405 protein-coding genes, 18 tRNA genes, 2 rRNA genes, 1 other RNA gene and 1 pseudogene (2 of these 427 cut by a window edge) are annotated in these 461,373 nt (G+C 28.6%); 230 read left to right on the top strand and 197 right to left on the bottom strand.

What is annotated here, in order from left to right:
* The 4 genes from GUI12_03780 to GUI12_03765 form a co-directional block, all read right to left on the bottom strand.
* Nucleotides 1-38 carry the beginning of a flavodoxin-dependent (E)-4-hydroxy-3-methylbut-2-enyl-diphosphate synthase gene (locus GUI12_03780; GenBank protein ID UAT43254.1) on the bottom strand. It extends 1,288 nt beyond the left edge of the window, so only the first 38 of its 1,326 coding nucleotides appear in the window; its start codon is at nt 36-38; the stop codon falls past the left edge of the window.
* Between the two features lie 70 nt (nt 39-108).
* Complete coding sequence (locus tag GUI12_03775; GenBank protein ID UAT43253.1) at nt 109-861, bottom strand: hypothetical protein; 753 nt, start codon at nt 859-861, stop codon at nt 109-111.
* A 7-nt stretch (nt 862-868) separates the two neighbouring features.
* Nucleotides 869-1,447, bottom strand: a complete 579-nt coding sequence (locus GUI12_03770; protein UAT43252.1) for a hypothetical protein — start codon at nt 1,445-1,447, stop codon at nt 869-871.
* Between the two features lie 73 nt (nt 1,448-1,520).
* Nucleotides 1,521-1,889, bottom strand: a complete 369-nt coding sequence (locus tag GUI12_03765; GenBank protein ID UAT43251.1) for a hypothetical protein — start codon at nt 1,887-1,889, stop codon at nt 1,521-1,523.
* Nucleotides 1,890-2,161: 272 nt separating this feature from the next.
* Between GUI12_03765 and GUI12_03760 the strand changes: the two genes are divergently transcribed.
* Nucleotides 2,162-2,238, top strand: a tRNA-Ile gene (locus tag GUI12_03760).
* A 10-nt stretch (nt 2,239-2,248) separates the two neighbouring features.
* Entirely contained in the window at nt 2,249-3,178 is a 930-nt protein-coding gene (gene fmt, locus GUI12_03755; protein ID UAT43250.1) for a methionyl-tRNA formyltransferase, read from the top strand.
* A 70-nt stretch (nt 3,179-3,248) separates the two neighbouring features.
* Here the strand turns inward: fmt and GUI12_03750 are convergent, their stop codons facing one another.
* From GUI12_03750 to motA, 4 genes are all read right to left on the bottom strand, one after another.
* Nucleotides 3,249-4,457: a dicarboxylate/amino acid:cation symporter gene (locus GUI12_03750; protein UAT43249.1), complete on the bottom strand. Its 1,209-nt coding sequence runs from the start codon at nt 4,455-4,457 to the stop codon at nt 3,249-3,251.
* Between the two features lie 65 nt (nt 4,458-4,522).
* Nucleotides 4,523-5,713, bottom strand: a complete 1,191-nt coding sequence (locus tag GUI12_03745) for a dicarboxylate/amino acid:cation symporter (GenBank protein ID UAT43248.1) — start codon at nt 5,711-5,713, stop codon at nt 4,523-4,525.
* A gap of 92 nt (nt 5,714-5,805) precedes the next feature.
* Nucleotides 5,806-6,534 (bottom strand): OmpA family protein, encoded by a 729-nt coding sequence (locus GUI12_03740; GenBank protein UAT43247.1) that lies wholly within the window; start codon nt 6,532-6,534, stop codon nt 5,806-5,808.
* Nucleotides 6,535-6,542: 8 nt separating this feature from the next.
* Nucleotides 6,543-7,391, bottom strand: a complete 849-nt coding sequence (gene motA / locus GUI12_03735) for a flagellar motor stator protein MotA (GenBank protein ID UAT43246.1) — start codon at nt 7,389-7,391, stop codon at nt 6,543-6,545.
* A gap of 83 nt (nt 7,392-7,474) precedes the next feature.
* On the opposite strand from motA, the gene GUI12_03730 reads away from it, so the two are divergent.
* Together GUI12_03730 and pgsA are read left to right on the top strand one after the other, a co-directional pair.
* Nucleotides 7,475-8,050, top strand: coding sequence for a 5-formyltetrahydrofolate cyclo-ligase (locus tag GUI12_03730; protein UAT43245.1), 576 nt, complete (start codon nt 7,475-7,477; stop codon nt 8,048-8,050).
* A gap of 105 nt (nt 8,051-8,155) precedes the next feature.
* Complete coding sequence (gene pgsA, locus GUI12_03725; protein UAT43244.1) at nt 8,156-8,725, top strand: CDP-diacylglycerol--glycerol-3-phosphate 3-phosphatidyltransferase; 570 nt, start codon at nt 8,156-8,158, stop codon at nt 8,723-8,725.
* Here pgsA and GUI12_03720 read toward each other — a convergent pair.
* Both GUI12_03720 and GUI12_03715 read right to left on the bottom strand, forming a co-directional pair.
* Nucleotides 8,717-9,982, bottom strand: a complete 1,266-nt coding sequence (locus GUI12_03720) for an MFS transporter (GenBank protein UAT43243.1) — start codon at nt 9,980-9,982, stop codon at nt 8,717-8,719. The genes pgsA and GUI12_03720 overlap by 9 nt on opposite strands.
* A gap of 189 nt (nt 9,983-10,171) precedes the next feature.
* Nucleotides 10,172-11,698, bottom strand: a complete 1,527-nt coding sequence (locus GUI12_03715) for a YifB family Mg chelatase-like AAA ATPase (GenBank protein UAT43242.1) — start codon at nt 11,696-11,698, stop codon at nt 10,172-10,174.
* A 150-nt stretch (nt 11,699-11,848) separates the two neighbouring features.
* On the opposite strand from GUI12_03715, the gene GUI12_03710 reads away from it, so the two are divergent.
* The 4 genes from GUI12_03710 (at nt 11,849) to GUI12_03695 (ending at nt 16,187) form a co-directional block, all read left to right on the top strand.
* On the top strand, nt 11,849-12,940 hold the full coding sequence (locus GUI12_03710; GenBank protein UAT43241.1) for a phage major capsid protein: 1,092 nt from the start codon (nt 11,849-11,851) through the stop codon (nt 12,938-12,940).
* Nucleotides 12,941-13,132: 192 nt separating this feature from the next.
* Nucleotides 13,133-13,834, top strand: a complete 702-nt coding sequence (locus GUI12_03705; GenBank protein UAT43240.1) for an OmpA family protein — start codon at nt 13,133-13,135, stop codon at nt 13,832-13,834.
* Between the two features lie 197 nt (nt 13,835-14,031).
* Nucleotides 14,032-14,706 (top strand): tetratricopeptide repeat protein, encoded by a 675-nt coding sequence (locus tag GUI12_03700; protein UAT43239.1) that lies wholly within the window; start codon nt 14,032-14,034, stop codon nt 14,704-14,706.
* Entirely contained in the window at nt 14,703-16,187 is a 1,485-nt protein-coding gene (locus GUI12_03695; protein ID UAT43238.1) for a 2,3-bisphosphoglycerate-independent phosphoglycerate mutase, read from the top strand. Before GUI12_03700 ends, GUI12_03695 begins: the two co-directional genes overlap by 4 nt.
* An 8-nt stretch (nt 16,188-16,195) precedes the next feature.
* Here the strand turns inward: GUI12_03695 and GUI12_03690 are convergent, their stop codons facing one another.
* Nucleotides 16,196-20,842, bottom strand: a complete 4,647-nt coding sequence (locus GUI12_03690; GenBank protein ID UAT43237.1) for a hypothetical protein — start codon at nt 20,840-20,842, stop codon at nt 16,196-16,198.
* Nucleotides 20,843-21,813: 971 nt separating this feature from the next.
* Between GUI12_03690 and GUI12_03685 the strand changes: the two genes are divergently transcribed.
* The 5 genes from GUI12_03685 to map all read left to right on the top strand — a co-directional run bounded on the left by GUI12_03685 (nt 21,814) and on the right by map (nt 27,736).
* Entirely contained in the window at nt 21,814-22,905 is a 1,092-nt protein-coding gene (locus tag GUI12_03685) for a methyltransferase domain-containing protein (GenBank protein UAT43236.1), read from the top strand.
* A gap of 2 nt (nt 22,906-22,907) precedes the next feature.
* Entirely contained in the window at nt 22,908-23,522 is a 615-nt protein-coding gene (locus GUI12_03680) for an RDD family protein (GenBank protein ID UAT43235.1), read from the top strand.
* 26 nt (nt 23,523-23,548) lie between these two features.
* Nucleotides 23,549-25,405 carry a hypothetical protein gene (locus GUI12_03675; GenBank protein UAT43234.1) on the top strand — a complete coding sequence of 619 codons (1,857 nt, stop codon included), beginning with the start codon at nt 23,549-23,551 and terminating at the stop codon, nt 25,403-25,405.
* A 71-nt stretch (nt 25,406-25,476) separates the two neighbouring features.
* Nucleotides 25,477-26,910 (top strand): signal recognition particle protein, encoded by a 1,434-nt coding sequence (ffh, locus tag GUI12_03670; GenBank protein ID UAT43233.1) that lies wholly within the window; start codon nt 25,477-25,479, stop codon nt 26,908-26,910.
* Nucleotides 26,911-26,941: 31 nt separating this feature from the next.
* On the top strand, nt 26,942-27,736 hold the full coding sequence (gene map, locus GUI12_03665) for a type I methionyl aminopeptidase (protein UAT43232.1): 795 nt from the start codon (nt 26,942-26,944) through the stop codon (nt 27,734-27,736).
* Between the two features lie 7 nt (nt 27,737-27,743).
* Here map and GUI12_03660 read toward each other — a convergent pair whose 3' ends face one another.
* A complete protein-coding gene (locus GUI12_03660; protein UAT43231.1) occupies nt 27,744-29,051 on the bottom strand; it encodes a TrkA family potassium uptake protein in 1,308 nt (435 codons plus the stop codon).
* Between the two features lie 126 nt (nt 29,052-29,177).
* On the opposite strand from GUI12_03660, the gene GUI12_03655 reads away from it, so the two are divergent.
* Genes GUI12_03655 through GUI12_03645 form a run of 3 tightly spaced genes read left to right on the top strand, consistent with a single transcriptional unit; the run spans nt 29,178 to nt 31,391 of the window.
* Nucleotides 29,178-29,573, top strand: a complete 396-nt coding sequence (locus tag GUI12_03655) for a helix-turn-helix transcriptional regulator (GenBank protein ID UAT43230.1) — start codon at nt 29,178-29,180, stop codon at nt 29,571-29,573.
* 57 nt (nt 29,574-29,630) lie between these two features.
* Nucleotides 29,631-30,485 (top strand): SDR family NAD(P)-dependent oxidoreductase, encoded by an 855-nt coding sequence (locus GUI12_03650; protein ID UAT43229.1) that lies wholly within the window; start codon nt 29,631-29,633, stop codon nt 30,483-30,485.
* A gap of 12 nt (nt 30,486-30,497) precedes the next feature.
* The gene (locus GUI12_03645; protein UAT43228.1) at nt 30,498-31,391 is read left to right on the top strand and encodes a TIGR01777 family protein; all 894 of its coding nucleotides are present in this window, start codon (nt 30,498-30,500) and stop codon (nt 31,389-31,391) included.
* Between the two features lie 6 nt (nt 31,392-31,397).
* Here GUI12_03645 and GUI12_03640 read toward each other — a convergent pair whose 3' ends face one another.
* The 3 genes from GUI12_03640 to bamD all read right to left on the bottom strand — a co-directional run bounded on the left by GUI12_03640 (nt 31,398) and on the right by bamD (nt 34,280).
* Complete coding sequence (locus tag GUI12_03640; GenBank protein UAT43227.1) at nt 31,398-32,189, bottom strand: hypothetical protein; 792 nt, start codon at nt 32,187-32,189, stop codon at nt 31,398-31,400.
* 76 nt (nt 32,190-32,265) lie between these two features.
* Nucleotides 32,266-33,372, bottom strand: a complete 1,107-nt coding sequence (gene dprA / locus GUI12_03635; GenBank protein UAT43226.1) for a DNA-protecting protein DprA — start codon at nt 33,370-33,372, stop codon at nt 32,266-32,268.
* An 86-nt stretch (nt 33,373-33,458) separates the two neighbouring features.
* The gene (bamD, locus tag GUI12_03630; protein UAT43225.1) at nt 33,459-34,280 is read right to left on the bottom strand and encodes an outer membrane protein assembly factor BamD; all 822 of its coding nucleotides are present in this window, start codon (nt 34,278-34,280) and stop codon (nt 33,459-33,461) included.
* A 69-nt stretch (nt 34,281-34,349) separates the two neighbouring features.
* On the opposite strand from bamD, the gene purD reads away from it, so the two are divergent.
* The 7 genes from purD (at nt 34,350) to GUI12_03595 (ending at nt 41,730) form a co-directional block, all read left to right on the top strand.
* On the top strand, nt 34,350-35,624 hold the full coding sequence (purD, locus tag GUI12_03625) for a phosphoribosylamine--glycine ligase (protein UAT43224.1): 1,275 nt from the start codon (nt 34,350-34,352) through the stop codon (nt 35,622-35,624).
* 11 nt (nt 35,625-35,635) lie between these two features.
* A complete protein-coding gene (locus tag GUI12_03620; protein UAT43223.1) occupies nt 35,636-36,934 on the top strand; it encodes a glutamate--tRNA ligase in 1,299 nt (432 codons plus the stop codon).
* Nucleotides 36,935-36,990: 56 nt separating this feature from the next.
* Nucleotides 36,991-38,856, top strand: a complete 1,866-nt coding sequence (gene glmS / locus GUI12_03615) for a glutamine--fructose-6-phosphate transaminase (isomerizing) (protein ID UAT43222.1) — start codon at nt 36,991-36,993, stop codon at nt 38,854-38,856.
* A gap of 112 nt (nt 38,857-38,968) precedes the next feature.
* Nucleotides 38,969-39,742, top strand: coding sequence for an NERD domain-containing protein (locus GUI12_03610; GenBank protein ID UAT43221.1), 774 nt, complete (start codon nt 38,969-38,971; stop codon nt 39,740-39,742).
* A gap of 231 nt (nt 39,743-39,973) precedes the next feature.
* Complete coding sequence (locus GUI12_03605) at nt 39,974-40,588, top strand: GIY-YIG nuclease family protein (protein ID UAT43220.1); 615 nt, start codon at nt 39,974-39,976, stop codon at nt 40,586-40,588.
* Nucleotides 40,589-40,924: 336 nt separating this feature from the next.
* Nucleotides 40,925-41,206, top strand: a complete 282-nt coding sequence (locus GUI12_03600; protein UAT43219.1) for a hypothetical protein — start codon at nt 40,925-40,927, stop codon at nt 41,204-41,206.
* A gap of 215 nt (nt 41,207-41,421) precedes the next feature.
* Nucleotides 41,422-41,730 (top strand): zinc ribbon domain-containing protein, encoded by a 309-nt coding sequence (locus GUI12_03595; protein ID UAT43218.1) that lies wholly within the window; start codon nt 41,422-41,424, stop codon nt 41,728-41,730.
* 401 nt (nt 41,731-42,131) lie between these two features.
* On the opposite strand, the gene tatA is transcribed toward GUI12_03595, so the two are convergent.
* Nucleotides 42,132-42,290: a twin-arginine translocase TatA/TatE family subunit gene (tatA, locus tag GUI12_03590; protein ID UAT43217.1), complete on the bottom strand. Its 159-nt coding sequence runs from the start codon at nt 42,288-42,290 to the stop codon at nt 42,132-42,134.
* A 69-nt stretch (nt 42,291-42,359) separates the two neighbouring features.
* Entirely contained in the window at nt 42,360-43,418 is a 1,059-nt protein-coding gene (locus GUI12_03585) for an ABC transporter ATP-binding protein (protein UAT43216.1), read from the bottom strand.
* 345 nt (nt 43,419-43,763) lie between these two features.
* On the opposite strand from GUI12_03585, the gene GUI12_03580 reads away from it, so the two are divergent.
* From GUI12_03580 to typA, 6 genes are all read left to right on the top strand, one after another.
* Nucleotides 43,764-46,037, top strand: a complete 2,274-nt coding sequence (locus GUI12_03580; GenBank protein UAT43215.1) for an NADP-dependent malic enzyme — start codon at nt 43,764-43,766, stop codon at nt 46,035-46,037.
* Between the two features lie 150 nt (nt 46,038-46,187).
* A complete protein-coding gene (locus tag GUI12_03575; GenBank protein ID UAT43214.1) occupies nt 46,188-47,120 on the top strand; it encodes a tyrosine recombinase in 933 nt (310 codons plus the stop codon).
* 92 nt (nt 47,121-47,212) lie between these two features.
* Nucleotides 47,213-48,019 carry a hypothetical protein gene (locus GUI12_03570; GenBank protein ID UAT43213.1) on the top strand — a complete coding sequence of 269 codons (807 nt, stop codon included), beginning with the start codon at nt 47,213-47,215 and terminating at the stop codon, nt 48,017-48,019.
* Nucleotides 48,020-48,026: 7 nt separating this feature from the next.
* Nucleotides 48,027-49,562 carry an Asp-tRNA(Asn)/Glu-tRNA(Gln) amidotransferase subunit GatA gene (gatA, locus tag GUI12_03565; protein ID UAT43212.1) on the top strand — a complete coding sequence of 512 codons (1,536 nt, stop codon included), beginning with the start codon at nt 48,027-48,029 and terminating at the stop codon, nt 49,560-49,562.
* 27 nt (nt 49,563-49,589) lie between these two features.
* Nucleotides 49,590-51,437: a 1-deoxy-D-xylulose-5-phosphate synthase gene (gene dxs, locus GUI12_03560; protein ID UAT43211.1), complete on the top strand. Its 1,848-nt coding sequence runs from the start codon at nt 49,590-49,592 to the stop codon at nt 51,435-51,437.
* A gap of 42 nt (nt 51,438-51,479) precedes the next feature.
* Nucleotides 51,480-53,324 carry a translational GTPase TypA gene (gene typA / locus GUI12_03555; protein ID UAT43210.1) on the top strand — a complete coding sequence of 615 codons (1,845 nt, stop codon included), beginning with the start codon at nt 51,480-51,482 and terminating at the stop codon, nt 53,322-53,324.
* Between the two features lie 53 nt (nt 53,325-53,377).
* Here the strand turns inward: typA and gltX are convergent, their stop codons facing one another.
* Nucleotides 53,378-54,721 carry a glutamate--tRNA ligase gene (gene gltX / locus GUI12_03550; protein UAT43209.1) on the bottom strand — a complete coding sequence of 448 codons (1,344 nt, stop codon included), beginning with the start codon at nt 54,719-54,721 and terminating at the stop codon, nt 53,378-53,380.
* A gap of 174 nt (nt 54,722-54,895) precedes the next feature.
* Nucleotides 54,896-55,378 (bottom strand): Na+/H+ antiporter subunit E, encoded by a 483-nt coding sequence (locus GUI12_03545; GenBank protein ID UAT43208.1) that lies wholly within the window; start codon nt 55,376-55,378, stop codon nt 54,896-54,898.
* A 257-nt stretch (nt 55,379-55,635) separates the two neighbouring features.
* On the opposite strand from GUI12_03545, the gene GUI12_03540 reads away from it, so the two are divergent.
* Genes GUI12_03540 through glyS form a run of 3 tightly spaced genes read left to right on the top strand, consistent with a single transcriptional unit; the run spans nt 55,636 to nt 60,067 of the window.
* On the top strand, nt 55,636-57,027 hold the full coding sequence (locus GUI12_03540) for a nitronate monooxygenase (GenBank protein UAT43207.1): 1,392 nt from the start codon (nt 55,636-55,638) through the stop codon (nt 57,025-57,027).
* Nucleotides 57,028-57,073: 46 nt separating this feature from the next.
* A complete protein-coding gene (locus tag GUI12_03535) occupies nt 57,074-57,913 on the top strand; it encodes a glycine--tRNA ligase subunit alpha (GenBank protein ID UAT43206.1) in 840 nt (279 codons plus the stop codon).
* 9 nt (nt 57,914-57,922) lie between these two features.
* Nucleotides 57,923-60,067, top strand: a complete 2,145-nt coding sequence (gene glyS / locus GUI12_03530; protein ID UAT43205.1) for a glycine--tRNA ligase subunit beta — start codon at nt 57,923-57,925, stop codon at nt 60,065-60,067.
* 4 nt (nt 60,068-60,071) lie between these two features.
* On the opposite strand, the gene GUI12_03525 is transcribed toward glyS, so the two are convergent.
* Nucleotides 60,072-60,824, bottom strand: a complete 753-nt coding sequence (locus GUI12_03525) for a hypothetical protein (GenBank protein UAT43204.1) — start codon at nt 60,822-60,824, stop codon at nt 60,072-60,074.
* A gap of 83 nt (nt 60,825-60,907) precedes the next feature.
* Between GUI12_03525 and GUI12_03520 the strand changes: the two genes are divergently transcribed.
* Nucleotides 60,908-61,411 (top strand): hypothetical protein, encoded by a 504-nt coding sequence (locus tag GUI12_03520; protein UAT43203.1) that lies wholly within the window; start codon nt 60,908-60,910, stop codon nt 61,409-61,411.
* A 1-nt stretch (nt 61,412) separates the two neighbouring features.
* Here the strand turns inward: GUI12_03520 and purE are convergent, their stop codons facing one another.
* A complete protein-coding gene (gene purE, locus GUI12_03515) occupies nt 61,413-61,919 on the bottom strand; it encodes a 5-(carboxyamino)imidazole ribonucleotide mutase (GenBank protein UAT43202.1) in 507 nt (168 codons plus the stop codon).
* Between the two features lie 232 nt (nt 61,920-62,151).
* Between purE and GUI12_03510 the strand changes: the two genes are divergently transcribed.
* The 5 genes from GUI12_03510 (at nt 62,152) to topA (ending at nt 68,352) form a co-directional block, all read left to right on the top strand.
* A complete protein-coding gene (locus GUI12_03510) occupies nt 62,152-63,258 on the top strand; it encodes a hypothetical protein (GenBank protein ID UAT43201.1) in 1,107 nt (368 codons plus the stop codon).
* Between the two features lies 1 nt (nt 63,259).
* A complete protein-coding gene (gene murJ / locus GUI12_03505) occupies nt 63,260-64,798 on the top strand; it encodes a murein biosynthesis integral membrane protein MurJ (protein ID UAT43200.1) in 1,539 nt (512 codons plus the stop codon).
* A 116-nt stretch (nt 64,799-64,914) separates the two neighbouring features.
* Complete coding sequence (locus GUI12_03500) at nt 64,915-65,481, top strand: hypothetical protein (GenBank protein ID UAT43199.1); 567 nt, start codon at nt 64,915-64,917, stop codon at nt 65,479-65,481.
* Nucleotides 65,482-65,493: 12 nt separating this feature from the next.
* The gene (locus GUI12_03495; GenBank protein ID UAT43198.1) at nt 65,494-65,913 is read left to right on the top strand and encodes a hypothetical protein; all 420 of its coding nucleotides are present in this window, start codon (nt 65,494-65,496) and stop codon (nt 65,911-65,913) included.
* A 99-nt stretch (nt 65,914-66,012) separates the two neighbouring features.
* Nucleotides 66,013-68,352, top strand: a complete 2,340-nt coding sequence (gene topA / locus GUI12_03490; GenBank protein UAT43197.1) for a type I DNA topoisomerase — start codon at nt 66,013-66,015, stop codon at nt 68,350-68,352.
* Nucleotides 68,353-68,384: 32 nt separating this feature from the next.
* Here topA and GUI12_03485 read toward each other — a convergent pair whose 3' ends face one another.
* The gene (locus GUI12_03485; GenBank protein ID UAT43196.1) at nt 68,385-69,245 is read right to left on the bottom strand and encodes a thioredoxin domain-containing protein; all 861 of its coding nucleotides are present in this window, start codon (nt 69,243-69,245) and stop codon (nt 68,385-68,387) included.
* A 212-nt stretch (nt 69,246-69,457) separates the two neighbouring features.
* Here GUI12_03485 and GUI12_03480 point away from each other — a divergent pair, with 212 nt between their 5' ends.
* The 3 genes from GUI12_03480 to GUI12_03470 all read left to right on the top strand — a co-directional run bounded on the left by GUI12_03480 (nt 69,458) and on the right by GUI12_03470 (nt 72,675).
* Nucleotides 69,458-70,459: a hypothetical protein gene (locus GUI12_03480; GenBank protein UAT43195.1), complete on the top strand. Its 1,002-nt coding sequence runs from the start codon at nt 69,458-69,460 to the stop codon at nt 70,457-70,459.
* 198 nt (nt 70,460-70,657) lie between these two features.
* Nucleotides 70,658-70,972 carry a co-chaperone GroES gene (locus tag GUI12_03475; protein ID UAT43194.1) on the top strand — a complete coding sequence of 105 codons (315 nt, stop codon included), beginning with the start codon at nt 70,658-70,660 and terminating at the stop codon, nt 70,970-70,972.
* A 2-nt stretch (nt 70,973-70,974) separates the two neighbouring features.
* Complete coding sequence (locus tag GUI12_03470; protein UAT43193.1) at nt 70,975-72,675, top strand: molecular chaperone GroEL; 1,701 nt, start codon at nt 70,975-70,977, stop codon at nt 72,673-72,675.
* A gap of 63 nt (nt 72,676-72,738) precedes the next feature.
* On the opposite strand, the gene murA is transcribed toward GUI12_03470, so the two are convergent.
* On the bottom strand, nt 72,739-74,040 hold the full coding sequence (gene murA / locus GUI12_03465; GenBank protein UAT43192.1) for a UDP-N-acetylglucosamine 1-carboxyvinyltransferase: 1,302 nt from the start codon (nt 74,038-74,040) through the stop codon (nt 72,739-72,741).
* Nucleotides 74,041-74,075: 35 nt separating this feature from the next.
* A complete protein-coding gene (locus GUI12_03460; protein ID UAT43191.1) occupies nt 74,076-74,636 on the bottom strand; it encodes a dCTP deaminase in 561 nt (186 codons plus the stop codon).
* A 371-nt stretch (nt 74,637-75,007) separates the two neighbouring features.
* Between GUI12_03460 and rpsL the strand changes: the two genes are divergently transcribed.
* The 12 genes from rpsL (at nt 75,008) to rpoC (ending at nt 91,073) form a co-directional block, all read left to right on the top strand.
* Nucleotides 75,008-75,376, top strand: a complete 369-nt coding sequence (gene rpsL / locus GUI12_03455) for a 30S ribosomal protein S12 (protein UAT43190.1) — start codon at nt 75,008-75,010, stop codon at nt 75,374-75,376.
* A gap of 9 nt (nt 75,377-75,385) precedes the next feature.
* Nucleotides 75,386-75,865, top strand: coding sequence for a 30S ribosomal protein S7 (rpsG, locus tag GUI12_03450; GenBank protein ID UAT43189.1), 480 nt, complete (start codon nt 75,386-75,388; stop codon nt 75,863-75,865).
* 30 nt (nt 75,866-75,895) lie between these two features.
* Complete coding sequence (gene fusA / locus GUI12_03445; GenBank protein UAT43188.1) at nt 75,896-78,034, top strand: elongation factor G; 2,139 nt, start codon at nt 75,896-75,898, stop codon at nt 78,032-78,034.
* Between the two features lie 53 nt (nt 78,035-78,087).
* Nucleotides 78,088-79,266, top strand: a complete 1,179-nt coding sequence (tuf, locus tag GUI12_03440; protein UAT43187.1) for an elongation factor Tu — start codon at nt 78,088-78,090, stop codon at nt 79,264-79,266.
* 55 nt (nt 79,267-79,321) lie between these two features.
* Nucleotides 79,322-79,396 (top strand) — tRNA-Trp (locus GUI12_03435).
* 239 nt (nt 79,397-79,635) lie between these two features.
* Complete coding sequence (locus GUI12_03430) at nt 79,636-80,184, top strand: hypothetical protein (GenBank protein ID UAT43186.1); 549 nt, start codon at nt 79,636-79,638, stop codon at nt 80,182-80,184.
* Nucleotides 80,185-80,187: 3 nt separating this feature from the next.
* Nucleotides 80,188-80,616: a 50S ribosomal protein L11 gene (locus GUI12_03425; protein ID UAT43185.1), complete on the top strand. Its 429-nt coding sequence runs from the start codon at nt 80,188-80,190 to the stop codon at nt 80,614-80,616.
* 25 nt (nt 80,617-80,641) lie between these two features.
* On the top strand, nt 80,642-81,373 hold the full coding sequence (locus tag GUI12_03420; GenBank protein UAT43184.1) for a hypothetical protein: 732 nt from the start codon (nt 80,642-80,644) through the stop codon (nt 81,371-81,373).
* A 36-nt stretch (nt 81,374-81,409) separates the two neighbouring features.
* The gene (gene rplJ, locus GUI12_03415; GenBank protein ID UAT43183.1) at nt 81,410-81,943 is read left to right on the top strand and encodes a 50S ribosomal protein L10; all 534 of its coding nucleotides are present in this window, start codon (nt 81,410-81,412) and stop codon (nt 81,941-81,943) included.
* Nucleotides 81,944-82,009: 66 nt separating this feature from the next.
* Nucleotides 82,010-82,486, top strand: a complete 477-nt coding sequence (locus GUI12_03410) for a hypothetical protein (GenBank protein ID UAT43182.1) — start codon at nt 82,010-82,012, stop codon at nt 82,484-82,486.
* A gap of 54 nt (nt 82,487-82,540) precedes the next feature.
* Nucleotides 82,541-86,719 (top strand): DNA-directed RNA polymerase subunit beta, encoded by a 4,179-nt coding sequence (gene rpoB, locus GUI12_03405; protein UAT43181.1) that lies wholly within the window; start codon nt 82,541-82,543, stop codon nt 86,717-86,719.
* A 76-nt stretch (nt 86,720-86,795) separates the two neighbouring features.
* Nucleotides 86,796-91,073: a DNA-directed RNA polymerase subunit beta' gene (gene rpoC, locus GUI12_03400; protein ID UAT43180.1), complete on the top strand. Its 4,278-nt coding sequence runs from the start codon at nt 86,796-86,798 to the stop codon at nt 91,071-91,073.
* A 109-nt stretch (nt 91,074-91,182) separates the two neighbouring features.
* On the opposite strand, the gene GUI12_03395 is transcribed toward rpoC, so the two are convergent.
* Nucleotides 91,183-93,117 carry a UvrD-helicase domain-containing protein gene (locus GUI12_03395; protein UAT43179.1) on the bottom strand — a complete coding sequence of 645 codons (1,935 nt, stop codon included), beginning with the start codon at nt 93,115-93,117 and terminating at the stop codon, nt 91,183-91,185.
* A gap of 304 nt (nt 93,118-93,421) precedes the next feature.
* On the opposite strand from GUI12_03395, the gene GUI12_03390 reads away from it, so the two are divergent.
* On the top strand, nt 93,422-95,824 hold the full coding sequence (locus GUI12_03390; GenBank protein ID UAT43178.1) for a PBP1A family penicillin-binding protein: 2,403 nt from the start codon (nt 93,422-93,424) through the stop codon (nt 95,822-95,824).
* Nucleotides 95,825-95,841: 17 nt separating this feature from the next.
* On the opposite strand, the gene GUI12_03385 is transcribed toward GUI12_03390, so the two are convergent.
* The 4 genes from GUI12_03385 to GUI12_03370 form a co-directional block, all read right to left on the bottom strand.
* The gene (locus tag GUI12_03385; protein UAT43177.1) at nt 95,842-96,819 is read right to left on the bottom strand and encodes a hypothetical protein; all 978 of its coding nucleotides are present in this window, start codon (nt 96,817-96,819) and stop codon (nt 95,842-95,844) included.
* 180 nt (nt 96,820-96,999) lie between these two features.
* Nucleotides 97,000-97,782 carry a hypothetical protein gene (locus GUI12_03380; protein UAT43176.1) on the bottom strand — a complete coding sequence of 261 codons (783 nt, stop codon included), beginning with the start codon at nt 97,780-97,782 and terminating at the stop codon, nt 97,000-97,002.
* Between the two features lie 141 nt (nt 97,783-97,923).
* Nucleotides 97,924-98,673 carry a flagellar hook-basal body complex protein gene (locus tag GUI12_03375; GenBank protein ID UAT43175.1) on the bottom strand — a complete coding sequence of 250 codons (750 nt, stop codon included), beginning with the start codon at nt 98,671-98,673 and terminating at the stop codon, nt 97,924-97,926.
* 79 nt (nt 98,674-98,752) lie between these two features.
* A tRNA-His gene (locus GUI12_03370) sits at nt 98,753-98,828 on the bottom strand.
* A 165-nt stretch (nt 98,829-98,993) separates the two neighbouring features.
* Here GUI12_03370 and GUI12_03365 point away from each other — a divergent pair.
* From GUI12_03365 to GUI12_03345, 5 genes are all read left to right on the top strand, one after another.
* Nucleotides 98,994-99,776 (top strand): hypothetical protein, encoded by a 783-nt coding sequence (locus GUI12_03365; GenBank protein UAT43174.1) that lies wholly within the window; start codon nt 98,994-98,996, stop codon nt 99,774-99,776.
* A gap of 26 nt (nt 99,777-99,802) precedes the next feature.
* A complete protein-coding gene (locus tag GUI12_03360) occupies nt 99,803-100,693 on the top strand; it encodes a GTPase Era (GenBank protein UAT43173.1) in 891 nt (296 codons plus the stop codon).
* 107 nt (nt 100,694-100,800) lie between these two features.
* A tRNA-Asp gene (locus tag GUI12_03355) sits at nt 100,801-100,877 on the top strand.
* A gap of 223 nt (nt 100,878-101,100) precedes the next feature.
* Nucleotides 101,101-103,533 (top strand): DNA mismatch repair protein MutS, encoded by a 2,433-nt coding sequence (mutS, locus tag GUI12_03350; protein UAT43172.1) that lies wholly within the window; start codon nt 101,101-101,103, stop codon nt 103,531-103,533.
* Entirely contained in the window at nt 103,526-103,987 is a 462-nt protein-coding gene (locus GUI12_03345) for a type II toxin-antitoxin system RatA family toxin (protein ID UAT43171.1), read from the top strand. Before mutS ends, GUI12_03345 begins: the two co-directional genes overlap by 8 nt.
* Before the next feature lie 9 nt (nt 103,988-103,996).
* On the opposite strand, the gene GUI12_03340 is transcribed toward GUI12_03345, so the two are convergent.
* Together GUI12_03340 and GUI12_03335 are read right to left on the bottom strand one after the other, a co-directional pair.
* Nucleotides 103,997-104,833 (bottom strand): TrbG/VirB9 family P-type conjugative transfer protein, encoded by an 837-nt coding sequence (locus GUI12_03340; protein ID UAT43170.1) that lies wholly within the window; start codon nt 104,831-104,833, stop codon nt 103,997-103,999.
* Nucleotides 104,817-105,515, bottom strand: a complete 699-nt coding sequence (locus GUI12_03335; protein UAT43169.1) for a hypothetical protein — start codon at nt 105,513-105,515, stop codon at nt 104,817-104,819. Before GUI12_03335 ends, GUI12_03340 begins: the two co-directional genes overlap by 17 nt.
* Nucleotides 105,516-105,704: 189 nt before the next feature.
* On the opposite strand from GUI12_03335, the gene GUI12_03330 reads away from it, so the two are divergent.
* The 3 genes from GUI12_03330 to GUI12_03320 all read left to right on the top strand — a co-directional run bounded on the left by GUI12_03330 (nt 105,705) and on the right by GUI12_03320 (nt 107,871).
* Nucleotides 105,705-106,331 (top strand): nucleotide exchange factor GrpE, encoded by a 627-nt coding sequence (locus GUI12_03330; GenBank protein UAT43168.1) that lies wholly within the window; start codon nt 105,705-105,707, stop codon nt 106,329-106,331.
* Nucleotides 106,332-106,345: 14 nt separating this feature from the next.
* Nucleotides 106,346-107,332 (top strand): tryptophan--tRNA ligase, encoded by a 987-nt coding sequence (gene trpS, locus GUI12_03325; GenBank protein ID UAT43167.1) that lies wholly within the window; start codon nt 106,346-106,348, stop codon nt 107,330-107,332.
* 149 nt (nt 107,333-107,481) lie between these two features.
* Nucleotides 107,482-107,871 (top strand): hypothetical protein, encoded by a 390-nt coding sequence (locus GUI12_03320; GenBank protein ID UAT43166.1) that lies wholly within the window; start codon nt 107,482-107,484, stop codon nt 107,869-107,871.
* Between the two features lie 14 nt (nt 107,872-107,885).
* Here GUI12_03320 and lipA read toward each other — a convergent pair whose 3' ends face one another.
* On the bottom strand, nt 107,886-108,764 hold the full coding sequence (gene lipA, locus GUI12_03315) for a lipoyl synthase (protein UAT43165.1): 879 nt from the start codon (nt 108,762-108,764) through the stop codon (nt 107,886-107,888).
* Nucleotides 108,745-109,056, bottom strand: coding sequence for a 50S ribosomal protein L28 (locus GUI12_03310; GenBank protein ID UAT43164.1), 312 nt, complete (start codon nt 109,054-109,056; stop codon nt 108,745-108,747). Before GUI12_03310 ends, lipA begins: the two co-directional genes overlap by 20 nt.
* 108 nt (nt 109,057-109,164) lie before the next feature.
* Between GUI12_03310 and uvrB the strand changes: the two genes are divergently transcribed.
* Together uvrB and recJ are read left to right on the top strand one after the other, a co-directional pair.
* The gene (gene uvrB, locus GUI12_03305; GenBank protein ID UAT43163.1) at nt 109,165-111,105 is read left to right on the top strand and encodes an excinuclease ABC subunit UvrB; all 1,941 of its coding nucleotides are present in this window, start codon (nt 109,165-109,167) and stop codon (nt 111,103-111,105) included.
* Nucleotides 111,106-111,113: 8 nt separating this feature from the next.
* On the top strand, nt 111,114-112,874 hold the full coding sequence (gene recJ, locus GUI12_03300; protein UAT43162.1) for a single-stranded-DNA-specific exonuclease RecJ: 1,761 nt from the start codon (nt 111,114-111,116) through the stop codon (nt 112,872-112,874).
* Here the strand turns inward: recJ and fliP are convergent.
* From fliP to GUI12_03275, 5 genes are all read right to left on the bottom strand, one after another.
* Nucleotides 112,871-113,644, bottom strand: coding sequence for a flagellar type III secretion system pore protein FliP (fliP, locus tag GUI12_03295; GenBank protein ID UAT43161.1), 774 nt, complete (start codon nt 113,642-113,644; stop codon nt 112,871-112,873). The two genes, recJ and fliP, sit on opposite strands and share 4 nt — an antisense overlap.
* Entirely contained in the window at nt 113,631-113,903 is a 273-nt protein-coding gene (locus GUI12_03290) for a hypothetical protein (GenBank protein ID UAT43160.1), read from the bottom strand. The genes fliP and GUI12_03290 overlap by 14 nt, the downstream gene beginning before the upstream one ends.
* A gap of 76 nt (nt 113,904-113,979) precedes the next feature.
* Nucleotides 113,980-114,264: a hypothetical protein gene (locus GUI12_03285; GenBank protein UAT43159.1), complete on the bottom strand. Its 285-nt coding sequence runs from the start codon at nt 114,262-114,264 to the stop codon at nt 113,980-113,982.
* A gap of 64 nt (nt 114,265-114,328) precedes the next feature.
* Entirely contained in the window at nt 114,329-114,622 is a 294-nt protein-coding gene (locus tag GUI12_03280) for a hypothetical protein (GenBank protein UAT43158.1), read from the bottom strand.
* A 4-nt stretch (nt 114,623-114,626) separates the two neighbouring features.
* Nucleotides 114,627-114,935, bottom strand: coding sequence for a hypothetical protein (locus tag GUI12_03275; GenBank protein ID UAT43157.1), 309 nt, complete (start codon nt 114,933-114,935; stop codon nt 114,627-114,629).
* 423 nt (nt 114,936-115,358) lie between these two features.
* Here GUI12_03275 and GUI12_03270 point away from each other — a divergent pair, with 423 nt between their 5' ends.
* The 6 genes from GUI12_03270 to GUI12_03245 all read left to right on the top strand — a co-directional run bounded on the left by GUI12_03270 (nt 115,359) and on the right by GUI12_03245 (nt 124,042).
* A complete protein-coding gene (locus tag GUI12_03270; GenBank protein ID UAT43156.1) occupies nt 115,359-120,212 on the top strand; it encodes an NAD-glutamate dehydrogenase in 4,854 nt (1,617 codons plus the stop codon).
* Between the two features lie 90 nt (nt 120,213-120,302).
* Complete coding sequence (locus GUI12_03265; GenBank protein ID UAT43155.1) at nt 120,303-120,656, top strand: hypothetical protein; 354 nt, start codon at nt 120,303-120,305, stop codon at nt 120,654-120,656.
* Nucleotides 120,657-120,731: 75 nt separating this feature from the next.
* A complete protein-coding gene (locus GUI12_03260; GenBank protein UAT43154.1) occupies nt 120,732-122,111 on the top strand; it encodes a diguanylate cyclase in 1,380 nt (459 codons plus the stop codon).
* A 59-nt stretch (nt 122,112-122,170) separates the two neighbouring features.
* Nucleotides 122,171-122,246 (top strand) — tRNA-Gly (locus tag GUI12_03255).
* A 19-nt stretch (nt 122,247-122,265) separates the two neighbouring features.
* The gene (hemA, locus tag GUI12_03250; GenBank protein UAT43153.1) at nt 122,266-123,513 is read left to right on the top strand and encodes a 5-aminolevulinate synthase; all 1,248 of its coding nucleotides are present in this window, start codon (nt 122,266-122,268) and stop codon (nt 123,511-123,513) included.
* Nucleotides 123,506-124,042 carry a redoxin domain-containing protein gene (locus GUI12_03245; GenBank protein ID UAT43152.1) on the top strand — a complete coding sequence of 179 codons (537 nt, stop codon included), beginning with the start codon at nt 123,506-123,508 and terminating at the stop codon, nt 124,040-124,042. The genes hemA and GUI12_03245 overlap by 8 nt, the downstream gene beginning before the upstream one ends.
* Nucleotides 124,043-124,292: 250 nt before the next feature.
* Here the strand turns inward: GUI12_03245 and GUI12_03240 are convergent, their stop codons facing one another.
* Nucleotides 124,293-125,309 (bottom strand): ribonucleotide-diphosphate reductase subunit beta, encoded by a 1,017-nt coding sequence (locus GUI12_03240; protein ID UAT43446.1) that lies wholly within the window; start codon nt 125,307-125,309, stop codon nt 124,293-124,295.
* Nucleotides 125,310-125,592: 283 nt separating this feature from the next.
* Here GUI12_03240 and nusA point away from each other — a divergent pair, with 283 nt between their 5' ends.
* The 4 genes from nusA to GUI12_03220 are packed head-to-tail and all read left to right on the top strand — an operon-like array spanning nt 125,593 to nt 131,196.
* Nucleotides 125,593-127,248 carry a transcription termination factor NusA gene (gene nusA, locus GUI12_03235; GenBank protein ID UAT43151.1) on the top strand — a complete coding sequence of 552 codons (1,656 nt, stop codon included), beginning with the start codon at nt 125,593-125,595 and terminating at the stop codon, nt 127,246-127,248.
* A 28-nt stretch (nt 127,249-127,276) separates the two neighbouring features.
* Nucleotides 127,277-129,847: a translation initiation factor IF-2 gene (infB, locus tag GUI12_03230; protein ID UAT43150.1), complete on the top strand. Its 2,571-nt coding sequence runs from the start codon at nt 127,277-127,279 to the stop codon at nt 129,845-129,847.
* A gap of 6 nt (nt 129,848-129,853) precedes the next feature.
* Nucleotides 129,854-130,177: a hypothetical protein gene (locus GUI12_03225; protein ID UAT43149.1), complete on the top strand. Its 324-nt coding sequence runs from the start codon at nt 129,854-129,856 to the stop codon at nt 130,175-130,177.
* An 11-nt stretch (nt 130,178-130,188) separates the two neighbouring features.
* Entirely contained in the window at nt 130,189-131,196 is a 1,008-nt protein-coding gene (locus GUI12_03220; protein ID UAT43148.1) for a phosphotransferase, read from the top strand.
* 25 nt (nt 131,197-131,221) lie between these two features.
* On the opposite strand, the gene GUI12_03215 is transcribed toward GUI12_03220, so the two are convergent.
* Both GUI12_03215 and htpG read right to left on the bottom strand, forming a co-directional pair.
* Complete coding sequence (locus GUI12_03215) at nt 131,222-132,301, bottom strand: UDP-N-acetylglucosamine--N-acetylmuramyl-(pentapeptide) pyrophosphoryl-undecaprenol N-acetylglucosamine transferase (GenBank protein ID UAT43147.1); 1,080 nt, start codon at nt 132,299-132,301, stop codon at nt 131,222-131,224.
* Between the two features lie 7 nt (nt 132,302-132,308).
* Complete coding sequence (gene htpG, locus GUI12_03210) at nt 132,309-134,222, bottom strand: molecular chaperone HtpG (GenBank protein ID UAT43146.1); 1,914 nt, start codon at nt 134,220-134,222, stop codon at nt 132,309-132,311.
* 100 nt (nt 134,223-134,322) lie between these two features.
* On the opposite strand from htpG, the gene GUI12_03205 reads away from it, so the two are divergent.
* The 4 genes from GUI12_03205 to rodA all read left to right on the top strand — a co-directional run bounded on the left by GUI12_03205 (nt 134,323) and on the right by rodA (nt 139,585).
* Nucleotides 134,323-135,519, top strand: coding sequence for a hypothetical protein (locus tag GUI12_03205; protein UAT43145.1), 1,197 nt, complete (start codon nt 134,323-134,325; stop codon nt 135,517-135,519).
* Between the two features lie 34 nt (nt 135,520-135,553).
* Nucleotides 135,554-137,977, top strand: coding sequence for an outer membrane protein assembly factor BamA (gene bamA / locus GUI12_03200; GenBank protein ID UAT43144.1), 2,424 nt, complete (start codon nt 135,554-135,556; stop codon nt 137,975-137,977).
* Nucleotides 137,978-138,049: 72 nt separating this feature from the next.
* Nucleotides 138,050-138,460: a nucleoside-diphosphate kinase gene (gene ndk, locus GUI12_03195; protein UAT43143.1), complete on the top strand. Its 411-nt coding sequence runs from the start codon at nt 138,050-138,052 to the stop codon at nt 138,458-138,460.
* 84 nt (nt 138,461-138,544) lie between these two features.
* Nucleotides 138,545-139,585 carry a rod shape-determining protein RodA gene (rodA, locus tag GUI12_03190; protein ID UAT43142.1) on the top strand — a complete coding sequence of 347 codons (1,041 nt, stop codon included), beginning with the start codon at nt 138,545-138,547 and terminating at the stop codon, nt 139,583-139,585.
* A 4-nt stretch (nt 139,586-139,589) separates the two neighbouring features.
* On the opposite strand, the gene GUI12_03185 is transcribed toward rodA, so the two are convergent.
* Nucleotides 139,590-140,033 (bottom strand): hypothetical protein, encoded by a 444-nt coding sequence (locus GUI12_03185; protein ID UAT43141.1) that lies wholly within the window; start codon nt 140,031-140,033, stop codon nt 139,590-139,592.
* A 32-nt stretch (nt 140,034-140,065) separates the two neighbouring features.
* Nucleotides 140,066-140,392: a transfer-messenger RNA gene (gene ssrA / locus GUI12_03180) on the bottom strand.
* A gap of 145 nt (nt 140,393-140,537) precedes the next feature.
* On the opposite strand from ssrA, the gene GUI12_03175 reads away from it, so the two are divergent.
* Nucleotides 140,538-141,608: an AAA family ATPase gene (locus tag GUI12_03175; GenBank protein ID UAT43140.1), complete on the top strand. Its 1,071-nt coding sequence runs from the start codon at nt 140,538-140,540 to the stop codon at nt 141,606-141,608.
* 17 nt (nt 141,609-141,625) lie between these two features.
* On the opposite strand, the gene tmk is transcribed toward GUI12_03175, so the two are convergent.
* Both tmk and odhB read right to left on the bottom strand, forming a co-directional pair.
* Nucleotides 141,626-142,285, bottom strand: a complete 660-nt coding sequence (gene tmk / locus GUI12_03170) for a dTMP kinase (GenBank protein UAT43139.1) — start codon at nt 142,283-142,285, stop codon at nt 141,626-141,628.
* A gap of 35 nt (nt 142,286-142,320) precedes the next feature.
* Complete coding sequence (gene odhB / locus GUI12_03165) at nt 142,321-143,544, bottom strand: 2-oxoglutarate dehydrogenase complex dihydrolipoyllysine-residue succinyltransferase (protein ID UAT43138.1); 1,224 nt, start codon at nt 143,542-143,544, stop codon at nt 142,321-142,323.
* Between the two features lie 349 nt (nt 143,545-143,893).
* On the opposite strand from odhB, the gene rpsB reads away from it, so the two are divergent.
* From rpsB to ccsA (GUI12_03130), 7 genes are read left to right on the top strand one after another with little or no spacing between them, the layout of a single operon-like run.
* The gene (gene rpsB, locus GUI12_03160) at nt 143,894-144,703 is read left to right on the top strand and encodes a 30S ribosomal protein S2 (GenBank protein UAT43137.1); all 810 of its coding nucleotides are present in this window, start codon (nt 143,894-143,896) and stop codon (nt 144,701-144,703) included.
* A 49-nt stretch (nt 144,704-144,752) separates the two neighbouring features.
* Nucleotides 144,753-145,652, top strand: coding sequence for a translation elongation factor Ts (gene tsf / locus GUI12_03155; GenBank protein ID UAT43136.1), 900 nt, complete (start codon nt 144,753-144,755; stop codon nt 145,650-145,652).
* Nucleotides 145,653-145,671: 19 nt separating this feature from the next.
* Entirely contained in the window at nt 145,672-146,391 is a 720-nt protein-coding gene (locus tag GUI12_03150; GenBank protein ID UAT43135.1) for a UMP kinase, read from the top strand.
* Nucleotides 146,392-146,404: 13 nt separating this feature from the next.
* Nucleotides 146,405-146,986 (top strand): ribosome recycling factor, encoded by a 582-nt coding sequence (gene frr / locus GUI12_03145; GenBank protein UAT43134.1) that lies wholly within the window; start codon nt 146,405-146,407, stop codon nt 146,984-146,986.
* Between the two features lie 5 nt (nt 146,987-146,991).
* Entirely contained in the window at nt 146,992-147,675 is a 684-nt protein-coding gene (gene uppS, locus GUI12_03140) for a di-trans,poly-cis-decaprenylcistransferase (GenBank protein ID UAT43133.1), read from the top strand.
* A complete protein-coding gene (locus GUI12_03135; protein UAT43132.1) occupies nt 147,665-148,288 on the top strand; it encodes a phosphatidate cytidylyltransferase in 624 nt (207 codons plus the stop codon). Before uppS ends, GUI12_03135 begins: the two co-directional genes overlap by 11 nt.
* Nucleotides 148,289-148,305: 17 nt before the next feature.
* Nucleotides 148,306-150,174: a cytochrome c biogenesis protein CcsA gene (gene ccsA, locus GUI12_03130; GenBank protein UAT43131.1), complete on the top strand. Its 1,869-nt coding sequence runs from the start codon at nt 148,306-148,308 to the stop codon at nt 150,172-150,174.
* Between the two features lie 28 nt (nt 150,175-150,202).
* On the opposite strand, the gene coaBC is transcribed toward ccsA (GUI12_03130), so the two are convergent.
* Together coaBC and lepB are read right to left on the bottom strand one after the other, a co-directional pair.
* Nucleotides 150,203-151,393, bottom strand: a complete 1,191-nt coding sequence (gene coaBC / locus GUI12_03125) for a bifunctional phosphopantothenoylcysteine decarboxylase/phosphopantothenate--cysteine ligase CoaBC (GenBank protein ID UAT43130.1) — start codon at nt 151,391-151,393, stop codon at nt 150,203-150,205.
* A gap of 9 nt (nt 151,394-151,402) precedes the next feature.
* Nucleotides 151,403-152,158 carry a signal peptidase I gene (gene lepB, locus GUI12_03120; GenBank protein ID UAT43129.1) on the bottom strand — a complete coding sequence of 252 codons (756 nt, stop codon included), beginning with the start codon at nt 152,156-152,158 and terminating at the stop codon, nt 151,403-151,405.
* Between the two features lie 288 nt (nt 152,159-152,446).
* On the opposite strand from lepB, the gene GUI12_03115 reads away from it, so the two are divergent.
* Nucleotides 152,447-153,694 (top strand): hypothetical protein, encoded by a 1,248-nt coding sequence (locus tag GUI12_03115; GenBank protein UAT43128.1) that lies wholly within the window; start codon nt 152,447-152,449, stop codon nt 153,692-153,694.
* A 12-nt stretch (nt 153,695-153,706) separates the two neighbouring features.
* Here GUI12_03115 and ribD read toward each other — a convergent pair whose 3' ends face one another.
* From ribD to coxB, 4 genes and pseudogenes are all read right to left on the bottom strand, one after another.
* Complete coding sequence (gene ribD, locus GUI12_03110) at nt 153,707-154,882, bottom strand: bifunctional diaminohydroxyphosphoribosylaminopyrimidine deaminase/5-amino-6-(5-phosphoribosylamino)uracil reductase RibD (GenBank protein ID UAT43127.1); 1,176 nt, start codon at nt 154,880-154,882, stop codon at nt 153,707-153,709.
* A 97-nt stretch (nt 154,883-154,979) separates the two neighbouring features.
* Nucleotides 154,980-155,891: a protoheme IX farnesyltransferase gene (gene cyoE, locus GUI12_03105; GenBank protein UAT43126.1), complete on the bottom strand. Its 912-nt coding sequence runs from the start codon at nt 155,889-155,891 to the stop codon at nt 154,980-154,982.
* Nucleotides 155,888-157,437: pseudogene (gene ctaD / locus GUI12_03100) on the bottom strand (cytochrome c oxidase subunit I). Before ctaD ends, cyoE begins: the two are co-directional and overlap by 4 nt.
* Nucleotides 157,438-157,470: 33 nt before the next feature.
* The gene (gene coxB, locus GUI12_03095; protein ID UAT43125.1) at nt 157,471-158,259 is read right to left on the bottom strand and encodes a cytochrome c oxidase subunit II; all 789 of its coding nucleotides are present in this window, start codon (nt 158,257-158,259) and stop codon (nt 157,471-157,473) included.
* 217 nt (nt 158,260-158,476) lie between these two features.
* On the opposite strand from coxB, the gene GUI12_03090 reads away from it, so the two are divergent.
* From GUI12_03090 to GUI12_03070, 5 genes are all read left to right on the top strand, one after another.
* Nucleotides 158,477-159,832: a malonyl-CoA decarboxylase gene (locus GUI12_03090; protein ID UAT43124.1), complete on the top strand. Its 1,356-nt coding sequence runs from the start codon at nt 158,477-158,479 to the stop codon at nt 159,830-159,832.
* Between the two features lie 39 nt (nt 159,833-159,871).
* Nucleotides 159,872-161,182: a UDP-N-acetylglucosamine diphosphorylase/glucosamine-1-phosphate N-acetyltransferase gene (gene glmU, locus GUI12_03085; protein ID UAT43123.1), complete on the top strand. Its 1,311-nt coding sequence runs from the start codon at nt 159,872-159,874 to the stop codon at nt 161,180-161,182.
* Nucleotides 161,183-161,273: 91 nt separating this feature from the next.
* The gene (gene gap / locus GUI12_03080) at nt 161,274-162,284 is read left to right on the top strand and encodes a type I glyceraldehyde-3-phosphate dehydrogenase (GenBank protein UAT43445.1); all 1,011 of its coding nucleotides are present in this window, start codon (nt 161,274-161,276) and stop codon (nt 162,282-162,284) included.
* Nucleotides 162,285-162,288: 4 nt separating this feature from the next.
* Nucleotides 162,289-163,461, top strand: coding sequence for a phosphoglycerate kinase (locus GUI12_03075; protein ID UAT43122.1), 1,173 nt, complete (start codon nt 162,289-162,291; stop codon nt 163,459-163,461).
* A gap of 77 nt (nt 163,462-163,538) precedes the next feature.
* Nucleotides 163,539-163,952 (top strand): DNA starvation/stationary phase protection protein, encoded by a 414-nt coding sequence (locus GUI12_03070; GenBank protein UAT43121.1) that lies wholly within the window; start codon nt 163,539-163,541, stop codon nt 163,950-163,952.
* Between the two features lie 31 nt (nt 163,953-163,983).
* Here the strand turns inward: GUI12_03070 and GUI12_03065 are convergent, their stop codons facing one another.
* Complete coding sequence (locus GUI12_03065) at nt 163,984-164,973, bottom strand: pyruvate dehydrogenase complex E1 component subunit beta (GenBank protein UAT43120.1); 990 nt, start codon at nt 164,971-164,973, stop codon at nt 163,984-163,986.
* Between the two features lie 285 nt (nt 164,974-165,258).
* Between GUI12_03065 and GUI12_03060 the strand changes: the two genes are divergently transcribed.
* The 7 genes from GUI12_03060 (at nt 165,259) to clpX (ending at nt 169,494) form a co-directional block, all read left to right on the top strand.
* Entirely contained in the window at nt 165,259-165,489 is a 231-nt protein-coding gene (locus tag GUI12_03060; protein ID UAT43119.1) for a hypothetical protein, read from the top strand.
* A gap of 10 nt (nt 165,490-165,499) precedes the next feature.
* Nucleotides 165,500-165,721, top strand: a complete 222-nt coding sequence (locus tag GUI12_03055) for a hypothetical protein (protein ID UAT43118.1) — start codon at nt 165,500-165,502, stop codon at nt 165,719-165,721.
* A 3-nt stretch (nt 165,722-165,724) separates the two neighbouring features.
* The gene (zapA, locus tag GUI12_03050; protein UAT43117.1) at nt 165,725-165,973 is read left to right on the top strand and encodes a cell division protein ZapA; all 249 of its coding nucleotides are present in this window, start codon (nt 165,725-165,727) and stop codon (nt 165,971-165,973) included.
* A gap of 115 nt (nt 165,974-166,088) precedes the next feature.
* Nucleotides 166,089-166,168 (top strand) — tRNA-Leu (locus GUI12_03045).
* 33 nt (nt 166,169-166,201) lie between these two features.
* Entirely contained in the window at nt 166,202-167,524 is a 1,323-nt protein-coding gene (locus GUI12_03040; GenBank protein UAT43116.1) for a hypothetical protein, read from the top strand.
* A 15-nt stretch (nt 167,525-167,539) separates the two neighbouring features.
* Nucleotides 167,540-168,160: an ATP-dependent Clp protease proteolytic subunit gene (locus tag GUI12_03035; protein UAT43115.1), complete on the top strand. Its 621-nt coding sequence runs from the start codon at nt 167,540-167,542 to the stop codon at nt 168,158-168,160.
* 20 nt (nt 168,161-168,180) lie between these two features.
* The gene (clpX, locus tag GUI12_03030; GenBank protein ID UAT43114.1) at nt 168,181-169,494 is read left to right on the top strand and encodes an ATP-dependent Clp protease ATP-binding subunit ClpX; all 1,314 of its coding nucleotides are present in this window, start codon (nt 168,181-168,183) and stop codon (nt 169,492-169,494) included.
* A gap of 59 nt (nt 169,495-169,553) precedes the next feature.
* Here clpX and GUI12_03025 read toward each other — a convergent pair whose 3' ends face one another.
* Nucleotides 169,554-171,392: a hypothetical protein gene (locus GUI12_03025; GenBank protein UAT43113.1), complete on the bottom strand. Its 1,839-nt coding sequence runs from the start codon at nt 171,390-171,392 to the stop codon at nt 169,554-169,556.
* 53 nt (nt 171,393-171,445) lie between these two features.
* The gene (locus GUI12_03020; GenBank protein ID UAT43112.1) at nt 171,446-172,381 is read right to left on the bottom strand and encodes a transporter; all 936 of its coding nucleotides are present in this window, start codon (nt 172,379-172,381) and stop codon (nt 171,446-171,448) included.
* A 307-nt stretch (nt 172,382-172,688) separates the two neighbouring features.
* On the opposite strand from GUI12_03020, the gene icd reads away from it, so the two are divergent.
* Nucleotides 172,689-174,131, top strand: coding sequence for an isocitrate dehydrogenase (gene icd, locus GUI12_03015; GenBank protein UAT43111.1), 1,443 nt, complete (start codon nt 172,689-172,691; stop codon nt 174,129-174,131).
* Between the two features lie 9 nt (nt 174,132-174,140).
* Here icd and GUI12_03010 read toward each other — a convergent pair whose 3' ends face one another.
* Complete coding sequence (locus GUI12_03010) at nt 174,141-175,910, bottom strand: ABC transporter ATP-binding protein/permease (protein ID UAT43110.1); 1,770 nt, start codon at nt 175,908-175,910, stop codon at nt 174,141-174,143.
* Nucleotides 175,911-176,182: 272 nt separating this feature from the next.
* Here GUI12_03010 and GUI12_03005 point away from each other — a divergent pair, with 272 nt between their 5' ends.
* The 3 genes from GUI12_03005 to GUI12_02995 all read left to right on the top strand — a co-directional run bounded on the left by GUI12_03005 (nt 176,183) and on the right by GUI12_02995 (nt 178,907).
* The gene (locus tag GUI12_03005) at nt 176,183-176,884 is read left to right on the top strand and encodes a DUF475 domain-containing protein (GenBank protein UAT43109.1); all 702 of its coding nucleotides are present in this window, start codon (nt 176,183-176,185) and stop codon (nt 176,882-176,884) included.
* Between the two features lie 85 nt (nt 176,885-176,969).
* Nucleotides 176,970-178,463 (top strand): hypothetical protein, encoded by a 1,494-nt coding sequence (locus GUI12_03000; GenBank protein ID UAT43108.1) that lies wholly within the window; start codon nt 176,970-176,972, stop codon nt 178,461-178,463.
* Between the two features lie 15 nt (nt 178,464-178,478).
* Nucleotides 178,479-178,907, top strand: a complete 429-nt coding sequence (locus GUI12_02995; GenBank protein UAT43107.1) for a hypothetical protein — start codon at nt 178,479-178,481, stop codon at nt 178,905-178,907.
* Between the two features lie 6 nt (nt 178,908-178,913).
* Here GUI12_02995 and xth read toward each other — a convergent pair whose 3' ends face one another.
* Complete coding sequence (gene xth, locus GUI12_02990) at nt 178,914-179,702, bottom strand: exodeoxyribonuclease III (GenBank protein ID UAT43106.1); 789 nt, start codon at nt 179,700-179,702, stop codon at nt 178,914-178,916.
* Nucleotides 179,699-180,643 (bottom strand): heme A synthase, encoded by a 945-nt coding sequence (locus tag GUI12_02985; protein UAT43105.1) that lies wholly within the window; start codon nt 180,641-180,643, stop codon nt 179,699-179,701. The genes xth and GUI12_02985 overlap by 4 nt, the downstream gene beginning before the upstream one ends.
* A gap of 156 nt (nt 180,644-180,799) precedes the next feature.
* On the opposite strand from GUI12_02985, the gene GUI12_02980 reads away from it, so the two are divergent.
* From GUI12_02980 to GUI12_02935, 10 genes are all read left to right on the top strand, one after another.
* The gene (locus tag GUI12_02980) at nt 180,800-182,536 is read left to right on the top strand and encodes an aminopeptidase P family protein (protein ID UAT43104.1); all 1,737 of its coding nucleotides are present in this window, start codon (nt 180,800-180,802) and stop codon (nt 182,534-182,536) included.
* Complete coding sequence (gene mutL / locus GUI12_02975; protein UAT43103.1) at nt 182,533-184,383, top strand: DNA mismatch repair endonuclease MutL; 1,851 nt, start codon at nt 182,533-182,535, stop codon at nt 184,381-184,383. The genes GUI12_02980 and mutL overlap by 4 nt, the downstream gene beginning before the upstream one ends.
* On the top strand, nt 184,380-186,221 hold the full coding sequence (locus tag GUI12_02970; protein UAT43102.1) for a hypothetical protein: 1,842 nt from the start codon (nt 184,380-184,382) through the stop codon (nt 186,219-186,221). Before mutL ends, GUI12_02970 begins: the two co-directional genes overlap by 4 nt.
* A gap of 37 nt (nt 186,222-186,258) precedes the next feature.
* Nucleotides 186,259-186,903: a guanylate kinase gene (gmk, locus tag GUI12_02965; GenBank protein UAT43101.1), complete on the top strand. Its 645-nt coding sequence runs from the start codon at nt 186,259-186,261 to the stop codon at nt 186,901-186,903.
* 189 nt (nt 186,904-187,092) lie between these two features.
* Nucleotides 187,093-187,635, top strand: a complete 543-nt coding sequence (locus GUI12_02960; protein ID UAT43100.1) for a hypothetical protein — start codon at nt 187,093-187,095, stop codon at nt 187,633-187,635.
* Nucleotides 187,636-187,784: 149 nt separating this feature from the next.
* Entirely contained in the window at nt 187,785-188,072 is a 288-nt protein-coding gene (locus GUI12_02955) for a hypothetical protein (protein UAT43099.1), read from the top strand.
* A 546-nt stretch (nt 188,073-188,618) separates the two neighbouring features.
* Nucleotides 188,619-189,203, top strand: a complete 585-nt coding sequence (locus GUI12_02950; protein UAT43098.1) for a peroxiredoxin — start codon at nt 188,619-188,621, stop codon at nt 189,201-189,203.
* A 29-nt stretch (nt 189,204-189,232) separates the two neighbouring features.
* The gene (trxB, locus tag GUI12_02945) at nt 189,233-190,192 is read left to right on the top strand and encodes a thioredoxin-disulfide reductase (GenBank protein ID UAT43097.1); all 960 of its coding nucleotides are present in this window, start codon (nt 189,233-189,235) and stop codon (nt 190,190-190,192) included.
* A gap of 13 nt (nt 190,193-190,205) precedes the next feature.
* Nucleotides 190,206-191,132: an RluA family pseudouridine synthase gene (locus GUI12_02940; protein UAT43096.1), complete on the top strand. Its 927-nt coding sequence runs from the start codon at nt 190,206-190,208 to the stop codon at nt 191,130-191,132.
* Between the two features lie 169 nt (nt 191,133-191,301).
* Nucleotides 191,302-192,522: an ABC transporter substrate-binding protein gene (locus GUI12_02935; protein UAT43095.1), complete on the top strand. Its 1,221-nt coding sequence runs from the start codon at nt 191,302-191,304 to the stop codon at nt 192,520-192,522.
* A 17-nt stretch (nt 192,523-192,539) separates the two neighbouring features.
* Here the strand turns inward: GUI12_02935 and GUI12_02930 are convergent, their stop codons facing one another.
* Nucleotides 192,540-193,730, bottom strand: coding sequence for a CCA tRNA nucleotidyltransferase (locus GUI12_02930; protein UAT43094.1), 1,191 nt, complete (start codon nt 193,728-193,730; stop codon nt 192,540-192,542).
* The gene (gene eno / locus GUI12_02925) at nt 193,731-194,972 is read right to left on the bottom strand and encodes a phosphopyruvate hydratase (GenBank protein ID UAT43093.1); all 1,242 of its coding nucleotides are present in this window, start codon (nt 194,970-194,972) and stop codon (nt 193,731-193,733) included.
* A gap of 100 nt (nt 194,973-195,072) precedes the next feature.
* Here eno and GUI12_02920 point away from each other — a divergent pair, with 100 nt between their 5' ends.
* Together GUI12_02920 and GUI12_02915 are read left to right on the top strand one after the other, a co-directional pair.
* Nucleotides 195,073-195,585: an inorganic pyrophosphatase gene (locus GUI12_02920; GenBank protein UAT43092.1), complete on the top strand. Its 513-nt coding sequence runs from the start codon at nt 195,073-195,075 to the stop codon at nt 195,583-195,585.
* 129 nt (nt 195,586-195,714) lie between these two features.
* Nucleotides 195,715-196,065 (top strand): HU family DNA-binding protein, encoded by a 351-nt coding sequence (locus tag GUI12_02915; protein ID UAT43091.1) that lies wholly within the window; start codon nt 195,715-195,717, stop codon nt 196,063-196,065.
* A gap of 206 nt (nt 196,066-196,271) precedes the next feature.
* Here GUI12_02915 and GUI12_02910 read toward each other — a convergent pair.
* Nucleotides 196,272-196,356 (bottom strand) — tRNA-Ser (locus GUI12_02910).
* Between the two features lie 146 nt (nt 196,357-196,502).
* Here GUI12_02910 and GUI12_02905 point away from each other — a divergent pair.
* On the top strand, nt 196,503-197,168 hold the full coding sequence (locus GUI12_02905; GenBank protein UAT43090.1) for an O-methyltransferase: 666 nt from the start codon (nt 196,503-196,505) through the stop codon (nt 197,166-197,168).
* Nucleotide 197,169: 1 nt separating this feature from the next.
* Nucleotides 197,170-198,027, top strand: coding sequence for a rod shape-determining protein MreC (locus GUI12_02900; GenBank protein ID UAT43089.1), 858 nt, complete (start codon nt 197,170-197,172; stop codon nt 198,025-198,027).
* Nucleotides 198,028-198,062: 35 nt separating this feature from the next.
* Here the strand turns inward: GUI12_02900 and GUI12_02895 are convergent.
* A tRNA-Arg gene (locus GUI12_02895) sits at nt 198,063-198,136 on the bottom strand.
* A 34-nt stretch (nt 198,137-198,170) separates the two neighbouring features.
* Nucleotides 198,171-198,608 carry a hypothetical protein gene (locus GUI12_02890; GenBank protein ID UAT43088.1) on the bottom strand — a complete coding sequence of 146 codons (438 nt, stop codon included), beginning with the start codon at nt 198,606-198,608 and terminating at the stop codon, nt 198,171-198,173.
* Between the two features lie 320 nt (nt 198,609-198,928).
* Between GUI12_02890 and GUI12_02885 the strand changes: the two genes are divergently transcribed.
* The 7 genes from GUI12_02885 to GUI12_02855 all read left to right on the top strand — a co-directional run bounded on the left by GUI12_02885 (nt 198,929) and on the right by GUI12_02855 (nt 204,565).
* Nucleotides 198,929-199,339 (top strand): TraR/DksA family transcriptional regulator, encoded by a 411-nt coding sequence (locus GUI12_02885; protein ID UAT43087.1) that lies wholly within the window; start codon nt 198,929-198,931, stop codon nt 199,337-199,339.
* Between the two features lie 131 nt (nt 199,340-199,470).
* The gene (locus GUI12_02880; protein UAT43086.1) at nt 199,471-200,313 is read left to right on the top strand and encodes an FAD-dependent thymidylate synthase; all 843 of its coding nucleotides are present in this window, start codon (nt 199,471-199,473) and stop codon (nt 200,311-200,313) included.
* A 5-nt stretch (nt 200,314-200,318) separates the two neighbouring features.
* Nucleotides 200,319-201,377: an FtsH protease activity modulator HflK gene (hflK, locus tag GUI12_02875; protein ID UAT43085.1), complete on the top strand. Its 1,059-nt coding sequence runs from the start codon at nt 200,319-200,321 to the stop codon at nt 201,375-201,377.
* Entirely contained in the window at nt 201,367-202,242 is an 876-nt protein-coding gene (locus GUI12_02870; protein ID UAT43084.1) for a protease modulator HflC, read from the top strand. The genes hflK and GUI12_02870 overlap by 11 nt, the downstream gene beginning before the upstream one ends.
* A 74-nt stretch (nt 202,243-202,316) precedes the next feature.
* The gene (locus tag GUI12_02865) at nt 202,317-203,834 is read left to right on the top strand and encodes a PDZ domain-containing protein (GenBank protein UAT43083.1); all 1,518 of its coding nucleotides are present in this window, start codon (nt 202,317-202,319) and stop codon (nt 203,832-203,834) included.
* Between the two features lie 48 nt (nt 203,835-203,882).
* Nucleotides 203,883-204,269 carry a flagellar basal body rod protein FlgB gene (gene flgB, locus GUI12_02860; protein UAT43082.1) on the top strand — a complete coding sequence of 129 codons (387 nt, stop codon included), beginning with the start codon at nt 203,883-203,885 and terminating at the stop codon, nt 204,267-204,269.
* Between the two features lie 11 nt (nt 204,270-204,280).
* Complete coding sequence (locus tag GUI12_02855) at nt 204,281-204,565, top strand: succinate dehydrogenase assembly factor 2 (GenBank protein ID UAT43081.1); 285 nt, start codon at nt 204,281-204,283, stop codon at nt 204,563-204,565.
* On the opposite strand, the gene GUI12_02850 is transcribed toward GUI12_02855, so the two are convergent.
* A complete protein-coding gene (locus GUI12_02850) occupies nt 204,519-205,232 on the bottom strand; it encodes an rRNA pseudouridine synthase (protein ID UAT43080.1) in 714 nt (237 codons plus the stop codon). The two genes, GUI12_02855 and GUI12_02850, sit on opposite strands and share 47 nt — an antisense overlap.
* 82 nt (nt 205,233-205,314) lie before the next feature.
* On the opposite strand from GUI12_02850, the gene GUI12_02845 reads away from it, so the two are divergent.
* The gene (locus GUI12_02845; protein UAT43079.1) at nt 205,315-206,736 is read left to right on the top strand and encodes a hypothetical protein; all 1,422 of its coding nucleotides are present in this window, start codon (nt 205,315-205,317) and stop codon (nt 206,734-206,736) included.
* On the opposite strand, the gene GUI12_02840 is transcribed toward GUI12_02845, so the two are convergent.
* Entirely contained in the window at nt 206,733-208,667 is a 1,935-nt protein-coding gene (locus GUI12_02840) for a ComEC/Rec2 family competence protein (GenBank protein UAT43078.1), read from the bottom strand. The two genes, GUI12_02845 and GUI12_02840, sit on opposite strands and share 4 nt — an antisense overlap.
* 39 nt (nt 208,668-208,706) lie before the next feature.
* Between GUI12_02840 and GUI12_02835 the strand changes: the two genes are divergently transcribed.
* Together GUI12_02835 and fabD are read left to right on the top strand one after the other, a co-directional pair.
* Entirely contained in the window at nt 208,707-209,144 is a 438-nt protein-coding gene (locus GUI12_02835) for a hypothetical protein (protein ID UAT43077.1), read from the top strand.
* A 33-nt stretch (nt 209,145-209,177) separates the two neighbouring features.
* Nucleotides 209,178-210,167: an ACP S-malonyltransferase gene (gene fabD / locus GUI12_02830; GenBank protein ID UAT43076.1), complete on the top strand. Its 990-nt coding sequence runs from the start codon at nt 209,178-209,180 to the stop codon at nt 210,165-210,167.
* 32 nt (nt 210,168-210,199) lie between these two features.
* Here the strand turns inward: fabD and GUI12_02825 are convergent, their stop codons facing one another.
* Complete coding sequence (locus GUI12_02825; protein UAT43075.1) at nt 210,200-210,889, bottom strand: hypothetical protein; 690 nt, start codon at nt 210,887-210,889, stop codon at nt 210,200-210,202.
* A gap of 26 nt (nt 210,890-210,915) precedes the next feature.
* On the bottom strand, nt 210,916-211,596 hold the full coding sequence (locus GUI12_02820; GenBank protein ID UAT43074.1) for a hypothetical protein: 681 nt from the start codon (nt 211,594-211,596) through the stop codon (nt 210,916-210,918).
* Between the two features lie 186 nt (nt 211,597-211,782).
* Here GUI12_02820 and GUI12_02815 point away from each other — a divergent pair, with 186 nt between their 5' ends.
* The 3 genes from GUI12_02815 (at nt 211,783) to carB (ending at nt 220,645) form a co-directional block, all read left to right on the top strand.
* On the top strand, nt 211,783-213,525 hold the full coding sequence (locus GUI12_02815; GenBank protein ID UAT43073.1) for a hypothetical protein: 1,743 nt from the start codon (nt 211,783-211,785) through the stop codon (nt 213,523-213,525).
* A 72-nt stretch (nt 213,526-213,597) separates the two neighbouring features.
* A complete protein-coding gene (locus tag GUI12_02810; GenBank protein ID UAT43072.1) occupies nt 213,598-217,320 on the top strand; it encodes a hypothetical protein in 3,723 nt (1,240 codons plus the stop codon).
* Nucleotides 217,321-217,399: 79 nt separating this feature from the next.
* Nucleotides 217,400-220,645 carry a carbamoyl-phosphate synthase large subunit gene (carB, locus tag GUI12_02805; protein UAT43071.1) on the top strand — a complete coding sequence of 1,082 codons (3,246 nt, stop codon included), beginning with the start codon at nt 217,400-217,402 and terminating at the stop codon, nt 220,643-220,645.
* Here carB and GUI12_02800 read toward each other — a convergent pair.
* Nucleotides 220,642-222,099 carry a TrkH family potassium uptake protein gene (locus GUI12_02800; protein ID UAT43070.1) on the bottom strand — a complete coding sequence of 486 codons (1,458 nt, stop codon included), beginning with the start codon at nt 222,097-222,099 and terminating at the stop codon, nt 220,642-220,644. The genes carB and GUI12_02800 overlap by 4 nt on opposite strands.
* Nucleotides 222,100-222,162: 63 nt before the next feature.
* On the opposite strand from GUI12_02800, the gene GUI12_02795 reads away from it, so the two are divergent.
* The 9 genes from GUI12_02795 (at nt 222,163) to GUI12_02755 (ending at nt 233,102) form a co-directional block, all read left to right on the top strand.
* Nucleotides 222,163-224,220: a DEAD/DEAH box helicase gene (locus GUI12_02795; protein UAT43069.1), complete on the top strand. Its 2,058-nt coding sequence runs from the start codon at nt 222,163-222,165 to the stop codon at nt 224,218-224,220.
* Nucleotides 224,221-224,293: 73 nt separating this feature from the next.
* Nucleotides 224,294-225,268 carry a zinc ABC transporter substrate-binding protein gene (locus tag GUI12_02790; protein ID UAT43068.1) on the top strand — a complete coding sequence of 325 codons (975 nt, stop codon included), beginning with the start codon at nt 224,294-224,296 and terminating at the stop codon, nt 225,266-225,268.
* Nucleotides 225,268-225,933 carry an ATP-binding cassette domain-containing protein gene (locus tag GUI12_02785; protein UAT43067.1) on the top strand — a complete coding sequence of 222 codons (666 nt, stop codon included), beginning with the start codon at nt 225,268-225,270 and terminating at the stop codon, nt 225,931-225,933. Before GUI12_02790 ends, GUI12_02785 begins: the two co-directional genes overlap by 1 nt.
* A 110-nt stretch (nt 225,934-226,043) precedes the next feature.
* Nucleotides 226,044-226,373, top strand: a complete 330-nt coding sequence (locus GUI12_02780) for a hypothetical protein (GenBank protein ID UAT43066.1) — start codon at nt 226,044-226,046, stop codon at nt 226,371-226,373.
* A 50-nt stretch (nt 226,374-226,423) separates the two neighbouring features.
* On the top strand, nt 226,424-228,751 hold the full coding sequence (locus GUI12_02775; GenBank protein UAT43065.1) for an AAA domain-containing protein: 2,328 nt from the start codon (nt 226,424-226,426) through the stop codon (nt 228,749-228,751).
* 86 nt (nt 228,752-228,837) lie between these two features.
* A complete protein-coding gene (gene obgE, locus GUI12_02770) occupies nt 228,838-229,863 on the top strand; it encodes a GTPase ObgE (GenBank protein UAT43064.1) in 1,026 nt (341 codons plus the stop codon).
* Nucleotides 229,847-230,557, top strand: a complete 711-nt coding sequence (gene ccsA, locus GUI12_02765) for a cytochrome c biogenesis protein CcsA (protein UAT43063.1) — start codon at nt 229,847-229,849, stop codon at nt 230,555-230,557. The genes obgE and ccsA (GUI12_02765) overlap by 17 nt, the downstream gene beginning before the upstream one ends.
* Nucleotides 230,535-231,491, top strand: coding sequence for an aspartate carbamoyltransferase catalytic subunit (locus tag GUI12_02760; protein ID UAT43062.1), 957 nt, complete (start codon nt 230,535-230,537; stop codon nt 231,489-231,491). The genes ccsA (GUI12_02765) and GUI12_02760 overlap by 23 nt, the downstream gene beginning before the upstream one ends.
* A gap of 66 nt (nt 231,492-231,557) precedes the next feature.
* Entirely contained in the window at nt 231,558-233,102 is a 1,545-nt protein-coding gene (locus GUI12_02755) for a lysine--tRNA ligase (protein ID UAT43061.1), read from the top strand.
* A gap of 3 nt (nt 233,103-233,105) precedes the next feature.
* Here the strand turns inward: GUI12_02755 and nuoF are convergent, their stop codons facing one another.
* Nucleotides 233,106-234,380 carry an NADH-quinone oxidoreductase subunit NuoF gene (nuoF, locus tag GUI12_02750; protein UAT43060.1) on the bottom strand — a complete coding sequence of 425 codons (1,275 nt, stop codon included), beginning with the start codon at nt 234,378-234,380 and terminating at the stop codon, nt 233,106-233,108.
* A 137-nt stretch (nt 234,381-234,517) separates the two neighbouring features.
* On the bottom strand, nt 234,518-235,696 hold the full coding sequence (locus GUI12_02745; protein ID UAT43059.1) for a hypothetical protein: 1,179 nt from the start codon (nt 235,694-235,696) through the stop codon (nt 234,518-234,520).
* A 78-nt stretch (nt 235,697-235,774) separates the two neighbouring features.
* On the opposite strand from GUI12_02745, the gene GUI12_02740 reads away from it, so the two are divergent.
* From GUI12_02740 to GUI12_02705, 8 genes are all read left to right on the top strand, one after another.
* Nucleotides 235,775-236,836, top strand: a complete 1,062-nt coding sequence (locus GUI12_02740; GenBank protein ID UAT43058.1) for an ABC transporter permease subunit — start codon at nt 235,775-235,777, stop codon at nt 236,834-236,836.
* 88 nt (nt 236,837-236,924) lie between these two features.
* Nucleotides 236,925-237,545: a 30S ribosomal protein S4 gene (rpsD, locus tag GUI12_02735; GenBank protein ID UAT43057.1), complete on the top strand. Its 621-nt coding sequence runs from the start codon at nt 236,925-236,927 to the stop codon at nt 237,543-237,545.
* Nucleotides 237,546-237,565: 20 nt separating this feature from the next.
* A tRNA-Leu gene (locus GUI12_02730) sits at nt 237,566-237,653 on the top strand.
* A 28-nt stretch (nt 237,654-237,681) separates the two neighbouring features.
* The gene (locus tag GUI12_02725; protein UAT43056.1) at nt 237,682-237,897 is read left to right on the top strand and encodes a Fe-S assembly protein IscX; all 216 of its coding nucleotides are present in this window, start codon (nt 237,682-237,684) and stop codon (nt 237,895-237,897) included.
* A 26-nt stretch (nt 237,898-237,923) separates the two neighbouring features.
* Complete coding sequence (locus GUI12_02720) at nt 237,924-238,745, top strand: MBL fold metallo-hydrolase (protein ID UAT43055.1); 822 nt, start codon at nt 237,924-237,926, stop codon at nt 238,743-238,745.
* Nucleotides 238,745-239,371, top strand: coding sequence for a threonylcarbamoyl-AMP synthase (locus GUI12_02715; GenBank protein ID UAT43054.1), 627 nt, complete (start codon nt 238,745-238,747; stop codon nt 239,369-239,371). Before GUI12_02720 ends, GUI12_02715 begins: the two co-directional genes overlap by 1 nt.
* Nucleotides 239,372-239,390: 19 nt before the next feature.
* Nucleotides 239,391-240,167 (top strand): succinate dehydrogenase iron-sulfur subunit, encoded by a 777-nt coding sequence (locus tag GUI12_02710; GenBank protein UAT43053.1) that lies wholly within the window; start codon nt 239,391-239,393, stop codon nt 240,165-240,167.
* Between the two features lie 71 nt (nt 240,168-240,238).
* Entirely contained in the window at nt 240,239-240,682 is a 444-nt protein-coding gene (locus tag GUI12_02705) for a PAS domain-containing protein (protein UAT43052.1), read from the top strand.
* Between the two features lie 3 nt (nt 240,683-240,685).
* Here GUI12_02705 and GUI12_02700 read toward each other — a convergent pair whose 3' ends face one another.
* Nucleotides 240,686-242,929, bottom strand: coding sequence for a response regulator (locus GUI12_02700; GenBank protein ID UAT43051.1), 2,244 nt, complete (start codon nt 242,927-242,929; stop codon nt 240,686-240,688).
* Nucleotides 242,930-243,178: 249 nt separating this feature from the next.
* Here GUI12_02700 and ubiE point away from each other — a divergent pair, with 249 nt between their 5' ends.
* From ubiE to GUI12_02685, 3 genes are all read left to right on the top strand, one after another.
* On the top strand, nt 243,179-243,883 hold the full coding sequence (gene ubiE / locus GUI12_02695) for a bifunctional demethylmenaquinone methyltransferase/2-methoxy-6-polyprenyl-1,4-benzoquinol methylase UbiE (protein UAT43050.1): 705 nt from the start codon (nt 243,179-243,181) through the stop codon (nt 243,881-243,883).
* 39 nt (nt 243,884-243,922) lie between these two features.
* A tRNA-Cys gene (locus GUI12_02690) sits at nt 243,923-243,993 on the top strand.
* 15 nt (nt 243,994-244,008) lie between these two features.
* A complete protein-coding gene (locus GUI12_02685) occupies nt 244,009-244,752 on the top strand; it encodes a hypothetical protein (GenBank protein ID UAT43049.1) in 744 nt (247 codons plus the stop codon).
* Between the two features lie 315 nt (nt 244,753-245,067).
* Here GUI12_02685 and GUI12_02680 read toward each other — a convergent pair whose 3' ends face one another.
* Nucleotides 245,068-246,123: a peptide chain release factor 2 gene (locus tag GUI12_02680; protein UAT43444.1), complete on the bottom strand. Its 1,056-nt coding sequence runs from the start codon at nt 246,121-246,123 to the stop codon at nt 245,068-245,070.
* Between the two features lie 313 nt (nt 246,124-246,436).
* Between GUI12_02680 and GUI12_02675 the strand changes: the two genes are divergently transcribed.
* From GUI12_02675 to GUI12_02665, 3 genes are all read left to right on the top strand, one after another.
* Complete coding sequence (locus tag GUI12_02675; GenBank protein ID UAT43048.1) at nt 246,437-248,329, top strand: sigma-70 family RNA polymerase sigma factor; 1,893 nt, start codon at nt 246,437-246,439, stop codon at nt 248,327-248,329.
* 233 nt (nt 248,330-248,562) lie between these two features.
* On the top strand, nt 248,563-252,468 hold the full coding sequence (locus GUI12_02670; protein ID UAT43047.1) for a DEAD/DEAH box helicase: 3,906 nt from the start codon (nt 248,563-248,565) through the stop codon (nt 252,466-252,468).
* Nucleotides 252,469-252,491: 23 nt separating this feature from the next.
* On the top strand, nt 252,492-253,385 hold the full coding sequence (locus GUI12_02665; GenBank protein UAT43046.1) for a hypothetical protein: 894 nt from the start codon (nt 252,492-252,494) through the stop codon (nt 253,383-253,385).
* Between the two features lie 14 nt (nt 253,386-253,399).
* Here GUI12_02665 and GUI12_02660 read toward each other — a convergent pair whose 3' ends face one another.
* From GUI12_02660 to secD, 3 genes are read right to left on the bottom strand one after another with little or no spacing between them, the layout of a single operon-like run.
* Nucleotides 253,400-254,929, bottom strand: coding sequence for a hypothetical protein (locus GUI12_02660; protein UAT43045.1), 1,530 nt, complete (start codon nt 254,927-254,929; stop codon nt 253,400-253,402).
* Between the two features lie 29 nt (nt 254,930-254,958).
* Complete coding sequence (gene tkt, locus GUI12_02655) at nt 254,959-256,974, bottom strand: transketolase (protein UAT43044.1); 2,016 nt, start codon at nt 256,972-256,974, stop codon at nt 254,959-254,961.
* 50 nt (nt 256,975-257,024) lie between these two features.
* Nucleotides 257,025-258,518 carry a protein translocase subunit SecD gene (gene secD, locus GUI12_02650; GenBank protein ID UAT43043.1) on the bottom strand — a complete coding sequence of 498 codons (1,494 nt, stop codon included), beginning with the start codon at nt 258,516-258,518 and terminating at the stop codon, nt 257,025-257,027.
* A gap of 154 nt (nt 258,519-258,672) precedes the next feature.
* On the opposite strand from secD, the gene GUI12_02645 reads away from it, so the two are divergent.
* Both GUI12_02645 and GUI12_02640 read left to right on the top strand, forming a co-directional pair.
* Nucleotides 258,673-259,416 (top strand): Mrp/NBP35 family ATP-binding protein, encoded by a 744-nt coding sequence (locus tag GUI12_02645; GenBank protein UAT43042.1) that lies wholly within the window; start codon nt 258,673-258,675, stop codon nt 259,414-259,416.
* Nucleotides 259,417-259,443: 27 nt separating this feature from the next.
* The gene (locus GUI12_02640) at nt 259,444-260,022 is read left to right on the top strand and encodes an SCO family protein (GenBank protein ID UAT43041.1); all 579 of its coding nucleotides are present in this window, start codon (nt 259,444-259,446) and stop codon (nt 260,020-260,022) included.
* Nucleotides 260,023-260,032: 10 nt separating this feature from the next.
* On the opposite strand, the gene GUI12_02635 is transcribed toward GUI12_02640, so the two are convergent.
* Entirely contained in the window at nt 260,033-261,082 is a 1,050-nt protein-coding gene (locus tag GUI12_02635) for an EscU/YscU/HrcU family type III secretion system export apparatus switch protein (protein ID UAT43040.1), read from the bottom strand.
* Between the two features lie 77 nt (nt 261,083-261,159).
* On the opposite strand from GUI12_02635, the gene GUI12_02630 reads away from it, so the two are divergent.
* Nucleotides 261,160-261,921: a 2,3,4,5-tetrahydropyridine-2,6-dicarboxylate N-succinyltransferase gene (locus GUI12_02630; GenBank protein UAT43039.1), complete on the top strand. Its 762-nt coding sequence runs from the start codon at nt 261,160-261,162 to the stop codon at nt 261,919-261,921.
* A 15-nt stretch (nt 261,922-261,936) separates the two neighbouring features.
* Nucleotides 261,937-262,719 carry a TatD family hydrolase gene (locus GUI12_02625; GenBank protein ID UAT43038.1) on the top strand — a complete coding sequence of 261 codons (783 nt, stop codon included), beginning with the start codon at nt 261,937-261,939 and terminating at the stop codon, nt 262,717-262,719.
* On the opposite strand, the gene GUI12_02620 is transcribed toward GUI12_02625, so the two are convergent.
* Entirely contained in the window at nt 262,702-263,040 is a 339-nt protein-coding gene (locus tag GUI12_02620) for a thioredoxin family protein (GenBank protein UAT43037.1), read from the bottom strand. The genes GUI12_02625 and GUI12_02620 overlap by 18 nt on opposite strands.
* A gap of 143 nt (nt 263,041-263,183) precedes the next feature.
* Between GUI12_02620 and GUI12_02615 the strand changes: the two genes are divergently transcribed.
* From GUI12_02615 to GUI12_02605, 3 genes are read left to right on the top strand one after another with little or no spacing between them, the layout of a single operon-like run.
* A complete protein-coding gene (locus GUI12_02615) occupies nt 263,184-263,576 on the top strand; it encodes a ferredoxin family protein (protein ID UAT43036.1) in 393 nt (130 codons plus the stop codon).
* A gap of 27 nt (nt 263,577-263,603) precedes the next feature.
* A complete protein-coding gene (locus tag GUI12_02610; GenBank protein ID UAT43035.1) occupies nt 263,604-264,002 on the top strand; it encodes a hypothetical protein in 399 nt (132 codons plus the stop codon).
* 34 nt (nt 264,003-264,036) lie between these two features.
* Nucleotides 264,037-265,440: a cysteine--tRNA ligase gene (locus GUI12_02605; GenBank protein UAT43034.1), complete on the top strand. Its 1,404-nt coding sequence runs from the start codon at nt 264,037-264,039 to the stop codon at nt 265,438-265,440.
* Between the two features lie 6 nt (nt 265,441-265,446).
* Here GUI12_02605 and smpB read toward each other — a convergent pair whose 3' ends face one another.
* From smpB to GUI12_02585, 4 genes are all read right to left on the bottom strand, one after another.
* On the bottom strand, nt 265,447-265,896 hold the full coding sequence (gene smpB, locus GUI12_02600; protein ID UAT43033.1) for an SsrA-binding protein SmpB: 450 nt from the start codon (nt 265,894-265,896) through the stop codon (nt 265,447-265,449).
* Between the two features lie 272 nt (nt 265,897-266,168).
* Nucleotides 266,169-267,461: a hypothetical protein gene (locus tag GUI12_02595; protein UAT43032.1), complete on the bottom strand. Its 1,293-nt coding sequence runs from the start codon at nt 267,459-267,461 to the stop codon at nt 266,169-266,171.
* An 11-nt stretch (nt 267,462-267,472) separates the two neighbouring features.
* Nucleotides 267,473-268,441, bottom strand: a complete 969-nt coding sequence (locus GUI12_02590) for a hypothetical protein (GenBank protein ID UAT43031.1) — start codon at nt 268,439-268,441, stop codon at nt 267,473-267,475.
* Nucleotides 268,442-268,452: 11 nt separating this feature from the next.
* Entirely contained in the window at nt 268,453-268,791 is a 339-nt protein-coding gene (locus tag GUI12_02585; GenBank protein ID UAT43030.1) for an HIT domain-containing protein, read from the bottom strand.
* Between the two features lie 223 nt (nt 268,792-269,014).
* Here GUI12_02585 and GUI12_02580 point away from each other — a divergent pair, with 223 nt between their 5' ends.
* A complete protein-coding gene (locus tag GUI12_02580; protein UAT43029.1) occupies nt 269,015-270,289 on the top strand; it encodes a hypothetical protein in 1,275 nt (424 codons plus the stop codon).
* A 13-nt stretch (nt 270,290-270,302) separates the two neighbouring features.
* On the opposite strand, the gene GUI12_02575 is transcribed toward GUI12_02580, so the two are convergent.
* From GUI12_02575 to GUI12_02565, 3 genes are all read right to left on the bottom strand, one after another.
* The gene (locus GUI12_02575) at nt 270,303-270,989 is read right to left on the bottom strand and encodes an FtsQ-type POTRA domain-containing protein (GenBank protein UAT43028.1); all 687 of its coding nucleotides are present in this window, start codon (nt 270,987-270,989) and stop codon (nt 270,303-270,305) included.
* A 171-nt stretch (nt 270,990-271,160) separates the two neighbouring features.
* Nucleotides 271,161-272,096: a D-alanine--D-alanine ligase gene (locus GUI12_02570; GenBank protein UAT43027.1), complete on the bottom strand. Its 936-nt coding sequence runs from the start codon at nt 272,094-272,096 to the stop codon at nt 271,161-271,163.
* A 1-nt stretch (nt 272,097) separates the two neighbouring features.
* The gene (locus GUI12_02565; GenBank protein ID UAT43026.1) at nt 272,098-273,579 is read right to left on the bottom strand and encodes a DNA recombination protein RmuC; all 1,482 of its coding nucleotides are present in this window, start codon (nt 273,577-273,579) and stop codon (nt 272,098-272,100) included.
* Nucleotides 273,580-273,722: 143 nt separating this feature from the next.
* Between GUI12_02565 and GUI12_02560 the strand changes: the two genes are divergently transcribed.
* A complete protein-coding gene (locus tag GUI12_02560) occupies nt 273,723-277,064 on the top strand; it encodes a DEAD/DEAH box helicase (GenBank protein ID UAT43025.1) in 3,342 nt (1,113 codons plus the stop codon).
* Between the two features lie 11 nt (nt 277,065-277,075).
* Here the strand turns inward: GUI12_02560 and GUI12_02555 are convergent, their stop codons facing one another.
* The 5 genes from GUI12_02555 to GUI12_02535 all read right to left on the bottom strand — a co-directional run bounded on the left by GUI12_02555 (nt 277,076) and on the right by GUI12_02535 (nt 282,032).
* Nucleotides 277,076-277,516 carry an SH3 domain-containing protein gene (locus tag GUI12_02555; protein UAT43024.1) on the bottom strand — a complete coding sequence of 147 codons (441 nt, stop codon included), beginning with the start codon at nt 277,514-277,516 and terminating at the stop codon, nt 277,076-277,078.
* A 26-nt stretch (nt 277,517-277,542) separates the two neighbouring features.
* A complete protein-coding gene (locus GUI12_02550; GenBank protein ID UAT43023.1) occupies nt 277,543-278,811 on the bottom strand; it encodes an AmpG family muropeptide MFS transporter in 1,269 nt (422 codons plus the stop codon).
* Nucleotides 278,812-278,828: 17 nt separating this feature from the next.
* Nucleotides 278,829-280,166, bottom strand: a complete 1,338-nt coding sequence (locus GUI12_02545) for an AmpG family muropeptide MFS transporter (protein ID UAT43022.1) — start codon at nt 280,164-280,166, stop codon at nt 278,829-278,831.
* Between the two features lie 24 nt (nt 280,167-280,190).
* Nucleotides 280,191-281,198, bottom strand: coding sequence for an aspartate-semialdehyde dehydrogenase (locus GUI12_02540; protein UAT43021.1), 1,008 nt, complete (start codon nt 281,196-281,198; stop codon nt 280,191-280,193).
* Between the two features lie 105 nt (nt 281,199-281,303).
* The gene (locus tag GUI12_02535) at nt 281,304-282,032 is read right to left on the bottom strand and encodes a hypothetical protein (protein ID UAT43020.1); all 729 of its coding nucleotides are present in this window, start codon (nt 282,030-282,032) and stop codon (nt 281,304-281,306) included.
* A gap of 106 nt (nt 282,033-282,138) precedes the next feature.
* On the opposite strand from GUI12_02535, the gene GUI12_02530 reads away from it, so the two are divergent.
* Entirely contained in the window at nt 282,139-283,014 is an 876-nt protein-coding gene (locus GUI12_02530; protein ID UAT43019.1) for a cytochrome c oxidase subunit 3, read from the top strand.
* Between the two features lie 97 nt (nt 283,015-283,111).
* Here GUI12_02530 and GUI12_02525 read toward each other — a convergent pair whose 3' ends face one another.
* The 13 genes from GUI12_02525 to ftsY all read right to left on the bottom strand — a co-directional run bounded on the left by GUI12_02525 (nt 283,112) and on the right by ftsY (nt 299,984).
* Nucleotides 283,112-284,860 (bottom strand): CTP synthase, encoded by a 1,749-nt coding sequence (locus GUI12_02525; GenBank protein ID UAT43018.1) that lies wholly within the window; start codon nt 284,858-284,860, stop codon nt 283,112-283,114.
* Nucleotides 284,853-285,122, bottom strand: a complete 270-nt coding sequence (locus tag GUI12_02520) for a hypothetical protein (GenBank protein ID UAT43017.1) — start codon at nt 285,120-285,122, stop codon at nt 284,853-284,855. The genes GUI12_02525 and GUI12_02520 overlap by 8 nt, the downstream gene beginning before the upstream one ends.
* A 689-nt stretch (nt 285,123-285,811) precedes the next feature.
* Nucleotides 285,812-287,722 (bottom strand): hypothetical protein, encoded by a 1,911-nt coding sequence (locus GUI12_02515; protein UAT43016.1) that lies wholly within the window; start codon nt 287,720-287,722, stop codon nt 285,812-285,814.
* 386 nt (nt 287,723-288,108) lie between these two features.
* The gene (locus GUI12_02510) at nt 288,109-289,944 is read right to left on the bottom strand and encodes a hypothetical protein (GenBank protein ID UAT43015.1); all 1,836 of its coding nucleotides are present in this window, start codon (nt 289,942-289,944) and stop codon (nt 288,109-288,111) included.
* A gap of 208 nt (nt 289,945-290,152) precedes the next feature.
* A complete protein-coding gene (locus GUI12_02505) occupies nt 290,153-290,956 on the bottom strand; it encodes a hypothetical protein (GenBank protein UAT43014.1) in 804 nt (267 codons plus the stop codon).
* Nucleotides 290,957-291,244: 288 nt separating this feature from the next.
* Entirely contained in the window at nt 291,245-292,096 is an 852-nt protein-coding gene (locus tag GUI12_02500) for a hypothetical protein (GenBank protein UAT43013.1), read from the bottom strand.
* Nucleotides 292,097-292,372: 276 nt separating this feature from the next.
* Nucleotides 292,373-293,404 carry a hypothetical protein gene (locus GUI12_02495; protein ID UAT43012.1) on the bottom strand — a complete coding sequence of 344 codons (1,032 nt, stop codon included), beginning with the start codon at nt 293,402-293,404 and terminating at the stop codon, nt 292,373-292,375.
* A gap of 292 nt (nt 293,405-293,696) precedes the next feature.
* Nucleotides 293,697-294,536, bottom strand: coding sequence for a hypothetical protein (locus GUI12_02490; GenBank protein ID UAT43011.1), 840 nt, complete (start codon nt 294,534-294,536; stop codon nt 293,697-293,699).
* A gap of 176 nt (nt 294,537-294,712) precedes the next feature.
* A complete protein-coding gene (locus GUI12_02485) occupies nt 294,713-295,495 on the bottom strand; it encodes a hypothetical protein (GenBank protein ID UAT43010.1) in 783 nt (260 codons plus the stop codon).
* Between the two features lie 67 nt (nt 295,496-295,562).
* Nucleotides 295,563-296,510: a hypothetical protein gene (locus GUI12_02480; GenBank protein ID UAT43009.1), complete on the bottom strand. Its 948-nt coding sequence runs from the start codon at nt 296,508-296,510 to the stop codon at nt 295,563-295,565.
* A gap of 291 nt (nt 296,511-296,801) precedes the next feature.
* A complete protein-coding gene (locus GUI12_02475) occupies nt 296,802-297,608 on the bottom strand; it encodes a P44/Msp2 family outer membrane protein (GenBank protein UAT43008.1) in 807 nt (268 codons plus the stop codon).
* Nucleotides 297,609-297,993: 385 nt separating this feature from the next.
* Complete coding sequence (locus GUI12_02470; protein UAT43007.1) at nt 297,994-299,040, bottom strand: hypothetical protein; 1,047 nt, start codon at nt 299,038-299,040, stop codon at nt 297,994-297,996.
* Entirely contained in the window at nt 299,040-299,984 is a 945-nt protein-coding gene (gene ftsY, locus GUI12_02465; GenBank protein UAT43006.1) for a signal recognition particle-docking protein FtsY, read from the bottom strand. Before ftsY ends, GUI12_02470 begins: the two co-directional genes overlap by 1 nt.
* A gap of 181 nt (nt 299,985-300,165) precedes the next feature.
* Here ftsY and GUI12_02460 point away from each other — a divergent pair, with 181 nt between their 5' ends.
* The 4 genes from GUI12_02460 to GUI12_02445 all read left to right on the top strand — a co-directional run bounded on the left by GUI12_02460 (nt 300,166) and on the right by GUI12_02445 (nt 303,457).
* Nucleotides 300,166-300,555: a hypothetical protein gene (locus GUI12_02460; protein ID UAT43005.1), complete on the top strand. Its 390-nt coding sequence runs from the start codon at nt 300,166-300,168 to the stop codon at nt 300,553-300,555.
* Between the two features lie 27 nt (nt 300,556-300,582).
* Entirely contained in the window at nt 300,583-302,226 is a 1,644-nt protein-coding gene (gene dnaA / locus GUI12_02455) for a chromosomal replication initiator protein DnaA (GenBank protein ID UAT43004.1), read from the top strand.
* Between the two features lie 133 nt (nt 302,227-302,359).
* On the top strand, nt 302,360-302,968 hold the full coding sequence (locus GUI12_02450) for a hypothetical protein (protein UAT43003.1): 609 nt from the start codon (nt 302,360-302,362) through the stop codon (nt 302,966-302,968).
* A 27-nt stretch (nt 302,969-302,995) separates the two neighbouring features.
* The gene (locus GUI12_02445) at nt 302,996-303,457 is read left to right on the top strand and encodes a beta-hydroxyacyl-ACP dehydratase (protein UAT43002.1); all 462 of its coding nucleotides are present in this window, start codon (nt 302,996-302,998) and stop codon (nt 303,455-303,457) included.
* Between the two features lie 18 nt (nt 303,458-303,475).
* Here GUI12_02445 and GUI12_02440 read toward each other — a convergent pair whose 3' ends face one another.
* Both GUI12_02440 and GUI12_02435 read right to left on the bottom strand, forming a co-directional pair.
* Nucleotides 303,476-304,111, bottom strand: a complete 636-nt coding sequence (locus GUI12_02440) for a hypothetical protein (protein ID UAT43001.1) — start codon at nt 304,109-304,111, stop codon at nt 303,476-303,478.
* Complete coding sequence (locus tag GUI12_02435; GenBank protein ID UAT43000.1) at nt 304,095-305,447, bottom strand: HAMP domain-containing histidine kinase; 1,353 nt, start codon at nt 305,445-305,447, stop codon at nt 304,095-304,097. The genes GUI12_02440 and GUI12_02435 overlap by 17 nt, the downstream gene beginning before the upstream one ends.
* Before the next feature lie 86 nt (nt 305,448-305,533).
* On the opposite strand from GUI12_02435, the gene rsmH reads away from it, so the two are divergent.
* The 4 genes from rsmH (at nt 305,534) to GUI12_02415 (ending at nt 312,122) form a co-directional block, all read left to right on the top strand.
* On the top strand, nt 305,534-306,460 hold the full coding sequence (gene rsmH / locus GUI12_02430) for a 16S rRNA (cytosine(1402)-N(4))-methyltransferase RsmH (GenBank protein UAT42999.1): 927 nt from the start codon (nt 305,534-305,536) through the stop codon (nt 306,458-306,460).
* Complete coding sequence (locus tag GUI12_02425) at nt 306,457-306,690, top strand: hypothetical protein (GenBank protein ID UAT42998.1); 234 nt, start codon at nt 306,457-306,459, stop codon at nt 306,688-306,690. The genes rsmH and GUI12_02425 overlap by 4 nt, the downstream gene beginning before the upstream one ends.
* A 171-nt stretch (nt 306,691-306,861) precedes the next feature.
* On the top strand, nt 306,862-310,785 hold the full coding sequence (locus GUI12_02420; GenBank protein ID UAT42997.1) for a hypothetical protein: 3,924 nt from the start codon (nt 306,862-306,864) through the stop codon (nt 310,783-310,785).
* A gap of 161 nt (nt 310,786-310,946) precedes the next feature.
* Nucleotides 310,947-312,122 carry a hypothetical protein gene (locus GUI12_02415; protein ID UAT42996.1) on the top strand — a complete coding sequence of 392 codons (1,176 nt, stop codon included), beginning with the start codon at nt 310,947-310,949 and terminating at the stop codon, nt 312,120-312,122.
* Here the strand turns inward: GUI12_02415 and GUI12_02410 are convergent.
* Complete coding sequence (locus tag GUI12_02410) at nt 312,111-313,190, bottom strand: FtsW/RodA/SpoVE family cell cycle protein (protein UAT42995.1); 1,080 nt, start codon at nt 313,188-313,190, stop codon at nt 312,111-312,113. The genes GUI12_02415 and GUI12_02410 overlap by 12 nt on opposite strands.
* Before the next feature lie 107 nt (nt 313,191-313,297).
* Between GUI12_02410 and ispH the strand changes: the two genes are divergently transcribed.
* Nucleotides 313,298-314,236, top strand: a complete 939-nt coding sequence (ispH, locus tag GUI12_02405) for a 4-hydroxy-3-methylbut-2-enyl diphosphate reductase (protein ID UAT42994.1) — start codon at nt 313,298-313,300, stop codon at nt 314,234-314,236.
* A 51-nt stretch (nt 314,237-314,287) separates the two neighbouring features.
* Nucleotides 314,288-314,380 (top strand) — tRNA-Ser (locus GUI12_02400).
* A gap of 410 nt (nt 314,381-314,790) precedes the next feature.
* Here the strand turns inward: GUI12_02400 and GUI12_02395 are convergent.
* Complete coding sequence (locus GUI12_02395) at nt 314,791-315,294, bottom strand: hypothetical protein (protein UAT42993.1); 504 nt, start codon at nt 315,292-315,294, stop codon at nt 314,791-314,793.
* 22 nt (nt 315,295-315,316) lie between these two features.
* Between GUI12_02395 and GUI12_02390 the strand changes: the two genes are divergently transcribed.
* The gene (locus tag GUI12_02390; GenBank protein UAT42992.1) at nt 315,317-316,606 is read left to right on the top strand and encodes a hypothetical protein; all 1,290 of its coding nucleotides are present in this window, start codon (nt 315,317-315,319) and stop codon (nt 316,604-316,606) included.
* A gap of 103 nt (nt 316,607-316,709) precedes the next feature.
* On the top strand, nt 316,710-317,087 hold the full coding sequence (locus GUI12_02385) for a hypothetical protein (GenBank protein UAT42991.1): 378 nt from the start codon (nt 316,710-316,712) through the stop codon (nt 317,085-317,087).
* Between the two features lie 18 nt (nt 317,088-317,105).
* Here the strand turns inward: GUI12_02385 and rplQ are convergent, their stop codons facing one another.
* From rplQ to GUI12_02245, 28 genes are all read right to left on the bottom strand, one after another.
* Nucleotides 317,106-317,459 carry a 50S ribosomal protein L17 gene (rplQ, locus tag GUI12_02380; GenBank protein ID UAT42990.1) on the bottom strand — a complete coding sequence of 118 codons (354 nt, stop codon included), beginning with the start codon at nt 317,457-317,459 and terminating at the stop codon, nt 317,106-317,108.
* 35 nt (nt 317,460-317,494) lie between these two features.
* A complete protein-coding gene (locus tag GUI12_02375; protein UAT42989.1) occupies nt 317,495-318,544 on the bottom strand; it encodes a DNA-directed RNA polymerase subunit alpha in 1,050 nt (349 codons plus the stop codon).
* 36 nt (nt 318,545-318,580) lie between these two features.
* Nucleotides 318,581-318,985, bottom strand: coding sequence for a 30S ribosomal protein S11 (gene rpsK, locus GUI12_02370; protein UAT42988.1), 405 nt, complete (start codon nt 318,983-318,985; stop codon nt 318,581-318,583).
* 42 nt (nt 318,986-319,027) lie between these two features.
* Nucleotides 319,028-319,399: a 30S ribosomal protein S13 gene (rpsM, locus tag GUI12_02365; GenBank protein ID UAT42987.1), complete on the bottom strand. Its 372-nt coding sequence runs from the start codon at nt 319,397-319,399 to the stop codon at nt 319,028-319,030.
* A 74-nt stretch (nt 319,400-319,473) separates the two neighbouring features.
* Nucleotides 319,474-320,082, bottom strand: a complete 609-nt coding sequence (locus tag GUI12_02360) for an AAA family ATPase (protein UAT42986.1) — start codon at nt 320,080-320,082, stop codon at nt 319,474-319,476.
* A 26-nt stretch (nt 320,083-320,108) separates the two neighbouring features.
* Nucleotides 320,109-321,377 carry a preprotein translocase subunit SecY gene (gene secY / locus GUI12_02355; protein UAT42985.1) on the bottom strand — a complete coding sequence of 423 codons (1,269 nt, stop codon included), beginning with the start codon at nt 321,375-321,377 and terminating at the stop codon, nt 320,109-320,111.
* Between the two features lie 76 nt (nt 321,378-321,453).
* A complete protein-coding gene (rplO, locus tag GUI12_02350; GenBank protein ID UAT42984.1) occupies nt 321,454-321,915 on the bottom strand; it encodes a 50S ribosomal protein L15 in 462 nt (153 codons plus the stop codon).
* A gap of 24 nt (nt 321,916-321,939) precedes the next feature.
* A complete protein-coding gene (rpsE, locus tag GUI12_02345) occupies nt 321,940-322,467 on the bottom strand; it encodes a 30S ribosomal protein S5 (protein ID UAT42983.1) in 528 nt (175 codons plus the stop codon).
* 5 nt (nt 322,468-322,472) lie between these two features.
* On the bottom strand, nt 322,473-322,835 hold the full coding sequence (locus GUI12_02340) for a 50S ribosomal protein L18 (protein UAT42982.1): 363 nt from the start codon (nt 322,833-322,835) through the stop codon (nt 322,473-322,475).
* A 17-nt stretch (nt 322,836-322,852) separates the two neighbouring features.
* Nucleotides 322,853-323,398 carry a 50S ribosomal protein L6 gene (rplF, locus tag GUI12_02335; protein ID UAT42981.1) on the bottom strand — a complete coding sequence of 182 codons (546 nt, stop codon included), beginning with the start codon at nt 323,396-323,398 and terminating at the stop codon, nt 322,853-322,855.
* Nucleotides 323,398-323,799, bottom strand: a complete 402-nt coding sequence (gene rpsH, locus GUI12_02330; GenBank protein UAT42980.1) for a 30S ribosomal protein S8 — start codon at nt 323,797-323,799, stop codon at nt 323,398-323,400. Before rpsH ends, rplF begins: the two co-directional genes overlap by 1 nt.
* 19 nt (nt 323,800-323,818) lie before the next feature.
* Nucleotides 323,819-324,172: a 30S ribosomal protein S14 gene (gene rpsN / locus GUI12_02325; GenBank protein UAT43443.1), complete on the bottom strand. Its 354-nt coding sequence runs from the start codon at nt 324,170-324,172 to the stop codon at nt 323,819-323,821.
* 21 nt (nt 324,173-324,193) lie between these two features.
* A complete protein-coding gene (gene rplE / locus GUI12_02320; protein UAT42979.1) occupies nt 324,194-324,736 on the bottom strand; it encodes a 50S ribosomal protein L5 in 543 nt (180 codons plus the stop codon).
* A gap of 15 nt (nt 324,737-324,751) precedes the next feature.
* Nucleotides 324,752-325,096 (bottom strand): 50S ribosomal protein L24, encoded by a 345-nt coding sequence (gene rplX, locus GUI12_02315; GenBank protein ID UAT42978.1) that lies wholly within the window; start codon nt 325,094-325,096, stop codon nt 324,752-324,754.
* Nucleotide 325,097: 1 nt separating this feature from the next.
* Nucleotides 325,098-325,463, bottom strand: coding sequence for a 50S ribosomal protein L14 (rplN, locus tag GUI12_02310; GenBank protein UAT42977.1), 366 nt, complete (start codon nt 325,461-325,463; stop codon nt 325,098-325,100).
* 25 nt (nt 325,464-325,488) lie between these two features.
* Entirely contained in the window at nt 325,489-325,716 is a 228-nt protein-coding gene (gene rpsQ / locus GUI12_02305) for a 30S ribosomal protein S17 (GenBank protein UAT42976.1), read from the bottom strand.
* 30 nt (nt 325,717-325,746) lie between these two features.
* A complete protein-coding gene (gene rpmC / locus GUI12_02300) occupies nt 325,747-325,959 on the bottom strand; it encodes a 50S ribosomal protein L29 (protein UAT42975.1) in 213 nt (70 codons plus the stop codon).
* 5 nt (nt 325,960-325,964) lie between these two features.
* Nucleotides 325,965-326,378: a 50S ribosomal protein L16 gene (rplP, locus tag GUI12_02295; GenBank protein ID UAT42974.1), complete on the bottom strand. Its 414-nt coding sequence runs from the start codon at nt 326,376-326,378 to the stop codon at nt 325,965-325,967.
* Nucleotides 326,379-326,412: 34 nt separating this feature from the next.
* On the bottom strand, nt 326,413-327,060 hold the full coding sequence (rpsC, locus tag GUI12_02290; protein UAT42973.1) for a 30S ribosomal protein S3: 648 nt from the start codon (nt 327,058-327,060) through the stop codon (nt 326,413-326,415).
* 52 nt (nt 327,061-327,112) lie between these two features.
* Nucleotides 327,113-327,487 carry a 50S ribosomal protein L22 gene (gene rplV / locus GUI12_02285; GenBank protein UAT42972.1) on the bottom strand — a complete coding sequence of 125 codons (375 nt, stop codon included), beginning with the start codon at nt 327,485-327,487 and terminating at the stop codon, nt 327,113-327,115.
* A 22-nt stretch (nt 327,488-327,509) separates the two neighbouring features.
* Nucleotides 327,510-327,788 (bottom strand): 30S ribosomal protein S19, encoded by a 279-nt coding sequence (gene rpsS / locus GUI12_02280; protein ID UAT42971.1) that lies wholly within the window; start codon nt 327,786-327,788, stop codon nt 327,510-327,512.
* 17 nt (nt 327,789-327,805) lie between these two features.
* Nucleotides 327,806-328,636: a 50S ribosomal protein L2 gene (gene rplB / locus GUI12_02275; protein UAT42970.1), complete on the bottom strand. Its 831-nt coding sequence runs from the start codon at nt 328,634-328,636 to the stop codon at nt 327,806-327,808.
* Nucleotide 328,637: 1 nt separating this feature from the next.
* Nucleotides 328,638-328,937, bottom strand: coding sequence for a 50S ribosomal protein L23 (gene rplW, locus GUI12_02270; GenBank protein UAT42969.1), 300 nt, complete (start codon nt 328,935-328,937; stop codon nt 328,638-328,640).
* Nucleotides 328,934-329,581 (bottom strand): 50S ribosomal protein L4, encoded by a 648-nt coding sequence (gene rplD / locus GUI12_02265; GenBank protein UAT42968.1) that lies wholly within the window; start codon nt 329,579-329,581, stop codon nt 328,934-328,936. Before rplD ends, rplW begins: the two co-directional genes overlap by 4 nt.
* A 29-nt stretch (nt 329,582-329,610) precedes the next feature.
* Nucleotides 329,611-330,258, bottom strand: coding sequence for a 50S ribosomal protein L3 (gene rplC / locus GUI12_02260; protein UAT42967.1), 648 nt, complete (start codon nt 330,256-330,258; stop codon nt 329,611-329,613).
* Complete coding sequence (rpsJ, locus tag GUI12_02255; GenBank protein ID UAT42966.1) at nt 330,251-330,658, bottom strand: 30S ribosomal protein S10; 408 nt, start codon at nt 330,656-330,658, stop codon at nt 330,251-330,253. Before rpsJ ends, rplC begins: the two co-directional genes overlap by 8 nt.
* A gap of 83 nt (nt 330,659-330,741) precedes the next feature.
* Nucleotides 330,742-330,812 (bottom strand) — tRNA-Gly (locus GUI12_02250).
* A gap of 14 nt (nt 330,813-330,826) precedes the next feature.
* A tRNA-Tyr gene (locus GUI12_02245) sits at nt 330,827-330,909 on the bottom strand.
* Nucleotides 330,910-331,222: 313 nt separating this feature from the next.
* On the opposite strand from GUI12_02245, the gene rlmB reads away from it, so the two are divergent.
* From rlmB to sppA, 3 genes are all read left to right on the top strand, one after another.
* Nucleotides 331,223-332,002 carry a 23S rRNA (guanosine(2251)-2'-O)-methyltransferase RlmB gene (rlmB, locus tag GUI12_02240; protein ID UAT42965.1) on the top strand — a complete coding sequence of 260 codons (780 nt, stop codon included), beginning with the start codon at nt 331,223-331,225 and terminating at the stop codon, nt 332,000-332,002.
* Nucleotides 332,003-332,216: 214 nt separating this feature from the next.
* Complete coding sequence (locus GUI12_02235; GenBank protein UAT42964.1) at nt 332,217-333,854, top strand: 30S ribosomal protein S1; 1,638 nt, start codon at nt 332,217-332,219, stop codon at nt 333,852-333,854.
* A 73-nt stretch (nt 333,855-333,927) separates the two neighbouring features.
* Nucleotides 333,928-334,881 carry a signal peptide peptidase SppA gene (sppA, locus tag GUI12_02230; protein UAT42963.1) on the top strand — a complete coding sequence of 318 codons (954 nt, stop codon included), beginning with the start codon at nt 333,928-333,930 and terminating at the stop codon, nt 334,879-334,881.
* A gap of 11 nt (nt 334,882-334,892) precedes the next feature.
* On the opposite strand, the gene GUI12_02225 is transcribed toward sppA, so the two are convergent.
* A complete protein-coding gene (locus GUI12_02225; protein ID UAT42962.1) occupies nt 334,893-335,558 on the bottom strand; it encodes a hypothetical protein in 666 nt (221 codons plus the stop codon).
* Nucleotides 335,559-335,617: 59 nt separating this feature from the next.
* Nucleotides 335,618-336,277, bottom strand: coding sequence for a Tim44/TimA family putative adaptor protein (locus GUI12_02220; GenBank protein ID UAT42961.1), 660 nt, complete (start codon nt 336,275-336,277; stop codon nt 335,618-335,620).
* A gap of 214 nt (nt 336,278-336,491) precedes the next feature.
* Between GUI12_02220 and GUI12_02215 the strand changes: the two genes are divergently transcribed.
* The gene (locus GUI12_02215; GenBank protein UAT42960.1) at nt 336,492-337,004 is read left to right on the top strand and encodes a hypothetical protein; all 513 of its coding nucleotides are present in this window, start codon (nt 336,492-336,494) and stop codon (nt 337,002-337,004) included.
* Between the two features lie 56 nt (nt 337,005-337,060).
* Here GUI12_02215 and GUI12_02210 read toward each other — a convergent pair whose 3' ends face one another.
* Both GUI12_02210 and GUI12_02205 read right to left on the bottom strand, forming a co-directional pair.
* Complete coding sequence (locus GUI12_02210; protein UAT42959.1) at nt 337,061-337,996, bottom strand: fructose-bisphosphatase class II; 936 nt, start codon at nt 337,994-337,996, stop codon at nt 337,061-337,063.
* Nucleotides 337,997-338,033: 37 nt separating this feature from the next.
* Nucleotides 338,034-338,615: a hypothetical protein gene (locus GUI12_02205; protein UAT42958.1), complete on the bottom strand. Its 582-nt coding sequence runs from the start codon at nt 338,613-338,615 to the stop codon at nt 338,034-338,036.
* 197 nt (nt 338,616-338,812) lie between these two features.
* On the opposite strand from GUI12_02205, the gene murB reads away from it, so the two are divergent.
* The gene (gene murB, locus GUI12_02200) at nt 338,813-339,703 is read left to right on the top strand and encodes a UDP-N-acetylmuramate dehydrogenase (GenBank protein UAT42957.1); all 891 of its coding nucleotides are present in this window, start codon (nt 338,813-338,815) and stop codon (nt 339,701-339,703) included.
* 20 nt (nt 339,704-339,723) lie between these two features.
* Complete coding sequence (gene hemF, locus GUI12_02195) at nt 339,724-340,605, top strand: oxygen-dependent coproporphyrinogen oxidase (protein UAT42956.1); 882 nt, start codon at nt 339,724-339,726, stop codon at nt 340,603-340,605.
* 1 nt (nt 340,606) lies between these two features.
* On the opposite strand, the gene GUI12_02190 is transcribed toward hemF, so the two are convergent.
* Nucleotides 340,607-341,308, bottom strand: a complete 702-nt coding sequence (locus GUI12_02190) for a triosephosphate isomerase (protein UAT42955.1) — start codon at nt 341,306-341,308, stop codon at nt 340,607-340,609.
* Nucleotides 341,309-341,430: 122 nt separating this feature from the next.
* Here GUI12_02190 and GUI12_02185 point away from each other — a divergent pair, with 122 nt between their 5' ends.
* The 3 genes from GUI12_02185 (at nt 341,431) to guaB (ending at nt 345,200) form a co-directional block, all read left to right on the top strand.
* A complete protein-coding gene (locus GUI12_02185) occupies nt 341,431-342,126 on the top strand; it encodes a metal ABC transporter ATP-binding protein (protein ID UAT42954.1) in 696 nt (231 codons plus the stop codon).
* Between the two features lie 112 nt (nt 342,127-342,238).
* On the top strand, nt 342,239-343,645 hold the full coding sequence (locus tag GUI12_02180; protein UAT42953.1) for a ubiquinone biosynthesis protein: 1,407 nt from the start codon (nt 342,239-342,241) through the stop codon (nt 343,643-343,645).
* An 88-nt stretch (nt 343,646-343,733) separates the two neighbouring features.
* Complete coding sequence (gene guaB, locus GUI12_02175; GenBank protein UAT42952.1) at nt 343,734-345,200, top strand: IMP dehydrogenase; 1,467 nt, start codon at nt 343,734-343,736, stop codon at nt 345,198-345,200.
* On the opposite strand, the gene coaE is transcribed toward guaB, so the two are convergent.
* From coaE to GUI12_02130, 9 genes are all read right to left on the bottom strand, one after another.
* Complete coding sequence (gene coaE / locus GUI12_02170; GenBank protein UAT42951.1) at nt 345,184-345,780, bottom strand: dephospho-CoA kinase; 597 nt, start codon at nt 345,778-345,780, stop codon at nt 345,184-345,186. The two genes, guaB and coaE, sit on opposite strands and share 17 nt — an antisense overlap.
* Nucleotides 345,768-346,601: a hypothetical protein gene (locus tag GUI12_02165; GenBank protein UAT42950.1), complete on the bottom strand. Its 834-nt coding sequence runs from the start codon at nt 346,599-346,601 to the stop codon at nt 345,768-345,770. Before GUI12_02165 ends, coaE begins: the two co-directional genes overlap by 13 nt.
* 13 nt (nt 346,602-346,614) lie before the next feature.
* Nucleotides 346,615-346,902, bottom strand: coding sequence for a glutaredoxin 3 (locus GUI12_02160; protein ID UAT42949.1), 288 nt, complete (start codon nt 346,900-346,902; stop codon nt 346,615-346,617).
* Between the two features lie 62 nt (nt 346,903-346,964).
* Complete coding sequence (gene dnaB, locus GUI12_02155) at nt 346,965-348,353, bottom strand: replicative DNA helicase (GenBank protein UAT42948.1); 1,389 nt, start codon at nt 348,351-348,353, stop codon at nt 346,965-346,967.
* Between the two features lie 67 nt (nt 348,354-348,420).
* Nucleotides 348,421-349,872, bottom strand: coding sequence for an NAD(P)H-hydrate dehydratase (locus GUI12_02150; GenBank protein UAT42947.1), 1,452 nt, complete (start codon nt 349,870-349,872; stop codon nt 348,421-348,423).
* Between the two features lie 11 nt (nt 349,873-349,883).
* On the bottom strand, nt 349,884-350,882 hold the full coding sequence (locus GUI12_02145; GenBank protein UAT42946.1) for an alcohol dehydrogenase catalytic domain-containing protein: 999 nt from the start codon (nt 350,880-350,882) through the stop codon (nt 349,884-349,886).
* A gap of 4 nt (nt 350,883-350,886) precedes the next feature.
* Entirely contained in the window at nt 350,887-351,729 is an 843-nt protein-coding gene (locus GUI12_02140; GenBank protein UAT42945.1) for a hypothetical protein, read from the bottom strand.
* A 32-nt stretch (nt 351,730-351,761) separates the two neighbouring features.
* On the bottom strand, nt 351,762-352,466 hold the full coding sequence (locus tag GUI12_02135) for a RadC family protein (GenBank protein ID UAT42944.1): 705 nt from the start codon (nt 352,464-352,466) through the stop codon (nt 351,762-351,764).
* Nucleotides 352,467-352,485: 19 nt separating this feature from the next.
* Nucleotides 352,486-353,436, bottom strand: coding sequence for a tyrosine-type recombinase/integrase (locus GUI12_02130; protein ID UAT42943.1), 951 nt, complete (start codon nt 353,434-353,436; stop codon nt 352,486-352,488).
* 105 nt (nt 353,437-353,541) lie between these two features.
* On the opposite strand from GUI12_02130, the gene nrdR reads away from it, so the two are divergent.
* The 8 genes from nrdR to rplS all read left to right on the top strand — a co-directional run bounded on the left by nrdR (nt 353,542) and on the right by rplS (nt 358,654).
* A complete protein-coding gene (nrdR, locus tag GUI12_02125; GenBank protein ID UAT42942.1) occupies nt 353,542-353,994 on the top strand; it encodes a transcriptional repressor NrdR in 453 nt (150 codons plus the stop codon).
* A 10-nt stretch (nt 353,995-354,004) separates the two neighbouring features.
* The gene (locus tag GUI12_02120; GenBank protein ID UAT42941.1) at nt 354,005-354,724 is read left to right on the top strand and encodes a phosphoribosylaminoimidazolesuccinocarboxamide synthase; all 720 of its coding nucleotides are present in this window, start codon (nt 354,005-354,007) and stop codon (nt 354,722-354,724) included.
* 48 nt (nt 354,725-354,772) lie between these two features.
* Nucleotides 354,773-356,176 (top strand): dihydrolipoyl dehydrogenase, encoded by a 1,404-nt coding sequence (gene lpdA / locus GUI12_02115; protein UAT42940.1) that lies wholly within the window; start codon nt 354,773-354,775, stop codon nt 356,174-356,176.
* Entirely contained in the window at nt 356,157-356,549 is a 393-nt protein-coding gene (locus tag GUI12_02110) for a YraN family protein (protein UAT42939.1), read from the top strand. Before lpdA ends, GUI12_02110 begins: the two co-directional genes overlap by 20 nt.
* A 185-nt stretch (nt 356,550-356,734) precedes the next feature.
* The gene (gene rpsP / locus GUI12_02105; protein UAT42938.1) at nt 356,735-357,019 is read left to right on the top strand and encodes a 30S ribosomal protein S16; all 285 of its coding nucleotides are present in this window, start codon (nt 356,735-356,737) and stop codon (nt 357,017-357,019) included.
* Nucleotides 357,020-357,054: 35 nt separating this feature from the next.
* Nucleotides 357,055-357,570 carry a 16S rRNA processing protein RimM gene (rimM, locus tag GUI12_02100; protein UAT42937.1) on the top strand — a complete coding sequence of 172 codons (516 nt, stop codon included), beginning with the start codon at nt 357,055-357,057 and terminating at the stop codon, nt 357,568-357,570.
* A 5-nt stretch (nt 357,571-357,575) separates the two neighbouring features.
* Complete coding sequence (gene trmD, locus GUI12_02095; GenBank protein ID UAT42936.1) at nt 357,576-358,223, top strand: tRNA (guanosine(37)-N1)-methyltransferase TrmD; 648 nt, start codon at nt 357,576-357,578, stop codon at nt 358,221-358,223.
* 53 nt (nt 358,224-358,276) lie between these two features.
* Nucleotides 358,277-358,654: a 50S ribosomal protein L19 gene (gene rplS / locus GUI12_02090; protein UAT42935.1), complete on the top strand. Its 378-nt coding sequence runs from the start codon at nt 358,277-358,279 to the stop codon at nt 358,652-358,654.
* A gap of 226 nt (nt 358,655-358,880) precedes the next feature.
* Here the strand turns inward: rplS and ispF are convergent, their stop codons facing one another.
* The 11 genes from ispF to GUI12_02035 form a co-directional block, all read right to left on the bottom strand.
* A complete protein-coding gene (gene ispF / locus GUI12_02085; protein UAT42934.1) occupies nt 358,881-359,390 on the bottom strand; it encodes a 2-C-methyl-D-erythritol 2,4-cyclodiphosphate synthase in 510 nt (169 codons plus the stop codon).
* Nucleotides 359,387-360,121 carry a hypothetical protein gene (locus GUI12_02080; protein UAT42933.1) on the bottom strand — a complete coding sequence of 245 codons (735 nt, stop codon included), beginning with the start codon at nt 360,119-360,121 and terminating at the stop codon, nt 359,387-359,389. The genes ispF and GUI12_02080 overlap by 4 nt, the downstream gene beginning before the upstream one ends.
* 8 nt (nt 360,122-360,129) lie before the next feature.
* Nucleotides 360,130-361,500, bottom strand: a complete 1,371-nt coding sequence (gene hslU / locus GUI12_02075) for an ATP-dependent protease ATPase subunit HslU (protein UAT42932.1) — start codon at nt 361,498-361,500, stop codon at nt 360,130-360,132.
* Nucleotides 361,501-361,542: 42 nt separating this feature from the next.
* On the bottom strand, nt 361,543-362,178 hold the full coding sequence (gene hslV, locus GUI12_02070) for an ATP-dependent protease subunit HslV (GenBank protein ID UAT42931.1): 636 nt from the start codon (nt 362,176-362,178) through the stop codon (nt 361,543-361,545).
* A 45-nt stretch (nt 362,179-362,223) separates the two neighbouring features.
* Nucleotides 362,224-363,495: an insulinase family protein gene (locus GUI12_02065; protein ID UAT42930.1), complete on the bottom strand. Its 1,272-nt coding sequence runs from the start codon at nt 363,493-363,495 to the stop codon at nt 362,224-362,226.
* Nucleotides 363,496-363,519: 24 nt separating this feature from the next.
* Entirely contained in the window at nt 363,520-363,996 is a 477-nt protein-coding gene (gene coaD / locus GUI12_02060; GenBank protein UAT42929.1) for a pantetheine-phosphate adenylyltransferase, read from the bottom strand.
* A gap of 37 nt (nt 363,997-364,033) precedes the next feature.
* The gene (locus tag GUI12_02055; GenBank protein ID UAT42928.1) at nt 364,034-365,458 is read right to left on the bottom strand and encodes a UDP-N-acetylmuramoyl-L-alanyl-D-glutamate--2,6-diaminopimelate ligase; all 1,425 of its coding nucleotides are present in this window, start codon (nt 365,456-365,458) and stop codon (nt 364,034-364,036) included.
* Nucleotides 365,459-365,463: 5 nt separating this feature from the next.
* Entirely contained in the window at nt 365,464-366,111 is a 648-nt protein-coding gene (gene nth, locus GUI12_02050; GenBank protein UAT42927.1) for an endonuclease III, read from the bottom strand.
* 26 nt (nt 366,112-366,137) lie between these two features.
* Nucleotides 366,138-368,780 (bottom strand): DNA gyrase subunit A, encoded by a 2,643-nt coding sequence (gene gyrA / locus GUI12_02045; protein ID UAT42926.1) that lies wholly within the window; start codon nt 368,778-368,780, stop codon nt 366,138-366,140.
* Nucleotides 368,781-368,849: 69 nt separating this feature from the next.
* Nucleotides 368,850-368,957, bottom strand: a 5S ribosomal RNA gene (rrf, locus tag GUI12_02040).
* A gap of 61 nt (nt 368,958-369,018) precedes the next feature.
* Nucleotides 369,019-371,818: ribosomal RNA gene (locus GUI12_02035) — 23S ribosomal RNA — on the bottom strand.
* Between the two features lie 593 nt (nt 371,819-372,411).
* Here GUI12_02035 and rpmG point away from each other — a divergent pair.
* Nucleotides 372,412-372,582, top strand: coding sequence for a 50S ribosomal protein L33 (gene rpmG / locus GUI12_02030; GenBank protein ID UAT42925.1), 171 nt, complete (start codon nt 372,412-372,414; stop codon nt 372,580-372,582).
* Between the two features lie 14 nt (nt 372,583-372,596).
* Nucleotides 372,597-373,121 carry a cytochrome c oxidase assembly protein gene (locus tag GUI12_02025; protein UAT42924.1) on the top strand — a complete coding sequence of 175 codons (525 nt, stop codon included), beginning with the start codon at nt 372,597-372,599 and terminating at the stop codon, nt 373,119-373,121.
* 11 nt (nt 373,122-373,132) lie between these two features.
* Here the strand turns inward: GUI12_02025 and GUI12_02020 are convergent, their stop codons facing one another.
* The 5 genes from GUI12_02020 to GUI12_02000 all read right to left on the bottom strand — a co-directional run bounded on the left by GUI12_02020 (nt 373,133) and on the right by GUI12_02000 (nt 376,937).
* Nucleotides 373,133-373,672: an RDD family protein gene (locus GUI12_02020; GenBank protein UAT42923.1), complete on the bottom strand. Its 540-nt coding sequence runs from the start codon at nt 373,670-373,672 to the stop codon at nt 373,133-373,135.
* A 61-nt stretch (nt 373,673-373,733) separates the two neighbouring features.
* Nucleotides 373,734-373,810, bottom strand: a tRNA-Val gene (locus GUI12_02015).
* Nucleotides 373,811-373,813: 3 nt separating this feature from the next.
* Nucleotides 373,814-373,887, bottom strand: a tRNA-Arg gene (locus GUI12_02010).
* Between the two features lie 50 nt (nt 373,888-373,937).
* A complete protein-coding gene (lepA, locus tag GUI12_02005) occupies nt 373,938-375,749 on the bottom strand; it encodes an elongation factor 4 (GenBank protein UAT42922.1) in 1,812 nt (603 codons plus the stop codon).
* Between the two features lie 558 nt (nt 375,750-376,307).
* On the bottom strand, nt 376,308-376,937 hold the full coding sequence (locus GUI12_02000) for a ribonuclease HII (GenBank protein ID UAT42921.1): 630 nt from the start codon (nt 376,935-376,937) through the stop codon (nt 376,308-376,310).
* A 229-nt stretch (nt 376,938-377,166) separates the two neighbouring features.
* Here GUI12_02000 and GUI12_01995 point away from each other — a divergent pair.
* From GUI12_01995 to tldD, 5 genes are all read left to right on the top strand, one after another.
* Nucleotides 377,167-377,239, top strand: a tRNA-Lys gene (locus tag GUI12_01995).
* Nucleotides 377,239-379,206 (top strand): threonine--tRNA ligase, encoded by a 1,968-nt coding sequence (thrS, locus tag GUI12_01990; GenBank protein ID UAT42920.1) that lies wholly within the window; start codon nt 377,239-377,241, stop codon nt 379,204-379,206. The genes GUI12_01995 and thrS overlap by 1 nt, the downstream gene beginning before the upstream one ends.
* The gene (infC, locus tag GUI12_01985; protein ID UAT42919.1) at nt 379,196-379,768 is read left to right on the top strand and encodes a translation initiation factor IF-3; all 573 of its coding nucleotides are present in this window, start codon (nt 379,196-379,198) and stop codon (nt 379,766-379,768) included. The genes thrS and infC overlap by 11 nt, the downstream gene beginning before the upstream one ends.
* Nucleotides 379,769-379,858: 90 nt before the next feature.
* Nucleotides 379,859-379,935, top strand: a tRNA-Ile gene (locus GUI12_01980).
* Between the two features lie 35 nt (nt 379,936-379,970).
* Entirely contained in the window at nt 379,971-381,446 is a 1,476-nt protein-coding gene (tldD, locus tag GUI12_01975) for a metalloprotease TldD (protein UAT42918.1), read from the top strand.
* Between the two features lie 155 nt (nt 381,447-381,601).
* Here tldD and GUI12_01970 read toward each other — a convergent pair whose 3' ends face one another.
* Nucleotides 381,602-382,657: a rod shape-determining protein gene (locus GUI12_01970; GenBank protein UAT43442.1), complete on the bottom strand. Its 1,056-nt coding sequence runs from the start codon at nt 382,655-382,657 to the stop codon at nt 381,602-381,604.
* 307 nt (nt 382,658-382,964) lie between these two features.
* Between GUI12_01970 and GUI12_01965 the strand changes: the two genes are divergently transcribed.
* Complete coding sequence (locus tag GUI12_01965; protein ID UAT42917.1) at nt 382,965-383,555, top strand: hypothetical protein; 591 nt, start codon at nt 382,965-382,967, stop codon at nt 383,553-383,555.
* A 104-nt stretch (nt 383,556-383,659) separates the two neighbouring features.
* Nucleotides 383,660-386,350 (top strand): 2-oxoglutarate dehydrogenase E1 component, encoded by a 2,691-nt coding sequence (locus tag GUI12_01960; protein ID UAT42916.1) that lies wholly within the window; start codon nt 383,660-383,662, stop codon nt 386,348-386,350.
* Nucleotides 386,351-386,381: 31 nt separating this feature from the next.
* Here the strand turns inward: GUI12_01960 and GUI12_01955 are convergent, their stop codons facing one another.
* A complete protein-coding gene (locus GUI12_01955) occupies nt 386,382-388,328 on the bottom strand; it encodes a ribonucleoside-diphosphate reductase subunit alpha (GenBank protein UAT42915.1) in 1,947 nt (648 codons plus the stop codon).
* Between the two features lie 425 nt (nt 388,329-388,753).
* Between GUI12_01955 and GUI12_01950 the strand changes: the two genes are divergently transcribed.
* Nucleotides 388,754-390,067 carry a proline--tRNA ligase gene (locus GUI12_01950; protein ID UAT42914.1) on the top strand — a complete coding sequence of 438 codons (1,314 nt, stop codon included), beginning with the start codon at nt 388,754-388,756 and terminating at the stop codon, nt 390,065-390,067.
* A gap of 103 nt (nt 390,068-390,170) precedes the next feature.
* Here the strand turns inward: GUI12_01950 and GUI12_01945 are convergent, their stop codons facing one another.
* Nucleotides 390,171-392,642: a hypothetical protein gene (locus GUI12_01945; GenBank protein UAT42913.1), complete on the bottom strand. Its 2,472-nt coding sequence runs from the start codon at nt 392,640-392,642 to the stop codon at nt 390,171-390,173.
* Between the two features lie 205 nt (nt 392,643-392,847).
* On the opposite strand from GUI12_01945, the gene GUI12_01940 reads away from it, so the two are divergent.
* The 4 genes from GUI12_01940 to GUI12_01925 are packed head-to-tail and all read left to right on the top strand — an operon-like array spanning nt 392,848 to nt 396,830.
* On the top strand, nt 392,848-393,177 hold the full coding sequence (locus GUI12_01940) for a hypothetical protein (GenBank protein UAT42912.1): 330 nt from the start codon (nt 392,848-392,850) through the stop codon (nt 393,175-393,177).
* Between the two features lie 13 nt (nt 393,178-393,190).
* Nucleotides 393,191-393,544, top strand: coding sequence for a hypothetical protein (locus GUI12_01935; GenBank protein UAT42911.1), 354 nt, complete (start codon nt 393,191-393,193; stop codon nt 393,542-393,544).
* 49 nt (nt 393,545-393,593) lie between these two features.
* Nucleotides 393,594-395,852, top strand: a complete 2,259-nt coding sequence (locus GUI12_01930; GenBank protein UAT42910.1) for a hypothetical protein — start codon at nt 393,594-393,596, stop codon at nt 395,850-395,852.
* Between the two features lie 12 nt (nt 395,853-395,864).
* Nucleotides 395,865-396,830, top strand: coding sequence for a hypothetical protein (locus GUI12_01925; GenBank protein UAT42909.1), 966 nt, complete (start codon nt 395,865-395,867; stop codon nt 396,828-396,830).
* A gap of 50 nt (nt 396,831-396,880) precedes the next feature.
* Here GUI12_01925 and GUI12_01920 read toward each other — a convergent pair whose 3' ends face one another.
* The 4 genes from GUI12_01920 to dapF form a co-directional block, all read right to left on the bottom strand.
* Nucleotides 396,881-397,741, bottom strand: a complete 861-nt coding sequence (locus tag GUI12_01920) for a hypothetical protein (protein ID UAT42908.1) — start codon at nt 397,739-397,741, stop codon at nt 396,881-396,883.
* A gap of 127 nt (nt 397,742-397,868) precedes the next feature.
* On the bottom strand, nt 397,869-398,651 hold the full coding sequence (locus GUI12_01915) for a hypothetical protein (protein ID UAT42907.1): 783 nt from the start codon (nt 398,649-398,651) through the stop codon (nt 397,869-397,871).
* A 214-nt stretch (nt 398,652-398,865) separates the two neighbouring features.
* A complete protein-coding gene (locus GUI12_01910; protein UAT42906.1) occupies nt 398,866-399,288 on the bottom strand; it encodes a hypothetical protein in 423 nt (140 codons plus the stop codon).
* A 342-nt stretch (nt 399,289-399,630) separates the two neighbouring features.
* Nucleotides 399,631-400,494, bottom strand: coding sequence for a diaminopimelate epimerase (dapF, locus tag GUI12_01905; GenBank protein UAT42905.1), 864 nt, complete (start codon nt 400,492-400,494; stop codon nt 399,631-399,633).
* 118 nt (nt 400,495-400,612) lie between these two features.
* On the opposite strand from dapF, the gene dnaN reads away from it, so the two are divergent.
* Entirely contained in the window at nt 400,613-401,875 is a 1,263-nt protein-coding gene (dnaN, locus tag GUI12_01900) for a DNA polymerase III subunit beta (protein ID UAT42904.1), read from the top strand.
* Nucleotides 401,876-401,884: 9 nt separating this feature from the next.
* Here the strand turns inward: dnaN and zapE (GUI12_01895) are convergent, their stop codons facing one another.
* The 5 genes from zapE (GUI12_01895) to rpsO are packed head-to-tail and all read right to left on the bottom strand — an operon-like array spanning nt 401,885 to nt 407,145.
* A complete protein-coding gene (gene zapE / locus GUI12_01895) occupies nt 401,885-402,691 on the bottom strand; it encodes a cell division protein ZapE (protein UAT42903.1) in 807 nt (268 codons plus the stop codon).
* Entirely contained in the window at nt 402,654-402,887 is a 234-nt protein-coding gene (gene zapE / locus GUI12_01890) for a cell division protein ZapE (GenBank protein ID UAT42902.1), read from the bottom strand. The genes zapE (GUI12_01895) and zapE (GUI12_01890) overlap by 38 nt, the downstream gene beginning before the upstream one ends.
* An 8-nt stretch (nt 402,888-402,895) precedes the next feature.
* The gene (gatB, locus tag GUI12_01885; GenBank protein ID UAT42901.1) at nt 402,896-404,335 is read right to left on the bottom strand and encodes an Asp-tRNA(Asn)/Glu-tRNA(Gln) amidotransferase subunit GatB; all 1,440 of its coding nucleotides are present in this window, start codon (nt 404,333-404,335) and stop codon (nt 402,896-402,898) included.
* A 17-nt stretch (nt 404,336-404,352) separates the two neighbouring features.
* The gene (locus GUI12_01880) at nt 404,353-406,812 is read right to left on the bottom strand and encodes a polyribonucleotide nucleotidyltransferase (protein ID UAT42900.1); all 2,460 of its coding nucleotides are present in this window, start codon (nt 406,810-406,812) and stop codon (nt 404,353-404,355) included.
* Between the two features lie 57 nt (nt 406,813-406,869).
* Nucleotides 406,870-407,145, bottom strand: a complete 276-nt coding sequence (gene rpsO / locus GUI12_01875) for a 30S ribosomal protein S15 (GenBank protein UAT42899.1) — start codon at nt 407,143-407,145, stop codon at nt 406,870-406,872.
* A gap of 288 nt (nt 407,146-407,433) precedes the next feature.
* Between rpsO and GUI12_01870 the strand changes: the two genes are divergently transcribed.
* The 6 genes from GUI12_01870 to GUI12_01845 all read left to right on the top strand — a co-directional run bounded on the left by GUI12_01870 (nt 407,434) and on the right by GUI12_01845 (nt 415,234).
* Nucleotides 407,434-408,192, top strand: a complete 759-nt coding sequence (locus GUI12_01870) for a dioxygenase (GenBank protein UAT42898.1) — start codon at nt 407,434-407,436, stop codon at nt 408,190-408,192.
* A 147-nt stretch (nt 408,193-408,339) separates the two neighbouring features.
* Nucleotides 408,340-409,542, top strand: coding sequence for a tyrosine--tRNA ligase (locus GUI12_01865; GenBank protein UAT42897.1), 1,203 nt, complete (start codon nt 408,340-408,342; stop codon nt 409,540-409,542).
* Nucleotides 409,543-409,763: 221 nt separating this feature from the next.
* Complete coding sequence (locus tag GUI12_01860) at nt 409,764-410,954, top strand: phosphoribosylformylglycinamidine cyclo-ligase (GenBank protein UAT42896.1); 1,191 nt, start codon at nt 409,764-409,766, stop codon at nt 410,952-410,954.
* 101 nt (nt 410,955-411,055) lie between these two features.
* The gene (locus GUI12_01855; GenBank protein UAT42895.1) at nt 411,056-412,177 is read left to right on the top strand and encodes a hypothetical protein; all 1,122 of its coding nucleotides are present in this window, start codon (nt 411,056-411,058) and stop codon (nt 412,175-412,177) included.
* 817 nt (nt 412,178-412,994) lie between these two features.
* On the top strand, nt 412,995-413,621 hold the full coding sequence (locus GUI12_01850) for a hypothetical protein (protein ID UAT42894.1): 627 nt from the start codon (nt 412,995-412,997) through the stop codon (nt 413,619-413,621).
* Between the two features lie 92 nt (nt 413,622-413,713).
* Nucleotides 413,714-415,234, top strand: a complete 1,521-nt coding sequence (locus GUI12_01845; protein ID UAT42893.1) for a hypothetical protein — start codon at nt 413,714-413,716, stop codon at nt 415,232-415,234.
* 145 nt (nt 415,235-415,379) lie between these two features.
* Here the strand turns inward: GUI12_01845 and GUI12_01840 are convergent, their stop codons facing one another.
* The 3 genes from GUI12_01840 to GUI12_01830 form a co-directional block, all read right to left on the bottom strand.
* Nucleotides 415,380-420,194, bottom strand: a complete 4,815-nt coding sequence (locus tag GUI12_01840; protein ID UAT42892.1) for a hypothetical protein — start codon at nt 420,192-420,194, stop codon at nt 415,380-415,382.
* Between the two features lie 169 nt (nt 420,195-420,363).
* A complete protein-coding gene (locus GUI12_01835; protein ID UAT42891.1) occupies nt 420,364-421,257 on the bottom strand; it encodes a DMT family transporter in 894 nt (297 codons plus the stop codon).
* Nucleotides 421,258-421,800: 543 nt separating this feature from the next.
* Nucleotides 421,801-423,330, bottom strand: a complete 1,530-nt coding sequence (locus tag GUI12_01830; GenBank protein UAT42890.1) for a hypothetical protein — start codon at nt 423,328-423,330, stop codon at nt 421,801-421,803.
* Between the two features lie 266 nt (nt 423,331-423,596).
* Here GUI12_01830 and GUI12_01825 point away from each other — a divergent pair, with 266 nt between their 5' ends.
* Complete coding sequence (locus tag GUI12_01825; protein UAT42889.1) at nt 423,597-424,895, top strand: hypothetical protein; 1,299 nt, start codon at nt 423,597-423,599, stop codon at nt 424,893-424,895.
* A 347-nt stretch (nt 424,896-425,242) separates the two neighbouring features.
* Here the strand turns inward: GUI12_01825 and GUI12_01820 are convergent, their stop codons facing one another.
* From GUI12_01820 to GUI12_01790, 7 genes are all read right to left on the bottom strand, one after another.
* Complete coding sequence (locus GUI12_01820; protein ID UAT42888.1) at nt 425,243-425,605, bottom strand: hypothetical protein; 363 nt, start codon at nt 425,603-425,605, stop codon at nt 425,243-425,245.
* 237 nt (nt 425,606-425,842) lie between these two features.
* Nucleotides 425,843-427,399, bottom strand: coding sequence for a hypothetical protein (locus GUI12_01815; GenBank protein UAT42887.1), 1,557 nt, complete (start codon nt 427,397-427,399; stop codon nt 425,843-425,845).
* A 619-nt stretch (nt 427,400-428,018) separates the two neighbouring features.
* Nucleotides 428,019-428,279, bottom strand: a complete 261-nt coding sequence (locus GUI12_01810) for a hypothetical protein (protein UAT42886.1) — start codon at nt 428,277-428,279, stop codon at nt 428,019-428,021.
* 159 nt (nt 428,280-428,438) lie between these two features.
* On the bottom strand, nt 428,439-428,621 hold the full coding sequence (locus GUI12_01805) for an NUDIX domain-containing protein (protein UAT43441.1): 183 nt from the start codon (nt 428,619-428,621) through the stop codon (nt 428,439-428,441).
* A gap of 28 nt (nt 428,622-428,649) precedes the next feature.
* Nucleotides 428,650-428,835, bottom strand: coding sequence for a hypothetical protein (locus GUI12_01800; GenBank protein UAT42885.1), 186 nt, complete (start codon nt 428,833-428,835; stop codon nt 428,650-428,652).
* A 724-nt stretch (nt 428,836-429,559) separates the two neighbouring features.
* Complete coding sequence (locus GUI12_01795; protein UAT42884.1) at nt 429,560-429,721, bottom strand: hypothetical protein; 162 nt, start codon at nt 429,719-429,721, stop codon at nt 429,560-429,562.
* 63 nt (nt 429,722-429,784) lie between these two features.
* A complete protein-coding gene (locus GUI12_01790) occupies nt 429,785-430,252 on the bottom strand; it encodes a hypothetical protein (protein ID UAT42883.1) in 468 nt (155 codons plus the stop codon).
* Nucleotides 430,253-430,718: 466 nt separating this feature from the next.
* Here GUI12_01790 and GUI12_01785 point away from each other — a divergent pair, with 466 nt between their 5' ends.
* The gene (locus GUI12_01785) at nt 430,719-433,292 is read left to right on the top strand and encodes a hypothetical protein (GenBank protein ID UAT42882.1); all 2,574 of its coding nucleotides are present in this window, start codon (nt 430,719-430,721) and stop codon (nt 433,290-433,292) included.
* 323 nt (nt 433,293-433,615) lie between these two features.
* On the opposite strand, the gene narI is transcribed toward GUI12_01785, so the two are convergent.
* The 5 genes from narI to GUI12_01760 are packed head-to-tail and all read right to left on the bottom strand — an operon-like array spanning nt 433,616 to nt 442,018.
* A complete protein-coding gene (narI, locus tag GUI12_01780; GenBank protein ID UAT42881.1) occupies nt 433,616-434,317 on the bottom strand; it encodes a respiratory nitrate reductase subunit gamma in 702 nt (233 codons plus the stop codon).
* The gene (narJ, locus tag GUI12_01775; protein ID UAT42880.1) at nt 434,314-435,015 is read right to left on the bottom strand and encodes a nitrate reductase molybdenum cofactor assembly chaperone; all 702 of its coding nucleotides are present in this window, start codon (nt 435,013-435,015) and stop codon (nt 434,314-434,316) included. The genes narI and narJ overlap by 4 nt, the downstream gene beginning before the upstream one ends.
* The gene (gene narH, locus GUI12_01770; protein UAT42879.1) at nt 435,012-436,601 is read right to left on the bottom strand and encodes a nitrate reductase subunit beta; all 1,590 of its coding nucleotides are present in this window, start codon (nt 436,599-436,601) and stop codon (nt 435,012-435,014) included. Before narH ends, narJ begins: the two co-directional genes overlap by 4 nt.
* Before the next feature lie 2 nt (nt 436,602-436,603).
* A complete protein-coding gene (locus GUI12_01765; protein UAT42878.1) occupies nt 436,604-440,359 on the bottom strand; it encodes a nitrate reductase subunit alpha in 3,756 nt (1,251 codons plus the stop codon).
* A gap of 21 nt (nt 440,360-440,380) precedes the next feature.
* On the bottom strand, nt 440,381-442,018 hold the full coding sequence (locus GUI12_01760) for an antiporter (GenBank protein ID UAT42877.1): 1,638 nt from the start codon (nt 442,016-442,018) through the stop codon (nt 440,381-440,383).
* 338 nt (nt 442,019-442,356) lie between these two features.
* On the opposite strand from GUI12_01760, the gene moaA reads away from it, so the two are divergent.
* Genes moaA through GUI12_01715 form a run of 9 tightly spaced genes read left to right on the top strand, consistent with a single transcriptional unit; the run spans nt 442,357 to nt 448,760 of the window.
* Nucleotides 442,357-443,367: a GTP 3',8-cyclase MoaA gene (gene moaA / locus GUI12_01755; protein UAT42876.1), complete on the top strand. Its 1,011-nt coding sequence runs from the start codon at nt 442,357-442,359 to the stop codon at nt 443,365-443,367.
* Between the two features lie 2 nt (nt 443,368-443,369).
* On the top strand, nt 443,370-444,413 hold the full coding sequence (locus GUI12_01750) for a bifunctional molybdenum cofactor biosynthesis protein MoaC/MoaB (protein ID UAT42875.1): 1,044 nt from the start codon (nt 443,370-443,372) through the stop codon (nt 444,411-444,413).
* Nucleotides 444,413-445,663: a molybdopterin molybdotransferase MoeA gene (locus tag GUI12_01745; protein UAT42874.1), complete on the top strand. Its 1,251-nt coding sequence runs from the start codon at nt 444,413-444,415 to the stop codon at nt 445,661-445,663. Before GUI12_01750 ends, GUI12_01745 begins: the two co-directional genes overlap by 1 nt.
* Nucleotides 445,660-445,917, top strand: a complete 258-nt coding sequence (locus GUI12_01740; GenBank protein ID UAT42873.1) for a hypothetical protein — start codon at nt 445,660-445,662, stop codon at nt 445,915-445,917. Before GUI12_01745 ends, GUI12_01740 begins: the two co-directional genes overlap by 4 nt.
* A gap of 3 nt (nt 445,918-445,920) precedes the next feature.
* The gene (locus tag GUI12_01735) at nt 445,921-446,385 is read left to right on the top strand and encodes a molybdenum cofactor biosynthesis protein MoaE (protein UAT42872.1); all 465 of its coding nucleotides are present in this window, start codon (nt 445,921-445,923) and stop codon (nt 446,383-446,385) included.
* On the top strand, nt 446,382-446,924 hold the full coding sequence (locus GUI12_01730; protein ID UAT42871.1) for a molybdenum cofactor guanylyltransferase: 543 nt from the start codon (nt 446,382-446,384) through the stop codon (nt 446,922-446,924). Before GUI12_01735 ends, GUI12_01730 begins: the two co-directional genes overlap by 4 nt.
* Nucleotides 446,921-447,259 carry a hypothetical protein gene (locus tag GUI12_01725; protein ID UAT42870.1) on the top strand — a complete coding sequence of 113 codons (339 nt, stop codon included), beginning with the start codon at nt 446,921-446,923 and terminating at the stop codon, nt 447,257-447,259. The genes GUI12_01730 and GUI12_01725 overlap by 4 nt, the downstream gene beginning before the upstream one ends.
* A gap of 2 nt (nt 447,260-447,261) precedes the next feature.
* Nucleotides 447,262-448,020: a molybdopterin-synthase adenylyltransferase MoeB gene (gene moeB, locus GUI12_01720; GenBank protein ID UAT42869.1), complete on the top strand. Its 759-nt coding sequence runs from the start codon at nt 447,262-447,264 to the stop codon at nt 448,018-448,020.
* Nucleotides 448,011-448,760 (top strand): sulfite exporter TauE/SafE family protein, encoded by a 750-nt coding sequence (locus GUI12_01715; protein ID UAT42868.1) that lies wholly within the window; start codon nt 448,011-448,013, stop codon nt 448,758-448,760. Before moeB ends, GUI12_01715 begins: the two co-directional genes overlap by 10 nt.
* 572 nt (nt 448,761-449,332) lie before the next feature.
* Here the strand turns inward: GUI12_01715 and GUI12_01710 are convergent.
* Nucleotides 449,333-449,605, bottom strand: coding sequence for a hypothetical protein (locus GUI12_01710; GenBank protein ID UAT42867.1), 273 nt, complete (start codon nt 449,603-449,605; stop codon nt 449,333-449,335).
* A gap of 307 nt (nt 449,606-449,912) precedes the next feature.
* Between GUI12_01710 and GUI12_01705 the strand changes: the two genes are divergently transcribed.
* Nucleotides 449,913-451,214 carry a hypothetical protein gene (locus GUI12_01705; GenBank protein UAT42866.1) on the top strand — a complete coding sequence of 434 codons (1,302 nt, stop codon included), beginning with the start codon at nt 449,913-449,915 and terminating at the stop codon, nt 451,212-451,214.
* 905 nt (nt 451,215-452,119) lie between these two features.
* Here GUI12_01705 and GUI12_01700 read toward each other — a convergent pair.
* Nucleotides 452,120-453,286, bottom strand: coding sequence for a hypothetical protein (locus GUI12_01700; protein UAT42865.1), 1,167 nt, complete (start codon nt 453,284-453,286; stop codon nt 452,120-452,122).
* Nucleotides 453,287-453,781: 495 nt separating this feature from the next.
* On the opposite strand from GUI12_01700, the gene GUI12_01695 reads away from it, so the two are divergent.
* A complete protein-coding gene (locus GUI12_01695; GenBank protein UAT42864.1) occupies nt 453,782-453,988 on the top strand; it encodes a hypothetical protein in 207 nt (68 codons plus the stop codon).
* 535 nt (nt 453,989-454,523) lie between these two features.
* Here the strand turns inward: GUI12_01695 and GUI12_01690 are convergent.
* Nucleotides 454,524-455,987, bottom strand: coding sequence for a hypothetical protein (locus tag GUI12_01690; GenBank protein ID UAT42863.1), 1,464 nt, complete (start codon nt 455,985-455,987; stop codon nt 454,524-454,526).
* 359 nt (nt 455,988-456,346) lie between these two features.
* Here GUI12_01690 and GUI12_01685 point away from each other — a divergent pair, with 359 nt between their 5' ends.
* From GUI12_01685 to GUI12_01670, 4 genes are all read left to right on the top strand, one after another.
* Nucleotides 456,347-456,550 carry a hypothetical protein gene (locus tag GUI12_01685; GenBank protein UAT42862.1) on the top strand — a complete coding sequence of 68 codons (204 nt, stop codon included), beginning with the start codon at nt 456,347-456,349 and terminating at the stop codon, nt 456,548-456,550.
* 132 nt (nt 456,551-456,682) lie between these two features.
* The gene (locus GUI12_01680; protein UAT42861.1) at nt 456,683-456,925 is read left to right on the top strand and encodes a hypothetical protein; all 243 of its coding nucleotides are present in this window, start codon (nt 456,683-456,685) and stop codon (nt 456,923-456,925) included.
* Between the two features lie 621 nt (nt 456,926-457,546).
* Nucleotides 457,547-458,182: a hypothetical protein gene (locus GUI12_01675; GenBank protein ID UAT42860.1), complete on the top strand. Its 636-nt coding sequence runs from the start codon at nt 457,547-457,549 to the stop codon at nt 458,180-458,182.
* 74 nt (nt 458,183-458,256) lie between these two features.
* A complete protein-coding gene (locus GUI12_01670) occupies nt 458,257-458,517 on the top strand; it encodes a hypothetical protein (protein ID UAT42859.1) in 261 nt (86 codons plus the stop codon).
* Nucleotides 458,518-458,751: 234 nt separating this feature from the next.
* Here the strand turns inward: GUI12_01670 and GUI12_01665 are convergent.
* From GUI12_01665 to terL, 4 genes are all read right to left on the bottom strand, one after another.
* Nucleotides 458,752-458,827: transfer RNA gene (locus GUI12_01665), tRNA-Asn, on the bottom strand.
* A 67-nt stretch (nt 458,828-458,894) separates the two neighbouring features.
* Entirely contained in the window at nt 458,895-459,536 is a 642-nt protein-coding gene (locus GUI12_01660; GenBank protein ID UAT43440.1) for a LexA family transcriptional regulator, read from the bottom strand.
* Nucleotides 459,537-459,691: 155 nt separating this feature from the next.
* Nucleotides 459,692-460,291, bottom strand: a complete 600-nt coding sequence (locus GUI12_01655) for a COQ9 family protein (GenBank protein ID UAT42858.1) — start codon at nt 460,289-460,291, stop codon at nt 459,692-459,694.
* Between the two features lie 143 nt (nt 460,292-460,434).
* A protein-coding gene (gene terL, locus GUI12_01650; protein ID UAT42857.1) for a phage terminase large subunit crosses the window boundary here: on the bottom strand, nt 460,435-461,373 show its 3' portion. Its footprint extends 444 nt past the window's final position; only the last 939 of its 1,383 coding nucleotides appear in the window; its start codon lies beyond the right edge, outside the window; it ends in the stop codon at nt 460,435-460,437.

Below are 461,373 nucleotides of genomic sequence, written 5' to 3'. Positions count from 1 at the left end.
AAGAGTGGATCAATAATTATTGCAGATTTTGATACCATAATTTAGAATAAAAAATATAAAACGCTTCTATTCTAAACATCTAACGATATGAAAACAAGAGTTTTTATCCTAAAAAATTGATGAACATTCCTTTTTTATAGTTTTAGATATTTGTTTATTGCTCATCAACAATATGTTTTTTTCTAGACTAAAAATACCATCACTTACTTCTAGTAATTTATTTATTGCATCATAAATTACCTTATTTTTCTCGTATTGAGCAGCAGTTACCGTACGCAATACACATTCACACCTTCCTGATAATAGCATTGATAATTCAAAACCTAGAGAATTGATAACCATTTTGGATACCTTTTTTTCTATCAAAGTATTAGGAATACTGTCAAATATTTTGGAAGACTGATCACATATTATCACAAAATTATTACTGCTTGTTCTACATAATATTTGTTTTTTTTTGCCATAATTATCCATTACATAACAATTCTCACTATCATTTGATGAATAGCATATAGCTTTTTGCAATAAAGGAGTATATAAAACAATAGTATCTATTATCTCGTTTACTGTAGTTACCATTATACTGGAAAAAAATGGAATAGAGGCAAGAAAATTATCAGTACTATCTACAGGGATAAAAGAGCATTTTATCTTTGAATCCTCTAAATCATCTATAATATATCTCTTTCTAACTAAATAGGATAAAGCATTTTGTTGAGCTTTCTTTATACTATTGGATAAAAATCTGGACGCGTTTGCACTATTCTTGATGTTTTGTATTTCATAAAAATCTCTCATCACGAGCCTTGAAGCGATATATACAGATTCTCTAATTAAATCTATTTTATTTACAGCAGACATATTAACTTTAACTCTTTACTCTTTCTATATATGATAAATCGGAAGTGTTAATCAGTATTTTATCTCCTATAGATATAAATTGTGGCACATTTATCTTAATATTTTGTGTTATAACGGCAGGTTTATAAGACGCTTTGGCAGTTTGTCCTTTTATATATTTTGCTGTATCTTGTACTGTTACTGTCATAGTTTGCGGTAAGGATACAGATAATATTTCTGAATTGTGCATTTTAACTGTTATGTTCCCTATATCATTAGATAAAAGTTCTATTTCTTCTCCCAAACAACTAGTTGGAATTTCAAGTGTATTGCACTCATCATCCATGACGTGAATATTATCTTTATCATGAAACATATATTGTACAATTTTTTCCTCAATATATAAACGTGTTACCTTCTTATTGGTTGTCGTAGAGTAAGGAAATTTTGCTCCTGTTTTTATGTTTCTAAATTCAATAGAAATATTCGCAAGCCCCCTTGCTTTTTTCACAGGAGAGTGTTTCTTTATTACTATCATAGGGTCAGTCTTACCATCAATAAAGACTATGTTACCCTCTCTTAGATCTATAACGTGAATCTGTTCCATAAAATAATGTAAAATAAATTTTTGTATAACAATTTAATCGAAATTATTGTGGTATTGCATTTAACATGATTTATTATCCCAGCTTAAGGTCAACGTAAGATAGTTCATCAGCAAAAACTCCACTCTTTTTAAGGTTATTTATAAAAAATGTCTTTTCGCTATTTATTTTTCTTATATCAGACATCTTAGAATTATAGTATTTCACCGTTTTAATATTGCCCTTTTTATCAAAAGATAGTCTAACTGTTCTGCTATCATATTTTCTTGTTAATTTTAAATGTGCATTATAAGCTGTTATCCCTATATAAAAAAAATCTCCATCGACAACCACTGTTGGGGGCCCTATACGCTTCAATATTTCTTCTTTATCTACTTTTTTTTCTTTTATTAAATTGAGATCAACTTTATCTATGTAATTACCATGCAGATACTCTTTTTGCATCCTAATCTCAGAATAAGAAGATTCGCACAAAAAGGTGCAACACAAAACAAAAAAAGTAATGACAAGAAACAGTCTTTGCACAGATTAAACAAAAGAACAAACCCACATCACATTATATAATGGGATAACACGATTTTTCAATAATTATTTTATTTTTGCAAAAAGCATTCACAATAATGTTTTGTACGGTGATTGATGATTATTTAATGTTTTTTTTTGAATTATTATATGATAGAATTACTCATATTTAGGATCTTTAGTAACCCTGATATGGGGTGATAGCTCAGTTGGTTAGAGCATCCCGCTCATAACGGGACGGTCGTAGGTTCAATTCCTATTCACCCCACCATTTTCGTTATATGTTAAAAATAGCTTTTTTAGGATCACCCAGATTTGCAGTTGAACAGCTTAAGTTCTTATTGAATCTTAGTTATTGTAACATTGTATCTGTTTATACTAAACCTCCTAAACCTTCTGGTAGAGGCATGTCTGTCCATAATACTCAAGTTCATGAATTCGCATTGAAGCATAAATTAAGTATTTTTACCCCTGAAAAATTATCAAATATTGATTTTTCCGTATATGATATTGCTCTTGTCAGCGCTTATGGAATTATTATTCCCTCTAACGTACTTGAGAAGCCAAAATATGGTTTTATTAATGTACATCCTTCGCTTTTACCCAAATTTCGTGGAGCATCTCCAATAGAAAGTGCTATCTTAAATGGAGACGAAGAAACAGGAGTTACCATTATTAAATTAGATTCCGGATTGGATTCCGGTAATATTATTTTACAAGAAAAATGTAATATAGAAGATGAAGATAATACCATTACTTTATCTACAAAATTATGCAAAATTACCAATAATTTGCTTGTCAAATTTTTTCAAGGTTTAATCCAAAAAGGGCAATTTAATTCTGTTCCTCAAAATACTTATCTAGCTACTTACTGTTCTAAATTAGAAAAAAATCAGCTATTTTATGCTTCTTTATTAGATCCAGAATCATTAAAAAGGCAAATCAAAGCTTTACTCTCAATAAGAGTGGAATTAAATGACGGCTCTATCTATAAGATTTATGAGATATTTGGTATCCAAGAATTTGATAACTTAAATACAGAACTATTAGGAAAATTCGTTTTGATCAATAAAAAATATGCCATAGTCGTTAAGGGCGGGTTTGTTTATCCTAAAATAATACAGATTGCGGGTAAGAGAAAAATGACAATCGAAGAATTTATTGTAGGGTACAAAACAAAAAATAAAATAAAAGAGTTAAACGAAATATAAAATCTCAGAAGAGCAGGGCATAAATTACATTAAAATGTACTTATAATTTTATAAATTGTGTGTGCAAAATTTATTTATTGCCTTTTGAAGTGTTCATATTTTTTGCAGATTTATTCTTATTTCTACGGAAGATAAATATTTTGTGATATATCTTATCTACTAAAGCTACATAATATCCATTAGCCATCACATTAGCAGCAGTATTGATGAAGTCAAGTAACATGTATATTGTTGTAAATAAGGATGTCATTTCCTTTGTAAAGCCAAAATTTGCTTCTAAAATTGGAGATACTATAAAAGCTCCACCGCCAGGTATAGCTACCCCCATAAATCTTGATAGCGCTATATATAAATTAAGTAACAAAAAGTAACTTAATTTCATAAGAGAGCCATCATTATACATGGAATATATATATATCAGAAATATATTTACTAAAAAGCAATCTCCTATAAGGTGGAAATTTACACTAGGTGGTGTTACTGCATCAACTATTTCTGCATCTTTATTGCCCATAAGATTTTTTATAGCCTTAAGTAAAAAAGGCATTGCTACATTACTTGAAACCGTGGTTATCGCAACCATCAAAGCAGGAGATATTTCTTTTAATGATCTAATAAATAATTTTCTTCTATATACAAAAAAATATGCTGTCAGTATAAATGCTGACATGGTGATAAGATACATAATGAAAACTAAAGAGAGATTCTTCATTAAGATAAAAAGTACTTGATCATGTACTATTTTTAAAGCAAAACCGTATACGAAAAAAGGTACCATTGGTATAATCATTTTGTTCAGCAGATAGTGTATGGTTATATCTAATTTACTTCTGATGTAATCAATCTGCTTGGGAATGAAAATTGAAATAATAAACGTCAAAATGATTGCTGCAAAAAGCGCAGTTATAGCAGAAAATATCTGTTCTATTCCAGTTTGAAAAGCTGGATCTAATGCATTAATTCCACTTAAACTTAAATTGCCTGCTGTATTAGAAATTGAAGTTGCAAATATTCCAATTGGATACACTACTAAACCTGTTGTATAGGTTGAAATAAATGTTGTTGATAGCATTAAAAAAACTAAATTGAATGCATTCTTTCCCAATTTTAGAAAAGCATTAAGGACACACAAAAGTATTATAAAAGGTAAAACAAACAATATGATGTCTTTTATTGCAAGACTAAAAGCTAAGATATAGCTCTTAATAAGATTTGATGCAAAATGATTAACTACGAAAATTGATAAAAATAAGATAATAAAAGTTAATTTCTTCTTCATAAAAATTTCTAAAAAATATATAACAGCAATTAATAAGATATGGCATAAATTTGAGAAATCAAAATTTATGCCTTACTACAGCACTCTTCTTCAATTTTCTTGTTACTTTGCTGTTTGTTCCAGCCTAATTTATCAGATATTCTACATATTACGGTTGTTATAGCTCCGTTTGCATAAACATTCGCTGAAGTGGAAACAAAATCAAACATTAAATATATTGTTATTATCAAAGAGCTCATCGGTTCTGTAAAGCCAAACTTAGATTTTAGCGTACCAACCAAAACAAAAATTGATCCTCCTGGTATAGATACCACAGCAAATTTTGCTATTACTAGATATATAGCCATTATAAAATACTCGTTATAAGAGTATGAAACTCCAGTATATGAATAAATTATACTAAGAGCCAAAATAGGAATCGAAAATGCATCACCAATTAAATGAAAATTTATTGATATAGGTATTGTTGCTTGTATCAATCCATTTTTTCCAATAATTTTTTGTAAAGATTTTATAATATTTGGCATAGCTAAGCTACTAGACATTGTGACCATACCAATTGTGACCGGCATTACCATTTCTTTAATAGCAATAAAAAATTTTTTCCCTCTGAATAAAATGATATACCATACAGTTATATAGCCATATGCAAACAACAAAATGATAAAAAATGTATTGGAATAAATACTTAAAATTTCCAGCAATGTCCCATCACTTATTATTTTTATGATTAGACCAGATATTAAAAATGGTAAAAGAGGTAGTATTATATAGTTTATTAGAATACCAGACGAACGTTTTGCTATATATTGGATATAGTCTACTTTATGCGGTAAAAAAGATTTAATCAACAAATTCATCGCTAAAGAAAACACTATTGCAGTGATTGGTGACACAAATTGTTTAATATTAAAAAATTGTCTCACATTAAGATCAGTGACTGATAAATTGACGGATTTTGTAGTCTCTATATAACTATTAAACAAATTATATACTACAAAAGAAAAATTAGTTGCGATAAAATTCGAACAAAATATCAAAAATAGTGTAAATATCAACATCTTAACGCTACTATCTTTCATTCCAAGTATAGAATCTGACATTAAAGTAACGATAAGAAAAGGCAACAAAGCCAAAATCAAATCTTTAGATAACATGCTAAACGAAACACAAAAACTCTTGGTTTCAATATCAGAATACAATCCTATCAATACCGATAAGATAAGTATCAGAGATATTATCAATTTCTTCACCATATCTTATGGAAACACCCAATCAAATAGAAATTTTAACATTTAATTTATTTTATAGCAATATACAAAAAAATTAACTATAAAAGCATATTTAATTAATTATCTTTAGTTGGAATGCTTATAATTATTTCTATTCTTCTGTTGCTTATATCTTGAATATTGGTATCTTTTTTAGGGTTTATATCTGAATGACCTGATACTGTGGTGATGGTATTTTCTTTTATTCCATAGGTTATCAAAAGGTTTCTTACATTTATTGCTCTGTTGACTGATAATTGCCATGACCCAGGAGCTGTGTTTTTTGCTTCTCCAAAACTATTATATGAACTAACTGCCATAGGATATGAAATCTGATATAGTACCTTTGCCATATAATTTATTGATTTTTTAGCACTTTCAGTTAAATCAGCGCTAGAATTAGGGAATAATAACTTCCCATTTGAGCTTTCTAAAGATATCACTATGTCATTGTCTCTTTTAAAAATTGTTAATATATTATCTATACTTGCAATTTGTAATTGAGTTTGTAATATGGATAATATCCTACTTTGTTCAGAAATTTTTCCTGCATCTTGTTGATTAAGCTTCGATGACGTTGCAGCGCTAAATTTTTTTGTTTCAAATTCTTCAGAGCCAAAATAATCTTTCAATTCTGCTATTACATCGGGTGAAAGAGTTGCTAGTAACCACATTAATAGAAAAAATACCATCATTGCAGTTACAAAATCTGCATAAGCAACTTTCCAGTTGCCTCCATGAGCACCGCTAACTTTTTTCTTGTATATTTTCTTAATTATGATTGGTCTCTCGCTGTTATCAGGCATTTGAAATCCTATGAATATAATTTATCTTCTATGGTTTTAAAATCAGGACGAATCCTTTCTGGAAGAGATTTTCTCGCTATTTCAACAGATATCACAGGGGATTTGCCTTGCATGTGTGATACTATAGCGTTCTTTATGCATTCCATATAAAATAGCTCATCTCGAACAATTTTATGTAAATAATTAGAAACTGGACCAACAAAACAGTACGCTAATAGTACTCCTAAAAATGTTCCAACTAATGCACCAGCTATCAATTTTCCTAGAACTGCTGGTGGTTGATCAATATTTGCCATAGTTTTTATTACGCCAAGAACTGCTGCAACAATCCCAATTGCTGGCAAACCATCTGCCATATTATGCAGTGCTGAACCATAATTCTCATGTTCATTTTCAACAGTTTCTATTTCAACATGCATTATATCTTCTATACAAGAATATTCTTCAACACCCATTGTGAGTATTCTTAGATAATCACATAAAAAATTGATCAGATGTTTATTTTTGCTAACTAGTTTATATTCATTAAATAAAGTGCTTGAAGATGGATCATCTATATCTTTTTCTAAGACATTAATATTCTGTACTTTGATTGTTTTTAATATATTGAACAACAATACCAAAAGCTCTGTATAATACTTTTTATTGTATTTTTCACTTTTAAATAGCAATTTTAGCTCTGAAAATACGTGTTTGATTATATAAGGAGGATTACCTATGATGAATGCTCCAATTGCTGCTCCAAAGATTATTCCAAATTCTCCTGGTTGCATAAGAGCTTTTAAATTACCGCCAATTAATGCAAATGTTCCAAAAACAGTCACACAAGTAAATATCACTCCTATTATAAAATTCATTGTATTATATTTTATGAATACTATGAATAATAATTTAATGCCTTTATACTACATTTTACTTATCTTATGTTGCGTTATTTCTCATGATGTGCACAGTCAAAAAAATTTTAAGAGGAAAATTTCGTCAAATGAGAAAATCAATATCAAATAGAAATTATTATGCACAGAAGTTAAAAGAAAATTTTATACAGAATATACAGCTTAAAAATACTAATATAATAGGAGGATATAAGCCTTTTGACGGAGAGATTGATATATTCCCTCTTTTAGAATTTTTAGCTACAGAAAAAAAATTACAAATTGCCTTTCCAAAAATTATTGATAAAAATAACATGGGTTTTTATATGCAAAATTTATCTGATGATTTTATAAAAGATAAAAATTTGAATTGTTATAACCCATCTAACGATAGAATTATGATTATTCCAGATGTACTTTTTGTCCCTTTAGTTAGTTTTAATGAAAATTGTCATAGATTAGGAATGGGCAAAGGATATTATGATAAATTTATCAATTTTACTTATCAAACAAAGAGTATTTTAACTATTGGCTTTGCATATTCTATTCAAAAATGTGAGAATATCCCATTAGAAGATCATGACCAAATTTTAGATTATGTTATCACAGAAGATTGCATTTATAAGAATATGGGCCATTGATTTATTGAAATGTTTTACATTTTTAATTTTTTTGTATCTATAGATGTATTTGTATTTTTACAGATCTTTTAAATGCTTATCTATTTTCAATTTTTTAAGAGTTTTATGAAGATAATACCTAATTTTTTAACTACCATAAGACTTTTTTCTATAGTGGTGATAATTATCATTAGCTACTTTGCTTCTGCTGAAAATATTGCATGGTATGTTCTATTAGTATTTACTTTTGCCTCATTGACAGATTTTTTTGATGGCTATATTGCTAGATTTTTTAATGTTCAATCTGATTTTGGAAAATTATTTGATCCTATAGCAGATAAAGTTTTAACATCTGTGATGTTTTTACTTTTTATATCAAACGGCATAATAAATGGTATAGATGTTTTGGCTGTAATGTTGATATTTGTTAGAGAGCTTATGGTCACTGGATTGCGAGAATTTGCTAATAATAAAAAAATTGACATAACTGTATCTTTTTTAGGTAAGATAAAGACTTTTATGCAGTTTATGTTGATTGTTGTGATTTTGCTCAGTGGCGCAAAATTTATTCCAGATATATTTAACCAGACGTTACTGTGGATAGTATCCATTATTACAGTAACATCCGGTTTTAATTACTATTATCGATTTTATAATAAAAATCTTCATGATAGCAAAAATTGCGAATTATCGTGAACTGTTTTCACGATATTCTTTAATGGATAAAAATATCATGCACAATACTCCAATTGCTAATCCATAGAATATTATACTTAGAGAATCTATGATTTTATCACTTGTAATCAATACAAATTTTTCCATTGGATCTTTTGCTGATATCACATAGCCTATTGTTGTGTGAAATAAATATCCAAAGATCATCATTATCATGTTCGCTGTTGAAGTAGTTAATCCTGAAATCTCTTTTGGTGATATTTCTGTGACCTTATGTACAACTAGAGTTTGATAAGCACATGAAATGCCCAATATTAAATTAACAACAAGCAAAACTCTTATTGAAATATCAGAATATAGTATCAATGCAAAAGTTATTACCATTGCTATTGCACAAAGCAATGTAAGTTTCATGCAATTTTTTGGAAATTTTGATACTACATAACCCATTATCAGTGATCCAAATATAAATCCCCCAAATAAATAAGCATTAGCAAGAGAATAACAAGATTGCTGGTCTATACCGTATCTGAGCTTATATAATGTATTAGCCCAAGCATCTGCAAAACCTTCTAAAGGACCGATTAAAAAACCTCCTATAGCCGGAAAGATAATTAACATTGGATATTTAAATAGCGTCTTGAATTCTTGTACAATACCATGCTGTTTAGCATTACCCGTAATTGTATTAGGAGTAGTAAAAATTGCTAATATACCCAAAAGAAGACCTACTATAAGCAATATATTAATTGAATCCACATAGCCAAATTTTTGTATAATTTCAATCATAGGACCAGAAGAATATGCAGCGCCACTTAACCCTACAAATAAACTGAAGCCTAAAAAGAGAGCAAATTGTCTTTTAGGGAATGTCATAATAATTATCTGAAATATGCCAATAGGAGCACTTGCTGAACCCATTCCAGTTATAAATCTACCTATTAAAGTCCATATAAAAGAATTTGAATATATCAATGTTGCAGTCCCTATAACTGTTGAAAATATACCAAAAGTCAATACTTTTCTTATTCCGATTTTATCGTATAATAGACCCAATGGAATATGCATAGCAGTGTAACTTATATAATATATACCGACAATCTGCCCATACATTTTGCCATCTATCATCAATTTTTCCATTAGAATGTCTGTCATACTACTTGGCAGAACCCTAGTAAAATATTGATAACAGAAGAACAAGCTTATTATAATCCAAGCTAATATATTTTTCCTATCGTATAGACCATTGTTTTGATTCTCAGAATCATTACCTCCCATTTTCCACCTCCGTCATTTTGACCATATACTGAGAGAATTATTTTTTAGTAACAGAAAGATTATTTTTTGATATTATGAAGTACCTGAATCTCATTGCAGAATCTTTCTATATGTGCACTGTAACAAAAGCACACAACACTAACGTCTGCACAGAGCGGACATCAATAGTACTAAAATAAATATATTTTTTCAAGACTTATCAGAAAAGATAAAAGCCTCTTTTAGGTGATTTTGGGTGACATTATTTGATTCTTCTACATCTGCAATAGTCCTAGCTAATTTTAATATCTTATGATATTGCCTCACGGATAATTCATATTTCTTATAAATTTTTTCCATGAAATCTTGGGATTTCTTATCTATGACGATTACATCATTTATTGCACTTGCTGATATATCGGCGTTGTAATTAATATTATCAAAATTTTTAAAACGTGACTTTTGAATATCACGTGCTTTTTTTACCTTTTCTTTTATTTCATCAGAAGATACATCTGATTCATCTTCTTTTGCAAATATATCTATACTGCTTGTTCTGATCTTTATATCAATTCTATCTAATAATGGGCCAGAAATTTTCCTTGTATATTCTTCGCCACACGTAGGATATTTTTTACATCTATTTTTAGAAGAATAAAAATATCCACATTTACAAGGATTCATCGCACTAATCAATAAAAAATTAGCAGGATAGCATATTTTACGATCTGCTCGTGAAACCAAAATTCTTTTTGTTTCTAAAGGCTGTCTTAAACCATCTAATAGACTAATAGGGAATTCAGCTAATTCATCAAGAAATAATATTCCATTATGCGCTAATGTTATTTCGCCTATTTGTGAATGCTTACAGCCACCCAATAATGCTATCTTTGAACTAGAAGTATGAGGCTCTCTAAATGGAGAAGAGCAGGTGATATATTTTTTCGCAGTATTTCCATATATAATACTTCTTATCATATTTATTTCACATATTTCTTGCTCTGTTAATTTTGGCATTATGGATAATATACTTTTTGCCAACATAGATTTTCCCGTTCCTGGCGGCCCATACATTAGCATATGATGGTTTCCGCTAGCGCTTATCATTAGTGCTCTTTTTGCTAATCTATTGCCTTTTATATCTTCTAATGGAATGCTGCTTTGTATATTGATATTGCAATCATTTTTTATGTTGTATGCACTATGATTGTTTATATCTAAGTATTTTTTATTTTCATTATTCAGTACATTGATAAGTTCTTCTAAATTTGGAACAGTTATTGCCTTATTATTTTGAGTAAAAATTATTTCTTCATTATTTTGCACTGAACAAATGATTCCTATATTAAGCTTTTTCGCATACGATGATGCAGGTATTAAACCATTTGTTGCTAAGATATCCCCATTTAAAGATATTTCTCCCATAAATATATAATCATTTATAGGGTTTTTAATTATTTGTGTTGCTTTCAGTATTGCAACTGCAATAGGTAAATCATAATGATTTCCTTCTTTTAATATATCAACTGGTGACAAATTTACAGTTATGCGTTTGTTAGGTAACGGATATCCTATATATTTTAATGCTGAGCGAATGCGCTCTTTTGATTCAGATATTACCTTATTAGGCATTCCAACTAGATTAAATGATGGTAATCCATTAGCTACCAGCACCTGCACATTAATAGATGTTGCTTCTATCCCTTCAAATGCAACTGTATGACTTTCTGCAAACATATCCCCTATAAATTAATATTACTATCTTCCCTGAGTATATTTTATTAATTTATACAGAAAAAAAACATACATAATTTACTTATCGTACAAAATTTGCTTACTAGCTTCGTTGATAATGAATAATATATTAATTTTTATTATAAATAAAACATGACTATTGAAATTATAAGTGAAAATATTACCAAAATTACTAATGATTTAAATAATATACAAGATACACTTCAATCTTTTGATTGCACTATAGCAAAAAATGAAAGTAGATTAAGTGCTTTGGAAAATGTTCATTCTAGGCCCTTACTTAACGATTGTTGGTCTTTAGAAGGGAAAAAATCTGTTTTTTATCGCTCTTTGAGTAAATTTATACTAAAGAGAGGCAATAATGATAATTTTAAAGATAGTTTATCTGAAGGAGAAGATTGCAAACATTTACAGAATTGCCTGGATACTATCTTTCAGGAAAAATCAGCTTTGAGATCTTTGTGCTCTGTTGATAAAGTATCAAGTTCTTCTGTTACTTATGTTCATTATGGAGATATTGATTCAACGGTTAATTGGGGAAACAATATTATTGATACACCAGGGGCATTGATAGAAGAAAAAATTGATGTATGTAACGTCCATGCACAGACAGTACTTAGCAATTCTTTAATTGATGATATTAATTTTAATGTTGAAGAATGGGTAGATAATCAGATTATAGCAGCCTTATTAAGAGCTGAAGATCAAGCATTTATCTCTGGAGATGGAAACAATAAACCTTCTGGAATGTTGCTTGCTGCAAATGCTGATAACACTAAGCCAATAACATTGGCTGCAGATACAACACTTACTGTTGATGATTTGCTAGATTTTTATTATAGCTTGCCTTTAAAATATGTTGATTCAAATATTGCATTTATAATGCATCGTACTGTGTTGCAAAATTTACGTTCATTGAAAGAGGATTGTACTAATAGTTATATATGGTCTCCAACTGGGTTTAATGGAGAACAAGAAACTTTGTTTGGTATTCCTGTTTTTGAAATCTATGGTATGCCAGAATGGGACAATACTGAAGAAAAGCCAGTAATAATTTTAGGTAATTTTAAACAGGCTTATAAAATAGTTGATTTGCTAGAATTTGATATTATGAAAGATCAATATAGCAACAAGCCAAATACAATCTTTTATGCTACTTCAAGAGTAGGAGGGGCTGTGTTAAATAGTGAAGCGTTAAGATTTTTGACAATAAAAAGAGTATAATAATTTAATAACACTAAATATTTTATATATTTTTATATCTTCTTAAGATGTATATCTTTTTTTTTAAAAATTTATTAACTTAGAATCTTCATTGAGGTTTTATAATAATAGGATACGTCATAGTCTCTTGACTTATTATATCAAACCAAATAATCTTTTATGTGATATTGTTGATTCATTAGGTTTAATGTTGTGTTTAGTAGTAAAAAGAATATAAGAACAGCGCTTGCTACATGCGTTTTTGGTTTGGCATTGGCTGGATGTCCAGGTGATAGTTCTGTAATGGAAGATCAAGATATAGAGAATTCTGCATGGCAAGAAGATTGGGCGAATGTTTGTCCTAGCCCTGTTGAAATTCAGGAAGCTATTGATTCTATGTCTGAGGAGAATTGGTTTATTGTCCACTTTAAATTTGACCAATCCGCATTATTTTTGGAAAGCCAGGATTTATTGGATAGTGTAGCTGACTGTATGTCTGACTTCATAATATACAAGGTACAAAATGGACAGTCTTTAGATAACGTAAAATTCCTTGTTGAAGGTCACTGTGATGTAAGAGGTAGCGCTGAATATAATATTGGATTAGGTGGTAGACGTTCTAATAGCACTATTACTTATTTGACTCTTGCTGTTGAAAAATATTTGAGAGACAAAGTGAAAGATTCTTCTTATTCAAGTCAGTACGAAGATATTCTTGATAAGGGTTTCATAAATAGCTTATTTTGTGTCAGTAGTAAAGGTTCTTCAGAATTGATTGCTGATGGTACAGATGAAATGTCTCATGCTCTTAATAGAAGAAGTCAGATGTATGTTGTAAATTCTTGTTCTGCAGGAATGAATTCATCTATTTCTATAGAAGACGATGAAGACGATGAAGATGGTGATTTGATCTAAGTTAGAATCCTTTGATGTGTTTGTTTTAAAATAACAACAAACACGGAGAAAAATGAAAGTTAAAATTGTCTTAAGATAGTGATTAATGTTTAGCATCTTAATTTATTTTGTGATATACTAGTTGCTTTATATAATTGAGGGGGTCTTTTAATAATAATTAATTGATGGACCCTCTTTTTTTGTTTAAACATTTTGTTATGAGACAAGTAGTTTTCTTTTCTTCTTTTCTTTTCTTTTTTTTTCTTTTTTCTGAGCTTTTTGCTTTTTCTGATGCTTATATCACTGATTTGGAAGAAAATCTGAGATTTTTATATGGGCGCGTTGAAGAATTGGAAAAGAAGGTTGATTTACTTATTGAGTATTCGGGAGATATAGGATATTCAAAGTATGACGATGAATATTCCTTTCAGAAGGAATCTATAACACCGAGTGCTGCATCTAATGAAATAAAAGATGTCAAGGTAACCAACCAAGAGAGAGAAGATTATCAAGCAGCTTTTAATATGTTGAGATTGGGTGATAACTTAGGTGCTGAAAAAGCTTTTGTAGAATTTACGAAAACGTATCCTGATAGTGATCTGATAGGTAACGCTTTTTTTTGGCTGGGAGAGTTATATTATTCTTCCAATAAAGATTATAACAAGTCCTCTAAATATTTTTTGAAAGCATATAAAAATTCTGTTACACCTTCTAAGAAACATGCTAGTTTATACAAATTGGCAATTTCTCTTAACGAAGTAGGAAATAGTAAACAGGCTTGTAGGGTAATTGAAAAGCTTTTGAAAGAGTATAAGGGAGATATGAGTACTCTTTTGCAGCGTGATGCAGAAAGATATATTAGTAAAATAGAAAATTGCGATATTAGTGTATGACAAATAATAAGATCATACTTTGTGTTTTGGATGGTTGGGGGCATTCTACTGAACAAAAATTTAATGCTATAAATGCTGCTCAGCCTAAATTTTTTAATTCTTTATGTGCGGAACATCCGTTTTCTCTTTTAGATGCATCTGGATTGAGTGTGGGTTTGCCTGAAAATCAGATGGGAAATTCTGAAATAGGCCATACTACAATAGGAGCAGGAACTTCTTTAATATGCGATTTATTACGTATAAATGATGGCTTAAAAGATAATTCAGTGCTTTTGCAGATAACTAATTTTGTTCAAAGACATAAGGGTAATATACATCTGATAGGTTTATTATCTGACGGAGGAGTACATTCTCACGTTAATCATATTGAAAATGTATATTATGGCCTCGTAGATAAATTTGGTGATAGAATTTGTGTCCATGCTATAACAGATGGCAGAGACACTATGGAAAAATGTGCAAAGAATCATTTTAAAGAAGGTATTAATTATTCTACTATTTCTGGTCGATATTATGCGATGGATCGTGATAAACGTTGGGATAGAATATCTGCAGCTTATGATGCTATTTTATTTGCAAAGGGTAAGAGATATGAAAATTACCTTACTTGTTTAGATTATAATTACTCTGTTGATAAAACTGATGAATTTATAGAGCCTTCGATAATATCTGATTATACAGGTGTTGATTCTGGTGATTGTATTATTTTTTTGAACTTTCGTTCAGATCGTATGAAGCAAATAGTATCAGAAATTATGAATTATTCGAAGCATTGTATGCCAAAGATAAGCAACTTACATTGCATGAGTTTAGTTAATTATTCTGAGAATTTTGCTATACCAGTGATTGTTAATGATGTTCAGATAAAAGATTCTCTTGGTGCAGTAATTGAAAGGAATTCCATGTCTCAATTACGGATTGCTGAAACTGAAAAATATGCTCACGTTACTTATTTTTTTAGTTGTAAGCGAGAGAAAAAATTTTCTAAGGAAAAGAGGGTATTAATTGATTCTCCTAAAATTGCTACTTATGATCAGAAACCAGAAATGTCTGCTTATGAGATGACAGATAGGCTTTGTGCTACCATTACCAATGATGATTTTAATTTTATATTGATAAATTATGCTAATGCTGATATGGTCGGTCATACCGGTTCTTTTGAGGCTACTGTGGATGCTGTTCGTGCTATTGATAATTGCTTAGAGAAATTTGTTCCTTTGGCATTATCAAAGGGTTATTCCATTTGTATCACAGCAGATCATGGTAATGCTGAATCAATGTTTGATACATCTTCTCAGTCTATTATCAAAACTCACACTCTTAATCCAGTTCCTTTTATTTTTGTATCTGAAGAGCCTGAGTTTGATAATATCTCCCTGAAAAAATCGGGAGCACTCTACGATATTGCTCCAACAATCTTAGATTTTTATGGAATAGAAAAACCAGCAATTATGACTGGTCAGTCTTTATTTATAAAATAGAAGACTTTCTATCCTCTTCCTTCTCCTCCTCTATTTGGATCTCTTTGTTGCGATACACCCTGTGCTATACTGCCGTTTAAAGATGTATCTGGTGGTGTACCAGAAGTTCTTCCGAGGCTTCTGATTCCTCTATCTGGTTCTCTTGGTATGTTATTGCTTATTGCTGGATTAACAGATTCAATTTCTCTACCTTCTGATCTTGAAAGTTGCCTTTGTATACTTTCTGATAGTTGACCTATTTTTGTTTGCAATACCTCTGAACGTTGCTCAAGATTAACTGGTTTACCATTATTGCCATCTTTTAATTTTTGTCTTATTTCAGGATTCATGTTAAGTTCTTTTATATGATTTTTAACATCATCTCTTTGCAGATATTCTGATAAATCTTTAATTTTGACGTCATATTCTTCTAACTGTTCTTTTGTTGCATCATTTAATCTGTGACCAAATTCAACACTTCTATTTCCTATCTCTCCCTGTCTTTCAGAGAGGCCTTGAACAATTCCTCCTGTTTCTTTATTATTGATGGTAAGGTCTTTTGATCTTTCACTTATCGTCTTTGCTTTATCTAAGAAAGTCATTAATTCGAATGCATCTCCCTTAACTGCAACGCTACTTGCCTTTTTGGCTAATGCTTCTGTTTCATCTAGTAATTTTTTCTGTTCTGCAGAGAGGGATGTTTGCGATTGTGATGTACCACTTCTTATAGATACTTGATTTTCATTACCATTTCTTGAAGGTTGATTACCTTGTGAATCTAAATCGGTATTTGTTGCGGCATTATTACCTCTTCCAGAATTAGTAGAACGATCCTCACCTGTAGAAGGAGATGATGTATCATTACTTCCTCTTGGAGATTGACTACTTTGTGAATCTAAATCGGTATTTGTTGCGGCATTATTACTTCTTCCAGAGCTAACAGAAGGTTCACCTGTAGAAGGAGATGATGTATCATTACTTCCTCTTGAAGATTGACTACTTTGTGAATCTAAATCGGTATCTGTTGTGGCATTATTACCTCTTCCAGAATTAGTAGAACGATCCTCACCTGAAGGAATAATTCCTTCTCTTTCTTCTCCTCTTTCTTCTTCTCTTTCTTCTTCTCTTTCTTGCAATATATAAGCTGATCTTACAGCTGCTTTATAAGCATCTCTGCGTTTTTGTATAGCGCTATTACATTCTTCAGCTTCCCTATAAAAATCATCTGAAGTTGATTTTACGACCTCTTGCAATTCTTGAGAGGTGAAACTTTTATCACCATATGTTGCTTTGAGAGCATCATCTGTAATATTTGATACTTCTGAGTTTATTGTTTTTATTAATAATTCTGTAACTAATACATCTCCATTTTTTAGTTCTGAATATTGATTTAATTCTTTTTTTACATTTGCTATCTCTGTAATATATTGATCTTTTTCCTCAGCGAGATCTGCTTTCATTTGAACTAGAGAATCTACAATCTCTGGATCATTCTTAAAAACATCCTGTAAAGTATCTACATAATTATTAAATTTATCAGTCGTTTCGTTATAATAGTCTAGCATTTCTTTCAACTGATCGTTAAATGGATTTAATCTGCTATCTTTATCTGAACGATTATCTAAACTTTCATCTAATTCTTTTTGTAGTATATCAACAGTTTGCGCTTGCAATATATCTAGATCTTCTGATTCCGTTATTACCTCTGATTTTAGTGAGTTTATACCCTGAGATATTTCATGCAATGCCTCCTTATTATAAGAGTTGTTAAGATTATCGTTATCTAATGCTGTATTGATTTTTTCATGCATTGCCTTTATACATTCTGCGTGGGTTAATACAGCTTTATCCATATTTTCTAATGGAAATATATCATCAAATTCTTCCTGTAATGATGTCCTAAAATTTTTTAAAGTAGGGATGCAGTACTGTGCAAAATCTAACTGCTCCATAAACTCTAAGACTCTTTCGTCTGGAATATTATGTTGAGGAGGCTGTGGTTGTACATTTGAATCTCTTCTTTCTTGATTACCATCTGCACCAGGAGTTGGCGTATCTCTACTTATACTTCTACTTCTAGACATTTGGTTATCAACTCCTACGTCAGTTCCCACGTTTCTTTCTGGAGTTTTATTTAAGGATACTTCATCTTCAATGCCTTCAATTCCTATATTTACCTCAAGAATAGTTCTTCTTCTTTGTGGTTCTTCTAACGGTTCAATAGATATAGATACATCGCTTAATGGTGCTCTATTATTTTCATTCTCTATTAAATGAGCAACAACTTTTTCTATGTCAATTTTACGGAATAATGTGTGACATGTTTGTGCATAATAATCATCTGCTGCTACTGCTTTTAAACCTTTATTAGCAAAAAGGCCGCTGACATTTTCTGATATTTCTTTCTGACATAATTTTGTTAAATCATTTGCTAAAGCAATACCTTCAGAGCTTTCTTTTAATAATTGTGTAATTTCATCACCCCTTCCTTCTTCGTTTAATATACGAATTCTTTGTATAAAATCTTTATGCTTATCTTGTTGTGCAACTGCATCATAAGCTCCACTAGGAAGTTTATTACATGGCACCTTAATTTGAATATTTGGATTACCATCGTTATCAGCGGTGATAGAAAAATTACCACCTTTAGCTTGCAAATTTACTAAACCACCAATTAAATAGTCACTGTGCTCTTTGTCGTCAAGTCCTAAGTTGTTGGAACTAATTGTTTTAATATATTCACTCATTTCTTCATGAATGAATTTTCTCATAGGATCTTCGATATCATTAGGATATCCCTCTTTTTTACGCATATTATCGCGTACTAGAGGTATTCCATTGCTATTATAATTTAATGTCAGATTAGAGGGTTCAAATTGTTGATCTGCAAGATTTGTTCGATGATATTCTTGCATATCCCGTTGTAATTGCTGTAATCTAGCTTGTTTAGCTTCACTTAAATTGCTTGCATCAAAATTCTTTCCTTGAGCTACAATACTTGCAAGTTGATCTATTTTAGGTTTTAGATTATTACCAGTATATGCTCTATGAACATTCCGTATTGTATCTTCGCCCATTACTCCAGGGCCTAAGCGTACATTGATAGCTTCTCCATCGTACGATGATCTTATATATGTACTACCTGTTAAAGTATCTTTAAATTTATCCAGCGTGTCTTGATAAGCTTTTCTATCTACTTTTTTAAAAAGAGCTCTATCTTGTATTTCTCGTCTTCTTTGAGGATTGCTATTATCAAATAATATATTTAAATCATCATCATTTTGTGGCGATATAGGAGATTGAGATCTGCTTGATGGTGCAGAATGAAAATTATCATCATTTTGTAGCGATATAGGAGATTGAGATCTGCTTGATGATGCAGAATGAAAGCTATCATCATTTTGTGGCGAATTTTGCGTTGGTTGTATTATTGAAGTTTTATCAACATTATCTGACATTAATATATCGCTGGCTGAAGGGCCATTAGGTGAGAAGTTTTTATTTGGCGTTATAGGTTGATCTTCTCTAGATTGAAGATGAGCTAAATCATCTGGATGTGGAAAAGAGAAATCCTCTTCTTCATAATCACTTTCTGATATTGATCTAGTAGGAATATTAGGCAAATTATTTATATCTTGAACAGGTACGTTTTCCAGAGATTCTGGAAAATTTTGATATAGATAACGAAAATCATTTGAGCGCGGGTCAGGAGAGACATCATTTTCATCTGTATGGTCAAGTGAAGATATATTATAAAAGTCTTTTTTTGTTCTGATATCTATTGATTCTGATTGACGTATGCTATCATCATTATCTTTTATTAATTGAGTACTTGATGGAATATTCTCCGGATTCAAAATCGCTGATTCCTCTAGAGAGTGGTTAAAAAGTGTATCACTTTCATCTGAAGATACATCAGATATCTCTTCTTCACTCTGATAGCTTAGATTATCATCATATCTAACACCTTCATCTGAAGATATATCAGATATCTCTTCTTCACTCTGATAGCCTGGATTAAAAAGCTCATGATCCCAGTTTTCATCCCATGTAAAATCAGAAGTATCTTCTGATAGTTGTCTAGTAGGAATAGAAGGTCTTGGGGAAGTATCTTGTGGTGATAATGGGGGGATAAACGTGGCTGAAGTTTGTTGTGATGCTAAATTCGGGTTTGAAGAAGAAGCAGGAGTGCTTCTTCTATTTTGTGTAATTTCGGGTATTTTTATCGCTGGTAACGATTTTGAACGCACTCTTCCTTCTCTGGCAATGGTCTGTTCTGTCATATTGTCATATAATCTACTAAAGGCATCCAAAACATTTTCAGAGTTGTCTATTTCACTTTTATCAGCTATTGATCGTATTATAGTTTTTTCCTGTCCAAGGATTACTTCTCGCACATTTTTGCGCTGTGCAGTTTGTTCTGTTAAATTGTATATGTCTTGAAAAGCCTGCTCAGCGTTTGGAATATTTTGAGTAGTATCAGATTCATTGCTCTTTATTCCAGTGATAGCAGTAAAAACACGTAAAGAATTACTGTTCTTTGTCAAAATAGGATTGTCTTGCAATATGTTTTGTATTTCTGTTTTTATGGAAGCAGAATTTCCTATTTTTTCTCTAACATTTTTTATGAATTGTGTTATAGTCTTTTCTGTGTTGTCATTTGGTTCTGGCGCCATTGATCCTCTCCAAGAAAATTATAATAATGTTCTCTATCTTACTACACTGTTCATAGTGCATAAAAATTAATCCTATCATGATATTATTAATATATTATTTATATTCATGATAGTACAAATCAATATGAATAACATGAATTAATACCCGTTATTTTTATACTGTGAAAATATTTTATAAAATTTATAAAACTTATAAAAAGAGAATCGTAATTTTATGTTTATTGGAAAAAATGCCATAGTATGATCATTTATTTCTTTAATGTTTTTGACATCTATATTTAATATCTCATTTCATCTTTATATATAAATCATATTTTTACCCAATGACATTTTATTTTATGAATATTAATTTTCTTTAGAATTCAAAAAATAGAATATGGGTAAAATAGTAAAGAATAATATCGATGTTCATTTTAGAATAGATGATTTTTAGAATTATTATCCTGAGAATATAACGTAATTCATATTATTTCTATATATATAAAATAATAACATAATGCAGAATTCTGAAGGATATTGTATTTTTTTAGAAATGAGGAATGAATTGCATTAATTTTGGGGATAACGAATGTTTAAATTAATATTTAAACATTCAATATTTTGGATGTTATTCACGAAATCTCTGAATTTTATGCGTAATAAAAGACAATAATATGAAGGTATCAGATTATCTATTTTATCTATTTTTTGATATCTTCATTTTATTGATTGATATTTTTATCCTAAAATTTTTCAGATTTTTCTATCAAAAGTATTAAATATTATAAGGTTAAGTAAACATTAATATAAGAAGTGCATTCTAATATTTATTAGATAAATATTGGTCTTTTGAATAAAAATAGTTTGAGAAAGTATTTTTTTTGAGTTAGAATAAATTTTCTGCAGGTAGCCCTCGCTTTGATTGGGTTTTCCCAGAGAAGTCTTTCTGTATTGTAAAGTAGCAGTTTGTTAAGTAGATGACAGTCAAATCAATGATCACGGACTTTAAAAATCTTTTTTCTGGTCTAACGAAGAGAATTATAAATTTGGTGCAAGAGTTCGTTGCTGTTGATTCTCGAAGGTTATTGCTGTTATTAAAAGATGTGAAGCGGAAAATAAGAGACATCAAAGGTACAAATGTTAAATTGATGTTTTTTCACTTGCATCATAAAAATATGGGGGATGCGTTCTTTCGGCTGATTTTGATATCTGTGTTTTGTAAAAGAGATGCGTTAATCAACTTAGGCTTCATACAATACTATATTCATAAGGGAAATTTTGTAAAGGCGAAACAATATCTAGATGATGTTAATAAATCTAGCAAGTGTTCTGCATTACAGAATTCTGAATTGAATTTTGATATGTCCCAGAAAATAGAGTGGTATGATTCTGTGATAACTGAACAAGCTAACTTAGGTTGTTTAAGTGTAATTATTGATCATTTTACTATCCTGAGTTCTGATTATGTAGAAGATCAGATTATTAAGAGTGATTATAGAGCTCATATTTTAATTTTAAAGTCATTTATGAAGCATTTTAGTTCTGATGGATTGAAAATTAATGTCTTGGATATAGGATGTGGAACTGGGATAAATTGTCATTTTTTAAGAATGAATGGCATTGCAAATTTAGTTGAAGGTATAGATATATCTAGCAATATGTGTTCTATTGCTTCAAAATGTCAAGTAGATGAGCGTAAAGTATATGACTATGTTCATGTTGCAGATTATCGCGATGTTCTTGTGCTTTCTGAAGATGAATCTCCTTTGAAAAGTGATAAATATGAAGCAGTAATAGCTGTGGATTCGCTAAATTATGATGGAATTGGAATTGTTCAGCATCTAAAGATTGTACGTAATAAGTTAAAATCTGGTGGTTTATTTGTTTTTGCAGTTCCTTGCTGCGAAGATTCAAAAGATGGTTTTATACTGAAAGATAGTATAAGTTCCTGTTTTGCTTATACTACTGATTATATATCTGATGCTTTGAAGAGTGCTGATTTTCAAGTTATACGTAAAAATTATATTGATCTATATAAAAATCGTAAATTTCATTTTTTTGAGTGTACTTTGTCTGATAAATAGATATGCGAGATGATTTGCTTAGGGGTTTTCTATATAAAATTGTTGATGAAATTAAACGTGCTTTCATAATAACTGAAAAGGGAACGAATAATGGAGTGATGTATGCAACACATCTTACACGTTTTATATCGTTATTGTTGGATGCTATTATACTAGTTTATACTTCTTATTTGATAGGGTACATTTATAGACTTGTATATCAAGATATGTTTATGGATATTTCTATGCTCAACGATGAGCATAGTGTTATAAATAAATTTACCGTTGGAGTAGCACTTGATGAAGGAGAGAAAGCAATTCTCAAAACTATATTCATTAAAGAAGCCGTTGCAAAAACATTTAAGATTTTTGTGACATTTTCTATTTTTTTAGCCTTTAATTATTTTTTCAGAGCTAGCCCAGCAAAGATAATCTTTAGATTATCTATTATTGATGATAATACAAAGAGTTCTGATATTTCTTTTAAAATTCTTTCAATGCGATATTTCTATTCTATTATTTCTGTTTTGGTGCTTTTTTTAGGTTATTTTAACTGTTTGTGGGATATAAGATGTAGGGCTTGGCATGATCGTTGGACAGGTTGTTCTGTTGCATTGCGTTCCTCTTTGCCTTCTTGAAATAATTTTTATAGATTGTAGCTGTTGTGTCTTATCATCTATCTTTATTGCTTATAACTTTTTTTATTCCCTTGTGCATTAAGCGGCTGGATAGTCATATTTTTATTAGAGGTATGCAGCTATTATTAGTGATATTTAATTTAATAATTGCATATCAATATTTAGAGCATAATTTTTCTCCTCATTATTTTCTCATTACCACGTCTTTTCAATTATTATTGATGTCCTTTAAAGATAGAAAATTATTTAATAGATTCTTTTTTATTTTTTTTATTGTTATCGCGTTTATCATAATTTTAAATTATGATCTACGATCTAATATAACTCTTAGTTATTCTGATATTTTTTCTTTTCAATCTTTTATTTTAAAAAATGGATCATATTATGCATCCTTTTTTGGATTCATCATGCTCATTTTGGCTATCCTTTTGCTTAATTCAAGTGATGATTCTGTGCATTATAGGTTTATGTTTTACTCTTCGATTGTTATATCATTAGTTAACAGTATTACTTGGGCAAATTTTATTGTTCATTATGAAATAGCAGTTACAGTAAGTATTATGATAATGTGGAAAAGTATTTATAATAATAGCGATGCTTATCATGCAGGGTTGCGATATGCTGCACTGCACTTTTTTGCTGGATTTTTAATGTTAGTTGCATCTTCTGGAATAATTGATAATATCCATTCTCCTTTTTTGCAATTTGATTTGAATGAAATAAAAGCATTCTATAGATATTGTTTCTTTGTTGCTTTTCTTATAAATGTTGCATCATTTCCTTTTTCTGCATGGGTGCCAGATGCATACTCTAGTGTTCATATATCAGATAGTTGTATCTTACAATGTTACATGACAAAGGTTTCTTTGTTATTTTTAGCATTATTTTTTCCTGGGAAGGAATCATTGGTTATATTAGGCTTTATAACGCTTATATATGCAATAATCATGTTATTAATGAATAGCAATCTATTGCGAATCTTGTGCTATTTTATAGTTGGACACATAGCTTTGATAATGATCTTAATAGGTGAAGGTGCTGTTGAAGCAGGAGGTGTTTCAATAGTAGATTATATATTTGTTTCATTAGCTAACCAGTTATTATTTGCTATATGTGTATATGCTGCTTTTCTTTCAACGCGCAGCCTTTGTATAACTTCTTTGGGCAACAATAATATTGTTCTGAAGGAAGCAATATTGTTTTTCCTGATTATAGCAGCTATGTCAATTTTTGCCTTTCCTTTTACCAGAGCTTACATGGTTAAGAGTAATTTATTGTATTCCATACATGGTGGATTAGTTTATAGGTGCTTTATATCAGGCAATATAATACTTTCTTCTTTTAGTATAATAAGAGTTATTTATTCTTTTATGAGGGTTAATAAAGTTAATAATATTAAATGTGATTATTTTGATAATGAAGAATTTGTCGTTGATAAAGGTAAAATTATGATTTTACTCTTTGCAGCATCTTTGATTTTTGGTGTTTTGTTTTCCTATGATTCCACAAATAATCAGGGAATTTTATTATATTTATGGGGAAGTCAAAATAATATTTGGTATTTATTTATATCATTTTTAATATGCTTTGTTCTTAGAAAAGTTTTATTTAATGCTCAAAAGATTAATAAATACGATATTGATTTTTTATATAGAGTCATCTTGTATCGCAGTATTGAATTTGTTTATAACAGCATAGCTCATTTTTTTAGATCCATGATATCTTTTGTGAAATACTGGCGCCACCCTATTAATAATTTTAGGCATAACATGTCTGATTTTATATCTGATAATGTTATAGAGTTTACCATAGTTAGTTCTATGTTATTTATCACTATATTTTCTTTGGTTTTTGCTATTCATATGGCTTTATATTCTGCTTAGTTTACAGTAAGGGAGATATTGGGTATCATCGTATAAGCATACAAATTTTCTTGTTTTTTCTAATAATTAAAATGTTTGATTCTTTGACGAGTGGCATATCTGATTCTTTGAGTAAATTAAAGAGTAGAGTTTCTGTCAGTAAATTTGATCTCAGTAAAGTACTTGAGGAGATACATGATATTCTGATAGATTCTGATGTATCATTACAATTGGCTGATGATCTTTGTGATATGATCAAACGGCGTGTTGAAGAAGAAGGTTTGTTAAAGCAGATATCTCCAACGAAAAAAATAATCGATATGATGCAAGAAGAGATATCTAATGTAATGGGAGAAAGAGTTATAGGCTTAAAACTCAATAAAGATCCTTCTTTTGTTTTATTATGCGGTTTACAAGGTGCAGGAAAAACTACTACTACAGCTAAATTGGCATTAAAAATCAAAAATGATTATTTAGAAGATAATAAAAATATAAAAATTTTACTTGTCTCATTGGATGTGGTTAGATTGGCTGCAAAAAAGCAGTTAAAGGTTCTTGCCGAAAGCATTGATATTGATTTTTTCGACTATTCTATGGAATCTAATGATGCTATAGATATTACAAAAAAGGCTGTACCTTTTGCTAAAGAAAATGGCTATGATGTGGTTATTTTTGATACTGCTGGTCGTTTGAATGTAGATGAAGGTATGCTTTCTGAACTTGTTAAAATTGATAGAATCATTAATCCTGTTGAGCGTATCCTTGTACTAGATGCCATGTTAGGACAACAAGCCGTGAAAATTACTAAAGATTTTTCTAAATCTGTGAATATGACAGGTTTGATTTTTACAAGAATAGAAAGTGATAGCCGTGGTGGAGCAATTTTATCAATATGCTATATGACAGGGATTCCTGTTAAATTTTTTGGAACAGGGGAAAAAATAAACGACCTAGAGGTTTTTAATCCACATAGAATTGCTGGCCGAATATTAGGCATGGGAGATATTGAGTCTCTGATGGAAAAGGCTACAGGTGCTATAGGCGGTAAAGATAAAGTTGAAGCACTCAGTGAGAAAGTTAAAGAAGGAAAATTTGATTTTGATGATCTTGCTGCTCAATTTAAAATGGTTGGAAAATTAGGCGGTATAAAAAAAGTACTACAATTTATTCCTGGATTAAATAGTATGTCTTTGCCTATAAATATTGAAGATTCTGTCATTAAGAAGAATTTAGCTATTATTTCTTCTATGACTAAAAAAGAAAGAAAATTTCCTGAAATTTTGAATGGTACTAGAAAACAGAGGATATCTTCAGGTTCAGGGGTATCTGTAACAGACATTAACAATTTAATACAACAATTTAGACAAGCTAAGAAAATTGCTGTGGCTGTCAGTAAAAAAGGTATTTCAGATTTTAATCCTGATGACATATATAATAATTTGGGGAATTTACAACAAAGAAGCACTAAGCCTACGAATGTCACCAGAAAAAAAAGACCAAAAAAAAATAAGAAGAATCGTAGGTAATTGATATTTATTTCTGTTATTAATTTTTATAATGAACTTTTCTATTTTTAAAGATGAAGAAGCTTGGCAAGGAATGCGTAAAGCTGGTGCATTAGCAGCTCAAACTCTTGATCATATCAGTGATTTTGTGAAACCTGGCGTTACTACTAATTACCTTAACGATATATGTCATAAATTTATAATTGAAGCAGGAGCTATACCTGCACCATTGAATTATCGTGGTTTTCCTAAATCCATTTGTACTTCAAAAAATAGAGTAGTATGTCATGGAATTCCAGATGATACTGCATTGAAAAAGGGAGATATCTTGAACATTGATGTCACAGTTATTTTGGATGGCTGGTATGGTGACACTAGTCGTATGTTTTATTTAGGTGTGATAAGCGATAAAGATAGAAGTTTATGTCGTGCCTCATATGATATAATGATGAGTGCAATCAATTATGTAAAGCCTGGTATGTGTATTTATGACATTGGTTGTTTTATAGAACAATATATGAAGCAAAAATATTCTAAATATAGTTCCGTAAGAAATTATTGTGGTCATGGAATAGGAAGGCAGTTTCATACGCAACCTAGCATTTTACACTATAAAGAACCCATTTATGGTAAAGATATTTATGTTGAAGAAGGTATGTTTTTCACAATTGAACCTATGATAAATGCTGGTTCTTATGAGACTTTTTTAAGTGCTAAAGATAACTGGACAGTCTTTACAAAAGATATGTTAAATTCTGCGCAATTTGAACATACTATAGGTATAAATTCTTCAGGAGCAGAAATAATGACACTATCTCATAAAGATCCTAATTTGAATTATTTATAGATGTTATTTAGTTAATATTTACTATTAATTTTTTTAGAAGACTTTTTGTGAGAACTAAGATTACGGTGTCTCCTATTTTTAAATTTTCTATATTAGCTACGTTTTTTATTTTTTGTAGATCTATTATTTTAAAAATTTTTATTTCATCCTTTTTTATTAACTTGCTTAATTTTTTTATATTTTTAGTATCTTTTATATTTATTGTAACTATGCTATTCATAGTGGAATCAAAGCTATGTATTACTAAGTTATTATCAATGTAGTTTAAAACTATATCCTCTATCTTTTGAGCATAATTGGCATAAGGATTAATTACAATGTAGTCACCCAGAGAGCTTTGATGAGAGCTATATAGCTTATCTTTTACTTGTAGAATAGCATTCTTAGTTTTAATTTCTTGTAATAGAAAATATAAAAATATATTTTCTATATCCTTGTCTTTTAAAAGAGCGATATTTATTGTTTCGTTATAGTTATCAAATAATTCTAGGACTGATTGATCATACTTCTTATAGTAAAAATAATTAATATCTTTTTGATGTTTACTGCATAATTCTTCTAAAAAGAGTGTTTGATCACTTATGACATTGATTTTTTTGTAAAATCTTTGAGCATGTTGAATTAGATCATCGCATATTTGAGTTGATCCAAATATAAATAGACTTTCATCAGTTATTTTTTCTGATGTTGTGTCTTGAATCTTAGATATCTCTTCTGCTTCTATTATACATATCAAGATATCTTTTTCTTGTATATCTGATTTTTTAATTTTATATATCAGTTTTTTTTCCCTGACTAAAGCTAATATATCTATTGTGAAATTGTTAATCTTTTTTAGTATTTCATTATCAATATTTATTGAATAAATATGCAAATTTTCAGATAAATCAAATATCTTGTTGAATTTAAACGATACTATTTCATCAACGATTTGTGAAATAATTTCCTCCGGAGGGAAAATTATATGATCTATATCCATAATGTCTTTGATGAATTCTGGTTTTAGATTGTGTCGATTGTTAATAACAGCAATGGATTTCTTAGGTTTAATTAATTGTTTCATCATTCTGCATAGCAACATATTCAAATTATCATCTGTAGTGTTTGCTATTAATATATCTGAATTTTGTAGCAGAAAATCTTGCGTTACTTCATTGCTGAAATAATGATTTTCAATTATTTTTATATCAAAATCATATTGCAGTATTTTCAGTACATCTGATTTATTGTCATCTATTAAAATAACATCAGCAAATGATACTAGGTGTTTGATTATCAGTTCAGCGTTTTTTGCTCCAAATATTATTATCTGCATTAGACATTATTGATGATGAAATAATTGTATTATATTTTGTTTCTGTTAATAATTATTTTCTTTTATAATTCTGCATCGGCTGTTACACTTTTTACAGGTGGTTATTTATATTTATTCATTTTGTCTATGGATAGGAATTTTAATTTTTTTTTAAAATCTCTGAGAAAAAAAAAGGGTGTGAGTTTGCGTGAAGTAGAAAAGCATACAGGGATTTCTAATGCTTATATATCTCAACTTGAGAATGGTGAAATAAATAAAATACCAGAACCTGAAAGATTAAAAAAATTGGCAGATTATTATAATGTCACAATGGAAGAAATACTATTTCATGCTGGTTATATAGATAAAAGTAAAGTAGGAGATACTCTAGAAGAAAGGATCAATAAAGCGTTTGATGCCTTGTTAATGCATGAGATGTTTGAATATGCTAACCGCTTAGATAAAGAGAAATATGATATAGAATTGAAAAGGTTTATTATCGACATGTATGAAAAATTATCAGGCGAAAAGGTATTATCATAATTTTATATCTTATAGGGTTAGTGGTTCCTATTAATAGTTTTTGGTTTAATACTTTTCATGTCTAATACTGCTTTAATTTTTGGTTATGGTTATGTAGCAAAATACTTTGCTAATCTCTTATGCAAAAATGGCTTTGAAGTTTTTTGTACATCTCGATCCAGTGCGATTATATCTAATAAAAATTACCACATCATAGATTTTTATCGCGATGTCCCGGAAATATTAAAGAAAGTCAATTATATTTTATCATCTGTACCTCCAGATATTAATGGTGATGATCCTGTTTTTACCAGATATAAGAATGCTATTATCGATAATAAAGATCGTATTAAATGGCTTGGTTATATTTCTACCTCAAGTGTTTATGGGAATCATGATGGATCCTGGGTTACGGAGATATCTAATTTACATAATACTTCTTTTAGAAGCTTAAGTCGTATTAATGCAGAAAATAATTGGATGTCTTTATTTAAGGAATATTCAATTCCAGTTAATGTTTTCAGAGTTGCAGGGATATATGGCAGGGGACGTAATGCGTTGCAAAATATTAAAAATGGTAAAAATTTTTCAATATTTAAGGAAGGACATTTTTTTTCTAGAATTCATATTATAGATTTAGTTAATGTTTTGTTTCAATCATTAACTTTAGAAATCTCAGGGGAGATATTCAATGTTGCAGATAACCTACCTACCAATAATTTTGATGTAGAACAATATGCTGCAAAAATTTTAGGTATCTCTGAATTAAAGAAAATTCCATTTTTTGATGCTAAAATATCTGATCGTCTATCTGATTTTTTTAAAAATAATAAAAAAGTCAGTAATAAAAAGATGATTAATAGGCTGGATATTAAGTTATTTTATCCTGATTATAGGAAGGGTTTATTATATGAGTGCTCACTTTATTTATAATTTTATTACTATATGAAGATTCTAATCTCTGGGGGTACAGGTGCAATTGGTTCCATGTTAACAGAAATGTTTACATCTATGGGGCATGATATTATTATTCTCACGCGTCAAAAAAATTTTAATGCTCACATTCATAATATTGTATATATCAATAATTTAAATGATATAAGCAATGAGACTGAAATTGATTGTATTATCAATCTTAGTGGGGCTCCCATCTCTAAGCGATGGAGTAAAAGTTATAAAAGAGAGCTGCTAAGTAGCCGTATTCCTGTTACTCAAGATCTTATCAATTTATGCCAAAGGCTTACAATGAGGGTGTCAATTTTTATTAGTGCCTCTGCTGTGGGTTACTATGGCATTTGTGATGATACAATGCTTGATGAAGAATCTAAATATCAAAAAGATTGTTTTCAACATACTTTATGCGCCAACTGGGAATCAGTTGCTTTCAAAGCTCAAGATTATGTCGAAAGGTTATGTATATTTCGTATGGGAGCTGTTCTACATAAAGATATTGGTATTTTACAAAAATTACACTTACCATTCAGTACGGGCTTTGCATGTAAAATGGGAAGAGGTAATCAGTATTTCTCTTGGATTCATTATAAAGATCTGATAAATATTTTTGATTTCGTAATAAAAAATGATGTATCTGGAATTATAAATGTTACTGCACCTAATCCAGTGACAAATATTGAATTCACTAAAATTTTAGGAAAATCTTTGAATAGTAAAATAAATTTTACTATTCCAGATGTTGCGATTAATTTATTATTTGGGCAGATGGGAAGGGAAATTCTGCTTTCAGGTAATAGGGTAATTCCTAAAAAGATACAAAAATCTGGCTTTGGATTTAAGTTTCAATATTTAGAAAATGCAATAAATGATATCTATTTAAAATGAAGTATATCAGCATTCATAACGTATCCCTAGTTTTATTCCTCTTTTATTCTTTTTTAAAGATATATTCTCTTCATCAAATTTAGTATGCATATCATATATTTCCATGTTATCTTGCATGGATAAAACTTGATCGTTATACAATGTACATATTAAATATACTGCATCTGTTATTTCAATATTAAGACCTATTTCGGTTCTTAAGAATATATTTTCCAATTCAATTTTTTTTATAGATTCATTTTCTATATTAATCTTATTGTTCTGATATCCTATACCAATAGTGAAAGTTGTATGCAATTTTTTCACACTCTTTGTTTGCATCTCTAATCCACCACCAATACTGTACTGTTTCAAAGTTATCTTTTCAGATTTTTCATTTTCTGAACCACTTTGTTGTATTGCAAAGTTTGGTTCATAGAATGCAAATAGCGAAAAAAGAGAGGGATTAATCTTTGCTAATATGCTTATTGCTATAGAAGAATTAACCAACTCTAATGGAAGAGTGACATCTTTATTTGTTTTATCTTCCAAAAAATGGATTGTTTCTTTCTCTGAAAAATAATAGGGTTGAAGTTGTATTTTTATTTCATGGCTGTTATTGGAATCCTTTGCAGATTCTTTTTTCGGATTATCTGCTAGACTTTCCATATTTTTTTTTATCGCTTTCGTTAAATTGCGATTACCTATCCCACTATAATCTTTTATTATATTTTTTTTATTTGCAGACTCTAAATTGTCAATGTAGTATACGAAAAATATTATCAGTGCCACAATGAATATCTTGAATTCATTTACCATAATTTGTATGAAAACCTAACCCCATACAAATTTTAATTAATAAAACAGTTAATTCAATAATAAATATATAAATAGCTTAATCAATATATAATGATATTAAACCATTATGTAACATTATTTTATTTTCTATTTCTAATTCAATCATAGAAATTAGTATATCTTGTACTTTTTCTTCTTGAGCAATATGTTCAATTACCGTATTTGTGGGTGTTTCTAGGTATGAAATGAGAGACAATATTTTTTGTTTTATTTTCATAATGTTATTTTCTTGCTCTGTTTGATTATAATACGCTTTAGTGCTATCTGATAAATTAAATGAAGTGGTTACATTTTTCTTGTCATAATTATCTATGATATCTTTATAACTTTCAGTGAATATAGCACCATTTCTTAACAAAGCATTATTTCCTGCAAAGCGCGAATCGTTGGGTATTCCTGGTACAACAAACAGATTTCTTTCTTGCGTTATTGCGTATTTTGCAGTGGTTAAAGATCCAGATTTTTTCCCTGCTTCAATTATTATACATCCATTGCTTATACCGGAAATCAATCTATTGCGTCTATGGAAATAGGAGGGTTTAGGGGGAATATTAATAAAAAATTCTGATATTAATAATCCATTCTTTTTTATTAAGTTAAAAATTTCCTCATTTTGCTTGGGATATATGTAATTAAATCCATTTGCTAATACAGCTATAGTGGGATAATTATGTTTTATTACATTGTTTGCTGTAGAATCAATGCCCATTGCTAAACCAGATACGGTAACAAATCCCCTTTGAGCCAAATCTAATGATATTTGCTCTGATAACTTTATGCTGTGTAAACTTGGGTTTCTAGAACCAACTATTGCTATTTTTTTTTCTTTTTTTAATATTGAAAAATCTCCTAATAGAAACAAAATCGGTGGTGGGTTGGCAATTGATTTGAGCAAAGAAGGATAAGTGCTATCATAGAAAGTACATATCTTTCCACCTATTAATTCTACTTGCTCTATCATTTTTTTTACTTGATTTTTGCTTCTAATATTCAATCGAAAAGAAGATGAAATAGATTGTAAAGTATCAATAGCATGGGAAGCGCTACTATATTGAGACAATAATTTTTCAATTGTTTTAAAGCCTATACCATCTGACATTGCAAGTTGGATATAGGAAATTTGTTCTTCGGAGTTATCAAACATAAAATATATAAATTCCTTTCCTAACAAGAAATATTATATATCTTAACAGTAGTATGATTCAACTTAATAATGATATCATGAAATTATTATATAATAATTTCTACATTAGATGCCCAATCACTTTTTGGGAATTTTGTCTTAAGTTTGTTAATGAATTTATTTCTCTCATCTAAGATGTTCAAAGCATTAAAAGCTTCTGCTATCCGATAGAGTATTTCTGGTTCGAAAATATCATTATATTTTTTCTCATCTAGCATATTAAAACATCTTATGAGGGCACTATGATAAAGACCTTTAGCTAAGTAAAATCTTACTATACTCAACTCTTTGTCATAAGATATATTTATCAGTGTGTTTTTATACGCTAACAATTCATTCAGAAAAACCGAATTAGGATAACTGGCTTTTATCATATCAATAATCTCTACCGCTTTGAGCGCAGATTTGACATCTCTTTTGCTATCTTTTAGAGATTTTATATGTAATTTCGCTAACAAATAAAGAGCATAATCGTGGCTTTCATCAGGATAAATTAACATAAAACTTTCCAAAGATTCTATGGCTTCTTTGATTTGGTCAGATTTTAGTTGGAAATATGCACTAATTAAATAAGATTGGGTGGTATATTTAGAAAAAGGATAGCAATTCTGTAATAATTCAAATTCGTTACCAACATCAACAAATTGACTATATTTTGTGGATTGGATAATTGCATTATACATCTCTTCTGAATTGTTATAGCAGATGTGGCGGCTTTTTTCTGGTTTTTGTGAATCCGTAATAAAAAAGCTGTTTTCTGTATTTATATCCATCAAATCTTTGTCTGAAACAGCAAATGCATCAGATAAAACAGAAAAGATAAGCAAAATATGTAAACTCAACGTTGATAATCTGAGAAAATTCATCATTTTCAGTTGTGTTATAGCCTTTATTATGATTAATTATTAGATTATACATGCTGGGTTTATAAATTGTAAATGAAAGTGAATAAAAAAAATAAAGTTCTAGTTGTTGGGGAAGGAGGTAGAGAGCATGCAATTATATCATCAATAAAAGAATCTGATTATTGTGAAGATGTGTATACTACCAATCCTAACTTCTCTTCTTTTGCGAAATTATTAGATTTCAACAGGGATGATAATTCTTTTGTTGATCTATCTTATAAATGTAAACAGGAGCAGATGGATCTAATAATTATTGGTTCTGAAAATCATCTGGCTGCTGGAATGTCTGATGTTTTGCGTTCTGAGGGATTATTAGTTTTTGGTCCAAGTAAAAATGCTACTAAACTTGAAAGTTCAAAATCTTTTACTAAAGAATTATGTAGTATATGTAATATTCCAACTGCTAAATATGGATATTTTACAGATATTGCTAATGCCAAAAAATATGTCGATAAATTAAAATTACCTGTAGTTATTAAGGCAGATGGTTTGGCACATGGAAAAGGAGTATCAATATGTGAGACCTCTGAAGAAGCTTATCAATCTATAGAGGATATCCTAAATGGTAGGTTTGGTGATGAAGGTAAAACCGTAATTGTCGAAGAGTTTTTGCGTGGTAAAGAATTAAGTGTTTTTGTTCTATTTGATGGTAAGGAAGTTATGATACTTGATGCTGTTCAAGATTATAAATCAATTACCGTTGATGGCAAAATTTATAATACGGGAGGTATGGGCTCTTTTTCTCCTGTTAAAATTTTTACTCCAGAGCTTAAGAGCCGTATCATGCGTGAAATTATATATCCCACAATTAATAGTCTTTCGGAAGTTGGTATTAATTACTGTGGCGTATTGTTTGCTGGTATTATGGTTACAAAAAGTGGCCCTAAATTACTAGAGTACAATGTACGTTTTGGTGATCCAGAAACACAAGTGTTATTGAAGCGCTTGGATGTCGATATTTTGCAGCTGTTGCTTTATACGTCCCTTAATAAATTGAATAAAATTGATGTTTCACTGAAGAATAATTATGCAGTTTGTATAGTTATGGCAACCAAGGGTTATCCTTTAAATTATAGCACAGACTATGAAATCAAAGGGTTGGAAGAAGTTAAAAAAATACCAGGTATTGATATTTTTTATGCTGGTGCATATGAAAAAGATGGGAGATGTTTCTCAAAAGGAGGAAGAGCTTTAAATATTGTAAGCGTTGATTCCTCTTTGTTTTTAGCACGTAAAAAAGCTTATAAAGCTGTTAAAATGATCGATTGGCCTGAAGGTTTTTATGTGGAGAAAATAGCAGTACAGTAATATTATTTATTATGAAAAATGTTGTTCGTTTTGCACCATCTCCTACGGGTAATTTTCATATAGGGAGTGTGCGTACTGCTCTCTTTAATTGGCTTTTTGCCAAAAAAACGGAGGGTTCTTTTATCTTGCGCATTGAAGATACCGATAAAAATCGCTCTAAGACATCTTATACTGAAGCAATTCTTGAAAATATACGTTGGTTAGGTTTAGATTATGATGACTTGACCTACCAAACAGATAATAGTGATAGGCATGTGGAAGTGGTAGAAGAACTTCTGTTGCTTGGAAGAGCTTATCGAGAAAATTTTTCTGATGGTAGTAGCGTTGTTCGTATTAAATCTGGTGAAGATGGAAATTCTACTTTTAATGATTTAGTTTATGGTCAGATAACTGTTGATAATAAACAAAATGAAGATACTGTAATACTTAGATCTGATGGAACGCCAACATATATGATAGCAGTTGTTGTGGATGATCATGATTCAGGTGTTACGCATATTATTAGGGGTTCTGATCACATAAATAATACGTTTAAACAAATTGCTATATATGAGGCTCTTGGATGGAAAATCCCAACTTTTTGTCATATTCCGCTAATACATGACCAAGAAGGGCGTAAATTATCTAAGCGTGATAATGATGTTGTTGATCTACAAGATTTTCGTCGTTTAGGTTTCTTTCCAGAGGCCATAATAAGTTATTTGGTACGTCTTGGGTGGTCGTGTAATTCAGATGAAGTATTACAATTACACCAAATTAGGGATCTTTTTACGTTAGAGGGAATTGGAAAATCACCGTCAAAATATGATTTTAATAAATTATGTTCAATTAATGGATATTTTATGCGTAATATTCTTGATCTTGAATATATGTATGAAACTATATTATCCAATGAAGCTTTTTTATCATTAGGTTTAAATGAAAATAAACAAAAGATCTTCAAAGATATTCTACCGTTTTATATTCAGCGTTCTGTCAATATCGTTGATTTAGTGAAAAATATGGCGTTTATAACAGATGGCTTTTTAGATGATTTGGATGCAGATGTTTTATCTCAACTAAAAATTAATATTAATAGAGATATCATGCGTAAATTTTACGAGAATGTTAGGGATAATGAAATTTTCGATTCATCATATTTAAGATTGCTAATAAAGGAGCTTTGTATACAATACAAAAAGAGAGATATCTTAGTTTCTTTAAGAGCTTCTGTTATTTGTAATCTATCTTCTCCTTCTATATTAGATTTATTGGTTGCTCTTGGTAAGAATTTTGTTTTGAAAAGAATTGAATTTTTTTTGAATCTTTAGATATTTTGCATAATAATTTACATTAATTTTTTATATTATCTTTTTTAGAGCATGTTGTGTGTGGGTTGCTAGCAGTTGTTTCAAAGTTTGCTGTTGATATATCTCAGATTTTTAATGCATTGCAGAATTTAGAGTATAGGGGTTATGACTCCTTGGGTATGGCGTTTATTCTGAATGATAAGCTTAAAATATATAAATCTGTTGGTACTATTGAGGATTTTAGAAAAGAGTTTGCTGATACATTATCAGGAGTGAAATTTCATTCTGGAATTGCACATACTAGGTGGGCTACTCATGGTGAAGTCACTAAACAGAATGCTCATCCTCATTATGTTAATGGATTTGCTCTTGTGCATAATGGGATAATTGAAAATCACGAAGAGATCAAAGCATATATCTTGTCGAAAAACCCAAATATTATATTCAATAGTGATACAGATTCAGAAGTAATCGTGCAGCTAATTAACCTGTTCTTTTTAGAGAAGAATAATATAGTTACTGCAATGCAGCAGGCTATTTCTATGATGAAGGGTAATTATTCTTTTTTATTATTAAAAGACACGAAATTAGGGGAAGTGTATGCATTCTGTAATGGAAATGCAATTGTTATGTCAAAATTTTCTGACAAGATTGTTATAGCTTCTGACTCTAATACTGTTGCAACATTTGCAGATAATTATAATTTGGAGCCTATGCAAGTTGCCAATGTTGCTAGAGGAGATATATTATGCATCCATTTTGATGGATATTCTATTATCAGAAAAGATAAAATTATAAAAGATGGATATGCTACATATCAAATTCCATCTGGCTATTATTCTGATGATGCTTTGAATCATGATCTATTTTGTAATGTCGGGGATGTTCTCCTAAAAGAGATATATGAACAGCCTTTTAGAATCAGTAAAACCTTTAGAGACTCTTTAGTTGATGTAGAAAAGATTATTGGATTTATTGAAAATTGTGACCATTTTACTATTGTTGCCTGTGGATCTTCTTATAATGTAGCGCTTGTGATACGTGAATGGTTTGCAAAATATACTAATATTATGGTCTATGCAGAAGTATCATCAGAAGTGAAGCTTAGAAAAAATTATAAAAATCGTGATGGGATATTCTTTTTTATATCACAATCAGGTGAAACAGCAGATACTATATCGGCTATGGAGCATATAAAAGGAAGCAACAATACCTGCATTGCTGTTGTAAATACTGTTTTTAGTTCGTTATCTTTATCAGCTGATTATACGATGCACACTAAAGCTGGAGTGGAAAGAAGCGTTGCAGCTACAAAAACTTTTACTAGCCAATTAGCATTATTTCAATTAATTTTATTTTCTCTATTGGATGAAAAAGACCGCTATATAGCCGATAATCAAATAAAGTTTTTTAGTGATTATCAATATCTTACAGATTTTTTCAATGAAAAAATTTTTTCTTTGCAGAATACGATACAAGATGTTGTTTCTAATATTGAGAATGCAGATAACATATTATTTATCAGCAGAGGAGATGGATATGGCATTGCTTCAGAAGCTGCGTTAAAAGTAAAAGAGATAGCCTATATACATGCAGAAGCTATACCTGCAGGGGAATTAAAACATGGTTCACTGGCTTTAATTGATGAAAAGATGCAAGTAGTTGCATTATTAAGATCTAATGAATATTTTGATAAAACTTACTCTAATATATGTGAAATTGTCTCTCGTGGCGGGAATGTTATTGCAATTACAGATGTTAAGGGTCATGAACGTTTGCGTGATATCGTTAATGATTCAATAATTATTCCAACATTAGATGAATTTTCGGCACCTTTTGCATATGTTGCTATCTTACAACTTATGTCTTATTATCTAGCTAAGGGAAGGAATAAAAATGTCGATAGGCCGCGTAATTTGGCCAAATCTGTTACTGTAGAATAAGCATGAAGAGAGATTATTTTTCTTCGGGTTGTTCTTAATCTCCCTGTTTTTCGATAAATAATGCAATTTTTGATCGAAATTTACATATTTTGATTTAGTTATAACATTAGGGATGAGTGAAGATTTTCTTTGGAGATTAATATTTATTGTTTTTCTGTTTGCCCTACCTTTTTTATTGAGCTTGAGTTTTCACAAGGACATAAATAGTTCTGGAGAGGATAAAATTAGTGAAGATAAAGGTATTTCTTATCTTCCAGCTAGCAAAAAATATTATGTTGCTCCTATCATGAAGGAGTACCGCTTACCAATCACTAAGAAGCACTACTCATATTTTGATCAAGGTAGACTTGGGGAATATCTGGTATTTATGAAATTAGAGCATTTAGAAGAACAAGGTGGTCGATTTCTTTTCAATCTTTACGTTCCAAAAGCAAATGGTAAGGATACAGAAATTGATATGGTTTTTATCCATCCCAAAGGTTTCTTTGTTATTGAGAGCAAAAACTACAGCGGTTGGATATTTGGAAATGAAAAAAACCAGTATTGGACTCAAATTCTACCAAAAGGTTGGAGAAGGGATAGTCATAAGACGCATTTCTATAACCCAATCAAACAAAACGCTTTGCATATCAAATATTTAAAACGTCTATTACCATCAAATTTTCCAATATGGTCAATCATTGTGTTTTCAGATAAATGTACTTTCAAAGATGTGACTGTCTCATCAGATAAGCGATACAAAGTAGTTCAATTAGATAATGTGAGATCTCTGATTTATCAAATTATTAGAGAAACCAAGAAAGACATTTTTTCACTTTCAAATATCAATCAGATGTATGATGAGCTATTTCCCTTTACAGAAGAAATGAAGATACGATGCGTTTAATGTAAAATGAAAATCAGAAATAAAATATTCTTCTTAAATATGAAGAGGCATAGCTCTAATCTGTAAATTGAAAAAAGCTTGATTTAACTTTACTTGTCGATAAATAAAGAATAAAATGAGGTAAAGAGTGATTAGAATATGATCCAATATTTGAATTATCGTTTTAGATTTTTGATTTAAAATCAAATCAACAGATATCATCAAAAAAATAGGTAAAAAAAGGGGGGATTTATGTCGATTGTTTATATACTCACTAATGAGTGTATGCCTAACACAATAAAAATTGGAAGTACTAACAATCTTGAACGGCGTATCAAAGAATTGGATAACACAAGTGTTGCCCTTCCGTTTCAGTGTTATTATGCAGTGAAAGTTTCTGATGCATCTGTTATTGAAAAGAAGATACATCAAGGTTTAGATGAGTGTCGTGTTAGACAGAATAGGGAATTTTTTAATTCTACTCCAGAACAAGCAAAGTCAATTCTTGAGATAGCAGAATTGATGGGGGGTAAAAATGTAACACCAACATATGATATTGTTGCAACTCCTCAAGATCAAGAAGCATTAGATAAAATAAGAAAATCTAGAAGAAGATTCAATTTTGGAATAATTGGTCTTGATGAAGGAACAGTTCTTGAATTTAAGAAAGATAAAATGATCACTTGCACTGTTGCTAATGGTACGCGGGTTAATTTCAGAGATAAATTGATGTCATTATCTCGGTCAGCAGATATTGTCTTAAAAGAGATGGGCTATGACTGGGTGGCAGTTCAAGGTTCGGCTTTTTGGTGTTATAATGGTAAACCTGTTTATAATCTATTATTAGAGACAGAGTATAATGATTAAAGAACGGACAATATGGATGAACCTTTCTTGAGTGAAAAATCAGAGATTTATAGTTAAGCAATATATATTTTTTTTGGTTAATTTAAAATCTTAAAGAGCGTGAATCCTATAGGAAAAATTCCTTTATTGTTGAGTAATTATTGTATTCTTTCGCTTTAATTTATGTGTAGAGAATCGTATTTGTGAAGATCTATCTCTATATATGAATCAGATATTTTAAATCAATGTATAAAGTCTCAATTTATAAATATTAATAATTTAATAAATTAGCAATTTACTTGTTTTTTATAATAAAATTTTAATATATATAATAGGAAGTAAAACTTAAGGGAGAGAATGAAAATATTAATTGATTTTTTTATATTATTAGCTATTGTACTTTTTATTCTTTTGATAAATGGTATTGTAGAAACTATATGGATTTTAGCTCTTATTTTACCTCTTATTAAAGTTGTTATTCCTGTAAGAATTGTTTTATATAAAACACCTGATTTGAGCTATAGTGCCATTTTAGGCTGGTATATTTATGGATTGTGTTTTTTTATAATTGCTTTAATTCATGCACTTATAAAAAAAGAAGATAAAAAAACAACATTGAGAAAAAAAAGAGAGAGATAGCAGCATATAAAATGAAAAAGAGTTGTTTTTGTACTGAAATAATAAAAAAAGAAGCAAGAATATGTAAATACTGTTGTAGATAGAAAATTTAAAGTTTAAATATAGTTTTTTAAATTATAGGTATTTTTTTTTGTATAAAATATAGATAAATTCTATTTATTATTTTATAAATTTGTTATATATTTTAGATTTATAATAATAATTGGTAAAATATAATGGATTATTCGGCTATCGCAGCAATAATTGTTGTATCTATAATAGTGATTGCTATCGTGTTTGCTGTGCCTATCATTCCTATGAAAATTGCTCAATCTAAGGGTAGTAAAAAATCTTTTCTTTGGTATATGTATGGATTGCTCTTTTTTTTAGCTGCAGTGCTGCACGCTTTACTAATGAAAGAAGATAAAGAGTACGTTGAGAAGCAAGAGATAGATGCAGGTAAAATGAAAAGGTGTTGTTTTTGTGCCGAAATAATAAGAAAAGAAGCAAAAGTATGTAGATACTGTGGGCGGGAAGAAGTATAAAATTTCCAAAGAGGTTTTGTTTAGAATATTTATACTCTATCATTGGAGCTATTTATAGATTCTTAATGCACTGCCTTATCGTCTATATGTGTTAGAATACGGATAAGGTAAAGAAGTATGGGGGATGATTTGTTTCTGCAGTGATTGCTATTCAAAGAGAGAATGTGCGAAATATATTGAACGAGCAGGACAAAAAATGTTTACACATGAGATAGTGAAAAAATGTTATTTTATATTGACTGAAATTTGCAATAAGAAAGAATTATCAATGCTGAAAAATTTGCACTGAAAAAAAGTATTTGTTTCATGATACCACAAATCAGATTAGGTGATCATTATTAACAATATAACTTCAGATCTACCTAAGTCTGATTTTTAATGCAATAGAGCTGCCAATAGAGTTAACTATTAGGAGTTTTATCTTCAGGAGATTTAACTTCCTTTTTAAAATTTTTGATGCCCCTGCCTAGTTCTCCCATTACACTGGGTAACCTGCCTGCACCAAAGATTATTAACACTATCAACAGTATCAGTACTATTTGAGAAGCTCCAATAGACATATCAAACCTCTTGATAAACGAAAATAAGATGATTAACCACAATTTTGCCTGTAAATGGCATAGAATAAATTAAAATACCAATACTTGATCCTGATCTATATCAAGGTTTATCATATCATTATCTTTTTTATTCAGAGCATTTTTCAGCTTTACCCAATACAAATTATCACAATATTCAATCATTGCATTATTTGTAAAATAGTTGACATGCTTAATCTTGCACATTCTACCATTATTTTGATTTTCTATAAAGGCATCTGGTCTTATATAAATATATTTATTTTTATTTATGCATTTCAAAAATTTGTCTGCAACTTCTATTTTGCCCCATTCTGACATCACGCAGCCATTTTTTATTCTAACATCTATTTTATTTAATTTTCCGAAAAATGAGGCCACAGTTGAATTAACGGGGCAATGATAGATATTTCTCGGTGTATCATATTGAATAATTTTGCCATTATCCATAAAGCATATAAAATCAGAAAAATCTAATGCTTCCATTGGATCATGAGTAACAATTATTGTTGTTGTTTTTCTGTTTCTTATTATTTTTATTGTCTTTGCAAGAATCTCTTGTTTTTTTATTGCATCAATATTTGAGAAAGGTTCATCCATCATTAATAAAGATGGAGAATTCACCATTGCTCTAGCTAAAGTTATGAGTTGTTGTTGTCCACCAGATAATTTACTTGGATAATAACAGCTATATTGTTGCATTCCTACAAGATTTAGTGCTTCAATGGATTGCATTAAGATCATTTCTTTGGGTTGATTACGTATGGCAAAAGATATGTTTTCTAATACATTTTTATGTGGAAATAAGGATGGTGTCTGAAAAACTATACCTATATTTCTTTTTGAAGTTGCAAGATCTACTGAATTAGTATCGCTTACTACGTTTCCTTCTATTGCAATAGAACCATTTTTTGGTTTATGAAAGCCTGCTATAAGACGCAATAAAGTTGATTTACCACAGCCAGAATGCCCTATTATTGATACTATTGCTCCTTTAGGAATATTAAGATTGATATCTTGTATTTTAAAGAAATCTCTATGTGAATAATGAAAGCCTATATCAGATAATTCCAATCCACTATGCAGATTTGTCATAGTTGTTCTATTCATATTCAAATAATTTTCGGGTATGTGATTTAATTATAGCATATGTTTGATATTGTAAACTCATAGAAATACACTAAAAACAAAAATCCTTTTTTTATTTATTGATAATAACGAAGAATAATTAATGCTTTTTTAATAACTTATTCGCTTATTGATGATAATGAAAAGAAATTAATTTTTTTTGAAAAATTTATTGATGATTTCTATTGTTAATTTCATTATACCTTAATTCTATTTTTATTGAATTATTATCACAATATATACAATTATAAATTGTTTTGCAAAACGCTGTATTTTTAAGTTAATATAATTTCTAATAGTTCTGTTATTTTGCTTGGTAGAATAAAAATGGATGATTTGCCCATATCTAAAAAAGAAGCACTAGATTTCCATAAAAGAGATAATAAAAGTGGAAAATTGGCAATCGAATTGACAAAGCCTCTAGTGACTCAAAGAGATCTTGCATTAGCTTATTCTCCTGGCGTTGCATATCCTTGTTTGGAAATTAAAGAAAATCCAGATAAATCATATGATTATACATCTAAAGGAAATATGGTTGCTGTGATAAGTAATGGAACAGCTGTTTTGGGCTTAGGAAATCTTGGAGCTATGGCTTCTAAGCCTGTGATGGAGGGTAAATCAGCATTATTGAAAAGATTTGCCGATATCGATTCGATTGATATAGAGGTGGATGAAGAAGACCCTAAAAAATTAATTGAAACTATAGAGCGTATAGCTTGTACTTTTGGTGGTATTAATCTGGAAGATATTTCTTCTCCTAGCTGCTTTGAAGTAGAACAGACTCTGGCAAAGAAATTATCGGTTCCTATTTTTCATGATGACCAACATGGAACAGCAATTATCACTTCAGCAGCACTTCTGAATTATTGTGATATTGTTGGTAAAAAAATAGAAGATCTCAAAATTGTTTTTAACGGCTGTGGAGCAGCTGGGGTTTCTTGCATTAACCTTTCTATGATGATAGGTGCTAAAAAGGAAAATATTTTAGTTTGTGATCAATCTGGAGTAATACATAATAAGCGTGAAAATTTATCTGATATTAAGAAAAAATATTCGGTTGATACTGATAGAAGAACTTTAACTGATGCTTTAAAAGGGGCGGATGTTTTTATAGGATTATCTGTAAAGGATGCTTTGAAACCAGAAATGATATTAGATATGCTAGAAAATCCGGCTATATTTGCCATGGCTAATCCAGATCCAGAGATATCACCTGAAGTTGTATATAAAGTACGTCCTGATGCTATAGTTGCTACTGGTCGTTCTGATTATGTAAATCAAGTTAATAATGTTATGTGTTTCCCTTATATTTTTAGAGGGGCATTGGATGTTAGATCCACCAAAATCAATGATGAAATGAAATTGGCAGCAGTTAGTGCGATTGCTGAACTTGCTCGTCAACCAGTACCAGAGGAAGTATATAGTGCTTATTCTGGTAGAAAAATAGAATACGGGAAAAATTATATTATTCCAACCCCTTTTGATCCTAGATTGGTGATAGAAGTTTCTGCTGCAGTTGCAAAAGCTGCGGTTAAATCTGGAGTTTCTTTGAAATATAATTCTGATAATTGGAATGAACAGGAATATAAACATAAACTGAGATCTAAATTTTCTTCTGCACCTAATATCATTAATATGTTAAGTGATAAATTGAAGAGTAATAAAAGGCGTATAATTTTTGCTGAAGGTGAAGAAAAAAAGGTAATAAGGACAGCTCTGCAATGGGTGGGTAATGGTTATGGTGTACCTATATTGGTTGGCCGTGAAGAAAGAGTACATCAAAATATGGAAGAATTAGGAGTATATCATTTTTTAAAAGATAAAGTGATTATCGCTAATTCTGCTAAATCAGATAAAATAGAAGAATATACAAATTTTGTTTATAGTAAAGTACAACGAAAAGGTTATTTATATCGTAATTGCCTTCATGATGTAAAAACAGACCGTAATATTTTTGCTACTTGCATGCTTTCATGTGGAGATGGGGATGCTTTAGTTACCGGTCTTACTAGGTCTTATTATAAATCAGTTAATGAAGTAGCTATGGTTTTAGGAGAAGACTATAATAAAACTTTTGCAACTTCTATTGTTTTTTCTGGAAGTAAAAGTATTTTAATTGCTGATACGGCTATTGATCATCATCCTGATCCTGAAAAATTAGCTTATATGACTGTTCAAGTTGCAAAGCGTTCTAAGTTTTTTGGAAGTAAGCCCCGAGTGGCTTTTATCTCAGATTCAAATTTTGGTAGTGGTTGTAAAGATAATTATAATGTATCTGAAGCGTTAAAAATTCTTGATGCTTCTAATGTAGATTTTGAATATGATGGTGAAATGAGCGTTGATGTTGCTTTAAATTATGAAAAACTCTCAATGTACCCGTTTTGTAAATTGACTGATACTGCAAATATATTAATAATGCCAGGATCCGAAAGTGCGAGTGCACTATGTGCTTTTGTTAAGGAATTTTCTAAAGGTACAGTAATTGGTCCTATGATTATGGGCTTGGAGAATAATGCAATTCAAGTGATTTCTATGAAATCTTCTGTATCAGAGATACTTAATGCTTCAATTATTGCAGCAACTGATCAAGATATAAAATAGAAGAGGTATAAATAGAATGAATAGATTAAAAAGATTTGTATTATTGATTTTTGTTTTTTTTGCTGCATCTTTTTTATTATATTGTTTGTTTTTTCCTGATAATATAAAACAACCACAAGATGTTATTCATGAGCTAGAAATATAATAAATATGGCTATCTCTAATTCTAGATACTTAGAGATGTTTTTGGAAATGTTGATTGTTGAAAAAAATGTAGTCTCTAACACGGTTGAAAGTTATAGATCTGACATGACGCATTTTTTTTGTTGTATCGCTAAAGATGTTCTTTCTGTTGATTTTCATGATGTTACTAACTATCTCTTACAAAGAAAGAAAGATGGTATCTCTAATAAAACTGTTATACGTAATGTTTCTGTCCTCAAAGGATTCTTTAGATTTTTACAAAAAGAAAAATTAATTGATAGCGATCCTACTAGAAAATTATCATTACCTAAAAAAGAAGCTACTTTACCAAGGGTTTTAACAGAAGATGAAATTAATATGTTGCTGGAAAATGCAGAAAAAGATATTTCTGTTTCAGGCCTTAGAATGGTCGTTATGATTGAGATTATGTATTCTAGTGGACTTAGAGTATCTGAGTTATTAGCAATAAAAATATCTGATGTCAATAATTTACGCAATGGTAATTTTTTTTATGTCAAAGGTAAGGGTTCTAAAGAAAGAGTAGTTCCTTTAACAGAAAAAGCTTTAGATGCATTATATGCTTATATCAAGGTTCGAAATAGTGATTCTATTTGGTTATTTCCCAAAGATTCCAGGGGGGTAAAAAGCAAAAAAAAAGTAAACACAGAAGATAAACACATGACTAGGCAAGGTTTTGCTATTGCTTTAAAATCTCTTGGAATAAAATCTGGCATTCCTTCTTATCTTATTTCTCCTCACGTGTTAAGGCATTCGTTTGCAACACACATGATCGATCGTGATGTTAATATAAAAATTGTACAAGAGATATTGGGTCATAGTAGCATAAAAACTACACAGATATATACTCACGTTTCCAACGCTAATATGGAAGAAATAATAAAACAAAAGCACCCTATGGTGAAAAGTAAAAAAATTTGATTAAATAGAATCTTATTTATTTTTATATTTTGTTATATATAGTTTATTGTGATATCATTCCAAGGTTTTATGGGTTCTGTGTTGAGGTCAAGATGTACGTTGCTGGCTTTTACAAATTCGCTTTATTAGATAATTATGTTGATATGAAATCCCTTATTTATGATGAGGCGATAAAGTTAGAAATAAAAGGGACTTTTTTAGTTGGAGAGGAAGGAATTAACGCATCTATTTGGCAAGATAAAGATAATATAGAAAAATTTGTCAATTTTTTGTCTACAGATGATAGATTAAAGGGAATACAACCTTTTTACGCTCAATCTCTAATTTGTCCTTTTAAGAAGATGAGGGTTAGACTTAAAAATGAGATTGTCAGAATAGGAATTGATGAATTAGATGTTCAGTATGTTGGTAAATATTTAAATTCGCAGGAATGGGTTGACCTTATCAAAGATCCGGAAGTTTTTTTAATTGATACGAGAAATCATTATGAAACTTGCTACGGAAAATTCAAGAATGCTATTGTTCCAGATATAGAAAATTTTAGAGATTTTCCACAATGGGTCGAGAATTGGGTTCAATCCAATAATATTACTAAAAAAGATAAAATAGCGATGTACTGTACTGGCGGAATAAGATGTGAAAAAACTACTGCATTTTTTAAATCCATGGGATATGAAAATATATTTCATTTGAAGGGTGGTATTTTGAAATATTTTGCTGATACATCCGATTTAGATGACCTTTGGATAGGAGATTGCTTTGTTTTTGATGATAGAGTATTGATTGATAAAAAACTCAATCCTGTACAATTATATTGTAAAAAATGTAGTAATTGTATGAATACAGAAGATATGATAGATCTTACAAAAGGAAATTTAATTTGTCTAAAATGCAGGTAATTGCCGTATGAATAGTCTATGTCATTTAACTATTACTGAAATGGCAACGGGATTGAGAAAGAAATCTTTTAGTTCAGTTGATCTGGTTAATGCTCATTTAAAGATGATAAAAAAATTTAACTCTGATCTTAATGCTTATGTAACTATTACAGAAGATTATGCTATTGAACAAGCAAAAAAAGCTGATGAAATGTTTTCTTCTAATAGTTCTAAAATTACTAATATTACTGGAATTCCAATTGGAATCAAAGATTTGTTTTGCACTAAAGGTGTTAGAACCACTGCTTGTTCTCAAATGTTGGAAGATTTTGTACCTCAATATGAATCTACCGTTACCAAAAGAATTTTTGAAGCTGGTGCTGTGATGCTGGGTAAGACAAATATGGATGAATTTGCTATGGGCTCAGGTAATTTATATAGTTACTTTGGTAAATGTATTAACCCTTGGAATACCAAAGATGATTCCTCAATGAAGCTTGTTCCAGGTGGATCGTCAGGTGGCTCTGCTTCTGCTACAGCATCTTTTATGTGTGCAGCAGCTACTGGTAGTGATACAGGAGGCTCTATACGTCAACCGGCTTCCTTTTGTGGAGTATTAGGCTTAAAGCCAACTTATGGTAGATTTTCTCGTTGGGGAATGATTTCTTTTGCTAGTTCATTGGATCAAGCAGGCATTTTTGCTAGAGATGTGAAAGGTTTGGTCGATTTTTTTCAGGTTATTGCTGGATATGATGAAAAAGATCCTACTACTTCACGAAAGACTGTGCCTTGCATGAATGATTTGCAAAATCATATTTCTGGATTAAAAATTGGCGTGCCTTTTGAATATTTTAATTATGATGGTTTATCAGACGAAGTTGCAAATGCATGGAAAAAATCAATTGAACATGTCAAAAAATTAGGTGCTAATATTGTAGATGTTAATATGACTTCTATGTTGGACTATGCTTTGCCAGCTTATTATTTGATCTCTTCATCTGAAGCGTCGTCTAATTTAGCCCGATATGATGGAATCAGATATGGAAAAGAATTTAAAGTGGGTAACTTAACTGATCTATATACTAAAGTTCGTAGTGAATATTTTGGCGAAGAAGTAAAGAGAAGATTGATGATTGGAACTTATGTTCTATCTTACTGTGATAAAAAAGGAGAAGAATTATATGGTGAATCACAAAATAATGTGAGTTTCTATAGCAAAGCATGTTTTTTAAGAGAAAAAATTGTACAAGACTTCCATTCTATTTTTAAAGAAGTCGATGTTCTTTTATTACCTTCTAGCCCCGGAGAAGCTTTTGGAATTGAACAAGATATCCCAAATGATCTAATGTATTTAAACGATAGTTTTACTGTTCCTATTAGTCTTGCTGGTTTACCTTCTGTTTCATTTCCATATGCATTATCAAACAAAGGTTTGCCATTGGGATTGCAATTTGTTACTAAACATTTTGCAGAACAAACTTTATTTGATTGTATTTTTACAATTGAACAGGATATGGAGGGAAAATTAATTGATTTGATGAAGAAAAAATATACTGAAGTTTAATTTGTATTTTATTTTATACTTTTATAAGTGAATGATTTTAGCCTTATAAGTGATCCACAAGATTTAAAGACTTTGTCGAAAGATAATCTTGTAGATTATAATGACTACGTTAGACGTTTTTTAATTGATACTATAACAAGAGTTGGAGGGCACTTGGGAAGTGGCCTGGGAGTTGTTGAACTGACAATTGCTTTGCATTATGTTTTTAATGCTCCTATCGATAAAATCATCTGGGATACAGGTCATCAAACATATCCTCATAAATGCCTTACTGGAAGAATGAAGCTTTTGGAAACTATCAGGAGTTATAGCGGGATATCTGGGTTTACAAAGATTAGTGAAAGTATTTATGATGTCTTTGGTGCTGGTCATAGTTCTACTGCTTTGTCGGCTGCAATTGGGATAATGCAGTCAAAAAAAATCTTGAAAAAGAATTATGATGTAATTGCTGTTATAGGAGACGGCGCACTTAGTGCGGGTTTATCTTTTGAGAGTTTTAACAATCTTCATTTTGTGAAAGAAAAAATGATTATTGTTATAAATGATAATAAGATGTCTATAGCTGAAAGCATAGGATCTTTTAATGAGCATTTAGCTTTTTTAAGAGAGACAAATGAAAATTGCTTTGATAATTTAAATTGTCTAGATGAAAAAGAAAAACATGATTATTTTTTTGATATTTTAAATAAAAGTGCTCAATCTGATAAGAAAAATATTTTTGAAATTTATGGTGCGCTCTATATAGGAATATTTGATGGTCATGATCTTTTGATTCTAACGGAGCTATTTTTGTTTTTAAAGAATCAACAAGCTTTTAATTGTCCCATAGTTGTGCATGTTGTTACTGAAAAAGGTAAGGGGTTAGATGATCCTGCTAACAACAAAGAGTGTTATCATGCAGTTGCTCCATCTAAAAAAGAATTATCAAGTAATAATTTAAAAAATAGCTATTCTAATATTTTTGTTAATCAATTAAATAAAATTGCTGCAATTGATGAAACAGTAGTTGCTATTACTGCTGCTATGCCTTCTGGGACCGGTCTTAGCAAATTTATGTTTACAGATAGATTATTTGATGTTGGTATAGCAGAACAACATGCTGTTACATTTTCTGCATCAATGGCTTTATATGGTTTAAAACCTTTTTGTTGTATTTACTCCACCTTTATGCAACGTGCTTATGATCAAATAATACATGATGTTGCAATACAGTCTTCGCCTGTAAGATTTATTATTGATCGGGCAGGTTTAGTAGGAGGAGATGGAGAAACGCACAATGGTTGTTATGATATAATGTATTTTATCAATCTTCCAAATTTTATTGTTATGTGCCCAAGCAGCGCTTATGAATTGCGTTGTATGATAAAGACTGCTCATGTAATAGATAATGCTCCTTCAGTTGTTCGTTTTCCTAAAAATTCGGTAATAGATGATATAAGAGACTGTGATATCATTCCTTTTGAGATAGGTAAAGCTCAGGTAGTGCGAAAAATTGGGAATGATCTGCTTATTTTGTCGATTGGAGATAAATTATCCATTATAGAAAATATCTGTGATATTCTGTTTGATAGATATAAAATTTCTGTATCAATTATAAATGTTCGTTTTGCTAAGCCTATAGATGCGGACTTGATATTGAAATTTATTAAGAGAATTGATAAAATAGCGATAGTAGAAGAGGGTGTGTACGCTGGGTTTACTTCTCATATCTATAAATTGATATTAGAAAATAATCTGGCAGGTAAAGATATACACTCGATGTGTTTTCCAGACAGATTTATTTCCCATGGTTCTATTAATGATGCTTATAGAAGCATTGGCATGGATGAGGAAGGTATTTTGTTGAAGTTGCTAGAAATAGTCAGAGCTAAATAAAAATAATTTGCTGGGTTTTTGATTTTCTTTAGATATTGCTATATGTCAGTAGATGTTTTTGAAGGTATTATAAACGTTGCAGTTATTGCACACGTAGATCACGGTAAAACAACTTTAATAGATGAAATGTTAAAATTTGCTTTACCTGATGATAAATTAAAAAAATTATCTGTTAGAGCCATGGATAGTGATCCTTTAGAAATGGAAAGAGGGATAACTATCTACGCTAAGTGTACCAGCATCCCTTATATGAATTATAAAATCAATATTATTGATACTCCTGGTCACGCCGATTTTGGAGCAGAAGTTGAGCGCATAATGTCTATGGCTAGTTCTGTTGTTTTATTGATTGATAGTGCAGAAGGTGTAATGCCTCAAACTAGGTTTGTCTTAACAAAAGCACTGAAAGCAGGTTTAAGACCTATAGTAGTATTAAATAAAATGGACAAAATTGGAGCTCGTCCAGGCGAAGTTTTATCGGAAATTGAAGACCTATTTTTAAGTTTAGAAGTTACAGAAGAGCAATTATTTTTTCCGACTTTATATGCTGTAGGAAGAGATGGATGGTGTGTGCGTGATCTTAACGATGAGAAAAAAGATTTGCAACCATTGTTTGATACTATTGTCGAATATTCCGAAAAGGAGATGTGCGTTGATAACAATAATGAACCATTTAAGATGCTTGTAACGCTTCTTGAGCCTGATAAATTCTTAGGAAGAATGTTAATAGGTAAAATTTCTCAAGGTAAAGCAAGATTAAATTCAGATGTGAAGGTTGTAAATTTGCAAAATCAAGTCATTGAAAATGCAAGATTAACTAAATTATATACTTTTTCTGGTTTGGAGCGAATAGTAGTTGATGAAGTAGTTAAGGGAGATATTGTTGCTATTGCTGGAATGGTTAATGCTTCAGTTGCTGATACTGTCGTGGATGCAACAAGCACTGATTTAACTCCTGTGCCAGCTAATCCAGTAGATCCTCCTACAATGTCAATCACTGTTAGCGTTAATGATTCTCCTTTAGCTGGGCGTGATGGTAATCGTCTTACTGCTAATATGATAAAAGATAGATTATCGCAGGAAGCTGAGAATAATATTGCTATTATTATAGAACCTAAAGAAGATGGTGTATTTGAGGTAAAAGGCCGAGGAGAATTACAATTAAGCATATTGATAGAAAATATGAGACGTGAAGGTTTTGAATTATGCGTATCTCGTCCTGCTGTTGTTTTTCGCTATAGTGATAAAGGAGCAAAATTAGAGCCTATAGAAGAGCTAATATTAGATCTTCCCTCAGAATTTTCTGGAGTTGTTATGGAAAAACTTAATGCTCGGAAAGGTGAAATGCAGAAAATGCAAGAATTTGGTGTAGGTAGAGTACGTATTGAATATTTAATACCTGCTAGATCTTTAATTGGGTATCAAGCAGAATTTATGACAGATACTAGAGGTGAAGGGATTATAACTCATATGTATCATTCATATGCGCCATATAAAGGTGGTATTGTCAATAGGTCTAATGGTACTCTTGTTTCTATGGTAAACGGAAAAGTTGTAGCTTATGCAATAGCTAATCTTCAAGACCGAGGGATTATGCTCGTTAAACCCCAAGATGAAGTCTATGAAGGTATGGTAGTTGGTATTCATAACAGAAGTAATGATCTTGAAGTTAATGTCATAAAGGGTAAACAATTGACTAATATGCGTGCCTCTGGAACTGATGAAACAATTAAATTAGTGCCTCCCAAGGAAATGACTATGGAAGCTATGATATCTTTTATTGATGATGATGAATTAGTTGAAGTTACTCCAAATAATCTTCGCATAAGAAAGAAATATTTAAATGCTAACGATAGAAAAAGAGCTGCAAGAAATAAGAAAGGATAAATAAAGAGTTAAAAATGTTGTTATAGTATATTAACATATATGAGTTAATTGTTTTATTCTGATGCTTTTTGTAGCCTTAGAGCAACATTCTTTTTTCCGATGATATCTACTAATTTTGATAATTCAGGACCTTTTTTCTCACATGTGATTGCCATTCTTAAAGATGTCAAGATTGTTATTTTTTTAATCCCCAAATCCTTGGATATTTTTTCTATCCAATTTTTATAGTTATCATTATCAAATTTTTCTGGTAAATATTTTATTGCAACATTAATTATTTTTGTATTTATTGCCATCTGATCAACGCTGATATCGATACTTTTATATATTATATTGTGCCATTTTTCTATTTCTTCAAAAGAAGATATATTATTTTTTATTGTATTCCAAAATAATTCGTCAAATTGAATATGACTTACTTTTTCTCTAGCGTATTCTAGGTTGCAAGATTTTATAAATGCAAGATTTAAAGATTCTATTGTTTTTATATCAATGGTTGAATCTGCTTTAGAAAAATCAGCAATATTAAAATTTTTCATTAATTCTGAGATAGAATTGTATAACTTAATTGGACGGGATGTTCCAACAGTGGATAGATAACTCATCAGCACTATAGGGTCGATTTTTTCTAGTATCTTTCTTATTTCAAAACCTCCTGATCTTTTTGATATTTTGCTATCACTGCCACATATTTTAATTAGCGGAAGGTGCGCAAAAGAGGGGATTGAAGAGTTCAATAATTTCATTATATATATCTGTATTGCAGTATTTGTAATATGGTCATTGCCGCGCACTATATGAGTTATATTATAATCTATATCATCAATTGTAGAGGGGAATAAATAAGTATATTCACCGTTCGATCTCAATATAATTGGGTCACTTAAATTGTTAATATTAACAGATATTCTCCCGTGGCATTCATCAATCCAAGTAATTTCTTGGTTATCTAATTTCAATCTATAGTGAGCTTTTCTTCCAGATTTAATCAAATCATCTTTTTCTGCTTGAGTTAATTTCAAAGATTGGCGGTCATATATTGGAGGCATTTTTCTTGCCAACATAGATTTTCTTTTTAATTCTAATTCTTCAGGAGTTTCAAAGCATTCGTATATTAAATTTTGATCTATTAATTCTTTTAAGATTAAATCATATTGTTGTTTTCTATCTTTTTGTCTAAATATAATATCCCATTGGATGCCGGTTATTTTTAGATCATTTTGTATTGCTTTCACAAATTCTTCAGTAGATCTTGTGGTATCTGTATCATCTATACGTAGTATAAATTTACCATTTTCACTTTTAGTTCTTAAAAAATTTATTAGCGCAATTCTAAAGTTTCCTATGTGTAAAAAACCTGTTGGACTTGGAGCAAATCTACTTATTATATTTTTCATGCTTAAATTAGATGGGATTAAAAAGCTTGTTAAATACCCAATAGAATAATGTTAATTTTATTTGACACATCCTATATAGAGCTTAATGATAAAGCATTTTATAAGTATTTCATATTATCAATTCAGCTAAATAATATAAAAATTATGGCTGAGTGTGATGATCATTATCTGTCATTAATTTAGAGTTCTTATTTTTTGTAAAATATCATAAATTCCCTCAGCCATTTCATCTGTTATTGTATGTATGAATATACTATTTTCTTTTATGAATACAGTACATGTTCCAGGTGTGAATGTAACAGAATTAGTAAAAGCGGTCTTTTCTTGTTCTGTTAAAGTAGACAATTTTGTTATTGGTAACTCAATAATTTTACCTTCGATATTTATCTTTTTAGACCACGCTAATTTCAGAAAAAAAAATGAAGAAATAATATTTTGCCATATCAACCAAGGTATGTAGTTTATTTGATTTTTTTTATATGCTAGCATAGCATTTAATTTTTTAGCTAATAATTGATGTTGTTTTAACAATTTTAATTTTGTAGCTATAGTACACGTTATAGCCACTGATATAACACCTAAAAACAGATATATATCCATTTTTATTCCTGATATTATCAGCCATACCATCCAAGAGAATAAGATCGTTTTCAGCATATATTATTTATCAAATATTGATATTTTAAATTTATATGTTGATTATTATAATTTTGTCAATCTGTAAAGATCGTAATTTACAATATACAGCAAATTTTTTTATTTTAAAAATAAGTTAAATTCTACTAATTATAGAATTATTTTTTACTATTATCCTAAAAATAAGAATTAGACTTTCAGATTTATTATCAGTTGTTTGACTTTTTTTATAACTATGAGACAATATCCCCATTAGTCTAGCGTTGGGATATTTTGTCTTGTCTATTTTTGATAAAGTAAGAGTTTCAGGTAAATTTGTTTTACCCATAATTGAAGGCGGTAAGGGTATTGCAATAAGTGATGGATTTACTTGTGGTGCTTTTGCTGCAGCTGGTGCAGTTGGTACATTTTCTGGTGTCAATGCTAAAAAGATTGATGATAATGGAGATTATATTCCCTTAGTTTATAAAGGGAAAAATAGAATAGAAAGACATCATGAATTGATTGAATATTCTATAGATTCTGCTGTTGTTCATGCTAGAATAGCTAAAAGTATATCTAAAGGCCATGGAGCTATTCATATGAATATGCTTTGGGAACAAGGGGGTATGCAGAAACAGTTGATTGCTATATTGGAGAAAGCAAAAGGCTATATTAATGGTGTCACTGCTGGAGCAGGAATGCCTTTTAAATTGGCAGAAATTGCAAATCATTTTGGAGTTTACTATTATCCTATAGTTTCCTCTATGAGAGCTTTTAAAATTCTGTGGATACGTTCTTATAGTAAATTAAGTAAATTTCTTGGAGGGGTTGTGTATGAAGACCCTTGGGTTGCCGCTGGTCATAATGGAATAAGTAATAGTGAAGACCCTAATAAACCTGAAAATCCTAAAGTTAGAGCATTAGAAATACGAAAATTTATGAACAGCGTAGGTTTGCATGATGTTCCTATAATAATTGCTGGGGGAGTTTGGTATTTGCGAGAATGGCTTGATGTCAAAGAAGATCTAAAACCAATTGTTTTTCAGGTTGGAACTAGGCCGCTTTTGACAAAGGAAAGCCCAATATCTGATGAGTGGAAAAAAAAACTCTTAACTATTAAAAAAGGGGATGTTGCACTGCATAAATTTAGTCCAACGGGTTTTTATTCTTCTGCTGTTAAGAATAAATTTTTGGATAATTTATATGAGAGAGCCGACAGGCAAATTCCTTATAGTTCTACTAAAAGAGAAGATTTTGACTCAGAGTTCATATATAGCTCTAGAGGTCGTTCTATTTTCATCAAACATGAACATTGGAACGATGCTAAAAAGTGGCAAGCCGAGGGGTATGGTATGATTATGAAAACTCCTAATAATACGGTGATCTTTGTTAAGAATGATGAGTATGAAAATATTTTGAAGGATCAACGTGATTGCATGGGATGCTTGAGTCACTGTAAATTTAGTAATTGGAAAGATAGTGGTGATTATACTACAGGAGAAAAACCTGATCCTAGAAGTTTTTGTATACAGAAAACATTACAAGATATTGCTGATGGCAAAGATGTTGAAAATCAATTGATGTTTTCTGGACATAGTGCATATAGATTTGCTGATGATAACCTATATGATGATGGAAATATTCCTACTATAAAAGAATTAGTTGATACAATGATGCAAGGTAATTGATCTTTGCTTAGTAATTTATTAGATTTAAATTTTTGACATATCTGCGATGTATTCTTTTCAAGAAGTTGTCGGTCGTTTAAATAAGTACTGGTCTGATAACGGCTGTAGTATTTTGAATCCTTATAGTTCAGAACTTGGAGCAGCTACAATGCATCCAGCGACTTTTTTTGGAGCTTTGTCTAAAGAAAAGACCAATATATCCTATATACAACCAGTTATAAGACCGTGTGATGGCAGGGGTGGAATCGTTAAAAATCGTTTATATCAGCATCATCAATATCAGGTATTAATGAAGCCTTCTCCTGATGATTTACAAGATTTATATCTAAAGAGTTTAGATGTTATTGGCTTTGATGTTAATAAATATGATATTAGATTTATAGAAGACAATTGGGATAACCCTAGTATTGGTGCTTGGGGTTTAGGATGGGAAGTATGGTGTGATGGAATGGAGATTACTCAATTTACATATATGCAACAAATAGGAGGCGTAGATTGTTTTCTTGTATCTGGTGAATTGGCGTATGGATTAGAAAGAATATTAATGAATTTGCAGAATGTAGATAGTGTTTTTGATATTATCTTTGATTCCCAAGGTACTAAATATGGAGATATTTTTTCTGATTATGAGAAGCAATTTTCTGAAATCAGCATGAATTATTATCCTGCAGATATGTTATATAATTTATTTAATACTTATAAAAATTCTGCTGTTGATCTTATAGATAAAAAGAAACCATTAGTGGCTTATGATTTTTGTATAAAAATTAGCCATATATTAAATTTATTAGATGCACGCTCTTTGATATCTGTCACCGAGAGAGCTGAGTATATTTTACTTATAAGAAATCTTGTTAAGGAATGTGCCTTATTATATTTAGAGTAGGTTGATTTTATGGTGTCCAATTTTTTATTTGAATGCTTAAGCGAAGAAATACCATTTGATATGCAATGCTATGCTTTAGATTTTATAGGTCGTTATTTAGATTCTAATTTAGAAAATATAGGGATTAAATGTAGTGCTAATTTTTATGTTGCAAATAGAAGATTAGCTATTTTATTCTGTGATATAGATGTTAAAAATTTTGACTCTGTAGTTACTATCAATGGTCCAAATTGTAGCGCTGATGATTCTGTTATAAAGAAGTTTTTGCAAAAATTTACTTTAAAGTATGGTAGAAAATTTTCCAAGAAAGATTTAGAAAAATCTCTTGAGAAAGGTAAGGAACGTTATGTTTTACAATTTTCTCACGATATTTCTACTATTAAAATTTTATTCGTAGATTTTATTGACTGCATGCTCAAAAATATTAATTGGAAAAAATCTATGCGTTGGGGAAAGGAAGATTATGTTTGGGTGAGACCTATCCGTAATATAGTGGCTCTGTTTGATAAAGATGTAGTACCTTTTGATTTTCATGGTGTAGAATCTTCTAATTATACTTTTGCTCACAGATTTATAGAAAAGAATAAAAAAGTATTTTTAGATGATGCTAAAAATTATCTAAAAATTATGAGAAAAAATAATGTTATTGTTGATCATGTTGAAAGAAAAAAATTAATGCTTGATGCTATCCAAGAATTTTTATCTAAAAATAGCGATTTATCAATATATGATGCTACAGGTGATATAGTTGATCAAATATCTTCTATATTAGAAAAGCCATTCTTAAAATTGGGTAATATAAAAGGAGAACATCGTACTTTGCCAAAAGAACTGATGTTCAATATTATGATACAAGAGCAAAAATTTATTCCATTGATCGGAAAAAATGGTGATATTGCTTCACAATTTTTATTTTTCTCTAATATAGAATCTGATAATGTGATTGCTGGCAATGAGAAAGTTTTGGAAGCGAGAATGTCAGATGCATTATTTTTTGTTGAATGTGATAAAAAACATGATGCGAATTACTATGTTGATTCTTTAAAAAATGTCTTATTTCACGAGGGTTTAGGAAGTTTTTATGATAAAATAACACGTGTTCAAGCACTTGCGAAATATATATCAGTTTGGGTTTCACATGCTTCTATAGTCAATATAGAAAGAGCATCTAAATTATATAAATTTGACATTATGTCAATGGTAGGAAAAGAGTATCCTGAATTACAGGGTATTATAGGGTCTTATTATGCAGAATTTAATGGCGAAAATGAAGAAGTAGTATCTGCAATACGCGAATGCATGTATCCAATTAAGCATCATTCTCCGGTAACAAAGAATTTTGTAGCTATAACACTTGCGATATCAGATAGAATTGACACCATAGTTGGAATGATGATAATTGGGAAAAAACCAACTAGCAGCAGAGATCCATTAGCTTTGAAAAGATCGGTTAATGCTATTATTCGAACAGTGATTGAAAATGAAATAGACATTCCTCTAGATATTGTTATTAATAAATCTGTTAGCCTATATCCGGGCAGTGTGATTAAAGCAGGTAAAGCAATTACGGATGTAAAAAATACCATTCGTTTTAATAATTATCGTAATATAATCATTCAAGAATCCAAGGATTTTTTTGAGAATAGAATAGTAAATTTTTTGGATTTTCACCCACTTTTTATTCAGTCTCTTTCCGGCATTTTACTTAATCCTTATAGGATTTTCTCTGCATTGGATGTTATGAACAATTTCTTTAAATGTCAAAAAGGAGTCTGTATTGTAGCAACCTATAAAAGAGTAGTTAATATATTTGAGGATATAGCTGGTAATGGTAATTTTTCTATCAAACTTCAGAAGAAATTCTTTGTAGAAAAAAGAGATCAACACATTGATTCCATTGTTACTAAAAGCTTACAAAGTATTAAAAAACTGCTGAAAGCGGATAAATTAGAGGAATCTTTTGACGTTTTATTTAGTATGTCTGATGATATAAAAGATTTTTTAGATAATGTGGTTATTAATTCTGAAATTAAAGAAGTTCGTAAAAATAGATTATCTTTTTTATATAAAGTGATCAATACATATAATCTTGTTGCAAATTTTGATTTGTTAAAAAATATATATGTTGAATCAGACATTAAGGTAATAGAGTAGTTTTTTAAAGAACAAGCAGTATTAAGATAGCTAATGTAACCTTGTATACAGATATTCCTATTATATGATTATACAAAAATTCCATTAAGGTCTTTGCTAAAGAGACTGTTATTAATACTACTATTAATATAGCTAAAAGCGTTTGAAAGTTTAATAAATCAGTGAAAACTTCTGGATTGTTTGTCGTTATGGATTTGTACATGAAAGCTGAGATCATTGTTGGAATAGCTGATATCAGTGAAAATTTAATTGCTGTTTTATCATTTATTTTTAGTATTTTGCATGCAATAAGATTGCTACCTAAGCGTGAAAATCCAGTAAATATTGAAAATAACTGAAATAATCCAATTATCAGAGAATCTACTAAATTAATTTGCTTAATAGAATGCTTCACAGATTTTATATTAAGGTTATACACTAATATCAAAATTATTGCTCCTATAATCATGTTGATGGATGTGAATTTTGTGATTATTGCGATGTTTATATCAAAAAATGATACCGTTAGCATCAATAAAACAGAAGGAAGTATGATGAGTGACATTTTTACTAATAGAATAATTCTTAAGGGAAATATATCTTTTTTAAAATATATACATAAACCACAAGCAGATCCAAGATGTAAAAAAACTGCTAATGCTTTTATCACTTCATCTTGTATGTCTAAAAAATTTCCTAATATTAATAAGTGTTCATTTGATGATACAGGAAGCATTTCAGTTATTGCTTGTGCTATTGCAATTAAAATTATTTCCATTTTGTGCTTGATTTATTGAATAAGAACAATTTTAAGATAATCTATAACTATCTTCTATTTCTTTTTTTTATTCAAGTATAACTATGATTAATATTATTGGGATAGATCCAGGGCTATTAAATATGGGATGGTCTGTGATTCATGATTATGGGAATCGTTCTGGATGTAAATTTATTCATGCTGGAACTATTACTACAAATTCTTCTGAGAGTTTAGAAGAGCGTTTATTTATTATGCATGATGCAATTGGTTGTGTTATAAAAGATTTTGCACCTACAGATGCTGCAATAGAATTTTCTTATGTTAATAATAATAAGCATACTTCTTTAAAATTGGCGCACGCTGTTGGTAGCATTTTATTATCGCTAAGAATTCATGAGATTAATGTTTTTTATTATACACCTACGCAAGTGAAGAAGATTGTAGCAGGCAACGGTAATGCAATGAAAGAACAAGTTGCTCAAATGTTGAATCCTTTTGTATCAAATCTGAATTGTAAAAATTTGCACGAATATGATGCTACAGCAATAGCACTCAGTCGTTTTTTTGAAAGTAAGCAAAATACTATATTGCAAAAATTAAGATAAATTATAATTTTTTTGGAATTAAATCTACTTGTGCATTTTGATTCTTATGATATTCAATTAATTTTTTCTCTAACTCTTCGTTTTCTATAGATAAAATTCTTAATGCTGCAAGTGCTGCATTCTTTGCACCTGCCTCACCAATAGACATAGTCATTACGGGAACACCAAAGGGCATTTGTACTATGGAAAGTAGGCTATCTATACCATTAAGAATGCTACTATTAATAGGTACTCCAATAACAGGTATATGCGTGAGAGATGCTACCATTCCAGGAAGGTGTGCAGCGCCACCAGCACCTGCTATTATAATTTTTACTCCATGGATATCATCAACAGATTTAGCGAAATCAAACATCCTATCAGGCGTTCTATGCGCTGAAATGATGCGCGTTATATACTTAATGCTAAAAGATTCTAGTATCTCTTCAGATTTTGACATAACATTGTAATCTGAGTTACTGCCCATAATAACAGCAACAGATGCTTTATCATTGGAATTATTTTTCATTGTACAATGCAACAATAATAGATAAATCAAATACTGAACACTTACAGTAACAATATCTGATACGTGGACTATTGGAAGAATAAAAAGCTAATTTTATAAGAATTATAAATATTCTACAATCAAATTTTGTCCTTTAATAATATTAATCTATATTATCTTTTTTATCCATGCTATTCACAGGAAATTAATGTCTATGATATAGTAATTGATATTGCAATTTATCTATTTTCGTGTGCTCTTTTTTTTTTATACTGTAGGACGTTTCATACATAGATTTATTTTACTTCAGTTAATTATAGTTTTTAATCTTTTCCTTTGCAGTGAATCGTTATCTAAAAGTGCTGAATTTTTTGAAGACAATCAATTTCTCATTCAAGATATAGAAATTGCTGTATCTAAAAATAATGTTATATTGGCAAAAAAAGAAGCTATTCGGGAAGCAAAAAGACAAGCATTGGAAGTGCTCTTAAAGAAAATTACGAGTAGTGATTATTCTAAGTTATCTTTGGCATTAAATAATATAAGTGATAATAAAATAGATTTATTGATCAATTATTACAATATAAAAGAAGAAAAAATAACGAGCAATTCTTACCGTGCAAAAATGAATTTCCAATTTGACGCTATAGCTGTAGAAAAAACTATAAGTCATCTTTTAAAAGAATATTTACCATCTCGACAGATTCTTCTTATTCCTTTATTGCAAAAAGGAAAGACAATGCAATTTTGGGATAATGATTGGTATAATTCATGGAATAATCTAAAAAAAAGTAATATTATCATTCCTATGGAAGATATGTTTTCTATTAATAATATTAGATGGGATTATAGCAACGATACATTGTTTAATAGATTTTTACTGAAAAGATATTATGGAGCAGATGATATAATCATTGCTAGGGCATTAATTAAAAAGGGTAAACGAGACTCCAATATACATGTTGGCATTGTAACAGATGCTGGGAAAAATTTATATTCACTGGAATATTTTTTTAACAATAAGACACAAAAAATTGACAAGGTGTTTGATAACATTGTGCAGAATATAAACAATAAAATATTTAAGGGAATTAATACAATTGAAATTAAGTATTATCCTAAAAGTAACCATCCTTATAATATTATTATTTTTGATAAAGAGGATAGAGATTATATTTTGAATAAGTTGTCAAAGTATCCTTATACTGTAAGATATATTTCAAGTGATGCTTTAGTTATATCCATTTTATGGGAAGATAAGAAAAAGGATTTTATTAGCTATGTTGAATCTAATAACATTACTATAAATAATGCGCTATCTCCATCAACTTTTATTTTAAAAAGAAGTCATAAATTTTAAAATGTTTTTAAAGAAATTTTTATCTTTTGGAATTTTTACCTTTATATCAAGGATCTTAGGTTTTATAAGAGATCTTCTTTTATCTTATAGTTTTGGAGCTGGGTCGCTTGCTGATGCATTTTTTATTGCTTTTAGAATACCAAATATTTTTAGAGCAATATTTGCAGAAGGGTCTTTCAGTGTTACTTTTGTTCCTATTTACTCTGGAATTAAAAATACTGAGAGTAAAAAACAAGCTATGCAATTTAGCAATAATATATTTACTTCTCTTTTTTTAGTGCTGATTTTGCTATGTATCTTTTTTGAAATCACAATGCCATTCTTTTTGAAGATTTTGGTACCCTTTTTTAAAGGAGATTATGATTTATTGGTCTCTTTATCACGGATTATGTTTCCATACATATTTTTCGTTTCTATTGGTTCTGTATTTGGCGGATTATTACAATCAGAAAAATGTTTTTTTGCTATGGCCATTGCCCCAATAATTTTGAATTTATCAATGATAGTTTTTGGGATAAATATATTTCATGACTATTTATGTATTTCTTTTGATATTTGTAATCACGTTTATGGTTTAGCACTCAGTGTTATAGTGGCTGGTGTCTTACAATTATTTTGGTTCTATATTATAGCCAAACTGTACGGACTAAAAGTAAGCTTTTGTCGACCGGTATTTAATGGAAAAATGAAAAGTTTTTTTAGACGCATTTTACCATCTTTATTCAGTAGTACAATCTATCATATGAATATTGTTGTAGATACTCTTTTTGCTAGTAGTATTGTTGGTGCTGTATCTTATTTCTACTATGCGGATAGGTTATTACAATTACCATTAGCTCTTATAGGGATAGCCTTGGCGAATATAATTTTGCCTTACTTATCAGAAGCAATATCTCAAAAAAATTATCAAAGAGCTTCAGAAATTGTTAATAAAGCGATAGTTATTGCATGTATGTTTTGCTTTCCAGCAGCTATAGCAATGTATTTTTTAGGCGAAACAATTATTAACTGCTTATTTGTATTTGATTATGGGGAATTCAATACGATTGATGCTCGTAATACAGCTACTTTATTAAAAATATTTGTTTTTGCCTTACCATCATTCGTGCTTAATAAAATTTTTCAATCGGCATTTTTTGCTGCTGAAGATACTAAAAATCCGGCAAAATTTTCTTTTATATCATTTACGCTTAATCTTATTCTCAACGGCATATTAATGTATTTTTTGAGCTATAAAGGAATCGCAATTGCGAGTATAATTGCAAATTGGGTAAATTTATTTTTATTGGTCTTTGCTTTAAAGCGTAAAAATATATACAGCATATCTGATACTACATCTGCGTTTTTAAATAAAATATTTTTTGCAAATTGTATTATAGCCATCATTTTACCCTTTATTAACTATTTTATTATGATAGTACAATATTCATTATTTTCTATCAGGATGACATTCTTATCGTTTGCGATATTGGTAGTTATGTTGGTATATTTTGTTTCTCTATATTTAATAGATCGCACTATTTTCGTAGTGTTTAGATAATTTCTTCCAATTTTTTATAAAATTGTTTCCATCACACATTCTTTAATATTACAAATATGGCAGTTAATTTATTGCTTTAAAAAATAACTGATTGATATTTAATTGGAAGAAAATATATGATCTCTAAATCTAAACATAATGTCTCTTATTTTCGTATTGCTTACGAAGATGAATATCCTATAAATCTTGTTCTTATTAAAGATTATCTAGGAATAAGTCATAATATCACGATATATGATTGCATGCTGCAAGAAATATCATGGATAGCATTAGATTATGCCGAGCTATACATTGAAAAATCTTTAATAAAACAAAATAGAATTGCTAATTTTAGAGGGAAAATACCTTCTAGAGTAGATTTAAATTTTGGCCCTGTTAGCGATGTTCAGTCAATTATAGGCTACAAAGATGGCGTAGAAATTAACCTTGTAGTAGGTATAGATTTCTTTTTTGATTGCATAGATCAAAGTGTCAAATTTTTTAATTTATTTGATTTAAATGAAATATCTATCAAATATAGCGCTGGTTATGGTCAATTTGAGAATCAATCTATGCCTAGTTCTATCAAACAAGGATTAATGCAACATATTGAATTTATTTATAACAAGTCTCACGATCAGTCTTTTTTCAATTTTATACGAAATTTTTATAGTTATTTTAAAGATTATAATTTTTATATTTAAATTTGTATTATTATGAATGAGTTAGAATTTTCCTCTCCTATCAAAGAGATATTTTATTTTATACGTGATCTTTTATTGGAGGATAGCTATATAAGAGAAGATATAAAAAATATATATAATTATCTTCCTAAAGAAGTGAATGTAAGCTGTATTCATTTAGATATTTCTCATAAGAAGGTTGCAGAAAGTATGATGAAAAAATATTTAGAATTTGCAATCAATGCTAATATATATACATGTGTACCTTCATTGGATTATATATATGATTTAGCAAATAGAATAAAATTTTTGTTAATCTTACATCCTCCTGAGATTGCTAGATACACTACAATTAATTTTAATGTTAATAATATAGGACGTTTTATACAAAAATCTGATTCTAGGTGCATCGTACCAATGTTTTCTACATTACTTTTATCACAAGATTATTAATCTTAATTTTATTAACTATTAACTTGATTTAAATTGTTATTCTTTAATAACTGATTTTCCTATTGTATAATCATCATTTACTGTCTTTTTTATTTGATAATGAATTTGGTTATAGTTGAATCTCCTGCTAAATCAAGGACACTGATGAACTATTTAGGGAAGGATTATGTTGTATTATCTAGCATGGGGCACGTTCGTAGTATTCCATCAAAAAAAGGAAGTGTTATTCCAGAAAAAGATTTTGATGTTGTATATGAAGATCTTGAGCAGGCAGATAAACTAGTTAAACATGTAAAAAAGCATTTCCCGAATGGAGATATAAAAAACTTATATCTTGCAATGGATCCAGATAGAGAAGGTGAAGCTATTGCTTGGCACGTGCTGGAATTGCTAAAAGATAATTCAATGATTAATAGTGTCACTAATGTAAAAAGAGTAACATTTAACGCTATTACAAAAACAGATGTTTTGCACGGATTTAAAAATACAAGAGATATAAATTATTCTCTTGTAGATGCACAAAAAACTAGGCAATGTTTAGATTATTTAGTAGGTTTTACTTTATCGCCCCTTTTATGGAGAAAATTACCATGTTTAAAATCTGCAGGTAGGGTGCAATCTGTTGCACTTAGAATTATATGTGAAAGAGAAGTTGAAATCGAACATTTTCAATCTCAGGAATATTGGAGCATTAATTGCGATTTTATCACTACAAAAGGTGAAAAAATTAATGCTTCATTAATTACTTATAATTCTGTTAATCTTGATAAATTTGATATTAAGGATCAAGAAGCGGCAAAAAAAATAGTCGATGAAATATATAAAAATAAATATCATATTTCTGCAATAGTAGATAAAAAGATAAAACGTAAGCCATACCAACCTTTTATTACTTCTACTTTACAGCAAGAAGCTTCTAGTAAATTGGGCTTTAGTCCTAAAAAAACAATGTCTATTGCACAAAAATTATATGAAGGCTTAGATATAAAAAAAAAGGGAAAAGTAGGTTTGATAACTTATATGAGAACTGATGGAACTTATATAGCCTCTGATGCTATGAAGGAGATTAGATCTTTTATTACTACAAATTATGGTAGTAATTATTTATTTCCTACTCAAAGAAAATATGATAATAAATCTAAAAACATTCAAGAGGCACATGAAGCAATTAGGCCAGCTGATGTTAATATCATTCCTGATTCTATTAAAGATGATTTAACAATTGAACAATATAGGCTTTACTCATTGATATGGAAAAGAACAGTAGCTTGTCAAATGACAGATGCAGTGTTTGATAGTAAATCAGTAGATATTAGTAATGATGATGCTAGCATTGTTCTTCGTGTTACTGGCTCTAAAATCAATTTTGATGGTTTTTATAAAGTTTATAGAGAATATATATCTGAAAGTAAAAATACTCAATTTATTGAACATGATCTTCTGCTTAAAGAGAATATGAAGTTAGAAAATGTATCAGATAATCAGCATTTTACTGCTCCTCCTCCAAATTATACTGAAGCCAAATTAGTTGAGAATATGGAAAAATTAGGTATAGGGAGACCTTCAACTTATGCCAGTATTATAAGTGTTTTACAAGAAAGGAATTATGTTACCTTAGAGAAAAAAAAATTTATTCCTGATATTAAAGGAAGAGCAGCCATTTCTTTTCTGGGTATATTTTTTAGTAAGTACATTGAGTACAATTTTACAGCTGATCTTGAAGATTCATTAGATACAATTGCTAATGGTAAAAAAAATTGGAAAGAGGTATTGAAAGATTTTTGGATAGATTTTTTCCGTGATGTGAATTCTGTCTATGAAATAGAGACACCAGTTATACTGAAAAAAATAAGCAATAGTATGATTAATCGCGTTTTTGAACAAGAAGAAAAACTGGTTTGCGATAAATGCAATAATAAAATGTCTTTAATAATATCTGCTAAAGGGATTTTTCTTGGTTGTGCAAATTATCCTGATTGTATAAATATAAAAAATATTGATGATAATGATGGAACTTCATATCCTGTTGTGTTGTTGTCTAAGGATTCTGAGACAGATCTAGAAGAAGACGTTTTGCTTAATAAGGGACCATATGGATTTTATTTACAGAAAGGAAAGAAGAGAGTTTCTCTTCCTAAAGATTGTGATGTATATTCGTTGCCTAAGGATTTTATAATAAAAATATCGAATCTTCCCTATGTTATTGCTAATTTTGAGAACAAAGATATCACTTTAGGTAAGAGTTTTTATGGATTCTATTTGCTATTTGATGGATTATATTACAGTTTAAGGAAGAACGATTTTATCAACATTACTTCAAACAATGCAATTGATATTCTAAAAGAGCTCATATCTAAGAAAAAGAAGCGAATGAACAAATCTGGAAAAGATAAAGACAGTAAAAAAGAAACGACTAAAACAAAGAAGAAAAAGAAGTAAAATTTTTTTCGACGAGATGAATAAAATGAACTCTATGGTGAACTTAGTGCATTTTCTATATCTTTCTCTGTTATAAAAAATTCCTCTTCTTTTATCTCTATTCCTATATTTTCTTCTTCAGAAGCTTCCTCAGGGGGTAAAGATGTGCCTGTTATTGCATTAAAAAGATCTGATACTTTAACAACACCAATAAATAGCGTCTTATCGTACAAAAATGAAGGAGTTCCTGAATGTAATGCGGCAAAGAATTTATTATTTGCTGCAATCTGATTTTCTATTTCTTCTGCTTTTTCTTCTAAAAGATTAGCAAATTTTTCAGGATCGATATCAACATCTCGCAACAAATCATTTAATTTTTCCTTATCTATTTCACCATTTAAAGAGAATAAAGAAATATGAAAATCATTGAATTTTTCGTTATCGTAGATAAATACACCAATAGAATATTTTGATATCAATTTAGAACGTTCTCCACCCATAAGTGTTACTGGAACAACAATGAATTTCAAATCAGGTATATATTGTGTTAAATCTTCTGGATGATCTCTTGTCATTTTGCAATAAAAACAAGAGTAATCAACAAATTCTAGTAAAATATTCTCTGAATTAGATTCTCCAATAAAAGGAATGATCTCACTGTCTATAACTTGAGCGCCGTATTTGTTCTTTGCATTATGTACGATTTCTTGCATCTTTAATGCATGTTCTTTTTCGTACATTTTGTCAACAGAAGAGATGATTTTTTCAGGATTGTTTTCAACCCACAAGCTAATTTTTTGATCAAGATGGGTTAAACTTTCAGGTTTTTCATAAGAAGTATAAAGCACATAAGATACAACAGAAATCATGACTGTTAAGATAAAAAGCACTATGAATATTATGAAATTTCTCATCTTTTATAGAACCAATAATGTAAAAGATATCTTTAATTATAACAATCAGTAGCCGAAAACAGGCTGCGATTGAGTGATGAAAACAAAAAAAGACTGTCCACCACAACTGATATAGGATAGTATATGTTATTGTTTTTTGTCAAATATTACTATTTTTTGTGATTGATGATGACATTTTATAACATAAAAAGATAACTATAATTGGTATTTTTATGCTTAAAAAATTTTTAATTTCGGATATTATAAACCTCTTAAAGAGATCAGAAGGGGGGGTATATTTCTTATTTGATCAGGAAAATAACTTCCTTAATGCAATCTGTGATATTTTAAATTTTTCTGCTATATCTATTAAATATATTCACTTGAATTTTAAATCATTATCAAAGAAATCTAATATTTTGGAACATATCAATGCAAATTATATCTTTGATGATACACAACAATGCTTATGGGATGAAAAATACACAGTATATATTATTCCTCATTTAGATATCGATGGACAATACCTAGAATCGATAATTGATTATTTTTCTAAATATAATTCTAAAAAACCTTTTTTACTATTTTTTAACAGCGATAATACTGATTATAATAAGAATTCAAAAAATTATCACATTATAACTAGCAAATTTAATTATATAGAATTTTCCTTATTATCTCATGAATATATTCTTTATATTATTCAATTCCTAATCTGTAAATTTAACCTATCTTTTGATATTGATAATAAAATTTTTACAGATAAAGTGGTAGATATTTTGGAAAAATTTAAACTCAATAACATCTATGAAAGGCTTAAATCACTGATGTTATATTATTATGGAGAGCAGTGTGTATCTTCAGATTGCTTAATACAATATCTTATCAAAGATTATCATGAATTATATCTTAGCAAGATATTTATTTCATATTATGAAAAGAATAAAAAAGAATTTTTATCTAATATGTCAACAGCAAGTATTATTGATCCAATACTTTTTATAAGAGCGATGATGAGTCATACAATTTACCTATTGAATACAGATTTTAATGCTAAAAAAAGTGAATATAAAGAAGCAGTAAGCTTGAATTATCGCGATAAATGGTCTCAATCAAACATTAAAAAGGTACTGAACGCTCTGTATATTGCTGAAAAAGATTATAAAAGTCATTTACATTCATTTGTATTTTTTTATCAAAAATTAATCATAGAATTACTAATAATTATCAGGTAATTTTCTTATACTGCTATCCTTATTCAGAAAGAAATAAAATATTTATCCTCAGATGAATTTTATTTGAATGTAAAATTTATCTTAATTGCTCTTGTATTTTTGATTATATTGCTTATATCACATAATGTGTAAGAGGAGTGCTGTGTTTAGTGTTCCAATACTCGATTTGTTGGTTTTATTTGTGAGGTCAAAAATCTGATGTCTTCTTTAAATGATAAAATTCGAATGCTTCACGACAATTTATTGGTCAGTGAAATAAAAGAAGAGGAAAAAAAATCCTCTATCATTATAACTAAATCTTCAGAAAAAGATAAATCTGTTTTAAAAGGGAAAGTACTTGCTATAGGTGAATGCTATGTTGGTAAAAATGGAGAAAAAATCCAAAGTTCTCTTAAAGTGGGAGATGTGGTTGTATATCAGAAATGGTCTGCTTCAGAATTTCCTTTTGGATCTGAAAAGTATACATTACTAAAAGAAAATGACATTGTTTGTGTTATCAAGGAGGATTTATAATTATGTCTTATAATAAAGTTGTTAAAGGTCAAGATTTACTTGATGTAATGCAATCTGCTTTTTCCACTATGGATGTTGTATGTGGAACTATGGGGCCTAGCGGAACTCCTGTGATTTTAGGTAAATCTTTTGGCGCACCAGTAGTGACAAAAGATGGTCATAATGTTATGAACACTCTTAATCCTGTAGATCCTTCTGAAAGAGAGATTGTTAAATTAATTGGTCAAGCTACCAGCCGTGCTAATGAAGAAGCAGGTGATGGTACAACTACTGCTACTGTTTTATCTTTATCCATATGTGATGTTGCAAGAAAGCAAATTGCCTCTGGCCGTTCTAGAGTTGATTTAGTAGAAGGTATTAATATGGCAGCTGAAAAAGCTGTTGATACTATTGCAAAATTATCAAGAAAAGTTGCTTCTGATGAAGAAATTGCACAAGTTGGTGCTATATCTGCTAATGGAAATAAAGATATTGGGTCTAAAATAGCAGAAGCTATGGCAATGGTCAAGAAAAATGGATTTATTTCTGTTGAAGAAGGCAAAGGACTTGAGCCTTTTTCTGTTGAAGTTGTAAAAGGTATGGTTTGTGATAGAGGATATATCTCACCTTATTTTGCTAATGCTAACGAAAAAATGTCTGTATCTTTGGAAAATGCTTATGTTTTTCTTGCAAATAAGAAAATATCTAATTTGCAACCTTTATTTGAATTATTAAATAAAGTTGCATCTTCTCAGAAGCCTCTATTAATTATTGCAGAAGATGTTGAAGGAGAAGCTTTAACAAGTTTGGTGTTGAATAAGTTAAAAGGTACTTTAAAAGTAGTTGCTATAAAAGCTCCAGGGTTTGGCGATAGAAGAACAGCAATCTTAGAAGATATACAAATTCTTACTGGTGCTAATAAAATTGTGAGTGATGATTTAGCAGTGGATTTTGAGGATATTGATATCTCAGATTTAGGTTATGTTCGTAAAATTACTGTTAGTAAAGATAAAACTATCATAATAGCTGATGAGAGCGATGATACTGAGCAGGGTAAATTACGTAAATCACAAATTGAACAAAGAGTTTCTGAAATTAGTGTACAAGCTGAAGACCCAAATACTGGAAGTTATGATAAAGATAAATTAAGAGAAAGAATGGCTAATTTATCTGATGGAATAGCTGTTTTAAAAGTTGGTGGTGCTACTGAAGTAGAAGTTAAAGAGCGCAAAGATAGGGTTGATGATGCTTTAAATGCAACTAAAGCTGCTGTATTAGAAGGCATTGTTCCTGGAGGAGGCGTTACTTTCCTTTATGCTGCTAAAGAATTAGATAAATTTATATCTGATTTACGTACTAAGGGTCTTAGAGAAGATGTAGTAGCCGGAGTTGAAATATTAAAGAATGCTTTGTTTTCTCCTGCGAAAAGAATATTGCAAAATGCTGGAAAAGCTGCTGATATTATAATCAATGAATTGTTAAACAGTGATAGTCATTCATATATATATGACTCTCTTAACAGTAAATTTGTTGATGCATATGAAGCGGGAATTATAGATCCTGCAAAAGTTCTAAGAGTAGCATTACAAAGTGCTGTTTCTGTTGTTAGTATATTAATCAACACTAAATCTTTGGTTGTTGATGAAAAATCATCAGATGGTGATGATGCATCGTCTGCTGCTGCCGGTATGGGCGGTATGGGCGGTATGGGTGGTATGTATTAAAATATATCATAATTACCATTATAAAGAGTTTAGGGACATCTTAAGATGTCCTTGATCTCTTTTTTATTCTGATTCTTGTGTTATTTCTGCTTTTACATTACAACCAGAGAGTTTACTTATTATGTTTTCATATCCTCTTTCTATGTGATGTATATTCTTTATAAGACTTGTCCCTTTTGATTGTATTGCTGCTAATATCATTGCGTATCCAGCTCTTAAATCTGAACAAAATACGTTACTACAAGATTGAAGATTTTGTTTTCCATAAACATATATTGTATCTTCTTTAATTATAATTTTGCCGTTCATTTTTTGTATCTCATGAACATGCTTAAATCTATCTTCAAAGATAGTTTCTTTAATTGTACTCATTCCATTTGCTTGAGTGGCTAATACTGTTATTAGTGCTTGTATATCTGTTGGAAATCCTGGATAAGGAGAGGTTTTTATATTAAAAGGTTTAATTGATTTTTGTGTTTTTTCTATTATTAGATGTTTATCGGTTATTTCAGTTTTTATAGCATCTATTTGCTCTAAGAAATTTAAAATATACCGTATATGCGCTGTACAAGCATTTATAAGTTTAATTTTTTTTCCTGATATTGCTGTACCTATAATATAAGTTGCCGCTTCTATTCTATCAGGAATAACAGAGTGTTTTATAAAATCTTCATTTGATTGTAGTGAAGTTTTTTGTGAACTAAATATGCTAATTGTTCTTTTTTGTTCATTAATTTCTATTTTAAAATTGGCCTTTTTCAAAAAATTTATTAAATCTATTACTTCTGGTTCAATTGCTACATTATTTAAAATTGTATTTCCTTTTGCTTTAACAGCCGCCATAATGACATTAGAAGTTGCCCCAACACTAATGATTGGAAATCTATAATTAATGCCATTAAGTTCTTTATTTGTAGTTATAATATATTTATCATTTTCTTCTTTTACATTTGCACCCATCTTTTTGAGACATTCTAAGTGAATATTTAATGGCCTTGAACCTATTTTGCAACCACCAGGATGTATGGGAAAAATCACACATCTTTTCATTGCTAAGATCGGGCCTATAAAAAGAGAAGATGCTCGTATTTTTTTTGCTAATTTTTCTGATATTTTAGTATCTTCTATCTTTTGCTTCTCTATTTTTAATTCAGATTTTTTACTATTGAATACAACTTCTGTTCCAAAAGATTTTAATATAGCTATCATATTTTTTACATCTGATATGTTCGGAATTTTTTGTAAAATGATAGGCTTATTAATCAATAAAGATGCAGCTATTATGGGTAGTGATGCATTCTTTGATCCTGAAATATCAATTGATCCATCAAAAAATTGCTTACCTCTTATTCTGATATGTTTCACTGCGCAAATTACTATTTAGTAAATCAAAAAATAAATTATACTTTGGGATGAGTTACAGTATCTTGTCTCATATATTTAGCCATCCCCTTATTGTAAGGATTATCACATGCCTGATCGCCTTTTATGAATATAAATTGGCATATACCTTCATTCACATACACTTTAATAGGGTTTGAAGTGGTATTAGAAAGTTCTAATGTGACTTTACCTTCCCATAAAGGTTCTAAAGGCGTAACATTCACTATTAATCCACATCTTGCATAAGTAGATTTACCTAGACATATTCCAATTACATCTTTAGGTATTTTAAAATATTCTACTGTTGTCCCAAGAGTGAAGCTGTGAGGAGGTAAAATTATATGATCAGATTTAGTTACTTCCACAACGTTTGATATATCGAAATTTTTGGGATCTACAAATGAATTATGGACATTGGTAAAAATGTGAAATTCTTTTGATAATCTAGCATCATAACCATAAGATGATATCCCATAAGATATTACCTTGTTTGCAGTATATTTTTTATTTACAAAAGGATTGATCATATCATTTGCTAAGCATTGATCAAGTATCCATCTATCAGACATAACTGACATTAACGCTTTTCTCCACTGATAAAATAACAAATTTAAATTGACTATTATATTATAAAAATTTCTGAGTAATATATTTTTTTATAAAAGTATAGGTCATGAAATGATAGCATATTATCCAATATATCAAAATTCATATGATTTTAATTACCATATAAAAAAAATATTAATGAATAATTTTCATTAAATACTAAAAAATAAAGTCATTCTAATAATATACGTTAAATAATGTTTAAACAAATATTGACTATCAAAGCATAAATATCGATAATTATATGGTTCACGCGAACTAAGTCGGATGCGTAGATGCATTTTTACGACTACGGATAATTCCTGAATTTATAAATTTTTAGAGATTGAAAGAAGATTATTTTATGCCTACTATACAACAGCTTGTGAGAAAAGGTAGAAAGAAAGTTAAAAAAGTTTCAAAAACTTTTTCTATTTTGCGTGGTAATCCACAAATAAAAGGTACTATCGTTAAGGTATTCAATACCACTCCCAAAAAACCTAACTCAGCTTTGAGAAAGACTTGTAGAGTGAGAAGCAAAGGAGTTGAATTTATAGCTCATATACCTGGTGAAGGACATAAGCTACAAGAACATTCTACTGTCGGAGTTATTGCTAGACCAAGAAATGATTTGCCTGGGATAAAGATGGCAGTAGTTAGAAATTGGTATGATTCTACTCCTGTTGAAAATAGAAAACAGGGAAGATCAAGATATGGTGCAAAAAAAGGGTAAAAGAGAAAAATGTCTAGAAGAAGAAGAAAAATTCATAAAAAGGTAATTGAGCCAGATTGTCGTTATCAGAGTGTTTTTATTGCTAAATTAATAAATATCATCATGTTTGCTGGAAAAAAGAGTATTGCTTCTGCAATTGTGTATGATGCTATAAATTTGGTTATTGAAAAAAAGAAATGTTCAGTTGAAGAATTAGTTGATGATATAATAAAAAATTTAGCTCCTAACGTAGAATTGAAATCTTGTAGGATAGGAGGGACTAATTATCAAGTTCCGGTTAAAGTTGGTGAAGAGCGTTCTCACTCTATAGCTATGAAATGGTTGAAAAATGCTGCTATAAAGAGAAAAGGAAAAGCTATGTATTTAAGACTTGCTGATGAAATTCAAGATTTATTGGAAGGCAAAGGTGAGGCTTATAAAAAGCATGAAAATAACAATAAGATGGCCGAATCTAATAAAGCTTTTGCTCATTTTCGTTGGTCTAATTAAATTAGGAATTATATTTGTTTTGAGGATTGAATGAGTTTAAAGAGCGATTCTGATAAAAAAGTGACTGATGATATTAGTATTATTCGTAATATAGGAATAATGGCTCATATTGATGCTGGAAAAACCACTACTACTGAACGAATTTTATTTTATACAGGAGTTCAAAATAGAATAGGAGAAGTGCATGATGGTAGTGCAACCATGGATTGGATGGAACAAGAAAGAGAACGTGGTATCACTATAACTTCAGCTGCTACTACTTGTTTTTGGAAAACAGATATGTTTGGGGATGTTAGAGTAAATATTATAGATACTCCTGGTCACGTTGATTTTACTATAGAAGTAGAAAGGTCTTTGCGTGTTTTGGACGGAGCTGTTGCTGTTTTTGATGCTGCTGCTGGCGTTGAACCTCAATCAGAAACTGTTTGGAGGCAAGCTGATAAATATTCAGTGCCTAGAATGTGTTTCGTTAATAAAATGGATAAAATTGGAGCAAATTTCTTTGATTGTGTGAAACAAGTGAAAGAAGTGTTGGGTGCTAATCCGTTAATTATGCAAATTCCAATAGGATCAGAAAGTGATTTTTGTGGTGTTGTAGATCTTATAAAAAACAAATCTATTGTATGGCATGAAGAATCTTTGGGAGCTGAATATACAGAAGAGTCTGTTCCAAATGATCTTGAAGAAACTGTTGAAAGATTGAGGGAAGAATTAATTGCTCATGTTTCTGAAATTGATGATGAAATTTTAGAATTGTATGTTGAACATGGTGTTAAATTATTAGAATTGGAAACTGATAAAATTAAACGTGTTATTCGACAGGGAGTTTTAAAATCATCTTTTGTTCCTATGTTATGTGGAAGTTCTTTTAAAAATAAGGGTGTTCAGCCTTTATTAGATGCTGTTGTAGATTTTCTTCCTAGTCCTTCTGATTTTGGTCTTTTATCTGCTTATAATTCATCGGATGAGAAGATTTCTATTGATCCGGTGAATGATAAATTTTTCAGTGGTTTGGTTTTTAAAATAGCAAATGATCAATTTGTTGGTTCTCTTGCATATGTTAGGATTTATTCAGGGGTTTTATCGACTGGTGATTTTATATATAATGTTACTGGTAAGGGAAAAAAAGAGAGAATTGGTAGATTATTAATGATGCATTCTAATCATAGAGAAGATGTGAAATTTGTATCAGCTGGAAATATTGTTGCAGTGCCAGGATTGAAAAACGTTACCACGGGAGATACTATATGTTCTACTGATGTAGATGTTGTATTGGAAAAAATAGATTTACCAGAACCAGTTATAGAAGTTGCTGTTGAAGCTAAATCTAAGCTTGATCAAGAAAAGATGTCAATTGGTCTTTCTAGATTAATTCATGAAGATCCTTCATTACAAATTTCTTCAAATGAAGAAACGGGACAGGTCACATTGAAAGGAATGGGGGAATTACATCTTGAGATTATTGTTGATAGACTGAGAAGAGAATTTGGTGTTGATATTAATACAGGTTCTCCGCAGGTAGCTTATAGAGAAGCTATAACGAAAAAAGTGGATATTGATTATGTACATAAAAAACAAACTGGTGGTGCAGGACAATTCGCTAGAGTTTGCATGACTTTTGAACCTATTGAAGAAAGTAATGATGATAATGTCATGAATTTTGAATTTGTCGATAAAATAACAGGTGGTGCTATTCCGAAAGAATATATTCCTGGAGTTAGAAAAGGATTAGAAGCAATTAAAAATGAGGGAGTTCTTGCGGGTTATCCTATTATGAATTTTAGAGTGACGTTGTTTGATGGTTCTTATCATGATGTGGATTCAAGTGTTTTGGCTTTTGAAACTGCTGCAAAGGCTGCTTTTAGACAAATACGTGATAAGGCGCGGATGAAATTATTGGAACCCATGATGAAAGTGGATGTTATGTCTCCAGATGATTATACGGGTTCTGTTATAGGTGATATAAATGGAAGAAGGGGAAAAATTCTTGATATGGATTTAAAAAATAATGTGAGAATTGTTTCATGTGAAGTTCCTCTTGCTTCAATGTTTGGATATGTCAATGATTTGAGATCGATGACCCAGGGGCGTGCTAGTTATTCTATGAGTTTTTTGAGATATGCTATGATGCCTGATAATATAGCTTCTGAAATACTTGATAAAAATTAGCTATATTATTTTATTATTATTATTTTTTTTTTTTTTGATTTATAGGAGTGTTTATGACTACACAAGAAAGACAACATTTAAATGTTGGGACGATAGGCCATGTGGATCATGGAAAAACTACTTTAACTGCTGCTATATCTAATTTTGCAGGGGTTAATACTAAATCTTATAACGAGATAGATAATGCTCCTGAAGAAAAAGCTAGGGGAATTACAATTAATTCTTCTCATGTAGAATATTTTACTGAAAAAAGGCATTATGGACATGCTGATTGTCCTGGACATGCTGATTATATAAAAAATATGATATCTGGTGCGGCATTAATGGATGTTGCAATTTTAGTTGTTGCTGCTACAGATGGAGCGATGCCTCAAACTTTAGAACATATATTATTAGCTTATCAAATAGGGATAAAGCATATAATTGTTTATATTAATAAAGCAGATATTGCAGATCCAGAAATGTTGGAACTGTGTGAAATGGAAATTAGAGACATTTTGACAGAAAAGAAATTTGATGGAGATGCCGCTACTGTCATATATGGATCAGCTTTAATGGCTTTAAATAATGAAGACAATGAAGAGGGATATGGTATTACTTCTATTAAAAAATTATTACAAGCTTTAGATAATATTCCTGATCCTGTAAGAAATATGGATAAACCATTTTTTATGGCAATAGAAAGTGTATTTAGTATAGAGGGTCGAGGCACTGTAGTTTCTGGTATGATCAATGCTGGTGTTATAAAAAAAGATGATCAAGTTGAAACTAAAGGGTTAGGTAGTAGTGTTAAAACAATTTGTACAGGAGTTCAAATGTTTCATAAAGATATGAATATAGGTAGAGCAGGAGACAATGTTGGAGTTTTATTGAGGGGTTTGAAGAGAAATGAAGTTCAACGTGGGCAAATTTTAGCTGCAGTAGGAACTGTTAAAGCTTGTACAAAAATTAAGGCTAAGTTGTATATCTTAAAAGAAGATGAAGGAGGAAGGGTGAATCCTTTTTTACCAAAATATAGGCCGCAATTTTTTATTCGCACTGCTGATGTTACAGGTGTTATTGAAGATTTAGATGATGGAAATAAGAAAATGGCTATTCCTGGAGAATATGTTGATGCTACTATAACATTTATATATCCTGTCGTTCTCGAAAATGGTATGAATTTTGCTGTTAGAGAAGGTGGAAAGACTATTGCATCAGGTTGTGTTCTTGATATTATTGATTCAGAATAATTATTTTTTTTATAAAATGAAAGAATTTTAATTTATTCTATTTTATAAAAATGATGGGAGCATAGCTCTTAATGGTTAGAGCGTCGGTCTCCAAAACCGAAGGTTATAGGTTCGACTCCTATTGCTCCTGTTTTTTTTCTGTATTATGTTTTGATTATGGTCGTTTTGGATTTTTTTCTTAAAGTTTTGAATCAAGGTAAATTTGTTTCTTGGTTATCTTTTAGGGAATTTATGGTGTTATTCGTGTTTGTTTTTTTTATCACTTCATTCAGTGCTGTATTATTTGTTTTAGTTGATTTTTTTTGTTTGTCAATGTTAAAATATTTGGTCTTTTAAAATCTTTTTGTTCTTTTTTTTCTCTTTTTTTATATGTCTTTGACTGCTTTGAGTTTTTCTTGGTATATTTTTCGTGTTCGATCTGGCGCAGAAGATCAGATCGAAAGATTTATTTTGACGAGATATTCAGATGATTCTGATTTTGGAGAAATATATATTCCTAGAGAAGATTTTGGTGATATCATTGAAAATGATGTATCGAAAAAGAAAATAAGAAAGGTTTTTCCTGGATATGTGTTTATAAGAATGAGGCCATCTGATAGATTTTTAAATAAAGTGCTTTCTATTCCTAAATTATATAAATTTTCTTCAGGGGATAATGGAAACGGATTAAGAATTATTGATGATATAGAAATTGATAAAATAAAAAATAATATACAAGCTATTGAACATTCTAAAACTAGTTCTTTGCAATTACAAATTGGTGATGTTGTTAAAATTATTGGTGGTTCCTTTAGTGGTGTTAAAGCAAGAATAGTATCTGTATCTAAAGAAAATAAGCAGGTTGTGGCTGTTATAGAACTTTTAGGAAGTACGGCCGAGATAAATTTAGGTTTTGATCAAATAGAGAAAGAGGATTAATTTATGAATTATAAAATAACTGGAGTTGTTAGACTTTTGATGTTTGCTGGAAAAGCTGCTCCTAGTCCTAATATTGCTTCTGTGCTTGGTCCTAGAGGTGTGAATATGATGAAATTTTGCTCTGAATTTAATGATATAACTAAAAATTATGAAGAGGGAATTTTATTGCGTGTTTTATTAAAGATAAAATCTAATAAATCTTTTGAAATAGTTTTAAAAGGAATTTCAGTTTCTAACATGTTAAGAAAAGAATTTTCTATTGATAAAGGAAGTAATGCTCCAGGAAAAGAGATAATTAAGACAATTAAAAGAGATGATTTGCTTGCGCTTGCTCGTGATAAATTTGATTATATGAATTGTAATAATATTGAGAGTGCATTGAATATGATATGTGGTACTGCCCATTCTATGGGAATTAGGGTTGTCAATTAATTTTGTATATTTTGGTTTTAGAATTATGAATATTGATAAATATGATGATAATGTGTTGAATTCTATAAAAGATTATCTTTTAGATGTAAAAGGTAAAAATAGATCTTTTTTAGAATCAATTGATTTATCGATTAAGTTGATTTTTCCCCGCTATGATATTTTTAAATCGAAGGTTTTATTACCTCATGGTTATGGAGCAAAGGCAAATATTTTGATTTTAACGGATGATCCTGATTTTTCTGTAAATTCGGAAAATAATGTTGATGTGGTTGTTGCGAATGATTCTGACATTCCTTTATTATCTGATAAAAAGAAATTATCTAAATATAGCTATTGTTTGGCTAAATCTAGTATTATAAAGAATGTTGCTCGATATGGCAGAATTTTATCTTCTAAGGGATTAATGCCTAATGTAAAATTTGGTACTGTTGTTGATGATATCAGTGCTGCAATTGAAGATATAAGTGTAAGAGGGATGATTATTTATAAATCAGATAAATCTGGAATTATTAATGTTAAAATAGGAAATCTTGAGTTTTCTGAATCTCAAATATTTGATAATATAAAGTCAATCATTGATAGTGTTTTAAATTTGAGTCAAAAATTTATAGAAGAGGGGAATAGCAGTGATAATAAACATGCTAGTAAGAAATCTAAATTCAAAAAGAATTATAAGGAAGTTATTGATAAATTATATCTTTCTAGCACTATGTCTGATGGTAGTTTAAGAATTAATTCTGGTTGTTTTGTCAATTAATTATTTTTTTTGTGCGTGTGTAGGTGCATTATTTTTATGGTAAGTCAGAGAAATATAGATGGTTTTAATCGATTAAGAGATTTGTTCAAAAATCGTCAATCTTTTATTTTCGTAGAATTTAGCAATATGAATGCTGAAGTTACATCTAATTTGAAATCAAAAGTGTGGTCTTGTGAAAAAATCGATTTTTTGGTATTTAAGAATAATGTAATGAAAAAAGCGTTATCTGATACTGGATTTAATTTAGAGTCTTGCGATGTTATAATTAAATCAAATATGTTGATGATTTATTCTGATGATATATTTGATTTATCTAAAATGTTTTTTGATTTTATTAAAGATTATAAAGATATTTTTACCATAAAATTTGGTATTGAAAAGATGAAATATCTTGATCTTGAACTTTTAGAGAATTATTCTAAGATGCCGAGTTTGGATAATGCTAGATCTTCTTTGATTACGTTGATGAGTTCTGCTACAATTTATGGTTTATTTAATGTTGTGCAAAAGCCTGTATTGGGATTTTACAATATTTGTGATCATGCGAAAAATGATTTAGAAAAGAAATAGATAATGTATTAATTTTGTATTTTTTGTTGTGTTATTTTAATAAAAAGTTTTTGGAGGTTTTTTATTATGTCTAATGGTGTTGATATGATTGATGATGATAAAATTGTTGGTGGTATAGCTAAAGAAATTATGTCTTTGAACATCGGTCAATTTATAAAATTGATTGAATTACTTAAAGTTGAATTTAAGATGGATACTCTTTTTCCTATGCCTTCTAATGTTCCAATGTCTGTAGCTGCCGATGCTGGAAATAAGAGTGGTGATGCTGAAGTAAAATCTGAAGAATTACCTGATAAGATGGATATTGTTTTTAAATCATTAAAAGATCAAGCGAGTATAGCGCCCGCGATGAGAGTTATGAAGGATTTTTTGTCTAAAGCAAAAAGTTCTGATTCTGCTTCTATGACTCTTATTGAAATTAAAAAATTGTTAAGTAGTATGCCAAGTAATCCTTTTGTCAATATCGATAGGAAGCTTTTGGATGATTATAAAGCAAAATTTGATGAAGTTGGAATAGAAATATCTGTTACTCCATCTTCGTGAATTAATTGATGACAAATTTTATGTCTTATCGATTTAGTATGGAGATTGTTTGATATGTGTTGTGCTGTTACTTTTTCTGATAATATTGATGTCAGGGGATTTAGGCTTTTTTCTGTAGATCATAATGATGAATTATCTGATAGTCATTTTAATGATCTTATAAAGATACAGTTAGATTCTTATGATGCTTTTATTAATGGTGATGCCGGTGATCCTAATAATTTATATAATATTTTTGAATCTGCTTTTCCTATCTCAGATCATTATGGAAAAATGGTTTTAGAATTTGTTAGTTGTAATTTAGGGAAGCCAAAATTTGATGAAGATGAGTGTGTAAGAAGAGGAGTGAGTTATTCTGCTCCTTTTCAAGCAACTTTGAGATTAGTGATATGGAATAATGATTTAGAATCTTCAGAAGATCAATCGGAAAATTCCGAGGATTTTGTTGATTGTGCGAAAGAACAGCATGATAAAGAAGATCATGTTTATGAAATTGAAAAAAAAACTAAACAAATTATAGAACAATCTTTATATGTTGGTGATATACCAATAATGACGAGTAAAGGAACGTTCATAATTAATGGAACGGAAAGGGTTGTTGTTTCTCAAGTTCATAGGGCTCCAGGAGTATTTTTTTCTCACGATAGTGGTAAAAATTATTCTTCAGGAAAATTGATTTATTCTGCTAGACTGATTCCATATAGGGGTTCTTGGTTAGATTTTGAATTTGATGTTAGAGATGTTATATTTTTTCGTATAGATAAGAAGCGTAAAATTCCAATATCTGTTTTATTAAAAGCTTTAGAAATGACAGATGCTGACATATTGCATGAATTTTATGATGTTATTTCTTGTGATTATATTTCAGGTAATTGGGTGGTTGATTTTGATCCTAACGCTTTTCTTGGGTTAAAACTTCCTTTTGATCTTTATAATGCTGATGATGGTAGTTTATGTTGTAAGCGTGGAATTCGGGTTACCCCTTTATTAATTAAAAAATTACAAGCAAAAAATTTAAAAAAGTATATTCTTCCTATTAATCAATTTTCTGATTATTGTGCTGCAGATGATATTTCTGATTTACAAGGAAATATTTTATTTTCTTTGGGAGATCTTTTTTCTTCTCCAGAAGAGGATGTAAAGAAAATTATTGAAGCTGGAAATAAATCTATAAAAATTGCTGCTATGAGGGGCAATGGAATTAGCCCTCATTTACGTAATACTTTGTTTGATCATAAAATAACTTATGAAGATGCTATTTTAGATATATATAAAGTTGTTAGACCTGGTGAAATAGCTACTTTTGATGTTGCTAAAAATCTTTTTGAATCTTTATTTTTTGATGAGAGAAGATATGATCTTCTTTCAGTTGGAAGAATGCGTTTGAATTCCAGATTAAAGCTCAAAGGAGATAAAGACATTACTGTTCTCACAAAGAATGATGTAATCCATGTATTAAAAGAACTTATTAGATTGCAAAATGTTAATGGTGATGCAGATGATATAGATCACATGGGTAATAGGCGCATTAGATCTGTTGGAGAATTTGTTGATAATCAATTTAGGATAGGTTTGTTGCGAATGGAAAAATTGATACAGGAGCAAATAATTTCTGTATCTGATTTGGACAATGTTATGCCTGCCGATCTTATAAATTCTAAAGTTCTGGTTGCTGTTATTAAGGAATTTTTTGTTTCTTCGCAACTTTCTCAATTTATGGATCAAATTAATCCTTTATCAGAAATAACGCATAAAAGAAGATTATCAGCATTAGGCCCAGGAGGATTAACTAGAGAAAGAGCAGGTTTTGAAGTTCGAGATGTTCATCCTAGTCATTATGGAAGAATTTGTCCTATAGAGACTCCTGAGGGACAAAATATAGGATTAATAAGTAGTTTGGCTACTTATGCTAGAATTAATTCGTATGGATTTATAGAAAGTCCTTATAGAAAAGTAATTGATGGAGTCGTAACAAATGAAGTTGTTTATTTGAATGCGATCGATGAAGAAAATTTCAATATAACTCAAGCTAACATTGATCTTGACGAAGAGGGGAAAATTGTTAGCGATTTTGTTTACTGTCGTAAGAAAAATGAAGTTGAATTAGTAAGTAAAGAAAAAGTAGATTATATCGATGTTTCTCCTAAACAGATAGTTTCTGTAGCTGCCTCTTTAATACCATTTTTAGAAAATGATGATGCTAATCGTGCATTGATGGGTTCTAATATGCAGAGACAAGCTGTACCTTTAATGCGTCCTGATTTTCCTCTTGTAGGAACTGGAATGGAAAAATATGTTGCTAAAGGATCAGGAACTGTTTTGATTGCTAAGAGGGGTGGAATTATAGATTATGTTGATTCTGCTAATATTGTTATTAGATCAGCTGATATAGATAATTTTTGGATAGATTCTTATAGTCTAATTAAATTTCAAAAAACTAATCATAATACCTGTATTAATCAACGTTCGGTTGTTTTTGTGGGACAAGAGGTTTCAGAAGGACAAGTTATAGCAGATGGTGCTGCTACTGACGGCGGTGAATTAGCTTTGGGAAAAAATATCATAATTGCCTTCATGTCTTGGGGAGGGTTGAATTTTGAAGATTCTATAGTAGTGTCTAGCAAAGTTATTGAACAAGATAAATTTACGTCGGTGCATATAGAGGAATTTGAGTGTGTTGTTAGAGATACTCGTTTAGGTCCGGAAGAGATCACTAGAGATGTTCCTAGTATAGCAGAAGAACTTTTATATCACTTAGATGAATTTGGAATTGTGCATATAGGTGCAGAAGTTGAAGCTGGTGATGTTTTAGTAGGAAAAGTAACTCCTAAGAGTGAATCTCCTATGACTCCTGAAGAAAAGTTGTTAAAAGCTATATTTGGAGAAAAATCAATAGATGTTTATGATACTTCTCTTTGTGTTCCCCCTGGAATTTCGGGTGTTGTTACAGATGTTTGTATTTTATCTAGAAGAGGTATTGAACCAAAGGGGCGTTCTTTGCTTATTAAGGCTCAATCCAAACAAGAAGAATTGACTAGAAAGAATTATAAAATAAGAATTCTTGAAGGTTATGTCTATCAATCTTTGAGGGGGTTATTGAGAGATAACACTTTATCATGTGATTATCTTTCTTATTCTGAGAGCATGGTTATATCTGAGGATATGTTGGATTCTATTAATTTATCTGAATGGTGGGATATTCCATGTGTTAATGATCTGCAAAAAATTCATAATTTGAGATCTCAGTATGATTTACGGGTTTCTGAAATAGAGAAAGCTTATTGTGATAGTTTATCTAAAATAGATGCTAGTGATGATTTACCTCAAGGTGCCTTATTTGTTGTCAAAGTTTTTGTAGCAGTTAATAATAGATTGCAGGCTGGTGATAAAATGTCTGGTCGTCATGGAAACAAAGGTGTGATTTCAAAAATAGTGCCTGAAGAAAGTATGCCTTATTTAAAGGATGGTACGAGTGTAGAGATTATTTTAAATCCTTTGGGAGTACCCTCAAGAATGAACGTTGGTCAGGTTTTGGAAACTCATCTAGGTTGGGCATCAATGAGATTGGGGATGAAGATTAAGAATTTATTATCTTTGTCTGATATTGTTAAATTACGAGAATTGGTTTTTGAAATATATAAAGGAAGTAAGATAGAGTCTACTTTACTGAAGATGTCTGATGATGAATTTATAGAATTTTCAAAATCTTTGGCGTTTGGTGTGCCTGTTGCTGCACCGGTTTTTGAATCTCCAAGTGAAGCTGCTATTGTTAGATTATTACAATTAGCAGATTGTGATTCTTCAGGACAAGAAGTCTTATATGATGGAAGAACAGGGGAGAGATTTGATAGACTTGTGACTGTTGGTAGTGCATATTTATTAAAGTTGAATCATCTTGTAAATACCAAAATTCATGCTAGATCTGTTGGATCTTATAGTTTGATTACTCAGCAACCTTTAGGTGGAAAATCGCATTTCGGTGGTCAAAGATTTGGAGAAATGGAATGTTGGGCATATCAGGCTTATGGAGCATCATTTTCTCTTCAAGAAATGCTTACGGTAAAATCAGATGATGTTGTAGGTCGAGTTAAGATATATGAATCCATAGTTAGGGGAGAGAATTGCTTTGCTTGTGGTATTCCAGAATCTTTTAACGTTATGGTTAATGAGCTGAAAGCTTTATGTTTGAATGTTCAATTAATTAAAATCGATGAAAAAGATTCTACATTTTAATTTTTGAAATTGTAGAAATTATTTTTTTTAGTTATTTTTGTCTTTGATTGATAAGAAGTATTTTGTTAGGAGTGTTATGTCTTTTAGTTTAGGTTCGCTGGGTGAGGAAATTTTTGATGTTTATTTTGGATTTTCACATAGCCGTTTTAACGCAATAAAAATCAATATTTTTAATGAAGACGAAATTAGAAAGCAATCTTATGGAAGTGTTATAAGTGGAGAAACGATAAATTATCGTACCAACAATCCTGAAAATGGTGGGCTTTTTTGTGCAAAAATATTTGGAAGTGTTAAAAATTTTGAATGTGTTTGCGGAAAATATCGTGGAATAAAATATAAGGGCGTTGTATGTGAAAAATGCGGTGTGGAGGTTACTTCATCTCGTGTTAGAAGACAAAGAATGGGTCATATAGAGCTTGCAGATCCAGTAGCACATATTTGGTTTTTAAAATCTCTTCCTTCTAGGATATGTCAGATTTTAGATATGACAATGAAAAATGTCGAAAGAATATTATATTTTGAAGCTTATGTTGTATTAGATTCTGGTGTAACGCCTTTTAAAGTAGGTGAAATTTTAACAGAAGAAAAATATCGCAGCACAATAAAAAATTACGGAGAAGGCTCAATTATTGCTGAAATGGGAGCTATAGCAATAAAAAAATTGTTAGCTTATGTTGATTTGGAAAAATTACGAGATGAACTTTATGAACAAATAAATTCAGGGTTACCTGATATTAAGCATAAAAAAGCTGTTCGTAGATTACGCTTGGTAATTGAATTTTTAAAATCTGGGAATAAACCTCAAGATATGATATTGAATGTTATTCCTGTTATTCCTCCTAACTTAAGACCTCTTGTTATGTTAGAAGGTGGGCGATTTGCTAGTTCTGATTTGAATGCTTTGTATAGAACTGTTATCAATAGAAATAATAGACTTAAAAATCTTAAATCGTTGAATGCTCCTGATATCGTCGTTAATAATGAAAAGCGAATGTTGCAGGAAGCTGTAGATGCTCTATTTGATAATTCACGTAAAAATAAGGTTATCAAAGGTTATAACAAAAGACCTTATAAATCTTTAAGTGATATGCTTAAGGGTAAACAAGGGCGTTTTCGTCAAAATTTACTTGGAAAAAGAGTTGATTATTCAGGAAGATCAGTTATAGTTGTTGGTCCTAAACTTAAGTTAAATCAGTGTGGTTTACCGAAGAAAATAGCTTTAGAATTATTTAAGCCTTTTATATATGCAAAACTTGAGATGTATGGTATTGCATCGACTTTTAAAACTGCCAGTAGAATGGTACAAAATGAGCGTCCAGAAGTTTGGGATATTTTAGATGAAGTGATTAAAAGACACCCTGTTTTGTTGAATAGAGCACCAACTCTACATAGAATTAGTATTCAAGCTTTTGATCCTATATTGATAGAAGGTAAAGCAATTCAATTACATCCATTAGTTTGTACAGCTTTTAACGCAGATTTTGATGGAGATCAAATGGCGGTTCATGTTCCGCTTTCTATTGAAGCTCAGGTTGAAGCACGTATTTTGATGATGTCTGATAGAAATATACTTAATCCTTCAAATGGAAAGCCAATTATTGTACCATCTAAAGATATTGTTTTAGGAATATATTATCTTACTCAAATTGATGACAAACAAACTTCAGATGATAAGCATGAGCATTATTTTTCAGACCAATGGGAAGTGGATAGGGCTCTTTTTGCATCTCATATAACTTTACATACTCCTATTAATTGTAGGTTAAAATTGTTAAATTCAGAAGGAGATTATGTTGAAAAATGGGTTTTGACAACTGCAGGGAGATTGAAAATATTCACCATATTGCCTGATAATATTGATTTTGCAGTCATTAATAAAATTTTATCTGTTAAAGAAGTAACAGAACTAGTTTCTATTGTATATAACAAATGTGGTAGACGAGTCACTGTTGATTTTTGCGATTCTTTGATGTCTCTTGGATTCGAATATGCTACTTTGTCTGGCATATCATTTGGAAAAAATGATATGTTAGTGCCGTCTTCAAAATTTGCTCACATAGCGGATACTGATAAAAAAGTTCAGCAGTATGATAATCAGTATCAAGAAGGTCTTATTACGAAAAATGAAAAATATAATAAGGTCATCGATGCTTGGCAAGAATGTACTGATATTGTCGCGAAAGACATGATGGATGGTATAGCGGATTGTAATTCTGTTGCTGATATGAATTCAATATATATGATGGCAGATTCTGGTGCTAGAGGATCTCCTGCGCAGATTAGGCAATTAGCGGGAATGAGAGGGTTGATGGCAAAACCTTCAGGAGAAATAATGGATACTCCTATTACATCTAATTTACGAGAAGGCCAAAATGTAATGGAATATTTTAATTCTACGCATGGTGCTCGAAAAGGTTTGGCAGATACTGCCCTTAAAACCGCTAACTCTGGTTATCTTACAAGGAGATTGGTGGATGTTGCACAAGATTCTATTGTTACTGAACATGATTGCGGAACCTTTAAAGGATTGTTGATGAAGGCGCTAATTGATAATGGAAATATTATCACTTCTTTATCTGAATCAGTTATAGGAAGATGTTCTTCTGTTGATGTTATAGATCCAGATACAGATCAAATTATTATAAAATCTGGTGATTTAATATTAGATGATCAAATTACAAAGATAGAAAAAATAGGTATTGATGCTATTAAAATTCGTTCTGTGCTTACTTGTGAAGCTGAAAATGGTATTTGTGCTAGATGTTACGGTGTAGATCTATCAAAGGGTAATAGACTTGTATCTATCGGTGAATCGATAGGGGTTATTGCTGCTCAATCTGTTGGAGAGCCTGGTACTCAACTTACGATGCGTACCTTCCACGTGGGAGGAGCAGCTACGAAAGGTGTCGAAGTTTCTTCTTTAAGTTCTTTTTGTAGCGGTAAAGTGTTAATGAATGCTGCTGCTAATACTGTTATTGATAGGTTTGGAGATAAGATAGTTATTAATAGATCTTTGGATATCACTATCGTTGATAAAGCTGGAACCAAGCATTCACACGGTAGAGTACCGTATGGATCTAAGTTGTATGTTTCTGATAATCAAGAAATTAAAATTGGAACCAAAATAGCAGACTGGGATCCTTATAATTCTCATATTATATCTGAATTTAAGGGAAAAATTTTATATAAAGATATGATAGATAATGTTTCTGTAAATGAACATTTAGATGAAGATACGGGAATTATTAATAAAACGATAGTTGAATGGAGAAAGGGAGAGCAAAATTTGTCAAGATTGCGACCGAGAATTGAAATTATTGGAGAGGATGGAGATATTATTGCCAATAATGAAACTGGATCTAAAGCTATCTATTCGTTACCTATTGGATCTGTTGTGAATGTTGAAAATGATTCATTGATTGAGCCTGGGGATGTTATTGCTAAAATTTCTAAAGAATATAACTTAACTCGTGATATTACAGGTGGTTTACCTAAGGTTGCAGAGCTATTTGAAGCAAGACATCCTAAGGATGCTGCTATAATTAGTGATATAGATGGTTACTTAGAATTTGGAAAAGATGTCTATAAGAGTAAAAGAAAGGTATTGATTAGATCAGAAGATGGTAAAAGTGAATTTGAGTATTTAATCCCTAAAGGTCATCACGTTATTGCAAAAGACGGAGATTTTATAAAGAAAGGAGATATGCTTGTAGATGGAAACCCTGATCCTCATGATATTTTACGTGTCTTGGGTGTTATTGCTTTAGCAGATTATATGATATCTGAAATACAGCATGTATATAGATTACAAGGTGTTAAGATTAATAATAAGCATTTTGAAGTTATTGTTCGTAAAATGCTTCAAAAAGTTGAAATCACTGATGCAGGAGATAGTGCTTTATTAGTTGGAGAAAAAGTAGATTTCAAGCATGTTGATGTAACCAATAAAGATTTGGAAGCTAAAAATATGAAGAAAGTTTTATTTCGACCAGTACTTCTAGGAATTACTAAGGCAAGTTTACAAACAGATTCATTTATTTCTGCTGCTTCTTTTCAGGAGACAACTAAAGTTTTAACTGAAGCTGCGGTTTCTGGAAAAATTGATTATCTAAAAGGTCTTAAAGAAAATGTTATTGTTGGACGATTATTGCCTACAGGTACTGGCTTTGTCGTTTACGATATGCTTGAACGTATTAAAAATGAAAAAATCGGAAATAACGAAAAAATTTCTGATGATTTAGCAGAGAAAACAGGGGCACATTTTGATTTTGAGGATAATTTAGTTTTACACTCAGAGAATTCTGCCGCTGATAGTAATCAAAGTGCTAATAATGACCTTAATTCTGTAGAATAGCAAAATCTAAAGATAGGAAAAACAAATTTGATCTAAAAGGAAATATGTGCCTTTGTACTCTACATATGTTTTGTATTGAGGCACTTTTTCGTACTGATTAAGGTGAGTATTAGCTTTGATATAATTTTGTTATATCAGATGTTCTCTCTATTGTTTCATTATCTATATGTTTTGTGAAACGAGATTCATCATTGTATTGCCGTTGATTAAAAGTTGTTCTGCTTTTCGCTCTAGATATTATTAATTGTCTTTTTGCTCTTGTTACTGCAACGTATGCTATACGTCGTTCTTCCTCTAGAGTTTCAAAATGGTTTATACTACGTGGATTTGGAAATATATTTTCTTCCCAACATGGGATATAAATATTATCAAATTCTAAGCCTTTTGCAGAATGCATTGTTATTATACTGATGATGGAATTATCATCTTCTGATGTTTCAATATCTGATATCAGACCTATATGCTCTAAAAATTCGTTTATACTACTAAAATCATCAACTACAGCTTTCATTTCTTTTAAATTCTCAACTTTTATTTCATTTTCCAATTCTTCAGTTATCATATCCCAGTAACCTGATTCATGAAATATAGTTTCTAATATTTCACTATTTTTTGCTTTTTTATCAACGAGAAACTTCCATTTTTCTATATCATTTAAGAATTTTTCTAATTTTAAATTTTTAATTGTGCCATCCAATAATTTTTTCTTTGCTATATTGAATAAAGATTCCTGAGAATGCATAGCATGCATGTTGATTTTTTCAATTGTAGATGAACCAACACTTCTTTTTGGCGTATTAACTACTCGCTCAAATGATAAATCATCATTATGATTCAAAGTTAATTTTAAGTATGCTATTATGTCCTTAATTTCTTTGCGATCATAAAATTTTAAACCACCTAATATTTTATATTTTACACCATGACGTGTACAACTTTCTTCAAGATTACGTGTTTGAAAACCAGAGCGTACTAATATAGCGGTACTATATTGAGCATTTGTTTCATAATTCAGCATTTTTATCGATCTTATTATATGATATGCTTCGTCTTTCCCGTTCTCAAAAATGAACATTTTGATCTTGTTATTAGTTTCGTTGGTTGTCCACAATTTTTTTTGATGTCTATTATGATTTTTACTTATTATGGCATACGATAAATTCAGTATACTAGAAGTAGATCGATAATTTTGTTCAAGTTTTATTATCTCTGCTTTTGAAAAATATTTATCAAAATTTAGGATATTCTGTATTTTTGCTCCGCGCCATCCGTATATTGATTGATCATCATCTCCTACACAGCATATATTTTTGTGTTTTGAGGATAAAATTTTCAACATGTTATATTGAATATTATTTGTATCTTGATACTCATCAACCATTATATATTTAAACATTGAACAATATTTTTCTTTTACTTCTTCATTAGTTTCTAGTAACAGTACAAACAGCATTAATAGATCGCCAAAATCTAAGTTGTTCATTTTTTTGAGTTTTGCCTGATAACTCACATAGCACGTTTTTGCAAGTGCAACTATATTATTTGATGCAATTTTTTCTAAAGCATAACTTTCGGGAGTTATGCAATCATTTTTCCAATTTTGAATAATTGATGATATTTTTTTTATTTCTTGTTTATCGCAATCAAAGCAATTTTCTTTGCATATTTTGGACAGAATTTTTAGTTTATCTGCTTCATCTATGATTGAAAAGTCTTTTGATAATCCTATTTTATCACCATCGTATCTTAAGATTTTAACAGCTATGGAGTGAAAAGTGCCTACCCATTCCATTCTTATATCACTGCCCAAAAATGAAGTAATGCGATTTTTCATTTCATTGGCAGCCTTATTTGTGAATGTTACTGATAATATGTTATTAGGATTTATTTTTTTTTCTTGTATTAAAAAAAGTATCTTTGATACAATGGTCTTTGTTTTTCCCGTTCCGGCTCCGGCAAGTATTAAAAGAGGCCCAGAAATTTTCTTTACTGCTTCTAGCTGTTTTTTATTTAGACCTTGTATTTCTATCAAATCTGTATGCATTATATAAGTAATAAATATATGAAGTGAAAAAAAGCAACATTAAGTTATAATTCTACTATATAAGATGCTAGATATCCCTGTTTAAATATTATATTTGTATATATTATTTTTTTGAGATGTTACAAATATTTATATACTTTTTATATTTGATTATTAAATACAATAATAAGTACTGTTATGATCTCATCATTTTTCGTTATATAGAGCAGTCAGGAGATTGTGTGTGAATTTGTTTAAGTTAATTAGCCCATTTTTTAAACACCTAATATTTTTAATATTTATTTTAATCTCTTCTGGATTAGTTGTGTTGATTCTGATAATTGTCAGTTATCTTGGTGAAGTTGTTGATTATGATGCAATTATTGCAAATGACGATTTACCACTTACTACTAGACTTTATTCATCTGATCTTCATCTGATTTCCGAATTTTCAGCAGAAAATAGAATTTATGTTCCAATGAAATTTATTCCTCAACACACAATTAATGCTTTTATATCTGCTGAAGATAGAACATTCTATACAAATATAGGGGTAGATATAAAAGGTATATTACGTTCTGTTGCTAAAAATATTTCTCAATTTGGTCAAAAGGGTAATAAAATGGTAGGAGGCTCAACAATCACTCAACAAGTTGTTAAAAATTATTTTCTTACAAGTGAAAAAACCTTAAACAGAAAAATAAAAGAAGCCATATTATCTCTGAAGATAAATACCGTATTGAGTAAAGATCAAATTATGGAACTCTATCTTAATAAGATATTTTTTGGAAGTAGAGCATATGGTATAGCTAGTGCTTCTTTGAAATATTTTAATAAATCAGTAAATGATCTAACAATTGCAGAGTCAGCATTACTTGCCTCTCTTCCTCAGTCTCCTAGTTTGGTCAACCCTATAATCACAAAAGAGAAATCTTTAGAGCGTAGAAATTGGGTATTGTCCAGAATGTATGAAAATGATTTTATAACAGATATTGAATACAAAACAGCTATGAAGCAACCTATAAATATTGATAGATCTCATAGCAAGAATTTTATATATGATGATTTCTTTGTTGAAGAAGTGAGAAAAGAAATAGCAAATGATTATGGGAAAGATATGCTATACAAAGGTGGAATGTATGTGCATACTACAATGAATATGAAATTTCAAGAATTGGCAAAAAAAGCTTTGAAGGATGGCTTAATGGAATTTGATGCCAAAGGTGATTGGAGAGGGCCTATTGGAAAAATTAAAGATTTAGATAATTGGTGCAAAAAACTCGATGAGATAGATAATAAAAAAAATATAGGAGATTTAACAAAAGCAGTAGTTTTAAATAAACGAGATGATATAGAAATAGGCTTATCAAGTTGCCAAATTGCTATTTTAGATTATTCAAAATGGAACCGTTTAGTTGAGACAGGGGATGTAATACTTACTCAAAAAATTGGTAAAAATACTCATGTAATCAGACAAGTTCCTGAAATCAATGGGGGAATAATAGTAGTTGATATTAATACCGGAAAAATTCTGGCTTTGGTAGGTGGTTATGATTATACAAATATGCAATATAATTTTGTTACTCAAGCTTATAGACAGGCTGGGTCCATTTTAAAACCAGCTATATATCTCTCTAGCTTTTTAAAAAATGTTTCATTCTCAACTATTATAAATGATGAATCTTTTATTTCATATCAAGGCTTGGATATTCCGCTATGGATGCCTAAAAATTATGAAAATAGATTCTTTGGTGACACTACTATTCCTGCAGGGCTGGCTTTATCTAGAAATATGGTTACTTTACAATTAACAGATTTTGTTGGAATTAGGAATATATTACGCGATATACATAAAAATGATGTATTTTCTAAAGCTAATGCTAATTATTCATTCGTTTTAGGGGCAGAAGAAACCACTCTTTTTGATATGGTCAAATATTATACTATGATCGCAAACGGGGGAAAGGAAGTTAATCTGAGTATGATCGAGAAAATTCAGGATGCTAAAGGTAGAAATATATCTTTAGCAAAGGAATCACAACAATGTGATAATTGTATATTGTACATTAGAGAGAATGATTCAAATGACACAGCTGTATACCAGAAAGAAGAAGATTATACATTTCCTAATATCACTGAAGTAAATAAAAGACTGTTTAATGAAGAATTAGTCTATCAAATAATTCAGATATTGGAAGGTTCTGTGAAGTTTGGTACTTCAAAAAGATTAAAATCTTTAGGTATAACTCTTGCTTCTAAAACTGGGACCAGTAATGATAATAAAGATGCATGGGTAATAGGTTTCACTCCTAAAATAGTGGTTGGGGTATATGTAGGACATAATGATTTTAGTACATTAGGTTCAAATGCAACAGGAGCAAGAGTTGCTGTCCCGGTTTTTTATAATTTTTTTCAAAGTATAAAGAGCGATATGATAGATTTGCCTTTTAAAACGCCTCCTAACATTGATTTTATAAAAATGAATACCGCAAATGGAGATATCGTTAATTACCAGAATATAAGTGAGCAAAAAAATAAAGAGCAAATTTTATGGTATGCCTTCAATGAAGATGTAAGAGACATTATTCTAAATATGGATGATACCTACAAAGTAGACATCATCGAAAATCGAGAAAAAAACCTAATTTCTGGGCAAAATGACCCAGAAATTGGTGAAGAAATCGAAGTAGATATTATTACTCAGATTATAAATGATGAAAAATTTTAGATTTTAGACCAGATTAATTATCTTCCATAACTGGTTCCGCTGGATCCGTAAGTATCGTGAAGAGCTATTGCTGTTCTATGTTCTCTTGCTGCTTGAGTTGCTCCCTCTTCTCGAGCAGCTACTCTTCTAGGGTCGTTATGATGTTCATAAGCTTTTCCACAACCAATGCATATTACTCCACAAAGAGCAAGAGCAGGATTTCCAATATCTTCATCAAGTTTCTCTTTTGTACCTTGTTCAAGATCTATAGCGCCCATTTGTCTATTGAAATCTCTAATCTCTTTATTCTGCTCTTCAATTTGATCATTTCGGTCAGCTCTTCTGCTGTTTAGAACTTTTGTTTCAAGACAACAAGCAACACCAGGTACAGATTCAGCAACTCCTGTTGCTATATCTTTAGCAGCATTCCACAATACAGATTTAGTGGTTGCTTTATTAGGATTATTAAGAGTTTTCATTTCAACTGGAGCGCAAGCTAATCTTGATGCTCCTAAGCAAGCGTAGTGTGCAGTTCCAAAAGTACAAAACATTGCTGGAGCTAATAATCCAGGTTGTACACCTAAAATTGCCACAGAACCTAATGCAGCGGCTGGAATGGAAAAACAGGTGGATCTTGTAATAGCTGGAATGAAATCAGTACAAGCATCACTCGTATTGCTGTTGAGCAAAGCTGCTTTTGTAGTATCATGTGCATAGAGCAAACCTTGAGCACAATAACCTAATGTTTCATTTTCTCCTTCAGTGTTAGGTGATCTTGTACCATCTACGTTATCATAGCTCCTTCTATGTATTGATTGTGGCTGGGTAACAACTACATCTCTTGGTTGAGGTTGATATTGAAGTTGATATTGATATTGAGGTTGATATTGAAATTGATATTGATATTGAGGTTGAGGTTGATGCACTGCTGCTAGATTATTAAGAATTGGGTTACGAATTGGCTGACGAGCGCTATTAACAGTCCTAGTGCTAGGTCTTCTATTAGTTGGATACATAAATTTATTTCCCCTAAAAATAAATAAAATAAAATTAATTTATCCCATGATATTCAAATAAAAATTGAATAAAAGTAAATAAATCAATAAACAATAATATCAAATATTAACATTATAAGCAATTAACTTATAAATTAATTGAGAATATTTTCATTATTGAAATAATTATAATCTCGTTGTTTAAACTCCAGGTTCTTGATTTTGCTCAATATTTGAACAGGATGCAAGACAAGAAGTACCGGTTAATGTAGATCGAATAGATTTTGTAATTCTATCAACATTTCTACTCAAACAACTTGATTTTTCTTTACTATTTTTACTAATTCCAGTTTTTTGTATTATAAGTTTATGATCAAATTTAAATTTTTCAAAATCTAATGTAAGACGATTATCTTCAGCAATACCCATACCCAAGAAAACATTTCTTTCTTTTCCATCACAAGTTCTCCTTGACTTGCTTATAAAAAAAATCTCTATTTTTTCATTATCTGTATCTTCTTCTATTGTCGATAGAATAGTTTTAGGTTTTGCGCCACCTGACGAATTGACAGTAACCGATGAATTCCTTCTTGCGCTGTTCTTTATATCTTCTACGTTCGTATTTGTCGATAGAATAGTTTTAGGTTTTGCGCCACCTGACGAATTGACAGTAACCGATGAATTCCTTCTTGCGCTGTTCTTTATATCTTCTACGTTCGTATTTGTCGATAGAATAGTTTTAGGTTTTGCGCCACCTGACGAATTGACAGTAACCGATGAATTCCTTCTTGCGCTGTTCTTTATATCTATCGATAGATCATCAGGGTTTTTACCAGTATATTCGCAATACTTCATTATAATACCATGATCTAATCTTTCCTCTATTTTTGAGGGTAGTACCCAAGAAGCAATTTCCTTCCTAATAGGAGTTATGAGAAAAGGATTTGGATTGTGAGAATGAATCTTTTTTTCTTTGTTATGCATAATTATTTTTTCCCCTAAAAAATAAAATTATTACTTAATAATATTCTATTATAAAAGGAATATTAATTAATAAATCAAAATAATAATGACTTATTTTAATATATTTGGTAAGTTTATTTTTATAATATCTTTTCTTGATTTTTATTTTTGATTATAAGAAATAATATTTTTTATCGCTAATTCGCTCATATTATTGGATTGTTTTACCAAATTATTTGCTATTTCCAGTTCTCTAGAATAATCCAACATATATTTGCTTTCCAATATTGGTGATATATTTGATTCTTCTACATATCCTATACGCAAAATGTTTGATTTGTCAGTGATATTTATATCTCCTTCGGGTGTCAGAAGGTTATCTCCTGTCTTTTTCATTTTATCTTGAGTTTCAAAAATAGATATTTTATCTATTATTGTATTTTCATCTTGTGCTCCATTATTTAAACTTTGTAATATTTCTCCATCAGAGGAGATAGTAATTGGTCCATCAGCAAGCACTATTTTAATCGATTCAGCATTAGCATTCATAATTGGTAACTCTGTTGCTGCAGATACCAATGTGCCATCTGCATCCAGTTTTAATCTACCATTTCTACTATACATTGCTCCTGCATCAGTTATAAAAGCAAAGAACATATTGTTACTTTCTAATGCTAGATCTAACGGATTACCAGTATGTTGCATTCCCCCAGTTCTGTTATTTGTATATATGCCGGCATGTACTCCATACGATATCTCTGGATTCTTTTTTGATATCAATTCTACAAAAGCTGATTTATCTCCTTTAAAACCAGGGGTGGAAGAATTCGCTAGATTATTCGATACAACATCAACAGCATCAGTATTTTTTATTTGCGTTGAAACATTTATGTACAAATCATTTGATACCATAAATCTTTTTTGTTTGATTATAACAACGTCCAAATGCTATTACATCGACGTAAAGAAAAAGTAAACGATATCAATTAAATGGGGCGAACGACCAGGATCGAACTGGCGACATCCAGTGCCACAAACTGACGCTCTACCAACTGAGCTACGTCCGCCATAACTAAATACTTAAATGGCACTAATTATACACTAATATTTATAATATATCATTTGCTTTATAAAATATTTTTTTTTAAACATGCATATTAAATTCAAAGTTGTTTAGAGTTATCAAGCATGGTATCATCAAAAGTGATAAATGCTACAACTGCTGTTTGATTGTGCTAAATATTTCAAATAAAAGAGGATTGATATTATTAACTGGAAAAGATACAAGATGTTTTTTACAAAATTTAATAACTAATAATATCGATAATTTGGATCAATCTTGCATAGTTTATACTTTGATTTTAGATGTGAAAGGACGTATGCAATATGATATTTTCATATCTTTGGTTGATGATTGCTTTTTGATAGAATATGAAAAAAAGTTTGAAATTGAATTTTTTGATTTACTCAAAAAATATTGCTTAAGCTATAACGTTGATATTATTAAAATAGATTTGAAAGTCTATTTTTTATTCTATAATGAAGAGTGTGATTTTCATGATGAAGATTTAGTGTTTAATGATCCTAGATTGAATAATTTAGGTTGTCGTATTTATTCATCTAGAATGATAAAATGTAATCGAACATATGAAGATTATTTAGATCTAAGATTGAAAAATCTTTTACCTGAAGGTAGGAAAGAGATAGAAGGATACCATGTTTTTGATTGTTCATTTGAACGCTATGTGGAAGAAAATAAAGGATGTTACGTAGGTCAAGAAGTAGTATCTAGAATAAGAAAAATGAAAAATGGTGTCAGTAAATATGACATCAAGGTAATGAAAGTGCTAGATAATTGTGTTGATAATACAATAACAAATCTTTATATGAAAGAACAAAAAGTTGGTAAAGTGATGTTTTTTCGTAAAAATTATGCGTTTGTTTTTATAGATAGATTTTTGTGTAAAGATAAAGATACAATATTGTTTGATAATTGTACCTTGGCTTTGGATTAGTTATTTTTTGCGATAGAGATTGGTTTGTGAATAGTGATAAAAGAAAATTCATAAAAGTTGGTATTATAGGACCATCTAATGTTGGTAAGTCTACTTTTGTTAATGCAGTTATGAAAATTAAAGTTTCTGCTGTAACTAACAAAGTACAAACTACAAGGTCAAGTTTGCAGATCATAAAAAATTATAAGAATACTCAAATAGTATTTGTTGATAACCCTGGAGTTTTTGTAGCAAAAAGAACTCTTGAGAGAATTATATTAACCAATGCATGGAGTGGAGTTTCAGATGTTGATGTTGTGATGGTTATGGTTGATGCCAGCAAAGGTATCACGTCTAATGTTATTAACATTGTTGACAAATTGAAAAATTTTGATGTAAAGTGCTTTGTTGTGATTAATAAGATTGATTTAATTCCAAAAAAAAATTTACTGCTTTTGTTAAAAGATCTAAAAGAACTTCGTGATTTCCAAGAATTTTTTATGATTTCTGCATATAAGAATATGTTTATAGATTCTATATTAGATTATTTGGAGAAAATATCTTATGTATCTGAATGGAAATATCCTGAAGATAAAATAACTGATGCTTCTTTGGATTATCGCATTAAAGAAGTATCTAGAGAGAAATTTTTTCAAGCTTTGAATCAGGAAATACCTTATTCTATTGTTGTTGAAAATGAGAAAATAGTGAAATCTCAAAATGGTTGTATAGTAATTAACCAGACTTTATACGTTTTGAAGGAAAATCACAAAAAAATAATTATAGGAAAGAGTGGTAGTAAGATAGCGGTCATCAGAAAAAGCATTGAATACGAACTCAGTAAAATGCTAAAAACAAATGTTAAAGTCATTATATATGTTAAAGTTCATTATAATTGGTTTGAAGACGATAATATTTTATCAAATATTTATAATTAATTTGTTTCTTGTGCAAATATTGTATACAATTGCTTTGACAAAAGTTGAAACTGTGTTACCCTTTTGGGGTAACGTGAAGGTGATAAACAAAAGGGCACAATTTTTTCGGGGGCGTAGCTCAGCTGGTTAGAGCGCTGGCCTGTCACGCCGGAGGTCGCGAGATCGAGACTCGTCGTTCCCGCCATTGGATCTGTTGTTTTACTTTGATTGCTTTTTCTTTTGTCTTCTTGTGGTGTGTGTTTTGGATAATATAAGAAAATCCTATATTTATGACTATGAAGATCGTCTTTTGATTGATAAATTAGACGGTCAACATGTTTTGCAACACAATTTTTTGAAAGATTGTAAATTCGATGCAGTGGAGTCTTTGGGATGAGATTATTTGTCTTTTAGTTTTTATTCTGTAAATGGTTTCTGGTTTCAAAGTAACTCCTTCTTTAAAACAGTATTTGGATATAAAACGCAATTATTCAGATTGCCTATTGTTTTATCGGATGGGTGATTTTTATGAACTTTTTTTCGAAGATGCAAAAATAGCTGCGCGAGAATTAGATATTGTTCTAACTTCGAGGGGAAGGTATGAAGGATGCGATATCCCTATGAGTGGTGTCCCTTTTCATAGTGCAGAAAATCGCATAAATAAGTTGGTGGAATCAGGATTTAAAGTTGCTATATGTGAGCAGATAGAATCAGCTGATGATGCAAAAAAGAGAGGAAATTCTGCCGTTATATCCAGAAAAGTAGTACGTGTTGTTACAAAAGGCACATTAATAAATGAGAATTTTTTAGATGGACGATTTAATAACTATATAATGTCCATTTCTAAAAGAGATGATATTTGGGTTGCTGCATGGATTGATTTTACTACAAGAGAATTCAAATGCGCTTCTTTATCAGATTCAAATTTTTTCTCATATCTTCTAAATATCAATCCTTCAGAAGTTTTGATTCCTACTTTTTTGATAGAAGATGAAGTTCTTCAGAAAAAATTTTCTAACAGCGGAACGGTTGTTAATTCTTTTGCCAATAATGTTTTTGCACACGATAGAAATAAAAAAATACTTATGGAGTATTATTGTGTAAATGATGTGAAAACATTGAATTTTTATAATTGTGATTTAATAGCAGTTTGTGGTGTTCTTGTTGATTATATATCTTATACTCAATCTGGAATGTTAGAATCTGGTATGCTTTCTAGACCCTCTGTACAGTCCAAATCTGATTATGTTTTCATTGATTCTTCAGTAATTAAAAGTCTTGAATTGTTTAAGACAAATGATAATAAAACAATAAATAGCCTCTGCCATAAAATAGATAAAACTTTAACCAGTGGTGGGAGTAGAATGTTTAAAAACATACTATCTTTTCCTTTACAATCAATAAAAAAAATTAATAATAGGCTAGATGCAGTAGAGTTCTTAATCAAGAATGATACACTGTTCTTTGAGTTAATTAGAGTGATCTCTCTCTTTCCAGATCTGGAAAGAGCAGTTACAAGAATATGCTTAAAAAATAGCTGCTCAAGAGATCTTTTAATAATAAAAAAATCTTTGCTATTAATGAATAAGATTTTTAAAAAATTATCAAACATTAAAGATTTACAATTATTCAATGATATTTCAACTAACCTTAATACAGATTATGATCTGTATTGTATTCTTGAAGACGCTTTAGTTGATAGGGAATTTAAAAAAGATGAAAGTGGATATATTAAAATATCTTTTAGTGCAAAATTACGTGAATTAAGTGAAATTAGATTAAATGCTGATAAATTAATTAGTGATCTTGTTGATAAATATCGAGTTGCATTGTCGTGCCCTAAATTGAAGATATCTTCAAATAATTTAATTGGTTATTATATAGAAGTTCCAAGCAATATTAACGTTAATGATGATATTTTTATATATAAACAAAGTTTAAGATCAGCTAATAGATATACTACGATTGAACTAATGGATCTGGAAAATAAGATAGTTACTGCAGAAACGTCTTATGATGCGATAGAAAAAGATATATTAAATTCTATTTTTCAAAAAATAAGAGAATTTTCTCAAGAATTATTAGAAATTGCTAAAGCTGTTTCTATGTTGGATGTTATATTATCTTTTACTGAAATATCGACTGGTTTTAATTACTGTAGACCTGTAATAGATGAAAGTAGAGATTTGATAATAAAAAATGGAAGACATCCAGTTATAGATATGGGAGGAAAGTTCATTCCAAATGATTTAACATTAAATGAAGAATGTAAAATGTACTTATTAACAGGTCCTAACATGGCAGGTAAAAGTACATTTTTGAGACAAAATGCTATAATAATAATTTTTTCTCATATTGGTTGTTTTATTCCCGCTTCTTATGCCAAAATTGGATTAGTGGATAAGATCTTTAGCCGTGTAGGATCATCTGATAATTTACAAGGTGGAAAATCTACTTTTATGGTTGAAATGGAAGAAACAGCTTCCATAATCAATGGAGCTACTGATAGATCGTTTGTTATTCTAGATGAAATAGGTAGGGGAACTTCTTTACGAGATGGTGTTGCAATAGCAGCTGCAGTAATTGAATATTTACACGATAATAATAAATGTAGATCTATATTTGCAACTCATTACCATGAATTAAGTGATTTAGAAGATACTTTGCCTTCCATGAAAAATTATTTCATGGAAGTTGATGATATAGAGGGAAAAATTGTTTTTAATTACAAAATATTACAGGGCGTATCTAGTGATTCATATGGAATAGCTGTTGCAAAAATTGCTGGATTACCAGAAAGTGTTATATCTAGGGCATGTCATTTTTTGCGTTCTAATGAACATTGTAAATCAGATGTCTAGAGTTTGTTTTCAAGATAGTAAAACCTTACCTTTTGATTCAGAGTTGCTGTTTGATGTCATATTAGATATTAATAAATATCCAGAATTTTTAAGATGGTGTAAATCCGTTAGCATTCTAAATAAAAAAGGTGACACAATAGATGCACATGTTAGCGTTGTTTTTAAAAAAATAAGGTCTTCTTATACTTCACATATTAAATTCCAAAGGCCTGAAAATGATAAAAAGTGTTTTATTGAGATCAAATCTTTTGATGGTGCTTTTAAATATCTTTATACTCTTTGGGAAATATTGCCACTTGATAAAGAAAAAACAAAGATATCAATAAAGGTAGAATTTGAATTTAGCAATAAGTTGCTGCATATTTTATTAAAGCAAGTTTATCATAAAGCTCAAAGGGAAATTATTGATTTATTTGAAAATAGAATAAAGCAGATCGCTTTACAAAAAAAATAGAATTTCTATTTATTGTATGTTTGTTGCTTCATCATCTCTTTCTCTGATATAAGAATAAGGCATTGCTTCATTAAAGACACAGGCATGTTTGGTGCCGTGTCTAAGAGTGAATCTTGATACAACTCTATCTACTACTATATAATCATCTTGTATTTTAAAATTGATTAATGCTTCATATCCGTCATCATCAACAGAAAATATTGCTGGGATATCACCGTTGATGTCATAAAATTTAAAATATGTGAATTGCCTATCATCAAATACCCTTAGAGGTTTTATTAAGTTATTTCCAGATACTGTGTATTCAAAATTTATGTACTCAAAATCTGCTATGTTAACTTTATATAACTTTGAATTCATATCGCTGATTCTCTTCACATCCAATGTATCATTATCGTTGTATATGAATTTTATCTCAAAAGGTATGGATCTATCATATATATTATTGGGTTCTTCTGCTTGCATCATAATATGATACGTTCTATTTTTATTTGTATATATGATTGCGTTTGTTGTTGCTATTTCTGGCTCTCCTATTGGTTTTAAAAGTAATTTATTTCCTAAATTATGAAATTGCCATGCTGTTGTATCTCCCATAATAAGATTTACTATTTCCTCATTTTTGTCGAAATTTATTATAGTTGCGACTCCGTAGTAACCTATATATTCATATAGCGTGTTTTCTTTATATAGAACATGTTTTATATGAACGTTACGCGGCACGTTCCTCACTGCCAAAGAAATCATATTAGTTCCTTTTTGATTCACTGGAATTTCTGAATATGCTAAACTGATATTAAAAAATAAAGTAGTAATTAATAGTATTAGTTTAAGATAGCACTTCATAGTTTATTACCAGAAATTCTAAAGGTACATTATTTTTATATGCCAAATTTATGTCAGACAATTGGTATTGTACATATATAGTATCCCAATGATCTTGGTTATTGCTGATACTTTTTTTTATATCTAGCAATGCACTTGAATTTATACTATTTAGATTTTTTATTTCAATATTAAGAATATTCGTTTTTACTGTGTTCTGTTTATATTTTATAATAGGAGAATCTCTATTTTGAATATTCATTTGATCAATAAATTCTTTGAAAACTTGATAAGAAGAATTATTTCTAATATAGTTTTCCTGATTTTCTAGATTGTTTATAGAATAATTTTCCCTTTGGGTTACATAGTTTTCGATGAGATATCTTGCTATAGCATTTTGTACTCCTATTTTTGTATTATCCGATTTTAATTTTATTAATTTTGTTTGATCATCTGTATTTTCGTATGATCTATATATTTTAAATGGTACTTTTTCTGCAATAGGCATAAATTTTTTTAAAGATAAGTATAATAAAAATATTATGAAAAATGCTATACATAAAATATAAAATAGATAGTTTAATTCCCATAAAACAGATATATATTTCTTGTGATACCATTTTAATGCCTCTGCATAATATCTGTCCTCGTCCAATTTTATAGGAGGAATATTGTTAGTTTCTAAATCAGTATCGTATGACATTTTATTGAGATTAGTAAACCTGTTTCATAGATAAGTGAATTAAACAATATTTTATTTAAAAAAATAATAATTGCTTTGTAATATATTTTTGATGTTGTTAGTATTTATCAGAATATTAAGATTGTTTATTTGAGATATTTTACAATCAGTGATATAATTGTTCACTCCTTTATAATCTTTTATTTTATAATGACTGTATTTAATAGATCTGTAGATTCTGAGCAAAAAGAGGAAAAAATGGCAGAGAATGAAAAAGAAGTGGAATTTAAAGAGGATGAAAAAGAGCAGGTTAATATTGAAGATCTGCAAAAAAATATCAGAAGCAAAACAATAGAAATCGATAATTTAAAACGAAAATTGAATGTTATAAGTAATTATGTTCGCTCTGTAGAGGATGAACACAAGAAACAGCTTGACTCTTTGTCTGTTAGAAAAGATGAAGAAATGAAAAAAAAGGAAAAATTTGCTGTCTCTAATTTTTCCGTTGATTTGATGAATGTAGTTGAAAATTTTGCTAGCGTGATCTCTCTTATCAATGAAGATGATTATGCTCAAGATGATAAATTATTTAATTTCATTAAGGGAGCAAAAATGACTCTAGGGTTGTTCGATGATTTACTTAAGAAGTATGGAATAGAAATTATAAACCCTGATATTGGATCTGCTTTTGATCCTAATTTACATAAGGCAATTAAATTGGAAAAAGATCCTGAAATGCCTGATAATTCTGTGATAGAAATATTGCGTCCTGGTTATAGATTAGGAGAGAGAATTTTGCGTCACGCTTCCGTTATAGTTTCCGGTGGCGATATCTAAATTGGGGGATAAATATGAAAACTACTATGTTTTCTGGAATACAACCAACAGGAAGTTTACATATTGGTAATTATTTTGGTGCCATCGCAAATTGGGTTGATTTGCAAAATGATTACGATCAATCAATTTTTTGTATTGTTGATCTACACGCTTGTACTAATCTTCAATCTTTTGATTCTCTTAAGCAGGATACTCTTTCTTCTTATATATATTGCCTTGCAAGTGGCTTAGATCCTAAAAAAAGTATAATATTTGTTCAATCTTCGGTTTCATTCCATACTGAATTACAATGGATATTGAGCTGTATGACACCTATAAGCTGGTTAAATAGAATGACTCAATTCAAGGATAAATCTAGTGCAAAAAATAAGATTTGCACTGGCCTTATGACTTATCCTCTGCTTATGGCTTCAGATATATTGTTATATGATGCTACGCACGTTGCTGTAGGCATTGATCAAAAACAACACTTAGAATTAACGTGTGATTTAGTCAGATCTTTTAACACTATATTTAAAAGTGATATTTTTACTGAGCCGCAATATATTGGTTCACGTTATTTAGAAAAGATTATGTCTTTAAAGAATGGGAATGCAAAGATGAGTAAAAGTGATTCTTCAGAAAGATCTAGGATAAATTTAAGTGATGATCCAGATGTAATAAGAAAAAAGATTATGTCAGCTAAAACAGATTCTTTAAATCATCTAGAAATTAATAGCCTTAATGAACGACCAGAAATGCTGAACCTGGTTAATATATATTCGATTCTTTCCGGATTCAATATTGAGAAAATTTGTGATTTATATGTTAGTAATCAAGAGTTCAAACATCAAATAGCAGAGATGCTTGTTGCCAAATTAATTCCTATACAGGATGAAGTACAAAAAATAAGATCTGATCTTGATTATGTCTATAATCAGATTTCTATCGCTAATGATAAAGCAGCAGATATTGCTGAGAGGAAAATGAAGAAAATTAAAGATATTATAAATATTTTTTAATTTTTTTGTTGTAAATATAAAGTTAATTTATTTACTATATTCTTTATTTATTCAGATAAAGTTTTCTCTTTTAGCATATTAACTGTTGTATGGTTTATCGCTTGCTTTTTATTTATATATATTTTTTAATTACTTTCTCTGCTTGTGGTATGCAGGGTAGAAATACGGTAACTGATGAAATATATATTGGAATCCACGATTTTATGTATGATGATGGTTATAATTATAGTGACATCGATGACATGTGCCTTGATTGTGATATCAGTAGTTCTGTAGGTGAAGATAAATGTATGAATTTTTGTGCTAAACAATATACTATGTGTATGATGGTATGCATGAAACATGTGAGTGATATGTATTTTGATAGAGACAAATTTTGCTACAGAGAGGATGTTGAGCATAATTCATTATATTACCCATTTAACCATGAAGTATGTAACTCATATGAAGATATCGATCTTGAAAAAACAGGATTAACAAAAATATGCTCTTCAAGTTGTGCAGATCGGAGAAATTTGTGTTTAGGAACATGCATGTGAAATGCAAATTTTTGCTAAATTGCCTTATTTTTTTTAAGTTTTAGAAAATCTTCTTCAGCGTGATAAGATGATCTTGTTAAAGGACTGGAAGAAACCATTGAAAAACCTTTCCTGAGGGCTATATCATACATTTCTTTAAATTCAAGTGGTGTTACAAATTTAGATACTGCTGCATGATTATTTGTGGGCTGTAGATATTGACCTATAGTTAAAAAATCCACATTTGCTGACCTTAAATCTTCCATTACTTGAATAACTTCATCCATACTTTCACCTAATCCTACCATTAAACCAGATTTAGTGAATATCTTACTATTTAGCTCTTTTACTTTTTTCAACAGCATCAGAGAATTGAAATAGCTAGCTTTGGGTCGTATTGTTCTATATAACCTTGGAACAGTCTCTATATTATGATTAAAGACATCAGGCTTAGCATCAGTGATAATTTCTATACTGTTCATTTTACCCAAAAAATCAGGAGTCAAAATTTCTACAGTAGTGTTTTCAGATATTTCACGTATTGCATTCACCGTTTTTGCAAAATGCGAAGCCCCTCCATCTGGTAAGTCATCTCGATCAACAGAAGTTACCACAACATGCCTTAATTTTAGATTTTGTACTAACAAAGCTACCCTTTGAGGTTCAAAGCTATCCACAGGAAAAGGAACACCTGTATCTACATTACAAAATCTACAAGCTCTAGTACATATACTGCCAAGTATCATTACAGTAGCATGCCTTTTATTCCAGCATTCACCGATATTAGGGCAGGCAGCTTCTTCACAGACGGTATTAAGTTTTAGATTTTTTACCAAAGATTTTGTTTCTTCAAAGATATTCCCTGCAGGTGCTTTTACTCTCAACCAATTTGGTTTAGGAAGCTTCTTCACCATTTTTACTCAATGCAACTTTTTTCAATATTTTGCGTTTTATTTTTTTTCCCTCATCAGTCAACTTTGCATTTGCAGTATTCTGTAGAAAGTCATCAAAACCACCTTTCTTATAGATAGTTCTGAGAGTTCGAGTATTTATCTTGAAAGAAAACATTCTTTTCAAGATATTACTTTCAAGCCTCATATTTATCAAGTTTAAACGAAATTGTCTTCTCGTTTTTCTATTTGACTTCGAGACACGATTTCCGTATCTTACGATCTTGTTTAACATTAGATCACAACATTTTGACATATAGAGGTCTCCAAAAAGATAATCATAAAAAATCCCAGTACAATATTATAATGATAAATGTTATATTTCAATTCTATTATACTATTTAATTTTTTATTAGTGTTATAAATGTTCAAAATAAAAACCTCTTATCAAATATCAGCCGATCAATCGATGGCAGTTAAAAAAATATGCAAGGGGTTCAAAGATAATGAAAAAGACATTGTTTTACTTGGTGTTACTGGCTCTGGAAAAACATTTACAATGGCAAATGTTATACAGAATTTACAGAAATCAACGATAATACTTGCTCATAATAAGACATTAGCAGCTCAATTATATGAAGAGATGAAATCTTTTTTTCCTGATAATAGAGTAGAATATTTTGTATCTTATTACGATTATTATCAACCAGAAGCTTATATTGCAAAAACAGATACTTTTATAGAAAAAGATTCATCAATAAATGAAAAAATTGATCGTTTAAGGCACTCTGCTACCAGATCGTTACTAGAAAATGATCACGTAATTGTTATTGCAAGTATATCTTGTATATATGGTTTAGGAGATCCAATAAATTACCTTAATATGGCATGCCCAGTTAAGGTGGATGATCAAATACCAATAGAGACATTAAAAGAAAGGCTAATAGAACTGCATTATGAACAAACTACAACAAATTTGTTCCGAGGTAGTTTTAATGTAAAAGGAGATGTTGTAAGTATTTTTCCATCTCATTATGAAAATAGAGCATGGAGAATATCCTATTTTGATGATTATATAGAAAAAATAGAAGAATTTGATCCTCTAACAGGTGCTTCATTCGCCACTTTAGATGCTATAAGTGTGTTTCCTAATAGCCATTATGTAACACCAAGAATGACTATTAATCAAACTATAAGAAGTATATCTGATGAATTAAATCAAAGAATAAAAGAGTTTGATGATTTCGGAAAAATTGTGGAATCACATAGAATTAAACAAAGGACTAATTTTGATATAGAAATGCTATATGAAACTGGTACGTGTAAGGGTATAGAGAATTATTCTCGTTATATAACTGGAAGAAAAGCTGGAATGCCACCTCCCACTTTGTTTGATTATTTTACTAAAAATTCTCTGCTAATAATAGATGAAAGTCATGTAACTGTACCACAAATTGGCGCTATGTATAATGGAGATAAAGCTAGAAAAAATTCTTTAATAGAACATGGTTTTAGATTACCTTCTGCTAGAGATAACAGGCCATTAAAATTTGAAGAATGGGAAGAGATTCGCCCAATCACTTTATATGTTTCTGCCACTCCTGGAAGATATGAATTAGATCAAACTGATGGAAAATATGTTGAACAAATTATTAGACCTACAGGCCTTCTAGATCCAATGTGTGTTATTAGACCAGTTGATAATCAAGTTGATGATTTATTGAATGAATGTCATAAGGAAATAAGGAAAGGTAATAAAGTGCTTGCTACAACTTTGACAAAAAAAATGGCAGAAAATCTTACAGAATATATGCAAGATGTTGGAATTAAAGTTTCATATTTACATTCAAACATCACTACTTTGGAAAGAATAGAAATAATCCGCAATTTAAGAAAAGGTATAATAGACGTCATAGTAGGAATTAATCTGTTAAGAGAAGGTTTGGATATCCCCGAATGTGGATTGGTTGCAATATTAGATGCAGATAAAGAAGGATTTTTGCGTTCAGAGACTGCTTTAATCCAAACAATAGGACGCGCCGCCCGTAACGTTGAAGGTAGAGTCATATTATATGCTGATACTATTACCAAATCTATTAAAAGAGCTTTAGCAGAAACCGAGAGGAGAAGGAAAATTCAGGAAAAATATAATATTGATAACAATATAGTACCTAAAACAGTTAATAAAGTGATATCTGGTGCATTTAATGAATATCTTTCAGATGTTATAGATATTGGTGATAATGAAACCAATATAGCAGATTTAATTGCTGAAATGCATGAAGCGGCGGAAGAATTAAATTTTGAAAAAGCCATAGAAATACGTAATAAGATAAATATAATCAACAAAAATAGAAATACCTAAGGTAGCAAATGTCCCATTATGAAGAAACAACAGAAATAAAATTGCCAGATCACTGGATTAAAAAAGAATGCGATGTCAAAAATTCTCTGTTTTTACAGCAAACACTTTCTATTCCAAAATTTATAGCAGAAATCTTATCTGCTAAAGGGATTAATCCAGAACAATTTGAGTCATTTATACATCCAAAATTAAGATATTTAATGTCTGACCCTGAACATTTGCTTGATATAAAAAAAGCAGTGGAGCATATTATTATTGCAATAAAAAATGAGGAAAAAATAGTTGTTTATGGAGATTATGATGTTGATGGAGCTACTTCTTCGGCTCTAATAAAGAACTATATGAGAGATCTGAAATATGATGTTGATATCTATATCCCTGATAGAATAGAAGAAGGGTATGGCTTAAATGTTAACGCTTTGAAAAAATTATCAGAAAAATATAAATTATGCATAGTTGTTGATAGTGGTACTGTAGCTCATGAGCAGGTTACTTATGCTAATTCTATTGGCCTTGATATAATAATAATTGATCATCATATTAGCCAAGATATTTTGCCTGATGCTCTTGCCATTGTGAATCCAAATAGAAAAGATCAAGTATCTGATTGCAAGCATTTAGCAGCTGTTGGAGTTACTTTCCTTGTTTTGGTAATACTCAATAAATTTATTAAAAATGACGAATATTTTCAGAATATTGAAATACCACATCTGATAAAATATTTGGATATTGTCGCTTTAGGCACTGTTTGTGATATGGTTCCTTTAATCGGCTTAAACAGAGCTTTTGTGATACAAGGTTTGAAAATTCTAAGAGATCGTCCTAATTTTGGTCTAGAGGTGTTTTTAAGAGTTTTTCAAAATTCTCAACAAAAAGTTTTTTTTAATATTGATGAATATCATCTTGGATTTATTATAGGTCCTCATATTAATTCCGGTGGTAGGATAGGTGTATCAGATTTGGGAGCTAAATTATTGTCTACCAGAGATGAGAATTTGGCAGAAATGTATGTTGAAGAGCTTGTATCTTACAATAAAGAGAGACAAAACGAGGAGAAGCATGTTTTAAATTCTGCAATAGAAAAAGTCAAGAAATATAATTTAGATGAATTACGCTATATCTTGTTATATAGTGAAGATTGGCACCCAGGAGTTATTGGAATTGTAGCCGGAAGAATTAAAGATATGTATCATTTGCCCACTTTTGTTATTTCTTTTAATGGAGAAATAGGAAAAGCGAGTGCTCGTTCTATCACAGGGATAAATATAGGTAATTACATTCTGCAAGCAAAGGAATCAAAAATTATTATCGAAGGTGGAGGGCATGCAATGGCAGGCGGTTTTTCTGTTGCTAAAAATGAAATAGAAAGTTTGAAAAATTTCTTTGATTCTATATTTAATTTGAAAGAATATGATATGAGAAGAAAATTATATTATGATTCAATTATAAAGATATCTGATTTAACAATGGATAACGTTAAATTATTGAAAGATATATCTCCATTTGGAATGGGCAATAGTGAACCACGTTTCATTATGAAAGATTTTAATATTCTAAATATTAAAATCCTGAAAGATTTACATATTATGTTTTTTGTTGAAGATAAAAAAACTGGCTACAGAGTTAAATCCATAGCATTTAATGCCTATGATACGACAACAGGAGATAAGATAATATCAAAATTCTTTACCCATATTTTATTTAAAGTAAAGCTAGATTTATGGAGAGGAAAAGAAGTTATATCACTTAATATAATAGAAGTGTTTTAACGTATAAAGCTTTTTACTAAACTTTCTGAGACTATATTCCATCCATCAATTAAAACAAAGAATATTAATTTCAGTGGTAAAGATATTGTCATCGGGGGTAGCATCATCATTCCCATTGCTAATAATACAGATGAGACTAATAAATCTATCACTAAAAAGGGCAGAAAAATTAAAAAGCCTATTTCAAAAGCTTTCTTTAATTCACCTATTATGAATGCAGGTAATATTACTTCTAAAGGAACTTCTTCAGGAGTTTTTATCTCATCCTTACCTACATTTGCTATGCTCATAAAAGTTGCTAAATCACTTTGACGAACATTTTTAATCATAAATGCATGAACGGGTTTTATAGCTTTTTCTAATGCTTCTGTTTCAGAAATACTGTTTGTCATTAATGGATTTATAGAATCATCATATATTTTGCTTATAGTGGGTGTCATTATAAAAACTGTTAGAAAAAATGACAAAGCAGTAAGCACAATATTTGGCGGTGATTGCTGCAAACCTATTGCTGTTCTCAGAAGGGATAAAGAAACGATAATTCTTGTAAAAGAAGTAACCATTAAGAGGAGAGATGGAGCTACGCTAAGTAAAGTAATTAATATCACCATCTGTAATATTCCAGATGATAAATCTGATTCTTCTCCAACGTTTAAACTAAAAGAAGCTGCTGATAAATCTCTTACACAACAAAAAAGAAAGAGTACAAGCAGTGAAAAAAATATTAATATCAAAAAATTTGATCTACGAAAGATACTAGGTATCTCCATTGCCTATCTTATCAATTAGAAAAGCGTGATTTTCTGCTAATAATATTAAATATTCATGTCTATGATATTCAATAATTGCCACTTTTTGCTTTCTAGTAACATAAATGCTTCTCTTGATCTTCAACGCATTATCCTGGCTGTTTGCTGATTTAATTAAATTTTTCTTTACAAAAACAAACCATACCAAAAAAGGAATGATTATAATCAACAGTATAACTAAAAAAGATAGAACAAACTGCAGATTTAAAAAATCTGACATTACAAAAGCAGCAATTAATCTAAAATAATATTAACTGAAGTATGACAAAAAGTTTAAAATATTATTAAGTTTTATTTTATTTATCAGATTCAAACATCCAACTTTTGCTTTCTAGAGTTTGTTGTAGCTCTTCTATTTTTTTCAAATTCTTTTCTAAAATTCCATACAGATTTCTTAATTCTTCAATATCAGAATCAACTTTTGCAAATTCGTTTACTTTATTTACCAAAGATAATATATTTTGCAGCCCACTTTCTATTTTCTGGGGATCAAAATCTACATTTTCTCGTATATTTTTGATCATTATTTCTGCCGCATCAATTTCTCTCGACATTTCTCCAACAACATTTCTTACGTTCATATAAACCTCTTATAAAAATTTATTTCTAAAGTGATAACATAAATTCATGTTCATAATATTTAACTTAGTTAATATTCCACATTTTTCTTATGCCTTGCATTACAAATTTTTGCAAACTTTCTATCTCATCAATCGTATTTTTCAATTCATTAGATACATTTTTTATCTCAACAGATCTATTATCATCAGCAGCGATTTTACTTATTTGCGCAATTATAGCAAACAGATTATCCCCTTCTTTTCTCAAAGGAGACATATCAATTTTTCCTGTACTTGCATTAGATTCAAATCCCTCGCGTATCTTCATAACAGTAGAAGATAATTCGCTTGATAGAGCGTTTATACTTTGATCTTTCATAAAATTATTTATCTATAATATTAGGTAAGGTAAAATATCTAGACTTATCAGAAGAAGTAAACTTTCCCTCTTTATGCTTTCTAACATCTGATAAGAGCTCTATTTCATCTAATAATTTAGTATCTACAGCCTTATTATAGCTTTCTTGTATTAATAAATTATTTCTTTCTTTGATTTTTTCATAATGTTGATCGATTTTATCTAACCAAGAATCAAAAACAAAATTTACAGATTTTATATAGTTTTTCATTTCATGATTTTTTATTGTCAATTTTGCCAAAGACGATAATTTCTTTATGTAATTTTCATCCATAATGTTAAATTCTAAGCAAAAAAATAACGGTAACATATTTATAGAATTATTGCTTGTTAAAATAGTGTATTAATAGTGTATTATTATACAGTTATTTTTCTTATTTTATTTAAAAATTTATTATTGAAATGAATGATATTTATTAAAAATTGTTTATCTGGATTTAATTAACTTTTTTTCAAGATGTAAAAATAATTTTAGTTGTTTATTTATTGATATCATTTTCATAATTTATTAAATTAATAAAATATTTTATTGTAATTGTTACAATAATGACTATTGTATGCTGTATCTTTAGCATCTTTTTTTACACGATTTAATTTAGTTAAGTTATTATTTGCCTTTTTATATTTTTTGAGAAGGCTTTATTTGAGATTGAAATCTTGAACTATAAGTATATTTTTAATATTTAGAATTTGCGATATGTTGGATAGAACGAAATTTAATTCTGAAGTATTTCTTGAGTCATTATTGGAAAAATTGAAATACAAAAGACCCAAGGAAGATCATGATAATCTTACAACATTTATCATTGATTTATACCATAATATGAGAGTTAAATTTTCTTCAGATTTTTTTCTTTTGAATTCTTCACCTGAAAATATTGAAGCGTTAATTTGCTTTTTTGATGATATGTTTTCTTTTATCAATTCTTATAAAGGAAAAGATTTAAAAGATCTCATCACTAATTTCAATTATGAATTGAATATAGAAAATAGTTTTTACGGAACAAGAAAAAAATATTCACTAATTGCAATTTTAAATGAAGATAGTCCATTTATTGTTGATTCATTAACCAACTGTATTGTCGAAGAAGGAGGCATAATACATCAAAGAGCAAATCTTGTACTAGGTATTCAAAGAGATAATAATGAAGATATTATTAAGATAAACAAAGCGACTGAATGTTCACATAAAAATGAAAATAATTATGAATCTTTAGTTCTATTTATTACTAATCATGTTAAAGAAGATAAACAAAGTAATTTACGGTCGTTGTTTAAGGATATGGTGCATGATATACAACATATCGTAAATGATTGGAAACCGATGCTTGAATGTATGGATGAAATTAAAGATAATTTATCCAAAAATTCTCAATCAGAAAATGACTGCGAAGTTAAAGAAGTTATAGAATTTTGTACATGGCTTAGACATAATAGTTTTGTTTTTTTTGGCATATCTAGATATAAGAAGAATTCAATTGAAAAACCAGACCTTTCATTAGGATTGTCAAAGGCTAAAAATTTTGATTCTGACTGCACTAGATTGAAAGAAATAGATTCTTTATGCAATATTTCTAGATCAACAATCAGTAATATAATACATCGCTGCGTTAATCTCGATTTGATAAGATTTGAAACACCAGTGGGCAATGATTCTTCTGATAGATATGTTTATTTTGTTTTTGGGTTATTTTCAAGAGTTATTGATTTCCAAGATCTAACAGTTACACCAATTGTGCGTGAAAAAGTTAAAAATATAATAGAAAAAGCTTCTTTTTCTAAAAATGGTCATACCAGCAAATCTATAATAGATACACTTCGCAGTATGCCTAGAAATGAACTTCTAACTACTACTGAAGAAGAGTTGCAGTCTATCGCTATAGGTTTATTATCAATTTCGGGAGATGTACATTTTAAATTGTTCATTTTTGATGCTGGAGCGGGAAAATATGTAAAGATATTACTCTATATTTCTAATAAGAATTTTACTATGCCTATGGTATCGGCAGTACAAAATGCTGTAAATGAGGTTTTTGATGGAGATGTACAAGAAAGAGATATTTTATTCAAAGATGATAATTTCATCAGAATGAAGCTTGGAATAGAAGTCGAGGTATTTCCAACAGAAGAACAAAAAATGATCTTGGAAGAAAAATTAAATACTATCATAGAAGATTGGGGAGAAAGCCTGCTTAATAAAATAACAGATTTTTATGGATATGAGGACGGCTATAGCCTATATAAACAATATGGATCCATATTTTCTGCTAGATATCAAAAAACTTTTAATGCAGATAGTGCTGTACGCGATATAAAAGCAATTGATGGCCTTGTTAAAGAAAATAAATTGCGATCTGCTGATTTATATGATGTTGGGCATTCTCAATATAATATCAAAATATATTCTATGCAAGAAGATATGCTGTCTCTTTCTTATTTGATCCCTGTCATAGAAAATATGGGATTTAAAGCAATAGATAATACTACTTTTAAATTATCAATAGATAAAGATCGAGTAGTATGGATACAGCATTTTGTTGTTACTATAGAAGGAGTTTCAATGCTGCAATTGTCACAAATTAGGCCAAAAGCAGAAGAAATAATTCGTATGGTTCTTTCTAAAGATATAGAAAATGATTATTACAATAGTCTTACAATAACAGCGGGATTAAATTGGCGTGAAATAATGCTGATGCGAGTTATTGGAAGCTATTTGAAGCAAATAAAATTCTCTTATTCTGTTGAATATATCCAGAAATCTTTTGTGAAAAATCCTGAAGCTGTAAATTTCCTTATTGAGTTATTTAATGCTAAATTTAAACCGTCTAAAGAATTTGAAGATATTGTTAATACTGAAAGGGAAGATAATATAAAATTACTAAATAGACGTGTTAATAAAATTATAGATTCAATAACAAATGTTGTTGATGATAAGATATTTAGGGCTTTTTTAGAAGTTATAGGATGTATTATCCGTACTAATTTCTTTTTGAATAAGGATTATATTTCTTTTAAAATTGATTCTCAAAAATCTACTCTTATTCCTTCGCCAAAGCCATTTGTAGAGATATATGTCTATTCTAAGCAATTTGAAGGAATACACTTAAGAGGCGGTAAAGTAGCAAGAGGGGGTCTTCGTTGGTCAGATAGAACTGAAGATTTCCGTACAGAAGTGATGGGTTTATGGAGAGCCCAAATGCCTAAAAATGTAACTATAGTTCCTGTTGGATCTAAAGGAGGATTTGTTGTCAAAGGCATCAGTAATGAATCAAAAGATTTTTTTGATTTTGGTGTATTATGCTATAAAAAATTCCTTAGTGGAATGCTTGATATAACAGATAATGTAATTGATGGTAAAATTATAAAACCGCAAAATGTTTTATGCTATGATGATGATGATACATACCTTGTAGTTGCAGCTGATAAAGGAACTGCTACCTTTTCTAATTATGCAAATGAAATATCTCAGAAATATAATTTTTGGCTAGGAGATGCTTTTGCTTCAGGTGGTTCTAGCGGATATGATCATAAAAAAATGGGAATCACTACCCGAGGTGCATGGAATTCTGTAGTGTTCCATTTTTGGTTTATGTCTAAAAATATCTCAAAAGAATACTTTACCGTTGTGGGAATAGGTGATCTTGCTGGGGATGTTTTTGGAAACGCTATGATTATTTCAGATAAGATAAAACTAATTGCTGCATTTAATCATATGCATATTTTTGTTGACCCTAATCCTGACCCTGTTAGCTCTTTTATAGAACGTAAAAGAATATTTAATTTACCACGTTCTCAATGGGATGATTATAATCAAGAGCTTATTTCTAAAGGAGGAGGGATATTTTCTAGATCTTCAAAAAATATCTCCGTGACAAGTGAAATGAAGGAGGTTTTCGATATAACAGAAGATTTAGTTACTCCTAATGCTTTAATAAGATACATATTAAAATCTCAGGTTGATCTAATATGGAATGGGGGCATTGGTACTTTTGTGAAGTCTTCGAGCGAAGTGAATGAAATGATCGGAGATAAAAATAATGATGCAATTAGGGTAAATGGAATTGATATAAGAGCAAAAGTAATTGGAGAAGGAGGTAATCTTGGTTGTACTCAATTAGGAAGAATAGAATATGCTAACAATGGTGGTCTGATTAATACTGATTTTATTGATAATAGTTGTGGAGTGTGCTGTTCTGATTATGAAGTGAATATTAAAATAGCTTTTGCAGAATTATTAACAAAGGGCAAATTAACCTTAGAAGAAAGAAATGTAATTTTATCTGAAATGGAAGATGAAGTTGCTCGTAAGATTCTAACTATCATCAGTAAACCGCAGGCCTTAATATTGATTAGAGAAAATATGAATCGCTCTTCATTAGAGCAATATCAAGGCATACTAAAGAAATTAGAAACAATCAGTACATTTAATAGAAGTGCTGAATATCTTCCAGATAATAAAGAAATGACACGCATGATAGCTGAAGGAAGACACTTTTCTGTGCCTAGACTTGCAGTGTTAATGGCTTATACCAAAATGTTTTTGTATGAAAAATTGTTAAATTCACAATTAATACAAAACGATTATATGCTTAGATATTTGAACACTTACTTTCCTAGTAGGATGAGAAATGATTTTGCGAAAGAAATAGAGAATCATCAATTGAGAAAAGAAATAATTGCAACTTTTATTATTAATTTTATGGTTAATAGAGTTGGAATAACTTTTATAAATAATATTGTTGAAGACTATGGCGTAACGGAGGAAATGGTTTTTAGCATATTGATTGTTTTATCCGAATCTTATGGTATTACTGGAATGTGGGTCAAGAAAGTGGAACCACTTATAAATTCGATGCCTAAAGATATTTATTATGAAATAGAATGCGAAACAATGGATTTTGCAACAAATACAGTCACATATTTTTTAAATAATTATGGACATTCTTTTGATATTGAATCTGTTATCACGGAATTATCTCCAAAAATTGATGAATTAAGAGATAAATTAGAAATCACTCTTGATGATCATTCTTTAAATATTTATAAAAATATGTACAATCGCTTTGTGCAAATGGGAATCGACGATGCTGTAGCAAAGCAAATTGCTAGCTTTAAATTTATGGATTCTGCTTTGCCTATTATACAAATTGTTCAGGATCTTTCTAATGTTTCTTTTGCAAATTCAAGTAAAATGATCTTTATTAGTAAATTATATTATCATATAGGTGATATAATGAAATTTAATCATCTAAGGAAGATTTTATTATCTGAAGATAAAACCAATAGTTACTGGCATAGAGTGGCAACTCGCTTACTGAAGAATGATATATATGAAATACAAAAATGTGTTACGCTGGATATTATCCATAGCATAGATGATGATAAAATAGACTTTAAAGATGCTACTTTGTATTTTGAAAAATGGAAAGAGAAGAAAGGAAATTTTATAACAGATTATGAAGATTTCATTAATAAGTTAATAGTAGAAAAATTTAGCATAAATAAATTTGTAGTTATTATCAAAAGATTAGAGTACATGTTAAAAAAATAACATATTTTTGTTTGTTATTTCTGATATTTTTGAGGCTTTATTTTTTATATGAAAAATATGTGATATAATCATGTCTTTTAAACTTATTTTATGTTGGGAATTGGCTGGACAGAATTACTTGTAATAGCTGTTGTTTTTTTGATATTTATAGATCCAAAGAGCGCTCCTGCTCTTATTGGTGGCGTTAAATCTTTTTGCCGTAGATTTTGGATTTTAAGAAAAGAAATGTTAAGTTTTTTAGATGAGAATGCATCGCATGATAAAGCTAAGCCGCCTTATAAAAGAAAAGGATTGGATGGAAAATATTATGAATCCTACATTTATGATGATGAAGAAATATGCTCTCAAAATGATAATAATATAAAAAAAATCATAACAAATGGCAATGATGGTGAAATCAATGTTGTAAAAGAAGAATCTATTGATAGCGACATTCTAAAATAAAATATATTTCAAGCTTTTTTGTTTTTTAGTAACCTTTGTTTGTTAAGATAATGATTTATATATTCGATAAGTTGTTTGACTGCCAAGATATTAGTTGTTGATGATAATCTTAAAAATTTAAAATTTTTAAGATCTTCACTGGAAAGTAAATATTATAAAGTTTTTGTTGTAGATAACGGACAAGAAGCTTTAAGTTTATGTGTAAAAGAAGAAGTTGATCTTATATTACTTGATATTATGATGCCAAAAATTGATGGCTTTGAAGTATGTAAGATTTTAAAATCCAGTTATTCTACTTTTCATATCCCTATAATGTTTGTAACTGCTTTGGATAGTCTTGAAGATAGGTTGTATGGATTAAGTATAGGTGCTGATGATTTTTTGGTTAAACCGATAAGATTAACTCAATTATTCAGAAGAATATCTTTAACGTTAAAATTGAAAATGGCATATGATGATATTCGTGCTAGTATGAATAGCACAGTTTTTATCGAACATTTTCGTGATAAAATATTATTTTCTACTTTTAAAAGTATCTATAAAGCTAAAATATTGGTGATATTTTCAGTATATGAAACATCTGTTATTTTACAAAAAAATATACAAAATCATTATGGTGAAGTTATTCTAGTGCACTATAAAGATGATAATTTACATAAGTTTTTCTACCAAGAAGATATCGATCTGATTTTTATTAATATGAGCTTTGATCACCAATTATTTGATCTATGTGCTAATCTTAGATCAAATAAAACTCTTAGAAAAATTCCAATATTAATTCAAATTGATGATTCACAATTATTTTTTAAATTTCCGAAAGAAATATTGATTAACGATTATATAACTTATCCCTATATTTATAGGGAAATAATTGCTCGATTTAATATACATATCAGATTAAAAAAATATAACGATATGTTGAAAAATAATGTAAACAGAAGTATTCAAAATAATTATATTGATACTCTTACTGGTTCTCATAATAGAGAATACTTAAATTTTTTTATGAATAATAAATTTATAAAAAATAATAACATAAAACCCGGTTATACTGCTTTTGCAGCTGTTGATATAGATTTTTTTAAAAATATCAACGATTTATATGGGCATTTGATAGGGGATTGCGTTCTAAAAATAGTTGTAGCTAGAATAAAGTCTGTGCTACGGTACTATGATATAATTGCTCGTATAGGTGGTGAGGAATTTATTATCATTCTTAATGATTTAGATACGAATGATAGTAGAAAAAATTTTCAAGGTTATTTGCAACGCTTTTTGAAGGTAATTTCTGATAAACCTATAGTAATAAAAGATGTATCAATAACAGTTACAGTTAGTATTGGAGCAAAACTTTTTTCCAATGATACAATAAATAATATAGAAGATGTATTGCAAGCAGTAGATAAGTTGTTATATGAAGCAAAATCCGCAGGAAGAAATAGATTTATAGTGTAAGTTTAATATTGAAATTTTATTGAATAATTGTTACTATAATCTAGTGCTGTTTTTCTCATGCGGTGGTAGCTCAGTTGGTAGAGCGCAACCTTGCCAAGGTTGAGGTCGAGGGATCGAACCCCTTCCGCCGCTCCATTGTTTGGGTTTTTTTTATATGGTTATTAAGGAAGGTTATGATTGCCTGTTTTCCGATTCTATAGCTGATGTAGTCAAAGAAAATAGATATAGGGAATTTATTAATTTGGAGAGAATGGTAGGGAGATTTCCTGTGGCATTCAATAAAAATAACAATTCAGAGGTTGTTGTTTGGTGTAGCAATGACTATTTAGGAATGGTTGATAATCCAGTTGTTATAGAATCCATGAAAAATGCTCTAGATTCTTTCGGATCAGGTTCTGGAGGAACTCGTAATATATCGGGTAATCACTCTTCTATCGTTAGATTAGAATCTCTGCTGGCTGACTTGCATAAGACAGAAGCTGCTTTGGTTTTTACATCTGGTTATATTGCCAATTTAGCGGCTATTTCATCTGTTATAGATAGATTGTCTGATCCAATCGTATTATCTGATGAATGCAATCACGCTTCCATCATCAGAGGAATAAAATCTTCTAAAAATGTGTCAAAATTACATGTATATAGAAATAATGATATGCTTCATTTAGAAGAAATATTAAAAAATTATCCCAAAGATCGCCATAAAATTATAATTTGTGAATCTGTATATTCAATGTCTGGAGCTATATGCCCACTTGAAAAAATTTGTGATCTTTCTGAAACCTATAATGCAATTTTATATGTAGATGAAGTACATTCTGTTGGTCTTTATGGTGATAAAGGTGCTGGCATAATATCTCAAAAAGGTCTGTGTGATCGTATCGATATATTACAAGCTAATTTAGGTAAAAGTTTTGGATTATTAGGTGGATATATTGCCTCTTCTTCGACTGTTGTGGATTATATACGTAGTTTTGCTTCGGAGTTTATATTTACAACTTCTATCCCTCCTGTTATTGCTGAAGGTGCTATATCCAGCATAAAGTATGTGATGTCTAGTTCTATGGAAAGAGAATGCGTTATGTCCAATGTACAAGATCTTAAAAATATCCTGAAATATAATTGCATAAAATTTTTGCGTAATAATAGTCATATGATTATTTTACCTATAGGGGATCCTATAATTTGTAAAAGAATTCATTCTATACTTCTTAATAAATATAATATATATGTTCAATGTATCAATTATCCAACAGTTAAAAAGGGAGGAGAGTTGCTGCGTATTACTCCAGGACCAAAGCATACTGAAAAAATGATGAGGGATTTAGTAGAAGCTTTGAGAATGGCTTTTATGGAATCAGGTTTTTCTTCTTGTATATCTAGTAATGATAAATATTTTGTCTAGAATCTTAAAAAAAATTAAAAATCATAAATTGAAATTTTTTATTGCATTTTCGGTGGTTTTTATTGCTTTATTTATCCTTTTTTTTCCTAGATATATTTTATCAAGGCACTTTTTAGATAGATTGAATAAAATCAGTTATCAATCTTATTTTAATGCAGAAGAAATAATATCTTTTAATCAGATTGCTGATTCTGATGATGGTTATGTTGTTCATTTCTTTGCTTCTTGGTGTAATTTTTGTCAAGATGATCATTTTTTACTTCTTAATTATAAAGATGAAATTGATATATATGGATTTGCTTTGAAAGAGAATAAAAAAGTGTTAGATCATTATTTAAATACCAATGGTAATCCTTATAAAGATATATTAATAGATAAAAATGGGGATCTGATAAAGAATTTTTTAGCTGTTTTTTTTGTACCTAAAACTTATGTTATTGGAAAAGATAATAAGATTGTAGAATGTTATAATGGTTCTATAAAAGAGGATAGTTTTAGAAAAAATATACAAACAATAAAAGAAAGCTGAAGAGCATTATTCATTTCATAATTTAAAGTAGTTTATGAACGTAGAATATTACAAAAATGGGTGATACTATGAAAGATAAACATAAGGCAAATAGCGCTTTCTTTATCAATTTCATGTTCACGGGATAATGAAGGCCATTATATTCTTCAATTATCAGACCAACAGGTAGTAAAATAAGAAAAATAACGAAAAAAAATATTACTCCATAAAAAATAAATTCTAGCATGATCTCTTATCGATATATGATTTTTTAATCAAACACATCTTCCCATTTACCTTCTGTTGAAGAACGTGAATATTCAGTAACTCTATTTTCGAAAAAATTAGTATGTTCAACAGCATTTATAGCTTCATTAAACCACGGAAGCGGATTTTTTTTAATATCTTCATATAATGGTTGCATTCTTAATTGTTGCAATCTTCTATTTGCTATAAATTTCACGTAATCTTTTACCTCTTTAGAAGAAAGACCTTTAACATCTCCCATTTCAAAAGCCAGATCTATAAATTTATTTTCGTTTATAACAACAAATTTACAAATTTCTCTTATTTCTGCAATTAAATTTTTATTAAGCAAATCATATTCATCAACGAAAGTATTAAATAATTTTATCATGGACACAGTATGCAGAGTTTCATCTCTTATAGAGAAGCTAATAATTTGTCCCATTCCTTTCATTTTATTAAACCTTGGAAAATTTAATAAAATCACAAAAGATGCAAATAGTTGCAAGCCTTCTGTGAAAGCACCATAAACAGCCAAAGTTTTTGCTATATTTTCTAGAGAATTTACATCAAATTGTTTTAAAAAATCATGCTTATCACACATTTCTTTATATTCAAGAAAAGCACTATATTCACTTTCTGGCATTCCTACAGTATCCAAAAGGTGCGAATATGAAGCTACATGTATTGTTTCCATGTTAGCAAAAGCAGTAAGCATCATTTTTATTTCAGGATGCTTAAATAAAGATAAATATTTATCTGTATAACAGCAATGAACATCAAGATCAGATTGAGTGAAAAATCTAAAAATTTGAGTCAATAAATTTTTTTCTTCAGAAGATATATTATGTTTCCAATCTTGCACATCATCTGCCATAGGAACTTCTTCTGGCAACCAAGATATTTTTTGTTGTGTTTCCCAAGCCTCATAAGCCCAAGGATAAATCAATGGTTTATATGATTTTCTAGAATCTAACAATCTAAGTTTATTGTTTTTGTTAACTCTTTCTGAATCACTTTTTACATTTTTTATTGAATTCATATTATATTTAATCAATGTCAATTCTGTACTCTCCACACTCGTACCCATCTTAATGCCAAATACGAAAATAAACAAGATGTATCAATTTTTCGATTTATATTTTTTTGTGTTTTACTAAGGGATTATTAGTATTGAATTTATGATTGCAAAAATATATAATGTACTAGTTAATATGATGCTTTTATTAGTTAAATAAATAGCTAATACCTGTCGTTCGTATTTTTTATTTTCATTTTTTTTTAGCTCTTTATAAGAGATTTTTTGCTGCTCTGTTAATATTATTATGACCTTAGATTCTAAAGACCAACAATACAGTTTTGGTGGAACTGATTTATTAGACTTAATAGGTGACCTCTCTATTAAAAAATCTTTGGGTATAGAAGATATTTTTGGTTTTGTAGAAAAAGCTATTCTAGAAATCGCACAACCCAAGTATGGTGGAAGATTAAAGATGCATTCTCATATTGATCGCAAAACTGGAAAAATTTTCTTTATGCGTAGATATAAAATAATAGCAGATGAAGAGTGTAAGGATGTAGATTTTATTGGCTCTTTACCAATTTTGCAAGATTTACCCATAGGTTTTTCAGAAGATGCTGACAGATTTAAAGTCGATTTATCTGTTGAAAGTAACGATTGCAATGAAATAGATGAAACAAAATATGAAGCGATTATCCCTCTTTCGAAAATTCATGATTATTTTGATCAATTTGGAGAATTTAATATAGTCAAAGAATATTTACCTCCAATACAATTCACCAGAAAAGATGCAGGTTTAGTAAGGGAATTAGTTAATTTTTCTCTTGTTCATGCATTGAGAGCAAAACAATATAAAGAAAATTTATCTCGTATTGGTACTATAGTCACCGGTGTTATTATAAAAATAATACCAAATAATGGTGGAATATGTGTTGAATTAAGTGGGGCTAATGAAGCTTTTTTACCGGCTTCAGGTTATATAAAAGGTGAGATATTTAAAACTGGAGATAGAATAAAAGCATTATTAGAAAAAGTTGTGAGAAAAGATAGTGGTGCTCAATTGATTTTATCGCGTTCTAGTCCCAATCTTTTGTTACAACTTTTTAAACAAGAAGTGCCAGAGATATACGATGGAATTATTGAGATTAAGAAAGTTGCTAGGGACCCTGGATCTAGATCAAAAATAGCTGTATATTCATCAGATAAAAATATAGATTGTGTAGGAGCATGTGTAGGTATTAAGGGTAGTAGAATTCGTTTGATTAGTTCTGAATTGAATGGTGAAAAGATTGATGTAGTCAAATATTCCAGCGATTTGACAGAATTTGTTAAAAATATTTTTTCCAAGATTGAAGTTGTAAATGTATCTTATTATGAGCATGATAATAAAATAGAAGTTATAATTTCTTCTGATGATTTAAGTATGGCAATAGGTCGTAGGGGGCAGAATGTTAATCTTGCCTCTTCTTTATTAGGTTGTCCAATAGATATATTAGATGAACAAGGTGTTTCTAATAAACGTTTAGAACAATTTAGTGAAGGCACAAAACGTCTTGTAGAAGCCTTGGATATAGATGAAGTGATAGCACAGTTATTATTTGCAGAGGGTTATTTTTCTGTTGAATCTATAGCTCAGGCTAATTTATCAGATATTGCCGTTATAGAAGGTTTTGATTATAATGTTGCTCAAGTGATACAAAGTAGGGCAAAAGAATATGCTAGATATTGTCAAATTATCAATGATGAAAATTTTGATAAGCGCTTATTAGATATTAAAAGTCTGGATGAAAATATGATAGGGGTTATTTTTGATAAAGGAGTTAAATCAGTTGATGATTTAGCTGAAATGGACAGCTTTGAACTTGAAGAGATATTAAATACTAGTCAGGTTTCTTTTACCAATAGTGTTATTAGTGATATTATAATATCTGCTCGTAAAAAAATTGGTATGATAGAATAATTTCCTGAGGTTTTTTTAACAACTGTTTATGTATAAAAATAAGAAAGATTATGGTGATATAGATCGTAATATTAAATCAGAAAAAGAAAAAATAAACCTGAAGTTGCGCAAAACTAGAGAAAATCTAAAACTTAATATCTCTCCTAGCGTTGATATGAGTAAAATTCATGAAAAATTTTTACGTAATATTAAAGGTAATAAAAATGTAGCTTCCAATATTGAGAATAATGATTCTGTTAATTCAAGTGATTTAACAGATTATGAAAGAATCGTTAGACAAGATGCAGTAAGGGCTTTTGGTAATTCTTCTATTGTTGTTAATGATACTACTGATGTTGAAAAAGATAATTTTACTGATCTTCAAAAAGAGGAATTATTTGAATCTAAGAAAGGAATTGTTGAACAAAATAATACTGATTCATTAGATGAAAATTGTAAATTGAAGATTGATGATTTTTTAACTGAAAATTTGAGTAAAAAGGATTCCAATAGTAGTAGTGAAAATTTGATAGAGGAAAAAATTGTTTTTGATGATAATATTGGCGCTACAGAAGATAAATTGGATAAAGAAGATAGAAAATCTCAAAATATTGTTGATGATAAAAAAGATATTATTGAATCTGTAATTTTAAAACCGTCAGATCCAAAAAAATATGAAGATGAAGTTATTGTAAAAAAAGATACTTCTTTTGCCAAAAATCGCTTTACGAAGAAGAAAAAAATATTTGATAAACCTGTTTTTAATAAAATTGAGAGAAAAAAAAGATCTTTAAAATTACGTGATAGATCTGTTGCTTGTAATCTTCCTGATGTTTTAGACATTAATATAAGAGATTCTGATATTGGGATACCAATTAGAACTTTTTCAGCAATCTTTTCCGTCAGCATTGATTATTTAAGAAAAATTTATGCTTCATTAGAGGAAAATTTTGATGAAAATTCAACAATCTCAGAACATATGATTTCTATTATAGCTGAAGAGATAGGACAGAAAATTAATTTTATATATCCTGAATCTGAGTTAGACAAATTTTATAAGATGCGAGAAGGGACACTAAAAGATTTGAGATGTAAAGCTCCTATTGTAACTGTTATGGGACATGTGGATCATGGTAAAACAACACTTCTTGATTCTTTGAGGGATTCATCGATAGTTTTAGGTGAATCTGGAAATATAACTCAACATATTGGCGCTTATAGAGTGTTTTCAAAAAATAATGATGGTTATGTTACATTTATAGATACTCCAGGTCATCAATCTTTTACAGCAATGAGAATTAGGGGAGCTAATTTTACTGATATTGTTGTTTTGGTTGTAGCAGCGGATGATGGTGTTAAAGAACAGACAATAGAAGCTATAAATCATGCAAGATCTGCTAAAGTTCCTATTATTGTTGCTGTGAATAAAATTGATAAAGATTCATTAAATGTTGAGAGGGTATTTTCTGAATTAGCTCAAAATGATGTTATTGTTGAAAAATATGGCGGAGAAGTAATCGCGGTTGAAATATCTGCTAAAAACAAAATAAACCTTGATGTATTGTTAGAAAATATTTTCTTACAATCTGAAATGCTGAATAAAAAGGTATTTCATAAAGGGTTGGCAAAAGCAATAATTTTGGAATCTAAGGTTAAGATAGGTTTAGGGATTGTGGCTACAGTTATTATAATGGAAGGAGAGCTTAGGCTAGGTGATGCGTTTTTGGTTTCTAAAAATGATTATGGGAAAATAAAAAATATATTTGATTGTAAGGGAAAAAGAATAAAAAATGCTGTTGTTTCACAACCTGTGGAAATAAGTGGTTTTAACTCTTTACCTAATCCTGGAGATTATATCTTTTCATGTAAAAATGAAAAGCAGGCAAAAATGATAATCAATGATTGTAAGGATCTTGCTGATAATCAAACTTTTGGAAAAATGTTATCGCAAAATACTGATAAAAGAAGCGAAGAAGTTACTTTTGATGATTTATTTTCTGAAGATATCAAATCATCTAATCAAGAAATTAATCTTGTTATTAAAGCAGATACTTTAGGATCTTTGGAAGCTCTCATAGATTCTATTAATGAATTAGTAGAAAAAAATTCAGTATCTTTGACAATTATACATAAAGGTATTGGAAATATAGGAAAATCAGATATTGATTTGGCCATTGCTTCTAATTCCACTGTGATATCTTTTCGTGTAAAATCTGATAAATGCGATTACTCAAATAATGATAAAGTGAAAATTGTTACAAAAGATGTAATATATGATGTAATTGATTTTATACAAGAGTTAATTTCAGGGAATAAAGACGATAATACAGATTCTAATGAAATTATTGGAACAGCCGAAATTAGAGAAATATTTGATATTGATAAACAAGGAAAAGTTGCAGGGTCTTTTATTCGTTCTGGTTTTGTTAAAGTTGGAAATCATGTTAAAATATATCGTGATTCAGAGATTATATTCGAAAGTAAAGTCATAAATATTAGGCATTTTAAAGATTCTGTAAAAGAAATCAAGAGTGGACATGAATGTGGGATCCTTTTAGAAGGCAAACCAGAAATATCTGTTGGGGATGTTTTAGAATTTTTGTCTCTTAATAAGAATTAATGTTCTATGCGTGACAAAGAATATTCTTGTAATCGGAGAAGTAAATCTTTTAGAAAATATTTATTGCAATTTATTCCGTATGTTATTAAAAATAAGATAGGAATAGAGCTTGGAATTATTAATATTTCTGTAAGCAAAGATCTTCGTTACGTTACCATATATTTCATGAATTTAATAGAAAATGATGATGTTTTTTATGCTCAAATTATACAATTATTGAAAAAAGAAATAGCTAAATCTACAAAAATGCGATTTATTCCTAATATTGAAATAAAAAAGTATAATAAAAATTTTATGATTGCAGAACAAAATTATGATGATTTTTGTTAAAAAACATTCTCATGCATTTATATAATATAGATTTTGATAACTTTATAAAAGATAAATGTTCTATAAAGGAGGATTATGAATTAAAGGGTCCTTTTTCTGATGCTTCTGGGAGGCTGTATTTTAGAGTACTGTTATTAGATAAACCTTCTTCTTTTATTTTAGCTTATTATCCTATCTATGAACGACATAGATTTTATGATTTCATCAATATGGCTAAATTTTTGAATGAAAGATGCCAAATAAAAGCTCCAAAAATATATGTTGAAGATTATTTATCTGGTCTAATGTTAATTGAAGATTTTGGAGATTATTCTTTATTTAATCATTTAAAAATCGCAAATAATAATTTATATTTTATCTATAAAAAAGCAGTAGAGATTTTGCATAAAGTTCAGAATGCTCAACATTCTGATTATAAATTTGTCTCCTATAATGATAATGATCTCATAGAGGGCATAGTAAAGATCAGATATTATTTTTATTATAAAAATTTCACTTATAAAGATTCATATATTAGATTATTGAAGGATTTTTTTTATAATTTGCTATCAGATATGAAAATAAATCGTGATGTTTTAAGTTTGCGTGACTATCATTCACCAAATATATTTATTCTGAATTATGATCCGGAAAAAAAATTTGATACTATAGGATTAATTGATTTTCAAGATGCTGGATTATATAACAGGTTTTATGATCTTGCCTCTATTTTATATGATTCTAGAATTTGGATAAATGATAAGATAAGAAAGGATTTATTTGATTTTTATTACAATAAATGTGAATTTATTAACGACTCTTATTGTAATTCTTGGGACATATTTCAAACTTTTGCTTTATTCAGAAATTTGAATGTACTAGGAGTATTTGCCAGACAATCTATAGTTTTTGGTAACGATAAATATCTGAAATTCATACCTTTAATAGAAAAATATATAATATCAATTATGTCTTCTTATTCTAATAAAGGAGAGTTTCAAAAAATATTAAAAAATTGTCGATTAACAACTCTGGTATAAAAAAGTATAGCAAAATGAAGCTTGTCTAGATATTTAAATTTAAAATCAAAGAGAGTAAACTAGTTGATTTATTTTTATCAGTATCTTCTCTTATTAATTTTGACAATGAAGCGAAATTATCTATAACATATTGAATTTTTCGTGTAATATTTTTAATATCAGTATTATCTTGCATTATGATATCTACATATTCTTTAGATCCTTTGATTGATTTTGCATTAACTAATTGATGATTATCAACAGCATAAGGATATGGAATATATAAGACTATTTTCCCCATTTTTGTTATTTCAGTTACTGTTTGTGCTCCGGATCTGCATATCACTAAATGTACTTTAGTTCTTATTAGACAATTTAAGTCATTAAAAAATTCTCTTATATCATATTCTATATTTTTTTCATCATAAATAGATTTAATAAGACTTATATTTTCTTTTTTACATTGTTGTATTATCTTTACGTTATTTTTATCAGCTAATTTCAATATGGCAGAAGGGATAGTCTTATCTATGAAGTCTGATCCTTGGCTTCCCCCAAAGATACAAATAGTAAATTTGTCCTCTAAGTTTAAAATAGGATCAAAAAAAACATTTTTTTCCACTATATTTTCTGTATGGATATATTTATCTGTAATAATACGATTTCCTTTACTATCAGTGACAATAGGAAAACCTGTAGATAATATAATATTTTTTCTACAATCCATAAATAATTTTATTGCTTTTCCTATTACGGCATTTGATTCATGCAATATCATATTTTTATTTAGAATTGCTGCAATTAACATCGGAGGAACAGAAACATAACTTCCAAAGCTTACAATCAAATCAGGTTTTATTTTAAAAAAAATGCAGAATGATTGAATAACAGAAATTATAGCAGAGAAGAAAAAGATAAATCTACCAGAAGATTTAGGTTTAATACTTGTAATATGAAGATTTTCAATACCAGCAAGCTTCTCTTTATATTTCAAAGATCTCTTATCGGAAATAAGATAAGTATCTAAAGAGTTGTTGAGACAGTTTTTATATAAAGTTATAGCAGGGAACAGATGTCCACCCGTTCCACCTGCTATTATAATAATTCTCTTTTTTTTTTTCTTCATTATCTAATTAAACTTTAATGTTTATTGTATCCAACAAAAGAGATGTCAAATCATTAGCAAATTCGCTCGGTGATGATATTTCTTCGCCTTCAACAATGCAAGATTGACAAAAAAGCATCTTAATGATGGAATTTAATTTTGAATTATGTTCCATTTTAATCAAATTTTTTATCAAAGGATGATCAGGATTAATTTCCAGAGTCTTTTTTGTCTTAGAATGAAGTTGTTTCTGCTCAATCATAAAGCGTTCCATTCTTATATCCATTGCTCCTTCTTGTACTGATAAGCAAATTGGGCTTGTAGTCAATTTTTTTGATATTATAACATCCTTAACATCATCTTTTAGAATTGATTTCATATAATCAATAAGTTGGGTAATTTCACTGTTATCAACATTATCATCTTTTTCATCACAATCCTCATTTTTTTTATCATTCTTTTGTAAATCAATATTAGATCTGGTGATAGATTTTATTGCAATGTTTTTATAATTATTAATGATATTTGTCCAAAAATCATCAACTGGATCAGTGAGGACAATAACATCCATATTTCTTGATAAAAAACCTTCTGTTTGTGGGCTAACAGCAGCCTGTTCAATATTATTTGCACTCAAATAATATATAGTATTTTGAGTGTCTAGCATATCAGTTATATACTCATCTAAAGTTATCATTTTTTTATGCTTCAAACTGTAAAAGAGGCATATTGATAAAAATTTCTCGCTATCATTAATGGTTAAATGATCACATAAACCTTCTTTTAGAACAGAGCCAAAATTAATCCAAAAAGATTTTTCATAATCTTGACGATCATCTTTCATCTTTTTTGCTAATTCATTTATTATCTTTTTTGTTATTGCTTTTTTTATTGACAGAACATTTCTATCATTCTGTAAAGTTTCTCTACTGACGTTTAAAGGTATATCAGAACAATCGACTATCCCTCGAACAAATCTAAAATTCTTAGGAACCAATTCAACTGCGTCTTCAGTTATAAATACTCTATTTACATAAAGCTTTACGGAGCATTTTCTGTCAGGATGAAAAAGGTCAAAAGGCTTTATTGATGGTATATAAAGAAGATTTATAAAGTCTATTGCTCCTCCTTCATTACGATTATGTATTACTAACCAAGGGGCTCCACCAACATGGGCAACGCTATTGAAAAATTTCTGATGCTCCTCATCTGAAACATCTTTTTTATTTTTCAACCATATAGCATTAGATGAATTCAATATTTCAACTTCTCCATTTTCTTCAGATATAAATTTAATTGGAAAATTTGTATATTCTGAATATGATTCAACTATATTTCTTATTTTAAATTTATCTAAAAAATCTGTGTGTTCTTCTTTTAATTCTAATTCTATCTCAGTTCCTTTTATATTTTTTGATTCTTCCTTATTCAAAGCAATTATTTCAAATGTCCCCATACCATCAGATAACCACTTGTATGCGGTCTCTTCACCGGCTTTTTTTGTTATTACAGTTGCTTTTTTTGCAACCATGAATATTGAATAAAAACCAACACCGAATTTTCCAATCAAAGTACTCAAATCATTCTTTTGTTCTTGTTTTTTCATCATATCTATGAATTTTGATGTTCCGGATCGTGCTATAGTTCCAAGATTACTTTTCAAATCTTCTTCATTCATCCCGATTCCAGTGTCTTTGATTTTTATTATATTTTTATCTTTTACACTACTTATTGTTATTTCAAATCTATGCTCATGGTCAATTAGATCTTGATTAGTTAAAGATAATAACCTTAATTTATCGCATGCATCGGAAGCATTGGATACAAGTTCTCTTAAAAAAACTTCATTATTTTTATATATAGAATTTATAACTAATTCCAACGTTTTTCTTGCGTCAGCTTCAAAGCTATAAATATTTGGATTTTTGGTTTCTACGGTCATAAAATTATCACCTTGATTTAAAAGATAAACATTAATAATATTATTGATGAGGTTGCACTCAATCTTAATTATAAAGTATTGATTTTTTTCTTTCAACAAGATGATAGTAAACTTAGATATATTATATAACCTTTTATATAATTTAATTTCATTCACAGTTCTTATTACAATCGTTGTTTTTATACACGAATATGGGCATTATTTTTTTGCTAAAATTTTTGGAGCTAAAATTTTAACCTTTTCAATAGGTTTTGGGAAAAAATTATTTTCTAAAACAGATAAAGATGGAACTGAGTGGTGTATTGGTGCTATTCCTGCTGGTGGTTATGTTAAAATTCTTTCACGAGAAGATGAGGAATATATAAATAATGAAGAAGAATTTACAAAAGCTTCTACTATGGAAGATAAGTTACTTTGGCAAAAAATAATAATAGCATTGGGTGGTCCTCTTGCTAACATATTATCGGCATTTTTGTTAATGTTTGGATTATTCATTTTATACCCACAAGATCTTGGTCCATTGAAGATAGATTCCATTGACGATACTTCTTTTGAATATTATTTTGGATTAAAAGAGGGGGATATTATAACAAATGTTGATGATCATGAGATTTACAATTATTCTTCTTACATAAAATTTGTTAATTTATATGTAAAAGATGATTTTACTGTTACTGTTTTTAGAGAAGAAACCAAACTTGTTTTTAATATAGATCTATCTGATTATCTCGATAATTTCTTTATACCTTTGTTGATTAATAATGATGATTTTCGACATGATTTTTTAAAGGGTAAGGATATAGATATACACAATCAAGATACTTCTAAAGCTTTAATAATTGAGTTGATAAAAAAACAACCAGGATTTACTGGAGAATTAAATTTAACTAAAATGGGTTTATTTGCAGCATTAAATAAGTCTTTTTGGGGGATAATTGATACTCTTAATGCTATTTCTATTGTATTGTACAATATGGTATTTCACGGTATAGGGTTTGATAATTTAGGTGGACCAATAAAAATAGTAAGCATTTCTGGAAGTGTGATGAAACAGGGATTGTTGCAATTTGTCTGGTTGATTGTCATTATATCAATAAATCTTGCTTTTATGAATTTATTACCCCTTCCGATGCTTGATGGCGGTCAAGTGCTAATGTATATTTTAACTTACAGAATAGGGGATTATAATACAAAAAGAAATATCGAAAAGTGGATTGCAAGAATTGGTGTTGCTTTTTTGATATTTTTGATTGTATTTGTTTCATATAATGATATAAAAAGTTTCTCTATTTTTTAATAAAAATACCTTTGGTTACCTGTAGATTGGATTTATGAAAATAAAATTTTTTGTATTTTTTTTATTTTGCATCCTTTTTTCTTTTAATGATGATGTCTGTGCAGAACAAAGATCTTATGAGATAAAAAAAATTACGATTCAAGGGCTGGTTGATATAAATGAAAATGAATTCAGAAATTATTTAAGCATTAAAGTTGGTCAATATTATGACTATTTATCTGTTATTTCAAGTTATAGAGAATTGTTTGATAGATATAAATTGCAAGATTTAAGTATGCAGTTTGATGAAAAAAAAGGTATTTTACACATTAAGGTTCAAGAAGGTTTTATTGTAGAAAAAATAAGATTTGACAACCCTGATTTTAATATTTTTTCCTATTTATCTATAAGCAGTGTTATTAAAGAAGGTAAAAATAATACTAAAAACAACATAAATAAAGGTAAAAAATTTAAGATACTTGATAGAGATGCAGTTCTAGAAGATATAAATTTTATATATGGTTATTATTTTTCTAAATCTAGACCAGATACAAAAGTCTATTATACTATAGAGAAATATGACAACCATCCTAATTCCGTAGAATTGGTTTATCACATTAGAGTTTCAGAACCTATTTTTATTGAAAAAATTAATTTTTTTGGAAATGATTCTATATCATATCTAGAAATATTGGATGTGATGTCAATGAGAGAATTTGAACCTTATGATAAGTATTTTTTTGGAACCGGTAGTAGATATTTGCGTCCTAAAATTGATTATGATGCACAAAATATTACTAAATTTTATCAATCTAAAGGTTATCATGATTTTATAATAAAAGATGTCGTTATTACAGATAATGCTAACGGTTCTATCAATATAGATTTTTATTTTAAAGAAGGTGATTTGTATACAGTCTCAGATGTATTACTTGATATAGATAATAAAGAATATCTTAAAGATGATGTACTGCAGAAAATGAAGATGATTATAGAAGATTGTAAATCTGATGTAATTGGTAATATTTTATCTAATTCAAGACTTATGGAGACAAAATTTGAGATTGAAAATTTATTGTCACAAAAATCCGATAATATATGGAGAATTAGTTACGATTTTCGTAAAAAAGATCAAGCAAAAGATAAATTAGAAGTATATTTTAGCATCAATAAATTAAAAAATAATTTTATTAGAAAGATTGATATAACAGGTAATAATAGAACAGCAGAACAATATATTCGTCGAGAATTAGAGATATCAGAAGGTGATGTACTAAATTGGGAGATGTTAAGTAAAGCAAAGCAAAAAATGTTTGCTACATCCTTTTTTGAAAATGTTGAAATTTTTGAAAATTTTCATACTAAAGAAGGCAGTGATTTAACTGATTTAGAGTTTTTCATGACAGAAAGAAAAACTGGGAGTGCAAATGTGGCCTTGCAAATTGATAATACACAAGACGGTATAAAATTTTCAATTGGATATTCAGAAAATAATTTTTTAGGAGAAGCGTGGAATATTAGTTCACTCTTTGATCTATCTGTAAATAATCAATATAATTTTATGTTTAGTATATATAGACCAAAAATATATGATACGGATATATCTATGGGGCTTAGAGTATTTACTAATAAAGTAAAGCGTGGAGAGGGAAAATCAGCGTTAAAATATGATTGGAGCTACTATAAACATGCTATTGGTTGTAAGGTTTATAGTGCATTTAAAATTACAGATAGATTATCAAATCACATTTTTTATGAAATTAAAAGAAATAAAGTAAATGTTACCAAAAATTCTGATAAAATATCACAGATTATAATGAATGATACAAAAGAGATATTAATCGATTCATCTGTTGGAACTAATTTTGTCTTTGATTATCGTAACTTCTTTTTAGGAAATAGAATCGAGGGGATACGTTCTGATTTTTCTATGCAATTGGCAGGGATCGGGGGAACTGAAAATTATGTAAAAACTTCTATCTCTGGAAAATATACAAATTTTATTTTATCTGATGTTATTGATGCTACATTATTTTCAATTTATGCTAATTTTTCAGCTATTTATGCATATGGTTCATATTATGTAAATGATGCAAATAGATTTAGATTAGGAATGGATCAGATTAGGGGTTTTGCTATTTCCGGAATAGGTCCTCGAGATAAAGAAACAGATGATTCATTAGGAGGACAAATAGCTTTTTATGCTAATGCTCAAGTAAATTTCCCTCTCTATTTCTTCAGAAATTTTATAAAAGCTTCTGCTTTTGTGGATGTTGGAAATCTTTATCATGTAAATGTAGAACCAGAATTACAGCATTTAGTAGAAGAAAATAGATTACTTAGAATATCGGTTGGTCCAGGAATTTTGTTTAATATACCTAATATGGGTGTATTAAGATTTGATTGGGGTTTTCCAATTAAGAAGCATAAACAGGATAAAGTATCAGGTCTTCGAATTTCTTTTGTTGATGTTTTTTAGTCATATATTGACAAAAAATTCTTTCTTGATACCATTTATTAACTGTTATTTTGCCGTTATAGGTAGGGATTAGTGAATAGTATTGAAAGAACTTTAGCAATTATAAAGCCTGACGCTTTTCGTAAAAAGATAATTGGTAAAATTATTAATTATATAGAAGATAGCGGATTGGATATTGTAGAATGTAAATTGAAGAAGTTAAAAAAATCTGAAGTAGAAGATTTCTATTCTGTGCATAAAGAACGAGATTTTTTCCCTGATTTATTAGATTATATGATTTCTGATAAAGTTGTTATTTTATTATTAGAAGGATATAATGCTATACAAAAATATAGAGATTTAATGGGGAATACAGATCCTAAATTAGCTGATAAAGGAACTATAAGGGGCGATTTTGCAGATAATATATCAGAAAATTGTGTACATGGGTCTGATAGCAAAGAAAATGCAAAAATAGAGATTCGGTACTTTTTTGGTATTTAATTTTTTATAGAGGTTTTTTTGATACGATATAGCAAATTAGAGTTTTATAAAAGTTCTTTTTATATTATTTTTTCTAGTTTATTCTTGTTTGCTTTTGGTCTGCTTGTACAATTTTCCTCAGGACATGGTGATTCTAGGTCGTTTTTTTTGCATCAATTGCTATTATTTTTGCTATTTTTACCCTTTGCTGTTTTTTTATTTTTTGTAAAAGCAAATATTTTTTATAGATATTCGTATCTATTTTTTGTTTTGTCATTTGTACTATTAGTGTTTGCATTTTTTATTGGTGTAAATGCTATGGGTGCCACTAGATGGATAAAATTTCTTGGATTTCAATTTCAGCCTTCAGAATTAATAAAGATTGGGATAGTTCTTCTTCTGGCACGATACATATCAGATGTGGGATTAAAAGCTGTAAATAGCGTTTTTATCTTATTTTTTATGTTTTTGATTGTTTTATGTCCTTTATATGTGATATTAAAACAACCTAATTTAGGGACAGCAATTATTATTTCTTGCATTGTGATGACAATTTTATTTTCTGTAGGAATGTACTATACTTACGTTATATTTTTTGTTTGTGCATTGCTTGTAAGTATACCCATTATATGGAAATACTTGTTGTATGATTATCAAAAAGTTAGAATTTTAACTTTTTTTAATGTTGAAAATGATAAGCTAACTACTGGTTATAATGTTCTACAATCTAAAATAGCAATAGGTTCTGGAGGGTTTTGTGGCAGAGGTTTTTTGTCAGGAACGCAGACACAACTTAAATTTTTACCAGAAAAGCATACAGATTTTGCGTTTACTGTATTGGCAGAAGAATTTGGATTTTTAGGTTCAGTTTTGGTATTTTTATTGTATTATCTTTTAATATCTTCTATTATAAGGATCACAAAATATTCTGATAATATATTTTATAGTATTACTATAGTAGGGGTTGCTTCTATCTTTTCTTTCCATTTTTTGATTAATGTCTCTATGGTAATGGGTGCACTTCCTGTAGTTGGTGTTCCGCTTCCATTTATATCTTATGGTGGAAGTGTTTTGCTATCCAGCATGATATCTATATCTATCGTCCTTTCGATAAATAAAAGTATATATGCATTAAATAATATATGAAAATCTAAGATTTTTTTAATTTATTAAACGAAATTATTTTGTTTTCTGGAGCAGTATTCTTTATAACTTTTTCTGTAAAAGCATCTTCACTTATTTCAATTAAAAAATCTGACTGTCTATCGCTTAACATAATAATTGAATGAAATGGTATTATAATATGACTCTCTGTATTTTGGTTAATATCATCAAACTCTAAAATCACATTTATACAATTAGAATCAACTCTCAAATCATGAAAATTTGACATTTCACCATCTTTTTTGAGTATTATGCTCATCAATTCAGGATATTTTTTTAATACTTCTTTTTCTATAACGCAACCTTTATGATTCGTTTTAAAAGTTACAAAAAAATCATAATCATAATTATTATATACTACAAGATCAAATATGCGTTTTATAGCATTTATTAGAGAATCATTCAGTATTTGCTCATATACAATAGTCACAACACAATATGCAACAAAAATTCAATACAATTAGTGGAGAGCTTCTGTTGCCCGGTGCTCTCCATACCGCGTCAAAAAATCATTTTAAATGATTAGCACAATTATGCAACCATTACTTTAGATTTATTGTCGTGCATCTTTAAATTATTTGCACTTAAATTTATAAACTTTAACGTTGTATATTACGGACAAAAATATTCATTTTCAAAGTACGTCGAAACTAATTCACTCCCCAAATAACATAAAAATGGAAGTGCCGGGTACCGCCCCCGGGTCCATAAATCTATTATTAAATATCATTTATTGTCATAGAATTGAGAAATATCCTCAATACTGCAATAGGCTAACATAGAAAGATTTTTTTTACAATTTTTCAGTTTATATATTTTATTTTTTCTTTTATCAATTTTTAAATTTCTCCCTATGATAAAGTCGTTAATTCTATATAATTTAAACTGTATTTTTCAATACAATTTTATTTTAAATATCTGAGATAAAATATTCATGTTATCTATAAAAAAAATATGCTTACATAATTTTCGCAATTATCAAGAAAAAATATTTGAATTTTCAGGAGAAGAAGGGACAATTTTAATTGGAAAAAATGGATGTGGTAAAACAAATTTGCTTGAATCTATATCTTTGTTAACTATTGGAAGAAGTTTAAAAAACTCCTATTGTAAGGAAATTGTAATGTATAGTAAAAATTTTTTTTCTGTGAATTTTGAAATTTTGGATAATAATGATATTTCTAATAATATAAGAATTGCTTATGACGCCATAAATAATAAAAAAAGTATAAAAATTAATAATTCAAATATTAAGGGTATACATGATATTTCTTCTATAATGAAGATCTATTGGTATACGCCAAATATGTTATTTGCATTTTTATCAGACAAAAATTTTCGCAGAAAATTTATAGATAGAATTGCTTATAATCATAATAGTAATCATTTACACAATATGATTAAATATGAAGAATTAAGGAAACAGAGAATCAAAATTTTGTTAAATAACTATGATGACACATGGTTATCAAGTATAGAAAAAATGATGGCGCAATATGCAATAAAAATAGCTCAAGATAGAAAATCTGTCATTGATTATCTAAATTCTCAATTTTCTAATATTTTGTTTCAAAATGATTTTATAATTAGAGTATCTATGGTTGGAAAATTTGAGTCACAATATGATAATAGCAAACCTGATGATGAAAACATTGTTTCTTATATCATGAATTTATGTGAATTTCGTGACAAAGACAAAAAAACAGGTAAAACGCATTTTGGAATCAATGTTAGCGATTTCAGCATATCTGCGGATAATCAAAGTATCCACTTTTTATCTACAGGCCAGCAGAAAACAGCGCTATTGATGACAATCATATCTTCAATCAAGGACATAAATCAGTCGATATTACTAATCGATGATTTATGCTCATGCTTTGATGAAAATAATTTATATTCTTTTTTATCAAATCTAAGAGAGCAAAAAATATACACTATATCATCAAGCAGTGCGCTTGAAAAAAGAAACGAAATGCAAAAATTCTTCAATTTAATACAAATTTAATGCAGATAACAATTATATTATGCAAAAACAATTTTAGGAAATTTTTCTTTCACCAAATTTTCTATTATAGATGCCACTTCCTCTATACTTTTAGAATCTGAAGATATCAACTTATAGCGTTTTCTATTTCTAGATAAATCTTGATAAGCAGCCCAAATTCTTCGATGTACAAAAAAATTATAATGAAAACTATCTTTTGATTTCATTTTACTTTTATCTGCTATATTACCATACCTTTTTTCTAATCGCTCTTTCATTTTATCAACAGAAATATCCAATATCACGGTTAAATCTGGCGATATATAATTCTTATATTTTTCAAAAATTATATTATGCAATTTTTTTATTTTTGTTATAGATATTCCTTTGGTATATCCTTGATAAGCTATTGTTGAATCAATAAATCTGTCACATATTACTATACCACCTGCTTCTATTGTAGGACATATCACATCCATACAGTGTTCATATCTAGCTGCCATAAACATTAACAACTCTGACTCAGGATATTTTACATTACCTTGTAAAACTAAATCTCTTATTTTTTCAGCATATTGTGTTCCCCCAGGTTCTCTAGTAAAAACAACCTTATCGTTGACATCTTTGATTTTATTATACAAAATCTCACTCTGTAGTGTTTTTCCAGCACCAGAAACACCTTCAAAAGTAATAAACATGGCGTATTTTATAATTAATAAGTAGATAATATAAATTACACATCAATCAACAATGAGCAGGGATCTTCTATATATCTCTTTATATTCTGAAGAAAAGTTACTGCTCCTTTGCCGTCGACAATTCTATGATCATAAGATAAAGCTAAGTACATCATCGGTGCAACAATTATCTCATTATTTTTTCCTACAATTGCTCTATTGGTTATGGAATGCATTCCTAATATTCCTGATTGAGGAGGATTTATTATTGGTGTAGATAATAAAGATCCAAATATACCGCCGTTTGTTATTGTAAATGTTCCCCCAGACATATCGCTGACTTTTAATGTGTTAGATTTTGCTGCTTTTGCAAATTCTATAATTTGTTTTTCAATATCTGCAAAAGACATATTTTGTGCATCTTTTAGAACAGGAACTACTAAGCCTTTATCCGTTGATACAGCAACTCCTATGTTACAATAATTTTTATAAATTATATTATTTCCTCTGATTTCTGCATTTATTTCAGGAATATCTTGTAATGCTTTTATTGATGCTTTTACAAAAAATGACATGAAACCTAATTTTACACCATGCTTCTTTGCAAAATCATCTTTATACATACTGCGAATCTTCATCACATTGTCCATATTCACTTCACTAAAAGTGCTTAACATTACAGCATTATTTTGGGAATTTTTTAAGTTCTTGGCTATAGCCAGTCTTATGTTACTCATATTAACTGCTGTTTCTCTTTCAGATAATTTATTATTTTGAATATTCTGAGAAACATTATTTTCAATAGATTTTTGGCTATTACCCGAAGTATCAATTACACTATTTATTTTTTGCTGATCTATCGTTGATAATACATCTTCTTTTGTAACAATAGAATTTTTTCCAGATCCAGAAATTTTACTAATATCAATATTCATATTATTTGCAATTTTTTCCGCTGCTGGTGAAGAAGGTATCTCTTTTTTGCTTGAATCAGAAATTTCTATAATTTGATTTGGATCCACTTGAGGTTTATCTGATGTTTCTTCTATTTCTGCAATTACAGCACCAACATCTACTACATCATTATTATTGACTGCAATACTTTTTATTACTCCATTGAATGGTGAATTGATCTCTACGGCTACTTTATCTGTTTCTATGGTTGCAAATAATTCATCAGCTTCTATATACTCTCCTTTTTGTTTCGTTATTGATGAAATACTTCCTTGAGATATTGATTCTCCTAAGTCTGGAACAATTATCTTGTTTATTTTATTCATGATTCAATTATTGAAATAATAAAAAAGTAGCAAATAGAATTTTTAGTAATCTATTTTCCATGGTTGAAAGTCATAATATAATATGAAATAGATTTAATTTAAATGCAAAGTTTTCTATTTTTTTTTCCTTTTGTTAAATAAAAATTCCACATTTTAAAAATTATCACTATAAATACTAAATAATATACAAGTATATTTAAAATCAATGAACAAAAAGTGCGAAAATTTTTGTTCATAGAATAAATTTTTTGTCTTATTGTCATTTGCTACAATTGAAAATATTTGTTGTTTTTGATAACATCCATAAGTACACACGGTACGTAGATTGTTATTTGGTATTAATTTAAGAATGCATGATTTACTGAACATAGATTCAATGTTGGAAGCAGGAGTTCATTTTGGGCACAGAAAGAGTTTATGGAATCCACAAATGTTGCCCTATCTTTACGGAATATCTCGTAATGGAACGCATGTGATAGATTTATCAAAAAGTCTTTGCATGTTGAAATTTGCAATGCAATCAGTAAAAGATGTTGCTTCTAAAGGTGGAAGGATATTATTTGTTGGCACTAAAGTACAATCTACCAAAATTATAGAAGAGCAAGCTATTCGTTGTGGTCAGTACTATATCAATTCTAGCTGGCCTGCTGGATTATTAACTAATTGGCGTAGTGTCTCTGGTTCTATAAAAAAAATAGGGCATTATGAAAAATTCTTGAGTAATGAAGATGTTTTGGCAGGTTTGAAAAAAAGAGAAATACTGCGCGTAAAAAGGAAATATGAAAAAATTTTAAAAACCTTTTGTGGTATAAAAAATATGGGAGGTTATCCTGATATTTTATTTGTTTTGGATACTAATAGAGAAAAAGTGGCTATTACTGAAGCTAATAAACTTGGGATTCCAGTTGCTGCAGTTGTTGATACGAATTCTGATCCAAGAAATATTCAGTATCCTATTCCAGGTAATGATGATTCTGTAAAATCAATAGAGTATTTTTGTTCTATTATAGCAGATGCTGTCTTATTAGGCATGGAAAGTGGTTTAAAAAAAGATGAATTGCTAAAAAAAGGAGATATTAAAACTACTGAAGATGTAGCATCATCCTTGATGGATAAAAAATATCCGGAAGGAACTAATCAACCTGAATCTCAAGGTTAGATGTTTGGTATAATATTGTTATTTTATAAGTATTTTTAAGTGTTTTTATATGTCTAGTGATAAATCTTTGAAGAATGATATCCTTAAATTGAGAAATGAAACGAGTGCAGCTCTTTCTATGTGTAAAAGTGCCTTATTGGAATCTGAGGGCAATTATGATGAAGCGCTAAACATTATAAAGAAAAATTTAGGATCGAAAGCTTCTAAAAAATCAGCTAGATCTACAATGGAAAAAGCTTATATTATCAGAAATGATAATGGTAAAGCTGTAATATTATCTTTTGCTACAGAAACTGATTTTGTCTTGAAAAATGATGTTTTGCAAAATTTTTTTTCAAAATTGGCTGATTTTGCTTTTAAGAATATAGATCAGTTTGATGATTTACAAAGTTTTTTGTCTTTGCTTTTTGAGGAGAATAAGACTGTTTCTGATAATTTGAAATCTATGATTGGTATCATGGGAGAAAATATAAACCTTTTAAATTTGGAAAAAATTGTTATTGAAAAAGGGGAAATACATACTTATGTTCATGGAGAGAATTGGTTTCAAGATGGAATTGGTAGAATTATCGTGATTTTATGCCTTTTTCATTCTTCTGACGTGAAAAAAGTTGTATTGGGAGATTTGGCAGAGAATATATGTATGCATGTGTGTGCTATGAATCCTCAATATCTTTTTATAAATGATATTGATCAAGGTGTTATTGAGGAGCGAAAAAAAACCTTTTTGGATGAAATTGCTTCTATCAAAAAATCACAGAATATAGTTGATCAGATTGTTGCGGGAAAAATAAAAAAATTTTTTAAAGATGTTGTTTTGATAGAACAGGATTTTGCGTTACAGAATAGTCAAGAATCTGGAAAAATAACCGTTGCACAGTTAATTGATTTATTTAATAAAAAAGAGGGATCTGATGTTTCGATATCTTGGTTTAAGCGTTTTGGATAATAATTGTTGTTAAAAATTAATGAGTAGCTTTATGCCGCGTTATAGACGAGTTTTATTGAAAGTCTCAGGAGAACTTCTTATGGGAGAAAGAGATTTTGGTCATGATTGCTCGATAATTCATCAAGTTGCTGAAGATGTTAAACAGGTACATGATCTTGGAGTACAAATTTGTCTGGTTATAGGAGGAGGAAATATACATAGAGGAACCTCAAATAAGTGGGGAAATATTGATAGAACTACAAGTGATCATATGGGTATGCTAGCTACTGTTATAAATTCTCTTGCTATAATGGATAAATTAGAAAATATTGGAGTTGATTGTAGGGTTATGTCTGCTTTATCTATTTCTTCTATATGTGAAACTTATATCAGAAGAAGAGCAGATCGACATATATCAAAAGGGAGGGTAGTTATATTCGCATGTGGCACTGGGAATCCTTTTTTTACTACTGATACTGCAGCTGTCTTGAGATCATTAGAAATGAATTGCGATATCATAATAAAGGGATCAAAAATAGATGGCATATACTCTGATGATCCCAAAAAAAATAAAGATGCTCGTAAATTTTTGAGTTTAACTTATGATAAAGTTATTAGAGAAGATTTAAAATTTATGGATATATCTGCTATATCTTTGGCAAAAGATAATGGAATGCCTATATCAGTTTTACCTTTATTTGAAAAGGGATCTTTTAAAAAATTTATAATGAATGAAAGTGAATATAGTTTGGTTTCTTGATTAGTGTTGTTGTATGTCCGATGATGATTTAAATATCTTATTAAAATTAGATAATTTTTTAAAAGATGCTGCAAGTCGTATGATTTCTACCGTTAATTTTTTTGTTGATAAATGTGCTAATTTGAGGACGGATAGAGCGAGTGTTGGTATGTTTGATGATGTAGTAATTGATGCTTATGGAGATCGTTTACCTTTACGTCAATTGGCCAATGTGAACTTGATTGATAATTCTCGACTTTTAATTTCTGTTTGGGATTCGTCCATTGTTCATAAAATTTTCAGATCTTTACAGAACGCTGAATTGGGTGTAGGATTAGATATTGCTGATAGTACAATAAAGATCACTCTTCCTATGGTTACTCAAGAGCGTAGAAAAGAGATGGTGAAAATAGCTGAATCTTATGCAGAAGAATCAAAAATTTCTATTAGAAATATTAGAAGAGATTCTAACTCTAGAATTAAGAAAATTGCGGAAGATGGTGTATCTTCTGATGAAAGAGATAGGTATTTAGATAAGATTCAGTCTATGACAGATGATAATGTAAAAAAAATAGATGATCTTTTAAAAAAGAAGTGTAGAGAGATTATAAATTGATATGTATGGTAAATTTAAATCATGTAGCATTTATAATGGATGGAAATTTTAGATGGTCAGGTATTAACAAAGTTCCTTTACTTGAATCATACCATAGAGGTTTTTTGGTTGCTAAATCTATGCTAGAGCATCTTTTGTTTAATTATGATCTTACTGATATCACTTTTTATGTACTTTCAAGAGACAATTTTATGAAGCGCTCTGAAGAAAATTTAAAAGCTATTCTTGATGTCATTGAGAATATAAAATATACCGATGATATGTACTATAATGATCGTGTTAGTTATTCTTTATTAGGGGACAAAGATATTATAGATAGCTTAAAATTTAGAATGAATTTTGTTGAAAAAAATAAAACTGATTTATCAGTTAATTTAGCGATTGGATATAGTTCTAGGTTTGAATTGGTAGAGGCTTTTAGAAAATTTTATGATGATTACAAAAAAACTTCTTTAGAAGATGATTTTTTTAGTTATGATAATGTCAAAAAATATTTTTATTCCGATTTTTCGGATCCTGATCTTATAATTAGAACTGGCGGAATGAAGCGTTTAAGTGATTTTTTGCTTATGCAATCTGCTTATTCAGAGCTGTATTTTACGGATATTTTATGGCCAGATTTCACTATTCGTGATCTTGATATTGCTATAGATGTATTTAATAGAACGAAAAGAAATTATGGGAGATGATTTTTTAGTACGTTCAGTATCATACGTTTTTATGATTACTATATTTTTTCTTTGTTTTTATTTTGGAGATACTACGTCATCGATTTTATTTGTCAGCATATTAGTTCTTTCTTTATATGAATGGAACGCGCTGTCTGTCCTTTTAGGAAATAAATTAGTATCTTACGCAGGTTATTTTTTTATTGTTTTAATGATAATATCTGCTTTTTTTCTTTATTTTAACAATTTTATACTTCTTATCTTTTCTGTATTTTTTAGTATTCTTACTGATACAACAGCCTATATATTTGGAAGAAAATTTGGAAAAAGGAAGTTTTTTAAGAATATTAGCCCGAATAAAACTTGGGAAGGTTTTTTATATTCTACGATTTTTAGTATGATTTTTTCTTTTATCGTACTATATTTCGTAGCTAATAAGATGTTATTTATAGGTTTTTTTGTTCCTTTCATTTCTAATTTTGGGGATCTTTGCATGTCTTTTATAAAACGTAAAGCTAAAATTAAAGACACGGGTTCAATAATACCTGGTCATGGTGGAATACTAGATAGGATAGATAGTTGGGTATTTATCTTACCTACTATATCCTTCTTTTATTTTATCTATTATCTGTAATTTTTGCTGCTTTTTGTGTGCATTATTTACTTTCTATCTTTGGATTTTTAGGATTGGGTTTATCTTTGCTTGCTCATGCATATCGTCCTAAAAAACCATTAGTGGGTTTTTTATTTTTGAGCATCAGTATTCTTATATTAATATTCTTGTATCTAGATGATGCTTTTATATTAAAAATAGTGAACAATTCTTCTTCGATAAATACAAATTCTATATATAAATTGTTGGCTGTTTATTCTAATAATGAAGGATCACTAATTACATTATCATGGTTTTTATCATGTTTTAATATAGGTTTATTTTTTATTGTACGGATAAAAGATGAAATAAAAGATACTGCTTGCATAATACAATCTTATATTATAGTTTTTTTTATTCTTTTAACTATTATTTTTGCAAATCCTTTTGAGGTAGATTGGCATAAATCGGATAATGGTTTAGGTTTTAATCCATTATTACATGATATTGCGTATACTATACATCCTCCATCAATATTTTTAGGTTATTTAGGGAGTAGCGTGCTTTTTTCTATTTCTACAGCACTTTTTATCCATAGGGACTTTTCAATTATTTGGTTTAAAATATTACGTGATTTTTCTCTTATATTATTTTCTTTTTTAACCATTGGAATATCCTTAGGAAGTTGGTGGGCATATAGAGAACTAGGATGGGGTGGTTTTTGGTTTTGGGATCCAGTAGAAAATGTATCACTGTTAACTTGGTTATTTTCAGTCATGTTAATTCATATTTTATGCCTATCTCATCAAAAAAAAAAGTATAAAAAAATTTCTTTATTTGTTGCTAATACTGTCTTCTTATCTACTATTTTAGGTAGCTTTTTTACTAGATCAGGCATTATATATTCTGTGCATAGCTTTGCTTTCAATTTTGAGATGGGCTTTGCTATACTTATTATCTTTTGTATATTATCTTTTTTTACAGTTATATTGTTTCGAAGATGCAATATTACAGATGATTTTAATGCAAATAATAAAAAAGATTTATCGTCAACTTTATTATTGATTTCTATACTATCAACTCTTTTACTTATATCTATAATATTATTTGGACTATTTTATCCGATATTTTTTGAGATTATTTTTTCCGAAAAGATTATTTTAGAAGAAGGGTATTATAACTACATCTTTAATTGGGTTGTATTGATAAGTATATTACTTCAAATTATTTTGCCATATTTTCTATCTTATAAAAAAAAGTTATTTAATGTACATTTTGCTATTACTGTACTATTTATATTTTTATCTATATTAGTTTATTTTTATATTTTTAATAAAATACATTTCAATATTAAGATATTTTGTGCTTTTTGTATTTCATTTTCCACTGTGTTAATTATGATATCTAATTTTATCTTTAGAGGACATAGTAATAAAAATAAGTCTTATTATTGTATGTTTTTTGCCCATTTAGGGATTGCCTTAATTATACTTGGGGTTACTTGTGCAGTTCATAAAAAATCAGTATATAACAAATCTTTATCGGTTGGTGATAGTTTTATTTTTAATAAAAAATATTTTTATTTACAAGATAATCAAATTATTAAAGAAAAGGATTATATATCTTCTAGATTGGTTTTTTTATGTGAAGGTAAAAAAATATTATCTGATTATAGATTTTATGCTGATAGTAATATCATTAAAACTAAAATTGGTCTAGGACATTTCTTTTTGTCTGATTTTTATATTATAATCACTGATTTGCACGAAGATGGTATTTTTTCCATACAAATACATCATTATCCTGGTATATTTTTGATATGGCTAGGAGCTTTTTTTACCACTATTAGTGGATTAATTCCCGCTTTATGCAAGGTAATAGGAATAATGTCTACTATTAAAAGAAAATATGATGTGTTTAAATATTAAAAATGTGAATTAATTTTAATATTCATTTTTATAAAGATAATAATTTTTTTCTTATATATTCAGCTATTTCTATTTTAGAAAAAGTTCCTGATTTTAATATTTCACTTTTTCTGTTAATGATGATAATCTCACTTTCATCTTTGTTAAAGCTTTTTCCATTTGATATATCATTTGCTATCATATAATCGCAATTCTTACTTTTAATTTTTATCAAAGCTTTTTCCTTTAAATTACCTGATTCTGCACAGAAACCAATTATTTTTTTCGGTTTTTTTGAAACATCATAATTTGTTACAAAAGACAATATATCTTTGTTAATATCTTCTATTTCTATTTTTGTCGTTGCATTTTTTGCTATTTTTCCTAAATATTTCTTTATTTTCCAGTCACATACTGCTGCAACAAATATTGCAGCGTCATATATATTTTTTGATAATTTCTCTTGAACACTTGATAACATTTCACATGCTGTATCAATTTTTTTTACTACGATATTTTGATTATCTTGAAAATCTTTTACGTCACTGTCTAATGAAGATATAAGTGTAATAAAATTATTGTTTGAGGCCAAAATTTTTGCGATTATATTACCTTGTTTCCCTGATGATCTATTAGTTATAAAACGAACATCATCAATGTATTCCTTGGTTGGGCCATTCGTTATCAATATATTACTTTTTTTTTTGGAAATTTGTGATCTGATTGTATCGATTATTATATCAGATTTTTCTATATGACCTATACCTTTTTCTTTACAAATAGTTTCTCCATATATGGGATCTATTAATTTAATATTTTGGAATTTTTTCAATTTCTTTATATTTGATTGAATTGCACTATTTTCCCATATAGCCGGATTCATAGCAGGAAAAATTAAGACCTGTTTTTTATTTGCTAGCATTAAACTAGTTGCAAAATCATCGGCTATTCCATTTGCTATTTTTGATATAATATTACCAGTCGCAGGCAATATTACAATAAGGTGTGCCTTTCTAGATAAATCTATGTGATCTAAATTTTCTTCTTCATGATATATATAATCATGTTTTAAGACCTTTTGGCCTGTCAAAATTGCCAAAGAATTCGTAGATATTAGATTTTCTGAGCTTCTTGTTAATATACATTGAGCTGAATGTCCATCCTTTTTGATTGTCGATATTATGTCAAATATCTTATAACAAGCTATGCTTCCTGATATTATAAATAGTATGTTGGCCATGTTTATGTCTCATACTACCTTCTTTATAAATCTGGATGTTCTAAATTTCCAAAAATTATCTTCATTTTTGGAAAAGATTATATAATGAACTTTTCCTATGATGTTTGCAGAAGGAATTAAACCAACATAACTAGGAAATCTGCTATCTAATGAATTATCGCGATTATCACCTAATACAAAAAAATGCCCATCCGGTATCTTGATTGACTTCATGTTATTTTCTTTGGAGTCTCTATTGGAAGTAATTAAAATATAATGCTCAGTGTTTTCTAAATCTTCTTTAAATAAATATTTTTTATCATACTGTATAGAAGATAAATTTTCATGTACATCTTGCGAATGCATAATATTTTTTTGGTTAAATTTTTTGCCATTAATGAAAACATAACCATCTTTCATATATATCTCGTCGCCTGGTAGAGCAATGATTCTTTTAACATAATTAAGATTATTTTCTTTGGGATTTTTAAATATAATTATGTCTCCTCTTTCAGGATATTTAGCATTAATCTTTTTTTCGCTTGCTATCAACTTCTTTATTGGATTAGGTAAAGAATATTTACTATAACCATAATTATACTTTGTAGAGAATACATAATCCCCTTTCAATAGGGTAATTTCCATAGATTGTGATGGTACATGGTATATTTCAAAGAAAAAAGATTTAATTATTATGGTAGTTGAAAATGCCATTAATATTATAAAAACAGTACTTATTATAAAATCTTTAATACTATTTTTGCTATCAAAACTATAATTTTGCATATAACGAAAAAATGTTATAATATGGTCGGTGGTTTTATGTGATTGCGCTCCATTCAGTTTCTAAACATTCAATTCAAGGAATTTTTAGTAAAACCTCCAAGTTAAATATAGCATGTTTGGTTTTGGATAATCAAATTTTAGTAAATTAGTTGTTAAAATCCTTGCTTAAGTGGTTGTTTTATTGTTACGGGTTTTCTGGTGTTTATCAGTAATAAAAATGTTGTATTGATTTATATAATTTTATGCTTTGTAAGCTGCAATTTTTATATTTCAGATGTTTTTTGTTCATTGAAAATAGATATAACACAGGGGAATGCACAAAATATTCCCATAGTGTATAAAAATTGTACTACAGGCGTAAAAAGATTATCTAATAGTATTGTTGAAGTTATTAATGATGATTTAAGAAATTCGGGAATGTTTGATATCTCTGAAAATACTTCTTCTATCAATTGTAATAATGTTCTAGATCTTATTTCATCTAGTTTAATTAATCATGAAGCATCCATACTTTATACTGTTTCTGTTAAAAAGATAGATAATGACAACTCTGAGATATTTTTTGATGCTTACGATATAATAACTAGAAAACATTTAGTTAATAAGAATATTATATTCAACTCAGTTGATTATAGAAAAGTAGCCCATTCTTTTTCTGATCTGTTATATGAAAAATTAACTGGTGAAAATGGATATTTTAGTACAAAGATATCTTATATAGCAGAAATACCTATTAAAAGAGCTAAAGATAGACAAAGGTGTAATCAGAGAAGGGTAGCATTAATGGATTATGATGGCCATAATGTGGAATTTATAACTTCCGGAGATACGATAGTTGGAACACCTCGTTTATCATCAGATCAAAAAAAGATAGTATATATTTCTTTTGATGAAAATTTTTTTTCCAATGTCTATTTGTATGATATAAAAAAAGAAAGGTATAAAGTTATAGGTAATTTTATAGGTGGTGTATCATATGCTCCAAGGTTTTCACCAGATGCACGAAACATTATTTTATCCCGCACTAACGGAACGTTAACAGATTTGTTTTTATTAAATTTAAAGACCGGTGCTGCTAAAAAATTAACTATGAAGACTGCTATCAACACATCAGCTTCTTACTCTTATGATGGAAAGAATGTTATATTTATATCTGATAGAGCAGGTGCTCCTAAAATATATATGATGGATATTGATGGTAGTAATCAAAAAAGAGTGACTTACGGAAAAGGAAGTTATTTTTCTCCTGTATGTTCTCCTAAAGAAGATTTAATTGCTTTTGTAAAAGTTAAAGATCGTAAATCTTATGTAGGAGTTATAAAATCTGATGGAACAGGGGAAAGGCTATTAACTTCTGGAGGTATATTGGGTTCTCCAACTTGGTCTCCAAATTCTCGTAGTATAGTATTTACCAGAAAAGAAATACTGGGTAATAGAAAACATTCTAAATCTAGAATATATATGATAGATGTGAATGGAAAGAGAGAAAGAGAAATAATTACTCCACATGATGCTCAAGAAGTTTCTTGGAGTTAAAATATTTTAATTTTATATTTTTTTCAATAGAGATTTTTCTATCTCTATTGATGATTGTGTTCTGTATATTTCTATTATATCATTTGATATGTCTCTCTGAGAATTAATAGATAACCTTGGGCATGCTGTAAGATTTTTTATAGATAAATTTTCTATCATATCTTTTCCTTCTTTTCCAATAATTATAGGACCTCTTATTATAATTAATTCATCAATTAACTGTTGCTTAATGAGCTCTGTTATTGTATATGATCCAGCTTCTATTAAAATACTTGTTATTCCTAGAGATGATATTTTTTGCATTGCTTCTGTCAAATCTAAATTACCATTTGTAAGTGAGTTGCATTCAATTACATGATCAAAAAGAACATTTTTTTGTTTTAAACATTCATTATTCTTAACATTATCAGCAGTTGTGATAAGCCAAGGTTTTTTATGTCTAAATATTTTTAAACTCTTATTTGAACATATTTTTCGCAAATTTTTGTTTGCTATGATTATTTTTTCTGGTGAAAACATTAAGTTATTAGAATTATTAATACGATAATTAAGCTGTGGATTATCATCTATAATTGTCTGTGCACCGGTAATTATAGCATCGTTTTTTTTTCGTAAATTTTGTACATATAATCTTGAATTATTACATGTTATCCATTTGCTTTCCATTGATGCCGTAGCTATTTTACTATCTATTGAGCATGCAATTTTTGCCGTAATATAAGGTCTATTTAATATTTTTGAGAATATATATCCCTTGTTAAGTTTGAAAATATCATTCTTTTTGATTCCATACTCATAATTTATATTATTTTTTTTTAATATATCCAAGAGCTTTCCAAAAACTCTTTTATCTGGATCTTTAATGCCAACATAAATATTTTTTGGTGAATATTTTAATATTTCTTTTATACAAGGGCTAGTGTTACCATAATGTGTACAAGGTTCCATAGTAACATAAAAATTACTGTTTATTATTTTATGTTTTTTTTTTATTTTAGAAATAGCATTATATTCTGCGTGAGGCCTTCCACCACTTTGAGTGACTCCCACAGATAAAATATTCCCATTCTTTTCTATTACACAGCCAACAGATGGATTAGGATATACGCAACCTATCATTTTTTGAGCTTCCTTTAAGGCTATAGACATAAAAAAGCTCTTTATATTATTAGAGTTATTGCAATTCATCCTCTAATTTTATAGAAAGAAAAGAAATAACTTATTGCATATAGAAAAATTATTAAGCATATAATCATTTTTATTGTCAGTTTTTTACTCATATAGATTATACTAAAATATCAAATATTATAGAAAAAAATAAAATTAAGAGATAGAATATTGAAAATTTAAAAAAATTGTATGCATAAGAAGTTCTAAATAAAAGGCGAAACGAACTATATATTAAATAAATATTCAAAAAAAAACACGTCATTATATAAAATTTACCTAATGGAAAAAATATACTCATAGAGTGGTTATTTGATAATTTAATGCAAGGAAGAATACTTAAAATAGAAAGCAATAAGCTGTAGAATACAATGTAGTATTTCGTTACAAGGATTCCTTTTTTCACTGGCATCATTGGGATAGAAACTTTAGAATATTCGTCTATATTTTTTATTGCAAGTGACCAAAAATGAGGCATACTCCACACACACACTATAGCAGATATTAAAAATGGTAAAGAAAATACAGAACCTACAGAACCTGTTATAGCTGAATATCCGATAAGAGGCGGAAGAAATCCGACTATGCTGCCAATTTCTGTATTACGATCATAATTTCTTTTACAAATTATTGTGTATACTGCGGCATACATTATGATTGCAAGTATCATTAAAAATGAGGATAAAAAATTAAATTTCACATATAATATGACGATTGATATTAATGACATGAAAGATGCAAATATTAATGCTGATCTCTTGGAAATAGACCCTATTACTAAAGGTCTATTTTTTGTTCTTTTTCCCATTTTTGTATCTATATCAACATCATACAGCATATTATAAGCTGATGATCCTGATGATCCTGCAAGAACAGCAAGTAAAATCAACAAAATATCATAAACATTAACTTTATATAAATCAAAGCTTAATAATATTCCGATCAATGCAGAAAAAGCAGCTAAAAAAGAAATGCCAGGCTTTGATAATATAACATAATTGTAAACAGTACTCATTTTAAAATCACTCATTTTATTTCTGGCCTTTCATCAAAGCAATGAAAAGGAGGTGGAGAAGATAAAGTCCACTCTAAAGTTTTTGCATTCCAAGGATTATTACCAGCTTTTTTTCCTTTTTTCAGAGTATGCCATACTACAAATATAAAAAATAACGCTGATGCAAATGATATAAAAGCCCCAATCGAAGAAATATAATCCAAGGAATGAAAGCATCAGGATAATCGGGTACTCTTCTAGGCATACCGGATAGACCAGAGAAAAATTGTGGGAAAAAAGTAATATTTACACCTATAAAAGAGGTAACAAAATGTATTATTCCAAAAATTTCTTTATACTGTCTACCACTTATTTTCCCTATCCAATAATAAAATCCTGCGTATACTGCAAAAAGTATTGCTATAGACATTACATAATGAAAATGGGCAACAACATAATAAGTATCGTGCAGCATTTTATCTAAAGCTGCGTTTGATAATGCAATACCGGTTACTCCTCCTATTGCGAAAAGAGCTATGAAACCCATGCTAAATAACATAGGTGTTTTAAATTCTATACTGCCACCCCACATCGTACCGAGCCAACTAAAAACTTTTATTCCTGTAGGCACCCCAATTATTATCGTTGCTAAATTAAAATATGCAATTGCATTTAAACTAATTCCAGTTGTAAACATATGGTGAGCCCATACTATGAAACCCAAAGCACCTATTCCTATCATTGCAAACACCATACCAGAGTATCCAAATATCGGTTTACGAGAAAAAGTGGATATGATTTCGCTAATAATACCAAATGCTGGTAAAGCTACTACGTATACTTCTGGATGACCAAAAAACCAAAACAAATGCTGAAAAAGTAGGGGATCCCCTCCACCGGCAGGATTAAAGAAATTTGTTCCAAAATTTCTATCAGTTAAGATCATGGTGATAGCTCCAGCTAAAACTGGCATCACAAATATTATTATGAAAGCAGTTATGAATATTGACCATACAAAAAGTGGCATTCTAAACATAGACATTCCAATGGTTCTCATATTTATAACGGTCGCAATAAAATTTATTGCTCCTAATATTGACGATAATCCCGCCAAATGTAAGCTGAATATTGCAATATCAACAGCAGCACCAGGATGAGAAATATTGCCACTTAAAGGAGGATAAGCAGTCCATCCAATTCCAGGACCTTCCCCCGTTAAAGCAGCGATTACCAACAATATAAAGGAAAAAAACAATAACCAAAAACTGATATTATTTAATCTTGGAAATGCCATATCAGGAGCGCCAATCATTAATGGTAAAAACCAATTTCCAAAAGCTCCTATTAATGCAGGCATTATCATAAAAAACACCATTATTATACCATGTCCTGTTACGATAACATTGTAGAATTGATAATTACCATTCAATATATCAATCTGCATTAATTGAGTTCGTATCAATACAGAAAAAAGTCCCCCAATCAAACCAGCAAATATAGAAAATACAAGATACAAAGTCCCTATATCTTTATGATTTGTTGAAAAAAGCCATCTTTTCATTCCACTAGGTTTATCAGACATATTATTCAATTCCAAAAAAATAATAAAATTATACTATTGTGAATTATCAATCCATTCTACAAAATCATCGTAATCTACTGCATTGATTACAATGGGCATAAAACCATGTAAAGAACCGCATAATTCATAACATTGACCATAATATTTGCCAGGTTTATTTATATTAAACCAAGTCTCATTTATCATACCCGGGATGGCATCCATCTTTACGCCCAATGCGCTTACACCCCAGCTGTGTATTACATCAGAAGAAGTTAAAATTACCCTTATGTTTTTGTTAGTTGGAACCACCAATTCTCTATCAACAGATAATAAACGAACATCTCCATTTTTCAAATCACTATCTTGTATCATATAGCTATCAAATGAAATATTATTATGATCTGGATAATTATAAGACCAATACCATTGATTACCCACAACTTTAATAGTCATATCAGCTTCAGGAATCATTTCTTCTTTAATCAATAATTTAATAGAAGGTATTGATATTAAAATTACCAAAATAAGTGGTATAACCGTCCATATTATTTCCAATAAAGTATTATGGGAACGCTTACTAGGTATTGGATTAATTCTTGAATTAAATCTAACGATAATATATACCAAAATTGCTGAAACTAGAAAAAAAACACTAAACATCAATAGCAAAATTATGTTATGAAACGAATGGATATCACGCATTATATCAGTAGCTGGATTTTGTAGATTCATTTGCCATTTTTGAGGTTGTGAAAACAACATGGCATAATTAGAAAAATAAACTACGAACAGTGTAGTGAAAAATGTAGTGAAAAAATGTAATGACTTCAGAAATTTCATAAATAGACCAACCCCTGATAAATCGATGCCACAAAAAATGGACATTCTAACATAGACACAGTAATATTGTTAGGTATTTAATAAAAAAAAATAACTTATCTAGCCTATTTTTATAAAATTAAAATTTAACTTGATTTTATATTTCTTTATTTAACAATTTTTGTCGATTCAATGATTTACTGGATTAGATTATTTTATATTTTGGTTATAAATTTTTATGGTAGGAATTCTTTTTGATAAAGCAATCGGTCTTCTAAGTAAATTTGGAAGTGTTGTAAGAATTTCTTCTGAAAATCAAAATGGAGACTGTGATTTAGGAGACAAGGAAATTAAATCATTGCACGGTCAAATTAATGATATAACTTCCAATAAATTTGATGAATCTTATGCCAAAAAAAAGATTATCGCAATTGGAAATTTATACAATTCTCTAACTAATATAGGAAAATTTAAAATATTAAATCTTTTAGATAAAAATTTTGGAATTGATTCTGGTAAATTACAAACATTAATAAATATGATTAAGAATACAGATGATATTGATGTGCTTTTTGTACAAAAAGAAATTTCTCGAATTCTTGATTATCCACGCAAAAATATATTAAAAGGCTTTGTTTCTCTTGAAAATGGAATGTTATTTTTAGTAAAAATGCGCTCCGAAGTATTGTATCTGATTAAATCAGGTAAAAATTTAAACAATATAGAATCTGATTTAAGAGATATCTTAAAAGAGTGGTTTTATGTAGGTCTTTTGGAACTTAAGATGATTAATTGGCATTCTTCGGCCTCTTTATTGGAAAAATTGATAAATTATGAAGCCGTTCATAGAATCCAATCTTGGAGTGATTTAAAAAATCGATTAGATTCAGATAGAAGATGCTATGCTTTTTTTCATAGACACATTCCTAATGAACCTTTGATTTTTGTAGAAATTGCATTAACAAACAAAATTCATGATAATATATCTCATTTATTGGATGAAACAGCACCTTTGCAAGAAGATAAGGAATTTTCACATGCTATATTTTATTCTATTTCAAATACACAAAAAGGTCTTATTGGGATAAATATGGGTAATTTTTTAATAAAACAGGTAGTAGATGAAATATCAGTTAATGTTCCTACTGTTAAATATTTTTTTACTCTTTCTCCTATTCCAGGATTTTCTAAATGGTTAAAAAATTATCTTGAAAATAAAAAGTGGATATTCAAATTCAATAAAGATATTATAAAATCAGTGATTTTTTCCGATATTAAATCAGATAATTATTTGGAATCTTTAGATTTTATAAAACAGGAGCTTATTTCGCTTTGTGCTTATTATTTACTGAGAGTTAAAAAAAATTTTAGAGATCCTGTTGCACATTTTCATTTTAGTAATGGTGCAGGCTTGAATGCAATTAATTGGAAGGCTGATATCAGTTTAAAGGGTTTGGAGCAATCTTTTGGTTTGATGGTAAATTATCATTATGAAATAAAAAAAATAAACTCTAGATATGAAGAATATTTTAATCGTTCAAAAATATACTATTCATCTAGTATCAATAATTTAGTAACTAATATAAAAAAATAAGATTCATTATATATATTAATATTCAGTGGTTTTAAAAATATGAGTTTAGATATAGTTATACTCGCTTCAGGGGAAGGAAAGAGAATGAAAAGCTCTTGTCCTAAAGTTTTACATAAATTAGCAGGTTTTACATTAATAAATCATGTTGTTAAGACCGCAAATGATTTAAATCCTGATAACATAATTATTGTTAAAGATTTTAAAACAGATTTATCAACCTATTTTAAGCAATCAAGTAAAATTAAATATGCTAATCAAAAAGAGAAATTAGGAACAGCACATGCTGTTCATATGGCAATTCCACATATTAGTAGTGACATGGTTCTTGTTTTATATGCTGATACACCAATGATAAAAGTTTCTACTCTTTTGCATTTAATTGATTTAACTGCTTCAAAAAAAGTTGATATGTCATTACTTTCGTTTATGCCAAAAGGTGAGCATATGTATGGAAGAGTTTTACATAATGAATGTGGATTTGTAGATAGTATATTAGAATATGGAGAAGACGGATATTTCAATAATACTGGAAATTTTGTAGCTAATTCAGGAGTTTGTATTTTTAAAAGATCTGTTCTGTTTGATAATATTACCCATATTGAAAATAATAATAAGAAGAAAGAATATTATTTGACAGATATAGTCAATATAATAGCGCAAAAAAATGGCAAAATATTAAGTATTAATATTGATCCAAATGAAGCTTGTGGAGTTAATAGTCAAAAAGAATTAGCAGAAGCTGATAAGATTTTACAAATGAATTTAAAGGAAGATTTAATGAATAAAGGGGTTGTCTTTATTGATTCTGCGACTTCATATGTTTCTTTAGATGCAAAAATTGCTAAAGATGTTACAATTTTTCCAAATACTTATATTGGGGTGGGTGTTATAGTAGGATCTGGTGTTGTGATTCAATCTTTTTCACACTTAGAAAATACCAAAATAGACCCTGGAACAATAGTGGGGCCTTACGCTTATGTAAAAGGAGGGTCACATTTAAAGCAAAATTCTCACATTGGTTGTTTTGTTGAAATTAACAGAAGTGTTATAGGGCCAGAAACAAAAATCAAACATCTGACCTATATTGGAGATGCTATTATTGGTATGCATTGTAATATTGGTGCAGGAACAATTTTTTGTAATTATAATGGTGTGAAAAAATCTGTTATTAAAGTTGGGAACAATGTTTTTATTGGTGCAAATAATTCTATTGTTGCTCCTTTAGAAATTGGTGATAATGTTAAGACAGGAGCTTCCAGTGTTATTAGAAAAAATATTGATACAGACTGTTTTTTCGTTACAAGAGGTACTGAATATACGAAAATTAATAGAGTAAAAATTAATTTTTGATTTCAATTTTATAAGATCAAATTATCTGGTCAATAAGGAGATTTTATTATACACTTAGCAAGTTATTAATTTTATGTTAAGTGCTGAATTGATGAAAATAGCGATAAATGGTTTGGGAAGAATAGGTAGATGTGTTTTAAGAAATATATTTAGTGATGATAAAAAAAATTTATCAATAGATTCGATTGCAATAAATACTCCTTCATCTATTGATACTGCAATACATTTATTGAAATATGATTCTGTTCATGGGATATCAAATTTAGATATCTCGAAAGATGATGATAATACTCTTATTATTAATGGAAACAAAATAAATTATTCCAGAGAAAGAGATATATCAAATTTACCTTGGAATGATCATAATATTGATTTTGTATTAGATTGTTCAGGTCGATTTAATTCTAAGGAAAAATTACTTAATCACATTAAAAATGGAGCAAAAAAAGTTATTGCTTCTGCACCTGTAAAAGAAGCTGATAGAACAATTATTTATGGTATTAATAATGATCAAATAGAATCAACAGATAAAATAATATCTGTTGGATCTTGCACAACTAATTGTTTGGCTCCAATGATAAAAGTTTTAGAAGAACATTTTAAAATCATTAATGGTTATTTTACAACTATACATTCTTATACAAATGATCAAAATGTATTGGATAACAGTCATACAGATCTTAGGCGCGCAAGATCTTGTGGAATGTCCATTGTGCCAACAAAGACTGGTGCTTCTGAGACTATTTTTAAAATATTTCCTAATTTAAAAAATAAAATTTGTGGCAGTGCTATAAGAGTACCCACTCCTAATATTTCCCTAATTGATGCTGTTTTTAATTTGGCTAAAGATGTCAATATAGCAGATATTCACAGCGCGTTTAATGAGTATAGTAAAGGTGTTTTATCAAAAATATTAGGCTTCTCCAATGATCTAAAAGTATCCGTTGATTTTATGGGAAATACATGTAGTGCAGTATATGATGTTAATGAAACTCATGTTATTAATAATGGAAAAACGGTACGAATATTATGTTGGTATGATAATGAATGGGCTTTTTCTTGTAGAATGTTAGATGTATTAGGTTTATTAAATAGAGCGTGATAATATGAGATATTCCAATTTAAGAAGTATAGAAAGTTGCGACAACTTAAATAATAAAGTTGTTTTTGTTCGAGTTGATTATAATGTGCCTGTTAATGAAGATGGACATATATTAGATAATCATAGAATTATTCAATCATTAAAAACAGTATTATATCTCTTAAAAAAAGGAAGCAAAGTTGTTCTTTTGAGTCATTTTGGAAGGCCCAAAGGTTTTGATGAAAATTTTAGTCTTAAAAATGTTATTTTTCAAGAATTACAAAACGTCCTTTTTGAGCATAAATTTAAGGTATATTTTTCAATTTTTGATGATTTGAAAAATCATTTAACAAAAGTAACTAATTCTTCAGTAACCCTTTTGGAGAATCTCCGCTTTTATAAAGAAGAAACATTAAATGATGATAATTATTCACAAAAATTTGCTTCTTTAGGAGATATATATGTTAACGATGCCTTTTCTTGTTGTCATAGAAATCATAGTTCCATTATTGGATTGCCTAAATATTTAGATTCATATGCGGGACTTTTGCTTATGGATGAGGTAAATAATCTAAATAAAATTTTATATGGTAATTTCAAAAAAATATGTTTAATTATTGGAGGCTCTAAAATATCTTCTAAAATGGATATATTGTCCTGTAGTAACAACATCTCTAATATAATTTTAGGGGGAGCAGTAGCTAACACTATTCTTCATCATAAGGGATATAATGTTCAAAAATCTTTAATAGAAAATGATTTAGATGTTAAATTTAATTTAACTGATGAAAAATTAATTTTGCCTCAAGATTGTGTTACTTCTGCTGATATAAATTCCGATTATGCATATGTCTCTGATATTATGAGTATTACAGAAAATCATATGATATTAGATCTTGGTCCTGCTTCTATAATTCAAATAGAAAATATTTTAGATGAAAGTGATTGTGTCATTTGGTCTGGTCCAATTGGTTTTTATGAAAATAAGAAGTATTCACATTCTACTTTTAGAATTGCGGAGAAAATATTTAATTTGACGAATAAAGGTAGTATATATAGTGTAATTGGCGGGGGAGATACATTAAATGCTGTGAAAAATTATGCTAATGGTTTTTCTTATACATCTACGGCAGGAAGTGCATTTCTGCAGTGGTTTAAGGGAAAAGGTTTAGTGGGTTTAGATGCGATAAATAAATAATTAGTTGCTTTTTTTATATTGAGATTAACGTTACTATATTGAATTACTTTATTTATATATTTTATTGTTTTTGTTTTATGAAGAATGTTTTTGTACATGTTTTTGCTTTAGGCCAAAAATTACAATTTTATCACTGGAATATATCTGGAGAGAATTTTTTTAATTATCATAAGATGTTAGAGGGATATTATGATGAAATATTTAAATCAATTGATAAAATAGCTGAAAGAATAGTTTTTGAAGAGGGTAGTATAGATTCTAATTTTGATTATTATGCTAAAAATAGCTCTTTATCTTATAACAAATATATAAATGCACAAGATATGTTAAAGGATCTACTTTCTTCTTACAAGAAAGTGTCAATTATGATAATTAATTTATTATCTAACAAAGAGAATAATAAATTAAACCTGGTATCAGAAGATTTGATGATTAGCTTGCTGTCAAAATTAGATGAACACACTTGGATGATATCAAAATCTTTGGAATAAAAAATTATTCTTTTTTATTAATATTATCGAATTAGAAAGATTTCAATATTTTTGAGATTATTGAGTCCGTTATCGGTAAAGCCATTTTTTCTAGATTTTTTGCGTAGGGCATAGGGACGTTTAGTCCTGAAGCTCGCATGCATGGAGCATCTAGATAATCAAAAGCTTTTTCATTAATTATTGCAGATATTTCAGCGCCTATTCCGTGTCGAGACCATCCTTCTTCTATTGAAATAATTCTATTGGTCTTTTTTACACTTTTTAATAATGTTTCAGTGTCGAGAGGGTGTATTGTTCTAAGATCAATTACTTCAGCGTTTATATTATGTTCTTTTTCTAATATTTTTGCTGATTCTAAAGCATACTTTACGCCCATAGAGAAAGATACAATTGTTATATCATTTCCTTCTTGTAATATTTTTGCTTCTCCTATTGGGATAGTAAAATTCTCATTTTCAAAATCTTTTTCATTTACTTCTTCGCTTATACCATACAATAATTCATGTTCTAGAAAAATAACAGGTCCGTTATACTGTACAGCTGATTTTAAAAGACCTTTGTGATCAAGAACACTGTTGGGAGTTATAACTACCAATCCTGGAATATGTGCATACCATGATGCAAAGCATTGAGAATGTTGTGCGGCAACTTGCGCCGCAACGCCATTTGGCCCTCTAAAAACAATTGGACAGTGTATTTTACCACCAGACATATATGATGTTTTCGTTGCAGAATTTATTATATGATCAATAGCTTGCATGGAAAAATTAAATGACATAAATTCAACGATTGGTCTTAATCCAACAAATGCTGATCCAACTGATAACCCTGTGAAAGCATGTTCTGATATAGGAGTATCTATAATCCTCTTATTACCAAATTTTTCTAATAGATCTTGAGTTATTTTATATGCACCTTGATATTCTGCAACTTCTTCACCCATTACATAAACACTATCATCTCTTCTAAGTTCTTCTTCTAGTGCTTTATTAAGTGCTTCTCTAACTGTAATTTTAACCATGAAAATATGACAATAATATTACTTCTATTACATTATGCTAACTATCTTTATACAATTGCTTAATGACAGCAGGATAATTGATTAACACATTAATGCATCTTAATCAATAATAAAAAAAGATTATGCGATAATTGATTTAGAAGATATAGATTATATACTTAATCATTTAAATTTGGTTTAATTTCTTCTATATATTTTTACATGTATCTGAAACGTGATTATGTTTTAAATTTTGGCTTTTTTATAATTTTTTTATTACTTGTATATTTTTTGTGTAATTTATTTTTGGGATCAAAAAATATATTTAGCTTATATGAATTATCAGAAGAAATTATAGATATGGAAGATACTATAATCAGATTATCAAGCAAAAAAGATGACTTAATCAGAGAAATAAGTGCTATGAAGAGCATGTATATGCAAGAAGAAGATTTAGAGTTACTTGAATTGTTTTCTAAAAAGTACCTTGGTTATTCCGATAAGGATGAATATATGATATTTGTGTCTGAAGATTGAAATTTGTTAAATGATTAATAACAAAAATTTATTGGATGATCTTGATAAAAGAATTGATTTTCATTTATTTGAGCGTCGTAAAAAAAATATAGATATTTCACGAATACGTGAAGATGTAACTAGATTAGAGAATCTTTTGCGGGAAAAGCAAAATTTATTAGATGATGTGATGATGGATGTTTTAAATTTGATGGAAAATATACAGAAGATTATGGAAGTTATTGAAGAGTAATTCATGCCTATTAAAGATGTTAATATTAGCGGCTTTAGTTACACTCTTGAATGCAGAGAAGAGGATATATGTGAACTTGAAAAAATAATAAATGATATCAATGACGAACTTGGTGATATAAAATATAGCACGAAAGATAAGCATTATGACTTAACAGTAAAATTAATTTCATTGTTAATAAAGAAAAATCAACGCTTAAATGAGATTAATAGAAGAATATCAGAATGTATATTAAAGCTCGACTTAAGTTGACTGAAAGCTTATTTTATTTACTTTAAATGATAGTCAGAATCTTTACATTCACGCTTCTATCTGATAGTAATATGCTGTACTGAATTGATTACGTTATTCAGTCTAAGATTGTTTTGCGGATGTGGCGGAATTGGTATACGCGCTAGGTTTAGGTCCTAGTGAGAGATCATGGGGGTTCAAGTCCCTCCATCCGTATTTTTTTATTTTATTTAGATAACAGATTTTATTGTGGAAACTTCGATTAATGCCCAAGATTTTTCTATTTGTGATTCAGGAAAATTTATTTTTGACTATTCTATAGTCAGTGATGATGAATTTGCTAGAACAATTCATGTAATTTTTTCTAAAGATAAAATTAATGAAGAATTTAATAAATATGCTATTGATAGAACTATATCCAAAAATTCTAAAGATCTTACAAAAACTAAAAAGCGCAAATTATTTTCGACTTTTGAGAATGAATTAATAAATTCTATATCTAGAGATGTTTGCAATATTGATTCTACAATAACTAATGTAACTAATGTATCTATAAACAATTTACTTGTTTCAGAGATGGGAAGCAAAGATATAGAATTTGATGTCTCTTTTTCTTACACTGAAAAAATAAAGGTTCCTAATTTATCAGAGATAGAGGTGAAATGTGACAAATATATTCCTAGTGACTCACTCATAGATGAATATTTAGAAGACATCAAAAATAAGATCTTTGATTATATAGATTCAGAAAATGGATATGGGGCAAAAAAAAATGATGTGTTAATCATCGATGGTGAAGGTTATTTTCTCATCAATGGAATAAAGAAACGTTTTAAAAAAGCTAATTTTCGCGATATGGAAATTATGCTGGGTTCAGGGAAGCTCATTAAAGACCTTGAGGACGGTATGATTGAAATGTCAGTAGGAAATACTAAACAGATAAAAGTTCATTTTCCAAGCGATTATAGAGAGATATATTTAGCTGGGAAGGAAGCATTTTTTGATATTACAGTAAAAAAAATTAAAAAAGCCTGCCCTGTCCAAGATGAAGCTTCTCTTTTGAAGAAGTTAAATAAAAATTCTTTGAAAGAAATAAAAGAAGAAATAAAGAAAATGTATGAGAAGCGTTTTTTGACTCTACAAGATGATAAATTGCGAGACTTACTTTATGAGATTATTCAAAATTCTATTGAGCTAAAGACGGCAAATCATATTATTGATCTGGAAAAGAGTAAGCTAAAAAATATCTATAAGGATAATGATGAAGAACAGCTTTCGAAAATGGCTACTGATAACATAAAATTAGCAACTTTTCTTATTGAAATTGCTGATAAAGAGAATATTAAAGTTAGTGATGAAGATTGCAGTAATAGATTATTTGAAACCTATGGAGGAAATATTCAGCAAATTAGATGGTTTATTGAAAAATCAAAGACTAATCCTGCAATGATGATTGAGTTGCGAAATGAAGTTTTAGAAAGTAAAGTTTTTGATCATCTAAAAACTGTTATTAAAATAATAGAAAATGAACAATTGATTAATACAATGCAAGATATTCCGACTGGTAATTAATTTAGAGGTTACGATATGATTTTTGATGATAATACTTTGAATGTGAATTCTGCTCTTGTTCCAATAGTTGTTGAACAAACTTCAAAAGGAGAAAGGTCCTATGATATTTATTCTAGATTGTTAAAAGATAGAATAATATTTATTACAGGCGCCATAATGGATGAGATGTCTAGTTTGATTATTGCACAATTGTTGTTTTTGGCATCAGAGAATTCTGAAAAATCTATATCAATGTATATAAATTCTCCAGGAGGGGTGGTAACTGCTGGATTAGCTATATACGATACTATGCAATATATAAAACCTAAAGTAGCTACCTATTGTATAGGTCAAGCTGCCTCAGCTGCTTCTCTTCTTTTGGCTGGTGGTGCAAAAGGAATGAGATATGCGCTACCTAATGCTAGCATTATGATACACCAACCTTCGGGAGGTTATCAGGGACAAGCAACTGATATTCAAATACATGCTGAATATATAATTAGAACAAAGAAAAAATTGAATAAGATTTATGAAGACCATACAGGACAAGATATAGATAGAATCCATAGAGACATGGAGAGGGATTATTTCATGACTGCTGAAGAATCTAAGGATTATGGGATAATTGATAAAGTTATAGATAAGTTATCTAGTTAATGCAATATTTTTAATGTGTTATGAAAGCTAGTTTTGAGATTTTCTGTTCTTTTTGTGGAAGAAATGAGAAGAGTGTTGATAGAATTATAACTGCTGAATCTGCATCTATATGTAATGAATGCATAGATATGTGTTATGCTGCTGTTAGCAGTAAAAATTCTATAATTAAAGATATTTCTAAAGATAATTTTTCAGAGATTGCTGATAGCAAAAAAGTTGATTTTGATAACATTACACCTAGTTCTATAAAAAATTATCTGGATAGATATATAATAGGACAATTTGATGCTAAAAAAGTTATATCAGTTGCCGTTTACAATCATTATAAAAAAATAAAAAATTCTGCTGACTCCTTAAAAGATGATGATGATGTTGAGTTAAGCAAGTCTAATATATTATTATTAGGTCCAACAGGTTCAGGCAAGACTCTTTTTGCTACTACTTTAGCTAAAATGTTAAATGTACCTTTTGCTATTGTTGATGCTACAAATCTTACTGAAGCTGGATATGTTGGTGATGATGTTGAAAACATATTATTAAGATTGTTGCAGAATGCAGATTATGATATTGAGGCTGCTCAAAGCGGTATTATATATATTGATGAAATAGATAAAATATCAAGGAAATCAGAAAATCCATCTATTACTAGAGATGTTTCTGGTGAAGGTGTGCAACAAGCTTTACTTAAGATTATAGAAGGTACTGTTGCTTATATACCACCTCAAGGTGGTCGTAAGCATCCAGGGCAAGAATGTATAAAAATTGATACATCAGGAATCTTATTTATTTGTGGAGGAGCATTTGTTGGTTTAGAAAATATTATATCCTCTAGAACTGATGCGAAAACAATAGGCTTTAATAGTGGTAAAAATGATAAAAATCTTGCCAAAAGAAGTGAAAATTCAGATCAACAAGAATCAGATGTTTCTATTTTGCGTGATTGTATTCATGAAGACCTAGTGAAATTTGGCTTAATTCCAGAATTAGTAGGAAGGTTACCTATATTGGTTTATCTCAATAAATTAACGAAAAATGATCTGCAAAGAATTCTTATTGAACCTAAAAATGCTTTAGTGAAACAATATAAGAAGATGTTTTTTTACGATGGATACAATTTGCTTTTCACTGAAGATGCGCTATCTAATATAGCAGATAATGCTATAAAGATTAATTTAGGTGCTAGAGGTTTAAGGTCTATTATGGAAAAATTGCTACTGGACCATATGTATAATATTCCAGATTATAGAAAAGAAAAAGGTATAGGGAAACTTCCCAATAAAAAAGAGGAAACTATTGAAATAGATGATAAGTATGTTGATAAAATACTTGCTTAGCACAATATATATCGTCCTATAGATATTGTATTTTTATTTTGTATGATCACTTCTTTGTTTTAAGATAAAGCAGAGATAAATTCCTTTTTTGCAATATCATTGAGATCAATATTTATCTTTTTATGATAATTTTGAATTTCGTTCATATCCGATTTTTTAATATTTTTCTTATTTTTTGATTTTATTATACCTAATGTCAATTTATTAGAAGATCTTTTATCTGAGTATATTTGAGTTGGTTCTCCAATATTTTTATTCTGTAAAATTTCAACAAATAGCTCATTAGGGTAATTATCATAGTCTTTATCTTTATTTATCAATATTTTTTTTCTTGATAAAATTATCTCTTTTTTATCTATTCCTTTTCTTTTTTTGTTAGCGTTTATACTATTTTTTCTAACCATATTGTTTATCTTACTCTTTATTTTATTCATTTCTATTTCTTTTTTTATCAATTTTTTTGCTTCATGAAAAGTCATTGGTTTGCTATTAATTTGATCACTAATATATATCATATAATAGGTATGTTCTTTGGTTTGAGATTTTTTAAAAAAATTGATATTTTTCACTTTTGATTCAATAATTTGGTTCATTATGTCATTATAAGAGAATAAATCACTTTTTAATTGACGTTTGTTATCTTCAGAGTTGTAATTATCGATATCTATTTTGCCAGCGTTATACATTTTTAAAGAATATAAAGATTGTATTTCATTAAAATTTATTTCATCTCTATTAATAGAATCTTCGATCTTATCAATTAATGCACTCATCTTTGACTCATAATTAGTTTTACTTTGCATTAATAGTACTTTTATCTTCTGATATTCATTGTCATCAATGCTGCTATTAAGAACATTTGGTTTATAAAATATATAATATAAATTATCTTGTTTGTTAAAAGATATTGCTACACTTGGAGAATTTTTATCTTTATAGTTGAAATTGGTGATGTATTGTAACACAAAATTTTCTAATCTAACATCATCACTCTTAATATTATTGAATTTTGTAAAAGTAATTTTTTTGCTTTCAGATATTGAACGTATCTTACGTATATCATTATTTTTTATAGCAGAAAGCAAATCATTAGCTATTGTGTGTGAATTTGTTTTTGCATACTTTATGCTATATTTTTTATCATAGTTATTTTCTTGTATAAATTGTTGTATTTCTTGATCTGATATCAAAGTATCATTTATGTCAATTGCGTCTTTGTTTAAAACAAGATATTTTACTATTTTATAATTTGGAAATTCATAGTTTGATTTATTTTCTTTATAAAAATCTAAAAGTTCATCTTCAGTTATTTGAGCTAGATTTTTTCTCAAAATTTCTGTATCAAAAGTATATATTTCTGTTACGAATTCATCATTATAGTAATTAAAAATATCCCTATATATATTATTAAATTTGAAATTTATATTTTCCAATGGTTGTTTTATTATTTGTTTTAAAATATCAAATTTAACTTGTTTAACATATTCTTGTTCTGATATCTTATTTTTTTGCAAAAAATTATCTAAATTTTCTTTATTAAACTTTTCATTTTTATCTGAGAATTGCTCAAAATTTTTGATCATTTTAATTATGGCTGGGTCACTTATATTCAAAGATATTTTTTTTATATATTTGGTAAGTATTTTATCTTGCACAGCTAAATCTAAAGCAAGCTGCTTTAAATAGTGCATATTACTGTCTTTTAATTCAAAACCAGTAGTAGTTAAATAATTTATTGTATTATTTAATATTTTATTATATTCACTTTTATCTATATGATACTTTCCTATTTTTATTTGATCTTTTTTAAAAAGGAATATTCCTTCTCTCAGAGAAAGGAAAAAAAATGCTGTGATTAAAAAAAGACCGATAATTTTTTTAGTTTTCGAGATTCTCATTGTGAATGATTAAAATAAAATGATACCAATTGCAATACAAGATTATAACTTTTCTAATTTAGATGATCAATTTTAAAGATAATATTTTGCAATATGTCAGATTGATAGAAAGTTAATGCAACTGGTATATAAAACATACCTGCTATAGTATTTATTAATAACATTAGAGCTAATTTTTCTGTTTGATAATTTAGAGAAGCACCTACAATCATTGTTGTTATAGAAATTGGCACTATTGATATACAAAACATTGCGATATATGTTTCTTTGTTATTATATATATGCAATATGTTGTAATCGCAATATATTAGAAAGAGCATTAATATTGGCCAAAATACATATTTCACTACTGTGGTGATAAAAATACACTTCCAGTCTATTTCTATTTTATTTATCTGAGCAACTGCTATTCCTAAGCTACATAGACCTAAAACAATATAGGTACTTCTTATATTGTCTATAAATCCACTGAATAATGAAGGTACTTTTACATCAAAAAAATTTGCTATCAAACCTAATAATATTGAATACATAGCTGGTAATTTTAGCACTCTTTTAATACAATAAGAAATTGGAAAATTTCCTTTTGCTGCAATATAAAAACCATAGGTATTTTCAAAAATTATCATTCCAAGGTAACCAATGATATATATTGATATACTTTCTTTATCTAATACTAACATTGCAATAGGTAGCCCAAGTTGACTTGTATTTGAGCTTCCAGAGCTATATGCAACAATATTACGCATACCATCTTGATAAAATATATTGTTTACCTTATAGACTACGTAACAAAGAAGAGAACTAATTGTGAATATAAGGAGTGGTAATGAAACGTATTGACTAGAATTTTCTAATTTGGTTATTGCAGCAAATAATATTATAGGAGCTAATATATACAAGCTGAATCTAATCATAGATTCAGCTTCTACAGATATTAATTTTTTTGCAATATATCCAATGAATATGTTGCAGTAAAGGGGTATCATTTTTATCACTATCGCTAAAAACACTATACGAACCTTGTAAGAAATAACTGTTTATTTATGAATCGTAAAAAGAAATCCACAATATAAGAATATAGTGTAGATTCATAGAATTTAAAATCGGTATTCTAAATTTGCAACAAGAATTACTAAATAATAGTAGCCATATTTTATTTGTTATACAAGTTACATAAAAATTTATATAAAAAAAATAATAAAATTCACATTTTATTTGATTTAATACAGTTTTTATATAATATTTCATTGAAGCGAATTCTGCTTTTAAATTTTTGTTTTTTATATATCCGATATGAGAGAAATTAGTGTTGTTTATGGCGATGGAATAGGTCCAGAAATAATGGATTCCGTTATAAAAATAATGAAGCATGCTGGTGCAGATATAAAATTTAGTACTGTTGAAATGGGTATTAAATTTTATGAAAAAGGAATACAAACTGGAATTCCAGATAGTGCATGGGAAAATATTAATAGAACGAAAGTAGTTTTAAAAGCACCAATTACCACTCCTCAAGGACAGGGGGTCAAAAGTTTAAATGTCACCATGAGAAAGAAATTAGGTTTATATGCAAATGTAAGACCTTGTATATCTTTTATTGATAAAAGCAAAAATATTGATGTAGTCATAATAAGAGAAAATGAAGAAGATTTATATGCTGGAATAGAGTATAAAGATACTTATGACTCAAATCTTACTGCTAAAACGATAACTTATACTGCTTCAGAAAGAATATGTAGATATGCTTTTGAATATGCAAAGAAAAATAATCGTAAAAAAGTTACATGTTTTATAAAAGATAATATCATGAAACTTACAGATGGGACTTTTCATAAAGCATTTGATTATGTTGCTTCTTTATATCCTGATATAAAAAATGATAGTTTAATTGTTGATATAGGAACAGCTAGGTTAGCTAAATACCCTGAAAGATTTGATGTTATAGTCACAGAAAATTTGTATGGAGATATTATATCGGACGTTGTTGCAGAAATATCTGGTTCTATTGGTATATCTGGTAGTGCAAATATAGGTAGTAATTATGCAATGTTTGAGGCTGTACATGGTTCAGCGCCAGATATTGCTGGAAAAAATATTGCTAATCCTTCTGCTTTACTTAATGCTGCTATTAATATGCTTTATTATCTTTCACAGGATGAAATTGCTAAAAAAATTCAGAATGCATGGCTCCATACTATAGAAAATGGTATGCATACAGTGGATCTCTATGATGAAAATCATAGTAAAAAAAAGCTTTCTACTACAGAATTTACTGATGAAATATGCAAAAATATTGATACAAATATTAAAAATTATGATATGTCTCCTATGAAATGTGATTTATTAAATAAATCAGATCTCAATGATAGATTTAAATCTCTAATATCGGAGACAATGCAAAGTACTCCCAAACATTTAGTAGGAGTAGATTTATGTCTTCAGTGGAATTCTGATATGATAAATGAATTATTGAAAAAAATAGAAGAGTTCAATACTTTATCAGGTTTTGTATTATGCAATATTAGCATAAAAGGTCTTTCTTTATGGCCAGAAAAAACTATAGAAGATCCAATGTTTACCGATACTGTTGTATGTAGATTTATAGCTGATAAAGACCAATTAATAAAGCACGGTGATATACTTGATTTAATGCATCAATTTTTAGACAAAGATATCGAAGTCACTAGAATGTATAAATTATACATTTATGGAGACAGATATGGCTTCAGAGTTTAATGTATTTATCTAATGATTTTTTTGAGCTTGCCACATATCGTAGTAAGCTCCTTGTTTTTGTATTAAATCTTTGTGGTTTCCATACTCGATAATTGTTCCATTTTCAAATACTATAATTTGCTTTGCAGCGACAATTGTAGATAATCTGTGAGCAATTATTATAGTTGTTGTTCCTTCAGAAATTTCGCTTATATTTTCTTGTATATTTTTTTCTATTCTTGTATCTAAAGATGATGTTGATTCATCGAATATAAATATCTTGGGATTTTTTATTATTGCTCTTGCTATTGCTATTCTTTGTTTTTCTCCTCCTGATAATTTTATTCCTCTTTCTCCAACAATAGAGTTATATCCTTCCTTTGTTCCAATAATAAAATCATGTATTTTGGCTCTTTTAGCTGCTTTAAATACCTCTTCATCTGTTGCATCTAGTCTTCCATATCTTATATTTTCTTTAAAAGATGAATTGAATAATGTTATATCTTGCGAAACATATGCAATTTGGCTACGCAGACTATGTTGTGTTACGTCACATATGTTTTTATTATCAATTTTTATTGTTCCTTCTTGAGGTTCAAATAATCTCAATAATAATTTTGATATTGTTGATTTTCCAGAACCAGTACGGCCTACAATAGCTGTTGTTTCTTTTGGAATAATGTTGAATGATAATTTATCTAAAATTGTGCGTTCATGTTCATAACAAAATGTTACACAATCAAATTGAATTTCTCCATTTTTAATTTCTATTTTTTGTGCACCATGTTTATCAATTATGCTCGGTTTTATATTTAATATTTCAAATACTTCTAGAACGCTTATTAGACCTAGCCGTATCTCTCTGTATGAAAAACCTAAATTATTTAATGGGATAAATAATTGCAATAAAATGGTATTTATCAAAACAAAATCTCCAACTGTTATGATGCTTTTTAAAACATCATATGTTGTTAAAAATAAAATAGGCAATAAGCACATTGATATAATCAAACTTTGCCCTAAGTTAAGAATCGAGAGATTTACTTTATTGCGTATGGCAGTTTTTTTATATTTATTGCAAAAATCTTCATATTTTTTTAATTCATATTCTTCATTTGTAAAAGATTTAACATTTTCATAATTTATAAGCAAATCTAAACCCTGAAAACCCATCTGATTATCATATTTTGCCATATTTTTGACAGTATCTGCTCTCCAATCAGAAATTTTCAGTGTATATGTGATATATATGAGAACTGATATTAAAATCATAGCTGTATACCAGATATTATTTTGATACATTATAAGCAAGAATAATGTTGCTATTGTTGTTTCAATTACTATAGGTAGCATAATCATAAAGCTCATTGTTATTATTCTTTCTATCGCTTTCGAACTTCTTTCGATTTTTTTGATGATTTCTCCAGTTTTTCTATTGCTATGAAAATCTGCACCAAGGTTTAAAAGGTGGGTTAACACTTCTATGTTGAATTTTTTTACTATATGTTGTTCTGTAAAACTTGAAAATACATCTTTCAAATCAGAAAATATTTGTGTTCCCAATCTAGAAAAACCGTAAATTAATAACATCAAAAAGGGTATATGTTTTGGTGAACTTGATATGCTATTAATTATATTTTTATAAGCTAAGGGTGCAAAAACCATTATTATTTTTGATAACAACAGCATGAAGAAAGCAAAAATTATAAAGAATTTATGCTTTTTTTGATTTGATTTCCAAACATATTTAATAAAAAGCCTTAATGAAGAGAAAGTTGAAAATTTTTTTATATTTTTCATATTGGATATAATTCTTCTTTACGTGATATCAATTTTTTAATTTTAAACATATTATTTTATTTATTGCAAAATATTGTTATATTCAGTTACAATTGACTTTCCGTGAAAATGGAGTTTTGTTCATAATTGTTTCATAAATTATGATTATATTTTCAATTTTATAGGTAATAATAAAAAGTAGAATGTGTTACATTTTTTTATCAAATAGAATGGTTGCTCTTTATCATTTTCAAATTTTTATATAAGGATTTTTTTTCATATAGATTCTTATAATGGATTTTTCTACTGAAGCTTTATATACTTTTTTTATTATATTATTTCTAGAATTAGTATTAGGTGCCGATAATATCGTTTTTATTTCTTTTGTTGTTGAGAAAGTTAAAAGACCTAGATTAATAGCATTTATTGGGTTATCTTTTGCTCTGATAATCCGTGGATTAATGTTGTTATTTTTAGATTTTTTTATTAAACAATCAGATAATAATGTTATCTATACTCTTTCTGTTTTTGATATCATAATGCTTTTAGGGGGAGGGTTTTTATTATATAAAGCAATTATTGAAATCATTAATTTTCACTTTAAGAAAGAAAATAATAAAATTAAGGTGAATAAAAAAAGTTACAAGAATTCGTATTATGCATTTTTAGAAATAATATGGATTGATTTTATATTATCTTTTGATTCAATTATCACTGCTATTGCTTTCACTCGAAATTTTGAAATTATCATATTAGCTTTTGCCATAACAATGTTGTTTATGGTTACAATTTATTCCATATTATTGAGATTTTTATCTCGTTATGCATTTATTAGAATAATTGTATTTATTTTTATTGGAATATTGGGAATGAAGTTGATTTTAGAGTCCTTGGGAATAATTATGCCTCGCATACTCTTTTATTTGTTCCTATTATGTATAACCATTTTGTATTTCATCATGATATATTTGAGAAAAAAATTAAAGAATAAATAATAATGTTTTAATATTATATTAATCTTTTTTTGATACTATTTTCTTTATAAGTTTCTCATATATTTCTCTTATTTTTTATATTTTTATGCGGAAAGAGTTCGCTCGAAAAGTTTTTTCTGTATTAAATAGTGACTATTTTATTGATATGCTCAGGGCGTGTTATGAAAATGTCGTTTTGTCTTCAGGAATGAATTTTCATTTTGATGGAAATGATTTTACTATATTAGTAACAGACAATAAATTTTTTAATACAAATGAAAATTGTCTTATTTTAAATTCTTCAATACGTGATGTAGAAAATTCTTTATTTGAATCTAATATAATAACTTTTTATGTTGCAAATATAATATCTCATAATCAAGCCTTAGCAATTTTTTTTGAATCTATATTGGAAAAGATGCGAAATGATTCAGTTATTTTATCAAAACAAAGTATCAATCTTATTAATAAATTGGATTATTATATGTTTGAAGATATTATATCCATAACTGATGAATTATTGATATTTTATAATTCTATTAGAATTTATAAAGGTACTAAAGACATTACATGGAAAATGACAATTTTAAATCATTTAAATGATTTAAAAAATTTGATATTTCAAAAATTAGCAAATAGGATAAATTCTATAGAATTTTTAGATGTTTTAGATTATATAAAAAATGAGAATCTTTTAACTTATCATTCTTATATTGCTAAAAATATCAAAAAATCATATGAAATAATTAATTTATTTGTTAATTTATGTAAATATTTTAATACTTATGACAAAATAATCTTGAAATTTGATTTATCAAAATTTTTTCAAAAAAATAAAACATTATCTAATTTTTGTATAGAATATACTTGTTCTGAAATATTATTGGAGGTAAACGAAAACAATAAGTTGAATATAAATTCTTATTCTGTAACTAATTTTCTTTTAGATGATTCTTTGAAAATATTGTCTGAAATTTTTAAAAAAAAAATTACTGTTATAGAAAATAACTTACTGTTTAATAAAAATTTTTCGGTAATTGGTTATTTTTATTATCGTGTTTTATATAATGGAAATGTTTATTTAAATCTTTCTAATAGTTATTACGATAAAATTGATGCTAATTTTTTATCATCTACTTTAGATTTAATATTTAAGAATTATCAGATTAATAAATCAGATTTGTGTTTTATAAATTTTGATAAGATGTACAGCAAATTATTTATTATGATGATACAAATGATGAAATTTATTGATAAATCATACTTAAATTATTTTAATGATATTAACATTCAGTCTCTCAAAGAAAAAGATGATTTTAATTATTATTCATTATCTTTAGAATTCAAGGATAATAAAAATGATATTTTTCAGCAAATAGTGGAAAGTATTTTTAATATCGATAATGATATTGAAATAAATTTTTTAAGTATACTTATTAGTATAACAAAAAATATCAAAAATTGTAAAGTATGTGATACTTTTAATGAATTTAAAGATGATTTTGTAAATATCATGGAAAAGAGTGTTAATGGTATGCTAAATCGAGATGAATTTAAGGAGATATATCATAAATATAATCATTTTTTATTAAATTCATAATATTCGGCATTTTTTATGAATGATAAAAAATTCTTGCAAGAAATAATTAAATTAGCTTTTAACATCACTAATAATGCTGCAGGTTATGAATCAATTATTGTTGACTTTATTGATTTAATCACAGCAAAGCATAGCGAAAATTATAGTTTATACCATATCTTCAGTAAAAAAAATGACGTTATCAAAGATATTTTATTTTTTTCAATCATTAATTTGACTAAATTATGCGATGTAAACAAGATAGAGCATGATAATAAATCTTATCATAAATTATTAAATGTTATGGATTCTTTATATATCTGTGATTTACATTTGAGTGATAAAATAACGAATAATACTTTAGATTTGAAGAAGATTTCTATAAAGGTTGATAAAATTGTAGAAGATAGATTATCTAGCAGTGTTATTAATATTCCTTCTTCAGATAATTTAGGTGAAGTTTAATTTTATTTATATATCTATCTCACAAGATATAGGTGCATGATCAGACGTTTTGTTCATATTGCGTATATTTTTATATATGTTGCATTTTATCACTTTGTTCATTGCTTCAGGTGATACAATCATATTATCAATTCTCATTCCTCTATTATTTTCAAAACCCTTTGCGCGATAATCCCACCAGCTATAGGTATTGTCTTTAGGATTTAATTCTCTAAAAGCATCATACATACCTAAATTTATTATTGAACGTAATTTTTGCCTTTCAAGGATGTTAAATCCTATTTTTCCTTCCATTTTTTTATTATCATATACATCTATATCTTCTGGTGCAACATTATAATCTCCACCAAATATTACTATTTCGCTCTTTTTTAAGATAGAATTGTATATGTAATTATATAATGCATCTAGAAAATTTAATTTATATTCAAAATGTTCGGAAGTAATATCACGACCATTGGGGACATATATACTAGCTACTCTGACTGGAAATTCATCTTTATAAATCAGTGCTTCTATATATCGTGCTTGATTATTTTGATCTATAAAATTTGGAATATGTTTTATGCATTCTTCTATTTGGAATTTAGATAAAATAGCAACTCCATTATAGGATTTTTGTCCATTGATGACAAAATTATAATTCATATCTTCAATTTCTTCATAAGGAAATTGATGTTCTTCACATTTTATTTCTTGTAATAAAATGATATCAGGATTGTTATCTTTTATAAAATATTTTAGTATACCTATTCTACTTCTAATCGAATTTACATTCCAAGATACTATTTTCATTTTCTTTTATAACATTTAATCAAAAAGATGGCAGATGATATTATCAAAAATAACCACGATTGATGCAATAAAGCAATAAATATATTTACCTTTGTCAATAGAGTTGAAATACCTAGTATAAATTGGACTATTATGGAAAACAAAAAAATGTAAAAAAAATTTTTATACATGATTTTTTGAATAATATATAGAACAAAAAAAGAAGAAAATACAATTGCTACACCTAATAGTCTATGGATAAATTGTATCGTCCCTGGATCATTGAATAAATCATAGGGTATCTTTATATTATTTGTATATTCTGGAATGAACGCATTTTCTGACATAAGAGGAAAGGTATTATATATATAACCGGCTTTTGTGCCAGCAACAAACGTTCCGTAAACAGATTGAATTGTAACTAAAAATAATATTGTAATAATCCAATAGAATATTTTTTTATCGTTGTATACATATTTACTTATATCGTATAAATTTAGTAACTGATTATATAACAAGCAAAATATTAAAATTGCCGTCATAAAATGCAAAGAGAGTCTATAATGATTCACAGATGGAACATCAATTAAACCGCTTTGTACCATATACCATCCAAAAAAGGCTTGTGATAAACCTATAAAAAATATTGATATATAAGCTATAGAGGTGTTTTTTGCTAATGCATTCTTCTTTAATAGCAGATATAAGGCAGGGATAATGAATATTATAAAGATCAATCTTCCTAATAATCTATGTGAATATTCAATAAGATATATGCGTTTGAAATCTCCAATTTCCATATTGAAGTTTACAAATTCAAATTCAGGAGTTTCTTTATATTTTTTAAATTCAAATTCCCAGCTTTTTAAAGAAAAAGGAGGTATTGTTCCTGTAACTGGTTTCCATTCAGTTATAGATAGTCCAGAACCAGTTAATCTGGTAAAACCACCCAATAAAACCATAGTAAAAATTAATACTATGCAAATAATCAGCCACAATTTTTGAGATATAAAAGGTATCTTATGCATGAGATTATTTTTCAAACTCTTTTTTAAATATCTTTATATGTTTATAAAAACAGATGAGATGCTAACATAAAAAGAATAAGTTTTAAAGTTATGGTAATCTTAAAAATGTTAAAAAAATTAATAGAAATTTTGATATCTCATGATGTTGATTATTTTATTTTACCGATAAATGATGAAAGTTTTTTTGAATATGTTCCAGATTATAATAATAGGATAAAATTTGTTACTAAATTTACAGGATCCAATGCTTTTATTATATTATCAGTTATTGGTAAAAATCTGTTTTTTACAGATTCTAGATATATACTGCAAGCAAAAAAAGAGATTGATTTATCAGAATGGGATATTTTTAATTTTTCTGATAAAAATCCATATGAATTTATTAATAATGTAAATTATAAAGTTGGATTTGATCCAAAAATAATAGATTACAGGAAAATAAGTGACCTAAAATGTCAATTTATAGCTTTTGATAAAAATCCTATAGATGATTTACGTTCTTTTGCATCTGAAATATCTTTCAAGATTTTTAATTTTGATATTAAATATTCTGGTTTAAAATCCTTAGATAAAATTAAAAAATTTTCTTTACCCAAGCCAATTTTTATTAATCAATCAGACAGTATATGTTGGTTATTAAATTTACGTGGTAATCAATTTGCATATACACCAATATTTTTCTGTTATGCAATTTTATATCCAGATTGCAAAATAGATTTATTTATAGATAAGAAAAATGCTTCTATTGAAAATGAATTAGAGAGTCATATTAGTGTTTTTGATTTTGTAGAATTAGAAGATAGAGTTAAGAATATCAACACTATTTTTCTTATTAATAATGAAATATCTTCATATGTATATGAGATGATAAATAATAATGTGAAAACAATATTATTTCTTGATGATGACATAATCAGTAATGCACAATGTATCAAGAATAGTGTGGAAATCAACGGTATGAGATTGGCGCATGTTAAAGATGGGATAGCATGTACAAAATTTCTTCATTGGTTAGATGAAAATAAAAAGAATAAAAAAATTAAATTATCTGAATCTATTATAGCTGATAAAATTTTCTCATTTCGTGTTTTAGATAAAGATTTTTTCTATGAAAGTTTTAGTACTATATCTGCTTATAATGAAAATGGAGCACTTATACATTACAATCATATTAACAATAATATGGGGTCTGATATACAAGATGAAGGATTGCTTTTACTAGATTCTGGTGGGCAATATCATTGTGGAACTACAGATATAACAAGAACTATATCTATAGGTAATCAACCTACTGAAGAGCAAAAATTTCACTATACAATTGTCTTAAAAGGGATGATAGCCTTATCTAGAATGATATTTCCTAAAAAAACCAAATGTTATTCATTAGATGCTATAGCAAGGCAATTTTTATGGCAATATGGTTTGAATTATCAGCATGGAACAGGCCATGGAATTGGATGTTTTTTATCAGTCCATGAATGTCCTCCTTCTTTTTCTTCTAATACTATTTTGCAAGAAGGTATGCTTATTTCTAATGAACCAGGTGTATATTTTAAAGAAAAATATGGTATTAGAATAGAGAATATCTTATTAGTGAAATCTTCAAAATATGAAGATTTTTTGGAATTTGAAAATTTAACAAGGGTTCCTTTAGATATTAATCTTATTGATTTTAATTTATTAGATGATAATGAAAAATATTGGATTTACGATGATGCCATAAAAATTAAAAAATTAATATTTGTTTACTTAGAAGAAAAGGAACAATATTTTATTAACAATTATGTAACTAATTTATCAAAATTTATTTCTAAAAAAGAATTATGAATAGAATAAAGATTCTTAAAGATGAAACAGTACGTTTAATATCTGCTGGTGAAGTTATATATTCACCTATTGAAGTTATTAAAGAATTAATTGATAATTCCTTAGATTCTGAGGCAGATAATATCATTATTAAGATTGAAAATTGTGGTAAAAACCTTATTGAAATTGAAGATAATGGATATGGAATAGTAAAAGAAGATCTTCTTTTAACAACAGATAAACATACAACTTCAAAAATTTTATCCGAAGATTTAAGTGATATAAGGCATTTTGGTTTTAGAGGTGAAGCATTATATTCTATATCTTCTGTTAGTAAATTTTGCATTGAAAGTAATCATATACAGAATATAAATTCAGGTTGGAAATTATCAATAGACCCTATAACAAAAAACAAAATTATCACTAAATCAGCAATATTAAAGGGGACTAAGACGTCTGTTAGAGATCTTTTTTATAATTTTCCTGTAAAGGCAAAATTCATGGATAAAGACCAGAAGATTCTATTACATATTAAGGATTTAATCAATAAATTTGCTGCAATACATTATAGAAAAAGATTTCTTTTAATTCATGATGGTAAAAAAGTATATGATTATATGCCTGGTATATGGCTCAAAAGATTGATGTCCATACGAAGTTTAGGAAAAAATTTTGTTGATAATGCATTGCTTTTGGATAATGAATATTCTGGTATGAAAATACATGGATATATTTCTTTACCTACATTTAATGCTAGAACACGATCTAATATATTTTGTTATGTAAATGGCAGAATTGTAAAAGATGATAATTTATATATGTCTATTAGAATAGCATATGAAGACCTCATTCCTAAGGGGCGTCATCCTTATATTGTAATTAATATTTCTGTTCCTTTTAGTGAATTAGATGTAAATATACATCCTAATAAATTGCAAATTCAATTTATGCGAAAAAGCGAAGTTATGCGCTTTATTATAGGAAATATTCGAGATTTATTACACTCTAATAGTAATAAAATTTCAAGTGATATCAATGAAAAAGCTTTTAATTATTTTGTACCTTCTAGTGCACTAGATAAAAAAAATGCACAAGTATTTGGTAATTTTATGAGTGATTTAAAAGATTTTAATAACAAAGAGTTAAATATAAAACAGCCAGAAAGAATAGATAAAATAACAAAAAAAAAAGATTCTCTTAATAAGAAAGAGTTTGATAGTGTTTTGAATTTTAGTAATGTGATAAATGATCACAAAAGTATTGATAATACAAAAGATTTATCTGTACAAGAAGATTTTGGAAAACCAATTGGTCAAATTTATAGTAATTATATTATTACTCAAAATAATGAACATGTTTTTTTAATAGATCAGCATGCTATTCATGAGCGAATTTTATATGAAGAAGCTAAAAAAAAGCTTAAAAAATTAGATTTTTTTCAATGTAAACAAGAATTATTGATTTATCAAAATATACAATTAAATGATATTAAACATATAGATTGTATAATTAATCACAGCTCATATCTGAAAAAAATAGGATTTGAATGGGAAATTATAAACAATGAACCATTTTTAATTACTTTAAAAACATTTCCTAATATTATTGATAAAGTTGGTGCTGAAGAAATGTTTTTTCTTGCATTGAATTCTTTTGAAATAAAAGAAGATTTTATATATGAACGTTTATATGCTGATATAGCTTGTAAATGCGCTATTAAATCCGGTTATAAGATGACAAATGAAGAAATCATATCTTTTCTTGAATTGATAAATGATAGTAATAATATTGCACAATGTAATCATGGAAGACCTACCTACGTTAAAATTGCAAAGAATAAAATATTAGATTTATTTGAACGAAAATGAAATTTATTAATACCTTGCTTTATATCATTTCTATTTTTTTATTTACGTTTTCTGTCTGGTTTTTTTTCAATGTAAATATTAGTGCAGAGAATAATTCATCAAATATTAATGATATAGAAATAAAAAATGATGATTTTCAAAAAGATCAAATAAATAAAAAAAATGATGTTGCCGTAAAAAAAATGAAACATACGGGATATTCTAATCAAGATTTTGCGAAATACATTGAGAAAAAGCGTAATAGTGGGCAAACGATCAATATTGCAGAAGATTTAGATCCAAATTTAACAGGGGGAGATTTTAGAGGTTTAGATCTTAGAGGAATTAATTTTGATAACGCAATATTAGACTACGCACTTTTTGAGGGTGCTAATTTGTCTTATACCACTTTTTTCAATGTTCATTCTCATAATGCAAATTTTACTAATTGTACGATGAAAAATATAAAAATGGATGGAGGTGATTTTACAAACTCTATTTTTGATAATTCTGATATTAGAAATGCATCTATTGTTGGTGCAACGATAAATAATGGAAGTATGAATTACACTAATTTTTCTAATATTAGTGCTAGAGGTTTGAATGCTGATAATGTTAATTTTTTATTTGCAAATTTTATTAATGTAGATTTACGTGATAGCAACATGCGTAATTCTAAATACAAAGGATCCAAAATGGAAAATGTAAACATGAGTAGGTGTGATTTCCAGAATGCAAATTTCAGTGGTTCTATTATATTGAACTCAAAAATAAATTATAGCAATTTTGATCAAGTGAGTTTTTACGTATCTATCATCAAAGATTCTGATTTATCCAATTCATTATTAATTAATAATGACATGGATGGTATTAAAATTGAAAATGTTATTTTTAATAATGCTTATATTAGAAATAGTAGCTTTATAGGATCTTTAATATTCTTTTCAGATTTTACCAAATCTCATATTGAAAATGTAAATTTAAAATTTGCATATTTCTTTGGTAATAAATTTTTGCAAACTATCATTCAGGATATGAATTCTGATAGTACAAATTTTCATAATATTTATTTTGAAGATACTGATTTTACAAACCTTCAGATGAAATCAGGTGAAATGAAAGATAATAGTATCATAGATAGTCGATTTTTAAGTTCTTCAATACAAAATTTTTACATAAATAATTCAAGCATAATAGATAGTTTGTTCGTAAATAGCTTTATACTTGACGTTAATGTTAAAGATGCAATTTTAAATAAAACATTCTTCATTAATAGTAGTTTAAATAAATTTAATATATACGGTGCAGAAGCTGCTTATATGCTGTTTAATACTGTCGATTATGTGAAATCTAATATCTATAATGTAAACATGTTAGGTAGTCATTTTATAGATAACAGAATGTTAGCAGTTTCATTTTTTGACAATAAAATGAATAATACTATTTTTCAAAATTCCGCTATAAAAGGCTCCTCATTCTTTTTAAATGATATTACTAATATCACTTTATCCAATGTTGAATTATCAAAAACTATTTTTGATAGGAACAATAATCAAAATTATGTTTCTGATTTAATAAAAAAATATAGAGGTTTTCAGGATATGGAAAATTTTATCCTATATACCTCTTTTGATAAAAATTTTCGATATGTGAATTACTCTGGTGCTTTATTTGAAAATTTGAATCTTTCTGGTATAAATTTTTCAGATTCTATTTTGCATAGTGTTATTTTTAAAAATACTAATATCGATAATATTATTTTTAAAAATAGTGATCTTAGTAACAGTAAATTTATGAATTATGATAAAACACAAATAAATTTTGCAAATGCTAACATTTCAGGTGTATCATTTGAATAATTAGATTTATTTAATGTACTTTTTATCAATTTATATTATGCCAGATCGTAAAGGAAATATTATAGTCTTATCTGCTCCTTCAGGTACCGGAAAAACCACTATTTCTAATATAATACTGAAAAGTGATCTTAGAATTAAACGTTCCATATCTGTAACTACTAGAAAAAAAAGGGATAGAGAGGTGAATGGAATAGATTATTTTTTTATTGATAAAAATAAATTTGAACAATTGATAAAACAAGATCAATTATTAGAATATGCAAATATTTTCTCTAATTATTATGGTACAGATAGAAAATATGTAGAGAATCTCTTAAATAATGGAATTGATATTTTTTGTTGTATAGATTGGCAAGGTTTTTTGCAACTTAAAAAATCAGTAAAAGATTTTCAATTGATTTCTATTTTTCTTTTGCCTTCTGCTTTTTCAGTATTAAAAAATAGGCTTGAAAATAGAGATAGCGATCATTTAGATATTAATAAAATAAGATTACATAATGCAAAAGAAGAAATACAACATTGTTATCAATATGATTATGTTGTTTTGAATGATAATCTACATAATGCTGTTAAAACTGTTCGTTCCATAATAAAAATTAACCGTTACGTTATGAATGGAATAGTTTTAAAAGAGCATATAGATAATTTACTTAATGAAGATATTGAAATGCTATTTCAATAAAAAAAATCTTCATTAAAAATAATTTTAAAGATATCTTTATATATATTAATAATTATTTTATTATTTAATTAATTTTTTTAACATTAAAGTAGCTCTATAATAATTTTTATTCAAAAAAAATATAAATAACTATTTCATATATGTTTTATTTAATATAAAATATACTTTTCTATATTAAAAATATAATATATGACATATCTAATAAATGATTCACAAGCTGAGAACTCTCTTATAAAAGGTGTTGTTAGTGATTCTCATGACGCAGGAGTAACGTCTGAATTAATTTCTGCTGAAAACAATTCACATAAATTTTTTGAAGGTTCTCAAGATATAAATCATAAAGGAATTTTTGTTAACAAATGTTCTGCAGATCTTGATAATAATACAAAAGAAGACGCAAGTAATTTTTATTCGGACATATTCTTTTCTTTTTTATCTAATACGTTTAATGGGATAAAATCAATAGCTGGTTATGTTGGAAATAATGATATTGTAAAAGGAGTTATGATAAGCTTAATTTCTATGCACTGTAAAAGTTTCGTAGATAATGCTATTTTATCTAAGTGTAATTATAAATTCATACAACTCTTTAGAAATCAATCTCAACTTTCAGCGGAAGAGATGAGGCAAGGCCTACAAACGGTTTATAAAAGAAATGGGCAGATGATGGAAAGTATAAGTAATATTGAAAGTAGTGTGCAGCAACTGCAACTGGATAACAAGCAAACTTAAATTAGTATTACTCATTTTAATAATGAATTTTTTTGATATATAAAATAATTCTACGGTTATTTTGGAATTAAATTTAAATATATGATTCCAACCTAACCTTATTTTGAGTATTCTGTGTTTTATAAATATTTTTAAATTCAATAATCAATATGAGTATACTAGATTTATGTGATCAAAATATTACTGATAGTGGAAAATTATCTAATGGTGATTTTTTATTAAAAATAAATGATCTTAACACTGAAGATTGTGATTGGGATGATTTTGAAGATCATATTTTGGTCATTAAATCATCTAACATGATAGTTGATATAGGCCCTAATCTTACCGATCTTATTAAAGAAATTACTAAAAAGAGATTTATGGGAAGTGCTGCTGATAACCTTGAAAATACCTTGCTTAAAGTTTTGAAAGTTATTTTTCCGCAAGTAAAATAGATTTTATAATGATTATCTCTTAATCAATATTAATTTCTATTTTTTGATAAAGTGATTTATTAAGGCGATAATATTGAACTATTGTAATTTTAGCATTAATAGTGATTTTGTGTATATAAATATTCCTGATCAGAAAATTTTAGATTTTTAACTACAATTTTGAATATCAAAATTTTTGCTTGTTAAAATCAGAACAAAAAATTTATAGGGGTAATTTTATTTAATAAAAAGTAAGAAAAATCTGCCTAAATAAGAATTTTAAGATCAGATTAATGGTAATGATGATTCTTTATTTTCTTGTTTGAATTTTATCTTATTGAATTTAAACAGCTTACAAAGCGTACAAGATTATGATAGCAGCGTATTTTAAGAATATTGTGTGAATAATTGTTATTTTAAACTGATTTTATTGATTTTTGTGATGCATTTTTTAAATTCTAATATCTTGAGTATTGCAGATTTTGAGTTTTAATTTTAAAGTGTTATATATATATAGCTTATGAGTTATTATAATGCTTTTTTATTCGTAAATAATAAGAGGTTTATATGCGTTTTATTGGACAAGAAGCCCCAGATTTTACATCATCTGCTGTTATGGAAGATAACAGCATCATCGATAGCTTCAATTTGAAAAAACATTTGAATGGTTCTTATGGAGTTCTTTTCTTCTATCCTTTGGATTTTACATTTGTATGTCCAACGGAAATAATGTCTTTTAGTGCTAAGGTAAAAGATTTTCAAGCAATTAATGCTAAAATTGTCGGTATTAGCGTTGATTCTCACTTTAGTCATTTTGCTTGGAAAAATGTTCCTTTATTAAAAGGTGGAATAGAAGGTGTTGATTTTCCTTTGGTATCTGATATAACAAAAAATATTGCAAGAGAATATGGTGTTTTAATAGATGAATCTGTTGCTCTAAGAGCTACTGTTATTATTGACCCAAGTTTCAAAATTCGTGTTTATCATGTTAATGATCTGCCTATTGGTAGGAATATTGATGAATACATTAGATTAGTAAAAGCTATTCAGCATAATGAACAATATGGTGAGGTTTGCCCTGCGAATTGGAATGGTGGAAAGGCAATGAATCCTACTAATGACGGTGTAAAAGAATATATGAATTCTATATAATTTTTATATAAAAGCGAATCTTGCTTATTATGTCTCAGAAAAAAATCGTGGGTGATAGATTAAGAGCTGTAGTTATTGGTTCTGGTCCAGCTGGTTGTACTGCTTCCATATATTTTGCTAGAGCTAATATTGATACTATTTTGATCTCTGGAGATCAGAAAGGAGGGCAGTTAACTATCACTACCGATGTTGAAAATTTTCCTGGATTCTCAAAAGTTGTTCAAGGACCTTTTTTAATGTCTGAAATGATTTTACAAGCTAAAAATTGTGGTGTTTCTTTGATTAACGATAATATTAATTCTATAAAAATTCTAAATTCTGGTTTTGAATTAGACGGTTATGCCGCAACCTATAACGCTGATGTGGTAGTGATTGCAACAGGAGCACAAGCTAAATGGCTTGGCATACCTAGTGAAGATAACTTTAGGGGATACGGAGTGTCAGGTTGCGCTACTTGTGACGGCATGTTTTTTTCTGGAAAAGATGTTGCAGTTATTGGTGGAGGTAATACTGCAGTTGAAGAAGCTTTATACCTTACGCGTCATGTTAATAAGGTATATCTTGTACACCGTCGCGATGCTCTTAGAGCTGATAAAGTGCTGCAGAATAGATTATTCAATAATGAAAAGATTCAGTGTATCTGGAATAGAACAGTGAGTGAGATATTAGGCAATGAAGAGCCCAAATATGTCACCGGTGTTCGTTTGACATCTACTGTAAATGAAGATGATATGGATTTGAAAGTGGAAGGAGTATTTATTGCAATTGGGCATTCTCCAAATACTACACCTTTTAAAAATATAATGGATTTAGATGATGTGGGTTATATTAAGGTGAAATCTAATACTAATACGTATACTAACATACCTGGTATATTTGTTGCAGGAGATGTTCATGATAAATTCTATAAACAAGCAGTTACAGCTGCTGGATATGGATGTATGGCAGCATTGGATGCTATAAAATTTCTTGAAGAAAGGAGTAAATAAACTGGTTTCTTTAATGAATAAGAATTCTGGAAGATTATTAACAGTCCATTGTGATAATATTCGTTTAGATCGTTTCTTACGAGAACATTTTAAATCACAAGAGGTTTTTAATATTCCTCAATCTTATATAGAAAAGAGTGTTAGGGAGGGGATGATTAGAGTTGATGAAACTAGAACAAAATCTTCTTTCATTTTAAATAGAAATAATACTGTTTCTATTGATTCTGATGTGAATTTTTTAATATTTAAGAAAGATTTGCATGAAAAAAAGGTAGTTAATTTTTCTGCTCGTGATCTTGAAAAGATTACTCTTTATGAAGATGAATTTGTTATTGTTATCGATAAACCTTACGGTTTATCTGTGCAAGGAGGGGCAAAAATAGGTTCTCGTAATCTTATTGATAGCATAAAAAATATTAAAGTTAATTATATACCTTACGTGGTACATCGAATAGATAAGCACACTTCAGGTGTTTTAGTTATTGCAAAAAATAAAGAGAATGCTCAATATTTTTCTAATTTATTTGCAAATCGTAAAGTATATAAAAAATATACAGCGATTGTTTTAGGCAAAGTTAAAAAGCCGTTTGGTGTAATTCGATCTTTTATAGATAACAAAGGTTGTTCTATTACTGATAATAAATTTATAAATAGTATTACGCATTATAAATTGATTGATTCTTCATATAATGTTTCTTTTATTGAATTAATTCCTTTAACTGGAAAAAAACATCAGATTAGATTGCACATGAAATTAATAGATAATCCTATATTGGGAGATGTAAAATATTCAAAATATAATTATATTGATAATATAAGATATAAAAAATTAAACTTGTGCGCGAAATCCATACGATTAAATTTACCAAATAAAAATATTATTGATATTTCAACTGTTGAACCTAATCATATGATAGAAAATATAAACTTTTTTTTCTGATTTATATAATTCTATTATATTTAAACAGTAATTAATTAATTAATATAAAATATATTATAAATTTAATGATTTATATATCTATTTTTTAATGCTTCCTAGATTCATATATTTTATATTCTTTTTTATTTCTTTTTCCATATGTCAAGATATCTATAGTGCGGGTAGCTTTATGTATTTTGGAATGTCAGGAGATTTCAATGGGAGTAGTGGCTTTTTAGGAAGGAGTGTTAGTATAGGGATAAAGGCAGCCTTCGAAGAGTTTAATTCTAAAAATGATATAAGAGGCCAAAAATTACGTCTAGTAACTTTAAACGACAATTATGAAGCTTTTTATTCAAAGAAAAATATTTTAAGATTTGCTACTGATAATAGAATGCTTGGAATAATAGGTAGTATTGGGTCTCCTACTTCTGAAGCAGTTATCCCTATTATTGAAGAAAAAAAGATATTATATTTTGCTCCTTATAGTGGATCTAAATATTTGCATGATAAAAATAATAGATATTTAATTAATTATCGTCCTAATTATATTGATGAGATTAAGTTAATTCTCAATACTATTTTTGATAGCAACATGACAATTGATGATATTGCTATATTTGCTCAAGATTCTGGAAATACAAATAAAGAATCTAGGTATATTGATATAGTAAAAGAGATTGGGTTAATACAAGATAATATTACTCCAGAACAGATAAACTCAATTTTGTATGCTAAATATTTTAGAAATACCGATTATGTTGGTAGTGCAATTAAGACAATAACAGATGCAAAAAAGAAAAGTATTAAAGCTTTTATTCTTGCAGGAACTAGTCTGCCTATATCTGATTTTATAAAAAGTATGAAGGAAATTTATCCTCAATCGTATTATTTTGTACTATCTTTTCCGACTACAGAAGGTTTAATATATCAACTTTGTAAAAAGAATAGTATATTATGTGAGGAATTTTCTCAAAGAGTTATTGTAAATCAATTGGTGCCTGATTTGGGAAAGAAAAATGATAAATTAGTAAGTAATTTTAAAGATAGCTTTTATAAACATATAGAAGTTATCAGTGAAGAAGATAGAGCCAAAATGCTTCCTTTTGAATTAGAACCTAATAATTCTGCTTTCGAAGGCTATATAAGCGCTAGAATTTTGATTAAAGCTCTGCAAAATATAGATAGTGAGACAAAAATTAATAGAGAAACAATTATTGATGCACTTAATAGTTTAACTTCTTTTGATTTAGATGGTTCCTTAAGTTTGGGAATAAACCAATATGATAATAATTTTAGTAGAAAAATATGGATGAAAAATATCAATGGTGGAAGAGTCAACGATTTTAGCCCTTCTATTTTGAAAGAGTTTGAAAATTTTAAAACATCTTGGAAAGATTTTGTGGAATAATTGAGTAATTTTATATGTTATTTACTCTCTATTTTTTCTAACAATTGTTTTTTTGATAATTTATAATTGCTTTTGTGCCATTCTTCTATCAAAAAATTCTTTATTTCTCCTATTTTTTTTCCTTCTTTAATACCTTTTTGTTTTATATCCACTCCTGTTATAGGGAATTTTGGTATTATAAATTTATCTATAAATAGCATTTTTTTTTGTAGATTTTCAAAATCTATATGTTTTTGTAAATACATATAAATGAGTTTTTTTACTACCATGTCCTTGCCTTTTGAAAAAAGGATTCTATTTAATTTTGTCAAATCCATATTATTTTCTAAAAGTTCATAAATGATTTTTTTTTCTATTTTTGATAAAACCCAACGTTTTGATACATATTCAATTATTTTTGTACTATTTTCCATAGATAATGAAATAATATAAGTTAATCTTATTAATGCTATGCTGTTATTGTTGATATTTTTAGTATTAATATTTATTGAATCTATATTTATTTCAAAGGGAAAAAATATATATAAAATTGATGTTTGATAAAGGTTTTTTAATACCCTGTATTCGAAATCATTTTCAAGTAATTTTAGCATTTCAGTACGTATTCTTTCACCGGATATTTTGTTTAATTTTTCTTTGTATTTGATGCAGGCATTTAAAGAATTAGCTTCAATTGTTCCATTTATATATGCACAAAATCTAAAAGCTCTTAATATTCTCAAATGGTCTTCATTTATTCTTTTTGTTGGATCATTAATAAATTTTACTAAGCGATTTTTTAAATCTGATATTCCGTTAAAGTAATCGTGTATTTTTCCATTTAAATCACAATAAAGAGAGTTGAATGTGAAATCTCTTCTTGAAGCATCTTCATACCAATTATTAGTAAATTCCACTATGGCATGCCTTCCATCACATTCAATATCACGTCTTAGTGTTGTTATTTGTACTTCATCTTTTTCAATAAAAACACTTACTGTGCCATGTTTTATTCCAATTGGAATAATTTTTAGATTCTGTTTTTTAAATATAATCATCAAATTTTCACACTCAATATCTGTTGCTATATCTACATCATATATTTTTCTATTTACAATGAAATCTCTTATACATCCTCCAACAAACATAGCCTTTCCACCAGCAGAATGTATTATATCTATGATTTTTTTGTATTTTATGAACCAATTTTCTTGAGTTATTAATTTCATTTAATGTTCTATTGATTCTTCTATTCTAATAAGTTCATTATATTTTGCAGTTCTTTCACCTCTGGAAATTGAGCCTGTTTTTATCCATTTACAACCTGTGCCGACGGCAAGATGACTGATGAAAGTATCTTCAGTATCACCGGATCTATGAGAAACAATGGGTATATAATTATTATTTTTAGCTAATTTTATTGTATCTATTGTTTCTGTAACAGTTCCTATTTGATTTGGCTTTATGATTATAGCATTTGCTATTTTTTCATTTATTCCTTTCTGTAAAATTTTAGAATTTGTTACAAATAAATCATCTCCAACAATTTGCAATTTGTCATTTAATCTTTCGGATATTTTTTTCCATCCATCTATATCATTTTCTGCTATTGGATCCTCTATAGAAATTATGGGGAATTTTTTTGTTAATTCTTCGTAGTAATCAATTAGTTCAGTAGAATCAAAAGATCTGTTATCTACAACATATTTATTATGCTTGAAAAATTCAGATGATGCTGCATCTAGAGCAATTTTCACGCTATCTTCATATTTTCCTATTGATTGTACAAGCATTTTTAATGCATCCTCTGCTTGATCAATTTGTGGAGCAAAACCTCCTTCATCTCCGACATTAACGGATAAGTTATATTTTTTTAGAATATTTTTTAAATTATAAAATATTTCTGATGCTTTTTGCATTGTTGATATAAAATTTCCTTCATTTTCTATTGTTATCATGAATTCTTGTATACTCAAATTATTATCTGCATGTGCACCACCATTTATAACGTTAATCATAGGATTTGGTATTATAAATTTCTTGTTATTACTTGTTAAAGCGAGAGATCTATATAGATCCATATTTCTACTTTTGGCAAGGCAGCGAGCAAAAGATATAGATATAGCTAATATGACATTAGCACCTAAATTGCTCTTATTGCTAGTAGCATCTAAATTTATTAGGAAATTATCCAATTCTTTTTGATCAACAAATTTTTTACCTATTAATTCCTTTTTCAAGTCTGAGTTAATGTTATTTACAATCTTTATAAGACCCTTTCCATTAAATCTACTACTGTCGTTATCTCTTTTTTCTAGAGCTTCTAAGATTCCCGTGGATGCGCCTGAGGGAACAGAAGCAGAACATCTTATTGTATTATTTACTTCTAGATCTACTTCAATTGTTGGATTAGAACGGCTGTCTATTATTTCTCTTGCTTTTAAATCAGTTATCAAAAGAATATCGTGCATATTTAATTCTAAATTTAATTTTACAGTTAGAATTATAATGTACAAAATTTTGTTGTCTATGGTATAATGACCCATTATATAAGAGTTTTTAGTTGATTTTATGATTAATATCTTTAACAGTGTGAAAAACGACTTTACAACTTTAAGTGAAGGTATCAATGTTGTTATCGAGATTTCAAAGGATTCTTATCCTGTAAAATATGAAATATGTGAAGAATCAGGTTTACTTGTTGTTGATAGATTTTTGCCTGTCAATATGCGTTATCCATGTAATTATGGTTATATCCCTAAAACCAAAGGCGGGGATGGAGATTGTTTGGATGTTTTAGTTATTTCCAGATATCCTATTTCTCCAAAAGCTGTCGTTAAAGTAAAAATATTGGGTGTACTTGTTATGAAAGATGAAAAAGGCATGGATGAGAAAATTTTAACCGTTCCTTGTGCTACCGTTGATGCTTTTTATAAGGATTTTATTGATATAGAATCTGTATCAAAATCTGAATTGCATGTTATTGAGCACTTTTTTTTACATTATAAAGATTTAGATGATGAAAAGTTTGTTAAGATCATTGGATGGAAAGACGTTAAACATGCATTTAGTCTTATAAAATAAGGTATTTTTTAAATTTTATTGTGTAGTGTATAGTCTATAAGCTTGACTTATTTATTTTTATAAAATATCTTCACCAGAAGGGATGTTTATGTTAGTGTATTATTTTAGAACTTATGAGGTTTGTAGAGTATGTCTAGTAAAGAAAATACTACTATTAAAAAAGTAGACTTTGTTAATAAAGTTTATGATATCTTGAAAGAGAATGGATCTACTGTTGTAAGAAAGAATTCTATATTAGATATTTATGATGCGATGATTCATGCACTTGATTATTATATGGTAGAGGCGTGTGAAAAAAAGAAAAAGAATAGATTAGCTAATCTTGTTGTTAGATTTTCTAAATTTGGAAGCTTTTCTATTGGTATAAGACCAGCATGTGAATATTCTAATCCTCAAACGAAGGCAAAAGTGAAAAAGCCACAATCTTATAGAATAAGATTTTTAGCAAGTGAGGTTATGAAGAAAAAACTTAATAAATAAATGAAAAGATGAGAAAAATTCTCATCTAATCTATTTGGTAAATTGGGTATGTTATGAGTGTTTCTTTTTTTTGAGGTAATTTTTTTATAAAGATGTTTGAAAATTGGATTGAGTTTTAGGTGTTTTTCTTTTATGACATACAAGAGTGAAGCGCTCTTTATCTTAAATAGCGTGATTGACATTCCTTTCCTTTCTTCTGTGATGAACGGAAAGAAAGGGATTCGAACCCTTGATATGTTTCCATATACACGCTTTCCAAGCGTGCGCCTTAAACCACTCGGCCACCTCTCCCATTACTGCAAATAACTCCTGATAGTAGATATCTAAATTATTTTATGAGATTTGTCTTGATCCTTGCATTTTATCAATCCTGTTTGATTTGAAATGACATATGCTATATACTAGCGATTTTGTACAATCAAAATTCTCAGATATTAATGTTACATGATAATAGAAATATTTCAAATATCTCTAAGGATTTAAAATACATAAATGATATATATTTTCTTGATTCTAAAAATCCTTGTGTGGAAAATATTAAAAATAGCATTGTAGATAATCGTAGCAGATCTATTCAAATAAGCAGATATGAAGGTTTTTTATTAAATTTTTTTATAAAGTGCTTTAATATTAAAAATGTCTTAGAAATAGGGACAATGTTTGGATATTCCGCTGCTCATATTGCAAATGCTATACCTAAAGAAGGAAATTTAGTAACTATTGAGAAAAATATTGATAATTATCACATTGCTTATGATAACCTGAGGATGATAGATCGAAATATTAATATTATCAATGGAGATGCAATTGATGTTTTATATTTTGATCAAATAATTAAGGGACATTATGATATGATGTTTATAGACGCTAATAAATCTGGTTATTGTAAATATTTAGATTGGGCAGATAAACATTTAAAAAAAGGTGGTTTAATTGTTGCAGATAACTGTTTTTTAGGTGGTAGAGTATACGATTTGACAAATAAATCTAAGATGGTTAGGGTTATGAGAGAATTTAATAATAGGATTGCTGATTCTGATAAATATGAATCTATAATACTTCCAATGTTTGATGGGTTGTGTATTGCTATAAAGAAATTTTAATATGAAAAAATTTTATATTGGTAGTAAATTTATACTATTTGATTTCCTTGTTTTTGGTTTTACGAAATATTTGGTATTTATACGTTATCTATCTTTCTTATTTATTGCTATTTTTTTCGTTTATAATGATATAAATTGCAATTATGCAATTAATTCAATCAGAATTTATACACAAAAAATAATCATAGTATCTGTGAATTATGTTACTGATCCTTTTTACATTGTAACGAATAGGATACGTAAATCTGTTTTTTTGCTATTAAATGATTATCTAACGCACTCGAATAGTGAAGTACAGAAAACGTATCATGATCATGGGAAAGATTTATTAATTGAAAATTTGATTGAGGAAAATAACCTTTTAAGACAATCAATGCATTTTATCAATAATTATAGCATTAAAAATAATTTTGAGTACGTATCTACAAAATCAATCGGTGGAGTAGAAAATGACATTGCTCATTATATTATGATTCCTGTAGGGAAAAAAAATGGCATAACAAATAATAGTGTTGTTATAGATAGTAAAGGACTTGTTGGGAAAGTTATAAGGGTTAATGACAATATTTCACAAGTTTTGTGTATAACAGATGTTAATTTTAGAACTTCTGCATTTTTTCGTAATAGTCGTAATAGTTCTTTGGTGTCTGGAAATGGAAAAGATGGATTAATCATATCTTATTTAAAGGAAACAGATAAAACAATTATTCCTAATGAAGAAGTTGAAACTTTAGGCATTTATAAAGATGTACCAAGTGAGATTGTCATTGGGAGAGTTATAGATGATAAATATATTGAACCATTTACGAATTGCCAAGATTCAGAGATATTATACGTAATGAAGGATATTACCTTTTAAAAATTTTTATAGAATCAATAAACAGATGTTATGAATGCATCTGGTAGGATTCGAACCCACGACTCCTGACTTCGGAAGACAGTACTCTATCCAGCTGAGTTACAGATGCACATTTCTTCATGATTAACAGATTATCATATTTATTAAGTACTCTCTATTTTGATTCTACATATATATGATATAAAAATGATATTCACTATAGTCAGGAATAATACACTAACTAATATCATACATATTTTATAGTATATTATAATATTGACTTCATCTAGAGTTTGTTTTAGTAATAAAATTGGTATGGAGAAAGGTAATATTATTAGGGTTAATATAATATTCTTTCTGTCAGTGTTATTATTTTTCATTATTGAGAATAATATAGATTCTGAGATAAAGAACAATAATATAATAGAGTTGATAATTGTTTCTACAATGTCAATTTGTATATTATAGAATATGTTATGTGATATTGTTTCTATGATTGCAATTCCTATTCCGTATATAAACCAACTTGATAATATAAAATACACAAAATATTTTGCATGATTTTGTCGTATCATTATTTGTTCTAATTTATATTTATTCATGGTATTTAAGCACAAATTATTTATTGCTATTTGTATAAATAATATTTTTAATATATAAAAAAAATTTATAGAAATGTTTTGTAATTCAATAAATATTGAACAAACAAATGATAACATTATAAAGAAAATATAATTTATTAATATTTGTTCATTATTTAAAATAAAGGTAAATAAATTAACCATAATATGTATATATTAAGATAAAATTAAGCTATTTATAATAAAATTTCACTACAAAGATAGTTTTTAACAATCAATTTTATTATCTTGTTTATGAAACATTCTATCTATTTTATATTTAATTTACTTTTAATTGTATAATGTTATCAAAAATAAATTTGAATAGTGACTATGATCCTTTGGATGATGAAGGAGAATATATGAACGAAAGACAATTACATTATTTTTATACTAAACTGATGGATGAGAAAAATTCTATGTTAAGTAAATTATCTGGTAATGCAAAAACATTGGAAAATAGCAACGATACAATAGATGCTGAAGATATGGCGATTAAAGGTGATATACAGTCAAAGAGGCTACGTGATATTAATGAAGCATTAAAAAGAATAGAAGAAGGGATATATGGTTACTGCGAATATAGTGGTAATGAAATAGGTATTGCAAGATTAAAATATCTACCTACTGCAAAATATTCTATTGCAACCCAGGAGCATTTTGATTCACAAAATAGACAGACATCATTGCGTAATAATTGGTTGGATGATTAATACGTTTTTTCCATAATAAAAAGAAAAATTTTTATTAATTTTAGTTAAATTAATAGAAATATCATAATCATATTGCAAAATATCTTATAATGATGTTATCATAATCTCCTTATGTAATTAAGATTAGTTTAATGAGATGCGTGGTACCTGCATTAGATAATATTTTAGGGGAACATTTTAAAGTTCTTGATAAAGGTTTTATCAGAGTTATAGATTATATGGGAGGAGACTCTTCTATAGTTCAAGCTGCTAGAGTTTCTTATGGAGAGGGAACTAAACATGTAAGCAAAGATAGTGGCCTTATTAATTACCTCATGAAAAATAATCATACCTCTCCCTTTGAGATGTGTGAAATCAAGTTACATATAAAATTACCTGTATTTGTTGCAAGACAGTGGATTAGACATCGTACTGCAAATGTAAATGAATATTCTGGTAGATATTCTATAATGTCGGATGATTACTATATTCCTAGCAAAGGAAATATATGTTTTCAATCAAATGATAATAAGCAAGGTAGGGGAAATACAATTGATGACTCTTTATCTGATGAGTTTTTGAAAGATTTAATATCTGTATCTGAAAAAAGTAAATCTATTTATACAAAATATTTGGATAGCAATGTTTCTCGTGAGATTGCTAGATTTTTTTTACCGGTTAATTTTTATACTGAGTGGTATTGGAAAATTGATCTGCATAACCTTTTTCATTTTCTAAGATTGCGTTGTGATAATCATGCTCAATTTGAAATTAGAGAATATGCAAACACTATATTAAATAACATAGTTAAATCTTGGGTTCCTATTTCTTATTCTGCTTTTTGTAAGCATAAAATTAATTCTATTAGCCTTTCATGCGATCAATCTTTGATTTTAAAAAAAAGGATAAAGGGATTGCCTGTTGTCGATCAAGTTAATAAAATTAGTGCTAGAGAATTGAATTATTTAGAAGATTATTTTGAAGAGAAATTTTAGTGCTTATGTTTCGTAAATTATATGAATCTTTTATTTTAAATAGACGTAATCCTTGGTCTGATGATGAAAATGATTCTGGAAGAGGATTATTTAGTGAATTTATAAATATGAAAAATGGAAAATATGGTGATATGATGCCAAATGGTAAGATGTTCAATATAGTATATTTTATATTGATACTGCTTATAGCTTTCCTAATTTATGTTTTGAGTGGTTTTTATATATTGCAACCAGAAGAGGAGGGAGTAGAGCTTTTTTTTGGAAAATATAGTCGTGTTACGGGACCAGGTTTGCACTATCATTTACCGTATCCAATAGCGTCTGTTAAGAGAGTAAAGTATGAATTTATAAATAGAGAAGATATATCATCATATTATTCTTCTAATAGATCAGGTGGAGAAATCCTCATGCTTACTGGTGATGAAAATATAGTAAATGTAGATTTTTCTCTTCAATGGAAAATCGTGGATTCATATAAATTTTTATATAGTGTAAATGATGATCCTATTTTTACGATAGTTAATGCTATGGAAGGTGTTATGAGGGATGTAATAGCTCAATCTAATATAGCCTTTATTTTGACAGGAGAGGGTCGTGCAGTTATTGCTTCTCGTACAAAAAAAATGCTACAAGAGATTCTAGATTTATATGGCATGGGGATTGAAGTTATTTCTGTACAATTAAAGACAGTTGATCCACCTGCAAAAGTTATATCAGCGTTTAGAGATGTGCAAACCGCAAGGGCAGATAGAGAAAAATTCATTAATGCATCTTTAGCTTATCAAAATGAAGTAATTCCCAAAGCTAGAGGGATATCATATGAAATTTTAGAAAATGCTGAAGCATATAAGCAATCGATTATTTTATCAGCGCAAGGTGATGCTGAAAGATTTAGATTAGTTTATGATAAATATCTTGCTAACCCTTCTGTGATGAAGAATAGGTTATATATTGATGTGATGCGAAACATTCTTTCTGATTCTGAGGTGATATTTATGAATAGTAATTCTTCTTTATTACCTTTTTTAAATCTGGATAATTCCGGGGTAAAAAATGCAAAATAAAATAATTTTATGTATTTCTTCCATTTTATTTATATTTATTGCTTCTCTTTATTCTTCTGTTTTTTTTGTAAAAGAAGGAAAGCAAGCAATAGTGGTTCAATTTGGTGATATTATTAGTGAAAATTCTTTGAATCCTGGTGTTCATTTTAAAATTCCATTTATTCAAGAAGTTTTTAAAGTAGACAGTAGGCTAATTAACATTAATACAGAATCAAAAGAGATTATTGCTGCTGATCAAAAAAGACTTATGATTAATTATTACGTTAAATATAAGGTGATTGATCAGATACAATTTTATAAATCTAGTAAATCATTAATTGCTTTAGAAAGAAAAATAAATCCGATAGTTGAATCAAGTGTGAGGGAAAATGTGGGTATGGTTTCTCTTATTGAGTTATTAAATAATAAGAGATCAGAGGTAATGAGAAATATAAAAAATGAAGTTAATGATGTTGTTAATTCTTTAGGTATTGAAGTCGTTGATGTTAGAATAAAGCAAACTGATTTACCTTCTGCAAACAGTGAGGCTATTTTTGCTAGAATGAATAGTGAAAGAGAAAAAGAAGCTAGAGAAATAAGAGCTAACGGTGCTGAAGAGGCAAAAAAAATTAAATCAATAGCTGATAGGGATTATGAAATTATTATTGCTAATGCAAAAAAAAATGAAGAGATAATACGTGGACAAGGAGAAGCGAAAGCTGCAGATATTTACAATAAAGCTTATTCAGTTGATAAATCATTCTTTATTTTTCAGAGAAAAATTGATGCGTATAAAGATTTATCTAATTCTAAAGGAAATAGAAAATTTATAATGAATATAGAAAATAATAATTTTTTAAATTTAATTGATGAGGGTGTGAAATAATTGACATGTTTTTGAATCTTAAGTTACTAAAGAAATTTTTTTCTTTTTATCTTATTTTATTATGCTGCATTTTGTTGTTTTATAACTCTGTTTATGCAGTTGATTGTGATTGTTTTTCACAGGGTTTTTCACGAGTTGTAGATCAAGTTTTACCTTCAGTTGTTCATATAACAACTGAAGATACTACTAAAAATATGAAGCAAGAAAATTGTAATGAAAAACATATATCCTCTAAAGATTTATATATTAATAATGATTTATTACGCGATTTAAAACGTTTCTTTGATCAATTTGAAGCTATTTCTGAAGATCAGAGAAATAAATCATCTACTGATGATAAAAGAGAAGGCAAGTTTAATCCGAGAAAACAGCAACTTGGGACTGGCTTTATATTTGACCCTGCTGGATACGTAGTTACAAATTATCATGTTCTAGAAAATTTAAACACAAAACATAAGATTTTTGTGATTGATAGTTTGGGGGAGAAATATGAATCTGAAATGATTGGATTCAATAAAAATTTTGATATTGCAGTTTTAAAATTATCAAGTAAGAGAAAAGATTTTCCTCATTTAAAATTTGATGTAACGAAGAAATATAAAATTGGTGATTGGGTTATTTCGATTGGAAATCAATTTGGAATAGGTGTTTCAACTAGTGTAGGTATTATATCTGCTTTAAATAGAGATATATTACAACAGGGTATAGATTTAATACAAACAGATGCCGCGATGAATATGGGTAGTTCAGGTGGTCCGTTATTTAATATAGATGGAGAAGTTATTGGTGTTAACGTTGCTATTATAGCTCCTGCTAATTATTTTGGTAATGTTGGAGTGTCTTTTGCTATTCCTGCTGACGTAGTTTTACCTATTGCAAACTCTCTTAAAGAAGGAAAACAAAAAGATAAGGGTTTAATTGGTTTAACTATGCAGTATATAACCGATGATATTTTTTCTTTTTTAGAGTTACCTGATAAATATTATTACGATAGAGGAGTTTTAATTGTGGGTGTTGCAAAAAATTCTCCCGCTTTTAAAGCTGGTATCAAGACAGGAGATGTCTTAACAAGAATTAATGATACTGCTATAAAAAATCCTTTACAAGTTGGTAATATTGTTGAATATTCTGATATGAATAAAGATTTGAAAATTTCTTTGCTCAGAAAAAAGGAAGGGGGAAAGCTTTTTTCTTCTGTAAATTTTGAAGAAATGAATTTCAAATTAAGGCCATCTCTTTCTCTTTACAATGATAGTAAGAATGCACAAATACATTCTGTATCAAAATTAGGTATAGAACTTGAATATCTTTCAGATAAAGTAAGAAACAATAGAGGTATTAGTGATAATAGAAGTGGCGCAGTCATTGTAAATGTCGACAATGATGATAGCACTAATAAATCTTTTAATCTTAATTTTGGTGATGTTGTGCGTGCTTTTATTATTGGAAATGGTAGCATGACACTTATACAAACAGAGAAAGATTTTTTTAAATTTATACAAGATGTTGATAAATTACAGGCAGGAGACTCTGTTTTATTGTTTATTGATAGATTAGGAGAGAACTTTTCATTGGTATTGAATATTAAGTGATGTTTAATATTATATGATATAATTCGTATTTTATATTTTATTAATTCTATGATAATTGATGATTTAGTGCAAAAAATGGATTATTCTAGTAAGAGAAGGGAGGTGATATCGCAAAATATTGCTAACATCAATACTCCAGGATTTTTATCTAAAGATTTAGAAGAAAAAAAAGATAATAGTGCATCCAAATTTAAAAATATTGTCTTAACTAAGACTAATTCTGCTCATTTAACATCACGAAGACTTTCTTTTGCTGGATATAATACTCAGATTAATCGCAAAAGAGATTATATGAAGTTGGACGGAAATAATGTTAATTTGGAATCTGAATCAATGAAATATACAAAAAATAACGTGAAATATGAAGAATATTTATTGCTGTATAAAAAGTGGATAAATATAATGAAGAGTATGTTTTCTAATGTTTCAAGGTGAATTTTTAGTTTATGGATTTTTTAGATAACAATGATGAGTTGTATTTTATAAGAAAGAAACTGATTTATAAAAGTATTTATAGAGGCTGTAAAGAGATGGACTTGATACTTGGAAAATATGCTAAATTTCATTTGTGCTCTATGAATTATGAGGGGCTTTTGCAATACAGTAAAATAATGGAAATTGATGATGATTTGCTGTATTATTACTTCTGCAATCTGGAGTCCGTTCCTACAGAACTGTATTTAATTAAGGAAATAATAAGTTTTCATATTGCATCACATGCTTCCTGCTGACTACTTTATATTCTCCAATTTTAAGATTTTCAATTGAAAAATGATCAAATTTTATCCTGATTAATTTAGATATTTTAAGATCAAAATACGACATTATATTCCTTATTTCCCGATTTTTTCCCTCTATTAATGTTAAAATCATTGTAGTATTATTTTTTGTACGCTTGATTATATTTACGTCTATCTTTTTATATAAAATATCGTTTATCTCTATTTTATGTTTCAATTTTAATATAAATTGTTGGAAATTAGTGGTTCCAAAAATTTTTACTTTATATTGTCTTTCTATTTCATTTTTAGGATTAGTTAATTTATTAGCAATTTTTCTATTATTAGTTAAAATTATTAATCCCTCACTTTGCATATCTAACCGTCCAATAAAAATTAGATTTTTCATGTCTTTTGGGAGTATGTCAAATATTGATTTTCTTCCTTGAGGATCTTTATGTGTAGTCAAAAAACCAGTCGGTTTATAAAATAGAACTATTTTTGTTTGACTTTTTTGTATAATTTTTTCATCAATTTTTACTACATTATTATCATTTACAAATGTTAATGGGGATTCTACTATTTTATTATCAATTTTTATCTTTTTGGAATATATTAATTTTTCGGCTTGTCGCCTAGAACAATAACCACAATTTGCTATATATTTTGCAATTCTCATTATATATTTTATAAGTCAACATTATCTTTATTCCAAATATAGATATATAATATTACAGAATTTTTGCATTTGCTATTTTATTATGAAATTAAATTTTGGTTTAAAATTTCGTGATTTATATTCTGTTGATGGAATTATAAAATTAAATAGTTTGTTTGATGAATTTGTGTTGAATGATAAAAAGGAAAATTTGATAGATAGTGCAATATTGTTACAAAATTTTATCCTTTCTTTATTTGATATAAAAGACAATTTTGAAAAAATCAAAACACTGATAGTAGATAAGCAAAAAATATATTATTTAAAACGTAATGTAATTCAAAAAAAAATTTTATCTAAAAATTATAAATTAGATAATATTTCTGATGAAATAGATAATTTAATACGAAAAGAATTTAATATTGATGTAATAAATGAGAAATCATTACAAGATATTTTAAATAACGATTTGAGCGAATTTCAAATGGATTTATTAAAACAATATTTTCATTATCAAATCGATAGTAATATAAAAAATACTGGCATTTTATTTTCTCTACCTAAAAAAATTGATCATAATGATATTTTACTAGATCATATTAAAAATGATGATGAATGTACTATATTTTCTACACATCTAGATTCTAGGGATGATTTCTCTTTATCAGATGTTACATTTGGATTATCGGAATCTGTTAATAATGCTAACTATTGCATTTTTTGTCACAATAGAGGGAAGGATAGTTGTCGTCTTGGAATTAAAGATAAAAGTGGAGAATATAAAAAGTCTCATAATGATGAGATTTTAAAAGGGTGTCCATTAAAAGAGCATATATCAGAGATGAATTATCTTTTTGCTCAAGGTGATTTTATTGCTGCTCTAATAGTAGTCATGATAAATAATCCAATGTGTCCAGCTACTGGTTATAGAATATGTAATGATTGTAGTATGTCCTGTATTTATCAAAAGCAAACACCAGTTAATATACCGGGAATAGAAAGCAATGTATTAATGAATGTTCTAAAGTTAGACTATGGTTTTGAAATATATAGTTTATTAACAAGGTGGAACCCTGTGAGTCCCCATTATGATGCATTTTATCGTGATGATACAAAACAAGATATTTTAGTTGTTGGTTCTGGTCCATCTGGGTTTTCGATGGCGCATTATATGTTAAATTATGGCCATAATGTTGTTATGATAGATTCTTTAAAAATAGAGCCTTTAGATGAATATCTTACAGGTGAAGATTTTAAACCTATTAAAGATATTAATGAAATATTTAATGATCTAAAAGATAGAACAATATATGGATTTGGCGGTGTGATGGAATATGGGATAACAGTCAGATGGAATAAAAATTTGCTGAAAGTTATACGTATAATTTTAGAAAGAAGATCAAGGTTTAAAATATTTGGTGGGATACATTTAGGTTACAATCTAACCCTAGAAGATGCCTTGAATTTAGGTTTTAGTCATATTGTTTTAGCAATAGGTTTTGGTTCACCCAAAATATTTAGTTAATTAATTAATCTTTTATTTTCTATATTCACATGGTGAATATTATCAAAATTTTCTAAATAGCGCTTATCTATTTTAAAATCATCATCAAGTATAATAATTGATTTCTTATCGTATACGCATTTTATATAATCACATTTTATTGATCTATTTTTATCAGAAATAGGGATAAATTTTTTTTGTTGATTTATATGCAACCAATTTTTTTCTTCTTTAGAATATTTATGTTTTTCTTTATATATGTATAAAAGATTATTTTCTCTTATAGCAAAGTTATTGTCTGATAAAAATATATTCATATTATTATAATTTAGCTGTGTTTTATAGGAATAAAAACACGGTAAAAAGAGTAATATAGCATTATATCTTATTTGACCTTTCCAAGACAGAAAGAATATTATACCTAGCGTGATAAATAATGCGCTATAACCATCTATTATATTTGTATCTATAGATGCGAATTTAATATCTGATAGTAGATCTATGATATATATCATTAATGCTATGGATTTTTTTGCTATACAAGTCAAGAAAATAGGATCTTTAAACATCATAGCTATTGTCAATAATACAATGGTTGGCATTATTATAAAAGATATTAATGGTATTATTAATATATTTGCCAATATTCCTATTAATGATAAATATTGAAAATGGTAAGCAATTAAGGGGGTAATACCTATGTTTATTATTGTTGATATTTTAGCGATATCAATTATATAATTAACAACTTTTCTTATTTTTTTGAAATTATTTTCTTTGTTATAGACATTTTTTTTATTTACAATACTTAATATTATAAAAGTAGATAAAAAAGATAACTGAAAGCCAATATCGAATATATTTGTTGGATTTGCAATTAACATTGCAAACATTACTATGCTGAAGCAATATATTGAATTTGTTTTTCTATTTATTAATATTGATATAAGATAATAAATTATCATCCAATACGCTCTTTGAGCTGAGATAGGATGTCCTGAAATCATTATAAATAATGTGCTTAAAAATATTGTTATAAAAGCAGTGATTTTTATTGTATTAAAATTTAAACTTATACAGCGAAAAATTGATAATATTTTATTTATTATCATAAAAGACAAGGCTATCACTATATTAAAATGAAGCCCTGAAATTGCAAAAATATGCGATAAACCTGTCTTTTTTATTTTCTCATTTAAATCATTTGACAGCGTCGTTCTATATCCTATTATCAACGAAGAAGTAATATTTGCAGCATTTTTATCATTGTGAAATATTTCATGATATCTTTCATAGCAATCTTGCCTTATTTTATCAAAAAATCTGATAAATACATCTCCTTCATATATTTTTTTAATTGTAGATATTGAATTTCCAGTGCCAGATATATTGTATATTAAATTATATCTCTGAAATCTTTGGCTTAATATATCATTTGCTTTTTTTGTTTTAAATAGAAGAATTTTTGTATTTATGATATCTGAGGTATAAATATCTTTAGGTAAATTATATGTATATATTTTTACGTTTTTTAGCTTTAAATTTTTTGAATTAGAGTGATTCTCTAGTAATAACATACTTTGATTGTTTTTTAATTTTTTAATTTTTAGAATTTTCCCCGTGATAAAAATATATATGTTGTCTTTTATATTATCTGTTATTAGTAATGAATTTTCTTTAGTTTGTATATTTGATATATAAAAACCTATTAAAAAAGACGCTAATATCATAAGTATAGATTTTTTTTGTAATTTTTTTGATATATATAGCAATATTATAAAAAGAGCGTACATTGCTAAAATTATATATACATTGTTGTAAATAAAATTTTTATTATTAAAGTGTATTATTATGCTTATTGAAAGTGCTAGGGGTATTAATATTATGGATCTATTTTGATTATGTTTTTTTATCTCTTGCTTATTTTGAGGTGCCGTATTTTTTCTTAACATATTAATAACATGTGACTTTTCACGCTATTATATTGCTTTATGGAAATAAAAAAAATAACATTCTTATTAAAAATAAAAAAAAATGAATTGGCAAAATATATTTCTGTATTAGAAATTAAAAATGATGAATTAAATAAACTAATCTTGATTAAGAATGGTTTAGAAGAAAAAATAAAAGATAATAATAAATATTTAGATTATAACAATTATAAATTAAGTGAAATATTTAAAGAATATTTAATTTATCTAGATAAATTAATAAAAAAAACAAATCAAGAAATTGCATATAAAGAAATTGATATAACTGTAATTTTACATACTTTACGCAAAAAGCATGGATATATAAAATGTTTAGAAAAATTGATAGAAAATAGAATAAAAAGCATTAAAGCATATAATACGAAAAAAAATATGGAAAAATACGATAATATTTTTTCAAATAAATTGTATCTTGATAAAAAAAATGCAAAATTATAGCGTATTTTTTATTCTTTTTTGATCTATTTGGTTATGAAATCTAATATTGCTTCAGAAATTTTATTTGTATTCCCTGGTCAAGGTTCACAATTTATAGGTATGGGAAGAGAATTGTATTCTACAAATGCTCTAGTTCGTGAAGTTTTTGAAGAAGCTAATGATGCTTTATCCATGGATTTAAAATCTGTTATTTTTGATAGTTCTGATGAAATTTTGACTTTAACAGAAAATGCACAACCTGCTATATTATGTGTTTCTATTGCAATATTTAGAGTATTAGAATCTCTCCTTGGAAAGGATGCTATAAAAGATAGTGTTAAATATTTTGCAGGGCATTCTTTGGGAGAATACACTGCTCTTTGCGCAAATGGAATTTTATCTTTTTATGATGCTATAAGATTGGTAAGGAAAAGAGGAAAATTTATGAAGCATGCAATGAAAGATAAAAAAGGGAAAATGGCAGCTATATTATTTACAGATATTTTATCAGTTGATAATTTTATTAATGATAATAAAATAGAAAATTGTTATGTTGCGAATGATAATGGTGCGGGTCAAATTATAATAAGTGGTTTAGATATATCTATAGATGAATTTATAAATATTTCAAATAATACAAAGAAATTTAAAAGAATTATTCCTTTGAATGTTAGTTCTGCCTTTCATTCTCCATATATGAAAAGTATAAAAGATGATATAAAATCGATTTTAGAAGAAGTGACGTTTCATTCTTCATCTGTGTCAATAATATCTAATGTTACTGCAACTGCTGAAGATGATATATCTATTATAAAATCCCTCCTTATTGATCAAATATATAGTAAAGTTAGATGGAGAGAATCTATACAGTATGCATTTGATAAAGGAGTTAGGGAATTTATAGAGATAGGTCCTGGAAAAGTTCTAAGTACTCTTATATCTAAGATATTAAAAGATTATTGTAATAATGAAGATATAAGAGTATCCAATATATTTCATGAGAAAGAAGTTTTATCTTTTAAGGAAAAATTTTGCACTATCTAAACTAAACTTAAGTGTGAAAAAAAATAAACATTTTATCTTTCCATGCCTTTATTGATATTTTGTTCTGCTATCTGTTGTGGAGGTGCTTTAACATCCTTTAGATCTGTTTTAGGAAGATTTTTCGTTTTTTCAGATACATTTATATTAAGACCTTCTTCTTTTTTCTCTGATTTTTGCGTATTGTCTATAGCAGGTAAGCTATCTGTTCTAAGAGGCGGAGGAGGAGGAATTTTTTTCTCTGGTTTTTGCGTATTGTCTATAGCAGGTAAGCTATCTGTTCTAAGAGGCGGAAGAGGAGGAACTTTTTTCTCTGGTTTTTGAATAATATCCACGGGTTTCATATAAAGATCTTCTTCTTCTTCCATATTGAGATCTGGTAGCGAATATTTTGGTAAATTTTCATATATTAGCTCTGGATCATATGAAAGTTCAGATGCTGCATCATTATAATTGCTAGATTTTTGATTTCGTGTTATAGCATCGTCTATTTCTTCATATATATTTTCTTTAGTTTCATAATTTTTATTATATTCTACTTCTTCTTTTTGAAGCGTTCTATTTTGTTCAGAAGCCAAAAATTCTTGATGAAATTTTTGTTGTCGTTCTGAAACTTCAGCTGTTTTCCCTGTAATATTATTTATAAGATCAGTGAATGCGTTTTTTATTTCGTATAACATTTTCACTAATTTGTTAAGTTTTTTAGGTTCATAAGTATAATTCATAATAATTATCGTATTAAAAAAAATTTTTATCTTTGTGGTCCTTTATTAACTTCTTGTTTTGCAATTTGTTCTGGAGATGCTTTAACAGTATCCAATTTTGGCTCAGGGGGAATTTTCATAGGATCCTGTTTTTTACCTCCACTCATATCCATATATGTTTCTGAATATATGTCTTCTTCAAAGATACCAGCATTTCTGTTTGCTGCAATTTTCTCAGATGGATCCGAATATATTCCTTCTTCAGGCATAGAAGTTTTTTTAATAGCATTCTGTCTTTGCAACTGATTTTGGTTCATATATGTTTCTGAATATATTTCTTCTTTAGGTGTTTTTTGTGGTTGCGCAGAATATAAATTCTTTTGAACATATGCTTCATGCTCTAATGAGTAACTAGCACTTTTTCCAAAAGATAATTTTTGACTTATAGTATCTTTTAATGAAGATAATGCATTTCCTATTGATTGGACAAGATCTTTTAATTTATCAAATATAGTTTTTTCTTCCTGAGAAAGTCTTATTGGAGGGTCATCTTTACGATAATATTTTACGTCTTCTATCTCTTCTTTAAATCTAACACTCTTTGGAGCTTTTTTTGCTTCAGCATTATTTTTATCAAGTTTTTCTTTTAATTCAGTATTTTTAGGTTCGTATTCGGAAGGTCCTACTTCTTCATAGTAATTTTCATCATCATCAAAAATATTACTCATTTCTTCAAATTGTAGCATGATCACATACCAAAATATATATTACTTAAATTATAAATTGATATAATTAATTTATTATTAAAATATTCTAATATAAAGATAATTTTATATATTGAAATGCTATATATATTCTTAGACTTCATGAAGTTAATATGTTAATTTAGTACTAAATTTTATTTTTATTTGAAAATGAGAAATTTTTTCCCTAAAGGAGTGCGAACAGCTTCAGAGTTTCTAATGTCTTTGCATTTAAATGGTGCTTTTAAAGAGAATATAGTAAGTAATTTACAAATAAGATTGCCAGCAGTGGTTATTGGAGGAGGATTAACTGCAATTGATGTAGCTACCGAAATTCAAACGTACTATCCAGTTCAATTACGAATATTTTTTGATAGGTATAATTTTTTACTGGATAAGTTAGGATATGACTACTTACATTCTCAATTTACTGAAGAAGATATTTTAATCTTAAAAGAATTTAATGATCATTATAATATAATCAAAGATTTATCTGATGTTCAAAAAAGAGAATTTATAAGATCTTTAGGTGGTGTTAAAATTTTGTATAGAAAATCTATAAAAGAATCTCCAGCATATAAATTAAATTCTCATGAACTTCAAAGTGCGTTATATGAAGGTATCATTTTTATAGAAAATTCAATAGTTGAAAAATTTAATGTTGATGAAAATAATCATTTATCAAGTATAAAAATAAAAAAATTAAATGATAAAAAAGAACAAGTGATTAAGTGTAATAATGTAATTATTTCAATTGGAAATAATTTTAATCATAAAATAATTAATGATAATAAGTGTCTTTTTGAAAAATTTAATAACAGAATAACTAGTGTTGGTGATTTTAATCTCAATTATACAGGTAGTGTTGTAAAAGCAATTAATAGCTCTACAGAACTACGACATAAAATAAATGATGATATAAAACAACTAAAATTAAAAAATATAAGCTCTAGTATAAGCCTTGTATCAGAAATAGAGAATAAATTTCAAAGTAAGATTATTAAGATAGATAATATCGCAGAAAATATATTTGAAGTATTTATTTATTCTCCTGCTATAGCTAAAAAAATACAGCCTGGACAATTTTTTAAATTGCAAAATTACTCTAAATATTCTGAAGATATCCATGGGATAAAAATGCTTATGGAGCCCTTAGCTTTGACTGCGTGTTTTATAGATAGAGAAAATGGTATTATATCCTCTATTATTTTGAACGTTGGATCTTCCAGTAATATTTGTCGTACATTACGAAATAATGAAAAAGTTATTGTAATGGGTCCAATTGGTCAAAAAACGAAAATATTGCCAAGAGAAAAAGTAATGATAGTAGGAGGAGGAGTTGGTAATGCTGTTTTATTTGGTATAGCAGATGCAATGAAAAAAGAAAAATGCAATATAACATATTTTGCAGGTTATAGAAGTTCTTCAAAATTATTTAAACAAGATTATTTAGAGTCAATAATTGATAAGATATTTTGGTGTTCAGATGTTGATAAAATTGTCTCTAATAGAAGACAAGATAGTAGCCATATTGGGAGTGTAATAGATGTTATATATCAATATTTTACAGGAAATGAAAATATATCTGACTTTGATAGGATATTGATAGTAGGCTCTGTTGGATTAATGAAGGCTTTTAAAGATAAAATTTATGACTGTTTTTATGGAACAAAAATTTCAAATAAATGTGAAATCATCGCATCTATTAATTCTCCTATGCAATGCATGATGGGAGGAGTTTGCGGTTCTTGTCTACAGAGAAAAATAATAGATGATCAAGAAGAATATATTTTTTCTTGTTTGAATCAAGAGCAGAATATTAAAAATATTGATTTTGATCACTTACAGGACAGATTATCACAAAATTCTTTACAAGAAAAAATATCAAAGCATTTTTTAAATATGTTAATGTAGTTCAATTTAACTATTTGCTTTTGTTAACAAGTCAATAGATATTAAAATAACTCTTTTTTTGATCTTCCTTTTATGAATTACAAGAAATTAATAGAGTTTTTAGATAATATCACTACTTATTTTTTACCTACAGAAAACCAATATGGTTTAGAGTATTTTCTTTCAGAACTGACTAATTTATTAGCAAGTGAAAAAACAGATAGTCTCACAATTGACAATAATAGCCAAAAAAAATTCTTGAATTATTACTATACAGAAGATGATAAATATTCTGATGTAGAAGTAGAATATTCTCTGTTATGTAAGGATATTATTCCTATAGTTTATGGAACTGTTAAAATAAAAGGGCGTGTGATATGGCAAAAAACATATAGAAATATATCAAATGAATTGTTAATTAAAGCTGCAGTTTTAATATGTGAAGGAAAAATTGATAGTGTTAATAATTTATGGATCAATGATTCTCTTATTTTTTCTGAAGATCATAAAATAGATTTTTATTTCGGAGAAGATGATCAAGAATGTGATCCTACTTTACAGGAAGAAATACCTATTACTCCTGCTTACTATTCTTGTGCTTATATGGTAATTTCTGATTATAAAATTGAAGATCCAGATAACGTTGAATTCATATTTGAAGTTGTTCGAAATTTGCCAATTCAAAAAAATAGTAATACTGCTTTAAGCACTTTAACACAAGCTATATGTATTACTCCATCTACTGGGGAATTTATATATGATACAGAAATAGCTACTAAAAGTGTGGTATTTGATTCTCAGACTGAGAATATGATAATCAACAATAATGTAGATCATACAGATACAACGGATATCATTATTGCTTTAAAAGCAATGGAAATATATTTTCCTCATGTTAAATGGATTTCTATTGAAGTAGCATGGTTTTGTGATCATGAAATATTAAATGAAGATTTTGATTTAAAACCTTATGTAGAGAATAAATCACATAATACTACACCGGAGTGGAAAGTTGGAACATATAACCGCTCTAGTATAGAGGTAAAAGTTGTAGGATATGACTCACATAGTAACTTTGTATATGGTGGTACTTGTAATGATCAATCAATTTTTAACTTGGTTAAAGAGTTAAAAAACAGGGGATATAAAATATTTGTTCAACCGAAGATACTAATCAACGATAAATTGAAAACACATTGTAGTCAAATAAGATGTCTTAAAAACGGACACTTAAATATTTTTTTTGATAAATATCAAGAATTTATAGTTCACTACGCTACTTTATTAAAAAAGAAAATTCATGCATTTTCTATAGGTTATGCACTGAAAGGTATTACATCTTTTCAAAATTCAAAGGGTGATTATGTTGGAATAGATATGTTATCTAATCTTGCTGAATATATTAAACATACTATATTTTTAAATTTTGACATTTTAGTGACTTATTCTGCTGATTGGGATGAATACCATAGTCACCAAGAAATATATAATATGGATGCGTTATGGATGAGCTCTGGTATAGATTTTATAGGAATTAATGCTTATTTTCCTTTAACTGATTCATTAGAGGGCTACCAAGAAGTATTAAATGTATCAGATTATAAAAAATACTGGAACTCTGGGCTATATTACGATTATTTTTATGAAATAGATAATGATACATATGAATTAGTAAAAAAATATTATGATGATAGTACCTATGCTATAAAAAATATAAATCACTGGTGGAGTAATGAGCATTATAATAACAGTATCAATAAAAGAAATATAAATAAAAAAACTGCATGGGTGCCAAAAGCAAAACCCATATGGTTTACAGAATTAGGATTCCCTAGTATTGATTGTGGCACAGATAACCCTAGTTGTGCTAGAGAATTTGATAAATTTTCAAATATTAAAACTCCCGATAATTCTCGAAATATTGTCTGTAATGAACTACAACAGAATGCTTTAATTGCAACATTAGAATATTGGAATAATTCTGAGATGATAGAGCATATTTTTGTATATAACTATGATATTCGGCCATTTCCAGAATATCCAGGTAAAAAAGCTCAATGGAATGTATCAGCATTTTGGGAGTATGATATGTCTCTTAATGGTAAAATGAATGGGTGTAGATTAAAAGATTTTCTAGCAGATATATTTTATAGATCTCCATTAAAAAATGAAAATATTAATTTTCAAATGAAAGACAGATATATTGATGGTTTTTTAATTGATAAACCAAAATGCTTTATTACTATACTAAAACACTTAGAGTGTATATATGGATTGATAATAACAGAAAATGTAACAGGGATTTATATCAAAGACCATTCTCAAGTACTTAATGAAATAAAAATTATTAATAAAAATGAAAGATTAGTTAATACAAGCGTAAAGTCCAATTTTAAATCTTATCCTATACTTATTGATGAAATCATATTTTCATACATTGATATATTTAGTAAATATAAATTATCTAACATCAACATTAAAAATTCTAATGATAAAGATTATAACGAGGGATACGATGACAAAAGAAATCGTTGTTTATCAATAAATTGTGGAGATATTTTTACAAAAAAAGAAGCTAATTTTATTGCAAATACTATTTATAATAATTTGATCTTACAAAATAAAAATACATATGTAATCACTCTTTTATCAGATGTAAAATTATCATTAGCTGATGTTATCAAACTTTATATTTCAGAATATCATAGTATATTATGTATTGTAGAAAAAGTTATTGATAATTTTGGAACTTCTTATGTGATCAATAATTTTTATCCTATTGATAACTTTAAAAGGATCATTATGGATAATTATTCAAACTGTATTAATAATCCTATTGAAGGCGTAGAAGGTGAAATAGAAAATACATTCTTTTGTATGAAAAATAATCTTCCTTTTATAGGTTATGATTGTGGTTATTTTGCAACTTTAAAATTTACTGAAAAATGGAATAATGCTGAATTAACCATGTCTTTAATTAATATTGAATCAGAGCCATTTTGTAAAACTACTATTAATAATGTTAGTTATTATGGCTATGTTATATCTTATAATAGATCTGTAAGTAATAATGATTCTAATTTATATAAAAAAATATCTCCTTATTATATAGATAATATTACAGAGATATATGTTAATGTTGAGAGTGGAGAATTAGAGTCAATTTCCATAGAAGATTTAAATACTAATAAAAATATAATATTTATTGAAAATGAAATTATTAGATTTTTAACTGTAGAAAAAATACATCCTAAGATATATAAATTAACCAATATTTTAAGAGGATGTTTTTCTTCTGAGGCAGAAATATTGAGTGATATTGTAGGAAAAAGTTTCTATATATATAATGATTATCTACTAAATTTACCAATTCCTTCTTCTTATAGGGGAAAGGAAATTATTGCTGAATTATGCTCTGTTAATGAAGATATACAATCATATTCTTTTAAAATTGATGAAAAATTTTCTTGTATACCTAGACCTGTCCATTTTGAATATAACAATATTAATTGCGATATAGAAATCAGATGGATTCCTAGGAATCATTATATAGATGGGGTAAATTTAGTTTTTTTAATAGAAATAACCAAATTATCAACAAATGAAATAGTTCGATCATTTGCAATTCATGATAATATGTTCGTCTATACAAAAGAACAACAAAGTGATGATACAATGAATTCTTTATCGGATATATCTATATCTATTACCCCTAGTGATGGAGCAATGAGACCTAGTTATACTACAATTATGAGCTTAGTAGATAAATATTCTTTTAATTTATATTTACAGAATAATGCTATGATCCCATTTTAAATAATTGATTTTCTATACAAATTATTACATTTGTGTTAATTTATGTGTTGTAGATAGTACCGGACATTTTAATATTGCGATGAAAAAAAATCCAGATTTAAAGAAGATTCTTGTTATAGGCTCTGGACCGATAGTTATAGGTCAGGCTGGAGAATTTGATTATTCTGGGACACAAGCTTGTAGATCATTGTTATCAGAAGGAATAGAAGTTATTTTATTAAATTCAAATCCGGCAACTATAATGACTGATAGTGATACTGCTTCTTCCATATATATAGAGCCTATAAATGAAAATACAGTATTACAGATTATAGAAAAAGAAAAACCTCAAGCAATATTACCAAATGTAGGTGGACAGACAGCACTGAATTTGGCTGTTTTGCTACATGAAAAGGGGATATTGGAAAAATATGGTATTAAGCTTTTATGCTCTAGTTATGAAGCTATAATGAATGCTGAGGATAGAGGTAGATTTGCTAATATAGTGAATTCTTTAGGTTTTAAGGTTCCTAAATATCGTATTATTACTTCCGAAGATGATATTGAAGAATTATTGCAATATATAGGTTTGCCAGCTGTCATTAGACCTTCTTTTACTTTAGGAGGTTTAGGTGGCGGGATTGCTCGTACTAGAGAGGATTTTTTTGAACGTATTAAAGAAGGCTTAGAAATTTCTCCTAATAATTCGGTTCAAGTTGATGAATCTTTGATAGGTTGGAAAGAGATAGAACTGGAGCTAATGAAAGATGAATATGATAATTCTGTAGTGGTATGTGGAATAGAAAATATTGATCCTATGGGCGTTCATACAGGTGATAGCATAACGGTGGCTCCAATTTTGACGTTGCGTGATCATGAATATCAAGCTATGCGAACCTGTGCTATAAAATTGTTAAAAGCTATTGGAATGCAATCTGGTGGCGCTAACGTACAGTTTGCTTATAACATTAATACTGGAGATGTTCGTATAATAGAAATTAATCCCAGAGTATCTCGATCATCAGCTTTAGCTTCAAAAGCTACAGGTTATCCTATTGCTTTTGTTACGTCAAAATTGGCACTTGGATATTCTCTTAAAGATATACGTATAAGTAATCATATTACAGCTTTTTTTGAACCTACAATTGATTATGTTGTTACAAAAATTCCCAGGTTTAATTTTGAAAAATTTGATTATAGTAAAAATGCATCCGTTCTTTCCAGCACTATGCATTCTGTAGGAGAAGTTATGGCTATAGGCAGTAATTTTCCTGAATCTTTGCAAAAAGCATATCAATCTTTGGAAAATAATTTATCTGGACTAGAGCCTGTAATAAAATTTACCAGCATATCACAGATTGAAAAAAAGTTAAAATTTCTATCTCCTGATAGATTAAGATATATTGCAGATGCAATGAGATATGGAATGGATATTGAAGATATATCTAGAATTACTAATTATGATCTATGGTTTCTAAAAAATATTAAATTGATTGTAGATACAGAAAATTATATTAAAGACAAGAAAGGTTTTTTTGATAAATCAGATTGGTTTTTTATAAAGAAGATAGGTTTTAGTGATGAAAGAGTTGCTAAATTATTAAATGATAATTATGACAAAATATATAGAATAAGGAAAACATTGGGTGTTAATGCTTCTTATAATTATATTGATTCATGCGCATGTGAATTTGAACATTATATAAATTGTTTTTATTCCACTTATCGGGGTAATTATAAAAATAAACAAGATTGTGAATTGACTGTTTTAAATCGTAAAAAGGTTATTGTAATAGGTAGTGGTCCAAATAGGATAGGCCAAGGAATAGAGTTTGATTATGTATGTGTACAATCTATACGCGCAATTAAAGAAGTTGGCTACGAAGCGATAATGATAAATTGTAACCCTGAAACAGTTTCAACTGATCCTCTTATTTCTGATAAATTATATTTCTCTCCTATAAAAATTGAATATATTAGAGAAATATTTGAAAAAGAAAGTAGTTCCGGAGAAGTTTTGGGTGTTATTATCCAATTTGGTGGTCAAACTCCTTTGAATTTGGCAAAAGATATAGAGTTGTTGGGAATTCCTATATTAGGAACGCAATGTGATGCTGTTGATAGATGTGAAGATAGAGAAAAGTTCAAGGTATTGCTTAATAAATTGAATTTGAAACAACCTAAGAATTTTATTTGTAGAAATAAGAAAGAATTTTTGCAAGGAGTTAAAGATATTGGCTTTCCTTTTGTTATTAGACCTTCCTATGTTTTAGGAGGTCAGAGTATGAATATTATTTATACTGATGCAATGCTTGAAGAATATTTATCAAAAAATGCAGTAGATTCTTATTTTGGGAAGGGAGGTCTTTTACTAGATAAATTTGTTGCTCAAGCTATTGAAATAGATATTGATGCTTTAAGTGATGGAGAGTCTGTTTTTATAGCTGGTATTAGTGAACATATAGAAGAAGCAGGAATACATTCTGGAGATTCTAGCTGTTCTTTTCCGCCTCGTACTTTAAACAAAGATATAATAGAAAAAATAAGAGAGCAAGTTGTTGCAATTGCTTTAGAAGTTGGAGTGATAGGTTTCTTAAATGTGCAGATGGCAATTAAAGATGACGAAATTTACATATTAGAAGTGAATCCTAGAGCTAGCCGGACGGTTCCCTTTATTTCTAAGACTATGGGTATTAAATTTTCCATTATTGCGACGAAAATTATGATGGGATATAAATTATCTGAGTTATTAGATATGTCTATTAGATGTGAAAATATAGATTGGTTTGGAGTAAAAATACCTGTTTTTTCTTTTGTTAAATTTCCTAAGAGTGATGTGTTACTAGGTCCAGAAATGAAATCTACAGGCGAAGTGATGTCTATAGATAGAGATTCTGGTATTGCGTTTTTGAAAGCTTATGAAGCTTGTGGAAATACCTTATTTCACTCTGGGAATGTTTTTATATCTGTTAAAGATGATGATAAAGCAGCTGCTTTATCAATAGTAGAAAAATTATGTAAATTAGGATTCAAAATATTTGCTACTAAAGGTACATCAAAATTTTTGGATGATAATGGAATACAAAATACTGCAGTAAACAAAGTTAAGCAGGGTAGCCCTCATGTGGTTGATATGATACTGCAAGAACAGTTTGATTTGATAATTAATACATCTGAAGGTGACAGATCAATAAAAGATAGTTTTAGTATACGTTCTACTGCTTTATTTAAGAAATGCCCTAGCATTACTAATATGCAGTATGCCAAAATTTTGGTTGATTCTATATATAAAATTAAGAGAGATGATCTTGAAGCTATTCCGATAGACTCCTTTTATACTATTTAGTTTATTATTTTATATCTCTTTTTTTTCATAAAGCATATAATCATTGTGAGTATGGGCAATATCTCCATTCTCCCTATTATCATTATTAATGATAAGAAAAGTTTTGCATTATTGTTCAAGAATTGGAAATTTTGCTCTATTGCAGCATCACCAAAAACTGCTCCTATGTTATTAAGTATAGATATTGCTGTAGTACTAGAAGTAACAAAATTATAATTGTATAGAGACATTATAACCATTATAGATATGGTTGTTATTATATTTATAATCACGAATATTGTTATCATTGTTATTATTTTACGATCTATAGTTTTATTTAGATACCTTACAGGGTGGAAAATTTTTTCAGATAGAGATTCTAGTATACTTTGATAAATTGATTTAAATATAATATATATTCTAAATATTTTTAGACCTCCTGCAGTTGATCCTGAACATCCGCCTATTACTGCAATTAGTATCAATATATGAGTTAAATAATGCCAAAAATAATATTCTCCATTTGAAAATCCTGAAGTAGTTGCCATACTGATTGTGTTGAATATTCCATATCTTAAATTTTCAGCAGTGGTGGGATATTCTTTTCTTATAATTAGAATTGAGCAAACTATTATTATTGCAATAAATGTTTGTATTAAATACGTTTTAGTTTGCTCGTCTGAGATATATTCTGTGGTTAACAAATATCTTATTAATATTATAAAGGGGATGGAACTTAGTAGCATAAAAATTTCAGCCACTAACTCTATGAAGAAATTATCATAATAAGCAAATGAATTATTATAATTAAAGAATCCTCCTGTAGATATTGTAGATATACTGTGACATATAGAATCAAATATGTTCATTCCAAAGATATAATATAAAAATCCACAAATTATTATTAATGATAAATATATTACTGCAATTGCTTTATAAAATTGGCTATTTTTACTAAACAATCTTTCTTCAATATTTGATGGATTATAACTTTTTATTACTGATTCCATATCTTTATTTGTAAAGATTGGTAGCATTACCGAAGCATATATTACTATTCCAACACCACCTATTAAATGTAGAATCATTCTCCAAAGTAATATTCCTTTTGTTTGTTTTTCTATATCTATGATGATGCTTGCTCCTGTTGTTGTAATTCCAGATACAGATTCAAAAATAGAGTCATATATACTATAACCTTCATAATAAAAAGGAATAGCACAAAATATAGAAGTTGAGAACCATAGTATGAATAAAATTAAAGTATTAAAATACTCACTTTTATTATGATTTATATAGCGAGACAATAATCTATCAATAATTAAAAAAAATAGTGCTATAATAATTACTGTTTTAACAGAATTAAGCATTGTCATTGATTCTGTATTGTATATTATGTTGCATATGTGACATAAAAACATAAAAAGAGAGATAGTTAGTAATATTATTCCTTGATATAAAAATATTTTTTTCATAAATCATTTTTAGTTATTATTTTTCGATATACCTAATTTTTTGTACAATATTTTTTCTCTACCATGATTAGTCTATTTGATGAAATTGCCAAAATAAGGGAATTAAAAAATATTCCTAATGAATCAGTAGAAATCATAATCAAATATTTTAAAGGTAAAATGGTAAAGGATATTTTACTTTTTTTACCAGAAAAGGTTATAGATAGAAGTAAGGGTGTTAATGATGCAAAAAAAGGTGACATTGTATCTATTATTGTCACGGTTCTTGGCTATGAAGAAAGACATACTAAAAAAAATAGTCAAAAATATATAAGAGTTATTTGTTGTTCTGGCTTATCAAAAGTAAAATTATTGTATTTTAATAGCAATAAATTTTATATAAAAAAAATTTTATCTTTAAATAACAAATATTATGTCAGCGGTGTTTATTCCGGTAATAACACTATATGCCACCCAGATATTATTGATAGATATGATAAAGAAAATTTATTCAAGATTTCAGTTCATTATAATTTTAAAGATAAAAGAATAACTAATGAAAAATTTTTGCTAGTTATAGAAGAAATATTAAATAATATTCAAGATACTGATTTATCATTGCAGAATTCCATGATTAATCAATCTTGGTTAAATTGGATTAATAACATAAAAAATCTGCATTATCCCCCAAATATTAATGAATATTATAATTCTTTATCAAGAATAAAATATGAAGAAATTTTTACTTATTTTTTAAAATTACAATTTTTAAGAGATAAAAGTAATGATAAGATAGGACGCTCAATTATTGGAAATGGCTCTTTACAATCTTTCTTCTTAGAGAAATTAGGTTTTAATTTGACCAATGATCAAAAAAATGCTTTGACAGATATAAAAAATGACCAATTCTCTAATAAAAAAATGATTAGAATGTTGCAAGGAGATGTTGGTTCTGGCAAAACATTGGTAGCTGTTTTGGCAGCATTAAATTGTATAGAAAATGGTAAACAATGTTGTTTTATATCTCCTACTTCTGTATTGGCTAACCAGCATTTTAATTTAATTTATTCTATTCTTAATGAAAAAATAAATATTAATATTCTATTAGGTGATAGCAAAAAATCTATTAAGGAAAAAATTGTCAGTGATTTAAAAAAAGGTGAAATACAACTAATAATAGGCACTCATTCTTTATTGCAAGATTCTGTGCAATTTTTTGATTTAGGCTTATTAATCATAGATGAACAACATAAATTTGGCGTAGAGCAAAGATATAGTATTATTAATAAAAATAAATTTGCTGATATCCTAATGATGTCTGCTACACCTATTCCTAGATCTGTACTACAAATTTTTTATTGTGACATGAGTTGTTCATATATTAGACAGAAGCCTATGGGTTCTGGAAACATAAAAACTGTGTTAGTGAAAAAAAAACGCATAGATGAATTAATTAAAAGATTGTTTAATGTTCTCAATAAAGATTCAAAATTAATATGGGTGTGTAATGCAATTGATAAAACAGAAATAAAAGGCTTGACATCTGTAGAAGAAAGATTTAATTATCTTAAAGATATTTTTGATCAAAAGATATCTTTTCTTCATAGCTCTATGCCTATTATGGAAAAAGAGAAAATAATACATGATTTTAAAAATGATGATAATATTCTTATATTAGTTAGTACAACAATAATTGAAACAGGAGTAGATATTGCTAATGTTAACTCTATAGTTATAGAAAATGCTGAAAGGTATGGTTTTTCTCAATTACATCAATTAAGAGGTAGAGTAGGGCGTAAAGGTCAAGATTCTTTCTGCATACTATTATATGATAATGAGTGTATAACTGCCTTTTCAAAACAACGAATTGAATTTTTAAAGAATTCTTCAGATGGTTTTGAAATAGCAGAACAGGATTTGAAGAATAGAGGAGGAGGTGATATTTTTGGTTATGAGCAATCTGGTATACCTAAGTTTAGATTTTCGATTTTGAAAAAAAATGAATATACTATTGATTATTTGAAAGAAATATTCGCTCTTTCTAGAAATTTTTATCTCACTAATAATGTTGAGGTAATAAATAAATTGATAAGTCTATACAGTGAAGGTACAATTGGTGATGATATTTTAACTGAAGTCTAGTTAATATAGTTATCTTATAATTATAAGATAACTTGATTAGTTCGTTATATGTATGTTCAAATATTTTTTCGCAATGAAGATACCTAAGAATATTTTTTTACTAATTGCTATTACAACTGTTGTTGTAGCTATTTTTTTATCTATTTTTATTTGGATATTTAGTTCAAATAAATGGTTTTTTACTGATCAATCGGATCGTGATTCAAAATATAAAATACTTACCACAAATAAACCTTTTTATTTTATAGCTAGATATATAATACACGGCTCAGAAAAAACTGAACTAAGTAGTGATTTAGATTATTTATACAAGAGTAATGAAATAGATAGTCACTTTATCCAAGTAAAACCATCTGATTTAAAATTAATTAATGATAGTGATTTGATAATTTTTTCTAGCTCTGAAATAGATGCAAAATTTTATGATATTTTTGTAAATAGTAAAGCTGAATTACTGGATTTATCACAATATGTTTATTTGCAAAATATATACAATAGTGATAACAGTTTGAATAATGCTATAGATTCTCATTTTTGGATTATTCCTAAAAATGGAATAAAAATTGCCAATGCATTAAAAGATAAATTATCAGCTATATATCCTTATAAAGCAAAAATTTATAAAAAAAATTATAAAAATTTCAAAAAGAAATTAATCGAACAAAATGACGATATTAGGGACTTTTGGTCAAAAAAAGGAGATATAAAATATGCTATTTATCATGATTCTTTAAGATATTTTACTGATAATTTTAATATTTCATCTCCGTTATTTATATTTATAGATAACAATCATAATTTATTATCTACAAGAGATTTTATAAAGTTATTTCAACATATCAAAAATAAAGATATTCAATGCGTTTTTAATGATCAAGGACAAGATATAGTGGATATCTTAAATTTAAAATCTGCGGATGTGAAAATTGTGGATAATGATATATTTGGCGTTATATTATCTGATGATAATAATGATGGATATTTTAATTTAATAGACAATATTAACAATAATTTTAAAGAATGTGCGATGATATCTAAAAATAAGTAATGCTTGAGGTATTAAATTTATCTCAAAATTATTGTGATAATAATTCTGAGATATGTGTATTAAAAAATATAAATTTGAAAATTTCTTCTGGTGAGATAATCTTTTTATTATCTCCCTCTGGAACAGGTAAAACTACTCTATTAAATTTATTGGGGTTGTTAGATATCCCTCTGTCTGGAGAAATTTACCTTTTCGGTGAAAATTGTACTTATAACAAAATAACTCGTAGTCGAATTAGAAAAATGCACATAAGTTTCATACATCAAGAACACAATCTCATTAAAAATATGTCTTCATATAAGAACATATTAATACCATATATCATAAGTAAAAAGACAAATGTAAATTTTTCATCTGATTTAGATTATTTAGCTACTCTTTTTGGAATAAAAAAAATATTAGGAAGAAAAATAGATTCTTTATCTACAGGTGAAAAGCAGAGAATAGCTATTGTTAGAGCTTTAATGAAATATCCTTCTTTATTATTAGCAGATGAACCAACAGCTAATCTTGACCCACAAAATGCTGCTAATGTTTTCAAATTATTAACTGAATCTTGCAAAAAATTTAAATGTACTTTAATTATTGTTACACACGACGAATCATATAAATCCTTTGCAGATAGAGTTTATACAATTAAAGAGCATACTTTGGTTCAAATTTAGCTCAATTGTAAAAATTATAGTCTAGTTTTTCTCAATATATTTTTAATTCTTATCTGTTACGATTAAACAAGTACATAAGTAGTATATTCTTATTTTTGCAGAGGAGAATAGTGAGTAAAGATAGACAGTTTTTTACATGGCCTTCTAATAGTAACAATTGTAACATTTTAAGTAATAGTATATGCATTCCATCATTCTATGGAATAGTGATGATAGATGATGATTCCTTATCTTATGATATTTTTCATAAAGTTGTAGAAGGATCTTTCCCTCAAGATGTTTCTAAAATTAGCAATTTATTTCTCTTTTTAAAGGAAAAAGGTAGCATAACATTTTCTCAATACACAAAAGATATTGCAGAAACTAAGATGGCAGAAATATTAGATTATTCTTTAAAAAATAGTTTTAAAATAGATGTTTCTTTGAAAAAAATACTGTGAATTGTTTCTTTTTCTATTTTTGATTTTTTTAATAATTTTTCTTTTATATGATGAATAATAATATTGAGAGCGTTTTACAAAGAGCTTTTTCTATAGCTAAAAATTTAAGACATAGTTATATTTGTCTTGATCACTTATTATTATCACTTTTGGATGAGAAAGAAATATCTTCGCTTTTAATCAAATCCAATGTCAATGTTGTATTGTTACGGCAAAAAATTTCAGATTTTCTGGAAAGCCCTGAGATGTCTTCGATAGTCTCAAATTCTAGATTAGATATTCAACCCACAATAGCTGTGCAAAATATAATTAATAGATTGCATAATTTTGGAATCAGAGGACAAGAGAGCAATATTATAGGTGGAAATAATAATGATGACGATGACGATGATATTTCATTACCACTTACATATTTATTTTTAGAAATAATATTTCAAGATGAATGTCATAGCATTGGATTTATTAAAGAACAAGAATTCAATTTTATGAAACAAATATATAAATTATTGTCGAATGTTGAATTTATTGAGGGTGTTGAAGGTAGAAACAGCAATTCTAATATTAGTATAAATACGGATTATCATTTGATTGATAGTAGTACAGCAAAAAAGAAAGATAATTTATCTATATTGAATGAATATTGTGTCAATTTAAATCAAAAGGCTACAAAGGGAAAGATAGATAAAGTCTTGTGTAGAGAAGATGAAATAGAGCGAACAATAGACATCTTAATGAGGAGAAATAAAAACAATCCTTTATATGTTGGAGACCCTGGCGTAGGAAAAACTGCAATAGCAGAAGGATTAGCATTAAAAATAGTGCAAAAAACTATACCTGATTTATTAAAAGATATAGTTATATATTCATTGGACGTTGGTTCGTTGATTGCAGGAACTAGATATAGAGGAGATTTTGAAGAAAGAATTAAATCTTTGATAAAAGAGATCAGTAATAATAAAAATATAGTGTTATTTATTGATGAAATACATACAATAGTGGGCGCAGGGGCTACAAGTAATGGTACCATAGATGCTGGAAATCTTTTAAAACCTGTTTTATCTAGGGGAGAAATAAGATGTATAGGCGCTACTACTCATAAAGAGTATGTCAATAATTTTGATAAAGACCCAGCTTTATCCAGAAGATTTCAAAGAATTGATATAGAAGAAAGTAGTATAGATGATACAATGAAAATATTGCGAGGTATCAAAGTATACTATGAAAATTATCATAAAGTGGTTTATTCTGACCATTCTATCAGAGAAATAGTGAATCTTTCAAAGAGATATATAAACAATAAAATGTTGCCTGATAAAGCAATAGATTTAATGGATGAAGCAGGTTCTTATTTTAATGTTAGAAGGAATAATAATAAATTTAATAAATCTAAATTTATTAATACAACAGATATAAAAAAGGTAGTTTCCTTATGTAGTAAAATACCCAATAATGAATTATCTAAGAATTTTTCTACTGTAATGGAAGATCTAGAAAAGTCGTTACGTGGTGAAATATATGGACAAGATCAAGTGATTAATAAATTATTAGATCATATTTTTGTTTCTGGTTCTGGTTTAATAGAGAGAAAAAAACCAAAGGGTTGTTATATGTTTATTGGACCTACAGGTGTTGGTAAAACAGAAATAGCAAAAATATTGTCTAAGCATTTATTTATGAAATTCTTAAGATTTGATATGTCTGAGTATTCAGAATCTCATTCAATCTCTCGTATGATTGGCTCTCCTCCTGGATATGTTGGCTTTGAGAGCGGGGGCATGCTTACTGATGCAGTAAATAGATATCCATATAGCATAGTATTATTTGATGAAATGGAAAAAGCGCATAAAGATGTTTATAATATTTTACTTCAGATAATGGATTATGGATATTTAACTGATACTAACTCTAGAAAAGTGAATTTTAGAAATACTATTATAATATTGACAACTAATACTGGTAGTAATAATTTTTCAGAAGATAATATAGGTTTCGATAAAGATAAAGATAGTGATTCTTGTTACAATAAAAATGATATCAAAAACTTATTTTTACCCGAATTCTTAAGTAGAATAGATTTACAATTGTTTTTCAATCCTATAACAAAAGATGTTAGAAAAGATATAGTATTAAAACTTCTTAATAATATTTCTGATAGCGTTGGAAATAAATCTCTTAAAATATATTTTGATGATAATATTGTACAATATATTATAGATAAAGGCTTTCATGATAATAAATATGGTGTAAGAAATGTACAGCGTTTTATAGAGCAAAATATATTAATTGATTTAGCAAAAAAATTAATTAAAGAGAATAAAAAAATTTCAAATATAAGTGTAAATATGGATGTAAATGAAAAATTACATTTCAATTTATAAAAATTGAAAAAGATTAATACTCTATTATATAAGTATATTAAATTGTATAATTATTATCTTAATATATTTTATATCAGTGATTATTCGTGAGCTTCATAGATGAAATAAAAATATATATAAAAGCTGGTGATGGTGGCAATGGAGCGGCTACTTTTCGACGAGAGAAATTTATAGAGTTTGGCGGCCCAGACGGTGGCAATGGAGGAGAGGGAGGAGATGTTATTTGTATTGCTACAAGAAATAAAAATACTCTCTTGCATATGCGTTATCATCAGCATGTTCTAGCTTCAAATGGCTCAAATGGACAAAGACGTAGAAAATTTGGAGCTAAAGGGAAAGATATGAAAATATTTTTGCCTGTGGGAACTCAAATATTTAATGAAAGTGACGAATTATTACTTGATTTGGTTACCGAAGATCAAAAATTTACCTTAGCTAAAGGCGGTAAAGGCGGTGCTGGTAATTTCTGCTTTAAGAATTCTATTAATCAATCACCTAAAAATGCAATTAGTGGCTTAAAAGGGGAAGAAAAATGGCTGAAATTAAAGTTAAAATTAATTGCTGATGTTGGTTTAATTGGTCTTCCTAACGTTGGAAAATCTACTTTTTTATCTAATTCTACTAACACAAAACCAAAAATAGCAGATTATCCTTTTACAACATTAGAACCTAATTTAGGGATAGCAGAATGTAACGATCAAGATTTTCTTATTGCTGATATTCCTGGAATAATAGAGGATGCGTTTGAAGGAAAGGGGTTGGGTAAAAAATTTTTGAAACATATTGAAAGATGTAAGATATTTATCCATTTTATAGACGCTGCAGATCCAAATGTTATTAGCAATTATAGTGTTGTTATAAGAGAATTAAAAAAATATAATGCATCTCTCTTAGAAAGAAAAATGATAACTGTCTTAACAAAATGTGATTTAAAAGATATAACAGAGATAAATAGCCTAATAGATGAATTAAACAAAATAAATAATGATATTGAAATTTATACTGTCTCTTTTTCTAAAGGCGTGAAAAATGTGCTAAATGCGTTATCAGAATTCTTAAAACAAGAGGATGCTAATAAGCAACAGGTATATATATATGATCCGGCTAAATAATTTTTTATTGGTGTTAAATAATAGGTATTTATCTATTATTTTTATTATATTTTGTATAATTTTTTTATTTGCTACATATTTTGTATTTAATTTTTGTGAAGAAGATTATTTACAAGGTAATATATCAAAAATAATATATCTTCATATTCCATCAGCTTGGCTATCTATTTTTATATACGTACTAATGTCATTTTTTAGTGCTGGTTATATTATATCTAACAATAAATATTTTTCGATTTATGCGTTTTCTCTATCTCATATAGGTGCCTTTTTTTGTTTCATATGCATAATCACGGGTAGTATATGGGGTAAAAATACTTGGGGTTCATGGTGGGTATGGGATCCAAGGTTAACTTCAGTGTTAATTTTAATGTTTTTATATTTAGCTTATATATTGCTTTGGGAAGATTCAATATTTTATTCTAAAGTAGCTGCAATACTTAATGTCTTAGGGTGCATTAATATACCCATTATAAAATTTTCAGTTAATATGTGGGCTACTTTGCATCAACCTTCTAGTTTTATGCGTAAAGAGGGCATAGCACTAGATTATTCAATGCTTTTCCCTTTATTTTTATTCTTGATATCCCATTTAATTTTTACTTTGATTATTTTTCTTTTGAGATATAACAGTATAATTAATATGAAGAAAATTTCTAGATATTATCTAAATGAAAAATTTAAGAGATATTGAATCTTTAAGCAGGTCTGATATCAATCAAATATTTGAATATGCAAAATATTACAAAATAAAAGGTATTGGTAATAAGATACTAGAAGATAAAGTTACAGCTATACTTTTTTTTGAAAATTCCACAAGAACCGTTGTATCATTTGAAATGGCAGCTAAGAGATTGGGTTCTCATGTGATTGTTTTCAACTCAAACAATTCATCTTTAAATAAACATGAAGATTTAGAAGACACTATATTAAATATATTGGCTATGAAGCCAGAATTCATGATTATTAGAAGTGGAAATAAGAACATCATAGATTTTGCAATCAAAAATAATACAGGATGTAAGATTATCAATGCTGGTGAATCAATATTTTCACATCCTACACAAGCTTTAATAGATTTTTTTACACTGCAAGAATTATTTCTCGATAGAGATTTTCCAAGATTAAATATTGCTATTTGCGGTGATATTGGCCATAGTAGGGTAGCACGATCAAATATCATGTTAATGTCAAAATTTAATATAAAACCTGTATTAATAGCTCCAAAATATTTTTTTCCAGATAAATCTGAATATATAAAATTAAAAAGATGCAGTAAAAATGAAAAGATATATCATTCTTTGCAATCAGCTTTTGAATCAGAAAATTTGGATGCAATTTTGATGCTAAGAATACAAAAAGAGAGGTTATCAGATGATACTATGAAATTATTTAATGAACTGGATTACATAAAGAAATTCAGATTGGATTATTCTTCTATAGCTTATAGTCAAAATACAGATTTAAAAATATTGCATCCAGGACCTATCAATAAAGAAATGGAAATTAGTTCTGAAATAGTTAAACATAAAAGTAATATATTAGATCAAGTTAGCAATTCTGTTTATATAAGGCAGGCAATATTTGCTTATTTAATGGATTTTAAAGAAAAATTAGATGCTTTATAAAACTGCTAAGATTATTTATAATTAGTAATCTCATCATTATATATAATAACTGGTTTAAAATTGATTATGTCAAGCACATGGGCTTTTAAAGAAGCAGAAAAAATCTTAAAAAGAATAGAAAAAACAGGTCAAAAAGAGGTTGTTTTTTCTACTGGATTTGGTCCTTCAGGTCTGCCTCATATTGGAACTTTTGGTGAAATCAAGCGTACTGAAATGGTAATTAAAGCTTTCCAGCATTTAACGCAAGATAATAGCCTTAAGTGTGTATTAAAAATTGTATCTGATGATATGGATGGCTTGCGTAAAGTTCCAGATAATGTTCCCAATCATCAATTGATGATAAAAAATTTGGGGAAACCGCTCATAGATATTCCAGATCCATTTGAAGAATATGGTAATTTTGCTGAGCATATGAATGCAAAGCTTATTGATTTTGCCAATCGTTTTTTAGATATTAATTTTGAATTTGTGAGTTCTAGTAAATTTTATCGTAGTGGCTATTATAATGAAAAATTACTATTGGCATTGGAAAAATACGACGCCATCATGCAGATTATGTTGCCAAGCTTAGGAGAAGAACGAAAAAAAAATTACAGTCCTTTTTTACCTATTTGTGAAATTACAGGAAAAGTTTTGCAAACAGGTGTTGCATCGCATAATGTAAAAGATGGTACCATTGATTATTATGATGATAACGGTTCTATTAAAACAACAAAAATAACTGATGGAATGTGCAAATTGCAATGGAAACCTGACTGGGGAATGCGTTGGTCTTCTTTAAAGGTTGATTATGAAATGCACGGTAAAGATTTGCAGCCTTCGGCATTTTTATCTTCAAAAATATGTCTATTATTAGGAAGAAAAAAACCAGAGTTATATCAATATGAGTTATTTTTAGACCAATATGGAAAAAAGATATCAAAATCTAAAGGAAACGGTTTAGCAATAGAAGAATGGCTACGATATTCAACTTCTGATAGCTTATCTTTTTATATGTATCAAAATCCTCAACGTGCAAAGAGGTTATCTTTGCAGTTAATACCAAATATTACTGATGAGTATTTAAAGTATCTATGTAATTATAAATTTGGAGATGTTTCGAATCCCGTATGGTATCTATACTATGATGATAATAAAATACCTACTTATAAAAATAAGAATGTCACTTTTTCTATGCTGCTGAATCTCGCTAAAGCATGTAATCCAGAGAAGGAAAGCATTTTATGGAATTTTATAGAAAAATATGGATATTCTGATTCAGAGAAGATTTTATTAACTAAAATGATAAAATCAGCTATGAATTATTATAATGATTTCATAAAAAATAAGAAAGAATATATAAAACCTGATGTAAATTTTCAACAAATGTTATTGCTATTAAAAGATGAACTAATAAACCTAGAAGAATATAAGGCTGATAATATACAAAATATATTTTATTCTATGGGGAAAAAAATAGGTTACACAAAAGATAATATGAAAGATTTTTTTAAACAAATTTATAAAATTTTATTAGGTAGTGAAACAGGCCCTAGAATGGGTTCATTCTGTGAATTTTATGGCAAAAAACAAACTATAGAAATGATAACTAAGGTTGTTAATTCAGAGTAATTTTTACTTATCATGCGATAGAGATTTTTTCCCTACTCTTTTTTCTAGTTCCGGTTTAAAATGTCTAACTAATCCTTGTACTGGCCAAGCTGCTGCATCTCCTAATGCACATATTGTATTTCCTTCAATTTTTTTACTTATTTCATATAAGTTGTTCACATCATTTAAAGTGGCATTTTTATTAAGAATTTTATTTAATATTCGCCATAACCAGCCAGTTCCTTCTCTACATGGTGTACATTGTCCACAAGATTCGTGCATATAAAAATAAGATAATCTTTCGATCGCTTCTATTATGTCAGTATCTTTATTCATTACTATAATAGCACCCGTTCCCAAGGAAGTATTTTCAGCTTTTAAAGAATCAAAATCCATTTTTACATTATCACAAACCTCTTTCGGAATTAATGGAACAGAAGATCCACCTGGTATCACAGCAAGTAGGTTATCCCATCCACCAATTACTCCTCCAGCATATTTTTCAATTAATGTTTTAAGACTTATACCCATCTCTTCTTCAATAACACAAGGTTTTTGGACATGTCCTGATATACAAAACAGTTTGGTACCAGAGCTATTTTTAACTCCTAAATTAGCAAACCAATCACTACCTTTTTTTAATATACCAGGAACTGATGCAATAGTTTCAACGTTATTAATTACGGTAGGATAGCCAAAAAGACCTATCAGAGCTGGGAAGGGAGGTTTTAACCTTGGCATACCCCTTTTTCCTTCTATAGATTGTAATAAGGCTGTTTCTTCTCCACATATATAAGCACCCGCACCTCTATGTATTATGATTTTATAACCAGAGCTGATTTTCTTATCTTTGTATGCTTCATCTATCGCTTTTTGTAATCCGATAGCTTCATTATAAAATTCTCCTCTAATGTAGATATAGCAACATGTCGCATTTATTGCCTTTCCAGCAATAACAGCACCTTCTAATAATTTATGGGGTTCATATCTTAATAAATCACGATCCTTACATGTTCCAGGCTCAGATTCATCAGCATTAACAACTAAATATATTGGTTGACCTTCAAAAGATGGTTTAGGAATAAAACTCCACTTCATTCCAGTAGGGAAGCCAGCTCCTCCTCTACCTTTTAATCCAGATTTTTTTATCTCATCTATTATCCATTCTGATCCTTTTTCTAATATCTTATTTGTTTCAGACCAATCGCCTCTTTTAACAGCGCTTTTTATATCTACAGGTTCTTTTAATATCAAATTATTAAACAGCCTATTTTCAGTATTTGTCTCTTTTTTCGCCATTGTAACTAAACCTGTTAAATTTAAATGGGATTTGATAAAGGATCACAGAGATCACAAAATCGAATAAAATATACCACTATAGTACGATATAATCACTAAATATCTATTATAAAACATCAAAACATATTTTAATACTCTTAATAATCATTTCCAATGCCCATTGCATTTTTCATCATATATAGTTTAAGAGTGGAGCAGTTTTCAACTCCCTGTAATCCCAAATTTCTCAAATATTTTATACTACATTCTTTTCTTTCAAAAATTTTTAACACAGAATGAGTAAAAGATATCATAAGTAGATTTTTCTTTAAGCGTTCTTTTTGAAATTCAATGAGAGAGGTGTTGTCTTTTATTCCAAAAATTTTTATCTTATTTATCAAACATGATATATCGTAAAGTGATATATTTAGACCTTGTCCAGCAACTGGATGTATTCCATGTATTACATCTCCCATAAATAATATTTTTTCATGAAAATATTTTAAACTAAAATTAAGTGATATAGGATGAGAAATTTTATTTCCAACTACTTCTGCAATTTCATAATCTATCTTTTTATTTAGATAATCTACCAATACTTGATTATCTGATTTCATTAAATTATTAATTTGCAAATAATCAGATGTTAGAATTAATCCCATTTTATTATCTTCACAGGGTAATAGTGCTATAGGTCCTGTTTTAAAAAAATTTTCATATGCTACATTATTATGTTTTTTATTATTAGCTAATTTTAGATCACATATTAAGCTATAATGTCTGTATTTATGGTATTTAATTTTTATATTATATTTCTTAGTTAAGATGCTATTTTTTCCCTCACAACATATCAACATGAAAGAGTTGATTTGTTGACCATTATCGAGTGTTAGATGGACCTTTCTGCCATTAAATTCTATATTGCTATAAGATGATTTTTCAATAACGGTGATAGGTTTATTAGTATCTTTTGTTACATTTTGTATTTTTTTTGTTACTATCTCTTGTATATTAGATCCCTTGATAACATATCCTAAAGGCTCATCAGAGAAAGTTTTATGATCAAAATTGATAAAACTACTGTAATTTTCTGCACAAATGAAAATATCATTTATCGGAGTAGAATAATTTTCAAGATCATCCCATAAACCTATGTTATCAAGAATTTTTTTACCAGTTAAACTGATAGTAATTCTTCGCAAATCTTCAGGCGTTTCAAAGATATTATTTTTATCAATTAATAAAACAGAAAATCCAGCTTTTTGCAGAGATATTGATAATATCTTACCTACAAATCCTGCACCAGAAATTATAATATCATAGTTTGTATAAGACATAGTGTTAAAATGGTGATAATATGTTAACGTTCTAACAATAATGAAAGAAGGCAAATTATACATTAAAGTGTGTTAAAAATGGAAGATTTTAAAAAGCAAATAAAATATAACGTTAACCTTTTATTTTTTTTCGTTATTATCGCTATGACAGCTTTATTAGTAAAGTTTAGCGGTATTATATGGATTACCTTACCTATTGCGTTATTTATAACTTTTTTGTTTTGTGTTTTAAAGAATGTAGTTATTATTAACGCAATGCGTTTATCAGTTATAGTGTGTTCGATGATAACTATACTGATAATTATTTCCATCTCTTATGAAACGATTATTTTTTTTACACACGTTTCTCCTATTGAATTCTTCTTTAATACAGATTGGAAATTATATCCTTTTATCAAAAATAATACGATAATTGACAATTGTTTCGGGGTTATTCCTCTGATTGTTGGAACTGTTATGATTGCTAGTATAGCAATAGCAATATCTGTTCCTATATCTATTATTACATCGATATATATGACCATGTATATGTCTGATCGTATTCGTTCATACGCACAAATTATGATTAATGTAATGGCTGGTATTCCAACAGTAGTATACGGTTATTTTGCAATTAATTATATGATGAATCCTGTTATTTATTTTTTTTCAAATTTAGGATTTTCTATAGCAATAGATAATGCTCTTTTATCAGGTCTGACAATGGCAATAATGTTAATGCCAACTACTATATCTTTGATTAATAATGTAATTTTACATGCACCTAATGGGATTTTTTATGCTTCGTTGGCTTTAGGAGCTACTAAATTTGAATCTTTTATTAAAGTAGTTTTTCCATCATGCATGAACGGAATATTAAGTGCAATTTTAACCTCAGTATCAAGAGCTTTGGGGGAAACTATGATTGTGTTAATGTTAGCTAGCATTGTTCCTCATTTAGGCTGGAATCCATTAAATTCCTTTACTACAGTGACAATACACATTGCAACAATTTTAACAGGAGATCAAGGTTTTATGGCTATAGAAACTTATTCTGCCTACGCTTTATCTTTCTATTTATTTATTTTGACTTGGGCAATTAACGCGTTTGCGGTGATTAACATGAATAAAAATAAAAAAAAGAATTCATTTTATCATTAGAAATGATGTAGGTTAATAAAAACGGTGTTGACATATAGTGAAATATCTAAGATTATTTACTTAAATTATTTATTTAATTGAGGTTTTAATGACTGTTCGTTTCAGGCGTTATTTTAGAGTTAGTAGAAAATTGGGTTTGGACATCTGGGGAATTCAAAAAGATCCTGTTAATAAAAGAAATTATAGACCTGGTGTACACGGGCACTCTGTAAGTCGTAAGACTTCTGATTATGGTAGACAGCTTTCGGCTCAGTTGGCTATTAGAACGCATTATGGTATTAAACAATATCAGTTGAAAAAATTATATATTTTGGCTGAAAGAATGAAAGGTAATACAATAGATAATTTAGTTGCATTGTTAGAAAGCAGGCTTTCAAGTGTTCTTTTTAGAGCAGGCATTTATCCAACTATGAGATCTGCTCAAATATCTGTGTCTCATAAACATATCCTTGTTGATGGCAAACCTATAAATAGCTCTTCTTATATGTTAAAAGCTGGTAATTCAGTTGAAGTAGTTGAAAATCAAAAAAATAGCCAGATAGTGTTGCAAGGTGTGGATAATAAGAATATACCTGCTGTTGATTATTTGGATATAGATAAAGAGAAAAGAAAAATAACTTATCTTAGGAACCCTGATTATTCTGAAGTCCCTTATGCCTTTCAGTCTGAAATGCACCTAGTTATAGAATTTTTCTCTAAGATGGTTTAGTATATCTTTTTATTTATTTTACCCATGTGACGGAATTGGTAGACGTAGCGGACTTAAAATCCGTGGGTTGTATAAACCTTGGGAGTTCAAGTCTCCCCGTGGGTACCATTCTCATCGTTGTTGTGACTTTTTTTATATGAAATTTAGAGATATTAGTAATGATGATATATTATATCTAGTTTCTAGATTGGATGAAAAGTATTCTGATGTTGAGGATGTTTTTTCTCTTACTTTATCTAAATTGAGAGATATGATAGTTTCTATGGAATTTTTTGATTCTGATATTGAATATTGTAACCAGAATAAACTGGAAGCTATAATGGTTGCATGGAATGATTTTCGTCATAATTAATTGTCTATCCAGTATAAAAACATAATATGTCTTCCTCTATTGTTATAACAATTTTGGGAACTGGTCCTTCAGTCGGTATCCCTGTACTTGGTTGTAAATGTAGCATATGTTGTAGTCCAGTAAATTTTCGGATGCGTTCTTCTATTTTACTGCAGTACAATAATAAAAACATTTTAATTGATACTTCTCCTGACTTGCGTTTTCAACTATTAAAAGTGAAATTAGAGAAGATACACTCAATATTATATACTCATGCACATTTTGATCACATAGGAGGTATGGGTGATATAATACCTTTGATTAGAAAGAATAAGAAAGATGATTTATCTGATGATGAAGTGCTAAAAATTTTTTCTGATTCTCAAACTAATAAAATTATTTACAATAATTTTTCTTACATTTTAAAATTACCAAATTGTAAAAAAATAAAATTTAACCTGATAGAAAAGAATAAAAAATTTGATTTATTTGGATTAAAAATCACTCCTATAGTTAACAATCATGGCGAAATAGAATCTGTTGGCTATATTTTTGAAAAATGTGCGTACATTACAGATTTTAAATATTTATCTCAAGAGAGTATTTCAATATTAAGGCAATCTAATATTGAACTTCTTATAATATCGTGTTTAGATGTCAAAGGTACAACAGGTCATGCTGATATGGATCAAGTGATGTTTCATATAAAAGAAATTAATTTTAAAGGTGAAGTTTATTTAACTCATTTAGGACATTCTATAGATATATCAAATTTTGCCTCTGTTATTGATAATTATAAGAAAAAGTATATGTTGGATAATATTATAAAACCAGCTTTGGACAATATGCTTCTGCAAATTATGCTGTAATGGATTATGCTGAACAAATAAAAGAATTAATAAAAGCATTATCTTCTGGAGGTGTTGTTATATTTCCTACAGATACTGTATATGCAATATCTTGTGATTATGATAATATTCATGCAATTAAAAAATTATATAATATAAAGCATAGGAATTATAATAAGGTATCTGCCTTAATTACAGATAGTTTACTTCGTATAGAAAATCTAATAGACTTGGATAAAGATAGGAAGGATTTTATTAATTACTCTTGTCGAAATTTATCAGGTTCTATAACTTTTATAGTTAATTGTTCTGCATTAATAAGAAAAAATTCTTTTATAGTGTCTAATGATAGAGTTGCATTCAGAATTACTAAACATTTATTATGTTGTAATATCATTAAAGCCTATCAAAAGCCCATTTTAGCTACTAGCGTAAATATATCTGGAGATAATAGCATTATAAAAAGTAGTAATATATCTAGGTATTTTATAGATTTGGTGAATTACACTATATTTGACGATTGTAACATAAATGGCTTTGAATCTGCAGTTATAGATATAACTGGGAGCACATTGAATGTAATCAGAAAGAGTAGGGTAAATTTTGAACATTTGATTTATGCTTGGAATAGGTATATAAAAGAATAGTATTTTCGATGGTTGTTATATGGTTAAGTTTTCATTGCCAAAAAATTCTGTTGTAAAAAAGGGTGTAGTAAAGAGCCTAAGTAGAAAGTATGATAAGTTAAAGGAATTAAGTATATATAGATATAAACTTGGTGATTCTAATCCAACTTTAGATGTATTTTACATAGATGCTTCTAAATGTGGAAATATGGTTTTAGATGGTCTTATACAAATCAAGGAAGAAATTGATCAGACTTTATCCTTTAGGAGATCTTGTCGAGAGGGGATCTGTGGTTCTTGTGCCATGAATATCAATGGTCAAAATAAGTTGGCATGCCTAACAAGCATGAAAAAATTTTCAAAGATTGTCATTTATCCCTTGCCTCACATGCCTGTAATAAGAGATTTGATAACTGATCTCAAGCTTTTTTATGAAAATTATCATAGTGTTAAGCCGTGGTTACAAAATGATAAAAAACCTATGGATGGAAAAGAAAGGTTACAATCTATAGAGGATAGAGCAAAATTAGATGATTTATATGACTGCATATTATGTGCATGTTGTTCCACTTCATGCCCTAGTTTTTGGTGGAATGGTGATAAATATTTAGGTCCTGCAGCTTTATTACAAGCTTATAGATGGATAATAGATAGCAGAGATGATAATAAAAAGGAAAGGTTAAAGGAATTGAATGACGCATTTAAATTATATAGGTGTCATACTATTACTAATTGTGTTCATGTTTGCCCTAAAAATTTAAATCCTGCTAAAGCGATTGAAAACATAAAAAAAGAAATATCAAAGACTATAGAATAATATTCTAATTTACCCATTGTTAGTTTTTATTGTTCATAATTTCATATAGCTTTCTAATTTGGTTTTTTTCAATGGTAAGTTTTGAAAGGAGAATAATAAACAGACTTCGTGATTATTGGAATAAGGTAAGAAAAGACAGATTGTATCCTAGTATTGATGATATAGATTTGGAAGAACTTTCTGATATTTGGGATGATTATGGCTTTCTAATTAAAATAAATTATTCGGATAAGAAAGGAATGACTGACTATCAATTGACTCATATAGGTAAAAAGATTGTAGATCTCCATAAAGAGCATAATTTTGAGTATAATATACCAATTATATCCGAAGATTTAGAAGGTATTGTAAGTTACATAGAATCAGTAATAGATAGTAAGGATTCGGTTATCGATGAATCTGAGGCAGAGACTATGGAATACGTTTTAAAGTTTAGACAATGTTTCTTGCCATTAGGAAAAAATGATAATAAAGTGGATCAAATAATAGGAGCTTTTAATTATTTCTTTCTTTAAGATTTATACTTTTTCTACTGTCATATCTTTGATTTTCTTAAGAAGTTCTTTCATTGCAAAAGGTTTTGCAATATGTTGAAACTCTATAGGTATATTTTTATCTTTTAGAAGATCATTAGAATAACCTGAAATAAACAATACTTTGATGTCACTAAATATATTAAATATTTGCTTTATCATTTCTGGACCATTTAAATCTGGCATTATTACATCACTTATTATTAAATCAATTTTTTTATTAGAATTATTATTATTGCTTGTAAGAGATCTAAAATATTCTACTGCATCTTTGCTGGATTCAACAGTTATTACATTATAGGAATGTTTAATCAAAAATTTCTCTAACAATAATCTTACTGATTTTTCATCTTCAACAATCATAATATTAACGTTATTATTTTCGTTATCTATTATGTCAACAACATCATTATTTATTTGATCTTTGTTATCAATTTCTATCACAGAAGAGTCATGACTTCTGGGAAAATAGATATAAAATATTGTTTTTCCACCCTTTTCATCACTATTAACCTTAATATACCCTTGCATCTGATTAACTAAACCATATACAGTCGATAATCCGAGCCCGGTACCTTTTCCTGTACTTTTTGTTGTATAAAAAGGATTAAAGATTTTCTCTATATTTTCTTTTTTGATTCCGTAGCCATTGTCATGTATTGAAACAGCAACATATTCTCCAACCGGTATTCCATCATAGATTGCTTCGTTTTTATCTTTACTTATAATATTCTTATTATAAGTTCTTATTTTTATAAATGCATTATTGATATCTTCTAGTGCATCTTTAGAATTAATAATTAAATTAACAATTATTTGTTGAAAATGAGCATCATCTATTTTTACAAACCATAAATTTTTATCGTATTTTATATCAAAATTAATATTTTCTCCTATAACTTGTGAAAGAAATTTTGTAGTATTAGAGAGTACTGTATTTAAGTTACATACCTTAGGTTTCAAAGATTGTTTTCTTGCAAAAGACATAATCTGAGCAACAAGATAGGTACCTCTTTGCGCATTATTTCTAATCTCTATTATTTCCCCAATATTGCTGTTTTTAGCATCTTTTTCAATTAATAGGTCACAAAATCCCAATATACCCGTAAGTATATTATTAAAATCATGGGCTATACCACCTGCTAACTGACCTATGGAACTAACTTTTTGTGAATGAGATAATTGGTTTTGTAAATGAACAATTTCTGAATTGTCTATAATATAAAAAGTGATTATATTATGCGAAATTAGACTATATATTCTCACATAATTTCCGTTAATTAGACTAGTTAGTAAAGGGTTGGGTAAATTAGACAATTTTATATTTTGTTTATATTCTATGATCTCTGATATATTTTTTATCTTATCACCAAAAGCTTCTTTAAATATCTTATTTTTAGCTAATATATCACCATTGAGATCAGTATTGAAAGTTATAATAGGTGATTTATGCAATTCATCTATATCACTTATATTTATCTCTTGAAATAAGTATATAAATATTTTTTCTTTATTGAAAAAGGCTTCTTCTGTATTATAAAATACGCTTTCTATATTATCTTTTACATTGTGTATGATACCTTTAACATCACTTTTGGGAGTAAATATTTGAGATATATGAACTTTCTCATCATCATTAATTTCAATATTTTCGTTAAATTTTTTAATCAAATATCCATCAACGTCAGTGCATACTCTAGATATCTTTTTTGTTTTAAGTATGTTACGCATGGAATTATCAAAATAATTGGCAATTCCAGATAAAATATAAATACAAAAGAAATCATATGGCTTATCTAAAGAATTAATGCATATCTTCTGATTATTATAGATAAAAAAATTAGAATTATATTTAAAAGATAAAGACTGACGCAATATATGATGTATCTCTGAATTTTTGAATATATCAAAAATATTACATTGAGTAAGTGGTGCTTTGAAATTTGTTATCTTTCTTAAATTATATTCACTATTGTTATCACAATAAATTATCTTTCCCTTGTTATCTATTATAAGGAAAAATTTTGTTAAATATTTTAAAGAAGCAGAGAAAAACATATTTTGCATTTCATATACTTTTTTTAGGTTTAAAAAATAGATAATGAAAAGTAGAATGGATGCTAATATTGATGATAATAATATTATATCGTATATCATGATACGGTAGAAATTCTCTTCGTGCTTATATATGAAATAATGTGATAAAATCGAAGATAATAAAATTACCAAAGAAAAAATTGTAAAATATAAGAAAAAAGATATGGTTTTTCTGTTTAAAAAATTTTTGCTATTGGTGCTTAACAAATACCTTCTATCCATATAGAATACAAAATTAATAAAAAAAAATAGAGAAAATTTTACAAAATATATTATAAATATTTGCAAAATAAATTAATTTATACTTAAAAAGGGCTTTAATTTATAATGACGTAAAGCCTAAAAAGATTTTTATCTCACTTATAAAGAGAATAATTGATTATGAAAAATAAAAAAAACACAGTTTATGAAATATTTAGTTCAGTAGCAACAAAATATGACTTGATGAATAACATTATGAGTCTCGGTATTCATGATATTTGGAAAAATCATTTTGTCAACAAAATTTTATCTCATGAGAAAATGTGCATGATAGATGTAGCTTGCGGCACAGGAGATATAATACATAAAATGCAAAATAAATTTTATAATAACAGTTTTATAATTGGTTGCGATCCAAACATTCAAATGCTTAAAATATGCAAAGAAAAAATGTTAAATAGAGGTTCACAAATTGATTTAATATGCTGTGAAGGAGAGAAAATGCCTTTTAAAATAAATACTTTCACGACGTATACAATATCATTTGGTATACGAAACGTATATAACATCACCAAAACTTTAGAAGAAGCATATAGAATAATAAAGCCAGGAGGACAATTATTATGTATGGAATTTGGAGTTCCAGAAAATGTTATAATCGCAAATTTATATGATTTATATTCAAGATTTATACCTATCGTAGGTGGAATGGTTACTGATAATAAAGAAGCGTATCAATATCTAATTGATAGCATTAGAAATTTTCCTCATAAAGAGGTCTTTAAAGGAATGATAATGTCAGCCGGTTTTGAAGATGTAAAAATTTATCCTTTATCTGGAGGAATAGTAAATATTTTTATTGCTTGGAAACCAGATACATTGTGAATAATATGAAATAATGATAGACTAGAGGTTGATTGATTTGGCTAGGTGGCAGATTGGTTATGCAGAGGACTGCAAATCCTTGTAAATCGGTTCAATTCCGGTCCTGGCCTTTTTATTTTAAGTATATGAATTTCCTCAATAATAGCTTTATTGATAAATACGTTTCCTTTTTATCTAATCACTCCAGAAAGAATGATATTCTTCTAATTTCTCTGCATTCTGATGAATTAACTGCTGTGAACTCTGCGCTAGATGTTTGTAATATCAGTCCTTATTTTGATTTTTTATATTTTAAATACAGAGAAAAAATCGGTGGGCTGCCTTCTAGATTTATAGAGTATAAACATAATACTTGCTTTGATCCAAATAGAATATTTACTGATGTCGGAAGGGAGTTGATATTAAATTCATTTCAATTTCTTAATTCTAGCGAACAGAAAGATTTTATGAATTTTACTTCTGAAATATCAAGCTTGATAACAAATATTATTATAAAATATAAAGTAATAATAGCTGTACATAATAACAGTGGTTTAGATTACTCTCTAAGGAATTATCTACCTTTTGGAAAATTTTATAATGACTGTAAAGATATATTTTTTATAGATAAAAATAATACAAGTGATTTTTTCCTTGTAACGGATGAAAAAATATATAATTTGATAATCTTAGAGAAAAAATATAACGTGATTCTCCAGAATAATGAAAAAGCATGTGATGATGGATCTTTATCTATTTATTGTGGAAAAAATAATATTCCTTATATAAATTTAGAAGTTATGCAACATAGATATACACAAAATAAAAAAATGCTTCTATTTATAAAAGATGTTCTAGTACAAAAAATTAATATTGATATATCTAGCTAATCTTTTTTCTTTTCAGTTGTCACTTTGATATTTATCTTGCTATTATAATAAGCTATTAAGAAAGGCTTATACTTAAATATTAGAAAAGAAATATAAAATTCTAACAATGTAACAAGTAATACAACTATAAAAGATAATATATACCGTTGATAAAAAAAAGAGAAAAAGAAAAAAAATATCCCTAATAATCCTATTAAACCTGATAAAAAGGGTAAACCATATTTTATTAAATATAATTTTATTATTGACATAAAAAATGTGATATATAACACTTCTTCTTTTAATGGAATATACTATATAAAATAGTATATTTAGTTAATTACAAGAGTTTATATAATTAATAATTATGGGATCTAAGTTTCCATCCAAAGCCTCATTAATTTTTGAAAATTGAGAATTGTTACGATTATCCTTTATCATTTGATAAGGATGTAACACATAAGATCTAATTTGATTTCCCCAAGAGATATCTTGACTATGTTTATGTTGTTCAGTCTTTTCGTTATTTATCTCTTTTAAGAGATTATCATACATTCTGGATTTTAATAATTTCATGGCCTCTTCTTTGTTTTTATGCTGAGATCTATTGTTTTGGCATTGCGCTACAATTCCTGTAGGAATGTGTGTTATACGTACTGCACTGTCTGTTGTATTGACATGTTGACCTCCAGCTCCAGAAGATCTGAATGTATCTATTTTTAAATCTGATTGTGATATTTTCACATCTATATCATCATCAGCAATCGGAGAGACTTTAACATTTACAAAACTTGTTTGTCTTTTACCATTAGCATTAAATGGAGATATTCGTACAAATCGATGCACTCCCGATTCATTTTTTAACCAACCATATGCGTTATCACCTTTAATTTTTATAATTGCACTTTTTATACCAGCTTCATCCCCAACAACCTTATCTGTAATCTCAATTTTATAATTGTGATATATTTCAGACCATCTTATATACATTCTTAGCATAATAGATGCACAATCATTACTATCATTTCCTCCTACACCTGATTGTAACTCCAAAAAACAATCGTTAAAATCTTCAGCATTTTTAAACATGCATTGCGTTTTGATGATGCTTATTTTTTTTTCTAAGGAATCAACAATATTGTTTAATTCGATATCAAATTCTTCACTATTTTCATCTTCAAAGAAGGCTTCATAAAATTGGATAGCTTCAGAAATATCTTTCTCTAGACTTACAAAGATTTTTATTTTATTTTCAAGTTTACTTTTCTCTTTTAAAAGAGAATTATAATGATTGATATCAGTCATTATAGAACTGGCTGATAATAATTGAGAATCTATCTGTTCAATCTTAACTTTATTGTTATCAACGTCAAAGAGACCTCTTAATAAAATTTAGATCTTCTGAAAATTTTTCATATATTAAATTTGTTTTATCCATATAAACAAGAAATAAAAAATATTGTTTAACTAATATTAACAATAACAAAATATTATCTATAATAGATAGTGCTTTATATATTGTATGTCAATGATAATACATTATACAATTTGAGTATTCATAACATTTTTCATAAAGATGCTGTATAATTTTTGTTACTAACTTTACATGTTTCATCAAAGTTGCTGATAGAAGAATTTTTTAATAAAAATTTAGTGAATTCTTTTCGAATTAATTAATAAATTGATAAAGAGGAATATAATAATAATGAGTGAAAATCATAAAAATTCAGATAAAAGAGGAAATTTTACATCATTTAAGGATTTAATGGATAACAATTCTGATAGTTCTAATATGATAAAAGATAGAGTAGATTTTTTTGGAAGAGATGATGATTCTATTAATACATTAGAAGCAAATGTTATTGATGATGATGATGAAGCCGAGCAAATAGCAAAGGAACAGCCATTAAATGCAGAAGAAGATGATTCTGAAAGCATGGATGAAGAATCTTCTGGTGGATACGTCAGCGGTGATGATCCTGTACGAATGTACCTAAAAGCAATAAGCAATCTTAGTTTATTAAACAGAAACGAAGAAGTTGAGATATCTAAGATAATAGTAAAAGAAAAAATGGAGAGATTTAAAGGTATACTGATGATGCCTATGTTTGCCATTAAAATGTCAGATTGGAAATCTAAGATTAAGTCTGAAAATGAAGATGTTACACCAACAATAAGATTGAGAGAAATATTAGATTTAGAAGCAAGTTTTTTTTCAAACTTTTTAAACTCTGAAGAGTCAATAGATAAAGAAGATAAAGAAGATAAAGAAGATAAAGAAAATTTGAATGATAATGAATTTAGAAATAAATCATTACTAGAATTAGAAACAGAATTGTTACCAACAGTATGTACAATATTTTCGGAAGCACTAAAAATATGCGATAAAATACAAATTTTGGTTGAAGCAAATAACAATTTAAAAATAAGCTCTGATAAATCTAATATTAATGTAACAAAGGAATTATCCGTATTATATGATAATTTATTTAATTCTTTAGAAAAATTGAAATTTAGTGAAAAAATCATCAATTATTTGATAAAAGAGTTTAATGAGATAAACGCTCGAATACTTAGACTAGAGTCACAATTGATTAAACTTTGTACGCAAAATAATTTAATTGATAAAGCCATTTTATTCAAAAAAAATAAATCATTATTAGATAAATGTTTTTTTAATTCTTTATTACAAAAAAATGTTTCTATTAGCTCTTATCCAGAAATTGAAGATATATACACACAACTTGATGCAATAGAGCAATCAGTGAAAATTGATTTGAATTTATTTAAGTATATTTTTACTAATAAAATCATGCTTCACGTCAATAACTCTGATTTAGCAAAGCATAAAATGGTACAAGCTAATTTAAGACTTGTAATATCAATAGCAAAAAAATATGCAAATCGTGGAATGCCTTTTCCAGATTTAATACAAGAAGGTAATATAGGTCTTATGAGAGCCGTAGATAAATTTGATCATACTAGAGGTCATAAGTTTTCTACCTATGCAACATGGTGGGTAAGACAAGCTATAACAAGAGCTATTGCTGATTTTGGTAGCATAGTAAGAAAACCTGTACATATACATGAAACTTCTAACAAGGTTATGAAGGCTAAAAGACGCATGTTACACGTTACAGGCGATGATCCTACGATTGAAGAATTGGCATCAAAATGTGAGATGTCAGTAGATAAGGTTCGTAAAGCAATGAAAGTCAATCAAGATCCTATAAGTTTACAAACACCTATCGGCAATGATGATAATAGTGGGGGATATTTTGGTGATTTTATTGAAGATAAGAATATTAAAAGCCAAATAGATATACTTTTGTCAAAAAATTTAAAGTGGGTTATTGATGAAGCATTATCTGGTTTATCACCCAGAGAAGAAAAAATTATAAGATTTAGATTTGGTCTATCTAACAATGTAAATAGTGGTACTGGAACCATGAGTACCAAAAATAATAGTCTAACGTTAGAACAAGTTGGAAATAAATATAATGTTACAAGAGAAAGAATCAGGCAAATAGAAGCAAAAGCTTTGAGAAAATTACGCAACCCTACTAGATCTAGTAAATTAAGGACTTTTTTAAAGTAATTAAGCAACTTCTGATAGATGTTCATGGTACATATTTTCTATGAAAATCAAAAAATTATAGAAAAATCGCCAGCATCTTAACCAAGGTATTGGAATATAATTGGAGATTTAAAATTGTATCACAACGATATAGATATGTTGTGCATATAGTATAGTAATTTTTATTTTTTTAAAAAATTAATTATTTTATTTTATTATTATTCTTACATATATCTTGTAATATAGGGTAGGGTATGGGGAATAATTTAAAAGAATTGCTAGAAAACTATAAACATCTTAACTTATGCCCTAGAGATGTTGGAACTATCTTTGAGAAGATAGTGAAAAATTATTTAGAATTAAGTTATTTTTATAAAGATAGATACGAAAAAGTTTGGGAATGGAAGGATTTTCCATTAAAAGAAACGAATGATATTGGAATAGATCTAGTAGCAAAATTAAAAAATTCAAATACTTATTGTGCAATTCAGTGTAAATTTTACGATAAAAATCATCAAATTAACAAACATGATGTAGATACCTTTTTAGCTGCTTCAGGGAAAGATTATTTTTCAGAACGTTTGTTTATTTCCACTACGAATAAGTGGAATAAAAATTCAGAAAATATCATTCAAAACCAAATAATTCCTTTAACAAGGATAGGAATAGATGCAATTTATCAAGATGAATCTATAGATTGGAGTATATTCGATTATAAAAAAAACCCTATTGTATTAAAGAAAAAAGATACTTGTAAAAAAATACTAAGAGCACACCAAAGAAAAGCATTAAATAATGTTATTACAGGTTTTAGGACTAGTGATAGGGGTAAACTTATCATGGCTTGTGGAACAGGCAAAACTTTTACTGCCTTAAAAATAACTGAAAAAATAATGCAGAAAAAATCTATTGTACTATTTATGGTACCTTCGCTATCCTTATTATCTCAGACACTAAAAGAATGGATAGAAGAAAAAGATAGATCTTTTGATTTCTGTGCTGTTTGTTCTGATAAAAAAGTTACTAAAATTGATGAAGATATCTCACCTAGTGATATAAGAATACCTGTTACTACCGATCATACAAGATTATATAATAATATAAAATATTCTCTCGAAAATGAAAGTTCCGATATAATAGCAATTTTAGCTACCTATCAATCTATTGATGTGGTAATTGAAGCTCAAAAAAAAGGACTTCCTGACTTTTCATTAATTATATGTGATGAAGCTCATCGGACCACTGGTATTGAGCAAAATGATCAACTTTCTTGTTTTTTAAAAGTGCATAAAAATAAGAATATTAATGCGCAAAAACGCCTATACATGACAGCCACTCCGCGTGTTTATAAAGACGAAAGAGGCAAAAGAAAGGCAAAAGATTTAGACATAGATTTCTTTTGCATGGACGATAAAGAAACATATGGAAAAACTTTTTATGAATTAAGATTTGGTGAAGCAATTGAACTTGGTCTTTTAGTTGATTACCAAATAATAATTCTCACAGTAAGTGAAGAGTACGTAAACTACCAAATGCATCAAGGTCAAATTCATAAAGAAGATAAACCAATAAAACTAGCAGATAGATCTAAAATAATTGGTTGTTTTAATGCACTATCAAAAAAAATAGCTAATAAATCTACTATTTCATTACTTGGTAATGATAAACCTATGCAACGCGCAATTGCCTTTTCGGGAGATATTGCAAGTTCACGAATTATAGCTGAGTGCTTTCAAACAGTAGTAAATTTACATTGTATTAATAATAATCAAGATGATAATCAACTGAACTGTGAAGTACATCACGTTGATGGAACCCAAAATTCTTTAGAACGTAATATGGAACTTGCATGGTTACAGGAAAATATCTCTGAAAATCAATGTAGGATTCTCTCAAATGCACAGTGCCTTAGTGAAGGAATAGATATACCTGCATTAGATGCCATAATGTATTTAAGACCACGTAGATCAATAATAGATATAGTGCAATCTGTTGGTCGTGTAATGCGTAAATCTCCTGAGAAAGAAATGGGATACATAATATTGCCTATCGCTATTCCCCCAGGTTCAGATGAAAATTTTATATTGCAAAATGATTTTAATTATTCTCACATATGGGAAGTAGTAAATGCATTAAGGAGTCATGATGATAGGCTAGATGCAGAAATAAATAAAATGGAATTAAATAAAAATAAACCATCAAAAATAATCATGGCAAATATAGGTTCTATAGTAAAAGAAGAATTACATAATGATAAAATTCATCAAGCAATATTAGATTTTTCGGAAGGATTAGAGGATTCACTCTTTGCTAAAATAGCAGAAAAATGTGGTGATAGGAAATACTGGGAAAATTGGGCAAAAGATATTTCTATCATAGCTAATAGACATATAGAAATAATCAATGGAATAGTAAAACAAGATGGTATTGCAAAACAAACATTTAAGGAATTTTTAAATGTCTTGCAGAAAAACATTAATAATTCTATAGAAGAAGACGAAGCTATTGAGATGTTAGCACAACATGTGATTACTCAACCTATATTCAATGCACTATTTGTGCAAACAAAAGAATATAATGGCTTTATAGAAAGTAACCCTGTATCACACGGAATACAAAATGTATTAAATACTTTTTCAGAAAAATTAGACTATGAAACACAAAGTCTAGAAAAATTTTATGATAGTGTCAGAAAAAGAGCTTCTGGTATAGACAATGCCGAAGGAAAGCAAAAAATTATTATCGATTTATATGATAAATTTTTTAAACATGCTTTTCCCAAAATGGCTGAAAGATTAGGAATAGTTTATACTCCAATTGAAATTGTAGATTTCATTATACAGTCTAGCAATGATGTTTTAGAGAAAGAGTTTGATAGAAATTTAAGTGATAAGAATGTTCATATATTAGATCCTTTTACAGGTACAGGAACTTTTATAACTAGGCTATTGCAATCTGGATTAATAGAAAAAGCAAAATTGGAATATAAATTTCAAAATGAAATTCATGCTAATGAAATAGTGTTATTGGCCTACTATATTGCAACTGTAAATATAGAGATGGTTTATCATTTTATAAATGATGAATATAAACCATTCCAAGGTATTTGCTTAACGGATACCTTTAATATCTTTGAAGATATACATCAAACTAAGGGGTTATTTTCCAAAATAGATATTAAAGAAAACACTGACCGTATAGATAAATTAAAAGATCTCCCAATAACAGTAATAATTGGTAATCCACCGTATTCTGCTGGGCAAAAATCTGAGAATGATAATAATAAAAATATTGAGTATCCAAAGCTAAATAAAAAAATACAAGATACTTATGCCAAGCTTTCAGGGGCACAGAACTCAAGCAAACTTTACGATAGCTATAAACAAGCTATTAGATTTGCAACCGATAGGTTAGAAGCAGCAGGGCATGGAATTGTCTCTTTTGTGACAAATGGCTCTTTTATGACTACTAAGGTAGATAGCGGTATACGCAAAAGCTTAGTAAAAGAATATGATAAAATTTACCTATTTGATTTACGTGGTAATCAGAGAACTTCTGGAGAGGTATCACGAAAAGAAGGTGGACAAATATTTGGTAAAGCTAGCCGTACACCAATATGTATATGGCTTTTTGTTATGCAAAAAAAGACGAATCAACATCCAAAAGAAGATGCTAAGATCTATTATTATGATATCGGAGATTATAAATCTAGAAAAGAAAAATTAGAGATTATCAAAGAATACGGTAGTTTTTTAAATCTACCTATGAAGGAAATAACTCCTAATAAATACGCTGATTGGCTGGAACAACGCGATAACCTCGAATATGAAAGCTATCAGGTGATGGGTGATAAAAAAAACCAGCAAACCGATAGCATTTTTGCTAATTACACCATGGGTGTTTCTACTGGTAGGGATGCATGGGTATATAACTTTAGCAGAGAAGAATTGGAAAAAAATGTAAAGCGCACCATAGAATTTTATAACAGCGAGGTTAAAAGATTAGAGCAAGCAAGTAATATGAAAGAAATTATGGCTGACCAAAAAAAACTTGATGACTTTGTTTCAAACGATAGTACAAAAATTAGTTGGTCGGTCGGGTTAAAAAATAAATTAAAAAAATTAGAAACCCTATCATTTAGGGATTTTAGGGATATATAGTATACTAAGGGGGAAAGGATAGCATGAAAAATATAGGAGAGGAGTGTGCTACGTATGGCATACGAGAAAGTTTATATCGTCCGTTTTGTAAGCAATATCTTTATTACGGCAGGGATTTAAACCATAGTGTTTTCCAAATGCCAGCCCTTATGCCAATTGCACAATTGCCAAATATTTTTATTGGCGTTATTGGCAGACGTGGCCTGGGGCTTAACCCTTTAATGGTTAATATTACCCCAGATAAGAATTTAATAGAAAATAGCCAATGGTTTGCTTTATATAGCTATGCTAAGCAAACAAATAATTTATTTAATGTAAATAGCATTAACGGCTACACCAGGCATGACAACATAACAGATGCAACGCTTTCTAAGTTTAAACAAAAGTATAACGATGCAATCACCAAGGAGGATATTTTCTATTATATATATGGTGTTTTGTACTCAAAAGATTATCAGGATGATTTCTCTGGTTTTTTATTTAGGTCGCTGCCGCGTATACCCATGCTAGAAGATTTCAATAAATTTCATATCATGGGAAAAAAATTAGCAGATTTACATCTAAACTATGAAAATGTAAAACCGCTCGATGAAGTGCAAATTGATATAGCCGGTAAGGATGATTCTAACCTAAAATTTTATGATGTGAAAAAAATGAAATTTGCCGATAATAAGGATAAAACTACTATAATTTATAATGAAAATATTACAATAAGTAATATCCCTAAGAAAGCCTACGAATATGTCATTAATGGTAGGTCTGCAATAGAGTGGATAATGCACATCTATCAAATAAAAGTGGATAAGCAAAGCGGTATTATCAACGATCCCAATTCTTATAAAGATGGTAAAAATGTCTTTAATTTACTATTAAGCATTATTTCTATGAGTGTTCAATCTATGGATTTAATTGAGTAAATATCTAGTATTCATTATAGATCTGTATATAAATTTACTACCGCGTTAGATATCGCAGTAACAGATTCAAAGGATAAAAAAGTTCCCAAAGATAAAGTTACAATTAAAGGAACTGCTATAGATATTATTGATATTATATTCAAAGCATCTGTTTTAGCATTTTTGAGACTATTATCATTTTGTAAATGTAATACATTACTCTTAATGTAAAAGCAATATACAATTTTCATACAATATATAAGAGAAAATGCCAAACATAAAGATATCAATATCAACATTATCTTATCAGATACAAATGATGTTATTAGATATATTTTTCCACAAAATCCTAAAGTTGCTGGCAAACCTATTAAAGACATTATGTTAAGATATATAAATGATTTTAATAATCCAGGTATACGATGATTATATTGTTGTATATTTGTTAGGTGTATGTCATGAATAATGTTCGATATTATATCTTCACATACAAATATGGAAGTCTTTATCATAGAATCACTTGCTATCATAAAGACTACTGCTAGCATGGAATACAACATATTTTCGTTGCTGTTAATTGTAATCGTGGAAGTTATCGCTAATAATATGTATCCTGTTTGCGCTATACTAGAATAAACTAGTATATGTTTTAACTGATTAGATAAAAATGCATATGATATTCCAATAAATATAGATAAAAATGCAATTATTATGATAATTGTTGATATATATTTAGAAACTATGGAAGATCCAAAACTATAATTTATTAATATAAAAATTTTAAATAATACGAAAGCCATCACTTTTGTTGAAGAACCTGAAAGAAATGCTGTAACTAAGTTGTTAGCTTCAAAATAAGCTTTTGTAACCCAAAAATTAAAGGGAAAAACAGCAATTTTCATAAGCATTGAAATAACCATAAAGACTATCCCAAACATCATCAAATTGTTGTCAGAAACACCTTTGTTAATATAATCAATAATAACGGTAACGTTTAATGAACCACTAGCAGCATAAACAATGCCAACACCAAATAAGTAAAAAGTTGATGCTATAGTGCCAATTATCAAATACGAAAAAGCTCTTTTTAATGCACTTTTAGAAGCTCCAATTGATAATAAAGTATATGAAGAAAGCGCTGAAACTTCTAAGAATACATATAGATTAAAGATATCATTCGTAATTAAAATACCAGATAAACCAGTATAACAGAACATTATACAAGATAAAAAATATCTAAATTTTCTATCTAAAATAAAAAATTTATCGAGATAATTCTTTGAATAAAATACAATGCTAAATACTACAACAGATATAGCCAATAATAAAAAAGAAGAAACGGCATTTATATTGATTTCTATTCCATAGTTATGATCCCAGCCGCCTATATTATACCCTATATTATTTCCATAATAAGTAGCATATATACATAATACTATTAGCGTTATATTACCCAAAATAGATATAATAGAAAATAACCAAGCAATAAATTTGTTAGGTATAATAGCAACTGCCATACCAGAAATCATAGGCAATAAAACAGATAATATTACAATTTTCTCCATAAAAATAAAAAATTTTTAAATCAATAAAATTAATGATTCTTAGAAGAGAGCATATCAATACATTTATGATATATCTTTTGAGAATTTAAACCAAAATAATTAAATAAATCCTCAGAAGGCGCTGATAAACCAAAATCTTCTAAGCCAAAATGCATTCCTCTAAAACCTATGTATTTATACCAACATGAACTGATCCCAGCCTCAATAGATATTCTTATCATATCTTTATCATCATAATGCAACAAGTCATTTTTATAGTCATCAGACTGCATATCAAAAATATCCATACAAAAAACAGATATCACTCTTGAGTATATACCATTTTTTAATAATTTATGCTGCACATCTAACGCTATTGATAATTCTGTTCCAGAAGATAGTAATATAATCTGAGGATATTTTTCAGAATCGGAAATTACGTAAGCACCTCTACTTAAATCATAATTTCTATTATTATAAACCTCATTTTGTATAGGGGTAATTATTTTTTGTCTAGATAAAACTAATAAAGAGGGAGTATCAGTAGTTTTTAAAATCATATTCCAACTTTCTATTGTTTCCAGCATATTAGCAGGTCTATAAACATTTATGTTTGGCATATTTCTAAATGATGCTAAATGTTCTATAGGTTGGTGTGTTGGTCCATCTTCTCCAACACCTATAGAATCATGCGTCATAACATATATTGCAGGTAATTTCATTAAAGCTGACATTCTTATTGCAGGTCGGCAATAATCGCTAAAAACAAAAAAAGTACCAACGTATGGGATAAAACCACCGTGAGCAATTATTCCATTCATGCAGGCTGCCATCATATGTTCTCGAATACCATAATGAATATAATTTATTTTATCTTCATTTTTGATATCACATATTGGAATCATACCTTTAACGTATGTACAATTTGATGAACTTAAATCTGCAGAGCCACCTAAAATATTTGGAATTAGATTAACAATCTCAGAAATAATAATACTAGAGTATTTGCGAGTAGAATCCATTTTATAATTATCTAAAGAATTCTTCATATTCTCTAATTTTGTAAAAACTTCATTACTTATATTTCTTGTTAGGCATGATTCAATCTCTTGTTTACTAATTTTATCCATATCATCTAAATTAGCTTGCCACTTATCATATTGTTTTTTACATCTTAAAATAGACTCATTCCAATATGAATAGATCTTCGGTGGAATAATAAAGGGATCTGTATACCACTCTATATTATCTTTAAAATTGGCTAAAGATGAATTATCAATTGGCCAACTATGCGCTGATGATGTTCCAGCATCATTACCTAAGTACTTTCCAATAATTGTTTTACATGATATAAAGGATGGCTTATCACTTTTTTTTGCATTATTTAAAGCTTCATATATTTCGTTATAGTCGTGACCATCAATTTCCTCCACATACCATCCATACGAAATAAACCTTTCTAACACGTTCTCTGAAGAAACCATTGAAACAAAACCGTCTATGGAAACATTGTTATTATCAAATAACACTATTAATTTATTCAGATTTAAGTGACCAGCAAAAGAAGCAGCTTCATGAGATATCCCTTCCATTAAACATCCATCTCCTGCCATCACAAATGTATGATGATTGAATATATCAGATCCAAATTTTTTAGATAATAGTTTCTCAGATATCGCCATACCAACAGCATTAGCTAAGCCTTGTCCTAAAGGACCTGTGGCCACTTCTATCGCATTAGAGCATATATTTTCTGGATGTCCTGCCGCTTTAGAGCCAAGCTGTCTAAAATTCTTTAAAGCATCTATCTTATAATCATCGTATCCAAAAAAATGCAATAAAGAATAGAGCAGCATTGAACCATGCCCTGCCGAAAGAACAAATCTATCTCTATCTATCCATTTAGGATTATCCGGATTAATTTTCAAAAATTCAGAAAATAGCACAGCTGCCACGTCTGACATACCTAATGGTAAACCAGGATGACCAGATTTTGACTTTTCTATAGCATCGATTGATAAACATCTGATAGCATCAGACATATATTTTATTTTATGAAGATCCATATATTACTTATTAATTAATAATTATAGAGCACCTAAGGTTTTAATATGAATTAAGAATAAGATCTAATACCATTCCAAATACATATCAAAGAATAGGTAATAAATAGAGATGAAAACATAGAAGATAAAATACCTAAAGAAAGCATTATAGCAAATCCTTTAACCGTGCTAACACCAATAATAAACATCATGACAGCTGCTATCATTGTTGTAATATTTGCGTCAAATATAGCAGATTTAGCATACGTAAAGCCTCTTCTAACAGAATACGTCATATCCTTATATTCCATATTTATTTCTTTAATTCTTTCAAATATCAAAATATTATTATCTACTGACATCCCTATCGTTAGTATCATACCAGATATCCCTGGTAAAGTAACTGTTATACCCAATACACTGACAATGCATAGCATTATCATCAAATTTATTGTTAGAGCAATAACAGAAAATATTCCAAATATTCTGTATGTAAATATCATACATAAACCAACGGCAATCAGCGCAACAATTGCTGATTCTATACCATATTTTATTATATCATCGCCCAATGTAGCTCCAATCATTTTTTCCTCTTCTATTTTTAATGGAGCAGGAAGAGAACCTGATCTTAACAATAAGGCTAACTCTGATACTTCTTCATTTGTAAAGGAACCTTTAATTTCACCTTTTCCTGCAATAACTGGCTCTTTAATAACAGGAGCAGTCAAAACAACATCATCAAGAACTATTACAAGTGGTTTCCCTACATTATGTTTTGTTATATAAGCAAATCTATCGGATGCTTTGGAATTCATAAAAAACGAAATTACAGGCTCACCCATTCTATCATAAGTAACTGTTGTCTTTTTTAAAATATCTCCAGACATCTCGGGATTTTTCTTTATTTTATATTTATTATCTAATTTATCTTTTATTATTGTAGAATCTCCTTCTGTATCGTCATCGGCAAATAAATGAAAAGATAATTTTGCATTCTTCCCTATTATAGCTCTTAATTTATCCGGATTATCAATACCAGGCACTTGCACTGATATATAATTTAAGCCTTGATGACTAATTTGCGCTTCATTTGTTCCTATTGCATCGACTCTTCTTCTAATACTTTCAATTGTATTTTCCATAATTTCTTTAGCGTGATAAGCTAAAAAGCTCCCTTTAGGCGTTATTATAATGTTTCTATTTTCATGAACTATTTTAAAATCTTTATTTAAATCAGATAATATCTTATCAATTCTTTTTTTAGAATTTAAGTCATTGAGTTTAATAATCACATTATTATACCCATCGTATTTTACTGATGCAAAATCTATATTTTTTTCTTCTAATTCAGTTTCTATATTGCCACGCAGATCATATAAATATTCATTCATAGCAAATTTATGATCAATTTTTAACCTTATATACGATCCTCCTTTTATATCTAGACCCAGTTTTATTTTCTTACTTTGAAAAAAACCTTCATCAGAAAATAAAATAGATAAATCGTAGTAAGCGAGTGAAATAATAAAGAAAATTAAAAGAATATATCTGATACGCATCATTAAAGTTCATAAAAATAAAAAATTGAAGAAATGTAAAATAAGAGTTATAACAACAATGTTTTATAATCAAGCAAAATAATTACTCAATCATCTTTACATCAGAAAAAAAATCTTAATTAAGCTCACTTATAATAGATAAAAAAATAAAAAAAATATGAAAGAAAAAAAAAATTTAAAAACACTGAATCCTAACATAAAAAAGATATTTGTTGTAGCTTCAGGGAAAGGAGGAGTAGGAAAATCAACAACTGCTCTGAATTTAGCAAGAAATATGACAGATCAAGGATATAAAATAGGAATAATAGATGCTGACATATATGGCTCAACCATTACTCATTTTCTAGAAGATAAAAAGCAAATAGTAAAATTCTCTGATAAACATAAACTGTTTATGCCCATAGTGTATAAAAATATAAATTTCATTTCAGTTGCAAATTTTATTGATGATACAAATGATGCAGTTTTATGGAGAGGCCCGATGCTTTCAAAATTCATTAAAAAATTATTAGATGAAATATATTGGCAAAATGTTGAAATTCTAATTATAGATACTCCCCCGGGAACGGGCGATATATTAATAACTTTAATGTCGGAATATATGTTAGACGGATGCATATTAATTGCAACCCAAGATAATATATCCTATATAGGAATAAATAAAACAAAACGTTTATTGGAATTATTTAACGTAAAAAATCTTGGAATAGTAGAAAATTTATGCCATGAAAAATACGATATGATAAAAAATAATTACTTAAATAATGAAAAAAACAAAAATATCATACAAAGAGTTCCTTATTCAATTGAAATAAGAGAAAGCAATAATTTATGCTATGAATATAATAAAGACTTAATAAGTAAATATTATACTACTATTGTAAAAAAAATTATGATATGATGACACTATGTGTTTTGAGTTGTCTTTATGTCAAAAATCAGTAAGTATTTAATATCTCTTTCTTTTATTATATCTGCCTTTATTGCAGTTTATTTTTATGTTAATGACATAAAAAAAGATAAATATTCAGTGAATAATATGACAAAAATTGGGGGTTCTTTTAGTCTTATTAATCAAGATGAAGCGGTAGTAACAGACAATACTTATTTGGGGAAATACGTTATCTTATATTTTGGATTTAGTAGATGTAAGCAAATATGTCCTTTTCATCTAGATATGATGACAGAAGCCTTAAATAAGATAAAAAATAATAAATTAATAGGTTTATTTGTAACAGTTGATCCTGATCATGACACTCCCGAAGTACTGAAAAAATACCAGAAAAATTATACAAATAAAATAGAAATGCTAACAGGTAGTAAAGAAAATATATTAGCTATGAGAAATAATTATAAAGTTTTTGTCATGGATAATGTTGATGAACCTGAAGATATAAACCATTCTGTATTTATATATTTATTAGCACCAAATGGAAAATTGATATCTTTTAAAGCAGCAGAAAGTACAGAAGATTTGATGTCTTTTCTTAATGAAAATATTGTATAGATAGATAACACTATATTTCTTGATACTTCTTTATTGATCTGATTATCTTGGCTATAGCGATGTAGTATTCTTCTGGGATATATTCGCCAATTTTAGTGTTATCATATAATGCACGCGCTAGCTTTTTATCTTCAAATATTGGTATATTTTTATTTATTGCTAAATTTTTTATAATCAGAGCAGTTTGATCAATTCCTTTTAACACTATTCGTGGTGCATACATTTTTTCACTATCATATTTTAAAGCTACTGCATAGTGCTCTGGATTCACAACTATAAAATCTGCGGATCCTATACTTTTTATTATTTCATTAATTAGCTTTTTTTGCTTATTTTTTAACTTCAATTTAATTTTTGGATCACCTTCTTGTCTCTTTAATTCATCTTTTATCTCTTTTTTGGACATTTTAAGTTTATCAACATATAATTTTCTAGTAATAATAAGGTCTACAATTGAAGTAAAAATCATAAAATATACTATATACAGCATCATTTTTTTTATACTTAACGACAGCAACGATAAATTATCGTTAATATATAGACTAGAGCTAATGTTAAATAATAATGGTAATTGATTTTTAATAGAAAGATAAAGTATTACTGACAAGAATGCTATTTTTATTACTGATATAATAGTATTTTTCAATGATTCTTTAGAAAATAGCCGAGATACCCCTTCTTTAAGAGATAATTTTTTTAGCTTGGGTTTTAAATTATGAAATGAAAAAACAAAACCATTCTGTACAAATCCACCAAACAAACCGAAAATAAATAATAAACATAATGGAAAAAGCAAAATACTAAATATTTGTGCAAAAATATCAAAAACCAAATATCTTATATCTATCTGATCCACCATATAGCTAAATTCTATTATACTTCTTAATAAAACAATAATATGATCTACTATGTGCCGTAAAAAGAAATATATAATAATAGAATAGATAAGTATCATCATTCCTAAAGATAATTCTTTGGAAAATGGTACATTTCCTTTTTTTCTCTCCTCTTTTAACCTAAATTTTGTGGGCTTTTCTGTCTTACTATGTTCATCAACCATTCTAATAAGAGTAACGTTTGCAATGTATGAATGATATTTGTATGATTATTGCTAATAAGTAGTAAATTGAAAAAGCAATGAATACTCAAATAGAAAATGAAAATTCTCTAAATATAAATTATCAGACGATAATAGAGTTGTTAGACCAAGGTAAAATCAGAATAGTAGAAAAAACAGAAAGCAAATACTTAGTCAATATTCAATATAAAAAAGCTATCCTGGATTATCTGAAATTTTCAAAATCATATAAAATTGATGAGAATTCTTATGATAAGTGTGATCTAAAATTTACTAAATGGACAGAAGAAGATTTTCAAAAATATAATATCAGAGTTATTCCAGGATGCCTTGCACGAAAGGGATCTTATATTGGAAGAAATGTAGTATTAATGAAATCTTTTATTAATATTGGAGCATATATAGATGATGATACAATGATAGATACATGGGCTAGCATAGGTAGTTGTGCGCAAATAGGTAAAAGATGTCATATATCCGCTGGTGTTGGTATAGGCGGTGTTTTAGAACCATTAAATAACAACCCTGTAATAATTGAAGATGATGTATTTATAGGAGGTAGGGTGCAAATTGCAGAAGGAATAATTGTTAGAAAAAAATCTGTTATATCATCAGGAGTAAATTTAACTTCATCGACTAAAATTATAGATATAAACAGTGATGTAATTTATCAAGGAGAGATACCAGAAAAATCTTTAGTGGTACCAGGAACTTATAAATATAAAAATACTAATTATGCAATTTCTTGTGCATTAATAATAAAAAACATTGATGAAAATACTAAGAGCAAAACATCAATAAATTATGATTTACGAAAATAATAAATATAATTATATATGCCTGATAATTTAATAGATTCGCATTGCCACCTACATTTTTTCAAAAAAGATGAAATAGATGACATTATTTTAGATGCAAAAAAAATTGGTGTAAAAAAAATATTGAATGTATGTACTAATATGAATGAAATAACATACATGTCTTCTATAGCAAATAAATATGATTTTATATATAGTTCCATAGGTATTCATCCTAATAATGTCTCTTCTGAAATAGATCTATCAAGACTAAAACACGAGATGGAAAATTGTATACTAGATAATAAAAAAATAATTGCTATCGGAGAAACAGGGTTAGATTTCTATAAAAATCATACAGATCCAGAATTGCAAAAAAAATTTTTTATAACACACATAGATATTGCTAGAAATACTAATTTACCAGTTATCATACACTCCAGAGAATGCGATGAAATGATGATAAAAATTCTAGAAGAAGAGTATGCTAAAGGTAAATTTAAAGCAGTATTACATAGTTTTGCTTCTTCAGATAAATTATGCACTTCAGCTCTAAATATGAACATGTATATATCATTCTCTGGGATAATAACTTTCAAAAATGCTAAAGATATAGCTAAAATAGCTAAAAAAAAGGTACCTATCGATAAAATGCTTACAGAAACAGATGCCCCTTATTTATCTCCAGTTCCAATGCGAGGTAAAATTAATAAACCAGGATATGTAAAACATATAGTAGAATTTCTAGAACAAGAACTTAAGAATAACAAGATTAAAAAAGCAGTAGAGGATAATTTTAATTCACTATTTTTCAATAGTTAGAATTTTAATATATTGAACAAATTGATCAGGTTTTATTGAACCAACCTTTTCCATTACTTTAGTTCCATTCTTAACAAAAATAAAAAAAGGAACAGACATGATATTTACATCAAATTTATCTGATAAATATTTTGACAACGAGATATCAACATCATAAAAATCAATATTTGTATATTCACTCGCAAATTTGGCAAATACGGGTTTATAAGATTGACAAGGAGCACACCATTCTGCAGAAATCTTAATTACAGCACTGCTGGATATATTAGATATCAATTCACCATCTTCTTGATTGCTTAAAAATTTAACATATTCTGACATAATATTTTAAATAAAAATTATTTCACTAGATAAAACAAAGGGTAAACAAAAAACAATCACCGCAGCCTTATTATAATCAGTTTTTAAGTTGTTAACAATGCATTATATAGATATAATGTATTATTTTTTGATAAGTATTTTTTATGACACATCTTGTTGGTTCAAAATGCATAAGGTGTAAATATACTGATTGTGTTGAAGTATGTCCAGTTGATTGTTTTTATGAAAATCATGAAATGTTAGCTATTGACCCAGAAGAGTGTATAGATTGCGGTGCTTGCGTGGGACAATGTCCTATAAATGCTATTTATTCTGATACAGATACATTTGACAATCTTAATATTGATGACATATTGCAAATGGCCAAAGATGATAAAAATAATGAAAAATTAACAAAAAAACAACGTTATGTTCTTAAAATGCATAATGTAAACGTTGAAATAGCGAAAAGAAAGCGTAATATAACAGAAAAGAGGGAACCTTTAGAGACTGCTGAAAAGTATCAAAAAATTGAAAATAAAGATATGTTAATTTAAATAATATAAGTGATGAGGGAAGATTAGATGAATGATGGAAATAAAAAGTCTTTTGCTGAAAGGTTTAAGAAAAATAACAATCCAATTATAAAAAAATTTGCAAAAAATGATAAAAAGGATGATTTCAAAAAGGTGCAAAAAGGAACTGGTAATGATACAAAATCTGAAGAAAATAAAAATCAAGCATTCTTAGCGCAAAAAAAGCGTAAAGATTTATTATATTTAGTAAAGGGGAAAGATAAGGGTCAACCAGCATGGCACTATGTATGGGTATTTCCCTCTAAAAAAAGGGCATTTTTGGAAGCTGTCAAAACAGGATCATTAGATGTTAGTTTATACGGTGAGATTAAAAAATCTGGTTGGGGTGAAGAGCCTGGAAAAGAAATTGTAAATGAAATAAAAAAAATGTATGATATAGAGGATTAAATTTATTAAATGATCCAGAAAGGTATATTTTTGAATGGAAGATATTTATCTTTATGATTCTTTAGTCAAGAAAAAAAAACTATTTGAACCCATAGATGATGAAAATGTCAGAATGTATGTTTGTGGTCCTACAGTATATGATTATCCCCATATAGGTAATGCAAGATCGACAGTTATATATGATGTTTTATATAGAATTCTTCGCCATAAATACGGTAAAGACAAAGTTTGTTATGTACGAAATATAACAGATGTCGATGATAAAATAGTAGCAAAAGCTACTCAAGATAATAAAAGTATTGAATATATATCAGATAAGTATTTGAAAATATTTTTAGATAATTGTCGATATTTGAATTGTATCAATCCTAATATACAGCCACAGGCCGTTGCTCATATACCTGATATCATAAATATGATACAGACATTGATTGAAAAAGGGTTTGCATATATAACTTCTTCAGGAAATGTTTATTTTAATATAAAAAAATTTTCAAATTATGGAGATTTATCTGGAAAGAGAATCGAAGATTTAAAAAAAAATGTAAGAATCATCAATAAAGAAGATAAAAAAAATATTAATGATTTTGCTTTATGGAAAAAAATAGATGATCTCAGTGATCATTTTTATTGGGATAGTCCTTGGGGTAAAGGTAGGCCAGGATGGCATATTGAATGTTCCGCAATGAGCACAAAATACCTTGGGAAATCGTTTGATATCCATGGAGGAGGTATTGATTTACAATTTCCTCATCATGAAAATGAGATTGCTCAAAGTATTTGTGCTAATGGTCGTAGCCAATTTGCGCAATATTGGGTTCATAATGGCTTTGTTACAGTAGACGGAATAAAAATGAGTAAATCATTAAAAAATATTGTAACAATAAATGAATTAATGCTAAATGATATAAGCGGTTTTTTTGTAAGATATGCTTTATTATCTACTCATTATAGGAAACCTCTAATTTGGAATGCATCATTAATTGATTATGCAAAAAAATCCATGCAAAAAATTTATCTTGTGTATGATAAAAGTAAATTTTCATGCATTGATAAAAATAAATGTTGTATATTAAAAGATATATTGAGAGATATTTTAAATATCATGTACGATGATATAAAAACACCTCAAGTATTTAGCGCAATTTTCAAATTTATTTCTGAAATATCAAAAAATAAAAATAACATATACGATATATTATACACTTTGAATATAATACTAGATATTTTAGGCATGCAATATACATCAATACCTGAATATAGAAATCAATCTTACATCAAAGATATTGAAGATAAAATACAGCTAAGATCTTTCTATAAAAAAAAGAAAATGTTCAAAGAAACTGATGTATTAACTCATCAACTGTATAATTTAGGTATATCAATAGAAGAAGGGCATAATGATCAAATTAAATGGTATATAAGAAAAATCAAATAACAATCATCATAAATTTTTCATTATTTTATCCTTTCTTATATTCCATTCTTTTTGTTTTTTTTCTTCTCTTTTATCACGTTTATTTTTTCCTTTTGCTAAGCAAATTTCAATTTTTATCAGACCTTTGGGGTTTGAATATATCTTCTTAGGTACTATAGTTAAATTTTTTTCTTTAATTTTTCCAATCATCTTTAAAATATCTTTTTTCTTTATCAAAATTTTTCTTTCTCTTTCAGGAATATGATTACAAGCGTCAGAAGAAAATTGATATTTTTTAATGTAAAGATTTTTTATGAATAGCTCTTCATTTTTTTCATATATATATGCATTGCTTATGTTAACAGAATTTTTTTTTATTGATTTAACTTCAGAGCCTTTTAAACATATCCCAGCTTCTATAGAATTTTTTAACTCATAATTAAAACCAATTTTTTTATTATAAGAAAAAACTGTCATGATCCGTGATAAGTATAAACATAATTATATACTATGCTAAATATTTAAAATCTTAAAGGCAAAATTGTAATAATTTATTATAATAAAGTTAAAGTAAAGTAATGCTTTATATTTATATATAGTAATTAAAGAATAACTTTAACTAAGATGCTTGTTTTTTTGTATAATTTATTAATTTAGCTATAGATATTATTTATTTATAATTTGTTTTTTCCATAATATATATTATGTAATTTAAATAATATTGATTTTTCCTATGCAGCTTAAATTTCCTAAGATTTATGTAGAATTTGTAATAAGAATTTTATATCATCACTATCTATAGATTTTTTAGATAATAATTCTTTCCAAAGATCTTCTTTCTTAAAACAATTTTTTATAGCGCTATTATCTAAAATTAAATAACAAATTAGTATTTTATATTTATAATCGTTAGAAAAAAATCTTGTTAAAAAATGAAATGAAGAGTTATTACTGCTATTATCAATATTCAAAATTGAGCAATATCTAATATATTGAAAAACAATATTATAATTAAAGAATCTGGAACAATTCGTAATATAATCTTTCAACAAATTAAAATATTTCTTCTTTTGATTAGATCTTAGAAAGAATTTTTCAGAAATTAAAATTGTCGAAGCTATTAAATTCAATATTTCATTATTACTTTGTTCATCAAAAAAACTCTTTTTCATGACATTCATCATGTCTTTTAAAATTCGTAAAGCAAATTTTATATCTATTGTTTTATTGGTAGAAAAGTAATTAATTTTTTCATTCATTAAATCATTTTCAGTAATTAATTTAATCATTGAATAAAATGCTAGAAATATAACATATTTTTGATTAATTGCTTTATAATTAGATATATAAAGCATTTTTTTGCTGTAAAAAATCTTTGATTGAATTATATATTTCACAGATTCACATATTTTAGAAAAAAATTCTTCATAATTTATATCCTTTTCATTATGCAAAATAGCAAAAAGAAATAAAACGGTCGCCTCGTATTTATCCTTTTTATCGTATATATTAACATTTTTTAAGAGATGAATTAGAATTTGATAATGTTCTCTACTAACAGTGCTTTCATTATCTTTTATATATTCAAAAAGAACTTTTGAAATTAAAATATCATACTTTTTATTGCCTATCGCAATTTCATTACAGAAAGAATTCAAAGATTGATTATTATCTTCTGATAAAATTAATTTGAAATCCAATAGATCTTTTAAATTTTGATAATAACCATAAAATGAGAGTATTTTTTTATTTTTCTCAAATATTTTACTTATTTTCTTATTATTTGATTCTGATGAATAATCAGCTTTTATAACCTCATTAATAAGAGCAGATAATTTAGCATTATCTATGTTACGTATTAAAAATATCCGATTACTAATCTTAACTATAAAATATAACGCGGCTATTAGCGTAAAAACAAAAAGAATACTATCTATTTTTAGATAAAAGGTATTATATTGAAAAATAAAATGAGAATTATTATAATGCACTAATAAAATAAAAAAAGATATAAAAATAATAATCTTTAAAATGCTATTCATAAAATTATCTCTTAATTTTTATCCGAAAAATTCTCTACATTATCAACATCACTTATACCAGTATTTATTTCCAATATCATAAATTTATACCGATCTCTTATATTAAACAGCAATTCTAAAAAAGCACTAGTTTCCAAAAATTCTTTATGTAAGCCATCAACACAAGATAACAAATAATCATTTATTTCACCCAAATTTTTTAAATCTTCAAATGCATTAATAAAATTCTTTTGTATTATTTTATGAGAAATATTTTCTATACTCTTTATATCGGGCATTTGTGTATTAATTGATATATTATTATCCAAAAAATTAATTATATGATTATTAATATAATGATCAATAATAGAATTATTATCATGATACTTTTTTTTATATTGATTTTTAAAGAATTTTTCAGAAACACTAATGTAATTGAACAATAAATCAAAACTATCTACTTGTAATTTTTGATAAGTTTTAATTTTCTTTTTTTGATTCAATACATTCAAAAAAACCTCTTTTTCTTCATCAGTTAAATTTGCAATATTTAATACATTAGATATGAGTTCCTTATTAATAAATAATTCTGGCTGAAACGCAGCATCATTTAATATAGAAAATATCATATTCTCTATATTTAAGAAGCTGAAGAAAAATTTATTTGATGTAGGATCAGCCATCTCTAAATTCCTAACAACTTGTTCTATAACATGAGTTATATTATTTTCTATAACATTCTTAAAATGCTCACTATCCCTATTGTTAGCAGAAGATATTTCAGACAATATATGAGAATTAATAGTAAGGCTGTTATCTATATTAGAAATAACATTTTTAATATTCACTAATCTATTAGACAAATCTATAAATAAAAATGCAAAAATAGATAAGATAATAAAAACAAAGGTCATTAACAGTTTTTGATTTATTAGAAATGCCTTTTTAGAATTAAGATTACTATCAGAATCAGAACAATTTACATCAATATTTTTCTTCATAATAACCGTAACTAAAATTTACTCTGAATATGAACATGGAAATGAAAAATAATTTGCCCTACATTTTTTCCATTATTAGTAGATACCCTATATCCATCATTATTAAGATCCAGAATATTTTTTGCTATAAAATTAATTTTTTTAAAAAAATACGCTATTTCATCATTTGATGATTTTTCTATAAAGCTATCATAATCACGTACCTTCTTCTTAGGTAAAACCAAAACATGAATTTTTGACTTAGGATAGATATCGTGAAATGCAATCACCCTATCATCTTCATATACTAAATCACACGAAGAACGTCCATCTATTATTTGAGCAAAGATATTATCATCATCATATGTCATAAAAAAATTCGCCTAAAATTATTAAACCATGTTAAATTCGTAATATAATTATCTTCCAAAGAATACGTCATCATCTGAACCAGATATTTTAACATAGATTAATTATTATACTCAATATTATTCATATAATAATTAATGCTATAATCCTCTCTATATACTTGTATGAAGGTGAATAATAATGTATTTAATTTATAGATTTTAATTTAAATTAAAAGCTATTAAAATGACATTTAAAAGTAATAACTTAGACGAGTTATTTGTATATCTAAATGAATACGATGTAAAATATATAAATTTTTGTTATGTTGACTTATCTGGTAAGTGCAGAAATATTTGTATCCCGATGTCTACATGTGATAAAACTATTCTCTTAGAAGGTCTTCCTGTAAGATCTTTACATTTAAGTTCTTGTGACAAATATTCATCATTATCAAATTTACGCTTACTACCAGATATAGATAGTCTTTTTATAGAACAATTTACCCCAATGGCAACAGCAGTATTTATGTGTAATATAATTGATGAAAAATTTAATATTCACCCTTTAGATACAAGATACACTATAAAAAAATTGAAAGATATATTAAAAGAAAAAAATATAGCAAATCACATAGATATTTCATTTGACATACAATGTCAGATATTTGACGAAATGCACTGCGAAATAAATCTCTTTAATTCATCATATGAATTAGATAATAAAAGCAATAAATCTTTCTTAGAAAGAGATAATATAGATAATTTGGCAGATATAAGAAATGAAATAACTAATACTGCATGTAACATGGGCATGGAAATATCTTCGCACAGTAAGGATAAAGAAAAAAAACAATGTTGCTTCAATTTGGGAATTAGTAACATACAAAGTGCTTTAGATCATGTTTTCATAATAAAATATATTACTCAAAAAATAAGTACATCATACGGTAAAAAAGCAACTTTTATGCCATATACCATGCCAGATAGCCAGGGAAATTGTATATTTTATAGACATGCTTTATATGATAAGGATGGTAAAAATATATTTGAAAATGAAGATTTAGGTAAAAATTATATCATGGGAATAATGAAAAATATAAAATCATTAAATGCTTTATGTAACGCAAATACAAATAGTTACAAAGCATTGAAAAATAAAAAATCCGACAATTACATAAGTATTGTATTAGATAACAGTACAAAAAAGAATAATACATTACTTGAGGTATCATTTTCTGATGCAATATCTAATCCATACCTTGCAATGTCCGCAATTATTATGGCTGGTATAGAAGGAATAGATAAAAATATACATACCAAAGATTTAACTGTACAAGATATAAAAACCTCAGAAAAATTTTCAGAATCATTATCTTCTTTAGAAGAAAACAATTCTTTTTTATCAAAAATATTCACAAAAGAAATGATAGAAGAATTTATTCAACTTAAAAGAAATGAGATTAATGAAATGGAATCATTAATACACCCTGCTGAAATTATGAAATATTATAATAACTAAAAATATCTTTCTTTCATTGCTGTTTAAAATAAGTTTTGGAGGGTATCCTAGCATCTATTAAAGGAGGTTTTTCTTTATTATAATTAGAAAGATAGCTATTTGAGTGAATTATAGATTTAATTTTAGCAAAGGCGCTGTCATAATGATTACCTGGTATTTTCAATAATGTTCCATCTGATAATCTTATCTCCCATTTCATAGATCTAGATTGACGAACTTGCTTTAGTTTTGCAAAAAATTCAGGATAGCAATCTTTTATATAATTTACCAAATCAATAAAATGATCTAAATTATTATCATTAGCGTCCATATACAGACTAATTAAAGAGTTTGTATCTAAAGTATCATTTATAATATCATGATTAGCCTCAGCAATATTATCAATAATAACGTTACCAAAAATATCGATAATAGAAATACCGTTCCATAATGCAAACGGTACATATTCCTCAACATCAACTGATATAGATTCTGGATAAATTTTCCTGATCTTTACGTTCTTCACCCAAGCATTTTTAAAAAAATCATTAGATAAATCATGCAAATCTACACTGATCATATTATTCGCCAATAATTTATTCTCAATATTTTTAATAAAATTATCATTTAATAATTTAGAGCCATTAATGTTAAAATTTTTAACTATCAATCCCCTATTTACAGCATATTTTTCACATAACTTAATGGAATTTTTAAACATTATCCCAAATAAAAATACTATCAATACAGCTAAAAATACATAAAATAAGAGGGTTAAAGTGTATAAAACATTACTTTTTGATTTATTTTTTTTATAATTCACCCTATCATTTAGACTGCGGTTAAATTTAACGCCAAACATAAGAACAGATTTAATAAAATAATTTTACCATTATAAATCATCAATAATCTTTTCAATAAGATCATCCATACTGATCATATTATGATTTATTATATCAGGAATAAGAGACTTCTTACTTAGACCAGGGCTCGTATTAACTTCTAGTAATACAGCTCGATTTTTTGCTGGATCATATCGATAATCAACTCTAATAACACCTCTACAGCCAAAATAAGAAAATATTTCCGAAGATTGATTCATAATCTCTTTATAAGTAGCTTCATCTATCCTAGCAGGATAGATATGTTTAGCAAGTTTATCTTGAGAATATTTACTTTCTACGTCATAAAATATCTTATCTCTATTAATTAATATTTCCATAACACCTGCAGCTTTACCCGATATTACTCCAACCGTAACATCAATACCAGGGATATATTCTTCAAGCATAAAATCAACTCCTTTATATTCATCCAAAATACTAGGATCAAAGAAATTTTCAATAGCATCAAAAAAACTGACTCCATAACTAGAGCCTTCACAAACAGGTTTAACAATATGCGGCCTTTTTAACAATGATTCATCATATTTATAGTTATTACTATATATGTCTCTTTTTATAAAACACCCATCAGCAATATTAATATTCAAAACAGATGAACATAGCTTCTTTGTCATTATTTTGTTCATTAAAATTGAACTAGGTAATAAACCAGACCCTGTATACGCGATCCCCAACATATTCATCAAACCTTGTATACAACCATCTTCTCCATATATTCCGTGAATACAATTAAAAATAAGATCAAAATTATTACAAATTTTTATAAAATTGATAATTTCATTCCGATTTTTCAAATCAAAAGAATCCCATTCGTACTTGAGGTTATTTAAAGATTTTTCTACTTCAATAGCACTGTTTAAAGATATTTCTCTCTCTACAGAATATCCACCTTTTAAAACCAATATTTTTTTTTTATGAATCATTTTATTTAATATCAATACATCCCATATCTTTTAGATTTTTCATACTATCTTCAATATTATTATCTTGCTCGTTATTAATTGCTATCAAAGATTCATTTGAAGAATCCAAAATATTAACATCAGAGCCGCTTACATCAAGAGATTCTATACTTTTACAAATACCAAAGCCTTTTCTATTATTTATTATTCGTTTGCTTATTTCATGATATCTCTCTTGAATTTTCATAATTTCATTACCTAATTTATCAAAATCTTTTATAAATTTCTCTAAATTAGAATAAATTTTCCTAAATTCATAAATGATATTGTTATTGTTTGCATATTGTTTAGCAGCATCACAAATAGAACGTATAATAAATAACGACATAACTAATTGATTTTGACTAACCAGTATTATTTTCTTTTTCCACGCAAAACTAAATATATCTTTATTATAATAAATAGCAGAATTTAAAGCATCTTCCATAGGTACGAACATTATAATAAAAGGAGCAAAATTGTGATCTGTTTTACATTCATTTAATAAGCTATTATATTCTTTTTCGGCTAAATTTTTAATATGATTTTTTATCGAATCTGCATGTTTCTTTAGGAAATCTTTTTTCAAATCATCCTCAGCATTAATATATTCATCATAAGATTTAATAGAAACTTTGGAATCTATTATAATAGAAGTATCTTCTCTATTGTAATGCGGAATTTTTAATATCACATCAGCTATTCTTTTTGAAGGTAAGCTCTGTTGTACAAAAAAATCTCGATCTTCTTTAAATCCAAAATTTTTAAGTATATTAATTAAAATGGTTTCTCCCCAATTACCCTGAATTTTATTATCATGTTTTAATGTATTAAACATACGATTAAAAATCGAAATCATTTCTTCTTGCATTTTACGAGAAACAACATTTGATTCTTTTAAATAATCTGAATTATTTCTATGCTCTTTTTCATATTTTTCTATAGTTGTTCGTAAAGGCTCTATAAGTGTTTTTAAATGATCAGCAGACTTTGATGTAAATTCTATAGACTGTTGTTTAATATTTTTATTAGCAACATTTTCAAAAAAATTCTTAAACTCAGATTGATAATTTTTACTAAATTCATCAGCCTTTTTTAAAGAAGAATTTTCTGCAATCAGAGTATCTCTTTGTTTTTTAAAAATTTGATAATCATCAAGCAATTTTGAGTAATTTTCTTTTAATATTGTTAATTCACTATTTAAAGATGATTTTATAGCAATATAATTCTTTTCTAAAGTTTGCCTTTCAAGCAAATTTTTTTCATATTTTATTTTTAAATCACCAAACTCTTTGTTTAATTCAGAATTAGTACGAATAAATGATTCCGTATCATTTTTTAGTGAATCAATTATAAAATTTTTTTGTAAAATTTTACTTTGATATTTAAAAAAAAATACCAAAGTAGTTATAATGGATGCAATTAAACAACAAAATAAAATTAGAGATAAAGTAAAACAAGACATAACCTTATGTGTGTGAATAGTAAAATATTATTCATACACAATATATATTAAATTGGAAGACATTTGAAAAAATGTTATTTTATGCTTTATTTTATTTGCGCTTAATATTTATAGCATTATTTAACAACATTTAAACACCTATAATGAAAGAATTTATATTCACAGATGTACCTATCGAAGCCACTCCTTTTTTGTTGCAAAAAAATATAAGCAAATTAACAATAGATAGTCTTATTATATATATATGTGATAATAAAGTTGATCCTTTAAAAATAAAAAAATGGCTAGATTTTTTAGAAATTAATTCTTTGATAATAGAGAGTCCTGATGTTATACCGTATGAATTAAATTTTTCTAGCAAAAAATCTGTTTTTTTATATTTTAAATCTTTAAATAATTTATCTAACAATCTAAAAAATATTAAAGTTATAATACTAACAATTAATACATTAATTAAAAAAAATTTACCAAAAAGTATTATAAATAAAGCAAATATAGAAATTAAATGCGGAAAAAATTTAGAACAACACATCTTAGTACAAAAATTATTACATTGGGGATATGAGATAAAAAAAACAGCTTATGCTATTGGAGATATCGCTATAAAAGGAAATTTAGTAGATATTATTACTCCTTTAGAAGCCTTAAGAGTAGATTATTTTGATAATAAAATAGATAATATAAGGCTATTTGATATAAATACACAATTAACTACCGCAAAAATTGAACAAAAGTGCCAAATTTTTCCCGTAAAATTATTAATGTATGATTATATCAATATTAACTCTCTTAATAATTTTTTTAAGAAAAAAAACCTAAACATTACCAAATCTTTGAATCATAACATAAGATATCCAGGAGAGGAAAATTGGGCTAATATTTTTTATAATGTTGAATTACAAAATTTTTTTAAATATCTTGATAAAATTGAAAAAGACTGCTTAAAAAAATGTGTATTAATTTTTGATCATATAAATTTGACTAATATAAATAATTCATTATCTGCTCTTTATGCTCAGCAAAAAAAGAACGTTGAGGTAGAATTCTCTTCCGCTAAAGAATTGCTGTACTTAGATGTGCAGCAAGATATCTCTAAAAAATTTAAAAATAATATAGCATTCATTGCAACTCAGGATTCATTTTATCATAAAACACATAAAGATCATGTTGTTCAAAAATCTGAAATAATTCAAAATTTTCTTAACCATGAACAAAACTTACGTGAGACATTTGCATCTAAATCTAAGCAAACTAAAATAATCTTAACGTTTCCTTCTCAAGGGTGCTTAATTAGTGTTGCAAAAATATTGAACTTAAAATTCAATATAATTGAAAAAATTTCTCAAGCTAAATCGGAAGAAATAAATTGCTCTATTCTACACTTAAATTATGGTTTTAATTGCCAATCTGAGAAATATATATTCATTGCTTTAAAAAATACTTTAGTAAAGCAACAATCTACTGATTATAAATTATCTTCTATATATATGCATGATATAGAAATTGGTGATTTAGTGGTGCATAAAAAATACGGCATAGGGATTTTTGGTGGAATTATAGAATTATTTATCGATAAACAATTGAAGCAACATTTTTATGTTATCGAATATCAAAATCATGATAAAATATATACCCCTGTGGAAAATGTTAATCTAATTTTCAAATATGGAACATCAAACGATACTACTGTTTTAGATACGATTGGATCAAAAAATTGGCAAAAAAGAAAAGAAAATGCAAAAAATAGAATATCTTTAATAGCCGATGAATTAATTAAAACTGCTGCAATAAGAAATAGGATAAAAATTGATAATATTAAAATTAATTGTGAATCATATAAACTATTCTGTGATTCTTTTCCTTATATAGAAACGGATGATCAACTAACGGTCTTACAAGACATTTTTACGGATTTACAAAATAATAAATTAATTGATCGCTTAATATGCGGTGATGCTGGAGTAGGTAAAACAGAAGTAGCATTGAGAGCAGCATTTATTATCACAGATAACAACTTTAATAATCAGGTTGCCTTATTATCACCTACAACTGTTCTAGCCAATCAACATTATAAATTATTCCATAATAGAATGTCAGAATTTGGTATTAACGTTGTTGAATTATCTAGCAATACTAAAAATCCAAAAAAAATTAAAGAAGAAATAAAAACTGGAATAGCACAAGTAGTGATAGGGACTACTTCCCTATTAAAAACAGAATTTGCTAATTTAAAAATGCTGATTATAGATGAAGAACAACAATTTGGAGTAAAAGATAAAGAATATATAAAAAAGACATATCCTAAAACACATGTTATTTCAATGTCAGCCACTCCTATTCCTAGAACATTACAAATGTCATTATCTTCTATAAGAGATCTAAGTTTAATCACAACATTTCCTAAAGATAGAATAATTCCCTGTGTTTTCGTATCACAATATAATTTAACTATAATTAAAAATTTTATACTAAGAGAATATAAAAGAGGGGGATCAGTCCTTTACATATGCCCAAGAATTAAAGACATCCAATATTTATATTCAGATATTGCAGATTTTTGCAAAGAATACAATATCAATACAGAGGTTTTACATGGCAAATTAAAAAATCAAGAAATTGAAGATATAATGTCGAGGTTTCGTAAAAGGGATACCTCTGTTGTTTTAGCAACAAATATTGTACAGTCGGGAATAGATATTAGTCATACAAATACAATAATAGTTTATGATTCACATAAATTTGGAACATCTCAGTTATATCAGTTACGTGGAAGGGTAGGCAGATCAAACGTACAATCTTATGTTTATTTTATTAAACCCGATGATATAACCGAAGCAGCCGAAGATAGATTAAATTTTATCAAATCTTTAAACCAAATGAACTGTAGTTTTAGTGTCGCAAATTACGATATGGATTTTCGTGGATTTGGAAATTTAGTGGGAGATAAACAATCTGGTAAAGTAAAAGAAGTTGGAATTGAAATGTATCAAGAAATGTTGAATGCAGCAATATTAAATAAGCCAGTAATTGAAGAAATAACGGTCTCTATAAATCTCAATAGAGGAATCCCAAATGAATATATTAAAGATTTTAAAACACGGATGCAAATATATAGAAAACTTAGCAAAGCTGAAACAAAAGAAGAAATTTTACAAATAACTTCTGAAATGATAGATAGATTTGGTGAAATACCAGATGTTGTAGATAATTTAATAAAAATCAGCTTATTGATAACTTTATCCAAACATATTGGTATAAAATCTATTACTATTACAAAAAAATATATCTATATTAATTTTTTAAGAATTAATATAGATGCAAAAAATCTAATATTATTTATAATGAAAAATAATTTGAAATATAAGATAATTAAAAAAGATGAAATAAAAGTAGTAGAATACAATGAAAGTCTTGAACAATCCTTAAAAAGGGCTATAGAACATATTGAAATATTCAGTGATATTTTATGTAGAGCAGATCAATAAAAAAACGCTTCTCATTCCACACCCCAAATTTTACTTTTTTGTATCCAACCGGTAACATTCTTATTTATTTTTACTTTACACCACTCACCTTGACAAATTTTATAACTTAATATTGTTCCAACATCACAATAATATATCTTCTTAGAATTAATATCTGATTTATGGAATAATGAAGCTTTATCTATGCTTACTATAGCATAATTGATATTTTTTATTAAGAAAGATTTTTTTATCCATCCTGCTCTATTTTCATAATCTTGTATATAAAACCAATCTTCATAGCATGATAAAATACGAACAGGAATATTTTTAGAATTATAAGTAAAAATTATAGGGTATTCAATTGATGGTCCCTTGCGCAAATTTATCTTATTACTTTTAGTTTTAAAAAAATGATCTTTCGGGCAATCATAACAAAAAAAATCATCAATAAAAGGTATTGTAAATAACACAACAAATAAACAATATAAAAGTATCCTCATTTTAATTTAAGTATCATAAACAAAGGAATTAAACCAAGGCACATACTAAAGATATAAAATGAAATCCAAGAAAAATTATCTGCATAAATACCGGAAAATAAATTGATAAATATTTCAAACAGTCTATAAAATGATTCTATAAAAGCATAGCTTGCTGCAGGATTAACATAAATCTTACATTTTTTAGCAATATAAGATACTATACAACACGTTGCAACACCTGCACATATATTTTCTACAAAAATGGTAATGCATAAAGTGATAATATCATTATTTATATTATTTGCCATATAAACAAAGAAGATATTAGATATCATTTGTAAAATAGCACCTATCATTAAAAATGTTTTATCATTAGTGATAGTAGACAAATAACCACCTAATAAAAGACCTAAAATATTTGTTATAAACCCAATAATTTTCCAATAAAAACCTATTTCTGATAAAGAGTACCCTCTATCTAAAAAAAATATATTTATCATATTACTAATAAAAGCATCAGGAATTCTATAAATCGTAACAAAGCATAATAAATATATACCTCCCTTAACACTCAAAACGCTAAGTACAGCAGATTTCATTTTCTGTATGCAAAATATTCTTTTGCCATAATCATCAATATTTAAACTAAATTTTGGAAAAAATAACAGATTTATTAGACTAAAAAAAACCATTAATAACGATAAGATTAAATAACTTATCTTCCAATTTATGGATGCATCGCATAAACCAAACATTTTGCATAAATAATCAACAAGTATTAATAAAAAACCACTAGCAAGTATTATACCTGTTTTATATCCTGTCATATAGAAAGAAGACACTATGCTTTGCTGCTTATAAGAGAATTTATTAATTCTATAACAATCTATAAGTGATACCTGCAAAGCACCAAATACGGAATAAATAAATACAAATACACTAAAAAAATATATGTTATCTGAATCTAAATCTATAAAAAATAGAATCAATGTTGTAAATGAAATCATAATAGTAATAATAAATACCCATGATTTATGATTGCCAAATAATCTTGATAAAATTGGTATTTTGTATTTTGAAATTTCAGAAGACCAGATAAATCTTAGAGCATAAGGCATCGAAAACAATGAAATAAATCCAATTTCTGTTTTTGATACTCCAATATTTGATAACCAAGTACTAAAGTTAGAATGAATAAGAGAGAAAACCATACTGCTTATAATTCCAAAAATAAATATTTCTGCATTATCAGCAGTTAAAATAGTTATAGTTTTATTTCTCATATAATATATTGAATATATTAAGCAATCTCAGTAGTTGTATTTATTTTATTAGAAAATATATGTAGCATAGTAAATAAAGGTATAATACCGATTAATGCACTAATTAAGAAGAAAGAATCCCAATTTAACAATTCAGCCAATATACCAGAAATAGGTGATATAATAAGCACACCCAGTGCTGTGAAAGAAGTTAACATTGAGTATTGCAAAGCAATATAATTGGAATTTTTACAAAGATTAGATATATAAGCAACAAATATAGTGGTAATCATTCCTCCTGTGATATTTTCTACAGCAATTGCTAAAAAAAGCAACTGTATATAGTTACCAATATAATATATTAGCATAAAAGATAAATTTGATATCATTTGCAAAAACAAACCAATTATGACCATTTTATTTAAATTAAAACGTAAAAGTAAAAAACCACCAAAATATGCCCCAACAAAAGTTATAAAAAAACCAAAAGTTTTATTAACAAATGCTATATCGCGTATAGAATAACCCATCTCTAGAAAAAAAGGATTAAGCATAACTCCTATAAATATGTCAGGTGCTCTGGCAAATAAAAGTGAAAAGAGTATCAAGATACACATAGATTCACGCGAATAAAAGTCTTTAATAGGGCTTATAAATGAAGTACGTAAGAAATGCTCTATATGACCTAGAAAATTATCATACTTTTTTTCCCCTTTATTTTCAGAAAAGTTACGATCATAAAAATCCTTTGAATTTCTCCTGATAAAAAAAATCATCACCATAATGGTGAAAATTAAAATAGAAAAAATAAGGTAAGAATATTGCCAATTTGTTATATTATCACACAAAAGATTTACATCGCATAAATAAGAAACTAATAATAAAAATATACCGCCCGCTAAATACATACCAATTCTATAGCCAGAAATAGCAAAAGAAGTTCCCAATCCTTGTTCTTTTGATGACAGAATTTTTACTCTATAAGCATCAGAATTAGCATCATGACTAGCAGCTAAAATAGATAAAAAAAACTGAAATATAAATATGAAAAATAGACTCTTAGTAGGGTTAATGAAAAAGTAAATCGAAATGCATATAAATATTAAAATCTGAAAGACAACTGTCCAGCGATAATAATTATTAAATTTTTTAAAAAATTTAACTATAATTATATCAAAAAAGCCAGACCACAAAAATTTAAGAGCAAAGGGGAAAGTTGCGATGTGCATAAATCCAATCTTCGATTTAGGTATCCCAGCAACAGAAAACCACATATTAATTGTCCCATGAGTAAAAGAAAACATCATCCCAGATATTAATGCAATCATAAAAATCGTGAGCATATCGTTGGATCTTTTTTTTAGTTTATCACTCATAATTAAAAAATAAGATAAGGAAAATCAAAGATTTGCAATAATTTCAGCTATTTGAACAGCATTCAGTGCACCACCCTTTCTCAAGTTATCTGCAACGCTCCAAATAGAACATATCCTTTTTTCTTCATCAATTCTCAATCGAGAAACAACTACATCATCAAAATTTTTAGCATTCAATGGTGTAGCATATTTCTCTACATCATTAAACAAATCTACCCCAGGAAAATCATCATACGCTTCAATCACAGAATTTATATTCTTCATAGAGCCATCAAATTCTATAAATATAGACTGTGCATGACCAATAAAAACAGGGACACGTACACAAGTAGCTATAATATCACTCAAAATGCCCCCTGTTATCTTATTACTTTCTAATTTTATTTTATTCTCTTCAGAAGAATTTCCTAATTCATCAAAATCACCAACATGTGGCAAGCAATTAAAAACTATATTTTCTGGAAAAACACTCTCTTCTTCGTCTTTATCTATAAAAGAATAACTAGCTTTAGTTTTATCATATAATTCATTCATAGCTTTGCGGCCTATCCCAGAAACTGATTGGTATGTTGACACAAAAATCCTATTTATGTTGACCAATTTTGTTAAAGGAAAAATAGACATAAGCAATTGAATGGCAGAGCAATTGGGACTAGCAAAAAATCTACTATCGCCTACGTCATGAGCATTTATCTCAGGAACAATTAACGGGACTTTTTCATCTAATCTATAAGCATCACTTGTATCTATCACAATGCATCCAGCAGATCGAAAACGATCAACATATTTTCTAGAAATATATTCATTTGTAGCAAAAAAAACTATATCAACGTCACTAAAAGTGTTAAATTTTTCTAGCATTTCTACTTGATAAACTTGCTTTTCTCCAAAAGAAATTTTTTTTCCATAGGAATCCATAGATGCAAGAGGAATAATTTTAGAAACAGGAAAGCCCCTTTCGTATAGAATGTTAATTATTTCTCTACCAATAACACCAGTAGCACCAATTACGGCTATTACAAAACTTTTCATAAAAAGTTGCTATTACAATATCCCAAGATAGCCGTAATTATATATCAACAAAATCGAATATACAATCATACATTTCAGTATGCATTTTTTGTAAAAAATATATACTCATTTATTAATATTAATTGGTAAGTCAAAGCCCTGTATGCTTTCATTATAAACTGATAATAGTACCATTTTTTGATTCTGGAATATTGTTTTATAAAGCATATAGACTGCTTCAAAATTAAGATTGAAAAACACGAATCCTACAAAATATACTATTAAAGAAGAATAAAATGCATTTATGATACCTTGCATTATATAAGAAAGGGCATTATGATAATCTCTCTCTAAAAAAGAAACAGGCCATAATTTAAAGACATCAATGACTCTATATATAAAATAAAATATTCCATATAGAGTTAAAAAAACCATGCTTTGATTCACCCAAATTGCACATTCAATTAAATTTTCACATGTTTCATCATATAATTCTTGGATCCAATCTCTTAAAACAAACACCATAGGAGCTGTTGCAAATAAAAAAATCATTTGTCCAAAAAAACTTGCGATCATAACATTTTCATGCGCTATTTCATCTCCCTTTAAAAATAAAATTAGAAAAGAAAATGAGAATATTATTAAAAACGCAGCACATATAAGATATAAATTAAATGTAAACTCAATAACATGAGCTTGATATCCTACTGTAAAAAAAACTATAATATGAGATATTAGAATTGCTGCAAAAGCCGCCCAATGGCTTTGCCAAGTTGGTAAATATCCGACACCGAACGCACTTAGAAAAAAATATGCTGGGAAAATACTCAGTAATTTATTAAAAATCTTTCTCATTTTACATAAAATAAGTACAAAAATAATATTTTATATTGTTCATAGTATAAAAAAATAAGATTACCATTTGTTTAATTTATTGTAATATAATAATATAATATCGTGAATGCATATTGCTCAATATATTATTTCTTGGGGTTTGATACTAATCATGTTAGAAAAAAAAGTAGAACACAAATTTCATATCATAGATCCTAGTTATAAACCAATCTTTACCTCTTTTTCTCTTTTTCTCTTGGTAATTAGTTTTGTATTATTCATGAGAGAAAAAAATTTTCTTACCATCTTTGCTTTTTTAGCTTCTTTATCAATTTTATTATTCTCTCTTTTCTTATGGTGGAAAGATATAATCTTGGAAGCAATAAGAGATAAAGCACATAATGAAGTGGTTCAAAAAGGGCTAAAGATAGGAATGATATTGTTTATTATCACTGAAATTGTATTTTTTGGCTCATATTTTGCATCTTTTTTCACTGCTTGGATAAACACTTACATTATAGAAGATTTTTGGAACATAATAGTTTCATCTTGGCCACCAGAAGGCATAAAAACTGTAGATCCTTTAGAAATACCTTTTATAAATACATGTATATTACTTCTTTCAGGATGTTCAGTTTCATGGGCTCATTATGCTCTTTTAAATAAAGATAATACAAATTTAGTTAATGCCTTATTTATAACGATAATGCTAGGTTTAATATTCATATTTCTGCAATTTTTTGAATTCGCTCACTCTGATTTTAATTTTGTAGAAGAGGGTATAAAATCTTTATATACTTCAAACTTTTATATGTTGACAGGTTTTCACGGTGCACATGTAATAATTGGAGTAATTTTCCTTACTGTTTGTTTAATTAGGGCAATCAAAGGACAACTTACACCATTAAATCACCTAGGTTTTGAATTTGCATCTTGGTACTGGCATTTTGTAGATGTAGTATGGATATTCGTATTTCTTTTTGTATATGTATTTTCAAGATAAAATACTTTTAAATAGAAGAGGATAATATACAATATAGAATCCTTCTCTATTCTTTTTTGGGATTGGAAAATAATCTGGACGTCTGCTATTTATTCCGTTAATGTGTTGTTTGATTCTGATTTATTATATTTATCGATCCCGATCCTACAGATTTTTTGCTATTCTCTTCCTTAATCTGCAGTGATTTTGCAATTACAGAAGCAAATAATGGATGGCAATTAAAAGGTCTTGATTTAAATTCAGGATGATATTGTGTAGCAATAAACCAAGGATGATTTGATAATTCTATGACTTCTAATATATCATCTCTATTATCACATATACCCGAAAAAATCACACCTGCTTTCTCTTCAAGAATACTTTGATATTTTATGTTAAATTCAAATCTATGCCTATGACGCTCTAATATGAAATTCACTTTGCCATATATTTCACTAATCTTCGTATCTGGAACAAGTAAGCATTTATAAGATCCTAAGCGCATTGTCCCTCCTTTATCACATGAAGAGGTTCTATACTCCTTTTTTAAGTCTTTTTTAGAAGTCCAACTGTCCATTAAAACAATAACTTCATTCTCATAAGATCCAAATTCTGAAGATCCTACATCTTTCATTTTTAAAACATTTTGGCAAATCTCTATAATAGACAATTGAAAACCCAAACAAATTCCTAAAAAAGGAATTTTAAATTCCCTTGCATACCTTATTGCCAATAATTTACCTTTTATTCCTCTACTACCAAAACCTCCTGGAACAATCACTATGTCAAAACACTTCAGAGTTTTTTGGGTATATTCGTAAGAAGACAGGTCCTCTGAATTAATTAATTCAACTTTAACATTACAATTATTGATTAATCCAGCATGATCTAATGCCTCTAAAACTGATTTATAAGAATCAGATAATTCAACATATTTTCCTATAAGAGCTATCTTTACAGTATAATGCTTTACACTATAAAATTTTTCTATTATGTTCTCCCATTTATTAATAATCAAAGGGTTATTTTCAGATTGCTTAAAGCAATCTTCCATATCAAAGTATTTTAAAATCTGCTTATCTAATCCGAAATTATGATATACCACTGGTATTTCATATATATATTTAACATCAGGAGCACATATAACAAAATCTTTATCAACACTACAAAGAGAAGCTATTTTTTCTAATTTATCTTTTGGAATAGAAGAAGGACTTCTGCACATTATAATATCAGGCTGTATACCCATGGAATTAAGACTTTTTACTGAATGTTGAGTAGGTTTAGTTTTAAATTCTTTATCATTATTAATAGTCGGAACCATAGTCAAATGCATAAGAGCTATATTTTTTCTTATTTTACGACTCGAATACATCAATTGTCTGATTGCTTCAATAAAAGGTTGGCTTTCAATATCACCTATTGTTCCCCCGATTTCACACAGTAAAAAATCATAGTCTTCAATATCTGATAAAATGAAATCCTTTATTATATCAGTCACATGAGGAATCACTTGTACAGTCTCGCCAAGATAACCACCTTTTCTCTCTTTCATGATCAATTTTTGGTATATCTTTCCAGTAGTAATGTTGTCATTCTTAGAGCAATTTATCCCAACGAACCTTTCATAATGTCCAAGATCTAAATCTGTCTCGCCACCATCTTCAGTCACGAACACCTCTCCATGTTGAACAGGATTCATTGTTCCTGGATCAACATTAAGATATGGGTCAAGTTTTTTTAATTTTATCTTAAAACCTTTTTGTTGTAATAAAGAGCCTAAAGCGGCTGTAGCGAGCCCTTTACCCAAAGATGAAATAACTCCCCCTGTTATACAAACTATCTTACAATTATTATTGTTAACCATCTAAAGGCACCGAGTTATCGAAATCACGCAATTTATCAAATTTTAATTCTGATTGATCTGTAATAAGATCATCTTCTTCTATAAACAAAGATGATTTATGACCACTACTGTAAACAGCAGTTAGAATTGCAGTATTACAAATAAATAAAAACACTATAACCCAAGTAAATTTTGCAACCGGTTTCAGTTTATTGATTTTACCAAAAGAAGTGCTTTTTTTGCCAACAAAATCGCTAACAAAATCTGAATCTATACTCTGCACCAAAATTAGCAACAAGATAAGAAAAATTAGCAAAAAATGCAACACAAGAAAAATATTGATCATGCCATTGTATAATAAGAACACGTACTAATCTCAGTATACAAAAAAACATCCAAAAAAGAAATAATAAAAGACGAATAAGTAGCTTTATTATGGCAGTTATCAAAAAATATTATCCTATCCTTTTTCGGGACAAAAAATGCCTTCCAACGAAAAAATATCTTTGATAACTACCGAATTTATCGATAAATACAAAAACATCTTATCAAAAGAATATGGAAAAAATATAAATATATAATGTCATATCATAATATTATATATTATATCATAAAAATACACTTTAATCTCTATAGTAATGAATTACTATAAGATATCGGTCATATTTACTTTGACGCTGTTACTTACTAAAGAAAATAACGAAATAAAAAAATTACTGATCACTACTTGCCCCCTAATGCTAATTTTAGAGAATATTGTCCTTATCAACAGCACTTAAACTAAAAAATATTGTACAAATTGTACAAAAAATTACAAACAATATAAAACAATTCTTTATATTGATCTATCATCTATAGATAGCAAAAAAGCATCATTCTCTAAAATCCAAAAAGCATCTTTTAATGAAAAAAATTTTAAAGATGCTTTTTTTCAAAGGCAATATAAACAATATTCATTAGACATTAAATTTATTAAAAATAGAATTTAATACCTACAGTAAATACATGATCCAAGGAACTAGGTATGCTTACTTTAACATTCTTAACTTTATCCTCATTTTTTATAGAATTGCTAATATTAGCTGTTAGTGCTACTTTGCTACTATCTACTTCATATAAAGATTTTACTTTAGGTGTTTTAATATAATCTGTTTCAACACTAGGTTTAGCAAGAATATCATTGTCATTTTCAACCGTAATTTTATGTGGTACAATTTCTTTTCCAGTAGAAATGTCTAACTTATTATTAAAAGTAGCTATTGGCATATCAACATTAACATCTTTTGCTGCACTATATCTGGCAGTATATGCAGCATAAGGAGCTATAAAATCAGAAATATGGTATTCAATACCTATTCTACCTTGTGCAGCAAATACATTAGTATTAAAATCTCCTGATGTATCCAAATCTGAAGTACTATAAGTAGCAATCAATTCATCTTTATAAGCATCATCTCCTAGATTTTTATTGTGAGGTGCTACTTCTTTTAACTCAATTGGTTCAGAAAATTTAGCAATTAATATAGAATTTTTTGTTCCTTCAGGTCCACTTGTACCATCAACCATAACGGCACTTCCATCCACAAGTTTCGCATATTGATAACGAAGATTATAATCAAGCTCAGGAATTCCTTGCATATTAGCAATATGCTCACCACCATCCCCTACAAGACTACCTGCTGTTAATATGTGTATCCATGCATCTTCTGGTGTCGAAGCACCCGAAGTAGGTGCAAAATTATATATCGTATCACCACTTGTTGATTTAAAACCAGAAATATCATTAGTGTCTATGGTAGGATAAATTTTAAAATTATAAGCTCCAGCAGAAATATTTGCTTTACCCTTAACAAGATTAATACCAGCACCCACACCCACGAAAGCCGCAAATTTAGGAGTAAAATTAATGTTATAATCGGCAACAGCACCTAAGAACGTTTTTTCCATATTAGTTATCTTTGTTATAATAGCAGGAGATTTATCAAGAATAGTCTTAAAACCTATCCCTCTTCCAATTAAACCATCACTTAGCCCTAATTGTCCTTCTGTGATATTAAGATTATGTGTAACGTTTTCTAAATCATAGTTCTCCCCTTGTCTCTTATTTAAAACACCTGAGGTATCATAAGCTATGCTACCATCTTTTAATATCGCTTTAATTGCATTTAAGGTATTATTTGTTCTACCATCATCTTTGCCTAAATCTTCATAAAGTACAGCTCTGTTTTCTGCGTCTTTTAAAAACGCCTTTGTACCTACCGCCATCGATTTTACATTCAAAGGAATAGTTGTAAAAACACGGTCAGGATTAACATAATGAGCAGCATCATCGATACCAGAAGGGTCCAAAAGAATTGGTTCATGATCTTCAATAAATGTATATGCAGGAGATGTATATGCAGAAGAAGTAGTTAATAATTTATCAACACCTGCTAAAGTAGCTTCATATTTTCTATAATCTATTAATGCCCCTATAGAAAAGTTACCGAAATTATATCCAATTTCTCCTCCAAACCCTAATTTTGACCATTTTGCCTCTTTATCATTCGAAGGTATCTTCGTTTCTCCTAAATTAGGTACATTCAAATTTACAACACCAGATAAATTAGGAACAACTGTAGAATCTACTTCAGTAATATTTACGCTTATATTTTCAACATTAAGCGCCATAGCTTCAGAAGAACCGATCTCAGGAAGTGTCATATTGCTAGGAGAATAAAAACCGCCAACATACATACCAGGTCTAGGCTTCACCTCTTTTCTCTTCAGCATAAGCATAACTTTAACTTTATCATCGGCTTTCAATTCTTCCAGATTAAAAGATGTTATAGAAAAAATTGCCAACAGCGTAAGGCAAGTTCTTACTTTACATTTACTTTTCATTTATAATCACCAAAAAAATTACATAGCAACCCCCATATCAAAAAAATAAAATAAAATCTTAGCTGTAAACAACGATCAATTAATCGATCTGAATTTACTAGCAAAATTCAAGAATATCTATCTAAAAATCAAGAAAAATTGGATTCATAATTATCACATCACAATATTGCGTGTATTATCATAAAAAATATTGATTAGATATTAAAAATAGAATTTAATACCTATAAATACATAATTTAAAATGTTGGGTACGAATATCCATGCTAATCATCAAATTTTTTGATAAATATAAGGATATCCTATCAAAGAAATATGGAAAAAATATAAACACGCAATATTCGTATCATAATATTGCGTGTATTATCATAAAAAATATTGATTAGATATTAAAAATAGAATTTAACACCTATAGCAAACACATGGTCTAAAGCATTAGGTATGCTTACTTTAACGCTTTTGTCGCCTACCGAAGAAGGTGTAGTATTACGCATAGTACCGTTATCACTAGGAACAGTTATCGTTACTTTGTTAGTAGTATCTACCGTAGATGTTACTGTATCTGCCATTACAGGAGTTTGCAATATATTAGCAAGATCACCAGGTTGTACAGTTAGATCACAATTTGTATGAGCAATGTTAACTGTATGTGGAGCAATTTCTCCACTAGTTATATCTAATACACCAAGAGCACCATCACTAGATGAATTATTATCTAAATTAACGGTAATATCTTTTGATGCACTGTATCTAGCAGTGTATGTAGCATAAGGAGCTATAGAATCAGAAATACGATATTCAATACCTACTCTACCTTGCATAGCAAATACGCTAGTATCAAAATCTTTTGATACATCTATATCTGAAAAAGTATAAGTTCCAATTAGCGTAGCATCATCATAATCTTCATCAGCCAATTGCATATTATGTGCAGGTAATTTTGATTCATCTAGCATAAATGGTTCAGAGTACTTAGCAACCAGTAATGAATTTGCTGTACCTGTAGGCCCATTTTCTCCTGTAAGAGCAACAGGTCCACTTAATTTATAAGTTAATGCATAATTATTTGTAGCAGAAGGATGCTTTTGTCCTTCATGGATATATTCACTACTACCTGCTAATTTATATATCATTAAACCTTCAGGAGTTTCTGGAGTGAATTTATATATAGCATCTGTACCTGTTGCTTCAAATGCAGAAATAGGATCAGTTTGTTTAGTAGCATAAATGTTAGTAGTTCCACCACCAGTAATTTTTGTAGTACCTTTGACAATATCAACACCAGCACCAGCACCTATAAAAGCTGTAAATTTGGGACTAATATTAATATTATAATCAGCAACAGCACCTAAGAATGTCTTTTCCATCTTGCTTATTTTTACACTAGTAGTAGTTCCAGTAGAAACAGCTTTAAAGCCCAATAATCTTCCGTTAATACTATCACTTTGTCCTAATTGTCCATTACTAACAAAACCATCAGAATTTGTTATATCATAGTCCGTTCCAGTTCCACTACTTAAAATTCCACCAGAATTTACACTTTCGCCACTATCTTTTACATCAATTATATTCAAAGTATTATTTGTTATACCGCCATCAGCACCGCTATCTACATAGCGTACAGCTCTATTATCTACACCAGTATAAGTACCATTTACTATTGATTGTATATTTAAAGGAATAGCTGTAAATACATGATTAGTATCATAGGCCAAAGGGTCAATGTTACCAGCACTTTCATGTGCTTCAAACAACGTAGTAACACTTGTTCCTCCAGCATCTGAAGTACCACTATCACTACTGGTTGAATCATCTTCATATTTTCTATAATCTATTAATGCTCCTACAGAAAAGTTACCAAAATTGTATCCAATTTCCCCTCCTATTCCTAAATTAGCCCATTCACTTTTGTCTGTTAGCAAAATTCCACCATTGCCTCCAGATGCTCCAGGCAAGTTTATAGTTCCAGTTGCAGGTAAAGCTGGAGTTACACTATCATCTATATTTATAGATGCACCACCAGCACTTGATGATCCACTATCACCACTAGTATTAATTTTAGGAAGCATCATGTTACTGGGAGCATAAAAGCCTCCAATATACATACCAGATTTCTTTTTATTTATAGCTTTATCAGCAGCATTTAATTCGCTTAAACTAAAAGATGTTGCACAAAAAACTGCCAATAACGTAAGGCATCCTCTTACTTTATGTTTAATTCTCATTTATAGTTCCCCAAAAAAATCAACACAAAAAATATTTTTCTACTATAAATTGAAAATATTTTATTTTAGTTAAAATAAAAGGAGATTTTCTACTATAAATTGAAAAGTTATATTATAAAACAAATATATTTAATAATAAAAAAGACCCGTGCTGATATATACAACACGGGTCTAGAATACTTAAATAATAATCTCAGTTAGAGAGAAATTAGAAAGCAAAATTTACACCAATTTTGAAGATGTGGTCAACGCTACTTTTAAGCTTTAATTCTTTAAGCCCAAGATTAGTGTTAAGTGTTACAGCATCGTCTTTTGGTTTCAAATCAGTTTCAAAAGCGTATCTTAGAGTATAACCAACATAAGGAGTTATTCCAGGAGTTACTTCATAACCAAAACTTGCATTACCTTGCAAAGCAAAAGGTAAAGCTGTTAGTTTAGCGTCTGCGGAGATAGCAGCACCAGTAGTATCAGTAGTACCATACTTAATATTCATTGTATTATATTCCATACCAGCACCAGCACCTACAGCTACTGACATTTCTTTTGATATAGCTATCATGTAATCAACGTCAATTCCAGTGTACCATTTACTAACATCTACAAAGCTCTCAATCTTACCAGCATCAGTAGCAGTAGCAGTAGCAGTAGGGACAGGGAAAGGTAGATCCTTGTTATCATCAGATGCGTAATAATCTGTTTTACGGTAGTCAGTAACAGCAGAGATAACAACATCACCCATTTTGTAACCAACTTTAGCTCCACCACCTAACCAAGCAAATTTTGTGTTACCTGTAAGGTCTATTGGTTTTACTTCTGCGCCAGCAGCCTCAGCAGTTGCATCAATTTTATCATTAATGATACTTGGAGAATAAAAAATACCTACTTGCATACCATCACTGCTTGCTTTTTTAGAAGCAGCAGAAGTTGTTGCAGCAGAAGCTGATGCCAAAGATACAACACTCATAACAGCAATCAAGGATAGGCTTCCTAATAACCTGTTTCTTATTTTCATATTAAAAATACCTCAATTAGTTTTGTTTTTAATTTTAATTCAAATCTAGACTTGCATTAAGATATGCAAGAAAACACATTTATTGTAAAACAAAAAAATATGATTAGTCAAACAAATATTAGGATTAATTTCAACTGATTAGAAATTTATATGCTATTTTATGAATATAAATATAAAAAAGTAAAAAAAAAAGCAAAAAAAAGCAAATTAAATAAATAAAAAAGACCCGTGCTGATATATACAACACGGGTCTAGAATACTTAAATAATAATCTCAGTTAGAGAGAAATTAGAAAGTAAAGTTTACACCAATTTTGAAGATGTGGTCAACGCTACTTTTAAGCTTCATAGGAAGGTCTACAGAAATTACTTTACCACCAACAAAACTGCCAGCAAGTTTTACAGCATCGTCTTTTGGTTTCAAGTCAGTTTCAAAAGAATACCTTAGAGTATAACCAACATAAGGAGTTATCCCAGGCATTACTTCATAACCAAAACTTGCATTACCTTGCATAGCAAAAGGTAAAGCTGTCAATTTAGCTTCAGCTGGCACAGCGTCATCACCTGTATCATTTGCTTTAAAATAGTTAATGTTCATTGTATTATATTCCATACCAGCACCAGCACCTACAGCTACTGACATTTCTTTTGATATAGCTATTATATAATCAACATCAATTCCAGTGTACCACTTAGAAACATCTTTAAAATCTATAAGATAAGCACCAATACCTTCTGCTGCAGGTAGAGTAGGAGTATTACCACCATCTATTTGATAAGGAATATCCACATTATCTTTATCTAGGTAATAATTTGTTTTACGGTAGTCAGTAACAGCAGAGATAACAATGTCACCCATTTTGTAACCAACTTTAGCTCCACCACCTAACCAAGCAAATTTTGTGTGATCTTTAAAATCTATAGTGCCTGTTAAATCGTTAGCGCTAACCTCTTTAGGATTGGTTACATCAATTTTATCATTGATGATACTTGGAGAATAAAAAATACCTACTTGTATACTATCACTGCTTGCTTTTTTAGAAGCAGCAGAAGCTGTTGTAACAGAGACAGACGTCAAAGATACAACACTTATAACAGCAATCAAGGATAGGCTTCTTAATAATCTGTTTTTTATTTTCATATTAAAAAATACCTCAATTAGTTTGTTTTTGATTCAAATCTAGACTTGTATTGGCATATACAAGAAACGCAGCCATTATAAAACAAACAAAAATGATTTGTCAAACAAATTTTAGGATAGACCCCTATTAATTAGGAAATTGAGGATAATTTGATGAAAAAAAGCAAAGATGAACAAGAATTTTGAAATAAAGGACTGATTCGCGTTGAATATTATTATGGAGAAAAATACAACGCGAATCTAAAAATATCTTGCAAGTAATCTCTACTAGAGAGATTAGAAAGTAAAGTTTACACCAACTTTGAAGATGTGGTCAACATTACTTTTAAGTTTTATAGGAAGATTTGTTGTTTTAGTTTGGTCGTTGTTCGGATCTGGGTGACTTGTCAGCCAGTTACCATCTTTATCAACCGTGTTGTTGCTGCTGGCGTCGGGATCATCTGTGTAGATCTTATCTTCTGAACAATGACGCACAGCAAGGCTGTTTGAATCAAAATCAGTTTCAAAAGAATACCTTAGAGTATAACCAACATAAGGAGTTATCCCAGGCATTACTTCATAGCCAAAACCTAAATTACCCTGCATAACAAAAGGCAATGCTGTTAACTTAGCCTCCACGTTAGGAGCAGCAAGTGGTGGTTTTAGGTTTATTGATCCTCCTTTTTTATCAGAATACTTAACATTTATTGTATTATATTCCATTCCAGCACCAACACCTACAGAAGCTGACATTCCTTTAGTTAGGTTTACCATGTAATCAACATCAATTCCGCTGTACCACTTAGAAACATCTTTAAAGTCAATTTTATAAGCAGCAGCATCAGTTGGTTTAGGAGCAACATTTTCTAGCTCACTTAGCCCACCACTATCTACATCACTACCTGATGGCACACTAGGTTTACTGAAGTCGCCATCTTTTCCGCTTATAGCATAAGCAGCATCCTTGTTATCTTTATTTGCGTAATAATCCGCTTTACGGTAGTCAGTAACAGCAGAAATAACAATGTTACCCATTCTGTAACCAACTTTAGCTCCACCGCCTAACCAAGAAAAGTCTGTGTGGTCTTTAAAATCAACGGTTTGTGTAAATTCATCCGTATCACCTTGTATCGTATATCCCGCAGGACTGCTTATATCAATTTTACCATTAAATATACTTGGAGAATAAAAGATGCCTACTTGCACACCCTTGCTACCTGATTTCCCAGAAGCAGCTAATGCCGACGCGTCAGAGACAGATGCCAAAGATGCAACGCCCATAACAGCAATCAAGGATAGGCTTCCCAATAACCTGTTTCTTATTTTCATATAAAAATACCCCTATCAGTTTGTTTTGAATCCTAAATCTAACTTGCATCATGTTAAGATATGCAAGAAAACACATCTATTATAAAATAATATAATATGATAGGTCAAATAAATATGAGGGTTGATCCTAGTCTACTCAAGGGATTATGCGCTAAATTATAAAAAATAGTAACCCAAAGTAATACTTTTTAAGTAAGTAAGAATTTTTAAATAATTCATAACAAAAAGACCCGCGCTGATATATACAACACGGGTCTAGAATACCTAAATAATAATCTCAGTTAAAGAGAAATTAGAAAGCAAAATTTACACCAATTCTTAAAATATGATCGATGCCACTTTGAAGCTTCATAGGAAGTTCTGCTGGCGTTACTGTTTTTCCAGTTCCATCACCAATTCCAAGGAGTTTTATAGCATCGTCTTTGGGTTTTAAATCTGTTTCAAGAGCGTATCTTAGAGTATAACCAACATAAGGAGTTATGCCAGGAGATACTTCATAACCAAAACTTGCATTACCTTGCATAGCAAAAGGCAATGCTGTTAATTTAGTTTCAGCAGTACTATTTACATTCTCTGGAGTTGCATATTGAATATTTATTGATTCATACTCTACACCAGCACCAATACCAACAGATGCTGATATTTCTTTAGAGATGCCTATTACATACTCAACATCAATTCCAGTGTACCACTTACTAATATCTTTTAACCCAATATAATAAGCACCTTCTGTAGCTGTTTTAGGTAGTCTAGGAATACTATCAATAATAGTACCACCTAGTACTTTATAAAGTAAATCCGTATTTTCATTATCTAAGTAATAATCTGTTTTACGGTAATCAGTAACAGCAGAAATAGTAATATCACCCATTTTGTAACCAACTTTAGCTCCACCACCTAACCAAGCAATATTTGTATTATCTTTAAGATTGATGGCTTTTGCCAATCCATTAACACCCTCAGGATTGCTTATAACAATTTCATTATTAACGATACTTGGAGAATAAAAGATGTCTACTTGCATACCATCACTGCTTGCTTTTTTAGAAGCAGCAGAAACTGTTGTCAAAGATACAACACTCATAATAGTAACCAAAAACAGACTTCTTAATAATCTTCTTTTTATTTTCATATTTTAAAATATACCTTATTAATTTATTTTTATCTTTAAATTTATATTATTATAAATATAAAAAAAAATATGATTAGTCAAATAGTATATTAAAATATACATTAATTAATCAAAAGATAACGCGTCAAATTATAAAAAAGGGATTTTTAAATAAAAGAAAATCACTGTATGTGTAATTATAGATGTATCATCAACCCGATAACAAATGCGTGATAATTCGTATTATTCATATCAGCTAGAGTAAGATTTCTGTCCTTGCTATCTTCTAGCATAGGATTCATGGAAGGGTCTTTAAAATCGATTTCTGTTTTATAAGTATGTTTTAAATGATAACCAAGATAAGGAGACACATTTAATACTCCACTAGATTTAATACCGATCATACAATTAAGTTGTGTAGAAAGCGGCATAGATTTATAAGTAGCTTTGAAAGAACTATCAGATTCATCAAAAGCATCAAAATATATACTATCAAACCCTATTCCTGCCCCCAAAATAAAATAAATCCATCCTGACATGTTAAATGTAAAGTTGAAATTAGTTGAAAAATGAAGGTCATACATATTTTTAATTCTTAATCCAGTAAGATCTACATCAGTACCGGTTTGAGGTACTATAAAACTACCATCATCCTTTAATGATTTTTCATAACAAGACAGTTTTGCATAATCTAATTGAAAAGAAATAGATAAAGGGTCAAACATATAACCTACCTCTCCTCCAAATACAAAAAATGGAGAATTAACTTTTGTATATTCTGTTCCCTTATATTGACTAGTATCAAAAGCAATACGTTCGTTTAAATTATCATTAAAGATGTTATTCACACCTAAAAATACGCGTGCAAAAGCATTAGAATGAAATAAATACATATCTTTTGATAGCGAATCAGCTCTAATTTCTGATTGTATCAAATATGAAAAGATAACAAGTAAAACTGCAAACGATTTTCTACTCATCCGCCCATAACATTACACCATAACCTGAGAAAATTATAAAAGAATAATATTAACTTATTAATACCATTCAAAACATAAACCCTATTCCTAACTGAAATTGATAAGAAAAATCTCCATAAAAAGCAGATTTTTGATTATTTATGGTTCCTTTAGGAGTATTTGATTTAAGTTCATTATCTTCAATCACTCTCTCAAATTCATCAACAAATACATTACCGCTTAAATTTTTTTCTGTAGTGTAATTAATTGCAATGCGTGTAAAAATATAAGAGTTTTCACTAAAATCATAAGATATCCCAGCACGCGCTAATAGTGCTAATGGCCAAGCAGTAACAGTTGTAAAATTACTACTATTATTAGTGTAAAAATCGATAGTATTATATGTTACCGCGGTGCGATTCACACCCAACCCTAAACCTAATGATGGTGTTAATTTGTGTTCTCTAATATGGAAATTAACATCAGATACCAAGCCAATAAAATTTTTGCTTATCGAATCAATATAGCTATTTTTATCTCTGAAAACATCTTTTTGTGGTGTATCAGTATCTTCATCAGCAGGAGTATGCTCAATCAATTTTGTTGAAGTTAATTTATATCCTCTTGTTTTTGTAGTTTCATCATTACCATTGGATGAAGATGTATTATCATTATTAAAAAAACCAGATATTCCTTCAGATGAAGAATCTTTATTATTGCTGTTTATATTATTAGTAAAACAACCGTGCTCTCTATGATCAAAAATAATACCGAAAGAAAACATATCACCAGATTCATACCCTACTTCAAAGCCAAATCCCAAAAGAGATTCATCTATACTTTGTTTTGTTACGGCAGTATCATATATAATTTTATCCTTATATTTAGAATCTTTAATAGAGACACTAATGTCATTCATAATACTATATTGATAAAATATCTCAGAATATATATTACTCTTCTTCTGCACTATCGCAGCTTCAATATTATTAATTGTTAATAAAAAAACAGAAAATATAATACTAATTCTTTTCATCTGATAAGATCAATAAACAGCTTTTGCTGATAAATAAAAAATGAATTAGATATATCCTAAATACAATAATTTTTAGTTTATATTAAAGAACAAAAAGAGAATTAAAGGCGAAAGGTAAATGTTTTACAAACACATTCATCACCCTAATTTTAAAAGATAATAAAAAAAACTTTGACTTCAAAAGAATAGGTATTTCTTGATCCAACACCTACATCAAAGAAAATTTTTTTCAAAATAAAAAGAAATCAAGGGAAGTAAATATGACATACTCTCCCTTGATTAAGATTGTTTTTAGAAAGTAAATCTAACACCAATTTGTACTAAACTTTTCATTGCACTATTCAAAGTGAACTTAGCCTTTCCATTGTCAGCAATGTTAGATGCATCATCTATAGCGTATTCAGGAACTGTAGTTTCAAATTCTTTTTCAAAGACATATCTAAAAGTATAAGAAGCATATGGCTGAACACCAGAACCCATATCATAAGATATACCTGCTCTTCCCTGTACAGCAAATGGATATTCCGTTACAGTAGTTTCAGAATTATCAAGCCCTCCTAGGAAAGTCAGTTTAGTGTATTCCATACCAGCACCTACCCCAACAAAAGGAGCCATGGAACCCATACCAAATTCATAATCTGCTAAGATACCAAAGAAAGCACTTCTATAGTCATGCAATTTCAGGAAATAGTTACTTTCACTAGCAGCAGCTTTCACATCACTACCAATTGCCAAATATTTATTATCATCACCTTCAACATCTACTTCTGTAGCAGTTGACATATCAACCATACCAGATATTACAAAACCACCGGTTTTGTATCCAACTTCGATACCACCGCCTAACCAATTAAAATTGAATTTTGATAATTCTTGCTCAACTTGATTAATACCAGTAGCACCAATAGCATTAGCTTCATGCTTTGCTGTTACTGTCATTGAGTGAAGAAAACTAGGCTGGTAGAACACAGCAGCGTACATACCAGAAGATTTTGAAGGTTTAGAGGACGTAGAAGCTGCACTTACTCCATTTAGAGAAGAAATTCCAAACATAGCAACGGCAGCCAGTCCCAGTAACACTTTATTTTTTAGATTCATTGTAAAACCTCTAAATTACTCGGATAAAAGATAAAACAGAATAATAACAATTAATAGTAGATATTATCAACTATTAATAAAAATAATTCGTTAATTACTCAGTGACAATATATAATATATATTTTCATATTTCAACCTTTAATTGAAATAATAACCAAAACACACCTAAAAATAACAATGTATTAATCTATACAGTATCATCTGTATATTCCTGTTAAAGATTTCTTCATCAATTAATTATGGCATGCATAGATGTTACTCTACCCTGTGATGAAAAATGATTTTTTAAATTTACAAGAGAAATAGTTAAAATCAATCAGAGAAAATAAATTTTTTTGAAAAAAATCTTCTCTTCTTCTTATTAATCTTAATTTTTTATAGAAATTTATAATTCGATAGCTTTAAATTTTTCGCCCATATGATGAGAAGCTGTCAATTTATCAATAGCTTGCGATAAAAGATAACGATCACGAATATCACACTTCTTAGATAAAATTTCTACTCTCTCCTTTAAACCATACTTATATAGAAAATCCTTCTGCGTACAATAATCTTTATATTGGCCAAATATTTTAAAATTTAAGTCATGCGTTATATCACTTAAACCTATTTTAAAAAAAATATTAGGTAAAATTTTATTCTTATAAAAAGATCGAATTGTTGATACACATCTTTTATTAATACAGCCATAATCTATAAATAAGCCATAACCACCCATGATATTCAACGTCTTCTTTATTAATGAAATAGTATTAGAAATACCAGAAGAATATTCTATAATATCGCCTTCTATAGGATGAAGAAAATCCACAAAATCACTTTTTGGTAATTTATCAATTGGTTTAGTAGAAAAAATTAAATCTCCCTTAAAATTCTCTTTAATAATAGAAATATACCAATTGTTATCCTTAAAAATATACTGATTAACAGATATAGCATCAAAAAATTCGTTAGCTACAAAGAAAACATTAGAATCGGCAGAAAGACAAGATATGGCTTCTTCCACAGAAGAAAATTGTGTCACTTTTTCTAGATGATTAACCAATTTCTGTTTTTGTATTTTTCTCATTTTATCACTACAATCAACAAGAAAAATATTCATAGAGGAATAAAAATCATTAAATTGCCTAAAAACATTCATCATATCTAAGGCCATTATGCCGGATCCAGAACCAAGTTCCACGATAGTTAGGCTTTTTTTCCGATTAATCAATTTATCCCAATTAACCATGCAAGCTATCGCGATGATTTCACCAAATATCTGATGTATCAAAGGAGATGTTATAAAATCGCCATCAGTATAAGACAAAGGATCTTGCGTAGTGTAATAACCATATTGTCCATATAATGCTTCATTTATAAAATCAGAAAGTGTTATAAACCCATGATCTGTAATTTTCTTTCTTATTTTTATCTCTGAATTATTAAACATTAATCTGCTATATCTAAAATATCCTTAGAGAATTTCACAGGATCAAATTTTTGTAAATCTCCAATATTTTCTCCAACACCTAAATAAGCGATATTAATTGATTTAAATGTATCAGACAGAGCTATTATAGTTCCTGCTTTTGCACTACCATCCATTTTGGTAATAATAACACTGCTGACACCTATTCTATCATTAAAAGCTGACAATTGAGAAATAGCATTTTGGCCAGTTGTTGCATCTATACACATTATGATTTCATCAATCTCTTTGCCTGTTTTCTTATTTATAACCTTAATAATTTTCTGTAATTCTGACATTAAATTGTCTTGATTATGCACTCTTCCAGCTGTATCTATTATCAATAAATCGGCATCTTCTTTTATAGCATATTCCAAAGCTTTGTATGCAACACTAGCTGGATCAGAATCAATTTTATCACCGTAAATACATTCTATTCCTAATTTTTCAGACCATAATAAAAGCTGATCTTTGGCTGCTGCTCTAAATGTATCACATGCTCCTAAGACTACCTTTTTTTTGTTCTGTATATACAAATTAGCAATTTTTGCGATTGTAGTTGTTTTTCCATTACCATTAACACCGCAAACAACAAATACTGTTAAATCATTATCATTATTAATGTTAAGATTAAATCCATTATTCGATACAATCTCCTGTATTATTTCTGATAATAGACTCTTAAATGCATCAATACCAAATTCTTCAGCTTTGCATTTTTTCTTTGATATTTGATTAATAATCTTTTTAGTGGCTTTAGAACCAACATCAGATTCCAAAAGGCATCTTTTAATATCTTGTAACATTGCATCATCAATCTTTCGCTTAGCAGAATAAGTAAAAATTGACCCTATTCCACTTAAAAAAGACCCATCTTTTTTTATATTTTTTTTGAAATTAGTGAAAAAATCTTTGACTTTTATCATTGAAGAAATCGTTATACAAGAACTAACCTATATTCTAAAATATTTGATGATTATAATGCAAATATTATTAATTAAAAAATTAATAATTATAAAATGTTAATTTAATACATTATTTGCTATATGCAACATATAGGACTAATATACTTTGTTAAAAATAAATTTAATCATGAATATATGAATTATGTCAGTTAAAAATATAAATATATTAGATTTAAAAAAATCATTATTCGATGACAATAGCAATGAAAATAAGATATTATTAGATGTTAGGTCTAAAGCAGAACATGATATTTATGGAACTCCCGATTATGACAAAAAATTATTGATTGAAATAAATGTGACAAAACCACTAGAAGAAAAGTTTCAATCAGGTTTTACTGAAAAATTTTTAGAGCAAAATATCTCAAAAGATGTAAAAATATTTGTTATTTGTAAATCTGGTGTCCGATCAAAATTTGTATGTACACTTTTACAAAATATAGGATATGATTGTTTCAATGTGCAAGATGGTTTCGATAATGGCACAGAAAATTGTTGGAAAGCGAACCTCCCTGTCAAACATATAAAATAAAATTATTAGGATTACAATTCAAAAGATATGGTAATAACTTATAAAACAGTACAAGAAATATTACAAGAAATAAAATTTAATTCTACTAAAAAAAAGCACGATATAATAGAAATAAAGCAATCAACAAATTATCCTACCAAAGAGAAAGTAGATGAATATAAAAATGATGAATCTTGCATAAAAGCAACAAAAGATGAACAACATTTTATTAAAATCTGGAACGATATACAACTTGATTTACTTAAAATATGCGGAAAAGATGCATTTGAAAGTTGGTTCAAATGCATAATATTGGGAACAATAAAAAATAATTGTGTATATTTTGCCGCTCCCACAGAATTCGTAAAAGATTGGATCATGGTCAATTATTATGACAAACTCCTTCGTTTATGGCATAAACATATCCCAGAGATCAAAAGTATAGATATAATAGTAAAAAAATCTGAACCAAAATCAGAGATAAAGGAAACTTTTGTTATAAAAGAAGAAGACAATAAAGAACAAATAACTTACTTAGAATCCGAAAATCATGATATTAGCCAAAAAATTGATAAACAATCAATATATTCAAAAATAATCAATAATGATAAAGAATCAGACAAAGATCCTAATATTATAGATAAGATATCAAAAGAAGACAAATTCAAAGTAATACTGGATTCTAGATATACTTTTAGTAATTTCATAGTTGGAAAGCCTAATAATTTTGCCTTTGAAGCCGCTAAAAGAGTATCAGAAATGGAACATCCATCGAATGATAGCAACCCTCTCTTTTTATATGGGAACGTGGGATTAGGAAAAACTCATTTGATGCATGCTATAGCATGGAATACAAAAAAAAATTTTAAAGATAAGAAAGTCATATATATGTCAGCAGAAACATTCATGTATAAATATATACTTTCTTTAAAAGAGCGCACACTCCTATCTTTTAAAAATCATCTGAGATCAGTGGATATATTAATGATAGATGATCTGCAATTTATCAGTGGAAAGGAAAGTACTCAGGAGGAATTTTTCCATACATTTAATGCCCTTATTGATCAAAAAAGACAATTAGTTATATCAGCTGATAGATCACCGAATGATCTAAATGGCGTTGAAGAAAGAATAAAATCTAGGTTAGGATGGGGTTTAGTAGCGGATATTAATCCAACAACTTTTGAACTAAGAATGGGAATATTGCAATCAAAATTAGAACAATTAGAAATAAAGATACCAAATAAAATAACTGAATTTATTGCAAAAAACATCACATCAAGTGTGAGAGAATTAGAAGGAGCGCTAAAAAAAGTTGTTGCACATTCATCTTTAACCGGACAGGAAATTTCTCTAGATTCAACAAAAGAAATCTTAAATGATCTTTTAAGAACAGCAGATAAAACAACAACGATAGATGAAATAATAATACAAACAGCAAATCATTTTAATATTAAAATTAGCGAGATAAAATCTATAAAAAGATCGCAAAAATTTTCTGTACCAAGACAAATTGCAATGTTTTTAGCAAAAAAAATGACAAAAAACAGCCTTCCTATAATAGGTAAAAGCTTTGGAAGGGATCATGCAACTGTCATACATTCTATAAGAAAAATTGATTGTTCGATTAAGAGTGATTCCCAACTTAATAAATCTGTGCTAACAATCATGGAAAAATTAAAAAATAGATAAAAAAAATATTACTTCTTAATCCATTATTTCTAGCTAAACAAAAATAGCTGCAGTTGTCTTATAATACAGTATTGCTTTAAAATCGCTTATGTGTTGTAATGTTCTTTATATGTAATTTTTTGTTGTACTCAATATGAAATTTTCAAGAAAAATAATTGCTCTATCGGTAGTTTTTTCACTGACCGTATTTACTATAAGTAGCGCATATGCAGAAAAGGCAAAAAAGGATGTTACATCTGAAATCCATTCAGAAGTCAGAATTGGCACTATTAATGCAACAGAGCATGAAAATTTTAATAAGCTCTATAAAAGCATACAAGGAAGATATCAAGACACAGAAGAAAAAAGTATGAAATCTATGTCTGAAATGCGAACTACTCACGATAAAAAAATTACCGATATTGAAAAAAAGAAGGGAATTTTAGATCCTGAGAAATATGACAAAGCAGTAAATTCTGAAAATGAGAGATTTGAAAAACAAAAATCTGATTTATTACAAAAATCTCAATCACAAATCGAAAAAATAACATCTGAAGTTCAAAACATCATGAGTATAGTTAGAGGTTCTATGCAAGATGTCGCAAAAGAGGAGAAAATTGATTTAATGATAGAAGAAACAGCAATCATGTTTAAAAATGATGATAATCCCAGCATGAAGACTGTAGATTTGACAAATAAAATTGCCGAAAGATTTATGTCAAATAAGGATATCAAATCGTTTATAAAAGCAAATAGCAAATAGAGTTATTTTTTTATCAGATACAACTTTATGCCTACTGTTACGGATATTTTTCTGAATAAGGAAAAAATAGAAGAATTAATACCTCATAGAGATCCTTTTCTGTTTCTCGATAAAATAAAGATTGTCGATCCTGGTGTGGAAACTGACGGATATTTTGCGGTTAAAGAAGAAAGTTGGTTCTTCAAAGGTCACTTTCCTAATTATCCTATAATGCCTGGGGTATTAATTGTAGAGTCTATGGCACAAACTTCAGCCGTTGGAGCAATATATTCTTCTGCAGAATTAGCTGGCAAAAATACATTCTTCTTAAAGATAAATAATGCGATATTTCGCAAAGGTGTTTTTCCAGGTGATAATCTTATCATAAAATCATTGTTGAATAGATCAATAAAAAATGCAAAGATTTTTGATTGCACCGCACGAACTATCTCTGAAAAAGGTGAAAATATAGTTGTTGCAGAAGCTCAGATAATGGCTACTATAGGCTAATTTGCTAATTTTGTTTATTCAAAATTCAATGCTTCTTATATATTTAGCATCTTGGCTTTTTTGATGATCTAATTTGGTTAATTTGATAATATCGTAGTGATCGCTCTTAATGCCTATTTTTCTGGAAACATAATTTAATGCATCTGTAAAATTAGTTTTTTTGTAAAAAAAACCAACTTGCTTGATAAGCGTCCTAATTTTCAGTATATCTGTATTTATGTTAAAGCATATCCCTTCTTTTAGATAACCATACATATTTGGAATAACAATTATTAATTCAGCTTTTTCACTTAAAAAATCATATAAAAATCCCAAAGAATCTAATATTGATTTTTGATATTCCAAAAAATGACAAACTATTAAATAATCGATAGTCCCAGATTTTTCTATCAAAGCAATATCATCTAAAGATGTAATAATACGGCAATCATCAAGACATTGATATTTCACATGATTCACATAGGTGCTTTTTTTAAAAGAAAGAGTGCTACGATATATATCACTATACCCTAAAAAAATAACTTGTTTAAATTCATCAATATCATAGAAAGCTTTGTCTGATAAAATACAATTAGACAGAGAATGATAAAGCTTCTTGCCATAAATAGAACTATAAAAATTATCGATATCAATAATATTAGGAAATCTTATCATTATTTTCTATACCATCATTGAGTGGCAAAATTATTTTCACATTAACTCCTTTTCCATAATTACCACAAATTATGAAATCCCCTGCCATATTTTCTATTATTTTTTTACATAGAGGTAAACCTAATCCTAAAGAATGGGTATCATCTTCATATTTATTATTTAATTTCCCAAACAACGACATAGCTATCTTAATATCACTATCTTTAATACCCATTCCGTTATCTGCAATTTCTAGCATAAACTTTGATGAATCTTGAATTTTACTAATTATGATATCAATTTTACCCTGTACTTTATTTATATATTTCACTGAATTATTAATTAAATTAATCAAAACTTGCTGCAACAGCACTTTATTTAAATAAACATTGATATCTGAATCATATTCATCAAAAGATATACTAATATCTTTTGATCCAATATTTACTACTTTAATACAAGATTTTACCAAATCGTTGACATTAAACAATTCATAATTTTTGGCTATCCTGTCTTCTTCAATGCGATAAAAATCTATCATATGATTTATCATCTTCAAAAGATATTCCCCCGAAGAAACGATATCATTAGCATAAGATTTTATTTCATCAGTAACATTATTATTTTCAATAATAAGATCAGAAAAACCAATGATAGAGTTCAAGGGTGTTCTAAGTTCATGTGATAAATTAGCAAAATATAAAGAATTATCAGCCTCTTTGTTAGTGTTCTCATGGATATGATTATATCTTTCATATAAAGCGTGATAATCTTTATCCTTATTTTTAATTCGTATAATAAAATATATCATAGCTATGAATATGAAAATATTGGCTATTATTACATAAATAAAATATTTAAAATGAAAATTTTGATAACTATTTTGCTTATATATTTCTATAAAAGAATCCATATCATCAACTGCAGTATGGGTGGATAATAAATCTCTATAATAATAATTATCTTTTCCTAAAATACCAAAATAATCATCATATTTTTTATCTTTCATGGAATATAAATGATCATATAAGAAAGAGTCATCGTACGAATATATGATATCATTTTTCCTAGTAAAAATTGTTATTTGATTGAGTGAATATCTATCAACAAAAAAATTAATATCATATAACAACTCTTTTGTATTGAGCAAAAATATAGAATCATAATCATCCAAAAAATCAAAAATAGGATCATATCTATACCATACTTCATCATAAAAGCGCTGCTTAATATCAATTAAAATGCCCTTCATAAATTTATCATTTAAGCTTTTAGTATATTTATATAAAAATAAAACCTCAAAAGACAATGATATTATTATGCTAAAAATAGAAACAATAATTATGCGAAAAACCATAATATATAAAATAGACTTAACCTAATATCGGAAAAAATTTTATTATGTGTTAGATTAATGAATATATAATTAAGTATGAATAGACCATGCCCCATGTCCCTGTATTAACTAAAGAAATTTTAGAAATTTTAGAAGAAAAAAAATCTGGTAATTTCTTGGATTGCACCTTTGGTGCTGGTGGACATGCAAGATCCATATTAGAAGCAAAAAAAGATAGCTTAGTTTATGCAACAGATAAAGATGAAACTACGCAAGAATATTATGACCAAATGCCAGACGAATATAAAAAAAGATGCGTATTAGAGATAGGAAATTTTCAAGAAATTGAATGCTTATTTCCAGATTTAATAGGTAAAATTGATGGAATAATAATGGATATAGGGGTATCTTCAATGCAAATTGATAATGCTTCTAGAGGATTCTCATTTATGAAAGAAGGTCCTCTAAATATGTCAATGAATCAAGATAACATAATTAATGCAAGTACGGTGGTTAATACATTTTATGAAGATAAAATCGCAGAAATAATAAAAATATATGGAGAAGAAGAAAAATATCGTGCAATAGCAGCCAAAATAGTCAAAGAAAGAAGAAATGGTATAATAGAAACAACAACCCAATTAGCAAACATAGTAAGATCGGTATTTCCGTATAAGACAAAAAAAATAGACAATGCAACCAAAACGTTTCAGGCAATTAGGATATTTGTGAACAATGAAATAGAGATTTTAAAAACAAGTCTCACTAGTATGGTAAAAATGCTAAATAAAGATGGAATAATAATGGTCATATCTTTTCATGGTTTAGAAGATAAAATAGTAAAAAATTTTTTCAAAGATAAAGTAAAAAAAATAAAACAAAATAAATATTCAAGAGAACATAAAGAAAGTGAATCAATCAAAAATAAGTTTGAAATAATAACAAAAAAACCTATAACACCAGGAAATGAAGAAATTAAAAAAAATATTAGAAGTAGATCAGCTAAATTAAGAGCAATGCGAAAATTACAATGAATATAAATTTAAAAAAAATATCTGCGCTAATAATATCAATAATGACAATCGTTAGTGCCACATCACTATTCTACATAAAGCATGCTATTGAAGAAAAAGATTCCATAGTTTTGAAGAAAAAAACAGAAATAGAAAAAATAAAAAAAGAAATTATAGCGCTAGAAATAGAATATAGTCGCGAAATCAATCCAGAAAAAATAATTCTTCTAACTGAAAAGCACCTTAAATAATGTGATATCAAGTTATGCATTTCTAATTTGCCTGTTAAATACTTCTTTTAATTAAAATTTAATATTAATGTTTTAATATTTTTATTGATAATCTTATAAAGAATATTTGATTATCAAAATTTAAGATATGTGTTTTATTTGTTTCGTTATTTATATAGTTAAGAGGTGCCAATGACTAGTATAACCCGTATAGGGACAGAACCTTCAAAGTTAATGAAAAACTATCATGAAAAAAGGCAATTACAAGAAGATGCTATTAGTAGGACAGCTTCAGGGAAAAAATTTGTAGGAATATCGGAAGGTATCTCATACCGTTATCAATCATCTATAACTGAAAATTATATAGGAAGAGCGGAAAATGCTATAACAAGTAATAGTCAAGCATCAGACTTTATGTCATCTGCAATATATACAATGGAAGAAGGCTTGAATGTTTTAAAAACACAATTTGATAGTGCAGCACAAGCCCTAAGTGGAACAGTAACAGATGATATGAGAGTTTCTTTAAACAGTAACTTTCAGGATGGGAAAGATTTGATGGTTAATATAGCAACCACAAAATATGGGAACATCCCTATGCTTGATGGTTCTAATGAAGAAAAAACTATATTAAGCACCGTAAAAGGTCAAAATAAAGCAGTTGAATTAAATTCAATTGATAGTTACCAATCTTACAATACGATAACAGATAACCCTATTATACAAAAAGGAACAAATTTCCAAGTTGTAGATGATATAGGCAATAAACATGCTACATCAGGATCTGTAATATTGAATGATGGCGATGTTATTACGGTTAATGGAAAAAATTTCACATACATAGCAGCTTCAGATACTGTTTCAAATTTTGTGAAAACTATGAATTCTGACGCTAAAGTTCATGAATCAGGTATAGTATTTCACGTAAATAGCGATGGAACTTCTTTTACAGGAACGAGTGTTAACGCTGGAACGAATGGAAATTTAAAAAGCTTCACAGCGGCATCAAGTGTTAAGACTCTTTCTGGTGGAACTAATTATCGCTCTGCAGATGCTGCAACAAAATTCAATGAAATATATGGAGAAGTACAAAATTTTACATCAACAATAGATATTGATCCAGACCTTGGAAGATACGTTACTTTTTCTGTAAATATTGGAGATAATACTTTTGCAAGTGAAAGATTATATCTATATGAAGATGCTAATACTGCATCATTTGATGGAAAAGGTAACCTATTGAAAAGTGGTACTACTGTTACTTTAAAGGGAAATGGTTACGGATTTGAAGATAATAGTATTGGTTTACAATTTACCACAAGTTCTGATTCGGTTATTGTACTTAACGGGACTAACGAAAGCGAATTATTATCCTCACTAAGCGTAAAAACTCAACAAACAAACGAAATTATAGAAGCTTGTAACATGAAAATAGGAAGTGTGGGTACTACTACTACTACTAACGATTATGGTCTAAACAGTATATCACAACTTGATACAAAAGGTGAAGTACATAAATTTGATAATGGAACCGATACTCTTTCTATATCTGGTGTATCAATAACAAATGATGTGCAAACAGGTTATGCTTCGGGTATGTTATCATTTACGGATACTGTTCTACAAGCTGCTGCGACAACCCCTGTTATTCTAAAAATAGGTTCTATTACTGTAAATTCACAAACAGATTTAGGTTTTGCTGATTTAGCAACAGTAAGTGCATCAAATTTCACAGCAAAACTAGCTCAGTATTTACAAAGTTTTTCATCAGGAGAAGCAGCAAATTATATTTACTCACAAAAATCATTCACTAGTGATATCTCAGGATCAATGCTTCCTTATTCTGGGCTTATAATGCAATCTAAAGCTATAGGTGAAGAATATGGAAATATAAATGTTGCTGTAAATGGCACTATAATGCTTCTGAATGCTCAAGTATTAGATGGTTCATCTGCCGAAGCTTCAGCAAAATTATCCAGCGGTGGTGGTATAGTATCTTCTGGGTCAACGACAACTGTTAAATCTACAGATTTTGTAGATTCAAGTACTACTGTTACTGCACAAAATGTTACAAGTGTATCGCAGTATTTTGATGTAACAACAGCAATAACTGCAGCACCAGCTGACGGCGCTCAACTTATGTCAATAAAAATGGCAGACGGTAGCACAAAAGCTGTTATGGTTGCTGAAGATGCTAGTATAACACCAGATTATGAAATAAGTGGTGATACAATAAAATTTAAGGCAGCACCAGCAGTAGATGCTATTTTGGCAGCGGCTATTAATGAATATTTAAATACTCTAGATGGGGTAAAATCTTATATAGGCACTGCTGCCACTACAGATTTACACCTACTTTTAAGCAGCACAATATCTATAGCTATTGAATCTGATCCTACTGCCCCCAGTGGTTTTGATACCACAGTCGCAGGTGCTTCAATAAAATCTGAAAATGATGGTGTTTACGCAACAAAATCTATTATTGATCTTTCTACTCTACCTAGCTATGCAAGCGGTGATTCATTAAGCTTTGCTGTTACGGATTGTTACGGAAATGCAATGGGTAGCTTTAAGGTAACTCTTGGTAATGCTACTGGTGCTGCACCAACATATAGTGGTACTGCAAGTTCTGCTGATCCAGTTTATGGTATTCCTTCAGGTGGGACAGTTGATTCAGAAGCAGCAACTAAAACAATGTTTGATACAATATTTGCTAATGAAGCAATGTTTGCTGGTTTAACAACTGCTGTAAATGGTACTAATTTAGAAATAATAAATACTTCAACTTATGATTTTTCTATTACAACGAGTACAACACCAGCTGGTCCATTAGGTGGCACAAGAATTATTGCTGCCTTCAGTGACACTGCATTAAACAAAACTTTTGTACCTGAAAAATCTGAATCTGAAATCAAAACACCTACAGAATATAATTCTAGTATATTAGGAGATATTGTATCTTTGAATGTTGTAGAAGATGGTCCAACACTGAAATTAACAATGAATCTGCTTAACAGAGGTGATGATGTCAAGAAATATCCTTTCTATACCTTTAATGCTGAAATTGTAGCTGTTTCAACTGATTCAACTTATGGTGGTATGATAACGAAAAATACTGATATAAAATTTGTATCTCAGGATGGAGAAGTTGGAGCAAATGTAACTATCTTAACAGACTTTGATTTAAGTTCTCAAACTGAATCAGGCTATAAAGAAAAAGTTGCATTGTTTAGCGCAGCTTTAAACGAAACTCTAAAAGATATTACATTCACTCAAAAGAGGGCTATTTATAATCTGGAAGATGAGAATATGTCTGCAACAGTATTAAATGGTATTCGTAAAGAAGATATCTTCCTACAAAGTAATACATTTGCTGAAACAGACTGTAGTGCTTTTACAGTATCATTTGATAATGGAACACCTGTAATATTTACAGAGATAAATGGTGAGCGTTTTTCAAATGATTTATCAACTGATCACAGCGGAATTTTTGACCAAACTACTAATACCCTAATAGTAGGAATAAATAAGGATATAGTCCTTGAAAGTGCAAAAGGTGATAAAATCATAATTGGTCTAGATGGTGTAAAATCTGACATATCTCTGAACAATACAAAAGATGCATCAAATCTTCAAGATGCCCTTAATACCTTATTAGGTTCAAATGGATCTGGGGGAGTTGAATTCTTGACTGGTATGGATGCTAAGACAGATATAGTAAAAATTAGTCTACCAAGCATGTTGCCAAATTCCATATATATAGATGAAAATGGCAATGATGTTAGTCAAACTATCAATGTTTCTACTCAAGAAGATGCAAAATTTGCTTTAGAGGTCATTAATATATCAATAAATAAACTTGAAAGCCAAGTATCAGGTTTAAGAGCAAAATCTTCAAAATTTGCGCAACAGGAATCGTTGTTAAAGAATACTAGAGCAAATCTAATTAGTACTCGTAGCACACTTGAAGACATTGATATGGCTGATGCTATGACGGAAGTCACAACAGCTACTCTTTCAGCAGATGCTGCAGATCAAGGTTTATCGCAATATTTGCTCATACAGCAAAAGTCTGTAGCTAATATATTGCAAACAATAGCTAGAGTAACAAGTTAATAGTTTATACTATCATATTTAGCTTTTTTTAGATCTAGCATAAAAATAAGAAGGCACAAGCGGTAGTAAACCACTTGTGCCTTCTTTATTTTATAAATTAACATTGATATTTGTTTATCATCAGCGTAGAATTGAGCATCAATAATATTTTAAAAAAATAAATGCTCAAAGATATAGCACATAAAGATGTTGAATCAATGTTCAATACTATAGATTACCCTATATTGATTCCGCAAAAGATACATTGTCCATATTGCAAAGCGTATCATTTTTTTAAAACAGTGTTCTATATTATCGAAAATATAGAAAAAAATTTACCAACTGAAAACATATCATTTAATATAGATAAACTTAAAAGCTTTGAAACACACAGTGATAATTTTCTAGAATTTTTTACAAAAATTTCAAAAAATATCAATACTTCCATTGATAGCAATAAAGCAACTTTCAATATCATAAAAAATACTATACATCAGGCAGAATGTACAAATTGCTTAAAGCACATAATGATAAAGATACAACAAAAAGATGATTGCATGATGGAAATAAAATTCATAATTCCACAAACAAAAATAGAAATTTTAAAATTTTCTGAGCCAAAAAATTTATTAAATAAAAATTTCATATATAAGTATTGCAGCAGCAAATTAATATCAAACTTATATCAAACAGAGATAAAGATATCAGATAAACAAAAAGAAGCAATAAACATATTATATTCATATTTTGATAGCCAAGAGATTCATAAATTATGCTTATCTAGATATATAACAGAAGAAATAACTCTTAAAAAGATTACAGAATTTTTAATAAAAAATAACCTTAATCTAGAAATAGAATCTATTATATCCTTCTTAAAGAACAGAGAGAATTTAAAAATAAAATATCAAAATAATGAATTAATGAGGGAAAATTCAATAACTATGCTAAAAAATGTTTTATTTAATACAATCGATAAAAGTCTATGGAATAGAATACACCTATCAACTCTATATGAGAGAATAAAAAGGATAGAAAAAATTATATATAGTCATAATATATTGGATAGTACATCAAGCAATAAGATACAAGAAATATTCTCCCATGTAAAAAATAAATACATAGAATATTATTCTAAAGAAAAAAAATTGTACGATATTAATAATATTAAGAATAAAATGGAATATAAATTTAGGAAGAAAAATAGAATTGATATAATAAAGCAGAATTCGCAATCATATAATTTAGAAGATGATAAAATGGAAAATTACAGTGATCTATGGTCAAATTTTATCATTAAAGAAAATTGTATAAAAAAAGCAATTGAAAGCTTAGATCCTAGATTATTAGTCTTCTGATAAACTTTTCCTAGTTAGAGTTAAAATTATCCCAGAGCTAATTCCAAATGCCATTATAGAAGATCCTCCATAACTTATAAAAGGGAGGGTCATCCCCTTTGTTGGCATTATATGCAAAGATACTCCTATGTTAATAAAAACCTGCAAAAAAAACTGCATTATCAATCCAACTAACATTATAATTTTTGCTCTATCTTTCATTTTCCAAAGATGTATAAATACTCTTGAAATAACAATGAAAAAAATACCTAGCAAAAACAAACAAAATAATATCCCAAATTCTTCACTTGCAACAGCAAAGATAAAATCTGTGTGTGCATCAGGCAAATGATATTTCACAATCCCTTCTCCTGGCCCCAAACCTAAAAAACCTCCATTTTCAATTGCTTCCAACGATTTACTGACTTGAAAATTTCCTGCACTACTCACTCCAGAAAAAAATTTATCTATTCTAATTTTGACATGTGGTATAAAAATAAGTGCCAATATGAAAGATATAACACCAATAAAAGAAATAATCAGACAAAAAAGTATTGATATACCGGAAACAAATATTTGTGATAAAAAACTTACTGTCAATAATATTATGTTTCCAAAATCAGGTTGAAAAAATAATAAAGATAATATGGACAAATAAAGTAATATTACTGCTTTATATTTTTCTTTCACTATAAGCATTCCAATCAAAATGAAAAAACATGGCTTCATGAACTCAGAAGGTTGTATTGATAATCCAAATAAATAAAGCCACCTCTTAGCACCTTTAACAGAAGGAAAAAATAATAGAACCAAAACCATTGTTGTAATTGAAATAATCAGTATCATAAAGGTAAATATTTTAACACCTTTGAAATTTAAGCATGATATAAACAGCATTAAAAATACACTAATACATACATTAAATAATTGATTATAAAAAAAATGGTATGAAGTTAGACCTATTCTTTTAGATATGTAAGGACTAACAGAGGCAATCAAAACTAAACCAGACAGAAGAAGAATAAATATGGCAATAAATATTATTTTGTCTAAGCCAATCCACCATCTACGAAAACTAAAACTATCCATAAATTATATTATATAAAAGGTATATCAAATATAGTATGTTTACTATACTTTTTACATCATTAATGTTAGATTATACCCTGTTATTTATTTAAAAAACTTAAAAATTCATGAAAGTGATATTACCTACTCCTAGAGGATTTTGCGCAGGAGTAACTAGAGCGATCAATATAGTGGAAAAAGTAATAGAAAAAAATAGTGATAAAAAAATATTTGTATTCAATTACATAGTACATAATGAATATATAATCAGTTATTTTGAAAAAAAAGGTATTGTTTTCGTTCAAAACTTAGACGATAAAAGAATAGAAAAAGGTAATATAGTAATTTTCAGTGCACATGGAGTCTCAGATACGATAGAAGAACAATCTCAAAAAAAAGGATTGATATCTATAGATGCTTCATGCCCTCTAGTAAAAAAGATTCATATTGAAGTAGAACTTTTTGCAAAAAGAGGATATCACATAATAGTAGTAGGTAAAAAAGAACATCCAGAAGTTGTTGGAACTGTTGGGAGAATAATAAACAAAAATTATTCTGTAGTATTCTCAAACAGTGATATCGATAATTTAACAAAATTGGATAATGCAAATCTATATTATGTTGTACAAACAACTCTTGGAGTATATGAGACAAAAAAAATTATCGAATATCTAAAGGAAAAATTTCCTAAGATAAAAGGCCAAGATCTGAAAGACATATGTTATGCAACAAAAAATAGACAAGAAGCTATAAATAAAGTAATCAAAAATTATAAAATAGATTATGGTATAGTAGTAGGTTCTGCTATGAGTTCCAATTCAAACAGTTTAAAAAAAATAATGCTATCACATGGAATAAATAGTATTTTATTATCAAAAAATTCTGAAATACCTATTCACTCTTTAAAGGAAAAAGATACAATACTCATCACTTCTGGTGCCTCTACCCCAGAAATACTAATCGAAAAATTATTAAAAAAATTATCACAATATTTTTACCTTACCGTGGAGTATTTCACCTATACAGATGAAACAACAAATTTTAAATTACCTAAGGAGCTATTATAAAATAGATTGATTATGGTATCTCTATGTAGTAAACTTCTCATGTCGCTAAGAGGAGAGATGGCCGAGCGGCTGAAGGCGACGGTTTGCTAAACCGTTATATGGGTTTTCCCCATATCGAGGGTTCGAATCCCTCTCTTTCCGCCAAATGATACCTCTTTTATGTGTGATATTTTTTCTTACCATTAAGTAGCACATCCAAAAGATAGCGTTTTACTATATTCTGTGCAAAAAAAAATAATGATACAGAAACTGTATTTACATCCGTGATGATAAAGCTATAAATAGAGAATCGCTGTAAAATAAGTTGACGAAAATAGATGCTGATCTATCTTATGTATGAAAGTTAAGAAGTATACATTGAAATTTGTCATACTTCTTTCTTTACCTAAAATTTGATAAACTTTCAAAAGAAATGATTGATCCTCTTATTAATTCTTAAAATTATGAACCAAATGCGGTAATAGCAAAACAGTAAAATTTTACCTATAAGCGTGCATTTCTATAATTCATCTAAGAAATGTTTGATTCATAAAAACATTTCTGAAATAATATAATTAAGATAAATTAACATCCATTTCCAATTCTTCAAAGATAGGTTTAATCATGTTACCTAAATCTTCTTTTGAAATCTCATTGTTTCTAGATAGAATAATGACTTTATTTTTATCATTATTAAGCACTATAATAGCAACGTTATATCCTTGATCTATAGATATTATTTTATATTGCCTGTTATTTTTTGTTGTTCTTCTCACTAAGGAACCATCTTTCATTTTGTGATCAACAAAACATAGTTTAGCTACCCTCTCTCCTTGACTGTTTTTTTCTAACAAACAATTCTCTTCATCATCAATTATATCATAGCTTAAAGAATCTGATTTAAAAATATTTGCTCCCTCAGGATAAGCCAATACATACCACATGCCAACATATCTATATAGATCAAATGTCTCAACACTCTTAATGTCATCTTCTGTGCTTTTTTCCACTCTCATAAATATAAAAAGTGCTAATATAGCAAATACCAAAAAAAGAACAATCGAAATTCTCTTCATCATAAAAATAATAGTCTTATAAAATATGTTTATATTAATAAATAAAACACATAATAATTATATAAATATAAACACCAAAATTATTATGGAACGCAATACTGCAATATTCGTGAATAAAGAAGCTATTTCAGTATATAAAAGCAGAAAAAAAAATGATATAGAAAAATCATTCTACAATATAATCGATCCAAATAATATCTCCTATATAATGTTCGATCTATTAAGAAACATAAATTATAATGCATCTTATATAATATTAGATTCACAAGATATCCAGATAGGTAGAAATTTAATAGAAAAAAATTCTGGATATTTGAAAAAAAAATATCACTTTATAGATGAAAAAATACCTTTAATAATACATCAAACGCTATATGCATTAAAAAATAGCTTAAAAGGATGTCTGATTGCATCATTAGAGATGATAAATTTACATGATAAAATTTTTGAAAAAGAAAGTGTAAAATACGATTGGCAAATTACAATATTTAAAATAACAAAAAATATAATATCATTCGTCATTCGTCATAAAAAAAAAATTATAAGTGACTATACCATAACAATATCAATTAACACTCCTAACGCATTGTTAAGTAGAATTATTGAAAATGAACTAGACAGTATATTATATGAGTTAAAAATAGATAATGGTGAATTTTTTGCTATTTTTTTGCACAGAGATAAAATTTTTTTCCGAAATAAAATAAAATGTATAACATTTGAGCAAACATCTGTGCTATTTTTTCCTCAAATAAAATATGTTAAATCCATAAAAGAATTAATATTTTTATTAATAGAATATAAATTAAATACCAAACACCTTATTTTAACAAATAAAATTGAACAGATACAAAAAAATAAACGATATCAGAGTACATACGTAAGCATCATAATCATAACTGTATTACTAAGTACTATATCAATTAACTTACATGAAATGATAAATTTTCAAAAAATACAAACTGAAATCGAAGTAAATAATAATATAAAAAAATATCAAAATATGAAGCAACAATATCAAAAAATTTTGCACTCAATGCAGAGCGAAAATAAAATCATATTAAAAAAACAACTACCATTTCATTCCAATTTACCAGCAATATTAATGCTCTTAGAAAGAATAATATATGCTCATGAAATAAATTTCATTAATCTCAAAAAAGACAATCAATCGACTATTTTAGCACTAAAAATTAATAAAAATATAAATATTGAGGATTTAAAATATTCCATATTGCAATTATATGGAACAGATGAAGTAGAAATAGAATATAATAAAAACTTATTATACTTAAAATTTAATGATGATTCTTAAAAAATTTTACTATACGTTAATTATAACGTTGTATATTATATCAATTTTAAATATTTTTATCATCATAAATAAGACAGCAAAAGACATGGAGAAAACATCCAATATGAAAAAACAAAATCTAAAAATAGAAGATAATATAAAAACACTAAATTCCAAAATAATAAAAAAGGAAATTAACATCAAAACAGATGAAATTGTTTATGAAATAAATAAAAGCTTAAAAAAATTACAAATAAAAAATCTCAAAATACAAAAAATGGACAAAAGCGAAATGCACCTCATATTATATTTTGAATCTGAAAATTATAGAGAATGCATTCAACAGATAAATGAGATTAGCAAAATTTTAGATAATATCATACTAATAACAGATAAAAAGGAAAAAAGACTCTATATACAAGAGGTAACAGTATCAAATTCAACAACTAAAAGAACAAATAATACAAAAATAATCACTATTATAACTGTAAAACTTACCTAATATACAAAAAGAACATTTTTAAACAAACTGTATAATGGCCATTGGCGCACAATCACCTTTTCTATAACCATCTTTAATTATCCTCAAATATCCTCCATTTCTTTCAGAATATCTTAAAGCAAATTCATTAAATAGAATAGAGATAACTTCTTTATTATTAAATAATCTAGATAATGCAATTCTTCTATTATGCAACGAACCCTTCTTAGCTAAAGTTACAATACGCTCCGTAAAAGGTCTGACAGTTTTCGCTTTCGCAAGAGTAGTCCTAATTTGACCATGTTTCACTAAAGATACACATTGATTAACCAATAAAGCTTTTCTATGACTAGAACTACAATTCAGTTTTTTTAATCTACACCCATGTCTCATAGTATATATTTTCTCTTATATTAAAAATTTATATTTTATTTATCTTCATAGTATTTTTTCACATACTCTTCAATATTTTTTGGTCTCCAATTAGTTATCTTTTTACCGAGAATTAAAGATTTTTCAAGTAATGCATCTTTAATCTCGTTAAGAGATTTTTTGCCAAAATTAGGCATTTTCATCAATTCTTGTTCAGAATGAGACATTAAATCTCCAACATATACAATTCCCGCTGTCTTCAAACAATTAAAAGAGCGAACTGATAAATCTAAATCATCAATACGGCAAAACATAATAGGATCAAAATCAACAACTTCTATTCCCAACTTATCATCATCGGAAATGGAAGATTCTTCAAAATTTATGAAAGGTCTGAATTGTTCCTGTAATATTTTAGCAGATAATGAAACCGCTTTATCAGGTGATATAGAACCGTCTGTCTCAACATCCATAACTAACTTATCATAGTCAGTAACATTGCCAACCCTACTATTTTGAACATCGAAACTAACCTTCACAACAGGCGAATGACTACTATCAACAGGAATGACATTATCAAATGTAGCATGTATATCACGTTTTTTTATAGCAGGAATATAACCTCTATTCACTTCTACAGTAAGTTCAATATCACATATAAAGCCGTCATTCAAAAAGCATATATATGAATCTTCTTTATTGATTACCTCAAAAACATCACCAGATTGTACATTAGATCCAGTAACAGGTCCAGGAATATTAGAAAAAAGACGCAATACTTCCTTCTTTGAAGCACTACTTTTAACAGAAAAAGAAAGATTTTTTAGATTCTGTATAATATCGTTAACATCCTCTGATACACCAGGAAATTTAGAAAATTGATGCAAAACACCTTTTATTTTTATCATTGTAACAGCAGCACCCTGCAAAGAAGATAGCATCACACGTCTTAATGAATTTCCTAAAGTTATTCCAAAACCACTTTCCAAAGGTTCAAAAATTATCACAGATCTTCTACCAGAAACATTTTCAACCTTCATAGAACTAGGCACTATCAAACTAGACCAATTTTCAACAAGAACAACATCCCCAAAATCCTTACTCATAACTCAATACCAATAACATATTATAAAACAATTCGCCTAGATACTACGCTTCTTTCTTGGTCTCACACCACCATGAGGTTGAGATGATGAATCTTGCAACCAAGCTACAGGCATTCCAAAAGCTTGAATGCTTTTAAGTGCTGCATCTCTAGGTAAAAAATGCCCCTTAAATTTAACACTAATTATCTTAGTGTCAAAAGTGCTCTTTATATGTTTTATAACATATTGGGTCGTATACTGTGAGGCATAAGCAGTTGTTCTTTTAGCACCTAAAAATCCACAACATCTAGTAGTGCGCCAATATATAGTATTGCCTTGTAAATCTGTAACTGTCATGTGTACATTATTTCTAGTTGCATTTATATGCAGTATAGCGTGATTTACAACCCTTTTTATACGATTGCTAATAAACCTATTTCCTTTCTTATTCCGAGAAATCATAATTAAAAAATAATTAAAACAAAAATAACAATATATATATATCTATACTTTTTTCTTACCAACAACTGCCACTTTAGGACCAACTTTACGAGTTCTAGCATTACTATGAGTACGACCTTTTATAGGAAGATGTTTTGAGTGCCTAGTACCCCTATAGGATCCTATTGCAATCAAGTTTTTGATATTATTAAATACCCTACGACGTAAATCACCTTCTATTTCATAATTAGAAGCTATAAAATCTTGTAATTCTTTCATTTTTAAATCAGAAAGATCTTTCAACTTAATCGCATGATTCAGCTTCAAAGAATCACAAATAGATCTAGCCCTACTTCTACCTATACCATATATAGCTGTCAAAGATATAACTAATGCCTTCTCATCAGGTATATAAACTCCAAAAAAACGACTCATTTTAACTAAAAATAAACACAAACAAATATAAACTATGCTTCAGAAAAGAATGATAAAATTAAATACTAAAAAATTCAAGTTTCTTTGGACAAATAAGTACAAATTTCTTGAAAAACAATATCTGGATGATTATTGCCATCAATATTTATTACTTCATTAGATGAAAAATAGGGTAAAATAGAACGATAATTATTATCATATTGTGCAATTCTATTTCTTATAACTTCCTCATTATCATCATTTCTCCTGATAAAATTAGACGAAGAGCACACAGCACAAATACTCTTCTTATCACAGGTAGTAGATCCACAATTACTACAAATTTTACGATGCAATAATCTATCAAGGATTAAACTTTTTTCAACATGGAGAATAAAAATATAATCTATCTTTATATCTCTGTTATAATCAACAAACAAAGCTTTTGCTTGTTTAACACTTCTTGGAAAACCATCCAATATAAAACCACTAGAAAATTTTAAAATCTTATTAATTACTACATCAATAACTATATCATCAGACAATAATATCCCCTTATCCATAGAGTCAGATACCCTGTTATAAAACTCTGAAGAACGTAATATATTTCCAGTATCTAGCATAAATAAATTATATAGATTGGATAATCTAACAGACTGTGTCCCTTTTCCAGAACCAGGGGGTCCAAATATTAACAAATTCATAATGAAAAATTATACTAAAACAATATTTACCGACTTCTATCCCACAAATTAACATTTTGAATAACACTATCGTATTTAGAAGAAAATAAATATGATTGAATCTGCGACATTAAATCTAAAATAACACTCACTACTATCAAGATACTAGTACCACCTAGAGCAAAGGGGAAATTATAAAAAGACCTTATAGCTTCTGGTAAAACACATAAAATTGCAAGATATATAGAACCAATGACAGTAAGATAAAAAGATACATCATTTATATATTCCGAAGTATATTTTCCAGGCCTAATACCAGGTACTACAGCACCTGAAGATTTCATCATTTCAGCAATTTCTTTGGGATCAAATATAAAACTCTTATAAAAAAAGCATAAAAATATTATCAAAAAGAAATAAAATATCAAATATAATGAACTTCCGACATAAAAATAATTGGATATTACAGCAAAAATGCTAGAATCTTTTGTCAAATTTACCAAACTTACTGGTAACATAAGAAAAGATCCTGCAAATATTGCAGGAATTAATCCAGCCAAATTTATCTTAATGGGAATAAAAGAATCCACAGAATTATATAATTTTTTTCCAACTTGCCTTCTAGGGTATCTAATCAAAATTTTTCTAACGGATTTTTCAAAAAAAATAACAAAAGACAACACAATAACAAAAACGAATAACGCAACAAGTATTCCTAAAAATCTAGAATCAAAATAATCAACAGCAGAACCAAATGCATTTGGCATTTCAGCTACTATACCAGTAAATATTATAATCGAAATACCGTTACCGATACCGAAACAATTGATTTGATCACCCAACCAAATTAAAATCATTGTTCCAGAAGTCAAGGTAAAAATTGCTAAAATGCAAAAAAACAATCCTGAATCCAAAACCAAATTTTCTCCTCCAATAAATCTATAAATGCTTAATATCAATATAATAGATTGTATTATGCATATAAAAATTGTCAAAATTCTTGAATAAAAACTAATTTTCCTTTTTTCAAAATTTCCAGATCCAACATCATCTTTAAAAATAGCAAGAAAAAATTGAATAAGAATAGAAGAAACTATATAAGGCATCACACTTAAAGAGAAAATGCTCATCCTACCCAAAGATCCTCCTGAAAAAGTATTAAAAATACTAAAAAATCCAATTTTCTCAGAAGTAAAAAAATTAGATAAAAAAGCAGAATTAATACCAGGCAAAGGTAAAAAACTACCAAATCGATAAAAAACTAAAACCAAAAAAGTGAAGAATAACCTATTTCTTAAATCTCTATACTTAAACATAAAAGACATAGCAATCAAAACCAAGAAATTCTTTTATTAACAAAAACAACTGCTTTCACAATAATAGACTATAAAATTAACTAATATTTTCTTTAACAAAATTAGACATAAAATCTGATTCAAATTTAATTTTTTTATGAGGAATCATACCATTTCCTAAAATCTTAATCATTGTTTTAGATAGATCTACTTTTTTCTTAGAATTTATTAAACCAAATTTGAGCATAATATCTTTGGTAATAACAAAATCTTGATCAATATTATTTTTATCATCAGATAACAAAGCATCTTGCAATTTGTATAAATCTCCAATATTAACAATTTGATAACATATTTTTCCGTAACGCCTGTTAACAAAACCTCTTTTAGGAACAGATTTAATAAAATTCATCTGCCCTCCTTCAAAAAATCTAGAACTATAACCAGCACGAGATTTTTGACCCTTATGACCCCTTCCACTAGTTTTACCAAGTCCTGAACTTCTACCTCTACCTAAACGTTTAGTAGAATCAACAATTTTTTTCGATAAATAACGCATCTTCATAACCTATATTTACTTTATTTATACAATCAATCTATTTTTTACAATTTCAGAAACTCTTTTAGCTCTTTTTTTCGCAATATCTTTAGGAGAGCTAATCATTTCAAAAGCACGAATCATATTCATAGCAACCAGATGAGGTGCCGATGATCCATAAGATTTTACCACCACATCTTGCAATCCTACAGCTTCGCATATTTTTCTAGATGTACTCCCAGCTATAATACCACTACCGGGCTTTGCAGAGCGCATAAAAATTTTACTCGCGCCATATTTGGAGAATATAGTATGATGCACAGTTCTATTTTCTCTTAAAGAAATTTTTTTCATGCGTCTCTTTGCTTGATTAATGGCTTTCTGTTTAGCTTCAATAACTTCACTATGAGCAGCTATTCCATAACCTACCCCCCCACGGCCATCTCCAATAATAACAGTAACACGAAAAGAAAAAATTCTCCCACCTTTTGTGGTTCTAGTTACTTTTCTAACTTCAGCAATTATTTCAATAAAATCAACTGATTTTGAATCTGCGCGTTTCATAAATACCATAAAATTTAAAAATCAAGACATTCTCTAACAATATCAGCAAAGGTGCTTACTGTATCACAATAAGTACTCTCACTTTTATCAAATACAACTTTTTTACCTCTGTAATCATTTGGCAAATTTTCTACAAAAAATTTGGCAAATTTTTCAACACGAACTTTATTTAAATAAGAGTTATCACGAACAAAATCTTTACTTAAAGTGGAAGATGAAAAAATAACTTTTCCTAATTTTTGCATATCAACAATTTGAGCATAAAAATGCTTATTTGAACGATTAATTACCAATTTTAATCCACAAGAAGAATTTTTATTATATCTTTTATGATTTCTTTCTCTTCTACGATTCTTTTTATCTAAAGCTGACAACACAATAATACCTCAAAATTCTATTTCTTATTAGCAGATTTTTTAATCTTATATTTAGGATGATCAGAAATAACACCTTTTCCTTTGTAAGGATCATATTTACGAAAATTACATATTCTTTCTGCTATATCATGCACCAACGATTTAGTTTTTCCAAAAATAGTAATAATATTTCTTACACACTTTATAGATATATCTAAATCAGTAGGAATTTCATACAAAATATCATGGCTATAACCAAGTGATAAAATCAAAAAATTATCGACAATGGATGATTTATAACCAACACCCTGAATTTTTAATTCTACTTCAAAAGGCTTAACTATACCCAAAATCGCATTATTTAGATTAGCTCTCGTTGTTCCCCAAATAAATTTATCTTTTATATCGAATTCACTTGAAGGAGAAACATGAATAAAACCGTCAATAAAATCAGCAGAAAGTTTACTAAAATCAAACGGAACACTTACATTTTTCTCTCCACAACTAATCTCAACAGATTTATCACCAAAAACAACATTCACTCCCTTAGGAACTAAAATTGGATTCTTACCTAATCTAGACATCAATATATACCAAACAATAATTCTCCGCCTATCAACATATCCGTAGCATCCATATCAGTTACAATACCTTTGGAAGTAGATAGAACTAATAATCCAAGACCATCAAAATATTTTAATTTATCAGAATGTTTAAAATATACCCTTCTACCAGGCTTAGAGAAAATTTTTATCTCCTCTATCACTCCTTTATGAGAACTAGAATATTTTAAAAAAACTTCGATGAAATTAACACCTTTACGAACTTCTTTAATTACAAAATCAGATATAAAACCTTCTTTTTTTAGAAGATCAAATACCGAAATCATTAATTTCGAATACACAACATCCGTAGTTAAAAGACCAGCCATTTGAGCATTTTTCAACCTAATTAAAGAATCAGATAAAACATAATTATAAGACATCACAAACCTTTACAAAACATTAGCATTTAACAATACCAGGTAACAAACAATTACCCGCAAAATCTCTAATTCTTACACGAGAAATACCAAAGTCTCTATATACTCCTCTAGGTCTACCATCGATATTACACCTTCTACGATATCTAACTCTAGAACTATCTCTTTTCAATTTTGATAATTTAAATTGAAGAAGCATAGCCTGACGTACATAAAAAGAATTATCTTTATCTACAGAAGAAGCAGCCAATTCTACTCTAATTTTTTTTCTCTCTTCAACTAACTTTTTTCTCTTTATAGCAATCAAAGATTTTTCATCAATTGCCATCTTTTTTCTTTTACTGTTTCTTGCTATAACAGATTTTTTAGCCATAATAATATAAAAAATATAAAATAATCAATCACGCCTAATAAAAGGCAACCCTAAATAACTCAAAAAATCAAAAGCTATCGAATCATTTAAAGCTGTGGTAACAATATTAATATCCATGCCTAACATGACACTAGAAGTATCATAATCAATACCAGGAAAAATTGTATGATCACGAAATCCAAAAGAACAATTTCCAGATCCATCAAATTGTCCAGATTTCAATCCTAAAAAATCTCTACTCCTAGACATAGCAATAAGAGTTTTAATAAAAAAATTATTTATTAATTTTTTATTTCTCAAAGTAACTTTACATCCTAAAGGCATACCTTGCCTTATTTTAAAAGAAGAGATGGATTTTTTAGCAAATGTCACCACTGGTTTTTGTCCCGTTATGATAGATAAACATTCAAGTGCATAATCAATTATTTTTGCATCTTGAACAGCTTTAGAACCCACACCCATGTTAACAGAAATGAATTTTATGGATGGAACAATCATAGGATTGCTTATTTTCATAAAAGACATTAAATCTTTTTGCACAGAATCAGAAAAAATATTTTGCAACATAATCAAAAATAAAAATCAAATAACATCACTTATTAATTTACCACTAGGAATAAAAACACGTTTTTTTTCATTATTTATCCTCAATCTACCAAAAGATTTACTATCTTCATCCCAAAACATAACATTAGAAATATCTATAGATCTTTCTTGTTTAAAAGATTTACCAGCAGAGCTCAATTTTTCTCTTTTATTCTTATTAAAGATATGTTTCATTCCAATTCCGGAAACAACAACTCTTTTAGGACGACGCTTTTTATTTTTGCATTTATCATAAATAACTTGAAGAACTTTACCAATTTTTCCCTTATCATCACCTGTAGTAATATAAACAATGTCATTAGAAATAATTTTAGCTACCATACTACAATACCTCAAATGCTAAAGAAACTATTTTAGAAAATCCATGTCTTTTCAAACTTCTAGGAATAGGGCCAAAAACTCTACTACCAATTATATCACCATTATCACCTAAAATTACAATAGCATTATCATTAAAAGACAACTCAGTCCCATCATCCATAAATATTTTCTTTTTAACTCTAACAACAACAGCACGATAAACATTACCTTTAGAAATTTTTGTAGATCCAGGAGCAATTTTTCTAACAGAAATAACTATAGTATCTCCTATACTTGCAACCCTATAATTTTTTAACAAACCAATACAAATAACTTCTTTAGCTCCAGAATTATCCGCAACTTTCAAAACAGTTCCAGCAATTATCATAACAATTTATAAAATAAAAACAAAATCATTCATAAACAACAGAATATGTTTTCCTAGAAGAAAAAGGCTTACTAGGAACAATTTTTACAACATCACCCTTTTTAAAAAATTTTTTTTCATCGTGAACTAAATATTTCCGATTCTTATTTATAAATTTTTTATATAAAGGATGTAAAAATCTTCTATTAACAACAACCAAAACAGTTTTTTCATTAATAGCATTAACAACAGTACCAATCATAGTAGATGACATTTATAAAAACCTCTATCAAAAACTAACACATTATAAAGAATTAATAACAGTCAATACTCTAGCAATAGAAATCTTTATATTTTTTATTTTCATAAAATCAAAAGATTTATCCTGAGTTTTTTTTAAATTAATACGCATCAACTCTTTTCTTAATTGTTTCAATAAAACAAAAAGTTCAGAACGTGAAAAAAATAATACATCTTTCATTTCAATCTTTTTTCCCAAATCACGATCATTTAACATAAACTTCAAACCTCTTCATAACAAGTTATCTTGCACTTAACACTTAATTTTGCTGAAAATTTATCCAAAATTTTAACCACATCATCATAATTACTACCCGATATCTCAAACAAAATTCTACCAGGAGAAACTCTAAAAATATATCTATCAACTGATCCCTTACCTTTTCCCATTCTAACATCAGTAGGTTTTTTAGAAACTGGAATATCTGGAAAAATACGTAAAAATAACTTTGCACCTTTTCCCAAATGCTTAACCAAAACCCTTCTAGCAGATTCTAATTGATTAGGAGATAATCTAGCTGTTCCAAGAGATTTCAAACCATAATCACCAAAACAAACCTTTTCTCCTTTAAAAGATAAAGACCTCATGCGCCCTTTAAAACTTTTTTTAAATTTACTCCTCGAAGGTGTTAACATTTTACACAAACCATTTTTTTATAAAATACAAAAATCACTTATTTTTAATAGAAGAATCCACATCACCTTTATATAGCCAAACTTTTATTCCTATCTTACCATAAGAAGTATTCGCTTCAGTCGCAGAATAATCTATATCTGCTTTTAAGCGATGCAACGGTACAGAACCCTCTACATACCATTCAGCTCTCGCAATATCTACACCTCCTAATCTACCCGCACATCTAATCTTGACCCCTTTAATTCCAAAAGTATTAATTGTGTTATTAATCGCCTTTTTCATAGCACGCCTAAAAGAAAATCTTTTTTCTAATTGATAAGAAATACTTTGCGCAATAAGAGAAGCACTACAATAAGAATTTTTAACTTCAACAACATCAATTTCAACAACTTTACCTATATGAGAAAAAATAATTTTTTTTAATTTTTCTATATCTTGTCCTTTTTGACCTATAACCAATCCTGGCCTAGAAGTAAATATTACAACATTTATGTCACTTTTATTTCTCTTAATAATAATTTTTTCTACATAAGCATAATGCAATTTTTTTGCTAAAAGTTTGCGCAATGAATAATCTTCCATCAAATTGATTACGTATAAATCTCCCTCAGCATACCAAACGGATCTTCCATCACTGAGCGAATTAGCCCTCATAATCAATGGATTAACTTTATGTCCCATAAACAATCACCTCTTTATAATTCAAATATATAAAACATCTAACATAATATTATCAAGTAACAACTTTCAAAATTAACTTAATATTTGAATAATACTTAACTATCTTATTAACTCTACCTTTAGCACGAGGAGAAAATCTTTTTAAAAAAGATGCTTGCCCAACATAAATATGATCGATATATAAATCATCTATAGAAATTCCATAATTATGTTGCGCATTAGCAACCGCAGACATCAATAATTTATGCAAAAATAAAGAAACCTTCTTTTTTGAAAAAACTAAAGCTAATACAGCATCATCTATTTTTTTTAATCTAATAGTATCTGCAACCATATTAATCTTTCTAACGCTGGACTTAACCTTAGCACAAGAAGCAACAATTTCTAAAGAAGATGATTCTTTTTTAGATTTAATTTCAAGAGACATAATACAAAACACAAATATAATTTTATCTTTTAACAGCTTTTTTATTACCAGCATGACCACCAAATTTACGAGTAGGCGAAAATTCACCAAATTTCATACCCACCATATTTGCAGTCACCTTAACAGGCACATATCTGATCCCATTATAAACATAAAAAACATATCCAACAAAATCTACAAGAATAGTAGAAGATCTGCTGCGCACTTTCATCATACTTGCATTTTCGCCAGAATTTTTATGCTTTTTCAATAATTTGAAAATATAATAATCACAAAAAGGTGCTTTCCATCTAGATCTCATATATAAATACCCTCAAATTATTTTCTATCTCTTCGACGCACAATATAACGCTCGATTGCACTATTTTTCTTTCGAGTCTTTTTTCCTTTTGTAATAACACCCCAAGGAGTGACAGAACATCTACCACCAGAAGTTCTTCCTTCTCCTCCACCATGCGGATGATCAACAGGATTCATGACAACTCCTCTAACAGAAGGCCTCGTACCTAATTTTCTCACAATTCCAGCTTTGCCATATTTAATGTTTTTATTATATCTATTGGATATCGAACCAATAGATGCGCAACATCTATCATCAAATAATCTAACTTCACCGGAAGGTAATTTAACTATTGCATGATTTTTTTCAAATCCTAATAAAGTAGCAAAAGATCCAGCAGATCTAACCAATTGAACGCCTTTACCATCTTTCATTTCTAAACAACTTATAGCACTTCCTACAGGAATATTTCTTAACGATAAAACATTTCCTGAAATAACATCAGCATCTTTCCCTACATTTAACTTATTTCCTACTTTTACACCTTCTATAGCAATAAAATAATGATAACTACCCGATTCATGTTTCATCAAATGAACAAATGCTGTTCTATTAGGATCATATTCCAATCTTTCTACAGTATAAAATCCCTCTTTCGACATCTTAAAATCTATTATGCGATATCTACGTTTCGCCCCACCACCAATATGTCGAGTAGTTATACGACCTAAATTATTTCTACCTCCCGTCTTAGATAATCCTCGAAGCAAAGATTTAAAAGGAGCTCCTTTCCAAAGATGCTGCCTATCAATTCTAACAATTCCTCTAGATCCAGGACTAGTAGGCTTTAAAATTTTCAACCCAACCATCTTATCCCTCTAATTCTTTTTTCAAAAATGAAAAATCAGATGAATTCAAAACAACAACAAATTTCTTCCGATCTTTACGAAATCCACGAGACATTCTAAAATTCTTAGCTTTTCCTTTATAATTAGCAGATTTTATAGATTTAACAGAAATGTTAGGACAAATCAGACGTAAGCTATTTTTAACATCATTTTTCGAAAATCTTTGACAACTAGAATAAAAAACAAAATGACCTAATTTTGCCGCATTTTCTGATTTTTCTGATAAAACAATTTTATCAATAAAATTAACAACACTTTTCATAAAACACAAAACCTATTTTTCAAAAAATCTAATAAATTAATTTTCAGTAAAATAAAATCACTGAACAATAAATCTCGGACATTTAATCCATTAACATCTAAATATCCAAAATTTTTAATATTTTTTACTCCATTAATTTTTTTAATATCAGAATTTTCACATATCAACAAAAATTTATTATTATAAAAATTCAAAAAAGTTGACGACATTTTATTAACTAAAATTGAAGATGATGAAGAAAAATTAAAAAAATCCTCATCGAAGAAAAATAATTTATTTTCATGAAATTTTAAAGCCAAAGAATGTCTTATCGCCAATTTTCTAACCTTTTTATTCATTTTAATAGCAAAAGATCTTTTATTCGGCCCAAAAACAACTCCCCCTCCTCTAAAATGAGGAGAAACCAAACTACCTTGACGAGCTTTACCCGTTCCTTTTTGTCTATAAGGTTTTTTAGTCGTCGCATTAACATCAGACATAGATTTAACAGAGTGACTAAAATTACGATTTTTTAAAAATTGCCAACGTAAAACACTAGACAAAACAATATGGTTTATATTTTTAACAAAAAAAGATTCATCAACTTCTTCTAATTTACAATCAAAATCTTTTTTTCCCAATTCAATACATCTAATATGAACCATAATTTAAATAAAAATAATTAACAAAAAAATCAACTCATCAATTCTATACGAACAACAGAGTCCTTAAATCCTGGAATAGAACCTTTAACAACAATTAAAGATTTATCTATATCAGTATGCAAAACACCAACATTATTAATAGTTATAAATTCAGCACCAAGCTGTCCAGCCATTTTTTTACCACGATTTACTCTACCAGGATCTTGACATTGACCGGTAGAACCTTGCGATCTATGCGTCTTGGAAACTCCATGACTAGCTCTCAATCCTTTGAAATTATGTCGTTTCATAACTCCTGAAAATCCCTTTCCTTTACTAATACCACTAATTTTCACCTTTTTTGCATTAACAAAAGTTGATAAAGAAATACAATCTACATCTTTAGGTAAAAAAATCTCTTTTATAAAGCCTCGTATTTTTTTTGAATCAATTTCAGGGTGAAATTTTTTAATATGCTCTATTTGCGGCTTAGAAAGTTTTCCTTTTCCAAAAAAGAACGCTCTAATTTTTATGAAATTATGAAAATCTGCAACAACATCTAATTTCAAAATGTTATTATTCACATAAATCAAACTAACATGATCATATATACCAAGATCAGAAAAAATCATACTAGAAGCAACTTTAATACCGTAAATAGATGCCCTACCAATCAAATTCTTTTTATTATCATTCATTGTTAAAACCTGCAAAATCTAAACCTTGTATTTTTATATCAGCATCTAAACCGGCTGGTATCAAATTCCAAGAAGTAAACTTTTCTGTTAATTTCAAATCAAAATCATATATTATGAGCAACCTAACATGTTTGGTCCACTTATATTGCTCCCTAGATTTTTTATAAACATGAGGAGATTTATTAACAGTGTAAATTTTAACTCTTTTGGGAAGAGGAACAGGCCCTTTAACCCTGGCACCTTCTTTTAAAGCTGTAGCCACTATTCGTTTAACTATACGTTCCAAACCTAAAGCATCATTTGACTTTATCTTCACCGATATATAAGGCCTAGAACTGTAAGAAACATATTTGTCAATTCCGGCACTCTTAACATGTTCATTAAGCTTTAAATTTTTCATACTAGAGCACTAAAAATATAAATCATACAAAAAACCAAAATGATATAAAATAAAATCCACTATTAAATATCAATCACACAAAAAGCGGGCGATGGGAATCGAACCCACGTAACCAGCTTGGAAGGCTAGGACTTTGCCACTAAGTTACGCCCGCAATCAATAAATAACTAGAGGGGGTAGGATTCGAACCCACGTACGCTCTCGCGGGCAGATTTACAGTCTGCTGCCTTTAACCACTCAGCCACCCCTCCTTAAAAATCCGGAAGTAATAAAACAAACGAAGTTTCAATAATGTTAGTCAAATATAAACAATAAAACAAGTAGCAAACAGTGCAAAAAAAACAAAACAATATTTTTTTTGCAATCTCATTTGTAAACTACTAAATCCCGTGCGAGCCATGATATCATTTTTTAATTTTAAAATAAAGTATTGCATTTTAAGAAAAAATTATATTTTAATTTATCTTAATCGAGTTATTTGTTTTATTTGAAAATTGAATGAATTCAATATATCTTTTTCATCAATAATAACGAAATCGGGAAAATATTATCTCAAAAAAATTAATGAAAAAAATCCGAAATATAAAAATAAATAAACAGAAAAATGAAAAGGTGTATATATATGGGAAGCATGGATGTATAAATGCAATATTAAACTCTAGAAGGATTTGTTGTAATCTTTTTATTAATGAACAAAAAATCAAAGAATATTCTTCAATTCTTGAAATTTGTAAAAAAAAGAATATTAGAATTAATATAAAAAAAAATATAGATAATATAGTTCCCAGATCATCTAATTCAAATTTTAATCATCAAGGTTTACTTTTAGAAGCTCTACACTTAAAAAATGAATCTTTAGAAAATTTTCATGTAAAACAAGAGAGGTCTTTGGTTATTATTTTGGATGACATTACTGATCAACATAACATAGGCGCAATATTAAGATCTGCAGCATGTTTTAAAATTGATGCAGTTTTTATAAAAAATAACATATTTTATGATAATGGTACTGTTTCTAAGGTATCTAGTGGAGCATTAGATATTGTTAAAATTATAGAAATAACTAATATAAAACGCTCTATAAATCATTTAAAAAGCATTGGCTATAGTGTTTATGCCATGGATAGTATGGGTCAAAATATTAATAATTTTTCTTTTAACAATAAAGCAGCCTTGGTGTTAGGTTCAGAAGGGAAAGGAATAAAAAATTCTGTTTTAGAATATTGTGATTATCGTCTAACAATACCCATTTTTTCTTGTGATAAAAATAATTTGGATAGCCTTAATGTCTCTAACGCAGCAACAGTAGGTATGTATGAATTTTGCAGACAAGAAAAATTATGAATTTTATTCATAAAAATATGAGAGATATTTTGCAAAATTAAATAACTATTAAAATTTAATATTTTGACTTTTAAAAAAAAATAAATATCATAAATTAGTCAGCGCGTGGTGTTTATGATTGTCCATAGGTAAATTCTAAAATAGTATTTTTGCCTTAATTAGTTGTCCCGTTTTGATTTTTAGATGACACAATAGAGAATTTTGAAGAGGTCAAATGACAAAAGATAGCAATATTAAATTTTTGAAAAACAAGGAAAAGTATTCTCCTTTTAATTATTTATTTTATGATTCTGATTCTGGAGAGAAAAAAAATATCTTGGGAGAAAATTCGCTTTTAAGTATTCAAGATTTTGCTTCAAAATCTTTAAAAGAAAATACTGTTATAGAAGGAATGATTAGCTCTGTTACAAGAGATTTTGTCTTTGTTTGTATTAATTATAAATCTGAAGGACAAATACCTATTGCAGAGTTTAACGATCAAGAAATTGTTATCGGTAATAAGGTAAAAATCTTTCTTGAAAAATTAGAAAATCGTGATGGTAAGATAGTGCTTAGTAGAAGTAAGGCGATAAAATGTGAAACTTGGGACGAAATAGAACGTATTGAGAAAGAAGAAGGCGAGATAGAAGGAAAAATTCTTTACTCGACTCGCAGTGGATATATAGTTGATCTAGCTGGTATTATGGCTTTTTTACCTAACAGTCATGTTGATGTGAAACCGGTAAAAAATAGTAGTGACTTCATTAATATGGTTTCTAAATTTAAGATATTGAAAACAGATAAAAAACAAGGGAACATTGTTGTATCAAGAAAAGCTATTTTAAACTCTCTTCATGCAGATGAAAAAAATAAATATATTGATACTTTACAGGAAGGTCAAATAATTGAGGGAGTAGTAAAAAGCATTACGAATTATGGAGTTTTTGTTCAATTACATGAATCTCCTGAAATTGGTGTACTTGATGGTCTATTGTATATTGATGATATTGCTTGGTCCAGAGTTGCTCACCCGTCTTCAATTTACACAATTGGTGAAAAAATTAGAGTAAAGATAATAGGAATAGATAGAAAAAATTGCAGAGTTTCTTTGGGAGCAAAACAATTGAAAAATAATCCTTGGTTAAGTGCTGAAGAAAAATATAAACCTGGTGATAAATATAAGGGAACTGTTAGTAATATAGAAGAATATGGTATTTTTGTTGAGCTAGAACCTGGGGTTGAAGGTTTAGTGCATATTTCTGAGGTAAGTTGGACTAAAGATAGACCTATGGTCATTAAAGGACAAGAAATAGAGGTTGTAGTTATTAGCATTGATAAAGACCGTCATAGAATGGCTTTAAGTATTAAACAATGCACTGACAACCCTTGGACACAATTTTTAATTGATAATCCACTAGGTAGTATAGTTAGTTGTAATGTTAATCATGTAACTGATTCTGGTTTGTATGTGTCGGTTAACGATAGAGTTGAAGGATTTATTAGCATTAATGATTTATCGTGGGATAGGTTTGAGCCAAAAGCAAAATTTAGAGAGTATCGACATAAGAAAAACGTATCTGCAAAAATAATTCGTGCAAATGTCAATAAAGGTAAATTATATCTGGGGATAAAACAAACCGTAAAAGATCCTTTTGAAGATTTCTTAAAAACAATAGAGGTTGGTGATATAGTTTCTGCAACTGTTGTGAAAATTGACGAAGAAGGCTTTATTATAAAAATTGCAGAAAATGTGGAATTATTTTTCTCACAGGATCAAGTAACTAATTTAACTCATTTTGTTGTTGGAAAGAATTCTAGCTTTAAGATAATAAAGAAATCTGCTTATGCTATATCAATAGAACTTATTCATTAATATATTTATTAAAAAAATAACTATTGTACAGTATAATAAATTTTGCTGTTTTATTGGTTCTTTTGGTTTTTGTATGTTTGATGTAAATAAGATAATAGATGAAGATCAGTCTTCTTATAGCTTATATAAGTGGAAGTCTTTTGCCGTATTATTAATCATTATGACCCTCTTGATGCTGTATTCCTTTTTTTTTAAAAAGAATGAAGATGTAGAAGACAAATTACAAGACATAAAAGAACCAATTATAGCAAAAATAAGAATAGAAGGTGTAATGTATAGGGATAAATATAGAACTGATATAATATCCTCTATGGCAACTGATGAAAATATTAAAGCTCTAGTTATATTAATTAATAGTCCTGGAGGAGAATTAGCGAGCATTGATCCTTTATACAGAGCTATTAATTCTGTCAGTAAAGTTAAGCCTGTTGTAATAGTCATGGAAGATATTGCTACTTCAGCTGCTTACATGGTGTCTTTAGCTGGAGAATACATTTTTGCAATGAGAAGCACAATGACTGGATCCATTGGTGTTTTGTTAGAGACTTACGAATTCTCTGATCTAGCAAAAAAAATTGGTATAAATTTTACTACTTATACTAGTGGGAAATATAAAGGCTTTCCTTCTTCCACCCGCTCAACTCCTGAAGATGTAGCGGATGTAATTGTCAAAAATTTGGAATGCTATCATAGATATATGATTGAGACTGTCGCGAATCGTAGAACGATTCCAATAGAAAAGGCTGAAGAATTATCGGGAGGTCAAGCATTTTTAGGTATTCAAGCTTTAGACAATAATTTGATAGATGGTATTGGTTATGAAGAGGATGCTTTAAAATGGCTAAAAGAAGAAAAAGAGATTGATATTCTTTCAGTAAAATACATCAACGTAATGAAACATAACAAAGCAAAAAACATGTCTAATAGTGGTATAATAAAAAGAGTAATAGGAATGTTATCGGATTTTGATTCAGATGATTTAAGTAATTCCCAAAAAATAGGATTGTACTCTATATTAAAAATATAGAGTCATTGCTATTACTTTCTTTGTATTAAAAACGTGTTTATATTACCTTCGGGGTTTATTTCTTTTGACTTATTATAATACTTGGTGCTATAAAATAATTTGAGCTCTCTATTTTGATTGATATGTTGAATGTTAAACATGCAACCGTTGGTCTTAACTGAAGAAAAATCACAAACTGTTTTAATATATCGCGAATATTCATCATGATCAGTAGCAATAATTAAATTTCCTATCTTAGGTTTAATTTTTTTTATAATAAAATCAAGAAAGAAATTATTTATTATACGTCTTTTATGGTGTCTTTTTTTTCTCCATGGATCTGGAAATAAAATCCATATAACACTAAAGAAATCATCAGGTATTGTATATAAAAAATCTCTTGCATCTCCATGGAATATTTTGATATTCTTCAGGTTATGATGTTTTATTAATTTTATGGTATTCATGATACCATTCAAGTAAACTTCTGAAGCGATATAAAATTTTGTTGGATTGTGATTTGCTTGCATTACAATATTTTCACCATATCCTGAACCTATTTCAAAATGGAAAGATTTATAAGAATGGAGGTCACATAAAGATTTTAAATTAAAAACATCATCATCAATGTCCAAACACATCTTAAATGATCCACGTCCCTTGGTACGACCATACGATCTAATCAAATTATCATACATAAAAATCCTGCGCACATTATGTATTTAACATACATTATTAATGATATTAGTATAACTTATTAAGATATTTCAGATAACAACCACACTGGATTTTTTGATTTAATATTTTTAGAAAATGACCATAAGTCACGTATTTCTATACTATTAATTTTGCTTCCGGATATAACTTCTTCAGTTTTATTATCAACAACAAAATTAACCTGTTCTGATCGAAATTCAATGCAAAATTCGACTTCGCTCTTTTTTGCTCTATATAAAGCATTTACTATTTTAGTATTTTTAATAGCAATCAAGCTATGATTATATCTTTTTTCTTTTAAATTTCTTGATTTTACCTTAGTTTCAAAATAATTATATATCTTCTTTGATACCAAAGGAGATAAAGATGACAGATCAGATTTATAAAAAGAGTCTAATATATCTTCGAAAGCCAACTCTGTCTTTTTTAAAAATCTATCTAGAATAAAAGATCTATCATATTGTCTAATTTCGTTTACAACATTCTTCACTTCTTCTAAACAATTCTCATCAACATTTTTAATACACTCTTCAGAGATAGGTTCAAAAATCTCGGTAAAATCGTCCATTGATTTTTTTTTGGAACCATTTTTCTGCACCATATCAGAAATATTTATAATATCTTCTTTACCAAGTGATAAATATAAACGAAATAATATAAAAGCCGCTAATAAGAAAAATATAATAATCTCAGCTAACATTGAACAAACGAACCATAAAAACGAAATCAAATCAACAGCGCATATTATTATATTATCATATGTATGTAAAAATACCATAAAATTCGTATAGCTATAGAATATCAATGTGAAAATAATCTATGGTAAATTTCAAAATAAAAATTTATAATAGAGAGATGTAATCTTATCAGGATTTATTTTTTACTTTGGGTTTATTATTGGGTTTATTAGTACGATGATTGATAATTTTCAAATAAAGGGACAATATCTAAAATCGATGTCCGTTAATCATGAAAATGCTCCGCGCATTTTTCTTGATCAAGAGATGAGTAGCAAAAAACAAGATATAAGTGTAAATTGTAGCGTTAATGTCTTGAAAATAAGCGATTCTGTATTCGAAATTTCATTAGAAATTTTCGTTGTTTCTAAATTAGATGGAATAACAAAAGAGGAAGCGGAAGCAAAAAAGATATCGGAAAATGCTTTCATAATTAAAATACAATACTCTTCTATAATTCAAATAGAAGATGGATTATCTGAACCAGAAATGGAAAAGGTATTCTTTGTATCTGCACCTATTATGATGTTCCCTTATATACGAGAAAGAGTCTCTAGTGCTTCTTTATTGTGTGGTTTTCCAGCTGTTATGCTTTCAAATATTGATTTTGAAACAAAATATCTAGAACAAAAATCTGTTGCAAAAAGAAATTCTCAGGAAACAGCGAGCAATGATAGCAATATAATCTAATTTATAGAATATAGAATGTTCGGGTATGGATAAATATCTATACCCGGTTCTGTCTATTATGTTTTAATCTTGCTGTTTATTTCTCTTAAAGTATTTTTATAGATTATAATACTGTTGGTTTTATATTCTCCATTAGCAGTGACAATACCTTTTAGATGGCATCCTGCTGTAACTCCTGTAGCAATAAAAACAGATTCTCCCTTCACCAAATCATAAGGCTTATAAACAAAATCATCATCTCTTATACCTAATAATTTGGCTCTTTCACGCTCACTGTCATTTCTAAAAAAAAGCTTTGATTCCATATAGCCGCCTAATGAATTTATAATAGAAGCTATCATCACGCCTTCGGGAGCCCCCCCTATTCCCAGGTATAAATCATATTCTCCTTTTATTAAACCTATAGCTGCTGATATATCACCATCTTTAATTAATCGCACTCTAGAGCCAAATTTTATCACTTGTGATATAATTTCTGCATGTCTATCCCTATCCAAAATAGTTACTGTTATCTCATTAGGCTTACACCCTTTGTATTTCATAATTTTCATTAAATTATCTGACACAGAATTATTAATACTAATACCCTCGGGAGATATGTCTGGAGACAAGATAATTTTATCCATATATAAATCGGGAGCATTTATAATATCTCCACGATCTGCAAAACATAAAACAGATAAAGAGCCTCCATCAAGAAGATTGGCACATATTTTTGTACATTCCAAAGGATCAACTGCCAAATCTATTTTATCTTGTGAAGTTATATTCCCCAATTTTTCACCTATAAAAAGCATTGGAGCGTCATCTCTTTCTCCCTCACCAATGGCTACTTTTATATCTATACTTAGTAGATTCAAAAAATCCCGCATGGCATTAACTGCTGATGCATCAGCTTTATTTTCATCACGTAAACCTGCTTTATGATAAGCTGCTAACGCTGCCACTTCTGTGCACTTTAACATATCATCTATAAATTTTTTCAGATCCATATAGCAAAATAAGATATAACAAAAGACTAAATGAATTTTACAATGATTCTTCCAATTCTTCTATAACATCTTTATCCTTATCTTCAATAACAACCATATTATCTATTTCAGCACTAGTGATACTTCCTTTGCCGAAGAAATTTTTTATCTTATCTTTCCAAGATTGTTTTGAAGAGCTTACTTCTTGTTCTGATGATGTTTCATCATCAACTGATTCTTCAATTTCATCATAATGTAAATTTCTATCACTAACCTTACCATCATTAGAAATATATTTATGATATTGCCACCCAGATTTATTAAGATCAACTTCTCTATAATCTTCAATATTTTCTATCGTATCTATGTCTCCATATTCATATTGCTGCCATACTTCATTAGGATTTTTACGTATAAATTTTCCTCTTTTCTTTATGTATTCTTGATATTGCTTAACAAAACCTTCATCTAAAAAAAACATCTTTCCTCCCGGATTATATTCTGGTTTTGCACGTTTATATACTATATCATTTGAGGTTGTTATTTTTTTATTATAAGAACATGAATTAAATAAAAATAAAGCACTCAATAAAAACAAAGCACAATATAAATAATGCTTCTTTAGAAATTCTAAAAACATCCGAAAGATTTTTTTAAATATAAAATCAAGATAAATTAACTGACTATAAATATCAATAATGAAAATATCTAAGCATAGATTATTTAAAATATTGCTTAGAATAAATATGATTATGAATCATGATTGAGATTTCTATAAAATTATAGCAATATAATTTATATCATATACTTTCATATTTCAGAGATTATTGTAGATAAATGAATATAAATAACAAATTTTTTCATCCTGTGTTGATGAAAAATTATACGTGGATAAAAATTGGTGGTGAAGCGCTAATGGCAAAAGTGCAAAATATTGACGAATTATTAAAATTATTAAAATATATTAATCAATCAGAATATAATGTAAAAAAATACGTAGTTGTTGGTTCTGGATCAAATATAATTTGTAATTCAAAAAAATTGAATTCTCTTATAATAAGGTTAGGAAGAGGATTCAATTATGTAAAAATATCAGAAGAAAATTCAAAGGATAAATTAATTGTTGGAGCGTCAACTACAGGGTTTAATTTAGCAAAAAAAGCTTTAGATCTGGGAATCACAGGCCTCCAATTTACAATTGGCATCCCCGGAACAATAGGCGGAATGTGTGCTATGAATGCAGGATCTTATGGTGTTGAGATATGTGACCACATAAAAAGCATCAAATTTATAACAAAAGACGGAAAAATAATATCAAAGACCAGAGATGAATTGAATTTTTCATATAGGAAATGTGATATTCCAGAAGATTGGATAATAATTGAGTGTAGTTTTAATGTTGAATACGGAGATAAAAATAAAATAAAAAGTGAATTGCAAAAAATAATGCATGATCGTTCTGTAAGCCAACCTGTAAAAGAAAACACTTGTGGCTCAACATTTATGAATACCGAAAAATTTCCTGCATGGAAATTGATTAAAGATTCTGGAATGCATGAAAAACAAATTGGCGATATAATGTTCTCTGATATGCATCATAACTTTTTAATTAATAAAGGAAATGCAACTTCTGACGAAGTTTTAATGTTAATAAGACAAACCAAAGATAAAATAAAAAGAATGTTTGACATTGATCTAGAATTGGAAGTTAAATTAATAGATTGCTGATATTTAAATATACATATTTTATGATAATTGAGCTAAACAAAAAAATAACATCTGAACGTAGACAAGTTGTTGAATGGTTTACGGAATTAAGAGATCAAATAGTATGTGAATTTGAAAAAATAGAGAAAGAATTTGATCCAAGAAGTAACAGTAAATTTGATAAAATAACTTGGAATCACCGTAATGATGGTGGAGGTGAAATGTGTGTAATGGAAGGGAAAGTATTTGAAAAAATAGGTGTAAATATATCTCATATATATGCCAAAATGGACAATAATTTTACGGATAAGATACCTGGCGCAGAAAAAAATGATGGTTACTTTTGGGCAACTGGAATATCCCTTGTTTCGCATATGTCTTCTCCTCTCGTACCTTGTGTGCACATGAACACTAGAAATATTCATACAAGCCAATCTTGGTTTGGTGGAGGTGCAGATTTAACTCCTATGTACTATAACCAAAAAGACTATGATTTATTTCATAATAATCTTAGAGATACATGTAATAAATATGATGCAAATTATTATGATGAATATAAGAAATACGCTGATGACTATTTCTATATAAAACATAGACAAGAATATAGAGGCATTGGCGGTATATTTTTTGATTACTTAAACACAAATAATTGGCAAAATGATTTTTCTTTTGTAAAGGATGTTGGAAAAATTTTTTTAGATACATATGCACAAATAGTAAGAAAACACATGAATAGAAAGTGGACAAAAGAGCAAAGAGAGTACCAATTGCAACGTAGAGGAAGATATGCGGAATTTAATCTGATGTATGATAGAGGAACAATTTTTGGCCTTAAAACACAAGGAAATATTAGAGCAATAATGATGTCTTTACCACCAGTGGTAAAATGGAGTACGCAAAATATGACAGAGATAATATTCTAATTTAAGAATTACACTTATCTAATATTGATAACATTTCTTGCAATTTGAGACTAGCGCCACCTATTAGAAATCCATTAACCATCTTGGATTGTAGTAAATATTCTATGTTGTTAGAAGAAACAGAGCCTCCATATAGAAAGTCTCCTTTGAAATTAGTAATAGTTTTAATATCAATTATTGCACTATCAATTTCGCTTACAGTGGGAGTTTTTTTACTTCCAATAGCCCATACAGGTTCATATGCAATCATGATTTTTTCATGTTCAATATCCTTATTTATAGAAGAACAATCAACAGATAATTCTTCCATAAAATTTTCTCTATTATTTTCTCCAACACAAAATATTGGGTTTATATTATTATCAATAGCGTTTAATAATTTCAATTTTATACTGTCATTTGTATCATGGAAATATTTTCTCCTTTCAGAGTGACCAATAATGCTGTATGTACAACCTATCTCTTTTAACATAGCAGCACCAATTTCCCCAGTATAAGCGCCATTATTATAACTAGAAACATCTTGAGAAGATATAAAAACCTTTTTATTGCTTTTGGTAAGTGAGAATGCTCTATCTAATAAATAATATGGTACAGCCAATATTAGTATATTATTCCCTATAATGTCATCATCAATATTATCCACAAAATTATTCAAAAGAGATAAATCTCCATTCAATTTCCAATTAGCAACTATATACATTGCATTTCTTAAAAGAACTCAATCAACAATTTTAGATGATAATATAAGAAAAAGTAATTTTATATATTTTATTTATAAAAAATGTTATAAATCATTCATGAAGGTCTCATTTACATGTTTTAATGAAAACAAAAATATTAGACATAGACTCCGTATATTTTGGAAATGATATACTCATTGATATCAATATGTGCATATATGAAAATGAAATTCTAACTATTGCTGGGCCAAATGGCAGTGGAAAAACATCACTCTTGAAAATAATTGCAAAAATAAATAAGCCTAAAAAAGGAAGAATTATACAGTATAATAATAAGTTAAAAATAGCCTACATGCCTCAGCAGATAATGTTCAATAAAATGATGCCATTAACACTACGAGAATTCATAAATATAGGAAACATAAAAAATAATTTTGATGACCATTTACTAGATAAATTATCAATAAAGCACATTTTAGAAAAACAAATAACAGAAATATCTGGCGGTGAAAAGCAAAAAGCAATTCTGGCAAGATGTATAAAAAAAAATCCGGATCTAATGTTACTGGATGAACCAGTTAACAGTATGGATATTGAAACAAAATCAAAATTTTACGATATTTTAAATTTCATAAAAAAAGAGAAAAAATACGCTATAGTAATGGCATCACACGATCTGCATACAGTGATGCAAAATACAGATAGAGTAATATGCTTGAATAATAAAATATGTTGTAGTGGAAAACCTGAAGAAATAAATAAGGATAAAAATTTTATAAATTTATTCAAAAATAATATCTCTTTGTATCAACATGACCATAAAAGTAAAATTTTATAATTTTTGCTATTTAGATTATTTATCCATACTGATATAATTCGGTCTTTTAGGCTACTGAATGGCACTTTTTGATGCTCTTCTTGTAATATAGATATCATGAAAATTTTATAAAATGATTAGAATTTTATGCAGATCAACTAGAATATCCTTCTTTTTTATCCATGCGTTATTTTTGTTAAAAACAAAAAATGGATATAAAAAATTACCTCTTATTATACAAAAAATGGGGCCAGCTTTTATAAAATTAGGACAAGCTATATCCACTAGAAGTGACTTAATAGGAACAGATTTAGCATATCATTTAACAAAATTGTGTGACAGCACTACTCCATATAAATTTTCTAAGATAAAAAAATCTTTAGAAAAAGAATTAAAAAGTACTATAGAAAGCAAATTCAAATATTTTGAAAAAGATCCTATAGCGTCTGCGTCAATTGCTCAAGTACATAAAGCTACGCTACATAATAATAAAAAAGTTGCTGTAAAGATTTTACATCCCAAAATAGAAAAAAAATTCTGTCTGGATTTGAAGATAATGCATCTAATGGCAAGAATATTAAACCCTCTAGTAAAGAAGAGATTTAATTTACTTAAAATCATCGAAAGATTTAAAAATGCCAGTCAATTCGAATTAAATCTAGAAATAGAAGCTGCTAATGCCAGTGAAATGAAAGATCTGTTACAGCAAAATACGGAAACAATTATACCTGCTGTATTTTGGGAATATTCAACTAAAAGAGTATTAATAACAGAATGGATAGATGGCTTACCTTTAACAAAAATCAATAAAATTTCTGATAAAATAATAGAAAAATTAATACTGCTATTTTTCTCCCAGATATATGATCATGGTTTTTTTCACGGTGATTTTCATATGGGGAATATAATTATAACTACACACAGTGAAAAGATTGCTTTGGTTGATTTTGGAATAATGGGCAGATTATCTATAAAAGATAGAATTTATCTGGCAAAAATAACAAAAGGATTTTTTGATAGAAATTATCAATATATCGTAGATGTGCATTATGAAGCTGATTATATTTCTGAAAACAATCCCTTTTTTGTTTCAATGTGCAGATCCATAGGAGAGCCCATGTTTAATAAAAAGCTAAAAGAAATTTCAATAGCAAGATTGTTAGGGCAAATATTTTATACCGCTAATAATTTTAAAATTGAAATTCAGCCTCAGTTACTATTGTTACAAAAAAATATAATGATGCTGGAAGGAATAAGTAAAAAATTTTCTCCTGAAAGCAATATGTGGAAAATCTTGAAACCAATGACAAAAACTTGGCTAAAAAAAAATCTGTTAATAAAATACAGGAATTTGAAAATAAATGATACTACAAAAAAAGTAAATAAAACTCTAGAAAATCTTAATAATTTTCTGAGAGTAAATTCACATCCAAAGTCAAATTATGTACAAAAAATTGCTATTTTCAACATAATATTAACTCTTTTTATAGCATCAGGTATAATGTTATTATACCTAAATAGTGTTAATAAATGCTTGTAGCTCTAACTTTGTTGTTTGACAGAACAAACGAAATGCTATTATAATTTTCCCTCTTATTAAATATTAATATACCTCTTTATAAATATATATGAATAACCCAACAGATGAGAAATATACCTTTGATGATATTTTATTACTACCACAGAAGTCTGATATATTACCCTCAGAAGCAAATGTTAAAACTTATATAACAAAAAAAATACAGCTAAATATACCGATAATATCAGCCGCAATGGATACAGTAACTGATTATCAAATGGCTATAGCTATGGCAAAATATGGAGGAATGGGTTGTATACACAGAAATATGCCCACTGAAGAACAATGTTTCATGATTGAAAAAGTCAAAAAATATGAAAGCTGGGTAATAATGGATCCTGTTACAATTAATGTAAATAAATCAGTACAAAAGTTATTTGAGCTAAAAGAAAAATACAATTATTCTGGAATTCCAATTGTTGATGATAAAAATATCCTAAAGGGAATAATAACTAATAGAGATCTGAAATGTGTCACAGATAAAAATGCAAAAGTTGCAGATATAATGACAAAAGAAGTAATAACTGTAAAAGCAAATGTAAATAAAAAAGAAGCTCTATCAATTCTTTATAAAAATAAAATAGAAAGGTTGGTAGTAATTGATGATTCTTTTAGATGTATTGGTTTGATAACCGTAAAAGATATAGAGAATTTTAATAAATATCCGGACGCTTGCAAAGATAAACAAGGAAGATTAAGAGTGGCAGCAGCAATTGGTCCAAAGGATTTTGATAGAGTCAAAATGCTTATAGATGCCGGCGCTGATCTTTTAATTTTAGATACAGCGCATGGACATTCCGTACATGTTTTAAAAATGGTAGAAAAAATTAAAAGCGCATATAATACAGAGTTGGTAGCTGGAAATATAGTAACTAAGGAAGCAGCAAATGATCTAATAAATTGTGGAGTTGATGCTGTAAAAGTAGGTATTGGGCCTGGTTCTATATGTACAACTAGGGTTATAGCAGGTGTTGGTATGCCACAATTATCAGCAATAAGCGAAGTTAGTGAAGTTTGTCATGCAAAAAATATTAAGGTGATAGCAGATGGCGGTATGAGATATTCCGGCGATATTGCAAAAGCTATCTCATTTGGAGCAGATCTTGTAATGTTAGGCTCTATGCTTGCCGGAACTTCAGAAAGCCCTGGAGACACAATTCTTTATAAAGGTAGATCTTATAAAAGCTATCGTGGTATGGGCTCTTTACCAGCAATGAAAGCTGGTTCTAGCTCTAGATATTTTAAATCTGAAAGCGATACTGATGGTATCAATGATAGCAAAAAAATGATGATTCCTGAAGGTGTGGAAGCCATGGTCCCTTTTAAAGGATGCCTGAAAGACACTATAGATCAAATAGTTGGGGGAATAAAAACTTCCATGGGTTATACAGGAAGTAAAGATATCTCTTATATGCAAAAAAATTGTAAATTTATAAAAATAACTGGTTCTTCGATGAGAGAAAATCACCCTCATGGAGTTAAAATAACAAGAGAATCAGCTAATTATTCTGAATAAAAGGAAAAATTTTTTCATAGATTAGATTTTTTACATTCATTTTATATTTTTCATAAGGAACGTTTGCATCAAGTTGAAAATCACTACTGTAATTTTCGTGATTATTTCTTTCGATTATTGTTTTTATGAATTTTTCACTGTATTTTCTTCTCTCATTTATTCGGTATATTTGTGTTTTAACATCAACAATTGTTGATATCACTAGATCACATATGATACTTAAACCACACCTATGGAGAACTGAAGCTTCAAGAATAATATATTTATTATTGGATAATCTATTTTTTATATCCTTATATAAAAACAAAAATAACTCTGGAAATACTAACTCTTCTATTACATTAAGCACAGATCCATCTTTTTCTATAAGCTTAATTAAAGATAATTTATTGATATCATCTTTTTCATTTCTTTTGGGAAAAAATAATGAATTTATTTTTGATTTTAAAAATTGATTATTATCATATAAATAAGATACTGATTTGTCAGCATCTATTGCAAAAAAACCCTCCTTTTTAAAGATATTCATAGCTGTTGTCTTTCCACTGGCCATTCTTCCCGTTAAGCCTACGACAAACACAATTGCTCCTTGATAATTTTATTATTTATAAAATCAAAATTTTCATACAGCAAAACGCTATAAGATGAATCATCTAAAGATATTAAAACTTTCTGAAATTCACCAGCATATTGCCCATCTATCATAAAATTTGCATATTTCTCATTGTTAATTTTTATTGATAATACATCCCTGCTATCATAACAAAAACCGTTCAAATTACGTGGATAATAAGAATTAATAGGTTTTATAATAGAAATTGTCTGATTACTATCAAGATAAAACGGTACAATCATTCCTCCAGCAGAATAATTATAACCAGTACTACCAAGTGGTGATGAGATAATAATACCATCACCTACTACTTTAATATCATCTGAAAATCTGGACAAGCTAACAGATAAATCAAGCATGCCGGAGAGGTCTCTATTAGCATAAATATCACTAAAAGAAAAGAATGTGCTACAATCACCAGCCTTATCAAAACAACGAACTTTAAACGGATATACTTTCACTCGAAAAGTAGAGTCCAAATTATTCATAAATATCCTAAAATCATCTCTGTCTTTAGGACAATTATTCATTAAAAACCCTCTTTTTCCGTAATTTAATCCTATTATATTTACATCTTTACCTCTAAACATACGCATAGCATGAGTGTATAACCCATCACCACCTATAACAAATAAATAAGATGATCCCTTATCATAAGGCACATAATCCGTAAAAGGTTGTGCTACAAAATCTTCTTTTAAATAATTTAAAACATCCTTAGCATAATTGTTACAACCATTCTTCACAAGATAATAAAATTTCTTATTTTTCAATAAAGAGTTTTGCATATACAAAAATTAGTTATAAATAATTATTTAGCCATTTAGGATTTTTTACTAGTTCACGTAGATCATCGCAACCTCCTACATATTTATCATTAATAAATATTTGAGGTACAGTTTTAGGTAAAGATTTTGCCATTTTTTCAAATCGTGCAATCATTTCATCCATATTATCTTTATTTGATTCTATATTTTTTTTATCATATTCTATTAGATCTGAATATCTATCTAGTATATTTGTCGCTTCTTCGCAATATGGACAATATGTCTTACTATAAATAACCGCATGGACTGCTTCTTTATTCATGATGTAAAAACTCCAAACAAGAAAGAATACTATAAAATATTCACAATTAAAATATAAAAGAACTAAAACCAATCTCTATTGCTATCCATATTAGAAAACATTGTTAAATTAGGATCAAAATGTAACTTGGCAGTTCCTGTTGGACCATTACGCTGTTTAGAAAGAATAACTTCTGCTTGATTCTTTACTTCATTCATTTTTTGTTGCCACTCTTGATGTGCATCAGTTCCCTCTCTAGGTGCTTTACGCATCAAATAATATGCTTCTCTGTATATGAACATAACCAAATCAGCATCTTGCTCTATTGATCCAGATTCTCTAAGATCACTCAATTGAGGCCTTTTATCTTCTCTTTGTTCCACGTTACGTGAAAGCTGAGATAAAGCAACTATAGGTACAGATACTTCTTTTGCTATATCCTTTAACCCTTTGGTAACTTCTGAAATTTCATTAACACGATTATCAAATCTTCTACCAGGAGATATGCCATAAATAAGCTGTAAATAGTCTATAAAAATTATGGATACATCTTCTTTTGCACACATTCTCCTAATTTGTGATCGTATACCATTTATTGTCATAGCAGGAGTATCATCAAAAAATAGTTTCATATCCTCCATCATCTTTTTGCTATTCATAACTCTTCTAAACTCATCTTCTGTCAATTTACCTGTACGTAATTTGAAGGCATTAACTTTTGATTCCATTGAAACAATTCTTGTAGCTATTTGCTCAGCTGACATTTCAAGTGAAAAAAACAGCGCTGATTTATTATCATTTTTTACTGCATTCAAAATCATATTCACTGCTAAGGCCGTTTTACCCATTGAAGGCCTTCCTGCTACAATTATTAAATCAGATTCTTGAAAACCACCTGTTAGATTATCAATATCGTAGAAGCCACTTGTAATACCAATAACACTACTCTTATTTTTATAGGCATCTTGAATATTCTCAAAAGCTTTATTTAATGATGAAGATAATGGTTTTATACTATCTCTATAAAGAGATTTGGATAGATTAAAAAATCCCTTCTCCCCTTCTTCTAGGATTATACCAATATCTCTTGAATAATCCTTTTCTACAACAGACTTAAACGTTCCTGCTAAATTAATGGCTTCACGCCTTAAAAAAAGATCTTTCAAATATTTAGCAAAATTCTTTACATCCGAAAAGGCTGAAAAATCCTTTTGAAGTTCTTCAAGATATTTCTTTGCTTCATCTAATTTTTCAGGCTTAAGATCAAACAAATTAACTACAGTACTGGGTATAGCTATACTATCGTTCTTTACAATAGTACATATTGATTCATAAGATTTTTGATGCAAGGGGTCATAAAAGCATTGCTTATCTAATATATCATCAATCTCAAAAAGGACTTTATTCTTTATTAAAATAGCACCAATGATAGCGCGCTCTATTTCAAGATTATATACTTTGGATGATATCATAATGTCTTCCATTTTTGAAAAAAATCTTGAATAAGAATTACCAGCCTTTCATGTTACTATAATACGTTCATTTTTGCAAATCTTGTAAGATAAGAGAGATATAATTAATAATATCATCTGCTACAATATTTTGATCAATTTTAGTTGCACACAAAGAATGTATATATACAGCAATTGCTGCGGCATAAAATGGCTTAACTTTTTGTGATAAAAAACTAGCAATCATTCCCGATAATACATCTCCTGAACCAGCAAAAGATAGATTATAAGCAAATGTTGGATTTACTATAATACGACCATCAGGATGAGCGATGACTGTATCTGCTCCTTTTAAAGTGATTATAGCTCCTGATATTTTTGCTGCAGCTAAAGCTCTTTGTATTTTAGATTCTTCATTTTCACAATCAGGAAAAAGTCTTTTAAATTCTCCTTCATGAGGAGTTAAAATCGCCTTTGTATGAAGATGATTTATTAAAACATCCCTATCTTCAACAAAAGAAGTTAAAGCACCTGCATCTATTACACATGGCACATTTGTTTTAAGAACATCAATCACTAATTTTTTAGTATGTTCAGAAACCTCCATTCCTGGACCAATAACAACAGCATTACATCTCTCATCCAAAGATTCTGCATTAGAACCTAATATAACAGATAACCAAGATATTGAACGATATAAAAAAGTATCTTCTTTATTACAAAGTATTTTTACTATACCAGAGCCAGAGCGAAATGCAGCATGAGCAGAAAGTACAGACGCTCCAGCATAATTTATTTCACCACCGTATACGATAACGTAGCCTCTATTGTATTTATTACTATTAAAATTTAAAGATGGAATATTCCATAAATTTCTTGAATTCACAAAATATTTTATATTTTTTTGTGAACAAACAAGTCCTATATCTGCTAAAAAATGCTCACCACAATATTTTCTTCCAGGATATAAAACATTCCCTATTTTATAAAAATTTATTATTACAGTAATATCTGCTTCGATAGCTATCCCCTTAATTTTTCCCGTATCAGATTCTATTCCACTAGGTATATCAACAGATATAACTGTAGCATTTGTTAATTTATTAACATAATCTATCACATCATGAAAAGGAGCATCTACATCACGAGATAAACCCAATCCAAAAATACCATCTATAATTATTATATCTTCATCAGAATCTATCAACGTGGGTTCCAATGGTAATAATCTACCATTATATGAAGTTAAAGCTAATTTTACTTCTGAGGTAAAACTAGATGATAAATCTTTGGGTATCATCACTGTAACAAGCCAACCAATATCTGATAAACACTTTGCTGCTATAATTGCATCTCCTGCATTATTACCAGTTCCACATATGACATACACTTTAGATCTATTAAATCTACCTGCTATTAGATTAGCAACAGATTCTCCAGCTCTTTTCATCATAGTAAGACTATCAATACCTATTGATATTGTTTTATTCTCTGATAATAAAATTTCTTCTCTAGATAAAATCGCTAAATCGTTCTTCATTAATCAATAACCTATACTTTAAGCACAATACTTTCTCCTACGTCCTTCCCTTCTTTTAAATCTAATAACGCACGTTTTGCATCCTTAAATGGATATTCTTTATAAATACCTGCGTTTATTTTTTTTGAAGCATAATCTTCAATTACTCCAATGGCGGAAGTTAAAAAAAATGCACTCCAATTTTTCTGTAAGAAAAAATTTGGTCGAGAAAAGAATAGAGATTTATTACGTAAAGAGTTTATATTAATAGATCTTACTGAAGAGCGCATTTCATCATATAATACGTACATTCCCCAATTCATCAAGCACTTTATATTAATCGATAAATTATTTTTATCAGATAGAGAGTCAAAAATTGCTCCCACACCTATACCCTTTGTAAAAGAAGATACCCGTTCTACAAAATTTTCTTCATCATATTTAAGCAATAAATTAACAGGATTTTTAGAATGTAAAAATAATTCACCTTTTAAATTTTTCGAATCAACTGTGCCAATTATATTGCAAGGTGTGCCTTTAGCATATTGACATATAAAATAACCTACCGAACGATATGGATTATTAATTAATATAGGCACTTCTTTTTTCAAAAAATACGTATTAAACACCAACATACTTGCATACATTGCTTTATATAAAAAAGAAACAATAGTGCTAGAAGGTATATCACTAGGTACAGGAATAATATTTTTCATGTTTACAATTCTATAATCAGAATAAGCTCCAAAAGGCACATTACAGCATACAACTCTATCTCCTTCTTTAAAGCCATGCTTCATATTTGAGTTGATAGCAACTACCCTTCCGACACTCTCACAACCAGGAATAAAGGGATATTTAACAGGATAAATAGCAGCTAATTGCTGATAATCTATATCATTCACTCCAATATATTCATTTTTTATCAAAACTTCATCATTTCGTAATTGTCTTAATTTCACTTTAGATATTTTTAAATTTAAATTATCAAAGTCAATTGCTTCATGAATAAGAAAAGCTTTAGAATCCATAAAATTATAAAATACCAGAAATAAAAATTTTAAAATCAGGGAACTTTTTTTGTATTAATCTATGAGCATTTACAGCATCTTTATAATTTGCAAACACAACAAAACAACTACTACCGCTACCAGTCATTCTAGAAAAGATTATTTTATCCATTTTTTCCAAATAACCTAACAAATCAGAAATAAGCTTATTATCCCTAGCAACACATTCTTGCAGATCATTCTTATATAAGCGTAAATCTTCCATAGAAAAATTATTAGAAAAATCAATTTTTGCCGATGAATTAGCACTATCAAATTTCAATTTTTTATATGCTGAAGCGCTAGAAATCATAATATTTGGATAAACAGAGATGACATAAAAATTTTTAAAATCTGTTATTACGCTATGTAAAATAGTTCCTATACCTGAAAAACCTACTGTTTTTTCATTTATACAACAAGCTATATCTGCGCCTATAGAAGCAGCAATTTCGTACACATCCTGATCTTTTATTTTGTACTTTTTTGCAAAAAAACGTAAAATTCTCGCAGCATTTGTTGATCCACCAGCCATGCCCGATCCAATTGGTATCTTTTTTTTTATTTGTATCTTTACATCTATTCTGAATCCCAAAAGACTATCTAAATGATCTAAAACTTTAGATACAGTATCTTTTCCATCGTTAAGATTATTTATATCAAAAATCACTCTCTGTAAAGATTTTTCTTCAGCAACAATTATTTCATCATACAGATCTTGTAAAAAGCACACCACGCTTTCCAGTAAATGATATCCATTGGGATCTTTTCCTAATATATGTAAAAATAAATTGATTTTTGCATGACTGTATATTATCTCTTTGTGCATAAAAAATTAAAAATATACAATATTTAGAATAATTATAAAATATTTATCAGACCATTTTCTGCAAAACTATAGTGATCATTTTTACTCACTATAATATGATCAATAAGCTTAATATCCAAAACTTGGCAAGATGCTTCTAATTTTTTTGTAACCTGTATATCTTGTTCAGAAGGTTGTATATTACCACTAGGGTGATTATGCGAAATGATTATTTTTGTTGAATCTAAAGCAATACCTTTTTTTAAAATTGTTTTGATAGATACTGGTGTTTCGTTTACACACCCAAGGCTTTGATAATATACATTTTTCAATCTATGTGCGGAGTCAAGAAAAAGCACTACTAATTTTTCTGTTGTAGAAAAAGATATATTAACCTTAAGAAATTCCAATACTTTTGTCCAATTTTTTAGAACAGGTGAATGAACAACATTTTGTAGTGTTACTCTATATATCAAGGATTTTAATATCTTGAAAAAGAAAATAGTATTTTCATTTAATGTATATTTTTTCAAAATCAATTCTCTCCATAAAATCTCTTCTGAAGATAAAAAATTATGTATAGTTTTAAATTCTTGTAAAATAAATTTTGCTATATCTCTCACATCTTTTCTAGGAATACAATAAAAAAGCATAATTTCAAGTATATCTAATTCTTCAATATCAGAAACTGAGAGATTTCTCACTTGATTCCTTTTTCTTTCTCTATGGCCTAATAAAAAGCTACTATCACAACTCATATCAAAATATAAATTAAAATTACTTATTATTCCTAGGATGTTTAAAACTGATCGCGTTAATTATATCACTTTTATCTACCCTGGTGTATCTTTCTGTAGTAGTAATATCAGAGTGCCCTAACATCTCTTGTAAAGACCTTATATCGACGCCTTCATTCAATAGATGAGTAGCAAAACTATATCTAAAAGAATGAGGTGTTATACTTTCTGGAAGACCAACTGATCTTCTTATATTAACAAAATCGGCAGCAAAGCTATTTCTAGTAAGAGGGTTACCTCTAATGCCAACAAAAAGTATTTTTTTTAGATTTGATAAATCATGATAAGGAGAATCTTTTATATAAGAATCTATATATTGTTTAATTTTTGAGTACAAATGAACTGATCTTTCTTTTCCACCTTTTCCTAAGACATGTATACTGTCAAATTGAACCTCCCTAACTTTTAACCTCAATACTTCCGATATCCTCATACCACAACCATACATCAGCATTATTATAGCTCTATTTCTACTAGCAATCCAACTATATTTATGAGATATCTTACAAAGAATGTTTTCTATATCGTTTATAGTAATACACTTTATAATTTTATTATTATCATTTTTAACTGAAATTTGCATATTTGCATCATTTTCAATATCTTTATGTATCTTTAAATAATTTAAAAAATTTCTTATTGAAGATAATGCTCTAGCATTAGAATTATTACACGTACCAGAAGATTTTTTGTTAGCTATCCAACTTCTAAAATCAAGATGAGTAAGTTTTTCAATCAGCTCTAAAGTAACAATTTCCTCTCTGTAATCGGCTATAAAAGAAAAAAAATTTAGAACATCGCGTGAATAATTATCTAAAGTATGAATAGAATAATTTTTATAATAGACAATCCAAGAACTCCATTCTAAAAACGAGTTTAATATGTCTTTATTGACTTTATTATTTTCTAATAATTTTTCTATATCAAGCATATACAAATATTAACCAAATATAATCTTCAAGCAAAAAAATACTACTAGTGTATCATGATCAATAGTATGATATCCTTTCCCTTTTTGTTTTGAATTTTATACATCATGAGATGCCCTTTTTGCTTAAACGCAAATACAATGGTAAAGGATTCCAGGTCCAATGATGACAATTTTACTATAAAAAGAAGAAGGATTTGTGAAAATTGCAAATCACGATTTACAACTTTTGAAAAAATCCACTTAAAAGAGCTAACGGTGATAAAAAGCGCAAATAATGAACAAAGGTTCGAAAGAGAAAAATTGGTTAGATCTTTGGATTTAGCACTTAGAAAAAGACCTGTTTCCAATGAAACAAAAGAAAAGATAATAAATAATATAATTTATAAATTAGAAAAATCAAATGAAAATAAAATTTCTTCCAAAGAAATTGGTAAATTAATGCTAGAAGAGCTAATTGCTGTAGATAAAGTGGGGTACGTAAGATTTGCTTCGGTATATATGAATTTTACTAACATAAAAGATTTTGAAAACATTATGAAAAAAATTGTGGAATTTTAATTTTTAAGAAATGATAAAAGATAAAAAGATTTGTGAAGGAAAGGCAAAAATAATATTCTCTTCCAAGGAAGATAGTAACGTTTACATACAATATTTTAAAGATGATACGACTGCTTTTAATAATCAAAAAAAAGAGGAATTTAAAGGAAAAGGCATTATTAATAATGCGATATCTTCGTACTTAATGAATGTGTTAAAAATTCATGATGTAAAGAATCATTTTATAGAGCTTATTAGCCCTAGAGAACAGTTGATTAAAAAAGTAAAAATAATACCGATAGAATTTGTAGTAAGAAATATTGCTGCAGGTAGCTTATGTAAGCGCCTTGGAATAGAAAAGGCAACTGTTTTACCTAAACCGATCACTGAATTTTATTACAAAAAAGATGAATTAAATGACCCTATGATATGTGAAGATCATATAGATTTTTTAAAACTGATATCAAAGGATAAATTAGAGAATGTTAGGGATACTGCAAACATTATAAATAAAATATTGATCAATGAATTTAAGAATATTAATATCAACCTTGTAGATATTAAGCTAGAATTTGGTTTTGATATGAATAATAACATTATACTATCTGACGAAATAAGTCCTGATACTTGTAGATTATGGGATATAAATTCTAATAAGAGTTTGGATAAGGACATTTTTAGAAATTCTCAAGGAGACTTAATAAGTTCTTATAAAGAAGTAGCTAGAAGATTTAAGTTAGCAACTCTGTAAGGTATATAATTATTACAAAACATTTATTTTTAAGGTATAAAACTCTTTATGAAAAAATATGATATCGCTATTATAGGCTCTGGTCCTGGTGGATATGTTGCAGCGATAAGAGCAGCCCAAATAAACAAAAAAGTTGCATTAATAGAAAAAGCTGATTTAGGAGGGATATGTTTAAATTGGGGTTGTATACCAACAAAATCTCTTTTACACATAGCTAAACACTATGATTTCATGAAAAATAGATCTGAAGAAATAGGTATTTCGATTGAAAATTTATCTTTTAATTTGGAAAAGATAGTTAAGCATTCTCGTGATACTGCTGCAAAATTATCGTCTGGAGTTTCTATGTTAATGCAGAAACATAAAAAGAACATAGATATATTTTTGGGAACAGCTACTATAAACAGTGATAAAAGCATAAATTGCAAGATAAAGGACAAAGAACAATTTGAGAAAATAGAAGCAATCAACATAGTGATAGCTACTGGTTCTTCTCCTATAGAGTTAAAAGATTTTTCATTTAGTGATTCTAACATATGGAATTATCGTAACGCCTTAGTTCCAAAAAACCTCCCGAATGATATTGCGATTATAGGCTCTGGAGCAATTGGTATAGAATTTGCAAATTTTTATAACTCAATGGGAAGTAATGTTTATGTGATTGAAATGCAATCAAGCATACTTCCTAATGAAGATGTTGAGATTTCTGCTATAGCAGAGAAAATTTTTATAAAAAAAGGAATAAATATATTTAAAAATAGTAATGTAAAAATAGAAAATAAAACCGAATCAAAAGTTAAATTATCAATAAACAATGAGAAAAAAATAGACGTAGATGTTGTTTTAGTTGCAGCAGGAATAAGTGGTAATATACATAACATAGGGCTAGAAAATTTTCCTAATATTGGTGTTAATGATAATTCAAGATTTTTATCAGTTGATAAAAATTATCAAACAAAAGAAAAAGGTATATTTGCAATTGGTGATGTTATAGGTTCGCCATGTTTAGCTCATAAAGCAATGCATGATGCTATTGAATGCATAAATAAAATTTTTGGGAAAGATGATAATATACCAAATAAGAGTTTAATCCCTAGTTGCACTTATTCAGATCCCCAGATAGCGAGTATAGGTATTACAGAAAAATATGCTAAAGAGCAAAATATGGATATTAAAATTGGAAAATTTCAAGGAATAGGAAATGGAAAATCGGTTGTTTTAGGAGAAACAGAGAGTTTTGTGAAGGTTATTTTTGATAAAAAAACCAATGAATTATTGGGAGCTCACATGATTGGTCATGAAGTAACAGAAATGATTCAAGGATTTAATATTATTCAATATCTTGAAGGTGATTCTAATTGGTTGAAAAAGCTTATATTTGCACATCCTACAGTTTCTGAAATGATGCATGAAGCAATATTGGATGCTGACAATGAATCATTGCATAAATAATAAACATTTGTGCAACACTGATGGTTTATTAGCTGAAAAATTTACTATAAATAAATTGGTAAAATCTGGTCATATAATAAAGGAACATAGGTATAGGTCTCCTTTGGGAGAGGTGGATATTATAGCATCTAAAGACTCATCTTTTAAATTTATTGAAGTTAAATATAGAAATAACAAAAGTGCTTTATCTTACTCAATAACTGAACATAAAATTGCTAGATTATATAATTCTGCAAATTTCTATATTGAAAATTTTCTTGTAGATTTACATAAAAAAGATATTGATTTTAGAATAGAAGCTTGGTTAATATCCATGTTGGGTTATCAGATATACCCAATTATATTGGATAAAGATATAATTTATGAAATATAAGAACATATTCTTGCATGTTATTTTAAGTGAAAATTGTTGCACAGCAAATAAATTTCAAAATATTTGATATTTATTCAATTTTGTTAATTATACTCAAGTTTTTGTTGAATTTTTCACTATACACATGCTAAATAAAGTAGTATAATATCCCCGGTGATTTATGTTTAAAATAAAGAAAATCAGTAATGAAAGTTAAATTAAGGTTACAAAGAATCGGTAGACGCAATAGACCATTTTACAGAGCTGTAGCCTCTAGTTGTTCTCGTAGCAGATCTGGTAAATATCTAGAAGTTTTAGGAGTTTATGATCCTATTTTATCGAAAGATAATGAAAACAGGTTGAATTTAAAAATGGAAAGAATAGATTATTGGCTGAATGTTGGAGCACAAAAAACCAAAACTATAGACCGTTTAATAAAACTTTTCATATCACAAAAAAAAGAAACTGTTATTGAAGATGCTAAAAACTAGTTTTCTTTCTATATATATTTTTAAAATGTTCGTGTATGACTGATAAAAATAGCAAGTTATATAAAGACAAATTAATATATATAGCACATGTATCCTCTACACACGGCCTTGAAGGTGCTGTAAAATTACGTTCTTATGCTGAAAATGATGATGATATAGCTTCTTTTGGTGTTTTATATGATTCGTCATATAAAGAATATAAGGTATCAAAGATATATAATAAAAAAGAATTTTCTATGTCTGTTAAATTTGATAATTATGATAATATAGAAGATGCACAAAAAAATCTGGTTGGGCTCAATCTATATATCAAAAATTCCCAAGTAGCCAAAGAAGAAGATGAATTTCTTTTTGAAGAATTGAAGTCTTTATCAGTACATGTATCTGAAAAAAAAATAGGATATGTGAAAGATGTTTATAATTTTGGATCCTGTGATATCTTAGATATTAGAACAAAACAAGGAGATAAAATGGTTCCTTTTTTAAAAGAGAACATTAAATCTATTAATGATAATTCAATAATTTTATATAATTTACCAGAAGATATCTAGATACTATGCGTATTTCAATAATCACTGCTTGCCCTGATGCTTTTCCTGGAACATTGGGTGTATCTGTGTTAAAGAAATCCATGACAAAGGGCTTGTGGGACATGAATATAGTGGATATGCATAAATTTGCTACTACAAGCCGTATCGATGATAAACCTTATGGCGGTGGATCAGGAATGGTGATGCGTCCTGATGTATTGGAAAATGCAATAAAAGATACTCTCAAAACTCACTCTAAAAGTGTAAAAATGATCTGTCCTACACCTTCAGGTAAATTATTTAATAGAAATGTTGCAAAAGAATTATCTATATCTACTGAATTAATATTTATATGTGGAAGATTTGAAGGTATTGACCAAAGAGTAATAGAAAGGTATCATATGACCAAGCTTAGTCTCGGTGATTATGTTGTCTCTGGTGGTGATGTCGCGTCTATGGTCATGATTGAAGCGATACTTAGATTTGTGGATGGCATAGTTGGTAAATGCTCTTCTGTTGTAAATGATTCTTTTGAATTGGAAGGCATTTTGGAACATCCTGTCTATACTAGACCTAGTGTTTGGAATGGATTGTCTGTTCCTTCTGTTCTTGTATCGGGTAATCATGAAAAGATTAAAGAATGGAAAGATCGAAACTCTTGTAAAAGAAAATAAATTAAAATTTCGGCTCTGCTTGGTGTTTTTTTTATAGTTATTATTTTTATATCGTGTCATTAAATAAAATTGTTGAAGACTTTAATCTTGTTCAAATTGAAAAAATAAAAAATTTAAGAGATGATCCTGATTTTATAGCAGGTGATACTTTAAAGGTGGAATTTGTTATTTTTGATGGCAAATCTTCTCGTAATCAATCATTTGAAGGATTATGTATAAGTAAAAATAATAAGAAAATTGGTAGCAATTTTATACTTCGAAGAGCTTCTGTACATGGTGTAAATGTAGAAAGAACTTTTTATTTTTATTCTCCTGCTATAAAGAGCATAAAAATTATAAAACGAGGTTGTGTTCGCAGAGCGAAATTGTATTATCTGCGTAAGCTATCAGCAAAAGCTGGAAGAATAAAAGAAAGAAAAATTTTTAATTGATCAAAAAAAGGTAAAAATTCTTTTTTTCTTGATTTGTTTTTTGTTTATTTTTTGTCAAAGCACGTCTGATATTGAAATGGTGAGCTGTGATACTGATCTATTTTTGATTTTAAAAATTTCTCCTAATTATCGATAAATTATATCTTTGAATGATTTGATACACTGAGATTAGAATTTGTCACGGAAAGCAATTATGGTATTAATTGTTTGTGAATTGTAATAATGATTACGTATTATTATCATTAAAGAATTTTTCATGCAAATCGTCTTTTACTAACAGACATATTACATGACAACCTATTCCAAATCCCCTTCCTATATCATCCATTCTTTCTTTAGTTGTAGCTTTAAGATTAACATTATCAGATTTTACAAGTTTAATAATATTGTCTCTAATGCTCTCTCGAATAGGAGATATCTTCAATCTATCACATATTATAGTGATATCAAGATTATAAATTACATAAGATTCATCAAGAATCATTTCCAAAGCTTTAGAGAGGAAAAAAGTAGATTCCTTATCTTTATATCTATTATCTATATCAGGAAAATGATGTCCTATATCACATTTACCCAACGCACCTAAAAATGCACTTACAATAGAATGTAAAATGATATCACCATCAGAGTGAGCCTTAACACCATATCCCGGAAAAAATTCTAATCCCCCCAACATCAAACTGCTTTTGAGATCATCAAAAACATGGTAATCAATACCATGGCCAACTCTAATCATACACCACGTACCAAACAAAAATCATCTCTATAAGTTATTTTAAAACTAGCATTTTTATGCTCAATATATATCACATTATATCCATTGTCAATCAACAAAGATGATTCATCGGTATAACTATATAAATCATTTACTTGATTTTTTTTACTATTATAGATTTTCAATAAAGAAGAATATTTAAAAATTTGCGGTGTTTGTACACGAAAAATTTTCTCTCTCTTAATACTTGAAGGTTTTGATTTAGATGCAACATCACTGTCATCAAAAAAAACTAATGTATCAGTAGAACCTTGAATAGGCACTACTGCATCACCATTTTTTTCATATAAATTTTTAATAAGGTTAACAATCAAATCTGGGGAAGTATTAAACCTTACTGCATCATGTATAGCAATAAAATCTGGCTTCTCAAATGCACCATCGTTAACATAGTTTACTATATTAAAAACTGAACAAGAACGAGTAATACCACCACAAGGAACAAAAAAAATATCAGGATGCATATTTTTCAAGCCATCATAAAAAATTTTGTGTTTTGCATCTGTTACGACAAAAACTTTATCAATAAAGGTGAAAGAAGAAAAATCATCTATACTATAAGACAAGACAGATTTATCCTTAAAAAAAACATATTGTTTTGGGATAACTGAAGCACAAGAATCCATTCTAGATGAATTACCTGCAGCCATGATAAAAAGGTATATTAATTTATCAGAGAAAATATTATTCATAAAATTTATTAAACAATAAATTTCAACAAATTAACCTTATTTGCAACACTACTAAGTTTTTTCTCAACATACTTGTTATCTATTTTTATTTTACCATTTGAAATAGTTGGAGCATCAAAACTAATATCTTCCAATAATTTTTCAATTACAGTATGCAATCTACGAGCCCCAATATCCTCAACATCTTTATTAACTTGGATAGTAAATTCTGCTATTTTTTTAATACCACTAATATCAAACTCTATTTCAACATCTTCGGTCTTCAATAATGACTGATATTGCTTCAATAAACTGGATTTTGTATCAGATAAAATACTTATCATATCTGATAATTCAAGAGAATTAAGCTCTACTCTTACTGGAAATCTTCCTTGAAATTCAGGCAACAGATCTGCTGGTTTGGTTTGATAAAAAGCACCAGAAGCAATAAACAATATATAATCTGTTTTAATCGCACCATACTTCGTATTTACTACAGTACCTTCTACTAAAGGAAGAAGGTCTCTTTGCACACCTTCTCTGTTAACTTCTCCTCTAACTTCAGTGCGAGCAGCTATCTTATCTATTTCATCCAAGAACACTATTCCGCAGTTACTAGTCAAATGAACTGTTTCTTTCATTAAATCTTCCTGATCCAAAATAGCTTCTATCTCTTCATTGGCAATGACTTTTATTGCTTCCTTTATTGTCATTTTTTTCTTTTTATTTTTAGCGGAACCGAACATCTTACCGAAAACATCTCCAACATTCATTATTCCTATACTGGCACCTCCAGCTCCCATATTTCCGCCACCTTCGATAGGAGCAAAAGAAGGAATAGAATTATTTAAATCTTGAACAGATATCTCTATTTTTTTATCATCAAGCTCACCATCATTTAATTTTTTTTCAAAAGATTCTCTAGCTAAATTATTATCTTTTCCGACTCCAACAATTATATCAAGTATCTTTTCTTTAGCTATTTTATGAGCCTTTTCCTCAAATTTTTTACGTTTTCTATTTTTTATTTCCAGATAAGCATTATCAGCCAGATCTCTAATAATTGAATCTACATCTCTTCCGACATAACCAACTTCTGTAAATCTTGTAGCCTCAACTTTAATAAAGGGAGAATTAGTTAGTTTAGCTAACCTTCTTGCTATTTCAGTTTTTCCAACACCCGTAGGTCCAATCATCATTATATTCTTTGGAGTTATCTCGTCCTTAATATCAGGATCTGAAACGGCATTTCTTCTTAATCGATTACGTATAGCAATCGCTACCTTTTTTTTAGCTTCTTTTTGTCCAACAATATATGAATCTAATTGAGAAACGATATCTTTCGGTGTAAGTGCATCATCCAAATTTGTGCAGAAAAAATCATCATTATTTTGCAACATAAAAACAGCAACCTCTAACTATTATATAATTATTCATAAAAACTATTTTTCATCTTTTTTCTTTGTACTCTTTTTTTTCTTTGTACTGGATTTTTTTAAATCATCTTTAACATTTTCACAATCAGTATCTATAACTTCTATTGTAAAGTTATGGTTAGTATATATACATATATCTGCAGCTATAGTCATAGCTTTTTTTGCAATATCAACAGCATCAAGATTATTTTTCTCCATGGAAAGTAATGCTTTAGCAGCCGCAAGGGCATAATTTCCCCCAGAACCAATAGCTAAGACCCTATTTTCTGGCTTTAAAACCTCTCCATTTCCTGTTAATACGAGTGTATCATCTGCATTAGCAACAATCATCATACTGTCTAATTTACGCAAAAATTTATCCATTCTCCACTCTTTTGACAACTCAATACAAGAACGCATTAATTGATTTGGATAAGCTCTAAGCTTAGTTTCCAATCTTTCTGCAAGTGCCAAAGAATCTGCGACGACACCAGCAAAACCTATTACAATTTTATCATCATCCATTCTTCTAACTTTAACAGCAGTTCCTTTTAACATTGTACTGCCAAGAGAAACTTGTCCATCACCTATCACAACCACTTTACCGCCTTTATATAAGGTTAATATAGTAGTCCCATACATACGATTATCTTTATTTTCCATTTCTTTATAAACTGTAGAAACCCAATTATTAATAAAACACAAAAATTACTTAACCAAACTATTTTTTAAATCATCAAATTTATCCATACCTGTTAATTTACCAACTGCACTCAATGAAAAAAATTCCGATTTTATTATCTTATTTATGACATCTCTTAAATCATCAAGATCAACAGAAAATAACATATCCAGAGTGTCATTTTTATGAAACAATTTTTCAGTATTTCTGTAGCACTGACCGATGTTCATTACTCTATGATAGCTACTTTCCCAACACATTTCTATAGATGCGCGCAACGAATTTTTTGCTATTGTAAGTCTATCAAACAAATCATCTTTATTATAATCTTTCAACATATTAATTTGTTCTATAATGATAGGTAATATTTTTTTAACATTATATCCATTAGTAGAAAAATTTATCATGAAGCATCCAGTATCTATATGAGAAGAAGAATTTGCTGATATACTATACACAAGACCTAATTTTTCTCTTACTTCCTGAAATAAAATGGATGACATTCCTCCACCAAAAATATTAGCAAGTAACAAAGAAGGATAATAATATGCACTATCATATTTCACACCTTCAAAACCTAACATAAAGTAAGCTTGTTCCAAATCTTTGTTTTTTAAGAAACAATTAGATTTGTAAGATGGTTTTGCATTTAAGATATTCAAGCTATCTTTACGCTGAATACTTGAAAAATTATCATTTAAACATCTTAATAAGCTACTCTCATTAAAGTTACCAGATATGACAAAAAACATTTTATCCGAAACATAATAATCTCTTACAAAATCTAATAAATCTTTCTTTGAAAATCCTTTGATTGTTTCAGTAGTACCAATTATGTTACGACCAAACGCCTGATCTTTATAAACATATTCGAAAAATTTGTCATAGATCAATTCTTCTGGATCATCTTTACAGGCACATAGCTCTTGTAAAATAACTTCTCTTTCATTCTCTATTTCATCTTCTAGCATCAATGGATTAGTCAAAATATCTGCTAATATAGAAATTGCCTTTTCGACATCATTTTTTAGCACTTTCATATAATAAACTGTAGACTCTCTGCTAGTATAAGCATTAAAAATGCCACCTATTTGATCAAATTCTTGTGCTATTACTTGAGTTGTTCTGTTTTTTGTACTCTTAAATGCCATGTGTTCTAAAAAATGCACAATGCCATTATTTTTTTCTACTTCATCAAAGCTACCGACTTTAAACCATACACTTATACAAACAGATTCAATATTTTTATTGAAATCCATTATCACAGTACTACCGTTTACCAATTGTGTTTTAATCATTTAACAAAAATTTTTATATAAAATCTAAACGTATTTTAAAACTGTTTTAGGAACGAAATTATCAACATTTCCTTTTAATCTTATAAATTCTCTAATCATAGTTGAAGATACAAATTGTGTAGATTCATCTGCAGGCATAAATACAGTATGGATCTTAGGATTACTTTTAGTGATAATCCAATTCATTTTAAATTCGTATTCAAAATCTGATACAGCCCTCAAACCTCTCATTAGAACTTTATAACGATTAATTCTCATAAAATCAGCTAAAAGGCCTTTAAACATAACGACTTCAACATTCTTGCTTAATTCAAATTCATCGTTAACAACACTTTGAATCATTTCAAATCTCTGATCTATGGAAAAAAAATTCCTCTTTGAAGAGTCATATGCCAATGCAACTATTACTTTATCAAATATTGCAATTCCTTTTTTGATTATAGAAACATGTCCCAAAGTTATAGGATCAAAACTTCCAGGGTAAATTGCAATTTTTTCCATATAGTTATTCTTAAAAAGAAGATAAATTAATAATACATTATAAAGAAGATAAAATCTTTGAAGCGCACTCAAAATCACTAAAATATTTTTTATTATTTTTGATAATTTGATATTTTTCATGACCTTTTCCAGCAATTAACGTTACCCATTTATCATCAAATCTATCAATAGCGTACCTTATTGCATCTTGTCTATCTGATATTTCAATAAAATTATTATTTTTAAAACCAGATATTATATCTTTTCTAATCAGCTCAGGATTTTCATTTCTTGGGTTATCATCGGTAATTATAGTCCAATCTGCATTTAGTGAACTAGTTTTTCCCATAATTTTTCTTTTTTCTTTATCTCTATCACCACCGCATCCAAAAATACATAATATCTTTTTATTTTGAAAATGTAATTTGATAGATTCTATAGCCTTTAACAAAGCATCAGGTGTATGAGCATAATCAATAATTATATACCTGCCTTTACAATGGGTAATTTGCATTCTGCCGTCTAATGCCTTTAATGATTTTATGGACTGCTCAATGTTTATTTTTAATGCTTGAGCTATAGCAAAAATACAGGCGATATTATAGGCTTGGAAATTTCCTAATAAAGGGACAAAATAATCGCAAGTCTTATTAATTTTGGCAAATTTTATCTTTATAAATTGGCCATCAGGTAACATATTACTACCCAATATTATTATATCTTTTGCTTTATATCCGTATTCTATAATATTCACTTTTTTTGGTATATTAGCAATCAATTCATCATACACTTCTTCATCAGAATTAATAACTGCATACCCACCATTTTTTAGTAAATCTGAAAAGATCTTAACTTTAGCAAAAAAATAAGATCGCATATCTTTATGATAATCGAGATGTTCATGAGATATGTTAGTAAATACTGCAACATTCAATTTTGCATGATGAGAGCGATATTGATCTAACGCATGACTAGATAATTCTTGAAATAGATAATGCACTCCTTTTTTTTGCATATTAGAGCACAATTTGTATATATGTTCCGCTGGAGGAGTTGTATAAGATAAATCTTCAATTTTATCTTGTCCAATAAAGGCACCTAACGTTCCTATACTACCAACGTTATATTGTTGTTTATATAAAATCTCTCTGCACATATTCACAATTGAAGTCTTACCATTTGTCCCAGTTACTCCAATAATATTTTCAGGAAATGGATAATTTTTTTCTGCAAGGAAAAAACTATATGCCATTCTAATATTGTGAAAACCCAAAATCTGTATTTTATGTTTATAAGAAGATAATTCATGTATAAAAGAAATATCAACGCAAACAACATCTGCGCCTTTATTTAATGCTTCAATGAAATATTGAAAATTATTCACCAATAAAAAAAATACACTACCTTGAAGCACTTTTCGCGAATCACTTATTAGATGCTTCTGAATATCAATAAGATTATTATCAAATTCTATACACGTCATATTTATCAATTAGCAACTACTCTATTTACATAATAATAATCACACAAATCACTGATTATACATTCACTACATTTAGGTTTTAAAGATTTACAAATATATCTTCCATGCAGAACCAACCAATGATGAGCTCTAATTTTATAACACTTTGGTACAATATTCATAAGATGCTCTTCCACACCAAAATGTGTTTTTGATTTAACTAAACCAACACGGTTAGATACCCTAAAAACATGAGTATCTACTCCAATAAGCGGTTCTTGATATAGAGTATTTAATATAACATTTGCAGATTTTCTTCCTATACCAGGTAACGAAATAAGATAGTTAAAATCATTTGGAACTTCTGTGATACCATCAATATACATGATATTACTAAGCTGTACTATATGTTTAGCCTTTGTATTATATAGGCCAATTTTCTTAATTTTATCACGTAATTTACTATATCCTAAATTAATATATTCAATGGGAATTTTTGCATATTCAAAAAGATAATCAGTAACAATATTAACCATCTTATCAGTACTTTGAGCAGATAATAAAACAGCTATCAAAAGTGTGAAACTATTAACATAACGCAGCTCTATTTTAGGAGATTTATTTCCCTTTTCAAATCTTATAAAGATTGATTCTATATCAGATTGGCTTTTCATAGCGTAAAAATGCTAAAAGAAATTATTTATTCACCATCTTCTTCAGCATCATTTATTTTTGCAACAGCAACAACTTTTTCATTAGATTTAGTACGCAGCATTATTACTCCTTGGGTATTCCTCCCTATACAAGGTATTTCACCAGTATATATTCTGATCAATTGCCCAGCATCGGTAACTAACAAGACATGCTGCCCAGGTTCTATCACACAACTTTCCACAACCCTTCCATTTCTCTTAGAAGTTACGATACTAACAACCCCACTTCCTCCTCTTTTAATAGTCTTGTATTCATAAAAGGATGTTATCTTTCCATAACCATTTTCTGTAACAGTCAGTATGAACTGTTCATTTTGAACATATTTCAAAAATAAATCATTATCCAAAGAGGTCTTAATTTTTGAAACATAATTTGCATCAAAAAATACTTTTCTTCTTTGTTTATAAGGAATTTTCAAATATTCATCTCTCTCAGCAGAGTCAAAAACATGCCCGTTAAGCAAAGAACAAGAAATAACTTCATCTTCATTTGATAGATTAATAGCTCGTACTCCTTCAGCAATACGACTCTTAAACAGTCTTACATCCGTAACTTTAAATCTTATACTTTTTCCATTTTTAGTTGAAATTAAAACATCATCACTTCCCTTACATAGTAAAACTGAAACTAATTTATCATTCTTTTTTAGTGAAATAGCTAACTTACCACTAGATGGAATATACAAATAATCAGAAAATTTATTCCGTTTTATTTTTCCCGCAGAAGTAACAAATAGTACTTCATTATCTTCCAATAATGCACTATCATCGACAGGTAAAATTATGGAAATTTTTTCGTTATCAGATATATTTAACAAATTAGCTACCGCTCTACCTTTTGATGCTGGGTCAACTTGAGGAATCTGATAAGCTTTCAATTTATAAACTTTAGCTTTATCAGAGAAACAAAATATTTTCGAATGATTTTTTGTAACAAAAACATCTTTTACAAAATCAGAATCAGAAATTATCTGGCTTATCTTGCCTCTTCCTCCTCTTTTTTGAGATTTATAATTATCCAATAAAACTCTTTTAACATAACCGGTGAAAGTAAAATTTACAACAACATCTTCGTTAGGAATAAGACTATCACTATCCATATCAGGGATAGTCTCATAATCAATAATTGTTTTTCTCTCTACCGCGTTATTTTTTATTAATTCTCTCAATTCATCTTCTATTATGCGATTAATAGCAGCTTGAGAAGATAATTGCTGTATATAAGCATTAATTTGATCTATCAAACATTTTATATCAGCAAGCAATTTAGTCTTTTCTAATTTAGTAAGATTGTGCAATCGCATGTTTAAAATTGCATCTATTTGATGATCTGATAAACGAAAATCATTATCAAAAGTCGAGATGCCAGTAATTATTTTTACAAATTCTTTAATATCAAAATCTAAAGTCCATCGACGTGCTTTCAAAGATTGAGCAGCATCTTCTTTTGAAGAAGATTTTCTTATTAAAGAAACAACTTCATCTATATTTAAAACTGCTAAATAAAGAGAAAACAAAACATTCGCCTTTTCTCTAGCTTTACTAAGTAAAAAATTTATTCTTCTAATAACAATTTCTCGCCTATGAGCTAAAAAAGCATCTAAAATATCCAATATATTCATTAATTTAGGCTGCATCTTATCAAGCAACATCATATTAATGCTATAACGAATTTGCATAGAAGTATGCAACATAAGATTATTTAATATTATATTTTTATCTATCCCTTTTTTTAATTCTATAACTATACGAATTCCACCCTTATCTGATTCATCGCGAATATCAGAAATACCGTCTATCTTCTTTTCACGAACCAAAAATGCAATAGATTCTATTAATCTTGATTTATTAACTTGATACGGAATTTCATCAACAATAATACTATTTTTTCCACTTAGTGATTCTTCAAAATGTGTCTTAGATCTTAAGGTAACAGTCCCTCTTCCCGTTTCAAAAGCATCTTTAACTCCAGAAAGATTGAGAAGCGAACAACCCGTAGGAAAATCAGGACCAGGTAAAATATTAATAATATCCATAACATTAGAAGAAGGATTATTTAATCTAAAAATAGTAGATTCAATAACTTCTTGTAAATTGTGAGGAGGAATATTAGTTGCCATACCAACAGCAACTCCATTAACTCCATTAACTAATATATTAGGAAAAGCAGCAGGCAATACACACGGCTCTTTTTCACAGCCATCATAATTATCTTTAAAATCAACTGTATCAGAATAAACATCTTCTAATAAAGACAATGAAAGAGGTGATAATTTCACTTCAGTATAACGCATTGCAGCTGGAGAATCTCCATCCACAGAACCAAAATTACCTTGACCAGTAATTAAAACATGAAGCAAAGAAAAAGGTTGTGCCATCCTGACCAAAGCATCATATATTGCTTTATCTCCATGAGGATGATATTTACCAACAACATCCCCAATCACTCTAGAAGATTTTTTGAAACTTTTGTTAGGAAAAAAACCACTATCATACATTGAAAAAAGAATTCTTCTGTGAACAGGCTTTAAACCATCTCTGACATCAGGTATGGCTCTGTTAACAATTACACTCATAGCGTAAGACAAATAGGATTCTTCTACTTGCCGCTCAAGCAAAACCTTAGACATATTTTAGGTAAAAAATAAATAAATCAAATAAATGTCAAACAAAAAATATACACAAACATATTTCAAAAGGCTTGGCAACAACCTACTTTCCCATAAAACAGTATAATCGGCACGTTAAGGTTTCACTGTCGAGTTCGGAATGTATCGAGTGTTTCACTTACGTTATAAATTACCAAACCATTCAAAATATATAAAATATTTAATTCAAAAAAAATAATATACAATCTACATACGTAGAACAAAAAAAATAAAACTTTCAGGAATTAGTATTGGTTAGCTAAGCACATTACTATACTTACACACCCAACCTATCAACGTGATAGTCTATCACGACCTTAATAGGGAAATCACTTCTTGAGGCAGATTTCCTGCTTATATGCTTTCAGCAGTTATTCTTTATATACGTAGCTACCCAGCTATGCTGTTGACACAACAACTGGTAAACAATTGGTATACTCAACTCGGTCCTCTCGTACTAGAGTCAAACCCTCTCAAATTTCCTTGCGCCCACGGAAGATAGAAACCGAACTGTCTCACGACGTTCTGAACCCAACTCACGTACCACTTTAATCGGCGAACAGCCGAACCCTTGGGACCTTCTCCAGCCCCAGGATGTGATGAGTCGACATCGAGGTGCCAAACAGTGCCGTCGATATGAACTCTTAAGCACTATCAGCCTGTTATCCCCGGCGTACCTTTTATCCGTTGTGCGATGACCCTTCCACTCAGAATCACCGGATCACTATGACCGACTTTCGTCTCTGCTTGGTTTGTCAACCTCGCAGTCAAGCAAGCTTATGCCATTACACTCTAACAGCTGATTTCTGACCAGCTTGAGCTTACCTTTGTACGCCTCCGTTACTCTTTAGGAGGCGACCGCCCCAGTCAAACTACCCACCATACAATGTCCTAAATCCATATAAAAGGATCTTAGTTAGATATCAAATATGCACAGGGTGGTATCTCAAAGAAGACTCCATAATAGCTGACGCTAAAACTTCAAAGTCTCCCACCTATTCTGCACAGCACAAATCTAATACCAATGTAAAGCTATAGTAAAGGTGCACGGGGTCTCTTCGTCTAACCGCGGGTACCCCGCATCTTCACGGGGAATTCAATTTCGCTGAATCAATGTTGGAGACAGTAGAGAAATCGTTACGCCATTCGTGCAGGTCGGAACTTACCCGACAAGGAATTTCGCTACCTTAGGACCGTCAGTGTTACGGCCGCCGTTTACTGGGGCTTCAATTCGAAGCATTAACCTCTCCTATTAACCTTCCAGCACCGGGCAGGCGTCAGACCCTATACATCCACTTTCATGTTAGCAGAGTCCTATGTTTTTGATAAACAGTCGCTTCTCTCTATTCTGTGCCATCTTAAAATGGTTGCCCAAAATAAGACCATCCTTATCCCTAAGTTACGGATGCAATTTGCCGAGTTCCTTCAACATTGTTCTTTCAACGCCTTAGTATTCTCTACCCACCCACCTGTGTCGGTTTACGGTACGGCCATAAAACAGGGGCTATTTCCAGGAACCACGTCAAAGCACTCATAATTCAATAAATAAGTACAATATAAATGATTCGTCACCACCTGCCGGTTCAGGAATATTAACCTGATTTCCATCGACTACTCCTTTAGGATTTATCTTAGGAACCGACTAACCCTACGCAGATTAACTTTACGTAGGAAACCTTAGGTTTTCGGCGAGAATGTTTTTCACATTCTTTTACGCTACTCATGTCAGCATTTTCACTTCTGATATCTCCAAAATTTTTCACAAAATTTCTTCAACGACTTACAGAACGCTCCGCTACCGATTTACATTTATAATAAAAATTATAAATATAAAACTCGTGTCTTCGGTATGCAATTTAAGCCCCGGTAAATTTTCGGTGCAAAAAAGCTTGTTTAGACTAGTGAGCTGTTACGCTTTCTTTAAAGGATGGCTGCTTCTAAGCCCACCTCCTAGCTGTATTGGCCTTTTCACTTCCTTCCCCACTTAACTGCAATTTTGGGACCTTAGACGACGATCTGGGCTCTTTCCCTTTCCACCATGGATCTTAGCACCCACAGTGTTTCTGCCATAAAACTGATATTGGTATTCGGAGTTTAGTTGAGTTCGATAAGATTTTAGTCCCTCTAGCCCATCAAGTGCTCTACCCCCAATAACATATTAATGACGCTCTACCTAAATAGATTTCGCGGAGAACCAGCTATATCCAAGTTTGATTGGCCTTTCACCCCTAGTCACAACTCATCCTCTATTTTTGCAACAATAGTAGGTTCGATCCTCCAGTATATTTTACTATACCTTCAATCTGGTCATAACTAGATCACTTGGTTTCGGGTCTAATCCATCAAACTAATCGCCCTTTTAAGACTCGCTTTCGCTACGCCTACACCTAACGGCTTAAGCTCGCTTGATAAATTAACTCGCTGACCCATTATACAAAAGGTACGCTGTCACTAAATTGATAATAATAAAAAAAATTCTATTTTTATCAAAAAGCTCCAACTGTTTGTAAGTATTTGGTTTCAGGTCTATTTCACTCCCCTCACCGGGGTTCTTTTCACCTTTCCTTCACAGTACTAGTTCACTATCGGTCATTAGGAAGTACTTAGGCTTAGAAGGTGGTCCTCCTATATTCAAACGAAATTTCACGTGTTTCGCCTTACTCTAGATTATATATAAATATTACTTATACAAGACTATCACTTACTATGGTCACGCTTTCCAACGTGTTTTAATTACTTTATACATAATACTGGCCTATTCCGCTTTCGCTCGTCACTACTAACGGAGTCTCATTTTGATTTCTTTTCCTCTGGCTAATTAGATATTTCAGTTCACCAGGTTACACTCATGCAGCTATATATTCACAGCATGATAGCTAAATTAAATAGCTGGGTTACCCCATTCGGACATCTACGGATCAAAGCTTATTGACAACTAACCGTAGCTTATCGCAGTCTATCACGTCCTTCATCTTCTCCTAACACCAAGGCATCCACCAAATACTCTTAATATTTTACTTTCTTTACGCATCGTATGTAGAATGTATCTTACTTTTTTTTACTAAGACTTTTATTAAAAACAAGCTTTTCAAAATTCTTAATGAACAATTAAAAAACTGAAATTAATAAAATTTAAACATTAAATATATTCTTCTTGTATATCAAACAACATCAATAGATGCATTTTTTAATCATATTAAAAAACAAGATATACAAAAAAATTTGTTAGACAAATATCTGAACTTTTCAAACAACAACGATTTAATAACTAAATCGCTAAGAGCTGACAAGAACGACTCAATCGCTCTCGACGAACACTGAGAATGTTACTATATTGAAAAAATTAAGTCAACGAAATTTCTTATTTTTTTTCTCTTTTTATTAAAATAAATTAATAATTACTTTTTATTTCTTATTTTCAACCATATAAAATATATCTGATTATCTATAAGATTTTTCTAAAAAAATTAAATAATATCATGCTTTTTAAAAATTTTGTTGATTAAAATTAACCATAACCAATTACGTATTTTAATATAATATCAGTAGCATAAATATATTAACGTATGTTACAATCATTCGTGACTAAATTAATGCAAGGATAAAAATACTGATGTCAAAGGTAAAGAAGAATAAAACATTATATAAATTAGTTAGCTCAGAAAATAGCGATTGTTTTTATGTTGTTTCTTTAAATGCAAAAACAATAAACAAAAGTTGGACTATAAGAAAATTTGATAGAAAAGCACGTAAACACGTTATTTTTAAATTGAAAAAACTTTAAGTAATTTTCTATTTGTGCAGAAAAAAAATAATAGAGTATTGACTGTGCTTATAATTATCATATTTTCAATGCTCTGCCTTGCATATGCTTCGGTCCCAATCTACAATTTGTTTTGCAAAGCTACTGGATATGGCGGTACTGTAAAGCGCTCTTTTAATTTTAATATAGATTCAGTTAGTTCTAAAAAAATTAAAGTATATTTCAATTCAGATGTCGAAAAAGGCTTACCTTGGATTTTTGAACCATTACAAATTTCTACCGAGATTAAAATTGGCCAAGGAGCACTGATATTTTATAAATTGAAGAATAATTACCCCGAACAAATAAATGGGATAGCAGTGTACAATGTGTCACCTCATAAGCTTGGAAAATATTTTAATAAAGTAGCGTGTTTTTGTTTTGAAAAAATGACCATAGAGCCATTTCAAGAAATAATATTACCGGTGTCATTTTATTTAGATAAAAATATGGAAAAAGATCCAGATACTAAAGACATAAAAATTATGACTCTCTCTTATACTTTTTTCGAATATAATTAGCAATATTCAGATTATTTATATGCTCTACCAGAAACCACAACTGTCTTACATATCCAATCGTGAATTGTCATCCTTTTATCATTAAATAATGCCAAAAAATACCAACCAAATAGAAGAATATGTAACACCAAATATAACAATGAAAATAAAATTTGATCATTTCTTACAACATAATTTCCAACAAAACTTAATAAAATAAAAATTAAAAATTGAAAAGCATATCTATCAAATGCTTTCATTTTATCAATTTTTTTCCCATCAAACCCGGTGACATATATTGAACAAAAAATCTGTCCTAAAGTAGCCTGTTTTTTTGAAGAAACAGTGAATGTAAAATAAGATATATTAATTGCCGTAACAATAATTTTCACAAAAATTATGTACCACTCACTGGTTGCTGCAAAAGATGTATAATCTCTCTCAACATCCTCTGAAGCGGTCAAAAGATAAAGTACAAAAGAACTAAATATTATGGAAATCACAAAAACAATGATATTATCTATTATCCAAGCACAAACTCTTTTATATATTGGAGCTATAATGAAATCCATCTTATTTTTTTTATAACAGAATAATGCAGATTAGAAATTAAAAATCATAAAAAAGAGTGAATGGTGGGCGGTATTGGGCTCGAACCAACGACCTCTTGCATGTCAAGCAAACACTCTAACCACCTGAGCTAACCACCCATATACACCCTGAAGGATTCGAACCCTCGACCTTTTGATCCGTAGTCAAACGCTCTATCCAACTGAGCTAAGGGTGCTAAAGCATCATAAGTAAGAATAATAACATAACAAATATTTTTAGTCACTATTATTTTTTATCAACTTTAAAAGCATTAATTAATGCGCTATGAGGCACATTAACTTTACCCAAAGATTGCATTTTTTTCTTCCCTTTTTTTTGTTTTTCTAGTAATTTCATTTTTCTAGTTTTATCCCCCCCATATAGCTTTGCTGTAACATCTTTACGGTATGCATTAACAGTCTCTCTAGCAATAATTTTACTTCCTATGGCTGCTTGTATTGCAATTTTGTATTGTTGCCTAGGAATTGAATCTTTTAGTTTTTCACATATCTGACGACCTCTAGATTGAGAATTAGATTTATGAAGGATAAAAGATAAAGCGTCTATTAGGTCTCCATTAATTAAAATTGTTAGTTTAACAATTTCAGCTTTACGATAATCAATTATTTCCCAATCAAGACTAGCATAACCTCTAGATAAAGATTTTAAATTATCATAAAAATCAAAAATTATCTCAGAAAGTGGTAATTCATATTGCAATATAACTCTATTATCAGAATAACTCATATCTCTTTGAATGCCTCTTCTTTCATTACAAAGATCGAGAATTTTCCCAAGGTATTCATCAGGTAAAATAATACTAGCTAAAACCCAAGGCTCTTCAATATAAGATATTCTGGAAGGATCAGGAAAATCAGAAGCATTGTACATACTTTCTTGAGATCCATCTAAATAATAAATTTTATAAATAACACTAGGAGCAGTTATAATGAGGTCTATCTCAAATTCAGATTGCAATCTTTCGTGTATAACTTCTAAATGCAACATTCCTAAAAATCCGCATCTAAAACCATGTCCAAGTGCCACAGAAGAACAGCTTTCATAAAAGAAGCTAGTATCATTTATATTAAGTTTGCCCAAACTATCTTTTAATTTATCATATTCGCTAGAATCTGCAGGATAAAAACTACAAAATACTACTGGAGAGACTTTTTTAAATCCTTTTAATGCGTCTGCAGTAGGAGATTTAAAATCTGTTATCGTATCCCCTATATTACATTCTGTAATATTTTTCATAGAAGAAACTATAAAACCAATTTCCCCAGATTTAAGACTTTCAAGTTCTTTTTTCTTAGGAGTAAAAATACCTACTTTATCAATAATATAGCGTTTATCATTGGACATGGTTTTAATTTCCATATTTTTAGATATTGATCCTGCAAAAACTCTTATCAAAGAAATCACACCCAAATAAGCATCATACCAACTATCAATAAGTAAACATTTCAAATTCTCATCTTCTGAAGGCCGTGGGGCAGGAATAGTTTTTACAATCATTTCTAATAATTCTTCAACACCATGACCTGTTTTTGCTGATACACCAATAGCATCTTTAGCATCAATTCCAATGATATCTTCTATTTCATGCTTAACTTTTTCTATGTCAGCAGCGGGCAAATCTACTTTATTCAAAACAGGTAAAATTTCATGGTTCTCATCCATTGCTTTATATACATTAGAAAGAGTTTGAGCCTCTACTCCTTGTGTAGCATCAACAATTAATAATGATCCCTCACAAGAAGATAAACTACGGCTCACTTCGTATGAAAAATCGACATGCCCGGGAGTATCTATAATATTTAATATATATTTCACACCAGATTTTGCGACATATTCCAAGCGTACAGTCTGAGCTTTTATAGTTATTCCCCTTTCTCTTTCCACATCTAAATTATCAAGAATTTGATTCACCATATCTCTTTCTTGTAAAGCACCGCAAAATTCTATCAATCTATCACATAAAGTAGATTTTCCATGATCAATATGAGCTATTACAGCAAAATTTCTGATATTTTTTAAATCTATTTCGCTAGACATATCCATACTTTTATATAATTCACAAAAAAACTTATTTATTATGATTATTAAAAATAAGTTTTGAAGTTTCCATAATAGCAAAAAATCATCATCTATTCTATGAATTAAAAAAACAATTCAACAATAAAGGTTAAAAAAATAGTAAATTAAAAAGATCATTAATGACTCATTTTAAAAAAGCATATTGCACATATTCACGAAATTAATAAAGCATCATGTTTTATTTAAAAAAATACCATATTAATTCAATCAATAGCATTCTTGTTGCCCTTATTTTTTAAGATCTTTTAAGCGTATTTAAATTTATGCGATATTCACTAATGTTTATAAGACAACGCTTAGAATAATATTTCTATTAAAACTATAAATATGATAAAATACCGCTAAAGATTATATAAAGGGAGAAGAAAATGGCGATATTATTCTTTTTAGCAGCATCATATTTTACTTATTTTTGTTATAAGTACTGCAATTTTGCTAATCTAGTTAAAAATATTTTTGCTATCTTTAATTTTCTTGATGCTCTTTTAAATATATTTGAAAGTTTTTTTAAAAAACTCAAATAAAGCACTTTAAGTCTTCTTTATTAATATCTCGTACAATTGTTTTTATTGGCTCAAAACTCATTCTATGAAAGCATGTAAATCCATAATTTTTTATAGCATCAATATGTGATTTAGTTGCATAGCCTTTATTTTTATTCCAATTATAAAAAGGGAATAAACGATGTAATTTTTTAATATAAGTATCTCTAATGTGTTTTGCAAAAATTGATGCACAGGCTACTGATAATTCTTTTTCATCTGCCTTATTAATACATTTGATTTCGCATGAAAAATCTATTTGAGGTATTTTATTACCATCTATTATTATGCAATCTACTTTATATTGATTTAGAGATATATATGCTCTTTTCATGGAGAGTAAGGTAGCTTGCAAGATATTTAATTCATCAATTTCTTGTGCAGAAGCAAAGCCTACAGCAAATTGTAATTTATTTTCAAATAGATGAAAAAAAGCTTTTCGTTTGTTTTCATCAAGTTTTTTTGAATCTTTTAGTCCATTATAAAAAAAATCATCTAATTTAGAAATCATTGACAAATTATCATTATCTAATAAAACTGCTACAGAATATACTCCAGCTATTAAAGAGCCTCTACCAACTTCATCAATGCCAATAATTTTCATGTAAAATATCTCTATACTTTAAATGAGATAAATAACATAAACAGCAATTAAAAATAAATATTAAAATAATATTTATTGAAATAGTAGTAAAGCTTCTTGATTATTGGTAGGTAAAATAATATAATCGCCTCTATATGATTCTGGTGCTTTTGCATTGTTTGATAATGCAAAGCGTTTGTTTGCGATTTTAATGTACGGCAATTGATTTATTAATTTGTCGTTGTTTTGAGATCCTGTAGCTCAGTTGGTAGAGCACCTGCCTTTTAAGCCGGTTGTCATGGGTTCAAATCCCATCAGGATCATGTTGCTTTTTTATTTTGGGCTTGACTTTCTTTTTTGTTTAGTGATTAAAGTAAATCTTTTAGACGGTTCTGTATTAGAAATCAAAAGTGGTTCATCAGGCCTGGATTTAATTAAATTACTTAATAGTAGCGATTTACAAAAAAGGGCAATCGCTATATTTATTGATGATGTTTTATCGGATATGAGTGATTGCTTCACAGATGATTGTTCTGTAAAGATTGTTACTACTGAAGATTTTGAAGGTCTGGAAGTTCTTCGTCATGATGCTGCGCATATTCTGGCACAAGCTGTTAAAGAAATCTTTCCTAATACTTGTTTAGCGATAGGCCCCACTATAAAAGATGGTTTTTATTATGATTTTGATATAGAGCATAAAATTTCTGATACTGATCTTCCTATAATCGAAAAAAAGATGAAAGAAATAGTAAATAGAAAATTGCCTATTGAAAGATCTTATCTATCGAAAGCTGAAGCTTTGCAATTTTTCCAGCAAGAAAATGAGATATATAAAATTGAAATAATCAATTCTATTCCTGAAGAAGACAGAATTTCAGTTTATAAACAAGGGGATTTTGTTGATTTATGTAGAGGGCCTCATGCCCCTAACACTTCTTATCTAAGGCATTTTAAATTAACAAAAGTTTCAGGAGCATATTGGAAAGGTGATAGTAAAAACAAACAATTACAGAGAATATATGGAACGGCCTGGCCAACTAAAGAAGAATTATTGAATTATTTAGAAAGAATCAAAGAAGCTGAAAAAAGAGATCATAGAAAGATAGGAAAAGAGCTTTCTTTGTTTCATATAGCAGATAATAATCCTGGCATGATTTTTTGGCATCCAAAGGGTTTTTTGATATTTAAAACACTTGAAGATTATATAAGAAGTAAAATATTGAAAAACGGATATACCGAAGTTAGAACTCCAATTGTTGCTGATATCTCACTTTGGGAAAAATCAGGGCATTACGAAATGTTTAGTGAAAATATGTTCATGTTCTCGGATAAGAAGAGATCTTTTGTCTTAAAGCCAATGAATTGTCCTTTACATGTTGAGATATATAAACAAAAATTGTATTCGTATAGAGACCTTCCACTTAGGATATCGGAATTTGGATGTTGTCATAGAAATGAATCTTCAGGCTCGCTTCACGGATTAATGAGAGTACGCAGCTTTATACAAGATGATGCTCATATATTTTGCACTGAAGAACAAATGGAGAGCGAAACTATTAATTTTTGTAATATTTTATTTGAAGTATATAAAGAACTTGGGTTCACTGATATAAAGGTCATGTTATCTGATAGACCTCTAGAAAGATTGGGAAGTGATGATATATGGAATAAATCTGAAAATGCCCTGAAAGCTGCATTAACAAAAATGAATATAGATTTCTCTATAAATAAAGGAGAAGGAGCTTTTTACGGCCCAAAAATAGAATTTATATTGGTAGACAGTTTATCTAGAGAGTGGCAATGTGGAACTTTGCAGTTAGATTTTGTGTTACCGGAAAGGTTAGGTGCAAAATATGTTGATAACAATAACAAACATATCACTCCTGTAATGATACACAGAGCGATTTTGGGTACTTTAGAAAGATTCATTGGGATTCTTATAGAACACTGTGCTGGTAAATTTCCTTTTTGGTTATCACCGAATCAGATTGCTATTATATCTGTTGTCAAAAATGAAGAAATATTGAAATATATTGAAAAAATTTCTAAAAATTTGGAATTTTTAGGAGTAAGATATCAAAAATTTATTGAAAACGAGACTTTTAATTACAAACTTAGATCATGTATTTTGGAAAGATTTAATTTTATATGGATAATTGGAAAAAATGAAGTTATGGAATCAACTGTTACAGAAAGAGATTTGTTATCTAATAAGAGCGTAAAAAAAGAGCTAAAAAATGCAATTGAAGATATAAGAATATTATTAAACAAACAAGGCAATGAACAATAAAGAAATAAACAATAAAAGAAGCTATACGAGAAAAAAAATAGATGTACCTACTATTAATCACGATGTAACATATAAAAAAATCAGGATTATTTCGGACGATGGAGTGGCAAGAGATTTAATATCATTAAATGAAGCATTGAAAATTGCTACATCCCGTAGTTTAGATTTAGTAGAAATATCCATTGATAATAATGAAGGGATTTCCATATGCAGGATATTAGATTACGGAAAATATAAATATGGAATGAAGAAAAAATTATCGGAAGTTAAAAAGAAGCAAAAAACATTAAATTCTTCGATTATAAAAGAAATTAAACTAAGGATAAACATAGAAGCTGGTGATTATAATACGAAATTAAAACAAATTGTGTCTTTTATAGACAAAGGATATAAAGTAAAAATAACAATTAAATTTAGAGGAAGAGAAATAACACGACAACAAGCTGGGTTAGATCTTTTAACAAAAATTGTTAATGAAGAGCCTATAAAAGAACTCATAAAAGTTGATAAAAAGCCTGAAAAACAGAATAATCAGGTATCGATTTTAATTGGAAGAAAATAAAATTCTTTCTATTGTAATGCATTTGCTATTACAGTATCATTTACTTTGATTGCTGATGTTCTGGATTTTACTCAGCTTTGCTTAACTTTTGGGTTCGTAGCTCAGGTGGTTAGAGTGCACGCCTGATAAGCGTGAGGTCGGAGGTTCAACTCCTCCCGGACCCACCACTGTGATTCTTTTTTATTTCGATGATGATTGATATATGATCAAACGTTACGCTGCTTCTTCAGATTATAATCTGCTGAGAGATTTTTCGATTGATAGCTCGATTGTAGAAAGCAGATTAAGGGAATATGATTTTGGCTGTCTTGGATATGAAATTTTTCTACAAGATTCCTACCTTGAAAGCTATACGATAGAAGGAGGAATGATCAAAAATGCTACTTGCAATAATAATTGCGGTTTTGGGATCAGGATATTTAATGAACACCAAACTGCATTTGTCTCTTCTACTGGGATATCTGAAGAATCTATATTGACTGAAATATCCTCTTGCGGGGATATTTATAAGAATATGTCAAAATCACATTCTGATAATAAAAATACTATAAAAGTGGATAAAGATCACTCTTTATCTAGAATGTACCCTCAAGATGATACGTCAAAAAATATATATCGTGACATCATAGTCAACAAATTAAGAGATATTGATGAATATATAAGATCAAAGAATGATGATGTTATACAGGTAGTAGCATCAATATCCTGTAATATATCAAAAATTCACCTTATTTCAGAATCAGTTAATAGAGGTGAAATAAGACCTTTGATAACAATGAGAATACAAGTGGTATCATTGAATAAGTCCAACGGCTCGAAAGGTATTGGATTTTTCTCTGTTTCCAGGCGTGATAAAATAGATAACATATTATCTGATTGGAAAAAGACTGCTGACAGAGCTTTGAATATGTCAATATCAAATGCGCAAGCAGTAGATGTTTCTCCTGGTGAAAAAACTGTTGTTTTGGCTAATGGAGCACCTAGTATATTATTTCATGAAGCTGTTGGTCATGGTTTAGAAGCTGATCACATATGCAAAGAACCATCAAAATTCCGTAATAAGTTAGGAATGAAGGTTGCTTCTGATATTGTATCTTTGGTAGATAATGGGCAATTGGAAAATATGCATGGTAGCATCTCCTTTGATGATGAAGGAACCACTTCAAAGAATAATATATTAATAAAAAATGGGAAACTTGTTAATTTCATGAATGATAAACAAAATCATCATCTTTTGTCTAAAAAGTATCCTGATCATAATTTTGAGCTATCTGGAAATTGCAGAAGACAAAGTTATGCACATATCCCTATGCCGCGAATGACTTCAACTTATTTACTTCCTGGCATCTCGAATCCTTCTGATATTATTGCTGATGTAAAAGATGGAATATATGCGGTTTATTTCTCTGGTGGACAAGTTGATATAATATCTGGTGATTTTGTTTTTAGTGCTCATGAAGCATATATCATACGTAATGGTCGTGTCGAAGAACCAATTAAAGGAGTATCTTTAGTAGGAAATGGAGCTGATGCATTAACAAAGATATCAGCCATAGGAAATGATTTAAATTTTGACTCTCCTGGTTATTGTGGTAAAAGAGGACAAACAGTAAACGTTAATACAGGTCAACCAACTGTCAGACTAGATTCCATAATAGTTGGTGGAAATAAAGCATAGATAAATCTTTTATATTTTATAATCATAAAATTGTGGATAAAGATTTGATAGCTAATGAAATATTTCTTCTTTCTTCCTGCTTATAGGGTGTAATGATCTAAAATTTTTGATTATTTATTTCTTTCCCATAGATAAAATCTAATTTGGATTGTTTATTAATCTTGTATGAAAAGAACGTGCTTAAATTTGGACATGTTCTCTAGAACAACTCCTGTACCCATAACAACGCAGCACAAAGGATTTTCAGCTATATTTACAAAGAGTTTTGTGTGTTTACTTAGCACAAGATCAATGTTACGCAATAAAGCTCCACCACCTGTGACAGTAATACCAGCTTCAGCTATATCAGCGGCTAATTCCGGAGGAGTAAGTTCTAAGGCATCTTTTACTGCAGTAACTATCTGATTAATTGGCCCATTTAAGCTATTTGCAACATCTTTTTGACTTAACACCATTTCTTTAGGAATACCCAACATAAGGTCCCGACCCTTTATTCGTATATCATCTTTTCCTTCTTTTCCATCTACATCATCTATATATGCAGATCCTATTGTCTTTTTTATTTTTTCTGCAGTTGATTCACCAATAAGTAAATTATAATTTTTTCTTATATAGTTGATAATTGATTCATCCATTATATCACCTCCCACTCTGACTGATTTAGCATAGACTATTCCGCCTAATGATATAATAGCGACTTCTGTAGTACCTCCTCCTATATCCACGACCATAGATCCCCTTGGATCTGTCACAGGCAATCCAGCGCCTATAGCAGCAGCCATTGGCTCTTCTATCAAATATACATTCTTAGCCCCTGCACTCATTGCTGCATCTTGAATTGCTCGCCTTTCAACTGGTGTAGATCCTGATGGAACACAAATGATTATATTGGGTTTAGCAAATCTAACAGCAAAATTTAAAGAGGAACGAATAAAATATTTTATCATCTCTTCAGATCCTTTAAAATCTGCTATCACTCCATCTTTTAGTGGTCTAATTGCATGTATTTCATCAGGAGTTTTTCCTAGCATTAGCTTAGCATTTTGACCGAATGCGTATGGATAATATTTTCCTTTTTCATATTTCAATGCAACAACAGAAGGTTCATTTAGCACTATACCCCTATTTTTTGCATATACCAAAGTATTAGCTGTACCTAAATCCATAGATAAATCTCTGGGGGAAAAAATATCAACTAATTTTTCCTTCAAATTGAATTTTTTACTCATACGAAAAACAAATAAAATTAAAATAAATCGTGCTCAAAGCAGTTGCAGCATCTAAAAAATTAAACCAGTAACGGTATTAGCTTAAGTTTTTGGATAATAAGATACACGATAATAGCAAATTTTTAAAGACAAACAATATGCGATAACAGCTCAAATCCAATATAGAAGACATTTGTATTAAACAAATTTTAATATATTCAAGTGAAATAAAGTAATATAGATATTTCTCTTGATAAGGGATAGAATTGTATTTTACAATTTTATTGTCATGATTTTTCTATCTTCTTATATGCGTAATAAAATAATATTTTGTGTTTCTGGATGCATATTAATTGTATCGTTCTTTATTGTTTATTCTGTTGCAGCACATTTTCAAAAATTAAATAACAAAGAGAAAGGTGATAAATTGTTAAAAATTATCGTTTCTACTGAACATACACAGAGTGATATTGATGAGTTAGAAGCTCTTTTATATGGAAAAGACATATATGCGACAATTGCAAATTTTAAGGTCGCACAAATTTATATAAAGAAAGATGAAAAAGCGAAAGCCAAAGAGATATATGAACAATTATCTAGATCATCTTATGTGGATACAGTTTTCCAAGATTTGGCTCTATTAGCACTTTCACAAATAGATAAAGATGAATTATTAAATGAAAATAAATCATTCAATATGACGAATAAAATGATAGAAGCTTTGTATTTATTGAACGATAACAAAATAGAGGAAGCGGCACAAATTATAAAAAATATAATTGAAATTAATGATCCAATAATTTTATATCAAAAAGAATTTGATATGGATGAACGCATTCCAACTCTTACTATTTTATGTAAGGAATTAATAGATGTTTATAATTTAAACAAATATTTCTAAAATAGGTAAAATCAAGTATAATGTTTTGTTACATCTCAATGTTATAAACGTAATAAGTAATTTATTGATTTTTGATTCTTCAATAATCTCAAGGAGTAGCAGTTATGAAAAATTCACCTCTTTATGGTTTAAATTTGGCATTTTTGGAAGAGATATACAGAATGTATCAAGAGAATCCAGATTCTGTAAGCAAAGAATGGCAAAAGATTATGAGTCATATAAATATGGGCTTAGATTTACCAGAAGATTTATATCTAGATTTAGAGAAATTCAGCGTTGAAAATAGATCTTTTGAACCTAGCTTTGATAATGATAATAATGATGAAAAAGCTTTCAGATCACATGGATATAAATTTGCCAATACAAATCCGTTAAGTAAAGAAAATATAAATGTCGCAGAATATATCTCTGATATTACAAAGAATTTTAAGAATGAACCTTACTGTGAAGATATAGAGCAACTCAAAAATATTTATTGTGGAAAAATTTCTTGTGAATTTGAACATATAGATGATCCTGAAGAATTATCATGGTTGTACGAAAATTTTAAAAAATATCAGAATCAAGAAGTTACAGTAGACATTAAGAAGAGAATTTTCGAAGGATTGATGAAAACTACTCTGTTTGAAAATTTTCTACATAAAAGATTTCCAGGAGCAAAAAGATTCTCAATTGAAGGTAGTGAATCAGCTATAGTCGCAGTTAATACTATAATAGAATTATTTTCTCAAGAAGATTGTGAAGAAATAATTATTGGGATGGCTCACAGAGGAAGGTTAAGCCTACTAGCAAGCGTTCTAGAAAAACCTCTAGAAGCAATATTTTCTGAGTTCAAAGGAAGAAATTATCATAAAAGCAGCATAGATTTTTCTGGTGATGTAAAATATCACTTAGGTTATTCTAGAGAATTCAAATTAAATAATAACAAATCCAAAGTCACATTATTAAATAACCCATCTCATTTGGAAGCCATTGATCCGCTAGTATATGGAAAAGTTCGTGCTTTACAGGATAATCTGGATGATGTAGAACAGAAGAAAGCCATAGGTCTACTAATACACGGAGATGCTTCGATATCAGGACAGGGCGTAGTATATGAATCTTTTACTTTAGATAAGTTAGCTGATTATACTTCAGGTGGTGTAATACATATTGTGATAAATAATCAAATTGGCTTCACAACTAATCCTAAATTTTCAAGATCAAATAAAGATTTTCCAACAGATATAGCGAAATCTTTTAAAATGCCCATTTTGCATGTTAATGGAGATGATCCAGAAAAAGTTATGGCATCTGCCAAAATTGCATCTGAATATCGCATTAGATTCAAAAAAGACTTTATGATTGACTTAATTGGGTATAGGAAATATGGTCATAACGAAGGTGATGAACCAAGATTTACACAACCTAAAATGTATAAATTAATTGATCATCACAAATCAGTATATGAAGATTATTCGCAAAAAATTATAGAATCATCTGCAATTACTCCAGATGAGAAGAAAAAAATAGAAGATAGCTATAAAAATAAATTATCAGAAAGTTTTGATAATTATGAATCATTTGAAAAAGATGATGATAACTCTAATACAGAAATGTGGTCTGATATAATAAGAACTGTAGAATATAACAAGCAAAAAGATACTGGGGTCAAGTTAGAAATAATAAAAGACATAATAGAAAAAATTACCATCTTGCCAAGTGATTTTATTCCCAATAAAAAAATAATAAAATTTTTGGATGAAAGACGTAAAATATTACAAAATGAGAACAGTACTATAGATTGGAGCACGGCAGAAGCAATAGCTTTGGGAAGTATTTTATTAGAATCTCACAATATTAGACTAGCTGGACAAGATAGTCAAAGAGGAACATTTAGCCAAAGACATGCTGTTTTAGTAAATGAAGATACTGAAGAAACATATACTCCATTATCGCAACTTGGCAGCAAGATAACTATTGTAAATAGTTATCTATCTGAATATGCAGCTTCTGGATTTGAATATGGTTACAGTCTTGCTAATCCAAATAATTTAACAATTTGGGAAGCACAATTTGGTGATTTTGCAAATGGTGCACAAATTATAATAGATCAATTTATAGCATCTGCAGAAGAAAAATGGTTACAAATGAGCAATCTTATTTTTCTTTTACCGCATGGTTATGAAGGACAAGGCCCAGAACATTCTTCTGCACGTCTAGAAAGATTCTTACAACTATCAGCAAGATTCAATTGGTACATACTAAATTGCTCCACTCCTTCTAACTATTTTCATGCTTTACGTAGACAGGTGTGTGGTAACATAAGAAAACCACTCATAATATTCTCTCCTAAATCACTATTAAGGTTACCGGCTGCCGTTTCAAGCATCGATAAATTTATATCAGGCACCGCTTTTGAAGAAATAATAATAGACGAAAAGAACAGTGAAGAGATAAATAGAATTATACTATGTAGCGGAAAAATATCTTATGATCTATTAGCCTACAAGAAAAATAATAAAATTGAAAACACACTAATAGCGTCAATAGAGCAATTGTATCCTTTTCCTGTAAAAGAGATAGAAAATTTGATAACAAAATATCCTAAAGCATTGGTTGTATGGTGTCAAGAAGAACCTAAAAACATGGGTGCATGGTGCTTTGTTTTAGATAATTTTGTATCTTCATTTAGCCATGATAAAAGATTGTTTTATGCTGGAAGAAGTAGCAATTCATCAACTGCTACCGGTTATGCTTCAATGCATAAAATAGAGCAAGAAGCAATAATAGAAAAAGCATTTAGCATAAAATAAAACAGTCATAATAAAAGATCAATGCTTTTACTTACTGACATGATAAGCATCCTTCTTCATGATTAATATTATTCTTGTTGAAGACGTCTATTATTTTGTTATCTTCGTTAATAGCATCTTCTTGATTGTCCACAGTGGAATTCATCATAGGTTGAGAAGAATCGCAGCCAGTACAAGATTCCACTTCTTCTGAAATAACTTTTTTTCCTATTTTATCTGTTCTCTGCAAAGATTTGGTTCTACAATAATACATGCTCTTTATGTTTTTTTTCCAAGCCATAAAATGCAATTTATGCAACTCTTTTTTCGATATATTTGGTGGTATAAAAATATTCAAGGATTGAGCTTGACAAATAAATGGAGTACGATCAGCGGCATGCTCTATAACCCAATTTTGATCAATTTCAGAAGATGTTTTAAAAACTATTTTCTCAAAATCACTTAAAAAATCTAAACTTTGTACTGAACCTTCATGATTTATAATTTCATCCCATACTTCATCTGTATTTTTTCCTTTTGAAGCCAAAAGTTCTTGTAAAAATTTATTTCGTACTATAAACGATCCAGTCAACGTTCTGTGAGCAAAAATATTTGCGGTATAAGGATCTATTCCAGGAGATGTACTGCCAGCTATAATAGAGATAGAGGCAGTAGGTGCAACCGAAATTTTATGCAAAAATCTCTCATTGATAGATGAAGATTCCCTTTTATTAAATTCAGCAACATCTTCACAAACTCCTTTTTCTATTGCCAATTTTTGTGATACTTGATCAGCTATTTTGCGCAATTTATCAAAGATTTTAATATTAAAATCTTTTGCTAAAGGAGATTCAAAAGATATCATATTTTTTTGCAGATATGAATGGAAACCCATTACTCCAAGACCTACACTTCTCTCTCTAATTGCTGAATAAACAGCATTTTTCATCTCTTCAGGAGCATTTTGTATAAAATCTGATAAAACATTGTCCAAGAATCTCAAAACATCTTCAACAATCATTTCCATCTCTTCTTTCCATTCATCATATTTTTCAAGATTCAAAGATGAGAGACAACAAACTGCTGTCCTATTATTTCCCAAATAATCTTCTCCTGTAGATAAAGTGATTTCAGTACAAAGATTAGACATCTTTACATCTAGGCCTAATTTTTTGTATATATCTGGTCGAGATCTTTTTATTGTATCTATAAAGATAATATAAGGTTCACCGGTTTCAACTCTAATATCAAGTATTTTCACCCATAAATCACGTGCTCTCACAGTACTTACAACTTTCTTATCTTTAGGACTTAATAGATCCCAATCATCATTGTTCTGCACAGCCTCCATAAATTTATCAGATATAATGACACCATGATGCATATTTAATGCTTTTCTATTTGGATCGCCACCCATAGGTCTTCTTAAATCTAAGAATTCTGCTATTTCAGGATGATCTATCGGAAGATAAACAGCACTGGAACCACGTCTCAAAGAACCTTGAGATATAGCCAAAGTTAAAGCATTTTGTACAACAATAAACGGGATGATACCAGAAGTTTTACCACTTTCTCGCACACTCTCTCCTATTGATCTTAGATTCCCCCAATAACTACCTATCCCTCCTCCTTTAGAAGACAACCAAACATTTTCAGACCAAAGATCTACAATTCCTTTTAAAGAATCTTTACATTCATTTAAAAAACAAGAAATTGGCAATCCTCTATTAGTTCCACCATTACTAAGTATTGGAGTAGCAGGAATAAACCATAAGTTACTCATATAGTTGTATAGACGCTGAGCATGAGCATTATCATCAGCATAATAATTTGCAACTCTAGCAAAAACAGATTGATAATCCTCATCTTTAAATAAGTATCTATCCTCTAATATTGCTTTACAAAAATCTGTTAATTTATCATCTTTAGAATAATCCAATTTCACACAATTAAAATCAGCATCATTCAATCTTTTTTTCCTATCAACGAAATTTATCATTTACTCACTCTCAGAAAATTTATCAAGAAGGTAAGCGACATAATACTAAATAATCATAAACAGCACAAACAAATAGGATATGTTGAATACTACATGTAGTATAGTCTTACACTCTAGATCACAAAATAAATAATATACGAAACTTATAGTAATAGAAAAATAACAAAAATAAATAGCTTATAACTTCGCTAAAAAAGATCTATTCCTGCATAATTTCTGATATCTAGCAAGTTTTCATAATAAAAAAATAAAATAAAATTTTGTTCTTGAAAAACATCCTATTATATGCAACATGTAGACTTCACTGATAATAAGTAAAAGTGTTAACAAAGATTATTAATAATAAAAATAAAACTATTGTTCATTAAAATTGATAGCCAAATAGAGTATCATATACTTTCGCTGTTGTATTAAAAAATGAACATATGAAGTTATCGACGTATTTTTGCCCAGTACAAAAAGATGTATCTTCTGAAGTAAAACTTATTTCTCATAAGTACTCTATTCGTGCTGGACTAATTAAACAATGTGGTAGTGGAATATATACTTGGCTGCCAATTGGATTAAGAATTATTGATAAAATATCATCAATAATAGATAAAGAAATGCAAAAAATAGCATTCAATAAAATCTTGATGCCTTGTATACAACAAGCAAGTCTATGGAAGGAATCTGGTAGATATGATTCATATGGACAAGAGATGCTAAAAATGCAAGATAGACATGGTCAAGATATGTTATTTGGTCCCACAAATGAAGAATTAATAACTCATGTAACAAAGAATTTGATCCCTAGTTATAAATCCATGCCTGTTTATCTCTATCATAATCAGTGGAAATTTAGAGATGAAATTAGACCAAGGTTTGGGTTATTAAGAGCTAGAGAATTTTTAATGAAAGATGGTTATAGTTTTGACATCGATAGAGAATCTGCAATAGAAAGCTATCATTTAGTGTTTGCTGCATATTTAAGTATCTTCAAGAACATTGGACTATCTGTTATACCATCTTTAGCTGATACAGGGCCTATAGGTGGAGATATTAGTCATGAATTTCATATACTAAATGACAGTGGTTCAGAAGAAGAGATAGTATTTGATCCCGAAATTTTAACATTAATAGAATCTTTTAATGAAGAAAAAATAAATAGAGAATTCTATGAATCAAAAGAACATAAAAAACATACTCAAAAAATACTCAGTAAATATTCAAAAGTAAAAAATGATTCAGATGAAAACAATGTACAATATAAAAGCCATAGAGGCATAGAGCTTGCTCATACTTTCTATTTTGGTACAAAATATTCAGAAAAATTAAATGCCAGTTTTAAAGATAAAAATGGAAGCTTGAAAAATTTCTTTATGGGTTCTTATGGAATAGGTATTTCGCGATTAATTGCTGCTATAATAGAAGTACATCATGATGAAAATGGAATAATATGGCCAGAATCAATTTCTCCTTTCAAAATAATATTAGTAAACATACATAATGAGACTTTAACTCAAGCACTTAAACTATATAAAAAATTAGATAGAGAGAAAGTACTCTTTGATGATACAAATGAGAGCACAGGGAAAAAATTAGCTAGAGCAGATCTGCTAGGAATTCCTTATAAAGCTATAATAAGCAAACGAACTATGGAAAATAATCAAGTTGAATTAATCAATAGAAGAACAAATATAAAAGAGCTAAAGGATATCGCAGAAATAGAGAAAATGTATAAAAAATCATCGCAATGAAAAGGACGATATCGAAATAACAGATTTTCTCTATTTGCAATAAATCAGTGAACCTATTTGATTATACTGAATTGAAAAAACTTTATAAACGCGAATCTAAAAGCTATATGCTTAAGAAGTATTCGCTAAGATATTCTGGACCAACTATTTTTCCATTATCCGATTTGATATCTTCTAAAGACCATGATATAGCTTCATTGTGATCATCACATAAAATACGTAGATCATCATTGCTCTCAGGAATATCTACATGATTAGATCTATTACAATTCATGTTATATGCGTCTTTTGCCACTATATTCTTTAAATTAGCAGCAGCAAGCAATACTGTACCATTGTGAACATGATAACTAGAATCACCTATTTCAGCAATTTTCTCACCACCTACCACTTTAACAGTATCATGAATATCAATATCACAAACCATAGATATATTTTTATTAAAAGTTACCACAACATTGCCAATAGCTTTTATAAAACCTTTATTATCCCCTTTTTCAACTGCTTGAACAAAATCGCCATATGTAACTGAAGAATCATATGTAGAAAGAAAAACATAAGCTACTTTATAGGGTATTTCAACAAGATCTTCTGGATTTCCTATTTTAATAACACCATCACATTTTTGACTATCAAATTTAAATTCTTGAGAAAAAATTTCACGTACTTGAGAAATTTCTTCGCCCCCAACTAAAGATATGTTTTTAGTAACGGGATCAAGAGATATAAATTTATCAGATTTTATATCCAATAAATTCATCATTGTCTTAGCAGATTTTAATACTGTCTGTTGATTTCCCGTGCCAACACTTTCTTGTTGTTCCTTATAATTAAAAAGATAAGTTTTTAAATTTGGATCACCTTTGCGTGTTGCTATTTGCTGATGTGTCAAAACCCATCCTTTATGAACATCATATTCAGAAATACAGCCATCATCCATTAACACCTTTGATAATTCAGCTACTGAAGATCTTTGAGGTATCCTAGCAGGAATATTATCACTTCCCAAAGATTCTATCTCTACACCTACAGTTTTTTCATTCAGTAATTTATCATGAGAAAAAGAAGAAATTCCAGCATGATATGCTAATGAAGATTGAGGTACAATACAAAAAGTATTACCCTGCCCTTCACAAACGAAGAAATGTGAATTGGCAGCAATTTTATGTGAATTCAATAACGAAAAATTTTCCGCAAAATCTTTAAATTGCTTAAGGGCTTCAGGATTTCCAGCAATCCATGATTTTATAGTATCTGCACCAAAACTTTGCAATTTACATATCATAAAAGAAAGGTCAGCAAAATCTCTAAATAAAGAGGCATCATCCAATCCATCAAAAAGCTTTGTTTGATCCAATTCTCTCACAACAGTGTGAACAATCTCTCCGCCTTTTTTATAAACTTCTTTATTAGAAACGTGTCTTGTAACTTGATCAGTGAATAAATCTATACTTTTTTGAAATTGTTTACTTAAGCCACCTAATTGAGTAACACATTCCTGTAAGCTGTTTACATCATGCTTACAATCGCTATCAATTTTAAATATATTTATATCATTAGCACAGATAACATCAATTAGCGGATTAAAACTCTGCGCATGTGAATCGACTTTTTTCCAAGCAGCATTGAAATCTCCTAGATCAAAATTTTGAACTAAAGAATAGGGTAAAAAAGAAGCGAGATCCATATTCACTTTGTACTGAGGAATAGCTACATGGCTATCTGCACCCATTTTGTGTAATTCAGCAGATTCATCAGAATAAAATGGCAGTTCAACAGTATCACTATTTCTAACAACAGTATGATGTAAGACTATTCCACTCATTCTGGGTTCTGTCTGTTCTGTAGAAAAAAGATTTGCTGAATCTGCAAATTTTTCTCCAGTATGACGCCCCCATCTATAATAATCCTGAACAGAATTCTCATCTTTAAAAATTTGAGTATATATCATATGCATCACACCACCAAATCTACTAAATCCTGCACCATCTAAATGCTGGTAATCTAATAAATCAAAATTTGGCACATATGATTGGGCATCTGTTTCTTTATTTTTAAGAAATACCTCTACATCAAATTCTTCTGTAACTTCATCTACAAATTCTTCAATATTAGCTATTTTAGTTAATTGATCTTGATATTTTGTTCTAATATCACCAACAAAACCATCTTTTATTCTTTTAGTTATTTTATCTTTGAATTCTGCAACACACGATTTAAAATCGTTTTTTAAATTCTCATCCTTTGCTATATCTACTATAGATTTTAACGTAACCCTTTTATTTATTTCATCTATCAAATTTACTTGTCTTGTCATGTTTCCTTGAGCATGAAACATCTCTCCTGATAAAGAACGATCCGCAATATCAAAAATTATAGAATCAACATTTTTTATAATCTTTTTATCCGAACCCGTACTATCTTGAAAAAAAGAAGGAACATTCACAACTCTTTTTTCTGAGCCTAAGTTATCTAACTCAAATTTACAATGAGTAAGGTGCGTCATAATATCACGTGCAACAAAATTAGCACGGGACATTTTTAATAAATCAATTGCTTCGTCTATTTTGATCATAAAATATCTTGAGTAAAAAACAGAGTAATGTATCAAAAATAATTATTTATTACAATAAGCATTATATATAATAATATCAAAATTAGCATATAATTCACACAGTTATATTTTAATACCTATTTAACAAAAATTATTAATATAAAAATAAGTAATTAGACTAAGAATTAGCTACTTATCTAAAGACCTTCAATGAGATAAGATATTGATGCAAATTGACAAAATATCACTGGAAAATAGCGCCATTCAAAAAAATGAAAGCATAGAGAAAAGCTTTGAGCATAAAGTAGAAACAAAAAAATTTAAACCTATAGTAATAGAATCTCAAAATAATAAAGAAATTGAAGAACAATTAACGGAGCTATTAGTGCACAAATTATTCTCAAAGACATTAGAAAATAGTTTATTTTCAGAGCAAAAAAATGCTCATTTGCCTAGAGATATATTAGTTAGAGAATATACAAAAATGATTGCCAAAGAATTGGTTAAATCAGGTCAATTATCATTATCTAATAATAAAAATGAAATCAAGCGATAATGATAAACAGCTATTGTTAAATATATTTTGTTTAATAGGTATTAATGAGATTCATATTCAAGAAATTTTTAATCGATTGGATAAAAAGTCTTCGCAAGAGAATTATTCAAAAAATATTGAAATATTACATAAACTTTTAGAATTCAAAATACAAAATAAGAATCAAATTTTCAAAAAAGATGAAAAAATACAAAAAATCATCAAAACATTAAGCCAATCTCTTAACAAGAAACGTATTTTGTTAACAAAATATCAAAGATTAAATTATAAACTTCTAGAGAAAATTAGTAACTCAAAATATAAAAAAGTTAAGAGATATAATGTAGATAAAAATATTGAAACTTTCTTTATAAATACAAAAAAGTGAGATGCTATTTTTATAGAATTATTAAAAAAAATAAATTTTAAGCATTATCATGAAAGTGAATTTAGATTCAACGTCCGTACTTGGGAATTATAGCAACGATTTAAAAAGTAAATTTAACGTTGTAAGTTATAATGTCACAAACGCTGATGTCCCAGGATTTGAAAGAGTAGAATATTATACTAGTGTTAAATCCAATGGTCTCAATAAATCGTTTCTTGTAGATTTTTCAGATGAATTAATGCTAAAAGAAATGATTCATTCCAATTCAGAACTCTCATATCATAGTAAAAAATTAGCAATAAACCACGATATATCTTATATATTAGGAAGGCCAGAAAGTGCTTCTGCTTCAATTAATGATTATCCAACAAACATAAATAGCGCTATACATAAAATGTTTGAAGCAGCTCATAGCTTATTTTCTGATCCCGATAACTCTGGAAGACAATTGTTATTCAGAGAAAAGTGCACTGAAATGACGAATTTTTTCAACGAAGCAGCAGTAAAATTATATAGGATATATAATAGCTTAACTGAAGAAATCAATGCTAGTTTCAAAAAGATAAATAGCTCTTTATCTGAAATACATTCTTTAAATGAACAGATGAATAAAGGATACCTAAAAGGCCTAGCACTACAAGACGCCTTTTATAAACAGAAATTATTACTAGAAGATGTAGCAAAAGAAATTAGTATAGAAAACCATATCCAAGAAAATAAAAGTGTCAATGTAAGTACGCACGAAGACAAATACCAATTACTGCAAGGAAGTTTATTATCACAATTTACATACAATAATATATACGATATAAACGATAATGCAGCAGAAGAGGATTTTTCTGTAACATTGAAAACAACAGATAAAGGTAGAGATAAAACATTATATCTTCAAGATCTAGGCAAAGGAAACATAACCGCAATGATTGAAATGAAAAAAGAAATACAAGTTGTTTTAGATCAAATGAACGATTTAACATTTCAATTAATGGAGCATACAAATGCGGTACAAAATAATGGTATTATCGTACCAGGATATGAAACAATCACTAGCAATCATCAATACACTAAATTAGATGAAGTAGGAAAAGATAGTGATCTTGAAATATTATTAATAGATAAGGAAACAGGCAATCCAATACAGACTTCACCTGGTGTTTATCTCAAACCATACAGGATAAATGTCCATGATAAAACAATTGGTGAATTTCTTGATGATGTTAATAAGCATTTTGCATCATCAGATAACACTAATCACGAAAATATTAAAAGCGTCAGATTAGTAAATAAAGGACTTGCAGGAGATAAATTGAATCTGAATATGGAGGTAGATAATCAATCAGATGAAAGCGTTGAAATATCTCTAGAGAATATTAAAGTGAAATATTACGATCAGGTTAATAACAAATACATTGATATATCTCCTACAGCACTACAATATGAGCAATATAAAACTACTCTGCAGAATGAGTATATGGAATTATTATTAGATACCAATATGCAACTTGATCTTTCTGCATTACCAACACAACAGGAAAATATATATCTAGAAATGGATATATATTACAATGGCGAAACTCTCCCTATAAAATTTAAAATCAACGTTGCTGAAATGGGAGTTCCTAGAAATATCAATAAAAGGTTTGATTTAGCACCTACATCTCCTACTGCAGGACATAGGATGTATAAAGATAACGAACAGCTACTATTTGCCAATTTAGTAGATGCAGACGGGATAGCGATATCTCCAAATAATGTTGCAGGTTGTATACAAATGAAAACTGTTAATGAATTTCATGGAATATATATAAGAGAAATACAACATAATGATAATCAAGAAGGATTTTTAACAGAAGGAGAATTCTTTAACTTATTTAAAAGAACTAATGATTTACTTAGACATACAGCAAAATCTGTGTATTTTACCGATCTAAATTTACACAACACACTTTTAGAAGAAAGAGACGGTATAAATTATGATATTGCAATATCTGACAACAGAAATATTGGTCAATTTTTACAATTAAAATTCAGGAATATACAATTTCAAACTGTTGAGCAAACTTTTAATGATTTTTCAATAGATATATTAAATGCATCTTCGCTAAAAATTTCAACGCAAGAAACAACAAGTGAAACACACCACAGATATAATACTCTAATTACAGAGGATTATCGAAATATTACAGGAGTCAGTCTACCTGATGAACGCGCTAAAGCTGAAGAGATACGTCAAAGAGTTGACTTAGTAAATGAAGTACTAAAACAAAATATAGAAATACAAAAATCAATACTAAGATTATTTAATTAAAAAACATAATTTATGGGAGTATCCAACATTAGAAATCCAAGGGTGAGTACAAATTCTTTCAATCAGAAAATAAGATTGCTGTCAACAAAGAGCTATGGAGATGTCAATAAAAAATTGGATCAAATGGCACAAAGCACAGAATATAGTAATTTTGCTGAAATACAACGTACTGATCAAATATCCAATATAATAAACAGTAGGAATCAAATAAGCAATAATGCAGTAGGAATGAATGCAATAGATATGGCATATTCAACATCAGAAATCACAGTTCTTATTGTTAAGGATGCAATCAAATTAATGGAAGAAATAAGAAATCAAATATCTACTTCAGATGCGCAATCTAGCAATAGAATGCTGGTAGATAATATAGATACAATAAGAGATAATTTTACATCCATGTTAAATTATAGACATGATTCAAAATATATTTTTTCCGGTATCAAAACAAATACCCCCGCAATAAAAGATTGTCCCCCTAAATCATATGATTCAATTGATAATGTAACAAATTTCGATAACGTAGAAGATTTAAAGACACACATCAATAAAAAATATTTTTCTGGAAATTCACAATTAAGAAATATAGCAATTAACCAAAGTATCATCAAAGAATATGGAACAACTGCATACCAAGATGGCTTTGCCTTATGTTTTGTTGCCTTGGACTACATTAAAGAAACAGAGCTAATAGGAGCAGATGTCCCTGCGTCAGCAATCAGAATATTAGATGCCGCTTGCACTGAAATGATTGATATAAAAGCGACAATAGAACAACATGCACGTGCTATAATACAACAAAAAAGTATACAAGAAGGAATATCTACATACAACAAAGAATATCTGGATAGCATGCTTTCCACAGAAAAGGACATAGCGGAAATAATGGAAGAGTTTAGTAATCTAATGAATTCAAAAAGCATAAATGAAGCACTATCATCCATCGCAATAGATATACTAAACTCTTCTCTTAAATAAGCAGATAAAATCACAAAAGTTATATCTACTCATTTTTCCTTCAAGAAAATTTACGCATTAACTACGTGATATTTTAATAAGAAAGGAACGGCAGGTATATTAACTGACATCAAAGTAGTTACATTTTCAGATGAGTAAACATTGTCAAAGCATCTAGGCAATCCATTCAACTTATATACTGAAGGATCTGTACCTCTGGATAAATTACCATCAATTGAAAATCTATTATAATCATATTTGAAATTTTCGCTAGAAACTTTAATCCCGTTTGCAAATTCATTTAATGTATTAAAATCTACATCTTTAACAGAAATTTTCACCAGATTTAAATCATTTTCATAAGCAATATCTTGACCAGAACCATCTTTAGTAGTTAGAAATATCCTAGACATTGAATCTTCAAGTAGTGCATTTAATAGAATTTCTGTATTATCTTGCAAATAACCATAAAACGACACAGGACTATCTTCGTTATCAATTACTGAATGAAAAAAAGCAAGTTGATCAGGATCTACGCGAATATCACCACTTTTATATGGCATCGTAACATTCATATAGTAAGAACCTAAATCTCCTTCACTTCCATTTATAAATTCCATTGATAATCCTTTTACAGGTTCTAATTCTTGTTTTTTAATTCCAATCATTGATCCTAAAGATACATCTTCCCCATAATTTAAAGCAGCTTCATAATCAGATCTTGTAAGTAAAAATGATGGCTCTACTTTATCACCACCCGAACACCCACATCCATCATCAAAGTCAGCTCCACATATAAGATCAACATTGAAATTCATGTCACTAAAATGATTATTATAGAAAATAAAAAAACTAGCGTTAACACAATCTGAATTACTGTTATTTGCCAAAGAAGTAAGTTGTGAAATGAAATCATCACCCCCTGTTATCATATGTACCTCCAAGTACAATTTAAACGAGAAAAAAGAAAATTTAAATTGTATTTATTAATAAATCGATAACGCAACTAGCACAAATAGTCAGGAAAAGTACTTTATTCTCATTTCAGTGAAAACAAACTTAAATTGCAATCTTAAAACTGTAAGGAGTATGAAAACTCAAGTGTGCGCCTCCTGATACCAATTCTCCCATAGATTCGTTATTTAAAGGTGGAATATACATGTTAGTCATAATTTGAGAATCAATATGATCAGCATCACGGAATATAAGATTTCCTGTTACTTCAATGTTAGATTCAGCTGTTAAATCTTTAGATACATTAAAATTTAATTCATGCATAATATTGGATACCACATTAGCAGAAACAGCATAATGATCTGATTCTGATTGTAATAAGACAGGGGATCCCTCCTTAATACCTAGTATACAACCATCTTTGTAGAAAAATTGATAACCATCATAATTATTACCACTTCTTCCTGTAAATATATTCTTTTCTAAAAAGAACTCTCCCAATTCTTCAAATCCAGCAGTTTGTAATTGAGCGTCATCAACACTAAGTCCATCAAAAGAAAATGAAAATGACAAATATAAATCTTGATCACATATATTGTTAAAATCAAAGTACTGATCTATCCAATCGTCATTGAAAGCAGTTTCTGGTAATACCGATACTTCCGCCTCTAATTCTGTTGGGAATGCTTCTGATTTTATTTCTGATTCTTCTGATAATGCTGCTTCTGGTCTTATTGCTGGTTTTAGTAAATATGAGGTTGACGCACCTGATACTTCACGTATATCTATACAAGATTTTTCAACATCAGCAAACACAACAGATTGATCTGTTATAAACATTATTTCATCAGATAACCCAAAAGAAACGCTATCAAAATCTATAATCATAAACATCCTCTAAATAAAATATAAAAACAATTATCAGCTAAATCAGTAGCAAATAAAAGGTTATTAAAGATCGATTTTTTTTACCTGATACAATCTCTTTAGAAAAACTAAAAAGTATGACCTATTTCAAAAAAAATAGGTCTACATACCTTAATATCTAAATACCTTATAATCTCTCTAATAATACTTCCGCTGGTAATTTCTAAACTACCAACTATTTCGCTTCTGGTCTTGCCGCTGGTTTTAATCCTTCTGATGGTTTTATCACTGATTCCGCTGTTGGCACTGTTGGCATTAAACCTTCTACTTCTGGTCTTTCTGCTGGTTGGATTGGATCTACTGTTGGCATTAAACCTTCTACTTCTGGTCTTGCCGCTGGTTGGATTGGATCTACTGTTGGCATTAAACCTTCTACTTCTGGTCTTTCTGCTGGTTGGATTGGATCTACTGTTGGCATTAAACCTTCTACTTCTGGTCTTTCTGCTGGTTGGATTGGATCCACTGTTGGCATTAAACCTTCTAGTAATGTCTCCGAAGTTGCTACTCCAGTTATATTTATATAAGACTGTCCAGCATCAGCAAACACAATAGATTGATCCATTATAGACACTGCATCACTAGTTAAATCAAAAGACATATTTTAAAAATCCATAACCATAAACTACCTCTAAAATACATAAAAACAACTATCAGATAAAAAATTATCGAAATCGGCTTTTTATTCGATAAAATCTGCATGTTATACTTTTTAAAAATCGTAACCTATTTCAAAAAGAACAGATCTAAATATATTAATATTTATTGAAATCTTATGCATCAAAGCTATGAAGAAATAATCATTTATAATAATAGATTTATAAATACAGTTTGATCTAGTGTATAAATAATCAATCAGAAAAATGAATTTGCAACTATCCTTAACTCTAAGACTACAATATCAACTAGAATTATAACATGAATTACTATATAAATTAATAATTTAATATAAATATTTAAAATTAAATTTAGATATTAAGTATTTATCTATTAAAATAGGATAATTAATAAATATAACGTTTGCATTTTTATAGGATAAAAAAACTTTTCCTCCTTGAAAATTAATAGATATATCATCTCCAAATTGGCAAAATTCCTTCATACAGAGTGCAAAATATATGGCACAAGCTGCGCTGCCACAAGATTGCGTTTCTCCAACACCGCGTTCCCATACCCTCACAAAATATTCCTTATCTTTTTTTTCCACGAAACTAATATTAATTCCTTGTGGAAATAATAAATCTTTTTCAAGATTTTTCGCATCTGTCATATTTAATATATCCAAAGATTGAATAAAAAAAATAAGATGGGGATTTCCAACATTAAAAGCCATAGGGAATCCATATTTTTTTGTATAGAATGCATCAATTGAATCAATTTTCAAGCAATCTTGCTCTTTTGATAACGGAATATTTTGCCACCCATAGGAAACTTTACCCATATTAACTGAAACACTTCCGTCATCATTTATATCCGCGAAAATTAATTTATCTAAAATTCTTATTGATAATCTGTTTTTCTTTAATTTTTTATGCAACAAATATGCAACACATACTGTAGCGTTGCCGCATGCTTCAGCCAAAGAGCAATTATAATTATATATTCTCATTTCACAGTCATTTTGATTATCACGGAAAAAGAATATAATCTGATCACAAAGATTATTCTTGGTTAATTCAAAAATACGATAGAAAATTTTTGATAGATTTCTTTCTATAAAATTTTTAGTAAAAACAAAGCAATCCAATATAATAAATTCGTTTTTCGTTGAATGCATCCTATAAGCTTTTATTGCAAATTCATCCATAAATAATTGTAAGGATAATAAATATGTACAAACACTCTACTATTTCATTAATATATCACATATGTTAAAATTTTGTCTTGTTTGGTTCTTTATTATAATCTGAGTGTTGTGCTGAAAAATGGAGCGTCTTGATACTAAGGAAAAAAAAATTGACTTATTCTCGGTAGAAAAAAACGATTTTGCTACATTATTAACTCACTTAATAAATATAATTCCTAGAAAGAGCCCAATTCCAATGCTTAGTAATTTTAAGGTGATCTTAAATAAAGACATAGGGGCCATAAAATTCATTGCAACAGATTTAGAAATATCTATATGTGAAACTATAAGAACTAAAGTTATAGAAAATATAGAACTTATGTTACCTGCCTTATCAATTTTTAACATTATAAAGCGATTACCCAAGGATACATCATCAAAATTATATTTACATAACAATCTTCTATATTTGGAAAATAGAATTAATAAGAAAACTGACAATCGTGTTTTTTCTACTTTTTCTTTACCTTATTCTAATACTGATAAATATCCTACATTAGAAGAGCCTAATAAGATACCTTTGATAGAAATAAAGGGAAAAGATTTAAGATTTTTAATAGAAAAAACTAGACTATCTATATCTAATGATCCTGCACGATATAACTTATCAGGATTGAATTTGGTGTTAGAAGACAATATACTTTCATCATGCTCAACTGATACACATCGCTTATCATTTGCAAAGGTTAAATTAGAAAAAAAGTATGAATCTCGATTTGATATTATAATACCTAAAAAAGCGGTATTAGAATTATTCAAAATAGTATCTGATGAAGAAATTCTATCATTATCTGCAAATACTGGTTATGGTGGCTCTCTCACAAAAATATATATACAATCTCATAATAAAGAAATAGTATCTAAATTAATTTCTGGGATATTTCCAAACTGTAAATCAGCAATCCCTAATTCTCATCAAATAAAGGTGGTAATAAATAAAGAGAAGCTATTAGATAGTCTCAATAGAATATCTGTAATATTCGATAGCAACAGCCGTAAAAGTACAGAAATATCAATTTTAAATAACACAGAAATTGAAATTAGTGCAAGAAGTTCGGTATCGATATCTGCAAGAGAAAGTGTAGATGTAAAAAAAATTGAATATGAAAATGAAGGCGAAATATCATATGATAATTCTGCGCCCCATCACAATTTTGCAATAAGATTTAACTGCTTATACATGATCGATGCGTTAAATTGCATTGATCAAAATCAGGAAGAAATAGAATTATTATTCATTGCAGATTCTAAGCCTATCGTAATTAAAAATTATAGAAGTGCATCAGAAGAAGAGAATGCAAGTTCTAACAATTTATACGTTATGATGCCTTTAGTTGATTAACCTTGTTTACTATTCAAGGTCCAAGATTGTTATATTAGTTAGTTCTCTTATTCTGGATAAACTGCGCTTAATATCTCTCTCTTTTAATTTTGATATTTTATCTATTTCAATCGTAGAAGTAATAATGATCTTTACCTGATTTTCATAACATTGATCTATGAAAATGATCAATCTCCTCAATATATTTCTGTCTTTTATCTGATATAAATCTGAAAGAAATATTATTTTATATTTTTCAGTTAATGCAAAATATAAATCACGACCAAAATTACTTGCACATAAATAGTCAAAATCTAATATAGCAATATTTCTATTTAATACTTTAAAATTTATCTTTATGCCAAGCGACTCTATTTCATCATCTGTTACACTTTTTAATTCAAATCCAGAATTGCGTAACAAAGTTATAGGATTAACTCTATTTATAGAGCAGTAAAAAGAACTAGAATTACCAAATTTTGGAATCCTATAATCTCTTTTTTCTGTTAATTCTACGATATCAAAATACTTATTAATATATTCTACCGCCGGAAAAAAACATTCAGAATTTATCTCTCTGGTATATAATTTATCTGGCAAATAATTAGATGTAAAAAAAATCACTATATTCATATTATTAGCAGAAATGATGAAATCTTTTAGACACATTGCATCCACAACATCATTAATGTGTAATTCATCGATGCAAATCAACTTTATATCTCTAAAACAAACATGGACGTATTCTCGAACCGTCACATGATTACTATTTATATAACTATGTAAATCAGATATGAATCTATGATAGTGAAAGCGAACTTTTTTTTTTACATGCATTGAAGAATATCGACATAATAAAACTTTTGCCTATACCAACATCTCCAAAAAGATAAATACTCTTTTTTTTTCGGAAATTTGAAAAAAAAGAATTATTAAAATTATTAATATTAGATAATCTTTGTAACACAGAAAATTGCTCTGAAGAAAATTCTATCTCACCTTGATCTACAAAATTACGATACGTATTTAACATATAAATAATCAATTATCATTTAGTAATTTCTTAGCAATTTCACTTAGCATAACAGGATTGGCGTTGCCACCTGTTTTTTTCATTGCTTGGCCGATAAAAAACCCTAATAATTTATTCTTACCATTTTTATATTCGACTACTCTATCAAGATTATTATTCATAATATCCTTAAAAATATCATAAAGAACTTGATAATCACTGATTTGTCTCAAATTTAATTTTTCAACAAGTTCCTCTGGTGCTAAATTAGATCCTTCAACAATACAGTTAAATATTTTTTTTGCACTACCCTCAGAGACAACTCCTTCATCAATCAAAGATATAATCTGAGCCAGAACATCAGAAGTGATAACAGACTGAGATATCTCTATTCCTTCTCGTTTTAGATAGGAAAATAATTCACCCGTTAGCCAAGTAACAGCTTTTGGTATAGAACAATTAACAATCAATTTCTCGAAATAATCAGCAACTAATTTATCATCTACTAATATCTCAGCATAATATCTAGATATTCCAAATTGATTAATATACCTCTCTAACTTTTCATCTGGTAATTCAGGAATAACAACACTGTTAATCACATCATCAGAAATTTTTATAGGGGGAATATCAGGGTCAGGGAAATATCTATAATCACTACTACTTTCTTTACGACGCATAGGCTTTGTTTCACCAGTATCGATATCAAAAAGCATAGTATGACTTTTAACTTCTTGACCAGAATCTATTATGTTAATTTGCCTTTCAATTTCAAAATTTATTGCACGCATAATGCTCTTAAGCGAGTTTAAATTTTTAATTTCACATCTTATACCTAATTTCTGCTGTCCAGCAGGCTTAACAGACACATTTGCATCACAACGCATCTCTCCTTTCTCCATATTGGCATCACAAGTTCCAATATAACGTAATATTTGACGCATCTTCTTTACATAATTCACTGCTTCATTAGCAGAGCTCATATCAGGTTCAGATACTATTTCCATTAAAGGGATGCCTGCTCTATTGAGATCAACATAGCTATTATCACCAACATGCAATAACTTACCCGCATCTTGCTCCAAATGAATATGATGTAATCTAATATCTTTCTTCCGACCTTCATCATCATTTACAGTAACTTTACCACCAACAACAATAGGATGATAAAATTGGGTAATTTGGTATCCTGCAGGAAGATCAGGATAAAAATAATTTTTACGATCGAATCTAGAATAATTACTTATCTTTGCGCCAAAAGCTAACCCAGTCTTGATGGCTTGCAATATACAAAAATCATTTAAAACAGGTAAAGTCCCCGGTAAAGCAGCATCAAGAATAGAAACATTAGCATTAGGTTCGGCACCATAAGTACAATCACTAATTGAAAACAATTTACGATCCGAAACAACTTGAGCATGTATTTCCAACCCAATAACAACATCCCAATTCTTCCCTAATAGAAACATAATTTATTTTTTATTTCTCAAAAAAATCTTATAGACCCTTCATCCTCTGTATCAACATCTTTGTCTTCCATTTTACGTCTGCCACTTTCTGTACCAGAAACAAATCTATTATCTTGAGCTCTACCACTGCTGATATTATCTCTTTTACTACCTTTTTCACCATGCTTATTCTCTTTAGAAAATCTTTTAGCAGTTGATTTTCTAGCATGTGGAGTAGACGTTTTTATATTTTCATCATTTGATGAAGCAGATTTTCTTTTATAAAAATCATAAGACTTGCCTTGCGATGCGACAGATTCAGAAGAACCTTGTTTTTTATCTTTATAATCATCAACAAACATGGAAAGTTGTATTTTTCCTGTAGCAGAATCAATAGCTTTAACTACCACTTCAACCACATCACCTTCATTAAGAGAGATATTATCACTCTTTCCTTTTCTTGAACCATCTTCTTTTGTCATTTCACTGACATGTATAAGACCTTGATTATCACTCCCAATAATTGCAAATGCACCAAAACTTTGTACACCTGTGATTAAAGCTTTTGTTTTCATTCCAACAAACGGAACAATTCGATTTACTCCTGCTATACCTCGAACAATATTTACAGCATCATTTAAACCCTGTTCAATTTTAGAAGAAATGTAAACTTTATCATCATCAATATCTATTGTAGATTCTGTTGCTTCACATATAGATTTGATGGTTTTACCACCACTACCTATAATTTTACTAATCTGAGCCTTATGTATTTTAAACACTTCTGTTTTTCTTACAGTATCCTTATATTTCGTCCTAGGACTATCAATGGCTTCAATCATATCTTCTAAAATAGATAAACGGCCTTTTTTAGCTTGCTCTAAAGCAACTTTCAGTACTTCTATGGTAAGTTTATCGGTTTTAACATCCATTTGTAGTGCAGATATATATTTATCAGTTCCTGCAACTTTAAAATCCATATCTCCCAAAGCATCTTCTTCGCCAGAAATATCTGATAAAATCACAAAATCATCGCTATTTTTACTAAAAACTAGACCCATAGCTATCCCAGCAACAGGCTTACTTATTTTCACACCAGAATCCATTAAAGCCAAAGTTGATCCACAAACAGTAGCCATGGAAGATGACCCATCAGAAGACAATATCTCTGATACTAATCTTATGGTATAAGGCAAATCTTCAAAATTAGGCATAACATTCTTCAAAGATTTCAAAGCAAGACAGCCATGTCCTACTTCTCTTCTTCCAGGTGGACGATTTCCCCCAATTTCTCCCACACTAAATGGGTGAAAATTATAATGCAACATAAAACTCTCTTTACGTCCGCTATAATCATCAGTAATCTGAGCATCTGAAATTTTTCCCAAAGTAGTCACAACCAACGCTTGTGTTCCACCTCGTGTAAAAAGTGCTGAACCATGAGAATCAGGCAATACATCAAGTTTAATATCTATATTTCTAATATCATCACATGCTCTTCCATCAATTCTTTTAGCAGAATCAAATAAAACATCGACCATTGCTTCTTTTTCAACAGATTTAACAGCATTATATAATTCGTGATTATTATTCTCCGAAAATTTCTCATTAATTCCATTAATTAAATTTCTCTTATCATTAAGAAATTTTGGTTTATAAAAATCATCGGCAGAGAAAACTTTTTTAAAATCATCATAATAATCAGATTGGATAGCTTTTACTAACTCTAGATTTTTAAGCTGAACAATACTTTTATCTATTCTATTAGAATAAAGAGTATCAATATCACCATCTATATTTGCTTTCAACCATGCAATCACATTTTGTGATTCTTTATGAATAAAATCTATGGATTTCAACATATCGTCCTCTTTAATCCCTTTAGATTCCGCTTCTATCATGATAATCGCGTCCTTAATACTAGAAACAAATAGATCAAGTTTCACATCTTCTTCACCATCTCTATCAGTAAAAGGCAAAAAATCAGTTGCAGAGCCATCAAATAAAGTTTTTCCTTGGTTATAATTAAGACCCATACCAACAGCAGGACCACGAAAAGGTAATGGAGAAACACCTAAAACATAAGAAACACCTATTATTGCTGCAGATTCAGGAGAACAAGATTCATCCAATGATAAAAGCATGCAATTAAGGCTAATATCATTGATAACTGAATCATCTATTAAAGGTCGAAAAGTTCTATCAATTATTCTAGAAGCTAATATTTCACGCTCAGATAATTTCCCTTCTCTTCTATAAAAACTTTTTGGTATCTCATTATATGCATATGCTCTAAACAAAAAATCAACCATTAAAGGCAATCCAAAATAAGATTTTTTGTCTCCAGAGGGATTAAATTCTCCTATACTGAGAGATACAAATACGACGGTCCCGCCATATCTGACCATAACTGATCTGTCAGAATGACCAGCATAGACCCCTTTTTCCAAAAACAAATCTTTTCCATAAAATTTAAAAGTACTGTCCAAAACTGACATAATCACATATTCCTATTATATATTAACCAAAAAACAACTGCGCGCCAAAATGCTTTATTATTTACGTATATTCAAACTTTTAATAAGATTCTGATACTGTTTCACGTCACGTATCTTAATATATTTAAGTAAAGATCTTCTAGTATTTAACATCTTAATTAAACCACGCAAAGAATGAAAATCTTTTTTAAATTTTTGCAAATGCTTAGAAAGTGGCACTATCCTACGTGTTAGTAAAATAACTTGCACTGCAGAAGAACCAGTATCTTTTTCATTGATTCGGAATCTACCGAGAACATCATCATAATCAACTGAAACAAAATCTTTAATCATACTTATTACTTAAACTATAAACAATCCTACAACCCGTCGGAGGATTGTATCATAAATAGATTATTATTAAAATACACAATAAGTTATGAAAAAGTGTGATAAATGAATCTTACTCATTTTTCATCAAAGGTGTAGGATATTAATTCATATAAATTTATCGTTTGTGAGTTAGATATTGTTAACATTATTGAATACACATGTTAATGATATCAGTTAATTATGATTTCAAATCATAAAAATTTTAAAAGGAAACATATTAAAATTGTAATATACCATTTTATATTTGCGGTGATTTTATGTCCTGATAATCTATTTGGAGAGGAAAAATACGATTTAGATTTAGTGAATAGAATTATAGATCCTATTCTAATGCAATGCGAACTCACGCCAGAATTTAATCATTTAGATAAAGGACCAGAAAAATTTGTATATTCAAATAATTTAAGAAGAAAAGCAGGCTCCCCATATGTAGCAGACGGTCTACCAATTAGAATTATGGGCAGAGTATTAGATTCTAACTGCATACCAATAGCAAATGTTATAGTAAAAATTTGGCATACAAATAACAAAGGAATTTATCAATTTGAACAGATTAAAAAAAGGTTTCCAGTAGGATGGGATAGATACTTTAATGGTAGTGGTATAGCTGTAACAGATAATCTAGGATACTATAATTTTACAACTGTATATCCACATCCAGAAAGTGATGATGCAGCATCGGTAGTAAATTTTATAGCACAACACAGAGAATTTATACCTCTAAGAACAATCATGTTTTTCAATAAAGAAAATAAAGAGCGCAAATTAAATTCTGGATTGTCTACAATTCCAAGTCATAAAAGACATCTTTTGAATGCTACAATGACCAAAACAAATGATGTTGAATTGACATTTGAATTTAACATTATTCTAAAAGGAATAAACAAGATATATGAACAAGATCAATTTGATAGACCAAATACTGTGGATCCAATATATCTTGAAAAATTTAATCTAAAAAAGGAAGCACCTGAAAAAGATGCTGCAAATGATACTAAAGCTAATTAATAACAACAATTAATGCAGACAATTCCATGATTATCAATAAACATATTCTGATTAATGTATTATCTATTTTCATAAAATGTATATTTATTTATCATCTTAAGTACGTTAAATTTTGTATCTCAAGGTATTTATAAGGTAGATGACATAATGAAAAGCCTATTACTAAATCATTTGAACCAAAGAGGTTTTATTTATCAATGCACGAATATTGAAAAATTAGATACCATTTTATCTTCAAGAAAAATAGTTTCTTATGTAGGTTTTGATTGTACAGCACGCACTCTACATATTGGCAGCCTAATTCAAATAATGCTTATACGTCATCTATTAAAAGATGGGCATAAAATTATTATTTTGCTTGGAGGCGCCACAACAAGAATTGGAGATCCTTCTGGTAAAGATAAAAGCCGCCAATATATATCTATAGAAGAAATAGAAAAGAATATCTTAGGGATATCTCAAACATTGAAAAAATTTTTTCATGAAAAATCAGATAATGTTATTTTTTTAAATAATATTGAATGGTTTGAGGATATAAAATATCTAGATATGCTGAGAGATATCGGCAAAATATTCTCCATTAATCGTATGTTAGAATTTGAGTCTGTTAAAACAAGACTCTCTCGAGAACAAAATTTGAGCTTCTTAGAGTTTAACTACATGATAATGCAGGCTTATGATTTTCTAGAATTAAATAAAAGAGAAAATTGTATATTACAACTAGGGGGATCAGATCAATGGGGAAATATAGTCAATGGTGTAGAATTATGCAGAAAAAAAGAAAATAGTGAAGTGTTTGGATTAACTACTCCCTTAGCATTAACCACGGATGGAAAAAAAATGGGAAAAACTGCAAATGGCGCAATTTGGTTGGATAAAGATCTATTATCTCCAAATGATTATTGGCAATATTTTAGAAATATTGATGATAAAGATGTAGCTCAATTTTTAAAATGGTTTACAGATCTAGAAATAGGAGAAATAAATGAGTTATGCAATTTACAATCCAAAGAAATTAATAAAGCAAAAAAAATATTAGCAACTCAAGCCACCCAGATATGTCACGGAGAAGAGATAGCTAAAAATGTTGAAGATGCCATGATTAAAGAATTTGAAATGGATATATCATCTGCATTACCAATAAAAGAAATAAATGCTAAAACAATTAGATTATTAGATTTATTAATTTCAATTGATTTTGCATCATCTAATAGTGAAGCAAAGAAAAAAATTAGATCTGGAGGAGTAAAAATTAATGATCAAATTGTGACCGATGTTAATATGCAAATAGATGGCAAAAAAAAGATTGCAATAGGTAAAAAAAGAATAATTATAAGAATGATAACTTAAATTAGAATAGTGCTTTGATAATCATTTTTTAATACTGCTTTTCTTAAAAAAGGTCTCTTACGCATAAACAAAAGCGATAAATAGAATACATAAATGACTTATCTGCAATGCACGTAAAATATGAAAATCCGGTTTTATTGAAATAGTATAAATATTAAAAAACTGGAATTTCAAAAATAAAAATGAGAAACTAGAAGTGATGTAAACACACTTAGTATGCAATGAGTATATACAAAAAAATAGGAGTCTCTCCAACAAAAACAGATGTTAAATTTGCAATTAAAAATCAAGATAAAGGTCTATTTCCAGGGGCATTTTGTAAGATAGTTGATGATATAATATATAATAACAAAGAAGAATATTGTTCTATCATGCATTCTGATGGTGCAGGCACAAAATCTGCTCTGGCATATCTCTATTTTAGAGAAACAGATGATCTTTCTGTATTCCGAGGCATCGCACAAGATTCTGCTGTGATGAATATAGACGATATCATATGCGTAGGCGCTGTTGATCAATTTTTCTTATCAAATACTATTGGCCGTAATGCTCATATAATAGATAAAAATATTTTATCTGAAGTAATCGAAGGATATGAAGATTTTTCCAACAAACTCAAAAAAGAAAATATTAATTTAATAATCACTGGTGGAGAAACAGCCGATTTGGGCGATCTAGTTCGAACAATAACGGTTGATTCTACTGTATTTACACGAATGAAGAAAAAAGATGTTATTGATGCAAGCAATATAAAATCAGGTAATGTCATAATTGCTCTTTCGTCTTCGGGTAAATCAATTTTTGAAGATCAAGAAAATTCAGGAATTGGATCAAATGGGCTTACAAGAGCAAGACATATACTTTTAAATAAAACATATGCTGACAAATACCCAGAAACATTTTCCCCTACAATAGATGCAAAATATGCTTATCAAGGTAGCTTCACAATAGATGATAAATTACCAGGTGCAAATAATATGACGATTGGAGAAGCATTGCTTTCCCCAACTAGAACTTATGCTCCTCTAATAAAAAAGATTTTGTCAATTTATAAGGAAAAAATATATTCAATAATACATTGCTCTGGTGGTGGTTTAACTAAATCCATAAATTTTGGCAAAGGATTACATTATATAAAGGATAATCCTATTACAATTCCCCCGATCTTTGAAACTATCTTGGAAACTGGCAAAATATCAATTCATGAAGCTTTTCAAGTATTTAATATGGGCCAAAGAATGGAAATATATATTGATGAAAATACAATAGAACCCATAATACAAATAGCACAAGAATATAATATAGATGCAAAAGTCATAGGGTACGTTGATACAAATAAAGATAAGGAATCAAATAAAATTTCTATATTTCATAATAATCAAGAATTGCAATATTATTTGTCAAATAAATAATATGACGTATAATATAGGTTGCAAAAATGCAAATTTATTTCACAATAAATGTAAATTTTCAAATAAATATAAAATCTATTTCTGCTAATATATAACACTTTATGAAAACGGTAAAAATCAAACATGACAGCACTAAATGCAAAACACAAAATACAGAAAAAGTGAAAATTATTAAGGTTAAAACATCAGATCATGATAAGCATATGTCATCGACTATTGACAGGGTAAAATTAGATCATGATTATTGTTCCTCTAAAATACTGCTTATCAAGAGTAGACAATCAAATGAAGAATATCTTCAGAAAAAAAGTGAATCAACCAATGTTTTTCCTATTCTAAAATCAGAATTAATAAAATTTTCAAAAACATTCCCCATAAAATCAGATTCCAAAAAAAGAAAATTAACACCGAGAGAGACAGGCACATCAGAAGATGCAGAAGATATTAATTTGGCATCTGATAATAACGATACAGGTAATGATTCTGGTAAAAAAACAAGCAGTAGCAATCTATATACGGCAAATGACAATTCTAATACTGATGATGAGGCAAACGTCGATTATTATTATTTTAGTTCTGATGATGATAATATAAGCAGCAATTGTGATTCTTTTAGTTCTACTGATATGATATTGATGAATTCTGATACTGAGAGTGCACCAGAAACCACGGAGTCTATAAATACAATGAATTCTTGGCAGCAGCTCTTAAGTGAATCTTCGAATTCATCAGATATTCAAGCTCAAGATACTGAAAGTTTTGATGCATTTACAGATCCAATGCTGAGTGATTATGTAATGGATCAAGAACCAATAATTGATCTTGGCAGTATACAAGAGATGGATAGTAATACTCTAATTCTAGAATCATCAATCATTCAAGGTCTGAAGACTGATAATACACAAGAATCCGAAAGTATAAATACAATGGATTACTTGCAGACAGGTAATCTTAGTAGTGATCTACATCTTGATTGTAAGCAAAATATTTTTTTTGATAACATACAAAATCCAGATAATAACCTACCTTCATCATCAAATGATACAAATAGTGCAAATCAGGCGGATTCTCAATCTGAAGATATATACTTGAAAAGTGGTAATAAACACAGCGAAACAGATGTTATGGTCTTTACGGAATCGCAACCATCTATAAAACTAACCAATAGCGCAAAAGAAAAGGTAATATCTTCGAAAGAAAATGTGCAATGCTTAAGAATGTAACATTCGCTCAGAGTAATATAATAAAATAGGAACTAACAATTAGAGTAAGCAATAAACACGGAAAAATAGCTTATAATGCCGCTGGGTATTTTTTAATTTGTATAGTAAAAATTCTAAAAAAATAAAGAAAATGCTAAAATTTGCGGATAAAAATCAAGCTTTAATACAACTTATTCTTGGATTGTTATGCGACAGCTAATATAGATTTTTAGCTAAATATTTGTGTATCTTATAGAACATATATACAAAAAAATTATGCTCTACATATTAGCATCTATTTAGATACACATATGGCTAAATAAAGCATAAATGCTAATGGATATAGAAAAATTAGACTATTAGATAGTGTGATTTTATTGTCATAATAAATAAGCTTTATAAATAAAGCATTTAAACAGCAAAATTTTCTATAAATAGGAAAAGAAAAAGGCAAATTCTTTGCTACATATTATTTGAATTCCAGATATATCATAATTCTTTCTTTTTCACTATAGAATCATAGGGCCAAGCATTCACCTTAAGACCTATTATATCAGCAATATTTTGAAAAAATTTCACTAAATTTTCTCTTCCATTTTGCTTTAAATTTTTCAAAGCAAAACATATATCTCATAACTATACATCATATTTTATTCTATTTTGTGGGTTAATAATAACTTCATTCATTATTATTTAAAATTACTATATAAATAATTAACTATATTTATTATTAAAAAGATTTATAAAATTAATAATTAATTATGTTTATAAGTTTATTATTAAGAGAAATATATGTTGTACTTATAATATTATAATAATACTTTGGAGGAAAAATCAGATGGTAGAAAAAAAATCAAAACAGCATGGAAGTTCTAAGTCTTTTCTTTCCCAAACAACAAAAAAATTAAAAAGCGCTTTCAGCAATACAGAGGAAAAGAAATCAGAAAAAAAGGGGGATTTGTCAAAGCCAAAAGATAGCGTACAAAATTTTTTTGACTCAGGAGGCAAAAAAACTATAAAAAGATCTTTTTCTGATGAGATAAAAAAACGTTTCTCCGAACATCAACAAGATGCGGATAAAAAAATTGACAATAAAGATAACCGTACACAATCTTTTCTAGATAAGAAGGCGTTTTTTGAAGCAAAAAGTAAAGTGTCTATAAATGAACCTTCTTCTCACAACAGACAAAGCAATTTAGATAAAAAAGAAGTTAATAAAAATATTAAGACAGCTCAAAACGTAGAAAAATCAAATAAAAAAGTATCATTTAATGATAATTTAGAAACAAAAACTACAAGAGAAATAGACGAGATGAGCAGAGCATCTAAGAAATTATCACAAAATAACGAAAAAAAACCAGAAAAAAAATTGAAAAGCATTTTAAAGAAACCTTCTCATGACCTATCTAATGCTTCAGCTATAGAGCAATCAACAAGATCTAACACCAGATCAACTGGACGTTAAATACATTGGGTATGATAGAGAATATCTCTTTTATCAAAGGCATTGAGATCATTTTAATATAAAATAATAATTTCATATAAATAGGAAAGGATATGAAAAAGATATTAATAATACAATGTTTAGGATTACTATCACAAATTCAAAATAGTCTGAGAGTTTATGTAAATGATGTAACAAATATATCTTATAATGCAAAAAAAGAAGCATCAAAAACAAATATTAATTTGCATTCTATGAATGCATTTCCAATAACAGCAGAGATGCTAGCAGATAAAATCTCTTCTCTTACAGAAGAAGATATACTGAAAAATATAGGACCTTCTGCGCAAAAAGAATACTCTTTTATCAATAATCATGACAAAACAACAGCTGAAAAAGATAAAAATCTTAGATTATATCCACTTGAAGAGCAATTTGCTATTGAAAGAAATGTTGTCACAAAAAATAATAATCAACCCCTAGATAAATCTGTTCCTGAATCTTTAACATCTATTTTTAATAGAGTAATATTGGGAAATGCTGATATCCTGTATGAAGATAAACTAAAAACACCGTATGATATACTAAAATTGACAAATCATCTATTTAGTCAAAATGCAAATAATTTAAGTTACATAAGTGATAAAATCGGCGATATGGGAGATTATATAATACCAAAAGAAACTATATATGATACTGCTTCAAACATCAGAGAAACAACGTATTCTGCTATTGAATCAATACCATTATTAGGATCAATAATTAAAGATGTCACATTAAAATTAGAAAAGAAAATAAATGATAAATTGTTAAAGCCATACTATGACATAGATAGCTTTTTAGCACCACCAATATTTAGAATTAACTTAGAAACATTTTCGTCTTATTTAGTTTTAAAGCAATTAAATATGGAATATCAACAGATAAAAAAATTAAGCAATTTAGATACAATTCCTGCTGATGATGCAAAAAAAATAGAATCCATTACTAAAATTATATCCAAACATCAAAAAGCTGTTTCAAATTATATAAAACATACAATTGAGTATGTTAAGCAAATCATTCCATCTTATACAGAATCAACTAAAGAAAATTCTGAATTAGCAAAAACTGAAACCAACAGTATGTTAGATTCCACAATTAATACTATATCTACGATTTCTGATTTTATTTACACTACACTGCAAACATCTTTAGATGATAAAAATTTTGAAAAATTAGATGAAATAATCTTAAATTCTGCAGATCTTAGAGCAATTGACTATGATGGAATATTAGAAGAATTATTCTGCTCTTTTGATAACATATTTACTGAATCAATCAATAATCAGGATCGCGTTGCAAATGAAGATCCCTTACTTTTCTCAAAAGATCATGACAAGTATAAATCAATAGATAGTTCTGAAAATTCCAAGAACAATATAGAACAAAATGCACGTATTGCTAAAGACTTAAATATCAGAGATATATCAAGCAAAAATATATATGAATTACCCGATGAAAAGCAAATTAATAGCAATGATCATGAAAAACATATAAATCAATTAACACTACCCAAAGAAGTTTCTAAAGAGATCACCAAAGTCTCAGTAAGTAATGTAAAAAACTTTGACATGAAAGAGTTAAAGAGATGATAATTTTCAAACTGAGCAAGACTTTTTCCTTCAGAAAATTGAAAATTGCAGCTCAAAAAATCACTATAATATAAATCATCTCTCAAACATTTTTTATATCACCTATTTAAATTTACCAGCACAATGGTTACTGTATATTTACAGATCAATTACCTAAGCTCAAATAATTATCCATATTACGCTCTTTTTCCATAGTAACATCAGATAAATATCTGACACAATTTTCTGTATGTTTCTGCTGAAAATTTTGCATTTCACAAGATAGAAATTTTACTATTTGTACTGAAGAAGAGTGCATTTTGTCAGATAATTTATGACACAAAAAATCTTTTTCACATTTTAAATCACTATGATGAAAATTCTTAATATCATTCTGCAATTCATCAACAACAAATTTTGCTGAATCATACTCATCTGATTGCATATTCATAAATTTATCTGAAGCATTTTCCATTTTCGCTCTATATATATAAATAAGATCTTCAAAGCTTTTCTTTTCAGCAATATTTTCTGTATCTTGTAAAAATTTATCTGATATTTTTGATATTACATTGCCTATTAAAGCATTAGTACGTGTATCAGAAAGCACATAGTCCCCTGTACTGATTATACTAGCAGAGCTAATATACGGACTATGCTTAACAGCATCAGAATGCAACTTTGCAGAATTTTGTCTTACGTAGTTTCTAACATCGTTATACTCCATTTCAACACCAGATATAGCCTTTTTAACCATTAAATCGCCTAATATTGTTCCTAAAGAATCTACCCCAGAAGCAACTTTCCTATTTAATGGATTTGTACTCATTCCGAACACTTGAGATATTGTGCCAGCTATTAAATCCTTAAATAACATACCTTTCGCAACATGTTTCACAGGAGAGTTATCACTATGTTCAATACCAATTTCCTTTCTCATACATAGATTTATGGAAGTAGCAGCAGCAGTTGGTAGAATTTTCCCAAAAAGATTAGTAAAAATTGATCGCCATATCGGAAAAGGTAATTCTCCTATGTTGTATTGGGGTTTTTGCCTTTCATTATTAAAAGCAAAAAATTGACAATTCCTTTGAGTAAAAGAATCTGGTGCATGAACTGATTCTTTTGCTCCTTCAATCGGACATACGCCAAGAGGAGATTGCTGTACTGCAAATATTTCTCTAGCAGTATCTCGAGCAACCTGTGCTGGGGTATCCACATTAATCAAGTCAAATAGCCTACCAGAATCACATCCCGTATATGAGAATGTAAGAAACTCTGAAGCATTAGTAACTGCCATAACTGCTTGCGCAGCCATTTTATATTTGCGCGTCATAGATAGGTCCGATAATCCACTTTCCAAACCTTTATCCACTATGATCCCATCTTTTATCTTTTCGTAATTTTCAGATCCTAAAATATTGATCAACATTTTTTCCTGATAAACAGTTAGCATAGCATTTCTATTACCTAATTTCTGAAACAATTCTTTGATAAAATCTGCTTGTAAATACATGAAATCAGACATCAAACCTGAAGCTTTTTCTCCTCCCAAACTAGCAATCACTGCATAGAGATCATAAACCATATAAAGAGGGAAAAGTAAATTAGCATTATTTGGCATTGCATCACCAAATTCAGCATAAAAATTACCCATAAGTCTAGATAAAGAGGTGCCACTAAACCATGCAGAAAACCCCAATGCCATAATTTGAGATTCTTTGATACTAGAAGGTGTTGGAATATATAAATGAGAAGATAGAATCTGTGATGTGGATTTTATAGCAGCTCTTGAATAATCTTGTAGTGTAAAGTCAGTGATATCACTACACTTTTTCCCTAAGGCAAGATGCACTATTTTTTCATTAACTTCTGGTGAATTATTACCTGTTACTAAATTTTTAAAAATTATTTGCTCATTATAAGACATAAAATTTGCATAATAGCTTGGTATTTGTATCCCTAGAGACCAAAAATAAGATACAACAGCAACACAAGATGATACAAGAGAAATAGGATTAATTGGCAATCCAGGATAAGAATTATTAGAATAGAAATCTGCGATCTCAGAACTAGTATTCAGACTAAAAAGATTATTTTGTAATTGCTCTCTAATATTATTAATGTTGATGCTTTGTACAATATTAGATGTTTGTTCATGTATAATATCTTCAGGGATTTTATGTAATATATCTAAGATATTTAAATCTCCGTTATTTACTTCATTTAAAGTATCTGCTAGATCTTTTGCACCTTCAAAAGCCCTTTGTCCCAGATAATTTCCTACTATTGCACTAGTTAAAAGAGAAAAATAAACCATACATAGCACAAAATCGTATTTTTCACTCAAGGTTTTACAATGATTTTTTATTGTAATACCTATTCCTTCTCGCTTATTGATATCTTTTAATAACGCATCTAAATCTTTATTAAGCTTAGAATTATAAATGTTTAAGCTATCTAATTTTTCTGTAAATTTATTATAGCAAGCCATAATAGCACGCTCTTTTGAGTTGAGTTTTTGCATTTCCACTATATTAGTCAATAAAATTTTTGTTTTATTATTATCAATATCAACATTTTTCTTTTGAACTGCTAGATAGGAATCATAAGCACATCTTGATACTGATTCTTCCATTATCTGCAAGTGATCAAAACAAACCAAGCTGACAAAATGAGCAATATTAGCATCTTTTTGAGTATCAATTGTTAGAGAAATATCCCCCTCAATAAATATACCCCTCTCTAATAACTCATTTCTTAAAGAAGAAAAAGATTCCAAAGTTAGATATAAATCTACAATATCTGCACTTAAATAAAACTTCTTTCTAGCTGTAGAGTCTGTAACTAGAGCAGCAATCATATTATTGGTAATATTATTTATAACTAAAAAAACATCAGCAATACTTACTTCACTATCTGAAATTGATCGCAAATCTATATTCTCTCCGCTGTCTTTAACATATGATGCAATTTTTTCTAATGAATTTTTCATCTTATTCTGCTGTTCAACATCAGAAATTGGGACATAATTATGATTATGATGTGAATAATACAAATTAAGATTATTTATATAGGATGATTCCTTTTTATTGGTTATAAAATTTTCAATTGCAACTAAAAATTCTTCCTTATTATTCCTAGGGACAAAAAAACTAATCAAATTTCTTAGTAATTTTCCCGATTCGTTAATATGTATTTGACCTCTTTTGATCTTACTTGAAACACTATCTACTATTAAACGTCCAATATTATTTAATCTATTATCTCCATCTTCTAACTTATGGAAATCAATGAAATCCAGCATAGAATTTTTATATAATTCTCGCATCTTAAAATTAGTTTTAGCATAATTTGCAGGCTTAAAAGCAACGTCAGATTTATTATTTAAAGAAAGAACAGATTCTGCAGATATCCCGTTTGAAAGTCTGTTATGTCTATCACAGTCTAAATGATTAATAACCTCTGATCTGATATTCAAAAAATATGATTTCCATGCTTCTGGTAGTATATCATATAGTTTATTCGATGGTTTATCATTATTTACATCATTAACATAATTAGCAAAACCATTATGATACGCATTAAATATAGTTGTATTTAACTGATAATCATCAGACGCTCGATAAGACATGACAGATAAGATCATAGCTAATTCAGATTGACATACCTTATGTAAAAAATCATCATCAGATTTATTTTCATAATTATCCAAATCTTCAACAAATTGTATATGCTCGAGATTTTGCCTTGCAATATCATTAATATGACATATGTTATTTTCTATCTTGGTGCTTATAATCCTGCACTGCAAACCTTCAGGAAATTCTTCTCTATTTTGAATTTCTATAATATAATTAAGAGTTATATTGAATAGATTCATATATTTAATATAATCAATCGAGATATTTTCATCTAAAGCAAATACTTTATAAAAAGAATTAATTATTGCATAGGTATAACTCTCACACTTATTCACATCATTAACTGTACATGATTTAGAGTACTCAATGTCATGTAGTAATAAGTTGATCACCTCATTACAGAAAATATCCGATGATTTTATCACCGATGTTTTTTCACGATCACTCAAGAATTGAAAGTTAGGAAATCCATCTTTTAGTATCCGAATAAAATGTTCTTGTAAGTTAAAGTATATAGGATTTATAATACTTCCATTATAAAATCTATCATTAACGATTGCATAAATTGATGCATCTTTTACTAATTCACTTAATTTCCTGTTTTGATTCAGTAAACTCTCTGTAAAATTTTTCGAAGTAAGTATGGCAGAAATATGCTCTATCATACAACCATAATATTCTTTATAATTTTCAAATTTCCTGTTCTGATCCATATTCACAGATTTAAAATCTGCCAATGCTAAAATGAATAAATGGATTTTTGCAACATCATTGAAAATATATTCATTATTTCTAGAATAATGATTACCAATATCTAAGATATCTGATGCACATTGTGCAAATTTTCCTCTAATAACAGAACGACCTTCCAGATCTATAAAGTCAATATCTCTAAAATTTCCTATATCAACATTACTAATTAATAAAGAACCAAATAATTCATTCTTCAATTTTTCATTTTCACTTACTTTCAATGTATTCCAAACTGTGTCTGCTATCATATTACTAGTTCTAGAAACCAATAATAATTGCACATATCTAATGTTGGAATCTAATAGCTCAATCATAGCATTGCTATCATTCACTATTGAGATTTCATGTAAACCAGCAATGATATTTTGTAACAATAGAATATTAAGATCGTTTATTTTTTTTAAATCTTCACTGAATAGCTTTTGTGATGAAACTATATTCATTAAATTAGCATATTTTTCTGTATCGTCTATAGTGTCAGGTAATATGTCTTTATATAAAAGATACAAATTATATAAATATCTATCATTAATTTTTGTAGATAATACGCGAAAAAAATCTTCTATATGCAAAGAATCATTCATATTGCCCTCCCCTAAACCAGTAAAAATTGACTAATCCAGTTCTAAGATGTTTTATAAAAACATCCATATGACTAAAAAAGCAATAATATACTTAAAATTTATAAATGCAATAATAAGTTGATTATTCTTTTACTAAAATTTTCATATATAACAAATTAGATTAGAGAAACTATGAAAGAATCTTGGCTTTTAATTTTTGTTGATTCTGTCTTTCAAAATAAAATATAAATCCTATAGAACTTAATATAAGTGACAAACCATAATAGGTATTTTTGACAGGCATCTCATTGAAAATTAGATATCCAAGAATTAAAGAAAACATAAGCTCTAAATATCTATATGGACTAAGAGCAGTTGCATCTGCTAAGCTAAATGCCTTAAGTAAGAAAAATAACAGCAAATTAGCACTAATTCCTAATAAAAATAAAATTAATAGATCACTTTGCACAGGAATTGTCCAATACTCCACTGTACCAGGAACAGAAAACAAAAAAGTGAATAATGATGAATAAAACAGTGTAACAATAAAAGGCTCTTTCACAAGATACTGCTTATTTATTACATCTAGCAAAGCAAAAAAGAAGGTAGCTCCAAACAAAAATAAATATTTGAGATTCAAACCATCTATTCCACATCCAATTGCAATGATAATACCAGCAAAACCAATTATTGTTCCCGTAAATCTATGCCAATTTACTTTTTCATTCAAAAAAACCAAGTTCAATATTAATAAAAATAATGGAGTGGTAAAATTTATCATAGTAGCAAGGGCTATATGTGATAATAAAAGCCCTTTAATCCATAAAAAAAATGCTAAATTGAGAATTAAACCCCTTAAAGCATGCAAAAAAATGTACCGTGTTTTTAAAGATATTCTAAAATAAGCAATTAATGGTAATAAACTTATCGTGCCAAACACATATTTGAAGAATATAATTTCTTGAGCTGCAATATTAGGATTCAAGAGTTTTACAATGACATCGTTTACCACACCCAAGAATAAGCACGTCAAAAAACATACTACTCCCATATAATAACGATACTCTAAATAATTATTATTCATTCCTAAGCAAAAATACTATAAAATTCCGCAATATTACTGACTATTTTCATGAAAATCTATTCAAAATACGAATTAATGAATACTCAGAAGGTAATAATTGCAATCAAACGAATACTCCATTATACGATGTAATTAGCAAATTTTAAATATGTAAAATCGTCGTAAAAACAATAAGATAAAAACGAAATCCGATATAATGATATTCAATCATTTGACAACAAAAGAATTAATATTTTGAGCTACTGTTATGAGAATATTTGTTCAAATTCCTATTATGTTATCATTGGTACGATTCTCTGACAAAATAGCATGTATCAATTTTTCATCATATAAAGCTCAAAATGCCTTCTTATCTTAGATATAACGCATCACTAACTTCTATTAATATTAAAACATAGAGATATCACAAAGATGAAAGTACTTTACTATAAATTATTCACAAAAATTGAAAAAATATAGATTAACCTCAATAATAAGGTAAAGCACAAACGAGACGCTTTACTCACCTGGTAAATGCTATATGATAAATTCTTCACATATAAATTAAAAACACCGTATTACCTTATAAATACCATCATCTTTCATAGCAGCATGTTGTTCGTGTGAAGGATTTAGTACTTGATCTACATCTAATGAACTGTTTGGAGAATCTTTAGACGAAAAAAAGCAATCTCTAATATATTCATAAATTGACTTTACAGCTGATTTTATCATTTCCAACAATGACCATAAAGACCAACCTGCTCCTTTGTCATCAGATCTTTCAGGAACATCAGCAGCAGTAGTGGTTGAATTATCACCTTCACAAACAACATTTTCTTCCCTATCGCTTGCTTCTTCTTTTGTTTTCAAGAACAACGCTTCTAATTCTGGATTAGCAGGAACAGAATTTTCTATCACAGAGCTCATTGTGTTTAATAGAGTCTTATAACAATTATTCTGATCGAAATACCGTATAATTTCTCTTTGTGGAGATGCACAAAACTCTACTGTACCATAATTCTTACGATTAAGTCCCTTCTTCTGTATAATATATTTTGCAACATCTTTCCCAATAGCACCTATAACTCCCAGCATTTTATCAAGATCCTCCAAAGCCGTTTGGCGTACTTTTTCATCTTTAATTGTCGATAAATCTTTATATATATTAAATTGAGAAATATCAATCCGATCGTCAAATTCTCGCTTAGTCATATCACAACCAGATGCTATAAGTTTTGACATCAACGATACTGGTCTATCTGCTTCCTTGGCATTTCTTAGATCCGCTAAATGATAAACAACATTAGCAACATCCTTTGTCAACAATTTATTATTAGCATGCATCATAATAAGACCAGCATAAAAAGCACTATTATATTCATTATGATTCGTGTCTTTATCTGGTTTCGCAGCATCATTCATTAGAGTCAAAAATTTAAGCATTTTTTGCTCTTCTATGTCAAAAGAGGTTATATCATCACGCAATTCAAGTAAGTGATCAGCGTATTTTTTGTAAATACTTAAGGAATGTTTTGCATAACTCGCAGCACGCATAGCGCGCCACGCGTCACTAACATTTGATATCTCATTATCTAGTGCAGATTGTCTAGCTGCAGATTGTCCAGCTGCAGATTGTCCAGCTGCAGATTGTCTAGCTACAGATTGTCCAAATGCAATTATTTTAGATGTAGATTTTCTCGATGCAGATTTTTCAGCTACAAGTTTTGCATCTACAACAGCGCTTCTAGACATAACGGGTTTGTTACCCCAATATTCTATAGCGTCAAAGTACATTTTTTCAAGATTAGATCCACAAGGTGTTTTCTTATCTTTTGCATTATATAATTTATTCTCAAGAAAGCTAAGTATATTGTTCGGATCACTATCAATACGTGAATCCTTATTTTCCAAATCAAAATTTGTATTAAAAAATTCCTGTGTTTTACTTGATAAAAATTTACCTTTAAGAGAATAATTACCTATTTCCTCTTTTTTTGGTCGATTTGGTTTTACTGCTTGTTTCGTAAAAGGTACGCGATAAGATTTGGATGCAGCATTCAATAATTCACTTTTTATTGTTACTTTAACCATAAACACCCTCCTAAGATAGCTAACTTATCAATCTTTTAATCGCCAATTGTAAAGTATTTAGCACATAATGTCAAAAACATAATTAGTAACATTAAAAATAAAACTATTTTGATACTTTAAATATAAATGTTATTATTATCAATGGAGGATAAGAAAGTTGATAATTCACAAAAATGTACAGATTAGAAGATTTTGTAATTGAAATCGATGAATTATTGATAACAAACAAACTCTATTAGTTCTATAAAATTTGGAAGGTAATAAATATGAGATCTACTAACCCTATAAAACACCCTAAAACAATTGGTAAACCAAAAATTCATATAACAATTCCCTCTAAAAAGACTGGAAATCAACCAGGGCATGGTCGAGGATGGAAAGAATTGGCATATAAAGCGATGGATCCAATATCTTACCGAAATAAGAAAATAGAAGCCTTAGAAGCAGCCTTATTATTAGAAAAAACGGATGAAAAATTAACAAACTTATTAACAGAAATTAGAGATTTACATGATTTATTATTATCCCCAAATAATGCAATAGCCTGGGGAACAAAACTCCTCTTATTTGAACGTTTCAATAGTCGTTATAAACCAAACATACCACTTACACCGAAAACATTACAAAACAAAATAGAGGATTATAAAAAAAACATAACATTTATACAGAAAACATTAGAAGAGAAAATAAATGAATATAATAATCTATTAAATACAAACAAAAATAACGGACCATTTAATCTATTATATGCAAACAAAGATGCAGAACCATCTAATCATGATATTTCAGATGATCCTTATAATTTAATAGAGAGTTATGAGGATACTGATGGTTCAACGGATGAATATGATAATCCTCATAGTTTAATATATAAATATAATAATATGTTTAACCAAAATCAAAACATGAATATGGCTGTTTCGTATTTTTTTTTCTTAGCAATTCAAGACGCAAATATTCATCGCGATAACATTGATAGTGTTCTAATGGCATTAAAAACAATATTAAAAAATCCAGAACAACAAGGAAGAAAGGAGACTTCTCATGATCTACTTGAGTCACCAGAAATGACTTTTCAGGAAGTAATATTATATATGTATCGAGATACTTATGAAACTATTGAAGCGGTGGCAAAACAAGAGGAAAAGGAAGGTGATAATTTTAAAAAAAGCGAACTGCAAAGACTAGTAGGATGTGTGGAATCATTGCACTTATTATATGAGGATATAAAATTATCTCAAAATATAATTGAAACCCAAAGAAGAATGCAAAATTTAATAGGCAACAATAATGAAATAGATTTCCAAAATCTCACTAATGCAATACTCCCATCAGAAAGCAATGATCCTTTAGTTTATTCAAAAGGTGAGGATATTAATATTCTTAAACAGAATGATGTATCAAGCAGAAATTTGGAAGCAGAGATCATGAATTTCAATAAAAATAATCCTGTGCATGATGTTTCAAGTTTTTTAACATCAACAGAAATAACAGAAATTGAAAAAGAGCTCTTAAAGGATTTGCAAACGAATAATTTGCAAAAGAATACATTTCTGGGATTTTAATTATTAATCCCTTTTGAAAAATCAGTAAGTAAACGAACGGGTACTTTTTCGGAGGTAAATTGCATATATATCCATATCTATACAAGGAGATAATAATAAATCACTATCATATATCTCCTTGTACATCTTACCACAATGCTGAGAATAAAATATACAAAAACCCTAAGCTTAGTTTTAAATATTTTCTTGCTTAACTAATCATTCATCTCTCCTCTGTCGACTCTAGAAAATTCAAATTTTTACTTTCTCTCACATATCCATTAAGTCAATAAATTTATACTAACAATATCAAATGTATATATGCAGTAATTTTGTCATTTATTATGTATAAAATGCTTTTCCTATCCTTAATTATCTACTACACAATTAATCGCTTTATAAGCTCTTACTGTTTTATAATATCCACCTTTTGTAAAATATCTGTAGACTCCATCTCTATTCACTAAACAGGTTATAACATCATCTTCTGCTATACCTTTAAGATTACCCTTTATATAAAAAGGTCTACCACTAGGTGCAAATACTAGAGCGCTTTCAGAGATATTTATTACTTGAACCACGCTCATTTTTTCTAATATAAAAACTCCATCTTTATCCTTTTTGATTATTTTATCATTTACCTCATCTACACGCTCTGTAAATACTACTGTACCTGCACAACCTAATAAAAATAGTAAACTTAATAAAGCTATAACAAGACTCCTAAACACTTTTTATTCCTCTTTAAAATTTCTTTATAAAGTATATAATAAGTTAAATTTTTAGTAAATAATATTAAAAAATAAAAAGATTTTAATGAATAGCAGTTTAGAAGAATATGCATAAAGATAGGAAAAAATCAGCGATTAAGAAGGAGCTTCACATATACCTCTTCTGTAAGCCAATTTATTCTCTTTTTTGCAAATTTTAGATTTATATTGTTAATAGAAATTAAAAAATATTTATCATCACACAAAATTACCTGCATTAAGATTATGGATATCCTCTATATTATTTGTCATCAACTCTATATGCCAATCAGGTCTAAGATATATATAAGTATGTGAAATATGTTTGTAATTAATGTATATTATGTGCACATATTTTTCATTCAACTTATTAATTAATTGATGATCTTTTTGGTCACCATTTTTGCTATTAAATATCAATAGATTCCATCTTCGTGGACACAGTAAATGATATATAGAAGATTTATCAATATTATTAAAAATCTCTGGGAAGAAAAATCCTTCATCTATTTTAGATATATATTTCAGGTTATCTGTATATTGTATGTTTTGCATCTTTTTATAGTTATATCCTAAATTCAACTTAGACGAAGACATTAATTTTTTCCCTATTGCAATATTCTCTCTAACAAATCTTGCAAAATCTCTATGAGGGGGGTATTTCTCTTTTATTTTGGTAATAGCAAGTGCATTTCCCCTAGCATAATTAAGATTATTTTTCCATACATGCAGTCTCTCTTGCACATAGCTGTTAATTATCTCACTTCTTTTTTTAGGATTATTTATGGCATTATATATTTTCCAACCTAAGTTATATGAATCTCCTAAACCTGTATTCAATCCCATTCCACCAGTTGGAGCGAATGCATGAGCAGCATCTCCTAACCAAATAATTCTATCTTTATGGGTAAATTTTTCAGCAATTTGTGGACACATATCCCAAATACCATATTCAATTATTTCTTTTTCACATTTATGACCAGAAAAATTATCTATCATTTCACCTATCTGATCTTCAGAGATATTTTTAGCATTTTCTGCATCTATAATAAATTGCACTACAAATGTATTTTCTTTTACATTAACTATAGAAAGCGCCCCTGATATTTTTTCATTGATAACTATATACAGCATAACTTTAGGCTTATCATCATCAATAAAAATATCTCTACTTTTAAAATAAACATTAAGCATAGGCGTAGAATCAGAAAGCGGTATTAATCGATTGTCAAAAATATTTTTTGATATACCGTTGGCACCATCTGCACAAGCTACAAAAGAAGAAGAAATTTGGATATTTTTATTTGCTTTTTTATCTAATAATGTGACCTTTGCCAGGTCTTGATAAACTTCTATATCTTTTAACTCATGTTCTGACATAAATTGTACAGAAGAGAATTCAAGCATTCTTTGTCTGAAAATATCTTCTACTTCATGTAGCAGCATTCGAATTGGAGAATGACAAGTCACATTATCTTCAGAGATATTTTCATATTCTGCATCTACATATAACTCACCATTTAGACTAGAACTCCACGCACATCTTATAGGCAACCCATTCTTTACTGTATTTGTAGAATTTATCTTATCTAATACTTTCCAACGTGTACATAATTCAGCACTTCTTATACTCAGAGAAACCATTCTATTTCTTTTTTGCATAATAGATTTTTTCTCTACCACCAATGTTTTAATATTATGCAATCCTAATTCTATTGCCAAAGCACTCCCTACAGGCCCTGCGCCAATAATAATTACATCATATTTTTTTTCCATGATTAAAACTACCTTTCAACTATGTTAAACTAGAATTATCAAGATGATTAACAATTAGGATTAAATGACATCCAAATCTCTGTTATCTTGTAATTGATAATTGTATATAGAGACATCACAATATTGTTTTTTCTCTTCATCATATTTTATTTTTTTGTTTCATGCAAATAGCAACTTTACCCTCATCTTGATCTATAAAGATATCTTGAATATCATATTCAAAATATTGAATTTTATCGTGTGCAAAATAAAATTTTCCATTATTTCTTTCAGTGTTATTTTTTGAAAATCTGCATATGCTAAGACATTCTAATGATAACTATTAAATACACTATCTCTTTTTTCATCCTTCCAATCTTTTAGAAAATTATTAATAAAATTCTTCATTGCGGCTTTTTTAATCATATATCTCACATTTTTAAATTTGCTCATAACATCCCCTATAATAAAAGTCATTGAGCTGTTACCGTTTAGGATAAAATAGGAACCTTTATGTTCTTTATAAAATCTACTTCTGCAGTTTGTGCTGTTGTTAAAGATCATGCTGTTATACCAGTAATTATTCTCCCAATCATTAAAAGAAACAATCAAATAAACATATTGTAAAACCAATAGTTAATCATATTGAAGAATATATTATCTTTTTACCATAAATATCAGAAATATTTCCTATAATAGGAGAAAATATAAACATACATAAATTATGTATTCTCATCATACTTCTATCGATAAAAGATGGATCCATACCTCTCATAAACAAGAGTATTTTAATTAGATCGCTAAATATCATGATGGGAAACAGCGAGAAAGCGATACCATTCCCAAAAGAATCTATAAATACTATCAATAGCAAAGAGCTCATTGAAATTGTATTTCCCATATTCTTAATTCCCTTGAATAGATTAATACTAAACAATACATGATTTGTTATTATGCATTATATTTTGTATTTTTCAAATAATTATTGCGATGTGATTAATTTATAAACAATATTTTGTTTATGAGGCAACAAAGGTAAAGGCAAATTATTCTTTGATACTCATTTTGCATCTTTTAATTCCTTTTTTTGTAATTTTATCTCTCCAGATGAATAATCAGCTCTAAATACCATTATAAATGGCCAACTTTGTGTTCCAAAATATCTAATATTTTTTATTTCCAATTCTACTTCTTCCTTTACTTCGCAAATAACAGCATTTTCTGCTGTTTCGCCTGGGTTTATAAAACCTGAATTGCTTCATATAAATCTTTTACAACATATCTAGAGTACACAAGCATATTTCATCATCCTTATTAATAATCACCATTATAGCTGGATTAATAGAAGGATAAACAATATAACCACAAGCTGAACATTTCTTCTCAGATTCTATGAAATGAGAAATATCTGATAAATCTTTGCCATATTTACTGCAAAAATAGTATACTGTTGCCAATTTACGATCTATATTATTCTTAGCAAATTAACTTGATTCACATCCTTAGTATCTATATAAGCATCCAGCATGAATTTAGCATTTTAAGTTCTCAAACCTAAATTTAACAAAAAAAGATACTTCTTTTGAAGATCTTTCAATTATCAATACCAAAAATAATGACCTAAATAGCCCAGTGAATAATTTTGAATCATGTTGTATTTGCTGTCTGATCACCACATTTTCATACTCAAAACACATTAAAAAGTACCTCTTTCAACGGTTCATCAAAGAGGCGTGCAGTCTAATAATTAAAGATTTTATAACACCTTCTTATCATTCAATTTAAAATACAAATTCCTCATCTTATATAGATCAGTGTTCAGATTGAATTCTTCAATAATAGCAAATTTCGCATTAATATGTGTTTCGCAAAATAATCAAGTTATAAAGCAATAATAATACAACGAATCATTACTTTTTCTGCTTTTTTTAAGCTTCAATCTGTTATGAAACTTAAATAATAATCATAAGAATTGAAATCTGTGAATCCTTATTTTAGAATATCCTTGCCAAAAAAGCCTTCTTGCATAAACAAACTAATTTCGCTTGCAAAAAATGCTAATAATTACAACCTGCGTATATTATCATCAGGAAAAAACTCACCCTCCTTCTAAAAACAAAGAGCGAGCTAAATCCTTCAGATTATTGTATTAACAATACAAATATTATTCAAAGAAAAGTATTAATCTCTTGATTTGTTATCTTGATCTAATATCGGACAATGGCATACACAAGGCGGGCATGACCGCTGTGATGCATCATCGATATTATTGCTTATATGATTATCATGTCCTAAATCAATTTTGAACATTGGAATTTCAATCAAAGAAGCTAAATAATACATATCACTCTCCCAAAAAATTAAAAAAATAAACTTTATATACAAACTAAGTATCTGTAGCGCCATTTAAAAATCAGTACAATAATCAAGTTTTTTAATGTCAACGGGAAAAAGAATCGTAGCATAAGCTTGCCCATACCATTCATCTTTATGCATATCATTTCTGTCACTAATCCTATTAATAATAATGTTCATAGCAGATAAAATTGTGACTATCTGCACAACAATTTTGCTTACTATTTCTGCTAATATCCCTACTCTGATGAATACATTTTCAGATATTACTTTAACAATCTCAAAAGATCTTTTTATAACATAACCAAAATTTCTGGAAATGTTTTCAGAAAAAGAATATGATCTCTTTTGTTTATGATGAACAGACTTTTTATTCACGTTTTTCTGAATTTTATTATTTTTCAGAGCATTTTCTTCAGATAAATTATTATCAATCTCTTGAGCCATAATTTTTTCATCATTTTGTGATGAATTCACTCTTTCAAGTTCATAATCTATATTATCAATATCGACTAACACTTAAAACTCCCATATCGTTTGATTTATTAAATCGTTTATAATAATACAAATTATTAATTGAAATATCAACTTATAATTTGTAAAATAAATATTTTTCTATTTTAAAGAGATTTAATATTTTGTTTACACAATCATTATTCAAAGATTTTGATATTTTAATTCTCAAACATTATAATCTCAATTCTGCCCAAATAGTAGAAGCATATATAAATTCTGTTCTTCATCTGACAAGAAATCAATATCAATAAAACAACTCTGAAATATTTTAGAAAATTCCTCTGAATCCCTTAACTATGAAAACAGTTTAGTGTTGAATCAAAAAAATACTATAAAAAAACCAGCTCTTAATATTTCATATCCAGTTTATTATAAAAAATTAATTTATTGTTTATTTAAATAAAAAAATGCTCTGGTTATTACAATAAATATATTATTAATAGATTTTTTATATTTAAAATTTGTATATATGAATAAAAATAAAATATTATCTAGTGTAAAAGAAGCAGGATGGAGTATTTCAATTTTGCTAAAAAATGTATCTGAAGAATCGCAATATAAATATGCAGTAAAATTTGAACTACCAAGAGGAGTACATATAATTGGCAGCATATGGGGAGGTAATTCTTGGGCATCTGAGATATCAATTAATTATCATAATGAAGAGAATACATATATTATTCATTTTGATTTCACTAAAAATAGCGAATATCATGATTATTCGCTAAAAGCATGTGAATCCAGAATTTTCTCTTTTTCCCATGATAGTTCAACATCTTTAAATATATCAGATATTCAAAATATCCAAGCCTTTACTGAAGAAGAATTGCAGACCGATTTATCTTTAGAAATATTTTCTCCAGCAAAGCCTTTAGATTTATCAGGCAATAATAATTTTGAGGTCATTTTGACTAAAAGCAATACTCAAAAAGACTATATGTATTTAGACTGGAATAGTAGTATACTGCTAGAAAACATACAATCAAACACATATCAAGTTGATTTAAATCCAATAGAAACAGCTGAAAATATATATTTTCCTACTGAAAATAGAATATCTGTTGATATAAACGATCATAATAAAAAGGGTAGAATTGTTTGTGAATACGATTATGAAAATAACAAATATCCCCTAGTTAAAGCATCTTTTAACTTAGCAAAAGATGAAAATGACTTTAATTATAATGATGATAAATTAAACATTCAAGTCACTTCTAGAGATGCCTTACAGAAGTATGGATATGAATCTTTTGATATTAAATATGGAGAAAATGTTCTTAAAACATTAGTAGCTGATAATGAGTATATGATATCTTCCAATAAATACTGTATCAATAACACGATTTATAGCATAAAAAAAATATCAGAAATCATACTAACAAAAGAAAATAATCATGTTAATTTGTTATTAGATCATCAAATTGCTGACAATACAAAATATTCTTCGATTACAATAAAAATTAATAGCGATGTTTCACTTGATAACTTAATGCTAATTATGACTAAAGTTAAAGAAAGTAATGAAGAAGAAACAATATATCGAATTACCAATTTAACCACTTTAACTAAAAAACAGAATTTTATAAAACCTGGTATCTATAAAATAGATATGCACCCACACACTCAAGACGGGATAATTTTTAATTCAGTATTAGTCAACCACGATTCTAATAACGTAGAGTTTCAAGAGCTTTCTGATCTAACATTAGAATTTAATATCACAACATCGCAAACAAAAAGAGTTAAAGGGTGGCCAGATCGCCTTGCTTTTGGTGGAGTAACAAATAATGCGTCATATGTTTCTGACAAATATAAAACAACAAAATGTCCTATTGATGCTCTATTCAAATATGCTGGAATAAATGGTGGAGGTGACAGAGGATTAGTTTTAAATCCTTTAACATTACCAACGCATGATACAATTAGACAGTGCAGTGATCTTTCAGAATATCAAGATTCAAAAATTATGCCTGTAATGGTTATTTATACCTGTGAGTTGTCCGGTGGTATATCAGATTATGATTTTGAAATTAACAATCTTAAAAAACATTATATGAATCTTTTAAGTGAATGTTGTGTTGCTCAATCTTATAAAAATAACTCTAATTTGAACCCAGCAACTTTTATTATTAACCCAGATTTCTTAGGAATGATACAACAAAATACAGCATATAATAGTACAATCCAAAATTGGTTTAAAAAAGGTAGCATCTCTGTGAATGAAACATTACAAGCTGCTTTGTTAAATCATGATTATCAAAATACTTTGATTGATTATTATAACTATATAAAACCAGCTGAAAGTGATATCCCAATGTTTACTGATGATATTTATGGTTATATTGCATCACTCAATTGGTTAATCAAACAATATTCACCTGATGTTCCATTTGGATGGCAAATCAATGTATGGCAAACGGGTTCTGCATATTGGGTTTATGATAACGAAAATATCGCTGCTGAGATTGGAAATAAAGTTATATCTTTCTTAAAAGAGATGCAAGTATATGAAGGAAATTACGCACCGGATTTCATAGTATTTGATAAATACGAAAGAGATGAATTTGGTTCTGATGCACTTCCTAGCTATGCATGGAGTGCTACTCATTGGAAACGTTATGTAGAATTTACTAAAGTGGTCAGTGATGGAATAAATACTCCCAGTATGTTATGGCAAATTCCAGGTAGTCATGCACCAACTATTGAAGATGGTGATGAAATAATTATTTCACAGCACGCTGGTTCTGGAGGAATGTTCTTCTTAGGAGATGCAAGAATAGGAACAGATATAAATAAGATACATCACAAATTATTGGATATTTTTCTAAGAAACTATCCTGCACCTTATAAAGCAGAGAACATTAGAGGACTCTTTTTGAATGATAACGGATATGACTGGAGTCAAAATCAATTAAATAATGCAATAGAAGCTAATGCTTTTTCAATCCTATGGGGTGGAGGCTCAACAACAAGTGTAGTTTCAATCAACCAAGGCTCTGATGATTGGTTATTAAACAAAATAAAGGAATACTATAATAAATAGAAAAAATTACCCTTTATTTTCGTAATATATTGTTACATATCATTATATATTAATATCGCTATCTAACAAAAATTAAATATGATGATATGTAACTAATAGTCAGTAAAATACTGATTTTTTTGAAATAAAACATTTATTATGCCTTCTTTGTGGAACACAATATTGTTAGTTGCTAATTAAATTTATTAGCATATTAAAACCATGAAAAAAGGATTTTTTATCTTATTTTTCTATATAACTCCTTCTGCATTACTAAATTATGTAGATTGCACTCTTATCTATCTATATATAAATGACACTTAATAAACATTATATCATTAACATCAAGATTCTCTTTTGCGTACAATTTGATATCCACAACGCCAAACATATTGAATAGGAACAACTACTCCACTGAACACATGTACCATTCTAGTAAATGGAAATATCAGAAAGATGGTTGTCCCAAGCACCAAATGCATTTTAAATATTAATGGTTTATCCATTATAAAGTTAGCTGCGCCATCTTGAAATGTCACAATATGCTGTGCCCATGATGCCAATTCAACCATGGAACTACCATCCATGTGTTGTGCCGAAAGAGGAATAGTAGCTAACCCTAAAATAAGCTGCGTATATAAGATTAGCAAAATCATAATATCAGATGGTCTGCTATTAATACGTATGCGGGAATCAAATAATCTCCGTATTAAAAGCATAGTCATGCCTATAAAGCAAAATACACCAAAGATACCTCCAGAAACCATTGCAAACATTTGTTTACTACCAGAATCAATAAATTTATGATATACAGCTTCAGGTGTCAAAAGGCCTACTAAATGTCCACAAAATAGAAAAAGTATACCTATGTGAAATAAATTATTACCAATTAGCATTCCTTTTTTACGCAAAAGCTGACTTGAATCTGCTTTCCAAGTATATTGATCTCGGTCGTAACGCAACGCACTTCCTACTATGAATACTGTAAAACAAATATAGGTATAATAACAAAAAAAGAATTGATGTATATAATCTGCTTCTATCATTTGATAACCTCGGTGTCTATTTCATTTAATGTTTTGCTGGTAAAAGCGCTACAATTATTACAATTTGTTGCTAAATCAGCAATAGGATCTCCTGTAAAAGCTGCCTTTTCTTCCCATTGTTCATCTATTTCTTCTAACCCCACAGGGTCCTTAGGAGCTTTTTTTATGGCTTCTTTTACTCTAGCATCATTAGCTTTAACAGAAGAAAGAGCTTCTATACTTGCAAATATATTTGCATATGGAGATTTACGTTTTTCTAAGTTAATTTTTATCATAGCAATGATATCAACTATCTCACTTAATAATTCACTAGCTTCAGAAAATTCACAACATGATAAATATTCCATAAATAGAGGTAAATAATCTGGAATTTCCCCGCTACTGATATATAAATCTTTTTCAGCATAAGCCTCAGAAAGATTCACCATAGCTTGCCCACGATCACGTGATTCGCCATGAATATGTTCAAATAAATGCAAAGAGCGTGAACGACTATGATCAAAAGTTTCTACATAATTTTCTTGTACTGATATTAAATCCTGTGTTTTTTGTATATTTAAAAATGCTTCAATCTTCTTTATATACGTTTCAGATAAGAGTTGCTCTGATCGTAATATACGCAATAACTCATTTGATTCTAAATAGATTGTTTCTTTTGGGTAAACTAATAATAATCCCAATAATTTAAAAGTTTTCACGAACAACCTCCACAGCCTTTTGAAGAGCATTTATTTGACTTATTTGGAATTGTACCACTCATTGTATTTGCATGTACTTTTGTTCCAAATAAACTGGTTTTTCTCACATCTCCTGAACATCCATTACCAAAACTAAAACCACAAGATGAACGTGTATCAAATGGAATTTCATTGTCAAAAGATGTTTTACCAGCATATTCACGATGATTAGTTGGAATAACATATCTATCTTCATAGTTTGCCAATGCTAAGATACGATGCATATCATCCACTGTATTTTCATCAAGTTTAACTTTTTCCAAAAGCTTTGTATTTTTAGTTCCTGAGATATTTTTATCGCGCATATATGTACGCATAGTAATCATTCTTTTCAATGCACTTATCACAGGCTTTTCTTCTCCCGCTGTCAATAAATTCGCAAGATATTTAACAGGAATACGCAATTTTTCCACATCTGGGATTATACCATCCATTTCTAATTTACCATTTTCTGCGGCACTAGTGATTGGAGAAAGAGGAGGTACATACCAAACCATAGGAAGTGTACGATATTCAGGATGCAAAGGAAAAGCTATTTTCCAATCCATTGCCATTTTGTATATTGGAGAATTTTGAGCAGCAGTTATCCAACTATCTGGCACACCATCTTTTTTTGCTTGTTCAATAATTTTTGGATCATGAGGATCAAGGAATATATCACATTGTGCTTTATATAAATCTTGTTCATCTTCCACGCTAGCTGCTTGTTTAATACGATCAGCATCATAAAGCATCACACCTAGATAACGAATTCTTCCAACACAAGTTTCAGAACATATCGTTGGATCACCGGCTTCAATACGCGGATAGCAAAAAGTACATTTCTCAGATTTTCCAGATTTCCAATTAAAGTAAATCTTTTTATATGGACAACCAGAAACACACATTCTCCATCCACGACATTTATCTTGATCGATTAAAACAATACCATCTTCTTCACGCTTATATATTGCACCAGATGGACAAACAGCAATACAACTAGGATTTAAACAATGTTCACATAAACGCGGTAAATAGAACATAAAAGAATTTTCAAATTGCCCATAAATATCTGCATGAACATCTTGAAAATTATAATCTTCACGACGCTTACTGAATTCTCCACCTAATATTTCTTCCCAATTGGGACCCCAATCGGGTTTTTCCATTTTCTTATTTGTGATCACAGAATGTATACGCGCAGTAGGCATATGTTTTAGTTCAGGAGCCCTTTGCAATCTTTCATATTCAAATGTGAAAGGTTCATAATAATCATCAATTTCTGGTAAATTGGGATTAGCAAAAATCTTAGCGAGAACCTTTAGCTTTCCACCCATTTTAGGTTTAATATCTCCATTATTTTTACGTTCCCATCCACCACTCCAAGTTTTTTGATCTTCCCATTTTTTAGGATACCCAATACCAGGTTTTGTTTCGACATTATTAAACCATGCATATTCAACACCTGAACGAGAAGTCCATACATTTTTACAGGTTACTGAACAAGTATGGCAACCAATACATTTATCTAAATTAAGTACTTTTCCAATTTGTGCTCGTATTTTCATTGTTATACCTTTTCATTAAAATTAACTTCATCGGTATCCAACCAATCCACTTTTTCTATTTTACGCACCACAACAAATTCATCACGATTAGTTCCAATTGTGCCATAATAGTTAAAGCCATAAGCCAACTGAACATATCCTCCTATCATGTGAGTTGGTTTAACTACAGTACGAGTAACAGAATTATGTATACCTCCACGCGTTCCTGTTGTTTTTGTTGCAATATTATTAATGATTTTTTCCTGCGCATGATACATCATGGTCATGCCTTCGGGCACTCGTTGGGAAACTACTGCTCGTGCAGAAATTGCACCATTTACATTGTATAATTCTATCCAATCATTATCCACCACACCAATTTTTTTCGCATCTATTTCACTAATCCAGACAACAACACCTCCACGGTTTAAAGTCAGCATTAACAAATTATCAGAATAGGTACTATGAATTCCCCATTTTTGATGAGGAGTGATAAAATTTAATATTACTTGCTTAGAACCTTTTCCATATTTATCGATTACCGGAGCAATTGTTTTAGTATCAATGGGTGGTTTATATACACAAAAAGATTCTCCAAAATCTCTCATCCATTCATGATCTTGATAAAATTGCTGACGACCAGTAAGTGTACGCCATGGAATTAATTCATGAACATTAGTATAGTTTGCATTATAGCTAACATGCTCATCATCAATTCCACTCCACGTTGGAGAGGTGATTATTTTTCTAGGTTGTGATTGAAGATCACGGAAGCGAATTATTTCATCTTCTTTTGATTTTGCTAAATGCACATGGTCTCGCCCAGTAACTTTTTTCAAAGCGTTCCAAGCTTTCACTGCTACATTACCATTAGTTTCTGGAGCTAAAGATAATATAACTTCTGTTGCATCAATATCAGATATAATGCGAGGCAATCCTTTTGTAATTCCTTCTTCAGTAACCTTATGATTTAACTCTCCTAAAAACTCTACTTCCTTTTTAAGATCCCATGAAATACCCTTACTTCCATTTCCATCTTTCGATAGCAACGGACCCAATGCTGTAAATTTCTTATAAACATTAGGATAATCTCGTTCAACTTCAATAAAGTTTGGCATGGTCTTTCCAGGAATAAGATCACATTCTTTTTTCTTCCATTCTTTTACATCAAAAGCTTGTGACATTTCTCCTGGTGTATCATGTAAAATAGGTAATGCAACTACATCTTTTTCTACCCCTAAATGACCTTTACAAACTTCCGAAAATTTCTCAGATAAATTTTTGAAAATATCCCAATCATTACGTGATTCCCATGCAGGATCCACAGCACGAGATAGTGGATGAATAAATGGATGCATATCAGAAGTATTCAGATCATTTTTTTCATACCATGTTGCAGCAGGTAATACTATATCCGAATAAACACATGTTGTAGACATGCGAAAATCAAGTGTTACCAATAAATCTAATTTACCTTCTGGTGCTTTATCATGCCAAACAACCTCTTTTGGCTTAGTGCCGCCATATTCTCCTAAATCCTTACTAAGCACTCCATTTCTTGTCCCAAGCAAGTGTTTCAGCATATATTCATGACCTTTTCCTGATGACCCTAATAAATTAGAACGCCAAATAAATAAATTACGCGGGAAATTGTTTGGATTATCAGGATCTTCACAAGACATCTTAAGAGATCCATCTTTTAATCTCTCAGTAATATATTCTTTTATATCTTTCTTTGAACTCTTTGCTAATTTTGTTAACTCAAGAGGATTCTCTTCTAATTGAGGTGCGGAAGGAAGCCAACCCATGCGTTCAGCACGCACGTTACAATCAATAAGAGAATAATTTTTCCATTTTTCTTTATCAGCCAATGGAGAAAGTATTTCATCTATTTCTAATTTTTCATAACGCCACTGATTTGAATGCGCATAGAAAAAACTAGTACCATTCATATGACGAGGAGGTTTGCTCCAATCTGTTGCAAAAGCAAGAGGCAACCATCCCGTTTGTGGTCGAAGTTTTTCTTGTCCCACATAATGTGCCCATCCACCACCAGATTTACCTATACAACCACACATAATTAACATATTCATTATGCCACGATACACCATATCTGTATGATACCAATGATTAATTCCAGCACCGAGAATCACCATAGAACGGCCTTCAGTTTTATCTGCATTAGTAGCAAATTCACGCGCTATACGAGTTACTTGCTCAGCAGGAACTCCTGTAATTTTTTCTTGCCACGCAGGAGTATAAGGGATGTCATCTTTCAGTGATGTTGTAACATTATCACCACCCAATCCTTGATCAATACCATAATTTGCAACCATTAAATCAAAAACAGTTGCAACCATAATTTCTGTTTTAGCATCAAGAACAACTTTACGAATAGGAATATTTCGCAATAAAATACTCTCATGATTAGTATGAGAAAATATTGGTTGTTTATTTTTTATATTTCCAAAATAAGGGAAAGCAACTGATATTACTTTATCATTTGATTTAACAAAGCTTTTTTCAGGTAAAATTTCGCTATTATCATGTATATTTTTGGATTCTAGATTCCATTTCGCGCTTTTATCCCAGCGTGAACCTATTGTTCCATTAGGAACAACTATCTTCTTACTTTTTGTATCAAAAACAAGAGATTTCCACTCTGGATTTTCTTTTTCTCCTAATTTATCTTTAAAGTCTGAGGCACGCAAAGTACGCGTTGGCACATAATGCTCTTTCTCTTTTGTTAAAATTATGAGAAATGGCATATCTGTATATTTGCGACAATAATCGTCAAAATATTCACTTTTATCATCTAAATGAAATTCTTTCAAAATCACATGACCCATCGCCATAGCAAGTGCAGAATCTGTTCCTTGACGCGGTGCAATCCAACTATCAGAGAGCTTAACAACTTCACTATAATCCGAAGTTACTGCTACTGTCTTAGTGCCATTATAGCGTGCTTCAGTGAAAAAATGTGCATCAGGAGTACGAGTTTGCGGTACATTAGAAGCCCATGCAACAATATAAGATGAATTATACCAATCTGCACTTTCGGGCACATCAGTTTGCTCTCCCCATGTTTGAGGAGAGCTTGGAGGTAAATCACTATACCAATCGTAAAAACTTAATAAAGCCCCACCAATAAGAGATAAATAGCGAGAGCCTGCGGCATAAGAAATCATTGACATTGCAGGAATAGGAGAGAAACCTATAATACGATCAGGGCCATATTTCTTAGCTGTATATATGTTTGCAGCTGCAATGATTTCATTCACTTCATCCCAACTTACACGTACCATCCCTCCCAATCCACGAGTTTTTTTATACTCTGAAGATTTCTTTGGATTAGAAACAATACTTTCCCAAGATTTCACAGGATCTTTATACTTCTTTTTAGCTTCACGCCATAATTTTATCAAACGCGAACGTATCATAGGGTATTTAAGTCTTGATGCACTATAAAGATACCAACTATATGTTGCGCCTCTAGCACATCCACGAGGTTCATGATTAGGTAAATCAGGACGCGTTCTGGGATAATCCGTTTGCTGTGTTTCCCATGTAACTAATCCATTTTTAACATATATTTTCCAACTACAAGCCCCTGTACAATTTACACCATGTGTTGAACGCACTACTTTATCATGCGCCCAACGTCCATGATAAGCACGCTCCCAATGACGTTGTTCATCAGTAGTAACACCATGACCATCAGAAAATTTCTCAGGAGATTTCCGTGTAAAAAAAGTTAATGTATCTAATATATGACTCATAATAATACTCCTCTTATATTTCTATGGATTATATATATATGCATTCTTACGGAGGTAAAACCACCAATTTATACATATACATAAAGTGTAAAATATAGCAAATCCATAAAGAGCCTTTTCAGGTGCTCCGCCTTTAATATGTTCACTTAACATTTGTGGAACATAAAACGCACCATAAGCAGCTATTGCCGAAGCCCATCCTCCGGCAGGCCCTGCTTGCTCTTTATTGAAAATTTGTGCAATACTACGAAAGGCAGAACCATTTCCAATGCCAGTAGCTGTAAATAAAATCAAAAATAGCCCAATAAATGGATAAAAATAATCCTCTGGCGTCGCAGATGCATAGCCTTTTTGCATATAATGAGCTAAAGCTAATGTACTACCTAACATAACAAGTGAAACAATCTGTGATACTTTTGCTCCACCCACTTTATCAGCAATAATTCCACCGATTGGACGAGCTATAGCTCCTATAAATGTCCCTATCCAAACAAACATAAATGTAGATGGAGCATTGGGGTTAATGGTAGTATGAGTTAAAACACCATTAACCATAAGGTGTTTATATCCAAAGATCACTTGAATAGATAATGGTAAAGCGGCACCATATCCTATAAAAGAACCAAATGTCATGGTATAAATTGTAGTCATGGACCAAGTATGCTTATTGTTAAATATTTTATATTGTCGTTTAAGACTTGTTCTAATTTCACCAGGTATTAATTTTAATAAGAAAACCGTAACAATAATTATTGTAGCTAAAATAAGTAATTTACTTAAATCTGCTCCAATTAATTTACTCAGATATGCACTCCATCCAGAACCATTTGCGCTTTCAGGTAATATCAACCATAAGCCTGAACATGTAGTGACCAATCCTATCATTAACATTGCACTAATCTTTACGAAGGTATTTAAAGGCATTCCTATATTAGGCGAAACATGTTTATCTCGAATGTTATTCATTCCAAACCATACGGCACAAGATAACGGAACTAAAATTGCCACCCAAATGAATCCTGCATTATATATATATGTTTTTGCTCCTGCTGGAATTTTACTAATAAATGTTCCACTACTATTTTGCAGAATCATATATTCTGTACCAAATATTGCCATTGTCATAACAATAGGAATTATTATCTGCATTACAGTGACTCCTAGATTACCAAGGCCAGCATTCATTCCCAGAGAATAACCTTGTATCTTCTTAGGAAAGAAGAAACTAATATTTGACATAGAAGATGCGAAATTACCTCCTCCAAAGCCTGATAATAGAGCTAAAAGTTGAAATTGCCATAGAGGAGTATTCTTATCCTGCAAAGCTATTCCTGTCCCTATAGTGGGAATAAGAAGTAATACAGTAGTAAAAAATATAGTATTTCTTCCACCAGCAATTCTGATAAAAAATGTACTAGGAATACGTAACGTAGCTCCAGAAAGGCCAGCAATCGCTGTTAAAGTAAACAAATCTGATGTAGAAAAAGCAAATCCTACATTAAGCATCTGTACAGTAATAACTCCCCAACACATCCATACACAAAATCCAAGTAATAAGCTTAAGATAGAAATCCATAAATTACGATTTGCTACGCTCTTTCCATAAGAGGACCATTGCTCCTTATCTTCGGGATTCCAATTATATAAATCTTTACCCATGCCAAATATCTCCAATCATACCAATAATGATAAATTAATCTAAAACCAATGTAGTAATATACGAACTAAATAGATAATCTATTAACACAAAAAGCAATATTATACGCAAATAATAATTCATATTATAATAAATAATAATTTGTACCTCTATTTTTTGCCTATAACTCAATTTATTGACATAAAATGTATACGGTTTTTTAATAAAATGTTGCGATGCTACCATTTTTGGAGATTATGGAACTTCAACTTTGCATATCGTGGATAAATTTTTAAAGTATTCTTTTAGACTTTTCTCTTGGTATAGTTTCAAATATCTCACAGGAAATTATAAATGAAAGATGAATGATACATATAGCAATACTTCTCAAAATGCCTTAAAAGACAAATTTGGACGTTTGTTTCCTTATCTACGTTTATCCATTACTGATGTGTGTAATTTTCGCTGTAGTTATTGCTTACCCAATGGTTATATTAAATGTAATAACAAACCTCGATTTTTATCCCAAAATGAAATTGCAAATTTAGTTGATGCATTTGCTTCTTTAGGAGTAACTAAAATACGTATTACTGGTGGTGAGCCAACAGTTAGAAAAGATTTTACACAAATTGCCAAATTAATATCAGATCACCCTGGTATTGAAAAAACATCTTTTACCACTAACGGTTATCTACTTAAAGATAAAGCAAAATGCTGGCATGATGCTGGGTTAACTCACGTTAACGTTAGCATAGATAGCTTAAACGAGAAAATTTTTCACGCTGTTAGTGGTCGTAATCTTCTACATAAAGTACAACAAGGAGTAGAATCTGCTATTAAGGTGGGTTTCCAACAGGTAAAAATTAATGTTGTTTTGCTCAAAGGTGTTAATGGTAATGCACTAAAAGATTTTTTGCCTTGGGTGAAAAATACAAATATCAGTATTCGTTTCATTGAATTAATGCAAACTGGTGATAATTTAAAGTACTTTCAAAAATATCATATATCGACAAAAATTATTACCGATCAATTATCTATAGAAGGTTGGAAGAATAAGCCTCGAGCCCTTGATTCAGGGCCAGCTCAAGAATATGTGCATGAAGATTATAAAGGATCCATAGGAATTATAGCTCCTTATTCAAAGGATTTTTGTAAAGGATGTAATCGTTTACGTGTTACTTCAATAGGTGATTTACGGTTATGTCTATTCGGAAATCAAGGAACTTCTCTACGTCACCTTTTACAAACAAGTGAACAGAAAAGTCTATTAAGAAAGCTTATAATTGAACAATTAAATTATAAAAGCTCTTCTCATTTTTTAGCTTATGGAAATACAGGCCTTACAAAACATCTAGCATCAATCGGAGGATAATTATGCATAAAAACATTATAGAATTCTTTAATGAAAATAGTAATTTTCATATGAAAGACATTTCTTATAAAAAACCCAATATTAGGCGTGCCATTGCAATGGGATGCATAAATATAGGTGAAATTGGTTTTAAACATGTAAAAAATGGAACTTTAGCTAAAGGAGATGTATTAAAATTAGCAGAAATTGCTGGCTTACAAGGTGCCAAAAATACGTGGCAACAGATTCCAATGTGTCATCCCATTCCATTGGAACATATAGCTGTCTATCCAGAACTTAAAGAAAGCTCTCATTCTGTAATAGTTTATACTATTGTTTCTACCATTGCTAAAACTGGCGTTGAAATGGAAGCTTTATCTGCTGTTAACGCTGCATTATTAACACTATATGATTTAATTAAACCCGTTGAAGCAGGGCTCTCTATTTCTGATATACGCTTACTATTAAAAGAAGGAGGTAAAAGTAATTTATGGATTCATCCAAGGGGCATTCCTGAAAAGATAAAAGAGTTTATCAAAATACCATCAGAACGCCTTTTGGAAGGGAAAAAAGTTGGCATCATCACTCTAAGTGATCGAGCACACAATAAAGAATATCAAGATAAATCAGGTATAATATTAAAAGAAAAATTAGAACATCTTGGATGTAATATCGTTGATTACTCTATTCTTCCCGATGAATCAGTACAATTAGAGGAAAAGATTAACAAATTAACCAAAGATGTAGAAATTATTATTACTACAGGTGGTACAGGGATTGCACCTCGTGACATTACTCCACAAACTATTTCCAAAATTGCAGATCAAGAAATACCTGGAATAGGAGAATTATTACGTAGTTATAGTGCTTTACATGTCCCAAAAACGTGGTTGAGTCGCTCTGGTGCAGTTGTTATGGATAATACCTTAATTATTGCTCTTCCAGGAAGTCCTTCTGCAGTTCAAGATGGAATAGAAGCTTTGAAAGAGATTTTACCACATGCACTAGATAGCATACAGAATAAAAAGAACATCCATAAAGAAACATTACATGAGGAAATATCATAATGATATTATATGAGGAAGCGTTAAAATTCTTATTAAAAACAGAAAAAAAGCCATCTATAATATTATCAATTAATAATGCTTGTGGCTATGTAGCTGCAGAAGATGTCTGCAGCAAAGTTCTTATTCCAGCATTTGCTAATTCCGCAATGGATGGATTCGCTATACGATCTCAAGATGTTGCAAAAAGTTCTAAAGATAACCCTACTACGTTAACGATAACAGGAAGCACATTAGCAGGAGATAAACCCTCTAAAGGCAATACAGAAGGAGCTTGGGAAATCACAACTGGCGCCCCGGTACCTGAAGAATATGATGCTGTAGTAAAAATAGAAGATACTCAGATAGATAATACAGATAATAATATTAAGAAGATAATTCTATCGCAAAGTGTTCCGCTAAAGAACAATATACGTGAAGCAGGAGAGGATTTTATGCCGGGAGATACAGTTATTACAAAAGGCACAATTATTACCCCAAATCATATAATGGCATTAACAAGTATAGGGCAAAAAAATATTCTAGTTTCTGATAAACCTTCAGTGAGCATACTTAGCACAGGAAGAGAATTAATTAATGATACAGACCATCCCCTATCCCCAGGACAAATTTATAATTCAAACAGTCCATATTTACTCTCTGCACTTAATAAAATAGGGATAAAATCTCAATATATAGGAAATATCCCTGATGATCCTGAAATATTTGAAAAAACAATTGAACAGATATTAGGAAAAAATGAAATAATAATTTCTACTGGAGCAGTCTCTATGGGAAAATATGATTTCATTCCAGATAGTTTACGTAAACTTGGAGCAGATATCATTTTTCACAAAGTAGCTATACGTCCAGGAAAGCCAATACTCTATGCACGTTTTAAAGATAAAACGCATTATTTTGGTATTCCGGGAAATCCCGTATCATCTGCCGTAGGATTACGTTTTTTTGTAATACCATTAATACACCATTTACAGGATATTAAAACAGAATGTCCATTAAAAATTCCTCTAGTAGAACCATTTCCTATCGATAGTCCCTTACGTTTTTTTCGCAAAGCATATATCTCAGTGTCCAATGAAGGAAAATTAGGAATAAAAATACTGGAAGGACAAGAATCTTTTAAAATTAATTCATTAGTAAAAGCTAATTGTTGGGCATCATTTGCTCCAAGACAAATGAATATAAAAAAAGGAGATACCATGAATATTTACCCGCTAATGCCTAATAAATGGCATTTGGAGAATGTAAAATGAAGATAACATTACAACTGTTTGGAGCATTCAAATCTTTTGGAGAGGAGTTAAAATTGCATCTCCCAGAAAATGCTATAGTATCTGATATACGAAAAGCATTAATAGAAAAAATCAAGCAAATAGATAATAATATCTATAAAATCAGCTTAATAGATAATTCTTTCTTTGCAAATCAAACTGAAATTTTATCTGAAAAATCATCCTTACAAGATGGCATCGTTGTTGCTATCATTCCACCTATTTCAGGGGGATAAAATATGGGTAAAGTATTTGTAGATGTGTGGGACACAAAAGAAAAAAATATCAATATAGATCTAGCGCTATCTTACGTGAATGCAAAAAAAAATGGCGCAGAATCCTTATTTATAGGAACTGTAAGAGATTTCAATCATGGTAAAAATGTAATAGGAATAAGTTATGATGTATTTGAATCATTAGCTAAGCGGTCTTTTTTAAATATTTGTAAAGAAGCACAAGATAAGTGGGGAGATAACATTAATTTATATGTTGTACATGCTAAAGGACGTTTGTCTATCGGAGGAATAAGTATCATAATTGCCGTTGGCTCTCCTCATCGTGATGAAGCTTTTAAAGCTTGTCGTTATGTGATTGAAGAAATCAAGCATCGTTCTCCTATCTGGAAATTAGAGCATTATACAGACGGAGATAGCCAATGGTCCAAAGGCTGTGAATTATGTAAATCGCAAACGCAAGGTATATGATAATAGCAGGTGTAATATTAGCAGGAGGCAAATCTTCTCGTATGAAAGTAGATAAAACAAAACTAATTTATCAAAATACCACATTACTAGATCGTATGGATAATTTATTAAAAAATGCAGGCATTGAAAATGTTTATATTAGTGGAGCAGCAGGTATCAATGATAAAATTAAAGATAAAGGCCCTCTGTGTGGTGTGCATGCAACTCTTACAGAACTACTAGAGAAATATGATTTTTTACTTTATGCACCAGTAGATATGCCTAAATTGAATATACACTTACTATACAAACTGATAAACGCACCCCACGAGAATGATATAGTATGTTTTGAAAATTATATATTACCCTTTAGGTTGAAAGTTAAAGCTGAAACCATAAATATAATAGAGAAAATCTTTAAAGAGAAAAAAGATTTCTCACTTAAAAATTTGCATAAAACATTAATCAGTCATAACTTATCTGTAAATCAAAAAGAGATTGATTCTTTTGTTAATATTAACACCCCAGATGAGTGGAAAAATATACAGGATAAAGTATGAATTTACGCATCAGTAAACAAGAAATACGCTTTAGAATGAATAAAGATGACTTTATATCTCTTGTCAAAAATAATATATTGAAGATGATTACAAATCTACCCAATAGTACTTTTGAAACAAGTATAGTAATTAGCAATGACATTAAAACCTTGTCACTGATCCAAAAAGAAAATAATTTTACTTTGAAGGTAAATAAAAGTGTTATTATAAAATTGCATGAAGCTGTGCCAACTAATCAGAGTTTTGCCACAGAACAAATAGTAAAAAATGGACATTCTCTAAAACTTATTTTAGAAATAGATTTTCTATCATATAAGCGTAATAGAGGAAGATAGACATGTATCATGAACAGCTCGTGCGTTATTCACGAAATATTTCATTGCCAGAAATAGGTAATGAAGGCCAAAAGAAATTATTAAATTCCAGAGTATTAGTGGTTGGTGCAGGTGGCTTAGGTTCACCTTTAATTCTCTATTTAGCAGCATCTGGGATAGGAACAATAGGAATAATTGATGATGATCGCATAGCTTTATCAAATCTACAACGGCAAATCATACACGAAGCCGGTAGTATTGGACAACCAAAGGTCAATAGTGCTAAGGATGCAATATATGATTTAAATCAAGATATTAAGACTATTACTTATAAAGATCGTTTAAATTCTACAAATGTTGACGGCTTAATAAAAGATTATGACATAATAGCAGATTGCTGTGATAATTTTCACACTCGCTTTTTACTAAACGAGTATTGTTTAAAAAATAAAAAAATTCTAGTATCTTCAGCTGCAATTGGATTTTATGGACACTTATATACATTTAAATCATATCTGGGAAAACCTCACCCATGTTATCAATGTATATACCCTCATATTCCTTCTGATAAAATTACCGAAAAATGCTCTCAATCAGGAGTACTTGGCAGTTTAGTAGGTCAGATGGGCACATGGCAAACAACAGAAATTATCAAAGAATTATTGAATATAGGCACTAGTCTCTCTGGCAAGATGGTTATTCTAGATGCACTTTCAACATCTGTAAATATAATTAAAATAAATAGATCACGTGATTGTCCTTGGTGCGGAAAATGTGGTTAGGAATATTATTCACTATTGTTGCTATTTTTTATGCTAGTGTAGGCTTTGGAGGGGGGTCTTCTTACTTAGCTTTATTAGCATTATGGGATTTTCCTTATAATATCATGGCACCTATTGCTCTTATTTGTAATATCGTTGTTGTATCTGGCAATACATTTCATTATGTTAGAGCTGGATATTTAAATTACAATCTTTCACTACCACTTACTCTTACTTCCGTAATAGCAGCATACATCGGTGGTAAGATAGAAATCGAAAAAGAATTATTCATTAAGATACTTTGCATAACATTATTAATTTCCGGAATCAGAATGTTAATAACCTATCGCCGCTATGATGATAACTTTAAAGATTATAAAATCATCCCTATATGGGTCAGTGGAATAATTGGAATAACTTTAGGATTTTTATCAGGATTAGTTGGGATAGGTGGAGGGATATTTTTAGCACCTATTCTATATAGTTTAAAAGCTGGAACACCAAAGCAAATTGCTACTACCTCTTCCATATTTATTCTTTTTAATTCTATTGCTGGTCTTATCGGACAGTTACAAAAACACAATTTATCAGAAACAATTGTCTTTGATTACTGGTATCTTCCTATGTTAGTTTTTTTAGGAGGACAGATAAGCAACATCATAACAATCAGATTTATCCCCTCTCGTATAGTTGTTTTATCTACAGGATTTTTAGTTATATTTGTAGCAATACGCTTAGGATATAAAATATGGATACATTAATAATATTCTTACTGCTATCCTCTTGTGTAAAAAACTTTCTATACATTCCTTAATAAAAATACACTGCTTTTCAAAAATCTTATATATGGCAACATATTATCCTATGTTTCCTTAGCAATATGATTATTTTGCAGCCTCTCTGGTACGTATTTTGTTTCTGGTACATCTAGAAGGACTCAGGTTTTTATTATTACTATCTTCAATATACGATTCTTTTTTTCAGTGTGTAATTCTTCCATCACTTTGTGATCTGCATTTGCTATTTTAATGCCCGCTTGAATTACTTTAATAACATTGTTTGCCCAGTGACTTATGGTTTTTTGTTTTCTAATATGAGATTTTCAAACTTACAATAAGCCTCTTTTTCTTTAAAAGATAATAGGCCTTCACAATTACTGTGCTTCTTGTGAGATCTATCCTCAAAATTCTCACTTAAATGACCCACAAGTTTATTACTCTGATTCGTGATATGTATAGTATGATTAACTAGTGAATTTGGTTTATATTCATGTTGCTTGCTAAATTCCAAAACTCCTTTATTATTCTATTTATTGAATTTAGATACTCCTGCCTTAACCCGACCCTTCAGGATTTTCAAGACTATTTGCTATATCATAAAGATCTTTAGCATCATTATAGACTTCTTTAGTGATACCCAACAATTTAGCTGCTTTATCTATATCATCACCCACTGCCTCGGACACAGGGATATAACAATCTGTACTCATACTAGATCCTAGACGAACAAGAACTCTTATTTTCGTTATAAAATTTAATATCATCTGATAAAATTTTATCTGCGGTCTTACAGCATATTTCTCTTTCTTTTTCTGAAACTTCGGCATCACAGTAATCAATAACATGTTGATGTTGTTCCTGAGTTTCGTTTGTTAAAAATTCTTTGCTATATGCATCACTTTTTTCTTGATAATTAAAAAATCAACAAGTGCATCAGCTACAGCAATTATTCTGCCCAGTAAAATCTTCTCTGCTAGCAAAAAAGCACCCTTGAGGCCTTGCATAATTTTCTTCTTATATTATTTTTTTTTAAACGAAAAAATTATAATTTATTTAAAATTATTAATAAATGTATATATTTATATCATATTAACATATAATATTCTTGTGATAATAAGAATATAGGCAGCTATTATGAGAGTGGGTAGGATACTTAATGCAGAAGAAAGAAAATTTTTAGATGTTTCACCATTACCTATTAGTAATGATATTATTGCATTGCCTCACGAAATAGGTGCATATTATGGACCAATAGAAGATGGAAATATGGGTTTGAGCCATTTATCTGTTTTCAACACATACTTAAAAAAAATATTAAATAAACAGCATATAGGTCAAAAATTAAGTGCATATAATGTAATTTATTTTGGAGTTACGCTTGACGAAGAAGTTAGTGATTTTTTAATCATGCTGAAAACACTAAAAGCAACAGATAGAAATTGTATTATTGTTTTATCCCAGGCTACTGTTGATATCCATGATACTAGGATTCTTAATGCCCGATCTATACCCATACTATATGATCGAAACAATGAAGTTATTATCTCTTTTGATCCACTCTCCTCCTTCTTCAAAAATCCAGACATACAAAATCTGAAAAATACTGGTCTAAGAGTTATTGAAAATGCAAAAAGAAATAATAGTTTTTTTGGGAATAGATTAGATGCAATTATAATGATTAGAAGAATAGTTATGGGACACGAAGAGATTATTTCTATGATTAACGACGATCGTTATATAACGGAGATAAAAAATAATGATAATATTACTACTTCTTCCCGTGAAATATTAAATACCCTTCCGCCAACTTTCTTCAAGAGTATAAACTATGCTATAAACTTTGCTGATTATCATGAGGTTAAAAATACACATTCAAATATGATAAAGTATGCACAAAAAACAGGAAGAATAGAATTAATAAATAAATATCTATATCACCTTAACAATCCACACTTAAGATGGGGAATAACTAATCCAGAAGAATATGAGGAAATTCTGATTTTACATAATAGAATGGCAGAAGAACCACCTGAGTCTTTTTTCACACCCATTGAGCAAAAAATGCACAAGAGGGAACATAAAGCTGTTAATTTAACACCAGAAGAACATACAGCAAAATTGCATTATAATATACAAGTTGAAAATGCATCTGCGTTATATGTTGCATTGCAAGAGATTATTGTTGCACATGCTGGACATGATACATTTAATGCTGCAGTGCAAGATTTTATGGCTGAAAATGCTGAAAATCCTGCATTAAATGCTGCATTAAATGCTGCATTGCAAAATATTGTTGCTGAAAATGCTGAAAATATAGAAGGATTAGCACGATTAGATGAAGCATTGATAGCATTAAATGCTGAATTACAAGATGTTAATGCCGAAAATGTTAATGCTGATATTAATGATGAACTCGTAAATGACATGTATAGATAGCCTTAGAGATATATCCTTGTTTTGTTATTTCTTTCCCCACCTTGTTATGAGAAAAAGCTGGAGGTTAATGCTGGGTTAAGATTAATTTTTATTAAGTAATTTTTAATTATATTAGGCCCTTGATTAAAATAAGTCTAGCCAAATCGGCATACCCCCAATAGCGCTATTACACTTCTTTTTTGTTTTATATACACCAACTATATTATTCTACAGTATTAGCTAATATTGTTTTTATAATACTGGTTAGCGTGGACATCATATCATTAATATATAACTTTTTTCAATTTCATCATAATCCATAGTAAACTAGTTATTATGCAGATGCGATAATTCTTCTAAAGGCTGTTTCTGTCTATAACTTAGCATCCTACCCATATAACAAAAATAAATAGGGATATTTGGTAATTTTTTGCATTCTGTATTCAAAGCTTTGCAGTAATTAATTGTCTTTCTAGACGGAAAAGGAAAAACGTTTGAATCTATTTTATCTTTATAAATAAACCATAAAAAGAGGTGTGATACTTTTTATACTGTCTTTTTTCAAGATTTTTGGCATATCTATTATATCAATTTTTATCATCTCCATATATTTGTTCTTTTTCTTATATATGGTAATTTATCACATTACTGAAATAATACACAAAAAATATCCTTAAAAAAATAAAAATTTATTATTGAAAAATGCTCTGTTTAGAAATTTTACATACCCTGAGTGTGGATGTCTTTTAAAGGAAATTAATGTCAGAATTATGTGTTGATGTTAATTTCACCACCTTGATATATTTCTTCATTTTTTATTAGCTTAGTAGATTAAACCAGATATCAAACATCGCAAAATAGCATTATTTGCAGATGCAAGCATATCATTTCAATTCAAATACCAAAAAAAATTTTAATCAATATCTCTACACTATTTCCCTATTTGTCTGTGTGACATTTGAAGCAACACTTTCTTGTAATTTTGATTCTATAGAACTTGAAGCTTGAGCCCCACTCTGATTACCTTCTTCTTGCGATTCCAATTTTGCTTGTTTAGCAACCTCCTCTGCATATTCTGCTTCTGTTAAATTAACAACCTTATGTTCTCCTTTATAGATTTTTTGCAATATGGGCCTTGCAGATCCTAATGGACCCAATTTCTCCAATCCAATACCGTAATTACGAACTGGATGACTTAACAATTGAAGTTGTTTGCATTCTTCTGGATCAGTTATTCCCCATCTTAAGAGTGGATTTTTAAGGTGAGATAGATATTCATTTATTAATTCTCCTCTTCCTGTTTCTTGTGCGTACTTTATAGTATTTTTATATATCATTTCAGTATGCAATCCATATTCTAAACTCTTGAAAAAAGTTGGCGGAAGTGTATTTAAATTTTCTAATTCTATAGATCTTGTAGGATATAATTCTATTATTTTCTTCTTTGTTATATAACGATCGTCGTTAATCATAGAAATAATCTCCTCGTGTCCCATAGCTATTCTTCTAACCATTCTAAGAGAATCAAGTCCACAACCCTCAAAACTACTTTGTCTTTTCAAAGTCTCAATAACTCTTAGGCCAGAATTTTGCAAATATTTGATAATATCTTCATGATTTTCAAAAAATTTAGTAGCAGAATCAAAAGAGATAACAACTTTATTTTCTGGATCATACAGTATAGGTATTTGATGTTGAAAATGTTCACTTAGCTCTTCATCAAAGTTGGCTGTATTTACAATGAAAATACACTTTTTTCCTGTTTTTATATCTTGCATTTTCTGAAATAAAGTTAAGAGATCTGATTGCGCTTCTGCACTAGTGTAAAATTCAAAATAGATTACGTTATATGCATCTAATTTTTCACTTATAGCCTGCTTATTTGATATTTTATCTAAGTACTTTTTGAAATTATTTAAATCAGCTAATTCCTCATCATTATCAAAACTAGCTTCAGAACTAGCTTCAAAACTAGCTTCAGAACTAGTCTCAGAACTAGTCTCAAAATCAAATAATGGCATATGATATACACCTTTAGATACTTGAACAATATTTAAAACTTTTTGTTCTTCTTCAGTAAAATCCCTTACCATAATATCCTTTCTTAAATTAATTATGTATTAATTATATATTAGTTTTACTTATTTATTAATAGTATTGTTAGTAATAAACATTGCATTAAACACAAAATTTATATTTTAGAGAAATAAGTGATTATAGAATATGTATCAAATTTATCTAACATCTGATGATAATTATAATGATTTGCCAATGATCTTTATTGCATAACAGATTTCAAGGCAAATTTATGGAAAATATATACTTATTCACTGAAAAAACTGTACGAAAAATAAGAGTTTGATTCACAATTTTTACATAAATATTCCAAATTTATAAGATCTAAAATTTTAATAAGATAAGAAATCAAGATATCAGCTTCTATATTAAGAAATTCCAAGCTTTAATAAAATAACGCATTCCTACATATCTAGTGTTAACAATCTATGATTATTGAAAATTACAATTGACAATTTATTTTTTATATTGTTTAATGAGCGTTTTATGAAGCAATTATACGAAAAAATTATATGATTAATATAAACTATCAGTCTGTTATTGTCGATAATAACGGTAATTATCACCATAGTATTAATATTTCTGCTCCTAAAAAGATGTCAGGGAATTTTACATATAAATTCTATAATCCTAATGTATGCTCTGTAAATGCTATTTTGGATACTTCTTCAAATCACTCATCAGATAATGAATTTTTTCAACCAGCTTCCATAAAATAAGTAATTGCCAATCAAGCAGTAATTTTTACAGCAGAATAAATGATGCTTCTTCATATGATAATTCGTACTCTATCTGTGAACTAAATCTCTAGTACTAATTTAGAACACACATAAATAATCAATTTATTCTTATTCTAGATATAGAATCTTCACAAGATATAATATAAGTAAGTAAAAAACAATATTGATCACAACCTATCAAAAATAATAATCCAATTTTTGTGATCTAAGAGGACTATCTAAAGAAGAAATTCGATTGGATATCGTAATTATATCAAAGAAATGTATATAGAATAATTTTAAATAGTCTATAATCTCCTTTTAAAACGTAACTATGCAGGAGAAAAGATTATAACATATAAGGTTTAGCACTGATACAGAAATTACTTAAAAAGATACCCCAAATGATTTTCCTCAGCGGCAAAAAAAACTGCATTAAAAAGAATATCTGCTGTAATTAATGTGCTTTTTGGTTTGAGTTATCAAGAAAAAGTGATGTATATATAAGGAATCCTTGTATAAAAAAACTTTCTGTCTAGCGCTTATTATAGCGTGATTTATCTTGCTTGATATTGTCATCAATATTTACTTCTTTTACATCTTGAATTACAGAAGATACTTCATCTTCTTGTGTTGTTAAATTTTGTGATTCATAATTACTTTTTCCAAATTTTTCCATTTGTTCTTGGAATTTTGGATAAAGATCGCCTTGTCCTAATTTTTCAAAAACCTTTTCATACCTCCAATTCATACTTTGCAGATATTCTATATCGTACTTTTTAAAGATTTCATCTGATAGCAAAAATTCTGTCATAGTTTTACTTTTCATTGGAATTAACATGTTCATGCTACTGTGTTTATTAATAAGATCAAAATCATTCCTAATAATTTCTTTCGCAAGTCCTTCGTTACTTTCTGCAACGTCTTCAATATTAATAAAAGAACAATAATTATTTTTTGAAAAAACTTCTCTAAATTGCTCATATGAAATATCGGGATTTCTGGAAAGAAAATACAATATAAATCTATTATTTTTTTCTCTCTCACGAAATTTACTATGATTATCTATCACATCTCTCCCTATTCCTGTTGCGTAAAGATAATCTTGTAAATTTGCATTTATTGATTTATTTCTATAATCTGTTTTACTCAGACTTAATAAAACGACCTGATCAATATAATTACTGTATATATCTTTTAATCTATCATCAGGGATATTAGAGACAAATTTTTTAAAATCTTTATTTATTTTGTGATCATCAGGTAAAATTTTATCTTGATAATTATCTATATTACCTTCATAAGCAATAAAATTTCTGTTTAACATAAATTCTTTCCATTTTTCAAATGTTTGAATGGAAGGTTTATTACCTAATTTTGCCTTATAGGCATCGTATACACCATTTTCGTTACCTGTATATAAATGTACAGTTTTTGGTGAAGTTAATGCATAGAAAAATAACATTTTTGAAGCATTATCCACCGGTAAATCTCTATATTTATCTATATTTTTCATGTCATTCACTATTGTGTCAAATGGCAGCACTTTTTTTCCTGACCCGACAAATATCATGTTTTTAGGTGTATTTTTATCCATTTTATAATTTTTATTTATCTCCTTCCAAACATGTTTTCCTGCTATGGAACATGAAAACACTGTATATATTAAATCTTCTTTATTCTCGTGCTGTATATTTGTATGAATATTATTTAATACATCTGTGATCGGAAAATAAGTTGCGCCTGTTGCTACAGTATCTTTTAGAGGATATTTTATTAAAGGAACATCATCATGTGCTCTAATGCTACTATGATCTACTAAAGCAATATCTTTTATTTCAGGATTTTCAAATAGCTTTTCCTGTATACTTTGGATAATTTGAGAATGATTGAAACCCTCTGTATATATCAATTTTATCATATGATTAAATGTTAAATCCATATATTCAGGCATATCCTTCCAATCTGGCATAGAACTTATTATGATCTTTTTATCCATATGTTTATCCCCTCTTTATTATTACGTGTTATTAGTATGCAGTACAAAATTTTCAATATTATTAATTAATTTTGAAGTATTAATTAAATCATGAAATTTTCTAATCATACCACCTTGAAAACAATCAATTATTACAAATACTACAAACAAGCATTTTTGTGAAATTAAGAATTATATTGAAGATAATCAACTAAAAATAATTTATAATTCAGCGCTGGAATCTTCAAAAATTTTCTTTAATATGTTATATAATAACAAAGGTTAATAAATTAAATAATTATACCTACATTAATATAGCAATATAAATTATAATATTATTTACTATTAAGATACGTTATAGTTTGCGGTCTTTGGAGGATATGAAATTGGATAGTAATCAAAAAGAAATATTAAAATTCTTAAGAAATCACAGGAAATATAATTTTTTCTGGTTTGAATTTGGGCCTACTATATTAGATGATATATGTGCAAAAGAAGGATTAGATAGCACTAAGGAAACATTTTCATTATCTGAATCTATGAAAATAGTCAATAATTTTAATGAAATGAAACTCATATGGTGATACCCTTGGAGCAAAAAAATCAAAGATGTTGATATAAACGATAAACATACGCAGAATGTTGCTCTTTATTCATCTTATCCATTTTATAGAAGATTATTTTTAAATATCTTTACATTTCACAGAAGAGATAATTTGATTTATTTAAAAAAAAATCATGTACAACCTTTTGAAGATGCCAACCAAAACACCTTAATAGAAAAAATAGACTTAACAGTTAGGGATACAGAAGAACAGAATGCTGCAATACCCAAAAAAAATATAAATCCAGCAGTATCTTCTATTATAGATTTAGTACCACAGAGAGATTATAACAAAAGACAAATGTCGAAATATATAGAATCACTTGATAGCAATTCTGAGGAAAAAAGAAAATAACCATTAGAAATTAGGAAAAGAGTTCATGGCGAAAAAAAATTATATCACAGCGGTGTTTTATCTATATTCCCAAATGCTAAGAATGTATTAGACGGAAATATAATATACAAATTAAGATCAGAAGAAATTGCAGGCATTAAGAGTAGGATTGATTACCTAAATAGAAGTGGCGCTGATAATAACTATCAATTATTTATAGATAGTCCACTTAAAGAAACATTAGATAAATTATCAGATAGGAAACCAGATTCTTATGATCATTATAAAAATATTATAGAACTACAAAAAGAACAGTTTAGAGAGCAATTAGGCGATGAATACTATAATCAGATTGATTTTCATGATGCGACTGATGTTTTAAAACAAAATGAATCATACAAATTTTTAATTAGCTATTTAAATCAAAATTACGTACATTTTACTGATGGAAATGGTAAAAGTAGTGCACATAAATATCCCACATTTTTTTCTGTAAAACGCAATTTATTTGATGCAATAAGGATAATTATATTTGATAATGCAAAAGAAATTATAGGAGATTCAGAAGATATATGTGTATTTTTATTAAATGGAGATTTAGATTCCTATGTTGCTAAAGAAGCACAAAATTTTGAAGATGTTATGACACGATATAAAATCAACAAAATTTTATCCAAGGATTTTTTCAAAGACAATATATGGGACACTAAGGAGGAAATAGAACCGTTAAATACTAAATATAAAGTATTGTATAAAGCAAAACATGCAAACAATCTAAAGAAAATATTTAACAATAAAGATGGTGAAAAACCTAAAGATTCCAAGGAATATGAGCAAAGAATGATGTCCTACTTACTTGAAAAAAGCGTGCCAGTGATATTTGATGGAGATATTCATGTTTCACTTAGTACTCAAGATACTGAACATTCTTTAGATGCTATAAACAAAAATGTGAATTTAGCAGCATTATTTTTGCAAGATTCACTTGGGAATAGTTTTTTTCAAATTATTACAGATCGTGAAAGACTAAATACAAAAGAATTATCTAGTGTATTCTGTAGTTTAAAGCAAACATTAGCAATGATTTTACCTGAAGGTTATAGCGAAGAGAGAAATATAGAAACTTGGGGACTAAAATCTAAATCTTTTTCTAATGAAGAGAGAGAAAAGTTACGTATTATACTTAAAGAAAAAGATTTAGATTTGCCATCATCAGAGCAGTTTAAAACAGAAAGTTTTTCACAGATATTTCCCAGCGCTATTGCTATTTCAAATTAAGAGATTATTGTGTGAAAAATAATTTGGTTATTATTAAGGAATATTAAGGGGTAGAAAGACCAGAATTTTATACTATGGGTCGGCTCGACTTTATTAAAATGCAAGCAGGACAAGTAGCATTTATAGTAGATAAAATCGAGATATTGCAGCGTAATTTTATAGAATTACCAATTTTAGATAAACTACGTAAGCAAAAGAAATTAATATTGCATTTCTTAGATATAGGTAAATTAGATAGTGAATCCAACAACCAGCAGATTGCTATTTACCAGATATCCATAGTTATGGCAAACGCCTATCCGATAACGTTAAAAGAAGTGTCGTATATAAGTTAAATAGCGATAAGTATATTGATCAGGTAGCATTTGGCTATTTAATGTAAAAGATGCATTAATCACAGCATTTGAAATAACCAATAGATCGGCTAATTTATTAGAAAGTTCAAAAGTAAAAAAAAGAGAGAATTAATAAAAACAGCATTTTTGAACCTAGAACTAAAAGGTAAAACCCTATGTTATACCTTAAGAAAGATGTTTGATATACTGAGAAACAATAACAATCATAGTAATTGGCTCCCCGGATAGGATTCGAACCTATGACCAAGTGGTTAACAGCCACCTACTCTACCAACTGAGCTACCGAGGAACATTCCAAAAGATACAAAGAATATAACATCTTAGTTATTTTAACGCAAGAAATCTTTGTACCTTATTCATACCTGAATTATTTGAAAACAAACCTTCCCTATTATTTTAATTTTACTCAACTCACACTCATAGTGAGTGTAACGCTTATTTTCAGTTATTACAGTTATATTTCCATTAGTAATGTTTGATTCTATTCTTCGTACAGATAAACCTAATTGATCCTGTATCAAAAATATTCCATTATTAATAGAATTATAATTCTTATTAATTATAGCGATACTATTAAAAGGTAAAATCGGATCCATGCTATCGTCACATATTCTATAATAAATCAGATTTTCTGTACAATCCAAATCCACATAAGGCAGAAGATTTTTATTAATTAAGATATCTGCTGTATCGTCCTTAGAACCCAAACTAGAAATGTAATGATAATTATTTAAATTGTTGATATGATTACGCTCATTTAACAAATAAGACATTGGAATCTTCAATTCACTACATATAGAATTTAATTTACTGGATGTAGGATTCTTTGATTTTCCATTGAGTATATCATAAACGAATGACCTCCCAACTTTTGATTTTTCAGCCAATTGACGAGCATTAATCCCCATCTCTTTCATTCTATCCCGCAGCCTATCAACAATAACTATTCCATCAGAATATTCATCTTCATTGCTTACATCTAAAACTTCATCTATCATTATATTTCTTTCCATAATCTAATTTGTATAATTAATTCACAAATTCACATCAGACCAAGATAGGATATAACACAACTTATGAGAGAATTCAATTTACCTATTCTATTTTAGGTGGTAAAAAGCGCTTTTATTTACAAATATTCTATTATCAGTAGCTATTTACAAGAAGTAAATACATTTTTCAGTTTGAATTTTATGCTGTTGATTTTTAAGACACTCTGTATTTTTTGCTCTAAGTATTTAAATGATTCTTCATGATCACATGAATAATCATTAATAAAAAATTTAATGACCTTAAAGTAAACAAAACCCAGAATTATTCTTTTTGTATAAAAATTAAAATCTGTTGAACTATCTTTTATTGTGTTCCATATTATGTCAGATATTAAATACGCATTTTTACTATTTATTTTTAATGAATAGTATTGCATAGATTCATTAAGATATTCGCGATAATTATCCATCTTAGCATAAATTTTAAGCCTAGACTGTAACAAAGAAATTATCTTTTGATGCATTTTATCACATTCTGCACTATCAAAATTATTGATCATTTCTTTATCTATAGTTTGCTCAATATATTTCAAAAGCTTATCAACCGACCTTTCAAAATATAAAAAAATGTCTACTCTACCTTCTGCAATACAAAGGGTTTCAAATGCATCATCGCTTATTCCCTGTATTGGTATCACCTCAAGAAATTTTTTAATAACAATTTTTATATTACGATTGGTGTCACACATTTTAGCAAACATAATTTCTATAAAGGAAGTATAATACTCTACATGATAAAAAACATTTACTCAATATAATTCATAATGGTTAAATACAACTTATTATCCTGAGATAATCAAAATAAATATAAATATGATTATAGAGACAAATCGCTCCAAAAATTCTATAAACTTCTGATATAACTCTCGCTATTACCCTTATACCAATTTATGAATTGTGATAAAGCATCAACTTGATCATCATATTTTCCATTAGGGAAATCACACAATTCTTTCTCAAACTCATATAACCAAGAAGATTTTTCAGGTAATAATACGCGTCCTGATTCCAAAACACCTAAAGCTTTTTCTACTCTATGTAATTTTGATATCGAAGGATTAATTTTAATTATCGGTGTATTTATTATCTTAGATAATTCTTGTATAAGAATTTCCCCGCTAGATTTATTTTCTATGATAATTTTATCAACCTGTGAATTACTAAAAACATCTTGTGCTATCCTTTTCAACCGAACATAATCGCATTTTTCTCTTATAATATCTATTATATAAAACAGCTCATTTTTTATGTGAATTTTAATAAAAACAGAATAATCTCCATTTTCAGATACTGATGTATCACAGCTATAAACAACTTTATAAGGTAAATCCGGATACTCTTTAAATTTTTTAAACCACTCATACTTTATAATGGATTTATTATTCCTATTTGGATTTTGCTGATATTGAGTATTAAAAACATGAGTACTAAGTTCTTTTTTGATATCTAATACATCTCTTTTGCAGTATAAATTAGGATTCATAACATCCCCTTCTTTAAGAGAACACAATAAAGAATCATCATTAACTGATTTGTATATCTTGTCTTTTTCTTCAACTAAAAATGGAATAATTAATTTGTTCCAGTGAAAATTATCTTTCTTTATAAGATAACCTGTAAGGTCTTCATCATGTAATCTATGCATAACAACCACAACCCTACCATTTTTAAAATTATTTAACCTTGTCATCAAAGAGCTTTCAAACCATTCTATATTTTTTTCCCTAGTATTCTCACTGTTCACTTGCATTGGAGTAATAGGATCATCTGCTATTATTACATC

The sequence above is a fragment of the Anaplasmataceae bacterium AB001_6 genome (assembly GCA_020002265.1).
Taxonomy (GTDB): domain Bacteria; phylum Pseudomonadota; class Alphaproteobacteria; order Rickettsiales; family Anaplasmataceae; genus AB001-6.
This window is presented reverse-complemented; position numbering and strand designations above follow the sequence as displayed.

Excerpts from the sequence above, each read along its gene's own strand:
- GUI12_02795 (UAT43069.1), top strand. The coding sequence starts at position 222,163 with ATGATTAGTCTATTTGATGAAATTGCCAAAATAAGGGAATTAAAAAAT.
- GUI12_02800 (UAT43070.1), bottom strand. The coding sequence starts at position 222,099 with ATGAAAAAAATATTTTTATATCAAGGAATAATATTACTAACTATCTCT.
- coaBC (UAT43130.1), bottom strand. The coding sequence starts at position 151,393 with ATGGCCAACATACTATTTATAATATCAGGAAGCATAGCTTGTTATAAG.
- GUI12_02375 (UAT42989.1), bottom strand. The coding sequence starts at position 318,544 with ATGAGTAAGGATTTTGGGGATGTTGTTCTTGTTGAAAATTGGTCTAGT.
- rpoC (UAT43180.1), top strand. The coding sequence starts at position 86,796 with ATGTCTTTTAGTTTAGGTTCGCTGGGTGAGGAAATTTTTGATGTTTAT.
- hemA (UAT43153.1), top strand. The coding sequence starts at position 122,266 with ATGGTTATTAAGGAAGGTTATGATTGCCTGTTTTCCGATTCTATAGCT.
- rpsO (UAT42899.1), bottom strand. The coding sequence starts at position 407,145 with ATGATTAAAGATTTTGTTTCAGTTGATTATGATGATGTTCTCGGTAGA.
- GUI12_02420 (UAT42997.1), top strand. The coding sequence starts at position 306,862 with ATGACTAGTATAACCCGTATAGGGACAGAACCTTCAAAGTTAATGAAA.
- infB (UAT43150.1), top strand. The coding sequence starts at position 127,277 with ATGTATAAAAATAAGAAAGATTATGGTGATATAGATCGTAATATTAAA.
- GUI12_02775 (UAT43065.1), top strand. The coding sequence starts at position 226,424 with ATGAATAATAATATTGAGAGCGTTTTACAAAGAGCTTTTTCTATAGCT.
- icd (UAT43111.1), top strand. The coding sequence starts at position 172,689 with ATGAGAGAAATTAGTGTTGTTTATGGCGATGGAATAGGTCCAGAAATA.
- GUI12_02000 (UAT42921.1), bottom strand. The coding sequence starts at position 376,937 with ATGAAAATTATTGGCATTGATGAAGTTGGTAGAGGCTCTTTAATAGCT.
- moeB (UAT42869.1), top strand. The coding sequence starts at position 447,262 with ATGTATCATGAACAGCTCGTGCGTTATTCACGAAATATTTCATTGCCA.
- dnaN (UAT42904.1), top strand. The coding sequence starts at position 400,613 with ATGGAGCGTCTTGATACTAAGGAAAAAAAAATTGACTTATTCTCGGTA.
- glmU (UAT43123.1), top strand. The coding sequence starts at position 159,872 with ATGAGTTTAGATATAGTTATACTCGCTTCAGGGGAAGGAAAGAGAATG.
- GUI12_02855 (UAT43081.1), top strand. The coding sequence starts at position 204,281 with ATGGATTTTTTAGATAACAATGATGAGTTGTATTTTATAAGAAAGAAA.
- clpX (UAT43114.1), top strand. The coding sequence starts at position 168,181 with ATGAAAGCTAGTTTTGAGATTTTCTGTTCTTTTTGTGGAAGAAATGAG.
- guaB (UAT42952.1), top strand. The coding sequence starts at position 343,734 with ATGAATAACCCAACAGATGAGAAATATACCTTTGATGATATTTTATTA.
- GUI12_01675 (UAT42860.1), top strand. The coding sequence starts at position 457,547 with ATGACACGATATAAAATCAACAAAATTTTATCCAAGGATTTTTTCAAA.
- GUI12_03135 (UAT43132.1), top strand. The coding sequence starts at position 147,665 with ATGGGAGATGATTTTTTAGTACGTTCAGTATCATACGTTTTTATGATT.
- secY (UAT42985.1), bottom strand. The coding sequence starts at position 321,377 with ATGTTTAAGTATAGAGATTTAAGAAATAGGTTATTCTTCACTTTTTTG.
- GUI12_01945 (UAT42913.1), bottom strand. The coding sequence starts at position 392,642 with ATGATCAAAATAGACGAAGCAATTGATTTATTAAAAATGTCCCGTGCT.
- GUI12_02110 (UAT42939.1), top strand. The coding sequence starts at position 356,157 with ATGAATCATTGCATAAATAATAAACATTTGTGCAACACTGATGGTTTA.
- GUI12_03720 (UAT43243.1), bottom strand. The coding sequence starts at position 9,982 with ATGGGAGGTAATGATTCTGAGAATCAAAACAATGGTCTATACGATAGG.
- GUI12_03545 (UAT43208.1), bottom strand. The coding sequence starts at position 55,378 with ATGCTGAAAACGATCTTATTCTCTTGGATGGTATGGCTGATAATATCA.
- GUI12_01920 (UAT42908.1), bottom strand. The coding sequence starts at position 397,741 with ATGATAACAGGGGGTGATGATTTCATTTCACAACTTACTTCTTTGGCA.
- GUI12_03655 (UAT43230.1), top strand. The coding sequence starts at position 29,178 with ATGGATAGGAATTTTAATTTTTTTTTAAAATCTCTGAGAAAAAAAAAG.
- rpmG (UAT42925.1), top strand. The coding sequence starts at position 372,412 with ATGTCAAAGGTAAAGAAGAATAAAACATTATATAAATTAGTTAGCTCA.
- GUI12_03770 (UAT43252.1), bottom strand. The coding sequence starts at position 1,447 with ATGGAACAGATTCACGTTATAGATCTAAGAGAGGGTAACATAGTCTTT.
- GUI12_01660 (UAT43440.1), bottom strand. The coding sequence starts at position 459,536 with ATGATAGATGAAGTTTTAGATGTAAGCAATGAAGATGAATATTCTGAT.
- GUI12_02640 (UAT43041.1), top strand. The coding sequence starts at position 259,444 with ATGTCAAAAATCAGTAAGTATTTAATATCTCTTTCTTTTATTATATCT.
- rplD (UAT42968.1), bottom strand. The coding sequence starts at position 329,581 with ATGGTTCATATTAGATGTATTGAATTGGGAAAAAAAGATTTTGATTGT.
- GUI12_03065 (UAT43120.1), bottom strand. The coding sequence starts at position 164,973 with ATGGTTAAAATTACAGTTAGAGAAGCACTTAATAAAGCACTAGAAGAA.
- GUI12_02550 (UAT43023.1), bottom strand. The coding sequence starts at position 278,811 with ATGAGAAATAAAACTATAACTATTTTAACTGCTGATAATGCAGAAATA.
- GUI12_02745 (UAT43059.1), bottom strand. The coding sequence starts at position 235,696 with ATGTCTTATACAAACTATGATATTATAATTTCTGGTGCAGGATTTGTA.
- lipA (UAT43165.1), bottom strand. The coding sequence starts at position 108,764 with ATGGTGAAGAAGCTTCCTAAACCAAATTGGTTGAGAGTAAAAGCACCT.
- GUI12_03025 (UAT43113.1), bottom strand. The coding sequence starts at position 171,392 with ATGAGAATCTCGAAAACTAAAAAAATTATCGGTCTTTTTTTAATCACA.
- ccsA (UAT43063.1), top strand. The coding sequence starts at position 229,847 with ATGATCCGGCTAAATAATTTTTTATTGGTGTTAAATAATAGGTATTTA.
- dnaA (UAT43004.1), top strand. The coding sequence starts at position 300,583 with ATGGTAATAACTTATAAAACAGTACAAGAAATATTACAAGAAATAAAA.
- rplP (UAT42974.1), bottom strand. The coding sequence starts at position 326,378 with ATGTTAACACCTTCGAGGAGTAAATTTAAAAAAAGTTTTAAAGGGCGC.
- GUI12_01810 (UAT42886.1), bottom strand. The coding sequence starts at position 428,279 with ATGGGAAATACAATTTCAATGAGCTCTTTGCTATTGATAGTATTTATA.
- GUI12_01850 (UAT42894.1), top strand. The coding sequence starts at position 412,995 with ATGGTAGAAAAAAAATCAAAACAGCATGGAAGTTCTAAGTCTTTTCTT.
- GUI12_03020 (UAT43112.1), bottom strand. The coding sequence starts at position 172,381 with ATGATACCCCTTTACTGCAACATATTCATTGGATATATTGCAAAAAAA.
- GUI12_03425 (UAT43185.1), top strand. The coding sequence starts at position 80,188 with ATGAATTATAAAATAACTGGAGTTGTTAGACTTTTGATGTTTGCTGGA.
- GUI12_02890 (UAT43088.1), bottom strand. The coding sequence starts at position 198,608 with ATGAATAAATATAAATTAGAACAAATAATGATACGACAAAATCATGCA.
- GUI12_02810 (UAT43072.1), top strand. The coding sequence starts at position 213,598 with ATGAATTACAAGAAATTAATAGAGTTTTTAGATAATATCACTACTTAT.
- purE (UAT43202.1), bottom strand. The coding sequence starts at position 61,919 with ATGAAAAATAATTCCAATGATAAAGCATCTGTTGCTGTTATTATGGGC.
- GUI12_02785 (UAT43067.1), top strand. The coding sequence starts at position 225,268 with ATGCTTGAGGTATTAAATTTATCTCAAAATTATTGTGATAATAATTCT.
- rplN (UAT42977.1), bottom strand. The coding sequence starts at position 325,463 with ATGATAATTGCTGGAACTGTTTTGAAAGTTGCGGATAATTCTGGAGCT.
- GUI12_02610 (UAT43035.1), top strand. The coding sequence starts at position 263,604 with ATGAATGATGGAAATAAAAAGTCTTTTGCTGAAAGGTTTAAGAAAAAT.
- GUI12_03150 (UAT43135.1), top strand. The coding sequence starts at position 145,672 with ATGAGTAGCTTTATGCCGCGTTATAGACGAGTTTTATTGAAAGTCTCA.
- GUI12_02950 (UAT43098.1), top strand. The coding sequence starts at position 188,619 with ATGCGTTTTATTGGACAAGAAGCCCCAGATTTTACATCATCTGCTGTT.
- GUI12_02840 (UAT43078.1), bottom strand. The coding sequence starts at position 208,667 with ATGTTAAGAAAAAATACGGCACCTCAAAATAAGCAAGAGATAAAAAAA.
- tkt (UAT43044.1), bottom strand. The coding sequence starts at position 256,974 with ATGGATCTTCATAAAATAAAATATATGTCTGATGCTATCAGATGTTTA.
- rpsH (UAT42980.1), bottom strand. The coding sequence starts at position 323,799 with ATGTCTTATAATTATGTTTTATCTGATTCTTTAATTAGGTTGAAAAAT.
- GUI12_03310 (UAT43164.1), bottom strand. The coding sequence starts at position 109,056 with ATGTCAAAATGTTGTGATCTAATGTTAAACAAGATCGTAAGATACGGA.
- GUI12_02505 (UAT43014.1), bottom strand. The coding sequence starts at position 290,956 with ATGAAAATAAGAAACAGGTTATTAGGAAGCCTATCCTTGATTGCTGTT.
- rplE (UAT42979.1), bottom strand. The coding sequence starts at position 324,736 with ATGTTGCAAAATATTTTTTCTGATTCTGTGCAAAAAGATTTAATGTCT.
- GUI12_01950 (UAT42914.1), top strand. The coding sequence starts at position 388,754 with ATGAAGTTATCGACGTATTTTTGCCCAGTACAAAAAGATGTATCTTCT.
- sppA (UAT42963.1), top strand. The coding sequence starts at position 333,928 with ATGTTTGATGTAAATAAGATAATAGATGAAGATCAGTCTTCTTATAGC.
- rpsB (UAT43137.1), top strand. The coding sequence starts at position 143,894 with ATGCATGATTTACTGAACATAGATTCAATGTTGGAAGCAGGAGTTCAT.
- GUI12_03265 (UAT43155.1), top strand. The coding sequence starts at position 120,303 with ATGTTGGGAATTGGCTGGACAGAATTACTTGTAATAGCTGTTGTTTTT.
- thrS (UAT42920.1), top strand. The coding sequence starts at position 377,239 with ATGTTGCTTTTTTATTTTGGGCTTGACTTTCTTTTTTGTTTAGTGATT.
- trxB (UAT43097.1), top strand. The coding sequence starts at position 189,233 with ATGTCTCAGAAAAAAATCGTGGGTGATAGATTAAGAGCTGTAGTTATT.
- trpS (UAT43167.1), top strand. The coding sequence starts at position 106,346 with ATGAAAACTACTATGTTTTCTGGAATACAACCAACAGGAAGTTTACAT.
- topA (UAT43197.1), top strand. The coding sequence starts at position 66,013 with ATGAATTTGGTTATAGTTGAATCTCCTGCTAAATCAAGGACACTGATG.
- lpdA (UAT42940.1), top strand. The coding sequence starts at position 354,773 with ATGAAAAAATATGATATCGCTATTATAGGCTCTGGTCCTGGTGGATAT.
- rplB (UAT42970.1), bottom strand. The coding sequence starts at position 328,636 with ATGGTTGGGTTGAAAATTTTAAAGCCTACTAGTCCTGGATCTAGAGGA.
- GUI12_03420 (UAT43184.1), top strand. The coding sequence starts at position 80,642 with ATGAATATTGATAAATATGATGATAATGTGTTGAATTCTATAAAAGAT.
- GUI12_02460 (UAT43005.1), top strand. The coding sequence starts at position 300,166 with ATGTCAGTTAAAAATATAAATATATTAGATTTAAAAAAATCATTATTC.
- rplW (UAT42969.1), bottom strand. The coding sequence starts at position 328,937 with ATGAAAAGTGTTGTTAATTTTATTGATAAAATTGTTTTATCAGAAAAA.
- GUI12_02065 (UAT42930.1), bottom strand. The coding sequence starts at position 363,495 with ATGATTAAAACACAATTGGTAAACGGTAGTACTGTGATAATGGATTTC.
- GUI12_02570 (UAT43027.1), bottom strand. The coding sequence starts at position 272,096 with ATGATTCATAAAAAAAAAATATTGGTTTTAAAAGGTGGATATTCTGTA.
- GUI12_03215 (UAT43147.1), bottom strand. The coding sequence starts at position 132,301 with ATGAAGAAAAAAAAAAAGAGAATTATTATAATAGCAGGTGGAACGGGT.
- purD (UAT43224.1), top strand. The coding sequence starts at position 34,350 with ATGAAAGTGAATAAAAAAAATAAAGTTCTAGTTGTTGGGGAAGGAGGT.
- cyoE (UAT43126.1), bottom strand. The coding sequence starts at position 155,891 with ATGAGTGATTTTAAAATGAGTACTGTTTACAATTATGTTATATTATCA.
- GUI12_02210 (UAT42959.1), bottom strand. The coding sequence starts at position 337,996 with ATGGATCTGAAAAAATTTATAGATGATATGTTAAAGTGCACAGAAGTG.
- GUI12_01690 (UAT42863.1), bottom strand. The coding sequence starts at position 455,987 with ATGGATAAAAAGATCATAATAAGTTCTATGCCAGATTGGAAGGATATG.
- GUI12_02955 (UAT43099.1), top strand. The coding sequence starts at position 187,785 with ATGAGTATACTAGATTTATGTGATCAAAATATTACTGATAGTGGAAAA.
- GUI12_02605 (UAT43034.1), top strand. The coding sequence starts at position 264,037 with ATGGAAGATATTTATCTTTATGATTCTTTAGTCAAGAAAAAAAAACTA.
- GUI12_02710 (UAT43053.1), top strand. The coding sequence starts at position 239,391 with ATGGTTAAGTTTTCATTGCCAAAAAATTCTGTTGTAAAAAAGGGTGTA.
- rpmC (UAT42975.1), bottom strand. The coding sequence starts at position 325,959 with ATGTTAAATGATCGTGATTTGGGAAAAAAGATTGAAATGAAAGATGTA.
- GUI12_02685 (UAT43049.1), top strand. The coding sequence starts at position 244,009 with ATGAATTTCCTCAATAATAGCTTTATTGATAAATACGTTTCCTTTTTA.
- GUI12_03645 (UAT43228.1), top strand. The coding sequence starts at position 30,498 with ATGAAGATTCTAATCTCTGGGGGTACAGGTGCAATTGGTTCCATGTTA.
- gltX (UAT43209.1), bottom strand. The coding sequence starts at position 54,721 with ATGAAAAATATAATAAGTAGATTTGCTCCAAGTCCAACAGGTTTTTTA.
- GUI12_03750 (UAT43249.1), bottom strand. The coding sequence starts at position 4,457 with ATGAAGAAGAAATTAACTTTTATTATCTTATTTTTATCAATTTTCGTA.
- GUI12_02435 (UAT43000.1), bottom strand. The coding sequence starts at position 305,447 with ATGGTTTTTCGCATAATTATTGTTTCTATTTTTAGCATAATAATATCA.
- ftsY (UAT43006.1), bottom strand. The coding sequence starts at position 299,984 with ATGATAAAAGTCAAAGATTTTTTCACTAATTTCAAAAAAAATATAAAA.
- narI (UAT42881.1), bottom strand. The coding sequence starts at position 434,317 with ATGATAGAAGCAGATTATATACATCAATTCTTTTTTTGTTATTATACC.
- GUI12_01700 (UAT42865.1), bottom strand. The coding sequence starts at position 453,286 with ATGGTAAGGGATTTTACTGAAGAAGAACAAAAAGTTTTAAATATTGTT.
- GUI12_01735 (UAT42872.1), top strand. The coding sequence starts at position 445,921 with ATGGGTAAAGTATTTGTAGATGTGTGGGACACAAAAGAAAAAAATATC.
- GUI12_01845 (UAT42893.1), top strand. The coding sequence starts at position 413,714 with ATGAAAAAGATATTAATAATACAATGTTTAGGATTACTATCACAAATT.
- dprA (UAT43226.1), bottom strand. The coding sequence starts at position 33,372 with ATGTTTGATAACTCCGAAGAACAAATTTCCTATATCCAACTTGCAATG.
- GUI12_02985 (UAT43105.1), bottom strand. The coding sequence starts at position 180,643 with ATGGTTTTATTGGGTGGTTTTACCAGATTAACTGGTTCTGGACTATCT.
- rpsM (UAT42987.1), bottom strand. The coding sequence starts at position 319,399 with ATGAGTCGTTTTTTTGGAGTTTATATACCTGATGAGAAGGCATTAGTT.
- GUI12_02870 (UAT43084.1), top strand. The coding sequence starts at position 201,367 with ATGCAAAATAAAATAATTTTATGTATTTCTTCCATTTTATTTATATTT.
- smpB (UAT43033.1), bottom strand. The coding sequence starts at position 265,896 with ATGACAGTTTTTTCTTATAATAAAAAAATTGGTTTTAATTATGAGTTA.
- GUI12_02820 (UAT43074.1), bottom strand. The coding sequence starts at position 211,596 with ATGAGTAATATTTTTGATGATGATGAAAATTACTATGAAGAAGTAGGA.
- GUI12_02575 (UAT43028.1), bottom strand. The coding sequence starts at position 270,989 with ATGTTTAAAAATTCCATTAAGTTATGTGAAAAATATGCTGTAAATAGG.
- GUI12_01745 (UAT42874.1), top strand. The coding sequence starts at position 444,413 with ATGATATTATATGAGGAAGCGTTAAAATTCTTATTAAAAACAGAAAAA.
- hflK (UAT43085.1), top strand. The coding sequence starts at position 200,319 with ATGTTTCGTAAATTATATGAATCTTTTATTTTAAATAGACGTAATCCT.
- bamD (UAT43225.1), bottom strand. The coding sequence starts at position 34,280 with ATGATGAATTTTCTCAGATTATCAACGTTGAGTTTACATATTTTGCTT.
- GUI12_02675 (UAT43048.1), top strand. The coding sequence starts at position 246,437 with ATGAGTGAAAATCATAAAAATTCAGATAAAAGAGGAAATTTTACATCA.
- GUI12_01760 (UAT42877.1), bottom strand. The coding sequence starts at position 442,018 with ATGGGTAAAGATTTATATAATTGGAATCCCGAAGATAAGGAGCAATGG.
- GUI12_02445 (UAT43002.1), top strand. The coding sequence starts at position 302,996 with ATGCCTACTGTTACGGATATTTTTCTGAATAAGGAAAAAATAGAAGAA.
- rplQ (UAT42990.1), bottom strand. The coding sequence starts at position 317,459 with ATGAGACATGGGTGTAGATTAAAAAAACTGAATTGTAGTTCTAGTCAT.
- GUI12_02560 (UAT43025.1), top strand. The coding sequence starts at position 273,723 with ATGAAAGAATTTATATTCACAGATGTACCTATCGAAGCCACTCCTTTT.
- GUI12_03740 (UAT43247.1), bottom strand. The coding sequence starts at position 6,534 with ATGCCTGATAACAGCGAGAGACCAATCATAATTAAGAAAATATACAAG.
- gmk (UAT43101.1), top strand. The coding sequence starts at position 186,259 with ATGCCAGATCGTAAAGGAAATATTATAGTCTTATCTGCTCCTTCAGGT.
- GUI12_03650 (UAT43229.1), top strand. The coding sequence starts at position 29,631 with ATGTCTAATACTGCTTTAATTTTTGGTTATGGTTATGTAGCAAAATAC.
- GUI12_03690 (UAT43237.1), bottom strand. The coding sequence starts at position 20,842 with ATGGCGCCAGAACCAAATGACAACACAGAAAAGACTATAACACAATTC.
- nuoF (UAT43060.1), bottom strand. The coding sequence starts at position 234,380 with ATGGCGAAAAAAGAGACAAATACTGAAAATAGGCTGTTTAATAATTTG.
- GUI12_03380 (UAT43176.1), bottom strand. The coding sequence starts at position 97,782 with ATGCATAACAAAGAAAAAAAGATTCATTCTCACAATCCAAATCCTTTT.
- GUI12_02885 (UAT43087.1), top strand. The coding sequence starts at position 198,929 with ATGTTATCAAAAATAAATTTGAATAGTGACTATGATCCTTTGGATGAT.
- GUI12_01815 (UAT42887.1), bottom strand. The coding sequence starts at position 427,399 with ATGGAAAAAAAATATGATGTAATTATTATTGGCGCAGGGCCTGTAGGG.
- GUI12_02980 (UAT43104.1), top strand. The coding sequence starts at position 180,800 with ATGGTAATCTTAAAAATGTTAAAAAAATTAATAGAAATTTTGATATCT.
- GUI12_02440 (UAT43001.1), bottom strand. The coding sequence starts at position 304,111 with ATGATAAGATTTCCTAATATTATTGATATCGATAATTTTTATAGTTCT.
- GUI12_02920 (UAT43092.1), top strand. The coding sequence starts at position 195,073 with ATGATTAATATCTTTAACAGTGTGAAAAACGACTTTACAACTTTAAGT.
- GUI12_02390 (UAT42992.1), top strand. The coding sequence starts at position 315,317 with ATGTTTATATTAATAAATAAAACACATAATAATTATATAAATATAAAC.
- GUI12_01750 (UAT42875.1), top strand. The coding sequence starts at position 443,370 with ATGCATAAAAACATTATAGAATTCTTTAATGAAAATAGTAATTTTCAT.
- GUI12_02595 (UAT43032.1), bottom strand. The coding sequence starts at position 267,461 with ATGAATAGCATTTTAAAGATTATTATTTTTATATCTTTTTTTATTTTA.
- motA (UAT43246.1), bottom strand. The coding sequence starts at position 7,391 with ATGAATTTTATAATAGGAGTGATATTTACTTGTGTGACTGTTTTTGGA.
- GUI12_02020 (UAT42923.1), bottom strand. The coding sequence starts at position 373,672 with ATGGATTTCATTATAGCTCCAATATATAAAAGAGTTTGTGCTTGGATA.
- GUI12_02080 (UAT42933.1), bottom strand. The coding sequence starts at position 360,121 with ATGAATAATATTTTCTCTGATAAATTAATATACCTTTTTATCATGGCT.
- GUI12_01685 (UAT42862.1), top strand. The coding sequence starts at position 456,347 with ATGAAATTGGATAGTAATCAAAAAGAAATATTAAAATTCTTAAGAAAT.
- rpsG (UAT43189.1), top strand. The coding sequence starts at position 75,386 with ATGTCTAGAAGAAGAAGAAAAATTCATAAAAAGGTAATTGAGCCAGAT.
- GUI12_01835 (UAT42891.1), bottom strand. The coding sequence starts at position 421,257 with ATGAATAATAATTATTTAGAGTATCGTTATTATATGGGAGTAGTATGT.
- GUI12_02130 (UAT42943.1), bottom strand. The coding sequence starts at position 353,436 with ATGCTTGATATAGAAAAATTATTAGAAAATAATAAAGTCAATAAAGAC.
- GUI12_03620 (UAT43223.1), top strand. The coding sequence starts at position 35,636 with ATGAAAAATGTTGTTCGTTTTGCACCATCTCCTACGGGTAATTTTCAT.
- recJ (UAT43162.1), top strand. The coding sequence starts at position 111,114 with ATGTCCCATTATGAAGAAACAACAGAAATAAAATTGCCAGATCACTGG.
- GUI12_03575 (UAT43214.1), top strand. The coding sequence starts at position 46,188 with ATGGCTATCTCTAATTCTAGATACTTAGAGATGTTTTTGGAAATGTTG.
- pgsA (UAT43244.1), top strand. The coding sequence starts at position 8,156 with ATGAAGATAATACCTAATTTTTTAACTACCATAAGACTTTTTTCTATA.
- GUI12_02670 (UAT43047.1), top strand. The coding sequence starts at position 248,563 with ATGGGGAATAATTTAAAAGAATTGCTAGAAAACTATAAACATCTTAAC.
- uppS (UAT43133.1), top strand. The coding sequence starts at position 146,992 with ATGGTAAATTTAAATCATGTAGCATTTATAATGGATGGAAATTTTAGA.
- zapE (UAT42903.1), bottom strand. The coding sequence starts at position 402,691 with ATGCATGTAAAAAAAAAAGTTCGCTTTCACTATCATAGATTCATATCT.
- eno (UAT43093.1), bottom strand. The coding sequence starts at position 194,972 with ATGCACGATATTCTTTTGATAACTGATTTAAAAGCAAGAGAAATAATA.
- hslV (UAT42931.1), bottom strand. The coding sequence starts at position 362,178 with ATGGAAAATAAAGATAATCGTATGTATGGGACTACTATATTAACCTTA.
- GUI12_03000 (UAT43108.1), top strand. The coding sequence starts at position 176,970 with ATGCGGAAAGAGTTCGCTCGAAAAGTTTTTTCTGTATTAAATAGTGAC.
- GUI12_03775 (UAT43253.1), bottom strand. The coding sequence starts at position 861 with ATGTCTGCTGTAAATAAAATAGATTTAATTAGAGAATCTGTATATATC.
- GUI12_03205 (UAT43145.1), top strand. The coding sequence starts at position 134,323 with ATGATAGTAAACTTAGATATATTATATAACCTTTTATATAATTTAATT.
- dnaB (UAT42948.1), bottom strand. The coding sequence starts at position 348,353 with ATGATATCATCCAAAGTATATAATCTTGAAATAGAGCGCGCTATCATT.
- GUI12_03470 (UAT43193.1), top strand. The coding sequence starts at position 70,975 with ATGTCTTATAATAAAGTTGTTAAAGGTCAAGATTTACTTGATGTAATG.
- GUI12_02525 (UAT43018.1), bottom strand. The coding sequence starts at position 284,860 with ATGGTTAACAATAATAATTGTAAGATAGTTTGTATAACAGGGGGAGTT.
- GUI12_02915 (UAT43091.1), top strand. The coding sequence starts at position 195,715 with ATGTCTAGTAAAGAAAATACTACTATTAAAAAAGTAGACTTTGTTAAT.
- GUI12_02665 (UAT43046.1), top strand. The coding sequence starts at position 252,492 with ATGAAAAATATAGGAGAGGAGTGTGCTACGTATGGCATACGAGAAAGT.
- GUI12_02545 (UAT43022.1), bottom strand. The coding sequence starts at position 280,166 with ATGAGTGATAAACTAAAAAAAAGATCCAACGATATGCTCACGATTTTT.
- ffh (UAT43233.1), top strand. The coding sequence starts at position 25,477 with ATGTTTGATTCTTTGACGAGTGGCATATCTGATTCTTTGAGTAAATTA.
- GUI12_01915 (UAT42907.1), bottom strand. The coding sequence starts at position 398,651 with ATGATTATAGATTTTGATAGCGTTTCTTTTGGGTTATCTGATGAAATA.
- GUI12_03640 (UAT43227.1), bottom strand. The coding sequence starts at position 32,189 with ATGGTAAATGAATTCAAGATATTCATTGTGGCACTGATAATATTTTTC.
- GUI12_01715 (UAT42868.1), top strand. The coding sequence starts at position 448,011 with ATGTGGTTAGGAATATTATTCACTATTGTTGCTATTTTTTATGCTAGT.
- coaD (UAT42929.1), bottom strand. The coding sequence starts at position 363,996 with ATGGAAAAAATTGCAATTTACCCTGGAAGTTTTGATCCTATAACTTTG.
- GUI12_02215 (UAT42960.1), top strand. The coding sequence starts at position 336,492 with ATGATTGATAATTTTCAAATAAAGGGACAATATCTAAAATCGATGTCC.
- GUI12_01860 (UAT42896.1), top strand. The coding sequence starts at position 409,764 with ATGAGTATATACAAAAAAATAGGAGTCTCTCCAACAAAAACAGATGTT.
- GUI12_01840 (UAT42892.1), bottom strand. The coding sequence starts at position 420,194 with ATGAATGATTCTTTGCATATAGAAGATTTTTTTCGCGTATTATCTACA.
- GUI12_02235 (UAT42964.1), top strand. The coding sequence starts at position 332,217 with ATGACAAAAGATAGCAATATTAAATTTTTGAAAAACAAGGAAAAGTAT.
- ispF (UAT42934.1), bottom strand. The coding sequence starts at position 359,390 with ATGATTAGAGTTGGCCATGGTATTGATTACCATGTTTTTGATGATCTC.
- GUI12_03700 (UAT43239.1), top strand. The coding sequence starts at position 14,032 with ATGAGACAAGTAGTTTTCTTTTCTTCTTTTCTTTTCTTTTTTTTTCTT.
- GUI12_02760 (UAT43062.1), top strand. The coding sequence starts at position 230,535 with ATGAAAAATTTAAGAGATATTGAATCTTTAAGCAGGTCTGATATCAAT.
- GUI12_02415 (UAT42996.1), top strand. The coding sequence starts at position 310,947 with ATGCTCAAAGATATAGCACATAAAGATGTTGAATCAATGTTCAATACT.
- GUI12_03485 (UAT43196.1), bottom strand. The coding sequence starts at position 69,245 with ATGAGAAATTTCATAATATTCATAGTGCTTTTTATCTTAACAGTCATG.
- rsmH (UAT42999.1), top strand. The coding sequence starts at position 305,534 with ATGCCCCATGTCCCTGTATTAACTAAAGAAATTTTAGAAATTTTAGAA.
- odhB (UAT43138.1), bottom strand. The coding sequence starts at position 143,544 with ATGAATAAAATAAACAAGATAATTGTTCCAGACTTAGGAGAATCAATA.
- GUI12_03730 (UAT43245.1), top strand. The coding sequence starts at position 7,475 with ATGATGTGCACAGTCAAAAAAATTTTAAGAGGAAAATTTCGTCAAATG.
- rlmB (UAT42965.1), top strand. The coding sequence starts at position 331,223 with ATGAAAAAAATCCGAAATATAAAAATAAATAAACAGAAAAATGAAAAG.
- tmk (UAT43139.1), bottom strand. The coding sequence starts at position 142,285 with ATGTTTATTACTTTTGAAGGTGTTTCTGGTGCTGGAAAAACACTACAG.
- GUI12_03580 (UAT43215.1), top strand. The coding sequence starts at position 43,764 with ATGGATGATTTGCCCATATCTAAAAAAGAAGCACTAGATTTCCATAAA.
- GUI12_03330 (UAT43168.1), top strand. The coding sequence starts at position 105,705 with ATGACTGTATTTAATAGATCTGTAGATTCTGAGCAAAAAGAGGAAAAA.
- gyrA (UAT42926.1), bottom strand. The coding sequence starts at position 368,780 with ATGTCTAAGGTTTTGCTTGAGCGGCAAGTAGAAGAATCCTATTTGTCT.
- lepB (UAT43129.1), bottom strand. The coding sequence starts at position 152,158 with ATGCAAAATTATAGTTTTGATAGCAAAAATAGTATTAAAGATTTTATA.
- ribD (UAT43127.1), bottom strand. The coding sequence starts at position 154,882 with ATGAATTGCAATAACTCTAATAATATAAAGAGCTTTTTTATGTCTATA.
- GUI12_01705 (UAT42866.1), top strand. The coding sequence starts at position 449,913 with ATGAGAGTGGGTAGGATACTTAATGCAGAAGAAAGAAAATTTTTAGAT.
- GUI12_02510 (UAT43015.1), bottom strand. The coding sequence starts at position 289,944 with ATGAGAATTAAACATAAAGTAAGAGGATGCCTTACGTTATTGGCAGTT.
- GUI12_01925 (UAT42909.1), top strand. The coding sequence starts at position 395,865 with ATGGGAGTATCCAACATTAGAAATCCAAGGGTGAGTACAAATTCTTTC.
- rpsJ (UAT42966.1), bottom strand. The coding sequence starts at position 330,658 with ATGAAAAATTTAAAGCTTAATGAACATGTTAAGAGTGCCGGAATTGAC.
- GUI12_02530 (UAT43019.1), top strand. The coding sequence starts at position 282,139 with ATGCATATTGCTCAATATATTATTTCTTGGGGTTTGATACTAATCATG.
- GUI12_03175 (UAT43140.1), top strand. The coding sequence starts at position 140,538 with ATGTTATCTATAAAAAAAATATGCTTACATAATTTTCGCAATTATCAA.
- GUI12_03480 (UAT43195.1), top strand. The coding sequence starts at position 69,458 with ATGCTTAAAAAATTTTTAATTTCGGATATTATAAACCTCTTAAAGAGA.
- GUI12_02150 (UAT42947.1), bottom strand. The coding sequence starts at position 349,872 with ATGAAGAACGATTTAGCGATTTTATCTAGAGAAGAAATTTTATTATCA.
- rpsK (UAT42988.1), bottom strand. The coding sequence starts at position 318,985 with ATGATTTCTCGGAATAAGAAAGGAAATAGGTTTATTAGCAATCGTATA.
- GUI12_02395 (UAT42993.1), bottom strand. The coding sequence starts at position 315,294 with ATGATGAAGAGAATTTCGATTGTTCTTTTTTTGGTATTTGCTATATTA.
- GUI12_01855 (UAT42895.1), top strand. The coding sequence starts at position 411,056 with ATGAAAACGGTAAAAATCAAACATGACAGCACTAAATGCAAAACACAA.
- GUI12_03090 (UAT43124.1), top strand. The coding sequence starts at position 158,477 with ATGGTAGGAATTCTTTTTGATAAAGCAATCGGTCTTCTAAGTAAATTT.
- GUI12_02850 (UAT43080.1), bottom strand. The coding sequence starts at position 205,232 with ATGAGAATTGCAAAATATATAGCAAATTGTGGTTATTGTTCTAGGCGA.
- frr (UAT43134.1), top strand. The coding sequence starts at position 146,405 with ATGTCCGATGATGATTTAAATATCTTATTAAAATTAGATAATTTTTTA.
- moaA (UAT42876.1), top strand. The coding sequence starts at position 442,357 with ATGAATGATACATATAGCAATACTTCTCAAAATGCCTTAAAAGACAAA.
- GUI12_02490 (UAT43011.1), bottom strand. The coding sequence starts at position 294,536 with ATGAAAATAAAAAGAAGATTATTAAGAAGTCTGTTTTTGGTTACTATT.
- GUI12_03475 (UAT43194.1), top strand. The coding sequence starts at position 70,658 with ATGTCTTCTTTAAATGATAAAATTCGAATGCTTCACGACAATTTATTG.
- GUI12_02475 (UAT43008.1), bottom strand. The coding sequence starts at position 297,608 with ATGAATCTAAAAAATAAAGTGTTACTGGGACTGGCTGCCGTTGCTATG.
- GUI12_03340 (UAT43170.1), bottom strand. The coding sequence starts at position 104,833 with ATGAAGTGCTATCTTAAACTAATACTATTAATTACTACTTTATTTTTT.
- GUI12_03745 (UAT43248.1), bottom strand. The coding sequence starts at position 5,713 with ATGGTGAAGAAATTGATAATATCTCTGATACTTATCTTATCGGTATTG.
- GUI12_03335 (UAT43169.1), bottom strand. The coding sequence starts at position 105,515 with ATGTCATACGATACTGATTTAGAAACTAACAATATTCCTCCTATAAAA.
- GUI12_02385 (UAT42991.1), top strand. The coding sequence starts at position 316,710 with ATGAAAAAACAAAATCTAAAAATAGAAGATAATATAAAAACACTAAAT.
- GUI12_01785 (UAT42882.1), top strand. The coding sequence starts at position 430,719 with ATGAATAAAAATAAAATATTATCTAGTGTAAAAGAAGCAGGATGGAGT.
- GUI12_01960 (UAT42916.1), top strand. The coding sequence starts at position 383,660 with ATGAAAAATTCACCTCTTTATGGTTTAAATTTGGCATTTTTGGAAGAG.
- bamA (UAT43144.1), top strand. The coding sequence starts at position 135,554 with ATGAAAATAAAATTTTTTGTATTTTTTTTATTTTGCATCCTTTTTTCT.
- rpsL (UAT43190.1), top strand. The coding sequence starts at position 75,008 with ATGCCTACTATACAACAGCTTGTGAGAAAAGGTAGAAAGAAAGTTAAA.
- GUI12_02470 (UAT43007.1), bottom strand. The coding sequence starts at position 299,040 with ATGTTTAATAATTCAGAGATAAAAATAAGAAAGAAAATTACAGATCAT.
- hemF (UAT42956.1), top strand. The coding sequence starts at position 339,724 with ATGATAATTGAGCTAAACAAAAAAATAACATCTGAACGTAGACAAGTT.
- htpG (UAT43146.1), bottom strand. The coding sequence starts at position 134,222 with ATGACCGTAGAAACCAAAAATCCAAATATTTATAGCTTTGAAGCTGAC.
- GUI12_03660 (UAT43231.1), bottom strand. The coding sequence starts at position 29,051 with ATGCAGATAATAATATTTGGAGCAAAAAACGCTGAACTGATAATCAAA.
- GUI12_01830 (UAT42890.1), bottom strand. The coding sequence starts at position 423,330 with ATGGTTAAAGTAACAATAAAAAGTGAATTATTGAATGCTGCATCCAAA.
- GUI12_03320 (UAT43166.1), top strand. The coding sequence starts at position 107,482 with ATGCAGGGTAGAAATACGGTAACTGATGAAATATATATTGGAATCCAC.
- GUI12_02225 (UAT42962.1), bottom strand. The coding sequence starts at position 335,558 with ATGTATGATAATTTGATTAGATCGTATGGTCGTACCAAGGGACGTGGA.
- GUI12_03605 (UAT43220.1), top strand. The coding sequence starts at position 39,974 with ATGTCGATTGTTTATATACTCACTAATGAGTGTATGCCTAACACAATA.
- nrdR (UAT42942.1), top strand. The coding sequence starts at position 353,542 with ATGAGATGCCCTTTTTGCTTAAACGCAAATACAATGGTAAAGGATTCC.
- GUI12_02540 (UAT43021.1), bottom strand. The coding sequence starts at position 281,198 with ATGAAAAGTTTTGTAATAGCCGTAATTGGTGCTACTGGTGTTATTGGT.
- ispH (UAT42994.1), top strand. The coding sequence starts at position 313,298 with ATGAAAGTGATATTACCTACTCCTAGAGGATTTTGCGCAGGAGTAACT.
- GUI12_02645 (UAT43042.1), top strand. The coding sequence starts at position 258,673 with ATGAAAGAAAAAAAAAATTTAAAAACACTGAATCCTAACATAAAAAAG.
- GUI12_01865 (UAT42897.1), top strand. The coding sequence starts at position 408,340 with ATGAAAAGCCTATTACTAAATCATTTGAACCAAAGAGGTTTTATTTAT.
- GUI12_03495 (UAT43198.1), top strand. The coding sequence starts at position 65,494 with ATGAATGAGTTAGAATTTTCCTCTCCTATCAAAGAGATATTTTATTTT.
- lepA (UAT42922.1), bottom strand. The coding sequence starts at position 375,749 with ATGTCTAGCGAAATAGATTTAAAAAATATCAGAAATTTTGCTGTAATA.
- infC (UAT42919.1), top strand. The coding sequence starts at position 379,196 with ATGAACAATAAAGAAATAAACAATAAAAGAAGCTATACGAGAAAAAAA.
- GUI12_03460 (UAT43191.1), bottom strand. The coding sequence starts at position 74,636 with ATGTCAGTTATGTCTGATAGATGGATACTTGATCAATGCTTAGCAAAT.
- GUI12_02790 (UAT43068.1), top strand. The coding sequence starts at position 224,294 with ATGAAGATACCTAAGAATATTTTTTTACTAATTGCTATTACAACTGTT.
- GUI12_02835 (UAT43077.1), top strand. The coding sequence starts at position 208,707 with ATGGAAATAAAAAAAATAACATTCTTATTAAAAATAAAAAAAAATGAA.
- GUI12_03710 (UAT43241.1), top strand. The coding sequence starts at position 11,849 with ATGACTATTGAAATTATAAGTGAAAATATTACCAAAATTACTAATGAT.
- rpsQ (UAT42976.1), bottom strand. The coding sequence starts at position 325,716 with ATGTCATCTACTATGATTGGTACTGTTGTTAATGCTATTAATGAAAAA.
- rplV (UAT42972.1), bottom strand. The coding sequence starts at position 327,487 with ATGTCTCTTGAAATTAAATCTAAAAAAGAATCATCTTCTTTAGAAATT.
- xth (UAT43106.1), bottom strand. The coding sequence starts at position 179,702 with ATGAAAATAGTATCTTGGAATGTAAATTCGATTAGAAGTAGAATAGGT.
- rimM (UAT42937.1), top strand. The coding sequence starts at position 357,055 with ATGACTGATAAAAATAGCAAGTTATATAAAGACAAATTAATATATATA.
- GUI12_03070 (UAT43121.1), top strand. The coding sequence starts at position 163,539 with ATGAAGAATGTTTTTGTACATGTTTTTGCTTTAGGCCAAAAATTACAA.
- GUI12_02960 (UAT43100.1), top strand. The coding sequence starts at position 187,093 with ATGACATATCTAATAAATGATTCACAAGCTGAGAACTCTCTTATAAAA.
- GUI12_02815 (UAT43073.1), top strand. The coding sequence starts at position 211,783 with ATGAGAAATTTTTTCCCTAAAGGAGTGCGAACAGCTTCAGAGTTTCTA.
- GUI12_02190 (UAT42955.1), bottom strand. The coding sequence starts at position 341,308 with ATGTATATAGTTGCTAATTGGAAATTGAATGGAGATTTATCTCTTTTG.
- GUI12_01730 (UAT42871.1), top strand. The coding sequence starts at position 446,382 with ATGATAATAGCAGGTGTAATATTAGCAGGAGGCAAATCTTCTCGTATG.
- GUI12_03500 (UAT43199.1), top strand. The coding sequence starts at position 64,915 with ATGATCTCTAAATCTAAACATAATGTCTCTTATTTTCGTATTGCTTAC.
- GUI12_02930 (UAT43094.1), bottom strand. The coding sequence starts at position 193,730 with ATGAAATTAATAACTCAAGAAAATTGGTTCATAAAATACAAAAAAATC.
- rplO (UAT42984.1), bottom strand. The coding sequence starts at position 321,915 with ATGCGTTATTTATCGAAAAAAATTGTTGATTCTACTAAACGTTTAGGT.
- glyS (UAT43205.1), top strand. The coding sequence starts at position 57,923 with ATGGTGTCCAATTTTTTATTTGAATGCTTAAGCGAAGAAATACCATTT.
- GUI12_01825 (UAT42889.1), top strand. The coding sequence starts at position 423,597 with ATGAGATCTACTAACCCTATAAAACACCCTAAAACAATTGGTAAACCA.
- GUI12_02140 (UAT42945.1), bottom strand. The coding sequence starts at position 351,729 with ATGCACAAAGAGATAATATACAGTCATGCAAAAATCAATTTATTTTTA.
- GUI12_03570 (UAT43213.1), top strand. The coding sequence starts at position 47,213 with ATGTACGTTGCTGGCTTTTACAAATTCGCTTTATTAGATAATTATGTT.
- GUI12_02660 (UAT43045.1), bottom strand. The coding sequence starts at position 254,929 with ATGGAGAAAATTGTAATATTATCTGTTTTATTGCCTATGATTTCTGGT.
- GUI12_02705 (UAT43052.1), top strand. The coding sequence starts at position 240,239 with ATGGTAAGTTTTGAAAGGAGAATAATAAACAGACTTCGTGATTATTGG.
- flgB (UAT43082.1), top strand. The coding sequence starts at position 203,883 with ATGATAATTGATGATTTAGTGCAAAAAATGGATTATTCTAGTAAGAGA.
- GUI12_03270 (UAT43156.1), top strand. The coding sequence starts at position 115,359 with ATGTTGGATAGAACGAAATTTAATTCTGAAGTATTTCTTGAGTCATTA.
- GUI12_03345 (UAT43171.1), top strand. The coding sequence starts at position 103,526 with ATGTCTAGAGTTTGTTTTCAAGATAGTAAAACCTTACCTTTTGATTCA.
- typA (UAT43210.1), top strand. The coding sequence starts at position 51,480 with ATGTCAGTAGATGTTTTTGAAGGTATTATAAACGTTGCAGTTATTGCA.
- rpoB (UAT43181.1), top strand. The coding sequence starts at position 82,541 with ATGTGTTGTGCTGTTACTTTTTCTGATAATATTGATGTCAGGGGATTT.
- fusA (UAT43188.1), top strand. The coding sequence starts at position 75,896 with ATGAGTTTAAAGAGCGATTCTGATAAAAAAGTGACTGATGATATTAGT.
- GUI12_02940 (UAT43096.1), top strand. The coding sequence starts at position 190,206 with ATGAATAAGAATTCTGGAAGATTATTAACAGTCCATTGTGATAATATT.
- GUI12_01965 (UAT42917.1), top strand. The coding sequence starts at position 382,965 with ATGCGTAATAAAATAATATTTTGTGTTTCTGGATGCATATTAATTGTA.
- map (UAT43232.1), top strand. The coding sequence starts at position 26,942 with ATGAACTTTTCTATTTTTAAAGATGAAGAAGCTTGGCAAGGAATGCGT.
- ubiE (UAT43050.1), top strand. The coding sequence starts at position 243,179 with ATGAAAAATAAAAAAAACACAGTTTATGAAATATTTAGTTCAGTAGCA.
- GUI12_03395 (UAT43179.1), bottom strand. The coding sequence starts at position 93,117 with ATGCATACAGATTTGATAGAAATACAAGGTCTAAATAAAAAACAGCTA.
- GUI12_01725 (UAT42870.1), top strand. The coding sequence starts at position 446,921 with ATGAATTTACGCATCAGTAAACAAGAAATACGCTTTAGAATGAATAAA.
- rpsE (UAT42983.1), bottom strand. The coding sequence starts at position 322,467 with ATGGTATTTATGAAACGCGCAGATTCAAAATCAGTTGATTTTATTGAA.
- GUI12_02970 (UAT43102.1), top strand. The coding sequence starts at position 184,380 with ATGAAATTTATTAATACCTTGCTTTATATCATTTCTATTTTTTTATTT.
- GUI12_03010 (UAT43110.1), bottom strand. The coding sequence starts at position 175,910 with ATGAAAAATATAAAAAAATTTTCAACTTTCTCTTCATTAAGGCTTTTT.
- murJ (UAT43200.1), top strand. The coding sequence starts at position 63,260 with ATGTTTTTAAAGAAATTTTTATCTTTTGGAATTTTTACCTTTATATCA.
- rplJ (UAT43183.1), top strand. The coding sequence starts at position 81,410 with ATGGTAAGTCAGAGAAATATAGATGGTTTTAATCGATTAAGAGATTTG.
- GUI12_02120 (UAT42941.1), top strand. The coding sequence starts at position 354,005 with ATGATAAAAGATAAAAAGATTTGTGAAGGAAAGGCAAAAATAATATTC.
- GUI12_02725 (UAT43056.1), top strand. The coding sequence starts at position 237,682 with ATGAAATTTAGAGATATTAGTAATGATGATATATTATATCTAGTTTCT.
- tuf (UAT43187.1), top strand. The coding sequence starts at position 78,088 with ATGACTACACAAGAAAGACAACATTTAAATGTTGGGACGATAGGCCAT.
- GUI12_03765 (UAT43251.1), bottom strand. The coding sequence starts at position 1,889 with ATGCAAAAAGAGTATCTGCATGGTAATTACATAGATAAAGTTGATCTC.
- fabD (UAT43076.1), top strand. The coding sequence starts at position 209,178 with ATGAAATCTAATATTGCTTCAGAAATTTTATTTGTATTCCCTGGTCAA.
- gap (UAT43445.1), top strand. The coding sequence starts at position 161,274 with ATGAAAATAGCGATAAATGGTTTGGGAAGAATAGGTAGATGTGTTTTA.
- GUI12_02145 (UAT42946.1), bottom strand. The coding sequence starts at position 350,882 with ATGGATTCTAAAGCTTTTCTTATTCATGAAGCAATTGACTTTGATAAT.
- rpsS (UAT42971.1), bottom strand. The coding sequence starts at position 327,788 with ATGAGATCTAGATGGAAAGCACCTTTTTGTGATTATTATATTTTCAAA.
- GUI12_02410 (UAT42995.1), bottom strand. The coding sequence starts at position 313,190 with ATGGATAGTTTTAGTTTTCGTAGATGGTGGATTGGCTTAGACAAAATA.
- rplX (UAT42978.1), bottom strand. The coding sequence starts at position 325,096 with ATGGTAGCTAAAATTATTTCTAATGACATTGTTTATATTACTACAGGT.
- nth (UAT42927.1), bottom strand. The coding sequence starts at position 366,111 with ATGAAAAGCCAATCTGATATAGAATCAATCTTTATAAGATTTGAAAAG.
- GUI12_02900 (UAT43089.1), top strand. The coding sequence starts at position 197,170 with ATGAAAAAATTTTATATTGGTAGTAAATTTATACTATTTGATTTCCTT.
- GUI12_03075 (UAT43122.1), top strand. The coding sequence starts at position 162,289 with ATGAGATATTCCAATTTAAGAAGTATAGAAAGTTGCGACAACTTAAAT.
- rplF (UAT42981.1), bottom strand. The coding sequence starts at position 323,398 with ATGTCTAGATTAGGTAAGAATCCAATTTTAGTTCCTAAGGGAGTGAAT.
- GUI12_01695 (UAT42864.1), top strand. The coding sequence starts at position 453,782 with ATGATTAATATAAACTATCAGTCTGTTATTGTCGATAATAACGGTAAT.
- GUI12_03520 (UAT43203.1), top strand. The coding sequence starts at position 60,908 with ATGATTAATATTATTGGGATAGATCCAGGGCTATTAAATATGGGATGG.
- GUI12_01655 (UAT42858.1), bottom strand. The coding sequence starts at position 460,291 with ATGTTTGCTAAAATGTGTGACACCAATCGTAATATAAAAATTGTTATT.
- coxB (UAT43125.1), bottom strand. The coding sequence starts at position 158,259 with ATGAAATTTCTGAAGTCATTACATTTTTTCACTACATTTTTCACTACA.
- GUI12_01710 (UAT42867.1), bottom strand. The coding sequence starts at position 449,605 with ATGCCGAAGTTTCAGAAAAAGAAAGAGAAATATGCTGTAAGACCGCAG.
- GUI12_02495 (UAT43012.1), bottom strand. The coding sequence starts at position 293,404 with ATGAAAATAAGAAACAGGTTATTGGGAAGCCTATCCTTGATTGCTGTT.
- secD (UAT43043.1), bottom strand. The coding sequence starts at position 258,518 with ATGATGCGTATCAGATATATTCTTTTAATTTTCTTTATTATTTCACTC.
- GUI12_02755 (UAT43061.1), top strand. The coding sequence starts at position 231,558 with ATGTCAAGCACATGGGCTTTTAAAGAAGCAGAAAAAATCTTAAAAAGA.
- tatA (UAT43217.1), bottom strand. The coding sequence starts at position 42,290 with ATGTCTATTGGAGCTTCTCAAATAGTACTGATACTGTTGATAGTGTTA.
- GUI12_02825 (UAT43075.1), bottom strand. The coding sequence starts at position 210,889 with ATGAATTATACTTATGAACCTAAAAAACTTAACAAATTAGTGAAAATG.
- GUI12_02615 (UAT43036.1), top strand. The coding sequence starts at position 263,184 with ATGACACATCTTGTTGGTTCAAAATGCATAAGGTGTAAATATACTGAT.
- GUI12_03005 (UAT43109.1), top strand. The coding sequence starts at position 176,183 with ATGGATTTTTCTACTGAAGCTTTATATACTTTTTTTATTATATTATTT.
- mutL (UAT43103.1), top strand. The coding sequence starts at position 182,533 with ATGAATAGAATAAAGATTCTTAAAGATGAAACAGTACGTTTAATATCT.
- GUI12_01670 (UAT42859.1), top strand. The coding sequence starts at position 458,257 with ATGGGTCGGCTCGACTTTATTAAAATGCAAGCAGGACAAGTAGCATTT.
- uvrB (UAT43163.1), top strand. The coding sequence starts at position 109,165 with ATGTTCAAAATAAAAACCTCTTATCAAATATCAGCCGATCAATCGATG.
- GUI12_01765 (UAT42878.1), bottom strand. The coding sequence starts at position 440,359 with ATGAGTCATATATTAGATACATTAACTTTTTTTACACGGAAATCTCCT.
- dapF (UAT42905.1), bottom strand. The coding sequence starts at position 400,494 with ATGGATGAATTTGCAATAAAAGCTTATAGGATGCATTCAACGAAAAAC.
- GUI12_01930 (UAT42910.1), top strand. The coding sequence starts at position 393,594 with ATGAAAGTGAATTTAGATTCAACGTCCGTACTTGGGAATTATAGCAAC.
- GUI12_03385 (UAT43177.1), bottom strand. The coding sequence starts at position 96,819 with ATGTATCCAACTAATAGAAGACCTAGCACTAGGACTGTTAATAGCGCT.
- GUI12_01940 (UAT42912.1), top strand. The coding sequence starts at position 392,848 with ATGCAAATTGACAAAATATCACTGGAAAATAGCGCCATTCAAAAAAAT.
- GUI12_03410 (UAT43182.1), top strand. The coding sequence starts at position 82,010 with ATGTCTAATGGTGTTGATATGATTGATGATGATAAAATTGTTGGTGGT.
- GUI12_02565 (UAT43026.1), bottom strand. The coding sequence starts at position 273,579 with ATGTCTTGTTTTACTTTATCTCTAATTTTATTTTGTTGTTTAATTGCA.
- GUI12_03290 (UAT43160.1), bottom strand. The coding sequence starts at position 113,903 with ATGTCAGATTTTTTAAATCTGCAGTTTGTTCTATCTTTTTTAGTTATA.
- GUI12_02630 (UAT43039.1), top strand. The coding sequence starts at position 261,160 with ATGAATACTCAAATAGAAAATGAAAATTCTCTAAATATAAATTATCAG.
- GUI12_02185 (UAT42954.1), top strand. The coding sequence starts at position 341,431 with ATGAAAACAAAAATATTAGACATAGACTCCGTATATTTTGGAAATGAT.
- GUI12_02055 (UAT42928.1), bottom strand. The coding sequence starts at position 365,458 with ATGACGTGTATAGAATTTGATAATAATCTTATTGATATTCAGAAGCAT.
- GUI12_03225 (UAT43149.1), top strand. The coding sequence starts at position 129,854 with ATGCGTGACAAAGAATATTCTTGTAATCGGAGAAGTAAATCTTTTAGA.
- mutS (UAT43172.1), top strand. The coding sequence starts at position 101,101 with ATGGTTTCTGGTTTCAAAGTAACTCCTTCTTTAAAACAGTATTTGGAT.
- GUI12_03430 (UAT43186.1), top strand. The coding sequence starts at position 79,636 with ATGTCTTTGACTGCTTTGAGTTTTTCTTGGTATATTTTTCGTGTTCGA.
- gatB (UAT42901.1), bottom strand. The coding sequence starts at position 404,335 with ATGTTTCTATTAGGGAAGAATTGGGATGTTGTTATTGGGTTGGAAATA.
- GUI12_02135 (UAT42944.1), bottom strand. The coding sequence starts at position 352,466 with ATGAGTTGTGATAGTAGCTTTTTATTAGGCCATAGAGAAAGAAAAAGG.
- GUI12_02995 (UAT43107.1), top strand. The coding sequence starts at position 178,479 with ATGAATGATAAAAAATTCTTGCAAGAAATAATTAAATTAGCTTTTAAC.
- GUI12_03240 (UAT43446.1), bottom strand. The coding sequence starts at position 125,309 with ATGAATTCAATAAAAAATGTAAAAAGTGATTCAGAAAGAGTTAACAAA.
- GUI12_02450 (UAT43003.1), top strand. The coding sequence starts at position 302,360 with ATGAAATTTTCAAGAAAAATAATTGCTCTATCGGTAGTTTTTTCACTG.
- GUI12_02205 (UAT42958.1), bottom strand. The coding sequence starts at position 338,615 with ATGTTTTTAGAATTTCTAAAGAAGCATTATTTATATTGTGCTTTGTTT.
- GUI12_02580 (UAT43029.1), top strand. The coding sequence starts at position 269,015 with ATGACATTTAAAAGTAATAACTTAGACGAGTTATTTGTATATCTAAAT.
- GUI12_02720 (UAT43055.1), top strand. The coding sequence starts at position 237,924 with ATGTCTTCCTCTATTGTTATAACAATTTTGGGAACTGGTCCTTCAGTC.
- GUI12_02485 (UAT43010.1), bottom strand. The coding sequence starts at position 295,495 with ATGAGTAGAAAATCGTTTGCAGTTTTACTTGTTATCTTTTCATATTTG.
- GUI12_03525 (UAT43204.1), bottom strand. The coding sequence starts at position 60,824 with ATGGAAATAATTTTAATTGCAATAGCACAAGCAATAACTGAAATGCTT.
- GUI12_03585 (UAT43216.1), bottom strand. The coding sequence starts at position 43,418 with ATGAATAGAACAACTATGACAAATCTGCATAGTGGATTGGAATTATCT.
- gatA (UAT43212.1), top strand. The coding sequence starts at position 48,027 with ATGAATAGTCTATGTCATTTAACTATTACTGAAATGGCAACGGGATTG.
- GUI12_03695 (UAT43238.1), top strand. The coding sequence starts at position 14,703 with ATGACAAATAATAAGATCATACTTTGTGTTTTGGATGGTTGGGGGCAT.
- GUI12_03035 (UAT43115.1), top strand. The coding sequence starts at position 167,540 with ATGATTTTTGATGATAATACTTTGAATGTGAATTCTGCTCTTGTTCCA.
- GUI12_03595 (UAT43218.1), top strand. The coding sequence starts at position 41,422 with ATGGATTATTCGGCTATCGCAGCAATAATTGTTGTATCTATAATAGTG.
- GUI12_02590 (UAT43031.1), bottom strand. The coding sequence starts at position 268,441 with ATGAAGAAAAATATTGATGTAAATTGTTCTGATTCTGATAGTAATCTT.
- trmD (UAT42936.1), top strand. The coding sequence starts at position 357,576 with ATGCGTATTTCAATAATCACTGCTTGCCCTGATGCTTTTCCTGGAACA.
- GUI12_02935 (UAT43095.1), top strand. The coding sequence starts at position 191,302 with ATGTATTTTGGAATGTCAGGAGATTTCAATGGGAGTAGTGGCTTTTTA.
- GUI12_02480 (UAT43009.1), bottom strand. The coding sequence starts at position 296,510 with ATGAAAAGAATTAGTATTATATTTTCTGTTTTTTTATTAACAATTAAT.
- rpsD (UAT43057.1), top strand. The coding sequence starts at position 236,925 with ATGACTGTTCGTTTCAGGCGTTATTTTAGAGTTAGTAGAAAATTGGGT.
- GUI12_03220 (UAT43148.1), top strand. The coding sequence starts at position 130,189 with ATGCATTTATATAATATAGATTTTGATAACTTTATAAAAGATAAATGT.
- GUI12_01880 (UAT42900.1), bottom strand. The coding sequence starts at position 406,812 with ATGTCAGTTTTGGACAGTACTTTTAAATTTTATGGAAAAGATTTGTTT.
- GUI12_02515 (UAT43016.1), bottom strand. The coding sequence starts at position 287,722 with ATGAAAAGTAAATGTAAAGTAAGAACTTGCCTTACGCTGTTGGCAATT.
- carB (UAT43071.1), top strand. The coding sequence starts at position 217,400 with ATGAAAAAAAATCCAGATTTAAAGAAGATTCTTGTTATAGGCTCTGGA.
- GUI12_02880 (UAT43086.1), top strand. The coding sequence starts at position 199,471 with ATGAGATGCGTGGTACCTGCATTAGATAATATTTTAGGGGAACATTTT.
- GUI12_02535 (UAT43020.1), bottom strand. The coding sequence starts at position 282,032 with ATGAGAAAGATTTTTAATAAATTACTGAGTATTTTCCCAGCATATTTT.
- GUI12_02635 (UAT43040.1), bottom strand. The coding sequence starts at position 261,082 with ATGGTTGATGAACATAGTAAGACAGAAAAGCCCACAAAATTTAGGTTA.
- GUI12_02845 (UAT43079.1), top strand. The coding sequence starts at position 205,315 with ATGAAATTAAATTTTGGTTTAAAATTTCGTGATTTATATTCTGTTGAT.
- GUI12_02715 (UAT43054.1), top strand. The coding sequence starts at position 238,745 with ATGGATTATGCTGAACAAATAAAAGAATTAATAAAAGCATTATCTTCT.
- GUI12_02425 (UAT42998.1), top strand. The coding sequence starts at position 306,457 with ATGAATATAAATTTAAAAAAAATATCTGCGCTAATAATATCAATAATG.
- GUI12_02220 (UAT42961.1), bottom strand. The coding sequence starts at position 336,277 with ATGTTAGCTGAGATTATTATATTTTTCTTATTAGCGGCTTTTATATTA.
- fliP (UAT43161.1), bottom strand. The coding sequence starts at position 113,644 with ATGGAGATACCTAGTATCTTTCGTAGATCAAATTTTTTGATATTAATA.
- rpsP (UAT42938.1), top strand. The coding sequence starts at position 356,735 with ATGAAAGTTAAATTAAGGTTACAAAGAATCGGTAGACGCAATAGACCA.
- GUI12_01955 (UAT42915.1), bottom strand. The coding sequence starts at position 388,328 with ATGATAAATTTCGTTGATAGGAAAAAAAGATTGAATGATGCTGATTTT.
- GUI12_03715 (UAT43242.1), bottom strand. The coding sequence starts at position 11,698 with ATGTTTGCAGAAAGTCATACAGTTGCATTTGAAGGGATAGAAGCAACA.
- GUI12_01740 (UAT42873.1), top strand. The coding sequence starts at position 445,660 with ATGAAGATAACATTACAACTGTTTGGAGCATTCAAATCTTTTGGAGAG.
- GUI12_03285 (UAT43159.1), bottom strand. The coding sequence starts at position 114,264 with ATGAACGTAAGAAATGTTGTTGGAGAAATGTCGAGAGAAATTGATGCG.
- zapE (UAT42902.1), bottom strand. The coding sequence starts at position 402,887 with ATGTTAAATACGTATCGTAATTTTGTAGATCAAGGTGAGATAGAATTT.
- GUI12_02620 (UAT43037.1), bottom strand. The coding sequence starts at position 263,040 with ATGTCAGAATATGTTAAATTTTTAAGCAATCAAGAAGATGGTGAATTG.
- GUI12_02165 (UAT42950.1), bottom strand. The coding sequence starts at position 346,601 with ATGCAAAACTCTTTATTGAAAAATAAGAAATTTTATTATCTTGTGAAG.
- GUI12_03280 (UAT43158.1), bottom strand. The coding sequence starts at position 114,622 with ATGAAAGATCAAAGTATAAACGCTCTATCAAGCGAATTATCTTCTACT.
- fmt (UAT43250.1), top strand. The coding sequence starts at position 2,249 with ATGTTAAAAATAGCTTTTTTAGGATCACCCAGATTTGCAGTTGAACAG.
- zapA (UAT43117.1), top strand. The coding sequence starts at position 165,725 with ATGCCTATTAAAGATGTTAATATTAGCGGCTTTAGTTACACTCTTGAA.
- GUI12_03375 (UAT43175.1), bottom strand. The coding sequence starts at position 98,673 with ATGGTATCAAATGATTTGTACATAAATGTTTCAACGCAAATAAAAAAT.
- GUI12_02905 (UAT43090.1), top strand. The coding sequence starts at position 196,503 with ATGTTACATGATAATAGAAATATTTCAAATATCTCTAAGGATTTAAAA.
- GUI12_02585 (UAT43030.1), bottom strand. The coding sequence starts at position 268,791 with ATGACATATGATGATGATAATATCTTTGCTCAAATAATAGATGGACGT.
- GUI12_01910 (UAT42906.1), bottom strand. The coding sequence starts at position 399,288 with ATGTCTTTTGATTTAACTAGTGATGCAGTGTCTATAATGGATCAATCT.
- GUI12_02500 (UAT43013.1), bottom strand. The coding sequence starts at position 292,096 with ATGAAAATAAAAAACAGATTATTAAGAAGCCTATCCTTGATTGCTGTT.
- GUI12_01795 (UAT42884.1), bottom strand. The coding sequence starts at position 429,721 with ATGTATTATTTAGCTTCTTTGATTGAAATTCCAATGTTCAAAATTGAT.
- rplC (UAT42967.1), bottom strand. The coding sequence starts at position 330,258 with ATGAATGATAATAAAAAGAATTTGATTGGTAGGGCATCTATTTACGGT.
- GUI12_03685 (UAT43236.1), top strand. The coding sequence starts at position 21,814 with ATGATCACGGACTTTAAAAATCTTTTTTCTGGTCTAACGAAGAGAATT.
- GUI12_02625 (UAT43038.1), top strand. The coding sequence starts at position 261,937 with ATGCCTGATAATTTAATAGATTCGCATTGCCACCTACATTTTTTCAAA.
- narH (UAT42879.1), bottom strand. The coding sequence starts at position 436,601 with ATGAAAATACGAGCACAAATTGGAAAAGTACTTAATTTAGATAAATGT.
- GUI12_03600 (UAT43219.1), top strand. The coding sequence starts at position 40,925 with ATGAAAATATTAATTGATTTTTTTATATTATTAGCTATTGTACTTTTT.
- GUI12_03610 (UAT43221.1), top strand. The coding sequence starts at position 38,969 with ATGAGTGAAGATTTTCTTTGGAGATTAATATTTATTGTTTTTCTGTTT.
- GUI12_02360 (UAT42986.1), bottom strand. The coding sequence starts at position 320,082 with ATGAATTTGTTAATATTTGGACCCCCTGGTTCTGGAAAAGGGACACAG.
- GUI12_02160 (UAT42949.1), bottom strand. The coding sequence starts at position 346,902 with ATGAATAAAGAAGCAGTCCATGCGGTTATTTATAGTAAGACATATTGT.
- tldD (UAT42918.1), top strand. The coding sequence starts at position 379,971 with ATGATCAAACGTTACGCTGCTTCTTCAGATTATAATCTGCTGAGAGAT.
- murB (UAT42957.1), top strand. The coding sequence starts at position 338,813 with ATGAATATAAATAACAAATTTTTTCATCCTGTGTTGATGAAAAATTAT.
- GUI12_02180 (UAT42953.1), top strand. The coding sequence starts at position 342,239 with ATGATTAGAATTTTATGCAGATCAACTAGAATATCCTTCTTTTTTATC.
- nusA (UAT43151.1), top strand. The coding sequence starts at position 125,593 with ATGACCTTAGATTCTAAAGACCAACAATACAGTTTTGGTGGAACTGAT.
- rpsC (UAT42973.1), bottom strand. The coding sequence starts at position 327,060 with ATGGGACATAAAGTTAATCCATTGATTATGAGGGCTAATTCGCTCAGT.
- GUI12_03535 (UAT43206.1), top strand. The coding sequence starts at position 57,074 with ATGTATTCTTTTCAAGAAGTTGTCGGTCGTTTAAATAAGTACTGGTCT.
- GUI12_03275 (UAT43157.1), bottom strand. The coding sequence starts at position 114,935 with ATGGATGAAAATTACATAAAGAAATTATCGTCTTTGGCAAAATTGACA.
- tsf (UAT43136.1), top strand. The coding sequence starts at position 144,753 with ATGTCTAGTGATAAATCTTTGAAGAATGATATCCTTAAATTGAGAAAT.
- GUI12_02740 (UAT43058.1), top strand. The coding sequence starts at position 235,775 with ATGGAAGATTTTAAAAAGCAAATAAAATATAACGTTAACCTTTTATTT.
- GUI12_03680 (UAT43235.1), top strand. The coding sequence starts at position 22,908 with ATGCGAGATGATTTGCTTAGGGGTTTTCTATATAAAATTGTTGATGAA.
- hslU (UAT42932.1), bottom strand. The coding sequence starts at position 361,500 with ATGTTGCAAAATAATGATGATTTTTTCTGCACAAATTTGGATGATGCA.
- GUI12_03055 (UAT43118.1), top strand. The coding sequence starts at position 165,500 with ATGATTAATAACAAAAATTTATTGGATGATCTTGATAAAAGAATTGAT.